The 459,215-nt window shown below is 58.7% G+C and carries 426 protein-coding genes, 7 pseudogenes and 1 other annotated feature (2 of these 434 only partly in view); of the genes and pseudogenes, 194 read left to right on the top strand and 239 right to left on the bottom strand.

From position 1 onward, the window contains the following. The 5 genes from ldtD to cmoM all read right to left on the bottom strand — a co-directional run. A protein-coding gene (gene ldtD / locus EGY12_RS15480; RefSeq protein WP_123894512.1) for a L,D-transpeptidase crosses the window boundary here: on the bottom strand, positions 1–1,397 show its 5' portion. It extends 436 nt beyond the left edge of the window; 1,397 of the gene's 1,833 nt are visible here — the first part of the coding sequence; it begins with the start codon at positions 1,395–1,397; its stop codon lies beyond the left edge, outside the window. 220 nt (positions 1,398–1,617) lie between these two features. Further along, the gene (mukB, locus tag EGY12_RS15475; protein ID WP_123894511.1) at positions 1,618–6,066 is read right to left on the bottom strand and encodes a chromosome partition protein MukB; all 4,449 of its coding nucleotides are present in this window, start codon (positions 6,064–6,066) and stop codon (positions 1,618–1,620) included. Beyond that, entirely contained in the window at positions 6,063–6,791 is a 729-nt protein-coding gene (gene mukE / locus EGY12_RS15470; RefSeq protein ID WP_123894510.1) for a chromosome partition protein MukE, read from the bottom strand. Before mukE ends, mukB begins: the two co-directional genes overlap by 4 nt. After that, positions 6,772–8,094 carry a chromosome partition protein MukF gene (gene mukF, locus EGY12_RS15465; RefSeq protein ID WP_004928228.1) on the bottom strand — a complete coding sequence of 441 codons (1,323 nt, stop codon included), beginning with the start codon at positions 8,092–8,094 and terminating at the stop codon, positions 6,772–6,774. The genes mukE and mukF overlap by 20 nt, the downstream gene beginning before the upstream one ends. Continuing rightward, positions 8,091–8,876: a tRNA uridine 5-oxyacetic acid(34) methyltransferase CmoM gene (cmoM, locus tag EGY12_RS15460; RefSeq protein WP_123894509.1), complete on the bottom strand. Its 786-nt coding sequence runs from the start codon at positions 8,874–8,876 to the stop codon at positions 8,091–8,093. The genes mukF and cmoM overlap by 4 nt, the downstream gene beginning before the upstream one ends. Before the next feature lie 152 nt (positions 8,877–9,028). Between cmoM and elyC the strand changes: the two genes are divergently transcribed. Continuing rightward, positions 9,029–9,802 (top strand): envelope biogenesis factor ElyC, encoded by a 774-nt coding sequence (gene elyC / locus EGY12_RS15455; RefSeq protein WP_123894508.1) that lies wholly within the window; start codon positions 9,029–9,031, stop codon positions 9,800–9,802. A gap of 7 nt (positions 9,803–9,809) precedes the next feature. Here the strand turns inward: elyC and EGY12_RS15450 are convergent, their stop codons facing one another. From EGY12_RS15450 to EGY12_RS15425, 6 genes are all read right to left on the bottom strand, one after another. Further along, positions 9,810–10,706, bottom strand: a complete 897-nt coding sequence (locus EGY12_RS15450) for a YcbJ family phosphotransferase (RefSeq protein WP_123894507.1) — start codon at positions 10,704–10,706, stop codon at positions 9,810–9,812. A 151-nt stretch (positions 10,707–10,857) separates the two neighbouring features. Then, positions 10,858–11,607: a 3-deoxy-manno-octulosonate cytidylyltransferase gene (gene kdsB / locus EGY12_RS15445; protein WP_004928235.1), complete on the bottom strand. Its 750-nt coding sequence runs from the start codon at positions 11,605–11,607 to the stop codon at positions 10,858–10,860. Beyond that, positions 11,604–11,786 (bottom strand): Trm112 family protein, encoded by a 183-nt coding sequence (locus EGY12_RS15440; RefSeq protein ID WP_004928237.1) that lies wholly within the window; start codon positions 11,784–11,786, stop codon positions 11,604–11,606. Before EGY12_RS15440 ends, kdsB begins: the two co-directional genes overlap by 4 nt. Before the next feature lie 297 nt (positions 11,787–12,083). Further along, positions 12,084–13,310, bottom strand: a complete 1,227-nt coding sequence (locus EGY12_RS15435; RefSeq protein ID WP_123894506.1) for a winged helix-turn-helix domain-containing protein — start codon at positions 13,308–13,310, stop codon at positions 12,084–12,086. 113 nt (positions 13,311–13,423) lie between these two features. After that, positions 13,424–13,645: a cold-shock protein gene (locus EGY12_RS15430; RefSeq protein ID WP_004928241.1), complete on the bottom strand. Its 222-nt coding sequence runs from the start codon at positions 13,643–13,645 to the stop codon at positions 13,424–13,426. A 222-nt stretch (positions 13,646–13,867) separates the two neighbouring features. Beyond that, positions 13,868–14,077: a cold shock domain-containing protein gene (locus EGY12_RS15425; protein WP_019454537.1), complete on the bottom strand. Its 210-nt coding sequence runs from the start codon at positions 14,075–14,077 to the stop codon at positions 13,868–13,870. Positions 14,078–14,602: 525 nt separating this feature from the next. On the opposite strand from EGY12_RS15425, the gene EGY12_RS15420 reads away from it, so the two are divergent. Further along, positions 14,603–16,009, top strand: coding sequence for a VOC family protein (locus EGY12_RS15420; protein WP_123894505.1), 1,407 nt, complete (start codon positions 14,603–14,605; stop codon positions 16,007–16,009). Positions 16,010–16,011: 2 nt separating this feature from the next. Here EGY12_RS15420 and lpxK read toward each other — a convergent pair whose 3' ends face one another. The 9 genes from lpxK to ansB all read right to left on the bottom strand — a co-directional run bounded on the left by lpxK (position 16,012) and on the right by ansB (position 28,317). Next, on the bottom strand, positions 16,012–16,992 hold the full coding sequence (gene lpxK / locus EGY12_RS15415) for a tetraacyldisaccharide 4'-kinase (RefSeq protein WP_123894504.1): 981 nt from the start codon (positions 16,990–16,992) through the stop codon (positions 16,012–16,014). Then, positions 16,992–18,740 carry a lipid A ABC transporter ATP-binding protein/permease MsbA gene (gene msbA, locus EGY12_RS15410; protein WP_049272962.1) on the bottom strand — a complete coding sequence of 583 codons (1,749 nt, stop codon included), beginning with the start codon at positions 18,738–18,740 and terminating at the stop codon, positions 16,992–16,994. The genes lpxK and msbA overlap by 1 nt, the downstream gene beginning before the upstream one ends. Before the next feature lie 35 nt (positions 18,741–18,775). Continuing rightward, positions 18,776–21,007, bottom strand: a complete 2,232-nt coding sequence (locus tag EGY12_RS15405) for a ComEC family protein (RefSeq protein ID WP_371415430.1) — start codon at positions 21,005–21,007, stop codon at positions 18,776–18,778. A 314-nt stretch (positions 21,008–21,321) separates the two neighbouring features. Then, positions 21,322–21,606 carry an integration host factor subunit beta gene (gene ihfB, locus EGY12_RS15400; RefSeq protein WP_004928264.1) on the bottom strand — a complete coding sequence of 95 codons (285 nt, stop codon included), beginning with the start codon at positions 21,604–21,606 and terminating at the stop codon, positions 21,322–21,324. Between the two features lie 62 nt (positions 21,607–21,668). Further along, positions 21,669–23,342 (bottom strand): 30S ribosomal protein S1, encoded by a 1,674-nt coding sequence (rpsA, locus tag EGY12_RS15395; RefSeq protein WP_004928267.1) that lies wholly within the window; start codon positions 23,340–23,342, stop codon positions 21,669–21,671. A gap of 184 nt (positions 23,343–23,526) precedes the next feature. Beyond that, positions 23,527–24,216: a (d)CMP kinase gene (cmk, locus tag EGY12_RS15390; protein ID WP_004928270.1), complete on the bottom strand. Its 690-nt coding sequence runs from the start codon at positions 24,214–24,216 to the stop codon at positions 23,527–23,529. Positions 24,217–24,482: 266 nt separating this feature from the next. After that, positions 24,483–25,769: a 3-phosphoshikimate 1-carboxyvinyltransferase gene (gene aroA, locus EGY12_RS15385; RefSeq protein WP_123894502.1), complete on the bottom strand. Its 1,287-nt coding sequence runs from the start codon at positions 25,767–25,769 to the stop codon at positions 24,483–24,485. A 114-nt stretch (positions 25,770–25,883) separates the two neighbouring features. Then, complete coding sequence (serC, locus tag EGY12_RS15380) at positions 25,884–26,969, bottom strand: 3-phosphoserine/phosphohydroxythreonine transaminase (protein WP_123894501.1); 1,086 nt, start codon at positions 26,967–26,969, stop codon at positions 25,884–25,886. A gap of 301 nt (positions 26,970–27,270) precedes the next feature. After that, positions 27,271–28,317: an L-asparaginase 2 gene (ansB, locus tag EGY12_RS15375; RefSeq protein ID WP_123894500.1), complete on the bottom strand. Its 1,047-nt coding sequence runs from the start codon at positions 28,315–28,317 to the stop codon at positions 27,271–27,273. Between the two features lie 148 nt (positions 28,318–28,465). On the opposite strand from ansB, the gene ycaO reads away from it, so the two are divergent. The 4 genes from ycaO (at position 28,466) to pflA (ending at position 34,908) form a co-directional block, all read left to right on the top strand. Continuing rightward, a complete protein-coding gene (gene ycaO / locus EGY12_RS15370) occupies positions 28,466–30,229 on the top strand; it encodes a 30S ribosomal protein S12 methylthiotransferase accessory factor YcaO (RefSeq protein ID WP_123894499.1) in 1,764 nt (587 codons plus the stop codon). A 461-nt stretch (positions 30,230–30,690) separates the two neighbouring features. Next, positions 30,691–31,551 carry a formate transporter FocA gene (gene focA, locus EGY12_RS15365; protein WP_123894498.1) on the top strand — a complete coding sequence of 287 codons (861 nt, stop codon included), beginning with the start codon at positions 30,691–30,693 and terminating at the stop codon, positions 31,549–31,551. A 54-nt stretch (positions 31,552–31,605) separates the two neighbouring features. Further along, on the top strand, positions 31,606–33,888 hold the full coding sequence (gene pflB, locus EGY12_RS15360) for a formate C-acetyltransferase (RefSeq protein ID WP_016928324.1): 2,283 nt from the start codon (positions 31,606–31,608) through the stop codon (positions 33,886–33,888). 279 nt (positions 33,889–34,167) lie between these two features. Continuing rightward, positions 34,168–34,908, top strand: coding sequence for a pyruvate formate lyase 1-activating protein (gene pflA, locus EGY12_RS15355; RefSeq protein ID WP_004928289.1), 741 nt, complete (start codon positions 34,168–34,170; stop codon positions 34,906–34,908). Between the two features lie 48 nt (positions 34,909–34,956). On the opposite strand, the gene EGY12_RS15350 is transcribed toward pflA, so the two are convergent. After that, complete coding sequence (locus EGY12_RS15350; protein ID WP_033637849.1) at positions 34,957–36,108, bottom strand: MFS transporter; 1,152 nt, start codon at positions 36,106–36,108, stop codon at positions 34,957–34,959. A gap of 163 nt (positions 36,109–36,271) precedes the next feature. Here EGY12_RS15350 and EGY12_RS15345 point away from each other — a divergent pair, with 163 nt between their 5' ends. Continuing rightward, positions 36,272–36,637, top strand: a complete 366-nt coding sequence (locus tag EGY12_RS15345) for a DUF1801 domain-containing protein (protein ID WP_123894497.1) — start codon at positions 36,272–36,274, stop codon at positions 36,635–36,637. Between the two features lie 53 nt (positions 36,638–36,690). Here EGY12_RS15345 and serS read toward each other — a convergent pair whose 3' ends face one another. From serS to lrp, 5 genes are all read right to left on the bottom strand, one after another. Continuing rightward, a complete protein-coding gene (gene serS, locus EGY12_RS15340; RefSeq protein WP_038880767.1) occupies positions 36,691–37,983 on the bottom strand; it encodes a serine--tRNA ligase in 1,293 nt (430 codons plus the stop codon). 109 nt (positions 37,984–38,092) lie between these two features. Beyond that, on the bottom strand, positions 38,093–39,379 hold the full coding sequence (locus EGY12_RS15335) for a replication-associated recombination protein A (protein ID WP_172962963.1): 1,287 nt from the start codon (positions 39,377–39,379) through the stop codon (positions 38,093–38,095). Between the two features lie 67 nt (positions 39,380–39,446). After that, a complete protein-coding gene (lolA, locus tag EGY12_RS15330; RefSeq protein WP_019454555.1) occupies positions 39,447–40,058 on the bottom strand; it encodes an outer membrane lipoprotein chaperone LolA in 612 nt (203 codons plus the stop codon). A gap of 198 nt (positions 40,059–40,256) precedes the next feature. Next, on the bottom strand, positions 40,257–43,916 hold the full coding sequence (locus EGY12_RS15325; RefSeq protein ID WP_123894495.1) for a DNA translocase FtsK 4TM domain-containing protein: 3,660 nt from the start codon (positions 43,914–43,916) through the stop codon (positions 40,257–40,259). Between the two features lie 120 nt (positions 43,917–44,036). After that, a complete protein-coding gene (gene lrp, locus EGY12_RS15320; protein ID WP_004928318.1) occupies positions 44,037–44,531 on the bottom strand; it encodes a leucine-responsive transcriptional regulator Lrp in 495 nt (164 codons plus the stop codon). Positions 44,532–45,185: 654 nt separating this feature from the next. Here lrp and trxB point away from each other — a divergent pair. The 5 genes from trxB to infA all read left to right on the top strand — a co-directional run bounded on the left by trxB (position 45,186) and on the right by infA (position 50,985). Next, entirely contained in the window at positions 45,186–46,157 is a 972-nt protein-coding gene (gene trxB / locus EGY12_RS15310; RefSeq protein ID WP_019454557.1) for a thioredoxin-disulfide reductase, read from the top strand. A gap of 240 nt (positions 46,158–46,397) precedes the next feature. Continuing rightward, positions 46,398–48,164, top strand: coding sequence for a cysteine/glutathione ABC transporter permease/ATP-binding protein CydD (gene cydD / locus EGY12_RS15305; RefSeq protein ID WP_123894494.1), 1,767 nt, complete (start codon positions 46,398–46,400; stop codon positions 48,162–48,164). 2 nt (positions 48,165–48,166) lie between these two features. Next, entirely contained in the window at positions 48,167–49,906 is a 1,740-nt protein-coding gene (cydC, locus tag EGY12_RS15300; protein ID WP_123894493.1) for a cysteine/glutathione ABC transporter ATP-binding protein/permease CydC, read from the top strand. A 29-nt stretch (positions 49,907–49,935) separates the two neighbouring features. After that, positions 49,936–50,661 (top strand): leucyl/phenylalanyl-tRNA--protein transferase, encoded by a 726-nt coding sequence (gene aat / locus EGY12_RS15295; RefSeq protein ID WP_123894492.1) that lies wholly within the window; start codon positions 49,936–49,938, stop codon positions 50,659–50,661. 105 nt (positions 50,662–50,766) lie between these two features. After that, positions 50,767–50,985 (top strand): translation initiation factor IF-1, encoded by a 219-nt coding sequence (gene infA, locus EGY12_RS15290; protein ID WP_002211347.1) that lies wholly within the window; start codon positions 50,767–50,769, stop codon positions 50,983–50,985. 204 nt (positions 50,986–51,189) lie between these two features. Here the strand turns inward: infA and clpA are convergent, their stop codons facing one another. Both clpA and clpS read right to left on the bottom strand, forming a co-directional pair. Continuing rightward, positions 51,190–53,469: an ATP-dependent Clp protease ATP-binding subunit ClpA gene (gene clpA / locus EGY12_RS15285; RefSeq protein WP_004928343.1), complete on the bottom strand. Its 2,280-nt coding sequence runs from the start codon at positions 53,467–53,469 to the stop codon at positions 51,190–51,192. Between the two features lie 27 nt (positions 53,470–53,496). Next, the gene (gene clpS / locus EGY12_RS15280) at positions 53,497–53,817 is read right to left on the bottom strand and encodes an ATP-dependent Clp protease adapter ClpS (RefSeq protein ID WP_015671738.1); all 321 of its coding nucleotides are present in this window, start codon (positions 53,815–53,817) and stop codon (positions 53,497–53,499) included. A gap of 356 nt (positions 53,818–54,173) precedes the next feature. Between clpS and cspD the strand changes: the two genes are divergently transcribed. Continuing rightward, positions 54,174–54,395, top strand: a complete 222-nt coding sequence (gene cspD, locus EGY12_RS15275) for a cold shock-like protein CspD (protein WP_004928349.1) — start codon at positions 54,174–54,176, stop codon at positions 54,393–54,395. An 87-nt stretch (positions 54,396–54,482) separates the two neighbouring features. Here the strand turns inward: cspD and macB are convergent, their stop codons facing one another. Together macB and macA are read right to left on the bottom strand one after the other, a co-directional pair. Next, the gene (gene macB / locus EGY12_RS15270; protein WP_123894491.1) at positions 54,483–56,429 is read right to left on the bottom strand and encodes a macrolide ABC transporter ATP-binding protein/permease MacB; all 1,947 of its coding nucleotides are present in this window, start codon (positions 56,427–56,429) and stop codon (positions 54,483–54,485) included. After that, complete coding sequence (macA, locus tag EGY12_RS15265) at positions 56,429–57,493, bottom strand: macrolide transporter subunit MacA (RefSeq protein WP_253722970.1); 1,065 nt, start codon at positions 57,491–57,493, stop codon at positions 56,429–56,431. The genes macB and macA overlap by 1 nt, the downstream gene beginning before the upstream one ends. 245 nt (positions 57,494–57,738) lie before the next feature. Between macA and EGY12_RS15260 the strand changes: the two genes are divergently transcribed. Next, entirely contained in the window at positions 57,739–58,692 is a 954-nt protein-coding gene (locus tag EGY12_RS15260) for a VirK/YbjX family protein (RefSeq protein WP_123894489.1), read from the top strand. 14 nt (positions 58,693–58,706) lie between these two features. Here the strand turns inward: EGY12_RS15260 and EGY12_RS15255 are convergent, their stop codons facing one another. Further along, positions 58,707–60,365 (bottom strand): ATP-dependent endonuclease, encoded by a 1,659-nt coding sequence (locus tag EGY12_RS15255; protein WP_123894488.1) that lies wholly within the window; start codon positions 60,363–60,365, stop codon positions 58,707–58,709. Between the two features lie 187 nt (positions 60,366–60,552). Here EGY12_RS15255 and EGY12_RS15250 point away from each other — a divergent pair, with 187 nt between their 5' ends. From EGY12_RS15250 to ltaE, 5 genes are all read left to right on the top strand, one after another. Then, positions 60,553–61,449, top strand: coding sequence for a lysine exporter LysO family protein (locus EGY12_RS15250; protein WP_123894487.1), 897 nt, complete (start codon positions 60,553–60,555; stop codon positions 61,447–61,449). A gap of 178 nt (positions 61,450–61,627) precedes the next feature. Further along, positions 61,628–63,277, top strand: coding sequence for a hydroxylamine reductase (gene hcp / locus EGY12_RS15245; protein WP_123894486.1), 1,650 nt, complete (start codon positions 61,628–61,630; stop codon positions 63,275–63,277). Between the two features lie 56 nt (positions 63,278–63,333). Then, positions 63,334–64,335, top strand: coding sequence for an NADH oxidoreductase (gene hcr / locus EGY12_RS15240; protein ID WP_123894485.1), 1,002 nt, complete (start codon positions 63,334–63,336; stop codon positions 64,333–64,335). 199 nt (positions 64,336–64,534) lie between these two features. After that, complete coding sequence (gene poxB, locus EGY12_RS15235; RefSeq protein ID WP_049202200.1) at positions 64,535–66,256, top strand: ubiquinone-dependent pyruvate dehydrogenase; 1,722 nt, start codon at positions 64,535–64,537, stop codon at positions 66,254–66,256. A 75-nt stretch (positions 66,257–66,331) separates the two neighbouring features. Next, entirely contained in the window at positions 66,332–67,348 is a 1,017-nt protein-coding gene (ltaE, locus tag EGY12_RS15230; RefSeq protein ID WP_123894484.1) for a low-specificity L-threonine aldolase, read from the top strand. 30 nt (positions 67,349–67,378) lie between these two features. Here ltaE and EGY12_RS15225 read toward each other — a convergent pair whose 3' ends face one another. Together EGY12_RS15225 and EGY12_RS15220 are read right to left on the bottom strand one after the other, a co-directional pair. Next, a complete protein-coding gene (locus EGY12_RS15225; protein ID WP_123894483.1) occupies positions 67,379–68,074 on the bottom strand; it encodes an N-acetylmannosamine-6-phosphate 2-epimerase in 696 nt (231 codons plus the stop codon). After that, the gene (locus EGY12_RS15220) at positions 68,071–69,627 is read right to left on the bottom strand and encodes a PTS transporter subunit EIIC (protein ID WP_123894482.1); all 1,557 of its coding nucleotides are present in this window, start codon (positions 69,625–69,627) and stop codon (positions 68,071–68,073) included. The genes EGY12_RS15225 and EGY12_RS15220 overlap by 4 nt, the downstream gene beginning before the upstream one ends. A gap of 167 nt (positions 69,628–69,794) precedes the next feature. Between EGY12_RS15220 and EGY12_RS15215 the strand changes: the two genes are divergently transcribed. Beyond that, positions 69,795–70,622 carry a MurR/RpiR family transcriptional regulator gene (locus EGY12_RS15215; RefSeq protein ID WP_049272995.1) on the top strand — a complete coding sequence of 276 codons (828 nt, stop codon included), beginning with the start codon at positions 69,795–69,797 and terminating at the stop codon, positions 70,620–70,622. Here the strand turns inward: EGY12_RS15215 and EGY12_RS15210 are convergent, their stop codons facing one another. Beyond that, a complete protein-coding gene (locus EGY12_RS15210; protein ID WP_049272998.1) occupies positions 70,623–70,970 on the bottom strand; it encodes a DUF1294 domain-containing protein in 348 nt (115 codons plus the stop codon). It abuts the gene before it with no gap. A gap of 151 nt (positions 70,971–71,121) precedes the next feature. Between EGY12_RS15210 and EGY12_RS15205 the strand changes: the two genes are divergently transcribed. Together EGY12_RS15205 and EGY12_RS15200 are read left to right on the top strand one after the other, a co-directional pair. Further along, entirely contained in the window at positions 71,122–72,561 is a 1,440-nt protein-coding gene (locus EGY12_RS15205; protein WP_123894481.1) for a DUF2867 domain-containing protein, read from the top strand. A 158-nt stretch (positions 72,562–72,719) separates the two neighbouring features. After that, entirely contained in the window at positions 72,720–73,730 is a 1,011-nt protein-coding gene (locus EGY12_RS15200) for an NAD(P)-dependent oxidoreductase (protein WP_123894480.1), read from the top strand. Here the strand turns inward: EGY12_RS15200 and EGY12_RS15195 are convergent, their stop codons facing one another. Next, complete coding sequence (locus EGY12_RS15195; protein ID WP_123894479.1) at positions 73,731–74,567, bottom strand: N-acetylmuramoyl-L-alanine amidase; 837 nt, start codon at positions 74,565–74,567, stop codon at positions 73,731–73,733. Between the two features lie 187 nt (positions 74,568–74,754). Here EGY12_RS15195 and EGY12_RS15190 point away from each other — a divergent pair, with 187 nt between their 5' ends. Next, positions 74,755–76,323: a DUF3300 domain-containing protein gene (locus EGY12_RS15190; RefSeq protein WP_123894478.1), complete on the top strand. Its 1,569-nt coding sequence runs from the start codon at positions 74,755–74,757 to the stop codon at positions 76,321–76,323. A gap of 49 nt (positions 76,324–76,372) precedes the next feature. On the opposite strand, the gene EGY12_RS15185 is transcribed toward EGY12_RS15190, so the two are convergent. Beyond that, positions 76,373–76,696: a heavy metal-binding domain-containing protein gene (locus EGY12_RS15185; protein ID WP_004928400.1), complete on the bottom strand. Its 324-nt coding sequence runs from the start codon at positions 76,694–76,696 to the stop codon at positions 76,373–76,375. Between the two features lie 159 nt (positions 76,697–76,855). Here EGY12_RS15185 and EGY12_RS15180 point away from each other — a divergent pair, with 159 nt between their 5' ends. The 6 genes from EGY12_RS15180 to artJ (EGY12_RS15155) all read left to right on the top strand — a co-directional run bounded on the left by EGY12_RS15180 (position 76,856) and on the right by artJ (EGY12_RS15155) (position 81,482). After that, positions 76,856–77,398, top strand: coding sequence for a lipoprotein (locus EGY12_RS15180; protein WP_123894477.1), 543 nt, complete (start codon positions 76,856–76,858; stop codon positions 77,396–77,398). Positions 77,399–77,662: 264 nt separating this feature from the next. Further along, positions 77,663–78,391, top strand: coding sequence for an arginine ABC transporter ATP-binding protein ArtP (artP, locus tag EGY12_RS15175; protein WP_038884338.1), 729 nt, complete (start codon positions 77,663–77,665; stop codon positions 78,389–78,391). A 32-nt stretch (positions 78,392–78,423) separates the two neighbouring features. Next, positions 78,424–79,155, top strand: coding sequence for an arginine ABC transporter substrate-binding protein (gene artJ / locus EGY12_RS15170; RefSeq protein ID WP_004928409.1), 732 nt, complete (start codon positions 78,424–78,426; stop codon positions 79,153–79,155). 9 nt (positions 79,156–79,164) lie between these two features. Continuing rightward, complete coding sequence (gene artQ, locus EGY12_RS15165; protein WP_025159684.1) at positions 79,165–79,881, top strand: arginine ABC transporter permease ArtQ; 717 nt, start codon at positions 79,165–79,167, stop codon at positions 79,879–79,881. Next, complete coding sequence (gene artM, locus EGY12_RS15160) at positions 79,881–80,549, top strand: arginine ABC transporter permease ArtM (RefSeq protein WP_015377298.1); 669 nt, start codon at positions 79,881–79,883, stop codon at positions 80,547–80,549. The genes artQ and artM overlap by 1 nt, the downstream gene beginning before the upstream one ends. Before the next feature lie 198 nt (positions 80,550–80,747). After that, positions 80,748–81,482: an arginine ABC transporter substrate-binding protein gene (gene artJ / locus EGY12_RS15155; protein ID WP_033637816.1), complete on the top strand. Its 735-nt coding sequence runs from the start codon at positions 80,748–80,750 to the stop codon at positions 81,480–81,482. A gap of 32 nt (positions 81,483–81,514) precedes the next feature. On the opposite strand, the gene rlmC is transcribed toward artJ (EGY12_RS15155), so the two are convergent. The 9 genes from rlmC to EGY12_RS15110 all read right to left on the bottom strand — a co-directional run bounded on the left by rlmC (position 81,515) and on the right by EGY12_RS15110 (position 89,776). Continuing rightward, on the bottom strand, positions 81,515–82,645 hold the full coding sequence (rlmC, locus tag EGY12_RS15150; protein ID WP_123894476.1) for a 23S rRNA (uracil(747)-C(5))-methyltransferase RlmC: 1,131 nt from the start codon (positions 82,643–82,645) through the stop codon (positions 81,515–81,517). 69 nt (positions 82,646–82,714) lie between these two features. After that, the gene (locus EGY12_RS15145) at positions 82,715–83,194 is read right to left on the bottom strand and encodes a YbjO family protein (protein WP_123894475.1); all 480 of its coding nucleotides are present in this window, start codon (positions 83,192–83,194) and stop codon (positions 82,715–82,717) included. Between the two features lie 104 nt (positions 83,195–83,298). Continuing rightward, positions 83,299–84,144: a putrescine ABC transporter permease PotI gene (gene potI, locus EGY12_RS15140; RefSeq protein ID WP_123894474.1), complete on the bottom strand. Its 846-nt coding sequence runs from the start codon at positions 84,142–84,144 to the stop codon at positions 83,299–83,301. Beyond that, positions 84,141–85,103, bottom strand: a complete 963-nt coding sequence (potH, locus tag EGY12_RS15135; RefSeq protein WP_123894473.1) for a putrescine ABC transporter permease PotH — start codon at positions 85,101–85,103, stop codon at positions 84,141–84,143. Before potH ends, potI begins: the two co-directional genes overlap by 4 nt. A 24-nt stretch (positions 85,104–85,127) precedes the next feature. Beyond that, positions 85,128–86,261 (bottom strand): putrescine ABC transporter ATP-binding subunit PotG, encoded by a 1,134-nt coding sequence (potG, locus tag EGY12_RS15130; RefSeq protein ID WP_123894472.1) that lies wholly within the window; start codon positions 86,259–86,261, stop codon positions 85,128–85,130. Positions 86,262–86,383: 122 nt separating this feature from the next. Then, positions 86,384–87,493 (bottom strand): spermidine/putrescine ABC transporter substrate-binding protein PotF, encoded by a 1,110-nt coding sequence (potF, locus tag EGY12_RS15125; RefSeq protein WP_123894471.1) that lies wholly within the window; start codon positions 87,491–87,493, stop codon positions 86,384–86,386. A 406-nt stretch (positions 87,494–87,899) separates the two neighbouring features. Beyond that, positions 87,900–88,379 (bottom strand): YbjN domain-containing protein, encoded by a 480-nt coding sequence (locus tag EGY12_RS15120; protein ID WP_004938666.1) that lies wholly within the window; start codon positions 88,377–88,379, stop codon positions 87,900–87,902. A 135-nt stretch (positions 88,380–88,514) separates the two neighbouring features. Continuing rightward, the gene (gene rimK / locus EGY12_RS15115; RefSeq protein WP_033637810.1) at positions 88,515–89,417 is read right to left on the bottom strand and encodes a 30S ribosomal protein S6--L-glutamate ligase; all 903 of its coding nucleotides are present in this window, start codon (positions 89,415–89,417) and stop codon (positions 88,515–88,517) included. Positions 89,418–89,473: 56 nt separating this feature from the next. Continuing rightward, complete coding sequence (locus tag EGY12_RS15110) at positions 89,474–89,776, bottom strand: YbjC family protein (RefSeq protein ID WP_033646672.1); 303 nt, start codon at positions 89,774–89,776, stop codon at positions 89,474–89,476. Positions 89,777–90,006: 230 nt separating this feature from the next. Between EGY12_RS15110 and EGY12_RS15105 the strand changes: the two genes are divergently transcribed. Then, positions 90,007–90,270 carry a GrxA family glutaredoxin gene (locus EGY12_RS15105; protein ID WP_004938676.1) on the top strand — a complete coding sequence of 88 codons (264 nt, stop codon included), beginning with the start codon at positions 90,007–90,009 and terminating at the stop codon, positions 90,268–90,270. Positions 90,271–90,315: 45 nt separating this feature from the next. On the opposite strand, the gene EGY12_RS15100 is transcribed toward EGY12_RS15105, so the two are convergent. Continuing rightward, entirely contained in the window at positions 90,316–90,705 is a 390-nt protein-coding gene (locus EGY12_RS15100; protein WP_055317581.1) for an inner membrane protein YbjM, read from the bottom strand. Between the two features lie 294 nt (positions 90,706–90,999). Between EGY12_RS15100 and EGY12_RS15095 the strand changes: the two genes are divergently transcribed. After that, a complete protein-coding gene (locus tag EGY12_RS15095; protein WP_072008430.1) occupies positions 91,000–92,688 on the top strand; it encodes an aspartate:alanine antiporter in 1,689 nt (562 codons plus the stop codon). Positions 92,689–92,983: 295 nt separating this feature from the next. Here EGY12_RS15095 and EGY12_RS15090 read toward each other — a convergent pair whose 3' ends face one another. Next, entirely contained in the window at positions 92,984–93,199 is a 216-nt protein-coding gene (locus tag EGY12_RS15090) for an ogr/Delta-like zinc finger family protein (RefSeq protein ID WP_123894470.1), read from the bottom strand. Between EGY12_RS15090 and EGY12_RS15085 the strand changes: the two are divergent. Further along, positions 93,150–94,259 (top strand): annotated as a pseudogene (locus EGY12_RS15085) (terminase large subunit domain-containing protein); the annotation flags it as partial. The gene EGY12_RS15090 and the pseudogene EGY12_RS15085 overlap by 50 nt on opposite strands. Further along, on the top strand, positions 94,259–95,293 hold the full coding sequence (locus EGY12_RS15080; RefSeq protein ID WP_123894469.1) for a phage portal protein: 1,035 nt from the start codon (positions 94,259–94,261) through the stop codon (positions 95,291–95,293). The pseudogene EGY12_RS15085 and the gene EGY12_RS15080, both read left to right, overlap by 1 nt. Before the next feature lie 87 nt (positions 95,294–95,380). Here the strand turns inward: EGY12_RS15080 and EGY12_RS15075 are convergent. After that, positions 95,381–95,510, bottom strand: a pseudogene (locus EGY12_RS15075) (IS481 family transposase); the annotation flags it as partial. Between the two features lie 253 nt (positions 95,511–95,763). Continuing rightward, positions 95,764–96,636 (bottom strand): AraC family transcriptional regulator, encoded by an 873-nt coding sequence (locus EGY12_RS15070; protein ID WP_123894468.1) that lies wholly within the window; start codon positions 96,634–96,636, stop codon positions 95,764–95,766. 125 nt (positions 96,637–96,761) lie between these two features. On the opposite strand from EGY12_RS15070, the gene EGY12_RS15065 reads away from it, so the two are divergent. Continuing rightward, positions 96,762–97,265 carry a DUF4334 domain-containing protein gene (locus EGY12_RS15065; RefSeq protein WP_123894467.1) on the top strand — a complete coding sequence of 168 codons (504 nt, stop codon included), beginning with the start codon at positions 96,762–96,764 and terminating at the stop codon, positions 97,263–97,265. A 443-nt stretch (positions 97,266–97,708) separates the two neighbouring features. On the opposite strand, the pseudogene EGY12_RS15060 reads toward EGY12_RS15065, so the two are convergent. The 8 genes and pseudogenes from EGY12_RS15060 to EGY12_RS15025 form a co-directional block, all read right to left on the bottom strand. Next, positions 97,709–98,051: pseudogene (locus EGY12_RS15060) on the bottom strand (replication endonuclease); the annotation flags it as partial. Positions 98,052–98,218: 167 nt separating this feature from the next. Then, complete coding sequence (locus EGY12_RS15055; protein ID WP_123894466.1) at positions 98,219–98,962, bottom strand: ankyrin repeat domain-containing protein; 744 nt, start codon at positions 98,960–98,962, stop codon at positions 98,219–98,221. 89 nt (positions 98,963–99,051) lie between these two features. Further along, positions 99,052–99,825 carry an ankyrin repeat domain-containing protein gene (locus EGY12_RS15050; RefSeq protein WP_123894465.1) on the bottom strand — a complete coding sequence of 258 codons (774 nt, stop codon included), beginning with the start codon at positions 99,823–99,825 and terminating at the stop codon, positions 99,052–99,054. Beyond that, positions 99,822–101,303: a phospholipase gene (locus EGY12_RS15045; protein WP_123894464.1), complete on the bottom strand. Its 1,482-nt coding sequence runs from the start codon at positions 101,301–101,303 to the stop codon at positions 99,822–99,824. Before EGY12_RS15045 ends, EGY12_RS15050 begins: the two co-directional genes overlap by 4 nt. A 381-nt stretch (positions 101,304–101,684) precedes the next feature. Continuing rightward, the gene (locus EGY12_RS15040) at positions 101,685–102,035 is read right to left on the bottom strand and encodes a hypothetical protein (RefSeq protein ID WP_123894463.1); all 351 of its coding nucleotides are present in this window, start codon (positions 102,033–102,035) and stop codon (positions 101,685–101,687) included. 182 nt (positions 102,036–102,217) lie between these two features. After that, on the bottom strand, positions 102,218–102,910 hold the full coding sequence (locus EGY12_RS15035) for a 4-hydroxythreonine-4-phosphate dehydrogenase (protein WP_123894462.1): 693 nt from the start codon (positions 102,908–102,910) through the stop codon (positions 102,218–102,220). 32 nt (positions 102,911–102,942) lie between these two features. Further along, positions 102,943–103,944, bottom strand: coding sequence for a 4-hydroxythreonine-4-phosphate dehydrogenase PdxA (pdxA, locus tag EGY12_RS15030; protein ID WP_123894461.1), 1,002 nt, complete (start codon positions 103,942–103,944; stop codon positions 102,943–102,945). Beyond that, positions 103,941–105,056 carry a four-carbon acid sugar kinase family protein gene (locus EGY12_RS15025; protein ID WP_123894460.1) on the bottom strand — a complete coding sequence of 372 codons (1,116 nt, stop codon included), beginning with the start codon at positions 105,054–105,056 and terminating at the stop codon, positions 103,941–103,943. Before EGY12_RS15025 ends, pdxA begins: the two co-directional genes overlap by 4 nt. A 112-nt stretch (positions 105,057–105,168) precedes the next feature. On the opposite strand from EGY12_RS15025, the gene EGY12_RS15020 reads away from it, so the two are divergent. Beyond that, the gene (locus EGY12_RS15020) at positions 105,169–106,074 is read left to right on the top strand and encodes a LysR family transcriptional regulator (RefSeq protein WP_216641500.1); all 906 of its coding nucleotides are present in this window, start codon (positions 105,169–105,171) and stop codon (positions 106,072–106,074) included. Positions 106,075–106,129: 55 nt separating this feature from the next. Here EGY12_RS15020 and eco read toward each other — a convergent pair whose 3' ends face one another. Together eco and EGY12_RS15010 are read right to left on the bottom strand one after the other, a co-directional pair. Further along, complete coding sequence (gene eco, locus EGY12_RS15015) at positions 106,130–106,642, bottom strand: serine protease inhibitor ecotin (RefSeq protein ID WP_123894459.1); 513 nt, start codon at positions 106,640–106,642, stop codon at positions 106,130–106,132. Between the two features lie 140 nt (positions 106,643–106,782). Further along, on the bottom strand, positions 106,783–107,628 hold the full coding sequence (locus EGY12_RS15010) for a 5'-methylthioadenosine/S-adenosylhomocysteine nucleosidase (RefSeq protein WP_123894458.1): 846 nt from the start codon (positions 107,626–107,628) through the stop codon (positions 106,783–106,785). Between the two features lie 147 nt (positions 107,629–107,775). Between EGY12_RS15010 and EGY12_RS15005 the strand changes: the two genes are divergently transcribed. After that, positions 107,776–108,510 carry a phosphatase PAP2 family protein gene (locus EGY12_RS15005; RefSeq protein ID WP_123894457.1) on the top strand — a complete coding sequence of 245 codons (735 nt, stop codon included), beginning with the start codon at positions 107,776–107,778 and terminating at the stop codon, positions 108,508–108,510. 5 nt (positions 108,511–108,515) lie between these two features. Further along, complete coding sequence (ybjG, locus tag EGY12_RS15000) at positions 108,516–109,121, top strand: undecaprenyl-diphosphate phosphatase (protein ID WP_123894456.1); 606 nt, start codon at positions 108,516–108,518, stop codon at positions 109,119–109,121. Between the two features lie 37 nt (positions 109,122–109,158). On the opposite strand, the gene EGY12_RS14995 is transcribed toward ybjG, so the two are convergent. Beyond that, positions 109,159–109,995 carry a hypothetical protein gene (locus tag EGY12_RS14995; protein ID WP_123894455.1) on the bottom strand — a complete coding sequence of 279 codons (837 nt, stop codon included), beginning with the start codon at positions 109,993–109,995 and terminating at the stop codon, positions 109,159–109,161. Positions 109,996–110,207: 212 nt separating this feature from the next. Here EGY12_RS14995 and deoC point away from each other — a divergent pair, with 212 nt between their 5' ends. From deoC to EGY12_RS14975, 4 genes are all read left to right on the top strand, one after another. Continuing rightward, positions 110,208–110,888 carry a deoxyribose-phosphate aldolase gene (deoC, locus tag EGY12_RS14990; RefSeq protein WP_099817570.1) on the top strand — a complete coding sequence of 227 codons (681 nt, stop codon included), beginning with the start codon at positions 110,208–110,210 and terminating at the stop codon, positions 110,886–110,888. 153 nt (positions 110,889–111,041) lie between these two features. Then, on the top strand, positions 111,042–111,806 hold the full coding sequence (gene deoR, locus EGY12_RS14985; RefSeq protein ID WP_123894454.1) for a DNA-binding transcriptional repressor DeoR: 765 nt from the start codon (positions 111,042–111,044) through the stop codon (positions 111,804–111,806). Between the two features lie 977 nt (positions 111,807–112,783). After that, a complete protein-coding gene (locus tag EGY12_RS14980) occupies positions 112,784–114,082 on the top strand; it encodes an HAAAP family serine/threonine permease (RefSeq protein WP_004938697.1) in 1,299 nt (432 codons plus the stop codon). A gap of 92 nt (positions 114,083–114,174) precedes the next feature. Then, the gene (locus EGY12_RS14975; RefSeq protein WP_025302221.1) at positions 114,175–115,542 is read left to right on the top strand and encodes an L-serine ammonia-lyase; all 1,368 of its coding nucleotides are present in this window, start codon (positions 114,175–114,177) and stop codon (positions 115,540–115,542) included. Positions 115,543–115,596: 54 nt separating this feature from the next. Here the strand turns inward: EGY12_RS14975 and EGY12_RS14970 are convergent, their stop codons facing one another. The 9 genes from EGY12_RS14970 to EGY12_RS14930 all read right to left on the bottom strand — a co-directional run bounded on the left by EGY12_RS14970 (position 115,597) and on the right by EGY12_RS14930 (position 123,960). Beyond that, positions 115,597–116,250: a helix-turn-helix transcriptional regulator gene (locus EGY12_RS14970; RefSeq protein ID WP_123894453.1), complete on the bottom strand. Its 654-nt coding sequence runs from the start codon at positions 116,248–116,250 to the stop codon at positions 115,597–115,599. Then, positions 116,247–117,635 (bottom strand): FKBP-type peptidyl-prolyl cis-trans isomerase N-terminal domain-containing protein, encoded by a 1,389-nt coding sequence (locus tag EGY12_RS14965; protein WP_123894452.1) that lies wholly within the window; start codon positions 117,633–117,635, stop codon positions 116,247–116,249. The genes EGY12_RS14970 and EGY12_RS14965 overlap by 4 nt, the downstream gene beginning before the upstream one ends. Continuing rightward, positions 117,632–118,054 (bottom strand): hypothetical protein, encoded by a 423-nt coding sequence (locus EGY12_RS14960; protein WP_123894451.1) that lies wholly within the window; start codon positions 118,052–118,054, stop codon positions 117,632–117,634. The genes EGY12_RS14965 and EGY12_RS14960 overlap by 4 nt, the downstream gene beginning before the upstream one ends. Before the next feature lie 24 nt (positions 118,055–118,078). Continuing rightward, the gene (locus EGY12_RS14955; RefSeq protein ID WP_123894450.1) at positions 118,079–118,633 is read right to left on the bottom strand and encodes a fimbrial protein; all 555 of its coding nucleotides are present in this window, start codon (positions 118,631–118,633) and stop codon (positions 118,079–118,081) included. 50 nt (positions 118,634–118,683) lie between these two features. Next, positions 118,684–119,322 carry a fimbrial protein gene (locus EGY12_RS14950; RefSeq protein ID WP_123895607.1) on the bottom strand — a complete coding sequence of 213 codons (639 nt, stop codon included), beginning with the start codon at positions 119,320–119,322 and terminating at the stop codon, positions 118,684–118,686. Positions 119,323–119,396: 74 nt separating this feature from the next. After that, positions 119,397–120,161: a fimbria/pilus periplasmic chaperone gene (locus EGY12_RS14945; protein WP_123894449.1), complete on the bottom strand. Its 765-nt coding sequence runs from the start codon at positions 120,159–120,161 to the stop codon at positions 119,397–119,399. Positions 120,162–120,242: 81 nt separating this feature from the next. Continuing rightward, positions 120,243–122,777, bottom strand: coding sequence for an outer membrane usher protein (locus tag EGY12_RS14940; RefSeq protein WP_123894448.1), 2,535 nt, complete (start codon positions 122,775–122,777; stop codon positions 120,243–120,245). 46 nt (positions 122,778–122,823) lie between these two features. Next, positions 122,824–123,360 (bottom strand): fimbrial protein, encoded by a 537-nt coding sequence (locus EGY12_RS14935; RefSeq protein WP_123894447.1) that lies wholly within the window; start codon positions 123,358–123,360, stop codon positions 122,824–122,826. A gap of 78 nt (positions 123,361–123,438) precedes the next feature. Further along, positions 123,439–123,960, bottom strand: coding sequence for a fimbrial protein (locus EGY12_RS14930; protein ID WP_025302212.1), 522 nt, complete (start codon positions 123,958–123,960; stop codon positions 123,439–123,441). Between the two features lie 663 nt (positions 123,961–124,623). On the opposite strand from EGY12_RS14930, the gene EGY12_RS14925 reads away from it, so the two are divergent. The 3 genes from EGY12_RS14925 (at position 124,624) to EGY12_RS14915 (ending at position 126,518) form a co-directional block, all read left to right on the top strand. Next, positions 124,624–124,956, top strand: coding sequence for a hypothetical protein (locus tag EGY12_RS14925; protein ID WP_123894446.1), 333 nt, complete (start codon positions 124,624–124,626; stop codon positions 124,954–124,956). Between the two features lie 133 nt (positions 124,957–125,089). After that, entirely contained in the window at positions 125,090–126,007 is a 918-nt protein-coding gene (locus EGY12_RS14920; protein ID WP_072269817.1) for a fimbrial protein, read from the top strand. 19 nt (positions 126,008–126,026) lie between these two features. Next, the gene (locus EGY12_RS14915; RefSeq protein ID WP_253722819.1) at positions 126,027–126,518 is read left to right on the top strand and encodes a fimbrial protein; all 492 of its coding nucleotides are present in this window, start codon (positions 126,027–126,029) and stop codon (positions 126,516–126,518) included. 99 nt (positions 126,519–126,617) lie between these two features. On the opposite strand, the gene EGY12_RS14910 is transcribed toward EGY12_RS14915, so the two are convergent. Continuing rightward, positions 126,618–127,823, bottom strand: coding sequence for a serine hydrolase (locus tag EGY12_RS14910; protein WP_172962928.1), 1,206 nt, complete (start codon positions 127,821–127,823; stop codon positions 126,618–126,620). A gap of 467 nt (positions 127,824–128,290) precedes the next feature. On the opposite strand from EGY12_RS14910, the gene EGY12_RS14905 reads away from it, so the two are divergent. Together EGY12_RS14905 and EGY12_RS14900 are read left to right on the top strand one after the other, a co-directional pair. Continuing rightward, complete coding sequence (locus EGY12_RS14905; protein WP_123894443.1) at positions 128,291–129,658, top strand: cystathionine beta-synthase; 1,368 nt, start codon at positions 128,291–128,293, stop codon at positions 129,656–129,658. A 12-nt stretch (positions 129,659–129,670) separates the two neighbouring features. Continuing rightward, positions 129,671–130,816, top strand: a complete 1,146-nt coding sequence (locus EGY12_RS14900) for a PLP-dependent aspartate aminotransferase family protein (protein WP_123894442.1) — start codon at positions 129,671–129,673, stop codon at positions 130,814–130,816. 59 nt (positions 130,817–130,875) lie between these two features. Here the strand turns inward: EGY12_RS14900 and EGY12_RS14895 are convergent, their stop codons facing one another. Next, a complete protein-coding gene (locus EGY12_RS14895; protein WP_123895606.1) occupies positions 130,876–131,898 on the bottom strand; it encodes an isopenicillin N synthase family oxygenase in 1,023 nt (340 codons plus the stop codon). Next, positions 131,843–132,079 (bottom strand): hypothetical protein, encoded by a 237-nt coding sequence (locus EGY12_RS14890; protein WP_123894441.1) that lies wholly within the window; start codon positions 132,077–132,079, stop codon positions 131,843–131,845. Before EGY12_RS14890 ends, EGY12_RS14895 begins: the two co-directional genes overlap by 56 nt. 107 nt (positions 132,080–132,186) lie before the next feature. Between EGY12_RS14890 and EGY12_RS14885 the strand changes: the two genes are divergently transcribed. Together EGY12_RS14885 and EGY12_RS14880 are read left to right on the top strand one after the other, a co-directional pair. Then, a complete protein-coding gene (locus EGY12_RS14885) occupies positions 132,187–132,843 on the top strand; it encodes an HAD family phosphatase (RefSeq protein ID WP_123894440.1) in 657 nt (218 codons plus the stop codon). An 89-nt stretch (positions 132,844–132,932) separates the two neighbouring features. Further along, positions 132,933–133,553 carry a glutathione S-transferase family protein gene (locus tag EGY12_RS14880; RefSeq protein ID WP_123894439.1) on the top strand — a complete coding sequence of 207 codons (621 nt, stop codon included), beginning with the start codon at positions 132,933–132,935 and terminating at the stop codon, positions 133,551–133,553. A gap of 13 nt (positions 133,554–133,566) precedes the next feature. Here the strand turns inward: EGY12_RS14880 and EGY12_RS14875 are convergent, their stop codons facing one another. After that, positions 133,567–134,667 (bottom strand): PQQ-dependent sugar dehydrogenase, encoded by a 1,101-nt coding sequence (locus EGY12_RS14875; protein ID WP_123894438.1) that lies wholly within the window; start codon positions 134,665–134,667, stop codon positions 133,567–133,569. A gap of 130 nt (positions 134,668–134,797) precedes the next feature. Between EGY12_RS14875 and EGY12_RS14870 the strand changes: the two genes are divergently transcribed. Both EGY12_RS14870 and EGY12_RS14865 read left to right on the top strand, forming a co-directional pair. Beyond that, complete coding sequence (locus EGY12_RS14870) at positions 134,798–135,217, top strand: GNAT family N-acetyltransferase (protein ID WP_123894437.1); 420 nt, start codon at positions 134,798–134,800, stop codon at positions 135,215–135,217. Between the two features lie 19 nt (positions 135,218–135,236). Next, positions 135,237–136,220, top strand: coding sequence for a magnesium and cobalt transport protein CorA (locus tag EGY12_RS14865; protein WP_055312326.1), 984 nt, complete (start codon positions 135,237–135,239; stop codon positions 136,218–136,220). 62 nt (positions 136,221–136,282) lie between these two features. On the opposite strand, the gene EGY12_RS14860 is transcribed toward EGY12_RS14865, so the two are convergent. The 3 genes from EGY12_RS14860 to speB all read right to left on the bottom strand — a co-directional run bounded on the left by EGY12_RS14860 (position 136,283) and on the right by speB (position 139,582). Next, the gene (locus EGY12_RS14860) at positions 136,283–137,092 is read right to left on the bottom strand and encodes a nitrilase-related carbon-nitrogen hydrolase (protein WP_123894436.1); all 810 of its coding nucleotides are present in this window, start codon (positions 137,090–137,092) and stop codon (positions 136,283–136,285) included. A gap of 94 nt (positions 137,093–137,186) precedes the next feature. After that, positions 137,187–138,572, bottom strand: a complete 1,386-nt coding sequence (locus tag EGY12_RS14855; RefSeq protein WP_123894435.1) for a sodium:solute symporter — start codon at positions 138,570–138,572, stop codon at positions 137,187–137,189. Positions 138,573–138,649: 77 nt separating this feature from the next. Further along, positions 138,650–139,582, bottom strand: a complete 933-nt coding sequence (speB, locus tag EGY12_RS14850) for an agmatinase (protein WP_123894434.1) — start codon at positions 139,580–139,582, stop codon at positions 138,650–138,652. Positions 139,583–139,831: 249 nt separating this feature from the next. Here speB and EGY12_RS14845 point away from each other — a divergent pair, with 249 nt between their 5' ends. Next, positions 139,832–140,737 carry a LysR family transcriptional regulator gene (locus EGY12_RS14845; RefSeq protein WP_123894433.1) on the top strand — a complete coding sequence of 302 codons (906 nt, stop codon included), beginning with the start codon at positions 139,832–139,834 and terminating at the stop codon, positions 140,735–140,737. Here the strand turns inward: EGY12_RS14845 and EGY12_RS14840 are convergent. Next, entirely contained in the window at positions 140,728–141,918 is a 1,191-nt protein-coding gene (locus EGY12_RS14840; RefSeq protein WP_123894432.1) for an MFS transporter, read from the bottom strand. The genes EGY12_RS14845 and EGY12_RS14840 overlap by 10 nt on opposite strands. Before the next feature lie 137 nt (positions 141,919–142,055). Between EGY12_RS14840 and EGY12_RS14835 the strand changes: the two genes are divergently transcribed. Then, positions 142,056–142,940: a LysR family transcriptional regulator gene (locus EGY12_RS14835; protein ID WP_123894431.1), complete on the top strand. Its 885-nt coding sequence runs from the start codon at positions 142,056–142,058 to the stop codon at positions 142,938–142,940. Between the two features lie 15 nt (positions 142,941–142,955). Here EGY12_RS14835 and EGY12_RS14830 read toward each other — a convergent pair whose 3' ends face one another. Then, positions 142,956–143,780, bottom strand: a complete 825-nt coding sequence (locus EGY12_RS14830) for an SDR family oxidoreductase (RefSeq protein WP_015377257.1) — start codon at positions 143,778–143,780, stop codon at positions 142,956–142,958. A 226-nt stretch (positions 143,781–144,006) separates the two neighbouring features. Here EGY12_RS14830 and hisL point away from each other — a divergent pair, with 226 nt between their 5' ends. From hisL to EGY12_RS14780, 10 genes are all read left to right on the top strand, one after another. Beyond that, on the top strand, positions 144,007–144,054 hold the full coding sequence (gene hisL, locus EGY12_RS14825) for a his operon leader peptide (RefSeq protein WP_100396937.1): 48 nt from the start codon (positions 144,007–144,009) through the stop codon (positions 144,052–144,054). Then, positions 144,030–144,156: a sequence feature (His leader region), on the top strand. It overlaps the preceding gene by 25 nt. 70 nt (positions 144,157–144,226) lie before the next feature. Further along, positions 144,227–145,126 carry an ATP phosphoribosyltransferase gene (gene hisG, locus EGY12_RS14820; RefSeq protein ID WP_123894430.1) on the top strand — a complete coding sequence of 300 codons (900 nt, stop codon included), beginning with the start codon at positions 144,227–144,229 and terminating at the stop codon, positions 145,124–145,126. 4 nt (positions 145,127–145,130) lie between these two features. Beyond that, positions 145,131–146,438 (top strand): histidinol dehydrogenase, encoded by a 1,308-nt coding sequence (hisD, locus tag EGY12_RS14815; protein WP_039566788.1) that lies wholly within the window; start codon positions 145,131–145,133, stop codon positions 146,436–146,438. Then, positions 146,435–147,523, top strand: a complete 1,089-nt coding sequence (gene hisC, locus EGY12_RS14810; protein WP_123894429.1) for a histidinol-phosphate transaminase — start codon at positions 146,435–146,437, stop codon at positions 147,521–147,523. Before hisD ends, hisC begins: the two co-directional genes overlap by 4 nt. Next, complete coding sequence (gene hisB, locus EGY12_RS14805) at positions 147,520–148,587, top strand: bifunctional histidinol-phosphatase/imidazoleglycerol-phosphate dehydratase HisB (protein WP_123894428.1); 1,068 nt, start codon at positions 147,520–147,522, stop codon at positions 148,585–148,587. The genes hisC and hisB overlap by 4 nt, the downstream gene beginning before the upstream one ends. Beyond that, on the top strand, positions 148,587–149,177 hold the full coding sequence (gene hisH, locus EGY12_RS14800; protein ID WP_033637766.1) for an imidazole glycerol phosphate synthase subunit HisH: 591 nt from the start codon (positions 148,587–148,589) through the stop codon (positions 149,175–149,177). The genes hisB and hisH overlap by 1 nt, the downstream gene beginning before the upstream one ends. Before the next feature lie 5 nt (positions 149,178–149,182). Next, a complete protein-coding gene (gene hisA / locus EGY12_RS14795; RefSeq protein ID WP_123894427.1) occupies positions 149,183–149,920 on the top strand; it encodes a 1-(5-phosphoribosyl)-5-[(5-phosphoribosylamino)methylideneamino]imidazole-4-carboxamide isomerase in 738 nt (245 codons plus the stop codon). Continuing rightward, entirely contained in the window at positions 149,902–150,678 is a 777-nt protein-coding gene (gene hisF, locus EGY12_RS14790) for an imidazole glycerol phosphate synthase subunit HisF (protein WP_041034248.1), read from the top strand. The genes hisA and hisF overlap by 19 nt, the downstream gene beginning before the upstream one ends. Beyond that, entirely contained in the window at positions 150,672–151,286 is a 615-nt protein-coding gene (hisIE, locus tag EGY12_RS14785; RefSeq protein WP_123894426.1) for a bifunctional phosphoribosyl-AMP cyclohydrolase/phosphoribosyl-ATP diphosphatase HisIE, read from the top strand. Before hisF ends, hisIE begins: the two co-directional genes overlap by 7 nt. A gap of 153 nt (positions 151,287–151,439) precedes the next feature. After that, positions 151,440–152,081 carry a hypothetical protein gene (locus tag EGY12_RS14780; RefSeq protein WP_123894425.1) on the top strand — a complete coding sequence of 214 codons (642 nt, stop codon included), beginning with the start codon at positions 151,440–151,442 and terminating at the stop codon, positions 152,079–152,081. A gap of 37 nt (positions 152,082–152,118) precedes the next feature. On the opposite strand, the gene EGY12_RS14775 is transcribed toward EGY12_RS14780, so the two are convergent. Continuing rightward, entirely contained in the window at positions 152,119–154,332 is a 2,214-nt protein-coding gene (locus EGY12_RS14775) for a glycosyltransferase (protein ID WP_123894424.1), read from the bottom strand. Positions 154,333–154,499: 167 nt separating this feature from the next. On the opposite strand from EGY12_RS14775, the gene EGY12_RS14770 reads away from it, so the two are divergent. Next, positions 154,500–155,306 (top strand): polysaccharide pyruvyl transferase family protein, encoded by an 807-nt coding sequence (locus EGY12_RS14770; RefSeq protein ID WP_123894423.1) that lies wholly within the window; start codon positions 154,500–154,502, stop codon positions 155,304–155,306. A 62-nt stretch (positions 155,307–155,368) separates the two neighbouring features. Here EGY12_RS14770 and gndA read toward each other — a convergent pair whose 3' ends face one another. From gndA to galU (EGY12_RS14620), 30 genes are all read right to left on the bottom strand, one after another. Then, positions 155,369–156,775: an NADP-dependent phosphogluconate dehydrogenase gene (gndA, locus tag EGY12_RS14765; protein WP_004938815.1), complete on the bottom strand. Its 1,407-nt coding sequence runs from the start codon at positions 156,773–156,775 to the stop codon at positions 155,369–155,371. A 136-nt stretch (positions 156,776–156,911) separates the two neighbouring features. Continuing rightward, positions 156,912–158,096: a polysaccharide pyruvyl transferase family protein gene (locus tag EGY12_RS14760; RefSeq protein ID WP_123894422.1), complete on the bottom strand. Its 1,185-nt coding sequence runs from the start codon at positions 158,094–158,096 to the stop codon at positions 156,912–156,914. Positions 158,097–158,110: 14 nt separating this feature from the next. Then, a complete protein-coding gene (locus tag EGY12_RS14755) occupies positions 158,111–159,253 on the bottom strand; it encodes a glycosyltransferase family 4 protein (protein WP_123894421.1) in 1,143 nt (380 codons plus the stop codon). A gap of 14 nt (positions 159,254–159,267) precedes the next feature. Beyond that, complete coding sequence (locus EGY12_RS14750) at positions 159,268–160,167, bottom strand: glycosyltransferase (protein ID WP_123894420.1); 900 nt, start codon at positions 160,165–160,167, stop codon at positions 159,268–159,270. After that, positions 160,164–161,321, bottom strand: a complete 1,158-nt coding sequence (glf, locus tag EGY12_RS14745; protein ID WP_123894419.1) for a UDP-galactopyranose mutase — start codon at positions 161,319–161,321, stop codon at positions 160,164–160,166. The genes EGY12_RS14750 and glf overlap by 4 nt, the downstream gene beginning before the upstream one ends. Positions 161,322–161,325: 4 nt before the next feature. Further along, the gene (locus EGY12_RS14740; protein WP_123894418.1) at positions 161,326–163,221 is read right to left on the bottom strand and encodes a DUF4422 domain-containing protein; all 1,896 of its coding nucleotides are present in this window, start codon (positions 163,219–163,221) and stop codon (positions 161,326–161,328) included. Positions 163,222–163,250: 29 nt separating this feature from the next. Beyond that, the gene (locus EGY12_RS14735) at positions 163,251–163,991 is read right to left on the bottom strand and encodes an ABC transporter ATP-binding protein (RefSeq protein WP_123894417.1); all 741 of its coding nucleotides are present in this window, start codon (positions 163,989–163,991) and stop codon (positions 163,251–163,253) included. Continuing rightward, positions 163,991–164,758, bottom strand: a complete 768-nt coding sequence (locus tag EGY12_RS14730; protein ID WP_123894416.1) for an ABC transporter permease — start codon at positions 164,756–164,758, stop codon at positions 163,991–163,993. Before EGY12_RS14730 ends, EGY12_RS14735 begins: the two co-directional genes overlap by 1 nt. A 314-nt stretch (positions 164,759–165,072) precedes the next feature. Further along, the gene (gene galU / locus EGY12_RS14725) at positions 165,073–165,960 is read right to left on the bottom strand and encodes a UTP--glucose-1-phosphate uridylyltransferase GalU (protein ID WP_123894415.1); all 888 of its coding nucleotides are present in this window, start codon (positions 165,958–165,960) and stop codon (positions 165,073–165,075) included. A gap of 487 nt (positions 165,961–166,447) precedes the next feature. Beyond that, positions 166,448–167,461, bottom strand: a complete 1,014-nt coding sequence (galE, locus tag EGY12_RS14720; protein ID WP_123894414.1) for a UDP-glucose 4-epimerase GalE — start codon at positions 167,459–167,461, stop codon at positions 166,448–166,450. 356 nt (positions 167,462–167,817) lie between these two features. Continuing rightward, the gene (wcaJ, locus tag EGY12_RS14715; RefSeq protein ID WP_123894413.1) at positions 167,818–169,215 is read right to left on the bottom strand and encodes an undecaprenyl-phosphate glucose phosphotransferase; all 1,398 of its coding nucleotides are present in this window, start codon (positions 169,213–169,215) and stop codon (positions 167,818–167,820) included. Positions 169,216–169,283: 68 nt separating this feature from the next. Continuing rightward, the gene (gene cpsG / locus EGY12_RS14710; protein ID WP_123894412.1) at positions 169,284–170,651 is read right to left on the bottom strand and encodes a phosphomannomutase CpsG; all 1,368 of its coding nucleotides are present in this window, start codon (positions 170,649–170,651) and stop codon (positions 169,284–169,286) included. A gap of 14 nt (positions 170,652–170,665) precedes the next feature. Continuing rightward, entirely contained in the window at positions 170,666–172,090 is a 1,425-nt protein-coding gene (locus tag EGY12_RS14705; protein ID WP_123894411.1) for a mannose-1-phosphate guanylyltransferase/mannose-6-phosphate isomerase, read from the bottom strand. Between the two features lie 604 nt (positions 172,091–172,694). After that, the gene (locus tag EGY12_RS14700) at positions 172,695–174,071 is read right to left on the bottom strand and encodes a TolC family outer membrane protein (RefSeq protein WP_123894410.1); all 1,377 of its coding nucleotides are present in this window, start codon (positions 174,069–174,071) and stop codon (positions 172,695–172,697) included. Positions 174,072–174,073: 2 nt separating this feature from the next. After that, a complete protein-coding gene (locus EGY12_RS14695) occupies positions 174,074–175,405 on the bottom strand; it encodes an HlyD family type I secretion periplasmic adaptor subunit (protein WP_038881050.1) in 1,332 nt (443 codons plus the stop codon). Positions 175,406–175,459: 54 nt separating this feature from the next. Then, a complete protein-coding gene (locus EGY12_RS14690) occupies positions 175,460–177,226 on the bottom strand; it encodes a type I secretion system permease/ATPase (RefSeq protein ID WP_049202258.1) in 1,767 nt (588 codons plus the stop codon). A 378-nt stretch (positions 177,227–177,604) separates the two neighbouring features. After that, positions 177,605–180,244 (bottom strand): DUF4214 domain-containing protein, encoded by a 2,640-nt coding sequence (locus EGY12_RS14685; protein ID WP_123894409.1) that lies wholly within the window; start codon positions 180,242–180,244, stop codon positions 177,605–177,607. A 310-nt stretch (positions 180,245–180,554) separates the two neighbouring features. Further along, the gene (locus EGY12_RS14680) at positions 180,555–181,532 is read right to left on the bottom strand and encodes a polysaccharide pyruvyl transferase family protein (RefSeq protein ID WP_123894408.1); all 978 of its coding nucleotides are present in this window, start codon (positions 181,530–181,532) and stop codon (positions 180,555–180,557) included. Between the two features lie 11 nt (positions 181,533–181,543). Then, complete coding sequence (locus EGY12_RS14675) at positions 181,544–183,067, bottom strand: hypothetical protein (protein ID WP_123894407.1); 1,524 nt, start codon at positions 183,065–183,067, stop codon at positions 181,544–181,546. 89 nt (positions 183,068–183,156) lie between these two features. Beyond that, a complete protein-coding gene (locus EGY12_RS14670) occupies positions 183,157–184,215 on the bottom strand; it encodes a glycosyltransferase (protein WP_172962927.1) in 1,059 nt (352 codons plus the stop codon). 533 nt (positions 184,216–184,748) lie between these two features. Beyond that, positions 184,749–185,768, bottom strand: a complete 1,020-nt coding sequence (locus EGY12_RS14665; RefSeq protein ID WP_123894405.1) for a hypothetical protein — start codon at positions 185,766–185,768, stop codon at positions 184,749–184,751. 61 nt (positions 185,769–185,829) lie between these two features. Continuing rightward, positions 185,830–186,981 (bottom strand): glycosyltransferase family 4 protein, encoded by a 1,152-nt coding sequence (locus tag EGY12_RS14660; RefSeq protein ID WP_123894404.1) that lies wholly within the window; start codon positions 186,979–186,981, stop codon positions 185,830–185,832. 109 nt (positions 186,982–187,090) lie between these two features. After that, positions 187,091–188,152, bottom strand: coding sequence for a glycosyltransferase family 4 protein (locus EGY12_RS14655; RefSeq protein ID WP_371415345.1), 1,062 nt, complete (start codon positions 188,150–188,152; stop codon positions 187,091–187,093). A 90-nt stretch (positions 188,153–188,242) separates the two neighbouring features. Beyond that, positions 188,243–189,412: an EpsG family protein gene (locus tag EGY12_RS14650; protein ID WP_172962926.1), complete on the bottom strand. Its 1,170-nt coding sequence runs from the start codon at positions 189,410–189,412 to the stop codon at positions 188,243–188,245. Positions 189,413–189,483: 71 nt separating this feature from the next. Beyond that, positions 189,484–190,572, bottom strand: coding sequence for a hypothetical protein (locus tag EGY12_RS14645; protein ID WP_123894401.1), 1,089 nt, complete (start codon positions 190,570–190,572; stop codon positions 189,484–189,486). Between the two features lie 139 nt (positions 190,573–190,711). Continuing rightward, positions 190,712–192,901: a polysaccharide biosynthesis tyrosine autokinase gene (locus EGY12_RS14640; protein WP_123894400.1), complete on the bottom strand. Its 2,190-nt coding sequence runs from the start codon at positions 192,899–192,901 to the stop codon at positions 190,712–190,714. 16 nt (positions 192,902–192,917) lie between these two features. Then, the gene (locus EGY12_RS14635; RefSeq protein WP_123894399.1) at positions 192,918–193,352 is read right to left on the bottom strand and encodes a protein tyrosine phosphatase; all 435 of its coding nucleotides are present in this window, start codon (positions 193,350–193,352) and stop codon (positions 192,918–192,920) included. Between the two features lie 15 nt (positions 193,353–193,367). Continuing rightward, a complete protein-coding gene (locus EGY12_RS14630) occupies positions 193,368–194,501 on the bottom strand; it encodes a polysaccharide export protein (RefSeq protein ID WP_123894398.1) in 1,134 nt (377 codons plus the stop codon). A gap of 293 nt (positions 194,502–194,794) precedes the next feature. After that, a complete protein-coding gene (locus EGY12_RS14625; RefSeq protein ID WP_123894397.1) occupies positions 194,795–195,688 on the bottom strand; it encodes a sugar phosphate nucleotidyltransferase in 894 nt (297 codons plus the stop codon). A gap of 41 nt (positions 195,689–195,729) precedes the next feature. Continuing rightward, on the bottom strand, positions 195,730–196,629 hold the full coding sequence (gene galU, locus EGY12_RS14620; RefSeq protein ID WP_123894396.1) for a UTP--glucose-1-phosphate uridylyltransferase GalU: 900 nt from the start codon (positions 196,627–196,629) through the stop codon (positions 195,730–195,732). 67 nt (positions 196,630–196,696) lie between these two features. Between galU (EGY12_RS14620) and EGY12_RS23375 the strand changes: the two genes are divergently transcribed. Together EGY12_RS23375 and EGY12_RS14615 are read left to right on the top strand one after the other, a co-directional pair. Beyond that, positions 196,697–196,876 carry a hypothetical protein gene (locus EGY12_RS23375; protein ID WP_172962925.1) on the top strand — a complete coding sequence of 60 codons (180 nt, stop codon included), beginning with the start codon at positions 196,697–196,699 and terminating at the stop codon, positions 196,874–196,876. Between the two features lie 387 nt (positions 196,877–197,263). Next, on the top strand, positions 197,264–198,847 hold the full coding sequence (locus EGY12_RS14615) for a TerC family protein (RefSeq protein WP_060440356.1): 1,584 nt from the start codon (positions 197,264–197,266) through the stop codon (positions 198,845–198,847). A gap of 31 nt (positions 198,848–198,878) precedes the next feature. Here EGY12_RS14615 and dcuC read toward each other — a convergent pair whose 3' ends face one another. From dcuC to udk, 4 genes are all read right to left on the bottom strand, one after another. Beyond that, positions 198,879–200,231, bottom strand: coding sequence for an anaerobic C4-dicarboxylate transporter DcuC (dcuC, locus tag EGY12_RS14610; RefSeq protein WP_123894395.1), 1,353 nt, complete (start codon positions 200,229–200,231; stop codon positions 198,879–198,881). 174 nt (positions 200,232–200,405) lie between these two features. Continuing rightward, the gene (gene asmA, locus EGY12_RS14605) at positions 200,406–202,238 is read right to left on the bottom strand and encodes an outer membrane assembly protein AsmA (RefSeq protein ID WP_123894394.1); all 1,833 of its coding nucleotides are present in this window, start codon (positions 202,236–202,238) and stop codon (positions 200,406–200,408) included. A 44-nt stretch (positions 202,239–202,282) separates the two neighbouring features. Next, entirely contained in the window at positions 202,283–202,864 is a 582-nt protein-coding gene (gene dcd / locus EGY12_RS14600; RefSeq protein ID WP_004938917.1) for a dCTP deaminase, read from the bottom strand. A 125-nt stretch (positions 202,865–202,989) separates the two neighbouring features. Further along, positions 202,990–203,631: a uridine kinase gene (gene udk / locus EGY12_RS14595; protein ID WP_004938922.1), complete on the bottom strand. Its 642-nt coding sequence runs from the start codon at positions 203,629–203,631 to the stop codon at positions 202,990–202,992. Positions 203,632–203,867: 236 nt separating this feature from the next. Here udk and EGY12_RS14590 point away from each other — a divergent pair, with 236 nt between their 5' ends. Then, on the top strand, positions 203,868–204,497 hold the full coding sequence (locus EGY12_RS14590) for a phosphatase PAP2 family protein (RefSeq protein WP_123894393.1): 630 nt from the start codon (positions 203,868–203,870) through the stop codon (positions 204,495–204,497). 45 nt (positions 204,498–204,542) lie between these two features. Here EGY12_RS14590 and apbC read toward each other — a convergent pair whose 3' ends face one another. Then, entirely contained in the window at positions 204,543–205,655 is a 1,113-nt protein-coding gene (gene apbC / locus EGY12_RS14585) for an iron-sulfur cluster carrier protein ApbC (RefSeq protein WP_123894392.1), read from the bottom strand. 159 nt (positions 205,656–205,814) lie between these two features. Between apbC and metG the strand changes: the two genes are divergently transcribed. From metG to sanA, 10 genes are all read left to right on the top strand, one after another. Then, positions 205,815–207,842, top strand: coding sequence for a methionine--tRNA ligase (gene metG / locus EGY12_RS14580; protein ID WP_123894391.1), 2,028 nt, complete (start codon positions 205,815–205,817; stop codon positions 207,840–207,842). A gap of 222 nt (positions 207,843–208,064) precedes the next feature. Beyond that, complete coding sequence (locus EGY12_RS14575) at positions 208,065–209,132, top strand: sugar ABC transporter substrate-binding protein (RefSeq protein ID WP_123894390.1); 1,068 nt, start codon at positions 208,065–208,067, stop codon at positions 209,130–209,132. 131 nt (positions 209,133–209,263) lie between these two features. Then, on the top strand, positions 209,264–210,478 hold the full coding sequence (locus EGY12_RS14570; RefSeq protein ID WP_123894389.1) for an MFS transporter: 1,215 nt from the start codon (positions 209,264–209,266) through the stop codon (positions 210,476–210,478). Between the two features lie 138 nt (positions 210,479–210,616). Then, positions 210,617–211,024 (top strand): CidA/LrgA family protein, encoded by a 408-nt coding sequence (locus EGY12_RS14565; RefSeq protein ID WP_123894388.1) that lies wholly within the window; start codon positions 210,617–210,619, stop codon positions 211,022–211,024. Next, positions 211,021–211,716, top strand: coding sequence for a CidB/LrgB family autolysis modulator (locus EGY12_RS14560; protein ID WP_123894387.1), 696 nt, complete (start codon positions 211,021–211,023; stop codon positions 211,714–211,716). Before EGY12_RS14565 ends, EGY12_RS14560 begins: the two co-directional genes overlap by 4 nt. Before the next feature lie 137 nt (positions 211,717–211,853). Beyond that, complete coding sequence (gene cdd / locus EGY12_RS14555) at positions 211,854–212,738, top strand: cytidine deaminase (RefSeq protein WP_123894386.1); 885 nt, start codon at positions 211,854–211,856, stop codon at positions 212,736–212,738. Positions 212,739–212,959: 221 nt separating this feature from the next. Beyond that, complete coding sequence (locus EGY12_RS14550; RefSeq protein WP_123894385.1) at positions 212,960–214,657, top strand: NAD-dependent malic enzyme; 1,698 nt, start codon at positions 212,960–212,962, stop codon at positions 214,655–214,657. A 514-nt stretch (positions 214,658–215,171) separates the two neighbouring features. Beyond that, on the top strand, positions 215,172–216,611 hold the full coding sequence (locus EGY12_RS14545; protein ID WP_123894384.1) for an MOP flippase family protein: 1,440 nt from the start codon (positions 215,172–215,174) through the stop codon (positions 216,609–216,611). Between the two features lie 210 nt (positions 216,612–216,821). Next, entirely contained in the window at positions 216,822–217,763 is a 942-nt protein-coding gene (locus EGY12_RS14540; RefSeq protein WP_123894383.1) for a glycosyltransferase, read from the top strand. Between the two features lie 232 nt (positions 217,764–217,995). Beyond that, a complete protein-coding gene (sanA, locus tag EGY12_RS14535) occupies positions 217,996–218,739 on the top strand; it encodes an outer membrane permeability protein SanA (protein ID WP_004938948.1) in 744 nt (247 codons plus the stop codon). A gap of 64 nt (positions 218,740–218,803) precedes the next feature. Here sanA and mglC read toward each other — a convergent pair whose 3' ends face one another. From mglC to EGY12_RS14500, 7 genes are all read right to left on the bottom strand, one after another. Then, the gene (gene mglC / locus EGY12_RS14530) at positions 218,804–219,814 is read right to left on the bottom strand and encodes a galactose/methyl galactoside ABC transporter permease MglC (RefSeq protein ID WP_004938953.1); all 1,011 of its coding nucleotides are present in this window, start codon (positions 219,812–219,814) and stop codon (positions 218,804–218,806) included. An 11-nt stretch (positions 219,815–219,825) separates the two neighbouring features. Next, positions 219,826–221,334, bottom strand: coding sequence for a galactose/methyl galactoside ABC transporter ATP-binding protein MglA (gene mglA, locus EGY12_RS14525; protein WP_033637724.1), 1,509 nt, complete (start codon positions 221,332–221,334; stop codon positions 219,826–219,828). Between the two features lie 99 nt (positions 221,335–221,433). Then, complete coding sequence (gene mglB, locus EGY12_RS14520) at positions 221,434–222,426, bottom strand: galactose/glucose ABC transporter substrate-binding protein MglB (protein ID WP_049199016.1); 993 nt, start codon at positions 222,424–222,426, stop codon at positions 221,434–221,436. A gap of 264 nt (positions 222,427–222,690) precedes the next feature. Next, positions 222,691–223,728, bottom strand: coding sequence for an HTH-type transcriptional regulator GalS (gene galS / locus EGY12_RS14515; protein WP_123894382.1), 1,038 nt, complete (start codon positions 223,726–223,728; stop codon positions 222,691–222,693). Between the two features lie 127 nt (positions 223,729–223,855). Continuing rightward, entirely contained in the window at positions 223,856–225,028 is a 1,173-nt protein-coding gene (gene yeiB, locus EGY12_RS14510) for a DUF418 domain-containing protein YeiB (protein ID WP_123894381.1), read from the bottom strand. Between the two features lie 79 nt (positions 225,029–225,107). Further along, complete coding sequence (folE, locus tag EGY12_RS14505) at positions 225,108–225,773, bottom strand: GTP cyclohydrolase I FolE (protein ID WP_004938969.1); 666 nt, start codon at positions 225,771–225,773, stop codon at positions 225,108–225,110. 244 nt (positions 225,774–226,017) lie between these two features. Next, entirely contained in the window at positions 226,018–227,175 is a 1,158-nt protein-coding gene (locus EGY12_RS14500) for a YbfB/YjiJ family MFS transporter (RefSeq protein ID WP_123894380.1), read from the bottom strand. Positions 227,176–227,280: 105 nt separating this feature from the next. On the opposite strand from EGY12_RS14500, the gene EGY12_RS14495 reads away from it, so the two are divergent. The 3 genes from EGY12_RS14495 to fghA are packed head-to-tail and all read left to right on the top strand — an operon-like array spanning position 227,281 to position 230,213. Beyond that, positions 227,281–228,201, top strand: coding sequence for a LysR family transcriptional regulator (locus EGY12_RS14495; protein WP_123894379.1), 921 nt, complete (start codon positions 227,281–227,283; stop codon positions 228,199–228,201). 30 nt (positions 228,202–228,231) lie between these two features. Continuing rightward, a complete protein-coding gene (locus tag EGY12_RS14490; RefSeq protein ID WP_172962961.1) occupies positions 228,232–229,356 on the top strand; it encodes an S-(hydroxymethyl)glutathione dehydrogenase/class III alcohol dehydrogenase in 1,125 nt (374 codons plus the stop codon). A 14-nt stretch (positions 229,357–229,370) separates the two neighbouring features. Next, positions 229,371–230,213: an S-formylglutathione hydrolase gene (gene fghA / locus EGY12_RS14485; protein WP_015377214.1), complete on the top strand. Its 843-nt coding sequence runs from the start codon at positions 229,371–229,373 to the stop codon at positions 230,211–230,213. A 142-nt stretch (positions 230,214–230,355) separates the two neighbouring features. On the opposite strand, the gene gsiD is transcribed toward fghA, so the two are convergent. The 6 genes from gsiD to EGY12_RS14455 all read right to left on the bottom strand — a co-directional run bounded on the left by gsiD (position 230,356) and on the right by EGY12_RS14455 (position 237,553). Next, positions 230,356–231,264, bottom strand: coding sequence for a glutathione ABC transporter permease GsiD (gsiD, locus tag EGY12_RS14480; protein ID WP_172962924.1), 909 nt, complete (start codon positions 231,262–231,264; stop codon positions 230,356–230,358). Between the two features lie 9 nt (positions 231,265–231,273). After that, entirely contained in the window at positions 231,274–232,194 is a 921-nt protein-coding gene (gsiC, locus tag EGY12_RS14475; RefSeq protein ID WP_123894378.1) for a glutathione ABC transporter permease GsiC, read from the bottom strand. Positions 232,195–232,246: 52 nt separating this feature from the next. Then, the gene (gsiB, locus tag EGY12_RS14470; protein ID WP_123894377.1) at positions 232,247–233,782 is read right to left on the bottom strand and encodes a glutathione ABC transporter substrate-binding protein GsiB; all 1,536 of its coding nucleotides are present in this window, start codon (positions 233,780–233,782) and stop codon (positions 232,247–232,249) included. Between the two features lie 23 nt (positions 233,783–233,805). Further along, entirely contained in the window at positions 233,806–235,683 is a 1,878-nt protein-coding gene (locus tag EGY12_RS14465) for a dipeptide ABC transporter ATP-binding protein (RefSeq protein WP_123894376.1), read from the bottom strand. A 19-nt stretch (positions 235,684–235,702) separates the two neighbouring features. Next, entirely contained in the window at positions 235,703–236,659 is a 957-nt protein-coding gene (locus EGY12_RS14460) for an isoaspartyl peptidase/L-asparaginase family protein (protein WP_123894375.1), read from the bottom strand. A 357-nt stretch (positions 236,660–237,016) separates the two neighbouring features. Next, positions 237,017–237,553: a DUF924 family protein gene (locus EGY12_RS14455; RefSeq protein ID WP_038880951.1), complete on the bottom strand. Its 537-nt coding sequence runs from the start codon at positions 237,551–237,553 to the stop codon at positions 237,017–237,019. Positions 237,554–237,710: 157 nt separating this feature from the next. Between EGY12_RS14455 and moeA the strand changes: the two genes are divergently transcribed. Both moeA and moeB read left to right on the top strand, forming a co-directional pair. Then, positions 237,711–238,949 carry a molybdopterin molybdotransferase MoeA gene (moeA, locus tag EGY12_RS14450; protein WP_123894374.1) on the top strand — a complete coding sequence of 413 codons (1,239 nt, stop codon included), beginning with the start codon at positions 237,711–237,713 and terminating at the stop codon, positions 238,947–238,949. A gap of 2 nt (positions 238,950–238,951) precedes the next feature. Continuing rightward, complete coding sequence (moeB, locus tag EGY12_RS14445) at positions 238,952–239,707, top strand: molybdopterin-synthase adenylyltransferase MoeB (RefSeq protein ID WP_123894373.1); 756 nt, start codon at positions 238,952–238,954, stop codon at positions 239,705–239,707. Between the two features lie 52 nt (positions 239,708–239,759). On the opposite strand, the gene EGY12_RS14440 is transcribed toward moeB, so the two are convergent. Further along, complete coding sequence (locus tag EGY12_RS14440; RefSeq protein ID WP_033637709.1) at positions 239,760–241,352, bottom strand: ABC-F family ATPase; 1,593 nt, start codon at positions 241,350–241,352, stop codon at positions 239,760–239,762. A gap of 694 nt (positions 241,353–242,046) precedes the next feature. On the opposite strand from EGY12_RS14440, the gene EGY12_RS14435 reads away from it, so the two are divergent. Then, complete coding sequence (locus tag EGY12_RS14435; RefSeq protein ID WP_123894372.1) at positions 242,047–243,351, top strand: MFS transporter; 1,305 nt, start codon at positions 242,047–242,049, stop codon at positions 243,349–243,351. A 90-nt stretch (positions 243,352–243,441) separates the two neighbouring features. On the opposite strand, the gene EGY12_RS14430 is transcribed toward EGY12_RS14435, so the two are convergent. After that, the gene (locus tag EGY12_RS14430) at positions 243,442–243,681 is read right to left on the bottom strand and encodes a tautomerase family protein (RefSeq protein ID WP_123894371.1); all 240 of its coding nucleotides are present in this window, start codon (positions 243,679–243,681) and stop codon (positions 243,442–243,444) included. Between the two features lie 63 nt (positions 243,682–243,744). Here EGY12_RS14430 and EGY12_RS14425 point away from each other — a divergent pair, with 63 nt between their 5' ends. Further along, a complete protein-coding gene (locus EGY12_RS14425; protein WP_123894370.1) occupies positions 243,745–244,212 on the top strand; it encodes a helix-turn-helix domain-containing protein in 468 nt (155 codons plus the stop codon). Between the two features lie 58 nt (positions 244,213–244,270). After that, positions 244,271–244,702, top strand: a complete 432-nt coding sequence (locus EGY12_RS14420) for a hypothetical protein (protein ID WP_123894369.1) — start codon at positions 244,271–244,273, stop codon at positions 244,700–244,702. On the opposite strand, the gene cynR is transcribed toward EGY12_RS14420, so the two are convergent. Continuing rightward, a complete protein-coding gene (gene cynR, locus EGY12_RS14415) occupies positions 244,626–245,576 on the bottom strand; it encodes a transcriptional regulator CynR (RefSeq protein WP_123894368.1) in 951 nt (316 codons plus the stop codon). The two genes, EGY12_RS14420 and cynR, sit on opposite strands and share 77 nt — an antisense overlap. 114 nt (positions 245,577–245,690) lie before the next feature. Between cynR and EGY12_RS14410 the strand changes: the two genes are divergently transcribed. From EGY12_RS14410 to EGY12_RS14395, 4 genes are all read left to right on the top strand, one after another. Further along, positions 245,691–246,344 carry a carbonic anhydrase gene (locus EGY12_RS14410; protein ID WP_123894367.1) on the top strand — a complete coding sequence of 218 codons (654 nt, stop codon included), beginning with the start codon at positions 245,691–245,693 and terminating at the stop codon, positions 246,342–246,344. 20 nt (positions 246,345–246,364) lie between these two features. After that, positions 246,365–246,835: a cyanase gene (gene cynS, locus EGY12_RS14405; RefSeq protein WP_049198988.1), complete on the top strand. Its 471-nt coding sequence runs from the start codon at positions 246,365–246,367 to the stop codon at positions 246,833–246,835. Positions 246,836–247,068: 233 nt separating this feature from the next. Continuing rightward, positions 247,069–247,326, top strand: a complete 258-nt coding sequence (locus tag EGY12_RS14400; RefSeq protein ID WP_123894366.1) for a YjhX family toxin — start codon at positions 247,069–247,071, stop codon at positions 247,324–247,326. 62 nt (positions 247,327–247,388) lie between these two features. After that, a complete protein-coding gene (locus tag EGY12_RS14395) occupies positions 247,389–247,895 on the top strand; it encodes a GNAT family N-acetyltransferase (RefSeq protein WP_123894365.1) in 507 nt (168 codons plus the stop codon). 124 nt (positions 247,896–248,019) lie between these two features. Here EGY12_RS14395 and EGY12_RS14390 read toward each other — a convergent pair whose 3' ends face one another. Together EGY12_RS14390 and EGY12_RS14385 are read right to left on the bottom strand one after the other, a co-directional pair. After that, entirely contained in the window at positions 248,020–248,367 is a 348-nt protein-coding gene (locus EGY12_RS14390) for an antibiotic biosynthesis monooxygenase (protein ID WP_123894364.1), read from the bottom strand. A gap of 12 nt (positions 248,368–248,379) precedes the next feature. Next, a complete protein-coding gene (locus tag EGY12_RS14385; RefSeq protein ID WP_123894363.1) occupies positions 248,380–249,399 on the bottom strand; it encodes a cytochrome P450 in 1,020 nt (339 codons plus the stop codon). 80 nt (positions 249,400–249,479) lie between these two features. Between EGY12_RS14385 and EGY12_RS14380 the strand changes: the two genes are divergently transcribed. The 5 genes from EGY12_RS14380 to EGY12_RS14360 all read left to right on the top strand — a co-directional run bounded on the left by EGY12_RS14380 (position 249,480) and on the right by EGY12_RS14360 (position 255,210). Beyond that, a complete protein-coding gene (locus EGY12_RS14380) occupies positions 249,480–250,163 on the top strand; it encodes a helix-turn-helix transcriptional regulator (protein WP_123894362.1) in 684 nt (227 codons plus the stop codon). A gap of 74 nt (positions 250,164–250,237) precedes the next feature. Beyond that, the gene (locus EGY12_RS14375; RefSeq protein WP_060440382.1) at positions 250,238–250,945 is read left to right on the top strand and encodes a glutathione S-transferase N-terminal domain-containing protein; all 708 of its coding nucleotides are present in this window, start codon (positions 250,238–250,240) and stop codon (positions 250,943–250,945) included. A 130-nt stretch (positions 250,946–251,075) separates the two neighbouring features. Beyond that, on the top strand, positions 251,076–252,503 hold the full coding sequence (gene phoA / locus EGY12_RS14370) for an alkaline phosphatase (RefSeq protein ID WP_123894361.1): 1,428 nt from the start codon (positions 251,076–251,078) through the stop codon (positions 252,501–252,503). Between the two features lie 461 nt (positions 252,504–252,964). Then, complete coding sequence (locus EGY12_RS14365; RefSeq protein ID WP_063919041.1) at positions 252,965–254,545, top strand: malate:quinone oxidoreductase; 1,581 nt, start codon at positions 252,965–252,967, stop codon at positions 254,543–254,545. 206 nt (positions 254,546–254,751) lie between these two features. Further along, positions 254,752–255,210 carry a helix-turn-helix domain-containing protein gene (locus EGY12_RS14360; RefSeq protein ID WP_123894359.1) on the top strand — a complete coding sequence of 153 codons (459 nt, stop codon included), beginning with the start codon at positions 254,752–254,754 and terminating at the stop codon, positions 255,208–255,210. A gap of 74 nt (positions 255,211–255,284) precedes the next feature. Here the strand turns inward: EGY12_RS14360 and EGY12_RS14355 are convergent, their stop codons facing one another. From EGY12_RS14355 to EGY12_RS14340, 4 genes are read right to left on the bottom strand one after another with little or no spacing between them, the layout of a single operon-like run. Continuing rightward, positions 255,285–256,352 (bottom strand): fimbrial protein, encoded by a 1,068-nt coding sequence (locus EGY12_RS14355; protein WP_371415343.1) that lies wholly within the window; start codon positions 256,350–256,352, stop codon positions 255,285–255,287. A 14-nt stretch (positions 256,353–256,366) separates the two neighbouring features. Beyond that, the gene (locus tag EGY12_RS14350) at positions 256,367–258,961 is read right to left on the bottom strand and encodes a fimbria/pilus outer membrane usher protein (RefSeq protein ID WP_123894355.1); all 2,595 of its coding nucleotides are present in this window, start codon (positions 258,959–258,961) and stop codon (positions 256,367–256,369) included. A 12-nt stretch (positions 258,962–258,973) separates the two neighbouring features. Next, the gene (locus EGY12_RS14345; RefSeq protein ID WP_049198962.1) at positions 258,974–259,660 is read right to left on the bottom strand and encodes a molecular chaperone; all 687 of its coding nucleotides are present in this window, start codon (positions 259,658–259,660) and stop codon (positions 258,974–258,976) included. Positions 259,661–259,708: 48 nt separating this feature from the next. Further along, a complete protein-coding gene (locus EGY12_RS14340; protein WP_033647475.1) occupies positions 259,709–260,251 on the bottom strand; it encodes a fimbrial protein in 543 nt (180 codons plus the stop codon). A 514-nt stretch (positions 260,252–260,765) separates the two neighbouring features. Between EGY12_RS14340 and EGY12_RS14335 the strand changes: the two genes are divergently transcribed. From EGY12_RS14335 to EGY12_RS14325, 3 genes are all read left to right on the top strand, one after another. Next, entirely contained in the window at positions 260,766–261,482 is a 717-nt protein-coding gene (locus tag EGY12_RS14335) for an EAL domain-containing protein (protein ID WP_033637688.1), read from the top strand. Between the two features lie 21 nt (positions 261,483–261,503). Beyond that, positions 261,504–262,094, top strand: a complete 591-nt coding sequence (locus EGY12_RS14330) for a LuxR family transcriptional regulator (RefSeq protein ID WP_049198960.1) — start codon at positions 261,504–261,506, stop codon at positions 262,092–262,094. 184 nt (positions 262,095–262,278) lie between these two features. Next, positions 262,279–263,904 carry an FMN-binding glutamate synthase family protein gene (locus EGY12_RS14325; protein ID WP_123894353.1) on the top strand — a complete coding sequence of 542 codons (1,626 nt, stop codon included), beginning with the start codon at positions 262,279–262,281 and terminating at the stop codon, positions 263,902–263,904. Between the two features lie 101 nt (positions 263,905–264,005). On the opposite strand, the gene betA is transcribed toward EGY12_RS14325, so the two are convergent. The 4 genes from betA to EGY12_RS14305 form a co-directional block, all read right to left on the bottom strand. Further along, complete coding sequence (gene betA, locus EGY12_RS14320) at positions 264,006–265,673, bottom strand: choline dehydrogenase (protein ID WP_123894351.1); 1,668 nt, start codon at positions 265,671–265,673, stop codon at positions 264,006–264,008. Between the two features lie 137 nt (positions 265,674–265,810). Next, the gene (betB, locus tag EGY12_RS14315) at positions 265,811–267,283 is read right to left on the bottom strand and encodes a betaine-aldehyde dehydrogenase (RefSeq protein WP_123894349.1); all 1,473 of its coding nucleotides are present in this window, start codon (positions 267,281–267,283) and stop codon (positions 265,811–265,813) included. A 14-nt stretch (positions 267,284–267,297) separates the two neighbouring features. Continuing rightward, a complete protein-coding gene (betI, locus tag EGY12_RS14310; RefSeq protein ID WP_038880897.1) occupies positions 267,298–267,900 on the bottom strand; it encodes a transcriptional regulator BetI in 603 nt (200 codons plus the stop codon). Positions 267,901–267,971: 71 nt separating this feature from the next. Continuing rightward, positions 267,972–268,310, bottom strand: coding sequence for a hypothetical protein (locus EGY12_RS14305; RefSeq protein ID WP_123894347.1), 339 nt, complete (start codon positions 268,308–268,310; stop codon positions 267,972–267,974). Between EGY12_RS14305 and EGY12_RS14300 the strand changes: the two genes are divergently transcribed. Continuing rightward, positions 268,301–270,340, top strand: a complete 2,040-nt coding sequence (locus EGY12_RS14300) for a choline transporter (protein WP_123894345.1) — start codon at positions 268,301–268,303, stop codon at positions 270,338–270,340. The genes EGY12_RS14305 and EGY12_RS14300 overlap by 10 nt on opposite strands. Positions 270,341–270,385: 45 nt before the next feature. Here the strand turns inward: EGY12_RS14300 and EGY12_RS14295 are convergent, their stop codons facing one another. From EGY12_RS14295 to EGY12_RS14280, 4 genes are all read right to left on the bottom strand, one after another. Beyond that, complete coding sequence (locus EGY12_RS14295; protein ID WP_123894343.1) at positions 270,386–270,856, bottom strand: YkgB family protein; 471 nt, start codon at positions 270,854–270,856, stop codon at positions 270,386–270,388. A 65-nt stretch (positions 270,857–270,921) separates the two neighbouring features. Continuing rightward, positions 270,922–271,197, bottom strand: coding sequence for a pentapeptide MXKDX repeat protein (locus tag EGY12_RS14290; protein ID WP_123894341.1), 276 nt, complete (start codon positions 271,195–271,197; stop codon positions 270,922–270,924). Between the two features lie 59 nt (positions 271,198–271,256). After that, positions 271,257–272,033, bottom strand: coding sequence for a molybdopterin-dependent oxidoreductase (locus EGY12_RS14285; protein ID WP_123894339.1), 777 nt, complete (start codon positions 272,031–272,033; stop codon positions 271,257–271,259). A gap of 10 nt (positions 272,034–272,043) precedes the next feature. Beyond that, positions 272,044–272,655 (bottom strand): cytochrome b/b6 domain-containing protein, encoded by a 612-nt coding sequence (locus tag EGY12_RS14280; RefSeq protein ID WP_123894337.1) that lies wholly within the window; start codon positions 272,653–272,655, stop codon positions 272,044–272,046. Positions 272,656–272,805: 150 nt separating this feature from the next. On the opposite strand from EGY12_RS14280, the gene EGY12_RS14275 reads away from it, so the two are divergent. Both EGY12_RS14275 and EGY12_RS14270 read left to right on the top strand, forming a co-directional pair. Then, positions 272,806–273,519 (top strand): response regulator transcription factor, encoded by a 714-nt coding sequence (locus EGY12_RS14275; RefSeq protein ID WP_123894335.1) that lies wholly within the window; start codon positions 272,806–272,808, stop codon positions 273,517–273,519. A gap of 3 nt (positions 273,520–273,522) precedes the next feature. After that, the gene (locus EGY12_RS14270) at positions 273,523–274,989 is read left to right on the top strand and encodes an ATP-binding protein (RefSeq protein ID WP_123894333.1); all 1,467 of its coding nucleotides are present in this window, start codon (positions 273,523–273,525) and stop codon (positions 274,987–274,989) included. Here EGY12_RS14270 and EGY12_RS14265 read toward each other — a convergent pair. From EGY12_RS14265 to EGY12_RS14225, 9 genes are all read right to left on the bottom strand, one after another. Beyond that, positions 274,986–275,654 (bottom strand): fimbria/pilus periplasmic chaperone, encoded by a 669-nt coding sequence (locus EGY12_RS14265; RefSeq protein ID WP_123894332.1) that lies wholly within the window; start codon positions 275,652–275,654, stop codon positions 274,986–274,988. The two genes, EGY12_RS14270 and EGY12_RS14265, sit on opposite strands and share 4 nt — an antisense overlap. A gap of 9 nt (positions 275,655–275,663) precedes the next feature. Next, positions 275,664–277,298: a hypothetical protein gene (locus EGY12_RS14260; protein WP_123894330.1), complete on the bottom strand. Its 1,635-nt coding sequence runs from the start codon at positions 277,296–277,298 to the stop codon at positions 275,664–275,666. Next, complete coding sequence (locus EGY12_RS14255) at positions 277,288–279,840, bottom strand: fimbrial biogenesis outer membrane usher protein (protein ID WP_305792265.1); 2,553 nt, start codon at positions 279,838–279,840, stop codon at positions 277,288–277,290. Before EGY12_RS14255 ends, EGY12_RS14260 begins: the two co-directional genes overlap by 11 nt. A 17-nt stretch (positions 279,841–279,857) precedes the next feature. After that, positions 279,858–280,526: a hypothetical protein gene (locus EGY12_RS14250; protein ID WP_123894326.1), complete on the bottom strand. Its 669-nt coding sequence runs from the start codon at positions 280,524–280,526 to the stop codon at positions 279,858–279,860. 77 nt (positions 280,527–280,603) lie between these two features. Further along, on the bottom strand, positions 280,604–281,191 hold the full coding sequence (locus tag EGY12_RS14245) for a common pilus major fimbrillin subunit EcpA (protein WP_123894324.1): 588 nt from the start codon (positions 281,189–281,191) through the stop codon (positions 280,604–280,606). Positions 281,192–281,617: 426 nt separating this feature from the next. Then, positions 281,618–282,181, bottom strand: coding sequence for a LuxR C-terminal-related transcriptional regulator (locus EGY12_RS14240; protein WP_253722815.1), 564 nt, complete (start codon positions 282,179–282,181; stop codon positions 281,618–281,620). A gap of 225 nt (positions 282,182–282,406) precedes the next feature. Continuing rightward, positions 282,407–283,246 carry a winged helix-turn-helix domain-containing protein gene (locus EGY12_RS14235; protein ID WP_123895603.1) on the bottom strand — a complete coding sequence of 280 codons (840 nt, stop codon included), beginning with the start codon at positions 283,244–283,246 and terminating at the stop codon, positions 282,407–282,409. A 530-nt stretch (positions 283,247–283,776) separates the two neighbouring features. Further along, the gene (locus tag EGY12_RS14230; RefSeq protein ID WP_123894320.1) at positions 283,777–285,195 is read right to left on the bottom strand and encodes a heavy metal sensor histidine kinase; all 1,419 of its coding nucleotides are present in this window, start codon (positions 285,193–285,195) and stop codon (positions 283,777–283,779) included. Beyond that, the gene (locus EGY12_RS14225; protein ID WP_123894318.1) at positions 285,192–285,863 is read right to left on the bottom strand and encodes a heavy metal response regulator transcription factor; all 672 of its coding nucleotides are present in this window, start codon (positions 285,861–285,863) and stop codon (positions 285,192–285,194) included. Before EGY12_RS14225 ends, EGY12_RS14230 begins: the two co-directional genes overlap by 4 nt. Before the next feature lie 140 nt (positions 285,864–286,003). Here EGY12_RS14225 and EGY12_RS14220 point away from each other — a divergent pair, with 140 nt between their 5' ends. The 5 genes from EGY12_RS14220 to EGY12_RS23470 all read left to right on the top strand — a co-directional run bounded on the left by EGY12_RS14220 (position 286,004) and on the right by EGY12_RS23470 (position 288,793). Next, positions 286,004–286,630 carry a hypothetical protein gene (locus EGY12_RS14220; protein ID WP_123894316.1) on the top strand — a complete coding sequence of 209 codons (627 nt, stop codon included), beginning with the start codon at positions 286,004–286,006 and terminating at the stop codon, positions 286,628–286,630. A gap of 12 nt (positions 286,631–286,642) precedes the next feature. Next, positions 286,643–287,248 (top strand): cytochrome b/b6 domain-containing protein, encoded by a 606-nt coding sequence (locus EGY12_RS14215; protein ID WP_123894314.1) that lies wholly within the window; start codon positions 286,643–286,645, stop codon positions 287,246–287,248. Then, positions 287,241–288,008: a molybdopterin-dependent oxidoreductase gene (locus EGY12_RS14210; RefSeq protein ID WP_123894312.1), complete on the top strand. Its 768-nt coding sequence runs from the start codon at positions 287,241–287,243 to the stop codon at positions 288,006–288,008. The genes EGY12_RS14215 and EGY12_RS14210 overlap by 8 nt, the downstream gene beginning before the upstream one ends. A gap of 122 nt (positions 288,009–288,130) precedes the next feature. Beyond that, positions 288,131–288,514: a hypothetical protein gene (locus EGY12_RS14205; RefSeq protein WP_253722813.1), complete on the top strand. Its 384-nt coding sequence runs from the start codon at positions 288,131–288,133 to the stop codon at positions 288,512–288,514. 84 nt (positions 288,515–288,598) lie between these two features. Then, positions 288,599–288,793: a hypothetical protein gene (locus EGY12_RS23470; protein WP_253722811.1), complete on the top strand. Its 195-nt coding sequence runs from the start codon at positions 288,599–288,601 to the stop codon at positions 288,791–288,793. Positions 288,794–288,806: 13 nt separating this feature from the next. On the opposite strand, the gene ygbI is transcribed toward EGY12_RS23470, so the two are convergent. Beyond that, entirely contained in the window at positions 288,807–289,577 is a 771-nt protein-coding gene (gene ygbI / locus EGY12_RS14200) for a DNA-binding transcriptional repressor YgbI (RefSeq protein WP_123894310.1), read from the bottom strand. Between the two features lie 283 nt (positions 289,578–289,860). Here ygbI and ltnD point away from each other — a divergent pair, with 283 nt between their 5' ends. The 6 genes from ltnD (at position 289,861) to EGY12_RS14170 (ending at position 295,514) form a co-directional block, all read left to right on the top strand. Continuing rightward, the gene (gene ltnD / locus EGY12_RS14195; RefSeq protein WP_123894308.1) at positions 289,861–290,775 is read left to right on the top strand and encodes an L-threonate dehydrogenase; all 915 of its coding nucleotides are present in this window, start codon (positions 289,861–289,863) and stop codon (positions 290,773–290,775) included. After that, the gene (gene otnK, locus EGY12_RS14190) at positions 290,775–292,034 is read left to right on the top strand and encodes a 3-oxo-tetronate kinase (protein WP_123894306.1); all 1,260 of its coding nucleotides are present in this window, start codon (positions 290,775–290,777) and stop codon (positions 292,032–292,034) included. Before ltnD ends, otnK begins: the two co-directional genes overlap by 1 nt. Then, complete coding sequence (locus EGY12_RS14185) at positions 292,031–292,663, top strand: aldolase (protein ID WP_123894304.1); 633 nt, start codon at positions 292,031–292,033, stop codon at positions 292,661–292,663. The genes otnK and EGY12_RS14185 overlap by 4 nt, the downstream gene beginning before the upstream one ends. 3 nt (positions 292,664–292,666) lie before the next feature. Then, positions 292,667–293,443, top strand: a complete 777-nt coding sequence (gene otnI, locus EGY12_RS14180) for a 2-oxo-tetronate isomerase (RefSeq protein ID WP_123894302.1) — start codon at positions 292,667–292,669, stop codon at positions 293,441–293,443. Positions 293,444–293,549: 106 nt separating this feature from the next. After that, a complete protein-coding gene (locus EGY12_RS14175; protein ID WP_123894300.1) occupies positions 293,550–294,920 on the top strand; it encodes a GntP family transporter in 1,371 nt (456 codons plus the stop codon). 63 nt (positions 294,921–294,983) lie between these two features. Then, positions 294,984–295,514 (top strand): GNAT family N-acetyltransferase, encoded by a 531-nt coding sequence (locus EGY12_RS14170; protein ID WP_123894298.1) that lies wholly within the window; start codon positions 294,984–294,986, stop codon positions 295,512–295,514. 4 nt (positions 295,515–295,518) lie between these two features. Here the strand turns inward: EGY12_RS14170 and EGY12_RS14165 are convergent, their stop codons facing one another. Further along, on the bottom strand, positions 295,519–296,391 hold the full coding sequence (locus EGY12_RS14165; protein ID WP_123894296.1) for a LysR family transcriptional regulator: 873 nt from the start codon (positions 296,389–296,391) through the stop codon (positions 295,519–295,521). Positions 296,392–296,482: 91 nt separating this feature from the next. Between EGY12_RS14165 and EGY12_RS14160 the strand changes: the two genes are divergently transcribed. Continuing rightward, positions 296,483–297,466 carry a nitrilase family protein gene (locus EGY12_RS14160; RefSeq protein ID WP_123894294.1) on the top strand — a complete coding sequence of 328 codons (984 nt, stop codon included), beginning with the start codon at positions 296,483–296,485 and terminating at the stop codon, positions 297,464–297,466. 86 nt (positions 297,467–297,552) lie between these two features. Here the strand turns inward: EGY12_RS14160 and ompX are convergent, their stop codons facing one another. Continuing rightward, the gene (ompX, locus tag EGY12_RS14155) at positions 297,553–298,071 is read right to left on the bottom strand and encodes an outer membrane protein OmpX (protein WP_019454480.1); all 519 of its coding nucleotides are present in this window, start codon (positions 298,069–298,071) and stop codon (positions 297,553–297,555) included. A 399-nt stretch (positions 298,072–298,470) separates the two neighbouring features. Here ompX and rhtA point away from each other — a divergent pair, with 399 nt between their 5' ends. Further along, entirely contained in the window at positions 298,471–299,358 is an 888-nt protein-coding gene (gene rhtA, locus EGY12_RS14150) for a threonine/homoserine exporter RhtA (RefSeq protein WP_123894292.1), read from the top strand. Positions 299,359–299,490: 132 nt separating this feature from the next. After that, entirely contained in the window at positions 299,491–299,958 is a 468-nt protein-coding gene (locus EGY12_RS14145) for a YhcH/YjgK/YiaL family protein (protein WP_123894290.1), read from the top strand. On the opposite strand, the pseudogene EGY12_RS14140 reads toward EGY12_RS14145, so the two are convergent. Continuing rightward, positions 299,940–300,484: pseudogene (locus EGY12_RS14140) on the bottom strand (AAA family ATPase). The gene EGY12_RS14145 and the pseudogene EGY12_RS14140 overlap by 19 nt on opposite strands. Before the next feature lie 372 nt (positions 300,485–300,856). Here EGY12_RS14140 and dps point away from each other — a divergent pair. From dps to ybiO, 6 genes are all read left to right on the top strand, one after another. Next, positions 300,857–301,360, top strand: coding sequence for a DNA starvation/stationary phase protection protein Dps (gene dps, locus EGY12_RS14135; protein WP_123894288.1), 504 nt, complete (start codon positions 300,857–300,859; stop codon positions 301,358–301,360). Between the two features lie 387 nt (positions 301,361–301,747). Next, positions 301,748–302,014 (top strand): DksA/TraR family C4-type zinc finger protein, encoded by a 267-nt coding sequence (locus EGY12_RS14130; protein ID WP_123894285.1) that lies wholly within the window; start codon positions 301,748–301,750, stop codon positions 302,012–302,014. A gap of 338 nt (positions 302,015–302,352) precedes the next feature. Further along, on the top strand, positions 302,353–303,096 hold the full coding sequence (gene glnH, locus EGY12_RS14125; RefSeq protein WP_004939223.1) for a glutamine ABC transporter substrate-binding protein GlnH: 744 nt from the start codon (positions 302,353–302,355) through the stop codon (positions 303,094–303,096). Positions 303,097–303,199: 103 nt separating this feature from the next. Continuing rightward, positions 303,200–303,859, top strand: a complete 660-nt coding sequence (glnP, locus tag EGY12_RS14120) for a glutamine ABC transporter permease GlnP (protein ID WP_019454487.1) — start codon at positions 303,200–303,202, stop codon at positions 303,857–303,859. Next, positions 303,856–304,578 carry a glutamine ABC transporter ATP-binding protein GlnQ gene (glnQ, locus tag EGY12_RS14115; RefSeq protein ID WP_004939230.1) on the top strand — a complete coding sequence of 241 codons (723 nt, stop codon included), beginning with the start codon at positions 303,856–303,858 and terminating at the stop codon, positions 304,576–304,578. The genes glnP and glnQ overlap by 4 nt, the downstream gene beginning before the upstream one ends. Positions 304,579–304,732: 154 nt before the next feature. Further along, positions 304,733–306,958 carry a mechanosensitive channel protein gene (gene ybiO / locus EGY12_RS14110; RefSeq protein WP_123894283.1) on the top strand — a complete coding sequence of 742 codons (2,226 nt, stop codon included), beginning with the start codon at positions 304,733–304,735 and terminating at the stop codon, positions 306,956–306,958. Here ybiO and EGY12_RS14105 read toward each other — a convergent pair. From EGY12_RS14105 to rlmF, 5 genes are all read right to left on the bottom strand, one after another. Next, a complete protein-coding gene (locus tag EGY12_RS14105) occupies positions 306,955–307,965 on the bottom strand; it encodes a S9 family peptidase (protein WP_123894281.1) in 1,011 nt (336 codons plus the stop codon). The genes ybiO and EGY12_RS14105 overlap by 4 nt on opposite strands. After that, the gene (locus tag EGY12_RS14100) at positions 307,953–308,591 is read right to left on the bottom strand and encodes an N-acetyltransferase (protein WP_123894279.1); all 639 of its coding nucleotides are present in this window, start codon (positions 308,589–308,591) and stop codon (positions 307,953–307,955) included. The genes EGY12_RS14105 and EGY12_RS14100 overlap by 13 nt, the downstream gene beginning before the upstream one ends. 11 nt (positions 308,592–308,602) lie before the next feature. Further along, entirely contained in the window at positions 308,603–309,172 is a 570-nt protein-coding gene (locus EGY12_RS14095) for a TetR/AcrR family transcriptional regulator (RefSeq protein ID WP_123894277.1), read from the bottom strand. Positions 309,173–309,350: 178 nt separating this feature from the next. Continuing rightward, complete coding sequence (locus EGY12_RS14090; RefSeq protein ID WP_123894276.1) at positions 309,351–310,655, bottom strand: PAS domain-containing methyl-accepting chemotaxis protein; 1,305 nt, start codon at positions 310,653–310,655, stop codon at positions 309,351–309,353. A 295-nt stretch (positions 310,656–310,950) separates the two neighbouring features. After that, positions 310,951–311,916, bottom strand: a complete 966-nt coding sequence (gene rlmF, locus EGY12_RS14085) for a 23S rRNA (adenine(1618)-N(6))-methyltransferase RlmF (RefSeq protein ID WP_172962923.1) — start codon at positions 311,914–311,916, stop codon at positions 310,951–310,953. 118 nt (positions 311,917–312,034) lie between these two features. Here rlmF and EGY12_RS14080 point away from each other — a divergent pair, with 118 nt between their 5' ends. The 3 genes from EGY12_RS14080 (at position 312,035) to EGY12_RS14070 (ending at position 314,015) form a co-directional block, all read left to right on the top strand. Further along, a complete protein-coding gene (locus EGY12_RS14080; protein ID WP_123894274.1) occupies positions 312,035–312,664 on the top strand; it encodes a flavin reductase family protein in 630 nt (209 codons plus the stop codon). 166 nt (positions 312,665–312,830) lie between these two features. Beyond that, positions 312,831–313,091 (top strand): YdgH/BhsA/McbA-like domain containing protein, encoded by a 261-nt coding sequence (locus EGY12_RS14075; protein ID WP_015377148.1) that lies wholly within the window; start codon positions 312,831–312,833, stop codon positions 313,089–313,091. Between the two features lie 288 nt (positions 313,092–313,379). After that, positions 313,380–314,015, top strand: coding sequence for a carbonic anhydrase (locus EGY12_RS14070; RefSeq protein WP_004939270.1), 636 nt, complete (start codon positions 313,380–313,382; stop codon positions 314,013–314,015). 63 nt (positions 314,016–314,078) lie between these two features. Here EGY12_RS14070 and EGY12_RS14065 read toward each other — a convergent pair whose 3' ends face one another. Genes EGY12_RS14065 through EGY12_RS14050 form a run of 4 tightly spaced genes read right to left on the bottom strand, consistent with a single transcriptional unit; the run spans position 314,079 to position 319,090 of the window. Further along, entirely contained in the window at positions 314,079–315,935 is a 1,857-nt protein-coding gene (locus EGY12_RS14065) for a M3 family metallopeptidase (protein WP_123894272.1), read from the bottom strand. A 46-nt stretch (positions 315,936–315,981) separates the two neighbouring features. Further along, entirely contained in the window at positions 315,982–316,941 is a 960-nt protein-coding gene (ybiB, locus tag EGY12_RS14060) for a DNA-binding protein YbiB (RefSeq protein WP_123894270.1), read from the bottom strand. Positions 316,942–316,979: 38 nt separating this feature from the next. Then, on the bottom strand, positions 316,980–317,609 hold the full coding sequence (locus tag EGY12_RS14055) for an FMN-binding negative transcriptional regulator (RefSeq protein ID WP_123894268.1): 630 nt from the start codon (positions 317,607–317,609) through the stop codon (positions 316,980–316,982). 56 nt (positions 317,610–317,665) lie between these two features. After that, positions 317,666–319,090: an MFS transporter gene (locus EGY12_RS14050; RefSeq protein WP_123894266.1), complete on the bottom strand. Its 1,425-nt coding sequence runs from the start codon at positions 319,088–319,090 to the stop codon at positions 317,666–317,668. A gap of 99 nt (positions 319,091–319,189) precedes the next feature. Here EGY12_RS14050 and EGY12_RS14045 point away from each other — a divergent pair, with 99 nt between their 5' ends. Beyond that, positions 319,190–320,029 carry a helix-turn-helix transcriptional regulator gene (locus EGY12_RS14045; protein ID WP_123894264.1) on the top strand — a complete coding sequence of 280 codons (840 nt, stop codon included), beginning with the start codon at positions 319,190–319,192 and terminating at the stop codon, positions 320,027–320,029. On the opposite strand, the gene EGY12_RS14040 is transcribed toward EGY12_RS14045, so the two are convergent. The 4 genes from EGY12_RS14040 to prpB form a co-directional block, all read right to left on the bottom strand. Further along, positions 320,026–320,655, bottom strand: coding sequence for a LysE family translocator (locus EGY12_RS14040; protein WP_048321374.1), 630 nt, complete (start codon positions 320,653–320,655; stop codon positions 320,026–320,028). The genes EGY12_RS14045 and EGY12_RS14040 overlap by 4 nt on opposite strands. A 79-nt stretch (positions 320,656–320,734) precedes the next feature. Next, positions 320,735–322,186 (bottom strand): bifunctional 2-methylcitrate dehydratase/aconitate hydratase, encoded by a 1,452-nt coding sequence (locus EGY12_RS14035; RefSeq protein ID WP_123895600.1) that lies wholly within the window; start codon positions 322,184–322,186, stop codon positions 320,735–320,737. Positions 322,187–322,226: 40 nt separating this feature from the next. Further along, positions 322,227–323,390, bottom strand: coding sequence for a 2-methylcitrate synthase (gene prpC, locus EGY12_RS14030; protein WP_123894262.1), 1,164 nt, complete (start codon positions 323,388–323,390; stop codon positions 322,227–322,229). A 33-nt stretch (positions 323,391–323,423) separates the two neighbouring features. Next, positions 323,424–324,314 carry a methylisocitrate lyase gene (prpB, locus tag EGY12_RS14025; RefSeq protein WP_049200934.1) on the bottom strand — a complete coding sequence of 297 codons (891 nt, stop codon included), beginning with the start codon at positions 324,312–324,314 and terminating at the stop codon, positions 323,424–323,426. 370 nt (positions 324,315–324,684) lie between these two features. On the opposite strand from prpB, the gene prpR reads away from it, so the two are divergent. Beyond that, positions 324,685–326,274, top strand: coding sequence for a propionate catabolism operon regulatory protein PrpR (prpR, locus tag EGY12_RS14020; protein ID WP_123894259.1), 1,590 nt, complete (start codon positions 324,685–324,687; stop codon positions 326,272–326,274). A 3-nt stretch (positions 326,275–326,277) separates the two neighbouring features. Here prpR and EGY12_RS14015 read toward each other — a convergent pair whose 3' ends face one another. Then, complete coding sequence (locus EGY12_RS14015) at positions 326,278–327,186, bottom strand: DMT family transporter (protein ID WP_123894257.1); 909 nt, start codon at positions 327,184–327,186, stop codon at positions 326,278–326,280. A gap of 136 nt (positions 327,187–327,322) precedes the next feature. Here EGY12_RS14015 and EGY12_RS14010 point away from each other — a divergent pair, with 136 nt between their 5' ends. Beyond that, positions 327,323–327,757, top strand: a complete 435-nt coding sequence (locus tag EGY12_RS14010; RefSeq protein ID WP_048233057.1) for an Lrp/AsnC family transcriptional regulator — start codon at positions 327,323–327,325, stop codon at positions 327,755–327,757. Here the strand turns inward: EGY12_RS14010 and dinG are convergent, their stop codons facing one another. The 4 genes from dinG to EGY12_RS13990 all read right to left on the bottom strand — a co-directional run bounded on the left by dinG (position 327,758) and on the right by EGY12_RS13990 (position 331,518). Beyond that, positions 327,758–329,956, bottom strand: coding sequence for an ATP-dependent DNA helicase DinG (dinG, locus tag EGY12_RS14005; protein WP_123894255.1), 2,199 nt, complete (start codon positions 329,954–329,956; stop codon positions 327,758–327,760). A gap of 66 nt (positions 329,957–330,022) precedes the next feature. Next, on the bottom strand, positions 330,023–330,415 hold the full coding sequence (locus EGY12_RS14000; protein WP_123894253.1) for a tautomerase family protein: 393 nt from the start codon (positions 330,413–330,415) through the stop codon (positions 330,023–330,025). After that, positions 330,405–330,737 (bottom strand): carboxymuconolactone decarboxylase family protein, encoded by a 333-nt coding sequence (locus EGY12_RS13995; protein ID WP_123894251.1) that lies wholly within the window; start codon positions 330,735–330,737, stop codon positions 330,405–330,407. Before EGY12_RS13995 ends, EGY12_RS14000 begins: the two co-directional genes overlap by 11 nt. Positions 330,738–330,861: 124 nt before the next feature. Continuing rightward, positions 330,862–331,518, bottom strand: coding sequence for a glutathione S-transferase family protein (locus tag EGY12_RS13990; protein WP_123894249.1), 657 nt, complete (start codon positions 331,516–331,518; stop codon positions 330,862–330,864). A gap of 241 nt (positions 331,519–331,759) precedes the next feature. On the opposite strand from EGY12_RS13990, the gene ompC reads away from it, so the two are divergent. The 3 genes from ompC (at position 331,760) to EGY12_RS13975 (ending at position 334,735) form a co-directional block, all read left to right on the top strand. Beyond that, positions 331,760–332,857 (top strand): porin OmpC, encoded by a 1,098-nt coding sequence (gene ompC, locus EGY12_RS13985; protein ID WP_123894247.1) that lies wholly within the window; start codon positions 331,760–331,762, stop codon positions 332,855–332,857. Positions 332,858–333,035: 178 nt separating this feature from the next. Continuing rightward, positions 333,036–333,887, top strand: coding sequence for a GNAT family N-acetyltransferase (locus EGY12_RS13980; protein ID WP_123894245.1), 852 nt, complete (start codon positions 333,036–333,038; stop codon positions 333,885–333,887). 17 nt (positions 333,888–333,904) lie between these two features. Then, positions 333,905–334,735 carry a 5'-nucleotidase, lipoprotein e(P4) family gene (locus EGY12_RS13975; protein WP_123894243.1) on the top strand — a complete coding sequence of 277 codons (831 nt, stop codon included), beginning with the start codon at positions 333,905–333,907 and terminating at the stop codon, positions 334,733–334,735. Positions 334,736–334,738: 3 nt separating this feature from the next. Here EGY12_RS13975 and EGY12_RS13970 read toward each other — a convergent pair whose 3' ends face one another. From EGY12_RS13970 to EGY12_RS13960, 3 genes are all read right to left on the bottom strand, one after another. Next, positions 334,739–335,257 carry a GNAT family N-acetyltransferase gene (locus tag EGY12_RS13970; protein ID WP_123894241.1) on the bottom strand — a complete coding sequence of 173 codons (519 nt, stop codon included), beginning with the start codon at positions 335,255–335,257 and terminating at the stop codon, positions 334,739–334,741. A 2-nt stretch (positions 335,258–335,259) separates the two neighbouring features. Further along, entirely contained in the window at positions 335,260–335,829 is a 570-nt protein-coding gene (locus EGY12_RS13965; RefSeq protein ID WP_123894239.1) for a helix-turn-helix domain-containing protein, read from the bottom strand. Positions 335,830–335,988: 159 nt separating this feature from the next. Beyond that, positions 335,989–337,443 carry an MFS transporter gene (locus tag EGY12_RS13960; protein WP_123894237.1) on the bottom strand — a complete coding sequence of 485 codons (1,455 nt, stop codon included), beginning with the start codon at positions 337,441–337,443 and terminating at the stop codon, positions 335,989–335,991. A 103-nt stretch (positions 337,444–337,546) separates the two neighbouring features. Here EGY12_RS13960 and EGY12_RS13955 point away from each other — a divergent pair, with 103 nt between their 5' ends. The 4 genes from EGY12_RS13955 (at position 337,547) to EGY12_RS23370 (ending at position 340,187) form a co-directional block, all read left to right on the top strand. Beyond that, the gene (locus EGY12_RS13955) at positions 337,547–338,200 is read left to right on the top strand and encodes a metalloregulator ArsR/SmtB family transcription factor (protein WP_123894235.1); all 654 of its coding nucleotides are present in this window, start codon (positions 337,547–337,549) and stop codon (positions 338,198–338,200) included. Between the two features lie 177 nt (positions 338,201–338,377). Then, positions 338,378–338,872 (top strand): DUF2878 domain-containing protein, encoded by a 495-nt coding sequence (locus EGY12_RS13950; protein WP_123894233.1) that lies wholly within the window; start codon positions 338,378–338,380, stop codon positions 338,870–338,872. Positions 338,873–338,983: 111 nt separating this feature from the next. Beyond that, positions 338,984–339,907, top strand: coding sequence for a drug/metabolite exporter YedA (gene yedA, locus EGY12_RS13945; protein ID WP_123894231.1), 924 nt, complete (start codon positions 338,984–338,986; stop codon positions 339,905–339,907). A 103-nt stretch (positions 339,908–340,010) separates the two neighbouring features. Next, positions 340,011–340,187 carry a hypothetical protein gene (locus EGY12_RS23370; RefSeq protein WP_016928550.1) on the top strand — a complete coding sequence of 59 codons (177 nt, stop codon included), beginning with the start codon at positions 340,011–340,013 and terminating at the stop codon, positions 340,185–340,187. Here the strand turns inward: EGY12_RS23370 and EGY12_RS13940 are convergent. Continuing rightward, positions 340,175–340,423, bottom strand: a pseudogene (locus tag EGY12_RS13940) (LysR substrate-binding domain-containing protein); the annotation flags it as partial. The gene EGY12_RS23370 and the pseudogene EGY12_RS13940 overlap by 13 nt on opposite strands. A gap of 1 nt (position 340,424) precedes the next feature. On the opposite strand from EGY12_RS13940, the pseudogene EGY12_RS23560 reads away from it, so the two are divergent. After that, positions 340,425–340,508: pseudogene (locus EGY12_RS23560) on the top strand (dehydrogenase); the annotation flags it as partial. A 6-nt stretch (positions 340,509–340,514) separates the two neighbouring features. Here the strand turns inward: EGY12_RS23560 and EGY12_RS13930 are convergent. The 8 genes from EGY12_RS13930 to EGY12_RS13895 all read right to left on the bottom strand — a co-directional run bounded on the left by EGY12_RS13930 (position 340,515) and on the right by EGY12_RS13895 (position 347,932). Then, positions 340,515–341,276, bottom strand: a complete 762-nt coding sequence (locus EGY12_RS13930; RefSeq protein ID WP_123895599.1) for a phosphate/phosphite/phosphonate ABC transporter substrate-binding protein — start codon at positions 341,274–341,276, stop codon at positions 340,515–340,517. Between the two features lie 28 nt (positions 341,277–341,304). Continuing rightward, positions 341,305–342,078, bottom strand: a complete 774-nt coding sequence (locus tag EGY12_RS13925) for an ABC transporter permease (RefSeq protein ID WP_123894229.1) — start codon at positions 342,076–342,078, stop codon at positions 341,305–341,307. Then, positions 342,075–343,010: an ABC transporter ATP-binding protein gene (locus tag EGY12_RS13920; protein WP_123894228.1), complete on the bottom strand. Its 936-nt coding sequence runs from the start codon at positions 343,008–343,010 to the stop codon at positions 342,075–342,077. Before EGY12_RS13920 ends, EGY12_RS13925 begins: the two co-directional genes overlap by 4 nt. Continuing rightward, the gene (locus EGY12_RS13915; protein WP_305792272.1) at positions 343,007–344,161 is read right to left on the bottom strand and encodes an ABC transporter permease; all 1,155 of its coding nucleotides are present in this window, start codon (positions 344,159–344,161) and stop codon (positions 343,007–343,009) included. Before EGY12_RS13915 ends, EGY12_RS13920 begins: the two co-directional genes overlap by 4 nt. Positions 344,162–344,228: 67 nt before the next feature. After that, the gene (locus EGY12_RS13910) at positions 344,229–345,158 is read right to left on the bottom strand and encodes an ABC transporter substrate-binding protein (RefSeq protein WP_123894224.1); all 930 of its coding nucleotides are present in this window, start codon (positions 345,156–345,158) and stop codon (positions 344,229–344,231) included. A 40-nt stretch (positions 345,159–345,198) separates the two neighbouring features. After that, on the bottom strand, positions 345,199–346,230 hold the full coding sequence (locus EGY12_RS13905; protein WP_123894222.1) for a fatty acid desaturase: 1,032 nt from the start codon (positions 346,228–346,230) through the stop codon (positions 345,199–345,201). Positions 346,231–346,609: 379 nt separating this feature from the next. Then, positions 346,610–346,978, bottom strand: a complete 369-nt coding sequence (locus tag EGY12_RS13900; RefSeq protein ID WP_123894220.1) for a cell envelope integrity TolA C-terminal domain-containing protein — start codon at positions 346,976–346,978, stop codon at positions 346,610–346,612. Positions 346,979–347,020: 42 nt separating this feature from the next. Then, positions 347,021–347,932, bottom strand: a complete 912-nt coding sequence (locus EGY12_RS13895; RefSeq protein WP_123894218.1) for a LysR substrate-binding domain-containing protein — start codon at positions 347,930–347,932, stop codon at positions 347,021–347,023. 140 nt (positions 347,933–348,072) lie between these two features. Between EGY12_RS13895 and EGY12_RS13890 the strand changes: the two genes are divergently transcribed. Genes EGY12_RS13890 through EGY12_RS13880 form a run of 3 tightly spaced genes read left to right on the top strand, consistent with a single transcriptional unit; the run spans position 348,073 to position 351,201 of the window. Next, positions 348,073–348,717, top strand: a complete 645-nt coding sequence (locus EGY12_RS13890; protein ID WP_004939390.1) for a hydrolase — start codon at positions 348,073–348,075, stop codon at positions 348,715–348,717. A 48-nt stretch (positions 348,718–348,765) separates the two neighbouring features. Next, positions 348,766–349,311, top strand: coding sequence for an antibiotic biosynthesis monooxygenase (locus EGY12_RS13885; RefSeq protein ID WP_123894216.1), 546 nt, complete (start codon positions 348,766–348,768; stop codon positions 349,309–349,311). A gap of 21 nt (positions 349,312–349,332) precedes the next feature. Then, a complete protein-coding gene (locus EGY12_RS13880; protein ID WP_123894214.1) occupies positions 349,333–351,201 on the top strand; it encodes an amidohydrolase in 1,869 nt (622 codons plus the stop codon). Positions 351,202–351,303: 102 nt separating this feature from the next. Here the strand turns inward: EGY12_RS13880 and EGY12_RS13875 are convergent, their stop codons facing one another. From EGY12_RS13875 to EGY12_RS13865, 3 genes are all read right to left on the bottom strand, one after another. Then, positions 351,304–352,434 (bottom strand): Gfo/Idh/MocA family protein, encoded by a 1,131-nt coding sequence (locus EGY12_RS13875; protein ID WP_123894212.1) that lies wholly within the window; start codon positions 352,432–352,434, stop codon positions 351,304–351,306. 227 nt (positions 352,435–352,661) lie between these two features. Further along, positions 352,662–353,285, bottom strand: coding sequence for a glutathione S-transferase family protein (locus EGY12_RS13870; RefSeq protein ID WP_123894210.1), 624 nt, complete (start codon positions 353,283–353,285; stop codon positions 352,662–352,664). An 11-nt stretch (positions 353,286–353,296) separates the two neighbouring features. Further along, entirely contained in the window at positions 353,297–353,479 is a 183-nt protein-coding gene (locus tag EGY12_RS13865) for a DUF1127 domain-containing protein (protein ID WP_123894208.1), read from the bottom strand. A gap of 180 nt (positions 353,480–353,659) precedes the next feature. Here EGY12_RS13865 and EGY12_RS13860 point away from each other — a divergent pair, with 180 nt between their 5' ends. Beyond that, positions 353,660–355,099 (top strand): PLP-dependent aminotransferase family protein, encoded by a 1,440-nt coding sequence (locus EGY12_RS13860; RefSeq protein WP_123894206.1) that lies wholly within the window; start codon positions 353,660–353,662, stop codon positions 355,097–355,099. Here the strand turns inward: EGY12_RS13860 and EGY12_RS13855 are convergent. After that, a complete protein-coding gene (locus EGY12_RS13855; RefSeq protein WP_123894204.1) occupies positions 355,087–355,506 on the bottom strand; it encodes an NUDIX hydrolase in 420 nt (139 codons plus the stop codon). The genes EGY12_RS13860 and EGY12_RS13855 overlap by 13 nt on opposite strands. Before the next feature lie 109 nt (positions 355,507–355,615). Between EGY12_RS13855 and sseA the strand changes: the two genes are divergently transcribed. Further along, complete coding sequence (sseA, locus tag EGY12_RS13850) at positions 355,616–356,461, top strand: 3-mercaptopyruvate sulfurtransferase (RefSeq protein WP_123895598.1); 846 nt, start codon at positions 355,616–355,618, stop codon at positions 356,459–356,461. On the opposite strand, the gene EGY12_RS13845 is transcribed toward sseA, so the two are convergent. Then, entirely contained in the window at positions 356,458–357,327 is an 870-nt protein-coding gene (locus tag EGY12_RS13845) for a LysR substrate-binding domain-containing protein (protein ID WP_123894202.1), read from the bottom strand. The two genes, sseA and EGY12_RS13845, sit on opposite strands and share 4 nt — an antisense overlap. A gap of 280 nt (positions 357,328–357,607) precedes the next feature. Here EGY12_RS13845 and EGY12_RS13840 point away from each other — a divergent pair, with 280 nt between their 5' ends. Beyond that, positions 357,608–358,825 (top strand): FAD-dependent oxidoreductase, encoded by a 1,218-nt coding sequence (locus tag EGY12_RS13840; RefSeq protein ID WP_123894200.1) that lies wholly within the window; start codon positions 357,608–357,610, stop codon positions 358,823–358,825. 41 nt (positions 358,826–358,866) lie between these two features. Continuing rightward, a complete protein-coding gene (locus tag EGY12_RS13835) occupies positions 358,867–359,379 on the top strand; it encodes a GNAT family N-acetyltransferase (protein WP_123894198.1) in 513 nt (170 codons plus the stop codon). A 22-nt stretch (positions 359,380–359,401) separates the two neighbouring features. On the opposite strand, the gene EGY12_RS13830 is transcribed toward EGY12_RS13835, so the two are convergent. Further along, entirely contained in the window at positions 359,402–359,914 is a 513-nt protein-coding gene (locus EGY12_RS13830; RefSeq protein ID WP_123894196.1) for a DUF2165 family protein, read from the bottom strand. Between the two features lie 134 nt (positions 359,915–360,048). Here EGY12_RS13830 and EGY12_RS13825 point away from each other — a divergent pair, with 134 nt between their 5' ends. Together EGY12_RS13825 and EGY12_RS13820 are read left to right on the top strand one after the other, a co-directional pair. Then, positions 360,049–360,312 carry a type II toxin-antitoxin system ParD family antitoxin gene (locus EGY12_RS13825; protein ID WP_123894195.1) on the top strand — a complete coding sequence of 88 codons (264 nt, stop codon included), beginning with the start codon at positions 360,049–360,051 and terminating at the stop codon, positions 360,310–360,312. Continuing rightward, positions 360,297–360,596, top strand: a complete 300-nt coding sequence (locus tag EGY12_RS13820) for a type II toxin-antitoxin system RelE/ParE family toxin (protein WP_123894193.1) — start codon at positions 360,297–360,299, stop codon at positions 360,594–360,596. Before EGY12_RS13825 ends, EGY12_RS13820 begins: the two co-directional genes overlap by 16 nt. A gap of 7 nt (positions 360,597–360,603) precedes the next feature. Here EGY12_RS13820 and urtE read toward each other — a convergent pair whose 3' ends face one another. The 14 genes from urtE to trpS all read right to left on the bottom strand — a co-directional run bounded on the left by urtE (position 360,604) and on the right by trpS (position 377,979). Further along, a complete protein-coding gene (gene urtE / locus EGY12_RS13815) occupies positions 360,604–361,302 on the bottom strand; it encodes an urea ABC transporter ATP-binding subunit UrtE (RefSeq protein ID WP_123894191.1) in 699 nt (232 codons plus the stop codon). 12 nt (positions 361,303–361,314) lie between these two features. Continuing rightward, positions 361,315–362,121: an urea ABC transporter ATP-binding protein UrtD gene (gene urtD, locus EGY12_RS13810; protein WP_015377102.1), complete on the bottom strand. Its 807-nt coding sequence runs from the start codon at positions 362,119–362,121 to the stop codon at positions 361,315–361,317. Beyond that, positions 362,118–363,194 (bottom strand): urea ABC transporter permease subunit UrtC, encoded by a 1,077-nt coding sequence (gene urtC / locus EGY12_RS13805; RefSeq protein ID WP_016928582.1) that lies wholly within the window; start codon positions 363,192–363,194, stop codon positions 362,118–362,120. The genes urtD and urtC overlap by 4 nt, the downstream gene beginning before the upstream one ends. Beyond that, positions 363,194–364,774: an urea ABC transporter permease subunit UrtB gene (urtB, locus tag EGY12_RS13800; protein ID WP_123894189.1), complete on the bottom strand. Its 1,581-nt coding sequence runs from the start codon at positions 364,772–364,774 to the stop codon at positions 363,194–363,196. The genes urtC and urtB overlap by 1 nt, the downstream gene beginning before the upstream one ends. 56 nt (positions 364,775–364,830) lie before the next feature. Further along, a complete protein-coding gene (urtA, locus tag EGY12_RS13795; RefSeq protein ID WP_038880098.1) occupies positions 364,831–366,099 on the bottom strand; it encodes an urea ABC transporter substrate-binding protein in 1,269 nt (422 codons plus the stop codon). A 26-nt stretch (positions 366,100–366,125) separates the two neighbouring features. Further along, a complete protein-coding gene (locus tag EGY12_RS13790) occupies positions 366,126–366,845 on the bottom strand; it encodes a GntR family transcriptional regulator (protein ID WP_123895597.1) in 720 nt (239 codons plus the stop codon). Between the two features lie 14 nt (positions 366,846–366,859). Next, positions 366,860–370,480 carry an urea carboxylase gene (gene uca / locus EGY12_RS13785; protein ID WP_123894188.1) on the bottom strand — a complete coding sequence of 1,207 codons (3,621 nt, stop codon included), beginning with the start codon at positions 370,478–370,480 and terminating at the stop codon, positions 366,860–366,862. Beyond that, positions 370,473–372,311, bottom strand: coding sequence for an allophanate hydrolase (atzF, locus tag EGY12_RS13780; RefSeq protein ID WP_123894185.1), 1,839 nt, complete (start codon positions 372,309–372,311; stop codon positions 370,473–370,475). Before atzF ends, uca begins: the two co-directional genes overlap by 8 nt. Positions 372,312–372,513: 202 nt before the next feature. Next, entirely contained in the window at positions 372,514–372,978 is a 465-nt protein-coding gene (locus EGY12_RS13775; protein ID WP_016928588.1) for a DUF1456 family protein, read from the bottom strand. Between the two features lie 230 nt (positions 372,979–373,208). Then, positions 373,209–374,108, bottom strand: coding sequence for a phosphonate ABC transporter, permease protein PhnE (gene phnE / locus EGY12_RS13770; protein WP_123894183.1), 900 nt, complete (start codon positions 374,106–374,108; stop codon positions 373,209–373,211). Further along, positions 374,105–374,968 (bottom strand): phosphonate ABC transporter, permease protein PhnE, encoded by an 864-nt coding sequence (gene phnE / locus EGY12_RS13765; RefSeq protein ID WP_123894182.1) that lies wholly within the window; start codon positions 374,966–374,968, stop codon positions 374,105–374,107. The genes phnE (EGY12_RS13770) and phnE (EGY12_RS13765) overlap by 4 nt, the downstream gene beginning before the upstream one ends. A gap of 78 nt (positions 374,969–375,046) precedes the next feature. Next, on the bottom strand, positions 375,047–375,979 hold the full coding sequence (gene phnD, locus EGY12_RS13760) for a phosphonate ABC transporter substrate-binding protein (RefSeq protein WP_025302014.1): 933 nt from the start codon (positions 375,977–375,979) through the stop codon (positions 375,047–375,049). Between the two features lie 41 nt (positions 375,980–376,020). Further along, positions 376,021–376,854 carry a phosphonate ABC transporter ATP-binding protein gene (gene phnC, locus EGY12_RS13755; protein ID WP_123894180.1) on the bottom strand — a complete coding sequence of 278 codons (834 nt, stop codon included), beginning with the start codon at positions 376,852–376,854 and terminating at the stop codon, positions 376,021–376,023. Positions 376,855–376,971: 117 nt separating this feature from the next. Further along, on the bottom strand, positions 376,972–377,979 hold the full coding sequence (trpS, locus tag EGY12_RS13750; protein WP_123894178.1) for a tryptophan--tRNA ligase: 1,008 nt from the start codon (positions 377,977–377,979) through the stop codon (positions 376,972–376,974). A gap of 290 nt (positions 377,980–378,269) precedes the next feature. On the opposite strand from trpS, the gene EGY12_RS13745 reads away from it, so the two are divergent. Then, entirely contained in the window at positions 378,270–379,145 is an 876-nt protein-coding gene (locus tag EGY12_RS13745) for an NAD(P)-dependent oxidoreductase (protein ID WP_123895596.1), read from the top strand. Positions 379,146–379,178: 33 nt separating this feature from the next. Here the strand turns inward: EGY12_RS13745 and EGY12_RS13740 are convergent, their stop codons facing one another. From EGY12_RS13740 to EGY12_RS13730, 3 genes are all read right to left on the bottom strand, one after another. Beyond that, positions 379,179–379,706 carry a cysteine hydrolase family protein gene (locus EGY12_RS13740; protein WP_123894176.1) on the bottom strand — a complete coding sequence of 176 codons (528 nt, stop codon included), beginning with the start codon at positions 379,704–379,706 and terminating at the stop codon, positions 379,179–379,181. A 29-nt stretch (positions 379,707–379,735) separates the two neighbouring features. Next, positions 379,736–380,839 (bottom strand): suppressor of fused domain protein, encoded by a 1,104-nt coding sequence (locus EGY12_RS13735; protein WP_123894174.1) that lies wholly within the window; start codon positions 380,837–380,839, stop codon positions 379,736–379,738. Between the two features lie 163 nt (positions 380,840–381,002). Then, positions 381,003–381,875 (bottom strand): oxygenase MpaB family protein, encoded by an 873-nt coding sequence (locus EGY12_RS13730; protein ID WP_123894172.1) that lies wholly within the window; start codon positions 381,873–381,875, stop codon positions 381,003–381,005. 241 nt (positions 381,876–382,116) lie between these two features. Between EGY12_RS13730 and EGY12_RS13725 the strand changes: the two genes are divergently transcribed. The 4 genes from EGY12_RS13725 (at position 382,117) to EGY12_RS13710 (ending at position 385,356) form a co-directional block, all read left to right on the top strand. Further along, positions 382,117–382,560, top strand: coding sequence for an acetyltransferase (locus EGY12_RS13725; protein ID WP_015377088.1), 444 nt, complete (start codon positions 382,117–382,119; stop codon positions 382,558–382,560). A 271-nt stretch (positions 382,561–382,831) separates the two neighbouring features. Further along, positions 382,832–383,857, top strand: a complete 1,026-nt coding sequence (locus tag EGY12_RS13720) for a methionine ABC transporter ATP-binding protein (protein WP_123894170.1) — start codon at positions 382,832–382,834, stop codon at positions 383,855–383,857. Then, positions 383,850–384,518 carry a methionine ABC transporter permease gene (locus EGY12_RS13715; RefSeq protein ID WP_123894168.1) on the top strand — a complete coding sequence of 223 codons (669 nt, stop codon included), beginning with the start codon at positions 383,850–383,852 and terminating at the stop codon, positions 384,516–384,518. Before EGY12_RS13720 ends, EGY12_RS13715 begins: the two co-directional genes overlap by 8 nt. A gap of 19 nt (positions 384,519–384,537) precedes the next feature. Then, a complete protein-coding gene (locus tag EGY12_RS13710; protein ID WP_049201028.1) occupies positions 384,538–385,356 on the top strand; it encodes a MetQ/NlpA family ABC transporter substrate-binding protein in 819 nt (272 codons plus the stop codon). Between the two features lie 812 nt (positions 385,357–386,168). On the opposite strand, the gene EGY12_RS13705 is transcribed toward EGY12_RS13710, so the two are convergent. Next, the gene (locus EGY12_RS13705; protein WP_049201030.1) at positions 386,169–386,813 is read right to left on the bottom strand and encodes a TetR/AcrR family transcriptional regulator; all 645 of its coding nucleotides are present in this window, start codon (positions 386,811–386,813) and stop codon (positions 386,169–386,171) included. Positions 386,814–386,989: 176 nt separating this feature from the next. Here EGY12_RS13705 and EGY12_RS13700 point away from each other — a divergent pair, with 176 nt between their 5' ends. The 3 genes from EGY12_RS13700 to dapF all read left to right on the top strand — a co-directional run bounded on the left by EGY12_RS13700 (position 386,990) and on the right by dapF (position 388,688). Next, the gene (locus EGY12_RS13700) at positions 386,990–387,247 is read left to right on the top strand and encodes a DUF1471 domain-containing protein (RefSeq protein ID WP_123894166.1); all 258 of its coding nucleotides are present in this window, start codon (positions 386,990–386,992) and stop codon (positions 387,245–387,247) included. 193 nt (positions 387,248–387,440) lie between these two features. After that, entirely contained in the window at positions 387,441–387,698 is a 258-nt protein-coding gene (locus EGY12_RS13695) for a YdgH/BhsA/McbA-like domain containing protein (RefSeq protein WP_004939517.1), read from the top strand. Positions 387,699–387,812: 114 nt separating this feature from the next. After that, a complete protein-coding gene (gene dapF / locus EGY12_RS13690; protein WP_123894164.1) occupies positions 387,813–388,688 on the top strand; it encodes a diaminopimelate epimerase in 876 nt (291 codons plus the stop codon). Here dapF and EGY12_RS13685 read toward each other — a convergent pair. Further along, positions 388,663–389,961 (bottom strand): SLC13 family permease, encoded by a 1,299-nt coding sequence (locus tag EGY12_RS13685; protein WP_123894162.1) that lies wholly within the window; start codon positions 389,959–389,961, stop codon positions 388,663–388,665. The genes dapF and EGY12_RS13685 overlap by 26 nt on opposite strands. 84 nt (positions 389,962–390,045) lie before the next feature. Then, complete coding sequence (locus tag EGY12_RS13680; protein ID WP_123895595.1) at positions 390,046–390,951, bottom strand: helix-turn-helix domain-containing GNAT family N-acetyltransferase; 906 nt, start codon at positions 390,949–390,951, stop codon at positions 390,046–390,048. A gap of 499 nt (positions 390,952–391,450) precedes the next feature. Between EGY12_RS13680 and amyA the strand changes: the two genes are divergently transcribed. Further along, entirely contained in the window at positions 391,451–392,941 is a 1,491-nt protein-coding gene (gene amyA / locus EGY12_RS13675) for an alpha-amylase (protein WP_123894160.1), read from the top strand. A 120-nt stretch (positions 392,942–393,061) separates the two neighbouring features. Then, on the top strand, positions 393,062–393,910 hold the full coding sequence (locus EGY12_RS13670) for a PA4780 family RIO1-like protein kinase (protein WP_123894158.1): 849 nt from the start codon (positions 393,062–393,064) through the stop codon (positions 393,908–393,910). 9 nt (positions 393,911–393,919) lie between these two features. Here the strand turns inward: EGY12_RS13670 and EGY12_RS13665 are convergent, their stop codons facing one another. Next, the gene (locus EGY12_RS13665; protein WP_123894156.1) at positions 393,920–394,138 is read right to left on the bottom strand and encodes a hypothetical protein; all 219 of its coding nucleotides are present in this window, start codon (positions 394,136–394,138) and stop codon (positions 393,920–393,922) included. Between the two features lie 69 nt (positions 394,139–394,207). Between EGY12_RS13665 and EGY12_RS13660 the strand changes: the two genes are divergently transcribed. Next, positions 394,208–395,035, top strand: a complete 828-nt coding sequence (locus tag EGY12_RS13660; protein ID WP_123894154.1) for an AraC family transcriptional regulator — start codon at positions 394,208–394,210, stop codon at positions 395,033–395,035. On the opposite strand, the gene EGY12_RS13655 is transcribed toward EGY12_RS13660, so the two are convergent. From EGY12_RS13655 to lsrG, 3 genes are all read right to left on the bottom strand, one after another. Then, entirely contained in the window at positions 395,011–395,601 is a 591-nt protein-coding gene (locus EGY12_RS13655; protein ID WP_123894152.1) for a LysE family translocator, read from the bottom strand. The genes EGY12_RS13660 and EGY12_RS13655 overlap by 25 nt on opposite strands. A gap of 83 nt (positions 395,602–395,684) precedes the next feature. Beyond that, positions 395,685–396,590 (bottom strand): EamA family transporter, encoded by a 906-nt coding sequence (locus EGY12_RS13650; RefSeq protein WP_123894151.1) that lies wholly within the window; start codon positions 396,588–396,590, stop codon positions 395,685–395,687. Between the two features lie 87 nt (positions 396,591–396,677). Beyond that, on the bottom strand, positions 396,678–396,971 hold the full coding sequence (gene lsrG / locus EGY12_RS13645; protein ID WP_048233020.1) for a (4S)-4-hydroxy-5-phosphonooxypentane-2,3-dione isomerase: 294 nt from the start codon (positions 396,969–396,971) through the stop codon (positions 396,678–396,680). Positions 396,972–397,163: 192 nt separating this feature from the next. Between lsrG and lsrK the strand changes: the two genes are divergently transcribed. From lsrK to EGY12_RS13610, 7 genes are all read left to right on the top strand, one after another. After that, positions 397,164–398,729 carry an autoinducer-2 kinase gene (lsrK, locus tag EGY12_RS13640; RefSeq protein ID WP_123894149.1) on the top strand — a complete coding sequence of 522 codons (1,566 nt, stop codon included), beginning with the start codon at positions 397,164–397,166 and terminating at the stop codon, positions 398,727–398,729. Between the two features lie 221 nt (positions 398,730–398,950). Beyond that, the gene (locus EGY12_RS13635; protein WP_123894148.1) at positions 398,951–400,135 is read left to right on the top strand and encodes an MFS transporter; all 1,185 of its coding nucleotides are present in this window, start codon (positions 398,951–398,953) and stop codon (positions 400,133–400,135) included. A 59-nt stretch (positions 400,136–400,194) separates the two neighbouring features. After that, entirely contained in the window at positions 400,195–401,088 is an 894-nt protein-coding gene (locus EGY12_RS13630; RefSeq protein WP_123894145.1) for a LysR family transcriptional regulator, read from the top strand. A gap of 53 nt (positions 401,089–401,141) precedes the next feature. Beyond that, positions 401,142–401,603 (top strand): GNAT family N-acetyltransferase, encoded by a 462-nt coding sequence (locus EGY12_RS13625; RefSeq protein ID WP_123894143.1) that lies wholly within the window; start codon positions 401,142–401,144, stop codon positions 401,601–401,603. A gap of 54 nt (positions 401,604–401,657) precedes the next feature. Then, positions 401,658–401,999, top strand: coding sequence for an HNH nuclease YajD (yajD, locus tag EGY12_RS13620; RefSeq protein WP_004939576.1), 342 nt, complete (start codon positions 401,658–401,660; stop codon positions 401,997–401,999). 271 nt (positions 402,000–402,270) lie between these two features. Then, positions 402,271–402,906 (top strand): AAA family ATPase, encoded by a 636-nt coding sequence (locus EGY12_RS13615; RefSeq protein ID WP_123894141.1) that lies wholly within the window; start codon positions 402,271–402,273, stop codon positions 402,904–402,906. Beyond that, entirely contained in the window at positions 402,903–403,205 is a 303-nt protein-coding gene (locus EGY12_RS13610) for a hypothetical protein (RefSeq protein ID WP_123894139.1), read from the top strand. The genes EGY12_RS13615 and EGY12_RS13610 overlap by 4 nt, the downstream gene beginning before the upstream one ends. A 47-nt stretch (positions 403,206–403,252) precedes the next feature. On the opposite strand, the gene EGY12_RS13605 is transcribed toward EGY12_RS13610, so the two are convergent. Continuing rightward, on the bottom strand, positions 403,253–403,978 hold the full coding sequence (locus tag EGY12_RS13605) for a CDP-diacylglycerol diphosphatase (RefSeq protein ID WP_123894137.1): 726 nt from the start codon (positions 403,976–403,978) through the stop codon (positions 403,253–403,255). A gap of 267 nt (positions 403,979–404,245) precedes the next feature. Here EGY12_RS13605 and EGY12_RS13600 point away from each other — a divergent pair, with 267 nt between their 5' ends. Then, positions 404,246–405,046 carry an alpha/beta fold hydrolase gene (locus EGY12_RS13600; protein ID WP_123895594.1) on the top strand — a complete coding sequence of 267 codons (801 nt, stop codon included), beginning with the start codon at positions 404,246–404,248 and terminating at the stop codon, positions 405,044–405,046. A gap of 73 nt (positions 405,047–405,119) precedes the next feature. On the opposite strand, the gene EGY12_RS13595 is transcribed toward EGY12_RS13600, so the two are convergent. Continuing rightward, entirely contained in the window at positions 405,120–405,512 is a 393-nt protein-coding gene (locus EGY12_RS13595) for a hypothetical protein (RefSeq protein WP_038879962.1), read from the bottom strand. Between the two features lie 354 nt (positions 405,513–405,866). Between EGY12_RS13595 and EGY12_RS23465 the strand changes: the two genes are divergently transcribed. Continuing rightward, entirely contained in the window at positions 405,867–406,025 is a 159-nt protein-coding gene (locus EGY12_RS23465) for a hypothetical protein (RefSeq protein ID WP_253722803.1), read from the top strand. Between the two features lie 409 nt (positions 406,026–406,434). On the opposite strand, the gene EGY12_RS13585 is transcribed toward EGY12_RS23465, so the two are convergent. The 3 genes from EGY12_RS13585 to EGY12_RS13575 all read right to left on the bottom strand — a co-directional run bounded on the left by EGY12_RS13585 (position 406,435) and on the right by EGY12_RS13575 (position 410,758). Next, the gene (locus EGY12_RS13585; protein ID WP_123894135.1) at positions 406,435–407,358 is read right to left on the bottom strand and encodes a haloacid dehalogenase-like hydrolase; all 924 of its coding nucleotides are present in this window, start codon (positions 407,356–407,358) and stop codon (positions 406,435–406,437) included. Between the two features lie 71 nt (positions 407,359–407,429). After that, a complete protein-coding gene (bglX, locus tag EGY12_RS13580) occupies positions 407,430–409,727 on the bottom strand; it encodes a beta-glucosidase BglX (protein ID WP_123894134.1) in 2,298 nt (765 codons plus the stop codon). A 113-nt stretch (positions 409,728–409,840) separates the two neighbouring features. Further along, the gene (locus tag EGY12_RS13575; RefSeq protein ID WP_123894132.1) at positions 409,841–410,758 is read right to left on the bottom strand and encodes a LysR substrate-binding domain-containing protein; all 918 of its coding nucleotides are present in this window, start codon (positions 410,756–410,758) and stop codon (positions 409,841–409,843) included. Positions 410,759–410,875: 117 nt separating this feature from the next. Here EGY12_RS13575 and EGY12_RS13570 point away from each other — a divergent pair, with 117 nt between their 5' ends. Together EGY12_RS13570 and EGY12_RS13565 are read left to right on the top strand one after the other, a co-directional pair. Next, positions 410,876–412,030 (top strand): pyridoxal phosphate-dependent aminotransferase, encoded by a 1,155-nt coding sequence (locus EGY12_RS13570; RefSeq protein WP_123894130.1) that lies wholly within the window; start codon positions 410,876–410,878, stop codon positions 412,028–412,030. A gap of 34 nt (positions 412,031–412,064) precedes the next feature. After that, on the top strand, positions 412,065–412,844 hold the full coding sequence (locus EGY12_RS13565; protein ID WP_123894128.1) for an ABC transporter substrate-binding protein: 780 nt from the start codon (positions 412,065–412,067) through the stop codon (positions 412,842–412,844). Between the two features lie 35 nt (positions 412,845–412,879). On the opposite strand, the gene ddlA is transcribed toward EGY12_RS13565, so the two are convergent. After that, positions 412,880–413,983, bottom strand: a complete 1,104-nt coding sequence (gene ddlA / locus EGY12_RS13560) for a D-alanine--D-alanine ligase (RefSeq protein ID WP_123894127.1) — start codon at positions 413,981–413,983, stop codon at positions 412,880–412,882. Positions 413,984–414,151: 168 nt separating this feature from the next. Between ddlA and EGY12_RS13555 the strand changes: the two genes are divergently transcribed. The 4 genes from EGY12_RS13555 to EGY12_RS13540 all read left to right on the top strand — a co-directional run bounded on the left by EGY12_RS13555 (position 414,152) and on the right by EGY12_RS13540 (position 418,180). Continuing rightward, positions 414,152–414,355 carry a ParD-like family protein gene (locus tag EGY12_RS13555; RefSeq protein WP_006324220.1) on the top strand — a complete coding sequence of 68 codons (204 nt, stop codon included), beginning with the start codon at positions 414,152–414,154 and terminating at the stop codon, positions 414,353–414,355. Beyond that, positions 414,352–415,146, top strand: coding sequence for a type I methionyl aminopeptidase (gene map / locus EGY12_RS13550; RefSeq protein ID WP_123894125.1), 795 nt, complete (start codon positions 414,352–414,354; stop codon positions 415,144–415,146). The genes EGY12_RS13555 and map overlap by 4 nt, the downstream gene beginning before the upstream one ends. 124 nt (positions 415,147–415,270) lie before the next feature. Next, a complete protein-coding gene (dld, locus tag EGY12_RS13545) occupies positions 415,271–416,974 on the top strand; it encodes a D-lactate dehydrogenase (RefSeq protein WP_123894122.1) in 1,704 nt (567 codons plus the stop codon). Positions 416,975–417,328: 354 nt separating this feature from the next. Then, positions 417,329–418,180 carry a DMT family transporter gene (locus EGY12_RS13540; RefSeq protein WP_123894120.1) on the top strand — a complete coding sequence of 284 codons (852 nt, stop codon included), beginning with the start codon at positions 417,329–417,331 and terminating at the stop codon, positions 418,178–418,180. Between the two features lie 57 nt (positions 418,181–418,237). On the opposite strand, the gene EGY12_RS13535 is transcribed toward EGY12_RS13540, so the two are convergent. Beyond that, entirely contained in the window at positions 418,238–418,828 is a 591-nt protein-coding gene (locus EGY12_RS13535; RefSeq protein WP_033633836.1) for a Yip1 family protein, read from the bottom strand. A gap of 205 nt (positions 418,829–419,033) precedes the next feature. On the opposite strand from EGY12_RS13535, the gene EGY12_RS13530 reads away from it, so the two are divergent. From EGY12_RS13530 to EGY12_RS13500, 7 genes and pseudogenes are all read left to right on the top strand, one after another. Then, the gene (locus EGY12_RS13530; protein WP_123894117.1) at positions 419,034–419,501 is read left to right on the top strand and encodes an acyltransferase; all 468 of its coding nucleotides are present in this window, start codon (positions 419,034–419,036) and stop codon (positions 419,499–419,501) included. Next, positions 419,501–420,043 carry a GNAT family N-acetyltransferase gene (locus tag EGY12_RS13525; protein ID WP_123894116.1) on the top strand — a complete coding sequence of 181 codons (543 nt, stop codon included), beginning with the start codon at positions 419,501–419,503 and terminating at the stop codon, positions 420,041–420,043. The genes EGY12_RS13530 and EGY12_RS13525 overlap by 1 nt, the downstream gene beginning before the upstream one ends. A gap of 104 nt (positions 420,044–420,147) precedes the next feature. After that, positions 420,148–420,999: a DUF1460 domain-containing protein gene (locus EGY12_RS13520; protein ID WP_123894114.1), complete on the top strand. Its 852-nt coding sequence runs from the start codon at positions 420,148–420,150 to the stop codon at positions 420,997–420,999. A 130-nt stretch (positions 421,000–421,129) separates the two neighbouring features. Beyond that, a complete protein-coding gene (locus EGY12_RS13515; RefSeq protein ID WP_038879912.1) occupies positions 421,130–421,942 on the top strand; it encodes a MetQ/NlpA family lipoprotein in 813 nt (270 codons plus the stop codon). A 152-nt stretch (positions 421,943–422,094) separates the two neighbouring features. After that, positions 422,095–422,544, top strand: a pseudogene (locus EGY12_RS13510) (type II toxin-antitoxin system PemK/MazF family toxin). Between the two features lie 232 nt (positions 422,545–422,776). Then, entirely contained in the window at positions 422,777–423,802 is a 1,026-nt protein-coding gene (locus EGY12_RS13505) for a MerR family transcriptional regulator (protein WP_123894112.1), read from the top strand. A 112-nt stretch (positions 423,803–423,914) separates the two neighbouring features. Then, positions 423,915–424,454: a GNAT family N-acetyltransferase gene (locus tag EGY12_RS13500; protein ID WP_123894110.1), complete on the top strand. Its 540-nt coding sequence runs from the start codon at positions 423,915–423,917 to the stop codon at positions 424,452–424,454. Between the two features lie 229 nt (positions 424,455–424,683). On the opposite strand, the gene EGY12_RS13495 is transcribed toward EGY12_RS13500, so the two are convergent. The 5 genes from EGY12_RS13495 to EGY12_RS13475 form a co-directional block, all read right to left on the bottom strand. After that, complete coding sequence (locus EGY12_RS13495; protein WP_123894108.1) at positions 424,684–425,604, bottom strand: DUF808 domain-containing protein; 921 nt, start codon at positions 425,602–425,604, stop codon at positions 424,684–424,686. A gap of 122 nt (positions 425,605–425,726) precedes the next feature. After that, positions 425,727–426,644, bottom strand: a complete 918-nt coding sequence (locus EGY12_RS13490) for an AEC family transporter (protein WP_123894106.1) — start codon at positions 426,642–426,644, stop codon at positions 425,727–425,729. An 11-nt stretch (positions 426,645–426,655) separates the two neighbouring features. Further along, positions 426,656–427,660, bottom strand: coding sequence for a TauD/TfdA family dioxygenase (locus EGY12_RS13485; RefSeq protein WP_123894104.1), 1,005 nt, complete (start codon positions 427,658–427,660; stop codon positions 426,656–426,658). A gap of 169 nt (positions 427,661–427,829) precedes the next feature. Further along, the gene (locus EGY12_RS13480) at positions 427,830–428,786 is read right to left on the bottom strand and encodes an alpha/beta fold hydrolase (RefSeq protein ID WP_253722800.1); all 957 of its coding nucleotides are present in this window, start codon (positions 428,784–428,786) and stop codon (positions 427,830–427,832) included. 77 nt (positions 428,787–428,863) lie between these two features. Further along, the gene (locus EGY12_RS13475; RefSeq protein WP_047728359.1) at positions 428,864–429,268 is read right to left on the bottom strand and encodes a VOC family protein; all 405 of its coding nucleotides are present in this window, start codon (positions 429,266–429,268) and stop codon (positions 428,864–428,866) included. A gap of 76 nt (positions 429,269–429,344) precedes the next feature. Here EGY12_RS13475 and EGY12_RS13470 point away from each other — a divergent pair, with 76 nt between their 5' ends. Next, positions 429,345–429,800 carry a GNAT family N-acetyltransferase gene (locus EGY12_RS13470; RefSeq protein ID WP_033637538.1) on the top strand — a complete coding sequence of 152 codons (456 nt, stop codon included), beginning with the start codon at positions 429,345–429,347 and terminating at the stop codon, positions 429,798–429,800. Positions 429,801–429,834: 34 nt separating this feature from the next. Here the strand turns inward: EGY12_RS13470 and pbpG are convergent, their stop codons facing one another. The 3 genes from pbpG to EGY12_RS13455 all read right to left on the bottom strand — a co-directional run bounded on the left by pbpG (position 429,835) and on the right by EGY12_RS13455 (position 433,009). Then, positions 429,835–430,764 (bottom strand): D-alanyl-D-alanine endopeptidase, encoded by a 930-nt coding sequence (gene pbpG, locus EGY12_RS13465; protein ID WP_038879897.1) that lies wholly within the window; start codon positions 430,762–430,764, stop codon positions 429,835–429,837. 151 nt (positions 430,765–430,915) lie between these two features. After that, positions 430,916–432,019: an adenosylhomocysteinase gene (locus tag EGY12_RS13460; protein ID WP_123894102.1), complete on the bottom strand. Its 1,104-nt coding sequence runs from the start codon at positions 432,017–432,019 to the stop codon at positions 430,916–430,918. 45 nt (positions 432,020–432,064) lie between these two features. Continuing rightward, the gene (locus tag EGY12_RS13455) at positions 432,065–433,009 is read right to left on the bottom strand and encodes a GlxA family transcriptional regulator (RefSeq protein ID WP_123894100.1); all 945 of its coding nucleotides are present in this window, start codon (positions 433,007–433,009) and stop codon (positions 432,065–432,067) included. Positions 433,010–433,100: 91 nt separating this feature from the next. Between EGY12_RS13455 and EGY12_RS13450 the strand changes: the two genes are divergently transcribed. Both EGY12_RS13450 and EGY12_RS13445 read left to right on the top strand, forming a co-directional pair. Then, complete coding sequence (locus EGY12_RS13450; RefSeq protein WP_123894098.1) at positions 433,101–433,778, top strand: DJ-1/PfpI family protein; 678 nt, start codon at positions 433,101–433,103, stop codon at positions 433,776–433,778. 50 nt (positions 433,779–433,828) lie between these two features. Further along, positions 433,829–434,392, top strand: coding sequence for a DedA family protein (locus EGY12_RS13445; RefSeq protein ID WP_123894096.1), 564 nt, complete (start codon positions 433,829–433,831; stop codon positions 434,390–434,392). 3 nt (positions 434,393–434,395) lie between these two features. On the opposite strand, the gene EGY12_RS13440 is transcribed toward EGY12_RS13445, so the two are convergent. Next, a complete protein-coding gene (locus tag EGY12_RS13440) occupies positions 434,396–435,022 on the bottom strand; it encodes a LysE family translocator (protein WP_123894094.1) in 627 nt (208 codons plus the stop codon). A 68-nt stretch (positions 435,023–435,090) separates the two neighbouring features. Beyond that, positions 435,091–435,984 (bottom strand): LysR family transcriptional regulator, encoded by an 894-nt coding sequence (locus EGY12_RS13435; protein ID WP_123894092.1) that lies wholly within the window; start codon positions 435,982–435,984, stop codon positions 435,091–435,093. Between the two features lie 112 nt (positions 435,985–436,096). Between EGY12_RS13435 and EGY12_RS13430 the strand changes: the two genes are divergently transcribed. Continuing rightward, the gene (locus EGY12_RS13430; RefSeq protein WP_123894090.1) at positions 436,097–436,534 is read left to right on the top strand and encodes a PACE efflux transporter; all 438 of its coding nucleotides are present in this window, start codon (positions 436,097–436,099) and stop codon (positions 436,532–436,534) included. 434 nt (positions 436,535–436,968) lie between these two features. Beyond that, complete coding sequence (gene ansP / locus EGY12_RS13425; protein WP_123894088.1) at positions 436,969–438,435, top strand: L-asparagine permease; 1,467 nt, start codon at positions 436,969–436,971, stop codon at positions 438,433–438,435. Positions 438,436–438,472: 37 nt separating this feature from the next. Here ansP and EGY12_RS13420 read toward each other — a convergent pair whose 3' ends face one another. Continuing rightward, on the bottom strand, positions 438,473–439,252 hold the full coding sequence (locus EGY12_RS13420; RefSeq protein WP_123894086.1) for a 2OG-Fe(II) oxygenase: 780 nt from the start codon (positions 439,250–439,252) through the stop codon (positions 438,473–438,475). A gap of 117 nt (positions 439,253–439,369) precedes the next feature. Here EGY12_RS13420 and EGY12_RS13415 point away from each other — a divergent pair, with 117 nt between their 5' ends. After that, positions 439,370–440,266: a LysR substrate-binding domain-containing protein gene (locus EGY12_RS13415; protein ID WP_123894084.1), complete on the top strand. Its 897-nt coding sequence runs from the start codon at positions 439,370–439,372 to the stop codon at positions 440,264–440,266. Here the strand turns inward: EGY12_RS13415 and EGY12_RS13410 are convergent. Beyond that, entirely contained in the window at positions 440,251–441,003 is a 753-nt protein-coding gene (locus tag EGY12_RS13410) for an SDR family NAD(P)-dependent oxidoreductase (protein ID WP_123894082.1), read from the bottom strand. The genes EGY12_RS13415 and EGY12_RS13410 overlap by 16 nt on opposite strands. Before the next feature lie 151 nt (positions 441,004–441,154). Here EGY12_RS13410 and EGY12_RS13405 point away from each other — a divergent pair, with 151 nt between their 5' ends. The 8 genes from EGY12_RS13405 to EGY12_RS13370 all read left to right on the top strand — a co-directional run bounded on the left by EGY12_RS13405 (position 441,155) and on the right by EGY12_RS13370 (position 450,604). Next, the gene (locus EGY12_RS13405) at positions 441,155–441,919 is read left to right on the top strand and encodes an arylamine N-acetyltransferase (RefSeq protein WP_123894080.1); all 765 of its coding nucleotides are present in this window, start codon (positions 441,155–441,157) and stop codon (positions 441,917–441,919) included. 380 nt (positions 441,920–442,299) lie between these two features. Continuing rightward, positions 442,300–442,929: a response regulator transcription factor gene (locus tag EGY12_RS13400; RefSeq protein ID WP_123894078.1), complete on the top strand. Its 630-nt coding sequence runs from the start codon at positions 442,300–442,302 to the stop codon at positions 442,927–442,929. Then, positions 442,929–444,470, top strand: a complete 1,542-nt coding sequence (locus EGY12_RS13395; RefSeq protein ID WP_123894076.1) for an MASE1 domain-containing protein — start codon at positions 442,929–442,931, stop codon at positions 444,468–444,470. The genes EGY12_RS13400 and EGY12_RS13395 overlap by 1 nt, the downstream gene beginning before the upstream one ends. 84 nt (positions 444,471–444,554) lie before the next feature. Beyond that, entirely contained in the window at positions 444,555–445,856 is a 1,302-nt protein-coding gene (gene uhpC / locus EGY12_RS13390) for an MFS transporter family glucose-6-phosphate receptor UhpC (RefSeq protein WP_123894074.1), read from the top strand. Then, a complete protein-coding gene (locus EGY12_RS13385) occupies positions 445,856–446,887 on the top strand; it encodes an ABC transporter substrate-binding protein (RefSeq protein ID WP_123894072.1) in 1,032 nt (343 codons plus the stop codon). Before uhpC ends, EGY12_RS13385 begins: the two co-directional genes overlap by 1 nt. 67 nt (positions 446,888–446,954) lie before the next feature. After that, positions 446,955–449,033: an iron ABC transporter permease gene (locus EGY12_RS13380; protein ID WP_123894070.1), complete on the top strand. Its 2,079-nt coding sequence runs from the start codon at positions 446,955–446,957 to the stop codon at positions 449,031–449,033. A gap of 11 nt (positions 449,034–449,044) precedes the next feature. Then, positions 449,045–450,091 carry a ferric ABC transporter ATP-binding protein gene (gene fbpC, locus EGY12_RS13375; RefSeq protein WP_123894068.1) on the top strand — a complete coding sequence of 349 codons (1,047 nt, stop codon included), beginning with the start codon at positions 449,045–449,047 and terminating at the stop codon, positions 450,089–450,091. A 246-nt stretch (positions 450,092–450,337) separates the two neighbouring features. Then, entirely contained in the window at positions 450,338–450,604 is a 267-nt protein-coding gene (locus EGY12_RS13370) for a hypothetical protein (RefSeq protein WP_049201133.1), read from the top strand. A 41-nt stretch (positions 450,605–450,645) separates the two neighbouring features. Here EGY12_RS13370 and dusC read toward each other — a convergent pair whose 3' ends face one another. The 3 genes from dusC to rhlE all read right to left on the bottom strand — a co-directional run bounded on the left by dusC (position 450,646) and on the right by rhlE (position 454,116). Next, positions 450,646–451,578 (bottom strand): tRNA dihydrouridine(16) synthase DusC, encoded by a 933-nt coding sequence (gene dusC / locus EGY12_RS13365; RefSeq protein WP_049295196.1) that lies wholly within the window; start codon positions 451,576–451,578, stop codon positions 450,646–450,648. Between the two features lie 84 nt (positions 451,579–451,662). Beyond that, positions 451,663–452,622, bottom strand: coding sequence for a D-2-hydroxyacid dehydrogenase family protein (locus EGY12_RS13360; protein WP_123894065.1), 960 nt, complete (start codon positions 452,620–452,622; stop codon positions 451,663–451,665). Positions 452,623–452,736: 114 nt separating this feature from the next. Beyond that, complete coding sequence (gene rhlE, locus EGY12_RS13355) at positions 452,737–454,116, bottom strand: ATP-dependent RNA helicase RhlE (RefSeq protein WP_123894063.1); 1,380 nt, start codon at positions 454,114–454,116, stop codon at positions 452,737–452,739. Between the two features lie 297 nt (positions 454,117–454,413). Between rhlE and cecR the strand changes: the two genes are divergently transcribed. The 5 genes in view from cecR to EGY12_RS13330 are tightly spaced (at most 18 nt apart) and all read left to right on the top strand, a layout consistent with a single transcriptional unit that may run on beyond the window. Continuing rightward, positions 454,414–455,112 carry a transcriptional regulator CecR gene (cecR, locus tag EGY12_RS13350; RefSeq protein ID WP_123894061.1) on the top strand — a complete coding sequence of 233 codons (699 nt, stop codon included), beginning with the start codon at positions 454,414–454,416 and terminating at the stop codon, positions 455,110–455,112. An 18-nt stretch (positions 455,113–455,130) separates the two neighbouring features. Next, entirely contained in the window at positions 455,131–456,117 is a 987-nt protein-coding gene (hlyD, locus tag EGY12_RS13345; protein ID WP_123894059.1) for a secretion protein HlyD, read from the top strand. Positions 456,118–456,125: 8 nt separating this feature from the next. Continuing rightward, on the top strand, positions 456,126–457,862 hold the full coding sequence (locus EGY12_RS13340; protein WP_123894057.1) for an ATP-binding cassette domain-containing protein: 1,737 nt from the start codon (positions 456,126–456,128) through the stop codon (positions 457,860–457,862). Next, on the top strand, positions 457,859–459,013 hold the full coding sequence (locus EGY12_RS13335; protein WP_123894055.1) for an ABC transporter permease: 1,155 nt from the start codon (positions 457,859–457,861) through the stop codon (positions 459,011–459,013). The genes EGY12_RS13340 and EGY12_RS13335 overlap by 4 nt, the downstream gene beginning before the upstream one ends. 12 nt (positions 459,014–459,025) lie before the next feature. After that, positions 459,026–459,215: the 5' end (the start) of an ABC transporter permease gene (locus tag EGY12_RS13330; protein WP_123894053.1), read on the top strand. 917 nt of this gene lie beyond the right edge of the window; the window shows 190 of its 1,107 coding nt (coding positions 1–190); it begins with the start codon at positions 459,026–459,028; its stop codon lies beyond the right edge, outside the window.

Below are 459,215 nucleotides of genomic sequence, written 5' to 3'. Positions count from 1 at the left end.
AAATTGCGCGCAGAAACCATGCTCCAATCAATCATCGCCGGGTTGATCACCTCCGCATCGTTGCTCCAGCCCGACAACACCGTGTAGCCATGTTTCTGGAAATAGTTACCGTCGCGCATCGCCTTCGGCACGATATCCTCACGCACCAGGGTGGTCGGCACGTTCCACGGCGGGTTGACCACCACGTTGTTCAACGCGCTGCTCATCAGCGGCGTCTTACGGCTCGGCCGCCCAACGATAACGCGAGAAGACAGCACTTCATTGCCGTTCTGATAGTAGGTCAGCGAGTAGTTGGGAATGTTCACCATAATGCCGGTGCCGACATGCCCCGGTAAAATTCGCAGACGTTGGATATTCAACGCCAACAGCGCTGCGCGGGTTTTCGGTGACACATTCAGCCACTCGCGGGTGCGCACGCCAATCACGCCGTCCGCCGTCAGCCCCTGCCATTTCTGGAAGCGCTTGACGCCCTCCACCAGCTCATTGGTATAGAGATTGTCGCTCACCACGCTGCCAACCTGCGGCGGCGTCTGTTCCGCAGTCAACTCCGTCACCGGCGCCGCCGATGGGCTGACCGTCACGCGGCTTTTCTCTTCGTCTACCGTCAATCCGCCGTCGTCGGGCTCATTACTCTTCGCCGAGACCACCGCCGGTTCCGGCTCCGCTTCCGGCGCAGAGGCAGCCAGCATGCCGGTGCGCGTCAGGATCTCACGCAGCGCCGGGATATCGTTGCTCATTTGGCCTGGGCGCAGGCTCGGGCCACTGCCCACCTGCGGCCAGGGACGATTGTCCGCCAGCATGTCGCGCAGCGCCTGATGCATCTTGGCGTATTGCGGATGCTGCGGCGCGAGTGAATTCACATAGCTCAGGGTACGCGCCTGGCGCACCGCCAGTTGCCATTGGTTGATCACCGCAGTGGGCGGCAAGCCAAGCTTGTAGGGAATATTGCTGTACAGCCAGTTGTTGCCGTTGGCGCCGATGGCGGATACGAACTGCAAGTAGCCCAGCATCGCATCGGACAGCACCGCATCGCGGCCCGCTTCACTGAGCGCCGGATCGGTCAACATTTTCACCCATTGGGTAAACTGCGGCTGAACGCCGGACATCGCCAGTTCGGCCAGCTGCTGCTGAAACTGCTGAACGGCCTCGCGATCCTGCCACATTGGCTGCATGTGATTCGCCGCATACAGCGGTGCCAGCGTGGAAAGATAGTGCAAATCCATGCCACGCGGCAACGCGGCAAGCAGCTCAGAACGGCTCTGCGCAACGGACATGCCTGCTGATGCCACCGGCAACCCCGTTACGGTGGCCGATGCGGAAAACGACGACACAAGACTACAGGCGATAGCGCCACTCAGCGCCAAACGTCGTAGAGAGCTTCCCTTTTTAAGCAACATCCCTTGCCCCCTGTATGCTCACAAAAAAAACGTCAAAAACTGCATATAGTTTCAGTATACAAACAGAAAGGCCGTTTCGCCCTGCGGGCGTCGAATAACTGTTTATGTAATTAAACTAACCGCTTTTCAACGGATAAAAAAGCAGGACTATCATCCACGCGCACAAAAAAATAGCCACCCTGCGGCGGCTATTTTCGGATTTTTAGGGCGTTTTTCTGCGCTACGGCGTTTCGACCGGCGCAGCACCCAGCGCCGGCGGCTCACTGGCAAAGCCGCGCAGCCCCACCACGTGCACATGCTCGTGGTTCTGGAACACCTTACGCACCAGTTTATAGGTGGTGCCCTTCTCCGGACTGATGTTTTCCGGCGCCGCGATGATCAGCTGCATCTCCAGACGATCGCACAGTTCGAACAGCGTGGCGATCGACTTGGCATCCAAACGCGCCGCTTCATCGAGGAACAGCAGGCGGCACGGCGAAATGTCTTTGCCGCGCAGGCGGCGAGACTCTTCTTCCCAGCTCTGCACCACCATCACCAGGATTGACATCCCGGTACCGATGGCTTCACCGGTAGACAACGCGCCGCTTTCCGCACGTAGCCATCCGTCGGATCCCCGGTACACCTCTACCTCCATCTCCAGGTAGTTGCGGTAATCCAGCAACTCCTCACCGATGGTCTGTGGCGTGCGCTGCCCCATGTCGATCTGCGGATTCAGGCGCTGGTACAGCTTGGCCAACGCTTCGGAGAAGGTCAGTCGGTTGCTGTTAAACAGATCCTGATGCTGTTCCTGCTGCTCGGAGAGCACGTCCAACAGGGTGGCGTGCGCTTCGCGCACATTGACGTTCAGGCGCACGCTCTTCACCTGGCCGAAGGCAACGGCCTGCAGCCCCTGGTTCAGCATGCGAATGCGGTTCTGTTCGCGCTGAATGGTTTTGCGAATGATGTTGGCCACGCTTTTCGAACTGATCGCCAGCTTCTGCTCGCGCGCGGTCAGCTCTTCGGTCAGACGGCCCAGCTCGATCTCCATCTGCTCGATGGCCTCGACCGGATCGTCGGTGCGGATGATGTCCTGACGGATGCGCTCGCGCAGGTGCTGGTACACCGCGATATAGAACTGAATCTTACGCTCCGGCCGCTTAGGATCTTCCGACAGGCGCAGCACGTCACGCAGATGCTCGTTATCCGCCACGGCCAGACGCAGCGCGCCGAGCGCCTTATCCGACATCGAGCGCAGCTCGTCGCCATCCATATACGCCAGCTCGCGGCGGTGCAGGCGGCGTTCCACGCCGTTGTCTTTCACCAGGCGCATCACCGCGCACCAACCTGCCTTGGCGGTCACCACCTGCTCGCGCAGCTGATGATAATCGCGTTCCAGCTTGCGCAGTTTCTTCTGCAGGCCGTCCATTTCGGCTTCGCAGAAGGTCAGCTGTTTCTCCAGCTGATTGCGGCGAGCGCGGTTGTTGCTCAGCGCCGCATGCAGTTCGTCGCGACGCGCGCGGGCGCGCGCTTCGGCATTGGCGTCGGCCTGCACGCCGATATCCACCAGCTCCTGGCTCAGCTCTTTCAGCATGTCGCGCTTGGCGTCGTACGAGCTTTTCAGCGAGGCCAGCACCTGGCTGTACTGGGTGAACTGGGTTTGATACTGACGCAGCTGCTCACGGGCGCGGGCGCGTTCGGCTTCCGCCTGCTCCAGACGCTGGCGCAGCTTGTCGTTGAGATCGTTGTTGGCATTCTGCATGCCGGCGGAATCGGTATAGCTGAAGTGCGCACGGCGCTGCACCACTTCAGTCAACGCGAACGCCTGCTGTTTAGCCTGACGCTGCACGCTTTGCGCCTGCGCGTAGTCCTGCTGCAGCTGTTCATGCTGCTGCGGATCGCTCTGCAGCACCGACAGCAGCGGTTCCAGCTTGGTCAGCGACACGCCGTGCTGCTGAATATGACGCGCGGCATCCTGCGCTTCTTCCAGCTCTTCGCGGATCTCGTCGACGCGATCCTGCAAGGTTTCATCGTTCAGCAACGACACCAGCGGCATCAGGCGGTTGAGCGCGGAAATGCCCTCTTTGGCCTGATCGTACTGCTGACGCTGCTGCTGGTTCTGCGCTTCGTGATTGTTCAGCGCACGTTCGATCTCGCCACGACGGGCGTTCAGGCTGCGGATCTCCGCTTCCGGGTCGGCGTCGAATGCCACCGCCAGATGGGTACCGATAAAGCGGCTGAAAGCCTGGTGCGAGCGTTGGGTTTTCTGTACGTCGAACGACAGCGTGGCGTAGCGCTCTGCCAGCGTTTCACGCTCGGCGTGCAGCACTTCCAGACGGTTTTCGCGCGCCGCGCGGCCGAACAACGGCACTTCAGGATAACGGGAGTAACGCCACTGGCGATCGGCGATCTTCACCACCACCGCTTTTTCCTGCTCTTCGACGGCGAACACGCTGTCATCGAACGACTGCGGATCCCCTTCGATCAGATAGAGATCTTCCGGGCAATCTTCCAACCCTTCCAGCATCTCGCGCACCAGCGACAGATCCGGCACCACGATGGCGTGGCGCGAAGGGCCGTACAGCGCCGAGAAGTAAGGCGCGTCGTCGATGGTGACGTCATCGTAAATTTCCGACAGCAGCACGCCGCCGAAACGTTCGGCCAGCGTGACCAGGCGTTGATCTTCCGCGCCGCCCGGCTGGCTGAGACGCTCGATTTGCGCTTCCACTTCACGTTTGCGGGCCGCCACTTCGTCGCGTTCGACGGTGGTTTCACGCTCGCGCTCCAGCAGCTGCTGCATGTATTCGGTCACCTGCTGGCTGTTTTCCAGCGGCTCTCCGCTCTGATCGCTGAGCTGGCTCAGGGCGTCCTGCGCCGCCAGCCACACCGGCGCACGCGCCGTCAGCTCACGGATGCGCTGCTGGATCTGCTCCAGTTCCTGGCGCATCTCCATGCGGCGTTCACCGGCTTCGCTGACGTTCTGCGACAGCGCTTCCAGGCGCTCTTCCAGCTCCTGCTGCAGCATATCGAGATCGTCAGGCTGGTACTCTTGGCCATGGCGTTTGCAAAACTCTTGCAGCAGGCGCTCGGCGTCCTGCTGCGAGCGCAGGCGCTGTTCCAGTTCGCTCAGGCGCAGGCGCAGCGGCTGAACGCGCTCGGCGAGGTGCTGCTGCGAAGGCCAGTCGCGCAGCAATTCGCGCGCGCACTGCCAGGCTTCGCTGCGGCTGACCTGGCCGGCGATTTTCCCCACCAACTGGTAGGCCTGCTCGAACTGGCCGTGCGCGGCGTCGGCCACACTCAGCTTCTGTTCCAGCATCAGCAGCGCCTCGGTCGCTTCCTGCTCACGGGCCTGGAAGGTGTCCAGCCACTGTTCGGCGTTATCGGCGGTCAGATCCGGCAATTGGCACAGCGCGCGCGCGCGCTCCAACGCCTGCAGCGCCTGCTGGTACTGAATGGCGCGGGTCTGCTGCACGTCGAGCGCCTGCTGGTAGTCGGCCAGCTGACTCTTCAGCTCGTCCACTTCCAGCTCGGCCGCTTCGGCGCGTGCTTCGTTTTCGGCCTGTTGCTCGCTCGCCTCGGCCACCACTTCGTTCTGCTCTTCCAGACGGTAGGTCAGCTCTTCCAGATCGGCTTCATAGCGTTCGATCTTCTCCTGCTGACGCATCGCCGTCTGCACCAGATTCAGGTGGTCGCTGGCGGCCTGGTAATCGGTTTCCAAATCGGATTCGGCGCCGCTCTGTTCGCTCAGCTCGCGCGCCATTTCCACATGGCGATACTGTTCGGCGGCCAGCTGTTTGCGGCTGCCCAACAGATCGCTGCGCAGCGCCAGCGCGCCATCCAGGTGGATGCGGCGTTCGTTGGCGTGGCGCATATAGTCCGCCGCCACATACGAGGTAGCCTCGGAGATCAAATGCTTGAACAGGTCGCGGTCCGACTGGGTGACGCGGATCGCTTCCAGCGTCATGCGGTTTTCGCGCAGCGCCGCTTCCATGTCCTGGAACGCCTTGCGCACGCCGCTGTTTTCCGGCAACAGGTAATCGCGCAGCGAGCGGGTGATGGCGCTGGAAATACCGCCGTACAGCGACGCTTCAATCAGACGGTAGAATTTGCTGCGATCGGCGGACGAACGCAGGCGTTTCGGGATCACGCCCAGATCGAACATCAGCGAGTGGTAATCGGTGATGGAGTTGAACTGCTTGAACTGCACTCCTTCCATCTCTTCCACGCGATCCTTCAGCTCCTGCAGCGACAGCACTCGCGCCTGGCGCTCACCCACAGTCTGGGTCAGCAGCTCGGTCGGCTGCACTGCGGTCGGCAGCCCCTGGATGGTGAACGGTTTGATGTCGACCTTGCGATCGCGCCCCGCCACCTGCTGCAGACGTACACCCACCACCACGCGCTGGTGGCGCGAGTTGACGACGTCGAGGGTCGAGTAGCACACGCCGGCGCGCAGCTTGCCGTGCAGACCTTTATCGCGCGAGCCACTGGTAGCGCCCGCTTCGGTGGTGTTACGGAAGTGCAGCAGCGTCAGATCGGGGATCAGTGCGGTGACGAAGGCCGCCATGGTGGTGGATTTACCGGCCCCGTTACCGCCGGACAGCGTGGTCACCAGCTCATCCAGATCAAAGGTGCGGGCGAAGAAGCCGTTCCAGTTAACCAGCGTCAGCGAGCGAAATTTACCGCGTTCAATCATTCCTGTTCATCCTCTGCACCGTCAGGAGCGTTATCAACCTGCTGATCCTCAGCCTCATTCTCATCGTTCAGCGACAGACTGGTTTCAACCGGCATCGCCTCGCCATCGCGAATCATGCGCAGCTGCGCTTCACGCGGATCGTCACCGCTGCGCACATCGGCGCCGAAGCGGAACACCGCCTCGGTAATGCGGAATTTGCTGCTGTCATTGCCCATGAAGTAAACCATGCCGAGACGGCGCAGGCGGTTCAGCGAGGTGCGCACCTTTTCGTGCAGTTTCTGCCGATCGAGATCCGATCCGGTGGAGCGCTGGTTGACGAACTTCAGCAGCTTGGTCTCATCGGCCAGGCTCAGCAGCTCGTCGTACAGCTCCTGATGGCTGAAAATGCCCTCATGCGCCAGGCGCTCGGGGCTGAGGTACAGGTAGCACAAGATTTTACCGACCATCATATCCAGCTCGGACAACACCGAACGAGGGATCAGCGTGGTGGAGCGCGGGCGCAAATAGAAGAAACCTTCCGGCGCCCGAATCAGCTCGACGCTGTAACGGTTGTAAAATTCTTCCAGCTCATCCTGGAAATCCATTAAAAAGGCGTGGTTGTCCAGCTCATCGATACCGATGTGACGACCCGCGCGCAGTTGGCTGTCCAGCGCCGGAAACAGCGAGTTGGACAGCGCCTTGGCCAGTTTGACTGGCATTACTTGTTCAATATTTGTCGATGACATGGGCCTGGACCTTGGCTCCGTAATCATTGATTGCCTGCCATTCCGCCGGCAACCCTGAGAAATCTGCTTCAGCCACACCGAGGCGTACTGCCTGGTCGACCACTAAACGTGCCACGTCAAAATGACGCGCACGCGGATATTGCGCCAGATAATCGCGCATCACCGCTGCCAGATTGAGCGGCATCTGCTGTTCTTGATACACCTTCAGCGCCTCTTCGATCATTGCCGCCAGCTGTTCGCGAATTTCGCTGAACTCTTCGAACTCCAGATCCGGCGGCAGTTCCCCGGTCACTTCCTCACTGCGCAGCGCCAGTTCTTCGTCGCGCATGTCCAGCAGACGATCGGCATTGGCATGGGTCAATGCCCACGGGTGGTCGAAATAGGTTTGCACCGACTGGCGCAGGCGTTGAGCGAACACGCGGTTTTTATCCATATCGATAGCGGTACGGATAAATTTATGTACGTGGCGATCGTAGCCGATCCACAGGTCGATCGCCTGCTGGCCCCAGCTGATGATGCGATCCAGTTTGCTTTGCAGATCGAACACCAGCTTGTCGACGAAGCCCAGCTCCACGTTGCCGAGGGTCGCGTCCTGGATGCGCAGCAGGTTGGCCTGCAGCTTATCGCCCGCCGCATCCAGCGTATCCTGCAGCTCGCGCAGGGTGCCCGAGGTTTCCGACAGCAGCATCTCACAGCTGGAGATCGCCGCCCGCCAGTCTTTGCTCAGCAGCGCCGCGATGTCGTTTTTCACGCTCTGCTGCTGCTCGTCCATCACGCGTTGGGTCATGTCGATGCTGTCGAAGATTTCCGCCACCGAATATTTCAACGGCGCGAACACGTTGCGGTGCCAATGGAAATCGTCGCCGCCCTCGTCGGCGGCGTCGGCGGCGCGCTTGAGTTCCTGCGCCACGATCGACAGCTGCATCGACAGACGCAGCGTGGAGAATTCGCGTTGGCGAATATAGTAATCGGTAATGCCAATCCCCAGCGGTGTGAGGCGGTAAATCGCGTTGCCGTCCGCCAGTTCGCTGGTAAAGCGGTTCAACAGGCGCTGGCGCACCATGTCGTTGATCGCATTGTTGGCGCGCATCGCCACCGTTTCATGCGTCTGTTCAAAACCCTTGCTGACATGGCGAAATGCATCAACCAGCTCACCTTCGCTCATCTCGCCGTCCAGCCGCTCGCCGTTCAGAGTGGCGATGGCGAGCAGAAATGCGAGACGCTCCGTAGGGAGCGAAATAGAGAAATCATTTTTCCGTGCCCAGGCGACCAGTTCGGGTACTGTCTGGGAAAATTCACTCATAGTTCGTCCTTCAGGTTTGGTTTATGCGCCATGACGTGAATATAGCGCCCCAAACTCACGTACGGCTCCTGCCGGCAATAGTGCTGTTCAAGCGCCAGTAACTCTTCAAATTTTTGTGTTTGCAGCTGTCTGCTCTGCAGATAGTCGTGGAACACCCGCACGCCGGTTTTGCCGCCGATGCGCATGCCCAGCTGTTCCAGCCAACCGTAGACCAATAGCGGATCGTGCGGATATTGCGGCGACAGCGAACGTTTGCGGCGCCGTCTGACCTCGGGATCCACCAGTTGGAAATTACCCAACACCACGTTGCGCATCAAGAGGCCGTTGGCGTTGAAGAACATCAGCGACAGCGCGCCGCCCGGCGTCAGGCAGTCATACAACGCCTGCAGCGCCGCTTTGGGCTCGGCGATCCATTCAAGCACTGCATGAAACAATATCAGATCAACCGGCTGTTCCAAATGTTGAGCGATATCCTGCGCAGAACTTTGTACGAATTGCATGTTCTGGCTCACACCTTTCTGCTCCGCCAGCTGCGCGGCGCGCTGGATCATCTCACCAGAAAGATCGCACAACAACACCTGATGTCCTAATTCTGCCAGCTGGCAGGCCATATGGCCTTCACCGCCCCCGGCGTCGAGGATGCGCAGCGGCCGCTGCGGCAACTGTGCCAGCAGCCCGGTCAGATCCTGCCAAACCACCGCCTGGCGGATTTTGCCTTTCGTGGTGCCGTAAATATTACGCGCAAATTTTTCAGCAATATCGTCAAAATTGCGATCCTGCATGGACAACGGCTCCGCTGATCTCATTCTTGTCGGCGGCAAAGCGCACGCCCATTCAAACCTGCTATTTTGGCACAGACTGGCTTAGAATGAATCTTCTTGCGGCCGGTTTATGCCTGGATGCCGCTTTTTCACCCAAAAGGATCTGATTTTCGATGCTGTTCAACCTGAAAAAGTTCTTTGGCGCCCTGCTGATGCCGCTGCCGCTGTTAATGCTGCTGATGGGGCTGGCGCTGCTGCTGCTGTGGTTCACCCGCTGGCAAAAAAGCGGTAAGACGATTTTTACGCTGAGCTGGCTGTTTTTACTGCTTTTCAGCCTGCAGCCGGTGGCCGACCGGCTGCTGCGGCCGATCGAAGCCCAATACCAGACTTATCGCGGCAGCGATCCGGTCAGCTACATCGTGGTGTTGGGCGGGGGCTATACCTACAATCCCGATTGGGCGCCCAGCTCGAATTTGCTCGGCAACAGCCTACCGCGCGTCACGGAAGGCGTGCGACTTTACCTTGCACATCCCGGCGCCAAGATGGTGTTTACCGGCGCGTCCGCCGGAAACATGCAAAGCAACGCCGCGACTGCGGCGCTGGTGGCCGAAAGCCTGGGCGTGCCGCGCAGCGATATGGTGATCCTGAGGGAACCGCGCGATACCGAGGAAGAAGCCGCTCAGGTAGCCAAGTTGGTCGGCGAGAAGCCATTCATTCTGGTGACCTCCGCCAACCATCTGCCGCGCGCCATGCGCTTCTTCAAGGCTAAAGGCCTGCACCCGATCCCGGCGCCGGCCAACCAGTTGGCGATCGACTCGCCGCTGAATATTTGGGATCGCGCCACGCCGTCGTCGATGTTCCTCGGCCATACCGAACGTGCCTGGTATGAAACGCTGGGCAGCCTGTGGCAATGGCTGAAAGGCCCGGAAAGTGCCGGCACCGAGTAAGGCCCGTTCAACCGGCCAGCCAGGGCAGCAGCTGTTGCGACGCATAGTCGAACGGCCGCCGCTCCAGCTTGCCGGTATGGATCAAGCGCCCTACCGCTTCCCACACCACATACAGCCAGCGCCGCGCCAGGAAAGAGTCGGCGACCGGTGCGCGCTGAAGATAGCGGAACAACAGTTGACTGGGCATGCCCGCCTCGCAAAGGCGGAAAAGATCGTATTCGCGCGGCGCCCACAGCACCACACCGGGATTGAGCATCGCCAGCAGCTGATCGCTTTTGGGATCTTTCAGCATGCTGCGCAGCGACAGGTTACCGTGCACCAGAACACAGGGATCGTCGAAACCGACGAAGAAATGGGTCAGCGCTTCGCGCGTGCGATACAATAAACGCCGATCCGCCATGGTCAGCTGCGGGGTAGTGAGATTGACCACCGTCGCCCACAGCACTTCGACCCGCTGTTGATACCAGCAAAACCAGTCGTTCTCCTGCGTGCTGTCAACGCTGCCGACGCTGCCGTGGCTGTCGATGCGGTGCCAAGCCAATACCCCGTCAACGATCTGTTCCATCAGCATGTTCCAGCGATCCGGCGAGCGCGTCGGCGCTTCAGCCGACACGCCGCGCAGGCGCTCGATCAGCAGGATTTCCTTATACGGCGCCTGGTGAGTACACACCACGCCGTACACCGTGGGCAGACGAATATCCCCGTCGCGCGCCAGCATCGACAGCTTGTAAGCCTCCTGCTGGGCGATGCCCTGACAGATAAAGCTTTTCGCCATCAACGGGATCGCGTTGCCCTGTCGATCGTACAACGAATACATATGCGCATAAGGCTGCTCGCTCACCCGCTCCAGCCGGCTGATGGACTCACCCAGCACAATGCTCAGTTCGGCGCGTAACTGCTCCATAAGGCATTCACCTCAGGCTAATAAGGGGGGATACATAACATCATCGAACGGTGAGCGGAAAAATTCTTCAACGCAGATCAACAAAACGGGGATCAATAATGGAGGGTGTTGCATCGTCGGCGCGTTGCGCTACGCGCCGACAAACTCAGGCTCAGGGTTGGATGCTGTCGCGCACGCGCTGGAGATCTTCCGGCGTATCGACGCCCACGCTCGGGATCGCTTTCGCGACCGCTACGTGGATTTTTTCACCGTACCACAGCACGCGTAGCTGTTCCAACAGCTCGATCTGCTCCAGCTGGCTCGGCGCCCAGCTGACGTAGCGGCGCACGAAGCCGGCGCGGTACGCGTAGATGCCGATATGACGCAGCAGGCTGTCGCCGATGCTCTCTTTAGACGCGGCGAAACGTTCGCGATCCCACGGAATGGTAGCGCGTGAGAAATAGAGTGCGTAGCCCTGCGCGTCCATCACGACCTTCACCGCGTTGGGATTGAAAGCCTCTTCGGCGCTCTCGATCGGCACCGCCAGCGTCGCCATGCCGGCCTGACTGCCCGCCAGATTCTCCGCCACCTGACGGACGATCACCGGTGGGATCAGCGGCTCGTCGCCCTGCACGTTAACGATGATCTGGTCATCGGCAAAACCGTAGTGCGCGATCACTTCCGCCAGCCGCTCGGTGCCGGAATGGTGATCCGGGCTGGTCATGCACACTTCGCCGCCGGCGGCTTCCACCGCTTTGGCGACTTCTGGGTGATCGGTCGCCACGATGACGCGGCTGGCACCGGACTCGCGGGCGCGCTCCATCACGTGTACTACCATCGGCTTGCCGTGAATATCGGCCAGCGGTTTACCCGGTAAACGGGTTGAGGCGTAGCGGGCGGGAATAATAGCGATAAAACTCATGCGTGTTTCTCATCCAGCGACAGTGCACGCGCTTCATTTTCCAACAGCACAGGAATGCCGTCGCGCAGCGGGTAAGCCAACCCGTCCGCTTTGCATACCAGTTCCTGGTTTTCTTTATTGAAATAGAGTTTGCCGTTGCATACCGGGCAGGCAACGATTTCGAGTAAACGGTGGTCCATGCATCCTCCGCAAGGGGATAGGTCATCTGGGAAAGGAGATGAGGATAGCATAAGGCCCGGCCTCAGGTTAATCATCGGCGGCATCAACCCGCCGATATTTCCTCGCCACTTCGGCGCAACCGCTTGAACTGCGGCGCATCTCGGCGTAGAATTTTGTGATGCAAATCACAAAAAGGGCCGTAATACGTGATCAAACGTCTGCATAAAATCATCGCTCTGTTCGCTAACTACAGCCAGTGAGCCCCTTTGTAACGAGCGGCGCTGAACTTCGTTTTACCCCACCGACAGCGTCGCTCGTTATCCCACTTTCCAGCAGGCACCCCATTCAGCGGCCAATGAGGCCGGAATGTTGCCCAGCGCTACGTATTGCGCACCGTGCCATTTGGCCGTGCGCGCGATGGCTTGCCGGATATCCTGCGCCCGCTGTTTGCCGAAACGTACCTGTGGCTCGGCATGGAAACTGATGATCTCGAATATACCCTGTCGACGGTGTGCCTTGGCGTCAATGCGCCCCACCAGCTCACCGCGGTGCAGCACCGGCAGGGTGAAGTAACCGTAACGGCGCTTTTCTTTCGGCGTATAGCACTCCAGGCGATAGTCAAAGTTGAACAACTCCAGCGCACGCCGGCGGTCCCAAACCACCGGATCAAAGGGTGATAGCAGGCTGGTGACCGTCGATTTGAGTTTGCCCTGTTCCGCCAGCGGCAACAGTTCCGCCAGTGATTCATGCACATAGAACTGCCCTTCCAGCCCTTCTACCTGCACGGGCGTAATCTCCCCCTGCTCCTGCAGTTCTGCCAGCAAGGCTTTTGGCGCCACGCGTTTCAGCCGATAGTAATCTGCCAACCATTCCGCGCGGAAAATGCCCAGATAGCGGCAGGTGCGGCGCAGCATCTGCCTGCGCGCCCGCTCCGCAGGCAGCGTATGACGCGCATCGTCCCAGTCCGGCAACAACCTTTCGGTCAGATCGTAAACCCGGTGAAAATTGCGACGTTCGGCTACCATCAGCTTGCCGGCGGTAAACAGGATCTCCAGATGTCGTTTCTCCGGTTTCCAGTCCCACCACCCGCTGTTACCCTTTTTTTCGGCGTTGAAATCGGCGGAACGCACCGGCCCCTGTTGCTCGATGTGCCGCAGCAGGCTGTCCATCGCCTCCTGGTGCTGCCGCACCCAGTCGGCGGAATATTTCCAGCCCATCTCATGAGGCGCCAGCATGCGGTGCCGCAGTAGACCAAAATCCTCAATCGGCAGGAAACAGGCTTCATGCGCCCAATACTCGAACAGCTTGCGGCCGGCAAGCGCCTGCTCCAGCCATTCCGACTGATAGGCCCCCAAGCGGCTGAACAGCACCAGATATGGGCTGCGGGCGACGACGCTAATGGTATCAATTTGTAACAGCCCCATGCGCTGAATCGCGTTCACGACGTCATCAGGCTTAGCCTGGCGTTTAAGCGGAGAAAGCAGCCCCTGGGCGGCAAGGTGCAGCGCGCGAGCGGCGGTAAGGGCAATTATCGGGGTGGTCATCCTGATATCCGTGGCAAGTAGGCAATGGCCTGATAATAGTGGATATCGAGGGATTTATCTTCGCCAGTGCTTGCGGGTGGCGACACCGGCACTGGCGAGGAAGGAGGGTGCGATCAGAACGCGATAACGTCTGCCGCGGACAGCCCATGCGAGCTGCGATAGATCGAGAACTCAACGTTCTGACCTTCGTTCAACGACTTATTTTTGGTGTTGGCGATAGCGTTGCGATTGACATAGATTTCGTCGCTGCCATCTACCGGTGAAATAAAACCATAGCCTTCGGCCTGATTAAACCATTTCACGCGACCCATTTTTAACACAGTATTTTTAAACATAACTTATATCCTTTTACTTGAGCATCCTTGACAACGTCATTTTTTATATTGTCTGGACGCTACCAGCCCATCCTAAAGTTTTTCGTAACAAACCTCTCGTGAGCAAAAAATTAAAAAACCCGCACTAAGGCGGGCTTGTTGAACTTAATATCTTCCGCATGAGTCAGCGCTAAAGCGTCACCATGGTTGTATTAAGATCTCTTATACGCGTTCCCTGTATTCTTACAGAGCAACTACGTTGGCGGCAGCCGGCCCGCGCGGGCTGTCCTGGATGGTGTACTCGACGCGCTGGCCTTCAGCCAGGGTCTTGAAACCGTCGGTCATGATTGCGGAGAAGTGTACGAATACATCTTTGCCGCCGTCGTTCTGCTCAATGAAACCAAAACCTTTGCTTTCGTTGAACCACTTAACCTGACCAGTCTTCTTAGACATTACATTTACCTTTAAATATATTTACAAAACCTGCCATAAGAGGCAATTGGGGCCATTTCAGAAACATTACTTATGGGAGGTACTTAGAAGGTTCGTCTTTGAAGCGGAATCGGATGATAACGTTTTTGGAGGAACTGCTTAACTCTAAACTCGAACATAAATAGGTCTGGATTACAGGCCGACTTGCATTTACTCATAAAACTGGTGAATGCACAAGAGGTTTATTGCATTAAATTCGCCATTACGCCGAATTTATTTTTATCCCCCTGAATACACATGAATTAATTTATCGTTCTCCGCAGCCAATCCGCCGCCTCTTCCTCCTGGCCGGCGCATCACTTGTCCGTCTGTGCGCTGCAAATGAGAGCTAACGCATAAAACTCTAATATGCTTGGCGCACCTATAACAAATCCCAAATCAGATGGCTAAACTTGAGGGGAAAACAAGGCAGACGGCTTTTTCGCCAGCACTTTTGCCGCTAAAAACACGATTTTTCAGATTATGCTGAATCAAGGAGCTATGCGCATGACCGCCCAGCAGTTCGTTTCACCTAATGAAATCCGCGCCAGATTCTCTCACGCGATGTCGGATATGTACCAAAAAGAGGTACCGCTGTACGGCGATCTGCTGGAACTGGTAGCGGAAACCAACCGACAGGTTCTGCGCGAAGATGCCGCACTGGCTCATCAACTACAAATCACCGGCGAGATAGAACGCCTGGCGATGGAACGCCACGGCGCGATCCGGGTCGGTACCGCAGACGAGTTGGCCACCTTGCGCCGCCTGTTCCGGGTGATGGGCATGGAGCCAGTCGGTTACTATGACCTGTCGGTAGCGGGCGTTCCGGTGCACTCCACCGCTTTTCGCGCCGTACATGAAGACGCGCTGCAGATCAGTCCTTTCCGCGTGTTCACCTCCTTGCTACGCCTGGAACTGATAGACAATCCGGCGCTGCGTGAGCTGGCCGAGCGCTTGCTGGCGCGCCGCCGCATCTTTACCGATCGTGCGTTGGAGCTGATCGCGCTGCAAGAAACGCAAGGCGGATTAAATGAAACGCAGGCGCAGGAATTTGTCGAGCAAGCGCTGGAAACCTTCCGCTGGCACAGCCAGGCGACAGTCAGCGCCGAAGAATACCGGCAGTTGCACGATCAGCATCGATTGATCGCCGACGTAGTGGCGTTTAAAGGGCCGCATATCAACCACCTGACACCGCGCACGCTGGATATCGATCGCGTTCAGCAGGCGATGCCCGGCCGCGGCATTACGCCCAAGGCGGTCATCGAAGGCCCGCCGCGCCGCCGCCGTGCGATCCTGCTGCGCCAGACCAGCTTCAAGGCGTTGGAAGAAAGCGTCGATTTCATTGAGCGCGACGGCCATGCCGTTGCCGGTCATCATACCGCGCGCTTCGGCGAGATCGAACAACGCGGCGTGGCGCTGACGCCTAAAGGACGCGCACTCTACGACCGCCTGCTGCAGGCGACCAACGATGCGCTACAGGCCCCGCCAAGCGAGAAGAATGCCGAGCGTTACTATCAACTGCTCGAGGAAAACTTCCGGGCGTTTCCTGATGATTACGCCACGCTGCGCGAGCAACAGCTGGCGTGGTTCCGCTATTTTCCGACCGAATGCGGCCTGGCAGCCAAAGAGTCGCTGGATAAACACAGCACCCTGGAGCAACTGATCGAGAAAGAACACGTTCGCTTCCAGCCGCTGGTTTATGAAGACTTTCTGCCGGTCAGCGCCGCAGGGATATTCCAGTCGAATCTGGGGGACAACCGCCACACGCAGTACAACGCCGCTTCCAGCCGTGCAGCGTTTGAACAAGCGTTGGGCAGTGAGGTCATCGACGAGCTGGCGCTGTATCAACAAACCCAGCAGCGTTCGCTGGAAGCCTGCGCACAAGCCCTGGGGCTCGCCACGCTGGCATCCTGAGGTTACTTAGACAGCAGGGATTCGATATCCTGCAGCAGCTGCTCAGCCTGAGCGGACGGTAGCACCGCATCAACCGGCAGATACCACCAATTGGGCTGGGCAAAGGCGCGACACTTCACCGCGTCCTTCTCCGTCATCAGCAGCGTTTGCTCTGCGGTAACCAGCGCCGCCAGCTGCGCCCGCTGATATTCCTGATGATCGGCAAACGCCACTTCCTGCACCACCTCGACGTTCAGCTTTTCCAACGTCGCGAAGAAACGCGGCGGATGACCGATGCCCGCCATCGCCACCACGCGCGGCAGCTCGGCCGCCGGGCGACGTTCACCACTAAGCAGGTTTACCGCTTCACGCGCCTGCAGGCGCATGGCGATCTCCCCGGCCTGCGCCACGCCGCCATTGGCGATGCGCGCATCGACGCTGCCAAGCCGCGCGGCACGCTCGCGCATCGGCCCGGCCGGTAACCACCAGCCGTTGCCGAAACGACGCACGCCGTCGATGACCACCAGCTCAAAATCACGCTGTAAGGCATAATGCTGTAAACCGTCGTCGGTGATGATCGCATCCAGCGGCTGTTGTTGCAGCAAAGCCTGCACCGCCTCGGCTCGCTTGGGTGCGATCGCCACGGGCGCGCCGGTGCGCTGATAAATCAGCACCGGCTCATCCCCTGCCTCGCGGGTCGAGGTATTCTGATTGAGCACCAGGGGATAGACCGCCGACTTGCCGCCGTAGCCGCGCGAGACCACGCCAACGCGATAGCCTCGCTGCTGTAGGTGTTCTACCAGCCAGATCACCATCGGCGTTTTGCCGTTGCCGCCGGCAGTGAGGTTGCCCACCACCACCACCGGCACCGGCGCGCGCCAACTTTTGCGCAGGCCACAACGGTAACTGAGACGAATCAGCCAGCTGAACAGGCCATACAGCCAGGAGAGCGGCAGCAGCGCCAGATAAAGCAGCGAACCGCCGGACCAGATGCGCTCAATCATTATTGGCCAAACTGCATGCGATGCAGCTGCGCATAAGCGCCCTGCTGTTCAAGCAGTGCGGCGTGCTCGCCGCGTTCAACGATGCGGCCGTCCTCCACCACCAGGATCTCGTCCGCCTTCTCAATCGTAGACAGACGGTGCGCGATCACCAGCGAAGTGCGATCTTTCTGCAGTTCGTCCAGCGCGGCCTGAATGGCACGCTCGGACTCGGTATCCAGCGCAGAAGTCGCCTCGTCGAGGATTAGGATCGGGCAGTCGCGCAGCAGCGCGCGCGCGATGGCGATACGCTGGCGTTGGCCGCCTGACAGCATCACGCCATTTTCGCCAATCACCGTATCCAGGCCGTTCTCCATCTTGTTGATGAAGTCCATCGCGTACGCCATTTCGGCCGCTTTCTCAATCTGCTCGCGGCTGTATTCGCTCTCGCGCGCATAGGCGATGTTGTTGGCGATGGTGTCGTTAAACAGGTGCACGTTTTGCGAGACCAGCGCCACCTGATTACGCAGTGAGGCCAGGGTATATTCGCGCAGATCGTGGCCGTCCATCAGGATTTCGCCTTCCTGGATATCATAGAAACGCGTCAGCAGGTTGGCGATGGTGGATTTGCCCGAACCCGAGCGTCCCACCAGTGCTACGGTCTTGCCTTCGGCAATTTTCAGGTTGATATCACGCAGCGCCGGCGTTTCTTTGCCCGGGTAGTAGAAGGTGACGTTGCGGAATTCGATGTCGCCTTTCGCACGCTTCACTTCGCGGGTGCCGGTGTCTTTTTCCTGTTCCATATCCAGAATAGAGAACAGTGTCTGGCAGGCCGCCATCCCACGCTGGAACTGGGCATTCACGTTGGTCAGCGACTTCAGCGGACGCATCAGCGCGATCATCGACGAGAACACCACGGTGATAGTCCCGGCGGTCAGGGTTTCCATCACGCTTGGGAAGCTGGCGGCAAACAGCACGAACGCCAAGGCCAGCGAAGCGATCAGCTGAATGATCGGATCGGAAATGGAAGACGCGGAGACCAGTTTCATGCCCTGTTGACGCATGCGGTTGCTCACCGAGTTGAAGCGCTCGGTTTCCACCTGTTGGCCACCGAAGATCAGCACTTCTTTATGGCCTTTCAGCATCTGTTCGGCGCTGGTGGTCACCTGCCCCATGGTGTTCTGCATGTTCTTGCTGATGTTGCGGAAACGCTTGGACACCAGACGAATGGCGATGGAAACGATCGGCGCCAGCACGATCAGGATCACCGACAGCTGCCAGCTGTAGTAGAACATCATGATGAACAGGCCAATAATCGAAGCCCCTTCACGCACCACGGTCACCAGCGCGCTGGAAGAAGAGGAAGCCACCTGCTCGGAATCATAGGTAATGCGCGACAGCAGTGTCCCGGTGGACTGCTGATCGAAGAAGGCCACCGGCATTCTCATCATGTGGCCAAACAAACGGCGGCGCATTTGCATCACCACCATGCCGGAAACCCAGGAAATGCAGTAGCTTGAAACAAAGCTGGTCACGCCGCGCATCAGCATCAGCGCAATCACCGCCAGCGGCATCCACACCAGCACGCTGCTGTCGGTTTTTCCAAACCCATCGTCCAATAGCGGTTTAAGCAGAGACAGCATCAGCGTGTCCCCCGCTGCGTTCATAATCAACGCAATGGCGGCCACAATCAGCCCGGTCTTAAAAGGAGTGATCATCGGCCAGAGTCGACGGAACGTCTGCCAGGTCGAGAGATCTTTATCATTCATCATGCAAATACCAGCATCGGAAGAAATAGCGGCCTATTTTACTCATTATCACCCTCTACGCCAAACCGCTGATGGTACCAACGGGGCATTAATTGTTCGCGAAAGCCTTTAATTTGCCAATCGTTGTCGAAAAAAAGTACCGATAACTGACCTGAGCGCGTCGTATCGCGCCATGCAATGCCATTTGCCCGGTATCTGGCGACCACTTTCCGCGCCGGCAATCGCCATTTGTTGTAACGAGATGCTGACGCCAGCGCCGCCTCAGGATTGACCGCGCGCAGAAACGGCGGCGTCGAAGAGGTTCTGCTGCCATGATGCCCCACCTGCAATACCGTGGCCGCTAAGCGATCGCGCCGCAATCGAATCAGCTGCGCCTCTGCTTTCTTTTCCGCATCACCGGTGAGCAACAGGCTGTATTTCCCATCGTCGATACGAATCACGCAGGAGTCGTCATTGACCGGCCTTTTGAGCGTTTTCGGCGGCCACAGCACCTCGAATTGCAACGACTGCCAGCGCCAACGCTCACCTGCGACGCAGGGCAAGTGTCCCTCGCCGCGTATCGGGCTACGCACCGTCGCCTGTGGAAACGCGCTCCGTACCGTCGGCAGCCCGCCGATATGATCGAGATGAGCATGGCTGATAATGATCTGTTCCAGTTCAATGCCTCGCCAGTTCAGCATCGGCAAAATATGCCGCTCGGCGGCGCTGCCTGCAGGCCAACGATCGCCGGTGTCATACAATACTCCTTTGCCGTTCTGCTCTATCACCATCGCCAAGCCGTGCCCGACATCGAGCATGTCAACGCGCCATCGGTATCCAGGGTCTTTTCCCCGCCACAGCACGCAGCATATCGCTATCGTCGCCAGCCCCGGTGCGTAACGCCACCACCAATGAAAGCGCCAACAGATAACGATAAGCCAGCCCCCTACGCTGGCCAGCAGCGAGGTTGCCCCCAAATCCACCCAGCCGCGCTGCAGGTAATTCAACGGCACAAACACCCAGCTCAACGTGAAATCAGCCAACCACCAAAGCCCGTAACTTAGCGAGGGGAAGACGCCGCCGATCACCGCCAGCAAAATCAACGGCACCGTCACTAATGAGACAATGGGCACCGCCCAAAGATTGGCCGGCAGCGAGGTCAGCGTCAGGCCTAAAAACAGCGCAACCTGCATCGGCACCAGCAACAGCGTCATGCCCAGCTGAATATGCAGCCAGCGTACCGGCGCCCAATACCAGGCCGAACGAAATCGCTCGCCGAGCGGCGCCCATTCGAACCAAAAAATCAGGCAGCCCACCGCCAGCACCGATAGCCAGAAACTGTCTGATAATACCGCCAGCGGATCGCACAGCAAAATCAGCCCGACGCACCACAGCCACACTTGCCAGGAAGAACAATGAACGCCGCGCAAGCGCAGCAGCATCCACAGCGTCATCGCCAACGCGGTGCGTACCGCCGGCGGCTGGGCGCCTACCAACCAGACATAGATCAGCGTCGCCACCCAGCCGGCGACCAGCGGAAAGCGGTAACCAATCAGATGGGCGGGAAGAAAAAACTGCAGCGCTCGCAGTACCGCCCAAAACAAAATAGCGACCATCGCCACATGTAGCCCCGAAATAGCCATCAGGTGTGCAATGCCGGTTTTCAGCATTAGCGTGCGCAAAGCCTGTTCCAGTGCGGTGCGTTCCCCAAACGCCAACGCCAGCAACACCGTCTTGTAACGCAATTCACCGATGTTGGTTTCCGCATGGCTGATTATGCGCTGGCGCAGGCCGCAATCCCCCGCCAACAAGCGAGCCTGTCTGACCTGCGCGGTCAAGGGTTGACGCTGTGCGATTGCCCAACGCTGGCTGTCAAAACCGCCTTCATTGAGTTTGCCGTGCACCGGCCGTAAACGCAGTTTCAACTGCCAACGCTGCCCGGCGCACAGCCGCTGCCGTTCTGGGGCCCACGTCGTGGTAAACGCCAGCGCAGGCACCAACCAATGGCCGTCGATCCGCTCGAGGTGCATCAGCGTCTGCTTACTGGCGGCAGGCTCCAGTGCGACGCTGCTTACCTGCACCACCGCCGTCACATCCGGCATGCGGCTTAAGCGCTCCATATGCCCGAGCAGGCTTCCGGCGTTGAAAACCGCCCATATGAATCCCAATCCCAGACAAGCCAAGTAATGGCAGAACGACCAACGGGTGCGTAGCAGTAAACCGGCGATAAGCAGCATCGGCCACAGCAGCCATAGCTCTGGCAACTGCGGTAAAACCAGCAGCGGCAGGATGCCGCAGATAACGGCGAATATCGCCAGATCCAGCGAAATTTTGATCGCTCTTCTCCCATCGGCTCCACCATCAGCAAAAACGCGTCATGGCAAGCATGCAGGATCGTTGAGGCGACATGCCGCCGCCAGCGGGCTTTAACGGAGATGCGGTGAACATGGCAGGATAAGGGAGGCCGATGCAGCAGCTACACCGCAAATGCGGTGCAGTACGCAATTCACGAGCGGTTCGCAGAGAATCGCAGGCGAAAAAAACGGCGCCTTAAAGGCACCGTTTTATATTCTTTACAAGCAACAACGCTATGAGCAGTCAGCGACTAGCCATAGATATTGGCGCGGTCACGCAACTCTTTGCCAGGTTTGAAGTGAGGAACGTACTTGCCGTCCAGCTCAACTTTGTCACCGGTTTTCGGGTTGCGACCTACACGCGGGGCACGGTAGTGAAGAGAAAAACTGCCGAATCCGCGGATCTCAATGCGTTCGCCCTCGGCCAGCGTTGCGGCCATGTGCTCAAGCATCTCTTTCACTGCATCCTCAACGGCCTTCGCCGGAATATGAGATTGCTGGCCAGCAAGTCTTTCAATAAGTTCAGACTTGGTCATAGTACCTCCAAGCTTTGCAGCTAAACTACCGTATCGGGGCGGTCAAAAACCGCCCCCCGTCATTACTCGCCTTTAGCCGCTTTGAAAGCTTCAGCCATTGCGTTAGAGAAGTTGCCTTCTTCCTGTTTGTTGTTAACAGTTGCGATGGCGTCTTTCTCGTCAGCTTCGTCCTTAGCACGTACGGACAGGCTTACAACGCGGTTCTTACGGTCAACGCCAGTGAATTTAGCTTCAACTTCGTCACCTACGTTCAGAACCAGAGTTGCATCTTCAATGCGGTCGCGAGAGGCTTCAGATGCACGCAGGTAACCTTCTACGCCGCCTGCCAATTCAACTGTAGCACCTTTGGCGTCAACTGCAGTGACTTTACCAGTAACAATAGCACCTTTCTTGTTCATAGACAGGTAGTTATTGAACGGGTCTTCAGCCAGCTGCTTCACGCCCAGGGAGATACGCTCGCGCTCTGCGTCAACCTGCAGAACAACCGCCGCGATTTCGTCGCCTTTCTTGTATTCACGTACTGCTTCTTCGCCTGCAACGTTCCAGGAGATGTCAGACAGGTGAACCAGGCCGTCGATGCCGCCGTCCAGGCCGATGAAGATACCGAAGTCAGTGATAGACTTGATTTTACCTTCAACGCGGTCGCCCTTGTTGTGGGTTTCTGCGAACTGCTGCCATGGGTTGGATTTGCACTGCTTCAGGCCCAGGGAGATACGACGACGTTCTTCATCGATGTCCAGAACCATAACTTCCACTACGTCGCCCACGTTAACAACTTTGGACGGATGGATGTTTTTGTTGGTCCAATCCATTTCAGAAACGTGTACCAGACCTTCAACGCCTTCTTCGATTTCTACGAAGCAGCCGTAATCAGTCAGGTTGGTTACACGACCAGTCAGCTTGGTGCCTTCTGGGTAACGTTTCGCGATAGCAACCCATGGATCTTCGCCCAGCTGTTTCAGGCCCAGGGATACACGAGTACGCTCGCGGTCGAACTTCAGCACTTTAACAGTGATTTCATCGCCAACGTTGACGATTTCGCTTGGATGCTTAACGCGTTTCCAAGCCATGTCAGTGATGTGCAGCAGGCCGTCTACGCCGCCCAGATCAACGAATGCACCGTAGTCAGTGAGGTTCTTAACGATACCTTTAACTTCCATGCCTTCCTGCAGGTTTTCCAGCAGTTGATCGCGCTCAGCGCTGTTCTCGGATTCGATAACCGCACGGCGAGAAACGACAACGTTGTTGCGCTTCTGATCCAGCTTGATGACTTTGAACTCAAGCTCTTTGCCTTCCAGGTGCAGAGTGTCACGTACCGGACGCACGTCAACCAGGGAACCTGGCAGGAACGCGCGGATGCCGTTCAGCTCGACGGTGAAGCCACCCTTCACTTTGCCGTTGATAACACCGGTTACAGTCTCAGCTTCTTCGTAGGCTTTTTCCAGCGTGATCCAAGCTTCGTGACGCTTAGCTTTCTCACGGGACAGCAGGGTTTCACCGAAGCCGTCTTCAACAGCATCCAGAGCAACGTCAACTTCGTCACCAACCTGGATTTCCAGCTCGCCCTGGGCGTTTTTGAATTGCTCAGCCGGGATGGCAGACTCAGATTTCAGACCGGCGTCAACCAGTACGATATCTTTGTCGATAGCAACAACGACGCCACGAACGATGGAACCCGGGCGGGTTTCGATTTCTTTTAAGGATTCTTCAAAGAGTTGAGCGAAAGATTCAGTCATGTTGTTAATCTTCAGGGTTCTTTAGTTTAACGTCCATTTAGCGTCCCGCCGAATGGGGTTGTTTCACATACCCCGCCATTGGCTCCATGCCGACAGGGTTTAAGGTTACAGGGGTAAAATTTTACCCGATATATTGCGATACCGCTATGACAAATATGACAAAAAGCCAATAGCGCCGCCGCGCTTATTGCTGCGGCAACGCCAACACTTTCTGTGCATACGTCAACGCCTGCCGGATCACTTCTTCGATCGACATGCTGGTAGAATCCAGCACGAGGGCGTCAGAAGCGGGCACCAGAGGCGCGATAGGCCGATTACGGTCACGGTCGTCCCGTTCCTTTATCTCGGCTAAAAGACGTTCAAAGTTAACATTAAAGCCCTTCTCCTGCAACTGCAGCATGCGGCGGTGCGCGCGCTCCTCCGAGCTGGCGTCGAGGAAAATCTTGACCGGTGCGTCCGGGAACACCACTGTGCCCATGTCGCGGCCATCGGCAATCAGGCCGGGCGCCTCGCGGAATGCGCGCTGGCGGCGCAACAGCGCCTCGCGCACGCGCGGAAACGCCGCCGCTTGCGACGCCGTGTTGCCGACGGTTTCGGTGCGGATCTCATTGCTGACGTCCTCACCTTCCAAAATCACCTGCAGCTTGCCGTCCTGGGCAACGAAGCGAACATCGAGATGTGCGGCCAGCGGAACCAGCGCTTCCTCAGAAGTGATATCCACCTGATGATGCAACGCCGCCAGCGCCAGCACGCGATAGATCGCGCCGGAATCCAGCAAACGCCAACCAAGGGACTCGGCCAACGCTTTACACAGCGTGCCTTTGCCTGCGCCACTTGGTCCATCAACGGTTATCACCGGGGCTGTAGCCGTCATTTCTCTCTCCTTCAGGTAGAAAACCTCACAGAGAAACGGCGTGCTTCGGCTCTAAGCCCGCGCGCCGCGCTCTCTGTCACCTGCCCAATCAGGGGCAAATACGGTGGCGTATTATACGCTGCCCTACGGCGATCTGTTACCCTGGAACTGTCCGGTTGTTGAAAATAAGCGCACAACCGCGAAAAAGTATAGAAGAAACGCCGGTCACCAACGGTTAAAAACGATAAAGGCCCACAAAGGGGCCTTAAAATAAACGATTTGACGGGTTACGCCGGCTGGCTGATGCGCGCCAGCTGTTCGAAATAGTCCGGGAAGGTTTTCGCGGTGCATTTCGGATCGAGAATGGTGACCGGAGTATCCGACAGCGCCACCAGCGAGAAACACATCGCCATGCGGTGATCGTTGTAGGTGCCGATCTCGGCGAACTGCAGTTTGGCCGGAGGCACGACGTGAATGTAGTCCTCGCCTTCGTCCACCTCCGCCCCTACCTTACGCAGTTCAGTGGCCATCGCCGCCAAACGGTCGGTCTCCTTCACCCGCCAATTGTAGATATTGCGGATGGTAGTCGGCCCCTCGGCGAACAGCGCCGCGGTGGCGATGGTCATCGCCGCGTCCGGAATGTGGTTCATGTCCATGTCGATGCCGCGCAGTTCACCGCGGCTGCACTCGATGAAATCGTCGCCCCAGGTAATGCGCGCGCCCATTTTCTCCAGCACATCGGCAAACCTGGTGTCGCCCTGCACGCTTTTACGGCCGATGCCGGTCACGCGCACGGTGCCGCCCTTGATAGCCGCCGCCGCCAGGAAGTAAGAAGCGGAAGAGGCGTCGCCCTCAACCAGATACTCACCCGGCGCGATATACGTCTGGCGCCCCTGGATATGGAACACCCGGTAGTTGTCGTGGCTCACCGAGACGCCGAAGGTGCGCATCAGGTGCAGCGTGATGTCGATGTATGGTTTGGAAACCAACTCGCCCTTGATATGGATCTGCGTATCCTGCGGTGCCAGCGGCGCGGTCATCAGCAACGCGGTCAGGAACTGGCTGGAGACGCTACCGTCAACGGTGACGTCGCCGCCCTGGAAGCCGCCGCGCAGGCGAATCGGTGGGTAATCGGTCTGCTCGAGGTAATCAATCTGCGCACCGCCCTGGCGCAACGCGTCCACCAGATGGCCGATCGGGCGCTCTTTCATGCGCGGTTCCCCGGTCAACACCACGTCGCCTTCGCCGAGGCACAGCGCTGCCGCCAATGGGCGCATCGCGGTGCCGGCATTGCCGAGGAACAGTTCCAGCGGCCGATCGGCCACCAGCGGCCCGGCCACGCCGGTCACTTCGCAGACGGTGCGATCGGCGGAAAGCTGATAGTTCACGCCCAACGCCTGCAACGCATTCAGCATATGACGCACATCATCGCTGTCCAGCAGGTTGGTCAGCCGGGTCGTTCCTTTCGCCAGCGCCGCCAGCAGCAGAGCGCGGTTAGAAACGCTCTTGGAGCCGGGTAAGTTGACGGTGCCATTGACCAGGGCGACCGGTTGTAACGTCAGGGAATCCACCATGTGAACAAAACTCTCCAATTCTGATAAACGAAACGGCTCCGGAATAATGCCGGAGCCGCTTTAATGCAAAAGGACAACAGCCTGAGGCAGCCCGCGCCTGGCGAGCTGACGGGATCAACCGTGACGACGTTCGAAGTCGGCCATGAAGTCGGTCAGCGCCTGCACGCCGGTCAGCGGCATGGCATTGTAAATAGAAGCGCGCATGCCGCCAACTACCCGGTGGCCCTTCAGCGCCTGCAGGCCGATGGCCTCGGCTTCGCTGAGGAACACCTTGTCCAGCGCCGCATCGGCCAGTTGGAACGGCACGTTCATCCAGGAACGGTTGGCGATCGCCACCTGGCTGCGGTAGAAGTCGGATTTATCGATGGTCGCGTACAGCAGTTCGGCCTTGGCCTGATTGCGTTTTTGCATCTCCACCAGACCGCCCTGCTCTTTCAGCCATTTGAACACCAGCCCGGACAGGTACCAGGCGAAGGTCGGCGGGGTGTTGAACATCGAGTCGTTCTCGGCCAGCACGGTGTAGTCGAGGATCGACGGCACTTCCTTGCGCGCCTTGCCCAGCAGATCGTCGCGCACGATCACCAGCGTCAGGCCGGCCGGGCCGATATTTTTCTGCGCGCCGGCGTAAATCACGCCGAAGCGGCTGACGTCGAGCGGGCGGGACAGGATGGTCGAGGAGTAATCGCCGATCACCACTTTGTCGCCGAAGTCCGGCGTTTCATCGATGGCCACGCCGTCGATGGTCTCATTCGGGCAATAGTGCACATAAGCGGCGTCGTCGCTGAGCTGCCACTCTTTCATCGGCTTGATGCCGCTCAGGCCGTCGATGCGGGTTTTTACGTCGATGACGTTCGGGGCACAATACTTTTCCGCTTCCTTGATGGCGCTGTGCGCCCAATAGCCGCCGTCAATATAGTCGGCGGTGGCCTTGTCGCCCAGCAGGTTCAGCGGCAGCGCGGCAAACTGCGCGCGGGCACCGCCGTGGCAAAACAGCACCTTATAGTTGGAGGGGACTTTCAGCAGATCGCGCAGATCCTGTTCCGCCTGCTCGGCAACGGCGATGAATTCTTTGCTGCGGTGACTGATCTCCATCACTGACGTGCCCAGCCCGTGCCAGTTGCACAGTTCCTGTTCCGCACGACGCAACACTTCCACCGGCAGCATCGCCGGGCCAGAGCTAAAATTATAAACCTGAGTCATTTCCCCTCACCACATTCACTGTTCGCCGCAGAAAAGCGACCTGTCGAAAAGACGCCCGAAGTTAACGCTCGCGTTAACCAACCCATCGGTTTTATCACTCACGCCCCATGGCTGCAACGCTTATTCGCCCTCCGCCGGCAAACGGCCGCACCGGGTGATGACAGGCTCTGCGGCCTTCGCGTTTTTTTGGACGATAAAACCCTGTGACATGGGGAAATTCAGCGGGTTAACGCGGTGTTTTATGCTGTATTCAGCCAAGATGGCTGCGGGAGCCGGTCGGCCCCCGCAGAAGAGAAAACGGTCAGTACTGATTGAACATCTGCTGGATCTGCTTCGCGTCTTTGGTTTGCGTCAGCGCCAGCTGCAGCAGAATGCGCGCTTTTTGCGGATTCAGCGTGCCGGCGGCGACGAAGCCGTACTTGGCGTCGTCCACTTCCGCATCTTCGGTGGTGGCGCCGGTCGGCACGCGCGAAGAACGCACCACCGCCACACCGTTGTGCGCCGCCGTCGCCAGGGTGTCGAACACTGTTTTATACAGGTTGCCGTTGCCGACCCCGGCGCTGACGATGCCCTGATAGCCTTCGGCGATCAACGCCTTGGCCGGCGCATCGGAGGCGTTGGCATAGTTGTAGACGATGCCGACCTTCGGCAGTTCGTTCAGCTTGCTGACGTCGAACGGCGTATCCCGGGTATGCTTACGCTGCGGCGAGCGTTGGTAATCGACCTTGCCGTTGTGGATATACCCGAGCGGGCCGAAGTTCGGCGACTGGAAGGTCTGCACGGCGGTGGTGTTGGTCTTGGTAACGTCACGCGCATCCAGCACGGTGTCGTTCATCGCCACCAGCACCCCGCGGCTGGCGGATTGCGGATCCGCCGCCGTCACCACCGCGTTATACAGGTTGAACGGGCCGTCGGCGCTCATCGCCGTCGCCGGCCGCATCGCCCCCACCAGCACCACCGGCTTGTCGCACTTCACCGTCAGTTCGAGGAAATAGGCCGTCTCTTCCAGCGTATCGGTGCCGTGGGTGATGACGAAGCCGTCGGTCTTGCCGCAGTCGGCGTCAATCTTCTTCGCCAGCGTCAGCCAGACCTGATCGTTCATGTCCTGCGAACCGATGTTCACCACCTGCTCCCCCTGCACGTTGGCGATGTTTTTCAGCGCCGGCACCGCATCGACCAGCGCCTCGACGCCCAGCTTGCCCGCCGTATAGTTGGATTTTGTCGCCGAATCGCCGCCGCCGGCGATGGTGCCGCCGGTCGCCAACAGAGTGATGTTGGGCAGCGCCAGCGCCGAGGCGCTGACGCCGGTCAACAGAAGGGTTAACGCGCTGAGTTTCACTGATTTCATTAGATTTCTCCGTGACAGATAACTCGCTGAATTATGGCCTTTATCCTTAAAAAAACTGTGACTTTGCCGCCGCTTTAGGAATACGTGGAGCTCCAGCGTAAAACCCCGTATCATTGCGCGTTTTTAGTACGCGCAAAAAGTGAAGACAATGACGCAAACTTTTATCCCCGGTAAAGACGCCGCCCTGGAAGACTCCATCGCCCGTTTCCAGCAGAAACTGAGCGATCTCGGTTTCAACATCGAAGAAGCCTCCTGGCTGAACCCGGTGCCGCACGTGTGGTCGGTGCACATTCGCGATCGCGATTGCCCGCTGTGCTTCACCAACGGCAAAGGCGCCAGCAAAAAAGCCGCGCTGGCCTCCGCGCTGGGTGAATATTTCGAGCGCCTGTCCACCAACTACTTCTTCGCCGATTTCTATCTGGGCCGGCAGATCGCCGAAGGCGACTTCGTGCACTATCCGAATGAGAAATGGTTCCCGATCCCTGAAGACGACGCGCTGCCGGCCGGCATCCTCGACGAACGCCTGCACGCCTTCTACGATCCGCAACAAGAGCTGAGCGCCAGCGATCTTGTCGATCTGCAGTCCGGCAATGCCGATCGCGGCGTGTGCGCGCTGCCGTTTACCCGTCAGTCCGATCAGCAAACCGTTTACATCCCGATGAACATCATCGGCAACCTGTATGTTTCCAACGGCATGTCCGCCGGCAACACCGCCAACGAAGCGCGCGTGCAGGGCCTGTCGGAAGTGTTCGAGCGCTATGTGAAAAACCGCATCATCGCCGAATCCATCAGCCTGCCGGCGATCCCGGACGACGTGCTGAACCGTTACCCGGGCGTGGTGGAAGCCATCGCCAAGCTGGAAGAGGAAGGTTTCCCGATCCTCTCCTATGACGCCTCGCTGGGCGGCAACTACCCGGTCATTTGCGTGGTGCTGTTCAACCCGACCAACGGCACCTGCTTCGCCTCATTCGGCGCGCACCCGGACTTCGGCGTGGCGCTGGAGCGCACGGTAACCGAACTGCTGCAGGGCCGCAGCCTGAAAGATCTCGACGTGTTCACCGCACCGACTTTCGATGACGAAGAAGTGGCTGAACACACCAACCTGGAAACGCACTTCATCGACTCCAGCGGTCTGATCTCCTGGGATCTGTTCAAACAGGACGCGGATTACCCGTTCGTTGACTGGAACTTCAGCGGCAGCACGCAAGAAGAGTTCGCCATCCTGATGAGCATCTTCGACAAAGAAGACGCAGAAGTGTACATCGCCGACTACGAGCACCTGGGCGTCTACGCTTGCCGCATCATCGTGCCGGGCATGTCCGACATTTATCCGGCGGAAGATCTGCTGCTGGCCAACAACAGCATGGGCGCGCACCTGCGCGATACGTTGCTGGCGTTGCCGGGCAGCGAGTGGGAGCCGGAAGAATACCTGGCGCTGATCGAACAGTTGGACGACGAAGGGCTGGACGATTTCACCCGCGTACGCGAACTGCTGGGCATTGCCAGCGGCAAAGACAACGCCTGGCATACCCTGCGCGTGGGCGAGCTGAAGTCTATGCTGGCGCTGGCGGGCGGCGATCTGGATCAGGCGCTGATCTGGACCGAATGGACGCAGGACTTCAACGCCTCGGTGCTGAGCCCGGCGCGCAGCAACTACTACCGCTGCCTGCAAACGCTGCTACTGCTGGCGCAGGAGCCTGAACGCGAAGCGGCGCAATACTATACCGCGTTCGTGAAGATGTACGGTCAGGAAGCGGTCGACGCTGCCTCCGCCGCCATCAGCGGCGAAGAGCGCTTCAACGGGTTGTTCGCCGTCGATGCCGATTTGAAGGCATTGCCGGCCCACCAGGCGCTGCTGGCGGCCTACGAGAAGCTGCAGGCGGCCAAACGTCGCCACTGGGCCAAGGCCTAAGCATCATCAGGGGGCACTGCCACTTTGGGAGTATCCCTTTTGCCAAACGCCGCACTCCGTTGCGGCGTTTTCATTTTTGCGGTTTATTTCAACGCATTCGGTTTTATTTTTCCGCCGGAAGATGGGCGGTTAAACGACCATAAAAATAAATAAACCGTCAATTGTTGCCGGACGGTGAAATAATAATTAACCGATAATTAAACTTTCAGCGACGGGCGGCGACAAAACGCCTAAAAATTTAACTTTACCCCACGCCTTCCACCCGGCGAATTCAAAAAAATTTGCAAACATTAAAAAAATGTTTTTACTTAAAAATCAATAAATTAACCACAAAAGCCACACAATAAACACGCCATTTTACCGCTCTACTTCCCCGCCTTATGATCCAAATCAAATTTTCCCCTATACTGCTTTGCTAGTATCTCATTGCGTTGTTTTAACCCTTAAGAGCGAGAGTTAGTTTGAAAACTGACAGCCCCTTCGATCTGATTTTACCTGCGGCCACGGCGAAAATCGCTGAAGATGCCGGCGTGTATAAAGCCACCAAACATCCGCTGAAAACGTTTTATTTGGCGATCACCGCCGGTGTCTTCATTTCCATCGCCTTCGTCTTCTACATCACGGCGACCACCGGCACCGCCGGCGTACCTTTCGGCCTGGCGAAACTGGTCGGCGGCATCTGCTTCTCTCTCGGGTTAATGCTAGTGGTGGTGTCAGGCGCCGACTTGTTCACCTCTACCGTGCTCATCGTCATCGCCAAGGCCAGCGGCCGTATCAGCTGGAGCCAGCTGGGCGCCAACTGGCTGAACGTTTATCTCGGCAACCTGGTCGGCGCACTGTTCTTCGTGGCACTGATCTGGTTCTCCGGCGAGTATATGGTCGCCAACGGCCAGTGGGGCCTGAACGTCCTGCAAACCGCAGACCACAAGCTGCATCACACCTTTATCGAAGCCGTGTGCCTCGGCATTTTGGCTAACCTGATGGTCTGCCTGGCGGTCTGGATGAGCTACTCCGGCCGCACCCTGACCGACAAGATGCTCGCCATGGTGCTGCCGGTCGGGATGTTTGTCGCCAGCGGCTTCGAGCACAGCATCGCCAACATGTTTATGATCCCTATGGGCATCGTGGTCAAACACTTCGCCACGCCGGAATTCTGGCAAGCCGTAGGGGCGGTACCTGAGCAATTCGCTCATCTGACAGTAAGCAACTTCATCATCGACAACCTGATTCCGGTCACCATCGGCAACATCATCGGCGGCGGTCTGCTGGTTGGGTTGACTTACTGGGTAATTTATCTGCGCGGGGGCCGCGAACAGCACTAAGCTGTGAGCTACCGCGCGCAGAGTTAGAAATCCACAATCAAAGGTAGGTGTACAATGACCGAACTTAACGAGAAATTAGCCAACGCTTGGGAAGGTTTCAGCAAGGGTGACTGGCAGAATGAAGTCAACGTTCGTGACTTCATCCAGAAAAACTACACGCCTTATGAGGGTGACGAATCCTTCCTGGCTGGCGCTACTCAAGCCACCACCACCTTGTGGGACAAGGTTATGGAAGGGATCAAACTGGAAAACCGCACTCACGCGCCGGTTGATTTCGACACCAACGTTGCTTCAACCATCATTTCTCACGACGCGGGTTACATCGCCAAAGAGTTGGAAACCATCGTGGGTCTGCAGACCGACGCCCCTCTGAAACGCGCGCTGATCCCGTTCGGCGGCATCAAAATGGTCGAAGGTTCGTGCAAAGTGTACGGCCGCGAGCTGGATCCGCAGCTGAAAAAAGTGTTCACCGAATACCGTAAAACCCACAACCAGGGCGTATTCGACGTTTACACCAAAGACATCCTGAACTGCCGTAAATCCGGCGTTCTGACCGGCCTGCCAGACGCCTACGGCCGCGGCCGCATCATCGGCGACTACCGCCGCGTTGCGCTGTACGGTATCGACTTCCTGATGGCCGACAAGCTGAACCAGTTCAAATCGCTGCAGGAAAAACTGGAAAACGGCGAAGATCTGGAAATGACCATCCAGCTGCGCGAAGAGATCGCTGAACAGCATCGCGCTCTGGCTCAGATCAAAGAGATGGCCGCCAAATACGGTTACGACATCTCCGGCCCAGCCACCAGCGCGCAAGAAGCGGTGCAGTGGACCTACTTCGGCTACCTGGCCGCGGTGAAATCCCAGAACGGCGCCGCCATGTCCTTCGGCCGCGTGTCTACCTTCCTCGACGTGTTCATCGAACGCGACATCAAGGCGGGCAAACTGACCGAAGAGCAAGCGCAGGAACTGATCGACCACCTGGTGATGAAACTGCGTATGGTGCGCTTCCTGCGTACCCCTGAGTACGATGAACTGTTCTCCGGCGATCCAATCTGGGCGACTGAATCCCTGGCCGGTATGGGCGTCGACGGCCGTACCCTGGTCACCAAAAACAGCTTCCGCTTCCTGAACACCCTGTACACCATGGGGCCGTCTCCGGAGCCGAACATGACCATCCTGTGGTCTGAGAAGTTGCCGCTGAACTTCAAGAAATTCGCGGCGAAAGTGTCCATCGACACCTCTTCCGTTCAGTACGAAAACGACGACCTGATGCGCCCTGACTTCAACAACGATGACTACGCCATCGCCTGTTGCGTCAGCCCAATGATCGTCGGCAAACAAATGCAGTTCTTCGGCGCCCGCGCCAACCTGGCGAAAACCATGCTGTACGCCATCAACGGCGGCGTTGACGAGAAACTGAAAATGCAGGTCGGCCCGAAAGAAGCGCCGATGATGGACGAAGTGCTGGACTATGACAAAGTCATGGCGCGCATGGACCACTTTATGGATTGGCTGGCCAAGCAGTACGTGACCGCGCTGAACATCATTCACTACATGCACGACAAGTACAGCTACGAAGCTGCGCTGATGGCGCTGCATGACCGTGACGTTTATCGCACCATGGCTTGCGGCATCGCCGGTCTGTCCGTTGCGGCTGACTCCCTGTCCGCCATCAAGTACGCGAAAGTCACCACCATTCGCGACGAAGACGGCCTGGCCATCGACTTCAAAGTGGAAGGCGAGTATCCGCAGTTCGGTAACAACGACGCCCGCGTCGATGACATCGCCTGCGACCTGGTGGAACGTTTCATGAAGAAAATTCAGAAACTGCGCACCTACCGCAATGCGGTACCGACTCAGTCCGTACTGACCATCACCTCCAACGTGGTGTACGGTAAGAAAACCGGTAACACCCCGGATGGCCGCCGCGCAGGCGCACCGTTCGGCCCAGGTGCCAACCCGATGCACGGTCGCGATCAGAAAGGCGCAGTAGCCTCCCTGACCTCGGTAGCCAAACTGCCGTTTGCCTACGCGAAAGACGGGATCTCCTACACCTTCTCCATCGTGCCTAACGCGCTGGGTAAAGACGACGACGTGCGTAAAGCCAACCTGGCGGGCCTTATGGATGGTTACTTCCACCATGAAGCCTCCATCGAAGGCGGCCAGCACCTGAACGTCAACGTGATGAACCGCGAAATGCTGCTGGACGCGATGGAAAACCCTGAGAAATACCCTCAGCTGACCATCCGCGTCTCCGGCTACGCCGTGCGCTTCAACTCGCTGACCAAAGAACAACAGCAAGACGTCATTACTCGTACCTTCACTCAAACGATGTAATACGCCGGCCGGGCGGGAAACCGCTCGGCACCAGCGCAGGGCCGGTTCTGCCGGCCCTTTTCTCCCACCGCTCTCCCCTGACTCCGTACGAGTCTGTTTTGCCGGACATCTATACTGAATGGATAGCCGGCAAAACAGTTATCCGGCAACTGGCCGGCCGACAGGCATCATTACTCCCGGTGGCGGTTCCACCCGCTGCTGCATCGCAGATACCTGGCCGGCGGCCACGCGCCTATTTTTAGACTGCGTTTGACAGTCAATATTGGAGAAAACCCCGCAATGTCAGTAACTGGTCGCATCCACTCCTTCGAATCCTGCGGCACCGTCGACGGGCCAGGGATCCGCTTTATCGTCTTCTTCCAGGGCTGCCTGATGCGCTGCCTCTATTGCCATAACCGCGACACCTGGGACACCCACGGCGGCAAAGAAGTGACCGTCGAAGAGCTGATGAAAGACGCGGTGGCTTACCGCCACTTCATGAACGCCTCCGGCGGCGGCGTGACCGCATCCGGCGGCGAGGCGATCCTGCAGGCTGAATTCGTACGCGACTGGTTCCGCGCCTGCCACGCCGAAGGCATCAATACCTGCCTGGACACCAATGGCTTCGTACGTCGCTACGATCCGGTGATCGATGAGCTGCTGGACACCACCGATCTGGTGATGCTGGATCTGAAACAGATGAACGACGAGATCCACCAAAACCTGGTCGGCGTCTCCAACCACCGCACGCTGGAATTCGCTCGCTACCTGGCGAAACGCAATCAACGTACCTGGATCCGCTACGTGGTGGTGCCGGGTTGGTCAGACGACGATAAATCGGCGCACCTGCTGGGCGAATTCACCAAAGACATGAGCAACATCGAGAAAATCGAGCTGCTGCCCTATCACGAGTTGGGCAAGCACAAATGGGTGGCGATGGGGGAAGAGTACAAGCTGGACGGTGTGCACCCGCCGAAGGCCGAGACCATGGATCGCGTCAAAGGCATCCTGGAAAGCTACGGCCACAAAGTGATCTACTGATTGGCTCACGCCACAAGAAAAACCGGCTCATGGCCGGTTTTTTTATGCTCAGGCGGCGGCGAATGGGGTGTGATGATGGTCCGGCTTCTGCTTCTTCAGCAGCATCAGCAGGTAAACCAGCGCCACGGCGGCGATCATCACGAATAGCACGCGGTCGGAGTAGTTTTGCATCAGCAGCGCCGTCATCGACGGGCCCAGCAGGCTGCCGATGGTGTAACTCATCAACAGCGCCTGGTTCATCGCCACCAACTCGTGCGGCAGCGCTTTCTCACAGGCCCAGGACATCGCCACCGGGTACAGGGTAAAGCCGGCGCAGCCGAGGATAAACAGCGAAGGCGCCATGGCGTAGTTACCGAGCATCGCCACGCTGGCGAGGATAACCACGAACACCTGAATGCGCAGCACCAGCAGCCGCCCATAGCGATCAGCCAGGCGCCCGACCGGCCACTGGCCGACGATGCCGGAGCTGACCAGCAGCGCCATCCAGTAACCGACGTTGGCGTCGCTCATGCCCTGATGGGAGAGGTACAGCGGCATCAGGCCATACAGCGAACCGAGCACGATGCCGGAGATGATGCAGCCATTGATACCCAGGCGCGCGCTGCGGCGTCTCAGCATTGTCCACACCGCCGCCTGCTGCGGCTCGTCTTCATGGCGGTTGACCCGCGCAAACAGCATCGGCAGCATGGCGCTGATCACAATGGCGGTCACCCACGGCACCACATGCAGCAATTCGGTTGAGGTCATGCTCAACAACAATTGGCCGGTCACCGTACCGAGGTAATAGACTATCATATAGGCCGCCAGCAGCTGGCCGCGGTTGCTCAAGTTGCCGCTGCGCAACAACGCGCTCTCCACGATCACCCAGATCCAGGCGCAGCCGACACCGGCGAAGAAGCGCCAGCCCAGCCAGCTCCAGAAGTCGATCGACAGCACCATGCCGGCCGTCGCGGCGGCGAACACCAGACAAGAAAGATGATAGCTGCGGGTAAAGCCGACGCGCTGGATCAGTTTGCCCGCCACCAGCGTGCCCAACAGGTTGCCGCTGAAATAAGAGGAGCTGACCATTCCCACCTGCCAGGTCGACAGCTGAGCATGGGTTAACCAAAGAGGCACTAACGTATTCAAAACGGCAATGGATACCGTGAGCAGCAAGAGGCCGCAGAGCAATAAGAGCACTGGGCGGGAGTATGCGGACATAGTGAAATTGTGACCGAACGCGCAATGAGAGTGCGCGCATCATGCCACTGGCGATAAAAAAGTCAATCGCCTCTTATCATTCCACCGCACGATTTGTTTCCGGCTAAACGGCTGAAAAAGCGCTATGCTCAGCGCAGAGCGGATTTGACGATGGAGAAGCGAGATGAATCAGGCAAATGATGCGGCGGTAGAGGCCCTGCTGGCGGACATCGGCAGCACGCAGGGTGAGCTGCTGGCCATCGTGCAGCAGGTACGCCAGGCCGCTGCGGCAAGTGGTAACGACGTCACCGAATCGGTCAAATACGGCGGTATCATGTTCTCGCATACCCACTTTTTCTGCGGCGTTTTTGCCTACCGCCACCACGTCACGGTGGAGTTCGGTCACGGCTACCGGCTGGCAGACCGTTATCACCAGCTCGAAGGCAGCGGCCAATATCGGCGGCACATCAAGCTCCACTCGCCCGGCGAGGTGAAAAGCAAGCATCTGGCGGACTACATTAAACAGGCTTATGCGCTGGCGACAGGCTGAATTCTTGGCATAAAAAAAAGCGCCCGCAGGCGCTTTTTCTAATGGTTTGCCGTTCAGCCGATGTATTCCAGGCCGCCCATATAAGGACGCAGCACTTCAGGTACCTGAATGCGGCCGTCGGCCTGCTGGTAGTTTTCCAGCACCGCCACCAGCGTACGGCCAACCGCCAGACCCGAGCCGTTCAGGGTGTGAACCAGACGCGGTTTCTTGTCGGCCTTGCTGCGGCAGCGCGCCTGCATACGACGTGCCTGGAAGTCCCACATGTTTGAACAGGACGAGATCTCACGGTAGGTATCCTGCGCCGGCAGCCACACTTCCAGATCGTAGGTCTTGCACGCACCGAAGCCCATGTCGCCGGTGCACAGCAGCACCTTGCGGTAAGGCAGATTCAGCAGCTGCAGCACTTTTTCTGCGTGACCTGTCAGCTCTTCCAGGGCATCCATCGAATCTTCCGGACGAACGATCTGCACCATCTCGACTTTGTCGAACTGGTGCATGCGGATCAAACCACGGGTATCGCGGCCGTAAGAACCGGCTTCCGCACGGAAGCATGGCGTGTGTGCGGTCATCTTCAGCGGCAGAGATTCCTCTTCCACGATCTCGTCGCGCACCAGGTTAGTCAGCGGCACTTCCGCCGTTGGGATCAGCGCGTAGTTGCTGCTGTCGGCTTCTTCTTCCAGCGGGCGGGTATGGAACAGGTCTTCGCCGAACTTCGGCAGTTGGCCGGTGCCGTACAGCGTGGCGTGGTTGACCAGATAAGGCACGTAGGCCTCCAGGTAGCCGTGCTGTTCGGTGTGCAGATCCAGCATGAACTGGGACAGCGCGCGGTGCATGCGAGCGATTTGCCCTTTCATTACCACGAAGCGCGAACCGGTCAGCTTAACCGCAGCGGCAAAATCCAGCCCGCCGGCCATTTCACCCAGATCGACGTGATCGCGCACCGCGAAATCGTACTGGCGCGGTTCGCCCCAGCGGGTCACTTCCAGGTTTTCGCTGTCGTCTTTACCATCCGGTACGGCGTCGTCCGGCAGGTTAGGCAGCGTCAGGGCGTAATCGCGGATCTCGCTCTGCAGCGCATCCAGCGCCGCCTTGGCAGCATCCAGCTTGTCACCCAGCTCGTTCACTTCGCGACGCAGCGGCTCGATGTCTTCCCCACGCGCTTTGGCCGCGCCGATGGATTTCGATCGGGAGTTGCGTTCCGCTTGCAGCGTTTCAGTTTCTACCTGCAGAACTTTGCGGCGTTCTTCCTGCGAACGCAGCAGATCCAGATCGAGTTTAAAGCCTCGGCGAGCCAGTTTGACGGCGACTGCGTCTAGCTCATTACGCAGCAGATTGGGATCGAGCATGCTAATCCTGTGCTTGTTGTTATTGAAAGAAGTGTTGTTGTTCTATGCGGCTGATTTATAGCCGCATAAAAGAAGAGTGATACCCGCTAACCTTACCGCAACGGCCTCGCTAGCGGTAGCGTTTTGTCGGGCTATTTTGATCCTGCTCAGCCAGCCATGCCAACTTTTCGCCGATTTTCCCTTCCAGCCCACGCGAGGTCGGTTGATAGTAGCGCGTATGGGCCATTTCAGGCGGGAAATAGTTCTCGCCGGCGGCGTAGGCGTTGGGTTCGTCGTGGGCGTAACGGTACTCCGCCCCCAGCCCCATCTCCTTCATCAGCTTGGTCGGCGCGTTGCGCAGGTGCTCCGGCACGTCATAATCGGCCTGCTCTTTGGCGTCGCGCATGGCGGCCTTGAACGCGGTGTAGACCGCGTTGCTCTTCGGCGCGCAGGCGAGATAAACGATCGCCTGCGCGATGGCGCGCTCGCCCTCCGCCGGCCCCACGCGGGTGAAGCAATCCCAGGCGGCGATCGCCACCTGCATGCCGCGCGGATCGGCGTTGCCCACGTCTTCAGAGGCAATCGCCAACAGACGGCGGGCCACATAGAGCGGATCGCCGCCGGCGGTAATGATGCGCGCATACCAGTACAGCGCGGCGTCCGGTGCCGAGCCACGCACCGATTTATGCAGCGCGGAAATCAGGTCGTAATAACGGTCACCCTTGTTGTCGAAGCGCGCGCTGCGCTCGCCCGACACCTCTTTCAGCAGCTCCGGCGTCAGCACCCGCACGCCTTTGGCATCGATCTCCGCCATGTCCGCCATCATTTCCAGGCTGTTCAGCGCCCGGCGCGCGTCGCCGCCCACCAGCTCCGACAGCAGGCGGCGCGTTTCCGCCGGCAGCTCGATATTCTGGCCGCCAAAGCCACGCGCCTTGTCGCCCATCGCCTGATCCAGCACCTGGCCGATATCTTCGGCGGTCAGCGCCTTCAACAGATAGACGCGGGCGCGGGACAGCAACGCCGAGTTCAGTTCGAACGACGGGTTTTCGGTGGTAGCGCCGATAAAGGTGATGGTGCCGTCTTCAATGTGCGGCAGGAAAGCGTCCTGCTGGCTCTTATTGAAGCGGTGCACTTCGTCGACGAACAGGATGGTGCGGCGGCCGGCGTCGCGGTTTTGCCGGGCCCGCTCGATCGCCTCGCGGATCTCCTTGATACCGGAAGTCACGGCGGAGATCCGTTCGACATCCGCCTGGCCGTAACGGCCGATCAGTTCTGCCAGCGTCGTCTTCCCGGTGCCCGGCGGCCCCCATAAAATCATCGAGTGCAGCTGCCCGGCCTCGATAGCGCGCGGCAGCGGCTTGCCGGCGGCCAGCAGGTGCTGCTGGCCGATATACTGTGCCAGCGTGGTCGGCCGCATACGCGCGGCCAACGGCTGGAACTCGTTCTGGGAAAAATCGAGCGACAGATTATTACTCACTGGCACCTCACTGGCGCTGGTCGTCCAGCGTCACCCCCTTCGGCGGGGTAAATTTGAATTTGGCCGGATCGGCGGCGACATTCTGCTGGCTTTTCAGCGTGTAGGAACTGCGCTGACCATCCTGTTCCACTGCGGCAAAGCTGCGGATGGTACCGCTGTTGGTCACGCTGATGGCGAACTGCTTCAGGTTGCCGCTGGCGGACTTCGGCGTCAGCTCGAAATCATCGCCCTTTTGCTTCACGTTGTACTGTTTCCAGTCGCTGGCATTATTGCGGGTGATCAACATAAACGGCGTATTGCCGGTGGCGTTTTTCAGCCAGGTCGCCGTCACCTGCTCGACGAACGGGTTATAGAACCACAGGGTCTGGCCATCGGAGACCAGCACGCTCTCATCGGGCGATGTCATGTGCCAGTTGAAGAGGTTCGGTCGTTTCACCCACAGCTCGCCTTCCCCCTGCTGCACCGCGGCGCCATCGGCGCTGGTCACGGTTTGCGAGAAGCTGGCGTGGAAACTGTTCACCTTCGCCAGGCGACTTTGCAGATCCTGTGCGGCGTCGGCCAACACGGAGGTGGAAGCGAATCCCGAAAGCAGACAGCAGGCAACTAACAGTTTTTTCATTATTCCAGATACCTTATGAAATGCGTTAACCGCAGGGCGACGCCGTGCGGGTCAAATCAACCCTTTACTCCATTACTTTACCCGAAGCAGGCAATCGGCCGGTAGGCCAATGTTCCGAGAAGAAACGGGTTTACGCTTCTTTGCACAAGGGCCGCTTAAGCGGCCCTTTCTTATTGAATTACAATGGCTAAACGACCATCAATCGTGCCGCGGTGGCGCCAGCACCTCGCGGTTGCCGTTGTGCCCCTGCTCGCTGACAATGCCCTGCGCTTCCATCTGTTCGATGATGCGCGCCGCGCGGTTATAACCGATGCGGAACTGGCGCTGCACGCCGGAGATAGAGGCGCGGCGTTTATCCACCACGAAATCCACCGCCTGGTCAAACAACGGATCCAGCTCTTCGTCACCGTCCATACCGCCGCCGGCACCGCCCTCGCCGTCTTCGCCGCCGCTGAGAATGCCCTCTTTATATTGGGGCCGCTCGCGCGCTTTCCAATCCTTGACCACCGCGTGCACTTCCTGATCGCGCACGAATGCGCCATGTACACGCACCGGAATCGAGGAGTTTGGCGCCAGATAGAGCATGTCACCCATGCCCAGTAAGGACTCGGCGCCCCCCTGATCGAGGATGGTGCGGGAGTCGATCTTGCTCGACACGGTAAAGGCGATACGCGTCGGGATGTTGGCCTTGATCAGGCCGGTGATCACATCCACCGACGGACGCTGGGTCGCCAGCACCAGGTGGATACCCGCCGCACGCGCTTTCTGCGCCAAGCGAGCGATCAACTCTTCGACCTTCTTGCCGACCGTCATGATCAGATCGGCGAATTCGTCGACCATCACCACGATGTACGGCTCTTTCTCCAGCACCGGCGGCGTGATGTCCATGCTGTCGGTCGGTTTCCAGAACGGATCCGGGATCGGGCGCCCCATCGCTTCGGCCTGATCGACACGCTCGTTGTAGCCGGCCAGGTTACGTACGCCCAGGGCCGACATCAGCTTGTAGCGGCGTTCCATTTCACCCACGCACCAACGCAGCGCATTGGCGGCGTCTTTCATGTCGGTGACCACATCGGTCAACAGGTGCGGAATGCCTTCGTAAACCGACAGCTCCAGCATTTTCGGGTCGATCATGATAAAGCGCACTTCTTTCGGCGTGGCTTTATACAGGATGCTCAGGATCATGGCGTTGACCCCGACCGACTTACCGGAACCGGTGGTACCGGCGACCAGCAAGTGCGGCATTTTGCCCAGATCGGCCACCACCGGTTCCCCGGAGATGTCTTTACCCAATACGATGGACAGCGGCGACGGGTTGTCACGGAAGGCCGGGCAATCCAGCACTTCGCGCAGATACACCGTTTGACGCTTGGCGTTCGGCAGTTCCAGACCGACGTAAGGCTTACCGGGGATCACTTCCACTACGCGCACCGCCGAAGTCGACAGCGAGCGCGCCAGATCGCGCGACAGGTTGGAAATGCGCGCCGCTTTAACGCCCGGCGCCAAATCCAGCTCGAAGCGGGTGATCACCGGCCCCGGCAGGATGTCCACCACGTCGGCTTTCACGCGGTAATCGGCCAGGCTGGCCTCCACCAGGCGCGCCTTCTGTTCCAACGCGAAGGAATCGACCGGTTCCACCTCTCTCGGCGCTTCGGTCAGCAGATCCAGCGTCGGCAGCGGCGTGGTCGGTTTCTGCAACGGTAGATCGTTGCGCATCAGGAACGGATGAATCAGGCTATCCATCGCCGGATGTTGTTCGGCCTGGGGTTGCTGAGACTGCTGCTGCACCGGTTGCTGATGCTGCTGATATTGCTGCGGCGACGGCTGTTGATACTGCTGTTGCTGCGGCTGCGGCTGCTGCGGCTGCTGCGGCTGCTGTTGATACCGCTGCTGAGGTTGGGCTGCCGGCGCTGCAGGCTCAAACTGTCCGAACGGCACGTCGTCCTCTTGCTCGCTTTGCTGTTCAATGCGCTCTTCAAGCTGAGGCGACAGCGTGAACATTGGCTCGCTCGGGCCATCGTCCACCAGATCCGCCATCGGCGAGAAGCTGAAAGCATTGCGGGTATCGACCGGGCTGGCAGCCGGCGCCTGCGGGGCCGGTTCTTGCTGGCCGTAGCGCGCCTGCTGCTGCTCGGCGAACGCCTGGCGCAGCGTGGCCTCTTGCAGCGCCTCTTCGTCGTCCTGTTGATAGCCTTCGCCGTAACGTTGGCTTTGCTGTTCGGCAAACGCCTTACTCAGCTCGGCTTCCTGCAGGGCGCTTTCGTCATCTTGCTCCGGCGCGTAGCTTTCGCCGTAGCGTTGGCTTTGCTGCTCGGCAAACGCCTGACGCAACGCAGCTTCCTGCAGCGCCTCTTCTTCCTGCGGGCTCACCGCCGTCGGCTGCTGAGGCTCCGCTTCGGCCTGTCGCTGTTCCTGCTCGGCGGCACGCTGCGAAGGCAGCTTGATGCCGTAAGAAGCCAGTTCGCGACGAGTCGGGATTCGCACCGGATTCGGCCGCGGCAGCTCAGGGCCAATGCCCTGCTTAACCTGCGGGTTACCGTCGCTGGTGGCCGTGAAGGCCGGCATGAAGGTCGCCGCTGCGGCGCCCGCAGCGGCAGTTGCTGCCGCATCCAGCTGTGGCTTGGCGCCGGTGGCGCTGAAACCACCTGCTCCGCTGGCGTCGGCGCTGTCGCGCTGCGCGGCGGTAAAATCAAAGGGAGAACGCGCCGGCTGCGGCGATGCAGCTGGCTCTTGCCAATTGCCCAGGCGCGGCTCATCGTCGTCCTGATAAGGATCGACAGGGCGCGTCGCCTTAGGCGCTGGCGTTTCTTCCGGAATTTCGAAGGAGTACAGCGGCGGCGTGGCGTCTTGCGCCGGTGCGCTTACCGGGTGCTGATTGACCGAAGCCGGCGCGGCTGGTGCCAGCGTCACCGACGGCGCCTGAGCGGCGATCGGTGCAGCAACCGGCTCGTGGATCTCTGCCGTCACCACCGGTGCAGGCGAAGCCGCAGGCGCGATTGACGCGGCGTCGGCTTCAACCTCGCCATCGTCGGCACGCAGGCCGCTGAGCAACGGATCGGCGGCGTCTTCTGCCGCCGCTTTCGCGCTTTCGGTGACCGAAGGCGCGGAGAACAGCACGTCGTCATCGGCGGCTGCTGCCCCGGCGGCGGTCGCGGCAACCGCTGCGGCGGCACCCTTCCCTGCCTGCTCAGGCTCGTCGTCAACGTAACGCTCGTCATCCTCGAAATAGCGTTCTTCGCGGCGCGAGCGATTGGTCATCACCGTTGCGACGCCCAATACCGCCCCGCCGATCTTCTCGGCGATCACCAGCCAGGACCAGCCGGTAAACAGCGTCAGCCCCGCTGCCCACACGCACAGCAACGCCAGCGTGGCGCCGATGCCGTTGAACCACGGCAACATGGCGTTGCTCAGCAGGCTGCCGATCACGCCGCCGGAAGCGAAGTAATAGAGATCGTCAACGTTCAGCGCCGCCAGCCCACAGGAGGTGAGCACTAACGCCAGGGTGCCGATCAGGCGCAGGGAGAGCGCGAAATAGTCGATATAGTCTCTGTTGCCGCGTTGGCGATAGGCCGCCCAGCACAGAACCAGCATGATCGGCGGTATCGCGTAGGCGAGTACCCCGAAGGTGAAGAACAGCGTGTCGGCCAACCAGGCCCCAACACCGCCGCCCAGATTGTGAATCGGCTCATGCCACGCGGTCTGCGACCAGCTTGGGTCAGACGGGTTGAAACTGACCAGCGCAGCCATGAGGTAAACGGCAAAAATTGCTACCACGATCAGCACAGCTTCCAGCAAACGCCGGCCACTGCTGAGTCTTTTCAGGGTAACTTCTTTATCTTCTGTATATTCCTGGCTCAAGAAAGGCTCTCCAGGTTCCTGTTAGCTGACATAGCAACAGCGCCGAGAAGCTTCCCCGGCGCCGAAACTGTATGAATAAACAGGAGTGTAACCAATTTAATCAGGTTTTGCACCTGTACCTTACCGTGTTTTGATAACCAGACGGTTACTCTGTTTCACTTCTTCCATTACTACGTAGGTACGGGTGTCATTGACCCCCGGCAAACGCAGCAAGGTTTCGCCCAACAGCTTGCGGTAAGCCGACATGTCCGGTACGCGCGTTTTCAACAGGTAGTCGAAATCACCGGAAACCAGATGACACTCCTGAATCTCTTCAAGCTTCTGCACTGCCGAGTTGAATTGCTCAAACACATCCGGCGCGCCACGGTTCAGCGTGATCTCCACGAAAACCAGCAGGGACGCATCCAGATAATGCGGGTTGAGCAATGCGGTATAGCCATGGATGAAACCCTGGCGCTCGAGACGGCGCACGCGTTCTAAACATGGTGTCGGGGATAACCCCACGCGCTTCGAAAGCTCGACGTTCGAAATACGCCCATCCTTCTGCAGTTCATTCAGGATGTTGCGGTCGATACGGTCAAGATCTTTACCCGGGCGTTTCTTGTTGTCTGCCATTATTATTGTCTCTCTTATTTTCTTCCGTGCACTTGCCACACCCTAGCCAACGTCAATGTGTAAGGGTTCGTTCCAAGCGAAGACCCGATGCCTGTCATATGCTTCTTCACTACCATCATTCCACGCCGCGCAGCCTGTCTGTCCAACCCCGCGCGACGCCAGTAACGACGTTTAGGTCGAGAAAAAATCAGCAAACGCTTGCGCGCCCTGCTCCGCACATCCACCGCGCATTGCCGCTTCGCGGCGCAAATACGTACGATTTGCTGGTGTTACGGGGATAATTTCTTCTTCCTATGATGTTTTCGCAAATGCGCAGCGGATTGTCAAAGTAAAAGAAGCAAAATCAGAACAACGTACCGTCATGAAAAGTCTGCATCCCATTTTTGGTTATGAATCGCTGCCAGATAAACCCCGGTGGGAAGCGGCTGAGGTTGCAGAATGCGCCGTTTTTGCACGGTTGGCGCTTCGGTAACCGAATGCGGCTTTGATAAGCTAAATTTCTGCGTTTGCCGTACGATTTGCCGACAGCGGGTGCATTAATAGGCGACAACTATCATACAAATCGTTAACAACGTCGCCCGGCGCTTTTTTTACTGCGCCATTTTCCCTACAATCGGCTTCATTATCCGCCATTGTGGAATAAAGAGGTTATTCATGGGCACGGCTAAACATAGCAAATTACTGATTCTGGGTTCCGGCCCGGCCGGTTACACCGCCGCCGTCTACGCGGCGCGCGCCAACCTGAACCCGGTGCTGATCACCGGTCTGGAACAAGGTGGCCAGCTGACCACCACTACCGAAGTCGAAAACTGGCCGGGCGACGCCGAAGGCCTGACCGGTCCGGCGCTGATGGAGCGCATGCGCGAGCACGCGGAGAAGTTCCAGACTGAAATCGTCTTCGATCACATCAACAGCGTCGATCTGCAGCAGCGTCCGTTCCGCCTGTTCGGCGACAGCGGTGAATACAGCTGCGACGCGCTGATCATCGCGACCGGTGCCTCCGCCCGCTACCTTGGCCTGCCTTCCGAAGACGCCTTCAAGGGCAAAGGCGTTTCCGCCTGTGCGACCTGCGACGGTTTCTTCTACCGCAACCAGAAAGTCGCGGTGGTCGGCGGCGGCAACACTGCCGTTGAAGAAGCGCTGTATCTGTCCAACATCGCCGCCGAGGTTCATCTGATCCACCGCCGCGACAGCTTCCGTTCAGAGAAGATTCTGATCGACCGGCTGATGGAGAAAGTAAAAAGCGGCAACATCGTGCTGCACACCGACCATACGCTGGACGAGGTGCTGGGCGATGAAATGGGCGTCACCGGTGTGCGTATCCGCAGCACCAAAGCGGAAAACGAAACCCGTGAACTGGAACTGGCCGGCGTGTTCATCGCCATCGGCCACAGCCCGAACACCGGTATCTTCGGCGGCCAGCTGGAGTTGGAAAACGGCTACATCAAGGTGCAGTCCGGCATTCACGGCAATGCGACCCAAACCACCATTCCCGGCGTTTTCGCCGCAGGCGACGTGATGGATCACATCTACCGCCAGGCGATCACCTCTGCCGGTACCGGTTGTATGGCGGCGCTGGACGCAGAACGTTACCTGGACGGCATCGCCGGCGCAGAAGTCTGCTAAGGCTTTCTCGCCACCAGTAAAAAGCGGCTCTCGGGCCGCTTTTTTTGTCCCTTTCTTCTGCGCTCCCCCAATCACGTCTGTTATAGCAACATTTGGCCGCTTTATTATTTTCAGTCTGCCGGGTGACGAGGTAACATGAAACCTCGCTTGTTTGTCGCCGATTGCGTCAAACACTATTATTTAACAGTACGTTAACCCAGCCCGTAACAAACGGGCGCCGGCGACGCAGACGCATATCTGATGAAAAAAACCAGACAGCAACAGTTAACCCGTTGGCTTAAAACCCAGAGTTCGTTAGCGCAGCGTTGGCTGCGCCTTTCCATGCTGTTGGGGCTGTTCAGCGGCCTGCTGATCGTGGCGCAGGCGTGGCTGCTGGCCAGCCTGCTGCACGCCCTGATCATCGAACAGACCCCGCGCGAACAGCTGATCCCTTCGTTTATCTGGCTGGCTGCCACGTTCGCGCTGCGGGCGCTGTTGAGCTGGCTGCGGGAGCGAGTCGGCTTCCTGTGTGGGCAGGTGATCCGCCAGCGTATGCGCCAGCAGGTACTGGATAAGCTCCAGCAGCTCGGCCCGGCCTGGATCCAGGGCAAACCGGCGGGCAGCTGGGCCAGCATCATCGTCGAGCAGATCGAGGATATGCAGGACTATTACTCGCGCTATCTGCCACAGATGTATCTGGCGGTCTTCATCCCACTACTGATCCTAATTGCCGTCTTCCCAATCAATTGGGCCGCAGGCGTCATTCTACTGGCGACCGCGCCGCTGATCCCGCTGTTCATGGCGCTGGTCGGCATGGGAGCCGCCGACGCCAACCGCCGCAATTTCGTGGCGCTGGCGCGATTGAGCGGCAACTTCCTCGACCGCCTGCGCGGCCTGGATACCCTACGGCTGTTTGACCGCGCGCAGGCCGAAACCGCGCAGATCGCCAAATCCTCTGAAGACTTCCGCAGCCGTACCATGGAAGTACTGCGTATGGCCTTCCTCTCTTCCGGCGTGCTGGAGTTCTTCGCTTCGATCTCCATCGCCGTGGTGGCGGTTTACTTCGGCTTTTCCTATCTCGGCGAACTTAACTTCGGCAGCTACGGCCTCGGCGTAACGCTGTTTTCCGGTTTTCTGGTGTTAATTCTGGCGCCGGAATTTTTCCAACCGCTGCGCGATCTCGGCACCTTCTATCATGCCAAAGCACAGGCAGTCGGTGCGGCGGAAGCGCTGGAAACCTTCCTCAGTGCCGAAGGCGAGCAGATGGGCAACGGCACGCGGCAACTGCCCGCCGATCAACCGCTGACGCTGCAGGCGAACGCGTTGGAAATCCTGTCGCCGAACGGCGTGCTGCTGGCCGGGCCGCTGAGTTTCACTCTTCAACCACAGCAGCGCGTGGCGCTGGTCGGGTTAAGTGGCGCCGGTAAAAGCTCGCTGCTAAACCTGCTGCTCGGCTTCCTGCCTTATCGCGGCTCGTTGACCGTCAACGGCATTGAGCTGCGTGAACTGTCCGCCGAAACCTGGCGCCAGCAGCTGAGCTGGGTCGGCCAGAACCCGCACCTGCCGGCACAAACCCTGCGCGCCAATATCCTGCTGGGCTGCCCGCAGGCCGACGAAGTGCAGCTGCAGCAGGCGGTGGAACACGCTTACGTCAGCGAACTGCTCCCTTATCTGCCGCAGGGGCTCGACACCGAAGTGGGCGACAATGCCGCTCGCCTGTCGGTCGGCCAGGCGCAGCGCGTGGCGGTCGCCCGGGCGCTGATCGGCCCGCGCCGCCTGCTGCTGCTGGATGAACCGGCCGCCAGCCTCGATGCCCACAGCGAACAGCGAGTGATGCAGGCGTTAAATGCCGCTTCACATCAGCAAACCACCCTGCTGGTAACGCACCAGTTGGAAGACACCGAAGACTACGATCAGATTTGGGTGATGGATAACGGGCGCATCGTGCAGCAAGGCGATTACGCCACCCTCAGCGCTCAGCCGGGCCTGTTTGCCACTCTGATCGCCCATCGCCGCGGGGAGCTTTAATCATGCGCGTTTTGCTGCCGTTTTTGGCGTTGTATCGCCGCCATAGCCTGCTGATTAGCCTGGGCATCCTTTTGGCGATCGTCACTCTGCTGGCCAGCATCGGCCTGCTGGCGTTATCAGGCTGGTTCCTGGCCGCTTCGTCGCTGGCCGGACTGGCGGGCCTGCTGACCTTCAACTACATGTTGCCGGCCGCCGGCGTGCGCGGCGCGGCAATCTTCCGCACCGCAGGGCGCTATGCCGAGCGCGTAGTCAGCCACGACGCCACCTTCCGCGTGCTGTCGCATCTGCGAGTATTCACCTTCAGCAAGATCCTGCCGCTGACGCCGGGCGGCATCGCCCGTTTCCGCCAGGCCGAACTGCTCAACCGCCTGGTGGCGGACGTGGACACGCTGGATCATCTTTATCTGCGGGTGATCTCGCCGCTGATCAGCGCGGCGATGGTGATCCTGGTGGTCACCTACGGTTTGAGCTGGCTCGATCCTGCGCTCGCCTTGACGTTGGGCGGCATCCTGTTGCTGCTGTTGCTGCTGGTGCCGCCAGTGTTCTATCGCGCCGGCAAACCGATCGGCAGCCAGCTTACGGCCCTGCGCGGCCAGTACCGCACCGATCTGACCGCTTGGCTGCAGGGGCAGGCAGAGCTGGTGGTGTTCGGCGCCATCAACGACTTCCGCCAAACGCTGAACGCCACCGAACAGCTGTGGCAACGCCGCCAGTGGCAGCAGGCCTCGCTGAGCGGCAAGGCTCAGGCGCTGATGATCCTCGCCAGCGGGCTGACGGTGACGCTGCTGCTGTGGCTGACCGCCACCGGCATCGGCGGCGATACCCAGCCCGGCGCGCTGATCGCGCTGTTTGTCTTCGCCGCGCTGGCGTCGTTCGAAGCGCTGATGCCGGTCGCCGGTGCCTTCCAGCATCTCGGCCAGGTGATCGCCTCCGCCACGCGGGTCAAACAGATCATCGATCGTCAGCCGGAGGTCACCTTCCCGGCTGCCGGCCCGGCCGCCGCCGATCGGGCTCAACTTAGCCTGCAGCAACTGAGTTTCACCTACCCCGACCAGCCGCAGCCGGTGCTGCGCGACGTCACGCTCGAGGTCGCGGCCGGTGAACACATCGCCTTGCTCGGCCGCACCGGCTGCGGCAAGTCCACCCTGCTGCAACTGCTGACCCGCGCCTGGCGCACCGACGGCGGAAAAATTCTGCTCAACGGCGAGCCGCTGGAGGATTATGATGAAACCACGCTGCGTCGGATGACCACGGTCGTCAGCCAGCGGGTGCATATCTTCAGCGATACGCTGCGGGAAAACCTGCGGCTGGCCGCGCCGGACGCCGACGACGCTCACCTGAGCGAGGTGCTGCAGCAGGTGGGGCTCGGCAAATTGCTGGACAGCGACGGCGGGCTGAACGCCTGGCTGGGCGAAGGCGGCCGGCAGCTGTCCGGCGGCGAACAGCGCCGTTTGGGCATCGCCCGCGCACTGCTGCACCCTGCCCCGTTGCTGCTGCTCGACGAACCGACCGAAGGGCTGGACGCCGAAACCGAGCAGCAGATCCTGGCGCTGCTGCGCCGGCATTGCCAGGGCAAGACGCTGATCCTGGTGACACACCGTCTGTACGGCCTGGAACATCTCGACCGCATTTGTGTGATGGATGACGGCCGGATTGTCGAACAGGGCGATCACGCCACCCTGATGCATCAGCAGGGCCGCTATGCCCGCTTTCGCAACCGTATCAGCAACCTGGCGCCGTAATCGGCCCGTAGAGGACGCAGAGAGCCTGTATGCGCATCGTTAAACTTTCCCCCCAGTCGCTGGCGTTTCCCTCGCCTGAGGGCGCCCTGCGCGACCCTAACGGCCTGCTGGCTATCGGCGGCGACCTGACGGCGCCGCGGCTGCTGGCGGCCTACGAGCGCGGCATCTTCCCCTGGTATTCGCCGGGAGAGGCGATCCTGTGGTGGTCGCCCGATCCGCGCGCGGTGCTGTTTCCGGCAGAGTTTCATCTCAACCGCAGCCTGAAACGCTTTTTGCGCCACGATCCGTTTCGCATCACGCTCAATCACGACTTCGCCGCGGTGATCGCCGCCTGCGCCCACCGGCCGGATGAAGGCACCTGGATCGGCCCGGAGGTACAGCGTGCCTATCAGCATCTGCACCGCCTCGGCTACGCGCACTCGGTAGAGGTATGGCAGGATAATCAACTGGTCGGCGGCATGTACGGCGTGGCGCAAGGCGCATTGTTCTGCGGCGAATCGATGTTCAGCCGCGTCACCAACGCCTCCAAATGTGCATTGATGGCCTTTTGCCGCCATTTTGCCGCTTATGGCGGGGAATTGATTGACTGCCAGGTGCTGAACGCTCACACTGCCCGCCTTGGCGCGCGTGAAATTCCGCGCCGTCAATTTTTGCAGCAGCTCAGCACCCTTCAACGGCGGCCTTTGGCGTCGGCGTGCTGGGAGCCGCAAGTCATATCCCCACAGCCGGCTGAACCGCCCTCTCCAGTAAACTAATTGGTGGAAACGGTGCAATGTTCACCGACACATCTTTACATAATGGGGGTTTTTCGGCATTATCTTGCCGGTTAAAAACTAAGGTAGTTAGACCTAGAGGATTCGATGGCCAAAGAAGACAATATTGAAATGCAGGGCACCGTTCTTGATACGCTGCCGAACACCATGTTCCGCGTTGAATTGGAAAACGGGCACGTGGTAACCGCACACATCTCCGGTAAAATGCGTAAAAACTATATCCGCATCCTGACGGGCGACAAAGTCACTGTAGAGCTGACCCCGTACGACCTGAGCAAAGGCCGCATTGTCTTCCGTAGCCGTTAATCGGCTCACCGCGCGCCACACGCTGGCGGCATCGAGGATGTAATCCCTCGGGAGCCCTTTCCGTTTACCCCCGCAGCGACGTTACATAACGGGTTGCAGGTGCGCAGGTAAACTGAGAGGGCTCACTCATTTCTGTTGTATGGTGAATCTCACCCATAAAAAAGCGATGCCGAAGCATCGCTTTTTCTTTGCCTGAAGGCGGCCTTAATGCACCGCGCCCTCGTCCGCCTTGCGTTTGGCGGCGCTGAGGAAGTGGTAGGTCAGCTGTTTCTTGTCCTTGTCCAGCTCGACCTTCACGGATCCGCCATCCACCAGCGAGCCGAACAGCAGTTCGTTGGCCAACGGTTTCTTCAGGTTTTCCTGCATGACGCGCGCCATCGGACGAGCGCCCATCGCACGGTCGTAACCCTTCACCGACAGCCAGTCGCGCGCTTCGTCGCTCACTTCCAGCGAGACGCCCTTCGCATCCAGCTGCGCCTGCAGTTCGACGATAAACTTGTCGACCACCTGCTGGATCACCTCGGTAGACAGATGGTTGAACCAGATGATGTTGTCCAGACGGTTGCGGAACTCCGGCGTAAACACCTTCTTGATCTCTTCCATCGCGTCGGTGCTGTTGTCCTGCTGCACCAGGCCGATCGATTTGCGTTCCGTTTCCCGCACACCGGCGTTGGTGGTCATCACCAGGATCACGTTGCGGAAGTCCGCCTTGCGGCCGTTGTTGTCGGTCAGCGTCCCGTTGTCCATCACCTGCAGCAGCAGGTTGAACACATCCGGGTGCGCCTTCTCGATCTCATCGAGCAGCACCACCGCATGCGGATGCTTGATCACCGCATCGGTCAGCAGCCCGCCCTGATCGTAACCGACATAGCCTGGAGGCGCGCCGATCAGACGGCTGACGGTATGCCGCTCCATATACTCGGACATGTCGAAACGCAGCAGCTCGATATCCATCGCCTTGGCCAATTGCACGGTGACCTCGGTTTTCCCGACCCCGGTAGGCCCGGCGAACAGGAAGGAACCGACCGGCTTGCGCTCGTGGCCCAGACCGGCTCGGCTCATCTTGATCGCCTCGGTCAACGCTTCGATCGCCTGATCCTGGCCGAACACCAGCATCTTCAAACGATCGCCCAGATTTCGCAGCACGTCGCGATCGCTGGCCGACACGGTTTTCTCCGGGATGCGGGCAATGCGCGCCACCACGGATTCGATATCGGCCACGTTGACGGTTTTCTTGCGCTTGCTGGCCGGCATCAACCGGCTGCGGGCGCCCGCTTCGTCGATCACGTCGATCGCCTTGTCCGGCAGATGACGATCGTTGATGTATTTCACCGACAACTCCACCGCGGCGCGGATCGCCTTGGCGGTATAACGCACGTCGTGGTGCGCTTCATACTTGGCCTTCAGGCCGTTGATGATCTGAACGGTCTCTTCCGCCGTCGGCTCGGTGATGTCTATCTTCTGGAAACGGCGCGCCAGGGCGCGATCCTTTTCGAAGATGTTGCTGAATTCCTGGTAGGTGGTCGAGCCGATCACCCGGATTTTACCGCTCGACAGCAGCGGTTTGATCAGGTTGGCGGCATCCACCTGCCCACCGGAAGCCGCGCCGGCGCCGATGATGGTGTGAATTTCATCGATGAACAGGATGCTGTTCTGATCCTGTTCCAGCTGCTTGAGCAGCGCTTTGAAGCGCTTCTCAAAGTCGCCGCGGTATTTGGTACCGGCCAGCAGTGAGCCGATATCCAGCGAATACAGCGTGCAGTCCGCCATCACTTCCGGCACGTCGCCCTGCACGATACGCCAGGCCAGGCCTTCGGCGATGGCGGTCTTGCCGACGCCGGATTCCCCGACCAGCAGCGGGTTATTTTTACGACGACGGCACAGCACCTGAATCGCGCGCTCCAGCTCACGATCGCGGCCGATCAACGGATCGATGCCGCCCACACGGGCCAACTGATTGAGGTTGGTGGTGAAGTTTTCCATACGGTCTTCCCCTCCGGACTGCTCTTCGTTCACCGGGTTTTCCGCATTCGGTGCTTGGCCCGGCTCGTCTTTACGCGTGCCATGTGAAATGAAGTTCACCACATCGAGACGGCTGACGTCGTGTTTGCGCAGCAGATAGGCCGCCTGCGACTCCTGCTCGCTGAAGATGGCCACCAACACGTTGGCGCCGGACACTTCGCTGCGGCCGGAAGATTGCACATGGAAGACCGCACGCTGCAACACGCGCTGGAAGCTGAGCGTCGGCTGAGTGTCGCGCTCTTCTTCGCCGGCGGGCAGCGTCGGTGTGGTTTGTTCGATGAAGGCTTCCAGCTCCTGGCGCAACGCAGCCAGATCCACCGTACATGCCTCAAGCGCTTCTCGCGCGGCAGGGTTGCTCAGCAACGCCAGCAACAGGTGCTCCACGGTCATAAACTCGTGTCTGTGCTCACGCGCCCTGGCGAACGCCATGTTGAGACTGAGTTCCAGTTCTTGATTGAGCATAAGCACCTCCCCAATAGATTGCCTTATTCAGGCTTTTTCCAGCGTACAAAGCAACGGATGCTCGTTCTCCCTTGCGTACCGGTTCACATGGACGACTTTGGTTTCCGCCACCTCGGCGGTAAAAACACCACAGATCGCCTTACCTTGATAGTGGACCGTGAGCATCAGTTGCGTTGCGCGTTCAATATCATAAGAAAAGAACTTTTGCAGAACGTCAATCACAAATTCCATCGGTGTGTAATCGTCGTTGTTAAGTATAACTTTATACATAGACGGCGGTTTTACCGCATCGATTTGTTTTTCCTCGGCCAAGTGTTCAAAGTTTAGCCAGTCGTTGCTATTGCCCATCGCTGCTCATCTTCTCTGCTCTGCCCTCTTATATGGGGGCAGGTTTCGGTTATTCAAAGTGGGGGATAATTACTATTTTATCATCTTCGGCTGCGTCCCGCCGCACTGTAACGTGCGCAAAAAAACGGGCCAATTGTGACTGAATCGTGGCAATAGCGTTACCTGCTTCAAACTTTGGTGAACTGCTCCCCGCCGACAAAAGCCGATCCCTTGACGGCCCGATCATTTGCTCTAGAGTGTAAATTCGTGGCTGGTGGTCTTTTAACCACCCTTTGTCCACGCTGCTACCCGCCCACGGCGGGTGCGAAATCAGTTATTCATCTCACTTAAAATAGCGTTGCGAGGGATGTAAAAGCATGGAGACGGGTACTGTTAAATGGTTTAACAACGCCAAAGGTTTTGGCTTCATCTGCCCAGCCGGCGGTGGCGAAGATATTTTCGCGCATTATTCCACCATCAAGATGGATGGTTACAGAACGTTGAAGGCGGGCCAGCAGGTCAGCTTCGACGTGCATCAAGGGCCAAAAGGGAACCATGCCAGCCTTATTGTGCCGGTGGAAAGCGAGGCGCTGTCCTAAACGCTTCCGGCAGCGTCGCGCTGCACCGACCGTGACTGCGATAAAAATGCCAGCCGCCGTGTGACTGGCATTTTTTATGCCTTTTACTTACTCGCGCGCCAGCGCATCGATCGGATTCAGCCGCGCAGCATTGCGTGCCGGCAGGTAGCCGAACACCACGCCGATGCCGGTGGAACAAAGGAACGCGCTCAGCAACGCCGCCGGCGGGAAGCTGATCTGCCAGCCCGGCAATACCAGCTGCACCGCCAGGCCGATGGCGAACGACAGCGTAATCCCCAGCGCGCCCCCCACCAGACAGACCAATACCGCCTCGATCAAGAACTGCTGCAACACGTCGCCTGAGCGTGCCCCCACCGCCATGCGAATACCGATCTCGCGCGTGCGCTCGGTCACCGACACCAGCATGATGTTCATCACGCCGATGCCGCCGACCACCAGCGAAATCACCGCCACCAGCGTCAGGAACAGCTGCAGCGTGCGGGTGGTTTTCTCCGCGGTTTGCACCAGGCTGTCCATGTTATAGGTGAAGAAGTCCTTCTTGCCGTGGCGCAGCGTCAACAGGCGCGACAGCTGCTGTTCCGCTTCCTTGCTGTCGTAGCCGTCGCGGATACGCACGGTGATAGAATCGAAGTAGCTGTTGCCCATCAGCCGGTTGGCCATGGTGCTGTAAGGCACCCACACGTTCAGCGTCTTGCTGCTGCCGAACATCGACTGCTTTTCCTTGGCCACGCCAACCACCGTCGCCGGCATGTTGCCCACCAGGATCACTTCGCCCACCACGTTCTTCTGGTGCGGGAACAGCCGCCGCTGGGTATTGGCGTCGATCACTACCGTCTGCGCCTGCGACTGCACCTGCAGCGGATCGATGCCGACGCCCTGGGTAAAGCTCATGCCATACACGCGGAAGAACTGCTCGCTGACGCCGTTGACGTTGGCCGCCGCGTCGACGTTGCCCAAGCGCAGCCGCATGCTGCTGCTGATGCTCGGCGACAGCGCGCTGATGTAAGGCTGTTCGCGCAGCGCATCGAGATCGCCGTATTTCAACGATTGCCGGTAGGTCGGATCGTCGTCGCCGAAGTCCTTGCCGGGGTAGATGTCGACGGTGTTGGTGCCGATGGATTTGATGTCCGCCAGCACCATCTGCTTGGCGGCGTCGCCGATCACCAGGATCGACACCACCGAGGCGATGCCGATAATGATGCCGAGCATGGTCAGCGCGGTGCGCATCTTGTTGGCCGCCATCGCACGCCATGCCATCACCAACGCCTCGCGGAAACGGCCGCCCATCTGCCGCCAGGAAGCCGCCGCGGCGGCCAGCGCCAGCGGTTTGGCCTGCGCATTCTCCTGCGGTGCCGGGCGCGAGTCGGCAATGATCTCGCCATCGCGGATCTCGATGATCCGCTCAGCCTGGCGCGCCACCGCCGGATCGTGGGTCACCAGGATCACGGTGTGGCCCTGGGCGCACAGCTGTTTGAGGATCGCCATCACCTCTTCGCCGGAGTGGCTGTCGAGCGCGCCGGTCGGTTCATCCGCCAGGATCACCTGCCCGCCGTTCATCAGGGCGCGGGCGATACTGACGCGCTGCTGCTGGCCACCGGAAAGCTGGCTCGGCCGGTAGTTGACGCGCTCCCCCAGCCCCAGACGCCGCAACAGCGCCACCGCCCGTTCGCGCCGCGCCGCTTTGCCCAGCCCCGCGTACACCGCCGGCACTTCGACGTTGTGCGCCGCGCTCAGGTGCGGCAGCAAATGATAGCGCTGAAAGATAAAGCCGAAATGCTCGCGCCGCAGCTGCGCCAACGCATCGTCGCTCAGCGTCGCCACATCCTGCCCGGCCACCCGATACACGCCGGCGCTCGGCTTGTCCAGACAGCCGAGAATGTTCATCAGCGTCGATTTGCCGGAACCGGAGGCCCCCATGATCGCCACCATTTCACCGGCTTCGATGCTCAGGCTGATCCCCTTCAGCACCTCCACCGTCTGCTCGCCGGAACGGTAGCTGCGGCGAATGCCGCTCAGTTGCAACAGCGCCGCCATCAGCCGGCCTCCACGCCGCCGCGGCTGACGATCACCTCATCACCCGCCTCAAGCCCGCTGAGGATCTGCACGTCGATATTGTTGCGCAGGCCGATGGCCACCTCGCGCTTCTCTTCCTTACCCTGTTTCAGCACCGAGACGTGGTAGCGATTGTCGGCGATCTGATCGCCCAGCGCCGCCAGCGGGATCACCAACGCCTGCTCGACGCCAGCCAGCTGAATATGCACCTGCGCCGTCATTTGCAAGCGCAACAGCCTTTCCGGGTTGGGCACTTCGAAGCGCGCATAATAGAAGATGGCGTTGTTGACCTTTTCCGGCGTCGGCTGAATGTCTTTCAGCACGCCGTCGAAGCGCCGGGTCGGATCGCCCAGCACCGTGAACCAGGCCTTCTGACCCGGCTTGAGGTTGATGACGTCGGCCTCCGACACTTGGGCCTTCACCAGCATGGTGCCAAGATCCGCCAGCGTCAGAATGTTCGGCGCCTGCTGCGCCGCGATCACCGTCTGGCCCTGCAGTGTAGTGATCTGCACCACGTCGCCATCCATCGGCGCTTCGATGCGGGTATAGGCCAGGTTGATCTTGGCGGTATCCAGGCTGGCCTGGTTCCGCGCGATTTGCGCATTGATGGTACCCACCTGCGCCTTCTTCACCGCCAGCTGCGTCGCCGCCTGATCCAGATCCTGGCGCGACACCGCCTGCAGCTTGGCCAACGCCTGGTTGCGCTGCAGCGTGACCGCCGCCAGTTGCTGTTCGGCTTGCGCCTGCAGCAGCTGAGCATGCAATTCGCGCAGCGTCGCCTCCCCTTCGCGGATACTGTTCTGCGCCTGTTGCGGATCGATGATCCCCAGCAACTGGCCTTTCGTTACCTTGTCGCCGATCTCGACATACAGCTTTTCCAACTGCCCGCTGACCTGCGCGCCGACGTCAACCTTGCGCACCGCGTCCAACTGGCCGGTCGCCAACACGTTCTGCTGCAGATCGCGCTTGGTGACTTTTACCGTTTTGAAATCGGTTGGCGCCGGATGGCGAAAATGCCAAACGGCCGCCGCGGCAACCGCCGCGATAACCGCCAGAACGAGTATCCAGCGGCGTTTATGTCCTTTAAACCCTGTCAAAATTGACCTGCCTGTGCTTGTGAATATCCACCGCCCATTGCGGCGGCGGAGCTAAATTAACACGCACCGTAGGGAATAACTAAACCTTAGCTCAACACAATGTGGAGACACGCTTGGTTACAGTTCAGCATTGAACTCCCGTTTAGTGAAGCCTTGATGAAATAGCGCCATTCAATACAGCCAAGGATTTCATCATGTCACAGCTCAGCTACCCACTCGCCTCTGCCCGGCCGCTTAACGGCTGGCAACTGATGACGGCGCTGATCAATGGCGAAAAGGCACCGAGCAACGCCTGGAAAAAGCCCTCGTTTCGCCTGAAGTTTCTCGGCCGTTCGCTGCTCAACTGGCGCACCACCAGCGGTCTGCTCAGCACTCTGGCCAGCAATCCGCTGCTGGAAGAGATCCTGAACGCGCAGCCGAACCTGCCGTGCAAATTGCATCGTCCGTATCTGGCGGCCAACATGAGCAAGATCGAATGCCTGTTCGCCCTGCGCGATCATTACGATCTCATCGCGCAGCGCATGCCGCTGAAGATGCGCCTCGGCCACCTCGGCCCGCAGTCTTTCGTGCTGGCCAGCGCGATGGGCAAAAACGAAGCGCCGATCACACTGGAGCTGGCGGCGATCGACAAACTGAATAAAGAAGGGGAAGCCACGCTGCTGCTGCGCAACGCCAACGGTGTGATGCTGGCAGAGATCACCTTTGCACTGATGCATTATCAGCAGCAGCCGACGCTGTTCATCGGCGGCCTGCAGGGCGCAAACCATGAGGTACCGCACGCCGAGATCCAGCACACCACCAAAGAGTGTCACGGCCTGTTCCCCAAACGGCTGGTGCTGGAAGGCATCTGCACGCTGGCGCGGCATCTCGGCATCCGCCAGATCGTGGCGGTCGGCAACGCTACCCATATCTATCAAAACTGGCGTTACCAGAGCAAGAAGAAGGACAAGCTGCACGCCGATTACGATCAGTTCTGGCTGTCGATGGGCGCCAAAGCGCTCGACAGCGGCTATTTCCTGCTGCCCGAGCGCATCGCTCGCAAGCCGATCGAAGAGATTGCCAGCAAGAAGCGCGCCGAGTATCGCCGCCGCTATCAGCTGCTGGACGAGCTGGAACAGGGATTGGCGGCGCATTTCAGCGCCCGATAACGCCCAGCGGGCCGTCAGTCCGCCCGGCCGCGCGCCAGCCAGATCACCCGTGAGAACATTTTCTTCAGCAGCGGCGGCACCGAATCCGTGCCCCACTCGCCGGCCTGCAGCGCGACCTCGATCGCCAGATCCGGCTTCGACGAGTGGTGGACCGCTTTCAGGATCACCTTGCGCACCGGCATCTGTGCGTTGAGCGGCACCGACGCCATTCGGTGATAAACCGGGCCGAACCCTTCGCGGAACATGAAGTGCTCCATGTCCGGCGCCGGCAGCGCGGTCAGCCGATCGCGTTCGTTGTCTTCATGATTGTCCAGCAGGCTGCGCACGGTATTGGCGTACTTTTTGCCCGCCTCGTCGCCGTCCACCAGCGCATGCCACTCGATGCCCATGCGGCGGGCAAAGCGCAGCAGCGGCTTCAGGCCGCATTGGGCAAATTCGATGACCCTCACCCCTTCAGCCTCGAAATGGTAACCGCACTGGCGCGCCAGCTCGTTCAGCAGCCACACTTCGGTCTCGCCCTCCACCAGCAGCCAACAGCGGGCGAACAGCGACGACGGGCGGTTGAAACGGATGTGAAACGCAATACGCCGCCCATCTTCGGCGCTCAGCCCGCGCGGCCCGAGACGGTAGGTCGCGACCCGCCCCGACTCGCGCACCAGCCGGCAGACGTGTTCCACCGGCACCAGCGACACCAGTTCGCTGGAGTTGGTGGTGGTGATGCGCTGCAGCGGCAGTTGATTGAGCAACCCCCAGGCCACCGACAGCATAATCGGGTGCAGGCGAGTTTCCGGGTCTTCCACCAACAGCAGCGGCCGGGCATGCGGATCCAGCTTGACGTCGCCCTTGGCCTGCAGCAGGGTGGAAAACATCCCGAGCAAGATCAGGCGCATGCTGCGGCTGTTCGGTTCGGCCACCATGCGGTTGATGCCGTCCAGCGCACGCCAGGCATCCTGCTCCGGTTCGCCGCCGCGACGGCGCGGTCGCGCCACCTGCGAACTCTGCTCGGCGAAGTAATGCTCCAACAGCTGCTGCATGGCCGCCAGGCCCTGACGCAGCTCGCCATTGGTCAGTTTTTGCGGATTGCGCACCAGCTCGCGCGTCAGCTGATCCAGCTGCTGCGCCAGCGCCTGGGTATCGGGTTTGCGTTCATCGCCGAGGCTGCTGGGGCGCAGGCGGCGAATAAAGCGCGCGTCGCGCAAACGCAATACCGGGTGGATGCGGATGATGGCATGGGCCAGCTGTTCAATATGGTGCAGTTGAAAGGCGTTGCCGTCGGCGTCGAGAAAACCGCGCCAGGTGCACACCGTGCCGTCATCCGCCAGTTCACCCTCGCAGCGGTAATGAATGCGGCTCAGGCCATCTTCGCCCTTGACCCACAGCGGCGTCAGGTGGCGATAGCGCGGCAGGTGCGCATGGCCGATGTCTTTTTCACAGAAGGTGAACACCACCTGCAGATGGCGCTCTTTGGCCGACTCCTCACCGGGGGGGAAATGAAAGTCATGCGCTTCAAACCGATACAGTTTCTGCTCCGGCGCCAGCAGCAGCGTCAGCGCATCCAGCAGGCTGGATTTACCCCAGGCGTTTTCGCCGAGCAACAGCGTGTTGTCATCCAGCATCAGGGACAGCCGATTAATGCCGCGAAAACCTACAATTTCAATACGCTCCAAGAACATCCGCCGCCTCCCGTGCGCGCCGTCGCCTCTTCAATGAGGTGACCTTCACAGAGCATGGTCAAAAAACCCCTTGCAGGTCAAGCGGCCAACGTCAAATCTGCCGCTTTACTCCGGCCGGGCTTTTGGTTAGCGTGTGCTCCTCGCCGCCGTTCGGCGCGCTTCAAAACTCAAGGACACAAGCTGCACCATGTACTCAGGACTGTTGATTATTCTGTTACCGCTGATTGTCGGTTACCTCATTCCCTTACGCCATCGCCCGCTGCTGGTGCTGATCAACCGGCTGCTGAGCTGGATGGTGTACGTGATCCTGTTTTTCATGGGTATCAGCCTGGCGTTCATGGAAGATCTCAGCAGCAACCTGGTGCTGATTTTCCAATACAGCGCGGTGTTCTTCCTCTGCATTCTCTGCGCCAATCTGCTGTTGCTGGCGCTGCTGGAACGGCGCATGCCGTGGCGCAGCAGCCATAAACAGGAAAAGCTGCCTTCGCGCGTGCACATGGCGCTGGAGTCGCTCAAGCTGTGCGGCGTGGTGCTCGGCGGCTTCCTGCTCGGCCTGACGCAGTGGCAATGGCTGCAGTTCGCCCATAAAGGCAGCGAATATGCGCTGATCTTCCTGCTGTTGCTGGTCGGTATTCAGCTGCGCAACAGCGGCATGACGCTGCGCCAGATCGTACTCAACCGCCGCGGCACGCTGGTGGCGTTGGTGGTGACCGTCGCGTCTCTGGCCGGCGGTGCGCTGGCGGCGCAGCTGCTGGGGTTACCGGTCAAGGCCGGGTTGGCGATGGCCTCCGGCTTCGGTTGGTACTCGCTGTCCGGCATTCTGATCACCGACGCCTACGGCCCGGTGATGGGCAGCGCCGCGTTCTTCAACGATCTGGCGCGCGAGCTGGTGGCGATTATGCTGATCCCAACGCTGGTGCTCCGCAGCCGCTCCACCGCCCTCGGCCTGTGCGGCGCCACCTCGATGGACTTCACCCTGCCGGTGCTGCAGCGCAGCGGCGGACTGGATATGGTCCCACCCGCCATCGTGCACGGCTTCCTGCTGAGCCTGCTGGCGCCGGTGCTGATCGCCCTGTTCTCCTGATCCTTTCCCCTGGGGGCCATCCGGCCCCCAAAGCGTAATAGTTCCCATCCGCACGGCAAAATTGCGCTAAATCAAACTTGCCCGCAGTAGTCGCACAAAAGCCTTTTGCAACCCCGATCGCCGATCTATGCTTTTAAACAGGCATTTAATATGCAACTTTAAAATAAAGGAAGCGACTATGTTCTGTGTGCAATGTGAACAAACCATCCGTACCCCGGCAGGCAACGGCTGCGCGTATGCTCAGGGCATGTGCGGCAAGACGGCGGAAACCTCCGATCTACAGGATCTGCTGGTGGCGGCGTTGCAGGGTCTCTCCGCCTGGGCGCTGCAGGCGCGCTCGCTGGGCATCGTCGATCATGAGATCGACAGCTTCGCCCCACGTGCCTTCTTCTCCACCCTGACCAACGTCAACTTCGACTCCCAGCGCATTATCGGTTATGCGCGGGAAACCCTGCTGCTGCGCGATTCGCTGGCCGCCCGTTGCCGGCTGCTGGACGCCGGCGTGCGCGTCGATCACCCGATGGCGGCGCTGCAGCTGGCCGGTGACGATATGCCTGCGCTGCTGCTACAGGCGGCGCAGTTTGCCCTCAACAGCGACAAGGCCGAGGTCGGCGACGACGTCCACGGGCTGCGCATGCTATGCCTGTACGGCCTGAAAGGCGCGGCGGCCTATATGGAACACGCGCACGTGCTCGGCCAGTTCGACGAGCAACTCTATGCCGACTACCACGCCTTTATGGCCTGGCTCGGCACCCGGCCGCGCGACGTCGACACCCTGCTGAACAACGCCATGGGCATCGGCAAGATGAACTTCAACGTGATGGCGATCCTCGATCGCGGCGAAACCCAGGCCTACGGCGATCCGCAGCCCAGCGCGGTTAACGTGCGCCCGGTGGCCGGGAAATCCATTCTGATCTCCGGCCACGATCTGAAAGATCTGCGCATGCTGCTGGAACAAACCGAAGGACAAAACGTCAACGTCTACACCCATGGCGAAATGCTGCCGGCGCACGGCTATCCCGAACTGAAAAAATTCAAGCATCTGGTGGGCAACTACGGTAGCGGCTGGCAGAACCAGCAGACGGAATTCGCCAAATTCCCCGGCCCGATCGTGATGACCTCCAACTGCATCATCGATCCGAACGTCGGCAACTACGGCGATCGCATCTGGACCCGCAGCATCGTCGGCTGGCCGGGCGTCAACCACCTGGAAGGCGACGACTTCAGCGCCGTGATCCGCCAGGCGCAGGGCATGAACGGCTTCCCTTATACCGAGATAGAGCACCTGATCACCGTCGGCTTCGGCCGCCAGACGCTGCTGAACGCCGCCGACACGGTGATCGATCTGGTGTCGCAGAAAAAACTGCGCCACGTCTTCCTGGTCGGCGGCTGCGACGGCAGCCGCGACGAGCGCAGCTACTTCACCGACTTCGCCCGCAGCGTGCCGCAAGACTGCCTGATCATGACGCTGGCCTGCGGCAAGTACCGTTTCAACAAACTGGACTTCGGCACGCTGGAAGGGCTGCCGCGCCTGCTGGACGTCGGCCAGTGCAACGACGCCTACTCCGCCATCATGCTGGCGGTCAAGCTGGCCGACACGCTCGGCTGCAGCGTCAACGATCTGCCGCTCAGCCTGGTGCTGTCGTGGTTTGAACAAAAGGCGATCGTCATTCTGCTGACGCTGTTGTCGCTGGGGGTGAAAAACATCGTTACCGGCCCGACCGCGCCAGGCTTCCTGACCGACAACCTGATGGCGATCCTCAACGAGAAATTTGGCCTGCGTCCTATCACCACCGTCGAGCAGGATATCAACGCGCTACTCGCCTGATGCCGTTACGTTATGGGGCCGCCTGCGCCGGCCCCTTTGCTTTTTGAGGTGCCCCGATGACTCAACCCACTCCGCTTTGTCCGAACCGTATGCAGGTGCATTCCATCCAGCGTGAAACCGCCGACGTCTGGACGCTGAACCTGATCTGCGACGTTTTCTACCCTTATCAGGCGGGCCAGTTTGCGCTGGTCAGCATCCGCAACAGCGAGGAGACACTGCGCGCGTATACGCTTTCCTCCTCGCCCGGCCAGAGCCGCTTTCTCAGCATCAGCGTGCGCTGCCTGCCAGGCGGCGTCGGATCGCGCTGGCTGACACAAGAGGTCAAACCCGGCAACACGCTGTGGCTGTCCGACGCGCAGGGCGAGTTCAGCTGCGAGCGTCACCCGGCCGATCGTTATCTGATGCTGGCCGCCGGCTGCGGCGTGACGCCGATCGTCTCGATGTGCCGTTGGCTGACCGCCAACCGTCCGGCCTGCGATATCGCCGTGATCTTTAACGTACGCACCCCCGCCGACACGGTTTTCGCCGATCAATGGCGCGCGCTGTGCGCCGCTCATCCGCAGCTGCGCCTGACGCTGATGGCCGAGCAGGATCTGCAACCCGGTTACCTCCGCGGCCGCATCGATGAACAGACGCTGCGGCAGGCGGCGCCGGATATCGCCGAACGCATGGTGATGACCTGCGGCCCTGCGCCCTACATGGAACAGGTAGAGCAGCTTTGCCGCCGGCTCGGCGTGCCGGCCGAGCGTTTCCATAAAGAGCAGTTCCACACGCCGACAGCGCAGGCCGATGCCACTGAAGGACTGACGCTGCGCGCCGCTCGCCCGCTGCGCGAATTCCGCGTGCCGGTCGGCAGCACGCTGCTGGCGGCGATGGAGGCCAATGCCCTGCCGGTCAACGCCGCCTGCCGCGCCGGGGTGTGCGGCTCGTGCAAAACCCGCATCCTCGAGGGTGACTACACCACCACCAGCACCATGACGCTGAGCGCGGAAGAGGTAGCACAAGGCTACGTGCTGGCCTGCAGTTGCCAACTGCAGGGCGACGTCACATTGGCGTGATCCCCAGGCCCCATCGCCGCAATGGGGCATTTATCGGCAAGCTCCCCCATCTCCGCCCGATTACACTTTCTTCCGTCCTACGCTCTTTACCCTTCCTGACCGCATCTCGTCCACAGCCGGTAAGCTATGCTTGCAGTTGTTCTGCTGCCACTCACCGGATCGAGTACACATCGTTTTTCAAACCATGTTTGGGGGAACCATGAAGCAAACCGTAGCCACACTGATCGCCAAAACGCTGGATCAAGCCGGCGTAAAACGCATTTGGGGCGTGACCGGCGATTCACTCAACGGCCTCAGCGACAGCCTGCACCGCATGGGCACCATCGAATGGCTGGGCACCCGCCATGAAGAGGTGGCCGCCTTCGCCGCCGGCGCCGAAGCCCAGCTCACCGGCCAGCTGGCGGTGTGCGCCGGTTCCTGCGGCCCCGGCAACCTGCATCTTATCAATGGCCTGTTCGACTGCCACCGCAACCATGTGCCGGTGCTGGCGATCGCCGCGCACATTCCTTCCAGCGAAATCGGCAGCGGCTACTTCCAGGAAACCCATCCGCAGGAGCTGTTCCGCGAATGCAGCCACTATTGCGAACTGGTCTCCAACCCGGAACAGCTACCGCGCGTGCTGGAGATCGCCATGCGCAAGGCGATCCTCAACCGCGGCGTCTCGGTGGTGGTCTTGCCGGGCGACGTGGCGCTGCGCATGGCGCCGGAAGATGCGACCCTGACCTGGCATACCCCGGCGCTACCGCTGGTGCAGCCGCCGATGAGCGAGCTGAACAAGCTGGCTGAGACGCTGAATCAAGCGAAGAACATCACCCTGATGTGCGGCAGCGGCTGCGCCGGCGCGCACGATGAGGTGGTCAAGCTGGCCGAGCTGCTGCAGGCGCCGGTGGTGCATGCGCTGCGCGGCAAAGAGCATATCGAGTGGGATAACCCTTACAGCGTCGGCATGACCGGGCTGATCGGCTTCTCCTCCGGCTATCACGCGATGATGAACGCCGACACGCTGGTGCTGCTCGGCACCCAGTTCCCCTACCGCGCGTTCTACCCCACCAACGCCAACATCATCCAGATCGACATCAATCCCGGCAGCATCGGCGCGCACTGTCCGGTCAACATGGCGCTGGTGGGCGACATCCATACCACCCTCACCGCTCTGCTGCCGCAGCTGGAGCCGAAGCGCGACCGGGCGTTCCTCGACAAGGCGCTGGAGCATTACCGCAACGCGCGCAAGGATCTCGACGGGCTGGCGACCGCCAACGACGACCAGCCGATCCACCCGCAGTATCTGGCGCAGCAGCTCAGCCAGTACGCCAGCGACGACGCCATCTTTACCTGCGACGTCGGCACGCCAACGGTGTGGGCCGCCCGCTACGTGAAAATGAACGGCAAGCGCCGCCTGCTCGGTTCGTTCAATCACGGTTCGATGGCCAACGCCATGCCGCAGGCGATCGGCGCCCAGGCCACCGCGCCGGATAAACAGGTGATCGCCATGTGCGGCGACGGCGGTTTCACCATGCTGATGGGGGATTTCCTGTCGCTGGCGCAGCTCAAGCTGCCGGTGAAAATCGTGGTATTCAACAACAGCGTGCTGGGGTTCGTGGCGATGGAGATGAAGGCCGGCGGCTACCTGACCGACGGTACCGACCTGCATAACCCGGACTTCGCGGCGATCGCCAACGCCGCCGGCATCAAGGGCATCCGCGTGGAAAAAGCCTCGGAGCTGGACGGCGCGCTGCAGGAGATGTTGGCGCACCCCGGCCCGGCGCTGCTGGACGTGGTCACCGCCAAGCAAGAGCTGGCGATGCCGCCGCAGATCAAGTTTGAACAGGCAAAAGGCTTCAGCCTCTACATGCTGCGCGCCATCATCAACGGCCGCGGCGACGAAGTGGTCGAGCTGGCGAAGACCAACTGGCTGCGCTAAGCAAGCTGCCCCGGTGAAATAAAGGGTATATGATGCCATGTACCCTTTTCCTCTCCCTTATATTCCAGGAACCCTATGCTTATCGATCTACGCAGCGACACCGTCACCCGCCCCAGCGCCGCCATGCGCCAGGCGATGGCTCAGGCAGAGGTCGGCGACGACGTCTACGGCGATGACCCGACGGTCAACGCGCTGGAGGCCGAGGCGGTACGCCTGTCGGGCAAAGAAGCGGCGCTGTTTTTGCCCAGCGGCACCCAGGCCAACCTGGTGGCGCTGCTGAGCCACTGCCAGCGCGGCGACGAGTATCTGGTCGGCCAACAGGCGCACAACTATAAATACGAGGCCGGTGGCGCGGCGGTGCTGGGCAGCATCCAGCCGCAGCCGATCGAGGCCGACGCGGACGGCACGCTGCCGCTGGACAAGCTCGCCGCCGCCATCAAACCCGACGATATCCACTTCGCCCGCACCCGGCTGCTGAGCCTGGAAAACACCATCAGCGGCCGAGTTCTGCCGCAGGCCTACCTGCAGCAGGCGTGGCAGTTTACCCGCGAGCGGCAGCTGGCGCTGCATATCGACGGCGCGCGTATCTTCAACGCCGCCGTGGCGCTGAACCTGCCGCTAAAAGAGATCGTGCAATACTGCGACACCTTCACCATTTGCCTGTCGAAAGGATTGGGCGCGCCGGTCGGATCGCTGCTGTGCGGCAGCGAGGCCTTCATTCAGCGCGCGCTGCGCTGGCGCAAGATGACCGGCGGCGGGCTGCGTCAGGCCGGCATCCTGGCGGCGGCCGGCCTCTACGCGCTGGAGCATAACGTCGCACGGCTGCGCGAAGACCATGACAACGCGGTCTGGCTGGAGCAACAGCTGCGGCAGATCGGCGTGGAGGTCGCCGAACCCGGCGCACAGACCAACGTGCTGTACCTGCGCCAATCACCGGCGCTGGCGGCCAAATTCGGCCCGTGGATGCGCGAACGCGGCGTGCTGATCAGCAGCGGCCCGCTGACGCGCATTCTGACCCACCTCGACGTCAGCCGTCAGGATCTGCAGCGGGTGGTCGAGCTGTGGCGGGAGTTCCTCCAGCAGCACGCCTGATCCCCCCTCCCCGGCGCGCCGGGGAGCCCTTCACCGCCCGCCGATGGCCTCGACAAAACGGCGGGTGATCTGCTGCGGGCGCGTAATGGCGCCGCCCACCACGACCGCATGCGCCCCCAGCGCCAGGCAGCGTGCTGCCATCGCCGGCGTTTCGACATTGCCCTCGGCAATGACCGGCACCGGCACCGCCGCCAGCACCGCGCGCAGAAAACCGAAGTCATCCTCCGCCAGTCGAGCGCCCCGGCTTTCGGCGGTATAGCCGTGCAGCGTGGTGCCCACGCAGTCGAACCCCAACCTGGCAGCCTCTTGCGCTTCTTCTACGGTGGCGATGTCTGCCATCAACAGCAGCCGGGGATACCTTGCGCGGATCGCGGCAACCAATTCCGCCAGTTGCAGCTCCCCTGGCCGAAGGTGGCCGGTCGCGTCCAGCGCAATCATCTGCGGCGCCGCGGCCATCAGCTCATCGATTTCACGCAGGGTCGGCGTGATATAGACATCGCTGCCCGCATAATCGCGCTTGATAATGCCGATCACCGGCAGCGCCACCGTGCGCATAATGGCTTTGACGTCTTCGACGCCGTTGGCGCGGATCGCCGCCGCACCACCTTGCTCGGCCGCCAGCGCCATGCGCGCCATGATAAAATCGCTGTGCAGTGGCTCGTCGTCCAACGCCTGGCAAGACACCACCAGCCGCCCCTTAATCTGCTGCAAAATGGAAAGCGTCATAAATCCAACAACTCCTCGACTTCATTTTTAATGATGGTGACGTGCGGGCCGTAGATCACCTGAACGCCGTTGCCGCGAACGATCACCGCCCGCGCGCCGCTGGCCTTCAGCCCGCTTTCGTCCAGCAACCGACTCTGTTTTACCGTCACGCGCAGCCGCGTGGCGCAACAATCCAGTTCGACGATATTCTCTTTGCCGCCCAGCGCCGCCAGCACCTGCTGCGAGCGTTCGGTGCCGGTCATCACCGCTTCCGGCGCGGTTTCCACCTCACGCCCCGGCGTTTTGAAATTGAAGCGCAGGATCAGGAAACGGAACGTGAAGTAGTACAGGAAGAACCAGGGCACCCCAACCAGCGGTACGTACATCCAGTGGGTTTTCGCTTCGCCCTGCAGCACGCCGAACAGCATGAAATCGATAAAGCCGCCGGAGAACGTCTGACCGATGGTGATATGCAAGATGTGTGCGATCGTGAACGCCAGGCCATCGAACAGCGCGTGCACCACGTACAGCGCCGGCGCGACAAACAGGAACGAGAATTCGATAGGTTCGGTGATGCCGGTCAGAAAAGAGGTCAGCGCCGCCGACAGCAGCAGCCCGCCGACGCGTTTGCGGTTCTCCGGGCGAGCGCTTTGGTACATCGCCAGGCAGGCGCCGACCAGGCCGAACATCATGGTAATAAAGCGGCCGGACATGAAACGTGCCGTGCCAATGTAGAACTGCTGCGTATTCGGATCGGCCAACTGGGCGAAGAAAATGCGCTGCGTACCCTCCACCAGCTGTCCGTTTATCACTTCGCTGCCGCCGAGCGCGGTAGTCCAGAACGGCAGGTAGAAGATGTGATGCAGGCCGAATGGCCCGAGCATGCGCAACACGAAGCCGTAGATAAAGGTGCCGAGATAGCCGCTGGCGTCCACCAGCCCGCCCATGCCGAAGATCAGCCGTTGGAAATGCGGCCACACCACGGTCATCAGGGCGCCGACCGCCATCGCCGCCAACGAGCTGACGATCGGCACAAAGCGCGAGCCGCCGAAAAAGCCCAGGAACGGCGGCAACGCTATCTTGTTGTAACGGCCGTGCAAATACCAGGTCACCAAACCGATGACCACCCCGCCGAACACCCCGGTCTCCAGCGTCTGGATCCCGAGAATCGTTCCCTGTCCCACCGCGCCGGCGTTCTGCGTGGCCAGCGTGCCGTTGATTTTCAACAGCGCATTGATGGTGGCGTTCATTACCAGATAGGCGATCAGCGAGGCCAGCCCCGCCGTGCCCTTGTCGCTTTTGGCCAACCCCACCGCCACGCCGACCGCGAACAAGACCGCCAGGTTGGCGAACACGATGGCGCCGGCGCTGGCCATCACCGTAAATACGCTTTGCAGCCAGCCGACGTTGAGGAAGGGATACGCCTCAACGGTATTGGGATTGGACAGCGCACCGCCGATCCCCAGCAGCAGGCCGGCCGCCGGCAGCACGGCGATCGGCAGCATGAACGATTTGCCGAACAGCTGGGCTTTTTCGAACCAGCCGCCGGAGCGTGACAATTCTGGTGTTGACATAAATTTTTCCCCGCTATCATTTTTATGATGAAAATTTTTACCACATTAAAATTAATTTAATGAAAATTTTATTCATAACGATGATCGGCTTCACAATCCGTCGATTTCGCTGGCGAGCGGCGGCGTCTTTCCGCCACAATAGAAACGGGAATACTCAGAAAGGTAACGTGATGAATACAGGCAACTTGTTATTGCGGCTGCGGCAGGATTTGGCGGGGTACAGCCCCACGCTGCAAAAGCTCGGCAATTATCTTCTTGCGGAGCCCTCCCGCGCCGTTTACCTGACCATCACCGAACTGGCGCGTGAAAGCGCCACCAGCGAAGCCAGCGTCACGCGGCTGTGCCGCCATCTGGGCTGTAAAGGCTATACCGAATTTAAAATGGCGCTGGCCCTCAGCCTGCAACAAAACCAGCCGGAGGCGACGACGCGGCAAAGCGCAACGGAAAATTTGGTGGAGGAGAGCGTGCAGGCGCTGCGGGATACCGGCGCGCTGTTGGATCCGCAGGCGCTACAACAGGCGGCGGACAGCCTGCAGCGTTGCGCTTCGGTACAAATTTACGGCGTTGCCGCCAGCGCCATCATCGGCGATTTCCTGCACTACAAACTGTTGCGCCTCGGTAAACCGGCGCAGCTGTTCAGCGACATGCACCGGGCGGCGATGAACGCCGCTTCGCTGAGTGAGCGGGATCTGTTGATCGTCATCTCCAGCTCCGGCTCCACCAAGGACGTACTGCATGCGGTGACATTGGCCAAAGGGCGCGGCGCACGCGTGATCGCCGTCAGCAACACCCAACGCAGCCCGCTGGCCAAGTTGGCGGATACGCTGCTGGTGGCGGCCAAACCGGAAGGGCCGCTGACTGCCGGCGCCCTGCCGGCCAAGGTCGGCGCCATGCTGCTGGTGGAATTGATGATCGCCGAACTGACTCAGCGCGATCCCGCCTACGCTCAGGCGATGCAGGCCACCGCCAGCGCTACCCTGCCGCTGCTGTTGTAATCAGAAGATCCAGCGGCCATAAACCCAGTACCACAGCCCCAGCACCGCCACCAGATTGAGTGCCACGCTGAGGATGAACCAGGTTTTAAACGGCTGTTTCTGGGTCTTGTGGCGAAACAGCTGCTGTGCCGCCAGTGCGCCCAACCACCCGCCCAGCGCGCCGAACAGCAACAGCGTCACCTCCGGCACCCGCCGCCACTCCTTGCGCGCCGCCAGCTTATCGCCGCCGTAGATCAGAAACGTCAGCAGGTTGGCCAACAGCAACCACATCCACACCGGATGCAGCGAGAACAGGCTGGCGACCAGCGCCAGGCCCAGCAGGGCGTAACAAATCACATTGAGCTTCATGACATCCGGTTTTTCGTTCGGTAAGGGGGCGCGTAGTGTGAACCTGCGGCATGATGGATGCAACCGGCTTATACCCATACAAAAAGTGCATTTAAACCCTGAATTTGGCATCCTGTCGTTCAGCTAACCCTCTACCGTACAAGGCAGCCCGATGACACCCCAACGCGTACTGGTTCTTGGAGCCAGTGGCTATATAGGCCAGAACCTGATCCCACACCTGATCGAACAGGGGCACCAGATTACCGCTGCCGCGCGGCGCATCGAGTGGCTGCAGGAGCGGAACTGGCCGCAGGTCAACTGCCTGTATGTCGATCTGTATCGCCCGGAAACCCTGAGTGCGGCGCTGTGGGAAATCGACACGCTTTACTATCTGGTGCACGCGATGGGCGACGGCGACGATTTTATCGAGAAAGAGCGCCAGGCGGCGGAAAACCTGCGCGACGCGCTGCGCAATGCCAGCGTGAAACAGGTGATCTTCCTCGGCGCGCTGCAGCCGAATGACGACAGCTCGCCACATCTGGCGGCCCGCCGCCTGACCGGCGAGATCTTGCGCCAGAGCGGCGTGCCGGTGACCGAGCTGCGCGCCGGCATCATCGTCGGCCCCGGCTCGGCGGCGTTCGAAGTGATGCGCGACATGGTCTATAACCTGCCGGTGCTGACGCCGCCGCGCTGGGTGCGCTCGAGATCGTCGCCGGTAGCGCTGGAGAACCTGCTGGTGTATCTGGCCGATCTGCTGGCGCACCCGGCGCAGGAACACCGCATCTTCGACATTGCCGGGCCGGAATACCTCAGCTATCAGGATATGTTCAAACGCTTTATCGCCATCAGCGGCAAGCGGCGCTGGCTGATCCCGATCCCCTTGCCGACGCGGCTGATTTCGGTGTGGTTCATCAGCCTGATCACCTCGGTGCCGACGCCGATCGCCCGCGCGCTGATCCAAGGGTTGAAGCACGATCTGCCCGCCGACGGCCGGCCGCTGCAGGCTCTGATCCCACAGCGGCTGCACACCTTTGAGCAGGCGGTCGCCACCACGCTGCAACGCGAACGGGAGGTGGTCGACTCCGCCGACTGGGGCTACGATCCGGCGGCGCGGGCCCGCTGGCGCCCCGGCTACGGTTACTATCCGAAACAGGCCGGTTGTTCGCTGGACACCGCTGCCACCCGCGAGGCCCTGTGGCAAACAGTGCAACAGCTGGGAGGCGAAGAAGGCTATTTCTACGCCAATGTTCTGTGGCGGATCCGCGCCCGCATGGACGACATGATCGGCAATGGGGTGGTCTATGGCCGCCCGGCGCGCACGACTCTGGCGCTGGGCGACGAGATCGACGGCTGGAAAGTCATCACGCTGAAGCCGCTGCGGCAACTGGCGCTGCTGTTCGGCATGAAGGCGCCGGGGCTGGGGCGGCTGAGCTTCAGCATCACCGATCACGGCGATCGCCGCACGCTGGACGTGCGCGCCTGGTGGCATCCGGCCGGCTTCAGCGGGCTGCTGTATTGGTTTGCCATGATGCCCGCACACCTGTTCATTTTCCGCGGCATGGCGAAGCGCATCGCCGCGCTTGCCGAGAGTCTGGACCACCAACGGCGCTGAACGCCGTTCATTTGTCGATCAACCGCACAGTTTGCCGCTGTGCTTCGGGGCTTTCCGATTGCATAGCGCACGAAATCACGGAAGAATGGCATCTTATTTGCTGGGAGCGCCGCAAGCGCCCGCCGGTATTCCGATTTTGGGTGAGAATAGAGTCCGTTATGAAGGTATTGGTCACCGGTGCCACCAGTGGGTTAGGCCGTAACGCCGTTGAATATCTGCGCCGCCAGGGCATCAAAGTGCGCGCCACCGGCCGCAACCAGGCGATGGGCGGCCTGCTGGAAAAAATGGGCGCGGAGTTCATTCATGCCGATCTCACCAATCTGATCTCTTCGCAGGCCAAGGCGATGCTGGCAGACGTCGACGTACTGTGGCACTGTTCCAGCTTTACCTCGCCCTGGGGCACCGAAGAGGCCTTCGAACTGGCCAACGTCCGCGCTACCCGCCGCCTCGGCGAATGGGCGGCGGCCTACGGCGTGGCGCAGTTCATTCATATCTCTTCCCCGGCGATCTATTTCGATTACCATCATCACCGCAACGTGACCGAAGACTTCCGCCCGCAGCGCTACGCCAACGAATTCGCGCGCAGCAAGGCCGCCGGCGAGCAGGTGATTCAGCAGTTGGCGCTGTCCAATCCGCAGACCCATTTCACCATTCTGCGCCCGCAGGGGTTGTTCGGGCCGCACGACAAGGTGATGCTGCCGCGGCTGCTGCAGATGATCAAACGCTACGGCAACCTGCTGCTGCCGCGCGGCGGCGCGGCGGTGGTGGACATGACCTACCTGGAGAACGCAGTGCACGCCATGTGGCTGGCGACGCTAAAAGAAGATACGCCATCCGGCCGCGCCTACAACATTACCAACCAGCAACCGCGTCCGTTGCGCACCGTGGTGCAGCAGCTGATCGACGATTTGGGCATGAAATGCCACATCCGCTCCGTCCCCTATCCGATGCTCGACATGATGGCGCGCGGCATGGAACGCCTCGGCAGCAAAAGCGAAAAGGAACCGGTGCTGACCCACTACGGCGTCGCCAAACTCAACTTCGACCTCACGCTCGATACCACCCGCGCGCAGCAAGAACTGGGCTATCAGCCGATCGTCTCGCTGGAAGAAGGCATCGCGCGCACCGCCCGCTGGCTGAAAGATCACGGCAAGCTGCACGGTCTGTAATCAACGCGCCGCGCCGTACTTCACCAGCAGCGCATCGACAATCGCTTCACTCTCTGCATCCGGCTCGCCACGCACGTCATCGGGCCGGAAGTGCATCTGAAACGCCGCCAGCACATTGCGCTGCTGCCGCGCATCCCATGACGGCTCGATCGCATAACCGTAACTCGCCAGCTTTTCGAGCAGCGGCACCATCGGTACCGGCGCATGACGATCGCGTCCCGCCAGCAAGCGCTGAACGTCTCGCTCATCCGGCCAGGCACCAATACCTGCCTGCGCCAGCTGCCGCCAGGGGAACAGCGGGCCGGGATCCTGTTTGCGCTGCGGCGCGATATCGCTGTGCCCCACCACGTCCTGCGGCTGGATGCCATAGCGTTGGATAATGTCGCGGCTCAGCGGGATCAGCACGGCGATCTGCTCCGCCGTATAGGGCTGCCAGTGAGTAAATAGCATGCTGCGCGTGAAGCCCTTGTTGACGATTTCGATGCCGATCGAGGTGTCGTTGAGATTGCTGCGGCCGCGCCAGGCGCTGGCGCCGGCATGCCAGGCGCGCATCGCTTCCGGCACCAGCCGATACACCGTCGGTTTGCCGTGCTCGCGCTGCGGGTGCGCCGGCAGCAGATAATGAGCGCTGACGTGCTCGTCGGTCAGCGTTTTCAGCGATGAATGGAAGTCTTCCGCCGTGTAGTGCATCACCAAAAACCGGATGCGTTGGTCGGCGCCCTGCGCCTGATGCAGGGTTTCGAGCTGGTAAGCGCCGCGATCGACGAGCGTGTCCTGCTGCGGATTTTGGCACCCCGCCAACAACGCGGCGGCGATGATCCCTGGCCAAATTTTCACTTATCCTCCTGATTTACGCCCCTGAAAGATGTAACACCACGCGGTTAACCTGTATCCAATCATCACGCTCATCGAGAAATGATGACAGATAGCGCCGATATGCAAGCGAGTATTGCTCCCGGCTGGCGGCCGCTCACGCCCATGATAGTCTCAAAGTATCATCTGCGCCGAAAGAGCGGAGTCGAACATGTTCACACCACGCTATCTGTCCTGGTTGCTCTGTGCCGCCATGCTGCCGCTCAGCGGCTGCGATCAGCAAAAAGTCGCCGGTGCGATGGGCGGAAGCACACCGCCCCCGGCCGCTCCCGCCGCCAATGCGAGTGCGCCGGCCTATACGCCACTGACCGCCGATCAGCTTTACCAGCTGGTCAGCCCGGTGGCCCTGTTCCCCGATAAGTTGCTGGCGCAGGTCTTGGCCGGCGCGGGCTATCCCGACCAAATCAGCGCCGCAGATGCCTGGCTGGCGCAAAACCGCGGTCTGCAGCCGGCGGCGCTCAGCTCGGCGGCCGACGCTCAGCCCTGGGATGCCAGCGTGCGCGGCCTGGTGCAATTCCCCGACGTACTCGATCAGATGGCGAAGAACATCCCCTGGACCACCGCCCTGGGCAGCGCCTACCTCAACGATCCCACCGACGTGATGAACGCCATTCAGGTGATGCGCCAACGGGCGGCCAGCCAGGGTACGCTGAAAAACACCCCGCAACAGCGCATCGTCGTGGCGCCCACCACCCGTTACGTGGAGCAACAATCTTATCGCCAGAGCGTGGTGGCGGCGCCGGGCGAAACCATCGTCATCGAGCCCAGCCAGCCGGATACGGTTTACGTCCCGCGTTACGACCCTTGGGTAGCCTACGGCACGCCGATTCCCGCCTACCCAAGCTATCAGTATCAACCTTCGGGCTACAGCGGCGGCGATATGTTGGCGGCCGGCGTGATCAGCTTCGGCGTCGGCATCGCGGTCGCCTCATTGTTCAATCAGCACAACAGCGGTTGGCACAACTGGGATATGCGCTGGGACGATCGACGCCAACCGGTGATCTACCGCAATGCGCCCTACGTGTCGCACTCCACCACCGTGGTAAATCGCGTCACCAACATCAACCAATATAACAACGTCAACAATGTGAATCGCAGCAGCACCAGCACGGTGAACAACTACAATACGACCACCGCCGCGCCGACGCCGCGCTTCAACCCACCGACGCCGAACGCGGCACCGCAACAGCCGCACGGCGCGCCTGCAGCCCATGCGCCGATGACGATGCCGAACTTTGCGCATACCCAACCGGTGGCGCCTCACGTACAACAGCCGATAACCGTACATCAACCGATGGCGGCCGCGCCGCACCTGCAACAACCGGTCAGTGCGCCCCATGTACAGCAACCGATGAGCATGCCGACGTTCACGCATACCGCACCTGCGGCGCCCCACGCGCAGCAGCCGATGGCCGTGCACTCAGCGCCGGTACAGACGCATCCGATGCAGGCCGTCGCGCCGGTGCATCAATCCGCCGTGCGGCCACCGGTTCAGGTAGCACCGCACGTCGCTCAGCCTGTGGTGCGCGAACCGGCCGTAGCACCGCACCCGGCGGTAGTACGCCCGACGCCGATGCCGCAGGAACGCGTCATGCCGCATCCGGCCCCGGCGCAGCAGATCCACCAGCCGTCCGTTCAGCCGATACAGCATCGCCAGGAGCCGGCGCCGGTGAAACCGCAGGAACACCGCCCGATCGTCGAGCAGCACAAGGTGGGGTAAAGCAAGAGAATGGCGCCCCGGCAGAACGGCCGGGGCGCGGAGAATAGCGTTAGCGGCTGACTTTCACCGCCGTGCCGCTGACGGTCACCATCAGCATGCTCCCGTCTTTGCCAACGGTTTCATAATCGATATCAATGCCGACCACCGCGTTGGCGCCCAGCTCTTTCGCCTGATCTTCCAGCTCTTCGAACGCGATCAAGCGCGCCTTGCGCAACTCTTTCTCATAAGCGCCCGAGCGGCCGCCGACGATATCGCGCACGCCGGCGAAAAAATCACGAAAAATGTTGGCGCCGAGGATCGCTTCGCCGGTGACCACGCCGCAGTATTCGGTGATGGTGAACCCTTCCAGGGTTGGGGTAGTTGAAAGCTGCATCAGAATTCCTTGTTTGATTAATTCAACGTATCTATGACCAGAGGATTGGCATTATGTTCGCTTAATCAATGGCACGCAGTACGAATGCAAGGCCAAAAAACGCATTTATACTGTAAGCTATCGGTCTTCATGGTAGAGACTTTCACATAAGGTAATAAGATGAAAACAAAAACGATTGCGGCTGTTTTACCCTTAGCGCTGTTGCTGAGTGCCTGTTCCTCGGTGGAACCGGCATACAAGGATATCGGCACCCGCAGCGGCAGCTGTGTGGAAGGCGGCCCGGATACGGTCGCGCAAAAATTCTATGACCTGCGCATCCAGCAGGGCGCCGGCCTGCCGGACAGCAACCGCCTCGCGCAGCTGCAACCTTACCTGAGCAAAGTGCTGTATCAGGATCTGGTCAGCGCCGGCCAGAATCCGGGCAAGCACCGGATAACCGGCGATCTGTTCTCCGGCAATGCGCAGGGGCCAAGCAGCGCGTCCGTCGCCAGCGCCTCGACCATTCCTAACACCGATGCGAAAAACATCCCGCTGCGCGTTGACTTGAGCTACCAAAAAGACGCCAACAGCACCGTGAACTGGCAGGACGAAGTGCTGATGGTGCGCGAAGGCACCTGCTGGGTGGTTGATGATATTCGCTACCTGAATGTTCCAGCGCACGCCACCAACGGCAGCGTGCGCCAGGTGCTGGAAAACCAGTAACCCGCAATACCCCGGCCGACGCGGGCTTGCCGCGTCGGTCATCTCCACCGCCTGCCTGCCGTTCAGATTTCGTCCAATAGAAAAAATTTCGCTACCGATCTCACAGCCTGCGCCACAAATCCCCTCCCTCGGCTTGAGTCGCGGTATCTTGTGCTAATCTTTTACTGTCCCGCCGCACACTCATAAATTTTAACGCACAAAGATTGCATAAGTATTCTGTGGAAGTTAACATTTGCGGCATCAATGTCTATTCAATTCTGGCGCATGAGTATTCAACTTAACGGTATCAATTGCTATTACGGCGCTCACCAGGCGCTGTTTGACATCACGCTGGATTGTCCAGCCGGGGAAACCCTGGTGCTGCTTGGCCCAAGCGGCGCCGGGAAAAGTTCATTGCTGCGGGTGCTGAACCTGCTGGAAATGCCGCGTTCGGGCCAACTGCAGATCGCCGGCAACCAATTCGACTTCAAGCAGGCGCCGGGCGAGAAAGCCATTCGCGAACTGCGTCAAAATGTCGGCATGGTCTTCCAGCAATACAACCTGTGGCCTCACCTCACCGTGGTTCAGAACCTGATCGAGGCGCCTTGCCGCGTACTGGGTCTGACCAAAGCTCAGGCGATGGAGCGCGCCGACAAGCTGCTCAAGCGCCTGCGCCTGACCGACTTCGCCGATCGCTTCCCGCTGCACCTTTCCGGCGGTCAACAGCAGCGCGTGGCGATCGCCCGTGCCCTGATGATGGAACCGCAGGTGCTGCTGTTCGATGAACCGACCGCGGCGCTGGATCCGGAAATCACCGCTCAGATCGTCAGCATCATTCGCGAACTGGCCGGCACCGGCATCACTCAAGTGATCGTCACCCACGAAGTGGAAGTGGCGCGCAAGACCGCCAGCCGCGTGGTGTACATGGAAAACGGCCACGTGGTGGAGCAAGGCGACAGCAGTCACTTCACGCAGCCGCGGACCACCGAGTTTGCCAACTACTTATCACACTAACAATTAACTTGCTGTAATTTGGGGAGTTTGCGATGAAAAAACTAATAATCGCCGCCGTTCTGGCCGGCATCAGCGTTTCCGCCTCCGCAGCCGAAACGATCCGTTTCGCTACCGAAGCCTCCTATCCTCCATTTGAATTTATTGACGCCGGCAACAAGATTCAGGGTTTTGATGTCGATCTGGCCAACGCCCTGTGCAAAGAGATGCAGGCCGAGTGCACCTTCACCAACCAGGCGTTCGACAGCCTGATCCCGAGCCTGAAGTTCAAGCGTTTCGATGCGGTCATGGCCGGCATGGACATCACGCCGGAGCGTGAAAAGCAGGTGCTGTTCACCAAGCCGTACTACGATAACTCGGCGTTGTTCATCGCGCAGAAAGGCAAAATCGCCGACGTAGCGGCGCTGAAAGGCAAGAAAGTGGGCGTGCAAAACGGCACCACCCACCAGAAATACCTGACTGACAAACACCCGGAAATCACCACCGTGCCTTACGACAGCTACCAGAACGCCATTTTGGATCTGAAGAACGGCCGCGTTGATGCGGTGTTCGGCGATACCGCGGTGGTCAACGAGTGGCTGAAGCAGAATGACGCGCTGGCGGCAGTGGGCGCCAAAGTGACGGATAAAGACTACTTCGGCACCGGCCTCGGCATCGCGGTACGCCAGAAGAACACCGATCTGCAGGGCAAGTTCAACGCCGCTCTGGACAAGATCAAGCAGGATGGGACCTATGAAACCATCTACAAAAAATGGTTCCAGCAGTAATACGCCCCGATGAATGAATTACAACCTTTAGCAAGCGCCGCCGGCATGACCGTCGGCCTTGCCGTTTGCGCCCTGATCCTCGGGCTGATTCTGGCGATGTTGTTCGCCGTATGGGAATCGTCCCGCTGGAAAGCGGTCAGCTGGCTCGGCACCGCCTGGGTGACCGTGCTGCGCGGCCTGCCGGAAATCCTGGTGGTGCTGTTTATTTATTTCGGCTCGTCGCAGCTGCTGCTGATGCTCTCCGACGGCTTTACCCTCAACCTCGGTCTGTTCCAGCTGCCGATTCAGTTGGCGATCGACAATTTCGAAGTCAGCCCGTTCCTGTGCGGGGTGATCGCTCTGGCCCTGCTCTATTCCGCTTACGCTTCGCAGACGCTGCGCGGCGCGCTCAAAGCGGTGCCGCAGGGGCAGTGGGAATCCGGCCAGGCGCTGGGGCTCGGCAAGGCGGCGATCTTCTTTCGCCTGATTATGCCGCAGATGTGGCGCCACGCCCTGCCCGGCCTCGGCAACCAGTGGCTGGTGTTGCTGAAAGATACCGCGCTGGTGTCGCTTATCAGCGTGAACGATCTGATGCTGCAAACCAAGAGCATCGCCACCCGCACCCAGGAGCCTTTTACCTGGTATGTGATCGCCGCGGCGATCTACCTGCTGGTGACGCTGTTCAGCCAATACGTCATCAAACGTATTGAGCTGCGCGCCACGCGCTTTGAGCGGGGGCCGGTCTGATGATTGAATATTTACCGGAGATCCTAAAAGGGTTGCACACCAGCCTGACGCTGACCGTCGCCGCGCTGATCGTCGCGCTGGTGCTGTCGTTGCTGCTGACGGTGATCCTGACGCTGAAAACGCCGATCCTGACGCCGCTGGTCAAGGCCTATGTCACGCTGTTCACCGGCACGCCGCTGCTGGTACAGATCTTCCTGATCTACTACGGCCCCGGTCAGTTCCCGGCGATCCGCGACTACCCGTGGCTGTGGAACCTGCTGTCGCAACCCTGGCTGTGCGCGATGATAGCGCTGGCACTGAACAGCGCGGCCTACACCACGCAGTTGTTCTACGGCGCGGTGCGCGCCATTCCCGCCGGGCAGTGGCAGTCGTGCGAAGCGCTGGGCATGTCGCGCCGACAGACGCTGCGCATCCTGCTGCCGTTCGCCTTCAAGCGCGCGCTGTCGTCTTACTCCAACGAAGTGGTGCTGGTGTTCAAAAGCACCTCGCTGGCTTACACCATCACGCTGATGGAGGTGATGGGTTACAGCCAACTGATGTACGGCCGCACCTACGACGTCATGGTATTCGGTGCCGCAGGCCTGGTGTACCTGTGCGTCAACGGCCTGTTGACGCTGCTGATGCGCTTGGTAGAGCGCCGCGCGCTGGCTTTTGAACGCCGCAACTGAGGCCACCTCCCCCCATAAGCCCCGCCATTGTGCGGGGCTTTTTTATCCCCACGGCAATACTTAATCATTTATATTGCATTTTAATTCACTCAATGGCAGGGTTATCAGCAGGCGCACACGTAAAAACCTCTGGCGATTACCAGTAAAAACAAACGATAGCGAATAATCACTTTCAGGATTCAGACAGGAGCTCTACGCATGAAAAAACTGCTGCTTGCCGCGACGATGTTGGCCGGGATCACCTTTAACGCCACCGCGGCCGAGACCATCCGCTTCGCCGCTTCCGCCACCTACCCGCCGTTCGAATCGCTGGACGCCAACAACCAGATCGTCGGCTTCGATATCGATCTGGCCAACGCGCTGTGCAAGCAGATGCAGGCGCAGTGCACCTTCACCAACCAGGCGTTCGACAGCCTGATCGCCGCGCTGAAATTCAAGAAATACGATGCGGTGATTTCCGGCATGGACATCACGCCGGAGCGCAGCAAACAGGTCGCCTTCACCCAGCCTTACTACGCCAACTCGGCGATCGTGATCGCGCAAAAAGGCAAGTTCAGCTCGCTGGCGGATCTGAAAGGCAAAAAGCTCGGCATGGAAAACGGCACCACCCACCAGAAATACATGCAGGACAAGCATCCGGAGATTAACACCGTCTCTTACGACAGCTACCAGAACGCCATTCTGGAGCTGAAAAACGGCCGTATCGACGGCGTGTTCGGCGACACCGCCGTGGTGAACGAGTGGCTGAAAACCAACCCGCAGCTGGCGCCGGTGGGCGAGCACATCACCGATGCGCAATACTTCGGCACCGGCCTCGGCATCGCGGTGCGCCCCGACAACCAGGCGCTGCTGGCCAAGTTGAACGCCGCGCTGGACGCCATCAAGGCCGACGGCACCTACAAGGCCATCAACGACAAGTGGTTCCCGCAGTAAGCAATAAGGCCCGGTTATCCGGGCCTTATGTTTTATAAAATCCGTACCAACAGCGTCAGCACTTCGTAGTGCGCGGTATGCGGGAACATGTCGAACAGCTGCACCCGTTCGATGCGGTACCCCGGCAACATCTCGATATCTTTCGCCATGCTCTCGGCATTGCAGCTGGAATAGAGAATATAGTCCGGCGCCATTCGGCTCAGATAGTCGCACAGCGCCTGAGCGATGCCGCGCCGCGGCGGATTGACCAGCACCAGCTGCGGCACCTGGCCTTCGGCGGTAGCAAAACGGGTGGAATCGAGCGCCTGAAAATCTACGTGCAACAACCCTAACCGCTGCGCCGACTGGCGCGCGCAGGCGATCGCTTCCGCGCTGATTTCGATGCCGGTCAGCCGCGTTTGCGGCTGCGCGCAGTGCAGACCGAAACCGCCGACGCCGCAGAACAGATCCCACATGCTGTCGATACCCAGCGCACGCACCCAGTCGCGGGCGGTAGCATACAGATCGGCAGCCACCTGCGGGTTGGTCTGGAAGAAGCTTTGCGGGCGGATGAACAGCGGCACCTGATTGAACTGTTCCTCGAGCGCCTGCTGTTCGGTCAGCGCGATCTCACGCTCCCCTTCCATGATCGCCATGTGCACCGGCTGAATATTGGCGGAGATCACCTTGAGCTGCGGCAGCTGCTGCTGCAGCCACGGCAGCGCGGCACGCAGCTGCGCCAGCTTGGTTTCCGAACGCAGCACGAAGCGCAGCATTACGCCGCCGTCGAGCGTGCTTTCGGTCAGCAGCAGGTACTTCAGCTCGCCGCGTTTGCGCGCCACGTTATACGGCGTCAGGCCCGCGCGGGCGATAAAGCTTTTCAGCACCGCAAACATCGGCGCAAAGGCGGCGGGATACAGCGGGCAGCCGCTCAGATCGACTGGCGTGCCGTCGCGGTGCAGCATGCCGAGCAGCGGGCGCTCCACGCTGCCGCTGACCACCATCTTGGCTTTATTGCGAAATGCGCTCAGCTCCCCCGCCATCGGCTGCAGCCACTGCGCGACGTCGCACCCGGCCAGCAGCGATTGCAAGTGATGCTGTTTGTCGGCCAGTTGCTGCGGATAGGGCTTTTCCAACCACTGACAGGAACGGCAGGTGCCCGCCGTATACAAAGCGCAATGCATGAAGATTACCGTGAAGTTCAGGATGACGAATCAAGGGCGCAGAGTTTACCACTCCGCGCGCCTAAAATCTCACTTGCGCGCGGCGAAGAAGCGGCGGCTGGCGGTGGGAACGAACAGCAATGCCAGGATCACCACATCGGGGATCTTTTGCAGGATCAGAACGTGCAGGATTTGGCCGCTGGTTTCCCCTTCCACGGTAAACACCTCGGGGAAGACGCTGCCGATGGTGGCCAACAGCAGGTAAAGCACCACGATGCACTGGCAGGCCACATAGCCCCAACGCCCCCAGTTGCGACCGCGCATCACCGCAAAGCCGCAGCTGATTTGCAGGCACAGCATCAGCAGGCCGGCCAGAAAGATAAGGGTAGAATCCCACGCCTGTGCGCTGGTGTTGACGAACTCCTGCGCGCCGTCGACGCCCAGCTCGCCCAACAGCAGCACCACGCTGATACACTTAATCGCGACCATGGCGGTACCCGCCACCATCACCGGCACCGGCGCATCCGAAGCCGATCCCATTCCCTGCCCGCTTTTCAGCATGTCTGACATATCCGTGTTCCGCTACGACGCGCCACCAATACAAATGGCGCATGTAAAGTCAGGTAGTTAGTTGCAATACTTATTGATTGCAAAAATAGCAGGTTTGTTACGATTCAGCTACGGGCCGCCCGCTGTAATTCACGCGATCGTTGTTTTTCCGAGCGCGCCATAAACCACCAGGCGATCAGACCGAGAATGCCCACCACCAGCAGGATCAGGCTGGCCAACGCGTTAATTTCCGGATTCACCCCCATGCGCACGCTGGAGAACACCAGCATCGGCAGCGTGGTGGCGCCCGGCCCGGAGACGAAACTGGCGATCACCAGGTCGTCCAGCGACAGGGTGAACGCCAGCATCCAGCCGGAAATCAGCGCCGGCGCAATCATCGGCAAGGTGATGACGAAAAACACCTTCAGCGGCGGCGCCCCCAGATCCATCGCCGCCTCTTCAATTGAGCGATCTACCTCGCGCAAGCGCGAACTGATCACCACCGCCACGTAAGCGGTACAGAAGGTGACATGCGCCAGCCAGATGGTGAACATGCCGCGTTCCGACGGCCAGCCGAAAGCGTGCCCCATCGCCACGAACAGCAGCAGCAGCGACAGGCCGGTGATCACGTCCGGCATCACCAGCGGCGCGGTCAGCATAAACGCGAAACCGGTCGAACCGCGAAAACGGCCGAAGCGCACCATCACCACCGCGGCGATAGCGCCCAAGATGACCGCAGCAGTAGCGGCGGCCGCGGCGATGGTCAGGCTAAGCCCCACCGCGCTGATCATCGCCGAGTCGTGAAACAGTTCGCTATACCAGCGCGTGGACCAGCCGGCCCACACCGTCACCAGCTTGGAGCTGTTGAAAGAGTAAATCACCAGCATCAGCATCGGCGCATACAGAAAGGTAAAGCCGACCGTCAGGATGGCGATGCGCCACGGCGAACGCACTACCGGCAAGTTGTTCATTCCTGCCCCCCCATTTCCTTGTTCTGGTGCTTGTGGAACCACAATATTGGCACGATCAGCAACAGCAGCATGATGGTGGCGACCGCCGAGGCCACCGGCCAGTCGCGGTTATTGAAGAATTCCTGCCACAGCACGCGGCCGATCATGATGCTGTCCGGCCCGCCGAGCAGCTCCGGGATCACGAACTCCCCCACCGCCGGAATGAACACCAGCATCGAGCCGGCGATGATGCCGCCGCGCGTCAGCGGCACGATCACGCTGAAGAAGGTTTTCAGCGGCCGCGCCCCCAGATCCAGCGACGCCTCCACCAGCGAGTAATCCAGCCGGATCAACGCCGTGTAGATCGGCAACACCATAAACGGCAGGTAGGAATAGACGATGCCGATATACACCGCCAGATTGGTATGCAGGATCACCAGCGGCTGGTCGATCACCCCTAACCACATCAGAAAGTTATTCAGCGTACCGTTGTTTTTCAGAATGCCCATCCAGGCATAGACGCGGATCAGGAACGAGGTCCAGGAAGGCAGGATCACCAGCAGCAGCAGAATGTTACGGGTTGACGCCTTGCTGTGGGCCACCGCCCAGGCCAGCGGATAGCCGATAATCAGGCAGCACAGCGTCGAGACCGCCGCCACGCGCAACGACTGCAGGTAGGCGTCGATATACAGCGGATCGTCGGTCAGCTGCAGGTAGTTGGCGAAGTTGAGCGCGATGTTCAGCTTGCCGTCCGCCCAGGTCAGCAGCTCGGTGTAGGGCGGCACCGCCAGCGCCAGCTCCGCCAGGCTGATCTTGAAGACGATCAGGAACGGCAGCATAAACAGCAGCGTCAGCCATAAATACGGCAGCGCGATCACCAACTTGCGGCCGTGAGCCATCAGCAGGCGGTGGAACAGCGCCTTGAGGGCGCCGGGCGCTTTGGCCGGCGGCTCGGGCGTGCGTTCAGAAAGCAGGGTCATACGGGTTACTCCTCACCGGCTCCACTACACCGTCAACACTACGCAGCTGTCAGTTTCCCAACACAGACGCACTTCATCGCCCCAGGTGGGCATCCCCTTGCGAAAGCGGTGGCCGTTTTGCAACTGGGCGCTGATGATCTGCCCGCTGTGCAGCTTCACGTGATAGATGGACAGATCGCCCAGATAGGAAATGTGCGCCACTTCCCCCACCGCGAAGTTGCAGCCATCTTCCGGCACCTGTTCGCACAGCAGGATCTTCTCCGGCCGCAGCGCCACCTGGATCGGCACGCCGTCCACCACAGAGGCATCCGGATCCACTTTGATCGCATGGCGCAATCCGGGGCTTTGCAGGATCAGCGCGTCGTCGTGCCGCTCCTGCAATACGCAGTCGAAAACGTTGACCGAGCCGATAAATTCGGCGCTGAAACGGCTGTTCGGATGTTCGTAGATCTCTTCCGGTTCGCCGATCTGCACGAACTTGCCGCGGTTCATGATGGCGATGCGCCCCGCCATGGTCATCGCCTCTTCCTGATCGTGCGTCACCATCACGCAGGTCACGCCGACGCGCTCGAGAATGTCGGTCACTTCCAGCTGCATGCGATCGCGCAACTTCTTGTCCAGCGCGCCCATCGGCTCATCCAGCAGCAGCAGCTTAGGCCGCTTGGCCAGGCTGCGCGCCAGCGCCACCCGCTGCCGCTGGCCGCCGGAAAGCTGGTGCGGCTTGCGCCTGGCGAACTCCTGCATGTGCACCAGCGCCAGCATTTCCGCCACCCTTTCGGCGATTTCCGCCCGCGGCATTTTGTCCTGCTTCAGGCCGAAGGCGATGTTCTGCTCTACCGTCATGTGCGGGAACAGCGCGTAAGACTGAAACATCATGTTGATCGGCCGCTGGTACGGCGGCACGTGCGACATATCCTGCCCATCGAGCACGATCTGCCCTTCCGAGGGCTGTTCGAAGCCGGCCAGCATGCGCAGCAAGGTGGATTTGCCGCAGCCGGACGGGCCGAGCAGCGCAAAGATCTCGCCCTTGTAGATGGTAAGACTGACGTCTTCGACCGCGTTCTGCCCGTCGAAGGTTTTGGTGAGGTTACGGATTTCCAGCAGAGGGGTGAAAACCTTCTGCGACTTGGCTTGAGGACGAGGGATGGCGTCGTTCAATCGGGGTGCTCTCCGGCGTAAAGCGGCACAAAACCACGGCGAACGCCGTGGCCCAAAACGGCAATGCAGGCGGGGACACCCGCCTGCCGGTTTACCGACGATAGGGGGCTATCTCCCTATCATCACTTCCCGCTTTTAACTTTAGTCCATGCGCGGGTAATGACACGGTCCAGCTTCGGCGACTGCACGTTGAGCGTGAACAGCTTGGCGCGCACATCGGCCGGCGGATAGACGTTCGGGTTATCGCGCACTTCGGCATTCACCAGCGGCGTGGAATCCTTCACCGCATTGGCGTAGTAAACGTGATTGCTGATGTCCGCCATCACGTCCGGCTTCAGCAAGAAGTTCAGGAACTGGTAGGCAGCATCCTTGTTCTTGGCGTCCGCCGGCATGGCGAACATGTCGAAGTAGGTCAGCGCCCCCTCTTTCGGGATCGCATAGGCCACATTCACGCCGTTCTTCGCCTCTTTGGCGCGGTTGGCCGCCTGCATCACGTCGCCGGACCAGCCGATCGCCACGCAGATATCGCCGTTCGCCAGATCGTTGATGTACTGGGAAGAGTGGAAATAGCGGATGTTCGGCCGCAGCTTCAGCAGCAGATCGTTGGCCGCGCCGGTGTAGTCCGCCGCGTTGGTGCTGTTGGGATCTTTACCCAGATAGTGCAGCACGGTGGCGTAGACTTCGCTCGGCGCATCGAGGAAGGAAACACCGCAGCTTTTCAACTTCTCGAGGTTTTCCGGCTTGAAGATCAGATCCCAGCTGTTGACCGGCGCGTCTTTCCCCAGCACCGCCTTCACCTTATCGACGTTATAGCCGATGCCGGTGGTCACCATCATGTAAGGGATGCCGTATTTGTTGTCCTTGTCGTTATGCGCCACCAGCTGCAGCATTTCCGGATCAAGGTTTTTGTAATTGGGAATTTTGCTCTTGTCGAGCGGCTCGAAGATACCGGCCTGCGACTGACGCTCGAGGAAGTTGGACGAAGGAACCACCAAATCGTAACCGGTGCTGCCCGCCATCAGTTTGCCTTCCAACACTTCGTTGGAGTCAAAGACGTCGTACACCACTTTAATACCGGTTTCTTTCTGGAATTTGGCCAGGGTATCCGGCGCGATATAGTCGGACCAGTTATACACGTGCAGCGTTTTATCTTCGGCTGACGCCGTGACGGACGCGGCCATCAGCAGGCCGGCAACCACACCCGATAACCACTTTTTACGTTGGGTGACCATCCGTAACTTCCTCCAAAACAGGGTGAATCATAGAATTGAACTTGTATCTGCAGCGATACAAAACCTTTCCTGATTGAGCGCAATCGTTGCAACCGCGAACTGAATGGCTATGCATATGATTGCATGCGCCTTTTTTCACTGCCCTGCTCGCGTGGTCACAAGGGAAATCGCAAGCCCTTTGCAGAATCAGCAGCATAGCCGCTGCCATCGCGGCCCGCCAGCCCCTGGGGTAAAAAACGCCTTTTATCGATTTTTTATTCAGTTTTTCTCTATGTGATACGCCATTAACGGCACAAAAGGCGAGAAAGATCGGGCGGTGAAGGCCAAAGTGCAGAATATTTTATTGCGGAAGGGAATAATGGCAGCATGCCGCCGGAGCGACGGCATGCTTAAGGTACGGCGAGGATCAGTGCAGCATCGGCTGACGCACGGCGCCAGCGGGGATCTCTTCTTCATCCCCCATAAACAGCAGATCGTTCGCCCGCGCTTCGAGGATCACCATCGAGACCTGCTCTTCGCCCTGCTGCATGAAGTGGGTGAACTGCTCATAGGTGATGCCGACCGCCACGCTCAGCGACTGGCAGACGATCAGCTTCGGCAGGTTGTCGTCCTGAATGTCGACAAACGCTTTGATGGTCAGCGAACTGGCGTTGATTTGGCTCAGATCCGCCACCAGCGGGATCAGCGCGGTCGGCTTCACCTCGGCCAGCGCAGAGAACAGGATGACGTTATCCACCAGATCTATCTTGGCGTCGAACACGCCGTCGAAGTTCTGCATGTGCGGCAGGTGCAGCGCCTGGCAGGAATCGCACTCAAAGAAAGAAATGCCCGACTGATCCAGCCAGCGCCGCAACAGCGCCAAATCGGGGACAATGAGTGAATCCATAATAACCAGCCTCACAATATTCAATACGCGAAAAGGCGCATAGCTTACGGAATATTCACCCGATACGCCACGATCAATACGGCTTAATTCACTAATTAAGAGATTGCTCGGCGGGAAAAGCGCACCGCCGCCCCGTCAACCGCCGGATTTCAAGCGAAAGCCAGGCCGGCCGCGCTGCTCGATGTATTCGATCATCATGCCGGCGATGTCCAGCCCGGTGGTGGTTTCCACGCCTTCGAGCCCCGGCGACGCGTTGACCTCCATCACCAGCGGGCCGCGCTCGGCGCGCAGAATATCCACCCCGGCGACGTCCAGCCCCAGCGTGCTCGCCGCTTTTACCGCGATCGCCCGTTCTCTGGCGGTGATGGTCACCTTCCGGGCGGTGCCGCCGCGGTGCAGGTTGGAGCGGAACTCGCCGGGCTTGGCCTGCCGTTCGATGGCGGCCACGACCCGGCCGCCGACCACCAGACAGCGCACGTCGCGCCCCTGCGCCTCGCGCACGTATTCCTGCACCAGGATGTGGGCATTCAGCCCGCGAAAGGCGTCGATCACGCTTTCCGCCGCCTGGCGGGTTTCCGCCAGCACCACGCCGATGCCTTGGGTGCCTTCCACCAGCTTGACCACCAGCGGCGCGCCACCGACCAGTTCGATCAGATCGCCGGTGTCGTCCGGCGAATGGGCGAAGCCGGTGATCGGCAGATCGATGCCCTGCCGCGCCAACAGCTGCAGCGAACGCAGCTTGTCGCGGGCGCGGGTAATGGCCACGGATTCGTTGAGCGGGTAGCTGCCGAGCAGCTCGAACTGGCGCAGCACCGCCGTGCCGTAAAAAGTGATGGCGGAGCCGATGCGCGGGATCACCGCATCGTAACGCTCCAGTTGGCGGCCGCGATAATGGATGGTTGGCGCCGCCGGATTGATGTTCATGTAGCAGGAGAGCGGATCGATGATATCGATGCTGTGCCCGCGATCTTCCGCCGCTTCACGCAGCCGCTTGCATGAGTAGAGCGTTCCGTCGCGAGAAAGAATGGCAATTTTCACTCGTCACCCCAAAAAGGCCAACGCCTGCCCGGCAGGCGGATTAGCGGCCGCGGCGCTCAGGCGCGCGGATCGCTGTCCTGATTATCTTTCGATTGCGGCTTGCGGCGATCGTTTTCCGGCGGCAGACCGCCGCGCATCAGCGGCCCGAAGCCCTGCACCACGCGCCACACCAGAAACGCCGCCGCCGGCACCATCAGCGCCACGCCGAGGAAAATCATGCCGACCGCCGCCTGCTGCGACGCCAGCCAGCCCGGCAGCTGCAGGTGGCCGTGAATGCTGAGGTAGGCCAACACCAGCATCACGATGCCCAGCCCTTCCAACACCAGCACCGGGCGCGGTAAGTCACCGAATGAACGCATATTTTTCTTCTCCAGAAGGACTGCCCCCAGTGTAGTGAATTCCCGTCGGCGGCGACAGCCCCGGCAGACTAATTGGTTACATGAATCAGATTAACAGGTAATTCCTGCTTTTTTTTCATCGCCTCAACGGGCATAGTAGGCGCCATCTGACGCAGGTAATGACTTTTTCGGTGACGGGATGTCGTTGCGATAGCGAGCAATTTATTGAAAATCCAATTAAGGAGCGTTGCATGTTTGCAGTAATCTTCGGGCGTCCTGGCTGTCCTTATTGTGTCCGCGCTAAAGAACTGGCGGAAAAACTGACTGAAGAACGCGACGATTTCAACTTCCGTTACGTTGACATCCACGCGGAAGGCATCACCAAGGCCGATCTGGAAAAAACCGTCGGCAAACCGGTTGAAACCGTGCCGCAGATCTTCCTGGATGAGAAGCACATCGGCGGTTGCACCGATTTCGAAGCTTATGCCAAAGAACACCTGAACCTGTTCCAGTAAGTTTTTGAACGAAAAAGACAAAAAAGGCGCTGAACGCGCCTTTTTTTATTGCCGCTGCCGCCGGTGCAGCTGCTGCAGCGTCTGCAACAGGCCGAGGGCGAACAGCATCAGCATCGCACCGAACACGCACCAGAACACTGCGCTGGTGGCGTACGCCAGCTCTTGCCAGAACGAAGAGGACGGCGTCAGCCAGAAGTGGCGGATCAACAGGCACAGCGGCAGCGCATACAGCGCGCCGAGCAGCGGGCAAAGCAGCCGCTTGCGGCTCGACAGATAGCTGGCGATCGCACCGGGGATCACAAACAGCAGCAGGCCGGTTTCGCCGTGATGCTCATGATCCGTGCTGCCGAACAGGCCGGTTTGCTGGCCGAGAAACACCAGGCTGAACAACAGAAAACAGCTGAGGATGCTCAGCCAATATCTATAACTCGTCATGCGAATTCTCCCCCGCCCAATTACCGCATCAATAGAAATCAGCCCGGCCACCCGTGAGGTGACGCTGAACCGAATTTTTTCCTTGGTCAAAAGAGAGTTAAATGCGCACGGCGGCGCAGGAAATCAGCTTTCTGTGCTGGCTGTCATCGGTCATAGCGTCTAGAATGAACGCCGCCGAACGATGGTTCGCTTCGCTTTCTGCTGGTGGTGATTTATGACGTCGTTTTAAGGCTGAATTTATCTCTTATAGTTATCTATATCAAGCACTTACTGGTAAACAATAAGTTATCCTCCGTGAACATAAACGTCGCTAGTTTGTTAAACGGTAACTACATTCTGTTACTGTTCGTGGTACTCGCGCTGGGGCTGTGCCTCGGTAAACTCCGTCTGGGCTCCGTCCAACTCGGTAATTCCATTGGCGTTTTAGTGGTTTCCCTGCTGCTCGGCCAGCAACACTTCGCCATTAACACCGAGGCGCTGAATCTCGGCTTTATGCTGTTTATTTTCTGCGTCGGCGTGGAAGCCGGGCCCAACTTTTTCTCGATTTTCTTTCGCGACGGCAAAAATTACCTGATGCTGGCGCTGGTAATGGTCGGTTCGGCGATGGTGATCGCCATCGGTCTCGGCAAGCTGTTCCACTGGGACATCGGCCTGACCGCCGGCATGCTGGCCGGCTCGATGACTTCGACGCCGGTGCTGGTAGGCGCCGGCGACACGCTGCGCAACACCATCGTCAACGGCCCGGCGCTGCTGGCGGCGCAGGATCATCTGAGCCTCGGCTACGCCCTCACCTACCTGATCGGTCTGGTCAGCCTGATCTTCGGCGCGCGCTACCTGCCGAAGCTGCAGCACCAGGACCTGTCCACCTCTGCCCAGCAGATCGCCCGCGAACGCGGTCTGGACACCGACAGCCAGCGCAAGGTCTACCTGCCGGTGATCCGCGCCTACCGCGTCGGCCCCGAGCTGGTGGCCTGGGCCGACGGCAAGAACCTGCGCGAGCTGGGCATCTACCGCCAGACCGGCTGCTACATCGAACGCATCCGCCGCAACGGCATTCTGGCCAACCCGGACGGTGACGCGGTGCTGCAGGTGGGCGATGAGATCTCGCTGGTCGGCTACCCGGACGCCCACGCGCGGCTGGACCCGAGCTTCCGCAACGGTAAGGAAGTGTTTGACCGCGATCTGCTCGACATGCGCATCGTGACCGAAGAGATCGTGGTGAAGAACAGCAACGCGGTGAATAAACGCCTGAGCCAGCTGAAGCTGACCGACCACGGCTGCTTCCTCAACCGCGTGATCCGCAGCCAGATCGAAATGCCGATCGACGACAGCATCGTGCTCAACAAGGGCGACGTGCTGCAGGTGAGCGGCGACGCGCGCCGGGTGAAGAGCGTGGCGGAGAAGATTGGCTTTATCTCGATCCACAGCCAGGTGACCGACCTGCTGGCGTTCTGCGCCTTCTTCATCATCGGCCTGCTGATCGGCCAGATCACCATTCAGTTCAGCAACTTTTCGTTCGGCATCGGCAACGCCGCCGGCCTGTTGATGTCCGGCATCATGCTCGGCTTCCTGCGCGCCAACCACCCGACCTTCGGCTACATTCCGCAGGGCGCGCTGAACATGGTGAAAGAATTCGGCCTGATGGTGTTTATGGCGGGCGTAGGCCTGAGCGCCGGCGCCGGCATCGGCCACAGCCTGGGCGCGGTCGGCGGCCAGATGCTGATTGCGGGGCTGATCGTCAGCCTGGTGCCGGTGGTTATCTGCTTCCTGTTCGGCGCCTACGTGCTGCGCATGAACCGCGCCCTGCTGTTCGGCGCGATTATGGGCGCCCGCACCTGCGCGCCGGCGATGGAGATCATAAGCGACACCGCGCGCAGCAACATCCCGGCGCTGGGTTACGCCGGCACCTACGCCATCGCTAACGTGCTGTTAACGCTGGCGGGTTCACTCATCGTGGTGCTATGGCCGGGGATACTCGGCTGATCGATTAGCGGGAGAGATGGATCGGTGATAAAAATATTTTGATTTTTTTGTCGCCGGCCAGAACTTTCATTGGGGGCCGCAGTCTGAATTAGTGCCACTGCTTTTCTTTGATGTCCCCATTTTGTGGAGCCCGATAATCCCGCCTTTTAGGTTCAAGATTATCGGGTTTTTTGTTGCCTTGAAAAAAATTTCTTTATAAAGCAATAGGCTGAAAAACACATAACTACCCTCCTATGGCGGCAAAGTGGCGACAGCTATTTTATGGGCATAAAAAACTGCTTTCGCAGGCTTCTTGTTAAATCCAAAGTGTTCCCTGACTGCTTCGCGTTGGGTGCGGCGGAGCGATATCAACGTTGCCCGGAGAAACGATCTGCCGTTGAATAGATTCCAGCGTCACAAAAGTACAACTGCAGTTTATGTTTTGGCATTGATAGTAACGCTCCTTAGTGTTCTCACTAAGAGATCCGGTGGTGCTGCCGAACGGCGCCCGGTTGATGTTCCTCGGCACCAACGTGCGCACCGCGCAGAGCTACACCGGCAATCTGTATCTGGATGAGTATTTCTGGATACCGAAGTTTCAGGAGCTGCGCAAAGTCGCCAGCGGGATGTCGCTGCACAAGCGGTGGCGCACTACCTACTTTTCCACGCCGTCGAGTCTGGCGCACTCCGCTTATCCGTTCTGGTCGGGGGAACTGTTCAACAAAGGCCGCCGCAGCAAAGCCGATCACGTTCAGCTCGACCTCAGCCACAGCCACCTGTCAAAAGGCGTGCTGTGCGGCGATGGGCAATGGCGCCAGATTGTCACGGTTGAGGATGCGCTGACTGGCGGCTGTAACCTGTTTGACCTCGATCAGCTGTCGCTCGAATACAGCCCGGCAGAGTATCAGAACTTGCTGATGTGCGAATTTGTGGATGATACCGCGTCGGTATTCCCGTTCGCCGAGCTGCAAGGCTGCATGGTCGATTCGCTGGAAGAGTGGGAGGACTTCAACCCTTACGCCGTGCGGCCATTCGGCTATCGCCCGGTGTGGATCGGCTACGACCCATCGGAAGCAAACGGCGGCGACAGCGCCGGATGCGCGGTGATCGCGCCGCCAATGGTGGCCGGGGGCAAGTTCCGCGTGCTGGAGCGCCACCAGTGGCAGGGCATGAACTTTGCCGCGCAGGCCCAGAAGATTAAAGACCTGACCGAAAAATATTGCGTGGAATACATCGGCATCGATGCAACCACCGTCGGCCAAGGCGTTTTCCAGCTGGTGCGCGAGTTCTTCCCAGCCGCGCGAGAAATCAAATACACGCCGGAAATCAAAACCGCCATGGTGCTGAAGGCAAAAGACACCATCGGGCGCGGCTGTCTGGAATACGACACCAGCCACACCGACATCACCGCCGCCTTTATGGCGATCCGCAAAACCATGACCGCCAGCGGCGCGCGTTCAACCTACACCGCCAGCCGCAGCGAAGAGGCCAGCCACGCCGATGTTGCATGGTCAATCATGCACGCCCTCTTAAACGAACCGCTGACCGCAGGCAGCGGCCACAGCAGCCCGAACATTTTGGAGTTTTACTGATGAGCAAGCGCAAAGGCCGCAAGGCATTTACCACCCCGGCGCCAGCCCCGGCAACAGAGCAGAAGCAGGATTTTGAGGCGTTCACCTTTGGCGAGCCGTCTGCTGTGCTGGATAAGCGGGAAATTCTGGATTACATCGAGTGCACAACCAATGGCAAGTGGTACGAGCCGCCGATCAGCTTCGATGGGCTGGCACGCAGTGTGCGCGCCGCCGTGCATCACAGCTCGCCGATGTACGTTAAGCGCAACATTTTAGCGTCAACGTTTATCCCGCACCGGCTGCTAAGTCAGCAGGAGTTTAGCCGCTATGCGCTGGATTATCTGGTGTTCGGCAACGCCTATTTAGAAGAGCGCCAAAACCGGCTCGGCGCACCGCTGCAGCTGAAATCATCCCCGGCCAAGTACACGCGGCGCGGCGTGGATCGCGGCACTTACTGGTTCGTGCAAGACTGGAAAGAGGCGCACCGTTTCAAGAGCGACAGCGTTTTTCACCTGATTGAGCCGGACATCAATCAGGAATTGTACGGCCTGCCGGAGTACCTCAGCGCGCTTAACTCCGCCTGGCTGAACGAGGCAGCGACGCTGTTCCGCCGTAAATATTACCAGAACGGGGCGCACGCCGGTTACATCCTGTATATGACCGACGCGGCGCAGAGTACGAGCGACGTTGACAGAATGCGCCAAGCCATGCGCGACACCAAGGGCTTGGGGAACTTCCGCAATCTGTTCATGTACGCCCCGAACGGCAAACCCGACGGCATTAAGATTTTGTCGCTGTCCGAGGTTGCCACCAAAGACGACTTTTTTAACATCAAGAACGCCAGCCGCGACGATCTGCTGAGCGCGCACCGCGTACCGCCGCAGATGATGGGGATTATCCCGAACAATACCGGCGGCTTCGGGGATGTGAAAAAGGCCGCTCAGGTATTTGTACGCAACGAGCTAACGCCGCTGCAAGAGCGCATGAAGGAGGTGAACGACTGGATCGGGGAAGAGGTGATCAAGTTCGCACCGTATGAGTTGCCGACCGAATAAGCAAAAAGCCGCCAGTGATTGGCGGCTTCATTGTATTAGTTCAGACCTGAGCTGACTTACCGGTTATTTATACAGCTATCTGTCAAATTACATCTGGCCTAAGTTTTTCTCAACCCAGATGAGCTTTCCATCAAGTAATGATTCCATTGGCGCCCGGCCACAGCACATTTTCCCTGATGGACCGCCTATTATTATAGTGAGCCAGCCATTCATCAATGACCCGTAACAACTTATAGAGACCGTGAACTAAAACGCCCCGCCAATCAGAAACCTCAGCGGCGGAATAACTGCATGCCGTTACCCGAATCAAGCCTATTAATTGCACAGCACTGAAGAATAGCGAATATCCATAAATAGTAATGCAAGCAGTCTCTGATACTGCGCCGGAGATTTTTCGATATTATGTAATTATTACTCAAAGTTATAAAATTTCGCTCTAATCACAATTTATATTTTCTATTTTTGGAATTTCAAAAAGTATTATTGGTATTTACCCCCCCTGTTCTTTCTTGTTGCGGACTGATGCCAAAATAACGGCTGTATTCCCGACTAAATTGGGATGCGCTCTCGTAACCAACCTCAAAAGCAATAGCAGAGATATTTATTTTTCTTTGCTTAATCAACTTCTTAGCTTCAATTAACCGGAGGCTTTTTTGATATTGCAATGGGGTGAGCTTGGTGGTTTCTTTAAAATGCAGATAGAAATTTGAACGGCTCATTCCAACCTCCTGAGCTAGCCTGTCTACATCAAGCGGTTCACGAAAATGGTGGCAGACCCATTGAATAGCTCGGTTGATTTGGCTGAAAGCCTGCCCTCGGCTAAGTTGCCGGCGAAGATAACCGCCCAACTCACTTTTCAGCAAGTAATAGTAAATCTCTGCCTGAAAAAGAGGTAACAGAAAGGAAACATCATTAGGATAATCAAGCAATCTGGTTAAGCGAGCCAGTACATTACAAAGAGGAGGAGAAATCTGAACGACTTGTGGTGTTAGACAGCTTTGCTCATTTCTCGGCAGTTGCTCGGCAAGGCTTGCCAACGCCGTATAGTCCAGCTTTATATTCAGACCATAATAAGGTGCTGAAATGTCGGCTACAACCACCTTGGTCAAAATCGGTAAGTCTGTGAAATAACACATCATATCGCCTGTTTCAAGGCAATATTCCTGCTCGCCGATGCGGATAACCTTCTCACCCTGTACAACCACATAAAGTCCGGCGCTTTGCATATAAGTCTGATTTTCCAAACCTGCATTGGCACAGTAGAGCACCAGCGGTTCAAGCGTAGTTTGGGTAATCTGGTTAAGCAGCGAGTGCGGCTTGATATGTGTGAGAAGCTCGTTCAATGCAAAACCTTACTTTGGGATTATTAGGCAAGTATTGAGGACTATTGGGAAAGAGTCAAGAATGGTTTCGTCTATAATGTCTTCATACCGCAACGGTGCGGAAAAACCTCACGAAAGGGAAAAAGATGAAAGCAATCAATCAATTCAACCAATTATTAGCCCAACAACATGACACCGATGAACTCTTATTCGCACTATTTGACAGCCTGCCTGCGGTAACAAGCAAAGAAATGATGGGTAAATGGCAGGGCGGTGATTTCAAATCAGGACATTGGGGCGAGGCCGCATTAGTGGAAGCTAAATGGTTCGGTAAATGGTTTAAGGGTAAATTTGATGTTGCCCCACTGGTTTGCTACAACAAGGCTGGCAAACTGTTTTCTAACGAAATGATGGGCGGACAAGAAGCCAGCATTCAAATGGTAGAATTTCGCGGTGTGGTATCGGCAACAATGATTTATGACGGCGCACCAATTTTTGACCACTTCCGCAAAGTGGACGACAATACAGTAATGGGTGTAATGGACGGCAAGCCGTTCGCAGGTTTTCCTGATATTGTAGCCAACGGCCGTCATTATTTCTTCTTTTTGAAACGTATTGAACAATTCCCTGTGGAATTTGTGCAAAAATAATAGTAGCTGTATTAACTCAGACCTGGGCTGACAGATACCCGTATAAATAACAGGCATCTGTCAGTTCAGGTCTGGTTTGACCTTAAGCAAGATTTAATTTCTGTCCTAATGCTGTTTGCGTTTGAACATCCATCCGTTGATAACAGTCGCGAATGACGACGGCTATTAGCTCACACAAAGGGGGGCCTCAATGCCATAGCCAGCACGAACAACCTTAATGAATCTTTCCGTTTCCAGCTGATTACGGCGTTTAAATTCCCTACAGCCTATCCCGACGCCCTGCTATGTATGGCGAACGCTATACGCTATGCCTTTGGGTACGGACTCAATACCGTCAAGAATCCCCTGTGCTAAAGCTTTTACATTCTTACAAAGTCTCTTATGAATCATGAGGCTGTACCATTACCATGTTTGCCCCCCCTCTCATAACACTTGAGAACGCCGTTAGGGCCACCCTGCGCCAGAATGTAAGCGGCAAAGTCACCGGCATCAGCAGCAGCGCGCACCGCCTCAACGGTTTCGTCAAACTCATCGGCTAGACTGACAGAGCGGATCTTGCGACACTCACGCCATGCACCGCGCGACGGCAGGCCGATAAAGTGGAATTCCACGTTGACGCCCACGCAGTGACGGCGGCGGCCGTCTCGGTCAACAGTTCATCGGTTTCATGATCGCGCTCACCATCCAGCGCGTAGCCGTCGATGTTTTTGCAATGTATTTAGCGATATAGCCCGCCGCACAACCTTTGTTCAGGTGCTTGCAGTCAAAACGATTTTTGGCGGCGCCGCTGTTCAAAGAGATGGCATCACGAACGATACTTAACAACAGCACTCTAGTCGCCGTCGGCTGGGTGCTCTTTGATGGCACATCCCATCATCTTCCTGTATGTCATCATGTCATAGTACTGCACTGGGGGAAGTGCCGGCATTGTCCCCCATGAGAGTCGAGACCATCTAATTCACCTGTTTTATTTTTCCTTTAATTTTAATTAGCTTTTTTATGTACGCATTGCTCTTATCCCCTTTGGCTATTTCCGCAGAAATCAGAGAAAGGAAGCTGTCATTAAAGTCATCTTTGGCTAAGGGGTTAGCGCCATGAGCCAAAAGAACCTCAATGTGCTCAGGGCAGCTGTTATACAGCGCATTAATTAATGGCATTCGGCTCATAGCGCCTTTGATATTAACATCAGCTTTGTATGCAATTAATATCTTTAATGTTTCGGTGTTCGCCGCATCAAAACTTTCAAATATAATGGGTTGATTATGAACCTTATCTCTGGCATTTGGAGAGAGCCCGCCCTCTAACATAGCTTGTATCCATACGCCTTTATTCGCCTTCATAACAAATTCAGCTGGGCTACTCCCCCCCTCAGCTCTTGGCTGCAGTGGGTCTGCTCCCGCCTTGACCAGATCCGTAATGATCTTGAGCCGCTCTGGCGTGTTCTTGTCAAAGATAGCGTTATTTATCGCCCAGAATAATAACGTCATCTCCGCCTTGGCCGGCCGATTTAACGTTTCTTTGCTTACCGTCGGTAAAACCTTATCCAGCTTTTGCCTGTCACCCTCGTAGATGATCTTGGCGATGTCCAGCTGCTTCCCTTCAAAGTAATCCTGTGGTTGTAGATCCCTACCTTGTTCGCATCCCTGCATCATGAGCATCGACAGCAACATGATAATGATAAGAGTGCTGTGCCTCATGCCATCTCCATTTTTAACATAACCACGGCCCAACTTTGCTTTATTACCGTATCAGTATCCCTCTACACCCTTGGGATACTGAGAACGGCTTATTTACTGACAGGGAGAGGTGGCCATTTCCCACCACGCTTAATTAGCTCGTCTTTGATGCGCTCAAGAGACTCTTTCGCCTCACTGCCGTCCTGACTCCTATTAATCAGCCGTTGTAGTTGATTACCCATCGTCCACCCCGAGTTGCCTCTTATATCGCTATCGGCGCCTTTTTCTAATAAAAGAATGACGTGGTCATAGGAGTGATAGTCTAAAGCATCGATGAGCAGCGTATCACCCAGTGAATTTCTTATATTTATATCCGCACCATAATCCAACATGACCTCTAATGTCTCTGTATTCTTCGCAAGAATACTTTTAAATATAATTGGCTTATTGTTGATTTTATCTTTTGCATTAGGAGAGAGCCCCCCATCTAACATGGATTTTATCCAGACTCCCTTATCTGCTTTCATAACAAATTCAGCGGGGCTACTTCTCCCTTCCGGCCTAGGCTGCAGTGGGTCTGCCCCCGCCTTGACCAAATCTGTAATGATCTTGAGTCGCTCTGGCGTGTTCTTGTCAAAGATAGCGTTATTTATCGCCCAGAATAGCAACGTCATCTCCGCCTTGGCCGGCCGATTTAACGTTTCTTTGCTTACCGTCGGTAAAATCTTATCCAGCTTTTGCCTGTCACCCTCGTAGATGATGTTGGCGATGTCCAGTTGCGTCCCTTCAAAATAATCCTGCGGTTGTAAATCCATACCTTGTTTGCACCCCTGCATGATGAGCGTAGACACTACCATCGTGATAATGAGTATGATTTTTTTCATATTCTTCCCTTGATTGTGGCAATGTCATCGTCTTTTTCATTTTCAATGCATTGTATCGCCTGGTCTATACCGTGCTTGTCCAGCAGTGAGCCTGTTCCACCGGGAAGCGTGTGTTTTACTCCCACGGCGTCAGGCGCCAACATGGACAACCGTTCTTTCGCCATCACTGCGGGCGGATAAAATTTGAGGTCTTTGGCATCCTCCCACAAATCAACCTCCTGCAGCTTGGTCAACAGCTCCCCTTTCACGCGATACGCCTGAATATTATCGGCGTTGCCTATTATAGAGCCACCGTATTTTTCGACGGTTCCCGCATTCAGGCCTGCTGCATTAAACGTCCAAGCCGGTTTGCCGCTGGCTATGGAGGTCGCAGAGGCCATACCACCGCCTAATGAATGACCTGCAATGTCAATATTTGATACTTTCGAAATTTTATCGCCAATTATAACGGCTTGTTTATAGTATTCAGAATTAAACCCCAACCCCTGAGCGCCGTTATTTGACCAGTCACTCAGGTTTTTAATGCCTGACAAATCGCCATTCAGTAACGCTTTCTGGGCCGCCTTGCTTATTCCCTCCGGGAACTCAGGCGCACGCGATCCACGGAACACCACCGTCGGATTCATCGCTTTACCAAAAACCCTTTCATCTGGCTGATAAACCCGAGCCAGAAAGCCCGGCGTATCCTCATCGTCATAGAGCATATCTTTGCTTAAACCGAGTTTACCCAGCACCCCATCATTGTTACTGATGTCCTTCCAGCCCTCAGGGATGTCTATCGTGTCCTTGAGCGGGTTAGTGGTTTTGTAAACATTCTCAGCCAGCTTCGCCTTTTCGACCGCGACGTTGTTCTCCGCCAATCGCTGTGCCGCCATACGTGCATCCGGGTAAATGCTGCGGTTGCCTCGCCCTATCAGGTACTGGCGTTCTTGCCAGCGTTCTGCCTTGGTCATCGGACGGATGGCCTGTACCGTGGCGGCAACGGTTGCCACTGCGGTAGCGATGGCTTGCTGCAGAGGGGGATTCCGGGTCGTATTCTGCCTCGCCGGCAGCACCGTCGGTTTTGCCCGCCGGCCATAGCGGCTGACCATTTCTTCATAGCGGGCGATCACGTGCCCAGTAGGATAAAAGGCAGGAAGAGAGCTACCGGGATAGCGCTGTAATCGGCCTTCCGCGTCGATGTAAAACGCGTATTTCGTCGGCGTCCAGGCGCCCATTCCCTCATCAATCGCCAGCAAACCGCCCCGATTGAGATCATCGAACACGCTGCGCTTCACAATCGCGTCCTCACGATAACCGGTGACGCCAATACCGGATTGAGTATTGCGGGTTATGGAGTACCGGCTGCTTATCGATATGCCGGCTGCGCCGCCGAACAGATAATGCCGTTCCAGCTCATGGCGCGCTTGTGTCGGGGTGAGTATCCGGGAGAAACTTTCCGGCGCCGTGTGTTCAGAAAAGAGAGAGAGCAGCTTCATACGGCACCAGCCCGAACGTCACCTCCCTGAGGCGGCGTTCCGGCCCCTTTCCTTGTCACCTCGCCGAGATTTAGCGAACGATAACGCATTGGATATCCTTATCTTGCAGGTCACTGCATGTCCGTGAATGTTCGAAAAACTAGCACAATTCAGCAAAGATTGCTTTGTTGTCTTGCTGTTCACACCGTAACACCCGGTGGAGGAAATTCATGCAGTGGCGTTTTTCGGCAGCGGCGTCTGGCAAACGCCATAGGAAAATAAATCTCAGATAAAAGTCTGGCGGAGAATCAGAAGGGATATAGAGAAAAAGAAAAATGGCACACCCGACGTTGCTGGGCTGCTTTTGCTGCGCCGGCCCCAGGCCGGCGCAGCAACGCCCGTTTAGAACCGCTGTTTGATAGGTTCATCACTGTTCAGATTGCCGTTGGCCTGCGCTTCTCCGCAGGTGGTGGGGCCAAAGGCCACCACTTTGCCGTCGCTGTTTCTGAAGCCGACGTAGAACGGCGTCACGGTGCCGTTCGGCAAACGGTGGTTATAGTCGTGGCACACGCCCTGGCCGTTCAGCGTCGGCCGGGTGGCGATCGGCGCGCCGAAATCCCGGCTTACCGAGCGCTTGTCGGCGCCGACGTGAAAGGCCTCGGCGATCTTTTGATCGCGCAGCAGGCTGAAGGTATCGCAGCCGGTTAACAACAGGCTCACCGCCACAACGGCACTCCCTAACCCTTTACTCATTTTTCACTCCCTCTATATATTGAACCTAGCGGCAATTACGCTGTTTTGCCGGGTAAACGTCGGCGAGCGCCCAAGGGCGTGCCTGCTCGCAAGAGCATTAAAAAAGAGAAGCCATGCAAATTAATGATTCAGCGAATGAGATAACCGCCCCATCGCCGTGGAAAGAACCGAATGGAGACGCGTTACAGTTTGCGGATCACATTGCCAATCAGGCATTTCACGGCGTTGACTTGCGCCGTCAGCCCCGGCTTATCGGTGAGAAACACGCCGTCCAGCGCCGCGGTACCGACGGTGAAACCGACCGCATTGCCCGTCACCACGGCGGCGATACGATCTTCGCGGTCGATAGACCCGGCGATATAAACCGGTTTGTCGACCGCATCGCACACCCGCCGAATCAACGTCGGCACGTCGCCGGCAAAGCGGTAGGCCAGCAGATCCAGCCCTGTCACGCCCGGTAAAGCGGCGCGCTGGCGGGCGCTGGCGACAATATCGTCAATGTCACCTTCCAGCACGCTGGGGTGGCCGCTGATGCGACCGGCAAATGGATAGTAGCGCAGGCCAGACTGACGAATGATCGGCAGTACGCTTTCCGGCCGCGTTCCCCCCATCAATACATCAACGCCCAACGCCAGCGCCGCGCGCGCCGAATTCATCTCGCTTTCCTCATCCAGGCTGACCACTTCCAGATAAGCGGTGGCGCCGCCGGCGTGGATCGCCTGCGCCAACTGTTTGAGTTGATCCAGCGGCAGGCCGATATCCTTAAAGCCGATATGCTTCACGCCGGCAGCCAGCACTTCTGGTAGCCGCGCTTGCGCATCGGGCACCGTGCTGTCGTTGCGCGTCAGCATGAAAATAAACTCGGGTGTGTGCATGGTGTTTCCTTATTGTCTTCAGGTGATATGAGTTATTGGGCGCGCAACATTTTTTCCGCCTGCCGGAAGGCGTAAAGCAGGCTGGCGTGTTCCGCCCGTCCGCTGCCCGCGATATCGAACGCCGTACCGTGGTCGACCGAGGTGCGGATAAACGGCAGGCCGACGGTGACGTTAACGCCGTGATCCACCCCGAGATATTTCACCGGGATCAGGCCCTGGTCGTGATATTGGGCGACCACAATGTCGAACTCCCCGCGCCGGGCGCGCATGAAAACGGTATCGCCGGGCCAGGGGCCGCTGACGTCCAACCCCTGTTCCCGCGCCAGGGCGATGGCGGGCACGATGACGTCAAGATCTTCGCGGCCGAACAGGCCATTCTCCCCGGCGTGCGGATTCAGGCCGGCCACCGCAATGCGCGGTTTCGCTATGCCCAGCGCCCGACAGGCCGTTTGCGCCAGATGAATCGCACGCAGCTCGTTTTCCACGGTCGCCGCGTCGATGGCGTCCCGCAGCGAAACGTGAATGGAAACCAGGATCACTCGCAGCTCGTCGTTGGCCAGCATCATGGCGAAGTCCTGGGTGCCCGAGCGCGCCGCCAGGATCTCGGTGTGCCCCGGATAATCGATCCCCGCCAGGCGCATCGCCTCCTTGTTCAGCGGCGCGGTGACGATGCCGGCGATGCGCCCCGCCAGCGCCAAATCGATGGCGGCAACCACCCAGGCATAAGACGCCGCGCCCGCGCGCTTATCGAGCCTGCCGAGGGGCAAGTCCGCCGGCAGCGCAACGCCGGCGGAATAGACAGCGGTCTCCCCCCGCCGCCAGCCGTCGTCCCATCCCACCAGCGAGGCGGGCAGCTCGCGGATGTGCAGCGTCAGCCCCTGACAGGCCGCCGCACGCGCCAGGGCACCGGCATCGCCAATCACCACATAAGGCGTGCTCAACCGCTCTGTGGCCGCCAGTTTGGCGATGATCTCCGGCCCGATGCCGGCGGGATCGCCCATGGTTATCGCCAGCGGCAAGGTGGAAAGGGTCATCGTTCTTCTCCTTCTCGGTCAGCGCGCAACCGGGTTACGCAGTTCAACAACGTACCGGCCCGGCCGAAACCGCCCGCCTTGGTGGCGAACGGCAGCCTGCGGCCCGGCAGATTTAACAACCCGAAAGGCACGCCGGGTTCCACCTCGCCGAACAGCGTCAGTGAGCCGGCCGCCATGGCGTCGACGATACGCCGCGCGGTATCGCCGCCGGTCGCCACCAGCCCGTCAAAGGCCTCCGCGCAACGGCCAACGACCGCGCCCAGCGCAGCGGCGTGATCCGGCGCGGCCGCTCGCGCCCGAGGCGACATCAGGCAAACGACATCGGCGCATGCAAACGCCGCTCGCACCTCTTGCGCTACCGCCTCGGGTGAGGCCGCTTCAAGCAGCGTGATAAGTACGGCGCCCGCCTGCTGCAGGCTTGCCAGTTGAACGACATTCGCCGGATGCAGGCTGCCAGTCACCACCAGCACCTTGCGGGCTCGCAGCGGCGGTTGAACGGGCGGTGTGTTCTCCTCAGGAGACAACGCACGCGCCAGCGCCGCCGCCAGGCCCGGCGATCCCACCCACACCACCGGTTCGGCAATGCCGATCCGCCCCACGAGCTCATCCAGCTCGCCGTTGTCTGCGGCGTCGAATACCTGAAAGCGCGTCGATTCCAACCCCGCCATACGCTCCATGACGTAGCCGGTGACGATCGGGTTCTTCGGATCCCGCGCAAAGGCGGTCTGTTCCAGCGGAACGCCGTCGACGTATTGCCGGCCGTCCACCGTGGTGCGGCCGGCATCCGGGAAGGCCGGCGCGACGATAGCGAGGCGGCGTCCGCTGCCCGTCAGCGCCCCGCGCGTTTCCGGCCCCGGATTGCCACGCAGCGTGGAATCCACCGTTTTGTAGATGAGGCGCGCCGGTTTCACGCAGGCGGCGGCATGGCGAAAACGCCGCTCCGCCTGCTCCGGCGAAACGAAGCGGGAATCTAAATCGAAGGCGACGATCTCAGCGCCCTGCAACGCGGCATCGGGCAGGCGTAGCATGACGCAGGCATTCAGTCCGCGTGCGGCGAACGGGGCCGCGCCGTCGAGCGCGCTGGTAAGATCATCGGCGAGAATGGCAATCATCGCAGTTACCCGTAAGTGGAAAGTGATGCACACTTTGGCGGATTTGGCTGGCAATAAAAAACGATTTGCGTAGTATCGATGATTGACAAAAACTCAATCAAAGGGGGGCGCAGTGCGTCAACGAAGATTGCCTAACCTGGCGGTATTGCGGGCTTTCGAAGCTACGGTGCGGTACGGCAGCGTGTCGAAAGCCGCCAAATCTCTCAACGTCACCGACGGCGCCGTCAGCCGCGCGGTGCGCGAATTCGAGCAGGCCCTGGGATTCGCGCTGTTTCAACGCACCAGCCGCATGGTGCATCCGACGCCGCAGGCGCAAGAGCTGGCGAGCGAGATCGGCCGGGGGCTGGACAACCTGCAGTCGGCGATCGACCGCGCCTGTCGGCATCATCAGAATCGCCCGTTGGTGATCTCCTGCGAGCCGACCTTTCTGATCCGCTGGCTGATCCCGCGTCTGGCCGGTTTGCAGCAGGCGGTGGGGAAAGAACGCGATCTGCAGCTGGTCTCCGCCGGCGGCGCCGTCGCCTTCTCGCGTGAAGGCATCGATCTGGCGATTCGCCGCAACGATTTCCCGATCGCCGACGACGTGGTCGCCCGCCCGTTCCTCAAAGAACGGGTCGGCCCGGTATGCCGTCGGGAGCATGCCACGGCGGGGCGTGAACTGCGCGGCACCCTGCTCCACACCGAGACGCGCCCGCACGCCTGGCGCGACTGGTGCGCCCACAGCGGCATCGAGATCCGGCCGGGCAACGAGCTGCGTTTCGAACATTTCTATCTTAGCCTGCAGGCGGCGGTCGCCGGTGCCGGTATCGGCATCGGCCCGTTGGCGCTGGTGGCGGATGATATCGTCAACGGCGCGCTGGTGGCGCCATATGGCTTTGCGCCTGACGGGACGGATTACGTGCTGATGACCCAGGCCGACGGCCAGGAGGATGCGATATTCTCAACGGTGTTGGATTGGCTGATCGCCATGGGGGAAGAAACCGAACGGGCGGTGTTGGTGGGCGAAAAGAAAGCGTAACGGGGAGAAGTCTCCGCCTGCCGCGCAGGGCAAGCGGAGTGGCGTCAGGCGGCGATTACTTCTGTTCGGCCTGGCTTACGGTGTCTTCGGCTTTCCAGATGCGGTATTTCACTTCCGCGTCTTTCGGCGCGTATACCACGATCGGCAGGCGGCTGTTGTAGCGCTGCATCGCAGCATCACCCAGGTTGGCGGCGATGAATTGCTTGGTCTTGGTGTTGTCCGGGCAGCCCATCAGCGTGGAGGCCGGATCGGACAGCTTCTCCAGCACCAGGTAGTCATAGCCCCAGCCGGAGAGGGTTTTAGTCTCCAGCGTACCGCCGATCATATGGCGGTTGCAGTCCACTTCCAGCACCTTGCCGATCAGCAGCTCCACCTTGTAGTTCTCTTCATGTTCTTGCTTCGGCAGGTAAATCACCTGGCGGTTCATGCCCTTCTCAGCTTTCGGGTAAGGCGCGACCTTTTCCAGCGGCTGTTTGCTGATATCCGCGTCATCACCAGAGGTAGCCGCCATGGCGCTGGCGGAAACGGCCATCAGCAGGCCGGAAAATACAACGGATGCCTTGTTCATGTTTTATCCCTACACGTTGTCAAATAATCCGCCTATAAACTAATACACTACAGCCAAGCTCGCCACAGGTTTAATCTTCTTTACAATAGGTGTTCAATAGTGACAATCGCCTAATATTGTCAATTAGCCGGAGCAATAGCTCAGTGTTTCTTCAGGCTGGCGACATAGGCCTTCACCACCTGATAGACATAATCCTGGCATGCCAGCCCGGTTTGCGGATCGTATTTGCCTTGATTGGTGATGTTGTTGGACAACACGCGAATGCCGACGAACGGCACCTTGAATTCGGCGGCGATCTGCGCAGCGGAGGCGGTCTCCATTTCTTCGACCGAAGTTCGATAGCTGTCGTGGAAATAGCGAATGCGATCCAACTCGCTGTTCCAAACGTCCGCCGAGCCGATCACCCCTTCCACTACCTTGCCCTGTCGGTAATCGCTCTTAACGCTTTGCGCAATCGCCAACAGTTTGGGGTCGGCGGGAAACTGGCGCAGGCTGTGCGCCTTTTTGTCCTCGCCGGCGCTGCCCTTGGAAGCCAACAGATCCATCGGCTGCCACTGCCGCGAGTCGCTGCCTTCCCCCAACGCCTTGGCCGGCGTTTTGAACGCCCCGAGATTGACCGAATATTTACCCAGCACGATGTCATATACTTTCAGTGCCGGATCATGGCCGCCGGCGGTGCCCTGGTTGATGATCGCCACCGGGTGAAACTGCGTAGCGGCGATCGCCGTGGCCGCCGCGGCGTTGGACATGCCCTTCAGCGTCTCCGACACCACCACCGGGTAGCCGTCTACGGTGCCGTGCCAAAATCGCCAGCCGCCGATCTGCTCCTCGCGCGGATTCTCCAAGCGCTGGGCGAAACGTTCCGCCTCCACCGGCATGGCGCCCTGCACCACGATTGGTCCAGCGGCAGCAGCCTGGCCAAAGCTCAGCGGAGAAAAGGCCGCACCGGCGGCCGCCAACAATAAGACACGCGCTTTATTCTTCATCGCCACACTCTCATCCAGAAAAAAAGCAAACGATTACCTTAGCCGAAGGCGATGGCGTCGGATAGGGTTTTCTCACCGGCGGACTAAGGTTTTCTTAAGACAGAATTATTACAGTGGCGTTATTCAATCCTGTCACCGAGCCTGCGCGTGAATCCAGAATCATCATTAAATCAATCCTCAACGGCACCGCAAATTAAGACAACCGCCCTTTACTCCCTGCCGACATCCTTTTACCGTTGGCAGGTTTTTGGCCTGCTGATCAGCGGCCTGCTGTTCCTGTGGCTCTCCCGCAACGAACAGCTGGACTGGGCGATCAGCAACTATTGGTACGATCCCGCCAGCGGGCATTTCCCGTGGCAAAACAATTATTGGCTGGATCTGATCAACCACCGCCTGCTGAAGCAAATAGTGATCGTTGGGGCGGTGCTAACGTTGTTTTGGGGTATCTATCGCCGCAACGCGCGCCTGATCGTGACCATGCTGTTGATCGGTATCGGCCCGTTGGTGGTGGGCATTCTCAAAGCCACCAGCGCTCACTCCTGCCCGTGGGATCTGATCGAGTACGGCGGCAAGGCGATGTCCTTCCCGCTGTTCGGCGCGGTACCGGCACAGCCGGGCCCCGGCCGCTGCTTCCCCGGCGGGCACGCCTCGAGCGGTTTCGCGGTCATGGCGTTGTTTTTCCTGTTTTATCCGCAGCGTCCGCGCCTGGCCTGGTGGTGCTGGTGCGGCGGCATTGCGCTCGGCATGCTGATGGGCTTTGGCCAAATCATGCGCGGCGCACATTTTCTTACCCATAACCTGTGGGCAGGTTGGTGGGTTTGGTTAAGCCAGTTGGCTATTTATTGGACGGTTAGCGGCTATTGGCGCCGCAAGACGAGGTAACGGTTATGGAACAGTTGAACCATTTTCTTTTCGCCTGGATCAATGCGACCCCGGCGTCTCCCGAGTGGATGATCGATTTCGCCACCTTTTTGGCGCGCGATCTTATCATCATCGTGCCGCTACTGATCGTCGGCCTGTGGCTGTGGGGGCCGCAAAGCCAGCTGGTTTCGCAACGCCAGGTGGTAGCAAAAACCACTATCGCGCTGCTGTTCGCCATGCTCGCCGCCGCCGCCATCGGCGCACTGCTGCCGCATGAGCGCCCATTCGTCGCCGGTGTCGGCTATACCTTCCTGGCACATGCGCCGGACAGCTCGTTCCCGAGCGATCACGGCACCGCCATCTTTACCTTTGCGCTGGCGTTCCTGTTCTGGCACCGGGTCTGGTCCGGCGTGCTGCTGATGATCGTCGCCGTCGGCATCGCCTGGTCACGCGTTTATCTCGGCGTGCACTGGCCGCTGGATATGGTCGGCGGTTTCCTGCTCGGCCTGGTCGGCTGCCTGTTCGCCCAGCTGGTGTGGAATCTGTTCGGCGATGTCATCGCCGACAAGCTGTCGCGCCTGTATCGTTTCCTGTTCGCCTTCGCCATCCGACGCGGCTGGGTGAAAGAGTAACTGCACAACATGACCGGGGCGTTACCGCCCCGTTATTTCACACCACGCCGGTGGTCACGCAGAACGCCCGCGTTTTTCCCGCTCCCAGCATCATTCCTGCCTCTCCCTCCAGCGCATTCGGACGAAAGTTCGCCGGTTGGATAAAAGCCAGCAACCGCCGGTTGCCCCGAACATCGATGCGCCGGAGACCATAGTTGAATTGCCCGGTGGCGAAGCGCGTCACATAACGCCGGCCTTGCGGCGCCAGCATAAAGAACTCGGCCTGATCCACATAGCGCGACAGATCATCGGAGCACAGCAGTTCCTGCCCAAGCGCATCCCCCAACAGCGCCGGCGCTGGCAGGTTCTGGCGGAATACCGCGTCGGGAATGCAATCGTAGTTAAGGCGACACACATAGCGCAGCGGCTGCGGCCGATCGGCCAGGTTGGTGACCGTCATCTCAATGGCGAACTGCGCGCTCTGCGCCGCCAGACGCAGCGCCGGGCCGATACGCCAACCCCCACCCGCCCGCTCCCCCTCGCCGCACAACGTCAGCTCATCGCCCGCCAGCTGCAGCCACACGCGTTGCATCTGCGGCGGCATACCGTCCTGATTCGGCCAGGCGGAACAGAACGCGGCATTGTCAGCGCGCTTTCTTCCTGCACCCCGTACGCTGCGGCGGCCCGACTTCAGCGAATAACCGTCAAACTCAGCGTCCCAGATCGCGAGACCCTGATACGGTAAAACCGTCAGTGCGCCACGGTGATTCGCCAATGTCAGCATCGGCCCGCGATCTGCACAGCGATGCGCGCTCACCGCGAAATCCGCATTGCGGAACAGTTCCTCCCGACGCGCCCCGAAAGCTTCAGGAGCCAGATCGATGTTGATCTTCATCTTTTTTCCCTCGACGTTTCGCCCGCGCAGGCCGCGAGCCCTAAAATGTTATTTAAATAACAAATAGCACGTCTTTAAGTTATACCTATAACAGGGCGATAGCGACGATCGGATCGACATTTTTAAACATCGCTAGGTTTATCGGCATCTGAATGTTATTATTTTCACATTACCCATCCCGCTTATTGTCTTAACCTCACTAAGGAATCGCGATGACCACCGAAACCATCGACTACGCCAGCTACGTTGATCACACCCTGCTGGCGATGGACGCCACCGAACTGCAGATCGCCAAGCTGTGCGAAGAAGCGCAGCAGCACAACTTCTATGCGGTATGCGTCAACTCCGGCTACGTGCCGCTGGCAGCCCAGTTGCTGCAGGAAAGCACCGTGAAAGTCTGCTCGGTAATCGGTTTCCCACTGGGCGCCGGCCTGACCGTCGCCAAAGCCTTTGAAGCGAAAGCGGCGATCGCCGCCGGCGCGCAAGAGATCGATATGGTGATCAACGTCGGCTGGTTGAAAAGCGGCCTTCTGGACGAAGTGAAAGCCGACATCGCCGCCGTGCGCGAGGTTTGCGCGGCGATCCCGTTGAAGGTAATATTGGAAACCTGCCTGCTCAGCGATGCGCAGATCGTCCAGGTTTGTGAAATGTGTCGCGAACTCGATGTGGCCTTCGTGAAAACCTCCACCGGCTTCAGCACCGGCGGCGCTCGGGAAGAGCACGTCAAACTGATGCGCGAGACCGTGGGCAGCGAAATGGGCGTGAAAGCTTCTGGCGCCGTGCGCGATCGCGCCACCGCCGAGAAGATGATCAAAGCCGGGGCCACGCGTATCGGCACCAGCTCCGGCGTCGCCATCGTATCCGGCGCTCAGCCGGCGGCGGGCAGCTACTGATCGTCGGCATGCCCTGACGGGCACTGCCAATACACTATGATGCGGGACAATACGGGCGGCCAATGCGGCCCGATATTGCCCCGCATTGTTGTGTTTAGCGCCGGACACGCCGGCACGCCCTTTTACCTCTACTACCTGTGGGAAGACGGACCTATGGAAACGCGGCGCGAAGAACGTATCAACCGGTTAGTTCAGGCGTTAAAACGCGCTGACAAGATCCACCTGAAAGAAGCCGCCGTGCTGCTGGGGGTCTCCGAGATGACCATTCGCCGCGATCTGAGCGCCGAACCGGCGGCCGTGGTGCTGCTCGGCGGCTATGTGGTGACCGACCCCCGCAGCAACGGCGTGACCAACTACTTCGTTTCCGATCAAAAAGCCAAGCAGGTGACGGAAAAACGGCGCATCGGCCTGCTGGCGGCGCCGCTGATCAATGAAAACGACACGGTATTTTTCGACTGCGGCACCACCACCCCGGCGATCATCGACGCCATCGCCGACGAGCTGACCTTCACCGCCGTGTGTCATTCGCTGAACACCTTCCTGGCGCTGCAGGACAAACCGAACTGCAAGGTGGTCCTGTGCGGCGGCGAGTTCAAACCGAACAACTACATCTTTTCCAGCGTCAGCGGCCGTAACGAGCTCGATCACATCTGCCCGAACATCGCCTTTATCTCCGCCGCCGGTCTCAGCCTGGAACATGGCGCCACCTGCTTCAACTTCGACGAGCTTGAGATGAAGCATCGCGCCATGGCGATGGCGCAGCAAAAAATCCTGGTGGCCGACCACAGCAAGTTCGGCAAAACCAAACCGGCCTGCATCGGCCCGCTGACGCAGTTCGATCGGGTGATCAGCGATCGTCAACCGGACGCCGACTTCATGGCGTTCTTCAACGACAACGCCATCGCTACCCGCTATTAATCCGCCTTTAGCGCCGTCGCAGCCGACGGCGCACCTCCGATTTCCCCCTATCTCCGCCTAAAAATGAACAAATAATGCGCAATCGATTCGCGTTTTTCACTTATCCTCACGCAACATCAGGTTAATAAAATGCAACAGGTCACCCGAGTGATTATTTTCTTACAGGCTAAACCGGCTGTCAGCTGCGTGAATTAACGACTATTTATGGCTTTTATATGATAAATCGCGCCAAAGGCCGAGATGTTTAAATAAACGGCGGTTTAAGCGATTGCAGCAAATCTCGCCAATCCCTGTTAGTTATCTGTTATTTATATGATGAATGGTTACGCATTTTTATCCGCTAACCACGTAAGTAATTTCCCTTCGTTATTAGCGGCGTTTTTTAATAAAAAACCATTAAAAACAAATGGATGAATTGAGTTTTACTTAAAAACACAATGTGATCTACGTCACTAAAACTGCTTAATCCGGGTTTTTCGCTAGATCCAAAACCACGCATAAAATATATTGCTCGGCTTGCTGCTGAGCACAGCGCTTTATCCGGCTAATTATTGTACAAACCGCATAATCGCAGAAATCTTTATGAGAGCGTTCTCAGCACAAAATCTTACACAAATGTGCAACAAATGCGCGAAAAATCGATAAAAAAGCTGATAACTGCACATATTGCGCATTTGAGAGCAGGATCACGGTTGTTTCTACTGTAAATCGTTATCTTGCCGCCAACAAAAATCGACAGGCAAAGACCTGTCGGCAGCGGTAACGACTTTTATCGCCCGTGACGGTGAAAAGTCTTTAGTGAATTACCCGGCGCTGTGCCTTGGTAATGAACGCAATAAACAACCAGGGGGACGCCAAAACATCCCCGCAAGCAACACCTGATTCTTACCGCAAGCGTTGCCTGAATAGGACGTTTGACGGTTTAACCTTAAGTTTTGCCTTTTAATTTTAAATTCGTGTTCACTTCGGAGATATTTATGGACACTACACAGACCGGCACAATTGCCTCTGCGGCCTCGGGCTCCAGCAGTACCTGGCGTAAAACGGATACCATGTGGATGTTGGGCCTGTACGGCACCGCCATCGGCGCAGGCGTCCTGTTCTTGCCAATCAACGCCGGCATCGGCGGTTTGATTCCTCTGATCATCATGGCCATCATCGCTTTCCCGATGACCTTCTTTGCCCACCGCGGCCTGTGCCGTTTCGTTCTGTCCGGCAAAAATCCCGGTGAAGACATCACCGCCGTGGTAGAAGAGCACTTCGGCATCACCGCCGGTAAACTGATTACCCTGCTGTACTTCTTCGCCATCTACCCGATTCTGTTGGTTTACAGCGTGGCGATCACCAACACCGTCGACAGTTTCATCACCCACCAGTTGGGCATGACGTCGCCACCGCGCGCCATCCTGTCGCTGATCCTGATCGTCGGCCTGATGACCATCGTGCGCTTCGGTGAGCAGGCCATCGTGAAAACCATGAGCATCCTGGTCTTCCCGTTCGTTGCGGTACTGATGCTGCTGGCGGTGTATCTGATCCCTAACTGGACCGGCGCCATCTTCGAAAACGTATCGCTGTCCGGCAGCGGTACCGGCATGGGCCACGGCCTGATCATGACCCTGTGGCTGGCGATCCCGGTAATGGTGTTCTCCTTCAACCACTCGCCGATCATCTCCGCCTTCGCCGTCGCCAAACGCGAAGAGTACGGCGCAGACGCCGAGAAAAAATGCTCCCGCATTCTGGCTTATGCACACATCATGATGGTGCTGACCGTGATGTTCTTCGTGTTCAGCTGCGTGCTGAGCCTGACGCCGGAAAACCTGGCGGAAGCCAAGGCGCAGAACATCTCGATTCTGTCTTACCTGGCTAACCACTTTAACAACCCGATGATCGAGTACATCGCGCCGGTTATCGCCTTCGTCGCCATCACCAAGTCGTTCCTGGGCCACTACCTGGGCGCCCGTGAAGGCTTCAACGGCCTGGTTGCCAAGTCGATGAAGAGCCGTGGCAAAACCGTCAGCACCGCCAAGCTGAACCGCATGACCGCTATCTTCATGCTGGTGACCACCTGGATCGTCGCCACCCTGAACCCAAGCATCCTGGGCATGATCGAAACCCTGGGTGGCCCAATCATCGCCATGCTGCTGTTCCTGATGCCGATGTATGCCATCCGTAAAGTGCCTGCCATGCGCAAGTACAGCGGCCACATCAGCAACGTGTTCGTGGTTGTGATGGGTCTGATTGCTATCTCTGCTATCGTGTTCAGCCTGCTCGGCTAATCACGTCCGGCCGGCGCCGCTGCGCGCCGGCCCTCCCGCACACCCCCATTTCCCGTATTCACCGCCTGAAACCTGAAGAAGGAGGCGAGACCATGGTCAGCGTTTTCGATATTTTCAAAATTGGCATCGGCCCATCCAGCTCCCACACCGTTGGCCCGATGAAAGCCGGCAAACAGTTCGTCGACGATCTGATCGCCCACCAGCAGCTGCAGGACACCACCCGCGTGGTGGTCGACGTGTACGGTTCGCTGTCGTTGACCGGTAAAGGTCACCACACCGATATCGCCATCATCATGGGCCTGGCCGGCAACCTGCCGCACGACGTGGACATCGACAGCATTCCGGGCTTTATCCGCGACGTCGAACAGCGCGGCCGCCTGCCGCTGGCCAACGGCCATCACGAGGTGGATTTCCCGCTGCACGGCGGCATGAATTTCCACAGCGACAACCTGCCGCTGCACGAAAACGGCATGCGCATCCGCGCCTTCGCCGGTGAGCGCCTGCTGCACAGCAAAACCTATTACTCGATCGGTGGCGGTTTCATCGTCGACGAAGAGCACTTCGGCCAATCCGCCGAGGGCGCCACGCCGGTGCCCTACCCGTTCAAATCGGCGCACGATCTGCAGCAGCATTGCAAAGACACCGGGCTGTCGTTGTCCGGCCTGGTGATGCAAAATGAGCTGGCGCTGCGCAGCAAGGCGGATATCGACGCGCACTTCGCCGACGTCTGGCAGGTGATGAGCGCCGGCATCGAACGCGGCATCAACACCGAAGGCTTGCTGCCCGGCCCGATGAAAGTGCCACGCCGCGCCGCCGCGCTGCGCCGCATTCTGGTGACCGGTGATAAGAACAATATCGACCCGATGAACGTGGTCGATTGGATCAACATGTTCGCGTTGGCGGTCAACGAAGAGAACGCCGCCGGTGGCCGCGTGGTCACCGCGCCGACCAACGGCGCCTGCGGCATCATCCCTGCGGTGCTGGCTTACTATGACAAGTTCATCCGTCCGGTAAACGCCAACTCCTACACCCGCTACTTCCTGGCGTCCGGCGTGATTGGCGCGCTGTACAAGATGAACGCCTCCATCTCCGGTGCCGAAGTGGGCTGCCAGGGGGAAGTGGGCGTAGCCTGCTCGATGGCGGCGGCCGGATTGACCGAGCTGCTCGGCGGCAGCCCGGCGCAGGTGTGCATCGCGGCGGAGATCGCCATGGAGCACCATTTGGGGCTGACCTGCGATCCGCTCGCCGGCCAGGTTCAGGTGCCCTGCATCGAGCGCAACGCCATTTCCGCCGTCAAGGCAGTCAACGCCGCGCGCATGGCGATGCGCCGCACCAGCGAACCGCGGGTTTGTCTGGATAAGGTGATCGAAACCATGTACGAGACCGGCAAAGACATGAACGCCAAATACCGCGAAACCTCACAGGGCGGGCTGGCGATCAAGGTCGTGGCCTGCAACTGATCGTTACGGAGGGGCACTTAAGGCGCCGGCCGGTCCGATTTGGCCGGCGCCGTCTCAATGCCGCTCCTTCCCTGCCGCAATGCCCGGTTGAATGCCGGCTCTAGCGCCCACGGCGCTGTGCCGCAGCCAACCGTAAAGCTCGGCATTACGCCGGAATCCCATCTTGCGCATCACGCTCATCTTGTGATTGCTGACGGTTTTCACGCTGATGTCCAGCATCCGTGCGATTTGCGTTACTCCCATCTCCCGCGTCATGCAGCGCATGATCTCCTGTTCGCGCAGCGTCAGGCCCCGGTGTTGGCATACGCAGCTCCTGCCACAACCCGGCCGGCCCGGCCATTTGCTGCGCCGCTCCAGCTCGGCACTCACCTGATACAGCGCCGAGACCAGCGACGTATCGTGGTAGATAACCCCGGCCTCCAGCGAGCAACGGTTCCCGACGGTGCGTTTGTGCCGCCCCTCCGGCGTTCGCAACGAGAAATACAGTGTCTTGCGCCCCGCGGCCTGCGCCTCAAAGAAGTGACAAAAACAGCTTTGCACGCCAGGGGGAAAATAGCAGAACACCAGATCGGCCTCGTGAACCTGCTGCGCATCCAGTAACAGCGTGCGCTTGCCGTAAGTGCTGAAATGAAGCGCCAGGGCCGCCTGCCAACCGGCGCTGAAGTAGCGGTTTTCATCAAATAGCGCGATTTTTATCATCGTGTTCATCCCTGCCTCCCCGCCGTTCCGGCTTCCCGTTTAACCGCCTGGCCGCCCTTTGCCGGTGCCTGACTGTTGTCGATGCGTAATTCATAAATCATGGTGGCGTTAGGTGGCACTTTCGGCGGGTAGCCGGTTTCGCCATAGGCCAGCGCCGGCGGCACGACCATCGTCAGCGAACCGTGGTTGTGCAGATGGCTTATCGCCTCCCGGAACAGCGGCGGATACTCGGACAGCGGTTGCGACAGCACCTTGCCGCTCAGTTCCATATCCTGGATCATCGTGCCGTCGGTCAGCTTCTCCTTCACGACCACATCGACCACCGCCGTTGGCGCCAGCGCGCCCTCCCCGGCGTAATCCACCCGATACCAAAAGCCCATCGCCGACTGCTTGACACCCTTTTGTTGACTGAACTGCGCCAGGTAATCTTCATCACGCCGCCGCTGTTCGTTAACGCGTTTCTCACGCGCGGTCACGGCGGCGGCATCCGCCTGCGCCGTCAGCGTATTCAGTTCATCCTGCGGCAGTTGCAAACGCCCCGACACGCTATCGATGACGCCCGCTAACAGGCTGTCGCGATCCACCTGGACGCCCCAGCTTTGACGCTCCGTCACGACACTCTGAATATCCCTTCCCAACGCGCTGCCCGCTGCGTAGGACAAACGTTTCCGTTCATCCTTCAACTGTTCCGGCGTCATCTCCCATTGCAGCCGTTTATGCAGCGCCAACAGTTCTTCGCGCGTCTGCTGGGTCACTTTCTGCTCACCGGCCAGCTTCTGCTCACTTGCCTCCAACGCGGCGCGCAGAGTGTGCAGCTCCTCCTGGTGCTCGCGCTGGCGTTGTGCAAGCGTCTGTGCCGATGCCTGCGCGGCGGACTCCAGCTCGGTGACGCGCCGTTCAGCCTGCATCGCCGCCGCTTTGGTTTTAGCGGTTTCCTGCGTCGCCTGACGCAGCAGCGCTTCGGCGCGCTGGGCATCGGGCGAACCGCGCCAGGCGGCGCCCAGCCCAGCGATCCACTGCCGCAGCGTTGACGAATCAGGCAACGTCGCGACGGAGGGTGCTGCTTTTTCCTCCCGCAGCGCAGCAAGTTCCTGGCGCAACATCGTCAGTTCCATTCTCTGGCGCGCCAACTGTTGGTCACGCGCCAATAATTCCTGGCTCAGCGTAAAAGCTTTGGCCGGTGAAGCAGGCAGGTTGGTGTCCGACGGACGCTTTGCCGGCTCACGCTTTTTTTGCCCCGCCCCGCGGTCGGCGGGTGCCGTGTTTTCACTCTTCGCCCCGGTATTCTGCCGTTGATACTGCTCGGCAAACTGCAGCAGCGCCGGCACGCCGTCGTCCGCCTGCGCGACGCCGGTGAACAGCAGAGCGACACAGCCCAGCAGGCGCAGCTTCATTTAACCTGCTCTCCGCGATCCGCCAAGCCGGTCAACACCGCCTGATTCACCCCGGCGCAGAGATAATTGACCTTGTAGCGATACAGCGCATCCACCGTCTCCTGCGTGTCGCCGTTTACCCGGGCGCGCAGGTTGGCGTACTGCGAAGCGCCGCTCATCAGGCTGTCGAAGGCCTGTTTATAGCGCTGATACTGTTTCTCGTTGATCGTGCGCAATGCACCCAGTTGCTCCTGGCATTGCTGCAGCTGCTCGGCCTCACGCTGCTTGCGCAAAGCCTCTTCCGATGGAACTTGCACAGCCTGAGTTTTGGTGTTCAGGGCGGGCTTGCCCGGTTTTGGGTTTTGACAGGCGGCAGCACTCAACGCCAATAGGCACAGCAGGCCCATGCGCAGGGCGCGATTGAGGGGCTTTATCATCATTGCGTTTTTTGTCCTTGTAGACGCTTATTCGTATTCCAACGTAAAAGTGGCCACCGCGCTGAAGGTGCCGCGGCCGATGGACTTCGTTTGGATGGCCTCCGGCTCTCCCTGCACATAGGCTTGCAGCGTGAGGGTGGTGTTGCCGGCATTCAGACGGAATTTATCGCTGGCGCGATTGAGCGGCAGCGCCTTGCCGCTGCTGTCCTCCAGCCCGATGCCGATCCCCGACGCCAGGCTACCGGCATCGAGCGCCAACAGGCCGGGCAATTTGGCGTTCTCGGTGCCGGTAAACGTAATGGTCACCGTATTGCCCAGGCTGAGATCGCACTCGGTCAGATGCAACGCGAAGGTTTGGCTGTGGGTGCGGGTGTTCAAATACAGGTATTTGTCGACGATGGTGCCGAAATCCAGTTGGATGTCCTCATCCCCCGGTTGTATGACACACGGCTCGGCCACCAGCGTACCGTGAAAGCGCATGTTTTCCGCCGCAGCCGCCGGCTGCGACATCATGCCAGCCAGCATTACCATGCCGGCTCCCAGCAGCGCGCTTCGGCGCCGGTTCGTCTCTGTCGCGCGCATGACGCCACTCCCTTTGGTTATGCTTGCGCCGGTCAGGTGCAAGCGGCGTATTAGTCGTAATAAAGGCGGAAATCGATCGCCGCACGGTAAGCGCCGGCGCTCAGGGTCGCCGGGGTGCGCACCGGCGTCACCGTATACGTCAGGGTGTTTTGTCCCGGCGTCAGCAATACCGGTTTGTTACGCGCGCCGAGACGCACCGGCAGGCCGCTGGCATCCGCCAACTGCAACCCCAAGCCAGTGACGCCGGCGACCCTGACCAGACCCGGCGCGTCGTCATCCGTCGATGCGGAAAACGCCACAGACACCGCAGGCTGGCTGCCGCTCCAGGCCAGAACCCCGGTCCAGGCGTCGCGGTTGCTCGCCGGCGCCCGCAGACAGTCTTTCAGCGTCAGCTCGAACGCCACCGGCGTGCCGCGATCGCCCGGGCGCTGGAAGTGCGCCGTTCCCGTCTCTCCCAGCCACACTTCCTGACGAGCGGTGGTCATTTCCAGACTGCAGGCGCTTTCCGTCAACGCGCCGTAGACGTGGAGCGTGCCGTTCGCGCCCTCCACGTCCCAGTTGTCCACCGCGCGGGCCGACGGCATCAGCATCAACATCGTGCCCGCCGTCAGTGGCACCATTAGCGCGGCCAACACCGTCAGGCCGATAGTGCGTCGCTGATGGCGTTCATAGGCCTTTCCCAATAGCATGGGGATCTTTCGTTGCATGATTCGTTCACTCCGCTGTGTTCATGACTTGGTCTTCCCTGCTTGCGCGCGGCTCGTCATTTGGCGACCGGCACGGCCTGGCAGGCATTGCCGGCGCAGCGGAAGTTCAACTGCGGCCGCCCACCGTAATCGTTGATGTACGCCAGCGACGGAGCGTTACCGAGGCTCGCAGCGGAAACGTTCAGCGAGGCACTGGCCTTCGGCGCCACCATCAACGGTTCAAAGCCCGCCGCCCCTTTCCCGCCCTTGCCGGCGCTCGCCTCAACGATCGTCACGTAATAAGGAGTCGGGTTGTTCACCACGTACTTGTCACCCTGCCGGGTCAGCGTCAGCTGCTCCTGCCATGGGGCAGCATTCTTCTTCGGGGCAAGCGCCGCCGGGCGATAAAACATTTTGATGCGCGTCTGCAATGCTATCTGCAGTGTGTTCGGCTTATTGCTGCGCGGCGGGATCTCGCGCAGGTTGAAGTAATACAACGTCTCCCTGTCCTGCGGCAGCTGACGCGCGGCCGGTAGCGACTGGATCTTCACCTGGCTCGGTTTGCCCGGCTCCACTCGCTGCACCGGCGGCAGCACGGTGAAAGGGCTTTGGATTTTGTTGCCGCGATCGTCTTCGATCCATCCCTGCGCCAAATACGGTAACTGTTTGTTCTGGTTACTGATGTTGAGACTGACCGTTTTCAGGTCGCCGTCGAAAATCACGCGCGTGCGATCCAGCGCGATGGCCGCATGAGCGGGCAGGCTGACCGCACCGATCGTCAACGCGGCGGCGAGTGGGCCCACAAGAAAAACGGTCTTTCTGGTCATAGTCAGATTCATCATGTCTTCACGGTTCCAGTCGGCCGAAGGCGGGCAATTCCGCCCCGGCGGTTTAACGGCGAAGCTCGCTCCGCCGGGGTGTTATCAATTGGCGTCAGCCGCCGGCTTGTTGCCGGCAAGAGGACGGCAAGGCAGCAACAACGTGTTCATCAACATTTCAGCCGGCAGCGGCGCCGGCAGCTGGATTTCACACTGCGCCGCGCCGTTCCAGTGCACGCTCATGCGCTCGCCGGGGTTGAGGCCGGACAGGTAAACGCTGCCGCCGTCATTGATGATGCCAGTCTCCTGTTTGCGGGCATTCAGCACCGTGGCGCCGAACGGCGGCTCGCTGCCATCCGCCAGCTTGACGATCGCCATCGCCTTCTCGCCGGCAATCACCTCAAACTTGCGGTAGCCGATGGCACCCTCGGTCAACGTGGCCTGCACCACCGAACGCGTCGCCTCGACGTTGTCACTCAGGCTGTTGAGATCGATACTGGCCTTGTTGCGGTAATAGCTGTTTACATCCGCCACCACCGCCTTGCCGTAACGGTTGGTCAGCACCGTACTGCCGTAGCCACGCACCGGCACACCGGCGACGCCTTCGGTATCGAGCAGCAAACGCGTACCGCCCGGTGTATTGACGCGGTGCAACACCGCCCCCTCCGCCGCCATCGTCAGGCCGCCCTGTGCGCCGATGCCGACGGCGCTGTAGCGGCCGGCCTGGTAGCTGGCGTTGGCGTTGATCTGCGCCATGTCACCCTGATGGCTGTAATAACCGCTGGCCGTCGCTCCGCTGCGTGCAGCGCCGGCGCTGATCTGATAGTTGTTGTGTTCATCGACCCGGTTGTAGTACCCGACTCGGTGAGCGTTCTCTTCGCGATCGAGCGTCATGTTGTAACTGAGCGTGCCTGCACTGCCCCAGGGCAGCGACAGCGACAGATACATCCCGTCGTCGTTGCGCTCGTTGTAACGGTTGCGATAGGCCGATAGCGATACGCTGACGTTCTTGAAATCGCCGATATCGAAGTAGCGCGATACCATCAGGTTGTAACGATCGTTCGGTGCCCGATCCCAGTAAGTTTGGTGGCTGTAGTTGAGGTAGGTGCTCAACCCCAGATCGCGGAACTGCTTGTTGAAGGTGATGGTGTACATCTCCTTGCTCTTGCCGCTGCGCCCCCCTTCATAACGCGCATCCAGGTAGTCCCCCATGCTCATGAAGTCCTCCTGGGAGAAGCGGTAACCGGCGAAGGTGACCTGGCTGTCGTATTCATCGAAGTTCTTCGAATAGCTCAGCCGGTACGAACCGCCGGTCAGAGTGCCATCCTGCGGCAAACGCGCACGCGACTGCGTGGCGTCGAACGACAGCGCCCCCAGCGCCATCAGATCGCGCCCGATCCCCAGCGACAGTGCGTTGTAATCGCCGCCGGCTATGCCCCCACCGTACAGCGACCAGCCGTTGCTGATCCCCCAGGAAAACTCGCCGGTACCGAACATCGGCCCGCGCAGATGGTGCCCCCACTCCGACGGCTTGCCCGTCGCCAGCTTGTAACGCACCGTACCCGGCCGCGTCAGATAAGGGATGTTGGCGGTGTTCATCTTGAACTCCTGCACGCTGCCGTCCTGCTCTTCGACGCGCACGTCCAATTCGCCGGAAACCGCATCGTTAATGTCCTGAATGCGGAACGGCCCCGCCGCCACCTGCGTTTCATACAGCACGCGCCCCTGCTGGCTGACCACCACCTTGGCGTTGGTTTTCGCCACGCCGGTCACTTCCGGCGCATAGCCGCGCAGGTTGGGCGGCAACATGCTGTCGTCGGATCGCAGACTGACGCCGGTAAAGCGCAGGCTGTCGAAAATGTCTGAGTTCAGGTAATCCTCCCCCATCGTCAGCCGCGAACGCAGCGCCGGGATCGCCCGATAGGCGTAATAGCGGCTCCAGTCGAACTGTTTGTCGGTCGGCTGAGAGGATCCGGTCTGGTGGTTGAGGTTGGCCTGCCAGTCGGCACGCAGACGCCAGGCACCCAGGTTGGCACCGCCGGTGCCGTTGCCGCTCAGGCTGTAGCTGCTGCCGCCTTTCTGGTGCTTTTGCGTTTGGGCGTTGACGTTATAGTCAAACAGCAACCCGGGAATACCGTCATCCCAGCGCGAAGGCGGATCCCAGTTTTCCGCGCTGTATTCCAGATAGGCCTGAGGAATATTGAGATACAGCGAGGAGCTGGCAAGATCGCCGCGCGCTTCCATCCCCGCCAGACTGGAGGCGTTAAGACAGCGGCCGCCGTGCGTCCAGTTCAGTGTGCTTAACAGTTTTTCTTTCAGCCCCAGTTGGCTGACCAATTCCGGCGAAAGGCAGGCTTCACTGCCTTTAGGATCGTTTTCGGGCGCCATAAACGTCACCGGTTGTTCCGGCAGATCGTTCTTATTAACGTGCACCACCATGGTATAAACGCCCGGCATGATGTAGCCGCTGCGCGTAAATTGGCTCAGATCGATATTTTTACGATCGTTGATGTCCAATACGTCAGTATTGAATTGAATAACGTCGGCGGCATAGACCAACGCGATTGGATTTCCCAGAGAAAGGGCAACGCAAAGCCCCAAGGCCTGAAGACGAAATAACTTCCCTGCCGGTGAAAGCATAATAAAGTCCTTTCAATAACGAATTAACCGTCAGTACGAGAAAAAATCAAAAATAATCCAGCTTAAAACGCACTGTGGAAAAATACGCTCCCACCTTCAACGGCTGGTGATTCGGCATCAACGTCATGGAATAATTCAGCACTCGGTTCCCCGGTATTATTCCCTCCATCGGCAAAGGTTTCCCTGGAATAACCGCCGTGCCGCTGCTGTCTTTTATCTCCAATGCGACGCCGCGCGCATCGCCCTGTACGCCAAACAGAGCGCCTTCCGCATAGCCATCAAACGTGACCTGAAAGAATTTCCAGTCGGGCTTGTTTTCCGGCCGTTCCAAAATGCAATTGACCAATTCGATACTGAAAGGTTTGGTCATCCCCTGGCCGTCACGAATGATCTGCCCGAGAGGAATAGTGTCCATATCGATCGTCTGATCGCGGCTGCCGGCGGCAATAGCGCAGGCAGTGTCGATAATGGCGCCGTGCATGTTGACTTTGCCCCACCCCTGCGCGGCGGAAGTTGCATAGCCGGGCGTAAACGCCAACGACGCCAAAAGAACGGCACCCGCTCGATTCCTTGGTAAAAACATCGCGACATTCCTTTGACAGGGAGATTCACCAGGCATGCGGCGAACCCCATGCCTGGTTGATTAAGCCTTCGGACTCACTTACTGATAAGCCAGGGTGAAATCGGCTACGGCAGTGAAATCGCCCGGAACGATGGCAGCGGAAGCGCCTTCACCCTGCAGGTAGGCGGCGAAATGCAGGGTGTTGTTGCCGGTGTTCAGGGTCTGCGCGGTAGTCGCTTCACCCAGTTTGATCGGCTGACCGTTGTAAGAGATGGCTACGCCGGCGCCGCTGGCAGTGCCCGCGATACCCAACAGATCCTTGTCGGTGGACGACGCTACGCCGCTGAAGGTGGTTTTAACGGTTTTCAGCGTGGTGATATCACACTGCTCCAGTTTGATTTCAAACGGACGCGGGTTGGATTTGCCGCCGTTTTTCAACGCCACGTTGGAAACCTGGCCCAGATCTACGGTCTGATCGATCGACTCAGGCGCAATAGAGCATGGCGCATCAATAATAGAGCCCGTGAAGGTGACCTTACCGTGTCCCTGATCGGCTGCCTGTGCAAAAGAACTTGCGCCAAATGCAATCACTGCAGCCATCATGATTTTGTTAAGTTTCATAGAACCTATATTCCTTATAAGAAAAAATGCATATTCCAATCAAGAAAAAGAGCAACAGTAAGCCTGCTCGCGCTTATATGTGCGCAGCCCTGATTCTTTAGCATCTTGCTGGTTGGTTAACTGCCAAAACCCAAAGGCACCGACAATAAATACGTCGCTAACGGTAAGTTTGTAGCGGCCCGCCCATTAATAAATTCGCCACGTAAAAATAAACGAAATCACAACAAGCAGCGGCCAATACTTTCCATCCCGCCCTTCCTGTTCGGCGATGAATATTCTGGCAAATGCCTCTCAGCAAAAAAAGGCTTTTTTTGATCAAGGTGAACATTCGCAATTTATTTCCTAATTGAAGTTAATTTACTGTTATTTTTAGGCTCATAGATCGTAAAAGATGCTTTTATAGAGCAATATCCTGTTTTTCTGAGATTCCCAAGTAATCAGATCGCAAAGTAGCGTTTTGTGAATATAATAAACCAAAATTTTAGGTTTCAGCATGACGCCCCCATACCTTGGCATAGGTAAAAACGGGGCGGGCAACGCCTTTTTTTCAATCCTGATAAATAGATAGGAATTTTCTTTGTTCGCGTTTTACCTCGTTGTTGGTAGGCGGCGAAAGTTTGTTTTTTCTTAGGAATACGGCAATCGGAATACAGAGGAAGTGCTATGGAAGCGTTATCTCCGAAACAAAAGGAAATACGGCAATTGCAGCACGATCTGCTGCAAACATTATTCACGCAGTCGCCCCGTCAATGCCCCGTTGCCGGGCTGCCGCCACAGCAGCAATGGCTATCGACGCGGCAACTGGCCAATGCCGTCAACGTCGGTGTTTACCGGGCCAGGCGGTTATTGCTGGAACTTGTCGCCCGACAAGAAGTGATTGTGACGGACGGCTCCATCAACAACTCGTTGAGGTGGTATCCCACCGCGTTGCTGAACGGTGGCGATAACAACGGCATATCCAACAAGGATGCACCTGGCTCTCCTTTAACGGAATAAATATGGCCAGCCGGCCTGATTGGCAATATTTCATTGCGGAGTAACGCCGCACACCATTTATATATATCGGGATATTATCGTGAGAAAAACAGCCCTGCTATTTTTACGTTGCTGCCTGGCATTATCTTTCTTCATGCTGTTTGGCAACGCCAACGCATTTACCTGCCGCACGTCCGATGGCGGACTGATTCCCCCCGGGGGCTCGGCCACGCCGGTTGACGTCCGGGTACGCATCGGGCCACAGCTTTCTTATGGCAAAAACGAAATCGTCAACGTCAGCCAAGTCACCTGTAAAAACGACGTCGCGAGCTGGTATGACTATCTCAAAACCGACAGTCCGGCACTGTCGATGAACAGTGCGATTTTTGGCGCCATCGGCAGCGGTACCACCATCAACGGCAGCGACTACAACTCACCGGTGCCATCCGGTATCAGCGTACTCAGTCTTACCAACCTGCAAACTCAGTCGGTCGCCATCCGGGTCTATATCGTGTTGAACCGTTTCCCAACGCCGGACATCAAGGTGAACAAGGGCGACGTCATCGGCCAAATCAACTTTATTCAGACCAACGATCAGCCGGGTTGCCCACAGTGCGGCGTTTATCGCTGGCGCCTGATCGCCGACAATGACGCTTACTTCGTCACCACCAGTTGCACCATCAACAACGGCCAGCAGATTAACGTCGACTTTGGTCAGATCCGTCAGGACTTTCTGACTCAAAGCGCCAGCGATGCCCAGATAAAACAGGACAAAGCGCTCAGCTACCAATGCGACGACCAGAGCGCAACGCAGGATATTCTGATCCGCATGGTCAGCGACGCCAGCGGCTTCTCCAGCGATTTTATCAAGACCAGCAACCCTAACGTCGGCGTGGCCATGGTGTACAACGGGGCGGTGGTCAAGCCCAACAATGCCTTCAGAACGCGCATCGTCAACGGCTTGGGTAACGATACCGTGACCTTTGTGCCGGTGAAGAACAATGTCCCTTATACCAGCATCGCCACCGGCCCACTGTCGGGTTCGGCCACGCTGATCTTCAGCGCACCTTGAGACAGGAGCCAGAATAGACATGACGAGAAAAACGCACTGCGCGCTGCTGTGGTCGCTGAGCCTGATTAGCGCCGCCGTTCAGGCCGTCGATCAGGGTACCAAGGTTAACATCACCGCCACCGTGGTAGCGCCTCCGCCTTGCGTGATCAACGACGGGCGCACCATCGATATCGACTTCGGCAAGGTCGGCATCAAGCGCATCGACGGCAGTCGCTATATGCAACGCATCGATTACAGCATCAAATGCGAGTTTCTGGATAACAACCGCCAACTGAAAATGAAGATCATGGGCAGCGCGGCAGCCTTCGACGGCAGCGTATTGAACAGCAGCGTCAATGGATTGGGCATCAAGCTGTTGGCCAACGGTAAGGCCTTCGCCATCAATACGCCGCTGAACATCGACTACGCCAACCCGCCGACGCTTGATGCGGTGCCGGTGAAAAACAGCACCGTCACCCTGGCGGAAGGCGATTTCACCAGCGGCGCCACCATGCTGGTGGACTACTTTTAATCACTGCGTCCCACAGATGCGCGAAAAAAAGCCGCAACGTCTCAGTTGCGGCTTAGTCGAGAATCGTGCGCCCGGGGCGCGCTTCTCACATCAGGGCATTCAACCGAAGATCCCGCCGAACCACTGGCTCAGCTTCATCATCACCATATCCCAGATGCGGCTGAAGAAATTGCCCTCTTTCACCTCTTGCATCACCACCAGCGGATGCTGTTCGATGGTTTTGCCGTCCAGTTGGAAATCGATGGTGCCGACTACCTGATTTTTCGCCAGCGGCGCTTCCAGCGTCGATTGGGTCAGCTTGTAGCTGGCCTTCAGATTTTTCATCTGCCCTTTCGGAATGGTCACCGAGGCATCTTTCGCTACGCCGAGCGGCACTTCGCTGACGTCGCCGAACCACACTTTTTGGGTGACAAACGGTTTATCGGCCTTGATCGGTGTCGCGGTTTCATAGAAGCGGAACCCCCAGGTCAGCAGCTTTTCGCTTTCGCTGAAGCGCACGCGATCGCTCGGCGCGCCCAGCACCACCGAGATCAGGCGCATCGGGCCGTCGGTGGCCGATGCCACCAGGTTATGGCCGGCGCCGCTGGTGTAACCGGTCTTGATGCCGTCGACGTTCAGATTGCTGCTCCACAGCAGGCGGTTGCGGTTTATCTGGCGGATCTTGTTAAAGGTGAACTCTTTTTCTTTATGCAGCGCGTATTCGTCCGGCACGTCGCGGATCAGCGCCTGGCTCAGCAGCGCCATGTCGCGCGCGGTGCTGTACTGCCCTTCCGCATCCAGACCGTGCACCGTCAGGAAGTGGGTATTCTGCAGGCCCAGGGATTTGGCGTAGTTGTTCATCAGGCCGACGAACGAATCCTGACTGCCCGCCACATAGTCGGCCAACGCGATGCTGGCGTCATTGCCCGACTGGATCACGATGCCCTTATTCAGCTCCAGTACCGGCACCTGATCGCCCGGCTTGATGAACATCAGCGAAGAACCGCGCAGCGCCGGGTTACCGGGTGCCCAGGCGTCTTTACCGACGGTGACCAGGTCTTCCGGCTTGATCTTGCCGGCCTTGATCGCCTGCCCGATCACGTAACTGGACATGATCTTGGTCAGGCTGGCGGGATCGAGGCGGGTGTCGGCATTGCCTTCGGTCAGCACCTTGCCGCTGTTGTAATCCATCAGAATGAAGGCCTTGGCGTCTACCTGCGGCGGCGCCGGCGGCTCAGCCGCATGCACGGCCGGTGCGGCCAGCAACAGGATGCCTACGCTGAAGGTCAGTTTTTTCAGGGAAGTGGATAAGTTTTTTTTCATCATGACGTCGCCAGAGTGTCCATTCAAACCATTGAAATAGCGTTAACTTTCAAACATGTTCACGTTTTAAGCCAACCAGCGAGAGTGGCCCGGTGCGCGCGCGTCGGCCGCAATCCCCCTGCGGCGCCCATAGCGGGTAGCGCAACGTACCGAAAATGCCCTTGCTGTGAGTTTATGTGATTTATCTTATTTTTGCAGGGTTTAGCGTGAATTTTCAGCATTTTTACATAACTGTACGCAGGCTCCCGTTTATCGTTCAAAAAAGCATCGCAAAGCGTACTTTTACACCCACCCACGGCTACACATCCAAGCATCTGCACCGCTAAACATCTGCGCATCCATACGTCTAAAAAAGATTAATATATTCCATAATGGCATATAGAGCCGTTATTTGTTCTTTTTAAAGCGCTTATCTTCAGCGCTATCATCCATATAACGACTTTTATACCGAATAATCCTGGAGATGAGTCATGGCGATCCCCCATTCCGTCATCGAGATGATTGGCAATACCCCGATGCTGGAACTGACCCGGTTCGATACCGGCCCATGCCGGCTGTTCGTCAAGCTGGAGAATCAAAACCCCGGCGGTTCGATCAAAGACCGCGTGGCGCTGTCGATGATCGAACAGGCCGAGCGCGACGGCAAGCTGCAGCCGGGCGGCACCATCATCGAAGCCACCGCCGGCAATACCGGCCTGGGATTGGCGCTGGTGGCGGCGCTGAAAGGTTATAAGCTGCTGCTGGTGGTACCGGACAAGATGAGCCGCGAGAAGATCTTCCACCTGCGCGCGCTCGGCGTGGAAGTGCTGCTGACCCGTTCGGACGTCGGCAAGGGGCATCCGGCTTACTATCAGGATTACGCCAAACGCCTGGCCGGGGAGATCCCTGGCGCCTTTTATATCGATCAGTTCAACAACCCGGCCAACCCGGCGGCCCATACCACCACCACCGCGCCCGAACTGTGGCGTCAGATGGAGCATGACGTTGACGCTATCGTGGTCGGCGTCGGCTCCGGCGGCACGCTGGGCGGGCTGAGCCGCTATTTCGCCGACGTTTCGCCGCAGACGGAATTCGTGCTAGCCGACCCTGCCGGTTCAATACTGGCGGACTATCTCGACAACGGCCACATCGGCGAAGCCGGCAGCTGGCTGGTGGAAGGCATCGGCGAGGACTTCGTCCCGCCGCTCAGCGACTTTAACCAGGTCCGCAACGCTTATCGCATCGCAGACGCAGAAGCCTTCACCACCGCGCGCGACCTGCTGCGCAAGGAAGGCGTGCTGGCCGGCTCGTCCACCGGCACCTTGCTGGCCGCCGCACTGCGTTACTGTCGCGCACAGACCGAACCCAAGCGAGTGGTGACCTTCGTCTGCGACAGCGGCAATAAATACCTGTCTAAAATGTATAACGACCACTGGATGCTGGAGCAGGGCCTGCTGAGCAAGCCACAGCACGGCGATCTGCGCGATCTGATCGCCTACCGCCACGACGAAGGCGCCGCCGTTTCCGCCGCGCCGGACGACACCTTGGCGATCGTACACGCCCGCATGCGACTGTACGACATCTCGCAGCTGCCGGTGCTGGAAGGCGATCGGGTGGTCGGCCTGATCGATGAGTGGGATCTGCTGAACGCCGTCCAGGCCGACGCCGCCCACTTCAGCCTGCCGGCCAGCAGCGCAATGACCAAGCGGGTCCATACGCTGCAAAAAGAAGCCGGCTACGCAGAATTGCAGGCCACCTTCAACCATGGCCATGTCGCAGTGGTGCTCGACGGCGAGCGCTTCCTCGGCCTGATTACCCGCACAGACGTGCTAAACGCCTGGCGCCAAAAATTACGTTAATAAGGACCCATTATGGCCAAGTTTGATACGTTGACCGTTCACGCCGGTTACACCCCGGACGCCACCGGCGCAGTGATGCCGGCAATTTACGCCACCTCCACCTACGCCCAACCGGCGCCGGGCGAGCATACCGGTTACGAATACTCCCGCAGCGCCAACCCGACGCGCACCGCGCTGGAAAGCGCCATCGCCGAACTGGAAGGCGGCAGTCGCGGCTACGCCTTCGCCTCCGGCCTGGCGGCCTGTTCCACGGTGCTGGAGCTGCTCGATAAGGACAGCCACCTGATCGCGGTGGACGACCTGTACGGCGGCACCTATCGCCTGCTGGAAAAGGTGCGCAGCCGCACCGCCGGCCTGCGCGTCACCTACGTGTCACCGGCGGATCTCGCCGGGCTGGAACAGGCGATCGAGCCGGATACCAAAATGATCTGGGTGGAAACCCCGACCAACCCATTGCTGAAACTGGCAGATCTGAGCGCCATCGCCGCGATCGCTAAAAAGCATCAGCTTATCAGCGTGGCGGACAATACCTTCGCTTCGCCGTATCTGCAGCGTCCACTGGATCTGGGTTTTGACGTGGTGGTGCACTCCGCCACCAAATACCTCAACGGCCACTCCGACGTGGTGGCCGGCGTCGCGGCGGTGGGGGATAACCCGGCGCTGGCTGAACAGCTCGGTTTCCTGCAAAACGCAGTCGGCGGCATTCTCGATCCGTTCAGCAGTTTCCTGACGCTGCGCGGCATCCGCACCCTGGCCCTGCGCATGCAGCGCCACAGCGACAGCGCGCTGCGCATCGCACAGTGGCTGGAGAGCCAGCCGCAGGTGGAAAACGTCTACTATCCCGGCCTGCCGAGCCACCCGCAGCACGCGCTGGCGGCACGCCAGATGACGCGCTTCGGCGGCATGATCGCGGTACGGCTGAAAGGCGACGACGCCTATGCACGCCGGGTCATCAAACGCTCGCGCCTGTTCACCCTGGCGGAAAGTTTGGGGGGTGTGGAAAGCCTGATCAGCCAGCCTTTCAGCATGACGCACGCCTCCATTCCGCTGGAACAGCGCCTGGCAACCGGCATCACGCCGCAGCTGGTGCGCCTGTCGGTGGGGATTGAGGATGTGGAAGATCTGATCGCCGATCTGCAACAGGCGCTGGCAGAATAATCGCCCGCATCAATCGCCATCAGCCCGGCCGGCGCGCCGGGCTTTTTTGTGCCTGATGTTCAGACGCCGGTGACGTCTCGATAAAAGCGCTGCGCCACATCAGGGTGGGAACGGATGCGGCCTTTCAGGTAGTTATACCCCACGTCGCGCAGCAGCGGGTTGAGCGGATCGCTCGCCGGGCCGCGCGCCTGCGCCGCCAGCTGCGGCGGCAGTCGATACAACGGCACCACCGCGTCCAATCGCGCCCCGAGGAAGAAAGCGATCGACAGCCTGTCGCGCCCCGCCGGCGGCGTTTCCACCCGATGCACCGTGGCGCGCAGGTAGCCATTGGTCGCCAGCTCCAGCAGCTCGCCGATGTTCACCACGAAGGTGTCTTCACGTGGCTCTGCGTCGATCCACCGCCCTTCGCTCACCTCCACCTGCAGCCCTTTTTGCTCGTCCTGCAGCAGGAAGCTGAGAAAACCGGAGTCCTTGTGCGCGCCGACGCCCTGTGCGCTGCCGGTAGTGTCCCGCCCCGGGTAGCGAATCAGTTTGATGTGTTCGTTGGGCTTATCGCCGTACAAGCGATCGAAAGCCTGCTCCGGCAGCGACAGTGCCAGAGCGAAAGCGCGCAGCAGCCGCAGCGACATGGCGGTCATCGCCTGCTGCCACTGCAGCAGCAGCGGTTTCAGCGTCGGCAACGCCGCCGGCCACTGGTTTGGCCCCTGCAGGCGCGCCCAGCGCGGGGTGTCGTCAGACAGCGTTAGCGCAGGGCGTTCGGCACCGATATCGAACTGCTCGCGCCAGTCCGGCTCGCCACGCGTCAGCTCCGCCGCCGCCCGGTTGTACCCGCGAAAGTGCGGCGAATGCACCATCTGCACCGCCAATTTGTCCGCTTCCGGCAGCGCGAAAAATTGCCGCGCCCCTTGCTGCAGCCGCGCATTCAGCGCGCCGTCCACGCCGTGCCCACGCAGATAGAAAAAGCCGACGTCGCAGGCCGCCGCGCGCAAATCGTCAAGAAAGGCGCGCCGCCGGCGCGCATCGCCGTCAAGCTGCGAAAGATCCAGCAGCGGCAGCGTCTTCAGCGTCGTCAGATGCGTCATCATGCGGTTCCTCTTCTTCCCCGATCACGATCGGGCTGCCGTACAGGCGAATAATCAACATTGTCTCTCCCCGGCGGGTGGCTGCGTTTGCCTCATAGTTATCACCGCGCTCGCCGGGGCGGCCAATATTGTTGCGTTCTAAGTTATGCAAACGTTCAACAAACTGTCGCAAAACCGTCATCAATGTTTCTTATGCTCTGCGCAATTTCGCCGACGCCGCTGGCTGGCGATGGGCGCTATCCGCTATCCTGTAAACGACCTCATACCCTGCCTGCCGGAGAAATACTGATGGATTTAGCCTTATTCGACCTGGATGAAACCCTGATTGACGATGACAGCGCCAGCCTGTGGATCCGCTGGCTGGTCGGCCAGGGCTTCGCGCCGGCGGAGCTGGAGCTGCAAGAGCAGCAGCTGATGCAGCTCTATTATCAGGGCAAGTTGTCGATGGAGGACTACATGCAGGCCACGCTGGCGCCGCTGACCGGCCTGAGCGTGCAAACCGTGGCCGGCTGGGTGCAACGCTACATTCGCCGCGATATCCTGCCGCGCGTCTACCCCGCCGCCCGTGAGCGCCTGCAGTGGCACCGCGAGCGCGGCGACTGCATCCTGGTGATCTCCGCCACCGGCGAACACCTGGTGACGCCGATCGCCGAACAGCTCGGCGCCGACGATGCGCTGGCGATCGGCGTGGAAATCAGCGACGGCCGCTTCACCGGCAACACCTACGGCACCATGACCTACCAACAGGGCAAAGTGATCCGGCTGCAACACTGGCTGGCGCAGCATCCGCACCTGAAATTCGAACACAGCCACGGCTACAGCGACTCCCTCAACGATAAGGCGATGCTGCAATTCGTCGACAGCGCTACGGTGATCAACCCCGACAGCGAACTGAGCGCGCTGGCGACGGCGCACGGCTGGGAAGTGTGCCGCTGGGAGCGCTGAGCGGCAGGCAAAAAGTGCCCTGCGATGTGACAAAAAGCGCGTTGTGGCGTAGGTATAGAGGGTCCTTAATCCACTAATGGAGTTGTGCAATGCTGACCATTTGGGGTCGTGAGAATTCGAACAACGTCAGGAAGGTGCTGTGGTGCGCCGCCGAACTGGGGCTGAGCTACACCCACATCAACGCCGGCGGCGCGTTCGGCAAGGTGAACGAAGAGAGTTATCGCGCGCTGAATCCAAACGGCCTGGTGCCGCTGCTGCAGGACGATGACTTCGTGCTGTGGGAGTCCAACACCATCGTGCGCTACCTGGCGGCGAAATTCGGCGACGCAACGTTCTATCCGCAAGATCTGCAGGCGCGCGCCGCCGCCGAGAAGTGGATGGATTGGACGACCTCAACCATCGTCCCGGCCTTCACCATCGTCTTTTGGGGCCTGGTGCGCACCGCGCCGGAGTTGCGCGACATGGCGAAAATCGAAGCGGCGATCGCCACGCTGGAAAAACACTTCGACGTCATTGAACAGACGCTGGCACGCCAGCCTTACCTCTCCGGCGATGCATTCGGCTTCGGCGATATTCCGCTCGGCAGCTTCGCCTACGCCTGGTTCGAGATGCCGATCGCCCGCCGTTCACGGCCGAACATGGAGCGCTGGTATCAGCAGCTGCGCGTTCGCCCGGCCTATCAGCGCGGCGTGATGAGCGAACTCACCTGATCGCTGCGGGGCGTTACGACGCCCCGACTTTCAGCAGCTTGCCGTCCCGCTCGTCCGTCAGCAAATACAAATAACCATCCGGCCCGCTGCGCACCTCGCGAATACGCTCGCCGCGGTCACCCAGCAGCCGCTCTTCCGCCACCACCTTGTCGCCTTCCAGCGTCAGGCGAATCAGCTCCTTTTGCGCCAGCGCGCCGATGAACAGCGAGTGCCGCCAGGCGGGGAAGCGCTGCCCGTCATAAAATGCCATGCCGCTCAGGCCGGGCGAAACCCGCCAATAGTGCAGCGGCTGTTCGGTGCCGGGCACCCGATCCCCCTTGGCCTCCGGGATCGGCTGGCCGGAATAATTGATGCCGTAGGTGGCCAGCGGCCAGCCGTAGTTTTTACCCGGCCGCGGGATGTTAAGCTCATCGCCGCCGCGCGGGCCGTGCTCATGTTCCCAGATCGCGCCGCTCCACGGGTTCAGCGCCAACCCCTGCGGATTGCGGTGGCCGTAAGACCAGATCTCCGGCCGTTTGCCGGCTTGGCCAACCCAGGGGTTGTCCGGCGGCACCGCGCCTTCGGCAGTCAGCCGCACCAGCTTGCCCTGCAGCTTATCGGTCTCCTGCGCCGTCGGCCGCTGGTTGTTTTCGCCCAACGCGATAAACAGGTAGCCCTGACGATCGAACGCCAGCTTGCCGCCGAAGTGATTGCCGACCGACAGCTTGGGCAGTTGGCGGAAGATCACCTTGAAGTTTTCCAGCCGTCCGCCGTCTTCGCTCAAACGGCCATAGCCGACCGCCGTGCCGGCTTTGCCGCCCTCGCCCGGTTCGGCGAAGCTGAGGTACACCCGGCGACTGGCGGCGAAGTCGGGCGCCGGCAACACCTCCAGCAGGCCACCCTGTCCCTGGGCATAAACCTGAGGCACGCCGGCGATCGGCGGCGACAGGCCTTTATCCTGCTGCCACAGCCGCAGCCGACCGGGCCGTTCGGTGATAAGCAAGCCTTGTTCCGCCGGCAAAAAGGCCAGCGACCACGGGTGTTCCAGGCCGTCCTGCAGTTGGCTGACCGTCGGCGCGGCGTGCAGCAGGCCGCTGCACAGCAGCAAACCGGCCAGCAAAGTCAATCGGGGCATGGCATCCTCCTGGGGGGAAATGACCCGTTTAGTGTAGCCCACTCAGCGGGCGCGGTCGTTTGCATTACATTTCAACAGGTTGCCTTTTGGCCGCAGTGTGCTTAAGTTAACGCATCACCCAGGAGGAATCATGGACATTACCGTTACCGACGCGATTGATGAACACACCCTCGATGCAATCAGGCAAGGCCTGCGCGCTTACAACCTGCCGCATATCGACGCCCGTCACCGCAAGCCGCTCAGCGTCTATGCGCGCGACGAGGCCGGCACGGTGATCGGCGGGCTGACCGCCGAAACCTGGGGCAACTGGCTGAGCGTCGAGTGGCTGTGGGTGGCGGACTCCCAGCGCGGCAGCGGCCTCGGCGGCCGGTTGATGCGTGCCGCCGAACACGAGGCGCAGGCGCGCGGCTGCCGCTACGCTCGCCTGGATACCTTCAGCTTCCAGGCGCGGCCGTTCTACGAAAAACTCGGCTATCAGCTGCAAATGACGCTGAAAGATTATCCGGTGGAACATGAGTGTTATTTTCTCACCAAAACTCTGACTGATTAATGGATGGACGGATGGACGGATGGACAGCAAAAGCATGGTGGTGAACTGTGTAGCGTACAAAGCCGGCCAACGGCTGGGCGAAGTGACCATCGACGATATCAGCGAGGTGGTCAAACAGCCGGACACCTTTGTCTGGCTGGGGCTTCGGCAGCCGGAGCCGGCGTTTATGCGCAAGGTGCAGGAGGAGTTCGGCCTGCACGATTTGGCGATCGAAGACGCGCTGTGCGCACACCAGCGGCCGAAGCTGGAAACCTACGGCGACTCGCTGTTCATCGTGGTGAAAACCGCGCAGTGGGGCGAGCACGACGAAATCGAATACGGTGAAACCCACTTCTTCGTCGGCAAAAACTTTCTGGTGACGGTGCGCCACGGCGCCTCGCCCAGCTACGCGCCGATCCGCGCCAAGGCGGAAGAGAACCGCAAGCAGATGTGCCGCGGGCCGGGCTTTGCCCTCTATTCGGTATTGGACTTTGTGGTGGACAACTACCGCAGCGTGGTGGCGCGTTTCGAGAGCACCATTGAGAACATCGAAGCCAACATGTTCCAATCGGAGTTCGATCAGGCGGCGATCGAGAACGTCTATACCCTGCGCCGTCATCTGCTGGCGCTGCGCAACGCCGCGCTGCCGATGGATGAAATCTGCAACCAGCTGATCCGCCTGCACGAAGAGGTGATCCCGAAAGAGCTGCGCGCCTACGTGCGCGACGTGCAGGATCACGCGCATCAGGTGGTCAGCAATATCGACGACATGCGTGAAATGCTGACCAACGCCATGCACGTCAACCTGGCGCTGGTGACGGTCAAACAGAACGAAGTGGTGAAACGGCTGGCGGGCTGGGGCGCGATTTTGGCCATCCCGACGGTGGTCTTCAGCCTGTACGGCATGAACTTCGCCGACATGCCGGAGCTGAAGTTCCCGTGGGCCTATCACGCCACGCTGGGTGTGACCGCCGTCGGCTGCATTTTCCTGTATCAGAAGCTGAAGAAATCGGGCTGGCTGTAAACGCCAAAGCGATAGGTTACCCGCCGGTGAAAACCCGCTGCGGGGCAACCTGCCTCATCGCTTCAATACAGCATCGGCCGCCGATCGCGATGCACGTGATTGTGACGGCCGATGTGCTTGTCATCGGCCGCGCCGATATCCATCGATGCCAGCACCATGCCTTCGCCCGCCAGGCCCTGCGTCATTGGATAGCCGTCGGCATCGACGATCACCGAGCCGCCGATCCACGCAACGCCGCGCTCCGTTTCGCAACGGTCGCACACCGCGATGAACAGCCGATTGACGGCGGCGTTGGCCTGCGCCTTCACCATTTCCGCCGGTCGTTCCCCCTGCGGACGCGGCGCCAGCGGCCAGTTGACCGGCGCGCACAGCAGCTGAGCACCGGCCAGCGCCGGCAGCCGCACCCACTCCGGGAATTCGAGATCGTAGCAGATCATCACCGCCAACCGGCCGAAGCGGGTCTCGATGACCGGCGGCGGCCGATCGCCGGCGGTAAAGATGGTACTCTCTTCGTGCCACAGGTGCGCTTTGCGATAAATCGCCCTCACCCCCAGCGCATCGATCAATGCCGCGCTGTTGGCCACCTCGCCATCGGACAGGCGCTCGCAGAAACCAGCGACGATCGCCACATCCAACTCTCGCGCCAGGGCTCCCCACAGGCTGAGGCTAGGCCCGTCTTCGGCCTCAGCCAACGCCCGCGCCTCCGCCTTATCGCGCAGCACGTAGCCGCTGTTCACCAATTCCGGCAGTACGATGACGTTGGCGCCGCGCTGCGCCGCCTGGCGGATCGCCTGGGCAGACAGCGCCCGATTATGTTCCGCTTCCCCTACCCGCAGCGCTAACTGGCAGCATGCGACGCTGATCTTCCCCATGACTCATCCCTCACCGTTAAACCGACTGGGCGGCGATGCGCCCAGCTCCCCAGTAAATCAGTAAAGACGCCGTGTTAAAAGCCGGGATCGCGCCTTAACGTTCGGTTTGAGCCTGCAGCTGCACCGCCGGGCGACTCAACAGGCTGCCCAGCACGAAGGCGACGCCGCCCCCCAGCAGCCCGCCGTAGATTGGGCTGTTGGCATCAATGCCGTGCCAGACCATCAGCCCCACCACACACAGGCTGCCGGTCAGCATGCTGGCAATGGCGCCGGCGCTGGTAGCGCGCGGCCAGAAGATCGCCCCCACCAGCGGGATCAGCATGCCGCCCACCAGCAGGTTATAGGCCAGAGTCAACGCCGCCAGCACGTCGCGCACCACAAACGCCAGCCCCAGCATGACCGCACCCATGAAAAGCGTGGTGAAGCGTCCGGCGGCCAATCCGCCGGAAGGCTTACGGCGAATGGCCGGCAATACGTCCTCCAACGCGATGGTGGAAGAGGCCAGCAGGCAGGCGCTGGCGGTGGACATCAGCGCCGCCAACGCCGCGGCGGCCACCAGCCCGCTGACGCCGACCGGCAACACCGCCTGCGCAATGGCGGCAAAGGCACCGTCGGTGTTGCTGAGCGACGGAAGTACGATCTTGCCGGCCATACCGATCAACGCGCCGGTCACGCCGTACAGCACGCAATAGACGCCCACACCCAGCCCGGCGAAGCGTGCCACGTTGGCGCTGCGGGCGGTGAACACCCGCTGCCAGATGTCCTGGCCGATCAAAATGCCGAAGAAGTAGATCAGGAAGAACACCAAAATGGTGTCCAACCCGATCGACGACAGCCGGTAGTAACCGGCGGGCAGTAAGCTGGTGAACGCCTCCCAGCCGCCGGCCTTGACGATGCTCATCGGCATCAGCACCAGCATCATGCCGACGGTCATGATGATGAACTGAATGATGTCGGTCAGCGTCAGCGACCACATGCCTCCCAGCGTCGAATACAGCACCACCAGCCCGCCGCCGAGCAGAATAGACGCGCTGAACGACAGGCCGAACATCACCTGCATCACGCTGCCGATGGCGATGATCGAGGTCACCGCCACCATCAGATCATACGCCAGCATGATCGCGCCGCTGGTGACCCGCGCCGCAGGGTGATAGCGCCGCGACAGCACCTGGCTGACGGTATAGAGCTTCAGCTTGAGCAGCGGCTTGGCCAGCACCAGGCTCAGCACTACAATGCCCAGTCCAAGCGCGCCGCACAGCCAGACGCCGGAGATGCCGTAGGTGTAGCCGAGTTTGACGCTGCCGATGGTCGACGCGCCGCCGAGCACCACCGCCGACAGCGTGCCCAGATACAGCCCCGGCCCCAGATTGCGCCCGGCGACCAGATACGCCTCTTTGGAATTGGCGCGACGAATGCCCATCCACCCCACCGCGCCTATCACCAGAAAGTAAAACACCACGACCAGCAGATCGAGATTCATGGCTACCTCCACTCCGTTGTTATTGTTATCAGGGGCCCCGACGCAACCGCTCCGCCGGTAGGGTCAGCGCACCGGCCTCAGCGGACCGGCAGCACGCACAACATTTCAAACAGCAGGTTGGCGGCCAGCAGCGCGGTGTTGCCGGAGCGATCGTAAGGCGGCGACACCTCCACCACGTCGCCGCCCACCAGCTTCAGCCCGTGGCAGCCGCGCACGATCTCCAGCCCCTGCCAGACCGACAGTCCGCCGACCTCCGGCGTGCCGGTGCCCGGCGCAAAGGCCGGATCCAGCCCGTCGATATCGAAGCTGAGGTAAACCGGCGCATTGCCCATCTGTTCGCGGATCTCTGCCATCAGCGGCGTCAGCGACTGGTGCCAGCAGGCCTCGGCCGGCACCACGCGGAAGCCCTGGCGGCGCGACCAGTCGAAGTCATCCGCCGCATAACCGCTGCCGCGCAGGCCAATCTGCACCACCTTTTCCGGCGCCAGCAGCCCCTCCTCGAACGCGCGGCGGAAGGTGGTGCCGTGCGCCAGCTGTTCGCCGAACATCTCCTCATTGGTGTCGGAATGCGCATCGACGTGGATCAGCCCGACCGGGCCATGCCGACGGGCGACGGCGCGCAGCACCGGCAGCGTCAGCGTGTGGTCGCCGCCGAGCGTCAACGGCATGCAGCCGTGCGCCAGGATCTCGTGGTAAGCCGCCTCGATGCGCTGCACGCTGTCCGCCAGGCTGTAAGGGTTGATGGCGACATCCCCCAGATCGGCCACCTGCAGCCGTTCGAACGGGGCGGAGCCGGTGCCCATGTTGTAAGGGCGGATCATCACCGACTCCTGGCGGATCTGGCGCGGGCCATAGCGGGTGCCGCTGCGGTTGGAGGTGCCGATATCCAGCGGAATGCCGACAAAGGCGGCATCCAGACCGCGTGCCTGTTCGGCGGCTGGCAGGCGCATCATGGTGGGGAGGCCGGCAAAGCGCGGCATGTCGTTGCCGCTTTGGGGTTGGTTCAGCATGGCGTTTCCTTGTCTTGATCTGCGATGAATTGAAACATTTGAGCAACATTCGCAGACTACCCCGTTGGCTACCTCGGCTACCATTCCCGCTTTTACATGTAAACATCGGAAAACGCGATGTAACTAACCCATTGAAGTATTGATTTTTATTTCAATTTCATGCCATAAGGAAGGCCATATTTTCAGCGCGGCACCTATTTCTTCGATGTTAAAAATGGGTTAACCGGCCGACGTTTTGCGGAGGGGGAGATGCTCACCAACCTAAGCGATATCGATCTGAAACTGCTGCGGGTGTTCGTCGCGGTGGCGGAAGCCCAGGGCGTCAGCGCCGCGCAGGAAGCGCTGCTGATGAACCAATCCACCATCAGCACCCACTTGGCCTCGCTGGAAACCCGGCTGGGTTTTCGTCTGTGTCAACGCGGCCGATCCGGTTTCCGGCTGACGCCCAAGGGCGAACGCATGCTGATCGCCTGCCGCTCGCTGTTCAACGCCGCCCGCGACTTCACCCGGGTCAGCCAATCGCTGAACGGCCTGCTGACCGGCGATCTGCAGATCGGTCTGGTGGATAATCTGGTTTCGCTGCCGGGCAACCCGTTCAGCCAGGCCATCAAACACTTCCAGCGCCGACATCAGGATGTGCAATTGCAGTGCCGCATCTGTTCGCCGAACGAGATTGAGCAAGGGCTGCTGCACCGGCAGCTCGATCTGGGCATCGGTTACTTCGGCCAACAGCTGGAGGCGTTGCGCTATCAACCGTGGCTGGAGGAGACGCAGGCGATCTACTGCAGCGCGGATCACCCGCTGTTCGCGGTGGAGGCCCCCGATCGCGAGCAGATTGAAAACGCACGCTGGGTCAAGCGCGGCTACCTGCTGGCGCAGCAGCTGTGCCCGATCGCGCCGCCTCACCTGGCTGCGGTGGCCCACCATATGGAAAGCGTCGCCCATCTGGTGCTGAGCGGCTCCTGTCTTGGCTATCTGCCCACCCACTACGCGGCGCGCTGGGTGGAACAGGGGCTGCTGCGGCAGCTGGGCGGCGCGGCGCTCTCTTACCGCGCCACGCTCAGCCTGGTCAGCCGCCCTGTCCAGCCCGACGAGGCGTTGAACGCGCTGCTGGAAGATTTGGCGCGCGCCGCACGCCAATCGCCTCATCGCTGAGAGGCCAGCGCCCGATTCATGGCAAACAACGTGCCGGTTAAAGACAGGATGAGGAGCCCGATGATGGCCCAGGCAAAAGAGGTCACCCCGCCCTTGTCGAGCAGCATACCGCCGATCGCGCCACCGGCGGCCACGGCGGTATTCCAGCCCGTCGTATACATGGACTGCGCAACGTCGGCCGCGCGTCCGGAAAGGCGTGACAATGCCGTCTGCGTGAGGGTGGCGAAACCGCCGAAAGCCGCGCCCCACAAGGCGACCGCGAGATAAACCATCGGGGCTATCCGTCCCCCACTCCCCAGCAGCACGGCGGCGAGGGCAAAGGTGACGATGCTCATTACCGTAAGAGATTGGACTCGTCGATCGACCAGCATCCCGGCGACGCCCAATCCGGCAATCGCGCCCAGCCCGAAGATAAACAGCACGATATCGACCCGCTCGGATAACCCCGACGGCTTGAGGAAAGGCTCCAGGTAGATATACAGAATGTTGTGGGCAACGATGAAGGTGAACACCACGAACAGCACGGCGCGGATCCCGCATTGCAAGAATACGCCGCTCAGAGACGGGCGATGGGCCTTAGCCTGGCCGGGGAAATCCGGCACGATGGCGATGATCCACACCACGAGCATCAGCGCCATCACCGTCATCAGACCAAAGGCGCCCTGCCAGCCGATGGCTCGGCCAAGCAACGTGCCGAGCGGTACGCCAAGCACCAGCGCCAGGGTGGCACCGGCGCCGGAGATCGCAATAGCGCGGCCGCCAAGATGGGCCGGTGACATGCGCACGGCGTAACCGGCCAGCAAGGACCAAACGATGCCGCCGAAAACGCCGGCGAAGAAACGCGTCGCCAATGAGACGTGGTAATCATGCGACAGCGCCGTGACGAGGTTAACGATGGCAAAACCACCGATCGCGCTCAAGAGCAAGGGGCGGCGCCGCATGCCCTGCGTCAATGCAGTGAGCGGAATGGCGGCGACCAACGCCCCCACCGCATAGGCGGTGATGAACTGCCCCGCCAGACTTTCAGATACGTTCAAATCGCCCGCTATCGAAGAAAGCACGCCCGCGGGCATGATCTCGGTCAGCAGCGTGATGAAAGCGGCCATCGCCAATGCCAGCAGGCCCCCCAGCGGCAACCGCTCGCTGCTCCCGGCAGGCGCAGATATCGTCGTTTGATTCATCAATCACTCCCCATTCAAAGATCTTTCCGCCCATTGCGGATGACGTTTGCATCATGCTGCCCACTCGCCGATAAAAGAAAAACAGGCTAAAGTGAACAACACTCATGACATAAAGGTCATCAATAGAATGGAAGCCTATGGAAAGCTTGGGTTCTCTCGACGTTTTCGTGCGGGTCAGTGAAAGCCGCAGTTTCACGGCGGCCGGGCAACAGTTGGGGATCTCCGCGTCGGCGGTCAGCAAAACCATCGCCCGGCTGGAGGAACGGCTCAGCGTGCGGTTGTTTCACCGTTCCACCCGCACGGTCAACCTGACGCCGGAAGGCGCCTTGTTCCTGGAAAGGTGCCGACGCATTTTGAGCGAGGTGAAAGAGGCGGAAGCCGAACTGTTGCAAACGCGGGGAACGCCTCAGGGCAAGCTGCGCATCAGTCTCCCGTCGCTGGGCACGCTTTTCATGCCAAAACTGGGGGACTTCAAGCGCCGCTATCCTGAGATCGAGCTGGATATTGATTATTCGGATCGGCTGGTTGACGTGATTGAGGAAGGTTTCGATGCCGTTATCCGCAGCGGAACCCCGAGTGACTCGCGGCTGGTTGCCCGCCGGCTGGGTGCCTGCCGCAAGGTTTTCGTTGGTTCGCCGGGCTATTTCAGCAAAGCGGGTATGCCGTGCAAACCCGAGGATCTGACAAGCCATGCCCGTTTGCATTATCGATTTCCCAGCACCGGCAAACTGGATGTTTGGCCGCTGGGAGACAAAACGGAGATGATCCCCGAACGGCCGGCCAGCATGGTGACAAACACTCTCGATCCGCAGGTGTGCTTCGCGGAACAAGGGCTAGGCATTGCTTATTTGCCGGAGATCGCCGTGCGCAGACAGCTGGAACAGGGCAGCCTGGTGACGGTTCTGGATGAATACAACCGCGAGAACATGGTTTTTCATGTCCTCTGGCCGTCGGGCCGCCACCTGTCAGTCAAAATCAGGCTGTTCGTCGACTTTGTGACGAGCCACCTTTTCCCGCTTTAAACGACGTGTGCCGCCTTAACTGACCGGCATGCGCGCCGGATCGGGATACTGGTACTCAAAACCCAGCTCGTTGCAGATGCGGTTGCCGTCCACCAGACGTTCATCCTGCTCCGCTTCGTCGGCGAACTGCGGCGGCTCCAGGTGCAGCTGCTCGGCCAGCGCCGGATAAAATTCGCGTTTGGCCGGATGACGCGGCGCGCACAGGTTGTACACGTGGCCGCCCTTCGGCAGCTTCAGCAGCAGTTGGATGGCAGCGATGACGTCGTCCTGGTGCACCAGATTCACCCCCTGCGAACCGCCCTTCACGTCGAGTTTTCCCGCCAGGAAGCGGCCGGGGTGGCGATCGGCGCCCACCAGCCCCGCCAGCCGCAGAATGTCCACCGAGGTGTTCGGCAATTCATGCAGCCAGCGCTCCAGCTCGGCCAGCACCCGGCCCGATGGCGAGACCGGCCGCAGCGGCGACTCTTCGCGCAGCGTGCCGGCGGTTTCGCCGTACACCGAAGTGGAACTGGTGAAGATCACCCGCGGCACGCCGAAGGCCATCGCGCTGTCCACCAGCATGCGCACCGCATTGAAATAGTTCTCGCTGCCTTCGACGGTGCGGCGAGCGGGCAGCGTCACCACCAGCGCGTCCACGCGCAGCAGCGATTCCAGATCGTCCGGATCGCACACCAGCTCGGGCGTCAGCTCCAGTTGATAGCATTCGATGCCGCTCATGCGCGCGGCCTCGACGCCGTCCGGGGTGGTTTTACTGCCGACCACGTCATACCCGCGGCCCATCAACGACAGCGCCAACGGCATGCCCAGCCAACCCAAACCAATAATGGCTACCTTTTTCATCCTCTTCCTCTCCTGAAGATCGCAGCGCCTACCCCTAAGGCTACGCCACTGTGCACGGCGATACAATCTGCCCGGCTTAAGGTTAGGTAAAGCCGTCTGTGGCTAATAACCTAACCTGTTTCAATAAATTAAATTTATGACGTTAAAAAAGGGTTGCGCGGTGGACAGCGGATAGTTTAGCTTAATTGGCATACGGTTTTTACCGGCTTTGATTAGAGAAAACATCATGACACGCGTTCAGTTCAACCACCATCATCACCATCACCCTGACTAGTCTTTCAGGCGATGTGTGCTGGAAGACGGTTTGTTAATCTTCCAGTGGCGCGCAGAACGCAAGAGAGAGCCCTCGGAAGATTTCTTCCGAGGGTTTTTTTTTGGCTCCGGACAGACAGAAAGAATAGTTTTTACAATAAATTCATAAAATTACAGATTAAACAGAGGTTACCATGCTGGACAAGACACGTTTACGGATCGCAATGCAGAAGTCGGGCCGCCTGAGCGATGAATCCCAGGAGCTGCTGGCGCGCTGCGGCATCAAGATCAACCTGCAGCAACAGCGCCTGATCGCCTTCGCCGAGAACATGCCGATCGATATCCTGCGCGTGCGCGACGACGACATTCCGGGCCTGGTTATGGACGGCGTGGTCGATCTGGGCATCATCGGCGAAAACGTGCTGGAAGAAGAGCTGCTCAGCCGCCGCGCTCAGGGCGAGGACCCGCGTTACTTCACCCTGCGCCGCCTCGATTTCGGCGGCTGCCGCCTGTCGCTGGCCACCCCGCTCGACGCCGAATACGCCGGCCCGCAAAGCCTGCAGGACGCCCGCATCGCCACCTCTTACCCGCACCTGCTGAAGCAATACCTCGACAAGCAGGGCGTGCGCTTTAAATCTTGCCTGCTGAACGGCTCGGTGGAAGTGGCACCGCGCGCCGGCCTGGCCGACGCCATCTGCGATCTGGTTTCCACCGGTGCCACGCTGGAGGCCAACGGCCTGCGCGAAGTGGAAGTGATCTACCGCTCCAAGGCCTGCCTGATCCAGCGCGACGGCGACATGCCGGAAGCCAAACAGCAGCTGATCGATCGCCTGATGACCCGCATTCAGGGCGTGATCCAGGCACGTGAATCCAAATACATCATGCTGCACGCGCCGAGCGAGAAGCTGGACGAGATCGTCGCGCTGCTGCCGGGCGCCGAGCGCCCGACCATTCTGCCGCTGGCCGGCGCGCAGAACCGCGTGGCGATGCACATGGTGAGCAGCGAAACCCTGTTCTGGGAAACCATGGAAAAACTGAAAGCGCTCGGCGCCAGCTCGATTCTGGTGCTGCCGATTGAAAAGATGATGGAGTAACGCCATGTCGACCTTCAACACGCCGATCGATTGGGCAACGTGCAGCGCCGAACGCCAGGCCGAGCTGCTGATGCGCCCGGCAATCGCCGCTTCCGACAGCATCACCCGCACGGTGAGCGAGATCCTCGACAACGTGAAGGCCAACGGCGATCGGGCGCTGCGCGACTACAGCGCCCGTTTCGACAAGGCGGAAGTCGCCGCGCTGCGCGTCAGCGCCGAGCAGATCGCCGCCGCCTGCGCCCGATTGGGCGATGACATCAAACAGGCGATGGCGGTGGCCGTCGCCAACGTGGACACCTTCCACAACGCGCAGCGACTGCCGCCGGTAGACGTCGAAACGCAGCCGGGCGTGCGCTGCCAGCAGGTGACCCGCCCAATCGACTCGGTGGGCCTGTATATTCCCGGTGGATCGGCGCCGCTGTTCTCCACCGTGCTGATGCTGGCGACGCCGGCGCGCATCGCCGGTTGTCGCCGGGTGGTGCTGTGCTCGCCGCCGCCGATCGCCGATGAGATCCTGTATGCGGCGCAGCTGTGCGGCGTGCAGGAAGTGTTTCAGGTCGGGGGCGCGCAGGCGATCGCCGCCCTGGCGTTCGGCACCGAAAGCGTACCGCGCGTGGCGAAAATCTTCGGGCCGGGCAACGCCTTCGTGACCGAAGCCAAGCGGCAGGTCAGCCAGCGCCTCGACGGCGCGGCTATCGACATGCCGGCCGGCCCTTCGGAGGTGCTGGTGATCGCCGACGCCGGCGCCACCCCGGCGTTCGTCGCTTCCGATCTGCTGTCGCAGGCCGAACATGGCCCGGATTCGCAGGTGATCCTGCTGACGCCGGACGCGGCAATGGCGCAGGCAGTGGCCGAAGCGGTGGAAAGCCAGCTGGCCGAGCTGCCGCGCGCCGAGACCGCCCGCCAGGCACTGGCGAGCAGCCGCCTGATCGTGGCGCGCGATCTGCCAGAGTGCGTGGCCATCAGCAACCGCTACGGCCCGGAGCACCTGATCATTCAGACCCGCAATGCGCGCGAGCTGGTGGACGGCATCACCAGCGCCGGTTCGGTGTTCCTCGGCGACTGGTCGCCGGAGTCCGCCGGCGATTACGCCTCCGGCACCAACCACGTGCTGCCGACCTACGGCTACACCGCCACCTGCTCCAGCCTGGGGCTGGCCGATTTTCAAAAACGCATGACGGTGCAGGAGCTGACGCCGCAGGGCTTCAGCAACCTGGCCGCCACCATCGAGACGCTGGCTGCCGCCGAGCAGCTGATCGCCCACAAGAACGCCGTGACCCTGCGCGTCGCCGCCCTGAAGGAGCAAGCATGAGCATCGAGAAACTGGCGCGCGCCAACGTTCGCGAGCTGACCCCTTATCAATCGGCGCGCCGCCTCGGCGGTAAGGGCGATGTGTGGCTCAACGCCAACGAATACCCGATCGCGCCCGAGTTCCAGCTGACCGCGCAAACCTTCAACCGCTATCCGGAGTGCCAGCCGGCGTTGGTGATCGAACGCTACGCCGCCTACGCCGGGGTGAAGAAAGAGCAGGTGCTGGTCAGCCGCGGCGCCGATGAAGGCATCGAGCTGCTGATCCGCGCCTTCTGCGAGCCGGGTAAAGACGCCATTCTGTTCTGCCCGCCGACCTACGGCATGTACGCCGTCAGCGCCGAAACCTTCGGCGTGGAGCGCCGCACCGTGGCCGCCAAAGAAGACTGGCAGCTGGATCTGCCGGCCATCGCAGACAGCATGGACAACGTGAAGCTGATCTACGTCTGCAGCCCGAACAACCCGACCGGCAACCTGATCGACCCTGACTCTCTGCGCAGCCTGCTGGAGCTGGCCAAAGGCAAGGCCATCGTCGCGGTGGACGAAGCCTATATCGAGTTTTGCCCGCAGGCCTCGGTGGCCGGGTGGTTGAGCGACTATCCGCACCTGGCTATCCTGCGCACGCTGTCGAAGGCCTTTGCGCTGGCAGGCCTGCGCTGCGGCTTTACGCTCGCCAACGAAGATCTGATCGCCCTGCTGCTGAAGGTGATCGCGCCTTACCCGCTTTCGACGCCGGTGGCGGATATCGCCGCGCAGGCGCTCAGCGAAGAAGGTATCCGCGCCATGCGCCAGCGCGTCACCGACATCGCCGCCACCCGCAGCTGGCTGCAGCAACAGCTGGAAAAATGCGCCTGCGTCGAGCAGGTTTTCGCCAGCGACAGCAATTACCTGCTGGCCCGCTTCACCGCCTCAAGTAATGTGTTTAAAAGCTTGTGGGATCAGGGCATTATCTTACGAGACCAAAACAAACAGCCCGGGTTGTCCGGCTGCCTGCGCATCACCATAGGCACCCGCGACGAATGTCAACGCGTGGTGGACGCCTTGTCCGCCCTGCCCGGCGCCAACCAGACTCGCCAGGAGCCAATGTGAGCCAAAAAATCCTCTTTATCGATCGTGACGGCACGCTGATCGCCGAGCCACCGGAAGATTTCCAGGTTGACCGCCTGGACAAGCTGGCGCTCGAGCCGGACGTGATCCCTTCCCTGCTGGCGCTGCAACAGGCGGGGTATCAGCTGGTGATGATCACCAATCAGGATGGGCTCGGCACCGCCAGTTTCCCGCAGGAAACCTTCGATCCGCCGCACAACCTGATGATGCAGATCCTCAGCTCACAGGGCATTCAGTTCGCCGATGTGCTGATCTGCCCGCACCTGCCGGCGGACAACTGCGACTGCCGCAAGCCGAAAACCGCGCTGGTGAAGGGTTACCTCGAACCCGGTGTGCTGAATACCGCCCACAGCTACGTGATCGGCGATCGGCCGACCGACGTGCAACTGGCGGAAAACATGGGCATCCAGGGGCTGCGCTACCAACGCGGCGTGCTGGGCTGGAAAGAGATCGTGCGCCAGCTGACCCTGCGCGATCGCCACGCGCGGGTTAACCGCGTGACCAAAGAGACGCAGATCGACGTCAACGTCTGGCTGGATCGCGAAGGCGGCAGCAAGATCAAAACCGGCGTCGGCTTCTTCGACCACATGCTGGATCAGATCGCCACCCACGGCGGCTTTCGCATGGAGATCGACGTCAAAGGCGATCTGTATATCGACGATCACCACACGGTGGAGGACACCGGTCTGGCGCTGGGCGAAGCGCTGAATAAGGCGCTCGGCGACAAGCGCGGCATCGCCCGCTTCGGTTTCGTGCTGCCGATGGACGAATGCCTGGCGCGCTGCGCGCTGGATATCTCCGGCCGCCCGCACCTGGAGTACAAGGCCGAGTTCAACTATCAGCGCGTCGGCGATCTCAGCACCGAAATGGTCGAGCACTTCTTCCGTTCGCTCTCTTACACCATGGGCTGCACGCTGCACCTGAAGACCAAGGGCAAAAACGACCACCACCGGGTCGAGAGCCTGTTCAAAGTGTTTGGCCGCACGCTGCGCCAGGCGATCCGCGTCGAGGGCAATACTCTGCCGAGCTCGAAAGGAGTGCTGTGATGAACGTGGTGATTTTGGATACCGGCTGCGCCAACCTGGCCTCCGTCACCTACGCGGTGCGGCGCCTGGGCTATCAGCCGGAGGTGAGCCGCGATCCGGAGATCGTGCTGCGCGCCGACAAGCTGTTCCTGCCGGGCGTCGGTACCGCACAGGCGGCGATGGATCAACTGCGCGAGCGCGATCTGATCGAACTGATCAAGGCCTGCACGCAGCCGGTGCTGGGCATCTGCCTCGGCATGCAGCTGCTGGCGGCCAGCAGCGAAGAGAACGGCGGCGTGACCACGCTCGGCCTCATCGATACGCCGGTCAAGCAGATGACCGACTTCGGCCTGCCGCTGCCGCACATGGGCTGGAACCAGGTGTCCGCGCAGGCGGGCCACCATCTGTTCCGCGGCATCGATGACGGCGCCTACTTCTATTTCGTTCACAGCTACGCGATGCCGATATGCCCCAGCACCATCGCCCAGGCGAACTACGGCGAGCCCTTCACCGCCGCCGTGCAAAAAGACAACTTCTTCGGCGTGCAGTTTCATCCAGAACGTTCTGGAGCGGCCGGCGCGCAACTGTTGAAAAACTTTCTGGAGATGTAGGCAGCATGATTATTCCGGCTTTGGATTTGATCGACGGCAACGTGGTGCGTTTGCATCAGGGCGATTACGGCCAACAGCGCGACTACGGCAACGATCCGCTGTTGCGCCTGCAGGACTATCAACAACAGGGCGCCCAGGTGCTGCACCTGGTCGATCTGACCGGTGCCAAAGATCCGGCCGCGCGCCAGATCCCGCTGCTGCGCAAGCTGCTGGCGGGGGTTGACGTGCCGGTGCAGGTCGGCGGCGGCATTCGCAACGAGCAGGACGTCAGCGCCCTGCTGGAGGCCGGCGCCACGCGCGTGGTGATCGGCTCCACCGCGGTGAAACAGCCGCAGTTAGTGCAGAGCTGGTTCGAGCGCTACGGCGCCGACGCGCTGGTGCTGGCGCTGGACGTGCGCATCGACGCGCAGGGCGTGAAACGCGTGGCCATCAGCGGCTGGCAGGAGGATTCCGACGCCACGCTTGAACAGGTGGTGGAGCAGTTCCTGCCCTATGGGCTGAAGCACGTATTGTGCACCGACATTTCCCGCGACGGTACGCTGGCCGGTTCCAACGTGGCGCTGTATCACGAGATCAGCCGCCGTTATCCGCAGGTGGCCTTCCAGGCCTCGGGCGGCATCGGCAATCTGGACGACATCGCCCAACTGCGCGGCAGCGGCGTTGCCGGCGTGATCGTGGGGCGTGCCCTGCTGGAAGGTAAATTTAGCGTTGAGGAGGCGATCGCATGCTGGCAAAACGGATAATCCCGTGCCTGGATGTTAAAGACGGGCAAGTGGTGAAAGGCGTGCAGTTCCGCAACCACGAAATCATCGGCGACATCGTGCCGCTGGCGCAGCGCTATGCGCAAGAAGGTGCGGACGAGCTGGTGTTTTACGATATCACCGCCTCGAGCGACGGCCGGGTGGTGGACAAAAGCTGGGTATCGCGCGTGGCGGAGGTGATTGATATCCCGTTCTGCGTCGCCGGCGGCATTAAAAGCGCCGAGGACGCCAGCCAGATCCTGTCTTTCGGCGCCGACAAGATTTCGATCAACTCGCCGGCGCTGGCCGATCCTGAGCTGATTAGCCGCCTGGCGGAACGCTTCGGCGTGCAGTGCATCGTGGTAGGCATCGACACCTGGTTCGACAGTGAAACCGGCAAGTATCACGTCAACCAATATACCGGCGATGAGAGCCGCACCCGCATCACCCAGTGGGAAACCCTCGACTGGGTACAGGAAGTGCAGCGCCGCGGCGCCGGTGAGATCGTGCTGAACATGATGAACCAGGACGGCGTGCGCAACGGTTACGATCTGCAGCAGCTGCGCCTGGTGCGCGAGGCCTGCAAGGTGCCGCTGATCGCCTCCGGCGGCGCGGGCACCATGGAGCACTTCCTGGAAGCGTTCCGCGATGCGGACGTCGACGGCGCGCTGGCGGCGTCGGTGTTCCACAAACAAATCATCAATATCGGCGAACTGAAAAGGTTCCTGGTTGAACAAGGCGTGGAGATTCGCGTGTGCTGACAGAACAACAGAGAAACCAGCTGGACTGGGAAAAAACCGACGGCCTGATGCCGGCCATCGTGCAGCACGCCGTTTCCGGCGAAGTGCTGATGCTGGGTTACATGACGCCGGAGGCGCTGGCGACCACCGAACAGAGCGGTAACGTCACCTTCTTCTCGCGCACCAAGCAGCGTCTGTGGACCAAAGGGGAAAGCTCCGGCCATTTTCTCAAGGTGATCAGCATCACGCCGGACTGCGATAACGACACGCTGCTGGTATTGGCCAACCCGAACGGCCCGACCTGCCACCTGGGCAACAGCAGCTGCTTCCACCCAGCCGCCAGCGATTGGACATTCCTCTATCAGCTGGAGCAGCTGTTGGCGGAGCGCAAGCACGCCAGCCCGGACAGCTCGTACACCGCCAGCCTGTACGCCAGCGGCACCAAGCGCATCGCGCAGAAGGTCGGGGAGGAAGGTGTGGAAACCGCGCTGGCCGCCACGGTCAACGATCGCGAAGAGCTGACCAACGAAGCTTCGGACCTGATCTATCACCTGCTGGTGCTGCTGCAGGACCAGGATCTGGATCTGAGCGCGGTGATCGGCCGGCTGCGCGAGCGGCATCAGAAATAGCCACCACCGACAGGGCTCGACTTTCGTTGGGTTCTGTCCTTTACACACCATAAAATTTTCACAGATGCCTCACATTTTAAAAATATCTTGCTTCATCAAATTATTTTTGGTTTAAAATTAGATTAGGCCTACAACAATTTAGGATTGGCAACTATGGGAAGTGAGAAACTTTCATGCTTCGAAAGCATGGGTGATAATTGCGAGTTTGGTTTCTATTTGCGTAAAAAAGGCATCGAGAGCGGTAGTTTATTCCGCTGGTCGCTCATCAAGGAACACCAGGATCTTCTCAATCTCATTTCCAGTGATTTTAACGGATTCTACCAGTATCATAATCTCCAGCCCACATGGAGAAATATGCTGATTGATAAATCGAACGGCGTTATATTCCATACTGAGCTCTTTAGTCAACAGTTTGGTGAGCGCTGGGAGTTTGAAGATGATGAGGATAAAAGAAAGGAAAAATACCTGATAGAGAAGGGAAAAATCGATTATCTGGTTAACAAATTCTACAATTCCCTAAAAGAAGGAAATAGAGTTTTTGTTATCAAAAAGAATAATAATCAAATTGATATGTCTGTCATGGAAGAATTGGCAAATAAACTCAATCAATCTGGTAAAGCCAAGATATTAGTAGTATTTCAAAGCGATGACAAAAACAAGCTTGGCGAGGTTGAACGTTATGACGATAACATATTAATTTCTTACATAGATCGCTTTGCAGATTATAGTCAAGCCGACGACATTTCAATTGAAGGTTGGGATAAAATCATCAATAACGTAACAAAGATACTGTGATTTTTGTAAAAACGCCGCATATTGCGGCGTTTTTTTCTTAGCGTCCGCGAAGAGTATTAAATACTTTCCTTGCGACACGATAGAAGAAACCTCTTTTATTTACAGCGGCATACAGTGCATTAAATCGATCATGTGCCCAGCCATCACGCTGCTGAGAAATGAGGTAATCAAGTTTTTCGTTGATTATACCAACCTCGGCGCTTCCGTTAACATTAGGATTATTACGATAGAATGCCAGATCGCGTTCCAGTCGCTGAATTTTATCGATATAAGATGGGATCAGCCCCATAGTATACTGAATTCGATTATCAGGAGACATGAATGGTCGATAACTGCGGAAGTTATTCTTTCCTTTATTTCCACTAATTAACATGCCTGTATTAGCGACTCGGTACCAGAATAAAGCTTCAGGCACCAACTGCATCTTGTGTCCAGCCAAGGCGACGCGACAGAAGAATTCCCAATCTTCGTGCCCGATACCATAGTCTTCAGTAAAACCGCCAACGCTGTCAAAAACACTTTTTCTGATCATTGCATTAGCATCACCGAAACAGTTAGCAAAGCTGGCTACGTTCAGATCTGCACCTAAGGGTAACCAACAGTCCTTCATTTTACGGAACGGCGATGGGAACTCATCCCCATAAATCAAATCACTCGGTGTTGTCAAAAGATCACAGCCGGAGTGAACCGCCGCACGCACGAATGTTTCAATTTCATGCGGTTTAGCAACATTGTCATCATCCATGAAGATCAAAAACTCGCCAGATGCGTGTTTTGCGGCTAAGTTACGAGCAGCGCCTAAATAATTATTAGAGCTCTTGATAATCTTCCAGCCTTTCTCAGAGAACTCTTTATTTAGAAGGTCTAGATAGCGCCGAGACTCATCCTTGACACTTCCATCGTCAACGAGAATAACCTCAAAGTTGGAATAGGTTTGCGTTTTTAGCGAGGCGATTGCCTGTTGCAGCAAATGACTTCGATCATGATGAACCAAGCATACGCTCACCAACGGTTCTAAATTTGCGTCAACCTGCAAGCGAGGAGGCTCAAAAGACTCGCTAAGCGTATCAATCCAACTCGTTTTAATTTCATCAACGTTTTTAACCAACTGTGATTTAACATGAAGATTGTCAAGTCGCAAAGTAATTCTTTGATACAAGGAACTAGGTGTTGGTTCAAATATAATCTCAGGATGGTTCTCTACAGGAATCAGCTCTTTTATACCGCCAACCGAAGAGGCTATAAAGTTAACACCACCGATCAAACTTTCGTATACTGTATAAGGGGAGTTCTCAACTAAAGAAGGAATGACAACGAGTGTATTCTCCCCTTTGATATAAGCATCAGCTTGTGTGCGATCATAGTCAGTAATAATATTAACTTTGACATCGAGCGAATCTGTTTTCGTTCTTATATGTTCAATGGAGTTAAAACCTTCCGCAACTACAGCTTTACCCATAAATGTGACTGCCGATATCTTGGCCAACTCGTCTTTTTTCAGGTTATGCAAGGCCCGCAGGAAAATATCTAATCCTTTTCTGGTTTCCAGGCGGCCAAAGAAAATGAGTTCAATACCAGTAGTTGTTTTCTTAGAGCGCGTTGGGATTATTGCATCATCAACTGGATTGATTGAGAAAGGTTCACAGTTAAGAATTACATGACTTGCCGCAGGCAGAATCCAATTTTTATCCCGCATCCAGTCTAACAAGTATTGTGACGGACTAATAATCTCATCAGCCATTTCGACGACCTTTTGCTCCATGAAATAAAGCTCCATGTGGTTTTGGTCGTACGGAAGTTGATAATTTCCTTCATCAGCCCAGAGTGTAGAACTATGCGTGTTAATAATGAATTTGGTATCCGCAAAGAACAGCCCCTGCCCTTTTGCGAGAAGCGTGTAATAAAGATCGGCCTGCCATTCACAAGCAATGACAATATCATAAGGCGCTCTTTCACTCTCCTTCATCCATTCATAGACTGCGTAGCTTTTTCTTCGGAAATAAGGAGCATCAATATTTATATCTGTTAGTGCAGGCAGTACTTTCAGCTTAACACCGTGCTCTTCATATACCTCAATCCAATGATCTATTTTTCTCTCACCAGATTCAGAGTAATCGCCACATGTATAAAGGACCTCTACAGCAAAGCCTGACTTTGCCATGTTTACAGCCAAAGAGGTAAAAGCCGTTCCAATTCCTCCGTTTCGGATCGGGCCTTCGATATCAGGAGTAACTATAAGAACTTTTTTCATACAAACCTATCCTTTGAGTCGTTCTAATAACTTGCATTGATTATTGCTATCACAATCTTTACACTACAACCGTCTTGTCGAACAACAGCTCTTTCTGTACTGTGGCAAGAAACTTGAGTAGATGCCTGTTTTCTGCTTATCCATCATTTGAATTCATGAGGTCAAAAATGTCCCATAAGAATGAAAACCAATTTACCTCAATGCTGCGAGAACTTTGTAAAAGCTATCATTTTGTCTATAAAGCAAACCCAGGAAATGCAGGCGATGGCGTTATCGCCGCAGCAACATATGATTATTTGGAGGCCAATGGATTTGATTACTCTCCGTTTATATCTTCAGAAAAATACAGTCCAGAAAAGCACGTACTGCTTTTTGGCGGTGGCGGAAATTTAATTGAGAACTATTACGCTGAAGGCCGTGATTTCATACAGAATAACATTTCAAATTTTGCCAAAGTAATTATATTTCCTTCAACCATTTTCGGATACACTGATTTTTTCAAGGAAAATATAAAAAATCTCTTTATCTGTTGTCGAGAGAAAACCTCGTATGAGCGTTTATTAAAATTAGGTTATATTCCAGACGAGTCAATTATCCTGACACAGGATATGGCATTTTATCTCGATAAAGATAAATATATCAACGATGTAGCACCGACCAAGGAAATAGCATCTTGCTATCGGACTGATTCAGAGTCATTGACTAAGCTGCATCATGAAAATAATCATGACATATCTCTAACATGGAATGGTGACTATTGGGACAATGTCAATCTCGCACGAAATTCAACCCGTTCACTTATCAGTTTCTTACAAGATTATAAAGCAGTTAATACAGACAGGTTACATGTCGCAATTTTAGGGTCGCTGTTAGGTATGGAAGTTAATTTCTATCCTAACTCATATTACAAAAATGAGTCTGTCTATGACCACTCCTTGATGAATTACTTTCCAAACACCTATTTTATCAAGTAAGTCTTCAAAATATAAAAAACCGCCAGGTATTAGCCTGGCGGTTCTTATCATCAAGCAATAACTTATTCCATCCATTCGGTATGGAACACGCCTTCCTTATCGATGCGTTTGTAGGTATGCGCGCCGAAGTAGTCGCGCTGCGCCTGAATCAGGTTCGCCGGCAGCACTGCGGAGCGGTAGCTGTCGTAGTAGGCGATCGCAGCTGAGAAGGTCGGCGTAGGGATACCGTTCTGCACGGCGTAGGCCACCACGTCACGCAGCGCCTGCTGGTACTCGTCGGCGATTTGCTTGAAGTATGGCGCCAGCAGCAGGTTGGCGATATCGGCATCCGCCGCGTAAGCGTCGGTGATCTTCTGCAGGAACTGGGCGCGGATGATGCAGCCGGCGCGGAAGATCTTGGCGATTTCGCCGTAGTGCAGATCCCAGTTGTTTTCTTTAGACGCGGCTTTCAGCTGAGAGAAGCCCTGCGCGTAGGACACGATCTTGCCCAGATACAGCGCGCGACGCACTTTCTCGATGAATTCAGCTTTGTCGCCGGTGAACGGCGCCACTTTCGGGCCGGTCAACACTTTAGACGCGGCAACGCGCTGATCTTTCAGCGAGGACAGGTAGCGTGCGAATACCGATTCGGTGATCAGCGACAGCGGTTCGCCCAGATCCAGCGAGCTCTGGCTGGTCCATTTGCCGGTGCCTTTGTTGGCGGCTTCGTCCAGGATCACATCGACCAGGTATTTACCCTCTTCGTCTTTCTTGGTGAAGATGTCTTTGGTGATATCAATCAGGTAGCTGTTCAGTTCGCCCTTGTTCCACTCGGCGAAGGTTTCGGCCAGTTGCTCGTTGCTCAGATTCAGCGCCTGTTTCAGCAGAGAATAGGCTTCGGCAATCAGCTGCATGTCGCCGTATTCGATGCCGTTGTGCACCATCTTCACATAGTGGCCGGCACCGTCTGCGCCAATGTAGGTCACGCAAGGCTCACCTTCCGCAACCGCAGCGATTTTCTCCAGGATCGGCGCCACCAGCTCGTAAGCTTCTTTCTGGCCGCCAGGCATAATGGAAGGCCCTTTCAGCGCGCCTTCTTCACCACCGGAAACGCCGGTGCCGATGAAGTTGAAGCCCTGGTCGGACAGTTCACGGTTACGACGGATGGTGTCCTGATAGTAGGTGTTACCGCCGTCGATCAGGATATCGCCCTTGTCCAGGTGCGGAGTCAGCGAGGCAATGGTTTTATCCGTCGCTTCACCCGCTTTCACCATCAGCAGGATGCGGCGCGGTTTTTCCAGCGATTCAACAAACTCTTCAACGGTGTAATACGGCGCCAGGTTTTTGCCCGGGTTCTCAGCGATCACTTCGTCAGTTTTGTCGCCAGAACGGTTGAAAATGGAAACGGTGTAACCACGGCTCTCGATGTTCAGCGCGAGGTTGCGGCCCATTACCGCCATGCCGACAACGCCGATTTGTTGCTTGGACATTAGGAACTCCTGTCTGAGGATGACCCTGTTGGCAACGCGGGCCAACAGGTTTTGTGATGTGGCACACATGTTAACTCAGGATTGAGCCGGGTGGGTAGTGATTGGTGCGATAGGCTTTGCAACAGATTATAAAGCGTTAAAAATTGTACAACTGCGTCAATAAAAGCTGTTTGGACAGTTGGACCTGCTCCAGCCCCTGTTGACAGTCTCCGCACGAAAACGACGATAAGATACCCCGTAATACTTCCGGGCTGATATCCGGCCGAATCATTGGCCAGTTTGACATGCTCTGCAGGCTGGAAAACTTGTTGTCATAGTAATCAGACCACGAAAGCGCGACCCCTGGTATGCCAAAGCTGGCTGCGATGACCTGAAAATGAAAACGCGAGCTGATACAAAAATCATGCGTAGTGAATGTCAAACCATCGTGCCAAACCTGCTCAAACGACACAAACTCAGCCTGGGGGAAAAGTTCAAGAATTTGACGGAAGAAAATCCCATCTGAACCCGGCCGAAATTCATAAAACTTAATCCTAGCGTTCGGATGCTTCTCCAGGAATATCGTTGTCGATTGTCCTAGCAAGCCCAATAAATTCCCAGTGAGAACATCATCCTCAGACAACTCGGTATGAATGCACAGATGTAAAGTGGACGACTCATCCTCTATAATGTGCCCGACAGGATGGGACGAAAAAGCAAAATAATCGTCACCTGTAAAACTGAGTTGTGGTAGCCCAAATGGCGCTAAAATCTCATAACTCGCACTATCTCTGACATCAAACTGGTCAAACTGGCGAATGTAAGGTGCAAGTTGCTCGGCCTTTTCAGATGAGAGCGGTTGCAATCCTAGTCCGGTTGCATAACACGCGAGCTGGTATTTTTTGGCAAAATATGCCGCCACTTCAATTAGTCGCGAGTTGGCGCCCCAGAGCTCATTAATATATCCTCCCCCCAGTAGATGAATGCTGGCGGCAGAGGTAAACGCCTTGGACATCAAACGTTCACGTAACGGTAGCGTGTACGGATCGGCAAGCTTATCTTCCAGGGAACCATCATTGCCCAACGCTTGCACCAGCCGCCATAGATAATCCACGCATCGCACTCCGGGAAACAACCCTGAGGCAACTACGGCGTCAACGGCATCCAGATAAATGGTGCAGCTAGGGAAACGCCGCCGCAATTCCGTTACCCAAAATCGCGTCAACATATCATCGCCAAAATTAGGCATACCCGCAGCTGATACCAGATAGAATAATTTCACTGGCGGAACCGGAACGTCCTTTTCGCTCTTTTTCGTCCATAGTTTCGCGAAGAAAGCCAAAACACCTCTTTTAATCAATAAGTTCCATTAGCAATAGCCCGCTGATAGAGTTTCAACGTGTCATCGATCACCAATGATGAAGCGAACTTGCTCTCGATACGCTCACGGCTGCGCACCCCCATCTCGACGCGCTTGGTTGGGCTGGTAAGCAGCTGCTCCAACTTCACTGCCAAGACATCGATATTACGCATCTCTACCAGACTTCCGGTGTACTCATCAATAATCAGACTTTGGCAACCGCCCACGTCATAAGCGATGCAAGCACGCCCAACCGAAGACGCTTCCAGCAAAATACGCGGAATGCCTTCTGAATACGTAGAAGGCAGAGCGACAACGTTAGAAGCTTCAATCAGACTATAGACATCGCTGCAACGACCCAACCAGTTGATGAGCCCTTGCTGATGCCATTCTTCTATTTGCGACAGCGGAATAGCATCCGGATCGTCAACAATGGAAATTCCCGCAACATTAAGCACAAAATCAACGCCTTTATGCACCAACCGCTTTTTCACCTCGACCAGATCGCCCAATCCTTTGCTCCAGAGCAAACGGCTGGCGAACAAGACGACCGGTTTTTCGCGGTTGATTTCCAGCGAGTAATGATAGATATCAGGATTGATCCCTGCACCGTCGATCACAACCGTTTGGCTTTTCTTCGCTTCAGTGAGCGCCAGAAGCCGATCGCGATCGTGTTCATGCTCAAAGGCCAGCAAGCATTTTGGGTTTTTGAAAATATGATTGTACGAATGTAACGTCAGATAACGAATGACGTTCATCGACAATTTATCCTCCATAAAGACGCGCCCAAGCCCGACAAAGCCTAAAATAATGGGCTTATTGTAAAAACGCGCGAAGAACCCCCCCATCAAGCAAGGTTTGATAGTGATACAATGCAGTACGTCAGGGTTAATTTTTTTGAGCAACGACCATACCTTGGTCAATGAACCAAAGAAATTGATCGGATTGATGGACAGCTCAGATACCGATGAGTCGTGGCAGATAAAACCTTTCTCAGACAACTTTTGCTGAATGTCGTCTCCCACAAAGTGGCTGACAACGTGGATTTCATAGCCAGCAGCCTTAGCCGCCAGCGCTCTTTCAACCCAATGCAGTTCAAAGTACCAATCTGAGTTGATAAAATAACAAATCTTTTTCATTTAACTCTTACCGGCTAATGTTGTTTACCATTTTTACGTGATATACCGTCAACAATACCGCGCACTACGTATTTAATATATCCGTCTTTTTTGCCCTGAGAGGTAAAAGAAAGTAAATATTTTGCAATACGCAACACGATAGCTCCGAGTGAGTAAGGTCTTTCATGTTTTTCGAAAAGCGTCCTTGAAAGGAGCAGGTTTCTGACCAGATAGTACACTTTCCAGGGCGGGTTTATCCCCCCTTGGCTAGCAGGCACATCGTGCAGAAATACCAACTCTGGTGAGTACCGGAAACGATACCCTTGTTGACTCAACCTGTAAGAGAAGTAAAGATCATCATAATAAATAAAAAGTTCTGGCCAGATGTACTCTATGTTAGCGGCTAAAACGTCTTTGCGTATTATTGCGCCGACAAATGAGAGTGTAACAACGTCCGCAGGCTTATGCTCTGCGGGGGTGTAACGCCCCGGCCCAGTTATGTAGTCCAATGTTTGTAACAGCGACGTTGGCATTGTGCTGAAAGGCACGTTCATTTTGCATAACGAACCTTGCTTATCCAAGACTCGACAGCAGTAGGCCGCGTAATCGGACCTTTGCGCCAAATCGACGAAACGAGTCAGCAACTCGCTATCGGGATAAGCGTCATCATCGAACATAAACACCCAATCGGTGTCTATCTTACTCGCGATATATTCAGCTCCGCTCCTGAACCCGCCTGCGCCGCCGTCATTTTTTGCGGCGCGTATGACGTGTAAACGGCTATCCTCGATACCTTGCAGCCACGACTGGGTCTCGTCGGTCGACGCGTTATCAACAATGATAATGTCATCGAACGGCAACGCTGAAGTTGCCGCCCAGCAATGTTTCAATTTTTGCAGGCGATTGAATGTAACAATTAACGCCGAGCTTCTCATCTGATGCTGACCGTAAATACAGGCATGGCGTTTTCTTGCTCCAGGCTGGCCAGATAGGTTTCAGCCGTTTTCAATGCTTCGGCAATGGTCACGTCCATGTCCAGGTAACGATACGTCCCCAGGCGGCCGATGAAGGTAATGTCACGTTCTTTTTCAGCCAAATCAACGTATTTTTCCAACAACGCCATTTCACCGACCTGACGAATCGGATAATACGGGATATCGTTTTCTTCACAGGCGCGGCTGTACTCTTTATAGCAAACCGACCCTTCGTGCTGTTCCCAAGGGGAGAAGTACTTATGCTCGGTGATACGAGTATAAGGTACCGACTGTTCACAATAGTTCATCACCGCACAGCCTTGATAATCCCCTTCCACGGTAAATTTCTCAAAGTCCAGTGTACGGTATCCGAGCCGCCCAAACTGGAAGTCATAAAACGCATCCAGCGGACCGCTGTAAAACACATGATCGTAGCCCTCGCGATCTTGCATTTGGAACTGAGTATCCAACGCCACCGATATATTCGGGTGTTCCAGAATACCTTCAACCATCTTGGTATAACCGTCTTTTGGCATCCCCTGGAACTTATGGTTGAAATAGTTATCATCATAATTAAAGCGAATAGGCAAACGCTTTAGAATCGAAGCCGGCAACTGTGCCGGGGACATACCCCATTGCTTGATGGTGTAACCTTTGAAGAAGGCCTCATACAGTTCTTTGCCGACAAAGCGCAGCGCCTGTTCTTCGAACGATTGCGGGTCAGTGATACTGGAATCGCCTTTCTCGGCAATCAAAGCTTTCGCTTCCGTTGGCGAACAGGTCTTTTTAAAGAATTGGTTGATGGTATGCAGGTTAATCGGCAACGAGAAAACCTGGCCGTTCACCGTTGCTTTTACACGGTTAACATAGGGCATCATCGTGGCGTACTGGTTCACAAAGTTCCAGACTTGCTCGTTGTCGGTATGGAAAATATGCGGACCATAGGTATGCACCATCACGTCCGTCTTTTCGTCCCGAGCATCATAGCAGTTGCCCGCGATATGAGTACGACGATCGATGATGTGAATTTGGTGGCCTCGCTCAGCCAATTTTCTCCCGATAACCGCACCGGAAAAACCTGCACCTACGATTAAGATTTTCTTACTATTCTTCATCAAGTTATCCGATAATTGCACGTCTGACCTTGTAATAATACTTCGTCATTAGATTGCGACGCGAAGAGCCCTTTGGCGCTAACGTGTTAACGACAGGCATCAGCGCACGCTTTATCTTAGTCTGCAACAACTCTTGCTTCTGTTCTACCTTCTGACCCAACCGAGAGGCCCCGGCTGGAGCTATCAGACGTTCATAAGCTTCCAATGCCCAAGGTGTCTGTACGATGTTTTTATGATAATTATCGAAGAAATCCACATGGCGCGTATTCCACGGTTTGTTTTCACCTGCGAAGTGGATCATTTTAGGCTTGCTGCGCGCATCAAGAAAACGCATATAGGTCGCAAATGGCAAATTTGGGAAGAAATCATCGGTATTACCATTTCCATGATAAACATTCCACTCCAGCGGCAGATAATGCACTCGGCCATGGAAAACTTTATTCATGATGTCTTGATCGAGGAACCAATAGGTTTTGCTTTTCATTGCAGCCATCAAGCTGGAGAACGTCTTCTCCTTATTCATTTGCTCAATGTTAAAGACCAAGATACCTGCCTGAAAATAGCCATCCGGATCCGTCATTCCCAATGAGGTCGACAGATATTCCTTCGCCGGCACCACGCCATCGCTGGACTGCGACATCGCACCAAACAAAACGAATCCTTCCATCACAATGTCTTTGACCGCTGCGACCAGGTTATCACCTAATGGCAAAGTCAACAATTCGGATAGATCGCTTTCCACTACGGTATCCGAGTCGATAAAGATAACTTTGTCAAACTCGGCAAAAAGATTAGGAATAAATAAACGTGCATAAGTCGCTGCACTGAAGTGCGCACGTGTAAAGACGTTTTTAATCTCGGAAAATGCATTAACGTCAAAGAAGCGAAGTTTAAAATTATTATGCTCAGTCACCATTGAGAAGAAGCGTTTCTTATTTCCCAGTGAAACGCCATTCTCTAACACCACCAAGTCATAATTGAGCTCTGGATTAGCATGCTTGATAATAGAATTAATCAATGCTGCACCACTGATCGCATAGTTATCATCAAAACAAATAACTACAGGCACATTGTTAGCAGCAAAACTTGGCTTGAGCGTAGCAGTGAACGTCTCTTGTTGAACGAAAGTGCGCTGCAATTCTTTTATTTTCAAGTTGCGCGTAGAGGATTGGTATTCAATATAAATATTTAGCAAGCGCTCGGAAATGTGTCCAACAACTCGTTTTTCTTGGGCACTATAATTTTTAAATCTAAGCTCAGACTCAAGCCTATCTAAAATAGAAAACAACCAGACGGAATATTCATTAAATATGTCATTTTTCATAACAAACATATTTGTATAATAACCATCTGATGCATTATTAAACTTATCGGCTGCAGTCTGATATTCTGGATAAAGCTCACCGAGAATCTTTAACGCGGCATCATAGTCTTCTATATGCAAATGATCGGAAATTTTATAATGCTGATAATTGTTTTTACTGCCAGCAGCAGTGACATCCCATTTTTTTGGTAGAATAACATCTACACCAGCAAGACACCGTGAAATTTGCTCATCATCCAAGCCAAACTGCTGGTGGTAAGCTTCGTCAATCTTCTCATGATTGACAACCCCCCAGTTATCCTCTTGGTAGTTTTGGGTATCAGAAAAATTAAAATGGCGGCGGTAATGCATAAAACCGATAAAGTCGGCAGGCTCAGCATTTTTCCAAACCCAATAATGTGCAGTGAGTTCACAGTAAAATGGGTTTTTAAGGGAAATATTGTCGCCGGTATTGTCACCAGTGCAACCAATATCGTTAAGACTATTATCCTTCCCAACATGAATAGGGTATACGAGCGTCGAATCAAGGAACGCGCTCGGTTTATGGTGACAAGTATATATCTTTATCTTTTCCATTCGAACCACCTAATAATAAAAAAGCGAACTCAGGCCATAGCTGCTCTATATTGAGATATAATAGAGTGTGCGTCACCGATACTTTTCATTTTGTGGTTCTCGATCCAAATAACCTTGTCACAGATTTTTTCCACATCATCTAAGTTATGACTAACAAAAAGAATTGTCACGCCTTTTCTTTTAAACTCATTTATCGTATTAATGCACTTCCGTTGGAATGCAATATCACCCACAGCCAAAACTTCATCGATAATTAGAATATCCGGATCAACTTGAGTGATAACAGAAAACCCCAACTTCGCCAACATACCGCTGGAGTAAACTCGGATTGGCTCATCGATAAATTCACCCAGCTCGGAAAACTCGATAATCTTATCCAGGCGCTGCTTCAACTCCTTACGACGAAGGCCTAACAACGTCGCATTCAGTCGAATGTTCTCTCTGCCGGTCAATTCTGGGTGAAACCCACCGCCTAACTCCAGCATCGAAGCTACCCGGCCAACCACGTGAACCGAACCGGATGACGGTTTCATCACACCTGCAACCAAACCAAGCGACGTGCTCTTTCCCGCACCATTGCGGCCAATAAGCGCAACCGATTCGCCTTTTTGCACTTGGAAACTGATATCTTCAATCGCCAGATAACTACGGCCACTCAGTAAGCTTAATGCTCGACGGGGGTTAAAAATCAGCTCTTTAATGCCAGATCCAATATGATGGTATAACGGATAGCGCTTAGTGACGTTTTTAAATTCTATAGCTACGCTCATTATAATATCTCTGCAAATCTGTATTTCAACTTGTTAAAGATGCTGACGCCAATGATAATGAACAACAGCGCATAACCGTACAACATACCGACCTGGTGATAATCAATAACCCCATTCATAAAGAGATCGCGCCAGCTCAATATCATGCTAGCCAGTGGATTAAAATCTATCATAAAGCGGTATTTTTCAGGAATCATATCACCAGAATACAAAATTGGTGTGCAGTAGAACATCAGCATGATGCCCAGCGTGATAAAACGCTCCAGATCGCGGAAGAAAAGGTTTAGGGTTGATAGCATCATCGCAATCCCGAAGGTCATCATCATCTGCGCAATGCCGATATGCGGAATACCCCAAAGCCAATCAATCGATGGGCGCATATCATAAACATAAAGGAAAACAATAATAACTGGAATCGTACAGAGGAAATGCAGGCACTCCATCAGAACATTACTAAAAGGAATGACCGAGCGCGGAAATACGGTTTTTTTGATAATTTGCGCATTAGCAATAAAGGAATGCAGAGAATTCGACGTAGAACTGGCAAACCACTGCCAAGGGAACAGGCCTGTGATAATAAAAATGGTATAGTTTGGTATTTGAACCCGCATGACCAATTTAAAAATAAAATAATAGATCATGGCAAAGAGCAACGGATTAGCAATTGACCATAAATAGCCAAAGAAGCTGCTTTTATATCTTACTTTTAATTCTTTCTCTGTGATGACCGAAGCCAAATCCCAAAGATAACCTAAGCTATACTTCATATAAAAACTCGATTTAAGATTGAAATTCCCTGACAGATGAAACATGGCCGCACGTCTTCAGGTCTAACCTAGCCTAGGTAGCAAGACGGGTAGAATGCGTTTCTCAACTAATCGCAACCACGCTACCGCCCCTGGCGTTGTGGCAACCAGAGCACACTTAAAACAACCTTTTGATTTTACTTCATAACCGGGAAAACTTCCTGCCCCGAGTTCGCTACACACCGCGGTGAGCCCATGTAGCCTGCCCTCAAGCTACATCCAGCCGCTCCATTTTACTTTAGGAATCGGCTGGATTCGTCAGGTACCGCAGGCGTTTAAGCCGGCAGCATCCCCTTTAACCACTCAGAAAAGGCTTCACCCTGCGTTGGATGACGAAGACCATACTCAACAAAGGCCTTCATGTAACCTAATTTATCACCACAGTCATGCGAACGCCCAACCATGGCGAAAGCCTCAACCGGTTTTTGCTCCATTAGCATAGCGATAGCATCGGTGAGCTGGATCTCGCCGCCAGTGCCGAAAGGCGTTTTTTCCAGCAGCGGCCAGATATCAGCAGCCAAGACATAGCGGCCAACGACGGCCAAATTTGAAGGCGCTTCTTCCTGAGAAGGTTTTTCAACGATCGCATGCATCGGCACGCTTTGGCCTGGCGCCACAGCCACACCGCGACAATCGACCACGCCGTATTTTGACACATCTTTTTCTGGCACAGGTTCTACCATGATCTGGCTGCGACCATGCGTTTCGAATTCAGCAATCATGCTGGCGAGGTTATCTTTCGTCAGATCAGAGGCAATATCGTCCATCAGCACGTCCGGCAGCAACACGGCAAACGGTGCATCACCGATAAGTGGCCTGGCACAAAGTACTGCATGGCCCAACCCTTTGGATTGCCCTTGCCGCACATGCATCAGGGTCACGCCTTTCGGGCAGATAGACTGAACCTCTTCCAGCAGTTGACGCTTAACGCGTGACTCCAACATGCTTTCCAATTCAAACGAGGTGTCAAAGTGGTTTTCAATCGCATTTTTTGACGAGTGCGTGACCAGAATAATCTCTTTAATGCCGGCAGCAACGCATTCATTTACGATGTATTGGATAAGGGGTTTGTCTACAACCGGCAGCATTTCCTTAGGAATTGCCTTTGTGGCCGGTAACATGCGGGTACCAAGACCGGCAACGGGGATGACAGCTTTCAGCATATCTGTGGGGGCTCCCAACGACTTCAGTTTCATTAATGCAACATGTCAAAATTATCGCGATAACACTCAACGTTATCACCGCCCTCTGCTATGCAACCAAGGGGCCTCTATTTTCTTCGGGCTGAATTATACACCCATGTGGGAAGTTAATACATTAACGCCACATAGACAAAACTTCATTTGTCTACGCAGTAACCGCCAGTCACCAAGAAAAATCTCAATGCATTGAATAACAATAAAAAAAGCAAAATCACGCCCGCTTTCTCACTAACCCTAAGAGTCTTCTGGCCCTTGGCACTTTTTGCGCCTGCAGGGTTGGAGGGGACCACAAAAGGAAAAATATAATTAGCACGCTAACAAAAACATCAAGTTATTGAGAATGATTGCTAATTACTAAAGCTGCGTTTCCCTCTTTCGCCACAGATAACAACGAAAAAGCCCACAGCTTGATGTGGGCTTTTCATTGTTTAACTTTATATCAGTATTCTTACTTATACCCTTGCGGATTTTTTTTCTGCCAGTTCCAGGTGTCGCGCATCATGTCATCGATACCCCGACGAACTTTCCACCCAAGCTCTTGGTATGCCAGATCCGCGTTCGCCCAGAAAGCAGGCAGATCGCCGTCGCGGCGAGGCAGTATTTGGTAAGGGATCGTTACGCCGGACGCTTTTTCAAATGCCTGAACCATCGCCAGCACCGAATGCCCTACACCGGCCCCCAGGTTATAAGCTTTAAATCCGTTGATCTTCGCCAGATGGTCCATCGCTTTCAGATGGCCCTCGGCCAAATCCATGACGTGAATGTAATCACGCTCTCCCGTGCCGTCTTTCGTTGGATAGTCACCGCCGAAAATACCCAACTTCTCCAGCTTGCCGATAGCCACCTGCGAGATGTAAGGCAACAGGTTATTGGGAATACCGTTAGGATCTTCACCGATCAAACCCGATTCATGGGCACCCACCGGGTTAAAGTAACGCAAGGCAATAATCGAGAATTGCGGTTCTGCCTTAGCGAAATCTTGCAGAATCTGTTCCACCATCAGCTTAGACGTGCCATAAGGGCTGGTCGTGCCGCCGATCGGTGTCGTCTCAACATAAGGCACCGGCGAATTGGCCCCATAGACAGTGGCGGAGGAACTGAAGATGAAATCATGTACGCCGGCACGGCGCATAGCATCCAACAGGACCAGCGTACCGGTGACGTTATTCTGATAATACTCAAGCGGTTTGCGCGTTGACTCCCCGACAGCCTTGAGGCCGGCGAAGTGGATCACGGCAGTGATGTCATGCGCCTCGAAGATACGCTGCAGACACTCAGCATCCAGAATATCGCCCTGATAGAACACGGCAGCTTTGCCCGTCAGCTTTTCCACACGACGTAACGACTCAGCAGAAGAGTTAGACAGGTTGTCCAACACGACCACGTCTTCGCCGCGTTCTAACAGGGATAAAACGGTGTGGGATCCGATGTAACCGGCACCGCCGGTGACTAGGGTTGTCATGCAAGCTCCTTTATTTACGCTAAAATACGGCCCTTAAGTTAGATAGATGCTCATTCTAACGGGATACGTGGTGATAAACATCAGAATACATCTGGTTTAATCATAGCCTTTAGGCTACCAGTAGCGGAGAAAGACCGGCCTAGCCAGGATAGCGTAACTATTTTATGCGGTTCACGCACCGAACGGGGCGTCACGAGAAACGCAGGATCAGGATAGGGAGGGAAAAGTGGGTTCTATTGCGAGGAAAAAACTAAGGCGCACCCCATCGTAGGTAGGGTGACACAGAACAACCTATGCAAGCGGTGGCTGCAATACAGCCACCTTCAAAGAGACACTCGTGTTCTGACAAGTATCCGTTAATACGCGGATTTGTGTATAAACCCTTTAAATACTGTGAGGAAAATTATTTTTAGATCGAGCCAAATACTCCAGTCACGAATATACTCAAGATCATATTCGACTCGTTTTTGCATCTTATCCAAGGTGTCTGTTTCTCCCCGCCACCCATTAATTTGAGCCCAACCTGTAATTCCTGGTTTGACTTTGTGTCGGAGCATATAACCTTCGATAAGATTTCTATATTGTTCATTGTGTGCCACAGCATGCGGCCTAGGCCCAACGATCGACATCCCGCCAATAAGAACATTGAAAAACTGCGGCAACTCATCCAAAGAGGTTCGTCGCAAAAACGCACCGACCTTGGTCACCCTGGCATCACCTTTCTTTGCCTGGATGACTACATCATTATTTTCCATAACAGTCATAGATCTGAATTTCCAAACCATGATGGGCTTGCCATCCATACCGTAGCGTGTTTGACGAAATATAACTGGCCCTTGAGATGTAAATTTAACAGCGAACGCGATCAAAGCAAGTACCGGCGAGATAAATATCAATATCAGCATTGACAAAATAATATCTTCAGCTCTTTTAAAAACTTTATTTATACCATTTAATGGAGTATCGAACAAAGGAACGACGGGAACTCCATTTACCTCTTCAGTTCTTGACTGCAAGATATTGAACGTAAATACATCAGGGATAAACATGACAGAACAAGTTGTGTCCGTTAACTGCCCCAGTATCCTCTTGAACTTATGCTCTTCGCTCATTTTCATCGCGATATACACATAATCAAGTCGTCCTTGGCGTGCATCCTCGACTAACTTATCCAAGTCACCACAATACTTTATTTCATTATCATTGTGACTTGGTACATCGTCGTATATACCTTCAACGATAAATCCTAACCAAGGTTCTTCTTTAAAATTTTTCAGCAGTCTTACACCGATAGGCATCGAACCCGCAACGGCTACCTTTCGGTTGTTGTATCCCAGATTTCTAATTGTCCCCACCAAAAAACGGATTGCAGAGCGACAGAACGTGAACCCTAGACATACTGATAGATACCAGTATAAAAATACTTCAAATGTAAAACTGGAACTCGGCATGAACGAAGTTATACCGGCAGTAACGATTATGCTTAACGTCCAATTTTTAAGTATAAGTCGAAGCTCTGATGAGAACTTCCCCCCACGCCAAGAGCGATAAAAATCAGTTATACCACCAATCATTTGAAATGCGACTAAAGCTATGAGTGCAACCAGAATGCTCTCATAGTTAAAGTTAAAACCATTTATTTTACTTGCAACAAACCCGCCAAAGAAAATAATAGAGATATCAGAAAAACGCTGAACCATAGATATGAGAGATGCATTTGCTTTGGAATGCGCCCGCTGATGTTGTATTTTCATAATAAAAGCACTCTTATAAATGAGTACGCAATTACTTCTATAAGAAAAATAAATGCGCACCCTTTAAATTATAAACTCAACAGATTCAGAATTTCCTTAACCTTTTCTTCCATCAATTTTTTATTATTTCTAGACTCTACATTAAGTCGAACTACAGGTTCTGTATTTGATGAGCGAAGGTTGAAACGCCACTCTGGGAACTCAACGCTTATGCCATCGGTATAATCAACCGAACTTGCTTTCGAAACATAGTAGTTTTTAACACCTTCAATCGAACTCTCTGGGTTCGATAACTTGATATTGATCTCACCGGAGGACGGGTAGGCGGCAATGCGATCCTGCACCAACTGCCCCAGAGTTTCTCCCTTCACACTGACCAGTTCAGCGACCAGCAGCCACGGGATCATGCCACTGTCGCAATAAGCAAAATCACGGAAATAGTGGTGGGCGCTCATTTCTCCGCCATAAATGGCATCTTCCGCACGCATGCGTTCCTTAATGAAAGCATGGCCGGTTTTCGACATCACAGGTACGCCCCCGGCATCGGTGACCACATCAATGGTGTTCCAACTCAGACGTGGATCGTGGATGATCTTCGCGCCCGGCTGTTTCTGCAAGAAGGCCTCCGCCAGCAGGCCAACGATATAATAGCCCTCAATGAAATCGCCTTTTTCATCGAACAGGAAGCAGCGATCGAAATCGCCGTCGAACGCAATGCCCATATCAGCGCCATGCTCACGCACCGCATCGGCGGTATCCGCACGACACTCAGGCAGCAATGGGTTAGGAATACCATTAGGGAAAGTGCCGTCCGGCTGGTGATGCACCTTGATAAACTCTAGCGGCACGCCCCACGCCTTCAGTTTCACTTCAATAGCATCGATCACATGCCCCGCCGCGCCGTTGCCCGAGTTGATCACCAGCTTCAACGGTTTGAAATTTTTCACGTCGACGTAGGACAGAATATGTTCTACATAAGCCCCTAATACGTCCTGGCGAACATAGTTACCGCGCGTTGCCGTCGGCATCTGAAATTGGTTTTTCTCCGCCAGTTCTTGGATTGCCCGTAACCCGGTATCGCCGCTAATCGGGCGAGAGCCTTCGCGCACCAACTTCATGCCGTTGTAATCGATAGGGTTATGGCTGGCGGTGACTTCCACGCCACCATCAGTTTTTAAATAGGTTGTGGCGAAATAAATTTCTTCAGTCCCGGTTAAACCGATGTCGATAACGTCGGTGCCTGCATCCTGTAAACCTTTCGCCAGAGCCAGTTTCAGGTTTTCACTGGTTAACCGCACATCGCTGCCCAACACGATATTCTTAGGCTTCAAAAACTCACCGTAGGCTCGCCCGATACGGTACGCAATGTCCTCATTCAGCTCTTCGCCCAGTTTTCCCCGAATGTCATAAGCTTTAAAACACGTTAACTTTTGCATTGCCAAACCCTTTCTTAAACTCTGCCATATCGATCTTGCAAACGCTCAATATCATCTTCTTCCAGATAATGCCCCGATCTGACCTCAATTATTTCCAAATCGATTTTTCCTGGATTCTCCAACGTGTGAACACTACCAGCGGGGATAAAGGTAGACTGGTTTTCTGATAAGATGAATTCTTTATCATCAACATTGACTTTTGCCGCCCCACTCACGACGACCCAATGCTCAGCACGGTGAAGATGTCGTTGCACAGACAGTCCTTCCCCTGGCCGAACAATGATCTTCTTCACTTGGAAATGCGTGCCGCTATCAATATCGCAGATCTTGCCCCAGGGCCGGTAGGAGGCCGAATGATGACGGAAATGATGAAGATTGCGCTTTTTCAGTTCCTCGACGATTTTCTTCACCTCTTGAACCTTATCTTTGGTGGCAATAAGCACGGCATCGCTGGTCGTAACAACAACCATGTCATGCAACCCTATCGTAGCCACCAGAGCAGAGTCAGAAGATATGTAATTGTTATTTGAATCAATGGAGATAACCTCCCCAACATTCACATTTCCCGAATGGTCCTTTGCAGACACATCCCACAATGACGACCACGATCCGACATCACTCCATCCTGCATCGATCGGGATCACAACGGCATCCTGGGTTTTTTCCATCACGGCATAGTCAATGGAGTCACTCGGGCAACATTGGAAGGTTTCTTGCTCCACGCGAATGAAATTCATATCGCGTTGGCTCTCCATGACTGATTTTTTAGTCGTTTGGTAAATCTCTGGGCTAAATTTTTCCAGCTCGCTGAGAAATTTCTCCGTCTTGAACATAAACATACCGCTGTTCCAGCTATAATCGCCGGAAGCGATATATTCTTTTGCTTTTTCCAGACAAGGCTTCTCAACAAAGGCATCAACTTTGAAGCACTCCCTAGAGAGGCTGTCGCCACGTCTAATATACCCATACCCCGTCTCTGGATGCTGAGGGATAATACCAAACGTCACCAGCCGATCTTCTGTGGCAAACTGAGTAGCCGTATTGATTGCCTCATGAAAATCGCTCACTTTCGTGATCAAATGATCGGCAGCCAATACCAAAAGCATACCGTCAAAGGCTTCTTCTGCCGCCAGATGAGCCGCCAAAGCCACAGCTGGTGCAGTATTCCTCCCCATAGGTTCCAAAATTATATTTGTCCCCAGTTGGCCGATCTCACGCAACTGTTCTGCGACCAAAAAACGGTGCTCTTCGTTACATATCACTAAAGGTGCCGCAATCTCTAGATTGGAAGCGTTCTCCAAGCGCACTAACGTCTGCTGCAACAGACTTAAACCACTATCGTCAATCGACAGGAATTGTTTAGGAAAAGATTCTCTAGACAAAGGCCATAAGCGGCTACCCGTTCCTCCGGCCATAATTACCGGAACTATCTTGGACATAATTTAACCCTTCGCTAATCTGCTATTTCAAAATGAACTTTAAAAACTGTAATTTTTGATAATAAATAGAGAAATAAGTGCATTCGAAAATAATTTTTAAAATTATTAATGTGACAATTCTCAAAAGCTTGCAAATGACTGGTAAGATTTTTCAAACCAATAATAAGAATGACCTGAGGTCATAAAGTTAATATCAGGAACGTGACTTACTATTATACAACATGGCTCCAGCCCTCAGAGTGAGGCCCTGGTACTGACAATAGAAAATCGAAAAAAGCCATAGAGATCAATTAATTAAAAAAACAAAACGCTACCGCCCTTGGCTTACAGTTACCAATCACTGATGTATGCGTCCACTTGTTGCCATTAATGGTCGCTACTACGATGTTTGTCACCAGGCAAACATCGCATACCAGCGGCGATAAAGCGTGTTAACACATCACCACATCTGACCTCATAAGGCTTATATCAGGCAGAGAAGCTATTTTTATCTCACCTCGCCAATCAAGCGTTAACATAACGTATAAACACAAAAAAGAGCAGCATTGAGCTGCTCTTTCAGATTTATACTTAGGGTAGGCAGAACTGTTCGCTGAAATATTGGTCAATGGCCTGCGGCAAAATACTGCGCCACGCGCAGCACATCCTTCTCGTCTAGCGTGCCGGAGTCGCTCAGCAGGGTAATCCAGGACTTGATGTAGGTGTACTTGGCAGAAGCCAGATCTCGCTGGGCGCTATAGAGCTGCTGTTCGGCGTTGAGCACATCGACGTTAACGCGCTGCCCCGCCAATACGCTCTGCCGGGTCGCCGTCACCTGCGTGGTTGCCGACTTCACCGCCAGCTCGTAGGCCGCCAGTTTGGCGCGACTGCTGATGCACAGATTGAACTGCTTGCGCAGATCGTTCAGCGTCGAGCCCACTTGCGTATCCATTTCAGCCATCGCCTGGCCGTAGCGCGCCGCCGCCTGCCGAGTTGAGGCCGCCACGCCGCCGCCGGAGTAAATCGGTAAACTCACCTGCACCCCGATGCTGTCGGTGCGGTATTTCTGGTTAACCGTGTTGTCGCTGCTGGAATCGTTCTCCGAGTGCGAAGCATAGAGTTGCACACTCGGCATAAAGCCGGCGCGATTTCTCTCTACCTCGTATTTTGCCGCATCGACGCCGTGGCGCGAGGCGGCCAGCACCGGGTTATTCTCCAGGGCGATCTTTTGCCACTCTTCGAACTTCGACGGGATCAGTGGCGCCACCTGGAACTTGCCCGGCCGTAAGACCTGCAGCTCATCCAGTTGATTCAACGGTACGCCGATGATCACCTCCAGCTCGCGCTGCGCGGCATCCAGCGCATCGCGTGCCTCGATCACCTGAGCTTCGGCCAGGCTGTAGCGCGCCTGCGTTTCAGATACGTCGGTCAACGTCCCCTCACCCGCGCTCATCAGCCGATCGTTCAACGCCAGCTGCTCTTTATAGGCCGCTTTTTGCGCCTCGGCCAGGGCGATTTGATCTTTGGAATAGGCCACTTCGACATAGGCGCTGATCACCCTTACCGCCAGGTCGAGCAGTTTGCCGCGATAGCGTTCGTCCGACATCATCGTCTGCGCCACACCGCCTTTGTAACGCGCATAGGCCTCATAATCGAACAGCGGCTGCGTCAACGTCACCGAGCTGGAGTAACTGCGGTACTGCTGCCGCCGCGTCGCTTCCGTAATATTGCCAAAGAAATCGCTTTGCGGGTATTTCTGTGTTTGCCAGTTACGCGGCGAATTCTGGTAGTTCAGCGATACCTTCGGCAGCAGCCCCGCCCTGCCGATATTTTCGTTCTCATCTCCCGCTTCTTTTTCTTTTATAGCCGCCCGGAAGGTCGGGTCCTTTTCTAATGCCAGCGAATATGCGTCTAAAATCCCTATCGAATAAACCGGCGCAGACATCGCAAACAAAAGGGTGCCGATAACCAGACCGGCAGCCTGTCGTTTTGAATGAATCAAAATTATTCCTCGGTTAATGAAGTATGAGCGCGATCCAAAATAGGTTTAAACAGATAGCTCAGCAGCGAGCGCGACCCCGTTTTCACGAACACCTCCACCGGCATCCCCGGCTTGATGTCCTCACCGCTGAGCATTTTCATGCCCTCTGGCGAGACCGTGACCTGCATCTGGTAGTAAGGTTCACCATTGGTCTTGTCGACCAGACGGTCGGCGGAAACCAGCGTGACCGTTCCCGGAATTTTCGGGGTTTTGTTTTGGTTGAAGGCGGTAAACATCAGATCCACCGGCAACCCGTTGTACACCTTATCGATCAGGTCAACTTTGAGGCGAGAATCCACCACCAATGTCGCCTGGCTGGGTACCACGTCCATCAGGTGGTCACCCGCTCCCACGACGCCCCCCTGAGTGAAGATATTCAATCCGACCACGGTGCCGTCCACCGGTGAAGTGATGGCGGTGTTGCCCAGATCGAAATCGGCCATTTGCAGTTTGTTGCGGAACTCGCTGGCGTCCATTTGGGTTTGCGCCAGTTGCGTTCTGACTTCGCGCTGATAGTCGGCGAAGCGCTGATCGATACGTTGCTGAGACTCCTGCAGCTGCTTCTGCAGCTGGCCAATCCGCCCGACGGTCTCATCGATGCTGCTGTTCACCTCGGCGAACTGGCGCTGTATTTCCAGGTAGCGGTTGCGCGGCAGGTAACCGTCCGCCGCCAGCTGTTTCATGCTATTCATCTGCTCACGCAGGCTGGAGAGTTGGATCTGTTTGTTGGCGCGTGAGTCCTGCAGGCCTTTCAACTGGAAACGGATCCCGTCCATCGACTGCTTATAACCGTCAATTTCACTCTGCAGCCCTTGGCGACGGGAGGCGAACAGCTGCGTCTGCAGCGCAATGATCTCCGCGACACGCGGCTGATCCTTAACCTGAGCGAAAACAGGGGAAAAAGTGACCTTGCTCAGACCATCCCGTTCAGCCAGCAAGCGCCCTTCGGTCGCCAGCGTGGTGTAATACTGATCGCGCAGCGAATCGACCTGTGCCTGTGCCTGCACCTGGCTCAACTGCACCAGAACTTCGCCGGCTTTCACCTTGTCGCCGTCTTTCACCACGATATTTTTGATGATGCCACTGGCCGGCGCCTGCACCGTTTTACGGTTGCCGGAAACGGTTACCGATCCCGGCGACGCCACCCCTTTGTCCAGAGGCGCAAACGCCGCCCAGGCCAAGAAACCGAACACACCTACACCCAGCGCCAGCCATCCGAGGCGGGTATAACGGCGCTCATCCAGCGGGATTTGTTCTGAGTACGAGTCATTCGGCTCGCCAATATGCGTAGACATACCAACTCCTTTGACTGCCGGCGACGCAACAGCGCCGCCAGGCCAGTTCACGGCTTAATTAATTTGAGTTTTAGGAATATCGCCTTCATCCGGCTCGGAGTTCACCGCACGCGCCGCTTGCGGAGGTACCTGCGCTTTTTGCGCATTCGCCAAGGCCTGCAGCACCTGCTGCGTTGGGCCAAACGCATTGACGTTCCCGTTAACCAGCAGCAACAGCTTGTTGGTCATCGCCAGCAGATTGGTGCGGTGCGTAATCAGGATCACCGTCTTATTCCGCTGTTTAAGGAACGTAATGGCCTGGTTCAACGCCCGCTCACCGGCATCGTCAAGATTGGAGTTGGGTTCATCCAGCACGATAAGAGACGGATCGCCATACAGCGCACGCGCCAAACCGATACGCTGTTTCTGACCGCCGGAAAGCCCGGCGCCACCGTTGCCGATCACCGAATCATAGCCATTGGGGAAGCGCAGAATCAGCTCATGCACGCCGGCCAACTTGGCGGCCTCAATCACTTTCACCGAGTCCAGCTCGTTGAAGCGGGCGATGTTCTCCGCGATGCTGCCGGCGAACAGCTCAATATCCTGCGGCAGATAACCGATGTAAGGCCCCAGTTCGTCCTTGTTCCACTGGTAGATGTCGGCGTTGTCCAGCCGCACAATACCTTCGCTAACCGGCCAGATGCCGACCAGCAGGCGCGCCAACGTAGACTTGCCTGAAGCGCTTGGCCCGATAATCCCCAGCACATCTCCCGGCTGAATCGCGAAGTTGACGTTATGCAGCACCGCGCTCCCCTTCGAGCCAGGTGGCGTTGCGGTCACCCCTTCAACTGAAATCACCCCTTCCGGACGCGGCAGCGACATGCCGGTACCGCGCGGCGGATGCTGTTCCAGCAAACGCACCAAGCGCTGGTATGCCAGCTTGGCAGAGCTCCAGCTTTTCCAAACGTTGATCACCTGTTCGATCGGCGCCAGAGTACGCCCCATCAAAATTGAACCGGCGATCATCATGCCCGGCGTGATGTGCCCATCGATCGCCAGCCAGCCCCCCAGGCCCAAAACCAGCGACTGGAGCGACAGACGCACAAACTTAGTGATCGATGTAACACGAGATGCCCGTTCGCTGGCGATGCGTTGGCTGTTCAGGAAGCGCTGATGCAGACCGAACCAACGCCCCTTCAGGTTGGGCAACATTCCCAACGCTTCGATCACTTCGGCGTTACGCAAGTTGGTGCTGGCCAGGTTGCTTGACATGATTGAAAGCCGGCTGGCATCCGCCAGCGGCTTTTTCGACACCACTTCGTTGATTACTGCCAAGGCGATCAACAGTAAAGAGCCCACGAGTGCGAACAACCCCAGCCAAGGGTTAAACAGGAAAATCACCAGCAGATAGATCGGGAACCAGGGCGCATCGAAGAAGGCGAACAGCGCACTTCCGGTCAGGAATTGACGCACGTTGGTCAGATCGCTCAACATCTGGCCGGCATCGGAGGAACCGTTTTTTAAATTCGCCTCGTAAGCCGCAGTATAAATGCGCGTATTGAGCCGCATATCCAGCTGACTGCCGATACGGATCACCACCATGCTGCGCACGTATTCCAGCAAGGACATCATGCCGAACATCCCCAGCATGATCAGCGTCAACATTAACAGTGTGATTTCATTACGCGAAGGAAGCACCCGGTCGTAAACCTGGAGCATGTAAATGGAAGGTACCAACATTAATAGGTTAATAAACGCAGTGAATATACCGACGGTCCAGAAGACTTTACTGCGCGTGCGTATAACATCCGCAATTTCGTTGCGCGGGATAAATTGATTCACGTTCTGCCCTTACATCATGTGCACTGTCAGTCCAATCCGCATTGACCCCTCCCCTAAAGAAATTCCTAAAACAGAATCCTCCGGGAAGGCTCACCCCAAAAAAATGCCCGAGACTGCAGATACTTTCGTTAACTATAGGTAGAGAAAGTGAAAATCGGCAAGGTAGGTTATAAAAAAAAAACCGGCCACCATGCTTTGAAAAAGCATGATAAAACAGAGTGATATGAAAAAACAAAGGCGGGAATGGAAGATAACGAAATGGAATAACTTAGAGAGGATGACACTGCTCACAAATTTAAATATGCGGGGGATTACGCCCCCGCATTATTTAATTCCAAATAGTTCCACTCGGAATTATTTGTTATTGCAGCCTTACCATCAGGCGTAGTGCAGAGAATCCACCAACTGCTGGTGGTTCTGGCCAGTCAGGTAAATGACCGTATCGTTGGCATCAAGCGTGTGGTTATTGTTGTTATCAATAATCACATAAGAGTCAGCATTGTTGCCTGTACCGCTGAACACCACCGAGGCCACACCCACTTTCCCGGTTAACGAGTTTGGATTGCTCAGCCCCAGGATGCCCCCCAGCAGGCCGACGACGCCGGTGGTCAGGCCACCGATCAACGACCCCAGCAGCGCATCCAGCGTATCCGCAGAACGAGTACCGTAGTCTGATACCGCCGAGCCGGTATTGGACAAGGTCAGGCCGGAAGCGGCATCAACGATCTTATCTTTCGCGGTGCTGAAGTCGGTGATGGTGACCCCCGCCTGCGAGTTACTGGATTTCAGATCGTAGATATTCGCGCCGTTACCGCCAGTCAGCGTGGTGTTACCCAGCACGTTGAAACTGTCGGCCTTTGATGTCCCTTCCACCGTCAGTTGGTAACCGTTCAGACCCAGCGTGTTCAGCAGCGGCGTCAGCAGCGCAGTGGTAGCCGCACTCAACGGCAAGGCTTTCAGCAGCTGTACGATAATGCCGTCACCGGTACCCGCATGGCTTGAATCCAGGTTCAAACCACCGGTATTGGCAGACGCATTGATGTCGCGCACGTTGCTGTAGCCCGCGCCCACGGTCAGATTCAGCGCATGATCGCCGGTCACGTTGATATTCTGAACCTGCGCATTGGTGCCAGCCAGAGACAGAATGTTGTTGAACGCACCGGTACCACCGGAAGCCACGTTCACCGTCGTCAGCGCGGTGCCCAACAGCGCACTGCTGCTGCTGTTCAGGCTGATGGCGCCGGCATTCACGTTCGCCGAACTCACCGCATCAAAGTTGATGTTGAAGTGGTCGGTGGCGTTTTGGACGAAGGTGAAGTTCAGCGTGCTGGCTGAGGTCGCGTCCCCTTTCACTTCCAGCTGCGCGGCGCTACCGCCGGCGGCATTGATGACGTTGACGTTAGCCAGGCCGGAGATCACGAAGCCTTGCGTCCCCAGGTTGGTCGCCGCTGCGTTCTGGGTGACCGTGCCGCCCGTAGTGCCTTCTACCGTAGCCGTGCCGTTGGTCAGGCCAAAGTCGAAGGTGTTGGTTGGCGTAGTGACGCTGGTGGTGGTCGGAGAACCAATCACTGGTGTGGTTACCAACGTACCGACAGACTTACCGATATAACCGGTCAGATCAATCTGCTCAAAGTTCGAGAAATTGTTAGCGTTGCTGGTCACGGTGCTGGTGCGAATGCCCAAGCCGTTCTGGTTAGTCACCACGGTTTTGGTGATAAAGTTGGCAGAGATGGAATCCGTGCCGGTGCCGCCGTCAGCCTTGACGGTATTGGCAACGGTGTTTGCGCCGCCAGAAACTGCGTTCCCCGCCCAGTGCAGGCTGTCGTTGCCGGCGCCAAGGTTAAACTGTGCAGTGCCGGTAGCAATGTTTGCCGTCGAAGTGACGACCACGTTGTCTGCGCCCGAGCTGGCGTTCAGGATGATGTTGCCGTTGTTGACGGTGACAGCAACCCCAGAACTGGCGCCGTTGTCAGACAGGTTCACCGTCGCTGCGCTGGTGCCGTTGATGGTCAGGTTAGCCAAGTGATCGGCGAACTTCAGGTTGACCAGGCTGGCTGTGCTGGCATTGAGTTGAACATCAGTCAATACCGCCGTTTCAGCATTGCTGATCTGGTGGGACAGCCCCGAGTTGATCGTACCAATGGCATTACCACCTGAAGCAGATGAAGACAAGGCTGCTGCCGTGTTGTAAACCAGACTGGTGCCAATCTGGTACTCAAAGGCATGCTGTTGCGTAACCGTAGTGGCATCGGTAGCCGTCGAGTTACGTAAGTCATTGATGATAGCCTGCGTAATGACAGATTTGTCCGTTCCCAAGGCGTTATAAGTCGCTAGTTGAGAAGCAGTAGCGTTCACACCATACACGCCATTAAAAATGTGCTGAATGAACGCATCACCGGTCAAATTGGCTCCTTTCTGCTGAAACTCTGAGGAAGCCAGAAGTTTTTGAGTCAGAAGCGCGAATGTGTTTCCTGGCTGCAATAAGTAAGTAGTCCAAAAACTCAAACCACTGGCATCGGCAGCTCGATAAGGAGCAGCCAAATAAAGCGAGGCAACCTGCTCTTGATTGGCCAGCGCTACGCTCCACTGATTCCACGCCGCAGTACCGTAATTACTATACAGCAGAGCATCAACGTGGTTGTCGAGGGTGGTTTGTGCAGCCAGGTTAGTACTGTCGAACTGCTTATAGTTTAATAAGTTATCAATTGCGCCATAGATAGCACTATTCAGCGACGTAGTACCCAAAATGCCCTGGAGGACGCTGTCAGCCGGTGCAGTACCATAAACCTTGGTATAAATCGTTCTTAAAATATCCAATGAAGTGCTTGAGCCATACAAGGCTTGCCCTTCAGCAGAAGCCAGCAGGTTACCCACGTATGTCTGTGCGGTAATTTGTCCCGTCCGAATTTGGCCAGCATCAGCATCAAAAGCCGCTGGACCGGTAAAAGTACTATGACCCAGAACAGCATATTGAATCGCTGCCACAACTTTCTGGTACAGCAAAACTTGAGAAGCCATAAGTATATCCTCAAAATTAAAAATTTATTTCAGATATCAAAAAGTTAACATAAACAAAAAAAATAACATGCGAATGCACGCCAGTTAAGGAAAGATCAAAAAAGCAGGGTTGTCAAACAGCAAAAGGAAAACAAACTAAAGATAATCCTATAGGAAAAAGCATTAATGAAAGAAAACAATCCACATAAACACTTACTTAACAAACAATACATTAACATGTGAATAATAACGCGCGAAACAGTGTGAACTGTGCTTAAAAAAGAAATAAAACCTCAACAAAAAAACCTCTAGTAAGATTATTAAAATAAAACTAATCAATAAACCTCATACAATCCATAACCAAAGAGCATGAATAATCAAGATGCTTATCGCCATTCGTGATAACTGTATCATTATTTATTTTATCGTTTGGCAACCCAAAATTTCTCGTCCCCCTCCCTCTACCATCAACATCAATTCGATTAAAAAAATCAAGCAGACCATCAAAGCGGCAATTATCTATCTTGTTTTTAAAGCCACCATTGATAAAAATGACAGGTGTCCCCATCGCCAAACAAGGCAATGCGGTATGAATACGTGACGTGACAACCAACTTAGCCGAAGAAAGTTTTATTAAAAAATCATGAGCCATTTCAATGCCGACTTGATAGGGAGCGTAAGGAACTATTTGAGTCACTACTTTGACTTTCCTTAATAGCTCCGCATCGAAGCATTCCTTAAGAACCTTTTTCTTATGATAAAACTCTGCCACACGCCCATTAAGAATTCGTTTGGCCAATCGCAGAGGTTGCCGCATGAGTTCAAACGGTGTTAAGGCGTCATACATAACATCAACAAAATAAATATCATCCGAGCAGGAATTTCGCTTATATGTTTTGCCTAATGTTAAAGTCATACACCCCGAGTAATATGCAGGTATACCATATTTCTTGAGCAAGTTTACCGTATAGAAATCCCGGCATCCTATAGGAGCATGTTGCTTCAGGTGGTAAATAGTTTCAGTAGAAAATATTTTATTTTCAACCGAAGAATTAATATGCACAGACGTATAAAAGGGATGAACGTTACAGGAGGGTGGGAAATTTTCTGGTGAGTCCATATACCATGCATTCATTATCATCTTCACAGGCTCCCCATGATAACTGCCTATAGCATCACGTGGAATTGGGATATCACATGAAGGGAGAAACTGCCTGGCGGCAAGAGTTTGTACATAATCACCTAAATTAATCCACCCTCTTTTACGGTAAAGATCACTTTCATATGTGAGAAATCCATACTTTGTCATTACAACCCCCTCTAACTGTACTTCAGTTTCCTAAGCAACTTGAGAAGTGATGCCCTATCATCAGCATCAAAAACGATAAAGAAGAACATTACAGCAACAAGAAACAAGTTAAAAGAACAAACTATTAACAAAGAAAAATAACCATCAACAACCCACTCCTTAATATAAATACAAGTCAAAACTGAAATTATCGCCACAATAAAAAATCTTGGAAGAAGCTTAACCAAAAAAACATTCAGGTTACAGAGAGGAAAAATACTTTGCATCCACAAAACCCTCAACACGAGCAGTACCAGCACGCACAGCACCCTTATCAAAAGAACAAAATAGATTGAATAATGCAAGAAAAACATAGCAGTCATCAACAGAACAGAAAACCCAAGAATAATAGATATGACTAATTGATATCTTTTTAACTCCCCCTTTGTATATATAGCAGTAACAAAAGGGTTGGATAAAGAGTCAATGAACACATAAACAATGACAATTCGAATAAAACTGGGAAGATAATCGGGCACATTACCAAGCCATACAGCGCTCACGAAATCAGCAAAAACAAAAATAGGCACACCTGACAATATCGTGACAAATGCAGTCAGTTTGCAAGATAGAAAAATCAAGTCATTCATCTCATCATAATGCCCCAAAGAGCCACTCTTAATTATTTTCGGAGCAAAGGCCATTTGCAAAGCACCAGTAACCCGATTAAAGGCGTTCAGGACCTGTTCAGCTAACCAGATAGAAGCATTAGCGACCAACCCTACAAAGTAATAAGCTAAGAATGCAATTGATTGGGAAACGCTTACAATACTGAACGCACCTAACAATGGCCAACGAGAGAACGACAGAACCTCCTTTAAAAAGACCAAGTCAATATCTCTTGAGAAAAACCCTCCATATAACCTAACGTATTTCGAACAAGAATAAACGTACACAATAAAACCAAAAAAAAAGCCAATGAGAACAAGACAAGAATAAGAAACAACTTTATTTTGAAAGTCGAAAGACGAGAATATAAAAACCATCAACCAACGTTGAAAGGCATCAAATACGCCAACCTTAGCAAAAACAGACATCTTTTCCGTGGCGAGAAAGTATCCCATAAAGGGTGTCTGCATAATTTGAAAAAGGAGGGTTATTATTGTGAATTGGTATAACAGGAAGATATCGTTAGTGCTTACGGTTGAAGAATTCACTTGCGACAAAACAAACCATAAGCCTACTGTTTCCGCCAAAAAAAAGACAAGGATACAGATCCCCAAGTACATGATAATAATAGAGGCAAACCTTTTTTCAAATTTCTCACTTTCTTTTGCCACCTCAACCGTAAGAAATCTTTGCGTGGAAAGTGAAAAAACATTTTGAATGAAAGAAAACAAAAAGATGACACTACTAACAAGGCTATAGAGACCGAAATCAGAAACGCCAAGAGAATTTAGCGCCATACGCGAGGTATACAAAGTGACAAACATCAATATCAACGTTCGACCATATAAAGCAAAAGAATTAAGTAGCACCGTTTGCCTATTGTTCATGCCCCCTCCCTTCCTGTTCACTGGCATCATACTTCAGTCAACAAGAAAAATTTTTAATACCCTTATAAAAATAGAAAGGCATACACTGGTTATGTCACTTTTTTATTTTCTCTCTTGAAGAAAAAATCTGATATTTTCTTACTCAACTCATACGCTTCGAAGTCTGCACTGCCAGTATTATAAAGTGAGTCGTCTTTCAAATAATTAATCATTCCGTCTCTAGCTGGTGAGATAACAGGTATGTTTCTCGCCAAAGACTCAAGCATTATTAATGGAACCCCTTCATATCGTGATGGAACGACAATGAAGTCTATATCTTTAGAATCTGCCCAAACATTATTTTTCCACCCTAAGAAAACGACTTCGATGTTCGGAGAGAGATTAGCAGCCAACTCCCTTAATCGCTTGAGATCCGGGCCATCGCCAAAAACTCGTAATTCAAGAGGGAATTTTATATTTTTTAATGCGTTAATAAGTATATCCTGTCCCTTTTGACGAAAAAGTACCCTCCCCGCCATGACAACTTTCAACGTTTCATTTGATGGTATAAACTCATATCCGACGCCTCTTATTTCAGATATTTCTGGCCTGGTGACAAAATTCTCCAAAACCCGGACAGCAGCATTACTATTTTTGGCAATGATATCCTTAGCTGTCGCATCGCAGATGGTAAAAAAACAGTTGCAGTTTTTATATACGAACCTGGCAAAGAAATCTTTAACGGAAGGAGCCCAGCTATCCATCTTTTTGAAGCTATGCGTATACGGAAGGTAACTAATAATATTTTTCATCCCCAGCATTTTTCCTGCATTGATAAAAACAGCGCCAAATTCTATATCACCTTGAATTACAAAGGTGAAGTCATGTCGTTTTTTTATCTTGGCAAGGAAGCTGGCAGCGTGGAAAATATGCTTTGGATTCAAAAAGGCATGAATTATTTCTATATTTCCATGGCGAACATCATGGAGATCGTGTTTTATTTCTGACACTTGCAATAGCTCAGATAACTTTTTGTTATCAAAAGGAATGTAGCACGTTATCTCTATCCCTTTTTTCTTGTATCGCCTTAGATGAGCGACCGTCATTAATTCATGACCACCGATAATGGATGCTGTAAAAATAACCGCGACTCTCCTGCCTTTTAACATACACCCTCGTAAAACAGCTAAAACCATTAACAGCCCAGAAAAGTATAGCAACTGAGGAGCAAAGCACTGGAAAGATTATCCCCAAATAACCAAAAACATCCATTTTTATTGGCGGATTCTTTGCATCAGCTCACATTTTTACACATAACAATATTCTTACCATGATTAAAATAAAAATGCAAACAGAGCCATTTTTCCCCCTCGGCCTAATCCATATAAAGCAATCGGAGAATAATTACATGATTTAATAAGAAAAAATTTTGGACCAGAAAAGGAAAAGGAATGAACAAGCAAAAAGGAGGTGCATAGCACGAGTGAGGATAACTGCTGAGGTGGGAATCCTAAAAAAACCATTTCTGACTGGAAAAAATAGAAAAATGTGCTAACAGCGGACAGACGTATATTTTACCAATATAATAACTCTTGATAAGTTAGCACCCTCAATTAACTGCGCACAAAAAAGCCATGTTTAAAAATAAACATGGCTTTTATCTGTTATACACTTGGCAACTACAATATAAGCATATGATTATTTAACGCTCAGCGTCACTGTTTATCGTTTTTAAAGCACCGCTAAATTCTTTCGTCACCATTTTTTCTGACAAGTCATTATTGAGGATGCCGAAGCTATTTTCTCTTTTATTCTTATCATTACCATCATCGATAAAGTCATACCACCAGACACCGGCAATATAGTTCATTTTGCTTGCTAATGTCATATACTCATAAGCGTACTGTGCAACTTCACTGTCAGTCAGGTTAGCTCCACCTGGATAGGCTGGATATCCAACCTCTGTAATATAAAACGGCACCATTTTCCCAAAAAATTGGCTCAACTCTTCCTGATAGAGTTCGATTCGTTTAAGATTAAATTTTGGGTCGGCAACCGTTCTGTTCTGATAAGAATAGGGATGAAGAGAAATACCATCAACATAGTTGAGAATGCCCAATTTAACCAACATTATTCCCCACTCTTTATCATCGTTACCAAGAGGATTGAAACCACCTGCAATAACTTTAGCTGCAGGGTTCTCTTTTTTGACTGCCAGTGAAGTTGCCTTAACTAGCTGAAAATAAGCCTCAGCAGAGGCTTCACTCACGGCCTCGTTCGAGTTGGCACTACGATGCGACCATTCATTCCAAACTTCGAAGATATCAGCCTTACCTTTAAAATGCCTTGCCGTCCATGCTGCATAATTCACGAAAGCTGCTGACGCTTCTGGTGTAAGTGGTTTGCCGCCACCGTAGTTCTTATTCCCATAATCCAATATAATTAAAGGGGAAATCCCACTTTCTTTAGCGATACTGATAACACGGTCGGTCGTATCTTTTGAGCTATTCAGAACACCTTTTTGAATCTCGACCAAGCTCCATGGATAGTCGGTCCGAAATGATTTAACATGGTACTTCTCCATCAAACCGATAAGTTCCTCAGCACTTCCTTTAAATTGATTAGGGTGTACACCAACACCAGAATAGAATGCGTATGAGTATCCAAAGCCAGAGGCAATATAAATTGAAGCAATCAGGAGAATATGTGCTAATTTTTTCATGATAAAAACCTCTCAAAAGCCTGACATGTGGGTCACTAATATTATCTAGAGATAACTCATATCAGTACTCAATCATTTTTGAGCTATTGAACACCTTCCATTTATCACTTATATATTTCTCCATTTCCTTATGGAAACGTGAAACGGAGAACCGTAAAGCATTATCACGACAATCTTGGGGTAGAATAGATGACTCAATGTTTTGAAAATGCTCAATAGCTTCGACAACAGAAGTAACGGTTTGATTGGCAAAAAATACCCCTGTCGCTTTCGATACACCAAATGGACGCACCGTTTCTAAGGAGCCACCTTTGCCAAAGGCGATCACTGGCGTGCCACAGGCCTGAGCTTCAACAGGTGTAATGCCGAAATCCTCTTCAGCAGCAAATACAAATGCCTTAGCTTTCTGCATACACTCAAGCATAACCTCATTTGACTGATAGCCGAGAATCTCGACATTGCTTTTAGCTTTTGCCTTGATTTTAGCCATTTCAGAGCCATCGCCAATCACAACAAGCCTTTTATCAGGCATGTGACCAAAAGCTTCGACGATTAAATCGATTCTTTTATAGGGAACCATACGTGATGCAGTAAAATAGAAGTTTTCTTTGTTTTCCTGATAGGAAAAACGCTCGACATCAACCGGTGGATATATAGTGTCTGCATCTCGACCGTAGACTTTTTTAATTCGCCGAGCAATAAAATCAGAGTTGGCGATAAAATAATCAACGCCGTTAGCGGTGCGATAATCCCACATTCTCACTTTATGCAGAATCCATCGCGCAAGATGTCCTTTCAGCCCCCTGTCCAGACCTGACTCTTTCAGGTATTGATGCTGTAAATCCCACGCATAACGTATAGGGGAATGAACGTAACTGATATGCAACTGGTCTGGGCCTGTCAGAATCCCTTTTGCTACTGCGTGACTGCTTGATAGCACAATATCATGCTTTGAAACATCAAGCTGCTCTATCGCAAGTGGCATAAAGGGTAGATACTTCTGGTAAGCTTTTTTTGATTTAGGTAGTTTTTGAATAAAAGTTGTTATTGCTTTTTTTCCATGGAAAAAACTGCGGGCATCGTCTGAAAGAAAATCGACCACAGAGTAAAGATCAGCCTCTGGATACATGTCTATAAACTCTTTTATGACACGCTCTGCCCCTGCGTAGGTTACTAACCAATCGGCCACAACGCCAACACTTGGATTACTCATCTCGGATTCACCTTAAAAGCCAACATTAATAGCCGCTGTAGTTTTAACGGATTAATAATTTCAATTTTTCAATATGGAATTATCCCGTACTTTTTACCGTCACGCTTAATTACAGAACTTCTGAAATAATTTTATTCAGTTTTTCAGCAGAAGACCTCCAGGAAAAACGGGTAACATTATTCTCACCCTTTCTTTTCAGACTTTCTCTCAGAGATGCATCCTTGTCTACAGACTCCAGAGCTTCAATAATTTCTGCTTTTGAATCAGGTGAAAAGTACACAGCACTGTCGGCAAGCACTTCCTTCAAAGAAGCTCGATCTGATGATATAACGGGACAACCGCAAGCCTGGGCCTCCAACGGAGGTATCCCAAAGCCTTCATAAAATGATGGAAATGCAAAAAATTTGGCATTCTGATAAAGAGCAACCAACTCGTCGTCGTTAACCCGGCCGAGAAACTCAATCCTTGGGTCATCTTCAGAGAATTTTACTTTACTGAAAGTACCGGCTCGATCACCTATAATTTTCAATTTAATATCAAGGTTGCTTGCAGAGAACGCCTCGATTAACCCATGAAAATTTTTATGATAATTAGGTGAAGATACGGCAAGCACATATTGATTACTACTATGTATACTGTTGCCTAAAGACGGCTGTGGTGGCTGAAACTCCTTACTAACTGCATTGCTTATTACTTCTACCCGCTTGTTTTCACAACGATAAAATGTCGAAATTTCTTTTTTAGAAAACTCACTGACTGTTAGCAAACATTTCGAGTTTTTTATCATAATAGGAACTAAAGCCCTATACCATAACCGGAACGGCTTCGAAAAACTTTCAGGGAATCGGACATAGGTGATATCATGGTGTGTAACTATTTTGTTCTTATAGAATGCAGGAGCAGTACTACATAGGTTAAGGAGTAACGGAGAATTTAATCGCTTCAGGTATTTGGGCAAAGTAAACTGCTCCCAAAAATGCCCGTTACCACCTTTAACTTCTTGCACTTTAAAGTTAGATAGAAACTCTTTTTTCACTACCTGAGTTTTTTCAGGCACAAGGAAGACGACATCATTCCGTATGCCAACTAGCGCTTTTCCGACCTCTTCGGCAAAACGTTGTACACCGGTTGTCTTTTGGGTTAAAAACCTACCGTTAATATAAATCATCATCCCCTCTTTAACACATCCGGATATGGCTTGCCTGATTTTATTGAACTCGTAACTCATCCTAGACGTAAAAATCAGATTCTCACCCTATGGTTATCTAACAAAGTAAAATGCATTTTCGGATATCCAGGGATAGCTATACCATAAATCAAATCCGTCGTTATTATTTGTATAATAAATACCTAATGTCAGCACCCTAAAAATACAGTAAATGACCAAAAAATATCTCAGCACTATACTCATTCTGTAGGCGGATAGAAAAAGAATGTACCCTAATGCCACCGTCCCTAACATCAAAAATATCCGACCAGACATCAACGGTATTGGTAACCAGATAATATAAATTGCACCACTATAATAGAGTAAGCTCTTCCAATCCTTATGCTTTTCAGAAAAGAAAAATATTGAAGCGATCAACATGACAACCAAATATTTGACATACGAATCTATTCTGTCAAAACTAAACAATGAAACCCGGCCATAATACTCAAGCTTAAATGCCAAGATCCCAATAACCGGCAGACCAGTCAAGGAGGAAGAAAACTTAACAATCAGAGAGAAAAGAACCAAAACAACCAGAAAGAACAAAACCATTAAATTCTTTTTCTTTCTGTCTTCTGACATCAAAATACGAATGATGAAATAAATCGGTATAGAGGATAAATGTGCAAAAGATGCCAGAAGAAGGGAGAGAATTCCCATCTTGCTACGTAACGTATAAGAAAGAGCAAATAACAAAAAGGGCGTTGCCAACATTTGGCGCATTAACAATGTGCTAATTGTGAACATGTAAAATGTCAGTGATGCCGCGATGCATAGTGACTTTAACTTGTCATCTACCCTATTCAAACCAAATTTTTCTAGCCATAGATAGAAAAGGAAACTGTTGAGCAGCGCAACAAAGAAAAGAATGCTACTAGGATGAAGGTTTCCAAAAATCATTACCAGAATTTTAAAATAAAGCGAGAGTAAGAACTCCACGCCTCCGGCGTATTGAAATATTGTTCCACCATGAAGAATAGAAAGATAAGAAGCATAATAATGGCCGAAGTCATCACTTGCTGATGTCAGATGTACTCTCGAAGCAGAAACCAGAACCCCACAGACCAATGCAATAAGAGAGAAATAGACCCTTATTGGTTTCGCATTACATAAATCAGAAACGGTTAGCAATAAAATAATAGAGATATAGTAGCCTAACAATGGGGAGAATGGAAAGACTACGATAGGAAGGGTCATAAGCAGCGCGAATAGCACCGGCATAACTCTTATATTCCCGAATGTACCATATGTACTAAGCATAAATTTTTTACATCTCTTTTTATAATCGGTTGCTAGAAATATTTCGCAAGGGCACTAGCCTTATATTTCCATGAATATTTTCCAATATCCTCGCTGGTAGAAGATTCAAGCTTATCACTGCTGGCAGCCATATCGAACGCATATAAGACATCGTTTTCGTCGTGATACTTATATAAACACCCAATAGAAGCATTCAAGTTAATATTGGAATAAATCACACTCAACCCCGAAGATAAGTACTCCCAGAGTTTCATAGGACTACGCCCTACGTTGGCCTGGCTTGAATTGAACAATAGAAGCCCTATTTTATGTTCATTGAGAATATCACAAACATTTCCATAGTCAATTTCGCCATGGAAGATAACATTACTGTTTTGCCTCTTTATTTCTTCGACACTCTGGCGATACTTTTCATCGATGGGGCCAAATATATCAAAAATGAAATCTGGTCGATTACTGGCAAGGAATGCCAACATTCCAAAGTCAAAGCGGAAATCAAGCGCCCCGACATAAACCGCGTTATTCCGATATCCGCTATTTTTATTATAGAACTCTCTTGAATCATAGCCATTTTCAATGACAGCACAGGTTTTCCCCTCTATAACTGAAGGGTAATTCTTGAAAAGATTGTCCTCAACCACATTAGAGGTACTGACAATACAATTTGCTCTTTGTATAATCCGCTCCTCATACGACCTTATCTTTTCCCCTGCAATCGACAAATAATCATCTGTAGGTCTGTAAATTAATTTTGTGTACGTCATTCTCTTTATGTACGGCTCAAAAAAAGGCGTATCGCAGATTATTACATCGTAATGTTTATCAAAAAAATCTCCTGGGGTAAACAACCGCATCGAAAGAAGATTTACCTTTGATAAAAAATAATTATATTTTATTGTAATTGGCAACAACGCTCTTATATTTACAACTTTAACACCCTCGTTGGTTTTCTTGCTGCCCGTATTATTTTTTCTTCTTAATACCCAATGAATAAAGCTAAACGGCACCCCAGAAAAACTCACCTGACGTCCTTCGCTTTGTAGTTCATTAGCATAGTGATGACTACCTATTTTGAAGGTAGATATGCTTCTTGTGTGACTCAGTATGAGAATTCTTTTCATAAAGTGGTACTCTAAAAAATAACAAACATTTGGTGAAACACGTCATAAAAGCGCCATGTCTCAGATATTAAAGGCAGCCACATTGACCAAGGAAATAAAGCTGACATTGTTTTAGAATGTCAGCTTTAGTCTTCATCAATTACTTTTTATCTGAATAAGAGTAGCCGTAATAATTGTAGCCATAGCCATAGTAGCTACTTGCTTTTTTCACCATGCCATTCAAGATGCAGCCTTTAACTACAACTCCACTCTGCTCAAAGCGCTTGATCGAAACCTCAATTTCCTTCGCGGTATTTTGCTCGAATCTGGCAACCAGCAATGTTGTCCCTGCATAGCCACCGATAATCGCGGCATCCGTCACTGCTAAAATTGGCGGTGTATCAATAACAATCATGTCATAGTGCTTGTCAGCCCAAGTGAGCAATGCCGCTAAGCGTTCATGCATAAGCAACTCTGCAGGGTTAGGCGGCACCTGCCCACGAGAAATAAAGTCAAAATTGGCAGAAACAACGTTCTTTATCGCCTGTTCTACCGGTATTTTTCCTGACAGCACATCTGAAAGACCATCAGTATTTTCGAAACCAAAATTCTTGTGTATATAGCCTTTACGCATGTCGGCATCAATGAAGAGAACCTTCTTACCTGTATTGGCGATCACGGCGGCCAGGTTACTACTCACAAAGGTCTTACCCGCATTTGGACTGGCACCAGAAATCATCAATACTTTATTGTTGGCTTCCATCATTGCAAAGTGCAAGCTGGTACGTAAACCGCGTATAGCCTCCACAGCCAAATCAGCAGGGTTTTCAACTGCAAGAAATACTGCATCCTTCCGGTTATTTTTAACCGTCGAAATGGACTTGATCTTTTTCTTACTATCCAAGCTTTCCTTGATCAACCATTCAGAAACCGGAACGCTCGCATAAACGTTGATACCAAGCTCTTCAAGCTGTTCTGGCGACTCAATGCCACGACGCAAGAACATATTCGCAAGGATTAAGCCAACGGAGAAAACACCACCCAAGACTAAACTGATCAAAATAATTAGCACTTTCTGCGGTTTAACCGGCTTAGGTGCAGTTATAGCAGAATCAATGATTCGGACATAACCAATTGCACTGGACTTAGCAATGCTTAGCTCCTGTTGCCGATTGAGTAACTGCATGTACACAGCTCGCCCCGACTCCACATCACGACTTAACCGCAATACTTCTTGTTGTGTTTCTGGCATAGCGGAAACACGTTTGTTCAATTTCTTCTTTTCCTGCTCCAACGTGCTACGTTTTTCTAATAAAGCTTTGTAGGTAGGATGACTTTGCGTGTACAGCTGAGAAACTTCCGCCTCACGAATCGTCAACTCATTCAATTGATTATCAACATTGACAATCTGGTTTAAGACGGATTGAGCCTCAAGATTCAAGTCCACAGAATCTTTCTGTTGCCGATATTGATTAAGCTTACTTTCGGCAATATCCAGGTCTGAACGGACTTTAGGCATTTGCTCCTGCAAGAAATCGAGGCTCTTGGCATCCTGCGCAGCTTGACGAGCAATGTTCTGCGCCATATAGATGTTGGCAATACTATCAAGAATCTCGCGAATTTTAACAGGGTCTTCGCCTGTCAGCGTGAGGGATAGCATCCCTGTATCCTTACCCTGGTCAGCAACAGAGTAAACTTTAAGTAGCTCGTTAATTACCTCAAGTTTGCTCTTGTATTTTACGGTAAATTTCGTCCCCGGTGCAGCATCAATTGCATTCACCTTCAAGGAAATACCGTTATTCTCTAGCAAATCACCAACATGGCCTTCTAAGCTAATTGCATCGTTTTCAACTTTGTAACGTTTGTTGTCAAGAACGGTTAAAATGATCTCAGGAACACCTTTAGTATTTTCGCTGGCAGGCAAATAGAATCGGCTAATGTCTAATTTACCGGCTTTTTCTCCATTTAAACGAGACCAACCTTTACCAAAGACAGGGAAATAATCTTGTTCTACGCTCGTCTGCAAGTTCAATTCATCAACTGCTTTCCCCAAAATCATTCGTGATTGCAGCAAAGCAATTTCTGGCGCAGATTGAGGCTGGCTATCTGGCAAAATTTGACTGAGGCTATTTAAAATCGCATTTCCCTGCTTCTGCTCAACTTGAAGCATAGCATCAGCACGATAAATCGGCGTAGAGAAAAGGCTATACAGAACACCGAGAGATAAAAGAAAAGACGTGACTGTAACAATCAACCATCTATTATCAATTAACTCTCCGACAAGGCGTCCCATGTCGATACTTTCTGATTTCTCGGTTCCCGAATGAGTTACTTTAATTTTTTCTGACATTGGTAATCCTGAATAGCTATCGGCTTAAGGCGTTAGCCCATTTTTTGGCTGATTCATCAAGAAGCTTAAATACAAATTCGAAAGCCTCATGGCTTTGGCGATAAGGGTCGGCAATTTCACGCTGGCCTAGCCAATGGCCAAATAACATGGTTTTCCCCCTAACCTCAGGGACCAATCGGCATACGGCATCAATATGCCCCTTTTCCATTACAAGAATCAGGTCATACTCACGGCACAGGGATGAGGTAATCTGCTTCCCCTGGTGACCATCCAAAGAAAGGCCATGACGTTGAGCAACATCGGCGGCTGTCGCATCCGCAGGTTTACCCACTAAGGCCCCAAGCCCTGCAGAGGTTATTTCTTTATCTGGCAACATTTCTTTTAGCAACCGCTCCCCCGTGGGGGAACGGCATATGTTACCTACGCAAACCACTAAAATTGAATCAAACATTTTAGTTAGCCTCAACTACCAGTTATGGATACGCTGAGTACCTTCGGTAAGGCTGTTATAACCAGAGATAGTCGGCAGCAACTGAGTGACTACGCGGTTCCAGCGTGCGAGTGGTGCAGTAGTGACATAAACAATATCGTAAGGTTGCAACTGGAATTCTGTCCCCATAACCATTGCTGTTGCATCCGAGGCATTTAGCTGATAGATATTCGCGAGTTTTTTACCTTCAGCACCACGCAGTGGACGAATAACAAATACCCCCGTAGCATCGGCAAAATTCTGATCCATACCTTCCGCATTGCCGAGCGCTTCAGTCAAGGTCATACCGCTTCGATCCATTTTCAAGGTAGCTTGCTTTTTCACCTCACCCATAACGAAAACTTTCAGATCGTCATTTCGCGGAACGTAAAGGATATCACCGGGGTAAAGCAGATGGTTTTGTGTCAAATCCCCACGCTGCATCAATGCCTGCAGAGAAATACGCTGTTCTCTGCCATTGTGCGTTAAAACCACATTACGCCAATCCGCATTTTCGGAGAGCCCGCCCGCGGCATTGATCGCATCCATAATAGTCAATGGCACGTTCGTAATAGGCTGCTGACCGGATTTGGCGACTTCACCAGTGACATAAGTTTTTTGCGAGCGGAAAGCGGCGATGCTGACATCAACCTGCGGGCTTTCGATATATTGCGCCAACCTGTTGGCAATTTCGATCCGAACCTGTGCCATGGTCTTGCCGACAACTTTCACTTTGCCGATATAAGGATAAAAAATGGTTCCATCGGAATTCACCCAGTTACCGGTATCACTAGCACTGCGATATTGCCCAGCGGGTGTAGTTAACTCAGGGTGATCCCAAACAGTAACCATTAAAACATCGCCGATACCAATGCGATATTCATAGTTCTGCAATTCACGCTCCAGTGAAGCGTTAGTTTGTGCAACAACAGGTTTTGGTCGCATTTTTTCAACCAAGCCAGGCGTCATTGGGTAAATATTAACCAGTTCGTCAAGTTCAAAATCGCTATCTTGCTGTTTGACAACCTCTTTACCACTGGTTGAAAGATGAGAGCCCGGCACGATAGTACAGCCGCTAACCACACTGATAGATACCAGAAGCGGTATCAGTTTCCATTGTTTTTTTGCCATCGAGTTATCATCACTTTCAAAGTAAAAAATGCATGTAATGCCAAGCCCCATGCCAACCATGACACCTACCGCGGCACTTAGCGAAATGAGTTGTCAACGCTTGCACAAAGGCACCATAAAATGCGCTTTCATTGAGCAAGCGTTGAATTCAGATTTGTTAGGCTTAAACTCTCGGAACATTATTGCATAGTTCATAAAAAAAAGAGCAGCGTAAGCCGCATAGTTTTATCCGAGACCTAACCGCAATTGCTGGAATAATGCCTCGTCTCAGCCATAAAAGCATAAGGTGAGCTTTACAAAAAAAGTTGTTCAGCCCACTCTTGAAAGGCCTTACCCTGCGTTGGGTGGCGCAAGCCATAAGTCACAAATGCCCGCAAGTAGCCCATCTTTTCACCGCAGTTAAACGACTCGCCAACCAACTCTGTGGCCTCTACCGTCTGCTGTTTTAGCAATCCGGCAATCGCGTCCGTCAACTGAATACGCCCCCAGGCACCTGGCTCGGTTTTTTCCAAAATGGGCCAGATAGTGGCTGAAAGCACATAGCGCCCAACGGCTGAATAGTTGGATTGCAGCTGAACACCGCTGTCCGGCTTTTCGATGATGGCGGTAATGGGTGAGGATTCACCTTGCCGCAACGCCTTGTTCTGGCACTCCACAACAGAATAGTCGCGCAAAACATGCTCATCCACGGGTTGGATCAGCACCTGACTCAAACCCGTCTCTTCGAAACGGGAAATGAGGTGAGCCAGGTTATCTGTTTTCAGATCGGCTTTAGCATCGTCAAGCAACACATCCGGCAACAGCACCACGAAAGGAGCGTCTCCGATCAGCGGTTTGGCGCAAAGTACCGCATGACCAAGCCCTTTAGGCTGCCCTTGCCTAATATGCATCAACGTTACGCCTTTCGGCGTTATCGATTGGACTTCATCCAACAACTGGCGCTTAACGCGTGCCTCGAGCATCGCTTCCAATTCAAAGGACGTATCGAAATGGTTTTCTATTGCATTTTTAGATGAATGCGTAACCAAAATGATCTCTTTGATACCCGCCGCTACACACTCATTAACAATGTATTGGATCAAAGGCTTATCGACGATCGGCAACATCTCTTTAGGAATCGCTTTGGTCGCCGGTAGCATGTGCATACCCAGGCCAGCGACAGGAATGACAGCTTTTAACTTCGTCATACTCGTCCTCTTCAATCTTGTGAACGCACTCAGCCACAATGTTACTCGTTATTCAAATTCAGCTTCAACCATCGAGCGAAATCTTCACCTTCAGTGGTATGACGCAAACCATATTGCACAAAGGCTTTCATATATCCCAACTTATCACCACAGTCATGAGACTTACCGCTCATATGGAAGGCCTCCACCCTTTGCTCATCCATCAGCATGGCGATCGCATCAGTCAACTGGATCTCATCGCCGGCACCAGGCGGCGTCTTCTCCAGCAGCGGCCAAATCGCGCCTGAAAGCACGTATCGCCCCACAACCGCCAGGTTGGAAGGCGCTTCCTCACGAGAGGGTTTTTCTACTACCGCCGACATCGGCGCGCTTTCACCGGCGGCCAGCACCACACCCGCGCAGTCCACTACACCATATTTGGACACATCCTGCTCTGGTACCGGCTCAACCATGATTTGGCTACGCCCTGTGTCCTCAAAGCGTTGGATCATCTTAGCCAGATTTTCTTTACGCAGATCCGCAGTGGCGTCATCCAACAGCACATCAGGCAGCAATACAACGAAGGGCGAATCTCCCACCATCGGCTTCGCACACAACACCGCATGCCCAAGCCCTTTCGCTTGCCCTTGGCGCACCTGCATCACGGTCACATCCGGTGGGCAGATGTTTTGTACTTCAGCCAGCAGCTGGCGTTTTACACGCGCCTCCAACACCGCTTCCAACTCGAAGGAAGTATCAAAATGGTTTTCAATCGCATTCTTGGACGAATGAGTGACCAATACGATGTCTTTAATACCGGCGGCAACACATTCGCTGACGATGTATTGGATAAGTGGCTTATCGACCACTGGCAACATTTCTTTAGGAATCGCCTTGGTTGCCGGCAACATGCGGGTTCCCAAACCCGCTACAGGGATCACAGCTTTTAGTCTTTTCTGCATTTCCACTTCCAAAAGCAAATAACTGATTTATTTGGCATATACCCAACCCACCAGGCAAGGTATTGTAATGAAAAAAGTCGCTCAGGCACGCTACCGCCCTTGGCTTATAGCTGCCAAAGTGCTATTGGTTCAGTATTTGTTGGCGATTATCTGGGATTATCATCACGCCTCTACGCACAGCAGAGTCTGCGTACCAACACAAATGCTTTGTGACTCACAAAACGGCAAAAAAGTCTGTGCCTTATAACTAAACAATGCTAGTTGTTGCCACTTATGAGGCTAAGATTCTTATACTATTGACCTATTGATACAAGCCTTAGATACCCGGCGTTGGGTGTTTTCAGAATAAGACTACTAACGTGTTGAGTCCATGCGAATATTAGCATAATCCACCCAGCTCAATATGTTGATTTAGTTAGCTTTTAAGGCATGTCTTTTTTCTGAACAAGCGCGTCCACGATTTGTACAGTACTTTCCTCGCAGCTCTGAATTACGCGATGAAGGTTAATAATTTATGCATTACTATTTTTCTGTTTTATCCTATACAGCCCCGATTAAAGTTGAATTTTGCCGCCTCAGCGCCCATCATTCCCATGCGGCATAAGCCGTAGAACTTACAGGTGAAATTGGGCGTATGGAATGGATCGCTGATCCAACAATTTGGGCCGGCCTGGCCACATTGGTCGTGCTGGAAATCGTTCTGGGTATAGACAACCTTGTCTTCATCGCCATTCTGGCGGACAAACTACCAAAACAACAAAGAGATAAGGCTCGTGTCGTCGGTCTGTTGCTGGCGCTGGTCATGCGCCTGGCGCTGCTCGCTTCCATCTCGTGGTTAGCGACGCTGACCAAACCGATGTTCATCGTCGCGGAGCACCCCTTCAGCGGCCGCGATCTGATCATGCTGGTCGGCGGGATATTCTTGCTGTTCAAAGCCACCATGGAGCTTAATGAGCGGCTGGAAGGCAAGGATGAAGAGCAGCACGGTGCACGCAAAGGCGCGCGTTTCTGGCCGGTGGTGGCACAGATCGTGGTGTTAGACGCCGTCTTCTCCCTCGACTCGGTGATCACCGCAGTCGGTATGGTCGACCACCTGGCGGTGATGATGATCGCGGTCTGTATTGCCATCGGCTTGATGCTGCTGGCCAGCAAGCCGCTGACGCGCTTCGTCAACGCTCACCCGACTATCGTTATCTTGTGCCTGAGCTTCCTGCTGATGATCGGCTTCAGCCTGGTGGCGGAGGGCTTCGGCTATCACATTCCGAAAGGCTATCTCTACGCGGCGATCGGCTTCTCGGTGATGATCGAAGCATTGAACCAACTGGCGCAATTCAACCGCCGTCGTTTCCTGTCGAAGGTGCGACCGCTGCGCGAGCGTACCGCCGAGGCGGTGCTGCGCATGCTGAGCGGTAAACATGAAGAAGCCGAGGTCGACAGCCATTCCGCCAATCTGCTGGCCGACAGCGACAGCGAAAACGGCGAGATCTTCAATCAGCAAGAGCGGCGCATGATCGAACGCGTGTTGGGCATGGCGCAGCGCACCGTCAGCAGCATCATGACTTCGCGTCACGACGTCGAGTACCTTGAACTGAACGATCCGCAGGAGAAACTGACGCAACTGCTTGAGCGTAATCAGCACACGCGCATCGTGGTGGTGGAAAGCAGCGCCAGCGACGAACCGCTGGGCGTGATCCACACTATCGACGTCCTCAAACAGCAGTTGGCGCAAGCGCCACTGGATCTGCGCGCGCTGATACGCCAACCGCTGATCTTCCCGGAACAGCTCACGCTGTTAAGCGCCCTGGAGCAGTTCCGCCAGGCGCAGACGCACTTTGCCTTTGTGGTCGACGAGTTCGGCTCCGTCGAAGGTATCGTCACCCTGACGGACGTGATGGAAACCATCGCCGGCAATCTGCCGGAGGCTGGCGAAGAGGTGGACGCACGCCACGACATTCAGCAAAACGAGGACGGTAGCTGGATTGCCAACGGCTATATGCCGCTGGAAGATCTGGTGCTGTACCTGCCGATGCCGCTGGAAGAAAAGCGCGAATACCACACGCTGGCGGGGCTGCTGATGGAACACAGTCAGCGCGTGCCGCAAGAAGGCGAGCAAATCAAGATCGGTGACTATCTGTTCGAACCGCTCGAGGTCAACAGCCACCGCATCCTGAAAGTGAAGATCACCCCTCCTCCCCCACCGGAGGACTACGAGGTTTAACATTGAGGCCGGGCATCGCCCGGCCTTTCTTTTACTGGGGAACCAGCAGCTCGGTCGCCACGATCACCACCACCAGCCCGACAATCACCGGCACCGAAGTGCGTTTCACCACTTCGAACGGCGAGATTTTCGCCATGCCGGAAACCGCCACCACCACGCCGGAGACCGGCGACAGCGTGCGGCCGAGGTTAGACGCCTGCAGCATCGGGATCACCAGATAGGCCGGATTCACGCCCATCTGCGCCGCCAGTTTCGGGATCAGTTCGACAAACGCATAGAACGGCGCATTGCCGGAACCGGTAGTCATGGCCGCCAGCATGGTGATCACCACCAGCACCAGCATCATGATCAAACCGCCGGTGCCGAACGACTGTGCCAGCCCAATCAATCCGCTGATAAAACCGACGGTGCTCAGACCTTGCGCAAAGACGCCCGCAGCCACCAAAAGCATCACCACGCTGGCAAACGCGTCCGCCATGCCGCGATAGGCCACTTCAAGGCCGCTGAATACCTGTTTGGCGCTGAAGCTGCGCGCGAACTCGATCACGGCCGCCAACAGCATGCACCCCACCAGCACGGTAATGATGTGCAGCTCCGGCCCCCATTTTCCGTCGAAAATCAGCACTCCAAGGATCGGCGTAAACGGCAAAATTGCATAGAATCCCGGCGCGTGGGTGTTGATTTCGCTGACGTCCATGATGTGATGCTGTTCATTGTTCTTTTTGTCGAGATAGCGCTGCCAGAAAAAGTGCGCCACGGCCATGCAGACGATGGCGGCAATCGAGATCGGCAGCGTGGTTTTGAACGCGAAGTCCACCAGCGGCATCTCCGCCGCCTTGGCCGCCAACACCACGTCGCCGGAGGTCGGCGCCAGAATAATCGCCGCCGGCGAAGCGCAGATCGCAGCCGCCGCACCGCGGCTGATGCCGACATTCACCATCAGCGGGAACAACGTCGCCATCAACAGCACGCCGAGGCCGGTAGCTGAAGAGACCGCCAATGACATCAGGCAAGCGACAAAGTATGCCGCCACCATCAGCAAATAAGGCGAGTTGATCATCTGCAGCGGGCGCGAGGCCAGCTTGACGACCACGTCATTGGCGCCGATATGCGTCATGTAGGCGGCAAAGCCGCACAGCATCATGATCATCATGCCCAGATCGCCGCCGCGGCTCATCAGCAAGATCTTGACGTACTCGATCATGTCGGTCGCGCGCCAGCCGGTAGACGCAGCGCCGGATGGCAACAGCGTTTTCCCCATCATGGCGCTGATGCCGAGCAGCAGCAGCCCGCCCACCATCAAAACGCCGGTGGCGGAATATCCCTTGATGATGTAACGGCCCACGCCCGCCGCCACTACGGCGCCAATAAGAAGCTCTATCATGTTTCCTCAACTCATCATGTTTTCGCGCTCAGGCGCATAGTCATAGCAGAACAGGCCTTACTCTGCACAAACTGAGCGCGAGTCTTCATGACCTTCATCAAGGTAGCGGAGGGAAATTATCGCGGGAAACGTCGATATTGACGCGGGCCACAAGACGGCCCGCGTCTGGGAGGGTTACAGCTTGTCGAGCAACTTCTTCAGATCCTGGCCTTCGCGCGAATCCTTGTTCTTTTCAGCCCACTTGTTCAACGCATCCTTGGCCCGATCCTGCAGCGTTTTACGCAGCACCTGATCGACCTGCAGTTGATAGTTCAGCTGTTGCCAAGGCCCGTAGACCCGTAGCGGGATCGGCGTCTTTTGCAATTGCTCGATCAGCTCACCGCGCCCTTGCCAGCCGCCGGTGACGCGCACGTTGAGCGCCATATCGCACTGCTTGCCCGGCATATCGATACTGCCGGTGCCGGTTAACGCCAGCAACGGTGAATCCGCCGTCAGGCCGCTGAGTTTGACCGTGCCTTGATTCAGGCTGGCCTGCGCCGAGACGCTTTTGACTTCGGTATAGCGCTGATAGCTGTCTTGCCCACGCACACTGTTATCATTGCGCGCCACCGCCTGCTGAATCAGCTGTTGAATGTTCAGACCGTGCAGCTGCGCATCCTGCATCGCCAGTTGCGCCGTACCGCGCCAACGGTGCTCAAATGCTTGTGAAGAGAGGCGATCGCCGGTCAAATCCCCTTTCATGCTGAATTTTCCGGTCAACATCTGCGGCATCTCGAAGGCTTTGAGCACCGTGCCGAGCTCAACCTGGTTCAGCACCGGTTGCACGCTTATCACCGGTTTATCGCCACGCGCGTCGAGCGTCCCCGGCAAGGAGAAATCTCCACCGGCCAATTGCCCGGCAAGTTTATGCAGCGTCAGCAAACCATGTTGATTGTCCGCTGCGACGGCCAACTGGGTGACGCTCATACCGCGATAGGTCACCTGCGCCGCCTGCAGATTCAACTGCGCATTGAAATCACGCAGCGCCTCCAGGTTTTGCTGCCGATCGTCAACCTGGCTGGCGATCACCGGCGCAGAGGTCACAGCCGGCTGCTCGGCGGTATTGGTGCTGGATTGCCAGCCGGAAAGCGCGTCGAGATCGAGATTAGCCGCATTGAGGTTCACCACATAGCCGGGCACTGCCCCCAGCGTGGCGCTGATATCACCGGTCAACTGGCTGTTATTGGCGCTGACGTTCAGTTGGCTGACGGCAATCTGCGCCGGCGTCTGCTGATAGACCACCTGCGCATTGCCTTCTCCCTGGATACCGCCGTTCAAAATATCGGCACCCGCCAGTTGGTAATTAAACTGGGTCACTTTGGCACTGAGCTGACGTGGGAACTGCTGCAGATCGACATCGGCCGCCATGCTGAAGGTCAGGTCGCGCTGATCGCGGTTGACCCGGCTGGAAAGCTCCAGCTGCGCCTGCCGTTTTTCCGTTTGCTGCAGGGTGAGGTTGATGTCCCGGACGTTGATTTGCTCGTTGTCGGCGCGCTGCCAAATCAGCAGGCTGTCCACGACGCGCAAGTTATCGATATCAAACTTCCAGGCCGCATCCGCCGCATCAGTGCCGCTGCCGGCGGGGGCGATCGGGGCGTCCACCTGCGAATGTTCTTCGCTGTCTGGCGTGAGGCGAATAACGGCATTTTTCAGCATCACCTGTTTCACAAACAGCTGATGCGAAAGCAGCGGCAACAGCTTGACATCGAGGCGCATGTTTTCCGCACTCACCACCGGAGCCTTGGCCCCCGGCGCGGTCAGCGTCATGCGCCCTGCCAGGATGCTGAGCTGCGGCCAGATATGCCACCGCAAATCGCCTTCGAGCGTCAACTGGTAGCCGCTCTTCTGCTCGACCTTTTTGACCATGTAACCGCGAAAATCATTCGGATTGACCAGCAGTACCAGCGCGGACATCCCCGCCACTACGACCACCAGTAAAATCGCCAATGTCGTCAGTAATCTTCTCATGCCACCCTCTTGTCAGCGCCACACCGACGGTGCATCCCGCGCCGTTAGTCCTTGTCGATTCGACTGGCTACTGCGCCCTGCTGATCGCGATATTTTGCGTCCTGACGGCTGTTGTATGGTCGGGCCGCCGGGCCGGACAACGGCTCAAAGCTCAAGGCGCCAATCAGCATCCCCGGCCGCAGGGCCAGCGGCAACTTACCGGAGTTGTAAAACTCCAGCACGATACGCCCGTGCCAACCCGGATCGATACGGTGCGCGGTCACGTGAACCATCAACCCCAAGCGCGCCAAGGAGGAACGGCCGTCAAGCCAACCCACGAGATCGTTCGGCAGCGTCACGGATTCGAACGTCACCGCCAGGGCCAACTCGCCGGGATGAAGGAAGAACGCCTCGCCTTCCGGCAGAACAATCTCGTCGCTCATCACGCGATCCAGCGCGGCACTGACTTCATCTTTCGGCCCGCTGAGATCGATAAAAGGCGCGGTATGGCCGCGAAACACGCGGAACTGATTGCCCAAACGGACATCTACTGTGGCTCCGTTGATGCGTTCGAGCGGCGGGCGCGGGGAAATCACCAGTTTCTCGCTATCCAGCCAGGCTTCTATATCGCGGTCGCACAGTCTCATGTCTCTCTTCTCCATCAAAACGCGTCACTAAACAAAAATTGCCACACAACGGGCGAAAGGTCTACGCTGGGGTGCAAATAGTTGGCCGCCGGCCGGAAATGCATATTTCCGGCCATTAAGCGGCATTATTCAAAGAATTGGCTGATTTTAGCTTTCAGAATATCGATCGCGATGCGGTTCTTGCCGCCGCGCGGGACGATGATGTCGGCGTATTGTTTGGAAGGTTCGATAAACTGCAGGAACATTGGGCGCACGGTCTTCTGGTATTGCGCCATCACCGAATCCATCGAGCGCCCGCGCTCGTTGACGTCGCGCTTCATGCGGCGCATCAGGCAGATATCCAATGGCGTGTCGACAAAGATCGAGAAGTTCATTTCCTGGCGCAGGCGGATATCCGTCAGCAGCAAGATCCCTTCCAGAATGATCACTTTTTTAGGTTCGAGATGGACGGTTTCTTTCTTGCGCGTGTGCTCGGTGTAGCTGTACAGCGGCAGTTCAATCGCCTTGCCGGCCTTCAGCATCTGCAGATGCTGGAACAGCAGGTTGTGATCCATGGCGCTCGGGTGGTCATAATTGGTTTTGACCCGTTCTTCCATGGTCAGGTGAGTCTGGTCTTTATAGTAACTGTCTTCAGGAATAACGCCGATGTGCTCATCGCCGACTTGCTCGCGGAGTTCGCGGTACAACGTGCTGGCAATAAGGCTTTTTCCGGAGGCAGATGCGCCAGCTATACCAATAATGACGCACTGATGCGGATTGTCAGTCATAAAATTAAAGACCTGATTTCGTAATGTGAAGGGGGGAACTAAAACGCGACAATTATAGGGAGTCGTCAGGATTTGCGCCACTGTATATTGCGCGACGGCGGGTGAATTCGGGCTGGCTCACCTTATCGATCGGCGCTGCAGCATTTTAAGAATCTCACGGCTAGGGCAAAGCGCGGTAACAAGATACACTCCTGCGCTGACTTATGCTCCCCCGTGGCCTTTCATCGGAGATTGATGTGCTGGATTGGTATTTTTTGACTTTTTTCGGCGACAGCATGCTGCTGCTGCCCTGCGCGCTGATTCTGTTTTTATTGTTGCTCGCGTCTCCCACCACCCGCACAGCTGGCTGGCAGTGGGCGCTGATCTTCGGCTTCACCGGCGGAGTGGTTTGCTTGTCCAAACTGGCCTTTATGGGCTGGGGTATCGGCAGCGAGCGCTATGATTTCACCGGCTTCAGCGGCCATTCGGCCCTCGCCGCCAGCATCTGGCCGCCGCTGCTCTGGGCGTTGACCGGCCGCTTTTCTCATCCGGTGCGCAGCCTTGCGCTATTGACCGGATGGATATTGCCTTTCGCCATCGGCGTGTCGCGGCTGGAAATTCGCGTGCACTCGGTATCCGAGGTGATCAGCGGGCTGATTTTAGGCTACCTGGCCAGCGCACTGTTCCTGTGGCTGCAACGTGCCAAGGCTCGCCCATGCCTTTCCTGGCCACATCTGGCCATCGCGCTGGCCTTGCCGTTGGCACTGATGGGACATCGGCAGCCGGCCCCCACCCAGGGATTGCTGGAGCATATCGCCAAAACATTAGCGCAAATCGAACGCCCTTATACCCGTGCGGATTTGCACAACCCTACTCGCATCCCATAAAAAAACCCGGCGTTTAAGCCGGGTTCTCGCATTACCATAGGCAGATTACAGCGCGCGGAACGCAATCTCCGTCGGAATTGCCTCACCCTGCCAATACATCTGCGCAGCCACGCGGCCGGCGAGCTGGCGATACATTTCGGCGAATTCGCTGTCCGGGCGGCTGATCACCGTCGGCGTACCGCGATCCAGGTCTTCGCGCAGCGAGATATGCAGCGGCATCTGCCCCAGCAGACGGCTGTGGTATTTCTGCACCAGTTTCTCGGCGCCGCCGGTGCCGAAGATCGGCTCATGGTGACCGCAGTTGCTGCAGATATGCACGCTCATGTTCTCCACGATGCCCAGCACCGGCACATGCACCTTCTCGAACATCACGATGCCCTTCGCGGCATCCAGCAAGGCGATATCCTGCGGCGTGGTGACCACCAGCGCGCCGGTCACCGGAATGTTCTGCGACAGCGTCAGTTGGATGTCACCGGTGCCCGGCGGCATATCCAGCACCAGGTAATCCAGATCCGGCCACAGCGTATCCTGCAGCAGCTGCATCAGCGCCTTGCTGGCCATCGGGCCGCGCCACACCATGGCGTTGTCGTCGGTCACCAGGTAACCGATGGAGTTGGTCGCCAGGCCGTGCGCCACGATTGGCGCCATGTGCTGACCGTCCGGCGAGGTCGGCCGCTCATGTTCGGTGCCCAGCATGTTGGGGATCGACGGGCCGTAAATGTCGGCGTCCAGAATACCGACCTTGGCGCCTTCGGCGGCCAGCGCCAGCGCCAGGTTGACGGCGGTGCTGGATTTCCCTACTCCGCCTTTACCGGAGCTGACGGCGACGATGTTGCGCACGCCTTTGATCCCGGCCTGGCCGTTGGCACGCTTCAGCGTCGTGATGTCGTGTTTCAGCTTCCAGTCGATGGCGGAAGCGCCGGTCACGCGCAACAACTCGGGGCCGACGCTCGCCTGCAGCGCCTCAAAACCGCTCTGCCAGGCAAACGGCATCGACAGTTCGATATGCAGCACATCGTCCAGCAACGCGCAGTGATGAATGGCCTTCAGCGCAGTCAGGTTGTTTTTCAACGTCGGGTGTTCAAAGGCGGCCAGTACACCGGTCACCAGGGCACGCAGAACTTCGGGGTTGGTCTGCTCAGGGGATTTTGCGTTCATCCCGGCTCCTTGATTTTGAATGGGTAGCTTCCGGCTAAGCATATCAGAACTGCCCGTCGGCTGGCGCGTATAACCTGTAAGAAACCGCCCTAGCAGCGAAGGGCGCGATCGGTTAACATCGAAGGCCCTTTTATTCATTACAGAAAGCAAGTTCTCACTATGGCTCAAGTCGCGAAAAAATTATTGGTGACGTGCGCGCTACCGTACGCAAATGGTTCCATCCATCTCGGCCACATGCTCGAGCACATCCAGGCGGATATCTGGGTGCGTTACCAACGAATGCGCGGCCACGAAGTGCATTTCATCTGCGCGGACGACGCGCACGGCACGCCGATCATGCTGAAAGCGCAGCAACTGGGCGTGAAACCGGAAGAAATGATCGCGGAGATGAGCCAGGAGCACCAACAGGATTTCGCCGGCTTTGGCATCAGCTATGACAACTACCATTCGACCCATAGCGATGAAAACCGTGAGCTGTCCACCCTGATCTACAGCCGCCTGAAAGAAAACGGTTTTATCAAGAACCGCACCATTTCTCAGCTGTACGATCCGGAGAAAGGCATGTTCCTGCCGGACCGTTTCGTGAAAGGCACCTGCCCGAAATGCAAATCGCCCGATCAGTACGGCGACAACTGCGAAGTGTGCGGCGCCACCTACAGCCCGACGGAACTGATCGATCCGAAGTCCGTGGTTTCCGGCGCGACACCGGTGATGCGCGACTCCGAGCACTTCTTCTTCGACCTGCCGGCCTTCAGCGAAATGCTGCAGGCGTGGACGCGCTCCGGCGCGCTGCAAGAACAGGTGGCGAACAAGATGCAGGAGTGGTTCGAATCCGGCCTGCAGCAGTGGGACATCTCCCGCGATGCGCCTTACTTCGGCTTCGAGATCCCGGATGCGCCGGGCAAATACTTCTACGTCTGGCTGGATGCGCCGATCGGCTACATGGGCTCCTTCAAGAACCTGTGCGACAAGCGCGGCGATCTGAACTTCGACGAATTCTGGCGCAAAGACGCCACCACCGAGCTGTATCACTTTATCGGCAAGGATATCGTCTACTTCCACAGCCTGTTCTGGCCGGCGATGCTGGAAGGCAGCAACTTCCGCAAACCGACCAACCTGTTCGTGCACGGCTACGTGACGGTGAACGGCGCCAAAATGTCCAAGTCGCGCGGCACCTTCATCAAAGCCGGCACCTACCTGCAGCATCTGGACGCCGACTGCCTGCGCTATTACTACGCCGCCAAACTCTCTTCACGCATTGATGACATCGATCTCAATCTGGAAGATTTCGTGCAGCGCGTAAACGCCGATATCGTCAACAAGGTGGTGAACCTGGCCTCGCGCAACGCCGGCTTTATCAACAAGCGCTTCGGCGGCAAACTGGCCGACAGCCTGGCCGATCCGGCGCTGTACCAGACCTTCGTCGACGCGGCTCAGAGCATCGCCGAAGCTTACGCCAGCCGCGAGTTCAGCCGCGCCATCCGCGAAATCATGGCGCTGGCCGATCTGGCCAACCGCTATGTGGATGAGCAGGCTCCGTGGGTGGTGGCGAAGGAAGAAGGCCGCGACGCCGATCTGCAGGCCATCTGCTCGATGGGTATCAACCTGTTCCGCGTGCTGATGACCTACCTGAAGCCGGTGCTGCCTTCGCTGACCGAACGCGCCGAAGCGTTCCTGAACGCCGAGCTGAGCTGGGACGCGATCCCGCAACCGCTGCTGGGCCATCAGGTAAACGCATTCAAGGCGCTGTTCAACCGCATCGATCTGGACAAGGTCAGCGAGATGGTCAACGCCTCGAAGGAAGACATGGCCGCCGCCAAACCGGTGACCGGTCCATTGGCCGACGATCCTATTCAGGAAACCATCACCTTCGACGACTTCGCCAAGGTAGACATGCGCATCGCTCTGATCAAGAGCGCCGACTTTGTCGAAGGCTCCGACAAACTGCTGAAGCTACAGTTGGATCTGGGCGGTGAATCGCGCCAGATCTTCTCCGGCATTCGCTCCGCTTACCCGGATCCGAAAGCGCTGGAAGGCCGCCTGACCATCATGGTCGCCAACCTGGCGCCGCGCAAAATGCGCTTCGGTGTTTCGGAAGGCATGGTGATGGCGGCGGGCCCTGGCGGGAAAGAGATCTTCTTGCTGAGCCCGGACAGCGGTGCACAGCCTGGTATGCAGGTCAAGTAATCGCGTCAGCGCGTAACATCGAGGGTCGAGCTTGCTCGGCCCTTTTTTATGGTCTCAAACCCAACGTTATAAACAGTAAGAAAAAGTCATAACCGCTCTGATTCCCTCGCCCGCCGCATCCCGCTATGATGCTCCGCAACAACAAATAGACGTCCAGATAGAAAGACTGCTATAACAGACCTTCACCGGGATCGTTTCCCCGCTTTTTTGGAGCCTATAATAATGAAAAACCTCAAGACTTCGCTGCTCGCCCTCTGCCTGCTGTCCGCCCTGCCGCTGCAGGCGGCGGAAAATGCCGCCGTACCGATCGCCATCGCCCAACATCAGGGGCCGGTACGCATCGCGGTGATCCGTAACCTCGGATCCGATGATAACACCACACAATTTTTGGCGGGCGCCATTCAGGAAGGACGCAAGCTGGGCTTCAAGGTGGACACTTTCCTCAGCAACGGCGACGACGCGCGCTTCCAGGACTTCGTCAACCAGGCTATCAGCCAGAAATATGACGGCATCATTCTCTCGCAGGGACGGGCCCCCTATTCCACCGATCTGGTTAAACGCATCGCGGCGGCCGGCATCGCCGTCGCAGCTTTCGATACCGACGTTAACGGCAGCGTTCCCGGCGTCACCGTCTCGCAGCAGGACGACGCTTCGCTGGCCAACGCCTCCTTCGGCCAGTTGGTGAAGGATTTCAACGGCCAGGCCAACATCATCAAACTCTGGGTAGCCGGCTTCCCGCCGATGGAACGCCGCCAGGCCGCCTATCAGCAGCTGCTGAAACAACATCCGGGCATTCACGAGCTGGAATCGATCGGCGCCGTCTCCTCCGACGTACAGGGTGATACCGCCAACAAGGTGGGCGCGGTGTTGGCGAAATACCCGAAAGGCAAGATCGACGCCATCTGGGGCACCTGGGACGCCTTCACCCAAGGTGCTTACAAGGCATTGAAAGAGAACGGCCGCACCGAGATCAAGCTGTACAGCATCGATATCTCCAACCAGGACTTGCAACTGATGCGCGAAGCCGGCAGCCCGTGGCAAGTCAGCGTGGCGGTGGATCCGAAACTTATCGGCGCAGTCAACCTGCGCCTGGTGGCCAACAAGATCGCCGGGGAAAGCACACCGGACAGCTATCAGTTCAAAGCGACGGTCATTCCGCAGGCGCTGTTGCTGGCGCAGCCGGGGCCGGTCAACGTCGCCGGGCTGGCGAAGATCATCCCCGGCTGGGGCAGCAGCAGCGACTTCGTACAGCCGTGGTTCGCCACGCTGCAGGCCGAACACGGTAAATAATGCTGTTTTTGACGAGGCTGCCGACGCAGCCTCTGTTTTTAAACTAATTTTCGGCTTCCCCCTTCCGTCCTCGCCAAAATGCGCTATGTTATCTGCATTGCCCAATAACTGTATGCATACACAGGCTTCGCATGAAGGGATTCCCCTCGCTGATCAACGTACTGCTGGCCAGCTCGCTGGTGTTGACCATCGGCCGCGGCGTCACGCTGCCGTTTATCACCATTTATCTCACCGAGCATTTCCAACTGCTGCCAAAGAGCGTGGGCGTGATCCTGGGCGTCAGCCTGACCCTCGGCATCCTTGCCAGCCTGTACGGCGGCTATCTGGTGGACAAATTCAGCAAGAACCGCCTGATCCTGCTGTCGATTTTATTGTTTGCGCTGAGCTTCTTCGCCCTTCCCTGGATCCCGCGCCCCGGCGGCGTGATCGTGGTGCTGGCGATCCTGCACACCTGTTATTCGGTGCTAAGCATCACCATTAAGGCCTGCTTCGCCGACTGGCTGCCGGTCGAGCAGCGTATCAAGGCTTTTTCAATCAACTACACGCTGGTCAACGTCGGCTGGGCGATCGGTTCTGCGCTCGGCGTTCTGGTGGCCGGGCTTAGCCCGCTGCTGCCGTTTTACCTGTCGGGCGGGTTGGCGCTGGCGACGGTGGCGGCACTCAGCCTGCGTTTGCGCGGCCGGGAACAGCGCGCAACGCCAGCCGCCACCACACCCGCAGCGCTCCCCAACTTCCGCCAGACGCTGACTATCCTGCGCAGCGATCGGCGGCTGATCTACTTCACCCTCGGCAGTACCCTGGGCGCCGTCGTGTTCGGTCAGTTCACCGGCTATCTGTCGCAGTACCTGATCACCGTCTCCAGCGCCGAGTTTGCCTACAAAATCATCGGGCTGGTGATGATCGTCAACGCCGGTATCGTCATCGCCCTGCAATACCTGCTCAGCCGCGGCATGCGTCAGGAAAATATGCTGCGCTGGCTGGCGCTGGGCACGCTGTTTTTCATCGTCGGTCTGCTCGGCTTTATGATGGCCGGCCAGGCGGTCTGGCTGTGGCTGGCGGCGATGGCGGTGTTTACCCTCGGCGAAATCATCGTTATCCCAGTGGAATACATGTTCATCGACTTTATCGCGCCGCCGCACCTGAAAGGCAGTTACTATGGGGTACAGAACCTCAGCGCGCTGGGCGGCGCCATCAACCCGGTGCTGTGCGGGGTGCTGCTCAGCTATGCCGCGCCGCCGTTGATGTTCGTGATGCTGATCGTCGCCGCGCTGCTCAGCCTGCTGTTTTTCTTCCTCGGCCACCGGCTGGCAGAACACGCGGCGGCAACCGCCGAAGATACGCGCTGAACCCGCGCGTAGTAGCCATTGCGGGCTGTCAACCCGCCGATCGGGCATGGCACTCATAGCGAGAATTCATGGTTCGATCTGTGGCATGGCTCACAGTTTAATTGTATGATGAATGCATCGGTTAAACGGGAAAAGACAATGGCCAACGTGCTCACACTGTGCTGGAAATACCTGAGAGCCCTGCTCCTCATCTACCTTTGTCTGTTCGTCGGCAATGCGCTGGCGGCGCTGCTGCCGTTCGCCATTCCCGGTAGCATCCTCGGTATGCTGCTGCTGTTCGCCCTGCTCTCTACCCAGATTATGCCGGCCAAATGGGTTAAACCCGGCTGTCATTTGCTGATCCGCTACATGGTGCTGCTGTTCGTGCCGATCGGCGTCGGGGTGATGAAATACTACGATCAGATCGTCGCGCATCTGGGCCCACTGGTCATCTCTTGCCTGATCAGCACGCTGATGGTGCTGGTGGTGGTCGGCTATACCTCACACTATTTTCATCGCGAGCGCCGCATCTCCGGCAAGCCCGGCGACACGGAGGGCAAAAAATGATCCATGAAATCTGGTGGTCGCTGCCGCTGACGCTGGCGGTCTATTTCGCCGCGCGCTGGCTGGCGCGCAAGCTGAACATGCCGCTGCTCAACCCGCTGCTGGTTTCCATGGCGGTGATCATTCCGCTGCTGCTGTTCACCGGCATTTCCTATGAGCGCTACTTTCAGGGCAGCAAAATCCTCAACGATCTGCTGCAGCCGGCGGTCGTCGCGCTGGCGTTCCCACTGTATGAACAGCTGCACCAGATCCGCGCACGCTGGAAGTCGATTATCGCGGTGTGCTTCATCGGCAGCCTGACCGCCATGATCAGCGGCGGTGCCATCGCTCTGTGGCTGGGCGCCACGCCGGAAATCGCCGCCTCTATCCTGCCAAAATCGGTCACTACGCCGATCGCCATGGCCGTTGCGGACTCGCTCGGTGGCATTCCGGCGATCAGCGCGGTCTGTGTCATTTTCGTTGGTATCCTCGGCGCCGTGTTCGGCCATACGCTGTTCAACCTGTTGAAAATCACCACCCACTCGGCGCGCGGTCTGGCGATGGGCACAGCATCCCACGCGCTGGGCACCGCACGCTGCGCGGAGATGGACTACCAGGAAGGTGCTTTCGGCTCGCTGGCGCTGGTGATCTGCGGCATCATCACCTCGCTGTTGGCACCGTTCCTGTTCCCGGTACTGCTGCACCTGTTCGGTTGAACAGGGTAAAACTTGCGATACATCTCGCATTTATGTATCTCATTGCATTGATTTCATCAATTAAGAGACATTTATCACACTTTAATATCTCCGGCCTGCCTAGAATGTTATCCCGTTAACCTGTAGAGAGACTTTCTATGCATCCGCGTTTTCATACCGCTTTCAGCGCACTGCCCGCGACACTGCAATCCGCCCTGCTGCCCTATTTGGACGCGCCTGACTTCCCGGCGATGTTCACGGCCGAGCAAGCGGCGGCAATCCGCACAGGCTGCGGGCTGGACGATGATGCGCTGGCATTCGCTTTGCTGCCGCTGGCGGCGGCCTGCTCGTTAACCCCGATATCGCACTTCCACGTCGGCGCCATCGCGCGCGGGCACAGTGGCAACCTCTATTTCGGCGCCAATATGGAATTCAGCGGCGCGCCGCTGCAGCAAACGGTGCATGCGGAACAATGTGCAGTTACCCATGCCTGGCTGCGCGGTGAACCGGCGCTGGCCTCGGTCACCGTCAACTACACGCCGTGCGGCCACTGCCGTCAGTTTATGAATGAACTGAACAGCGGCGGCGAGCTGCAGATCCGTCTGCCGGGCCGCGCACCGGCCACGCTGGCGGACTATCTGCCGGACGCCTTCGGCCCGAAAGATCTGGATATCGCTTCGCTGCTGATGGACAAGGTCGATCACGGTCACCGATTGACGCTGGACGATACGCTGACGCAGGCGGCGCTGGCGGCGGCCAATCAGAGCCACGCGCCGTACAGCAACGCCCACAGCGGCGTGGCGCTGGAAACGCAGGACGGTAACCTCTACGCCGGTCGCTATGCGGAAAACGCCGCCTTCAATCCGAGCCTGCCGCCGCTGCAGGCCGCGCTGATCCTGCTGAACATCTCCGGCGGCGATTGCCTGAACATCCGCCGCGCCGTGCTGGTCGAGCCACAGGAGGCAATCCTCAGCCAGTGGGACGCCACCCGCGCCACGCTGGCGGCACTGGGCTGCCAGAACGTCAGCCGCGCCACCTTCTGAATGCGCAACGGCGGAGCCACCGGGTTCCGCCATTAACAGCCCCACCCGCCAAATACAATGCCCCGACGCCGCCAGAGACACTTTCTTTAGTTAAAAAATCATTTGATTGTCGATAATTACGCCAACCTGGTTCATCATCTGGCAACAAATGCTGTACATCTTCTCTTTATCTCTTAGGATCGTCGGCAATAAAGTTATCTGATACGTGAAGAGTAAAACTGATGGAACTAGAATACGAAAGCAAACGCCCGCTCTACATCCCTTACGCCGGCCCGATTCTGCTGGAATTTCCGCTGCTGAACAAAGGCAGCGCTTTCACCGAGGAAGAACGTAGCCACTTCAACCTGCATGGTTTGCTGCCGGAAGCGGTGGAAACCATCGAAGAACAGGTGGAACGTGCCTACCGTCAGTATCAGGATTTCAAGAACGATAACGACAAGCACATCTATCTGCGCAACATCCAAGACACCAACGAAACCCTGTTCTACCGCCTGCTGGACTCGCATTTGAGCGAGATGATGCCGATCATCTACACCCCGACCGTCGGCGAGGCCTGCGAGCACTTCTCCGATATCTATCGCCGCGCGCGCGGGCTGTTCATCTCCTATCCGAACCGCGATCGCATCGATGACATGCTGCAGAATGCCACCAAACAGAACGTCAAGGTGATCGTAGTCACCGACGGCGAGCGTATCCTCGGCCTCGGTGACCAGGGTATCGGCGGCATGGGTATCCCCATCGGCAAGCTGTCGCTGTACACCGCCTGCGGCGGCATCAGCCCAGCCTACACGCTGCCGGTGGTGCTGGACGTCGGTACCAACAACCCGCAGCGGCTCAACGATCCGCTGTACATGGGCTGGCGCCATCCGCGCATCTCCGGCGAGGAGTACCACGCCTTCGTCGAAGAGTTTATTCAGGCGGTCAAACGCCGCTGGCCGAACGTTCTGCTGCAGTTCGAAGACTTCGCGCAGAACAACGCTACCCCGCTGCTGAACCGCTACCGCGACGAGATCTGCTGCTTCAACGATGACATTCAGGGCACCGCCGCGGTCACCCTCGGCAGCCTGATCGCCGCCAGCCGCGCCGCCGGCAGCCAGCTGCGCGATCAGACCGTCACCTTCCTCGGCGCCGGTTCCGCCGGCTGCGGCATTGCCGAGCAAATTATCGCGCAAATGAAGTCCGAAGGTTTGAGCGAAGACGAAGCGCGCGCCCGCGTATTCATGGTCGACCGCTTCGGCCTGCTGACCGACAAACTGCCGAACCTGCTCGATTTCCAGAGCAAGCTGGTACAAAAGAGCGACAACCTGACCGGTTGGGAAACCGCCAGCGACGCCATCTCGCTGCTGGACGTGGTGCGCAACGCCAAGCCGACCATTCTGATCGGCGTGTCCGGCCAGCCGGGGCTGTTTACCGAAGAGCTGATCCGCGAAATGCACAAGCACTGCGAACGCCCTATCGTGATGCCGCTGTCCAACCCGACCTCGCGCGTGGAAGCCCGTCCGGAAGACATCATCAACTGGACCGACGGCGCCGCCCTGGTGGCGACCGGCAGCCCGTTCGCGCCGGTAAGCTATAAAGAGCAGCTGTACCCGATCGCCCAGTGCAACAACTCCTATATCTTCCCGGGGATCGGCCTCGGCGTGCTGGCCGCCGGCGCCACCCGCGTCACCGACGCCATGCTGATGGCAGCCAGCCGCGCGCTGGCGGACTGTTCGCCGTTGGCCACCGACGGCCACGGCGCACTGCTGCCGAATATCGACGATATTCAGGGCGTATCGAAATGCATCGCCATGGAAGTGGGTAAAGCGGCGCAGCTGCAGGGCGTGGCGATCGTCACCTCCGAAGACGCGCTGTCGAAAGCCATCGAGCACAACTTCTGGCGGCCGCAGTACCGCAGCTACAAACGTACCTCGTTCTGAATTAGCCAGTCCTATCGCAACCTTCCCTGCGTCTGTAACGATAGGCATGCAATTTTTCTTAGCCCTTGTGGTTCTGCCAAGGGCTTTCTTATCAGAGCACACCGCCTGAATGCCCAGTTATTATTGCCGTACCATCCTTCAGTATACTGTGCATGACATTTATAATACCTACGCCCTCACAGTCATGAATAGATTTTAACCACCTCGTCAGCAAACTTCACGGCTCGACTTTGAAGTTAGCCCTCCTGTCAGTCTCAACCTATTCTGATAATGCTCTCTTCGCCTACAGAACCCTTGAAAAATGTGACTTGCTATGTCTAAATACCTCATAAGTTATTTTTTCAAGGCATATAATTTTGAAAAACAAAAGAACACAGTATTATATTGACGAGATTTCGCATTTTTAACAACATCTTGAAATTGATGGGAATTCAACAACTTACTTATTAACAATGTCCTTATTGTTTAAATGTGAACATTATTTTCAGGGACTGAATTAGTTTTAAGGTTTTTTATGAACGCATTAAGTAATGCAAAGTGGGTAACTCTGTCACAAATGGGTAAGGTTTTCACCCAGCTAATGAGCATGCTCGTTCTGGCAAGGCTGATTCCTCCGGGGGAGTTCGGTTTAATGGCCATGGCTTACGTCGTGATTAATTTCTCCCTTTTAATCAGGGACTTAGGCACCTCTGCAGCCATTATTCAACATCGAGAGTTAAAGAACAGCACAATTAACGCTATTTTCGGTCTCAACATTACAATGGGAACAATCATCGCCATCGCGATTGTAATTTTGTCACCTCTAATTGCACATTTATTCAAGGAACCTCGATTGGTCGAGGTTTTACTTCTCCTGTCTATTTCATTTCCTATTGCCAGCAGTGGCTCGACCCACATGGCGTTATTGGAAAGAGATTCAAAATTCATGACAGTTTCTTTGATTGAATTGTCTGCGGGAATTATATCACTTATCGCTGCAATTATACTTGCATACATGGGTGCAGGCGTTTATAGCCTTGTCATATCAAACTTGCTGACGGCAATTATATCAACGACCCTACTTTGGATAAAAAGTGACTGGCGCCCAAGACTAAAAAAAATCTTCAACAGAGAGGAGTTGAAGTTAATTTTCTCTTTTAGCGGCAATCTTACATTATTCAATTTTGTCAATTACTTCTCCAGAAACGCCGACAGCATGCTTATCGGCCGCTATATGAGTGCCAACGTTCTCGGCTCCTACTCTCTGGCCTACAGAATCATGTTATTCCCGCTTCAAAACTTAACATTCATCGCGTCCCGATCGCTGTTCCCTATAATGAGCCGTCAGCAAGATAATGAAGCAGAGGTCAAAAAACTATTTCTGAAATCGATTGATGTAATCACATTCCTTGTTTTTCCTCTGATGGTAGGTCTAGCAACGTTACGAGAGCCGTTCTTTAATATTGTTTTCGGACCTGAATGGGCGCTGAGTGCTACAATTATGCTCTGGCTGGCGCCGACAGGGATTGTTCAGTCACTGACCAGCTCTACTGGCGCAGTTTTAATGTCTAAGGGGCGTGCAGGGATATTGTTGATGCTTGGTTTCTTGGGCTCTTTCCTGCTATTAAGTGCATTTATCATAGGTGTGCAATACGACATTATTACACTCACCATGCTTTATTTCGTTGCTAACGTAATAAACTTCATTCCGGCAATGTTCATTACAATGCGGCTGTTGGGAGGTAACCTCTTCGAGGTCATTGCTCGTCTCGTTGGACCAGCATTTTGTTCAGGGGTCATGTTCACAGCACTCTATTGGTTGTTACATTTCTCCAACTTAAATATTACAGTAAATAGTGTATTTTCATTGATTTGCGTATCATTTTTTGGTGCACTTGTTTATTTCATCGCATCCATGCTTTTCTTACGTGACAGAATTGTTTACTTCAAGAAGGCTGTATTTAAGAAAGCATAATTTAACTCAGCAGGTCCAGGAACGCTCTCTTGGACCTGTTGCCATGAAATAGGAAGTCAATCAGTCATCTCAGCGTCATCAAATTATCATAAATGAATCACCAGCCCGTTTTTCTTTCTGTAAAATTATGCCAGTTCGTTTTTTTATGTTTAAAACCGCTGATTTCCATGGTAGTCTTATTAAAAACAATCCCGATTGAGCTTAATAAACATGACCCCAACAGTTAGCATTATTATAGCAAGTTACAACACGGACAAATACATTGTTGAGTGTGTAGACTCTGCGCTTGGGCAGGATTACGAAAACATTGAAGTCATCGTTGTCAACGATGGTTCAACGGACAACACTGAAGCGTTATTATCTGAACTAGCTCGTAATAACACTAAACTGAAAATTTTGACGCAAAAAAACCAAGGGCAGTCAGTCGCTAGGAATAATGGGCTAACGCTGGCTACAGGTGAGTTCGTCATTTTTCTCGATAGTGATGACACCATCGATAACTTATTGATATCAAAATGTATATCAGCACTCAATGTTACTAAAAGCGACATTGTTTTCTTCAATGGTGAAAGCTTTTACGATAATGCAGATGATGAGCTTAGGATGGGTTTTACTCCTAAGTACATTAGAAATAGCCAACTATGCGAAGCAGCGATGGATAGCCATACATTTTTCAAAAGATCATGGAAGTTAAAAAACTATACGGTAAGTCCGTGCATGTTCGTTTCCAGGACTCAGCTTGTAAGAGATAATCCATTTTATCCTGGCATAGTGCATGAAGATAACTTATTTACTACCAAGATCCTGCTATCGCAGAAATCAAATATTATTTGTATAAATGACATTCTGTACAGAAGGCGCATACGCCCGAATTCAGTCATGACATCAAAGAAAAGTGAACAAAATGCCATCGGTTATTTAACGGTAGCAAAAAAAATGACCGCATTACGTTCTCAAACGGATGATGAACTGAACGCTTGCTTAAATAGTTTTATTTCTCATTGTGTTAGCTCATCACTGAACGACGCTAGAGCTTGTTTCACGCGTATACCAAAAGAATTAAGAAAAGAGTACCTGAACGTCATCAAAGATATTGGCTGGATGAATGTTAGGAAAAAAACTTTAGCCAGATTTATTTTCTCTTACTTTTGAAGCGTCACTCAAAATCAGCCCTGAGCACTGCGTTTCAGGGTTGCCTTTTCATCGTTATCTATCTATTCCTACTGCGTGTCTCCTCACACGAGGCCGATCAACATTTTTTCAGCCTGAACCGCCGAAAAATGCGGCGGCACACGTGCTTCAGGCGGTTCGCGTCTTGCGTCGATCGGTCAGGTAAAGTAGCCTTGATCCATCTTTTTCAGCCCGGCGCGCGTAAGGCAACAACATGTGGAAACGCCTGATCATCAGCCTGTTCATCATCATTGCGGTGTTGATGGGTTCGGCTATTGCGCTCGATCGCTGGATCAGCTGGAAAACCGCGCCTTACGTCTACGACGAACTGCAGGAATTGCCGCACCGCCAGGTCGGCGTGGTGCTCGGCACCGCCAAGTATTACCGCACCGGGGTGATCAACCAGTACTACCGTTACCGCATTCAGGGGGCGATCAACGCCTATAACAGCGGCAAGGTGAAATACCTGCTGCTGAGCGGCGACAACGCCCAGCAAAGCTATAACGAGCCGATGACCATGCGTCGCGATCTGATCGCCGCCGGCGTGGCGCCGAGCGATATCGTGTTGGACTACGCCGGTTTCCGTACCCTGGATTCCATCGTGCGCACCCGCAAGGTATTCGACACCAACGATTTCATCATCATCACCCAACGCTTCCACTGCGAGCGTGCGCTGTTCATCGCCCTGCACATGGGTATTCAGGCGCAGTGCTACGCGGTGCCGTCACCCAAAGACATGATGACGGTGCGCGCCCGCGAGATCTTCGCCCGCCTGGGCGCGCTGACCGATCTGTACATCCTCAAGCGCGAACCGCGCTTCCTCGGCCCGCTGATCCCGATCTCCGCCATGCACACCGTGCCGGAAGACGCCCAGGGCTATCCCGCCGTTTCGCCGGAACAGTTGGTGGAGCTGGAGCACAAGCTGAAAGAAGAGAAGCAGAAAGCCAAACAGCCCTGATGCGGCAAACGCCCAAAAGAAAGGCCGGCAATAGGCCGGCCCTGTCGTCTGTGCTGCGGTAGCTCTACTTCTTCTTGGCGTATTTCAACGAGTCCAGCGCCACGGCGAAGATGATGATGCTGCCCTTGATAATGTACTGCCAGTACGGGTTGATGCCGATATAGGTCAGGCCGTAGTTGATGACGGTAAAGATGATTACCCCAGTCACCACGCCCCACACCGTACCCACCCCGCCGGCGAAGGAGACGCCCCCCACCACGCAGGCGGCGATGGCGTCCAGCTCGTACATAAAGCCGAGGTTGTTGGTGGCGCTGCCGATGCGCCCCGCTTCCAGCAGGCCGCCGAAGGCGTAGAACACGCCGGACAGCGCATAGATCATGATCAGGTTCAACGGCACGTTGACCCCGGACACCTTGGCCGCTTCCGGGTTGCCGCCGATGGCGAAGATGTTCTTGCCAAAGCGGGTCTTGGTCCACAGGATCCAGACGAATATGATGGCGATCAGCGCATAGAAGGTAATGTACGACAGTTTAAAGTCACCGAAGCGCAAGAACCCCTGGGCAAAGGTGGAAAACTTCGGATCGAAGCCCGCGACCGGCGAAGCGCCGACCGAATCGTAATACAGCGAGTTGATGCCATAGACGATGATCATGGTACCCAGCGTAGTGATGAACGGCGTCACGTTGAGATAGGCGATAATCAGGCCGTTAACCAGGCCGATCACCGCGCCGACCGCACACACCAGCAGGATGACCAGGGGAATCGACCAGGTTTCCATGTGCGGGAACACCTTGTTGACGTTATCCATCGATTGCAGCAGCGTGGCCGCCACCACCGCCGCCAGCCCCACCTGCCGCCCGGCGGACAGGTCGGTGCCCTGTGTCACGATCAGCCCCGCCACACCCAGCGCGATGATGATGCGTACCGAAGACTGCGTCAGGATGTTGCTCAGGTTCATCAGGCTGAGGAAAGTCGGATCCTGAATGATAATGATGGCCAACAGCACCAGCAACACCACGTAAATGCCGCCTTCCTTGAAATAGGTAAATAAGGTTTTTTTATTTAGCGCGTTCATAATTCCGATCCTTAAAGGTGCAGGGAGGCGAGACGTAAGATTTCATTTTGCGAGGTTTGCTTGGTGTTAACGATGCCCGCAACCTGACCATTGCTCATCACCAGAATGCGGTCGGTGATCCCCAAAAGCTCCGGCATTTCGGACGAGACGATAATGATCCCCTTGCCCTTCTTCGCCAGTTCGGTCATCAGCTGATAAATCTCGAACTTGGCGCCCACGTCGATGCCACGCGTCGGTTCATCCAGCATCAGGATCTCCGGCTGTGTCAGCAGCCAGCGGCCGATGATCACCTTCTGCTGATTGCCGCCGGACAACGAGCCGATATGGGTGTGATGCCCCGGCGTTTTCACCCGCATGGCGTCGATCACCCACTGGGTGTCGCTTTTCATCCGCGCGTTATCCAGCAGGCCGAGCTTGTTTTTATAATTGCGGATATTGGAGATCAGCGAGTTGAAGCCCACGTCGAGGTAGGCATAAATCCCGGTGGATCGCCGCTCTTCGGTCACCAGCGCAAAGCCGTGATTGATCGCTTCGTTGGCGCTGTGGTTATCAATCGCCTTGCCGTGCAGCTTGATAGTGCCCGCCACCTTCTCACGAATGCCGAACAGCGTCTCGACGATATCGGTACGCTTGGCGCCCACCAGCCCGGCGATGCCGAGGATCTCGCCTTGATGCAGATCGAAGGACACATCGCGGATCGAAGGCTGACGCAGCGACGTCAGGTTCTTCACCTCGAGGATCACCTCACCCGGCGTGTTCTGCCTGTCGGGGAAGCGCTGGCTGAGCGAGCGGCCGACCATCATGGCGATGATCTTGTCCATATCCAGCCCTTCCAGCGGCTGGGTGGCGATCCACTGCCCGTCGCGCAGCACCGTTATCTCGTCACACAGCTGGAAGATCTCTTCCATCTTGTGCGAGATATAAACGATGCCGCAACCGCGCTCTTTCAGCTTGCGGATGATGGTGAACAGGTGATTGACCTCTTTCTCCGTCAGCGAAGAGGTCGGTTCATCCATGATGACAATCTTGGCATCGTAGGAGAACGCCTTGGCGATCTCGATCATCTGCATCTGCGACACCGACAGGTTGCCCACCTTTTCACGCGGGTTGATGTCGATATCCAGCTCGTCGAAGATCGCCTGGGTGTCTTTGAGCATTTTTTCCTGATCGACAAACAGGCCTTTGGTCGGGTAGCGCCCCAGCCACATGTTGTCCATCACGGTGCGCTGCAGCACCAGGTTCAGCTCCTGGTGCACCATGGAAACGCCGTGCTCCAGCGCTTCCTTCGAACTCTTGAAATCGATTTCCCGGCCCTGAAATACAATGCTGCCGCTGTCTTTTTTGTAAATGCCGAACAGGCATTTCAACAAGGTCGATTTCCCCGCGCCGTTCTCCCCCATCAGAGCGTGAATCGAGTGTGGACGGACGCGTAAATTGACATTGTCCAAGGCTTTGACGCCGGGAAACGACTTACAGATATCCGTCATTTCCAGCAGAAATTCGCGTGAGCTATCGGCCATAAATACACCTGGCTTAACGATCTTGCAGTCGTAAACATCCCCGCCTGCGGTATTCCTGGTGTTGGCGCCGCAGGCAGGGTCTTAGCGGGATCTCAATTCTTATTTAATGAACTGAGACAGGTTGTCTTTATCTACGCCGACGTAAGGAATACGCACGACTTTATTTTCGATTTTATATTGGGTGCCTTCGGTGGCCGGTTTGCCTGCCGCCAGGTTCTTCGCCAGTTCGAAAGTGGCTTTCGCCTGGTTGTCGGCGTCGTTCAGCACCGTGCCCGCCATCGCACCGGATTTCACCAGCGCCAGCGCTTCAGGCAACGCATCGACGCCAAACACCGGGATACTGGTCTTGTTGTGCGCTTTCAGCGCTTCCACCGCACCCATCGCCATGGCGTCGTTGTTAGCGATCACCACTTCAATCTTGTTGGCATTCGGGCCGGAGAGCCAGGCGTCCATCTTGTCTTTCGCCTGCGCGGTATCCCACATCGCGGTATCCATCTGCAGCTGCTGAGTTTTGATGCCCTGGTCGTTCAGCGTTTTCACCACGTAGGTGGTGCGCGCCTCGGCATCCGGGTGGCCCGGTTCGCCCTTCAGCAGCACGTACTGGATCTGGCCGTCTTTGTTCAGATCCCAGGCCGGGTTGGCTTTCCAGTGTTTGGCGATCAGCTCGCCCTGGATCACGCCGGATTCTTTGGAATCGGTGCCGACGTAATACGCCTTGTCGTAGCTGTCCAACGCCTTGCGGGAAGGCTCTTTGTTGTAGAACACCACCGGGATATCGTTTGCGCGCGCCTTATCGATAACCACCGGCGCCGCAGCCGGGTCGACCAGGTTGATCGCCAGCGCTTTCACGCCCTTGGCCAGCAGCACGTCGATCTGATCGTTCTGCTTGGACTGGTCGTTCTGCGAGTCATTCATCAGCAGGGTGACGTCCGGTGAAGCCTTGGCGTCTTTCTCGATTGCCTTGCGCACCACCGACATGAAGTTGTCGTCATACTTGTAAATCGTGACGCCAATACGGGTGTCAGCATGGGCTGCGGCGCCAAACATCATGGCTGCGGCCATGGCGGCCAGGGTGAAAACCTTCTTATTCATTGTCAGTCTCCGGTTCTGTGTAGGGTATTACTCGTCTTTGAGCCAATGGTCACCGGCAGTGCGCACACCCCAGGCCAGGCGATTTCCACTCAACACCTGTCGTCCGTGGATCTTGTTATTTCCGAGAAATGCTGTGTCAGCGCGAGGTAAAGGTTGCAGCGGCAAGGGCCTTTGCGCCGGAAAACGCCTAGAGCATAGACGGCGTGATGTTAATATTCTGTGAATTTTCTCACAGATTGAAAACGGTTACACAAGATTAAATCGTCAGAGAGTGACCGTCGCCTCACTTTGCCAGGGGGCGACAGAATGGCGGCGCACCAGCGTCGGCATGAACAGATGACCGGCCTGCGGCTCCACCAGGCCTGCTGCGCCCTGCAATGCCAGCTCGGTCGCCAGCGTAGCCATCGAGACGATCGGGTAGCGCACCGTGGTGAGTTTGGGGCTGGTGTAACGCGCGATGGGGATATCGTCGAAGCCGATCAGCGAGAAATGCTGCGGCACCGTGATACCGTTTTCTTTCAGCACCGCCATGGCGCCGGCGGCCATGGCATCGTTGTAGGCGAACACCGCACTCAGCTGTAAGTTGCGCCCCAACAGCTCCACCATCGCCGCTTCGCCGCCTTGCAGATCCGGTGAACCGTAGGCGCGCCAGTTGTCGGGCGTCGCCAGCCCGGCGGCGGCCATCGCCAGCGCATAGCCCTGCTGGCGCAGCGGCCCGTCTTCGATCGGGTGATTGGAGCCCAGATAGCCGATGCGCCGATGGCCCTGCGACAGCAAAAGACGCATCGCCATATCGGCGCCGCAGACGTTATCCAGCCCAACGCAGCGCGGCTCATAGCCGGGGATAATCCGGTTGATCAGCACCATGCCCGGCACCTGCTCCAGAAAGCCGATCAACTCGGCGTCGCTCAAGGCTTTGGCATGGACAATCAGGGCGTTACAACGCTGACGGATCAGCACTTCGATCGCGTGGCGCTCTTTGTCCGCCTGATGATAGCTGTTGCCGATCAGCAGGTATTTGTGGTGTTTCTGCGCCACCGTGTCTACCGCTTTCACCAGCGCGCCGAAGAACGGGTCGGAGACGTCCATCACCACCACACCCAAAGTATCGCTGCTTTGGGTCGCCAGCGCCTGCGCGTTGGCGTTGGGGCGATAGCCCAGATCCGCCACCGCCTGCAGCACCTGCTCGCGCGTCTCCTTGCTGGTCAGCGCACTGTGGTTCAGCACGCGGGAAACGGTCGCCACGGAGACACCGGCGCGTTTCGCCACGTCGCGAATGGTGATCGGATGAACTGGAGGCATACGGGATCCTGAAATCGGGGTAGTGACCGGTGGCGCTATCCTACCCCGATTGGCCCGCTGCTCTGCGTGAATTACGTCACAGGAAAGAAAACGTTTACATACATTTTTTTAACCTGCCGACAGGCGCTCACTTCAGCGCTTTGGGTTCCGCTTCGCCGGCGGCCATCTGCGTCAGCTTGCGCCACAACCATTCCATCGGCCCCTGAGCGAAATAACGCAGCCACAGTGCGGAAAAGACCAGGTTGACCAACCAGACCAGCGGCACGAACGCCAACAGCTGCAGCCGGTCGAACTGCTCATAGAGGTCAAAGCGATAAAACAGCGTGGTGCAGATCAGCGTTTGCAGCAGGTAGTTGCTCAACGCCATGCGGCCTACCAGAGTCAGCCAGTGGGCGATGCGCATGCGCGACAGCGTGGGCCAGAAACCGTAACACAGCGCCAGATAGCCCATCGCCTGCAGCGGGGCGCCCAGTTCGCGCGGCACCTGCAGCAGGAAACCGCTCCAGCGATAGTCCCAGTGGACCTGCCATTGCAGCGCTACCGCCGGCAGCTGGATCAGCACCGAAAGCGGCAGCAGCCATGCCGCCTGCCGCAGGTAATAACCAGAGGAATAACTGCCGCGCAGCCAGCCGCTGCGCATCAACCCGGCGCCGAACAGCATCAGCCCCGCCAATTCCCAGCCATACTGAGCGCCGATGGCCAACAGGCTGGACGAGAGCAGATCGGCGCGGCTGCGCCAGGCTTCGAAACCGCCCTGTAGCTTCCAGAACTTCTCGTACTGCAACTCCGCCACGCCCGGCTGCCAGAAGCTGCCCGGTTCACCGTGCGAGACGAAACCGAGCAACAGCAGCACTGCTACGCCAATCAGATACAACACCACGCCGGTTTTCAGCAGCTGGAAGGTTTCTTTGGCTTCGCGGATCATGCGCCAGCACACCAGGCCGATCAGCCCGTAGGCCAACAGAATATCGCCGTCCCACAGGAAGATGGCGTGCGCGAGGCCGAACAGCACCAGCCACGACAGCCGCGCGCGGATCCAGCTTTTGCCGCGCCGCAACAGCATTTGCAGCCCGGCGCCGAACAGCAGCGCGAACATCGCCAGGAACTTCGCCTGCGCGAAGAGATCGAGCAGCGCCCAGGTCCAGGCGTCGCGCGATGACGGCATACCCAAATAAGCCGGGTTGAGGTAGGCGGCCTTCGGCAAGCCGAAGGCGCTGATATTCAGCAATAAAATGCCGAGAATGGCGATGCCGCGCACGCAGTCCAGCGTGGCGATACGCGGCAGAGGATGACTGTTCATTTTTTATCGCTGTCTTCCGCTCATGAAAAAGGCGCCCGCAGGCGCCTGTTGTCGTCTTGCGGGTTGCCCCGCAACGCCATCACCCCTGGTGATGACGCACCGCGCGCAGGAACTCCTGGCGGGTATTCTGGCTGGACTTGAACAGCCCCCCCAACGAGGTGGTGGTGGTGGCGCTGGTCGCGTCGCGGATGCCGCGCGCCTTGACACAATAATGGACCGCATCAATCGATACCGCCACGTTATTGGTACCGAGCAGGGTCTGCAGCGCCACCAGGATCTGCTGGGTCAGGCGCTCTTGCACCTGCGGACGCTGAGAGAAGAACTGCACGATGCGGTTGATCTTCGACAGACCGATCACCGAGTCTTTCGGGATATAGGCCACGGTGGCCTTGCCGTCGATGGTCACGAAGTGGTGCTCGCAGGTGCTGGTCAGCGTGATATCGCGCACCGTCACCATCTCATCCACCTTCATCTTGTTCTCAATGACGGTGATTTTCGGGAAGTTGGCGTAGTCCAGCCCGGAGAAGATCTCGTCGACATACATTTTGGCGATGCGATGCGGCGTCTCCGCCAGGCTGTCGTCGGACAGATCGAGATTCAGCAGCTGCATGATTTCAGTCATGTGCTCTTTGATGCGGCGCTTGCGCGTTTCGCGATCCAGCACTTCCCCGCGCAGCGGCGTCTCCAAACCACGCTCTTCCAGCGCCGCATGCACCAGCGCGGCTTCTTTACTTAATGATGTCATGTACTTGTTCTCCTGCGGACGGAATCCGCCGGCGGCCTGATAGGTCATGCGGCCGGCGAATTGCTAGCTCTCGTGACGGCAGAGTTTTCGTGATGGATAACGTGAACCCGGTCAAGATTTTGCCCCCACTGTAGATGAGAGCGCGGCGATTATCCAGTGATTGTGCTTCATCCGCAGGTGAAATATTCGCATTTAGCACAATCAGGCCGGCTGCGGGATCCCGCGTTTTTTGCATGGATTTTAATCAGCGCATCGCCGTTTTTTGCGCCAGCCGCCGCGCCGGGGTATTCACCACCAGCGCACCGGCCACCAACAGCGCCGCCACCGCCACGTACAACGCCGGCTCCAGCCGATGGGTCATGGCGGTCGACAGCGCCGACAGCATCGGCCCGACCAGCTGGCCGATCGCATAACCGGTAGTCAGCAATCCGGCCATATAGCGCGCATGGCGCGGCGCCAGTTCACGGCCGTGCTGAAGTGCAAGCTGTACCACGCAGAGGAAACCGCCGCCGGTCAGCAACGCCCCGAGCGCCAGGCCGGCCACGCCCGGCACCACTTCGGCGCTCAGCACGCCCAGCGCCTGTATCCACAGCGTGATCGCCAACCGGCTCTGGGTAGTGAGCCGATGGCGAGTCAGAATACCGATAACGATCCCCAGCACCGCCGCGCCACCGAACACCGGCCAGACAAACTGCGCGAACAGGCTGCCGGGAAAACGTGCCGCCGCCATCTGCGACAAGAACGTCGCCGGCAGGATGTAGCCGAAACCGGCCAGGCTGTAGCTCCACACCAGGCGTTTGAGCACCGGCGTCAGCAGCAGCGGCTCAGGGGCCGCCTCCGGGCGGTGCAGCTCGCCGGTGCGCGGCAGATAAGCGCTAATCGCCCCCACCAACACCAACGCCGGCACGCCATACACCAGCCAGGCCTGCGCCGCCGTCAGCCCCAGCGTGTTGATGCCCACCGCCAGCATGCCGCTGAGGAAGATGCCGGCGCCCGGCCCGGCGAACACCGCCGCGCTCAGCGCCGGCCGGCCGTAGTGCGCCAACCGCTCGTTGGTCCAGGCCGCCACCAGCACCATCGCCCAACCACTGGCCCAGCCGATGACAAACCGCAACGCACCGTGCGTCCACTCATTCTGCGCCAGCGCCGACAGCAGCGTCAGCACCACCGCACCCCACACGCCAAGCCACAGGCGCCGCTCGACGTGGCGCGTGGCGCGCATCGCGTCGTATGCGCCGCACAGATAGCCCAAATAGTTGATCGCCGCCACCAGCCCGGCGCCAGTCAGGCTGAACTGGTGTTCCGCGATCATCAGCGGCACCTGGGGAGTGAAAGCGAAGCGGCCGATGCCCATCGCGACGATCAGCGCGGCAAAACCGCTCAAGGCAATACGTAAAGCCATACCGGTATCCAAAAGGTTAAAAGAAAGTTGCCAGTATCATGCCGCAGTATTAAACTCACAAAAACTGAATAATAGTTATCAAGTTCATCACGAAACGAGAATATTATGGATCTGACCCAGCTTCGCATGTTCTGCTGCGTGGCGGAAACCGGCTCGGTCGCCCGCGCCGCCGAGCAGTTGCATCGCGTGCCGTCGAATCTGACCACCCGGCTGCGCCAGCTTGAGCAGGAGCTGGGCACCGATCTGTTTATCCGCGAAAAACAGCGCCTGCGCCTGTCGCCGATGGGCCATAACTTTCTGTGCTACGCCAACCGCATCCTGGCGCTAAGCGACGAGGCGATGAGCATCACCCATGCCGGCGAACCGGCGGGCAACTTCGCCCTCGGCTCTATGGAAAGCACCGCCGCCACCCGCCTGCCCTCGCTGCTGGCGGCTTACCACCAGCGCTTTTCTCAGGTTTCTCTGTCGCTGACCACCGGCACCTCCGGCGAAATCGCCGATCGGGTGCGCGCTGGTACGCTGGCCGCGGCGCTGGTCGACGGCCCGGTGCCTTATGACGAGCTGAACGGCTGCATCGCCTATCCTGAACATATGGTGGTGATCTCCTGTCTCGATCACGCACCGATCCACAGCGCCAAAGACGCCAATGGCGAAACGCTGTTCGCCTTTCGCGCCAGCTGCTCCTACCGCCTGCGGCTGGAGGCCTGGTTTAAACGCGAAGGCGCGCGGCCGGGGCAGATTATGGAGATCCAGTCCTATCACGCCATGCTGGCCTGCGTCGCCAGCGGCGCCGGGCTGGCGATGATCCCGCATTCGGTGCTCAGCCTGCTGCCGGGCCATGAGCGAGTTCGGGTTCACACCCTGCCGCCGGACGTGGCCGACACCGCCACCTGGCTGCTGTGGCGCCGCGACGCGTTCGGGCCGAACGTGCGCGCGCTGAAAGAGTTGATTATTGAACAGACGGAAACCGCCGCTGTTGATGAAAGTACCCCCAACGATTTATCAGACGTTGTCGATATCGCCTGATTTAAAAAGAAAACCACTGAGGAGACTATGATGGAGATGATCAAGACCCGCGCCGCCGTTGCCTGGGGCCCGAACCAGCCGCTGAAGATCGAAGAAGTCGAGCTGATGCCACCGCAAAAAGGCGAAGTGCTGGTGCGGATCGTCGCCACCGGCGTTTGCCACACCGACGCCTACACCCTGTCCGGCAAAGATCCGGAAGGCGTGTTCCCGGCGATCCTCGGCCACGAGGGCGGCGGCGTGGTGGAAGCGGTCGGTGAAGGCGTCACCAGCGTGGCGGTCGGCGATCACGTGATCCCGCTCTACACCCCGGAGTGCGGCGAGTGCAAATTCTGTAAATCCGGCAAGACCAACCTGTGCCAGGCGATCCGCGCCACCCAGGGCAAAGGGCTGATGCCGGACGGCACCACCCGTTTCTTCAAGGACGGGCAGCCGATCTTCCACTACATGGGCACCTCCACCTTCTCCGAGTACACCGTGGTACCGGAAATCTCACTGGCGAAAATCAACAAGGAAGCGCCGCTGGAAGAAGTGTGCCTGCTGGGCTGCGGCGTGACCACCGGCATGGGCGCGGTGATGAACACCGCCAAAGTGCAGCCGGGTGATACCGTGGCGATCTTCGGCCTGGGCGGCATCGGCCTGTCGGCGATCATCGGCGCACAGATGGCCGGCGCGGGCCGCATCATCGGCATCGACATCAACACCAGCAAGTTCGATCTGGCGCGCAAACTGGGCGCCACCGATCTGATTAACCCGAAAGACTATGACAAGCCGATTCAGGAAGTGATCGTCGAGCTGACCGACGGCGGCGTCGATTTCTCCTTCGAGTGCATCGGCAACGTTAACGTGATGCGTTCCGCGCTGGAGTGCTGCCACAAGGGCTGGGGCGAATCGGTGATCATCGGCGTCGCAGGCGCCGGCGAAGAGATCTCGACCCGCCCGTTCCAGCTGGTGACCGGCCGCGTCTGGCGTGGTTCGGCATTCGGCGGTGTTAAGGGCCGTTCGCAGCTGCCGGGCATCGTCGAACGCTATCTGGCCGGTGAATTCGCACTGAACGACTTTATCACCCACACCATGGGGCTGGAGCAGATCAACGAAGCGTTCGATTTGATGCACGAAGGTAAATCGATCCGTTCCGTCATCCACTTCGACCAATAAGCCAGGAGGCAGAGATGACGTTGTCATTGGAACTTCTCGAAGAGCACCGCATGTTCGGTGGCTGGCAACAGCGTTATCGCCACGCGGCGCAGAGCCTGAATTGCAACATGACATTCAGCATCTACCTGCCGCCGCCGCGCGATGACAACCCGCCACCGGTGCTGTACTGGCTGTCGGGGTTGACCTGCAACGACGAGAACTTCACGTTGAAAGCCGGCGCGCAGCGCATCGCCGCCGAGCTGGGCCTGGTGCTGGTGATGCCGGACACCAGCCCGCGCGGCGATGAAGTGCCGAACGACGAAGGCTACGATCTGGGCCAGGGCGCCGGGTTCTACCTGAACGCCACCCAGGCACCGTGGGATCGCCATTTCCGCATGTACGACTACATCAGCGCCGAACTGCCGGCGCTGATCGAACAGCACTTCAGCGTCAGCGATCGTCAGTCGATCTTCGGCCACTCGATGGGCGGCCACGGCGCGCTGATGATGGCGTTTCGCAACCCGCAGCGCTTCCGTTCGGTATCGGCGTTCGCACCGATCGTTAACCCGTGCCAGGTACCGTGGGGCCGCAAGGCGTTCACCGCCTATCTGGGCAGCGACGAGAGCCAGTGGCTGCAGTATGACAGCTGCCATCTGCTGGCCAGCGGCGCGGAAAAAATGCCGGTCCTTATCGATCAGGGCGACGACGACCAGTTCCTGGCCGACCAGCTGCAGCCGGCACGGTTGGCCGAGCTGGCGCGCCAGCGCGACTGGCCGCTGACGCTACGCATTCAGCCGGGGTACGATCACAGCTACTTCACCATCGCCACCTTCGTGGAAGATCACCTGCGCTTCCACGCCGAGCACCTGTTCCGCTGATAAAAAAATCCGGGCGGTTAAACCGCCCGGATTTCTTCAAAAACCAGCAATCATCTTCGTGCTAACAATACAGCTTATTGAACGGATAATAGCACTGAGAGGTCATGTGAGCCCGTTCAAATATGCGCCATACGTTAAAGCATCACCCCTTCAGTTTCGGATCGAGCGCGTCGCGCAATCCGTCGCCCAACAGGTTGAAAGCCAGCACGGTGATGAATATCGCCAGGCTGGGGAAGATCGCCACGTGCGGCGCGATCACCATATCGGCGCGCGCCTCGTTGAGCATCGCCCCCCACTCCGGCGTCGGCGGCTGGGCGCCCAGGCCCAGAAACGACAGGCTGGCGGCGGTGATGATCGAGGTGCCGATGCGCAGGGTGAAATAGACCACGATCGAAGACAGGGTGCCTGGCAGAATGTGCCGCAGTATGATGGTCCAGTCCGAGGCGCCGATGCTGCGCGCCGATTCGATATAGGTCAGGTGCTTCAGCACCAGCGTATTACCGCGCACCAGGCGGGCGAAGGCCGGAATGCTGAAGATCGCCACCGCGACGATCACGTTGGCCATGCCGCTGCCCATGATCGCCACCACGCCGATCGCCAGCAGAATGCCGGGAAACGCGAACAGCACGTCGCAAACGCGCATGGTAAGGCGATCCCACCAGCCCTCATAGTAGCCGGCCAGCAGCCCCAGCAGGGTACCGATCGCCCCGCCCGCCAGCACCGAGAACACCCCGGCCGCCAGCGAAATGCGCGTGCCCATCAGGATGCGGCTGAAGATATCGCGCCCGAGGGAATCCACGCCCAGCCAGTGTATCAGCGAAGGCCCTTCGTTCAGCCGGTCATAGTCGAAGTAGTTTTCCGCATCGAACGGTGCCAGATAAGGCGCCAGCAGCGCCGCCACAATCAGCAGCAGCACGAACAGGCCGGCGACCAGCGCCGCCCGCTGGCGGCGAAAACGCCGCCAAAACTCGCTCCACGGCGTGCGTACCGCGTTGGGGTCGATAAGCGGCATCGCCTTCAGTGCGGCGTTGCGCCGCCAATGCTTAATCATGCCGCGTCCTCATTGATAACGAATCGCCGGGTTGATCGCCGCGTACAGCATATCCACCAGCAGGTTGATCAGGATGAACTCCAGCGAGAACAGCAGCACCTCGGCCTGGATCACCGGGTAATCGCGCATCTCCACCGAGTCCACCAGCAACCGCCCCAGCCCCGGCCAGTTGAACACCTTCTCCACCACGATCGAACCGCCGAGCAGGAAGCCGAACTGCAACCCCATCATGGTCACCACCGGGATCATCGCGTTGCGCAGGCCGTGTTTCATCACCACCATGCTTTCCCGCACGCCCTTGGCGCGCGCGGTGCGCATGTAGTCCTCCTGCAGCACCTCCACGAACGAAGCGCGGGTGAAGCGCGCCATCACTGCTGCCACCGCCGCCCCCAGGGTGATAGAAGGCAGAATGTAGTGCCGCCAGCTGTCGGCGCCTACCGTCGGCAGCCACCCCAGCTCGACCGAGAACACCTGCATCAGCAGCATACCGAGCGCAAAGGCCGGGAACGAGATCCCCGACACCGCCAGCGTCATGCCGAGGCGATCCGGCCAACGGTTGCGCCACATCGCCGACACCACACCGATCGCCAGACCAAACGCCACCGCCCACAGCATGCTGGTCACGGTCAGCCAAAAGGTCGGCATAAAGCGCGAGGCGATCTCTTCGCTCACCGGGCGTTTGGACACCATCGAGATGCCGAAGTCGCCCCGCAGCGCGTTGACGAAGAAGTGCGCGAACTGCTGCGGCAGCGGCTTATCCAGCCCCAAATCCTTGCGCACCAGTTGCACCACCGCCTCGTCGGCCTCCGGCCCCGCCGCCAGCCGCGCCGGATCGCCCGGCAGCAGGTGGACGAACAGGAATACCAGTACCGCCACGATCAGTAGCGTCGGGATCAGGCCCAGCAGTCGTTTCAGAAAATAATTGAGCATCTCATTCCTTCCCCCACCCGCCGCCGTCTGGCCGCAGGCGGGGATGGGCGTCTTATTTCAGATCGGCGTTATCAAAGTTGAACGAGGTATCCGGCATCACGTAGAAACCGCTCAGCTGTTTGCTGTTGGCCGACAGCAAACGTTCGGTCGCCAGGAAGATCCAGGGCGCGTCGGCCCAGATGCGATCCTGCGCGTCCTGATACAGTTTCTGCTTCTCGGCGCGATCGGTGGTCGCCAGCGCGTCGGTCAGATCCTTGTCCACCTGCGGGTTGCTGTAGAACGCGGTGTTGAACTGCTTCGGCGGCGCCGCCTGGGTAGAGAACAGCGGCGACAGCGCCCAGTCCGCTTCCCCGGTCGAGGCCGACCAGCCGGTGTAGAACAGCCGCACGCCGGTGTCTTTCACCCCGACGCTCTCCACCTGCGCCGCACGCTGCCCGGCATCCATCGCCGTCACCGTCACTTTCACCCCCACCTGCGCCAGCTGCTGCTGGGTGAACTGCAGCACCTTCTGCGCGGTGCTGTGGTTATGGGAAGACCACAGTGTGGTCGTGAAGCCGTTCGGGTAACCGGCCTCTTTGAGCAACTCGCGCGCCTTGGCCGGATCGTACGGCCACGGCTTATAGCGGGCGGCGAAGTCGATCGCCGGCGGCACCGGCCCTTCCGCCGGCACTGCGTAACCGGCAAACGCCACCTTGATCAGTGCGTCCTTGTTGATGGCATAGTTCAGCGCCTGGCGCACCTTCGGGTTATCGAACGGCTTCTGGGTGACGTTCATGCTGATGTAACGCTGCAGGATCGACGGTGCGGCCACCACGTCCAGCTTGGCGTTGCCCTCCAGCACCTTGGCCTGCTCGTAAGGGATCGGGAAGGCGAAGGTCGCCTCGCCGGTCTGCAGCATCGCCGCGCGGGTGTTGTTATCCACCACCGGGCGCCAGGTGATGCTGTCGAGCTTCGGCAACCCCGGCTGCCAGTAGCCGTCGAACTTCTTCACCTTGACGAAATCGGTCTGGTTCCAGGTCACGAACTGATACGGCCCGGTGCCGACCGGGTGGAAACCGATCTCCTTGCCGTATTGCTTCAGCGCCGCCGGAGAAATGATCGCCGCCGCCGGGTGTGCCAGGTTGTTGACGAACGCCGAGAACGGCGCCTTCAGCACGATCTTCACCGTATTGGCGTCCACCGCTTCGGTTTTATCGATCATCTTGAACAGGTTGTAGCGCTTGAGGTGGCTGTCCGGGTTGCTGGCGCGATCGAGGTTTACCTTCACTGCCTCGGCGTTGAACGCGGTGCCGTCGTGGAATTTAATCCCCTGGCGCAGTTTGATGGTGTAGGTCAAGCCGTCTTTGCTGACCTCATAGCTGTCTGCCAGCACGTTCACCAGCTTCATGTCCTTGTCGAAGCCGAACAGCCCCTGATAGAACGACTTGGCCACCGCCTGCGATAGCGTGTCGTTGGCGTCGTAAGGATCGAGAGTGGTGAAGTTGGAGGCCACGGCGATCACCGCGTCCTTCGCCGCCCAAACCGGGCCGGTTCCCGCCGCCAGCAGTACGGCGGCCAACAGCGCATTGCGTTTGAATGTGTGCTTCATGTCGCTTGTCTCTCCTGAGGTCTTTAAAAAGCACCGGCGATCGGGTGGCGGGCGACAAAGTGCCCGGCGCCAACCTGCACCAGCGGTGCGGTAACGGGTTCATCGCCCAGCGCGCGCACCGGGCTCGGGATCTCATCGGCCGGCAGCGGCTGCCGTTTGTGAGCATGAGCGGGATCGGCCACCGGCACCGCCGCCATCAGCTTGCGGGTGTAGGGGTGCTGCGGATTGTCGAACACCGCCTGTCGCGGGCCGATCTCGACGATCTGACCGAGGTACATCACCGCCACCCGGTGGCTGATGCGCTCCACCACCGCCATATCGTGTGAAATGAACAGAAAAGCGATGCCGAACTCGCGCTGCAGATCGAGCAACAGATTGACGATCTGCGCCTGAATCGACACGTCCAGCGCCGAGACCGCCTCATCGGCGATCACCACTTTCGGGTTCAGCGCCAGCGCGCGCGCGATGCAGATACGTTGGCGCTGGCCGCCGGAAAATTCGTGCGGGTAACGGCGCGCATGCTCCGGCAACAGGCCGACGCGCTCCAGCAACCAAGCCACCCGCCGCTCCGCCTCCCGGCCGCGCATCACGTTGTGCACCAGCAGCGGCTCCATGATGGAAAAACCGACCGTCAGGCGCGGATCGAGCGAGGCGTAGGGATCTTGAAAGATGAACTGAATACCGCGCCGCAGGTGCTGCAGCGCCGGCCCCTTCAATTGGTCTATCCGCCGCCCGGCGAAGGTGATGGTGCCGCTCTGGCTGTCCACCAGCTTCAGTAAAGAGCGCCCGGTGGTAGACTTGCCGCAGCCAGACTCGCCCACCAGCCCCAGCGTCTCGCCGGGGTAAAGATCGAAACTGACGTTTTCCACCGCATGTACTCGGCGAGTGACGCGATTGAACAACCCGCCGCGCAGATCAAAACGCGTGACCAGATGTTCCACCCGCAGGATCGGCGCGGCGCCGGGCGGCACGGTATCCTGCGGCTCGACATTCCCGTCGCCGTCCGGCAGCGGAAACTTCGCCGGCAGCGGCCGATCGGCCATCGCCCCCAGCTTCGGCACCGCCGCCAACAGCGCCCGGGTGTAGGCCTGCTGCGGTGCGGCAAACAGCTCACCGACTCGATTTTGTTCCACCTGCTCACCGCGGCGCATCACCAGCACCCGGTCGGCTATCTCCGCCACCACGCCCATGTCGTGAGTAATGAAGATCACCCCCATCTGCATCTCTTGCTGCAGCACGCGGATCAGCTGCAGGATCTGCGCCTGAATGGTGACGTCGAGGGCGGTGGTGGGTTCATCGGCGATCAGCAGCGCCGGTTTGCAGGAGAGCGCCATGGCGATCATCACCCGCTGGCGCATACCGCCGGAAAGCTGGTGCGGGTAGCGTCCCAGCACCTCTTTGGCCTCCGGAATGCGCACCAGATCGAGCATGCGCAGCGCCTCCTGGCGCGCGCTGCGGCGATCCATGCGCTGATGCAGGCGCAGCGATTCGGCAATCTGCTCGCCGACCGGAAATACCGGGTTGAGCGAAGTCATCGGCTCCTGGAAGATCATCGCCATATCGGCACCGCGCACCGTGCGCAGCGTGCTCTGTGAGGCGCGCGCCAGATCGAGCAGCGCGCCGTCGCGCCGGCGCAGCGTCATGGCGCCGCCGACAATGCGCCCGCCGCCCTGCTCCACCAGCCGCATCAGTCCCAGCGAAGTCACCGATTTGCCGGAGCCGGACTCACCGACGATCGCCAGCGTCTCGCCGCGATCAAGATCGAAGGACAGGTTGCGCACTGCTTCCACGACGCCGTCCGATTGAGAAAAGCTGATGCTTAGATCGCGCACCGTCAGCACCCGCTGCGGCGGCAATGACGGCCCGACGTTGGCGACGGGTCGAAGTGAAACATCGGTCATGCACCCTCCCGGTGAACGCTTAGCGATAAATCCCGACGGACGGCGCATCGCCGACATAACCAAAACCGCGATACATCCCCTCGCAGTTGAACGGCAGCGCGATATTGCCATAGCGATCGACGGCGATCATGCCGCCGCTGCCGCCCAATGCCGGCAACTTCTCCATCACCACCCGATCGCTGGCCGCCTGCAGACTGAGGCCGCCATATTCGATCAGGGCAGAGACGTCATAAGCCGCCACGCCGCGCATGAAGATTTCGCCGGTGCCGGTGCTGGAGACTGCCACCGTGGCGTTGTTGGCATAGCAGCCGGCGCCGATAATCGGCGTGTCACCGACCCGCCCGGCCTGCTTGTTGGTCATGCCGCCAGTGGAAGTGGCAGCGGCGAGGTTGCCCAGCGCATCGAGCGCCACCGCACCGACGGTGCCGAATTTGCGATCGGGATCGAGCGGATCGCCGGCCTGCGCCGCGCCGTCGTGATCGAGCAATACCCGGCCCTGCTCCGCTTGGGCGCGATGCAGCTGATCGAAACGTTCCTGGGTAAAGAAGAAATCGGGAGCGACCATTTCCAGGCCGTGGGCTGCGGCAAACTTCTCGGCGCCTTCGGCGGCAAACAGCACGTGTTCGCTGTTTTCCAGCACCGCGCGCGCCGCCAGCACCGGGTTGCGGATACGGCTGACGCCGGCGACGGCGCCGGCATCGCAGGTACGGCCGTCCATCACGCAGGCATCCAGCTCGTGGGTGCCCTGATGGGTAAACACCGAGCCTTTGCCGGCGTTGAACAACGGGCACTCTTCGAGCAACCGCACCGCTTCGGTCACCGCGTCCAGCGCGCTGCCCCCCTGTGCCAGTACCGCCTGCCCGGCGGCCACGATCTCGGACAGCGCCTGAATATACTGCCGTTCTTTTTCCGCACTCAGCGCCGTTCGGGTAATTGCGCCCGCGCCGCCATGAATGGCAATCACTGGTTTGCTCATTTGCCTGACACCCTGTGTTAATCCCGCCGTTGCGCAGCGAACAAGCTGAGCGCGGTATCATTATTATTCAGTCTTTTTCGACTCTATTTAGTCCTACAGTGGAAGTACAGCATAACGTCCACGCCCCGCTTTTAGCGTAGCGCGCTTAGACCATTTCGCACCTTGAAATAGCTTATTGGAATAAAAACAGCAGGTTATAAAAAAGGCAAACCGCTGAACGTACGGCCGAGATTATTGGTAATTTCGCGTGCGGAAATAGCGACATGGTGTAATGAAATAAACGTTCGCGCTGAATAACGCTTATTATGGCGCCCGGCCTGCTGTTTTTTCCCCGGCCGGGCGCAGATGATCCAACGATTAAAAGCCCGATCCAGGCTGCTGTAAAAAGGCCTCTTCTTCCGGCGTGCTGGTGCGCCCCAATATTGCGTTGCGATGTGGGTAGCGGCCAAAACGATCGATAATCGCCTTATGGCGCAGCTCGAACTCCAGCTGGTCACCGTTATTGAGCTCCGTGTACAGCACCAGCGCCTGTTGGTGGATCAGCGGCGATTCCGAATGCATAAACGGCAGATAAAGGAAGCCGCGCTGCTCGCGGCTCAGCCGTTCGCACTCGCCGCTGCGGATCGCCTCCTGCGCCAGGATCAGCGCCATGCCGTCGCAGGCGAACGACTGAGGCGTGCCGCGGAACAGGTTGCGGCTGAACTGATCGAGCACGATCACCTCCGCCAAGCGCCCTTCGATGGTGTCGCGCCAGTGTGCCAGCTCGCCCGCCGCCGCCGCCCGCCAGATTTCGCCGAAACGGCTGTGCAGCAGACGATCGAAATCATCATCCTTTTTAAACCACATGACCGGTTCGATCTCGTCAAACCAAAACTCGATAACCTGTTTATGCATGCCTTTTCTCCTCTGTTTTACGCAGTTTATACCCGTTCGCCCCGGCGCCGCAGTACGAAAGATGGCAGGCATAAGCCGTTCTCCCCCTCGGCGTTCTCTGCCATAATACCCGCACTTTGTCGCTACTTTAGCGCACCCTGATTACGGAGTTCCCCTTATGGATCATTGCCATACTTCCGATCTCATTTCCCTGGAGCAAGCGCTGGAAAAAATGCTCGGGCAGATCGCCCCGCTGCAGCAGACCGAATCCATCGCCCTGACCGCCGCCGCCGGTCGCATCACCGCCGCACCGGTAGTCTCGCCGCTCGACGTGCCACCGTTCGCCAACTCGGCGATGGACGGCTATGCAGTGCGCCTCGCCGATCTGGCGGCCAATGCGCCGCTGCCTGTCGCCGGTAAGGCCTTCGCCGGCGCGCCGTTCGACGGCCAATGGCCGGCCAACAGCTGCGTGCGCATCATGACCGGCGCACCGATCCCGACGGGTGCGGAGGCGGTTGTCATGCAGGAGCAGGCCGAGGTGAGCGACCTGGGCGTGCGTTTTACCGCACCGGTTGAAGCCGGCCAGAATATCCGTCTGGCGGGCGAAGACATTCGCCGTGGCGCGAGCGTGTTGCCGGCCGGCGTGAAGCTGGGCGCCGCGCAGCTGCCGCTGCTGGCCTCGCTTGGCGTCGCCGAGGTGCAGGTAATGCGTAAGCTGAAGGTGGCGGTGTTCTCCACCGGCGACGAACTGCAGCCGGTCGGCCAGCCGCTGCAGGCGGGCCAAATCTACGACACCAACCGTTTCGCGGTGCGCCTGATGCTGGAACAACTGGGCTGCGAGGTGCTCGATCTCGGCATTATCCGCGACGATCGCGATGCGCTGCGCGCCGCTTTCGAGCGGGCGGACAGCCAGGCCGACGTGGTGATCAGCAGCGGTGGCGTCTCGGTCGGCGAGGCCGACTACACCAAACAGATGCTCGACGAGCTGGGTCAGGTCAGTTTCTGGAAGCTGGCGATCAAACCCGGCAAACCCTTCGCCTTCGGCAAACTGGGCCACGCCTGGTTCTGCGGCCTGCCGGGCAACCCGGTTTCCGCCGCTCTGACCTTCTACCAACTGGTGCAACCGCTGTTGGCGAAGCTGGCCGGCCACAGCGACTGGCGCCTGCCGCCGCGCCTGCGCGCGCGCGCATTGACGCCGCTGAAGAAATCGCCGGGCCGCCTCGATTTCCAGCGCGGCGTGTTCAGCAGCAACGCCGCAGGCGAACTGGAGGTCAGCACTACCGGCCACCAGGGCTCACACGTATTCAGCTCCTACAGCCAGGGCAACTGTTTTATCGTGCTGGAGCGCGAACGCGGTTCAGTGGCGGTGGGTGAAACGGTGGAAATCGAACCGTTCAACGCCCTGCTGAGGAGCTGAACATGCTGCCGGAATTGACCGACGCCGAAGCGCTGCGCTACAACCGCCAGATCGTGCTGCGCGGCTTTGACTTCGACGGCCAGGAGAAGCTGAAGGCCGCCCGCGTGCTGATCGCCGGGTTGGGTGGGCTGGGCTGTGCCGCCGCGCCTTACCTGGCGGCGGCCGGCGTCGGCCATCTGGTGCTGGTGGATTTCGACACCGTCTCGCTCTCCAACCTGCAGCGCCAGATCCTGCACCGCGACGATCGCATCGGCCAGAGCAAAGTCGCCTCAGCCAAACGGGAACTGAGCGCCATCAATCCGCATATCCGCATCGACGCGATCGACGGCCGTCTGGAAGATGACGCGATCGCGGCAGAGATCGCCGCCTGCGATCTGGTGCTGGACTGCACCGACAACGTGGCGGCGCGCGACGCCCTGAACCGCCAGTGCCACGCACAGCGCAAGCCGCTGGTTTCCGGCGCGGCGATCCGCATGGAAGGCCAGCTCAGCGTGTTCACTTATCAGCCGGGCGAGCCCTGCTACCGCTGCCTGAGCCGGCTGTTCGGCGACAGCGCCCTCACCTGCGTCGAAGCAGGCGTGATGGCGCCGCTGGTCGGCACTATCGGTACCCTGCAGGCGATGGAAGCCATCAAGCTGCTGGCCGACTACGGTCAGCCGCTGCGCGGCAAGCTGTTGATGTTCGATGCAATGAGCATGCAATTCCGCGAGATGAAGCTGCCGAAGGATCCGCACTGCGAGGTGTGCGGCGGGGAATAACGGATACAAAAAAGGGCGGGATAATTCCCGCCCTGATGCGTTGCCACGAGGGTTACACGATGCCCTGGCTGCGCAGATAGTCTTCGTAGTTGCCGGTAAAGTCGATCACCTTGTTCGGGGTGATTTCCAGAATGCGCGTCGCCAGCGAGCTGACGAACTCACGGTCGTGGGAGACGAAGATCAGCGTGCCTTCGTACATCTCCAGCGCCATGTTCAGCGATTCGATGGATTCCATATCCAGGTGGTTGGTCGGTTCGTCCATCACCAGAATATTCGGGCGCTGCATCATCAGCTTGCCGAACAGCATGCGGCCCTTCTCACCACCGGACAGCACCTTCACTTTCTTCTTGATGTCGTCCTGGCTGAACAGCAAACGGCCCAGCACGCTGCGCACCGCCTGCTCGTCGTCTTTTTCCTGCTTCCACTGACTCATCCAGTCGAACACGGTCAGGGTATCGTCGAACTCGTATTCGTGATCCTGCGCGTAGTAACCGATACGGGCGTTTTCCGACCACTTCACGGTGCCGCTGTCCGGCTGCGCGTCGCCCACCAGCGTTTTCAGCAGGGTGGTTTTACCGATGCCGTTGGCGCCCAGCACCGCAACCTTCTCACCCACTTCCACCATCAGGTTCAGCTTGCTGAACAGCGGGCCGTTGTCGAAGCCCTTGGTGAGCGCTTCCACTTCCAGCGCGTTACGGAACAGCTTCTTGTCCTGATCGAAACGGATGAACGGGTTCTGGCGGCTGGAGGCCTTCACTTCTTCCAGCTGGATCTTGTCGATCTGGCGGGCACGCGAGGTGGCCTGCTTGGATTTGGAGGCGTTGGCGCTGAAGCGGCTGACAAACGATTGCAGCTCGTTGATCTGCGCCTTCTTCTTGGCGTTGTCGGCCAGCAGACGTTCACGCGCCTGGGTGGCGGCGGTCATGTATTCGTCGTAGTTGCCCGGATAGACGCGCAGCTCGCCGTAGTCCAGATCCGCCATGTGGGTGCAGACCATGTTCAGGAAGTGACGGTCGTGCGAGATGATGATCATGGTGCTGTTGCGTTCGTTCAGCACCTGCTCCAGCCAGCGAATGGTATCGATGTCCAGGTTGTTGGTCGGTTCGTCGAGCAGCAGAATTTCCGGATCGGAGAACAGCGCCTGCGCCAGCAACACGCGCAGCTTCCAACCCGGCGCGATTTCGCTCATCGGGCCATAGTGCTGTTCCACCGGAATGCCGACGCCCAGCAGCAGTTCGCCGGCGCGCGCTTCGGCAGTGTAACCGTCCATCTCGCCGTAGGCCACCTCCAGATCGGCCACTTTATAGCCGTCTTCTTCGCTCATCTCCGCCATGGCGTAGATGCGGTCGCGCTCTTCCTTCACCGCCCACAGTTCGGTGTGGCCCATGATCACGGTGTCCAGCACGCTGTATTGTTCGAAGGCGAACTGATCCTGACGCAGTTTACCCAGGCGCTCGTTCGGATCGAGGAACACGTTGCCGCCGGTCGGCGCCAAATCGCCGCCGAGGATTTTCATAAAGGTGGACTTGCCGCAGCCGTTGGCGCCGATCAGGCCATAACGGTTGCCGCCGCCGAATTTGACAGAGATGTTTTCAAACAACGGCTTGCTGCCGAACTGCATGGTGATGTTGTTGGTGCTTAACACAGCGCTCGCTCTTTATACATAGGGAATGTGATTTGGCGCGCATTATGCCACAACGGGGTTCAGAGATCGCGGGAAGTTTTGGTGACATTTTAAGCGGTGAGGGCCAATAACTCATACCTGCGTTGAATAACGCTGCTCAAAGTGATGAGGAGACTACAGGCAGCAAGCCGTACAATATTTGAAACTAATTCACCAAATATATTAATTAACAGTATTAATTAAAATAAAAAATTAATTTCCCCCTTCGCCAAATATCGTTCCGATAACGAATAAAACGCGCCCATTCACCTCTTTAGGTAATCATTATGCAGTCAAGGCATATTTATTTAATCCTCCCTATTTCCTACTATCGCCACATATTATGCTATACACGACATTTTGTGATCGCCTTCTTAAATACCTCGAATCTTTAGATGATTAATGCGCCACAGCTCACTAAATAAAAATTAAACAAACTGCCCACAAAAAGATAAAAAACAAATAAAAACAGTAAAATACAGACAAAAAGAAAAATCAAACTGCCATTCATCCGTTAGTTGTCCTCATATTGCATATGATTGTACATACAAGTATATGTAAACGTGGCGTTGCCATTTTGTTGGCGTTTCGGATCTCGGTTATCGCCGGCTCGGACAATACCAACCTGGCCAGAAAACAATAACAACACACCGTCCACCTATCGCGAGAGACAACGATGAACACTGCAGAAAATGCATTGCCCAAAAGCCAAACGGCGGAGAAAGGCGCGGTAAATTACAAAGTGATTGTCGGCGCCAGCCTGGGCAACGGCCTGGAGATTTTCGATTTCACCGTATACAGCTTCTTTGCCGCCATTATCGGCAAGCTCTATTTTCCCAGCGACAGCGCCTACGGCTCTTTGTTGATGTCAGTCGCGGTGTTTGGCGTCGGCTTTATCATGCGCCCGCTGGGCAGCATGGTGCTGGGTGCCTATGCCGATCGGGTCGGCCGCAAGGCCGCCATGCTGATGACTATCGTCTTGATGGGGATCGGCACCGCCCTCATCGCCTTCTCGCCGACCCATGCGCAAATCGGCGTTCTGGCGCCGGTGTTGATCGTGGTCGGCCGTTTGATTCAGGGCTTCGCCGCCGGCGGTGAAGTGGGCTCGGCCACCACGCTGCTGCTGGAATCGGCCGGCGCCAACCAGCGCGGCTTCTTTGTCAGCTGGCAAGCGATCAGCCAAGGCGTCAGCGCTCTGCTCGGCGCCTCTTGCGGCCTGGCGCTCACCTATTTTCTGCCGGAAGACGCGCTGTATGCCTGGGGTTGGCGCGTGCCGTTCATCATAGGCCTGTTGATCATTCCCGTCGGCGTGTATATCCGTAAGCATCTGGAAGAGACCCATGGCGGCGAACAACCGAATCCCGCGCAACCGCCGCTGAATCCGGTATGGGATCTGCTGAGCAACCATGCCAAAGACCTGTTGCTGGGGGTGTTGATCATCATGTCCGGTACCGTGATGGTCTATGTGGTGCTGCTGTATATGCCGACCTACATGATGCAGACCTACCACATTGCCGGCCCGACAGCTTATCTGTTCAGCTGCATCGCCTCTGTGGTGCAGATCGTGGCGGTCTATTGCGCCGGGCGCTATGTTGATCGGATACAGAATTACAAAAGACCGCTGCTGTTCTCCATCTTTGCGGCGCTGATCCTGATTTACCCGACCTTTTGGTTCCTCAGTACCACGCAAACTCTGTGGTTGGCGATCGTTTTCCGCATCCTGCTTATCGGCGCGCTGGGGATCAATATGCTGTCGAGCACCATGCTGATCGTCTCGGCACTGCCGCGCCGCGTGCGTGCCACCGGCACCTCGATGATCTACGCCTTTGGCGTGACGCTGTTCGGCGGCTCGGCACAGCTGATCGTCACCTGGTTGCTGGATGTCAGCGGCAACCCGCTGGCGCCGGCCTGGTACGTAACCGGCATGTTGACCGTCAGCCTGATAGCCACTCTGCTGTTCCGGGAGCGCCACACCGAGTAACGTACCGTTCAGTACCGATTCTGCCGCAGGTGATAACTTCGTCAGAAGTGAGAAGGCATTATCACCTGCGGGCACACGCTCAAGCAGGCATCATTTCGCGCACTCGCGCGGCGGAAATTTAGCGGCAATCATCGCGACCGTTGGCTGCAATCCGCCCAGACTCCATTGCTCAGGCGCATGTTCATCGATTCTGACCCAAACCGACTGCCTGAACGCCGGATCGCCTCGCCCCTCGATCTCTACCAACAAATCGGTAATACGTGCCAATAATTCACTTTTTTGCCCTTCATCCAGCATGCCTTTTACGGTTTGCACATTAACAAATGGCATTATAATCTCCTTGAACATTACTAAGTCTAAAAACAAGACTTAGACTAGCGAAGGAAAATCCCCATGTCAAAATCTCCCGACCACCCCACCGTTTCACTTGCCTTGTGCGGGCTGGCGCAGGCAGCGGATCTGCTTGGCGATCGTTGGACGTTGCTGATCCTGCGCGAGGCATTCTACGGCGTTCGCCGCTTTGAAGAGCTGCGCGAGAATATCGGCGCCTCGCGGCAGGCATTGAGCGGCCGTCTGAACGTCATGGTACAGCAAGAACTGCTGACGAAACGCGCTTACCGGGAGCCCGGCGAACGTGAGCGGTATGAATATGTGCTGACGAGCAAAGGGCGCAGCCTGGGGCCTATTCTGGTCGCCTTGATGGCGTGGGGCCACCAGCATATCCTGCACGACACCCCGCATGTTCAGCTGGTAAATAAACACAGTGGGCTGCCGGTACAGCTGGCATTGATGGATACGCAAGGCAATGTGGTACCTGAAGAATCGCTGCAAATATCGGCCGTGGGGGAATCCCCTGCCTAACTCGCCTTTTCTGGTCTACGCTTCATGCCAACCACTTTTCTGACAGGGAAGCTTAACCATGCCACACCTCTATAACACCGCGCTGCTGATCGGCGCTGCGCTGAGCGCCATCGCCGCCCTGCTGCACATCTGGGTGATTGCCACCGGGCCGCGCGGCTATCGGCTATGCGGTGCCGGCGATCGTTTCATTAAGGCGGCGGAAGCGGGTAAAAAGTTCCCGGCCGCCGTCACCGCCGGTATCGCACTGGTGCTGTTTATTTGGGCGCTGTATGCGCTATCCGGCGCAGGCCTGATCGCACCGCTGCCGCTGCTGCGGCCCGCGCTGTTTATCATCACCTTTATCTACCTGCTGCGCGGCGTCGCCGGCCCCTTCGCCCTGCGCGATACCGGGCGCAGCCAACGCTTTATCATCGTCAGCTCGCTGATTTGCCTCGGCTTTGGGCTGGTTCATCTGATCGGGATGACGCAGCGCTGGGGGGCGTTGGCGTAATACCCTGTTCCTGCAAGACGGCGATAAACGCCTGCGCAGCGGCGCTGCGGTAAGCGCCTTTGCGCTGCAGCCATACCGCCTGCCGGGCCGGCATGGCGTTGGCCAGCACCACCTTTTTCAACTGCCGGTTCTCGCGCGCAATGGCGGCCGGCAGCAGCGTGGCGAGCTGCCCACGCCGCACAATCTCGACGATAGCGCCGAGTGCATTAGCCTCCACCGCCACCTGCGGCCGAAAACCCAGCTGCGTACAGTAGCGATCGATGAATTGCCGCGTGGCGAAGTCGCCGCTCAGCAAAGCCAACGGCAGATGTTGCCACTCCGCCAGCGTCAGTGGCCGACGGTGTGCCGCCAGGGGATGATCGGCACCGACCATCAGCTCCAGCGTCTCACTAAACAACGCACTGGCCTCCACCTCCGCAGACTGCGCCATCTCAAAGGCGATGCCCAGATCCAGCCGATCCTGCGCCAGCAGCGCCTCAATTCGCTCTTGTGCCATCTCCTCAATGCTCAGCGTAATCCCGGGATGGCGGCGGTAGAAGGCATCGACCGTCGGCCCGACCAGATAGGCGGTGAAGGTTGGCGTCATCGCCAGCCGCAAATGGCCGCGCTCCAGCGTCGCCACGTCATGGATCGCCCGCGCGCCGGCGTCCAAATCCTGCAGCGCCAGCCGCGCATAGCGCATCCACGCCTCACCGGCGTCGGTCAACCGCACCGTTCTGCCGCTGCGATCGAACAGCGACGCCCCCAGCGTTTCTTCCAACTGCTTGATCTGTTGTGACAGCGTCGGTTGCGAGACATGCAGTGCCTCGGCGGCGCGGGTGAAGTTGCCCTGTTCGGCAACGGCCAAAAAATAACGGATGTGTCGCAGCAGCATGGCACCCAACCTATTAGCAATACCTATAGATATCATTATAAATGGGTCTTAGACCCTATAGCCAGAAGCGTTCATCATGCCGCCATCGTATAACGACACTTAATGGAGAAACGGATGAAAGAGGTGATTGAAGGCTTCCTGAAGTTCCAGCGCGAAGCCTTTGTTGAACGTACGGCGCTGTTTCAGCGGCTGGCGACCCGCCAAAACCCGCGCACCCTGTTTATCTCATGTTCCGACAGCCGCCTGGTGCCCGAGCTGGTCACCCAGCGTGAGCCAGGCGATCTGTTCGTGATCCGTAACGCCGGTAACATCGTCCCTTCTTTTGGCCCTGAGCCCGGTGGCGTTACCGCCTCGGTCGAGTACGCGGTCGCCGTGCTGAACGTGGAGGATATCGTGATCTGCGGTCATTCCGACTGCGGTGCAATGACCGCCATCGCCACCTGCCAGTGCCTGGATCACCTGCCGACGGTCGCCGGCTGGCTGCGTTACGCCGACTCCGCCAAGGCGGTCAATCAGGCCGCTCAGCACTCGTCTACCGAGGCGCGGGTCGCGTCGATGGTGCGCGAGAACGTTATCGCCCAGCTCAACAACATCAAAACGCACCCTTCCGTCGCCCTGGCGCTGGATCAGGGCCGCCTGACGCTGCACGGCTGGGTCTATGACATCGCCAGCGGCGCTATCGAGGCGCTGGACGGCGAAACCCGCCGCTTCGTGCCGCTCGCCACCCATCCCGACGTGACCGCCACCCCGGCGAACGCCCGTTTTTAAGCCAACAATAAGGAGTCAACATGACACACTCTCTGCATAACGCTGCCCCGCGCGAAGCGCTCACCGACACCATCATGGCCGCCAAGATCCGCCATAACCTGACGTTCGAAGCGCTGGCCGAGGGTACCGGTCTCAGCCTGGCGTTCGTTACCGCCGCACTGCTGGGGCAGCATGCGCTGCCGGAACCGGCGGCGCGCACGGTAGCGGCCAAGCTAGGGCTGGACGAAGAGGCGGTGCTGCTGCTGCAAACCATCCCGCTGCGCGGCAGCATTCCCGGCGGCGTGCCGACCGATCCGACCATTTACCGCTTCTATGAAATGCTGCAGGTTTACGGCTCCACGCTGAAAGCGCTGGTGCACGAGCAGTTCGGCGACGGCATCATCAGCGCCATCAACTTCAAGCTGGATATCAAAAAGGTCGCCGATCCGGAAGGCGGCGAACGCGCGGTGATCACCCTGGATGGCAAATACCTGCCGACCAAGCCTTTCTAATTGGCCTTTCGCCGGCGGCCCGCGCCGCCGGCAAATTGACAGTCAACCGGCCATTGGCTACATTATCTGCGCTGAAACGCCGCCCTGGCGTTTTTCACTGCCCGAGGCCTGTATGTTGGAGATTGTAACCACCCGATAGTCGCTTCCTTGCCGTATGGCGAGGGACTCTGACGTATCCGACGCGCGTTTGCGCGGGGATGCGCGTATCTGGGGTTATTACAGGATCTCCCAACATGAACATTTCCAAAGCGGAACAACGCGTGCTGCACGTGTTGGCCAAAGGCGGCTATATCGCCTTCAACCGCAACGACGCCGGTCGCGTCACCCACGTCGAATGTTACACCCGCGAAGGGATCGGCCTGGCCGACTGCTCGCTGGCCGTCTTCACCAAGCTCAAAACCAAACGCCTGATCCTCTCTCGCCAGGGGCGCCCTTATCGCGTCACCTTCGCCGGGCTCAAGGCCGTGCGTGCGCAGCTGGATAACCGTTAACCATCGATACCGGCCGGGCAGGCAGCCCGGTCGGCTCAGCCTTATTTAAACAGGATACAACCATGGACATCACTTTACGCCACGAAACGCCGGCCGACGTCGGCGCCATCGCCACCCTGACCGCCGCCGCGTTCCGGCATGCCGAACACAGCAGCCACACCGAGCAGTTTATCGTCAACGCGCTGCGTGCGGCAGGCGCTCTCACCCTGTCGCTGGTCGCTGAGCACAATGGCACACCGATCGGGCACGCGTCCGTCTCGCCGGTCATACTCAGCAACGGCGCCGCCGGTTGGTACGGGCTGGCGCCGGTGTCGGTGCTGCCTGCCAGTCAGAATCGGGGGATCGGCAGCCGGCTGATCCGCCAGTTATTGGCCGAACTGCAGGAACGGCACGCCGCAGGCTGCGTAGTGCTGGGCGATCCGAACTATTACGGCCGTTTCGGCTTCCAGGCGCAGACCGCGCTGACCCTACCGGGCGTGCCGCAAGACTACTTCCGCGCCATCGCCTTCCAGGGCGCGCTACCGTGTGCGGAAGTCGCCTTCCACAACGCGTTTCACGCCGAAGCCTAACCCTGTTGCCGGCGCCGTCATGGCGCCGGTTTTCAGTCCTGTTCGCCATAACGCAAGACGGTCATCCCTTCCTGTGAATATGACAACCGTGCGCCGTTGTCAATTCGCCGCCGGCGGGCTTTCTTCAGGCGCTGTGATAACAACGGCTATCCTGCGGCGCCTGTTCGCGTCTCTCCAGCCCGTAGTCCCGCACCACCTCCGCCACCCGCAGCCGATACTGCGCCAGCACCTCGCCACGGCCGCGCGCCTGCGCCGCCCGGTGCTGCTCGAGATTGCGCCACTGCTGCACCGCCGCCTCGTCGCGCCAGAAGGAGAGCGACAGCAGGCGCGCAGGATCGGCCAGGCTTTGAAAACGCTCGATGGAAATGAATCCGTCGATCTGCGCCAGCAGCGGCTTCAGCTCCGCCGCCAGCGCCAGATAGGTATCACGCTGCCCATCGGCGGCCTGCAGTTCAAAAATCACGGCGATCATTCTCGTCTCCTCTCAACGGTAAAACTCAGGTACGCGCGCATTGAGCGAACGGCGCCACCGCACCGATTCCAACGCCCGCTCATCAATATCCAGCGAATACAGATGCGCCACGCCGCAGCGTGCGATAATCCTCGCCCAGCGTTCGCCCGGGCAGCGGTGTTCCCCCGCGCCGAAGGCCAGTTCGCCGTCGGCGCCGAGCAACAGCAAGACGGTCTGCCCCACGCGCAGCGTACAACCGCCAAGCTGCGTCTCGCGTAAAACGAAACGGCGCGTGTTTTGGATAGGTGGCGTCAGCGCCCGCACCCGATCCAGCGCGGTGTTCACTTCGCCGTTCTGCCGTGCCAGCAAATACGCCTGCCCGATCCAGCCCGCCGTTGCCTCACAGGCCTGAAACAGCAGGCCGAGCGCATTGGCCGACACAAGCCGGGCATCGCCAATCTCCCGAACCAAGGCTTGGCGCAGCACACCATTTCCCGCCGCCAACTGTGCGCAGAGACGCTGCGCCGCCGCAATACCGCGTGTCAGCTGCTGCGGCGAGCCGCCGGGCGCGATACAGCGGACAAAGTCCAGGCTGTCGTCGATAAGGTGCTGCCACTGCGCTTCGGACACGCCCAACAATGCGCCGAGAGTGCAGACCGGCAATCCGTAGTTAAAGCGAGTGATCGCTGCCGCATCGAGCACCTTTGGCGCTAACCGCGCCGCGCACTGTGCCGCGGTTTGCTGAATCAGGGAATCGTCGCAGGAAGCTAACGCCCGCTGCAGCGCCGCCTTGAGGGTGCGGTGATCCTCGCCGTCGCGCATCCGCGCCAGCCCGGCGAACAGCGGCGCCATCGGCGTATCCAGCAAGGCCGTCGGCACCGGTTCATCGGCCGGCCGCACGCCGAGATCGGCATTGGACAGCGCTTCCCTCACCCACTGCGGCGTAGCGGCCACCCAACATTGCCCTGCGCTATCCCAGCTCAGGGGCGGCAAGGCGCGATAGTGCATCTGCGGCTCGGCGGCGAGCGCGGCGGCATAAGGACATACGGACATGGTTTTCTCCCTCGGTACCAGATGGCGATAACCACAGGCTAGCGATAGACGCACAGTCATACTTCGTCTAACCTCGAAGTATGCATAACATCGACATTGAAGATCGTTTAGCGGCGCTGAGCGCCGCCATCGCCGACCGCACCCGGGCGCGCATGCTGTGCCTGTTGATGGACGGGCGCGCCTACACCGCCACCGAGCTCAGCGCGGCGGTCGAGGTCGCCCCGTCCACCGCCAGCGCGCATCTGGCGAAACTGCTGGAGCAGCGGCTGATCGCCTGCGTCAAACAGGGGCGCTACCGCTATTTTCAGCTGGCTGGCCAGCCGGTGGCCGAAGCGCTGGAAGGCCTGATGGCGCTGGCGGGCGTGCCGCGCCCGTCGGTGAAAAGCAGCACGCCCACCACGCTGCAATATATCCGCACCTGCTACGACCATATGGCGGGTGAGGTTGCGGTGAAGCTGCACGATCGGCTGCATGCGCTGAACTGGCTGACCGGTGAGGAAGACTACCGATTAAGCGACGTCGGCCAGGCCGCGCTGGCGCGGCTGGGCGTCGATTGCTCCCCCGCCCCCACCCGCCGCCGCTTCGCCTGCGGCTGCCTGGATTGGAGCGAACGCCGCTCTCACCTCGGCGGCGCGCTGGGCGCCGCGCTGTTGGCCACCTTTATCCAACGCGGCTGGATCATCCGCCGGCTCGACAGCCGCGAGCTGCAGCTGACCCCCGGCGGCAAAAAAGCGCTGGCCGCACATTTTGAGCTCACGGTGTAACCCGGCGGCGGGGTAGTTTTACTGCAATACTCAAGGGGTACGCTGAAGCAACCCCGCCAACCCGAGGAGTTTCTATGCTCGATTCCACCCAATTCCCGATCGTCAAACGCTGGCCGGCTCAGCATCCGGAACGGCTGCAGCTCTATTCTCTGCCGACGCCGAACGGCGTCAAAGTGTCCATCATGCTGGAAGAGATCGGTCTGCCCTATGAAGCGCACCTGATCGACATCGGCAACAACGAAACCTGGACGCCGGAATTTCTGGCGCTGAACCCGAACGGCAAGATCCCGGCGATCATCGATCCCGATGGCCCCGGTGGCCGGCCGCTGCCGCTGTTCGAATCCGGCGCCATTCTGCTCTACCTGGCGGAAAAGAGCGGCCGTTTCCTGCCGCAGGACCCGGCTCAGCGTTACGAAACCATTCAATGGGTGTTCTTCCAGATGGCCGCCGTCGGCCCGATGTTCGGCCAGCTCGGTTTCTTCCACAAATTCGCCGGGCGCGAGTATGAAGACAAACGGCCGCTGGAGCGCTACAAGAACGAATCGAAACGCCTGCTCGGCGTGCTGGAAACGCGCCTGGAAGGCCGCGACTGGATCATGGGCGCGGACTACACCATCGCCGATATCTCGCTGCTGGGCTGGGTGCGTAACCTGATCGGCTTTTATGAGGCGCGCGAGCTGGTGGAGTTCGACAGTTTCCCGCGCGTCGCGCAGTGGCTGGAGCGCGGTCTGGCGCGGCCGGCGGTGCAGCGTGGGCTGGCTATCCCGGCGCGCGCGGCCTGACGCCAAACGGGGTGGCCGCCGGGCCATCCCGTCTTTCGCTGTCATAAAATTGTCATCCCTCTGCTCTACTCTCCTTACGTAACAATTTGATGTTATTTACATTGTTGTATTACGACAAGGAGCTTACCCCATGCAACCTGCTGTATCCCTGATCGCCGGCGCCGTGCTGTCCGCCCTGCTCTGTTCCTCCGCCATCGCGGCGGAAACCTCAGCCAATGCCGATGGCCTGACCGAGCGCGCCGCGCGCGGCAACCTCACCGAGCCGGGCGGCGCCCGTCGCCTGGCCGGCGATCAGACCACCGCGCTAAAGGCGTCGCTGTCGGACAAAACGGTGAAAAACGTGATCCTGCTGATCGGCGATGGCATGGGGGATTCCGAGATCACCGCCGCGCGTAACTACGCCGAAGGCGCAGGCGGTTACTTCAAGGGCATCGATGCCCTGCCGCTGACCGGGCAATACACCCATTACTCCCTGGACAAGAAAACCCACAAGCCGGATTACGTGACCGACTCCGCCGCTTCCGCCACCGCCTGGGCCACCGGGGTGAAAACCTATAACGGCGCGCTCGGTGTGGACGTGAACGGCAAAGACCAGCCAACGCTGCTGGAGATCGCCAAGGCGGCCGGCAAGGCCACCGGCAACGTTTCTACCGCCGAACTGCAGGACGCCACGCCGGCGGCGTTGGTGTCGCACGTCACCTCGCGTAAATGCTACGGCCCGGAGGAAACCAGCGAGAAATGCGCCGCTAACGCGCTGGAAAACGGCGGTCGCGGCTCCATCACCGAGCAACTGCTGAAAACCCGCGCCGACGTCACGCTGGGCGGCGGCGCGAAATCCTTTAACCAACTGGCGAAAAGCGGCGAATGGCAAGGAAAATCGCTGAAGGATCAAGCAGCGGCTCAGGGTTATCAGTGGGTGAGCAACGCAGATGAACTGCAGGCCGTTACCCTCGCCAATCAGCAAAAACCGTTACTGGGCCTGTTCGCCGACGGCAATATGCCGGTGCGCTGGCTGGGGCCGAAAGCCAGCTATCACGGCAACCTCGACAAACCGGCGGTGACCTGCGAAAACAACCCGGCGCGCACCGCAGCCACGCCAACGCTGGCGGCAATGACCGAAAAAGCGATCGCGCTGCTGAAAGACAACCCGAACGGCTTCTTCCTGCAGGTAGAGGGCGCGTCGATCGACAAGCAGGATCACGCCGCCAACCCATGCGGGCAGATTGGTGAAACCGTCGATCTGGACGAAGCGGTGCAAAAATCGCTGGCCTTCGCCCGCGCCGACGGTAACACGCTGGTGATCGTCACCGCCGACCACGCGCACTCCAGCCAGATCGTCGCCGCCGACGCCAAAGCGCCGGGCCTGACCCAGACATTGACCACCAAAGACGGCGCGCCGATGACCCTGAGCTACGGCAACTCGGAAGAGGAATCGCAGGGGCACACCGGCACTCAGCTGCGCGTCGCGGCCTACGGCCCGCACGCCGCCAACGTAGTGGGGTTGACCGATCAGACCGATCTGTTCTTCACCATGCGTGATGCGATGGGCATCAAGTAACCGCCTTGTGAACCATGGCTGCCCGTAACGGCAGCCATTTATTATTGGTTACCGATGTATATTTGCAATTTAACCGCAATTATTGTGTGATAACGAAATAACGTTTAATTGCGCGACAATTAACCCCTGAAAATAACGCGGTTATACGGACTTTCTTCCCTCTCTGCTTATTCCTGCGACAGCAACCGGCCTATTTTTGCTTATATTCATTTTTTTTAGTTACAAAAGTAGTTTTTAACATTCTCGCAAACAATAATACCCCGCCAGTAACGTGAACCGATCAATTTGCGCCCGGACGGCCTGCAATAGTTCACTTTTCGTTAAAAACCCTATTAACAAAAAGGCATTATCGCTGCCTATCGGCTCACGCCGGGCGGTCGGCTTCATTATTTTCCAGGGTAACTCCCGCTAAATTCTTTCACCTGCAATGAGTAGAATTTACACACAAGAGATTTAATTCAATGAGAAAATTACTCGTCCTGATTTTCAGTCTCAGCCTGTTTAGCGTTACGCAGCAGGCAGCGGCTGAAGAGAAGAATAAAACCGTCGACGTGGTGTTGATCGGCGGCGGCATCATGAGCGCCACCTTGGGTACCTATCTGCATGAGCTGGAGCCGACCTGGACCATCGACATGTACGAGCGCATGAACGGCGTGGCGGAAGAGAGCTCCAACGGCTGGAACAATGCCGGTACCGGCCACTCCGCTTTCAGCGAAATGAACTACACGCCGGAAAAAGCCGATGGCACCATCGACATCAGCAAGGCAGTGAAGGTCAACGAGTCTTTCGAAATCTCCCGCCAGTTCTGGTCTTATCAGGTGAAGAACGATGTCCTGAAAGATCCGAAATCCTTCATTAACAGCGTGCCACACATGAGCTTCGTGTGGGGTGACGACAACGTCAACTTCCTGCGTAAACGCTACGCGGCGCTGCAGCACAGCACCCTGTTCCGCGGCATGGAATACTCCGAAGATCCTGCGCAAATCAAACAGTGGGCGCCGCTGGTGATGAACGGCCGCGATCCGGCGCAGAAAATCGCCGCGACCCGCATGCCGCTGGGTACCGACGTTAACTTCGGCGTGATCACCCACCAGTTGGTTGACGCACTGAGCACCAGCGACAAGTTCAAGCTGAACCTGAGCCACGAAGTGCGCGACATCAAGCGCAACGCCGACCAGACCTGGAGCGTGACCGTTGCCGATCTGAACCGCGACGGTAAAGAAACCACCGTTAACGCCAAGTTCGTGTTCATCGGTGCCGGCGGCGCGTCCCTGACCCTGCTGCAGAAATCCGGCATCCCTGAAGCCGACGGTTACGGCGGCTTCCCGGTCGGCGGCCAGTTCCTGGTCACCACTAATCCAGAGATCGCCAACCAGCATCTGGCAAAAGTGTATGGCCTGGCCAGCGTAGGTTCGCCGCCGATGTCCGTGCCACACCTGGATACCCGCATGCTGGACGGCAAGCGTGTGCTGCTGTTCGGGCCGTTCGCCACCTTCTCCAGCAAGTTCCTGAAGAACGGTTCGCTGTTCGATCTGCTGCACTCGCTGAGCACCTCGAACCTGATGCCGATGACCCACGTCGGTCTGGATAACTTCGATCTGGTGAAATACCTGGTCGGCCAGTTGATGATGAACGACGACGATCGCTTCGCCGCGTTGAAAGAGTACTTCCCGGACGCCAAGCAGGAAGACTGGAAACTGTGGACCGCAGGCCAGCGCGTGCAGATCATCAAGAAAGACGCGGATAAAGGCGGCGTGCTGCAGTTCGGCACCGAAGTCGTCAGCTCTGAAGACGGCAGCATCGCCGCTCTGCTGGGCGCTTCACCGGGCGCTTCTACCGCTGCGCCAATCATGCTGCACCTGATGGAAACCGTGTTCAAAGACAAAGTGGCGACGCCGGAATGGCAGAGCAAGCTGAAAGAGATCATCCCGTCTTACGGCCACAAGCTGAACGGCGATATCGAGATGACCAACAAGATCCGCGGTTACACCAGCAGCGTACTGGGTCTGAACTACATTGAAGTGAAGCCGGAAACTAACTGATTTTCCACTCATTTCCTGCTAGAAAGGCCGCCTTATGCGGCCTTTCTTTTATCCCCCTGCCGTTCAAAGAGCATTTTTGGCCACCTTTTTACCCCCGGTTTACCCTTGCGTAACGGCACACTCACGCCTATTATCAAAGCATATTCTTGGATAATTAAGCTAAGTCACTGTGACCTGAATGTCGTTTTTGCGGGAGAACTTAAACCATGGATCGCGTCAATATCATTCACGATTTACTAGACTGGATTGAAACTCATCTGGACCAGCCGCTGCTGCTGGATAACGTCGCCGCCAAGTCGGGCTACTCCAAATGGCACCTGCAGCGCATGTTCCGCAGCACCACCGGTCACGCGCTCGGCAGCTATATCCGCGAGCGGCGCCTTTCGCAGGCGGCGCAGGCGCTACGCTCCACCCCGCGCCCGATCCTGGATATCGCCCTGCAATACCATTTCGACTCTCAGCCTTCATTCTCACGCGCCTTCAAGAAACAGTTTGGCAAAACCCCGGCGGTGTATCGCCGCACCACCCGCTGGGACGTCGCGGAGTGGCCGGCGCACCCGGTAGAGGCGGAGGCCGAACCACGCCACGCTGCCCCCACGCTGCCTCGTTGGTATGCAGGCAAGCCGCCGGAAGGCGTCTGCACCAGTTGGATGGGGCTGCGTTAATCAGCACGGTATAAGGCACAAAAAAGGGTTCAGTTCGCGAGAACTGAACCCTTTTTTATTGAAGCGACACCGGATTATTTGAAGGTGACGTCGACGTTGGCGGTGGCGTTGAACACCCCAGTCTTCGGCGTATTGGTCAACCACTTCAGGTTCGCGATAAAGGTCTCTTTCACTTCATTCTGCTTATCCTGCAGCACGCCGCCGAAATCCACGTTGGTTTGCAATGGGATCGGCGTTTTATTGGTGTCGCGCTGCTGAGTCAGGAAGATCGCCACGCCCGGTTTGGTGGTCGGCAGGATCTGCGTGTTGTCTGACGGATCGGCGTTGGTGCTGCTGAAACTGGCCTGCAGAGACTGGCCGGCACATTCGCCGCCGCTCAAGGTCGCCTTGATATCAAACGGCACCTGCTTGGCGATAGTACCGGTTTTGGCGCTGGATGTAGTCAGCACGCCGAAATCGACGCTGGCGCCGTTGTTGGCCAATACAGTGATCTGCGGGTTGCACTGGATCACGCGGATCTTATCCAACCCTTTGATGTAGGCGTTAAAGTTGCTGTCTTTGGTGGCGTTCAGGCCCAACTCACCATCGATCTGGAACAGCGAAGCACGCGCCAACGGCGGGAAGTTACCCGCCGGCGGTTTCACCCCGGTGGCTTTGATATACACAGAATAGGTAGCGGTCACCGCCTGAGGATCGGCTTTCCTTCTGTTGCTGCCCGGTTTGGTACCTGGCCCCAAATCAGGGCCTGTCGGCCGGTTGGAACTTTGCTTCAGGTTGATCGCATCATAATCACGCCCGTTGATCGATACCCCAATCTCCAACGACTTATCCAGTGCGCCGAACGAGTTCTGCGGGTTCCAATAGATATAAGCATTCTCTCCGCGCGGGTAGTTATCCGTATCCCAGCAGGTAAAGGTGGAGGTAAAGTTCTGCGAACGCCAAATCAGGTTGCCTTTGACGAAGTCGCTAGCGGCCAGCACGATCGGGCGGCCGACATCGATATCCTGCGTCACGCTGCCAACCGGGTTTTTTGAACCCGTCGAGTTGCCGAAACGGCATTGCATCGCCGCCGCCTGTTGCGCCATCGCCAACCCTGCCAGCCCCACCACCGACAGAAGTGTGTTACGTGCTAATTTGCTCAAGTTCATGGTGTACCTTACAGTTTTTGGCATTGCAGGGTCAGTTCCTGATATCCCATGGCCGCTTGTTTGTCGCCCACGTTCGCCGGAATCGGCAGTACGCATTGTTGATCGGCTTTCGGGCCCCATTTGATCGTCAGTTTTTCACCCGCTTTCACGCCGGAAACATAGGTTGCGCCCTCCAGGCCCACGGTGCCGCTGTTGCGGCCGGACTCGTTGAACACACCGGCACCGATAGCCGGATAACCGTTATCACCCAGACGAGCGTGAATCAGCAGGCTGACGCCCTTGAAGGTATCGAAGCTCACCTTCACTACCGATTTTTCGGTAGGCACCACTTGCTTACTGGCCACCGGCACATCCAGGCCCGGGCCAAAATCTTCGGTGCGCAGCGCCACATAGTTGTAGCGGTACGGGTTGGCCGACGGCACAACTGCATAACCGAAGCGATCGATGGTTACGCCCGGCTGGTTTTCCAGACGTACGCCTTTGGCGTCTTTCGCTTCCACCAGCAAGATGGTGTTCTGCAACGGCTGCGTCAAGGTCGCGCCGCCGGAGTGCACCAGCAAGCCACCGGAGAGGCCCAGCCCTTCCTGACGGTATTTCGAGCTGTAGGCATAGCTGCCGTCGATGTTACCGATGCTGCTGCTGTAGCCCAGGTTCAGGTTGCTGCTCTGACCGGAGGACTGCGTATGCCCGGTGGAAACCGAGTAGTTCATGCGACGGTCGTCCAGCATGGTGCCGCTGATGCCGGTCGAGTAGCTGTCGCCGCTCTGTTTGCTGTGCGCCGCGCTGAAGTTGGCGGTAGTCGAGTTGTTGCTCTGGCCCCAATCCAACGGGATCGACATCGTGAAGTTCACGCTGCGATCGGAATAGCCGTACTGGCCGCGCGTATCCTGCAGGTAAACACCGTAGGAAATGCGCTTGAAGCCGTCGTTGTAACCCAATTGAATCGTGCGATCGTTACCGGACACGCCCCAGTAGTTCTGGTGGCTTACGTTGGCGTACAGGCTGGCACCCGCCCACAGCTGCTGGCTGAGCGACAGCTCGACGCGTTCGCGTTTGTTGCCGTAGCGCGCGGTGTATCGGGTACGTTTCTGGTTGTTGCTCCAGGAAGGCTGGCCCGGCTGCAGATCGTTCGGATCCCAGTAATCATTGGCATAAATACCGTTGCGCCAGCTGTTACGCTCCTGAACCGCATCGCTGAGATCATAGTAACCGGAAGTCGCATAGCGGTAGCCCGCCAACTGGAAGTTGGTGCCCATCTGGTTGAGCGACTTGGAGTACAGGAAACGGAAGCTCTGCCCCTGCTTGCGATCGCCGTTCGCCAGTTCGGTATCGGAGATCGAACCGTCTACGGAGATAGCGCCCCATGATCCCAGGCTCTTACCGACACCCACGGCGGCGGAACGGTAGTGCTCGGCGATGATGGCACCGCCGAACGGCGTCAGGCCATAGTTCATGCCGTACGCCGCAGTACCCTGAATCAGCTTCGGCTGATAACCGCCATTACCGTTGTGGTATTTACCGGCGGTCAACTGGAAGTTCCAAATGCCTTCGCGCAGCATGTTGGCCACGGAAGAATAGGCGACGCTGAACGTTTTGTGCGAACCGTCGGCCTCGTTGACGGTCACCTGCAGGTCACCGTTGTTGGTATGCGGATAAACGTCGTGGATCTCGAAAGGACCCGGCGCGACGTTGGTGCTGTAGATGACGTAACCGTTCTGACGGATCTCGACGCGGGCGTTGGTCGCCGCTACGCCACGTACTACCGGCGCATAACCGCGCAGGCTGTCCGGCAGCATGTCGTCAACGCTGGAGAGTTGTACCCCACGGAACTGGAAACTGTTGAACACGCTGTTGTTGGTGCTCGCCTGCCCCATCACCAAACGGCTGCGCCATGGCACGATGTCGGTCTCGGCCCAGGAAGAGACGTTGGTCCAGTTGCTGCTGCTGCCACTCTGTTTGTCCCAGGTGGAGTTGTTGCGCAGGCGCCATCTGCCCAGGTTGAGACCACTGTTCAACGCGAGGAACATGTACTCGCTGTCATCAGCATCACTTCTGCGATAGCTGTTCTTGTTGTAGTTGAAGTTATAGTTAGCGAACAGCGCGTTGATGCCTTCATCGTACATGCTTGGCGGGATCGCGCCGATGGCGCTCAGATCCATCATGGTCTGAGGCACGGAAATGTTGATCTGCTGCACCGCGGCGTCATAGCTGACGGTGGCGTCTTTAACCAATGCAGGCAGATCAACGCAGCTGCCAGCCTGCAGCGTTTCCGGCAGTTTGATGCCGTAATTGCGCAGGTCTTCAACTTTCAGGCAAGGTTGAGACGCGGTCTGGCCTTTAACCTGACGAAAAGTAACATCCTTATGATCGACCTGAGTCAGGTTGACGTAGATGTCGAATGGGTAAACGCCCGGTTGCAAAGCATCGCCCTGAGCGACCGCTTCCGCGTTGCTCAGGTTTTCATCGCCGTGAATAAACGACATGTTAAACTCTGCCAGCGCCGCTTCACTCCAGAACATCGGCGCACTGGCGGCAATGATTGCAATTCGGATCAGCTGTGTCAGCCGCGTCGTTCCGCCTGCTACTTTTCGTTGATTTGCCATTCCCTGTCTCTCTTATTGTACTGGAACGTCCTTGACTTCCGTTCTACCGCCAAAATCGTTGATATAACTGAAAGCAATCTTGTTGCCGACGCTGACGCCCGCCGGGATGTTGATCGATAAGCGATCTTTTGGGCTCACCATGTTGGCGTCCACATCCACGGTCTTGCCCGCGCTGTTTTTCAAATGCAGCGCCCCAAAGGTAATATGCAGCGGGCCATCGTTAATCACTTGCAGACGTGAACCTTCACGCTGCCAACGCAAGTTTTGTACTTGCTCGTCCAGCGTCGTTTTCAACGCCACCGGCCGGTAAAAAAGTTTGATTCGGGTACGCACCGCAACCTGCAGCACGTTTTCTTGCTTCGGCGCCGGTGGAATTTCCTGCACGTTAATCCACAGCAGGCTTTCTTTATCCTGAGGTAAGCCATTACCGGAATAGATAAAGCGCAGAACTGCAGTTTTGGCAGCGTCCAATTTCAGAATCGGTGGAACGACAACGACAGGCAGATTTTTCGGCACTTGGTTTCTATCGCCGGTGTCCAGCCAGGTCTGCACCATATAGGCTTCTGAAGCATCGTTATGAATTGGCAGAGAGGCGGATTTATCATCGCCTTTATAGATCACGCGAGTGGCATCTACCTGGATACCGGCGTAGCTGTTAAAGGTGCCCAGCATCAGCAGAGCAGCAAAGAACTTTTTCATCGGTTTCCTCTACGGGCCATCCTTGGCCGTGTGTGTCCTGAAAGACGATTATTTGTATTCGATAGTGAACGGGCTGGTGGCGTTAGCCAGACCTGCAGTTACGTTGCTATCGAATGAACGGTAACGAGCCTGCAGGTTGAAGGTCGCTTTACCGTCAGCAGCGATGGTGACTTTCGCTACGTCGTCGTTGATGTTGGAACCGTCACCGATAGCGAATGGCTTGCCGTTGTTATCGGTGATTTCGATACCCACGCCGGTAGCTGCAGCGCCGGTGCCGCCAACGTTGCTTACGGACAGCAGGTCTGGGTTACCAGCAACGGTGTTACCGTCGAAGCGCAGGCTGTAATCACCGGCATCACATTTTTCCAGAGAGATCTGGAAAGCTTTAGAAGCGGATTTAGAACCCACGGTTGGGAAAGCAGAAGTTGGGTAAGTACCCAGGTAAACTTCTTTATTCTGAGTATCGCTAGTTACCTGGCAGGTAGACTGTTTGATTTCACCGGTGAATTTAACAGTGCCGTTTGCTGCCATTGCGTTGGAAGCAGTTGCAGACAATACCAGGGCAGCCAAAGGCAATAATACTTTTTTCATTTCCAGCTCCATAGAACAATAAAATAATCGATTCAGTGGCGGGCTTATATATATATTGCCGCCACTGAGCATACACTCAGCGATAGCACTCCCTTGCTGAAAAGGAGCGTTGCCTCGATGAACTCATTGCCGGACGAAATATAGACTAAGCATATTCTTAATGTTAAATCGTTTAAAACATTCATAAGGCCCCTCTTGATAGGAATAAACTATCGGCGGATACCTATCGATCGATGTTGACGATTCATATGAATAGGAATAATCTGTGTTTGGGAAAGCTGCAGAGTTCAAGATTTTGCTTTAAGGCCTGAAAATCAGAATATTATCCCGATAATTTACATTTAGTAACATATTGCGACATTTGGACTTTGGCACGAATTACGCGTTAAATGGTCTGTCGACACGCTTCGGCCATTCCGGCGCTTTAAATAAGAAATTTACCAATAAACTTGGAGTAACTTTCTTTTTAGTCATTTAAAATCAACAAGTTAAATATCAATCCAAGGATTGGGAAATGAGCGGTTCTTTTAGAGAGAAAAATAACGGCATTAATTATGTTTTTCAGCCAATGTTCGCGAAATCGGGACAATTGCTGGCCGTTGAATGCCTGTCTCGCTTTACGTTTAATAGCGAATATGCCCATTTTTCTCCTGAACAGTTCTTTCGCCACGCCGACAGCGCAACCCGGATTGAGATTTTGATGGATCAGATCAATCTGATCGATAAATACAAACACTGGTTTCATGAAAACCAAGTGATAGCCACTTTGAATGTTGACGATTATTCCCTGCAATCGCTGGCGAATACTCACTTTGCCGAAAGAATTAATGCCATGCGCTGTATTCATTTTGAGATCAGCGAGAATTCAACCCGGCTGGTGAAAGATCGCGTGCACGGCGATCCGTCATTGAATAGTTATTCATTTTGGCTCGATGATTTTGGTTCTGGCTATGCGGGTTTTTCCGCGTTGTACAACAGCCAGTTCCGCTTCGTTAAGCTCGATCGTTTTCTGCTTTGGGACTTTATGAAAAAGTCCGGCGGCGAGGGCTTGATGCGCGCGTTACTGCGCTTCTTTTACCTTAATCATTACAAGGTAATTATCGAAGGAGTTGAAACTCCCGAACACAAGAAATGGCTGGATGAAATGCCATATTACGCACTGCAGGGAAAGCTGTGGAAGGAATCCAGCATCAAGGATTTGAACTCGCTTCTTACAGCTGAATACTTTTAACTCGGTATTGGTGTTTGCCCTATGTCTAAAAACAACGTTCTTGTGATTAGTGAGTGTAAGTACAGCTATGTTGGCCTGTCGGTGCTGCTGAAGAAACACTACGGCGCGTACGATATCCGCCTGTTTTCCGATTTCATGCACGGCGGCGCCAAAGCAGAGAAGATCACCAAGCACGATATCGCGCTGATTTTCACCTCGCAAAACCTGGAACAGAGCGTCAATGTGATCGAAAGCCTGGTGTCCCTGCACCAGCAGTACAACAGCAAGACACGCCTGCTGGTGTTTTATGACGATGAGCGCGTAGTGAAACTGTTGTCGATCCTGGGGATTTCCGTCGAGTTGGTCTCCACCCGCATTCCGCTTTATTCGCTGCAGGAAAAAATCCAGCGGTTGCTGGAAAGCAAAGAGCCGGGCGGCATCAAGGTACAGAAAACCCGCGAGCTCAGCCCGGCGGAAAGCGACGTGATCTTCAATCTGCTGCGCGGCGATAGCCTGCTGCACATTGCGGAAAAGCGCGGCACACACCCGAAAACCATCTTCTCGCAGAAATACAGCGCGATGAAAAAGCTGCGGCTGCGCAGCATGAGCACCATCTTCGTCGCCGGCAAATAACCTGCCCTGGCTTGTTGCGCGGTGCACCGCGCAGCAATCCGCCCTCCTCGCTGGGTTAAATTAATGTAACAACCGGCGACAAAGCAGCAACAGACACACAACATCCTCTCCTGTTGGCTACGATTTGCACACGGATTATCCGTGAGTCATGTCGTGTGGATTAAAATAAACATCAGGAGATGTTATGAAGTCGTCCTTATTCAGCCGCTACACCTGCTTTGTGCTGAGCATCTTGCTCACCCTGGTTTTCTTGATCATGATGCGCAACCATCCGTGGTTCTGGCTGCCGGCCCTGGCCTGCGGTGGCTTGATGGTACTGGGTATCTACGATCTCACGCAGCAGCGCCATGCCATTTGTCGCAACTACCCGATCATCGGTCGCCTGCGCTTCTTCTTCGAATTCATCCGTCCGGAACTGCGCCAGTATTTCCTCGAGCAGGATAATGAAGAGATCCCGTTTTCGCGCACCCAGCGCACGCTGGTCTATCGCCGCGCGAAAAATGAGATGGGCGACAAACCGTTCGGCACCCTGCTGGACGTGTACCAAACCGGCTATGAGTGTATCGGCCACTCCATGCGGCCGGTGGAAGCCGCCGACCCGACCAGTTTCCGCATCACCATCGGCGGCGCCGACTGCCGCCAGCCCTACTCCGCGTCGATATTCAACATTTCGGCCATGAGCTTCGGCGCGCTCTCCGCCAACGCCATTCGCGCACTCAACCTCGGTGCGGCCAAGGGCAATTTCTACCACGACACCGGTGAGGGCAGCATCAGCCGCTATCACCGCGAGAACAACGGCGATCTGGTGTGGGAACTGGGCAGCGGCTATTTCGGCTGTCGCACCGCCGACGGCCATTTCGATCCGCGGCGCTTTGCCGAGCAGGCGCAAAGCCCGCAGGTGAAAATGATTGAAATCAAGCTCAGCCAGGGCGCCAAACCCGGCCACGGCGGCATTCTGCCGGCGAAGAAGGTGGATGCGGAAATCGCCGCCACGCGCGGTGTGCCGGAAGGCGTCGACTGCATCTCGCCGGCCTCGCACAGCGCCTTCACCACTCCGCTGGAGATGATGCATTTCATCCAGCAGCTGCGCGAGCTGTCGGGCGGCAAGCCGGTCGGTTTCAAACTGTGCATCGGCCATCCGTGGGAGTTCGTCGCTATCGTCAAGGCGATGCTGCACACCCGCATCCTGCCGGACTTCATCGTGGTGGACGGCAAGGAAGGCGGCACCGGCGCCGCGCCGCTCGAACTCTCCAACTATATGGGCATGCCGCTGCGCGAAGGGCTGCTGTTCGTGCATAACACGCTGGTGGGCTGCGGCCTGCGCGACCAAATCAAGATAGGCGCCAGCGGCAAGATCATCAGCGCCTTCGACATCGCCAGCGTGCTGGTGCTCGGCGCCGATTGGGTGAACTCGGCACGCGGCTTTATGTTCGCCGTCGGCTGCATCCAGTCGCAAAGTTGCCATACCAACCACTGCCCGACCGGCGTGGCAACGCAAGATCCGCTGCGGCAAAAGGCGCTGGTGGTGCCGAACAAGGCGGAGCGCGTCTACCACTTCCATCAAAATACGGTGAAAGCGCTGGCGGACATGCTGGCGGCGGCCGGCGTCAGCCGCCCGGAGCAACTGACTTCGCATCATATGCTGCGCCGCATCACGCCCACCGAGATCAAAGTGTACGCCGATATCTATTACTACCTGGAACCGGGCGCGCTGCTGCAGCCGGAGATCAAAAGCGAGTTCTACGCCCGCATGTGGCGCATGGCGACGCCCACCAGTTTCGATCAGGCGATCTCGCTGCCGACGGCATGATGGGATAAAAGAGAGTTGCCCCCTCGCCTTGGGGAAGAGCATATGGAGAGGGGTTGCTTGCTACGGCGGCCCTCCCCCTCAACGGCGAGAGGGCGTGTCGGTTACTGATTGCGCACCGGCGCATCGCCGGCGACGTAATAGTCGGCGGTGCTGCGCGGCAGCGGCGCGCGCTGACGAATGCGGTCGGCGATCTTCTCGGCGATCATGATGGTGGTGGCGTTCAGGTTGCCGGTGATGATCAGCGGCATGATCGACGCATCCACCACCCGCAATCCTTCCATGCCGTGCACCCGGCCTTGGCCATCGACCACCGCCATCTCATCCTCACCCATCTTGCACGAGCAGGACGGGTGGAAGGCGGTTTCGGCGTGCTCACGCACGAAAGCGTCCAGCTGCTCGTCGGTCTGCACCTCCGGCCCCGGGCTTATCTCGCGGCCGCGGTATTCGTCCAGGGCCGGCTGCGCCATGATCTCGCGCGTGATGCGAATGGCGTCGCGGAACTCCTGCCAATCCTGTTCAGTCGACATGTAGTTGAACAGAATGCTCGGGTGCTGGCGCGGATCTTTCGATTTCACCTGCACCCGGCCGCGGCTCGGCGAACGCATCGAGCCGACGTGCGCCTGGAAGCCGTGCTCTTTCACCGCGTTGCTGCCGTTATAGTTAATCGCCACCGGCAGGAAGTGATACTGAATGTTCGGCCAGGCGAACTCTGCGCGGCTGCGGATGAAGCCGCCGGCCTCGAACTGGTTGCTGGCGCCGATGCCGGTGCCGTTGAACAGCCATTCCGCGCCGATTTTCGGCTGGTTGAACCATTGCAGCGCCGGGTACAGCGACACCGGTTTCTTACAGGCGTACTGCAGGTACATCTCCAGATGATCCTGCAAGTTTTCCCCGACGCCCGGCAGATCGTGCACCACGTTGATATCCAGGCTGTTCAGCAGCGCCGCCGGGCCGACGCCCGAACGCTGCAGGATCTGCGGCGAGGCGATGGCGCCGGCGCACAGCAACACTTCGCGGCGCGCTTTGGCGTGGGTCAGCTGATTGCTGTCGCCCTGCAAATAGTTGACGCCCACCGCACGCTTGCCGTCGAACACGATATGGTCGGTCAGCGCATGGGTGACGATTTTCAGGTTCGGCCGCGAACGCGCCTGATCCAGATAACCGCGGGCGGTGCTGGCGCGGCGCCCTTTCGGCGTCACGGTGCGATCCATCGGGCCGAAGCCTTCTTGTTGGTAACCGTTCAGATCGTCGGTGCGCGGGTAACCCGCCTGCACGCCGGCTTCCACCATCGCGTGGAACAGTTCGTTGTTACCGGCTTTCGGCGTGGTGACGCTCACCGGGCCCTCGCCGCCGTGGTAATCGTTCGGGCCGATATCGCGGGTTTCCGCCTTGCGGAAATACGGCAGACAATCCAGATAGGTCCAGTCTTCCAGACCCGGTGCCTTAGCCCAGTTGTCGAAATCCATCGCGTTGCCGCGAATGTAACACATGCCGTTGATCAGGGACGAACCGCCCAGCCCTTTGCCGCGGCCGCATTCCATCCGGCGATTGTTCATGTGCGGCTCAGGATCGGTTTCATACGCCCAGTTATAGCGGCGGCCTTGCAGCGGAAACGCCAGCGCGGCCGGCATTTGGGTACGGAAATCCATCCGGTAATCCGGGCCACCGGCTTCCAGCAGCAGGACGCTGACGTCGGCGTCCTCGGTCAATCGGGTGGCTAACACGTTGCCGGCGGAACCGGCACCGATAATGATGTAGTCAAATTCCATTCATTATCTCCTTACTTTATAGAGGCCTGGTCAGGCAAAGACGCGCAGCGCGGCTCGGCAACAGGCTGTGTATTTGGGCTCTCTAGAAATTGTCGGCCGCAGCCAACGCAGCTGCGGCTCGAAAGACGGCGGGAAGATCAGAATACCGAGGCGTATTCGCCCAGCTCGACCTGCACCGATTTGATCTGGGTGTAATGTTCCAGCGTAGTCAGGCCGTTCTCGCGGCCGACGCCAGACTGCTTGTAACCGCCGACCGGCATTTCCGCCGCCGACTCACCCCAGGTGTTGATCCAGCAAATGCCGGCTTCCAACTGGTGGATCACGCGGTGCGCGCGAGCCAGATCGTTGGTCACCACGCCTGCGGCCAGGCCGAAGGTGGTGTCATTGGCGCGGCGCACCACTTCCTCTTCGCTCTGGTAGCTGAGAATGCTCATCACCGGCCCGAAGATCTCCTCGCGCACGATTTCCATGTCGTCGCGGCAGTCGCTGAATACCGTCGGCGCCACATAAGCACCCTTGCCGAATTCGCCGTGGGTAACGCGTTCGCCGCCGCACAGCAGGCGCGCGCCGCTATTCTTGCCGCTCTCGATAAAGCGCAGCACCGACTCCATGTGCGCGAAGCTGACCAGCGGCCCGAAGTTGGTCTGCGGATCGGTCGGATCGCCCAAGCGAATGCGCTTCACGCGCTCGAGGATTTTCGCCTCAAACTGCGCCTGCAGCGCGGCCGGTACGAAGACGCGGGTGCCGTTGGTGCACACCTGGCCGGAGCTGTAGAAGTTGGCCATCATGGCGATATCGGCGGCGCGATCCAGATCGGCGTCGTCGAAAATAATCAGCGGCGACTTGCCGCCCAGCTCCATGGTGACTTCCTTCAGCGTCGACCCCGACGCGTTGGCCATCACCTTCTTGCCGGTTTTCACCCCACCGGTGAAAGAGACTTTGGCGATACCCGGATGGTCGGTCAGATACTGCCCCACCTCCGCGCCGCTGCCGGTCACCACGTTGAATACGCCGTCCGGCAGGCCGGCTTCGGTGTAAATTTCCGCCAGCTTCAACGCCGTCAACGACGTGACTTCACTCGGTTTGAAGATCATCGCATTACCCGCCGCCAGCGCCGGCGCGGACTTCCACAGCGCGATTTGAATCGGATAGTTCCAGGCGCCGATGCCGGCCACTACGCCCAGCGGTTCGCGGCGGGTGTAAACGAATGAGGTTTCGCGCAGCGGGATCTGTTCACCTTCAATGGCCGGGATCAGGCCGGCGTAATATTCCAGCACGTCGGCACCGGTAACGATATCCACCGCAGTGGTTTCCGACATCGCTTTGCCGGTATCCAGCGTTTCCAGCGCCGCCAGCTCATCGTTGCGCTCGCGCAGAATATCCACCGCGCGACGCAGGATGCGCGAACGCGCCATCGCCGTCATCGCCGCCCACACCTTCTGCCCACTGGCCGCGCTGGCCACCGCACGATCGACGTCTTCAGCGCCGGCGGACTGGACTTCAGCCAGAACTTCGCCGTTCGCCGGGTTAATGGCGTTGAAGGTTTTTCCAGCGGTGCTGTCTACATAGGCGCCATGAATATAGAGCTTCTGCAAGCCAAAACGGGACATAGGATCTCCTTGGGTTATCCTCCGGGCGGCGTCTGCCCCCGGAGTTGGAACGTGATGTATTCGGTCGTGAGCGCCAACGCCTGCGACTGATTGAACGCCGAACCGCGCAGCGCGCTGCGCAGCCACAGTCCGTCGATCAGCGCCGCCAGCCCCTTGGCCGCCAACCGCGCCTGCGGCTGCGGCATAACGCGACGAAACTCGGCGCACAGGTTGGAATAGAGCCGGCGGCCGTTCACCTGCTGCAGCCGGTTGAGCTGCGGTTGGTGCAGACTGCTGGCCCAAAAGGCCAGCCAGGTTTTCATCGCCGCGCTGTTGATCTGGCTGTCGTCGAAGTTGCCGGCGACGATAGCCTGCAGCCGCGCCGCCGGGCTGTTATCGGTCAGCGCCTGCAACCGCAGCTTCACCGCCTCACCGAGATGGCTGATCAGATAGCGCATCGTGGCTTCCAGCAGGCCGTTCTTGTCCTTGAAATAATGGCTGATGATGCCGTTGGAAACGCCTGCCCGCCGCGCGATCTGCGCGATGGTAGCGTCATGCATTCCCACTTCGTTTACCGCGGCGAGCGTGGCATCAATCAACTGCTGCCTTCTGATTGGCTGCATTCCTACCTTTGGCATATTTCGACTCTCACAAAACCGACTTCGGCCTTATCTCAGCGGACAAATTTCACTGCCGTTTCGCCCGTGATTCAGGTCATCATGAGGACTATTAAACTTTTTTTTGATTGAACGTTCAATAAAAATTGCATATATTTTATTGCCGCCTGGTTAAAAATTTGTACTATCTGGTTGTGGAACTGGCTGATTTTTGTGAGGTAATTAACGAATCTGACCAAAATCAGTGGCTGTAAGCGGTTCCCGCCGCGAAGCGCTCCGGTGCTTCGTTGACAGGCGAAAGCGGCGTTACTCAGGCCATTCCCGCGGGGATGGTCGCCGCCTTCATTCGCCCGTATTCCGGCAGCGCCAGCGCGCTCCGGAATACGGAGCGGCACGATTTTACTCAGTTCAGAGGATGACGATGACAACACGCGAAACCTCCTCCAAACCGCAGCAGGACCGCCTCAACCCTGTGGTTTTCTTCACCTCGGCGGGGCTGATCCTGGCCTTCTCGTTGATGACCATCTTTTTCACCGACTTCTCCGGACAGTGGATTACCCGCACGCTGAATTGGGTGTCGACCACCTTCGGTTGGTACTACCTGCTGGCGGCGACGCTGTACATCGTGTTCGTAGTGTTTATCGCCGCCTCGCGCTTCGGTTCGATCAAGCTCGGGCCGGAGCAGTCCAAGCCGGAGTTCAGCCTGATGAGCTGGGCGGCGATGCTGTTCGCCGCCGGCATCGGCATCGACCTGATGTTCTTCTCGGTGGCCGAACCGGTGACCCAGTACATGATGCCGCCGGAAGGCGATGGCCAAACGCTGGAGGCCGCGCGCCAGGCGATGGTTTGGACACTGTTCCACTACGGCCTGACCGGCTGGTCGATGTATGCGCTGATGGGTATCGCCCTCGGCTACTTCAGCTATCGCTACAACCTGCCACTGACCATCCGTTCGGCGTTGTACCCGATCTTCGGTAAGCGCATCAACGGCCCGATCGGCCACAGCGTGGACATCGCCGCGGTGCTCGGCACTATCTTCGGCATCGCCACCACGCTGGGTATCGGCGTGGTGCAGCTCAACTACGGCCTCAAGGTGTTGTTCGAGATCCCGGAAAACTTGACGGTGCAGGGCTCGCTGATCCTGCTGTCGGTGATCATGGCTACCATCTCCGTCACCTCGGGCGTCAACAAAGGCATCCGTATCCTGTCCGAGCTGAACGTACTACTGGCGCTGGGCCTGATCCTGTTCGTGCTGTTCTTCGGCGACACCGAATTCCTGCTCAACGCCCTGGTGCTTAACGTCGGCGATTACGTCAACCGCTTTATGGGCATGACGCTCAACAGCTTCGCCTTCGATCGGCCGGTGGAGTGGATGAACAACTGGACGCTGTTCTTCTGGGCCTGGTGGGTGGCGTGGTCGCCGTTCGTCGGTCTGTTCCTGGCGCGCATCTCGCGCGGGCGCACCATTCGCCAGTTCGTGGTCGGCACGCTGATCATACCGTTCGTGTTCACCCTGCTGTGGCTGTCTATTTTCGGCAACAGCGCGCTGTACCAGATCATTCACGGCAACGCCGAGTTTGCGCAGGAAGTGATGCAGTTCCCGGAGCGCGGCTTCTACAGCCTGCTGGCGCAATACCCCGGCTTCACCTTCAGCGCCTCGGTGGCCACCATCACCGGCCTGCTGTTCTACGTCACTTCGGCGGACTCCGGTTCGCTGGTGCTGGGTAACTTCACCTCTCGCCTGGCCGACATCAATAATGATGCGCCGAATTGGCTGCGGATTTTCTGGTCGGTGGCGATCGGTCTGCTGACCATCGGCATGCTGATGACCGACGGCGTGCCGGCGCTGCAGAAAACCACGGTGATCATGGGCCTGCCGTTCAGCTTCGTGATCTTCTTCGTGATGGCCGGGCTGTATAAATCGCTGCGAGTGGAAGACTACCGCAAAGCCAGTGCGCTCAGCACCCTGGCGCCGGTGCCGGTCTCCAGCCACGACGTGCTCAATTGGAAACAGCGCCTGTCGCGGGTGATGAACTACCCGGGCACCCAGTACACGCAGAAAATGTTGGATAAGGTTTGCCGCCCGGCGATGCAGGACGTGGCGCGTGAGCTGGAGTTGCGCGGCGCGAAAGTGGAGTTCAGCGAAGTGCCGCCGACCGAGGACGAGCGTCTGAACCACCTGGAGCTGCTGGTACACCTTGGCGAGGAACAGAACTTCATCTATCAGATATGGCCGATGCGCTACTCGGTGCCGGGCTTCACCTATCGCGCCCGCTCCGGCAAGTCGCACTACTACCGGCTGGAAACCTTCCTGATGGAAGGCACCCAGGGCAACGACCTGATGGACTACAGCAAGGAACAGGTGATTGGCGATATCCTCGACCAGTACGAGAAACACCTGAACTTCCTGCATATTCATCGCGAAGCGCCGGGGGGTACCCTGACCTTCCCGGATATGTGATAGCCGGTCAATAAGCGAAAGGGCGTAGCCAGGCTACGCCCTTTTTTATGGCTGCTCGGCCGGCAAGTCGGCTTTCAGCAGCACCAGGGAACCGGCCAGCAACACCAGATCCTTGATCAAAAAGCTGGTGGCGCCGGCCATGGCCGGAAAACCGCCGGCGGAAGGTTCCCAGGCGCCCGGCGTGGAAAAGATCAGCGTCAGCGTAGTCAGGTAGGTCACCGTCGATCCGATCGCCCCCAGCAACCCCAGCCGCCGCGACCAGAATCCCGCCAGCAGCAGCAAACCGAAGCTCCACTCGGCGACGCCCAGCGCATAGCTGGCGCCGCGGATGCCGAATACCTGATGCATCCAGCCCAGCAGCGGACTGTTACCGATCAGCGGCACCAGCCCCTGCGCCTCGTAATCAAACCACTTGGCGTAGCCGAAGGCGGCAAAGATCACCACCAGCGCCGCGCGCATAAAGATAACGTCCCCGTTCGAGCGCTGAAAGCGCCGCAGCCATGTCGCCTGCATCATCCTCTCTCCTTAGGTTGCCCGCGGCCACTGCGGTTCGCTCGCTTGCGGCCGCGGGGTGCGGCGGCTCAGTGCCCCATCGCGTCCTTCTTCATCTCGTCTTTTTTCATGCCGTCTTTGGCCATGCCATCCTTTTTCATGGCGTCTTTGCCCATCTTGTCTTTCTTCATGCACTCCTTGCCCATGCACTCTTTCTTCATGCCGTCTTTCGCCATGCCGTCATGTGACATCTGGCTCATGCCGTCCTTTTTCATCGCGTCTTTGCTCATGCCATCGGCGGCGTTGGCACCGGCCACACCCAGCATCAGCGCGCTACACATCATCATCGCGAATAACTTTTTCATGGTATTTCCATCCGTCATGTCAAAGGCACCGGAGTGCCGGAGAATGGCCGGCGGTCGCCTCAGCTGCCGCCAAACCAGTTGTAACCCTGGTCTTCCCAGTAACCGCCCGGGAAGCGGTTGGTGACCTCGATCACCTGAATGTGTTTCGGATTCTTGTAGCCGAGCTTGGTCGGCATGCGCAGCTTCATCGGGTAGCCGTACTTGCGCGGCAAGATCTGGCCGTCATAGGTCAGCGCGATAATCGTCTGCGGATGCAGCGCAGTGGCCATATCGATGCTGGTGTAGTAGTCGTCGGCGCATTTGAAGCTGACATAGCGGGCGCTCAGATCCGCGCCGATCGCCCGGAGAAAAGCCGCGAACGGCACGCCGCCCCACTTGCCGATGGCGCTCCAGCCCTCGACGCAGATATGGCGCGTCACTTGGCTGACCTGCGCCATCCGGTGCAACTGCGGCAGGCTCCAGGCGCGCTTGTCCCGCACCAGCCCGGCCACTTCCAGTCGGTAATCGTCGCCGTTGATGTCCGGCGCGTCCTCCTCGGCGTAAAAGGCGTTGAACGGGAACGGCCGGGTGATCATCGATTCCGGGTAGACCGGCGCCAGGCGATCGCCGTTGAACAGCCACCCCTGCACCCGATCGTTGAAACGCGAAATGCGGCTCAGCGCCTGTTCAACATTGACGTTGTCGCTGAGATCGCAGCCGGTGAGCATGGCGATGCCGCCCAGCGTCAGGCCGTTGCGCAGAAAGCGGCGGCGCGAAGGCGCGCTCAACAGCCGCTGCGCTTCTTTGACGATCGCCTGCCCTTCAATGATCGTCATGATCTGTTTATCCTTTTCCATCATTCACTCCTTAGCGTCCGCGCAGCATGGCCAGCAGCGTCCGCGGCACCAGCGCCACCATCACCAGGTGAATCGCGACGAAGGCCACCAGCGCCGACATGGCGAAAAAGTGGATATAGCGCGCCGCTTCATAGCCACCGAGCAGCATGCGCAGCAGCGGAAACTGTACCGATTTCCACAGCACCAGCCCGGACAGCGCGCTCAACACGCCGATGACCATCACCGACAGATAGGCCACGCGTTGCACCATGTTGTAGTGGCGCAGGTCGGCGTGTTGCAGCCTGCCGCGCAGCGCGGCGCCTGCATCAGCGAGAAACTGCCGTGGACTGAGCGGCCAATACTTGCGTTTGAAACGCCCGCTGGCCAGGTTGAACAGCAGGTAGCACAGCCCGTTGACGCCGAACAGCCACATGCCGGCAAAATGCCACTGCAGCGCGCCGCCCAGCCAGCCGCCGAGCGTCAACTCATTGAGAAAGCTGAAGTTGAACAGTGGGGAGGCGTTGTAGATGCGCCAGCCGCTGGTCACCATGATCAACATCGCCAGTGCATTCAGCCAATGCGTCAACCGCAGCCACAGCGGATGCACCGTCTGTCGTTGTTCCGGGGTGAGAGTGAGGCTCATAACGTTTCCTGCCAGCTAACGATGCGATGAGCTGAGTATTCCCCGAATTTGTTCCCCAAGACCTCACGCAAAGTTAAATAAAATGTGATAACTCCGCCGGTGGGGGTTGTGTAGACTTCAGAGAGGAGCAGGCAATCAGCGGTAATGAGAATGGACAAGCCAAAACGAATTTTAATTGTCGAGGACGACGGCGACATCGCCGAGCTGCTGCAGCTGCATCTGCGCGACGAGGGTTACGCCATCAGCCACGCCGCCGACGGCAATCAAGGCATGACGATGCTGGAACAGGGCGGCTGGGATGCCCTTATCCTCGATCTGATGCTGCCGGGCGTGGACGGATTGGAGATCTGCCGCCGGGCGCGCACCATGACGCGCTACACGCCGATCATCATCACCAGCGCGCGCTCCAGCGAGGTGCACCGCGTGCTGGGGCTGGAACTGGGCGCCGACGACTATCTGGCCAAGCCCTTCTCCATGCTGGAGCTGGTGGCGCGGGTCAAGGCGCTGTTTCGCCGCCAAGAGGCGATGAGCCGCAACCTGCGCATGGACGCTGGCGTGCTCAGCTTCAACGATCTGACCATCGATCCCATCGCCCGCGAGGTGCGCCTGCGCCAGCAGCCGGTCGAGCTGACGCCGCGCGAATTCGACCTGCTGTACTTTTTCGCCCGCCACCCGGGCCAGGTGTTCTCGCGCCTCAGCCTGTTGAATCAGGTCTGGGGCTATCAGCACGAGGGGTATGAGCACACCGTCAACACCCATATCAACCGGCTGCGCATCAAGATCGAGCGCAACCCGGCGGAACCCGAGCGCATCCTCACGGTGTGGGGCATGGGCTATAAATTCGCGGCCGCGCCGCAAGAGTGAGCCATGAAAAACCTTACGTTAGCGCAACGCCTCACGCTGATCTTCGCGCTGCTGATCGTCATCGGCTGCGCCTTTTCCGGCTGGATGCAGGTGCGCAGCAGCACCCAGTACAGCCAGGCGGTGATCCAACGCCTGTCCGGCAACCTGGCGCAGCATATTGCCGACAGCAACCCGCTGCTGGGGGCGAACGGGCCGGATCCGCAGGCGGTGCATGCCCTGTTCGATCAGCTGATGGCGGTGAATCCCAGCGTTGAGGTTTATCTGCTCGACAAGCAGGGCGCGATTATCGGCAACGCCGCGCCGGCCGGGCATCTTAAGCGGCAACGGGTGGCGCTGCCGCCGCTGAAGGCGCTGCTCGATGGCGCGCCGATGCCGGTGTATGGCGACGATCCGCGCAGCGCGGTCGGGCGCAAGGTGTTCAGCGTCGCGCCGCTGAAGGTCGACGGCCGGGTCGAAGGCTATCTGTATGTGGTCTTGCTCGGCGAAGAGTACACGGCGCTGGCCAGCAACGCCCAGTTCAACTCGGCGGTCAGGATGGCGCTGTGGACCTCCGGGCTGATGGTGCTGTTCAGCCTGCTGGCTGGGGGGTTCGCATTTTATTGGGTGACGCGCCCTATCCGTCGCCTGACCCGGCAGGTGAGCGCGCTGGACAGCGGCGGCATCGAGGCGGTGCAGGCCTACGCGGCGTTGCCGGCGGTGCGGGCCGGGCGCGACGAAGTCAGCCAGCTGCAGCAGGCCTTCCACCGCATGGCGCAGCGCCTTGCCGAACAGTGGCAAACGCTGGCGCAGCAGGATCGGCTGCGGCGTGAATTCATCGCCAACGTCTCGCACGATCTGCGCACCCCGCTCACTTCGCTGCACGGCTATCTGGAAACGCTGTCGGTCAAGGCCGCCACTCTCAGCGAAGCCGATCGGCGGCGCTACCTGGAGATTGCGCTGGCGCAGAGCCGCAAGGTGGGCAAGCTGGCACAGGAGCTGTTCGAACTGGCGCGGCTGGAGTACGGCGTGGTGAAACCGCAGAAGGAGCCTTTCTCCCTCAGCGAGCTGTTGCAGGACGTGTTCCAAAAATTTGAGCTGGCAGCGGAGGCGCGCAACCAGCGGCTGCACGCCGACATCGCTCCCGGCATTCCGCCGGTGTTCGCCGATCTCAGCATGATTGAGCGGGTGCTGACCAACCTGCTGGACAACGCCATTCGCCATACGCCGCCCGGCGGCGACATCGGCGTGCGGCTGTGGCGACAGGACGATCGGGTGATGGTGCAGGTCAGCGACAGCGGCCCCGGCATTCCGCAAACGCTGCGCGCCGATCTGTTCGTGCGCCCGTCTGTCCTGAGCGGCGCCCGGCGCCCTTCCGGCGGGCTGGGCCTGATGATCGTGCGGCGCATCCTGCAGCTGCACGACAGCGACATTCAGCTGATCGAACAAGCGCAAAGCGGCGCCTGTTTCCGTTTTGCCATTCCGCCGCATTAATCGAGGCAGCTGCGATCGACGCTGATAAATTTGTCGTTATAGATAATGAATTTCTGCCCCTTCAGCCGAATACCGGCATGGGTCAGCGTATCGCCAGGGCGCAGGTATTCGGTGACGCCCTCTTCATCCGTGCTGTTGCAGCCTGGTTTGATCAGGAACTTGAAGTAGGTGTTGCCGGTGTTGGTGAGCGTACCGCGTTGCGCATCGAGCCGATAGGCAAAGTTTACCTGACGCGGGCGCACCACCAGAATGGTGTCCATCACCACGATCGGCTCCAGATTGACGCCGCCCCCCCGACGCGGCCCCGGCTCGAACAATCGGGTCGGCACTTCGCGAAATGATACCCGGTAATAACGCTCGCGATTATCCTGCGGCCCGCGGTAGAAAAACTTGTAGTACTCTGCCTGCCCGGCCTGCAGCGTCAGCTGGCGCGGCGCGAACAGCAGCTCGCCATCCGCCGGCCGGCTGCGCACCTCGCGCTCTCCCGGCCGATCGATGGCACGAATGCTCACCTGATACAGGCGCGCGCTGCGGTTGTTATTCAACACCCGCTTGGCGGTGAATGAGCGGTCCTGCTCAATGACAAACGTCAGGGTACCGACATTGATCGCGGCGGCGGTAAACGGGAAGGACAAACACAGCAACCCTATCAGCACAAGTTTCACACCCTGTCCTCAATTGATGTTGCGCCAAGTGGCTTCAACGTGAATTTCACCGGCGGCGCTGACATCGCCATACCAACCGTTGCCGTCGACGGTTCTTAGCGAGATCGGATTATTCATCGGAATACTAAAGGTCACGCGGGTCTTGTTCAGAACCCCCACTTCGCCGGAGATATCATTCCACGGGGTGCTGCTCCAGAGCGCGTTGGTCATGTCGTGCCACTGACCATCGCAACCGGCGGCGAAGCTCTGCTGGCCATTGGTGCTGGTGGTAATGCCGAGGATGGCGGGGAACGGCACCTGGGTACTGTTATCCGCAGAAGAAAAGAGGCAATAGTTCACCCCGTTGATCGCCTGAGTAGGCCCGGTCGCCATCACCCTCACCTGGTCGGCAGCGGTTTTACCGCTGGTGGTCACGAAGTAGCTGAACTCCAGCGGCGGCTCCGCCGGGCCGACATAACCTTCACGGTGTGGGCTGTTGTCGTAATCATCGGAAATAATGCTGATGCTGAAATCGCGCGGCTTGATAATCAGCTGGTTTGAGGTGGAGAACTCATACCATCCCGACTCCGGTGAGGTGGTGTTCTGAAAACGGAAATTGATCAGATCGCGAGTGCCGCTGTCGGAAATCCCCAGCGCGACCATCTGTTTGAAGAAGTTGCTGGAGAAGAACACATAGACGGCATTGCTGCTCTTCAGCTCGTTAAAGGTATAGTAGCTGCCGGTGCCCGACGTATTTTTCCAGGTGTTGCCGTTCAGACTGAACTGCAGATCGGCGGCGTTCACCGCTGAAGACAGCGCTGCATGGCTAATCGCCGGGAAAATATGAATCGAGGTATTGCTGACGCTGCCGTCGGTCTGCAAATCGTAGCTGACCATCTTGCACATGATGCCTGAGCGGGCGCCGATGGTCTGGTTCTTGCAATCGGCATTGCCCTCGCCGATGATCGGCACCCCATCGCTGTTGACGAACACCTCCGATACGGCGTTGGTGTTGATAAAGCGCAGGTGGGCCGCCTTGCTGTGCGTGACGGTGCGCTTATACCAGCTGCCGCTGGCCTGATCCCGACAGCGGCCGCCGGCCGCGGCGTCGTAGGCCACCGACGTTTGGCAACCGTTGATCTGCATGCTGAAAGCTTCGCCTGCCGCCATCTGTTTCAGATACTGATAGAAGCTCGGCGACATCATGCCGTGCATCCATTTGGCGCCGCCGGGCGTGACCACGGCGCCGTAAAATCCCTTTTCGTCGGTGGTCTGCGGCAAAATCAAACTGGTATCCATATTGCAACCGGCATACCAGTTGATGCAGCGCAAACCGAGGAACGGATTCTTTATCGGCGCGTTTTCCAGCCACATGTCATAACGCCAGTTGGCATTCAGCCCCGTGTTGTAGCCATTATCCACGTACCCCAGGCTTTGCTGATAGATAGTGCCGGAACCGCCGTATTTCAGCCCGGTCCACTTGTTGGCGCCGGTCATGCGCGGATCCAGCCCGCCGGCCGGCGTGACGAAAAAGTTGTCGTCGGCGTTGTTCTCCACGAAGACAAATTTCATTACCGCCGCATCCGGCCAGTTGGTCTGGCTGACCGCCGCCTGCAGCGCGGGGGCGACCAGCGCCAACAGCAATAGCGCAACGTTAGCTCTCATGGTCAGACTCCCCGGATGACATATTGCCCGCATAGGTTTTCAGCCCGGTGCAGATCACGTCGCCGACCCACACGGCGCCTTGCGCCTTGCTCAGATCCAAATCCACTTCGCATGTCTGATTGCCGCTGTGGGTAAAATCGATAACCGGGAATTTCTTGTCGACGTCCATGATAAATTCGCCTTTCTCATCGGTGCGGGTGCGGCCGATATGGTTCTTGATATAGGCGTTGGCCAGCAGCGTGCCATCCTCCGCCTTGATGCGGCCGAACACCGTCACCATCTGTTTTATCTCCGGCGAGATCACCGCCACGTTACCCGGATACAGGGTGAGCTTGCTCTTGCGCTTGGTAATGATGTCGAAGCTCTCCGCCGAGTTCTTGTTGTTCATCAGCTCAACGTCGTACTGACCGTACGGCGACAACGGCAGGTAATTCCTCTTGCCGCTCAGTTTCACCATCCGGCCGTCAACCCGCGCGGTCAGCAGGCCATCATTTTCAATGCCGGTATTGAAGATAATCCCGGCGTTGCCTTCGTTGCGGCCGCTGATGGCAATATCACGCCCTTGCCAGCCCACGCTGCCGCTCGCAGTCAGACTGCTGTTAACGTAGCCGTCGGCGGAGCTGCTGACGTTGAACGTGCCGGTGGAATACTTTGTGTCGAAGCGCGCATAGCCGCCGCCGTTGAAGCGGTTGTCGCCACGGGTATCACCGGAAATCGCCCGCGACAGGTTGGCGCCCAGGGTGCGGATCGGCCCGTCTTTGATGTCCTTGCGCGCCGCCAGATTGGCGGTGGTGTAGCCGTTCTGGTTGGAAACGCCGGCGCTGAACCAATTGCCCATCGGCAGTGAAAAATCGAGCGCGATGTACTTGCCGGTATTGGCGTTGCTGCTGCCGTTGTTGTAGCGTTGCACGCCCGCACGCACGCCAAGCGTGCCGAAACGGCCGGTAAAGATGTTCTGGTAATAATCGGCGTTGTAATAATGGCTGTCGTTCTTTTTATCGGCGTTGTAGCTGGCGCTCAAGGTGCCTAGCGGGGACCACAGCGCGCCCAGGTTTAGGCTGCCGCCAACGGCGCGGTTATAGGCGTCATTTTGCAACAGACGCTCGCCAATCTGCGTTTTTTCCTGGTTGATCCACACGCTGCTGAAGCCGCCGGGCAACGCGGCGCTGACGCTGTTGACCAGGCTCCAGGAGCGATCGGAAGCCGCCATATTTTGCAGGTTGATCTGAATCGACTCGGTCACCGGCAGGCTGACGCGGCTCTCGCCGACGGCGTTGCCGTCAAACGAGTACCCCGACAGCGCCCAATTAAGCGTTTGCAGATTGCCGGTAGCCGAAGCGCCAAGCAAATAAGAGTCCTTTGCCGGACGGTGGCGCTCCCGTTCGCCGCGCCAGTCATCCATGCGCAACATCCCACCCCAGAATTGCCAGGCCAGCGGCGCATTGGCGCCGCGATTGGGGCTGAAAAGTTTATTCACTCGCTGCATGCGTTTATCCACCACTTTACCGTTGACCACGATCTCCACCTCTACGTCATAAATACCGTAGGGCAGACTGCCGGTGTCGACTTCATGGTTGCCCATCGTGAAGTTTTGAACGCTGAGCAGCCGCCCGTCGCGCGACAGGTGCACCTCGCCGGCCGAGGGGAAAAACACCACGATCGGCGTCAACGATTGGGAATTATCGAATACCGTCGAATTGGCGCGGTTGCCGTATGACAGACCATAAATCTTGCTCGAGTTGATGGTCGTGACCGGCCCCAGCGACTGCAGATTCCAGCTGTCCAGCATGCCGGCGGCGAAACGGCGGCCGGCGAAATCGCGCTCGTACATCGCTTTGTACAGCGTGGCGTTTTCATCGCCGCTGCCGATACCGTAGAGTGAACCGTTCAATTCGACGTGGTGTTCACGCAACGCCGTGACGCTGTTGAGCGATAAATAACTGGAGGTATTGCCTTCGCTGGCGCGGGCCCGGTTGTCGTAGACCCCGAGGTTATAATCCAGCGTGCTGCTTACGGCATCCACGCTGGACGCGCCGATGTCGCTCGAGCGCGCGCGCAGCACCGTTCCCAACGCGGATTCCTTCACCACCAGCTGCAGGTTGAGCTGCCGGAAATCCAGCGCCAGCCAAGCGTCGTCCGCTATCCGGATATGCTGCTGCCGATCGAATGGCGCATCCTGCAAAGCCTGCAGCTGGTCGGCAATCGCCGCCGTCAACCGGGCGCCGTCGTCGTTATCCTCCAGCGTCACCCGACGAATCTTTAGCCTGTCCTGATCCAGATAGAGAAAGGCATGGCCTATGCGGCTGTCATCTTTGACACCATCGCCCTTTTCATAATGCAGCAACAGCGGAATACTCATCCCTTCGCGCAACGCCAGGCTGAAGGTTTGCGGGATCAGCACGCCGTTAATCTGCGTCAAACCGGCCGCCATCGCCATACGGTCAGGCAACAGCGTCGGCAGCGCCAGTGCACCGGCAGCCAAAAGCGTTTTCAACAGCACAGCGTTCACATGCCACTCCTTGCGTGATTGTTTTGCATCCATCGTGGATAACGCGCGCATTACTTCACCGGGATAAACTGTTCGCCGTGCCACAGCGCGACGCGCCCTTTTTTGTCGTTGACGTCAACCTTGCTGAAGGCGCGCTCCTTCCCCGGCATCACGAAATAGTTTTCCTTGCAATCGCTGCCGTCTTGCTTGTTCCTGCAATTGCCGTAGGCCACCACTTTGAACGTGGCATTGCCGGTGTTTTTGATCCGCCCGTTGGCGAACTGATAGGCGAAGCGATCTTGCCGAGGCGCCACCACCAAAATGGTGCCGATGCGCGCCGACGTGGTAGCCACGGCATTACGCCGAGCCGAATTTTGCCCCGCCTCGCTCAGCGCCTGATCAAACCAAACGATGCGGTAGTAACGCTCCTGGGCATCATTCGGCCCCTTGTAGTAAAAGCGGATCACATCGCTGGCGTTGGCCGGCAAGATAAGACTGGCGGGCGACAGCAGCATTTCATCCCGGCTGCTCATCGGGATTACCGTCCCGGAGGCCAGGGGACTGGAAATGCGTTCGATCTTGATGTTTACCAGCCGGCCGCTGTCGGTGGTGTTTTTGATTTCCTTACTCAGGCGCGCGCTGTCGCCTGGCATGAAGGAGCTGATCTCACCCACATCGAGTGCCAAAGCCGGCCGCAGCAGCATTAACATCAGGGTGACGGCGAGAGAAAAGCGAGTCATTGCGGTATTCCACTGGCGTTGATGAGCGGTAAATAGCAGGGGGTCTCCCCCCTGCCAGATGCAGATCGTTCGGGGGATTAGGAAGTCCAGGTCGCGTTGAATTCGACGCTGACGTCGCCGCTCCAGATACCTTCAGGCAGCGTGCTGAAATCCGTGACGGCGGTGGTGCCGTTTGACGTCGCGCCGATGATGCTGAAGGTGAACTGATCCTGCGCGCTGGTGCGGCCGGCCTGGTTGTAGGCGTTGGACAAGGCGCTCAGATTGCCACCCAAAATGCCGGCGGTGGTGTCGATCATGGTAGTTTCAGCCGTTTTGCCTACCACCGCACCGTTATAGTTCACCCCGACTTCCAGCGTAGAACCGGAAGTATCCAGCTGAGTCAGCGTATTGGAGACCAGTTTTGAGGTCAGTTTGAAAGCGGTGGCCGTGGTATCACCTTCCACGGTGACGTCAAACAGGCCTTTCTGGCTGTTGAAACCCTTAATGCCTTCTGCATAGTTGAAGGTCAGACTGCCAATCGGCGTCACAACCAGTTTGCTGGTGGTGTCTTTCTTGGCGGTCGCAGACCAGGTTGCCAGCGCCTGAGCGGTAACGTCGGCGGCTTGAGCAGTGCTGACCGCTGCAAAGGCGGAAACGATCGCCAGAGCCAGTGTCATTTTCTTCATGGTATAACTCCCTTCAATGTTAAATATGTTTTCTTTCTTTCGTCCATTCTCAGCCAGCCGTTTGCATCACTGCGTTTAGCCAGTCTGCTTGACGCCACAAGAATATCCCCAGCCGTTCAAAAAAGAATCATTAACTATTAAAGTTCAAATATTTAGATTTAAATACCGAAATTAATATTTTAACCACCACTAATCACATTAAAAGTCGGGTTAAGCATTTGATGAAAGCACAATCATATTGTGGTTTAACCCCATCAGGCCGGTCATTATTTAACCGCCAAGCAACGCTGTTCGTCCTTCCCATATCGGTGCAGAATTTCAGCGCCGGCGTCGTTCGTTAAGGGGAAGATTGATTGGATTTACACAGGGGAGCAGCAGCCAATCAAGATCGGCCGCTGTAGAGAAAAGGTGGCTTCTCGCCACGTATCAGGAAGGGTATCGGGTTCTCATGGTAAGAATCAGCCACATAAAGCCGGCCTGATTGAGGCCCAGTTTTCGCATAATATTCAGTTTATGGGAGCTTATGGTTTTGTAACTTCGCCGGGTCACGTTGGCGATGCTTCGTGGAGATGCGCCGGCAACCATCATGGCCAAAACTCGCCATTCAGTGTCAGATAATGCAGCTGCAGAGTGCACCAGTCGGGCGCGAATATGCGGGGAACGATAGCCGGAGAACTCACCCGCAGCCGCAATGGCGTCACTCAGGCAATGCAAAGGATCATCTTTTGCCACTATAGCTATGCGCGCATCCGTCGCCAACAACGCTAATATACCGGGATGTTCTACAGCGGTGAAAATCACCAAAGGGATTTCCGGCCAGACATTTTTTGCCGTCAGAATGAACCGTAATACATCATACAAATATTCTCTCTGATGATATAACTCCATAATAAGCGCGCGAGGCTTTCCCTCTTTCAATCTCTCCTCCAGCTCCCTCAAGGTATCGATAAAATACCTGTCATCTGTTCGGGTAACGAGAAATGCTTCCATTCCTCTTCTCACTAAATAGCTGGGTTCGAAAAATAGCAGCGCATCACCGTTAACCATACATAATCACCATAATTAGGTAGAAAGCGGTAGAGAAAGAGAAATACCTCTCGATAAACGCCACACGGCAGACCGCCAAATGAAAGTCGAATGTTCTATTTCAATGCTGTAATATTTTTGTCATAGCCATCGCCCTTTCAATCGCATTGGGCCGGCGGCTATCAATGGTCAATTAATAAACTCGGCATTGTCGCTTTCCAAACCTGAACAGATCTCCATTTTATGTTCGCGCAAGATCTTGCATCGCAGCAGGAATAAGCGAGAAATGCCGGAAATGTAAGCCCTGACCTGATTGCTGCGTACTACCAGCAAAAACTCATCGCCGCTGCAATCTCCCGTTTGGTGAGCGGCGTAAGCCAGAATGTCCCGATTCAGGCTGGCGTTGACCGTTGCTGAGGCCTCAGGCAGCGACATGAAAACCTTACAGTTGCCTGACTTTCCCAGGTAGCTCTCCTGCCGGGCCCCCGAGCCGCTGAAATAGGCCGTGACAGCAATAGCCATGAAGATCCCTCCCATCACCAATGCGCTGAACATCAGCCACCCGCGGCGGGAATAACCAAGATGAGAGGTGGCCCCATTGATGGCAGTTTCGGACGGCGGATTTACCGCCGCTTCGGGCGCAGCACCCGGCAAAGTCGCGGCAGGCTCCGCGTCGTGAATATCTTCCGCGTCCTCATAAGACTCGATGGTAATCTCATCACGCAACATAAAACCCACTTTAGGGACCGTAACAATGACCTCATCCTCGACGCCAAGATTTTTAATCACACGACGCAATTTGCTGACGCACTGATTAAGATTATTATTGCTGGAAACCATGCCGTAATCGTCCCAGACCTTCTTGAATATCAGCTCACGCCCTACGGCCTCTCCATGGTGGGCAATCAACAGCAGCAGCAACCGTTTGGAAGGACTGGATATAGATACGGGATCGTCAGAAAAATCAGTTGGGCTAAGGGTTCTGGTGTCTGCGTCAAAGAGAATATGGTCATTAAATCTATATTTCATTTTATTCACATGTTTTCACTATAGCGATCATTTATAGTTTGGCGTCAAATGTTAATGAAATATTAAATAAATATTTAATCGGGTTAATTCGCGAAAATACCCAAACACAGGCAAGAAAAACCACTCAATTAACGCCACGAAATACGCTTTTTCACCTCACTATCGTTTATATAGGATTTTTCTTGCAAACCATAACCAAAGGTTAACCAATCGCCACACCCATTGATATATTGACGCGAGAAAAACCATAAAGTTAGTTTTTTATATCGCAAATTATCAATTTTAAGGAAAAACATCTCAAAAAAAGACCGTCGGACTAAGTTTTAATAAAAAAATAATAACAAGTGAATTTTGAGCATAATCACAGACCGCAGGCCATCTGCATCAGCCTGATGAATTAACGCGCTTGCCACGACGCAAATGTTAAAATTTAGGTTCAGCCAAGGCGATGGGGAAATAATAATGAAAGGAAAAACTTACGAATGGCGCCTATCGCATTATCCGCAACAGGCGAAAACATTCGCTGCAGCTTAAACGGATAAAGGGAAGACCAGGCTAAAGGTCAAGCAAGCAGAATCCCGGCCATCGGAACACTGCGCGTGCACCTCACCGCCGTGCAGCGTCATGATGGCGCGCACGATAGACAGCCCCAACCCGCTGGCATGATTGCCGGCGCTGCGCGCGGGATCGGCGCGATAGAAGCGATCGAACAACTTTTCCAGCTGTGTCGGTGCGATCGGCTGCCCCTGATTGATCACCTGCACCCACCAGGCATCGGCGCGCCGTTCAGCCCGCAGGACGATCCGGCTGTTTTCATCGGCATAACGCACTGCATTAGCCACCAGGTTGCTCAACGCCCGCTGGAACAGCATCGCGTCCGCCTTCAACCCGCCTTCACCCTCGCAGCTCAGCGCGATGCCGCGCTCTTCCGCAAGACCTTCGAAATAATCCGCCACCCGCCGCAGCTCCAGCGCCACATCCAGACGACTGTAGTTCAGCGCAGACTGCGCCTCGCCGGCGCGCGCCAGGAACAGGATGTTTTCCACCATGCGGGAAATGCGCTCCAGCTCATCCATATTGTTCGACAGCAGGGTTTCGTACTCCTCCACGCTGCGGGGCTGGTAAAGCGCCACCTGGCACTGGCCCATCAACGCTCCTACCGGGGTGCGGATCTCATGGGCCAGATCGGCGGAAAACTGCGTCAGCCGCTGATAGCCTTCATTCAACCGATCGAGCATCGCATTGAACGAACGGGTCAGCTGCTGCAATTCCTTCGGCGCACCCTGCTCGCTGAGGCGTGTCGACAGCGTATTGGGTGCAATCTGCGATGCCTGCGCCGCCATGCGCCATAACGGCTTCAATCCTCGGCGCATGACCCCATACCCCAGCAGCGCAATCAGCAGGAAAGCCACCGCCACCGCCGCGACGATGCGCCACAGGTAACGCGCCAGCATTTTCTGTTCGTTGACCATCACGTGTGCGGCGGAGATCTGCAACAGGCTGCCGTCCTCCAGACGTACCATTGCCGAAGCCGCGCGCAGCGGCACCCCCTGCGCCGTTTCCCCACCGCGTACGGAGGCCAACACCTGCGTTTGGCCCGCCGGCGTCGGCACAATCGGCGGCAATGCCACCCCGGCCGGGTTCACGTTGATGAGCGGTTTTTGTCCCGGAATTTGGAAAATCAGCACGTCCTGTTCATTGCCCAGCATATTTTCAAACAGACCGTTATTGGCGGTCAGGCGCGCCAAAGGAAAGCGCTGCCCCAGCAAATGGCGGAAATACTCTACCCGCCCGGTCACCTGCAGATCGCTGCGCAGCGTCATTTCCTGGCGCATGGCGCTAAACAGATACCCGCCCGTCCCGCTCACCACCAAAGCGGCCACCAGTGCGAACAGCGTGGCGGTGCGCAGCGTCAACGACACCGGCCGACGTGAAGCACGGGCGCTCATGAGCGCGGCTCGCAGACATAGCCGATACCGCGCACGCTATGAATCAGCTTGACGTCGAACGGCCGGTCTATTTTGGCGCGCAGGCGTTTGATCGCTACGTCAACCACATTAGTGTCGCTGTCAAAATTCATGTCCCACACCTGAGAGGCGATTTGCGTGCGCGACAGCACTTCGCCTTCGCGCCGCACCAGCAAATGCAGCAGCATGAACTCCTTATTGGTCAGCGGGATCACCTGATCCTGGCGCACCGCCCGGCGGCGCAGCACGTCCAACTGCAGATCGGCGATGGCGTAATGATCGGCTTCCCGCGCCGGCCCGCGGCGCAGCAAGGTGCGCAAGCGCAACACCAACTCGGTAAACGAAAACGGTTTAATCAGATAATCGTCCGCGCCCAGCTCCAGACCGTGTATGCGATCCTGCACGCCGTCGCGGGCGGTGAGAAACAGAATCGGCACGTCGCTTTTCTTGCGCAGCACCTCGATGATCTGCCAACCGTCCAGCCCCGGCAGCATCACATCGAGCACGATCGCATCGTAATCCTGCTCCAACGCGCGAAACAGCCCGTCGGTGCCGTTGCGCGCCAAATCGACGCTGTACCCCGCTTCACTCAGCCCTTTCTTCAGGTAATCCCCTGTGCCGATATCGTCTTCAACTACCAGTATTCGCATGCTCGCCACCTCGTTACGTCTGAAAAAATACTAGCAGCTTCGGCGGACAAACTTGATGACATTAATGTCATCAAACGGCCATGGCACTGACCCAATGGCTCAACCATGCTTAACCGGCAAACTCATTTCAGGAGAACGTTATGATTACCCGTCATCGTATAGCCGGTTTATTGTTATCCACCTTGTTGCTGTCCAGCGGACTGGCCGCCGCCGCCCAAACGCCGGGCAAAGTCATCGCGCCGCTACGCGGCACCATCAGCCAGGTTGCTGACGGCAATCTGCAGCTGACCGATCGCAAGGGCGAGACACTCAGCGTCAAGCTGAACGATCAGACCAAAGTGCTCAGCGTTTCCAAAGCCACGCTGGACGACATCAAACCGGACAGCTTTATCGGCACCGCCGCCGTGCCGCAGCCGGACGGCACGCTCAAAGCGCTGGAAGTGCACGTATTCGCCGCCAGCCTGCGCGGCACCGGCGAAGGGCACTCGGCCTGGGAGTCCGCCGACGGCAAAGTGGACACCATGACCAACGGCACCGTCGGCAAACTGGTGAAATCCAACGGTCGCACCCTGACCGTCACCTACGGCAACCAGCAGAAAACCGTCATCGTGCCGGAAGACGTGCCGATCGTGACGCTGGATCCGGGCGATTTGAGCCTGCTGAAACCAGGCGTGCACATCGTGCTGTTCTCCGCCGTTAACGATAAGGGCGAGCGCGTCGCCACCCGCATTTCCGCCGGCAAAGACGGCACCGTGCCACCGATGTAACCGGAGAACGCCATGAAAACCAACGCGTCGCGGCCGGTGCATCGCTGGCCGGTTCGAATCACCCATTGGATCAACCTGTTCGCCATGGTGTGCATGTTTATGAGCGGCTGGGAGATCTATAACGCCTCGCCGCTGTTCGATTTCCGCTTTCCGCCGCAGATGACGCTGGGCGGTTGGCTGGGCGGCGCGATTGGTTGGCATTTGGCGGTGATGTGGCTATTGGCGCTCAACGCTGCCTGCTATCTGCTGTGGAGCCTGTTCAGTGGCCATTTTCGCCGCGATCTGTTGCCGCTTCGCGTCGGCGCGCTGCGGCAGGATATCTGGCTGGCGTTGACGCTGCGCCTGCGTCACCGGCATGGCCACTACAACGCCATTCAAAAGCTGATGTACCTCGGCGTGCTGGTGCTGGGCCTATTGCTGGTGCTGTCCGGCCTGGCGATTTGGAAACCGGTTCAGCTGCAGGGATTGGTCGCTCTGTTTGGCGGCTTTGATTTTGCGCGCTACGTGCATTTCTTCGCCATGGCCGGCATCGGCCTGTTCGTGGCGATCCACGTCTTTATGGTGATCGTCGTGCCCAAAACGCTGTGGGCGATGATAACGGGTGGCAAACATGAATGAGAAAAAGCCGCGGGCAACCGCGCCAAAACTGGAACCGGATCAAAAAAAGCAGTTGGTCAATCTGCAGCGCCGCCTGATGCTGCGTTCCGGCCTGACGCTGGGCGGCATCGCCATGCTCACCGGTTGCAATCTGCAAGACGGCGATCGGGTAGATAAGGTGCTGTGGGCCATGTCACGCTGGAACGACCGGGTGCAGGCCTGGTTGTTCAGCGGCCAGCGGCTGGCGCAAACTTACCGGCCCGATCAGATTACCCACCCTTTCCCTTTCAACGCGTTTTACCCGGAATACAACGTCCCCGAGATCGATCTCGCCGGCTACCGGCTTGAGGTCGGCGGGAAAGTGGAGAAAAAAGCGCCCTGGACGCTGGAACAGCTGCAGCAGTTGCCGCAGCACAGCCAGATCACTCGTCTGATCTGCATTGAGGGTTGGAGCGCCATCGGCCAATGGGGCGGCGTGCCGCTGCGCACCTTTCTGCAGCATGTCGGGGCGGATCTGAATGCCGGTTACGTCGGCTTCAAATGCGCCGATCGCTACTACTCCAGCCTCGATATGGCCACCGCGCTGCACCCGCAGACCATCCTGGCGCTGGATTTCGGCGGCAAGGCGCTGCCGGCGGACTATGGCTACCCGCTGCGGCTGCGGGTGCCAACCAAGTTGGGGTTCAAAAACGCCAAACATATCGCCGCGATCTTCGTCAGCGACGTCAATCCGGGTGGGTATTGGGAAGATCAGGGCTACAACTGGTTCAGCGGCATTTAGTTTGGCGCGGCGCTGCGCATAAGCCTCATCGGCGGCTGGCGGATCTTCTCCGCCGCGGTTAATAATCTGTCCGTCACAACGGGGATAACTATAGGAAAAATAATAGTAAAAAGGATTTTATCATGGAGATTGATGTGAGGGAGATCAATGCGCGACCTGTTACGGAGTATAGGTACCGAATAACGGTTTATAAAAAAGCCAGCAGCGTTGCTGCGTATTACCTTGATTTTAAAAAAGTGATGTTAAGGATGCGTCAATGGCTTATTGGGGCTTATCCTGCCTCGGAAGTATTGGACAATGCTTACGTCATGGAACTGTACAATGTAAGAGCATTGGAAACCCGCGCCGAAATAACCAGATCCTTATTTGATACCTATACCAGGATGGCGTACACCCGAGATGAACGAGAACAACTCTTCATTATGGCATCGGCCTGGCGATCGTCACTTTTGTGGCGCAATTCCAAGCGAGATTGGTTTTCAGCGTACCGCTCAGGCCAGCGTTAGCCAGAATTTATGACTCGCTCTTGGAAAAACATGCGCACCGCGTACATTATTTGTACAACCAAGAGCTTATTGAGGACGGATTATATGTCATCGAAATCCCGCCTGTTAACGGCAGAATCCCACCCAACCCCTATGAGCATAAAGGAACGGCACCAAAAAGAGATGCAAGCCTTCCACGAAGAATGGGCTGAACAAAGGCGCCGCGAATGGCATGAACGCGGCGGCGTTGAAGCAAGTGAAGCCCCCGCACGTGGCATCGATACCGAGCTTTCATCCTGATTCCGATTCGTTCTTACTCTTCTTCCCCTGCCGTCAACAAAGCAAGCCCCGCCTGCTCGATGGCCTCCCGCGCGGCGGCGGGCAGCCCCTCGTCGGTAATAACGGCGTCAAAGGCGGAGATCGGCAGCGCCAGGTAGGTCGCGATCTTGCCGTATTTCGAAGTGTCGCTGAGCAGAATGCAGCGGCGGCTGGCCTCGACGATGGCCTTCTTTACCATCACTTTGTCTTCGTTCGGCGTCGACAGGCCGCGCATGCTCCACGAAGAGGCGGAGATAAACGCCAGATCGATAAACAGACCACGCAGCGCCTGCGCCGCCGCTTCGCCGACACAGGAGCGGTTTTCCCGGCACACGGTGCCGCCAGTGTGGATGATTCTGCACAGGCTGTGTTCGATCAGGAATCCGGCGATAACGAAGTCGTTGGTCACCACCGTCAAATCGTCACGTTCACCGATCTGTTTCGCCAGCGCCAGCGTGGTGGTACCGGCATCCAGGTAGATACAGCTATTGGCGGGAATTTGCCGCGCCGCCAGTCGGCCGATGGCGATTTTCTGCCGGCTGAACATCCCTTCTTTGGCCTGGTGCGAAGGTTCGCTCGCCACCCGTTCGGGCGCCTGTACGCCGCCCGAAACCGACTGCACCGCGCCCTGTTCCTCCAGCTTTTGCACGTCACGGCGGATAGTCATGTGCGACACCCCCAGCCTTTCGGTCAGCTCGGCGATACTGACGACGCCGCGTTCGGATACCAGCGCAAGAATTTGTTGATGGCGTTCTACAGGTATCACGGTTCCCTCTCGTTACTGCGGTGATAATAATTGTGATTTTACGTCAATTTTCGTGCGCCGATAGCCCTAATTTTTCGCAGCGTGACGGTGTGCGCAGTTACGCCAGGCAAGCATAAACTTATTTAAAAACATAACAGTAATATTGGTACAGGCCATAAACCGCACGAAAAACTTGTTCTATGCATTGTTAATTATTGTGATAACGATCGCGGATAAACGGCCGCCAAGCGCTTACATTTAACACAACAAAACAAATTATCACTAAAATTAACAGGAGTGCATTATGACACACCCAGGGAATTATGCCGTCTGCATTATTGGGTTGGGCGCGATGGGCATGGGCGCGGCGCGCTCGTGCCTACGCGCCGGATTGACCACCTATGGAGTGGACCTTAATCCGCAGGCGCTGGCGGTGCTGCAACAAGCCGGTGCGAAGCAAACGGCGCCCAACGCGCGCGACTTTGCGGCCGAGCTGGACGCCGTACTGCTGCTGGTGGTAAACGCCGCGCAGGTGAATCAGATCCTGTTCGGCGAACAAGGCCTGGCGCCACAGCTCAAGCCAGGCACGGCGGTGATGGTTTCTTCGACCATTTCCGCCGATGACGCCAAACAGATCGAGCAGCGGCTGCAAACCTTCGGCCTGGCGATGCTGGACGCACCGGTTTCCGGCGGGGCGGCCAAGGCGGAAGAAGGCCAGATGACGGTGATGGCCGCCGGCGCCGACACCACCTTCGAGCGCCTGCAACCCGTGCTGGACGCCATAGCCGGCAAGGTTTACCGCATCGGTGAGGCGATCGGCCTGGGCGCGACGGTAAAAATCATCCACCAGCTGTTGGCTGGCGTGCACATCGCCGCCGGAGCGGAAGCCATGGCGCTGGCCGCCCGCGCCGGCATCCCGCTGGACGTCATGTATGACGTCGTCACCCATGCCGCCGGCAACTCCTGGATGTTCGAAAATCGCATGCGCCACGTGGTCGACGGCGACTATACGCCCAAGTCGGCGGTGGATATCTTCGTCAAGGATCTGGGTCTGGTGACCGATACCGCCAAGGCGCTGCGTTTCCCGCTGCCGCTGGCCTCCGCCGCCTTCACCATGTTTACCGCCGCCAGCAACGCCGGTTACGGTAAAGAAGACGACAGTGCGGTGATCAAAATCTTTGCCGGCATCGATCTGCCACAGAAAAAGGAGACGCTCTGATGCTGCTCGGCGTAATCGCAGATGATTTTACCGGCGCAACCGACATCGCCAGTTTTCTGGTGCAAAACGGCCTGTCGACGGTGCAGTTGAACGGCGTGCCGCAAGATGAGGCACCGGTCAGCGCACAGGCCGTGGTCATCAGCCTGAAATCGCGCTCCTGCCCGGCAGAGCAGGCGATCGAACAGTCGTTGCAGGCGCTGGCCTGGCTGCAAAAACAGGGCTGTCGCCAGTTCTATTTCAAGTACTGCTCCACCTTCGACAGCACCGCACAGGGCAATATCGGCCCGGTGACCGATGCCCTGCTCGCCGCGCTGGGGGAAAGTTTCACGGTGATATCTCCGGCGTTGCCGGTAAACGGCCGCACGGTCTATCAGGGCCACCTGTTTGTCGGGGAACAGCTGCTGTCGGAATCCGGCATGCGTCATCACCCGGTCACGCCGATGACCGACAGCAACCTGCTGCGCCTGATGGCATCTCAGGCCGCCGGGCGCTGCGGGCTGGTGACAGCGGCGGAAATGGATCGCGGCGCCGAGGCGGTCAGCAAGAAACTGCAGCAATTGGCGCAGGAAGGCGTGCGCTACGCGGTGTTGGACACGCTTAACGAACGGCATCTGCTCACCCAGGGCGAAGCGTTGAAAACGATGAAGCTGGTGACCGGCGGTTCGGGCCTGGCGATCGGTCTGGCGCGGCAATGGGCGCAGAGCGGCGAACGTTCGGCAGAGGCGGCCGGTGCGCCGCAGGGGGAAAAGGCGGCGGTGCTGTCGGGATCCTGTTCGGTCATGACTAACCGGCAGGTTAATCACTATCGCGAACGTGCTTCGGCGCAGGCCATCGATATCGACCGTTGCCTCGAACCACAGGCGCGCGCCGCCTACGCCGCCGAGTTGGCGCACTGGGCCCAGCGTCACGCCGGGGAAGCGCTTGCCCCGCTGATCTACGCCACCGCAACGCCGGAGGCGCTACAGCAAACGCAACAGCAGCACGGTGCCGCCGCCAGCGAAGCGGTGGAAGCGCTGTTCGCCGAACTGGTTGTGCAACTGCACCGATTGGGATTCAGCCGCTTTATCGTCGCCGGCGGCGAAACCTCCGGCATAGTGACGCAGGCGCTGGGCATTCGCGGCTTCTATATCGGCCCCAGCATTTCCCCAGGCGTTCCGTGGGTGCGCGCCAGCGATCGCGAGATTTCCCTGGCGCTGAAATCGGGCAATTTTGGCGATGAAGCCTTCTTCGCGCGCGCGCAAACGGAGTTTCCAGTATGAGCATGACGACCGAACAGCAAGCGCGCGAAGAAATGGTGCGCCTGGGCGCCTCATTTTTCCAACGCGGCTACGCCACCGGCTCTGCCGGCAACCTCTCGTTGTTGCTACCGGACGGCGCGCTGCTGGCGACACCCACCGGCTCCTGTCTCGGCGAGCTGCAGGCCGATCGCCTGTCTAAAGTGAGCCTAAACGGCGAGTGGCTCTCCGGCGACAAGCCGTCGAAAGAGATCAGCTTTCACCGGGCGCTGTATCTGAACAACCCGGAATGCAAAGCGGTAGTGCACCTGCATTGCACCTACCTTACGGCGCTCTCTTGCCTGCAGGGGCTGGACGTCGATAACGCCATCAAACCGTTTACCCCCTATGTGGTGATGCGTGTCGGTAAGGTGCCGGTGGTGCCCTACTACCGCCCCGGCGACGAAAGACTGGCGCAGGATCTGGCCCGCCTGGCACCAACTCACCGCGCCTTTTTACTGGCCAACCACGGGCCGGTGGTGACGGGTAAAGACCTGCGAGCGGCGGCGGACAATACCGAAGAGATGGAAGATGCGGCGCGACTGATCTTCACCCTCGGCGACCGCCCGATCCGCTATTTGACCGATGATGAAATTGCCGAATTACGGAGCTAAACCATGCCTAAATTTGCCGCCAATTTATCGATGATGTTCACCGAGGTACCATTCCTCGACCGCTTCGCCGCCGCTGCCGCACAAGGCTTCAGCGCGGTGGAATTCCTCTTTCCTTACGAGCATCCTGCCGAGTTGTTGGCCGAGAAGCTGCGCGAACACGGCTTGCAACAGGTACTGTTCAACTCTGCGCCCGGCGATGCCGCCGCCGGCGAGTGGGGGCTGGCGGCGCTACCGGGCCGCGAGCAGGATGCCCGTGCCGATATCGACCGTGCGCTGGCCTACGCCATCGTGCTCTCGTGCCCCTGTGTGCACCTGATGGCCGGCGTGGTACCTGCGGGCGCGGACCGACAGCGTTATCTCGAGACTTTTATCGCCAATGCGCGCTATGCCGCCGACGCTTTCGCGCCACACGGCATCAAGGTGCTGATCGAAGCGCTCAGCCCGCCGGTCAAGCCCGACTACCTGTTCGCCAGTCAACATCAGGTGGCGGAAGCGGTGGCGGCGATCGCAAGGCCGAACGTGTTCATTCAGTTCGATTTCTTCCACGCGCAGCTAGTGGACGGCAATATCAGCGGGCTGCTGGACATGCTGGCCGGGCGCTACGCGCATATCCAGATAGCCTCGGTGCCGGATCGCCATGAGCCTGACGAGGGCGAGCTGAATTACCCGTGGCTGTTCGACAGGCTAGATGCACTCGGCTACCAGGGCTGGATCGGCTGCGAGTACCGCCCGCGCGGCGACACCGCCGCCGGGCTCGGCTGGCTGAAGCCTTACCGCTAACGCCGCACGCCGACACCAGGAAACCGACTTTATAACAATGAAACGCACCCGTATCGCCACGCGGCGATCGCGGTGCCCAACGCTTACCCAACGAAAGGCTTTTTTCATGTCTACCTCTCTGCTGTTGCTGATTGCCGTACTCGGCGTAGTGCTGCTGTTATTGATGGTGATTAAGGCGAAGGTGCAGCCCTTCGTCGCGCTGTTGGTGGTCAGTCTGCTGGTGGCGCTGGCCAGCGGCATTCCGACCGGCGAAGTGATGAAAGTGATGACCGCCGGAATGGGCGGCGTGCTCGGCTCGGTGACCATCATCATCGGCCTGGGGGCAATGCTCGGGCGCATGATCGAACAGTCGGGCGGCGCCGAGTCGCTGGCACAGCGCTTCAGCCAGGGTCTGGGGCCGAAACACACCGTCGCCGCACTGACCCTCGCCGCGTTTATTCTCGGCGTTCCGGTGTTCTTCGACGTCGGTTTCATCATTCTGGCGCCCATTATCTATGGCTTCGCCAAGGTTGCCAAAGTGTCGCCGCTGAAGTTCGGCCTGCCGATGGCCGGCGTGATGTTGACGGTACACGTCGCGCTGCCGCCGCACCCCGGGCCGGTGGCCGCCGCAGGCTTGCTCAACGCCGACATCGGCTGGCTGACCATTATCGGACTCGCAATCTGTATTCCGGTCGGCGTAATCGGCTATTTCGCCGCCAACTACCTCAATCGCAAAACCTATCCGTTATCGATAGAGGTACTGGAACAGCTGCAGCTGGCGGCGCCGGAGCCGCGTCCGGAAGATCAAGCGCCGCTCAGCGATCGTATCAACCCGCCCGGTGCCGGGTTGGTAGCGGCGCTGATTGTCATTCCCATCGCCATCATCATGCTCGGCACCGTCTCCACCACGCTGCTGCCGGCCGGGTCGGCGCTGCGCGATATGCTGTCGCTGCTGGGCTCTCCCGCGGTAGCGCTAATGATAGCCCTGCTGCTGGCCTTCTATTTCCTGGCGCTGCGCCGCGGCTGGAGTCTGCAACACGCCAGCGACGTGATGGGTGCCGCGCTGCCGACCGCCGCCGTGGTGATCCTGGTGACCGGCGCAGGCGGCGTATTCGGCAAGGTGCTGGTGGAATCCGGCGTCGGCAAAGCGCTGGCGGAGGTGCTGACGGCCATCGGCCTGCCGCTGGTGCCCGCCGCCTTTATCATTTCGCTGGCGCTACGTGCCTCGCAGGGTTCCGCCACCGTGGCGATCCTGACCACTGGCGGCCTGTTATCTGAAGCGGTCAGCGGCCTGAATCAGCTGCAGCTGGTGCTGGTGACGCTGGCGACCTGCTTCGGCGGGCTGGGGCTTTCCCACGTCAACGACTCCGGTTTTTGGATAGTCACCCGCTATCTGGGGCTGTCGGTGGCCGATGGCCTGAAGACCTGGACGGTGCTGACCACCCTGCTCGGCCTGAGCGGTTTTCTATTCACCTGGCTGTTGTGGCTGGCGGTGTGATTTCTCTGGCATACTGAACGCCGTTGTTTTTCATCGCCTTTCATACTGTGCAGGAGCAGCAACATGACCGTAGTCAACACCGCGCCAACGCTTATCACCGAACGCCTGCGGCTGGACGCGCACATGCTGGACGATTTCGACTCGCTGGCCGCATTGTGGGCCGATCCGCAGGTGGTGCGCTATATCGGCGGCACGCCGCGCGACCGGGAGGACTCCTGGGGGCGTTTGATGCGCTACGTCGGCCACTGGGCGTTGTTGGGATACGGGTATTGGGCGGTGCGTGACAGGCAGAGCGGCGAGTACCTCGGCAGCATCGGTTTCTCCAACTTCCTGCGCGACATTACCCCGGCGCTCGATGCGCCGGAGATGGGTTGGACGTTGGTGAGCTCGGCGCACGGCAAAGGCTATGCCACCGAGGCGCTGCGGGCGGCGCTGGCCTGGGGTAAAACGCACCTGCCGGGGGAGAAAACCGTCTGCATCATCTCGCCGGAAAACCAGGCCTCGCTGGCGCTGGCGAAAAAAGTCGGCTTCAGCGAAAGCCACCGCAGCGAGTACCATCAAAACCCGATCGTCGTGATGCATTGCCCGCTTTGAATGCCTAAGCGCGTTGCACCGCCAACGCCGTCTGAATAAAGTTGTCCCGCAGCGCGTCGGCGCGTTGCGGGTTCCAGGCGATACCGACCTGCCACTCCGTCTCCTCGCCGCTAAGCGGCAGAATGTCGATGCCGGCCGGCGTGATATGGGTGATGCTGTGCGGCAACAGCGCGACGCCGACGCCAGCGGCAACCAGCGCCAGCAGCGTCTGGATATCGCCGGCCTGCTGCACCACGTTCGGCGTCAACCGGTGAGCGGCGATAAAACGCAGTGACTGATCGCTCAGCCCGCGCCCGCGTTTAGGGGTCAACTGTAGCAGCGGCAGCTGATTGAAACGCGCCATCAGATCGCCGGCCCGCAGTGCCAGCGCGCCCGGCGCGGCCAGCACCAGCCGGTCGCTCAGCAACGCCACGCCGCACAGCGGCGTAACAACCGGCAAGCGCACGAATCCCGCCTGCAACTCGCCCTGCAGCAGCAGCTGATACTGCCGCTCCGACGGCATGTCCTCCAGCCCGATGGCCACTTCGGGAAACCGTTGGCGAAAGGCGGCCACCAGCTGCGGCGCCAGATGAAAGCTGGAGAGGCCAAATCCCAGCGCCAATCGCCCCGCCTCCCCCAGCGCCACCCGCCGGGCGCGCCGCTGAAACTGCTGGTACTGCGCCACCAGCGCCTGCGCCTCCGGGTAAAGCCGTTGCCCGCCGGCGGTGAGCACCGCCCCCTGCCGGCCACGCTCGAACAGCCGAACGCCGAGCTGGGTTTCCAGCGCCTGAATTTGCTTGCTCAGCGCCGGTTGACTGATGCACAGCAGGCTCGCCGCCTGCCGATAGTTGCCTTGCTCGGCCAGCGCCACCAGGGCGCGCAGTTGTTTTATATCCATTCCATATGGTTATCGAATAGGGAATTTAATTGATTATACAGTAATCAATCCTCCTGCTGTAATCAACGCAGACCCCAACAGGAGAGAAACCATGATCCCCTCGCTACGCGCCGCCACGGTGCAATTTCAGCATCGCGCCAACGATAAGAATTACAACCTGTCGACCATGGAGCGCTTTATCGCTCAGGCGGCCGAGCAGCAGATACAGCTGCTGGCCTTCCCGGAAATGTGCATCACCGGCTATTGGCACGTGCGCCATCTGTCCGACGCCGAAGTGCGCGCGCTGGCGGAGCCGATCGCGACCAGCCCTTCTCTGGCGCGCATTCGCCCGCTGGCGGAGCGTTACAATATGGCGATCGGCGTTGGGTTAATCGAGCTGGGCGACGACGGCCGTTGCTACAACGCCTATGCCGTTTGTCTGCCGGACGGCGAGCTGCATGTGCACCGCAAACTGCACGCCTTCGAGCACCCGGCTATCGCCAGCGGCGATCGCTATACGGTATTCGACACCCCCTGGGGCGTGCGCGTGGGCGTCTTGATCTGCTGGGACAACAACCTGGTGGAGAATGTACGCGCTACGGCGCTGCTGGGCGCGGAAGTGCTGATAGCCCCACACCAGACCGGCGGCACCCATTCGCGCAGCCCGCACGGCATGAAGCCGATCCCACAGGCGCTGTGGCAACGGCGTGCGGAAGATCCGCAGGCGATAGAAGCCGCCTTTCGCGGCGAACACGGCCGCGGCTGGCTGATGCGCTGGCTGCCGTCGCGCGCTCACGACAACGGGCTGTTCTTGCTGTTCAGCAACGGCGTGGGCCGCGATGACGATGAGATACGCACCGGCAACGCGATGATCCTCGATCCTTACGGCCGCATCGTCGCGGAGACCTGGGCGGCGGAGGATCGGATGGTCAGCGCCGAACTCGATCTGACGCTGATCCCGCTCAGCACCGGCCGCCGCTGGATTTACGGACGCCGCCCCGAGCTGTATGGACTACTGACAGAACCGCAAGGCTATGAGCGCGATGCCCGCAGCGCACGCTTTTCTACGCAGCCGACGGGACACGGCGGCCGATAACAGATAAAAAAAATCCGCCCGAAGGCGGATTTTTTATCGGTGCGGCAAAGCCTGCCGCAGGTTCATGCCCGCAGGCACGAACAGGCTTAGAAGCGGTAGCCTACGCCAACGTTCCAGGTGCCAACGTCAACGCTGCGAATGCGGTTCTGCTCGTAACCAACATCCAGGGCAACGTTCTCGATTGGGTTGAACTGCAGACCGGCACCGTAGGTGAAGCCGTAGTCAGCGGTGTCGTGACGCGAAGTGCCGTTCTGAGCGTTGGTAGTGAATTTACCGTAACCCAGGCCAACCAGACCGTAGATGCTCGCCCAGTCATTGATGCGGTATGCTGGACCGGCAGAGATAGAGTTGTACTGAGCTTTGTTGTAGAAACCGTCCTGAGAACCGTCCTTTTCCAGGTGGGTAAAGGAACCGATTACGCCCAGTGGGTTGTTGTCGAACTCGTAACGGTATTTCAGGTTGAAACCGTCGGCCTTGTTAGCAACGCCTTGGAAATCGCCCTGCGCATAGCCAGCGGATACGGTGCTCTGACCAGCGAATGCGGTACCTGCGCTAACTGCTAATACGCAAGCTGCTACTGCGGAAAGACATGCAATTTTTTTCATAACCACCTCAAACGCGTTTTATTATTAAGTACATCCATTTGTTCATGCTTTGAAAATATAACAAAAATTAGCGTGAAACTCTGCCTTGAAATGAGTGTCTAATGCTTTATATCGTGTAACAGAAGATTTCAAGAACAGTGTATCTTCTTCTTTTCGCTCTATTTTCGGCCGTATTCTACGGCTTTCTGTGACAAAAATCACCTATTTAATATCCAGATAATTCTTAAGAAAAAGCGCACTTTTTGACCAAATCCGCCACATCTCATCCGAGGATCGGCGGATTTCACCGCGATGCGCGCTTTTCTCAGACAGATTTTCGCATTTCATTTACACTGCTCGCATCCCCGTTTCGACCGTTTTCTCAAGGCTGAGGAACGGCGCATAAAAGGCCCGTTAAGGATGTCGTTATCTACTTCCGGCAGAGCGCCCTCCGCGCTGCTGCCCATCTGTCTGTTAATCATCGCCATGGTGTCGATCCAGAGCGGTGCCTCCTTGGCCAAAAGCCTGTTCCCGATCGTGGGCGCGGAAGGCATCACGACGCTGCGTCTTTTCATCGGCACCCTGATTCTGTTCATCATCTTCCGTCCGTGGCGCATGCGCATCGCCGCCGGCAGCCGCTTGCCGCTGCTGATTTACGGCCTGTCGCTCGGCGCGATGAACTACCTGTTCTACCTGTCGCTGCGCACCGTGCCGCTCGGTATCGCCGTGGCGCTGGAGTTTACCGGCCCACTGGCGGTGGCCATGTTCTCGTCGCGGCGGCCGATCGACTTTCTCTGGGTGGCGTTGGCGATCGCCGGGCTGTGGTTCCTGCTGCCGCTCGGCCATGGCGTAGGCGGAATCGACCCGTTCGGTGCCGCCTGCGCGCTCGGCGCCGGCGCCTGCTGGGCGGTCTATATCATCTTCGGCCAGAAGGCCGGCGGCGATCACGGCCCCGGCACGGTGGCGCTCGGCTCGCTGATCGCCGCGTTGGTGTTCTGCCCGATCGGCGCCTGGCAAACCGGCAGCGTGCTGTTCAACATCGATATTCTGCCGGTGGCGCTGGCAGTGGCAGTCCTCTCCACCGCGCTGCCTTATTCGTTGGAGATCATCGCGCTGCCCAAAATCCCGGCGCGCACCTTCGGCACCTTAATGAGCCTGGAACCGGCGATGGCGGCGCTGTCCGGCATGCTGTTCCTCGGTGAACACCTAAGCGGCGTGCAATGGTTAGCCCTGGCGGCCATCATCGCCGCCTCCATGGGTTCCGCCCTAACCATCCGCCCCAAATCGCGTCTCGAAAGCCTTTCCTGAGCGCCCGACCCGCCTGCCCTCCGCTACGCCGGAATGCAGGCGGGTTAACTGTTTTCCTCGTGACAAGTCGGCATACTTCCCCTTAGCCTGTACCGCAGGCACTTTGGACTTTCGCTCACATGGAGAATAACAGTGATTCACAACAGCCTGTTCAACCCACGCTTCGGCCGCGGACTCGCGCCGGCGCTGGTTTCAACCCTGACAGAGTTGCGCCAATGCGACCTGCCCGAACTGGCGCCGGGGCATCATCCGATCGACGGCGACAACATCTTTATGGACGTGACGACGCTGATCACCACGCCGGCGGCGGAGAAACGCGCCGAAATGCATCAGGAGTACATCACGCTGCATCTGCTGATCAGCGGTGAAGAGCGCATCGAATACGGGCTAGCGGGCGACTGGCATCGCGAGCAACCCCATGCGGGAAATAGCGATCTTCTGCTGCTGGACATCAAACGCCACCCGCAAACGCTGCATATGACGCACGGCATGTTCGCTATCTTTTTTCAGATGGAGCCGTACAAAACCGGCTGTCTATGGCAGCGGCCGCAGCAAATCAAGAAAGCGGTAGTGAAGATCCATCACCGCCTGCTGCGGTGATCCTGCGGCATCGTCCGTAGAAAATCAGCGGCCTGGCGGGGGAGCGCAAGCGTATGAAACGGCATTGGGTGCTGCCCATCTCCGCCAGGTATTTTTTCCGGTTCTTGGAGTATGTGCGGATCGTCCAGAGCACGATCGACTCGCGGCTGAAGAAAGAACGGCGAAAGCTTTCCCGATTGCCGGTACCCGGCCACAGCTCGCTTTTGCTGGCCGCGCGTCGGCACGCTCGGCGCACCGCCTGCCACAGCGTGCGGCAGAAACCGTAGTCCAGCCACAAAATATAGTCGACCTCGCGCCACTTAATCGGCTGCGTACGGCTGTAGTTGCCGTCCAATACCCAGCCTTCGCCCGCTTCGGCCAGCGCCTGCTCAAGCCGCGTTTGGAACTCGTCATCAGGCGTTCCTTGCCACTCGGGCCGCCAATAGAGTCTGTCCATTTCGATATAGGGAACGCCAAACCGTTCCGCCAGTTGACGCGCCAGGGTGCTTTTACCGCTGCCGCTGGTGCCGACGACGTTAATTTTCATCACTCGTCAATCCAGTAAAGAACGGGGATAATTTCCCTACTGTAACTGCATCAATTACGGCTATCAATCTGAATAGGCTTAAAATTAACACCGCGATAACAAATGGATATTCTGACGAAACCGGCATGCTCAACTCGAATAAAATAACAGGAGGAAATCGTCACCAAACTAAATAGATCACCTGCAACAAAAAAATTAAAAATATAAATTAAAATCAATCACATCAACAGACATCAAAGGAAAAATTAAAATATTGCCATTAGGCTCACCCTATTTATGCAATAGCCATTCTCGTACGGCAAAAATAAACACCTCTGCTATAATTAACTCCGTAACGAAATAGGACAACGACTAATCAAGAGGATATCTGATATGAGTACCGCTAAACTGGTGAAAACGAAATCTTCTGATCTGCTGTATACCCGTAACGATCTGGACGAAAAAATCAAACTGGCCGCCATCAAGGCGCTGAACCATCAGGTCGTGCAATTCATCGATCTCTCGTTGATCACCAAACAGGCACACTGGAACATGCGCGGCGCGAACTTTATCGCGGTCCATGAAATGCTGGACGGCTTCCGTACCGCCATCATCGAGCACCAAGACACCTTCGCCGAACGCGTGGTGCAACTGGGCGGCGTGGCACTGGGCACCGTGCAGGTAGTCAACGATCAGACGCCGCTGAAAAGCTATCCGACCAATATTCACAGCGTGCAAGAGCACCTGAAAGCGCTGGCCGATCGCTACGGTGCGGTAGCGAATGACATCCGCAAGGCGATTACCGAAGTGGAAGACGAAGATACCGCCGACATGTTCACCGCCGCTTCGCGCGATCTGGACAAGTTCCTGTGGTTCATCGAATCCAATATCGAATAACGCGAAAGCGTAGTAAATCGCCCATTGTTCCGGGCAGAACAGGCTGGGCTTTGCCCGTAATGCCAGTCAGTTAAGCCTGACTGGCATTTTTTATCCCATCTTTGTGTGTTTCGTGCAGCCTCATTGCCGTAAAACTCTCTCATTTCTCTGATGCCGTAGCGAACGGCAATGGGAGGGGCCGAAGGCGCGGCCCCTGGCTCGGTCGAGGCGCGTGAGCCACATGGGGCATCTCACTTTTATCGACCGAAAATGTCACGAACGCCTGCATAAAAACGCTAACTGACAAGCATTAGGGCTTTGCCCGGCCTGTTTTCTTATGCGCGACCGTTGCATTGTACAAAAAACGGCCCATATTAAACGGTAAGGTTCCCTTGTCAGGAGGTCATGATGGCCAGCGGCTGGGCGGCGGACGGCGCCGTACAAGATCAGATCGATTCCACCGTCGACGATGCGGTGCAGCGCGCGCGTGAAGCGCTCGGGCACGGCGAGAGCGAACGCTATTGCCAGGAATGCGGGGAGCCGATCCCTGAAGCGCGCCGCAAGGCGTTGACGGGCGTGCGTTTTTGCCTCGCCTGCCAGACCGAACAAGACAAAAAACATGCCGCCACCAGCCTGTACAACCGGCGTGGCAGCAAAGACAGCCAGTTGCGCTAGCATTATCTGCTCCCCTTTTTCTCCCTTCTCGGCCCCGGTTGCACCGTCGGCGTATCATGAAAGTTAGAGTTAGTTATCAATATTGAAGCAAAAACGTTAAAGATCGGTTGTTTCACAACCAAAATTTGGTTAATGATAGCCCTGTGCACCAAGATAATTCTTACGCACCATTTTGGTGCCTCACTCTGGTGCACAACCATAACAATTCGCCTTTTTGGCACAACATCACGCACTAACTCTTTGTTTTTATAGTAGTTGAAAACATGGCACGATTTTTTCATGGCACCAACTGCAATATAAAAAATGGGTAATCCGCAACCTGTACAGGAATTCCTCTCATGAAGTCGATTTTTAAAGTCTCCCTGGCCGCACTCTCTCTGGCCTTTGCCGTAAGTTCCCACGCAGCAGACAAACTGGTGGTCGCCACCGACACCGCTTTCGTTCCTTTTGAGTTCAAACAAGGCGACAAATACGTCGGCTTCGACATCGACCTGTGGGCCGCCGTCGCCAAAGAGCTGAAGCTGGACTACACCCTGAAGCCAATGGACTTCGGCGGCATCATCCCGGCGCTGCAAACCAAAAACGTCGATCTGGCGCTGGCCGGTATCACCATCACCGATGAGCGCAAGAAAGCCATCGACTTCTCCGACGGTTACTACAAAAGCGGCCTGCTGGTGATGGTCAATGCCGACAACAACAGCGTGAAAAGCATCGACGATCTGAACGGTAAAGTGGTGGCGGTGAAGAGCGGCACCGGCTCGGTGGATTACGCCAAGCAGCACATCAAAACCAAGGATCTGCGTCAGTTCCCTAACATCGATAACGCCTACATGGAGCTGGGCACCAAGCGCGCCGATGCGGTACTGCACGACACACCAAACATCCTATACTTCATTAAGACGGCCGGCGCCGGCAAGTTCAAAACCGTAGGCGATTCGCTGGAAGCACAGCAGTATGGCATCGCCTTCCCTAAAGGCAGCGACGAGCTGCGCGAAAAGGTGAACGGCGCGCTGAAAACCCTGCGCGAAAACGGCACCTATAACGAGATTTACAAGAAGTGGTTCGGCACCGAACCTAAGTAAGCTGTGAATTTAGCAAGCTGTTAACTTAAGCACAGGGGGTCGCTTAACCCCCTGCGCTTCGTTGTATCTGATACCCACGTTTGGGATCGCCGGGAGAAATATCATGCAGTTCGACTGGAGCGCCATCTGGCCCGCCATTCCTATCTTGTTAGAGGGCGCCAAAATGACCCTGTGGATTTCGGTCCTCGGTCTGATTGGCGGCCTGATCATCGGCCTCGTCGCCGGCTTTGCCCGTACCTACGGCGGTTGGATCGCCAACCACATCGCGTTGGTGTTTATCGAAGTGATCCGCGGCACGCCGATCGTCGTGCAGGTAATGTTCATCTACTTCGCCCTGCCGATGGCATTTAGCGATTTGCGCATCGATCCGTTCACCGCGGCGGTGGTGACCATCATGATCAACTCCGGCGCCTACATCGCGGAAATCACCCGCGGTGCGGTGCTGTCGATTCATAACGGTTTCCGCGAGGCCGGCCTGGCGCTCGGCCTGTCGCGCCGCGAAACCATCCGCTATGTCATTATGCCGCTGGCGCTGCGTCGCATGCTGCCACCGCTGGGCAACCAGTGGATCATCAGCATCAAAGACACCTCGCTGTTCATCGTGATCGGCGTGGCGGAGCTGACCCGTCAGGGTCAGGAAATTATTGCCGGTAACTTCCGCGCGCTGGAAATCTGGAGCGCCGTGGCGGTTATCTATCTGATTATTACCCTGGTGCTGAGCTTCGTGCTGCGTCGTCTGGAAAGAAGGATGAAAATCCTGTGATTGAATTTAAAAACGTCTCCAAGCATTTTGGCCAAACCCAGGTGCTGCACAACATCGATTTGAAGATCGACAAAGGCGAAGTGGTGGTGATCATCGGGCCGTCGGGCTCCGGTAAATCCACCCTGCTGCGCTGCATCAACAAGTTGGAAGAAGTCACCAGCGGCGATCTGATCGTCGACGGCCTGAAGGCCAACGATCCGAAAGTGGACGATAGGTTGATCCGCCAGGAAGCCGGTATGGTGTTCCAGCAGTTCTACCTGTTCCCGCACCTGACGGCGCTGGAAAACGTCGCCTTTGGCCCGATCCGCGTGCGCGGCGCGAAGAAGTCCGATGCGGAAAAACTGGCGCGCGAGCTGCTGGCCAAAGTCGGTCTGGCGGAGCGTGCCCACCACTACCCGTCCGAGCTGTCGGGCGGCCAGCAACAGCGCGTGGCGATTGCGCGCGCGCTGGCGGTGAAGCCGAAAATGATGCTGTTCGACGAACCGACCTCCGCGCTCGATCCGGAGCTGCGCCATGAAGTGCTGAAGGTAATGCAGGATCTGGCCGAGGAAGGCATGACGATGGTCATCGTCACCCACGAAGTCGGCTTTGCCGAAAAAGTGGCGTCGCGCCTGATCTTTATCGATAAAGGCCGGATTGCCGAAGACGGCAACCCGCACGATCTGATCAACCATCCGCCAAGCCCGCGTCTGCAGGAGTTCCTGCAGCACGTGTCCTGATCCTGGCGATTTAACGGCGGGCGCACCACGCGCCCGCCGCTTTCATTCCGCACGCGTTCCCACGCCCCATCGCGCCACCTTTCCTACTATATTCATTGTTTTTTATCGTATTGCTCTTACATCCGCCGATCACAGAACGCCAAAGAGAGGAACAATGCCGCCAAACGCATACTCCCGACGAGGTTCTCATCTGCGAGAACACCTGCTTTTTCTGCTGCTGTTGCTGACCCTGAGCGTCTTCGCACCACCGTCCCTGGCGCAAAACGCGCCGCCCGCGCCCGCCGACAAGAGCGAGCAGCAGAAAGCCGCCTACGCCGCGCTGGCCGACTTGCTGCAAGACGACAAAGCGCGCGCGGAACTCATCAACCATCTGAAACAGGCCGCCGACGATGCCCCCGTCGCCGCCCCGGCAACGCCGGAAGAATCAACGCCGGCGACCCTGAGCGACAGCCTGAACTCGCTGGCGCAGGAAGGCATCGGCACCTTTAACCAGAAGCTCGGCGCGCTGCAAAAGCTGATCGATTCCGGCCCGAAGCGCGTTTTCAACCCCGCCGGCTTTTTCCGCGCGCTGGGCTATTTTTTGCTGACGGTGGCGGTCACCTTTGCGCTGTTCCACCTGATCCGGCGGCTGATCGCACCGCTGTACAAGCGCATGGGCAGTTGGGGGCACAACGCGCGGCTGCAGCGCGGCCCGTGGTATAAGCGCCCCGCCGCCATTCTCGGCGCTTTCGCCGTCGATCTGCTGGTGTTGCTGCTGGCGCTGGCGGCGGGCAACCTGTTCTCCCGCCACGTCCACGCCGACAGCGCCACCATTCTGCGGCTGCAGACCCTGTTTCTCAGCGCCTTTGCGGTGATTGAATTCTTCAAAGCGGTGCTGCGGCTGATTTTCGCCCCCAACTTCGACTATCTGCGCCCCTTCCCCTTCAGCGACCAGAGCGCGCGCTACTGGAACACGCGCCTCGCCTGGCTCAGCGGGCTGATCGGCTACGGCCTGATGGTGGTGGTGCCGGTGGTGGCGGTGCAGATCAGCTACCCGGCCGCCGCCGCCGTCAACCTGGTGGTGATGCTGGCGCTGACGCTGTATGCCATCTGGCTGATCCTGCACAACCGCAAGCCGATACAGCAACAGATCAACCTGCTGGCCGAACGGTCGATGGCGTTTTTCAGCGTGATCCTGCGTGGCCTGGGGCATATCTGGCATCTGCTGGCGATCGCCTATTTTCTGGTGTTGTTCGTGCTGTCCCAATTCGACATCGGCAACAGTCTGCGCTTTATGATGAGCGCTACGGTGAAAAGCCTGCTGGTAGTCGGCGTCGGCGCTCTGCTGTCCGGCATGCTGACCCGCTGGATTTTCCGCCGCATTTCGCTGCCGACCGACGTCAATCTGCGCTATCCGATGCTCGAGCGGCGCATCAACTCCTACATCCCCAATGGGCTGAAGATACTGCGGGTAATGGTGGTGCTGGCGGTGACGCTGTTCCTGTTCGACGCCTGGCACCTGATCAACCTGTACCAGTGGGCGGGCAGCGAAAATGGCCAACGGACGCTCGGCGGGCTGGTGCATATCCTGCTGATCCTGTTGATCGCCGTCTTCAGTTGGACGCTGATGGCCAGCATCATCGAACACCGCCTGGCGCTGGAACTGAGCAACGGCGTCCGGCCGAGCGCGCGCGAACGCACGCTGCTAACGTTGTTTCGCAACGTGCTGGCTATCGTTATCAGCACCATCACCGTGATGATCGTGCTGTCGCAGGTGGGGCTGAACATCGCGCCGCTGCTGGCGGGCGCCGGCGCGCTGGGGCTGGCCATCAGCTTCGGTGCCCAGACGCTGGTGAAAGACGTGATCACCGGCGTGTTCATCCAGTTCGAAAACGGCATGAACACCGGCGAATACGTCACCGTCAGCGGCATTACCGGCACTGTGGAGCGCATGACTATTCGCTCGATCGGCCTGCGCGACGACTACGGCGTCTATCACATCGTGCCGTACTCCTCGATCACTACGCTGGCCAACTATGCGCGAGAATTCGGGGTATACCGCGCCAACTACACCGTCAGCCGCGACGAGGACATTGATCGGGTCAATGAGGTGCTGCATCAGGCCGTCGCGGCGCTGAAGCAAGATGAACAGGTGAGGCATTTCCTGATTGGCGAGCCGGTCTTCAACGGTGTGGTGGCGCTGGGCGACCGCTCGTTCACCACCCGCGTGACGGTGCGCACGCAGGCGCTGAAACAGTGGGTGGTGCAATACGCCCTCGATCGGCTGGTGAAAATCCATTTCGATCGGGCCGGCATCGGCATGCCACAGCAGGCGATGCAGATCTCCCACGCGCCGCAGCCGCAGGAAGAACAGACGCCGCCTGCCGCGCCCCGAGACTAACGCCCGCGCCCGCAGGGCTGGGCGGCCAGGAAGGTCGCCACGTCCCGCCGGTAGGCGTCGTATTGCACCGAACGCGGGGCAAACAGCCCCACCACGTTGATCAGCCACGGATGGCGAGCGAACAGTGGTTTAATCATCACGTGGTCGGCTTCGTCGATGCGCGTCACCGTCAACAGCGAGTCCGGAATCGTCTGCCGATAAACGCGCTCGGTTTCGTCCGCGTCAACGTTGACGTCGCGCCCGCCCAGTATCAGATGCACCGGCGTTTTGAAATTCCGCAATCCCACGGTCGCGTCGCTGGCCATGTTAGCGCGAATAAAGCGCCAGCGGTCGGCGCTCAATGCGGCGGCGGCGCCATACTCGCGGCGATACTGGGCGTAGCCGTCCGGTTGCTCGAGCAGCGTCTGGATATGGCGCCAGTACGCTTCGCGCGTCCGGATCTGCGCTTCATCTTCCCCCGCCGCCGCCATCGCCGCGCGGGTGTTGTAACGCCCCTGCCGCAGCCAGTTGATCGCCGGCGCCAGCGTCAGCGTGAAGGCGATGTCGGGGCGCAAACGCGCCACCTCCGGCATCACCCACCCCGCCTGGCTGGTGCCCCATAACCCCACGCAGCGCGCATCGAAGCGCCCGTCCCGCCGGGCCCAATCGATGATATCGGCGGTTTCCCGCGCGCGATCTGCCATGGTCTGATGCAGCCAGTTGCCGCTGGAGCCGCCAACGCCCGGCTTATCGAAGGATAAAACCGCGTAGCCCTGCTGCGTCATCGCCTCCCAAATGCCGTAATAGCCTTCATCGCGGCTGGCGTTGGCCGGCCCATCGCCATGCACGAACACCACGACGCCGGGCTTGACCGGCGCATGCTGCGGCAGCACCAGCGTGCCGGTCAGCCGGTTGCCGCCGGCCGTCACCACGACGGGTTCGGTGATAAAGTGGAAATCGTTGACGTAAACGATCCAACCGAATACCGACAAGAGCAGCGCCACGCTGTATAACCCTATTCTGTGCACGTCGCCTCCTCGCAGCGTCTCTCCATCAATAGCCAGTCGGCCTGGCCGAACAGTAACCCCAGCAAGGCATAATGCTCTTCGCGTCGCACCTGAAAACCGCAACGCCGATACAGGCGCTGCGCATCCACGTTGCGCCGGCTGACGTGCAGGCTCAGGCGCCGGCCCGCGCCTTGCCCGGCAGCGTAGTCGTTCATCCACTGCAACAGCCGCTTGCCCACTCCTTTGCCGCGCTGATTCTCGGCCACTGCCAGGTAGGAGAGATACAGCTCATCGGCCGCCGGGGTGTGCCGCAACAGCGACATTTGCAGATACAGACGCCAAACGTTCCACCAACCATAGCGGCGACACAGACGCCAAATCGGCAAGGTGCGCGGACGTAGCCCGGCGTTACTCTCGCCATCGGCCGCATTGAGGGCAAAGGCCGCCACCAGCTGTTCATCCTGCTTCACCACGAAGCTGCGCTCCCGGCTGCCGCTCTGCTGCCAACGCCACAGCCGATAGAACAGACACCACTGAAGGCGGGTGCTCAGACGGCGCGCTCGCTGGAACTTGTCGCTGAACGCGGCGTAGATCAGCGCCGCCGTTTGCCGGCGGTCAGCATCTCGGTACGGCTCAATGTGCAGCATATCAACCTCAACTAGGGATGCCGGTAGAGCAGCTGTTCCAACAGCCGCACCGGCGTGCTCTCCTCCGGCGCAGGCGACGTAAAGATCGCCTGCCGCCAGGCCTGACTTTCGATCACGTCCAGCACCAGCTGCGCGAGCGGCAACGGCGCTATCGCCGCCGCGATGTCACCGGTTTGCTGAGCCTCGGCGATAACCGTCGCCAGCGCCTCAATCAGCTGTCGCTGGTTAGCGCCGAACGGCTCGGCCAAGGTCGGGTTGCGCGCCACCTCCGCCACGATCTCAGCCGACAGCTGCACATTGGCCGGCTCGGCGACAAAAGCGTGATAGGCGGTGAAAAAGGCCGACAGCGCCTGCTTCGGCCGCTTTCTGTCGGCCCGCAATCCAGCGGCAAACTCGGCGAATACGCCGTTTTCCAGCAGCGCTATCTCGCCGATCAACGCCTCCTTGCCGGAAAAGTGGTTATAGAGGTTGCCGACGCTGACGCCCGCCGCCTGCGCGATATCCCGCATGCTGGTCTGGTGAAATCCCTTATGGGTAAAGCTGCGCAGCGCGGCCTCGACAATCTTTTCTCGGTTTCCCATCGGCAACTCCCGAAACGGTGAAGGGGGCGCCTGGCGCCATCGAATATACATGAACGAACGTTCGTTCATATTTCAGGATAGCATAGGCCGGTAAAATTGAACCGCGGCTCAACGGCGTGCGAATCAGCGGGAAGATAAAAACGCCGCCCCCGTTTTCGGCGGGCGGCATGATGAAAACTCAGTGCAGCGCGTCGCCCTGCTTCACCGACGTAAACGCCTGCATCAGTTTCACGACGTCGTGCATGCCGATGTTGACCTGGTTGATCACTTCCCCGGCATCGTGGGTCAGCGCCACGCCGCCGCCGGCCTGCTCTACGCAGGTTGCCATGCCGGCAATCGCCGCCGCCACGCCTTGCTGGATAGATTTGGTCATGCGCTCGATCTCGGTCGCCGCCTTTCGCGACTGTTCCGCCAGCGTGCGCACTTCGTTGGCCACCACGGCAAAACCGCGCCCGTGCTCACCGGCGTGGGCGGCTTCGATCGAGGCGTTAATCGCCAGCAGGTTGGTTTGGGAGGCGATTTTACGAATGGCTTCGACGATGGTGCCGATCTGCTGAGAACACTTGCCCAGCTCGGTGACCACGTCCGAGGTTTCGCGCGCTGCCGCTTCGACCTGCTGCATACCCTTCACCGCCTGTTGAACAATGACTGCGCCCTGCGCCGCCTGCCGATCGGTATCGAGCGACAGATGATGCGCGTTGCGCACCATTTCTTCTTCATGCTGCTGCTGTTGCATCAGCCGGGTGATGTCCTGGGCAATCTTTACCACCTTCACCACCTGGCCTTCGTTGTCGAGGATCGGGTTGTAGCTGGCCTCCAGCCATACCCGTTCGCCGCGCCGATTGAGGCGCTCAAAACGCCCGGTTATGAACTCGCCGCGCGCCAGGCGCTGCCAGTGTCGCCGATAATCGTCGGAAGCGGCGAACTCCGGTGGGCACAGCACCGCATGCGACTGCCCGCACGCCTCTTCCAGCCGATAGCCCATCAGCGCCAGCATGTTGTCATTGGCGCTGACAATGGTGCCCTGCGGCGTGAAAGAGATCATCGCCATCGAGCGATTCAGCGCCGCCAGCAGGCTGCGGTGTTCCTGCGCCTGGGTCACGCGCTCGGTCACTTCGCTGGCGATCTTGACGATTTCCACCACCTTGCCCTGTTTATTCAGCACCGGCGCGTAGGTGCCCTGCAGCCATACCGCCTCGCCGTTTTTCGCAATGCGTTTTATGGTGTCCGTGATGGGTTGGCCCTTATTCAGCGTCTCCCAATGTTTGCGGTACAGCGGGCTGGCGACATAGTTCGGATCGCAGAAAATACGGTGATGCCGGCCAATCACGTCATCGCGTTGAAATCCCAGCGTACTGAGGAAAAGATCGTTGGCGCGCAATACCGTGCCGTCCGGCGAGAATACAATCATCGGAACGGCGTGCTCTATCGCGCTCAGCTCGGCGCCTTTGTGGGTAGTTAACTGACTGAATCGTAACAGCATAAGGTGTAGTCCTTGTGGCAGAGGATGGCGCTTTTCTTATTTTTGCCTGGCCACATGCCGCGCCCACACGCAGACGTGCCATCGCGGAAGGAGCGGGCAGCGCCGTTCCTTCTGGTCATTGCTATTAACCGGATTAAATTTATTTATTCAGTAAAGTAATTATTCGAATTTAAATAAAACAACAACCTAAGATTTTTATTATTAAACCCGTATTGAGAATAACGTAAGTGATGAAAATTGAAAGGTAAAATGCGGATTTTTGTCGGCGCCGGCAGGATAACCGGCGCCGGAAGGATTAACGCCAGCGTTCGGCCGCCCAAGCGGCCTGTTGCTCGGCGTCATGGAAGGTCCAGGCGACAAAGCGGCTGATCTTCTGCCCTTGCGCCATCTCGATGGTGCGCACCTCGGCAGCACCCGCCACTTTCAACGCATGGTAGATGGCAGGCAGCGTGGTGTTTTTCGAAATGAGCGAGGTAAACCACAGGCAGTTGTTGGCTTTGCCGACGCTTTCTTCCACCATCTTGCGCACGAAGGCTTCTTCGCCGCCTTCGCACCACAGCTCGTTGTTCTTGCCGCCGAAGTTTTGCACCGGTTTGTCGGCCACTTCCCCTTTGCCCAACTTATGCAGCTTGCGGCGGGTACTGGCGCGCGCTTCCTGCTCAGACGCATGGAACGGCGGGTTGCACAGAGTGGCGTCGAATTTCTCGGCAGCGCCGATGATGCCGCTAAAAATCAGCTCAGGCTGTTTTTGCAGCCGCAGACGCACACTGTTACGCAGCGTCGGGTTCATCTCGACGATCATCTTGGCCGAGTTGAGCGACACCGGATCAATTTCAGACCCGGTGAAACGCCAGCCGTATTCGCGCAGACCGACGATCGGATAAATGCAGTTGGCGCCGACGCCGACGTCGAGGATCGCCACGCCCTTGCCGCGCGGGATCTCGCCGCCGTTGCTGGTCGCCAGCAGATCCGCCAGGTGGTGCAGATAATCGGCGCGGCCGGGGATCGGCGGGCACAGGTAGTCCGCCGGAATATCCCAGTGTTCGATGCCGTAAAAGTGTTGCAGCAACGCACGGTTAAGCATTTTCACCGCCGCCGGATCGGCGAAGTCCACCGAGACATCGCCCCAGGCGTTCGGTTTCACGAACGGCGCCAGCGCCGGGCAGCTGGCGATCAGCGCCGGGAAGTCGTAGCGCGAACGATGACGGTTGCGCGGATGCAGGCCGCTTTTCTGCTGCGGGAAGGTTTTCTTTTTTTCCACCGTGACGGGCTCTCTTGAAGGTATTTCCGGCGCGTAAGATAACACATCCCGCCCGCGATGGCGCAGCGGCGGGAAACCCGGCACAATGAAAACTTCCTCGATTGCCACAGGGTCCCCCATGAGCCGTGAATCTCGCTACTATTATGAACCCGCCGCCGGCCACGGCCTGCCGCACGATCCGCTGAATGCCATCGTCGGCCCGCGCCCCATCGGCTGGATATCTTCCCGCAGCGCCGCCGGCTTGCGCAATCTGGCGCCCTACAGCTTTTTCAACTGCTTCAACTATCGCCCGCCGATCATCGGTTTCGCCAGTACCGGCTGGAAAGACAGCGTGGCGAATATCGTGGAAACCGGCGAGTTCGTCTGGAATCTGGCAACGCGTCCGCTGGCGGAAGCGATGAACAACAGCGCCATCAACCTGCCGCGCGGCGAGGACGAGTTCGCCTTCGCCGGCGTCACGCCGCTGCCCGGACGCCGGGTCAACGCCGAGCGCGTGGCCGAAAGCCCGGTAAACTTCGAATGCCGGCTGACCCAGTGCATTCAGCTGCAAACCGCCGCCGGTGAACAGGTGGAAACCTGGCTGGTATTGGGCGAAGTGGTGGCGGTTCACCTCGATCCGGCGCTGCTGGACGAACACGGCGTCTACCAAACCGCCGCTGCCGAACCTATCCTGCGCGCTGGCGGCCCAACCGCCTACTACGGCATTTCCGAACAGCAGCGTTTCGATCTGACGCGCCCGACGCGCTGATCGTCCCCCCGTTTATGCTGAAGATGAACGGGGGAGTTAATAATCAAAAAATCTGAATAAAACTATCAACACTCTCCGATTTCATCCCGCCTGTCACTGCGCAATAATCCTCCCATCGAAAGGCAACATCCTTTCTCCCTAATTCAATTTGACAGGAATGACGAACATGAAAACCATCAAAACTTTTGCTGCTGCTATCGCCCTGGCCACCGTTTCTTTCACCACTTTCGCCGCTGAACACGTCAGCGCCCAGGATGCCGCCCAATTCGAGAAAGCCGGCGTAATCGTCGCCAGCGGCGCGACCGACCTGAGCAGCCTGAAGTCTCAGTTGGCCGCCAAAGCCGATGCGGCAGGCGCCAAGGCTTTCACCATCACCTCCACCAGCGGTAACAACCTGATGCACGCGACCGCGGTTATCTACAAATAATCATCTCCCCAGACGTCAAAAAGCCCGCCGGATATCACCCCGACGGGCTTTTTTTATGTTCAAGCGCATTAGCGCTGAATGGGTACGACAGCGAGTTTCCTGCCGTCCGCTTTGCCCCCCCTCCACGCGTAAACGAACCGGGCAATGCTGCCGAAAACAGGCAGAAACCCTGTATTCAATGGGGTTTGCAGGGAGACATGAGCACACATCTTTTTACTACCCCATTGCTGGACTAACGGGAGAGGATGATTATCATGTTACGCAGACTACAGATGCAGAGAGCGTTGTATGCAACATATCATTGAAGGTTTCCTCAGTTTCCAGAAAGAGATTTTCCCTCAGCGGAAGGAACTCTTCCGCAGCCTGGCCTCCAGCCAAAATCCTAAAGCGCTGTTTATCTCCTGTTCTGACAGCCGTCTGGTGCCCGAACTGGTGACACAGCAAGAACCTGGGCAACTGTTCGTTATCCGTAACGCCGGTAACATCGTCCCTTCCTTTGGCCCGGAGCCGGGTGGGGTTTCTGCGACGATCGAATACGCAGTGGTGGCGCTGGGTGTGACTGATATCGTGATCTGCGGCCACTCGAACTGCGGCGCCATGAAGGCTATCGCGTCCTGCCAGTGCCTCGATCCCATGCCTGCCGTTGCACACTGGCTGCACTACGCAGATGCGGCAAAAGCGGTGGTTGAGAAAAAAACCTGGAATAGCGAAACAGACAAAGTTAACGCTATGGTTGAAGAGAACGTTATCGCCCAGCTAAATAATATCAAAACCCACCCTTCTGTCGCGGTCGGTCTGCGCAACAGCGGGCTGCGCCTGCACGGCTGGGTGTACGACATCGAAAGCGGCGAAATTCGTACGCTGGATAGAAACACTAAGAGCTTCGTCTCCCTGGCCGATAATCCCGACGTCTATTTCGAATAAAACAACGCCCGGTTTTAATCATTAAATAAAATCCACGCAGCCGCGTGGATTTTATTGTCAGCCTTAAACCAAGCGTGCCTCTATCGCCGCAGCGAAGTCGCGGCACATCCGTTCGTCACCGTCGGCGTTGTCCGCCAATACCGTCTCGCCATCCACCACCCGAATGCGCGCCTCCAAATCGAAATCCGCCGGCGGCTGCGGGCGCGTGGCGGCGGCGGCCATCGTCTGCTGCGCCTCGCGCCACGCCTGCGCCACCGTCTGGTTACAGGCCTGCGCCAGATAGTCCGGGTTGAACCCTTCACCGGTCAGGCTGCGCAGCGTGTCGTCATGGCTGACGCTGTTGCCCGGCAGCCAGTAATGCCGCGCCAGATCCGGGCCGATGGCCGGGTTATCCGTCAGGTAACCGTCGCGCTGCAGGAAGAACTGGCGGGTTTGCTCCACCGCCATCATCGCCAGCAGATAGCCCTGGTAAGAGCAGGCGGACTCCAGCGACAGCAGATGCGGGATCGCCAGCGTCGGGCGCGGGCTGCCGCTGATGCCGAGGATCTTTTGCTCAACCTCGCGCGCCAGCGCGGTGATGGCTTCCGGCGTGCGCTGCTCGTCATCCCACTGATACAGCGCCCACTCGAAGTACGGCACCAGCAGAATATGGCGTTCGTTGAACGCGCGCATCGGCTGGCGCGCCGCGATGCCGGCTTTAATCAGCGCGTCGGGCACCGCTTCGCCGGCGGCGTTTTTCGCATAGCGTTTCAGCCAGTCGGCGTCGTCCAGCAGGCTGTCGCAGAACATTGACTGGGTTTCGGCATAGGCCATCGAGGTCGGTGGGAACTCCTGCGAGAAGCACGGCGCATTCTGGCGAATGTTGGCGAAATGCGCCGCGTGGCCGCCCTCGTGAAACAGGGTATTAAGCCCGTAAGCGCCGCTGCCCACCTGCCCCGGCTGCGCCAGGCTGGTGAAGTTGATGCGCGCCGGCACCCATTCTCCCTGACGCACAAACGGCGGCACCGGGCCGTGCATAAAACCGTTCTCATACTTGCCTTTGCGCACCAGCAGATCGAGGTTCATCTCGGCGCCGCCAAAACCGATGTGCAGGCGTTTGAAGCTGTCAACCCAATGCTCCAGCGAACGAGAAAACGGGAAGTAAGGATCCAGTTGGCGGGTAACGTCACCGGCGCTGGCGAAGCGCACGTTCCACGGCTCCAGCGCCTGGCTGCCCTTGTCGGCCGCCAGCTGCTGCAGACTGCGCGCGTTGGCCTCGCGGGTTTCCCGCTCGAAGCGATCCAGAATGACGAACAGCTGCTCCGGCGTCATGCGCTCGGTCTTGTTCACCTTGTAGTCGAAATAGTTGCGATAGCCCATCTGGCGCGCAAAGCGGTTGCGCAAGCCAATCAGCTCAGGCAGACCGTTATGCAGGAGCCATTGTTCCAGATCGCGCAGCGCCTGCTGCGAACTGTGGCGGTAGTCTTCATTCGGATTGGTCGCCTGATTGGTCAGCAGCTCGCCGAGCGAGGCCGCCACCCGCCGGCCGTCGGCGTTCAGGTGCGTGACCTGATAGCCCTTGCGGCGCGAGTAGAGATCGGATTCGGCGTGGATGATCTGATCCAACAGCGCCTGCGCCTGCGGATCTTCAATGGCATTACAGTCGAAGAAACGCAGCCAACCTTGCAGGCCATGGATCAGCGCATCGCGCTGATCCTCCTGCGGCTGCGCTGCCAATCCGGCCAGTAGATTGCGGATCTCCGCCAGCCGGCGCGGTTCGGCGATAAAGCGCTTATAGGCGCTTTCCGCGGCGGAAAAGCGCGCCGACACGTCGTCACCGCCGGTGCCCATGTAGTTTTGCCAGAACAGCTCTTCTTTGGCGCGGTGTACGTCGAGGTAATCCTGGTTCAATTGATTGAAGTAATCGAGAGCCTGTTGCATAACCGTCCTTCTCAGCCGATGAGGAAATATCCCAGTATAGTCGCGCTTAGGCCTGATGCAGGCGTTTCAGCCCCTGCTCCAGCGTCTCGCTCTCGCCGGCGGCCACCAGGCAACAGGCGATCTGCCGCTGAATGGCCTGCGGGATCGCCACCTCACCCGCCAGGCAGCGCTCGATCCAGCGTGCGGTGGTTTCCGCGTCTTTCGCCGCCGGCAACATCGGCGTTTCATCCTGCAAGGTGCGCTCCAGCAATATGCGCTGTTCGCCGCCGACGATATGGTGAATCTGCGGGCAGCGCAGCGGGTTGGCGTAGGCTTCGCCTTCCGTGCCGTGCATCAACAGCCCGCGGGCGCCGATCTGGCGGAAAAACGACGCCACCCGGCCGACATACTCCGGGTGTGAGACGCTGGCGAGGCGCAGCGCATCCTGTTCGCCGAACGGCGTCGCCAGCTTGGCCAGCGTATGGGCGCTGTTGCGCACCCCCATGCGCCAACGCAACCCGAGCTGCCGCGCCAGCGGCGCCGACAGCGCGGAAACCGGCATGAATACCGCCTCGCCGTTATCGAGACGCTGCTGGGCGTGAACGGCCTGTTCCGACCACGGCAGCCCCATGGCGCGGAAAATCTCGGCGCTGGTCACGCGGGTGCTATCGTCCAGCACGCCGTGCACCACCACCGGCAGGCCCACTTTCGCGAGCAGCAGCGCCAGCAGCGGCGTCAGATTGGCCTGCTTGCGCGCGCCGTTGTAACTCGGCAGCACCACCGGTAATGGCCGCCCCTGCGGCGCCTGCAACGACAAGACCTGCTGCTGCATCGCCTGGTAGAAGCCCAGCATTTCCTCTTCGGCTTCCCCCTTGATGCGCAGCGCGATCAGAATGCCGCCCAGCTCCAGTTCGGGGACCTCCCCGGCCAGCATCGCCTGATACAGCTGAAAAGCGGTCTGCCGGTCCAGGTCGCGCGCATGGTTTTTGCCGCGGCCTATTTCTTTGATAATTTTGGTGTAATCCATCCGAAGGTTCCCTCAGCTCACTCTTCGGTTAGCATACCCTATCCGCGCCGCCGCTCAACCTCCGCCGCCAGCCGCCGCTGCGCGTCATCGCCCTCGCGCAACCCGGCGATCACCCCGTCGGCATCGTCGGCGTTGCGGTTTTGGCTCATCTTCCATTTGCCTTCGCGCCGGGTGACAGCGATCTCGATACCGACAATGCCTTTTAGCTGCGCGGCGATGTAATTGGCCGGCGCGTCGTCGAGCCGCCAGGGCGCCGGGCGGCGCCCTTCCTGCTGCGCGGTCAGATCGATCAGCTGGCGCCGCAGCCAGACCGGGTCGTCCATCACCGTCGGCACGCCATACAGCTGTACCACGCTGTAATTCCAGGTCGGCACCACCTTGCCGGTCTGGCGCTTGCTCGGGTACCAGCCGGGCGACACATAACCTTCCAAGCCCTGAAAAATCACCAGGCATTCCGTTGCGTGCTGCAGCCTGCGCCAGTGCTCGTTGGCGCGCGACAGATGCGCCCGCAGCCGCAGCTGCCCCTGTTCGACATCGGCCAGAAACGGCAGCGGATCGGCCGTCAATCCCTGCTCGCCGTGGCTGACCAGCAGCCCCAGCGGGTGGGCACGCACCAGCGCCAGCTGGGCGTCCAGATCGTCTTCGCGAAATGCGGCAGGTTGAAACATCAGTGTGGCTCCTTACGCTCTCTCATGATGACGACAGTAAAGCATCCGCCGGCGGCCTACTTAAGATCCGCTTTCTGACTATTTCGATTGATCCGGTTTAACAAGATCAGGGCAATGCCCATCGCCACCAAATTACAGAGCATCGCGCCGGCAAAGGCTTGCGCATAGCGTTCCGCCGCGCCGCCGTTCGCCAGCAGCGGCACGAAACCGACGCCGCTGACCACGATGCCCAACGCGCCCCCCACCTGCTGCACGGTGGCAACTAACCCCGCCGCCATGCCTGCCTGCCGCTCCTGCGCCAAACCGAGCACCAGATTCAGCAGCGGCGTCATGCTCAGCGCCTGACCGAACCCCAGCACCACCAACCCCGGCAGCAACCGCAGCGGATGCGCCAGCACTGCGCCCCACAGCGCCTGCGCCATCAGCAGCGCCAACCCGGTAGCGTAAATCGCCACCCCTGCGCTCAGCGCACGGTTGCCCCAGTGCCGCGTCAGCCGGGGCGCCAGCATCGACGCCAGCATAAAGGCCGCGCTGGCCGGGGCGAACAGGCTGCCCGCCTGAAAAGGCGTGAGCCCCGCCCCCGCCTGCAGCAGCAGCGCGAAGCACAAGAAAAAAGAGGAGGCGGTGGCATAAATCGCCAGCACGACTGCCATGCCCGGCGCGAAGCCCGCCTGACGGAACAGCGCCGGATCGAGCACCGCGTCGTCGCCGCGCCGCGCCAGACGGCGCTCCCAGCGCAAAAATCCCCACAGCGTCAACAACGCCAGCGCCAGCATCGGCGCTATCCACCATGGCCAGCCGCGCGCCGGCCCCTCCAGCAGCGGCAGCAGCAACAGCGACAGGCCGGTCGCCGCAAGCCACAGGCCAACGCCATCCAGCCGCTGTGCCTGCGCCACCCGCGATTCGGGAATCCGCCGCGCCGCCCACAGCGCCAGCGCGCCGATCGGCAGATTGATCAGAAATATCATGCGCCAGCCGCTGCCGAACAGGTTGGCCTCGATGATGAATCCGCCGAGGATCTGGCCGAAGATCGCCGCCAGCCCCAGCGTCATGCCCAGCCAGGCGAAGGCGCGCCGCCGCTGTTGCGGCTCGTACAGCACCCGCATTAAGGCATAGATTTGCGGGAACAGCAGCGCCGCCGCCGCCCCCTGTAGGATACGCGCCGCGATCAGCAGGTTGAGCGATCCCGCCAGCCCGCACAACAGGGAACTCAGCGTGAATCCCAGCATGCCGAGGCTGAACAAACGCCGCCGCCCAAAACGATCCCCCAGGCGCCCACCGGCGATCAACAACACCCCGAACGCCAGTTCATAACCGGCGACGATCAAACCGACACCGGCGAAATCGGCGGCGAACTGCCGCTGGATCACCGGCGCCGCCACGTTGACCACAAACAAATCGAATACCGTGACGAAGCCGCCCAACAGCAGTACCGGCAGGCCAGGCAATGCTCGCCGTTCACGAGATAATGAATGTTCCATACCACCTCCAGAAATTATAATGGTTGCAGTATGGAACAGGGTTTAAACTGTTACTATATAGTCAGTTATACTATTACTTATAGCAACAGGACGGTCGCCATGCCCCCACGCACCCTCGAGCGTACCCGCCACGAACTGGCGGATTTTCTACGTCAAAAGCGAGAACAGCTGTCGCCGGAGGCGGTCGGTTTACCGAGCGGCAGCCGCCGCCGCACGCCGGGATTACGGCGCGAGGAGGTCGCGGCGCTGGCCGGCGTCGGCCTCACCTGGTACACCTGGCTGGAACAAGGCAGGGAAATCAATGCATCGGTGGCGTTTTTGGAAAACCTGGCGCGGGTGCTGCAGCTTGACGCCGCCGGCCGCTACCACCTGTTTTTATTGGCGCATCAGCGGCCGCCGGTGCCGGTCGGCCATCAGTGGTGCCAGGTCTCGCCGTTGGTGAGGCGCCTGCTGGACGACCTGACGCTGCGGCCGGCCTACGTCATGAATCTCAGTTGGGACATCATCGCCTGGAATCCGGCGGCGCAGCGGCTGTTCGCCATCGCCGATCGCCCGGCGGAAGAGCGCAATATGCTGTGGATGCTGTTTGCCGATCCGCAGCTCAATGAACGCCTGTTGGAGTGGCGGGCGCAGGCGCCGCAGATCCTGGCCAGCTTCCGCCGCGACTATGCCCGTGCGCCGGAGGATGAGGTAATGCGCCAACGGGTACAGGCGCTGGAGCGAGTGTCGCCGCAGTTCCGCCAGCTCTGGCGGCAACACGATATTCACGGGCGCTGCCAGGGACGACGCAGCTTCACCATCCCGGAAATCGGCGCGGTCACCTTTGACCACGCCTCTTTCATCGTTGACGAAGAGAATCACCTGCGGCTGGTGATGTACAGCGCGCTGCCGGGCGAACCGGCCAGCGCGGCGTTTGAAGCGCTGCTGCGCGAGGGTTAGCGGCGGCTGTCGAAAATGAGCTTGCAGGCCAGCCCGGCGAACACCCCGCTCAGCAGGTAGTTCGGCCAGCGGGCACTGAAGCGGCGGCCGGCGAAGCGGCTTTTCATGCCGCTGACCGCCAGGATCACCCCGCCGTTAATCAACAACCCCACCAGATTCAGCACCGTCGCCAGCGCCAGCATCTGCACCACCACCGAACCTGAACGCGGATCGATAAACTGCGGGAACAGTGCCAGCACGAACAGCGCCATTTTCGGATTGAGGATATTGGTGAACAATCCCTGGCGGAAGATGCGCGCCGTCGGCACCGCCTGTAACCCGGCGGAAGCCTGCAAACTGCTGCCGGATCGCAGCGTTTTCCACGCCAGATAGAGCAGATAGGCGGCGCCCAGCATTCTCACCGCGTCGTAGGCCAGCGGCACGGCGACAAACAGTTGCGACAACCCCAGCGCCGCCGCCAACGCGTGGCAATACGTGCCGAGCTGAATGCCCGCCAGCGAAGCAAAACCGGCGCGCCGCCCCTGGCTGACGCTGCGCGAAGCGATCAGCAGCATATCCGGGCCGGGAGTCAGCGCCAGCGCCACGCAGGCACCGGAAAACAACAACAGCGTTGCGGCATCAATCATGAATCACCTGATAAGAAGATGGACGGGAATGGAGCATCCATCATAGCGACGCCGACGTGGCTTGTCAGCGTCGCTCGCGTCAGATCACCCACAGATCGAGATACTCGTTGACCGGCATCTGCGCCAGCCGCTGCCGGTCCAGCGACACCTCGAGAATGCGCTGCTGCTGCAGGGCCGGGAACTGGCGCGCCAGGTTGGTTTTGAACTTCTCTATCAGCAATGGAATGCCCTCTTCACGCCGCCGCGCATGGCCGACAGGGTACTCCACCGCCACCTCATCCAGGCGGCTGCCGTCGACAAACTCTACCGTCAGCGCATTGGCGATCGAACGCTTTTCGGGATCGTGATAATCGCGGGTGAAGGCGGGATCTTCATGGCAGTGGATCTTGCCGCGCAACGCGTCGATACGCGGATCCTCCGCCACTCGATCTTCATAGTCCGCCGCCGTCAACCGGCCGAACAGCAGCGGGATCGCCACCATATACTGAATGCAGTGATCGCGATCCGCCGGGTTATCCAGCGGCCCCTGTTTGTCGATAATGCGCAGGCAGGCCTCGTGGGTGCGAATGCTCACCCTGGCGATGTCGGCGGCGGTTTTACCGGCAGCCTGCATCTGGCGGTGCAGCGTCATCGCCGCCTCCACGGCGGTCTGGGCATGGAACTCCGCCGGGAACGAAATTTTAAACAGCACGTTCTCCATCACGTACGCGCCGTACGGCCGCTGGAAGCGGAAAGGCTTGCCGTTGAAAGAGACGTCGTAGAATCCCCAGGTGGGCGCCGTCAGCGCCGAGGGATAGCCCATCTCGCCGGTGGCGGCCATCAGCGCCAGCCGCACCGCGCGGGCGGTCGCATCCCCCGCCGCCCAGGATTTACGGGTGCCGGCGTTCGGCGCGTGGCGATAGGTACGCAGCGACTGCCCGTCCACCCACGCCAGCGACACCGCGTTCAGGATCTCCGCCCGGCTCAGGCCGAGCATCTGCGCCACCACCGCGGTGGACGCCACCTTCACCAGCAGCACGTGATCCAGCCCCACCCGGTTGAAGGCGTTTTCCAGCGCCAGGCAGCCCTGGATCTCGTGTGCCTTGATCATGGCGACCAACACCTGCCGCATGGTCAGCGGCGCCTTGCCCGCCGCCACCGCCTGGCGCGAGAGCCAATCGGCCACGGCCAGGATCCCACCCAGGTTGTCCGACGGATGCCCCCACTCCGCCGCCAGCCAGGTGTCGTTGAAGTCGAGCCAGCGGATCATGGCGCCGATGTTGAACGCCGCCTGCACCGGATCCAGCTGGAAGCGGGTGCCCGGCACGCGGCTGCCGTTCAGCACCTCGGCGCCCGGCACCACCGGCCCCATCAGTTTCTTGCAGGCCGGATAGCTCAGCGCCTCCAGCCCGCAGCCAAGGGTATCGAGCAGGCAATAGTGAGCGGTGCGGTACGCCGCCGGGGTATCGACGGCCTCTTTCATCACATAATCGACGATATCGACCATTTCGCGATCGAACGGCGGACGGCGGGTATTGGCAGACTCAAGCATCATGATTCCCGAAAACTCCATAGTGAATAACGATCGGCGCTCAGCGCTGATCCAGCGGTACGAAGGCTCGCGCTTCCGGCCCGGTATAGTTGGCGGACGGGCGAATGATTTTGTTGTCCTGCCGTTGCTCGATGATGTGCGCCGACCAACCGCTCACCCGCGCCATGACAAACAGCGGCGTGAACATTTCGGTGGGCACCCCCAGTTGGTGGTAAGACACCGCCGAGAACCAGTCGAGGTTGGGGAACATCTTTTTGGTGTCGCGCATCACGCTCTCCAGCCGATCGGCGATGTCATACAGCTTCATCGCTCCCGCCTCCTGCGACAGGCGCAGCGCGATCTCTTTGATCACCAGATGGCGCGGATCGGAGACGGTGTACACCGGGTGCCCGAAGCCGATCACCACTTCTTTGTTGTCGATGCGGCGGCGAATGTCGACCTCCGCTTCGTCCGGCGTTTCATAACGTTGCTGGATCTCCAGCGATACCTCGTTGGCGCCGCCGTGTTTCGGCCCGCGCAGTGCGCCAATGGCGCCGACGATCGCCGAATAGACGTCGGATCCGGTGCCGGCGATCACCCGGCCCGCGAAGGTCGAAGCGTTGAACTCATGCTCGGCGTACAAGATCAAGGAAGCGTGCATCGCCTGTTCCCAGCTGGCGGAAGGCGCTTCGCCGTGCAGCAGGTGCAGGAAATGACCGCCGATGGAGTCGTCGTCGGTCTCCGGCTGAATACGCTCGCCGTTGTGGCTGTAGTGATACCAATACAGCAGCATCGATCCCAGCGACGCCAGCAGTCGATCGGCGATGTCGCGCGCGCCGGCCGCGCCGTGCTGCTCTTTTTCCGGCAGCGTGCAGCCAAGGGCCGAGACGCCGGTGCGCATCACGTCCATCGGGTGAGACGCCGCAGGCAAAGCCTCAAGCACCGTGCGCACGCTGGCGGGCAAGCCGCGCAGCGCTTTGAGACGGTGTTTGTAGGCCTGCAGCTCGTCACGGTTAGGCAACTTGCCGTGGATCAGCAGGTAAGCAACCTCTTCAAACTCGCAGTGACGCGCGAGATCGAGAATGTCGTAACCGCGATAATGCAGATCGTTACCGCTGCGCCCTACGGAGCACAGCGCGGTATTCCCGGCGGGCACGCCGGATAACGCCACGGATTTTTTCGGCTTATCGCCAGTCGGGCTTTGCGGGGGGATCGCTTGGCTCATACTGTCCTCGTTTGGCTTCTGCGTGAATGGCGCTTATTCGTCGCGCTGGCGAGCGAACAGAGCGTCGAGTTTCTCTTCGAACAAATAGTAGTTGATGCTTTCGTACAGCTCGTTGCGGGTCTGCATGGTGTCGATGACGCTTTTCTGCGTACCCTCTTCGCGCAGGGCGCGGTACACCCGCTCCGCAGCGCGGTTCATCGCCCGGAAGGCCGACAGCGGATACAGCGCCATATCCACCTGGGCGCTGCGCAGCTCGTCGGTAGTAAACAGCGGCGTCGCGCCGAACTCGGTGATATTGGCCAGGATCGGCACCTGCGTCGCTTCGGCGAAGCGGCGATACATGCCCAATTCGGTGATCGCTTCCGGGAACAGCATGTCGGCCCCGGCCGCTACGTAAGCCTGAGCGCGCTCGATGGCCGCCTCCAGCCCCTCCACCGCCAGCGCGTCGGTGCGCGCCATGATCACGAAATCAGGATCGCTGCGCGCATCCACCGCCGCCTTGATGCGATCCACCATCTCTTCGGTGGAGACGATGGCCTTATTGGGGCGGTGGCCGCAGCGCTTGGCGCCGACCTGATCTTCGATATGCAGCGCCGCCGCCCCGGCCTTGCTCACCGACCGCACCGTACGGGCGACGTTGAACGCCGAAGCGCCGAAACCGCTGTCGACATCCACCAGCAGCGGCAGCGGGCAAACGTCGGTGATGCGGCGAATATCGGTCAGCACATCGTCCAGCGTCGAAATGCCCAAGTCCGGCAACCCCAACGAGCCGGCCGCCACGCCGCCGCCGGAAAGATAGATGGCCTGGAATCCGGCCCGCTGGGCCAGCAGCGCATGGTTGGCGTTGATCGCGCCGGCAATTTGCAGAGGTTTTTCTTTACTCAGGGCCTGGCGAAAGGCGAGCCCGGGTGAGCGCAGCGTCATGACGTTTTCTCCGATTAACCAGATGAAACAGACAGAGCAAGGGGCGGGCCAGGTTGTACTGCAGTGAGGAGAAAAATTAAAAATGATAAAAATAAATGAGTTACAACATATTCAGCGTCATTGGTCAGATAAAGGGACAAGAAACGTTTCAGTTAACGTTTCAATCGTTGTTTCACGCAGTAAATTTGAAACATCACTGAAACCGGGCTAGACCTATACCCTAAATAATTGAAGTTGCATCAAGGCGGCAAGCCTGTAAGTCCCCAGGAACATAGACAACTATGTGACTGGGGCGCACAGGCGCAGCCAACAAAGAGGCAGCTTCACGTATGACGGGTATAATGCAGCCACTTCCATTCGGTAACCCACCATGAGCGATCACGTCACGCCGGACAAACCGGTGATCTGGACCGTCTCCATCACCCGCCTGTTCGATCTGTTCCGGGACATCAGCCTCGAGTTCGACCATCTGGCGACCATCATCCCGATCCGCCTCGGCTTTGAGGAGGCGGTGCAGCACATCCGCGCCCGCCTGGCAACCGAGCCTTGCGACGCCATCATCGCCGCCGGCTCCAACGGCGCCTACCTGAAAAGCCGCCTGTCGGTGCCGGTCATCCTGGTCAAGCCCGGCGGCTTCGACCTGCTGCAGGCGCTGAGCAAGGCGCGCAGAACCGCTGACCGGATCGGCGTCATCACCTATAAAACGCCCCTGCCCGCACTGCTGGAGTTCCAGCAAACCTTCGATCTGCCGCTGGAGCAGCGCAGCTACGTCACCGAAGAGGATGCGCGCGGCCAGATCGCCGAGCTGAAAGCCGCCGGCATTCAGGCCGTGGTCGGCGCCGGCCTCATCAGCGATCTGGCGGAAGAGGCCGGGCTCACCGCCATTTTCCTCTATTCCGCCGCCACCCTGCGCGCCGCCTTCAGCGATGCGCTGGACGTAACGCGCCTGATGCTGAGCGGCGGCAAACGCGGCGGCGATTACGCCGCGCGCAACACCCTGCAGCCGCGCTACGGGCTGGGTGATTTGCAGGGCGACTCCCCACAGATGGAACAGGTGCGGCGTACCATCATGCTGTATGCCCGCTCGGCGGCAGCGGTATTAATTGAAGGAGAAACCGGCACCGGCAAGGAACTGGCGGCGCAGGCGATCCACCGGGAATACTTTTCCCGGCGCGGCGCACCGTCCAGGGGCGCGACACCGCCGTTCGTCGCCATCAACTGCGGCGCTATCGCCGAATCGCTGCTGGAGGCTGAGCTGTTTGGCTATGAGGAAGGCGCCTTTACCGGCTCACGGCGCGGCGGCCGACGCGGGCTGCTGGAAACCGCCAACGGCGGCACCCTGTTTCTGGATGAAATCGGCGAAATGCCGCTGCACCTGCAAACTCGGCTGCTGCGCGCGCTGGAAGAGAAGGCCGTCACCCGCGTCGGCGGGCAGCAGCCGGTAGCGGTCGACTTTCGCGTCATCAGCGCCACCCACAGCCACCTGGAGCAGGCGATTCAACGGGGCGACTTTCGCGCCGATCTGTTCTACCGCCTGAGCGCCCTGCGGCTGCGGCTGCCGCCGCTGCGGGCGCGCGGCGACGATATCGCGATGCTGGCGGAACACTTTCTGAAACGGTCGCTGGCGGCGCTCGACGTGCCGCTGACGGCGCCGCTGCGCGCCGCCATGGCCGGCTGTTACGCCGCGCTGAATCATTACGCCTGGCCCGGCAACCTGCGCGAACTGCGCAACATGATGGAACGGGTGGCGCTGATGCTGAGCACCGGCGCCGCGCCGAACGGCGAGACGCTGCAGTGGCTGTTGCCGGAGCTGGCGGCCGGCACGCCGCCCGAGACGCCGGCGGCGCCCGTCTCCGCCCACGAAGCGCTGGCGCGGTGCGGGGGCGACCACGCCGCTGCCGCCCGGTTGCTCGGGATCAGCCGCACCACCTTATGGCGCCGCTTGAAACACCCGACCTGAGGATCAGCCGGCGCGCCGGCCGTCCGAGGCCGGCAGCAGCCGCGCTCGCCGATCGCCCAGCAAGTTCATGCCCGCCGCCGCCAGCAGAATGGTCGCCGCGCCCAGCAGCTGCCACGCCGACAGGCGGTGGCCAAACGCCAGGCGATCCACCAGCATGGCGGCGATCGGGTAGATGAACGACAGCGAGCCGATCAGGTGGGTCGGCAGCTTCTGCAGGGCGCCGTACATCAACACGTACATCAGGCCGGTGTGCAGCGCGCCGAGCGTCGCCAGCATTCCCCACTGCCCAGCGCTGGCCGAAACGTGGAAATCCACCAGCGGCAACAGCATCGCCGCCCCCACCGCCACCTGGATCAGCGCAATAAGATGCGGCGGCGTGCCCTTCAGCCGCTTGGCCGCCAGCGCCATCAGGGCGTAGAAAAACGCCGCACCGAGCGCCAGCGTAATGCCCGTCAAATAATGACTCTGTTCTCCCGCCTGCCGCGGCTGTGCCAGCACCACCAGCATCATGCCGCCGAACGCCAACCCCAGCCACAGCAGCTTGCGGGCGGTCAGCCGTTCCCCCAGAAACAGCGCCCCCAGCCCCACCAGCATAAACGGCTGCGTGTTGTACACCGCCGTGGCGATGGAGATAGACGCATAGGAATAGGCGGCAAACAGCAGCAGCCAGTTGATCACCAGCGCCACCCCGCCGGCGATCGCCAGCAGCAGCGTGGCGCGCGTCAGCGCATCGCGCCGCAGCTGTCCCAGCGCGCCGCACACCGCCAGCAGCACCAGCGCCCCCACCGCGCAGCGCCAAAACACCACGTTGACCACCGGCTGGCCGGACATCAGCACAAACCAGCCGATGGAGCCGGAAATCAGCATCGCCGCCGTCATCTCCAGCGAGCCGCGTTTTATCTCTGCATTCATTCTGCGTTCCTCCAAACTTGCCCAGAGGCATAGCTTGCGGCTTCACGGGGCGGCTTTCCATAGCATAAAAAAGGCAGATATGCTTAACTGCCTTTTTCTCGTAGCTAGAATAAAGAAAATACCTAACGGAGGCGTTATGGATGATATCGATCGCCAGATCCTGACTCTTTTGGCGCAGGACGCACGCGCGTCGTTGAAGACGCTGAGCGCGCAGGTGGGGCTGTCGTCGCCGAGCACGTCGGAAAGGCTGCGGCGGCTGGAGGAAAGCGGCGTGATCCAGGGCTATACCTTGAACGTCAATCTGCGGGCGGTGGGCTACGCCTTCGAATCGCTGGTGCGTATCAAGCCGCTGCCGGGCATGCTGAAGAAGGTTGAACAGCTGATTCAGGCGATCCCGGAAGTGGTCGAGTGCGATAAAGTGACCGGCGAAGACTGCTTTATCGTGCGGCTGGTGGCGCACTCGATGGAGCAGCTCGACCACACCCTCGATCGGCTGGCCGAGCATGCGCAGAGCAACACCTCGATCGTGAAAACCACGCCGGTCAAACGCCGCCTGCCGCCGCTGCTCTGATTAACGCCGCCGCTTGCGGGCGAACGGGTTGCCGCGCTTCTTCTCTTTTTTGGCCGCGTCGGCGGCGGATTTCAGCGCCGCCAGATGCGCCTTGTCGGCCTCCGGCACCGCACGCTGTTCGATCGGAAACACCGGCAGCGACGCCAACAGCCGCGAACCGTAGTTTTTGGTCAACAACCGGCGATCGTAGATCACGATCTCGCCGTAACATTGATTGCTGCGGATCAGGCGGCCGACCTGCTGGATCAGGTTGAACGAGGCGCTCGGCAGGCTCTGCACTTCGAACGGATAACGCTTCAGCGATTTCAGCCACTCGCCTTCGGTGATGATCACCGGGCTGTCGATCGGCGGGAACGCGATTTTGTGAATATGCACCTGGGTCAGCAGTTCACCTTTCAGATCCAGCCCCTCGGCGAACGATTGCAGCCCCACCAGCACGCTGGCGACGCCCTTCTCCACCCGCTTGCGGTGCTCTTCCACCAGCCGGTAGCGCGGTTGGTCGCCCTGCACCAGCAACATCAGCCGCAGATCGGTCACGTAGCTGAGGAAGGTCTGCATCGCCCGATGGCTGCTGAACAGGATCAGCATGCCTTTGTGTTTGCCGCTCGCCTGCTCGGCGCGGAAACATCGCGCCATCTCTTCGAGGTGCTCCGCTTCGTTGGCGAGCGCCGGTTCGTAGCGCATCTGCGGAATGACAATCTTGCCCTGCTCGACGTGATTGAACGGCGAAGAGAGCGTTTCGAAGCGATCGCCGGCCTTCTCGCTCAGCCCGCTCATCTCCTGCAAACGCGCGAAACTATTCAGCGAACGCAGCGTGGCCGAGGTGACCACTACGTGCGGCACCTTGCGCCACAGCAGCTTCTCCAGCTGGTCGCTGACGCGGATGCCGACGCAGTGCAGGTAGAGATGGGTGACGTTATCGCGCAGCTCGCGCGTGACCCATTTGGAGATCGGCGCGTTGGACGATTTGTCGAGCGCCGCCAGCCGCCACAGCTTGCTCATCGCCTCCAGATACCCCAGCGTGCGGCTCATCTGCAGGATGGCGCGGTGCAGGCGCACGATGTCATGCTTGCCGGTCTGCTCGGTGAGATCGTTAAGCACGAATTCCGCCAGCCCGCGCAGCGCATCGGTCAATTTGAACAGCCGCGCGCAGCTCTCGACCATCTCCGCCGGCAGCTCTCCCATCTCGAAACGATGCTCGGCCGCCACGCTGTCGCCGGGCAGATAGGCGCTGACCTGATGTTCGAAGATCTGCACCAGCTCGCGCAGCTCCTCGCAATGGTTCTTCAGCCGCTCGCTGTTGGCCAGCCCCGGCGGATTCTTCGGCCGGTATTGGGTCATGCACTGCTCGACCTGACGCACGATCATGTCCAACTGCAGGTTGGTCGACAGCGCAGTGATTTCCCCGTCAATCTCCAGCGCGTCGCGCGCCACCTCCGGCAAATGGTGGCCTTCGTCCAGCACCAGCAGCAGCTCTTTCGGGTTCGGCAGCACCGACTCCGTCTCCAGCGCCGCCATCACCAGGGCGTGGTTGGCCACCACCACGTCGGCGCTCTCGATCTCTTTGCGGGCGATATAGAACGGACATTCGCGAATATAGTGGCAGTTGCGCCCCAGGCAGTTGGCCTTATCGGTGCTCAGCTTGGCCCACAGCGGATCGTCGATGCTCTGTTGATAGTGATCGCGCAGCCCGTCCCACTCGAAGCGGGCCAGCGCCTTGGTCAACTTTTGGCACAGCGCCTGCTCTTCGCCGCTGGACGGCGCCAGCTCGTCGTCGAGGAACAGCGTCAGATCGCCCTGTTGGCTGACGTCGGTGCTCATCGCCGCCAGGTTGCGCGGGCACACGTAGCGCCCGCGGCCAAAGGCGCCGGTAAATTTCAGATCGGGGATAATCTTCTTCAGCAGCGGCAAATCCTTGCTGTAGATCTGATCCTGCAGCGCCACGTTGGCGGTGCTGACCACCAGCGGTTTGCTCTCGGCCCGCCCGACGGCGATGCCCGGGATCAGATAAGACAGCGTTTTGCCGACGCCGGTCGGCGCCTCGATCGCCAGATGGCGCGGGTAGTCACCGGCCAGCGTCTTCGCCACCTCGGCGATCATCTGGCGCTGGGGCGCGCGGGAAATAAAATCCGGTATTTGCTGCTGCAGGGCTTTGTACCACTGGCCAATCTGATCTTTAACTGCGGAGGAGAGCGCCATTCAACTCTTATCTAAACGAAATGATGGCGCTATTGTCACACAGACCGTCGGCGGCGTCAGCCCGAGTTACGCCTGCGGATCGATCATCGAGGCCCGCCCTGCGCTGAACGACCACTCGTCCAACTGGGTGGTGGTGATCACCACCATCACATCCTCGGGGCGCAGCCGCAGGTTTTCCGCCAGCAGCGCCGCCAGCCGCCCGTAGAAGCGCCGCTTGGTATCGGTGTCGCGCGGTCGCCCGGCGGTGATGTAAAACAGCACGAAATCCGCGCTGCGCGGCCCGCCGAGATAATCGCGATCGTAGATAAGTTCACCGGGGCGGTATTGATCGATCACCTGAAATTTGTCCGCCGGCGGCACCTCAAAGGCCTCTACCAGCGCCTGATGCAGGCTGTCGGACAAGGTTTGCAGATAGTCGGCGGACTTGCCCTGGTGCAGAGCGATACGGCTAAACGGCATTGGGCACCTCCGGTTCCAGCTCACGCAGGCGCGCCACGGCCGAGGCCGCCGCGGGCCAGCCGGCGTAGAACGCCAGATGGGTGATGAGTTCGGCCAGCTGCTGACGCGTCACGCCGTTGCGCTGCGCCAGCTGCAGGTGAAATGGCAGCTGTTCCACGCGGTTGAGCGCCACCAGCGCAGCGACGGTGATCAGGCTGCGCTCACGCGGGCTCAGCGCCGGCCGCTGCCAAATATCGTCAAACAAAACGCGGTCGCTGAGCTGCGCCAGCTTGGGGGCAATATCGCCGAACGCCTGTTGCCCGGCCTGGGATTCTGATGGCATTACACTCTCCTGTCAGTTGCGGATAACCTTAAGCTACCCGCCACGACGACAGGTGAAAATCGGGATTTTCGGCAGTCTCGGTTCAGAAAAACGGGAGGGTTCCCCGCCGGGCGGCGGGGAGGATTCACGATTTCAGCGGGGCAACGCCGTCGAACTGAGCGCTCAGCAGCGCATTCAACTCCGGCCGCTGTTCCACACGTTCAGCGATGGCGTACAGCCGCGGACAGTGTTGCCGGAACCACGCGCGCCCCGGCCGCCAGTTGCACATCACGGCCACGTACAGATCCAACGCGCTGAAACTCTTGCCGAGAAACCACGGGCCCGCTGCGCCGGCGGCGGCGTTCAGCTGCTGCAATAAACGCTCGCGATAACCCATCACCGCGTTTTTCAGCTGTTCCGCCCCCGCCGCCTGCGGCTGCCAGCGCTGCGGATGGTCTGCATAGGTGAAGGTGGGGTAAATCTCCGCGTTGATGAACAGCAGCCAGCGCAGAAAACGCGGCAACAGCGGCGAGCCGCCGGGTGGCGCCAGTTCGGCATGCGGTGCGCGATCGTGCAGCAGCAGAATAATCGCCGCACTCTCCGTCATCACTTCGTCATTGAGCAACACTAAGGTGGGCACCTGACCCAGCGGGTTCAGCGCCAGCAGGCGATCGCGCTCCGGGCCGTCCTGCGTGTAGTCCACCTCCTCATAGCCCCAGGGGAAAGCGGTCAGCGCCAACGCAGCGGCCACGATCGTCGAGCCGCAGCCCTGCGTACCGAACAAAGTATAAGTATCGTGCATGATTCCTCCCGCAGCGGAACAAGGTATCGGTAACTGTAGACCAGCCGCCGACCGTCGGCAGAAGAAAAAATTCACCCTTTGCGCGACTTTTTTAATCGTTCGACATGAAAATGAATTTTTTGTCATAAATAGATCACATTACTACGGTAAAAATTCTCCGCCGCAAACAATCAAGCGGCACAGTAAAACAGCAATGCAACTGATGATAAGCGTCTTTCAATCGAATAAAGCAGGGTAACTCATGAAACGTAATCTTCTGGCCGTTATTATTCCGGCACTTTTACTTGCGCAAGCGGCACAGGCAGCAGAAATCTACAATAAAGACGGCAACAAACTCGATTTTTACGGTCGTGTGAAAGCCCTGCATTATTTCTCCGATGATGCCGGCAACGACGGTGATAAAACCTACGTCCGTATCGGCTTTAAGGGCGCGACCCAGATTAATGACATGCTGACCGGTTACGGCCAGTGGGAATATCAGATCGCCGCTAACCATTCTGAATCAGACGGCACCAAAGACACTAAAACGCGTCTGGGCTTCGCCGGTCTGAAATATAAAGACCTCGGTTCTTTCGATTACGGTCGCAACTACGGCATTATTTACGACGTCGGCGCCTGGACGGATATGCTGCCTGAATTCGGTGACGATGCTTACGTCAAGACCGACAACTTCATGAACGGCCGCACCAACGGCGTTGCCACTTACCGTAATAACAACTTCTTCGGTCTGGTCGACGGCTTGAAATTCGCCGTGCAGTACCAAGGCAAGAACGAAAACGACGGCCGCTCCGCCAGCAAGGCGAACGGCGACGGTTGGGGCCTTTCCTCCAGCTATGAAATTATCGACGGCCTGAGCGTGGGCGCCGCCTATGCCTCTTCCAACCGTACCGCCAGCCAGAAAGCGGGCACCTTCGGTAAAGGCGACAAGGCCGATATCTGGGCCGCCGGTCTGAAATACGACAACAACGATGTCTACCTGGCTGCCACCTACTCGGAAAGCCGCAACATCGCGCCTATTTCCGGCACCGCCACCATCAATAACCGCTCCACCTCCGTCAGCGGTTTCGCCAATAAAGCGGAAGGCCTGGAACTGGTTGCGCAATATCAGTTCGACTTCGGTCTGCGTCCATCGCTGGGCTACGTTCAGCAGAAAGGCAAAGATATTGAAGGCGTCGGCGATGCCGACCTGGTGAAATATATCGATGTCGGCGCGTACTACTATTTCAACAAGAACATGTCGACCTATGTCGATTATAAAATCAACCAGCTCGACAGCAATAACAAGCTGGGTCTGAAAGACGACAACGTGATTGCCGTCGCCCTGACCTACCAGTTCTGATGTGATGAATGAATAACCACCACTGCAAACTTTAGCATCACTTGATACCCAGAGTTTTATTTCGCCGGGCGGCTGCGTCCGGCTTTTTGGTTTTTATTTTCCCGCCAACGAATTCCCCCGCTTGCCTTGCAAAACAAACGGGTCTACATGTATAGCTTTCCCCCGAGCGGAATCAGCCATGCATAACGACGGACGCTTCGACTACCACAATGCCTTGCGCTACAGCAGCGACGAGCTGGCGAAAATCCTCAACCACTGTTTTGAAAACTACATTGTGCGCTTCTCGCTCGACGGGCCGACCTTCGCCGCCCGTTTCGGCGCTGAGGATCTCAGCCTGAACGACAGCCTGATCGTCACCCACCGTAATGAACCGGTGGCGGTGGCGCTGATCGCCCGCCGCGGCCGACACAGCCGGGTCGCTGCCTTTTCCGTGCGCCCGGAGATGCGCGGCCAGGGGCTGGGCAAGGCGCTGATGCAGCGGCTGGTGGCCGATGCCCGCCAACGCGGCGACCGGCGGCTGTCGCTGGAAGTGATCGAAGGCAACGAAGCCGCGCTGGCGCTGTATCATCGCAGCGGACTGCGCATCGTGCGCACCCTGACCGGCCATCAGGCGCCGGCGGAAGTGCCGCCAGGCACGGTGGAGCTGCAGGCGGTCGATCCGCTGATCGTCAGCCATCGCCTGACGGCGGAAGGCGCCACCGACCTGCCCTGGCTGATCGCCCCCGAATCGCTGTTCAAGCTGCCGGGCAAACCGCGAGCCTATACGATCAATCATCAAGCCTACGCCGTGGTGATGCCCGGCGCCGAGCACTGCTGGCTGCGCCTGATCTACGTGCCGCCGCAGCACCGCGGCCAGGGGCATGCGCGCACCTTGCTGGCCGCCCTGCAAACGCAGTTCGCCCCTTTGCCGCTGACCGCCAACGTCTTTGTACCCGAGGTGGCGGCCCCCTTCTTTACGCATCTTGGCTGGCGGCAGGATCCCCTGCGCCAGTTCGAGATGGATATGCTGCTGGACAGCCCACAAGAATAAAACCGAGAGAGATAACGATGGCAGGAAAACAGGCAAGGAAACTCACCCTCGGCGCGGCGGTCGGCGTCGCGCTGCTGACGTTGGCCGGTTGCGCGCAGCCGCCACACACCGACGCCCAGGCCCAGCAACGGCTGGCGGATCAGTCGGTGCTGGCGGTGAACTGGTTCCAACAGTCCGGCGAATACCGGGCGTTGGCGCATCAGGCATTCAACAGCGCGCAGCGCGCCTTCGATCAGGCCAAGACCGCGCCGGGCCGTAAAAAGGCGGTGGTGGTCGATCTGGATGAAACCATGCTGGACAACAGCGCCTACTCCGGCTGGCAGGCACAGCAGGGCCAGCCGTACGACGGCGCTACCTGGGCCAAATGGACGCAGGCCGAACAGGCCGGCGCGGTACCGGGCGCGGTGTCGTTTGCCCGTTACGTTAACACCCATCAGGGGACGATATTCTACGTATCGAACCGCAAGCAGAGCGAGTACGCCGCCACGGTGGCCAATATGCAGAAGCTCGGTTTCACCGGCATGTCGGAAAAGACCGTGCTGCTCAGCACCGACACCTCCAATAAGCAGGCGCGCTTCGACGCCATCAAACAAGCCGGCTATGACATCGTGGTGTACGCGGGCGACAACCTGAACGACTTCGGCGCCGCGACTTACCACCAGGACAATGCGCAGCGCCGGGCGTTCGTCAGCGAAAACCAGGGCAAGTTCGGCACCGAATTCATCGTGCTGCCCAACCCGATGTACGGCGATTGGGAAAGCGGTCTGGCCCGCGACTACAACAAACTGACGCCGCAGCAGAAGCTGCAGGTGCGCCAACAGGCGATCAAAGCCTGGAGAGAGCGCTAAACCTCACAGCAGTTTGTACATATAGCAGGTGGCCTCCAGCGCCCCGCCGTCGCTGGCGCGGGCGTATTGCGGGATGTCACCTGCCGCTTCGAACCCCAATTGGCGGTACAACCCCTGCGCCGCGCTGCCGCTCAGGGTATCCAGCACCAACAGGCTGCGGTGATGGCGTGCCGCCAACGCCTGCACTTCCTGCATCAACAGCCGCGCGACGCCCTGCCGCCGCGCCTGCGGGTGCACCATCAGCTTGACCACTTCCGCCCGGTGGCAGCCGTTGTCCGGCATCGCCAGCAGCAGCTGCACGGTGCCGACCGGCCGCCCGTTCGCGAGCGCTACCAGCATCGCGCGCTCTCCCCGCGCCAGAGCCGGCAGCAGCCCCTGCCAAAACGCCCGCGCCTTCTCCAGCGTAAAAGGCATGACAAAACCGATGCTGGCGCCGTGCGCCACGCTGGCGTGCAGCATCTCGGCCAAGTCGGCCACGGCGTTTTGCGCCGCGTCGGCGTCCCACTGTTGCAATTCAATCATGGCTATGGCCTGCAGATAACGAGCGTGTAATGGGCCGGCTCATCGCCGGGGACATGGAAACGGGAAGCGCCAAACAGGCGGTAGCGCAGGCAATCGCCGGGCGACAGCCGGAAAACGCGCCCTTCCAGCGTCAGCTCCAGCTGCCCGGACAGCAGCCAGAGGTGATGCTCCAGCGCCGGAATCGACGGCAGGTCGTAATCGATCTGCGCGCCGGCATCGAGCCGGGCTTCGATAAATTCGGCCTTATACAGCGCGGCAGGCGGGGAAACGGAGCGACGGTGAAAACCGCTGGCGCGATCGGCCCATACCGGCTGTTGCGGTAGCCGCAACAGCTCCGGCGGTTCGTCTTCGATTTCGCTCAACAGGCGCGACATGGTCAACCCGTAGGCGGCGCACAGTCGGTTCAGCAGCGACGCCGTCGGACTGGTTTCTGCACGCTCCACCCGCGAGAGCGTCGCCCGGCTAAGGCCGGTGCGCTGCGCCAGCTCCTCCAGCGACCATCCCTGCTGCTGGCGCAAATCCGCCAACCGCTGCGCCAACCTCAGGTCGGCCGTCTCCAAACCGTTATCCATCGCTCACACTCCGCTAAAAATCCCATATAAGAGAAATAATCTCAAATTAGAGATATAGCAAGCGAATTTTAAAAAATGCCGCGCAGCACGATGAATATCAGCATGGTGTGCGGAAAGAGCGACAGCGCAGATAAACCGGCCTACTCGATGAGAAGCCAGTTAACTCTCACGCGAGGGCGGGTTTTGTACAAAATTGCCCGTCTCGGCGCCCGGCGGCGCGATCGCCGCGCAGCGCCAGGCGCTGAATACCGCCAGCAGCGGCGCCAGCGCGAACGCCAGAAACAGCCAACGCGCCGCCGATGCCGCTCCCGCCGCGCCGCCCGGCTCATTCAGCCCCGCCAGATTGGCGATCATCCCGGCCAGCGCCGCGCCGAATGCGGTGGCGAACAGCTGCACCGTGGTAATGGAAGCGCCGGCGATGTCTTTGTCCGCTTCGGGCGCCACTTGCAAAATGCGCGTCAGCAGGTGCGGCCAACCGAAGCCGATGCCGAACCCCACCAGCGCCAGCGCAATGACGATCGGCGCCAGCGCCTGCCAGTGGCCGCCGGACGGCACCGGCATCAGGATCGCCAGCGCCAGCAACCCTACCAGCACGAACAGCGGCCCGCTGACGATCGCCCGGCGAACGCCCGCCCCGCGCCAGCCGGAGCTGAGGATCTCAGACAGCGTCCAGCCGGCGGCCATGGTGGCGGCGATATAGCCGGAGATCAGCGGCGACTGGCCGTGCAGCAGCTGCAGGAAATAAGGCACGAAGATTTCGCTGGTCATGCCGATCGTCAACAAAGTGATGGTGATGTAGAGCGCCGCCAACGATGAGCCTCGCCGCAGCGCACCGTGCGGTAACAGACGAGCCCGCGAATGCGCTTCGCGCTTCAACAGCCACGCCATCAGCAGCAGCGAGAGCGCGATACCCGCCAGATTGATCCAGGGGCTGTGCGCCAGGCTGCCGGCGGACACCACCAGCACCGCCACAGTCAGCAACAGCAGCTGCGCGGTCGGCAACGGCGCGGCCGCCTGCTGCGCTTTGCCCTTGGGCAGTATCAGGAAGGTAAACGCAGCATACAGAGCCATGATCGGCAGCAGTATGCCGAAGGCCCAGCGCCAGGCGTGCAGCTCGGCGAAAATGCCGCCCACCGCCGGCCCCACCAGGGTGGCGATGCCCCACATCGCCGAGATGAGCGCCATGGCGCGCGGCCACAATCGCTGCTCGAACACCAGATTGATCATCGCGTAGGAGAGCGCAAAGATCAGCCCGCCGCCGAAGCCCTGCACCGTGCGGCCGATCAGCATCACCGGCATGTTCGGTGCCAGCGCGCACAGCGCCGCCCCGGCGATGAAGAACAGCGAAGCCACCAGATAGGCGCTGCGCGCACCGTAGCCGCTGAGCAGCCGGGCCGACAGCGCGGAACCGAGGATCGACGCCACCACGAACAGCGTGGTGTTCCAGGCGTAGAGGCCCAGCCCGCCGATATCCTGCACCACCGAGGGCAGAATGGTGGTGGCGACCAGAATATTGATGGCATGCAGCGCTACGCCGAGCGAAAGCGCGATCGCACTGGCCGCATTTTTGCCGGAGAAAAGGTCGCTCCAGCGGCTATCGTCATGGGTTATCACGGTTGTCGTCCTGTTTTCAGAGGAATGGCATTGAGTTGGTCATGAGATTGCGTTAAATTTAACAAGAGTTATCTTGGAATAAGTTAGGGCGAGGCGGAGAAATATGTCAAGAATAAACTTGGAAAATGGCGGCAGCACCGCACAGTCGGTCAGTGACCGCTTGCTGACGCTATTGAAAACCCGCGGCCCGCAGCAAGCTTCTGACGCAGGAAAGGTGCTCGGCACCACCGGTGAGGCGGCCCGTCAGCAGTTCGTCAAGCTGGCGAAAGAGGGGTTGGTCGAAGCGGTGGCGGAAACGCGCGGCGTGGGCCGCCCGGTGCAGCTATGGCATTTGACCTCGGCCGGCAACGCGCGCTTTCCCGACACCCATGCGGATCTGACGGTGCAGCTGCTGCGCACCGTGCGCGACAAACTGGGCGAGAAAGCGATAGACGTGCTGATCGAGACTCGCGAGCAGGAAAACCGCATCAACTACAAGCAGGCGATGATCGGCGCCGCTGATCTGCGGGAGCGCGTGGCGCGTCTGACCGAGATCCGCTGCCGCGAAGGGTATATGGCCGAATGGCGCCAGGAGGAGGACGGCTCCTATCTGCTGGTGGAAAACCACTGCCCGATCTGCGCCGCCGCCGCCGTCTGCCAAGGCTTCTGCCGGGCGGAGCTGAGCATCTTCACCGAAGTGCTGCAGGCGCAGGTGGAGCGCGCCGAACATATCCTGGCCGGCTCGCGCCGCTGCGCCTACCGGATTTCGCTCCTGTAACACCGTTTTTTGCCCGCGTTTTCAACCGGTACAGATTATTCTGCTTGTGCACCCCGCACCTTCCCTTCTAAGGTTGAATTAACGAACATTCTGACAAACAGCGGGCCGCGCGCCCGCTCTGACAAATCCGTCGGCGCTTCGCGCGCTGCGGCAGAGTAACCCCACGGGAGTTGAACGATGAAGAAGCCGCATGCCGGATTCTGGCTGGCGACGCTGGGACTGAGCGTCTGCTGGCTGCTGGCGCTGCTGACTCGCGATCGGCTCAACGGCATCCTGCTGGCCGGCGCGGCGCTGGCGCTGATCTTTACCCCTGCCGCCCGCCGCAAAGGCGCGGCCCTGGCCGCCCTGGGCGGTATCGGCATGGATGGGCTGTGGAGCTACAGCGGCGTGCTGCACTACAGCGGGCAACACGGCCTGCCGCTCTGGACCATCGCACTGTGGATCGGCTTCGGTTGCTGGTGGTATTGGCTGCTGGACGTGGTCAGAGCGGCGCCCTGGCCGCTGGCGGTGCTGGGCGCTATCATCGGCCCCTTCGCCTACGTCGTGTCCTGGAAGCTGGATGCCTTGCTGCCCGGCGTACCGCCGGAGTTCATGCTGCTGCTGCTGGCCATCGGCTGGTCGATTTACCTGCCGGCCGTCAGTTGGCTGCAGTGGAAACGACGGGACAGTTGAACGGCTTGCGGCAGAGGGGAAAAATAATGCCGAAAGCCATTGCTTATCCGTTGCCCGATCGGGTTTACTGAGCGTTCTAATAATAATCATCCCTGCAAAAACACAATCCCTATGCTTAGCCAACAAAGCCGTCGCGTCCTGCCGTTGATCGGGGCGTTGTTCACGTTATATATCGTTTGGGGTTCTACCTATTTCGTCATTCGCCTCGGCGTCGCGCAATGGCCGCCGCTGATGATGGCCGGCATTCGCTTTCTGATCGCCGGTATCGTGCTGTTCAGTTTCCTGGCCTGGCGCGGCCACGCGCTACCGACGCCGAAGCAGTGGCTGGCCGCCGGCGCCATCGGCATTCTGCTGCTGGCGGTGGGCAACGGCCTGGTGACGGTGGCAGAACACCAGCATGTGCCGTCCGGCATCGCCGCGGTGATGGTGGCGACAGTACCGCTGTTTACCCTCTGCTTCAGCCTGCTGTGGGGCATGCGCAACACCAGGCTGGAATGGGCGGGCATCGCACTCGGGCTGGTGGGCATCGTGCTGCTTAACACCGGCAACAATCTGGTGGGTAACCCGACCGGCGCACTGCTGATTTTGCTGGCGTCGGCCAGCTGGGCCTTCGGCTCCGTATTGGGATCGCGCATCTCGCTGCCGGCCGGGCCGATGGCCGGCGCGGCGGAGATGCTGGTCGCCGGCGTGGTGCTATTGGTCGCCAGCCGGCTGAGCGGCGAGCACCTGACTCAGATGCCGAGCGCCAGCGGCTTTCTGGCGCTGGGGTATCTGATCGTCTTCGGCTCGATGCTGGCGATCAGCGCCTATATGTTCTTGTTGAAGAACGTGCGCCCGGCCGTCGCCACCAGTTACGCCTACGTCAACCCGGTGGTGGCGGTGCTGCTCGGCATCGGTTTTGCCGGCGAATCGCTGGCGCCGCGCGAGTGGCTGGCGCTGGCGATCATCGTGGCGGCGGTGGTGCTGGTGACGCTGGGGAAATACCTGTTCGCCCGCCCGGCCAGCGTGCAGGCCATCAACAGCGAACGGCAGTGATCACAAAGGGCGGTCCGTGGGCCGCCATTAAAAACGATTCTTGTTTCACCCGGCGAAGGGGCTATAATTCCCGCTGTTCCAAGCAACCTGCGAAATTATCCCTATGCTGAAAAAAGCGTTCGTCATCGTCATCGCCCTGTGCGCCTTCGGTTCTTTGGGCGGCGTATTCCTCGCCGGGCTGAACATCTATACCCGTTCTACCACCCCGCACGAAGAAAGCGCGCCTGCCGGAGATGCCGCCGCCACGCCGGCGCAAACCGAAACCCTTCAAGCCAAGTGATCGTCCATCCAACGCTGGCAGCGCTGCTGTAAAAAGCGCTGCAGCTGCCTGACGCGTTCCGACACCTGCGAACGATGCGGGCAAACCAGATTGATCGGCACCGCGTCGCTGTGCCATTCCGGCAACAGCAGCACCAGCCGCCCGGCGCGAATGTCGGCCACCACGTCGATCGCCGACTTGCGCACCACGCCGTGACCGGCCAGCGCCCAGCGCCGCGCTACCTCACCGTCATCGGTAATCGCGGCGGGTTATCTGCTGGCGATGGAGAACGGTTTCATTACCGGCAGCGTGATCGACATCGACGGCGGCGGCCTGTTGTAACGGCGGCTAGAGCGCCGTCACGCCCTGCGCGGCGGCCTGCTGTTCCAACACGGTGATAATCTGGTAGGCCGAGCGCGGCACCAGGCTGAAATCGCCGATCAGCAGGCGGTCGCTGACCGCCTCATCCAACATCGCCCGGGCGCCGGCGCGCAGGATGTCCACCTGTTCCGGCGGCGTGCCCGCCGCAGTGATCAGCGGTAGGCCGGGTACCGCCGCCGTGCGGCCGATGATTTTCAGCCCCTCCAAGGCCTGCGGCTGCGCACGGCGCAGCAGTTCCATGCTGATCGAATCGATGGCGGCGATATCCGCCTGCCCGCTGCGGATCAGCTTCAGCGACTGATAATGCGCGCCGGAGGCAATCGCCGCACCGAAGAATTTCCCGTCCTGCGCCAGCGGCGCGATCAGCGCGCGCAGGCCGTTGTAGCCGGATTGGGAATCGGTGCTGTTATAGGCCACCGTCCGGCCGCGAAAATCTGCCAGCCGCTCGCCGGGCTCGTCGGCGCGTACTACCAGCCAGCTGCGGTAATTCGGCCCGTCGCACCCTTCAACCCGGTAATGGTAGGTGCCGATCAGCTGCACCTGCGGCAAGGTGCTGACCAACGGATAACCGCAGGTTTGGCTGAGCAGCAGATCGTCGCGCCGCCAGTGCTGCGCCAGATCGTCCGGCCAGCTGAGCCGCTCCGGCGCCGCCGGCAGCCCCAGCCGCAGCAGCTTGTCGCGCAATACCTGCCAGAAGGATTCGGCCTGCTCCCGGCCAACGCCGTACATCGGTAGAGACACCTGCATCATTTCCTCCTTACCCCGCCGGAGTAGTCGCCAGCGTCTGCTGACGCCAGGCGGTGAGATAACGCACCCAACGTTCGAACAGCATATCGGTGATAATAGCCAACAACGCCACCACCGCCGCGCCCTGGATCACATAGGCGGTGTTAAAGCCGCTCAGGCCGATGATGATCGGCGAGCCGAGTGTCTTGGTGCCGACGGTGGAAGCGATGGCCGCCGTGCCGATGTTGATGATCACCGACGTGCGGATCCCGGCGACAATCACCGGCGCCGCCAGCGGCAATTCGACCCGCCACAGAATTTGCCAGGCACTCATCCCCACGCCGCGGGCAATCTCGCGCGTGGCCGGCGGCACCGACTCGATGCCCGCCAGCGTGCCCTGCAGGATCGGCAGCAGACCGTACAGCACCAGCGCAATGATCGCCGGCTGTTCGCTGAAGCCCATCACCGGCACCGCCACCGCCAGCACCGCCACCGGCGGAAAGGTCTGCCCCACCGCCACCACCGTTTCCACCAGAGAACGAAACTCCCGGCCGCTGCGCCGGGTCACGGCCACGCCGGCCGCCACGCCGAGAGCCACCGCGATCAGGCTGGAGATCGCCACCAGCGACAGGTGCGCCCCCACCAGCGCGATAAAGCTGTCCTGCTGATAAATGGGCCGCTCCAGATCGGGGAACCAGGCGGCGAACAGGCCGCGCAGATGATCCATGCCGAACACCAGCGTCAACAGCAGCGCCAGCGTCCAGGGCAGCGGATCGCGCAGCAGGCGCCAGATGCGCCCGCTCATGACAGCACCTGCCCGGCGATCAGATCGTTGAAGTGCAAAACCCCCAACGTTTCGCCCCGTTCATCCACCACCGGCAGGCAGTCGCTGCCGCGCGCCACAAACACCGACAGCGCCTCACGCAGGCTCATGGCGGCAGCGATCGGCTCGCCCTCGGCGGCACCGGGCCGCACCCGCTCCGCCACCGTCCCCAGCGACAGCAGCTTGATGCCGCGATCGCTACGCCCGAAGAAATCCCGCACGAAGTCGTTGGCCGGCGCGGTCAGCAGCGCCAGCGGCGTGCCCTGTTGCACCACCCGCCCCTGATCGAGCAGCACCAGGCGATCCGCCAAGCCCAGCGCTTCGTCAATGTCGTGCGTCACCAACACGATGGTGCGGCCGGAGAGCTGATGGATGCGCGCGATCTCCGCCTGCAACGCCGCACGGGTGACCGGATCCAACGCACCGAACGGTTCGTCCATCAGCAACACCTCGGGATCGGCGGCCAGCGCGCGCGCCACTCCCACCCGCTGCTGCTGCCCGCCGGACAGCTGATGCGGGTAGCGGCGGCGAAACAGATCCGGCTCCAGATGCAACAGCTCCAGCAGTTCGGTCACCCGATCGCGAATGCGCGCGCGCGGCCATTTCAGCAGCTGCGGCACGGTGGCGATGTTCTCCTCCACCGTCCAGTGCGGGAACAGACCGATCGACTGGATCGCATAGCCCATGCGCCGCCGCAGATCCTGCGGGTTGAATGACTGGATCTCTTCGCCGGCAAAGAGAATCTTGCCCCGATCGTGTTCGATCAGGCGATTGATCATTTTTAATGTCGTGGACTTGCCGGAACCCGAGGTGCCGATCAGCACGGTGAATTCGCCCTCGGCGATGTGCAGCGTGAGATCGTCCACCGCCGGCTTGCCCTGAAAAATTTTGCTGACTTGCTCAAAGTGAATCATCGGCGCGATACGTCCAGGATTGAAACCCAAAATTTAAACAGCGAATCGACGATGACCGCCATCATGACTACCGGGATCACCCCCAGCAAAACCAGATCCAGCGCGCTGCTGAGCAGCCCTTGAAACACGATGGCGCCAAAGCCGCCGGCACCGATCAGCGCCGCCACCACCGCCATACCGACGGTTTGCACCGCCAGGATGCGCACGCCGGTCAGGAACAGCGGCAGCGCCAACGGCAGCTGCACGCGCAGGAAGATCTGCCCGCGCGTCAGCCCCATGCCGGTGGCGGATTCGATCACCCCGGCCGGTACGCTTTGCAGCCCGGCCACCACACTGCGCACCAGCGGCAACAGCGCATACAGCACCAGCGCCACGATCGCCGGCGCCATGCCGATGCCGCTGACGCCATGTTCCGCCAGCCATGGCACCGCCGTCGCCAGCCCCGCCAGCGGCGCGATCAGCAGGCCGAACAGCGCGATGGACGGCACGGTCTGGATAATGTTCAGCACGGAGAAAATCGGCCGTTGCCAGCGCTCTGAGCGAAAACACAGCATCCCGAGCGGCAGACCGATCGCCAGCGCCGGGGCCATCGTCGTCAATAAAATGGTCAGGTGCTGCAGCAGCGCGGCGTCAAACACCTCCTGGCGATTGTGGTACTCCTTCAGCAGCGACAGCTGATCGAGCTGATGCCCGAATAGCAGCAGCGCCGGCGGCACCAACATCAGCGCGTTGCCCAACATGCGCCACAGGTGCGTCGCGGTGATGCGCGCCATGGCGTCGGCGGCGATCAGCAGGCTCAGCGCCATCATCAGCCAACATCCGCTGCCCCAGGAGGTGCGCGCCAGGCGCGATCCCTCCTGCGCCAGGCGCTCGGCGGCCTGCCCGCTGACCCAGAAGACCAGCGTCAGCACCCCGCAGGCGGCCAGCGCCGCCAGCAGCGCCCGACCCCGCGTCGGTGGCAACAGGCTGAGGATCGCCAACACCGCCAGCGGCAACAGCAGCCACAGCGCCGGGCCGTGCAGCAGGGAGAACAAGGAGAGGCTTTTGCCCGACAACAGACGATTGGGGGCATAACTGAGGAATGGCAGGCCGAAAGCGGCCAGCAGCAACAGCATGAACAGCGTCAACAAGACGCGATGTTTTACGGCGATAGTCAAAGAAACGCTCCGGCTCCCTCGGTTTACCCCCTCCCCCGACGACAGAGGGGGCACCTCGGCATTATCCCTTAACAAACCCTTTCTCTTTCAGGTAAGCGGCCGCCACCTGTTTGGCGTCCTGGCCCTCCACGGCGATCTGCGCGTTGAGTTTTTGCAGCGTCGGCCCGTCCAGCGAGGCGAACACCGGCTTCAGCAGCTCAGGCAGATTGGCGTGCGCCTTCAGCGCCGCTTCGCGCACGATCGGCGCCGGCGCGTAGATCGGCTGTACGCCTTTCGGGTCCGCCAGCGTCTGCAGGCCCAGTGCTGCCACCGGACCATCGGTGCCGTAGGCCATCGCCGCATTGACGCCGGAGGTCTGTTCCGCCGCCGCCTTGATGGTCACCGCCGTATCGCCGCCGGCCAGGGACAGCAGCTGATCCTGATTCAGTTTGAAACCGTAGGCGTTCTGGAACGCCGGCAGCGCATCCGGCCGCTCGATAAATTCCGCCGAGGCCGCCAGCTTGAATTTGCCGCCGCCGTTGATCCACTTGCCGAGATCCGACAGTGTCTTCAGGTGGTTGGCCTCCGCCACGTCCTGACGAATGGCGATGGTCCAGGTGTTGTTGGCCGGCGCCGCGTCCAGCCAGACGATTTTGTTTTTGTCGTAGTCGAGCTGTTTCACCTTCTCGAAGCCGGCCTGGGCGTTCTTCCACGCCGGATCTTTCTCATCGGAGAAGAAAAACGCGCCGTTGCCGGTGTATTCCGGGTAGATGTCGATCTCGCCGGACGTGATGGCGCCGCGCAGCACCTTGGTGGTGCCGAGCTGCAGCTTGTTGGTGGTCTTGATGCCGTTGGCTTCCAGCACCTGCACGATGATGTTGCCGAGCAGCGAACCTTCGGTATCGATTTTGGAGCCGACGCGCACCGAGTCGGCCGCCTGCGCCAGACCGCCGGTGGCCAGCAAGGCCAGCGCAACGGCAAAGGAACGTCCGCGTGATAAGGTGATTGCCATACTTTTCCTCTGGTTATACGTTTTCCGGCTCATGGGCCAGTTAGGTTGGAAAATCCTGAGAAACGCGCTTCCAGCGCGCAATAAATTTTTCCGCTGGCAGGGCATCGCCTTCCCTCTGCGGTTCACCGGCGCGCAACGGATGCACACCGACGTCGAGCGGCGTCAGAGCGTAATCGCGCAGCCACTCGCCGTAGCCTTGCGCGACAAACCCCTGGCTGCGCCGCTGATACGCCTCGCGCTCCGCCAGATAGACTTCGCGCAAACCATACCAGGGCAGGCCGGGCAGATCGTGATGCACTAAATGGTAGTTCAGATTGAGAAACAGCAGCCGCCACGGCCAGCCCGCCTCATTAATAATAGAACGTGCCTGCGGTGCGTCCACGGCGCGATGCTCAAAAAACGATCTTACCTTGGTCAGCGCCAGCGCCGGGTAGCTGATGGCCAGCAGGTAAAACGCCGCGCCGATACCCTGCGCCTGCAGCCAGTTCAGCAACATCGCCAGCAGCGACAGGTGCACTCCCCACATCCCCCAGGTGCGCCACTCCCCAGAGGCAAGCGCTTTCACCGCCCCGGCCAGGGTCGCGGCGATATCCAGCGCCGGGCCGAGGAGCACCCGGCCGATCAGCATATTGCGCACGGCGGCCAGCAGCGGCAGCAGGCGGGGATAGCGCCGCCACTGCGCGGCGCTGAAGTAATAACTTTCGGGATCTTCGTGCGGATCGGTCAGGTGGTCGTTGCGGTGATGGCGCAGATGCGAATCGCGATACAACCCGTAGGGATACCACACCGCCAGCGGCAATAGGCCGAACAGCTGATTGACGCGCGGCCAGCGCGTCGGATGGCCGTGGATCAGCTCGTGTTGCAACGACATGTACCAGGTGGTCAGGAGAATCAACAGCGGCGCGCCAAGCCACGGGCCCAGTGTTTGCCACCCCAGCGCCACGGCGAACCAGCCGCCGTACACCGCCGCCATGATCCCCCAGGTGGGCAATTCCAGCCGCCAATGCCGGCGCCGATAAAGCTGCCTGATTCGTTCGCGCTGTTCGGGATGCAAATAGTGGGCGTGGGACATGCTGCGGCTCGCGGTGAGAGATTTTCTCCCAGTATCCGTGAGCCGTAGCGGCGTTCAAAATAACGAAAATGGCAAAGCTAAGTGAAAATTCAGCGGGTTGCGTACGCGTAAAAGCGAAAAAACGGGCCGCGGAGGCGGTAATATCAGTCAGTTAAACCTGACTGGCATTTTTTATCCCATCTTTTTGTGTTTCGTGTAGTCTGAATTGCCGTAAATATCCGCATTTCTCTGTGGCCAACATGAACGGCCCCTGGCTCGGTCGAGGTGCAGGAGTCTCATGATGCACCTCTCATTTATCGACCGAAAACAACACGAGTACTTCATAAAAACGCTAACTGACAAGCATTAACCGCGCCGGGGGCCCGTCCGTGATATCCCATCAAGGAACGAAATCGAGCACCACGGCGTTGAACAGCGCGTACTCGGTGGCGGTGGCCATCGGTGGAAACTGCGCGTGCTGCACAGCCGCGCTCGCCGCTGCGCACAGGGGCGCGTCGCCTCTTACTACCTTGCTGCTCGCCAGCTTGCCATCCGGCCGCAGCCGAATGCTGATGGTGCAGCGTTGGCCGCGCGCGTGTTCAGGCAAACGCAGCTCGCGGCTCACCGCGTTATGCACCCGAACCGGATAGCTGAGCGGTACCGTGGCCTGCGACTCGGCCTGCGGCTCCGGCAACGGGATGCCGGCCTGACGCCCGGCGCCGCAGCCGCTCAGCAGCAACAACGCCAACAGGCTTAGTGTTTTTTTCATTCCCTATGTCCTTATTGGGGATTTATCTTTATCGTGCGGCCCTCACTGCGCCGCCGGGTAAGCCTCACCGTCGTCCGCATAACGCTGCAGCCGCTCGCGCCACCACTTGGCCGCCAGACCGCTGGCGCTTTCCCGCCAGCCGAAATAGGCAACGTCGCTGCAGCGCTCAGATTCAACGCGTTTCGCCACCAGTTCACCGCTGTTCAGGTAAGGTTCCGCCAGAGAACGCGGCAGATAGCCGCAGCCCAACCCGACCAATTGCGCCTGCAGCTTGGCGTCGAAGCCGAAGACCGTCAGCGTATCCTGCTCTTCCAGCAGATTCAGGCTCTGCGGCGCGTTGACCCGCGAGGTGTCGCGCACCACCACCGCCCGGTGCTGACGGATTTCGTCCTTCGGCAACGGTTCCGGCAGCGCCGCCAACGGATGCTGCGGCGCGACGGCGAACACGTAATCCAGCTGCCCCAGCCGGCTGAACGCATAGCCCACCCGGGACGGCGGCTCGCAGATGGCGCCGATGATAATGTCGGCACAACCGTAAACCAGCGATTCCCAGGAACCGGCCAGCACCTCGTGGCTGAAACGCAGCCGGGTATGGTGATGCTGCCGATAAAACTCGTCGATCAGCGGCAACAGGCGGGCAAACGGGAAGGAGGCGTCGATCCCGAGCGTGATCTCGCTTTCCCAGCCGTTCTCCACGTAACGCGCCTGCTGTTCCAGATCCTGTGCCGCCCGCAGCAGCACCCGGCCTTTTTCCAGCATCAGCTTGCCGGTATCGGTGAATTTCGCCCGGTGGCCGGAGCGGTCCAGCAGGGTGATGTCGAGATCGTTCTCCAGCTTTTGCACCATATAGCTGAGCGCCGAAGGGGTTTTAAACAGTGCGGCGGCCGCGGCGGCGAAAGATCCGTGCCGGTCCAGCGCGTCCAAAATCAGCAGCGCTTCCAGGTTTAATCTCATGCTTTCTCCCGTGTATAAAAAAACTCAACAAGTCGGCAAAAATTCTGCGGTATCTTTGAAATCGCCCTCTGCCTACCATGGGTTTTATCGGCGTTACACTCATCAGATGTTCAACCGAAATATCACTGGGAAGGTAAATTATGTCAAAGTTTCAACTACTTGATAAAGACAACTCCGCACTGATTTTTATCGACCATCAACCGCAAATGGCCTTCGGCGTGGCTAATATTGATCGTCAGCAACTGAAAAACAACGTTGTTGGCTTGGCGAAGGCGGGCAAGATTTTCAACGTGCCAACCCTTTTCACCTCGGTCGAAACCGAAAGCTTCAGCGGCTATATCTGGCCGGAACTGCTGGCGGTACACCCTGAAATCACCCCGATTGAACGCACCTCGATGAACTCCTGGGAAGACGCGGCCTTCGTTAAAGCCGTGGAAGCCACCGGCCGCAAAAAGCTGGTGATCTCCGCACTGTGGACCGAAGTGTGTCTGACCTTCCCGGCGCTGATGGCGCTGGAAGCCGGTTATGAAGTGTATGTGGTCACCGACACCTCCGGCGGCACCTCCGTCGATGCGCATGAGCGTTCGATCGACCGCATGGTGCAGGCCGGCGCCGTGCCGGTGACCTGGCAGCAGGTGCTGCTGGAGTACCAGCGCGACTGGGCGCGCAAAGATACCTACGACGCGGTGATGGCGCTGGTGCGCGAACACAGCGGCGCGTACGGCATGGGCGTCGACTACGCTTACACCATGGTGCACCACGCACCGGCGCGCACGGTGAAATAATCCCCTTTGCCCCGGCCCTGCGCCGGGGTATTTTCAGGAGTCGGTATTATGGCCCATCCGCAGCATGTCACGCTGGTGATCACCCACCGTTTGGCGCCGGGGAACGAACAGGCCTATGAGGCCTGGCTGAACCGCATCATGCCCGATGCCGCAGGCTTCACCGGCCATTTGGGCGTCAACGTGATTCGCCCTTCCGGCGACGAACAGGCCTATACGGTGTTGGTCCGCTTCGACAACCTCGACAACCTGTACCGCTGGATCCACTCGCCGCTGCGCAAGCAATACATCGAAGAAGTCACCCCGCTGTTGCTGGATAACGACCATATCGAGATCCGCCCCGGCGCGGAGTTCTGGTTTACCCCACCCAGCCCCAGCGTCAGCCAACCTCCCCAGTGGAAGCAGTTCATCATCACCCTGCTGGTGATCTTCCCCTCCACCAATCTGGTGCCCTGGTTTTGGGGGTTGGTGGTGCCGCAGCTGGACGGCACGCTGCTCGGCCATTTTCTCAATGACGCCACCGTGGTCGCCTTGGTGGTGTACCTGTGGATGCCCATCGTGACTCGCGTTTTTCATCAATGGCTGACCCGCCGCTAGGCGGTTCGCCGGGAGAATGTTATGAACCACCACGCTTCATTGATCATCACCAACGGCAAGTTTCACACCGTCGATCGCCAAAATCCTACCGCACAGGCTGTCGCCATCCGCGACGGCAAGTTTCTGGCGGTCGGCAGCGAAGGCGAAGTCATGCAGCACGCCGGGCCGGAAACCCAGGTGATCGATCTGCACGGCCACACCGCGATTCCGGGCCTCAACGACTCGCACCTGCACCTGATCCGCGGCGGCCTGAACTATAACCTGGAGTTGCGCTGGGAAGGTGTGCCTTCGCTGGCCGACGCGCTGCGCATGTTGAAAGAACAGGCGCTGCGCACGCCGACCCCGCAGTGGGTGCGGGTGGTCGGCGGCTGGACCGAATTCCAGTTCGCCGAGCGCCGCATGCCGACGCTGGACGAGATCAACCAGGCGGCGCCGGACACGCCGGTGTTCATTCTGCACCTCTACGATCGCGCGCTGCTCAACCGCGCGGCGCTGAAGGTGGTCGGCTACACCAAAGACACGCCTAACCCGCCGGGCGGGGAGATCCAGCGCGACGCCAACGGCAATCCGACCGGCATGCTGATCGCCAAACCCAACGCCATGATCCTGTACGCTACGCTGGCGAAAGGGCCGAAGCTGCCGCTGGAACAGCAGGTCAACTCCACCCGCCAGTTTATGCGCGAGCTGAACCGCCTGGGCCTCACCAGTGCCATCGACGCCGGCGGCGGCTTCCAGAACTACCCGGAGGATTATCAGGTGATCGCCGAGCTGCACGAGAAAAAGCAGCTGACCATCCGCATCGCCTATAACCTGTTCACCCAGCGACCAAAGCAGGAGCTGGAAGACTTCGAGCTGTGGACCGACATGCTCAAGCCGGGCCAGGGCACTGACTTCTATCGCCACAACGGCGCCGGCGAGATGTTGGTATTCTCCGCCGCCGACTTCGAAGACTTCCTGCAGCCGCGCCCGGATCTGCCGCCGGGCACCGAAGACGAGCTGGAACGGGTAGTGCGCCATCTGGTCGAACATCGCTGGCCGTTTCGCCTGCACGCCACCTATGACGAATCCATCAGCCGCATGCTGGACGTGTTCGAGAAGGTGAACCGCGACATTCCGTTCAACGGGCTGCACTGGCTGTTCGACCACGCCGAAACCATTACCGAACGCAATATCGAGCGGGTTAAGGCCCTGGGCGGCGGCATTGCGGTGCAGCACCGCATGGCGTTCCAGGGCGAATATTTTGCCGACCGCTACGGCATCGAAGCCACCAAGCATACGCCACCGGTGGCGAAAATGCTGGCGGCCGAGCTGCCGGTCGGGCTGGGCACCGACGCCACCCGCGTCGCCAGCTACAATCCTTGGACGGCGCTGTACTGGCTGGTCTCCGGCCGCACCGTCGGCGGTATGGCGATGTACGATGACAGCGCCCGGCTGGATCGCGAAACGGCGCTGATGCTGTGGACGCAAGGCAGCGCCTGGTTCTCCACCGAACAGGGCAAGAAAGGCCAGATCAAGGTCGGCCAGCTGGCGGATGTGGCGGTGTTGTCGCAGGACTATTTCAGCGTGCCGGAAGAGCAGATCAAAGGCATCGAGTCGGTGATGACGGTGGTGGACGGCAAGGTGGTTTACGCTGCCGGCAGCTTCTCGCCGCTGGCGCCACCGCCGCTGCCGGTGCTGCCGGAGTGGTCGCCGGTCACCCAGGTGCCGGGCCACTACCGCTCCGCGCCGCCGGCGGCGGCCAAAGTCGGCGTGCTGAGCCAGGCGCACCAATGCTGTGGCCCGTGCGGTGTACACGCGCATCAGCATGACATTGCGCGCCGCTCCAGCATCCCGGTGTCGGACGAGAATGCCTTCTGGGGCGCGTTCGGCTGTTCGTGCTTCTCGTTCTAAGCTGCCAGCCCAGCAACTCATTAGGAAACTAACTTAATAAGCTACCAGGCTAGCAAGATAATAAATTAATGGCGCTGTCCGCAGGAGAGCGCCATTTCATTTTCAATCGCGGTTAATATCCAGCCAGCGCCGCTGCTCGGCGGAGGCGGCTATCGCATCCAGCACGCAAGACACCTTCCAGCCTTCTTCAAAGTCCGGCCACATGCGATCGCCCGCGGCGATGCCATTGACCAGATCGCGGATCTCCACCGTCTTCTGATCGTTAAAGCCGATGCCGTGCCCGGCGCTGATGCAGAACGCCGCGTAGTCCGGGTGCTTCGGCCCCACCAGCAGCGTCTTGAACCCCTGCCGCTCCGCCGGTTCATCGTGCCGATACAGCTTTAACTCCGCCATCCGTTCCTGGGTATAGCTCAGCGTGCCCTTGGTGCCGGTGACCACATAGGTGAGCCCCATCTTGCGCCCGCAGGCGATGCGTGACGTTTCCAGGGTGCCCATCGCTCCGCCGGCGAAACGCAACAGCGCGCTGGCCTGATCTTCGTTTTCCACCGGCAGCAGGCGCGCCGGGTCTTGCGGATCCGGGCGCTGCTTGATAACGGTCTGCATATCGCCGGAGACCGCCACGATATCGCCCACCAGGTAGTGCGCCATATTGACGATGTGCGCCGCCAGATCCCCCAGCGCGCCCAGCCCGGCACTGGCGCGGCGGCAGTGCCAATCGAGCGGCGTGCGTGGGTCGGCCAGATAATCTTCATTGTGGGTGCCGTAAAAATGCACCACTTCGCCGATTTCGCCGTTGGCGATGATCTCGCGCGCCAGCTGGCTGGTCGGGTTCTTCATGTAGTTGAAACCGACCAGCGTTTTCACGCCCTTGGCGCGGGCGGCCTGCACCATCTCCGCCGCGTCGGCGGCGTCCAGCGCCAGTGGCTTTTCCGAATACACGTGCTTGCCGTGGCGGATCGCCTCAAGCGCCATCTCTTTGTGCAAGAAGTTGGGGGCGCAGATGTCCACCACGTCGATCGCCGGATCGGCCACCAGTTGCCGCCAATCGCCGGTCGAACGCGCAAAGCCGAACTCGCCGGCGCGCTGCGCTGCCAGCTCGGGCGTCACTTCCGCCAACATCTCCAGCACCAGCTCCCCTTTCAGAGGAAAGACCGTGGGGGCCTGCGCATAGGCGATAGCGTGACAACGCCCGATATAACCGGTGCCGATTAACCCAACGCGTACCTGTTTCATCATTTTCTCCCGTGATCGAAATCCTGCGTAGAATCAGGCGCCGTTCAATGAAACGCGCCGTCTGATAACGGGTTTATATGGAATATAAATTTCAATAACAAGCACACGGGAAAATAAAGTTCATATTCGTGATGTCGTTCATGAAACGTTGATGGGATGATGCAACGAAGAAAGCCGGACACGGTTTACCGTATCCGGACGAGATAAAATGAACCGTTTATTTCATATCAAGCTAAGCCGTTGGCGCCGTGCTGCACGTAGCCGGGGCGTTGCAGCAGGCGCTGCTGATAGGCCGCCAACGCCGCATAATCCGGCCGTTCGAATGGCGTCATCAGCCAGCGATTCAGCGACAGCCCCAGCACCACGTCCGCCAGCGTGAAGGCGGAGCCGGCGGCATAAGGGCCATGCTGCGCCAAATGCCTGTCCAGCAACCCCATCAGCCGATTCCACTCGCACTCGGCGGCAGCCAGGCGGGCGGCATCCTGAAAATCTGCATGCCCGCGCACCCGCGACATGAACACATAGCGCCAGGCGCCGTTCAGATCGGTGGCCTGCCAATCCATCCACATCTCCACCGCCGCGCGCGCGCCGGGTTCCTGCGGCAGCAGATCGCGGCGCCCTTCTCGCCCGACCAGGTAACGGCAAATGGTGTTCGACTCCCACAGCACTCGCTCGCCGTCGATTAGCACCGGCACCAGGCCGTTCGGGTTAAGCGCCAGAAACGCCGGCTCCTGCGTGGAGCGAAAGCCGCTGCCCCAGTCCTCTCGCGCCAACGGCAGCCCCAGCTCCTGGCAGGTCCACAACACCTTGCGCACGTTGATCGATGAAGCCTTGCCCAATAGTTTCAGCATTCGCTTTCCTTTTATTCTCTCCAGAACGGTTTATACCCTTCCCGCCAGGCATCCGCCCGCGTCAGGCCGATATCCGCCAGTTGTTTGTCGTTCAACAGCAACAACTCCCTTCTCGTTCTGTGGCGCAGCAGATAAAGACGCCAGCGTGACCAACCTACCGAATGCCGCAGCGGCGTACCAGCAAACAGAGCCATCTTGTTATTCTCCCTGATGTTTTCACGTTGCAGTCATCATGCTCGCCGAGAGAAAAACAATACAGATTCACGCTGGCGCTATTTTTTTCATACAGCTACGTCAAAAAACCCGTTGAATGGTTTACTTTGAACGCATCTGTACCGGTTTTTGAATCCTTTATCCCGATGAGAGGCCTCTGTATGACACGCTACGCAACGCTGGCCGCCATTCTCAGCCAACGCATTCAGCAAGGGCTGTATCCGGCCGGCCATCGCCTGCCTTCGGTGCGCGCGCTGAGCCAGGAGCACGGCGTCAGCATCAGCACGGTGCAGCAAGCCTACCGGCTGCTGGAGGAACAGCGCCTGGTGGAAGCGCGGCCAAAGTCGGGCTACTTCGTGCATACGCAGCGCGCGCAGGCCGAACTGCCCGCCATGACGGCGCCGGTGCAGCGGCCGGTGGACATTTCGCAATGGGAGCAGGTGCTGGAGCTGGTGCGCAGCCGGCCGCGCGAGGGCCTGATCCAGCTGGGGCGCGGCATGCCGGATATCGCCGAGCCGACGATGAAGCCGCTGATCGTCGCTCTGCGCAATGCCGCCCGCCACGGCGACCTGCGCAGCCTGTATTACGACAGCATTCAGGGCGTGGCCGCGCTGCGCGAGCAGGTTGCCCGCCTGCTGCTGGATTCCGGTTGCCAAATCGGCCCCGAACAGTTGCTAATCACCACCGGCTGCCAGGAAGCGATCTCCGCCGGGCTGCGCGCCGTTTGCCAACCCGGCGACATCGTGGCAGTCGACTCGCCCTGCTTCCACGGCACCATGCAGACGCTGAAGGGCCTGGGTATCAAGGCGCTGGAAATCCCCACCGATCCGCTCACCGGCGTCAGCCTGGCGGCGCTGGAGATGGCGCTGGAACAGTGGCCGGTCAAGGCCATCCTGCTGACGCCCAACTGCAATAATCCGCTGGGCTACATCATGCCCGACGCCCACAAACAGCGGCTGCTGACGCTGGCGCAGCGCCACGATGCGGCAATCATCGAAGACGACGTCTACGGCGACATCGCCTATCACTACCCGCGGCCACGCACCATCAAGTCGTTCGACGAAGACGGCCGCGTGCTGCTGTGCAGCTCGTTTTCCAAAACGCTGGCGCCGGGGCTGCGGGTGGGCTGGATCGCGCCCGGCCGCTACCTGGAGCGGGTGCTGCACATGAAGTTCATCGGCTCCGGTGCCACCGCTACCCAGCCGCAGCTGGCGATCGCAGAATTTATCCGCAGCGGGCACTATCTGCAGCACCTGCGGCGCATGCGCGCCCGCTACCAGCAGAACCGCGACCGCATGACCGAGCTTATCCTGAAGCACTTCCCGGCCGGCACCCGCGTCAGCCGGCCGCGCGGCGGCTTTATGCTGTGGATCGAACTGGATGAGGCGTTCGACACCCTGCGGCTGAACCGCCATCTCGAGCCGCAGGGCGTGCAGATCGCCGTCGGCAGCATTTTTTCTGCCGCCGGCAAATACCGTAACTGCCTGCGCATCAACTATGCGCCGAAGCTGACGACGGAGATCGAACAAGCGGTGCAGCGGGTCGGCGCCACCATCCAGCAGCTGATGCCGAGCAACGCGCTGCAACCTCAGACGGACTGAAGCAAAAACTCGGCCACCCGGCGGCGCAGATGTTCGATGCCCTGCGGATGATGAATAAACTGCGCCACCGGCATCATTTGCCAGCGCTGGCCTTCATCGCCGAAGCGAATGGCGGCGATCTGCGCCGGGGTGATCTCGCCGACCATAAACCAGGTCGGCGGGTAGCCAGGCAGAATGCCGTCATAGCGTCGCCGCCAGGTCACCTGGCATTCGGCGATCGCCACGCCGAATTCCTCCTGCGTTTCCCGCTGCACGCACTGCAGCGGCGTTTCGCCGTTTTCCCGCCCGCCGCCGGGCAGATCCCACAGGCCGGGCCATGGAATACCCGGCTTGTCGTCCCGTTGGTAAACCAACAAGCGATCGTCGCACAGCAGCGCGATCTTGGCCCCGCCAAATGTCTGATCCATCGTGTTTTCTCCGCCCCGTGTCCCTCCTCTTTGACTGAACATCATACTTCATCCCCGCGCAGCCTGGTGTATAGTAAAAATCCGTTTTCACAACAGGCGAACAATGACGATGAACTCTCCGTTTCTGGTGACTCCCCAATGGCTTGCACAGCATATCAACGATGAAAATCTGGTGGTGATCGATGTCCGGATGTCGCCGGTCGGGCTGACGCCGAAGAAAGACATGCTTGCCGAGTTCGAACGCGGCCATATTCCCGGCGCGGTCTATTTCGATATCGACGAGGTGGCGGACAAAAACACCGCGCTGCCGCACATGCTGCCGACGGCGACGGAGTTTGGCACGGCGGTGGGCAAGCTGGGCATCAGCGAGCGCGATACCCTGGTGATTTACGATGAGGGCAACCAGTTCTCCGCGCCGCGCGGCTGGTGGACCTTCCGCAATTTCGGCGCCCAGCATGTTTACGTGCTGGACGAAGGGCTGAACGGTTGGACCGCGCTGGGCCAAGCGCTGGAAACCGGCCCGGCGCAGCCTGAGCCGCAGACGTTCAACGCCCGGTTCAACGCCGACGCGGTGGTGGATATGCGGCAAGTGGAACAGGCGTTAGGCACGCCGGTGCAAATTCTCGATGCGCGCGCCGCGCCGCGCTTTTATGCCGAAGCGCCGGAGCCGCGCCCTGGCCTGCACCGTGGCCATATTCCCGGCAGCATCAACATTCCATACGGCGAACTGCTGGAAAACGGCCGCTTCAAGTCGCTGGAAGCGCTACGCCAAACCTTCAACGGTAAGGGCGTGGACATCAACGGCCCGATCATCACCAGCTGCGGCTCCGGCGTGACGGCGGCGGTGCTGGCGTTCGGCCTGCTGTCGCTCGGCGCGCCGCAGGTCAAGCTGTATGACGGCGCCTGGAGCGAGTGGGGGCAGCTGAGCGGCAAGCAGCCTATCGCTAAAGATTAAGTGCCGATCCGCTCGACCACGATCTGCGCCAGCCGCTGCACGGCGGCGGAAGGCTGATCCTCGGCGCGGTGCAGCACCACGCCGAGCTGGCCGAGAGCGGGCAGCAGATCGGGCGCCAGCGGCGCCAGGCCAGGCGGCAAACCGGCCGCGGCCCGCACCGTAACGCCCAATCCGGCGCTCACCGCCGCCCAAACGCCGTTCAGGCTGCGGCTGGTAAAGGCGATGCGCCAAGGAATGCCGGCGCGATCCAGCGCCTGCGTCGCCGCGCTGCGCATCAGACAAGGCGCGTCGAACATCACCAGCGGCAGCGGCTCATCCCCTTCTCGCCAAGGCGCCAGCGCGAAGCCGGGCGAGGCGATCCAGTGCAGCTGCCGCTGCCCCAGCGCCTGATGAAACGGCGTGCTCAAGCCGCCATCCCACGCCAGCGACAGATCCAGTTGGCCTTTCAACACCCACTCGATGAGCTCGGCATTACGGGCGATGCGCGCCTCGATGCGCACCTTCGGGTTGGCGCGCGCGAAGCTGCCCAATACCTGCGGCAGAAACGTCTCGCCGAAATCCTCCTGCAGCCCCAGCCGCACCGTGCCCTGCAGATCCAATCCGCGCACTGCGGCGGCGGCTTCGTCATTGAGCTCCAGCAGGCGGCGCGCGTAGCCGAGCAGGGTTTCCCCCGCCTCGGTCATCACCATGCCGCGCCCGGCCTTGCGCAGGATCGGCGCGCCGACCTGCTGTTCCAACTTTTTCAGGTGAGCGCTGACCGCTGAAGTCGAGCGCCCTAACCGTTCAGCGGCCTTGGCAAAGCTGCCCAGTTCGACGCCGGTAACGAAGCTGCGCAAATCCTCGAGATCGAACGTTATTCGTCCCATGCTGACCATCCTGATTTTCTGAATCATCAATCAAAATAATACCGATTTTACTGATAAAGATGGCGTGTCACGCTCTCCCGGTCAATGTCTTTCCGGAGAATCCATATGCTCGTGATGCAATACCGTTTCACCCTGCCCGTCGGCTCCGATCCTCTGTCCACCCCCTTTGACCACACTGCGCCACGGGTTGACAGGCAAACTTGATATTGATAATCATTATCAACACTAAACATTCATTTGCGGTTCGCGGGATGCGGGCCGCTCTCCGGGGTCAACCGTCATGCCGTCATCACCGATCACACCTTACGCCACCACCTGCTGCATCGTGGGGGGCGGCCCTGCCGGGCTGATGCTCGGCTATCTGCTGGCGCGGGCGGGGGTCGATGTGACGGTGCTGGAGAAGCACGCCGACTTCCTGCGCGATTTTCGCGGTGACACCATTCACCCGTCGACGCTGGAAGTCATGCACCAGCTGGGCCTGCTCGATGAACTGCTGGCGTTGCCACACCAGCGCGCCGAATCCCTGCACGCCGAAGTCGCCGGGCGCGACATCAAGCTGGCGGATTTCACCCACTTGCCGACGCGCTGCAAATTTATCGCCTTTATGCCGCAGTGGGAGTTCCTCAACTTTTTGGCGCGGCAGGCCGCCGCTTTCCCCCATTTCAGGCTGCTCACCTCGACACAGGTTCATGAGCTGCTCTACGACCGCGGCCAGGTATGCGGCGTGCTGGCCGACACGCCGGAAGGCCCAATCCGCGTGCGCAGCCAACTGGTGATCGGCACCGACGGCCGCCACTCGGTGGTGCGCGAGCAGGCGGCGCTCAGCAGCCGCTCCTTCGGCGCCCCGCGCGACGTATTGTGGATGAAGCTCAGCAAGCAGCCGGGCGATCCGGCCTGGTCGATGGGCCATACCGGGCCGAAGCAGAACTTCATCATGATCGATCGCGGCGACTATTGGCAGTGCGGCTACTCAATCGATAAAGGCAGCTTCGACGCGATCCGCCGCAGCGGCCTGGAGAAATTTTTGCTGCACCTTGCCGAGGTGGCGCCATTCCAGGACGATCGCCTGCAGGAGATCGTCGAGTGGGATCAGGTGAAGCTGCTGAGCATCCGCATCGATCGTCTGGATCGCTGGGCCAAACCGGGGGTGCTGTGCATCGGCGACGCCGCGCACGCCATGTCGCCGATCGGCGGCGTGGGCGTCAACCTGGCGATTCAGGACGCCGTGGCTGCCGCCAACGCCCTGATCCCGCCGCTGCGCCAGCATCGGCTGCAGTTGAAGCATTTGCTGAGCGTGCAGCGCCGGCGCGAATTGCCCACCCGGGCCATCCAGTTTTTGCAGATCAAAATGAGCCAGCGCAAGCCGGGCCAACGCCGCGCGGCGGGCGGCTCACGCCTGATCGCCCGCGTCGGCAACAGCCGCTGGCTGCCGCGCCTGTTCGGCCGCATCATCGGCCTGGGTTTTCGCCGCGAAACGCCGCGACATCTTGAAAATTAACCCGCTATACTCATCAGTTCCCGCTTCGATGAGGTTCATTCATGTTCACCGTCCGTCAGGCATTGCTGGAAGATTTAACGCAGGTGCGCGATATCGGCATCCGCACCTATCGGGCACACTTCGGTGAGCTGTGGCGCTACCCGCACGAGCTGGAGGCCTTTCTGGCCGAGGATTTTTCCGTCTCCGCGCTGGAACGGACGCTGCTCGATCCCGACGTGTGCTGGCTGCTGGCCCATGAGGATGACGCCCTCATCGGCTATGCGCGGGTGAACTTCGACAGCCTGTTGGCCGCAACCCAGCAGCGCGGTGCCGAACTGCAAAAGATCTACTTCCTGCCGGACTGCGCCGGGCGCGGCTTCGGCCGACAATTTTTCGAGCAGGTGCAGCAGCGGGCCGTCGAACGCCGGCAGCCGCTGCTGTGGCTGGAAGTATTGAAGCAAAACGCCGATGCTCAGCGCTTTTATCAGCGGCAAGGCCTTGCCGTATGCGGCGAGGCCCAATACACCAGCGAACAGGGTGCCATCGAACTTTGGACGATGAGCAAGGCGCTGTAACCGCGCCCCGCTCCGCCGTCGTTTAGCGTGGCTCCTGCTGCAGCATCAGGAACAGCAAGGCAAACGCATTGGGCGCCAGGTAGATCAGCGCCCCCAGCTGCACCGCCAGCGGATCCTTCTTGGCCTGCCAGGCCATAAACCAGTCGCCGGCGACCACCATAAAGCCGACGCCCCACACCGCAATTGCGCAAATCGCCCCCAGCATCGCCCAGGCTTTACCCTTGGCGAAAGCGGCGTAAGGGCCTTTCAATCGCCCGATCATCAGCACCACGCCTGCGGCCGCGAATAGGCCGGCCAGCGTTTCCAGCGTGGTGATGACAGCCAACCCCAACATGCAGGCCCAGTCGGCGCTGATCGCGCGCCACATCAACCCCGGCGTCTGATAGGTATCCTGCATGGCGAGCAGCGGGCCCACCGCATTGCGCGCGGTGCCGGAGAAATCCGCCGTATTGTTCAACAGGCTGAACAGCCCCCACAGGGCCGGAAACAGGGACAGGACGATGCAACCGAGGCGTGACACAGTGATTTCGTTCATGGTTATCCTTAATGAATAAACGGGTGACTCCCGCCCTCATGACGGGACCGCTATTGAGATCCTGAGAGTTTGACGTGCACAATGTAAGAACTAATCTTACAATGACGCAGCATAGCCGAAAGTGAGGAGGAACAATGGGCAGAACATTAACGGTAGATCTGGGTGACGAACTGCGTAGCTTCGTCGAAGACCTGGTGGCCAGCGGCGATTACCGCACGCCCAGTGAAGTCATCCGCGAATCGGTGCGCACCTTGCGCGAACGTACCGCCACCTCAAAGTTGGAAGAGCTTAGGCGCTTGATCGCCGAAGGAGAAAACAGCGGTGAGGCCGTCGAATGGGATCGTGATGTGTTCATGGAAAGAATACGGAGCAAAGCAAAAGGATGCGCAGAAAAGTAACCATTCGTCCAAAAGCGTTGGACGATATGGAAGAGATCTATTTTTACGGGTTGGCGCGCTTTGGCTTACAGGTGGCCGAAGATTATCTGCGCCGCCTGCATCAGGCTTTCGATAACCTTAGCCACCACCAACTCGGCAGAAACCTCGATGAAATCGGCCCCGGCCTATGGGTATTGCCCGTCGCCAACCACCTGATTTATTTTCGACAGCACAGGCGGGAGGTGAATATCATCAGAGTGCTGCATCATTCCCGCGATCCGCTCAGCCGATCCTTTTTCAGCTGATCCAACGTCAAATCGCCACCAGCCCGCGTACGCCGTCCTGTTCCATATTGCTGCCGCCGCCGCGCTGCACGATGCTGCCGCGCGACATCACCAGATAGCTGTCCGCCAGATCGGCGGCAAAGTCATAGAACTGCTCCACCAGCAGGATCGCCATATCGCCGCGCGCCGCCAGCTGCTTGATCACCGCGCCGATCTCCTTGATCACCGAAGGCTGGATCCCTTCCGTCGGCTCGTCGAGGATCAGCAGCTGCGGCCGGCAGGCCAGCGCCCGGCCGATCGCCAGCTGCTGCTGTTGTCCGCCGGAGAGATCGCCGCCGCGCCGATCCTTCATTTGCCGCAGCACCGGAAACAGTTCATAGATCGGATCCGGCACCGTGCGCGCGTCGGCGCCGGAAAAGCGCGCCAGCCCCATCAGCAGATTTTCCTCCACCGTCAGGCGCGGAAAAATCTCCCGTCCCTGCGGCACATAGGCTATGCCCGCCTGCACCCGCTGATGCGGCTTTTTACCGGTGATGGCCTCGCCCCGCCAATGGACGCTGCCGCTGCGCGCCGGGATCAGCCCCATCAGGCATTTCAGCAGCGTGGTCTTGCCCACGCCGTTGCGCCCCAGCAGGCAGGTCACCTCGCCGATGCGCGCTTGGAACGACAGGCCGCGCAGAATGTGGCTGCCGCCGTAATACTGATTCAACTCCTCTACCTGCAGCATGATTACGCCTCCTCAGCGCCCCAGATATACCTCAATCACCCGTTCATCGGCCTGCACCTGCGCCAGCGATCCTTCCGCCAGCACCTGCCCCTGATGCAGCACCGTCACGCGATCGGCGATGGTTTCCACAAACCCCATGTCGTGCTCCACCACCATCAGCGAATGCTTGCCCGCCAGCTCGCGAAACAGTTCGGCGGTGTAGTCGGTTTCAGCGTCGGTCATGCCGGCCGCCGGTTCGTCGAGCAGCAGCAGGTGCGGCTCCTGCACCAGCAGCATGCCGATCTCGAGAAACTGTTTCTGCCCGTGGGACAGCAACCCGGCGGGCCGGTGGCGTTCATGCCCCAGCCGCAGGGTCTTCAGCATCTCGTCGATGCGGTCGCGCTGTTCGCTGCTCAGGCGGGCGCGCAGGCAGGCCCACACCGATTTGCGGGTTTTCTGCGCGATCTCCAGATTTTCGAACACCGTCAGCGCCTCGAACACCGTCGGTTTTTGAAACTTGCGGCCGATGCCGGCGTGGGCGATCTGCATCGGCGCCAGCCGGGTCAGATCGACGGTCTGATCGTAAAACACCCTGCCGCTGTCTGGCCGGGTCTTACCGGTGATCACATCCATCAACGTGGTCTTGCCGGCGCCGTTGGGGCCGATCACGCAGCGCAGTTCGCCGACGCCAATGCGCAGCGACAGATCGGTCAGCGCGCGAAAACCGTCGAAGCTGACGTTGACATTGTCGAGCTGCAGCACCGGATCGGTTTGCTGCCGGTATTTGTCCGCCGGCAGCGGATGGGTAAACAGCTCGTCGGTCACTTGCATCGCTTTCATGAGGTTTTCCTCCGGCGCAGCAGGCCGATCACCCCTTTGGGCAGAAACAGCGTGACGACGATAAACATCAGGCCGAGGAAGAACTGCCAGTATTCGGGAATGGCCATGGTGAACCAGCTCTTGGCGCCGTTGACGATGCCGGCGCCGAGCAGCGGCCCCACCAGCGTGCCGCGCCCGCCGAGCGCCACCCAGATGGCGGCTTCGATCGAGTTGGTCGGCGACATTTCGCCCGGGTTGATGATGCCGACCTGCGGCACATAGAGCGCGCCGGCCAACCCACACAGCACCGCCGACAGCGTCCAGACGAACAGCTTGAAGCCCTTCGGATCGTAGCCGCAGAAGGTCAGGCGGTTTTCCGCATCGCGCACCGCGGTCAGCACCCGGCCGAACTTGCTGCGCGCCAACGCAAAGCCGATGGCCAGGCTGGCGGCCAGCAGCAGCACCGTCGCCAGAAACAGCGCCACCCGCGTGCCGGCGGCGGTGATGGGAAAGCCGAGCAGCGTGGTGAAACCGGTAAAGCCGTTATTGCCGCCGAAGCCGGTTTCGTTGCGAAAGAACAGCAGCATGCCGGCGTAGGTCAGCGCCTGAGTCATGATCGAGAAATACACCCCTTTGATTTTCGAGCGAAAGGCGAAGTAGCCGAACAGGAAGGCCAGCAGGCCCGGCACCAGCACGATCAGGCACAGCGCCCAGGCGAAATGCTGGGTGCCGCTCCAGAACCACGGCAGCTCGTTCCAGGAGAGGAACGCCATAAACGCCGGCAGCCCATCGCCTGCCGCCTGCCGCATCAGGTACATGCCCATGGCGTAGCCGCCGAGCGCGAAGAACAGCCCGTGGCCGAGCGACAGCAGCCCGGCATAGCCCCACACCAGATCGAGCGCCACCGCCACCACCGCATAGCACAGGATCTTGCCCGCCAGCGTCAGGGTATAGGTGGACACCGCCAGCGGATGATCCGCCGGCAACAACGTCATGAACGGCATCACCAGCAGCGCCAGCAACGCCAGCCCGCCGATGCTCAACGCCAGCCGGGGCGCTTTCTGCACGCCGGTTACGGTCAATGGTTGGCTCATCAGTCAATCACCCTGCCCTTAAGGGCGAACAGCCCCTGCGGACGCTTTTGAATAAATAGAACGATCAGCACCAGGATCAGGATCTTGCCCAGCACGGCGCCGATCTGCGGCTCGAGGATCTTATTGACGATGCCGAGGCCGAAGGCTGCCGCCACCGTCCCCGCCAGCTGGCCGACGCCGCCGAGCACTACCACCAGGAACGAATCGATGATGTAACCTTGCCCCAGCTCCGGCCCGACGTTGCCCAACTGCGACAGCGCCACCCCGCCAAGCCCGGCGATGCCGGATCCCAACCCGAAGGCCAGCATGTCCACCCGGCCGGTCGGCACGCCGCAACAGGCCGCCATCGCGCGGTTTTGCGTCACCGCGCGCACGTTCATGCCGAGCCGGGTCTTGTTCAGCAGCAGCCAGGTCAACGCCAGCACCAGCAGCACGAACGCGATCACCGCGATGCGGTTCCACGGCAACACCAGGTTCGGCAACAGCTGCACGCCGCCCGACAGCCACGCCGGGTTGGCGACCTCGACGTTCTGCGCGCCGAACAGCACCCGCACCAGTTGAATCAGTACCAGGCTGATGCCCCAGGTGGCCAGCAGGGTTTCCAGCGGCCGGCCGTACAGGTGGCGGATCACCGTGCGCTCAAGCAGCATGCCGATCCCGGCGGTGATGGCGAACGCCACCGGCAACGCCGCCAGCGGGTAGAGCGCCAGCCACTGCGGCGCCCACTGCTGAAACAGCCCCTGAACCAGATAGGCGGAATAGGCGCCGAGCATCAGCATTTCGCCGTGCGCCATATTGATGACGCCGAGCAGGCCGTAGGTGATCGCCAGGCCGAGCGCCGCCAGCAGCAGGATCGAACCGAGCGACAGGCCGCTGAACGCCTGGCCGAGCAGATCGCCGATCATCAGGCGGTGCTGCACGCGCTGCAGGCTGCGCTGCGCCTCGGCGCGCACCGCAGCGTCCGGCTCATTGGCCGCGTCGATCAACGCTTGCAGCCGCGCGCGGGTTTCCGGCTCGCCCGACTCCCCCAGCAGCCGCACCGCATTGAAACGCACCTGCGGGCTGGCATCGGTCAATTGCAGGTTCGCCAGCGCAATGCTCAGCGCGTCGCGTACCTGCGGGTCTTTCTCCTGCGCCAGCCGCCGGGTCAACAGCGGCAGCTGCTCGCCCTGCGCCTCGCGCTGCAGCGCGCTCGCCGCCTGCAGCCGCACCGCCGCGTCCGCGCTGACCAGCCGCTGCGCCGACAATGCGTTGGCGATCAGAATGCGCAGCCGGTTGTTCAGCCACACCTTCTTCGGTTCGCCAACCGGGGCCGCCTCACCCTCGAGCGGCAGATAGCGATCGCCCTGGCGGATAAAGGCGCGCTTCGCCCCGTCGATCGCCACGGTTTCCTGCTGCAGCCCCTGCAGCAGCGGCAGGCGTGCGGCGTCCGGCTCGGCCGCCCAGGCCTGCAGCAGTTTGGCCTGCTGCGCACGGTTGGCCGCCACAAACTCATCGGCCGGCCCGGCCTGCGCCAGCAGGGGCCAGGCGCACAGCAGCCACAGCCCGACGCGCAGAGAAGATAAAAACGGAGATTGCATCAGCTGCCTCTTCTGTTGGGCCGGCGGACGTTGGGCCGCGCCGGCGCTGAGTGACGTTACTTGCCGCCCTTCACCGGGTAATCCGGCTTCTTGTCGTTGCCGGCGATATACGGGCTCCACGGCTGCGCGCGCACCGGCGCTTCGGTCTGCCACACCACGTTGAACTGGCCGTTGCCCTCGATCTCGCCGATCATCACCGGTTTGTGCAGGTGGTGATTGGTCTGGTCCATGGTCAGCGTGAAGCCCGACGGCGCGGCGAAGGTTTGCCCGGCCATCGCCGCGCGTACCTTATCGACGTCGGTGGTGCCGGCCTTTTCCACCGCCTGCGCCCACATGTGGAGGCCGACGTAGGTGGCCTCCATCGGATCGTTGGTCACCGCGGTGGCGTAATTCGGCAGGTTGTGTGCCTTGGCGTAGGCTTTCCACTGGCTGACGAATTGTTTGTTGGTCGGGTTATCCAGTGACTCGAAGTAGTTCCAGGCCGCCAGGTTGCCCACCAGCGGTTGAGTGTCGATGCCGCGCAGCTCTTCCTCGCCGACCGAGAAGGCGATCACCGGCACGTCGGTGGCCTTAACGCCCTGGTTGGCGAGTTCTTTGTAGAACGGCACGTTGGAGTCGCCGTTGATGGTGGAGATCACCGCCGTGTTGCCGCCGGCGGCAAACTTCTTGATGTTAGCGACGATGGTCTGGTAATCGCTGTAGCCGAACGGCGTGTAGACCTCTTCGATATCCTTGTCCTGCACGCCCTTACTGTGCAGGAAGGCGCGCAGGATCTTGTTGGTGGTGCGCGGATAGACGTAATCGGTGCCCAGCAGGAAGAAGCGCTTGGCGCCGCCGCCGTCCTCGCTCAGCAGGTATTCCACCGCCGGGATTGCCTGCTGGTTCGGCGCCGCGCCGGTATAGAACACGTTCGGCGACATCTCTTCACCTTCGTATTGCACCGGGTAGAACAGCAGCCCGTTCAGCTCCTCAAACACCGGCAGCACCGACTTGCGCGACACCGAAGTCCAGCAGCCGAACACCGCTGCCACCTTGTCCTGGCTCAGCAGCTGGCGCGCCTTTTCGGCGAACAGCGGCCAGTTGGAGGCCGGATCCACCACCACCGGCTCCAGCTTTTTACCGAGCACCCCGCCTTTGGCGTTGATCTCGTCGATGGTCATCAGCGCCACATCCTTCAGCGGCGTCTCGGAAATCGCCATGGTGCCAGAGAGCGAACTCAGAATGCCGACCTTGATGGTGTCGGCGGCCTGCGCGCTCCAGGCCAGACCCAGGCCGATCGCGGCGGCGGACAGCGCAAAAGCTTTGATAAAACGGCGACGTTGCATAGTTCAAACTCCTGATGTGTGTGAAATCAAAATCGTTGCGCCGACCGCGCGGGCTGCTGGGCCCGCGCCTGATGCAACATGTGCAGCGTTATTTTTCGTACCTCTGCCTTGCTGACGGCAATATGCTCGCCGAGCAGCGTTTGCGCCTCCCCGCTTTGCCGCTGCAGGATCGCCTGCAAAATGGCGGCGTGTTCGCGGTAGGTGGCGTCCACCCGCGCCTGCTGGGTAAAATCCAGCCGGCGAATGATGCGGATCTTTTCGGTCAGTTCGCGGTGAATGCGCGCCATCTCGCCGTTGCCCGCCGCGGCCACCAACGCCTGATGAAACTGCTCATCGTGCTGCGACACCGCCTGGCCGTCCGCCAGACGCGGCGCTTCGGTCCAAAAACGGTTCAGCGCCGCCAGCGCGGCCGGCGTTTCCCCGGCTGGCCAGGCGCACAGCCGTTTCACCGCCTCTTGTTCCAGCACGATGCGCAGGTCGTACAGCTCTTCGAAGTAGGCGAAGTCGAACGGCCGCACCTGCCAGCCGCTGCGAAACAGCACCTCGACATAGCCTTCGCGCTCGAGCCGAAACAGCGCCTGGCGCACCGGCGTGCGGCTGGCTGCCATGCGTTGCGCCACGTCGCTTTCGCTGAAGCGATCGCCCGGCAGCAGGCGAAACTCGAAGATGTCGACCTTGAGCTGCAGATAAATGCGCTCCGCCAGCCCCTCCGGCCGCGCCTTGTGCTCTCCGTTGGTGATTTGCATCATCGCCCCTCCGTTCAGACCGCTTTTTCCAGCCACAGCAGGGCGTCGCCCGGCCCGACCGGCCGCCCCTGTCTGCAGCTGATGCGTTTAACGATCCCGGCGCGCGGCGCGGTGACCGCCAATTCCATCTTCATCGCTTCGACCACGATCAGCGGCTGCCCGGCCACCACCGCCTGCCCCGGCTCCACCAGGATCTTCCACACGCTGCCGTTCAGATCGGCGCTGACCAAATCGCCGTCGATCGCGTCTTCTTCAATCGGCGGCAACAGCTGCGCATCGGCCTCGTCGTCGTCGCTGCGCCAGCGCGCCACTTCGGCGCTGAACGCCTGCTGCTGGCGATGCTGGAAGTCGGCGATCGCCTCGGCGTTGTCGGTCAGGAATTGGGTGTAGGCGGCGAAGTCGAATTCGCTCTCTTCGATGCGCACCTGCATGCGCCCTTCGCGGAACGCTTCGCGCTGCTCGTCCAGTTCTTGCTCGCTGACCGGGTAGAAGCGCACCTGATCGAAGAAGCGCAGCAGCCAGGGTTCACCGCCGGTGAACTGCGGGTTCTTGAGGAATTTGTTCCAGATCGGCAGCGTGCGCCCCACCAGTTGGTAACCGCCCGGCGAGTCCATGCCGTAGATGCACATGTACATGCCGCCGATGCCGACCGTTCCTTCGGCGGTGTGGGTACGCGCCGGGTTATATTTGGAGCTCAGCAGGCGATGGCGCGGATCGAGCGGCACCGCGCAGGGTGCGCCGAGGTAAACGTCTCCCAATCCGAGGATCAGATAGCTGGCGTCGAACAGAATGTCGCGTACCTGCTCGCGTCGGCTCAGGCCGTTGATGCGCTGGATGAAATCGACATTGTTCGGCAGCCAGGGCGCCGAGGCGCGCACCGTCTGCTGATAGCGATCCACCGCGCCCAGCGTGGCCGAATCCTCGAACGCCATCGGCAGCCAGACGGTGCGCGTCGGCACCTTCAGGTGGCTGACGTCCCCCAACGCCCGTTCGCGCGCCAGCAGGCGCTCTAGCAGATCGGCCTGGCTTATCAGCCGACTGTCGTAACGGATCTGCAGCGAACGCACGCCCGGCGCCAGCTCCGCCACGCCCGGGATCGCCTCCTGCCGCAGCGACTGCATCAGCAGATGGATGCGCAGCCGCAGCGCCAGATCGAGCACGTTGTCGCCGTACTCCATCAGGATGTAACCGTCCCCGGCCTGGCGATACGCCACCGCCGGGCGCCCTTCCGCCGCCGGCAGCGCCGCCAGCACCGCAGCGGAAACGGTCTCCGCCGGGGCCAGATCCGGCGGCGGCAGGGTGATGGCCTTCACCGCCGCCAGCGCTTCGATACTGCCAAGCTGCGCCTGTTCCAGCGACTGCGCCTGGCGAAAGCCGATCGGATGGAACCGGATGCGGTCGCCCGGCTTCACCTGCCCCACTTTCCACAGCTCGGCCTTGGCGATGGTCACCGGGCAGACGAAGCCGCCGAGGCTGGGCCCGTCGCGGGTCAGGATCACCGGGAAGTCGCCGGTGAAATTGATCGCGCCGATGGCGTACTCGCAGTCGTGCACGTTGGAAGGATGCAAACCGGCTTCGCCGCCGTCCTCTCTCGCCCACTCGGGCTTCGGCCCCTCCAGGCGCACCCCGAGGCGGTTGGAGTTGTAATGCACCTGCCAGTCGGTGGCGAAGAAGGCCTCTATCGATGCGGCGGTGAAAAAGTCCGGCGCACCGTGCGGCCCATACAGCACGCCGATGTGCCACTGGTCGCCGTAGTGCGGGATCAGGCTGTCGTCCATCGCCTGCGGCGCGGCGATCGGCGCCGGCGTGGTGCTGGCCGCCAGCACCGGTTGGGCGATCGCCAGCATGTCCGCCACCCGCAAGGTGCGCCCGGCATGCCCGCCGAACTGCCCGAGCGCGAAGGTGGAGCGGCTGCCGAGATACACCGGCACGTCGAAACCATTGCGTACCGCCAGATAGGTGCGGCAGCCGTGCGTGGCGCGCCCCAGCGTCAGCACCTGCCCGGCCCGCACCGCTATCGGCCGCCAGTAAGCGACCGCTTCGCCATCCAGTTCGGCCGGGCAGTTCGCTCCCGTCAACGCGATGGTGGCGTCGCAGTGAAAGCGCAGCGTCGGCCCCTGCAGGGTGAACTCCAGCCCGGCGGCCGCCGGGTGGTTGCCGACAATGCGGTTGGCCAGCCGGAACGCGAAGTCGTCCATCGGGCCGGATGGCGGCACGCCGATGTCCCAATAGCCGAGGCGGCCGGGATAATCCTGCACGCTGCTGTAGGTGCCGGGTTGCAGCACTTCGAGGCAGTGCGGCTGGAAACGCACATCGTCCAGCAGGCGCGTCCAAACGTCGCCGCGCTGAAATTGCGGCGTGGCGATCACCTGCCGCAGATAATCGAGGTTGGTGGCGATGCCGTGCAAACGGGTCGCCGCCAGCGCCACGCGCAGTTTTTCCAGCGCCTGCGCGCGGTCAGCGCCGTGTACGATCAGCTTGGCGATCATCGGGTCGTAAAACGCCGAGACTTCGCTGCCGGTCGCCACCCAACCGTCGAGGCGCACGTCGGCGGGGAAATGCACCTCGGTCAGCACGCCGGGACTCGGCTGAAAGTTCTTCAGCGGATCTTCAGCGTAGAGGCGCACTTCGATTGCCACCCCCTGCGGCGCGCATTGCAACGCCGCCCAATCCAGCGCGTCGCCCGCCGCCACCTGCAGCATGCATGCGATCAGATCCAGCCCGGTGACCATCTCGGTGACCGGGTGCTCGACCTGTAAGCGGGTGTTCACTTCCAGGAAGTAAAACTCGTCGCGCGCGGCGTCGTAAATGAATTCTACGGTGCCGGCGCTGCGGTAATTCACCGACTCGCCCAGCGCCACCGCCGCGCGATGCAGCGCCTGGCGGGTCGCTGCCGGCAGGTGCGGCGCCGGGGTTTCTTCCACCACCTTTTGGTTGCGACGCTGCAGCGAGCAGTCGCGCTCGCCGAGCGCCGCCACCCGCCCCTGGCCGTCGCCGAAAATCTGCACCTCGACATGGCGCGCACGATCGACGAAGCGTTCGATAAACGCGCCGGCGTCGCGGAAGAACTGCTCTCCCAGCCGTTTGACGTTGTCGTACGCGGCGCGCAGCGCCGCCTCGTCGTCACAGCGCGTCAGGCCGATGCCACCACCGCCGGCGGTGCTTTTCAGCATCACCGGGTAGCCGATGCGCGCGGCGGCGGCGACCGCCTGCTCAACGCTCTCCAGCAAGCCGGTGCCCGGCGTCATCGGTACTCCGGCCAACGCCGCCAGCTCGCGCGCCCGGTGTTTGAGGCCGAACTCGCGGATCTGCTCCGCCGTCGGGCCGATAAAGACGATGCCCGCCGCCTCGCAGGCGTCGGCAAACTCGGCGCTCTCGGACAAAAAGCCGTAGCCGGGGTAGATCGCCTGCGCACCGGTGGCGGCGGCGGCGGCGAGGATCTTGTCGATGCGCAAGTAGCTGTCGGCGGCCTTGTCGCCGCCGAGCGCCACCGCCTTATCGGCTTCGGTGACGTGCGGCGCATTGCGGTCGGCGTCGGAATAAACCGCCACGCTGGTGACGCCCAGGCGTTTCAGGGTGCGAATGGCGCGGCAGGCGATTTCGCCGCGGTTAGCGATCAGTACGGTATTAAACATGTTCGTACCCCTTAAGGCTGGTGAGATAGTCACGCCAGCCGCCAAACTCAGTGATATCCGTGGCGCCTTCCAGCGCCCAGGCTTCGCAGATAAACCCCTTCACCCGCCGGCCGTCCGCCAGCAGCAACGTGCCGATGCCCAAGGGCGCCGGGATTTCCGCCACAAACTCGCCGAAACGGGCCAGCGGGATGTCCCACAGCTCAAGACGGATCGCCGCTCCCTGCGCCACGCGCGCCAGCCCCGGCTTCGGCGGCTCGGTATCGGCCAGCGCGTAGAGGCGGTAACAGGGGGCGGTGACGGTTTGCTCCACCCGCACCGCGTCGCGCTGCGTCAGCTGGACGTTGAGCGGCATGCCGCTGAGGTGAGCGCCCACTACCGCCAGACGCACGTGCCCCGCAGACGGGGCCGGCGCGGGCTGCGGCGGCAATGCCCGGCCGGTAGCCCCGAGCGGTAAGGCGCTTTGCCGTTGCCAGCGCAGGCCGAACGCCGCCAGCGCCCGGTCATGCCAGGCGGGCGCAATCAGGGTGATGCCCGCCGGCAGACCGTCTTCGCGCAGCGGCCCCGGCAGCGCCAACGCGCTCAGATCGGCCAGATTGGTGAAATTGGTGTAGGTGCCAAACTGCGAATTGAACAGCACCGGCTCCTGCGCCATCTCCGCCAGGGTGCGGATAGTGGGCGCGGTCGGCACCACCAGCGCGTCGAACGGCGCCAGCCGCTGGGCAATTTGCCGCGCCAGCTCGGCGCGCAGGTATTCCGCCTTGTAGGCGTCGCAGGCGCTGTAGCTCAGGCCGTTGTTGACGATACCGCGCACCACCGGGTCGATAGCCTGCGGGTTCGCATCCAGCACCTGCTCAATCGCCACGGTGCGCTCCGCCACCCAGGGGCCGTAATACAGCTGTTCCGCCAGGGTGCGAAACGGCGCGAAATCGAGGGGTTCCAGCGTGGCGCCGCCTGCCTGCAGCTGCGCCAGCGCGCGGTGAAACACCCGCTCTGCCTGAACGTCACCGAAAAACTCCAGTTGGGCAGGAACGGCGAAACGCGGCGTGGCGGGGATATCCGCCGGCGCCGTATGCGGATCGGGGCGGGAATACGGGTCTGCCACGTCAAAGCCGCTCGCCAGTTCCGCCACCTGCGCGGCGTCGGCCACCGTCAGCGCGAAGACCGACACCGTATCGTTCAACCGGCAGGCCGGCACCACGCCGCGGTTGGACAACCGCCCTTTGGTCGGCTTCAGCCCGACGATGTTGTTGAACCCGGCAGGCACGCGCCCCGAACCGGCGGTGTCGGTGCCCAGCGCGAACGGCACCAGGCCGCGCGCCACCACCGAAGCGGAGCCGGAACTGGAACCGCCGCTGACGTAGCGGCTGTCGAAGCTGTTGACCACCGCACCATACGGTGAGCGGGTACCCACCAACCCGGTAGCGAACTGGTCGAGGTTGGTTTTACCGAGGGCGATCGCCCCGGCGGCACGCAGGTGGGCGACCACGGTGGCGTCCGCCACGGCCTGGTAGGTGAACGCCGGGCAGGCGGCGCTGGTCGGCCAGCCGCCGACGTCGATATTGTCTTTGATGGCGAAGGGCACGCCGAACAGTGGCAGGCGGCTGAGATCGCCGGCGACCGCCGCCAGCAACTGCGCAAGCTGCCGATACTGCTGCTCACGCTGCGCCGGCGTGGCGAGATACAGCCAGGCGTTATCGTCCGGGTTCAGCCCGGCGATCAGCGTTTCGATCGTCGCGCTGACGCAGGCGAGGCGCTCGCTCGCCGGACGGGTTTGATAATGGTGCTGCCATTCACTGAGGGTAAAACCGCACGCTACAACAGGTTCGCTCATCGGCTGAATTCCATCTGGTACACAAGATGGGATTCAACAGAGCAACCGGCGTGCCAATTTTTAATCTCATGATTTCAATAAATTATAATTAAAACTTATGACGACAGATGAAAAAATGCGCACCAAAGGCGGGCAAGAAAGGGGCAAAAAAAGGGCAAAAAAAAGCGCCGTCTCGTGACGGCGCCTAAAATCAGCAGTCGGTTTACTCGCCGCGAATGCGCTGCGCCAACCCTTTGAGGAAGTAGCGCAGCATCTGATCGCCGCACGGGCGGTAATTCTTAGTGCCCTCTTTGCGGAACAGCGCGCTCAGCTCCGGCTTGGAGATGCGGAAGTCCACCGCGGTGAAGATCTGGTGCATGTCGGTGTCTTTCAACTCGAACGCCACGCGCAGCTTTTTCAGCACCAGGTTATTGGTGATCGGCAGTTCAACCGCCGGCGCCGGGAACTTGTCGTCCTTGCCGCGTTTGAAGAACACCAGGCCGTTGAGGAAGTGTGCCATTACTTCGTCCGGGCACTTCTCGTAGCCCGGTTCACCTTCTTTGATCACGTAAGCGTCCATCGCCGACACCGCCACCTCGAAATCGTCCAGTTTGATAATCTCGACCATTTTGGCGTTATTAATGCTCAGCATATAGCGCACGCTGCGCAGCACGTCGTTGTTCATCATGGGATTGCATTGCCTTTACTTGTCTAACGGGGACGTGCGCATTGTAAAAAAATGCCCCATACCCGTCATACTTGGAGTTGCATCGCGGCGGCAAATTTGTAAACCCCGGAGCATAGATAACTATGTGAACGGGGCGCGCAAATGCAGCCAACAAAGAGGCAGCTCCAAGTATGACGGGTATGGCCGCACACCTTGAATGTGCGGCAGTATAGGGATCGGCAAGGGGTTTCTCAATCGATTTGGCTTTTTTGCTGATACAACGGGATGTCTTCGCCGATGATGTACTTGTTACGCAGCATCGACGAGACCTTGTCCATGATCATCACCACCACCACCAGGATCAGGGTGATGAACATCACCACGTCCCAGTTCCACAGCCGCATGTTCTCCGCGTACACCAGGCCGATGCCGCCGGCGCCGACGAAGCCCAGCACCGCCGCAGAGCGGGTGTTGGACTCGATCTGGTACAGGCTGAGCGCCAGGAAGGTGGGGAACGATTGGGTGAAGATGCCGTAACGGTGCTTCTGCAACCCGTTGGCGCCCACCGCCGTCAGGCCGCGGCTGGGAGACTTGTCCACCGCCTCATGCCCTTCCGAGTACAGTTTGCCCAGCAGCCCGACGTCTTGCATCACGATCGCCAGCACCCCGGCCAGCGGCCCCATGCCGACGGCACGCACGAAGATCAGCCCCCAGATCGCCATGTCGATACCGCGCAGCACGTCCAGCAAGCGGCGCACCACCACCGCGATCGGCCGCAGCAGCGGCGTCGACATCACGTTACGCGCGGCGAAGAACGAGAGCGGCAGCGCGATCAGCGACGCGGTGATGGTACCGGCGAACACGATGGCGATGGTGATGCCGATCTGTTGGAAGTAGTACATGAACGGCCAGTTGACGAAGTCGTGCCAGACGAACATGCGCAGGAAATAGCGCCCCAGCTGCTGGCAGCCGTTGATAAACTGCGGCCAGGGAATGCCGAAGACCAGGAAGAAGAACACGTAGTACAGCACGATCGCCAGCGCGATCAGGCCGACGGTGCGCAGGTAGCGCCCCTGCTGCGCGAAGATCGCCGGATGCTGTTGTTTCAACTGGCGCAGCGTTTCCGCCGACGCCGGAGTGCCCGCTATCATTTTGCCCCCTCCACCACGCGCTTGCGCAGCTCGCCCGACACGTAGTCGAGCGCGGAAACCACCACGATGATCAGCAGCAGCGTCATGCTGACCTGATCGTAGCGGTCGAGTTTAATGTTGGTCATCAGCTCCTGGCCGATGCCGCCCGCGCCCACCAGCCCCAAAATAGTCGACTGACGGAAGTTGATCTCCAGCCGCATGAAGCTGTAGGAGAGAAACACCGGCTTCACCTGCGGCCACAGGCCGAAACGCATACGCTGCAGCGGCGTGGCGCCGCAGGCCGCCAGCCCGCGCACCGGTTTGTTGGAGGCGGTTTCTATCGATTCGTAGAACAGCTTGGTCAGGCTGCCGATGGTGTGCAGCGCCAGCGCCAGGAAGCCGGGAATAGCGCCGATGCCGAACGCCATCACGAACATCACCGCCCACGCCAGCTCCGGCATGGTGCGCAAAAACGCCACCAGCGTGCGGATCGCCAGCCGCACCGAGACCGGGGTATAGGTGTTGCCGGCCGCCAGAAACGCCAGCACGGTCGCCACCAGCACCGAGAAAATGGTCGCCGCCAGCGCCAGCTGCAGGGTCTCCCAGATCAGCGGCAGCTGGATATTCAGGCGGTAACCCCAGTAGGCCAGCGAGCCTTCGGTGCGCCCGTCGGCGAACAACAGATGCCAATGCAGCGTCGGAATGGTTTCGGCCAGGTAGTCGAAGAAGTGCGGAATAGATACCCAGACGGTGTGCAGGTTGAACTCGGCGAGGTTGCCGGCGCCCAAGTACAGCGCTACCAGCCCGAGCGACCACAGCAGCGTTTCGCGCTTTTGCTTGCTGCGGATCCGTTGGTAATAGTGTGCGAAATCGGTATTCAAAAGAGGTCTTCCATCTTTATGGAACAAGGGGTTCAGCACGCTGAACCCCTTCATTCGGACGGCCGAGGCAGCCGGGAATTAACGGTCGCCTTTGGTCAGCTCGCGCTTCATATCGATGATGGTCTGGTATTCCGCCAGGGTGGTGTCGCCGATGTGCTGCTTGCCGCCCATCGCTTTGATAAAGCACTGGTGATCGTCTTTATCCAGCTTCTTGATGGCGGTGACCACTTTGGCCTTGAAGTCGGCCGGCAGCGAATTGCTCACCAGGATCGGGCCGTTCGGGATCAGCGGCGACTGCCAGATGATGCGGATCTGTTTCATCAGGTCCGGGTGATCCATGCGGATCATGCGGGTGAACGCGCCGCTGGTGTAGCCGGTATTGTAGTCGCCGATCATCGACGCCCAGGTCACCGCGCCTTCGAACTGGCCGTTCAGCACGCCGAGGATGTCCTGCTCGTGGCCGCCGGAGAAGGTGACGCTGGAGAAGGTGTTGTTGTATTTATTGTCGACCGTACCGCCGAACAGCTTTTTAAACGCCTGGTTCGGGATCAGGAAGCCGGAGGTGGAATCCGGATCGGCGAAGCCGATGGCCTTGCCTTTCAGGTCTTCCAGTTTCTGGTACGGGCTGCCGGCCTTCACCACCACGACTGAGTGGTAGCCACGCGACTGGTCGACGTCGTCGACCGCGATGCCGACGATGTCCACCGCTTTCGGATCCTTGATGTAGACCGAAGCGAACGACGACGGTGACATGCTCAGCACCAGGTCAATCTTGCCGCCCAGCAGGCCCTGGATCACGCCGGAATAGTCGGACGAGTTGCGCAGCTTGGTATCAACGTTCAGCTCTTTATCCAGGAACTGCTTCACGCACTGGTTATCGCCGATCTGCTGGGTGGCGTTCTGGCCGCCGAGAATGCCCAGGTTCAGCTCTTTCGGCGCATCCGCTGCGGCAGCATTAAATACCATCATCGCGCCGGCCATCAGGGTGGTCAGACTCAATACTTTTTTCATTAGGTGTGCCTTGTGTGTAAAGGGTAAAGGTCAAAAGTGCTTCAATGGATCTGATTGGCTTCTTCGCCATACAGCTGGTGCAGGATCCGTTCGTTCAGTTGCGAAGGATGCCCGTCAAACACGATCTTCCCGTGGGCGATGCCGATCACCCGCGAGCAATACTCTTTCACCAGTTCGACCGAGTGCAGGTTCACCATCACCGCGATGCCGTCTTCGCTGATTTTCTGCAGCGCGTCCATGATGCGGCGGGTATTTTTCGGATCGAGCGACGCCACCGGCTCATCGGCCAGCAGGATTTGCGGGTTTTGCATCAGCGCGCGGCAGATGGCGACGCGCTGCATCTGGCCGCCGGAGAGGTTCTCGGCGCGCTGCAGCGCGTGCGGCAGCATGTTGAGCCACTGCAACAGCTCGATGGCGCGAGCACGGTCGGCGTCATCGAACAGTTTGAAGAAGGATTTCAGGGTGGAAGTGTGGCTCAGGCGGCCCAGCAGCACGTTGGTCATCACGTCCAGCCGCGGCACCAGGCAGAAGTCCTGGAAGATCATACCGCAGCGCGCGCGCCACTGGCGCATCTGGCGGCCGGCCAGTTGGGCGATGTCCTGCGCCACGCCATCGTCTTCGAAGTGCAGCATCTCGCCGCAGCTGGAAGGAATGGTGCCGTTCAGGGTGTGCAGCAGCGTGGACTTGCCCGCGCCGGAGCGGCCGATCACCGCCACAAATTCGCCGGCGTGCAGATCGAAATTGATGTCATCCAGCACGCGGTGCTGCGCTTTGTAAGCCTTGCCGAGTCCCTTTACCGATAATACTTTGCGGGATGCGGCGGCGTGCTGCCCTGGAAAGTCGTGCTGTGCCAATTTTAACAGTGCCTGAGCCATATGATTTCTCTGGTTTCAGTGGCTAATCATTATGGGCACCTATTAACGGATAAGTTTATGACAGTGGGATGATCGTTTTATGGCCGGGGCGTGACGCGTGCCGCCCCGGCGTGCGCCTCACCCCAGGGTGAAGAAGTCCAACCCCAGCGCCGCCTTGACCTGCTGCAGCGTCTGCTGGCTGATCTGATGCGCGCGGCGGGTGCCGTGCTGCAGGATGCGCGTCAGCTCGCCTTTATCGGCGATGAATTCGGCGCGGCGGGTGCGGATCGGCTCGAGCAGGCTCTGCAGACAATCCTCCAGCAGCCGTTTGATCTTCACATCCCCCAACCCGCCGCGACGATAGTGCGCCTTCAACTCCGCCACCAGCACGGCGTCTTCGCAGAAGGCGTCCAGGTAGGTAAACACCATGTTGCCCTCCACCCGACCGGGATCGCTGACGTTGAGATGGCCAGGATCGGTGAACATGCTCATCACCGCCTTGTGCACCTCGTCGGCGCTGGCGCCTAGCTGGATGGCGTTGCCGCGCGATTTTGACATTTTGCCCTGCCCATCCAGCCCCGGCAGGCGCCCGACGTTGCTCAACAGCGGCTGGCACTCCGTCAGCACCGGTTGGCCGACGATGTGGTTGAAGCGCCGCACGATCTCATTGGTTTGCTCCAGCATCGGCAGCTGATCCTCGCCGACCGGCACATGGGTGGCGCCAAACGCGGTGATGTCCGCCGCCTGGCTGACCGGATAAATCAAAAAACCGGCCGGCAGGCTGCGAGCGAAATCCTTCTCGGCGATTTCGTTTTTCACCGTCGGGTTGCGTTCCAGCCGCGCCACGCTGACCAGGTTGAGGTAGTACATCGTCAGCTCGGCCAACGCCGGCAGCGCTGACTGCAGGCAGATCGTGGTCTTGTGCGGATCAATGCCTACCGCCAGATAGTCGGCCACTACGTTGAGCACGTTGGCGCTGATTTTTTGCGGGTTGTTGCCGTTGTCGGTCAGGCCCTGCAAATCCGCCACCATCACCGTTTGGTTATGCTGGTGCTGCAGCTCGACGCGCTGGCGCAGCGAGCCGACGAAGTGGCCTAAATGCAGTGGGCCGGTGGCGCGATCGCCGGTAAGAATGGTGTAGCTCATGACAGTGCTCCTGAAGGTCTGTAGACCGCCGGATCAACGCCACAAAAAATAATGCCGCCAAACCGGCGGCATTAAAAAGAGATGTGAATACTCGTGCCGCCTCAGAAGAGGCGCCACCATGACTGATTGTGGGTGGAGTGCATCGATATATTCATGCCATCAAGGTATACCCGCAACGGCAGCACGTCAATAGCCCGCCGCCGGCGCGTAAGACGGCGTTACATTCCGGCATTTGCGTTCCTGGCCTGGCGCGCTAGGGTAAAACCTTCAACCTGAAAAAGGAGCGCATGATGAAGATCGGATTTGCCGGACTGGGTGGGATGGGCAGCGCTATGGCGGCCAACCTGTTGCAGGCGGGCTTCGCCTTAACGGTATGGAACCGCTCGCCGCAGGCGGCGCAGCCGTTGGTAAGCACCGGCGCACGACAGGCAGAACGGCCGGAACAGCTGGCCGATGCCGACGTGCTGATCACCATGCTGGCCGACGATGCCGCCACGCAACAGGTGGTGGTCGACAGCGGGCTGCTGCAACGGATGAAACCGGGCGCGCTGCATATCAACATGGCGACCATCTCGGTCGAACTCGCCAAGCGTTTGACGGCGCTGCATGCGGAACACGGCATCGGCTATCTCGCCGCACCGGTGCTGGGGCGGGTCGACGTGGCCGCCGCCGGCAAGCTGAATATTCTGGCGGCCGGCGATAGCGAGCTACTGAAGAAGGCGCAGCCGCTGTTCGATGCCCTCGGCCAGAAAACCTGGCATTTCGGCGCCGATCCGGCGCAGGCCAACGTGGTCAAAATCGCCACCAACTTTACGCTGGCCAGCGCCATTGAAGCGATGGCGGAAGGCAGCGCGCTGGTGCGCAACTACGGCGTGTCCGGTGCCGACTACCTGCAGATGCTGAGCGGCACCGTCTTTGCCGCCCCAGCCTATCAGGGCTATGGCGCGCTGATCGCCGCCGAGAAGTATTCCCCCGCCGGATTCCGGCTGGCGCTGGGGCTGAAGGACGTCGGGCTGGCGCTGGCCGCCGGGGCCGACAGCCATACGCCGATGCCGTTCGCCGGGGTGCTGAAAGACAACTTCCTCGACGCGATGGCGCAGGGGGATGCGGATCTGGACTGGGCCGCGCTGGCCAAGGTGGCGGCGCGGCGGGCGGGCCTGAAATAACGAACGGGGGCCTAAGCCCCCGTTTTTCCGTTCTCAGAACACGATGTCCGCCGCGGGAACCGCGCGGATCGGCACGCCGAAACTTTCGATATTCGACAGCGTCTCGTTATGGTGGGTGCGGATCAGCAAACCGTCGGCATAAGGTTTGTCGTGGCAGGTGTGGGCATCCGCCGCCAGCGTCACCGGATAGCCGTGCGCCGCCGCACTGCGCACCGTGGTGTCGATGCAAAACGGCGTGGAGTAGCCGCAAACCACCAGATGCGATACGCCGTTGGCGATCAGTAACGCGCCGAGCGAGGTGCGCAGGAACGAGTCCGGCGTGGTTTTATCCACCCGGTGATCGCCCGGCGCCACCTTCAGCGCCGCGAGCACTTGCCAGGCGGCGCTGCCGTGCCGCAGCTCGTCGTCCGGCGTGTGGTGCTGAATCACGATCACCGGCACGCCCGCCAGGCGGGCGCGCTCGCTCAGCTGATTGATGCGCGCAACGGTGCCCGCGGCATCCGCCGGCGGCGGCGTAAACAATCCTTCCTGTACATCGATAATCAACAGCGCGGTGGTCATGGCGGCTCCCTAAGAGAAGATAAGTGGCGTCAGCACACCGGCTGGCGCGGGCGGAAAATATGGTCGACGCCCTGCTCGCGCAGCCGGTTCACCAGATCGTGCCCGCCGTTCGGCGTGGCGTGCGCCAGCTGCCGCTCGGCGGTAAACACCGGGCTGGCCCAGAACAGGTTCACCGGATCGCCGTACTGCTGCGGCAGAGTCAGCTGCGCGTTATGCGGGTAGAAGGACGACGACAAAATATAGCCCTCGTAGCCCAACGGCGCCACGTCCGACTCCAGCGTATGCCCTTCGCCGATCCAGGTCAGCCGCGCCCACGGCGCGTGCGCGAAACCGGCCAGCGCGCTGGCCATCTGCACCGCGTTGTCTTCAGTCATGTATTGGCTGTCGATAGCGATCGCCATCTCCATACGGCGATAGCGCGAAGCCTCGTCGTTGAACAGGATCTCCACCCACGGCATCGGCCGAATGCTCACCCCCATGGTGAGGAAGTAATAGATGCCGTCGCGCTCGTGCTGGGTGATGGCCATCGGCGGCCACTTGCCCTGATCGATGGCGTAGTACTTCACCGAAGGGCCAAAATGCGACTCATAGCGCGCCTGAAAATCGCGCTGCATCTTCGGCCACGGATTGCCCTCTTCACGCTGCCAGCTGCGCCAGAACTGGCGAGTGCTCTCCGCCTGCGCATACTGGGTGTTGGTCGAGGCCGAACCGAGCGGATAAGCCAACGGGCTCTCCTTGATGCAGCTGGCGGAATAGCACACCGAATGGTCGATATACAGGCTCCAGCCGGGGATCACCGCCAGCAGTTGGCCGTAATACCACAGGGCCGCGCCATCATCGCTTTCGCTCCACACCACCATCAGCCCTTCCGGGTTCAGCGGCGCTTCGCCCTCCAGATTGCGGCAATACTCCGCCGCCAGCATCGGCGGCTGCCCTTGTTCCAGCGCGGCGCGATCTTCCTGCAGCGGCGCGGCGGCCAGGTTACGCAACCAGCAGGCGCGCACCTGATAGCGATCGCTGTAGGCTTCGGCGGGATAGATATAAAAATAGGCTGCCCGGTGATCTTGCTGAACCACCGCAACCAGCGTCTGGTTCTCATTGCTGACTTCAGCAAGTACGTATGACTCGTTCATATCACCTCAATAGGGTCAGGGCGCGGCAGAATCGGCTGCGCGCCAAAAATGGAATGTGGCTTTGCCCCCAAGTGTAAAACGCATTACTGGCCGGATCACCCGTAAAAGTCTCAAAAGCGTCCGTAAACGAAGATAAACAAAGACTAATTATAGCGGCTATGGCTCACGACGGCTGAGTGATGCGCCGTACCGCGCGCTGATAGGAACCGTTGCGCATCGACGCGCCCAGCACTTTGCCGAGGCCTGCGGCACCCGTTCGCACCAGCCGCCGCCGCAGCGCGCCCGGATGAAAACCGAACTGCCGTTGCGCCCAGTCTGGCAACAGATCGATGCCCGCCTGCATCACCACCCCGCCGAGCGGGCGCGCCAATGCGCTCGGCGCCGGCGCATTCAGCAGAATGCGCGCTACCTCTCGAGTGCGTTCATCGCAGACCAGCTGCGGCCGCATTGCCTGCAGGTACTCTTCGACCTCCGCGCAGGACTGAGGAATTGCGGTCGCCCCCAGCGCGGCGGCCACGCGCGCCGCTTCCCGGTAGTATTGATCCTGCAAATCGCGGGAAAGATGCGGGTTGCGGTAGCGCAGGTGGCTGGCCAGAAAACGGCTGCTCTCCGCCACATGTACCCAGGTGAGCAGCGCCGGATCGCTGGCGGCATAAGGCGTGCCGTCGCTGCCGACGCCGGTCACCCGCAGATGGATGGCTTTGACTTTGGCGATCAGCCGCTCCGCCTCGGCGGTCGGGCCGAAGGTGGTGACCGACACGAACTGGCTGGTGCGGCGCAGGCGGCCAATCATATCTTCGCGGAAGTTGGAGTGATCCCACACTCCGGCCAGCGCCAGCGGGTGCAGCATCTGCAGCAGCAAGGCACTGACGCCGCCGCACAGCATCGGGGTGAAATCGCGGTGAACCTGCCAAATGACCGACTGCGGGCCGAACAACCCCGGATCGCCCGGCGGATTTTCGAAATCGACGCCGCCGAGCGCCAGCCCGGTCAGGCTGAGCACCTGTTTTTCTATCGCTGCGCGTACCGCTTCCATCCTGCTGCCCTCTTGCTCACTCAGCGGCCAGTGTATCACGCGCCGGGCGCCCCATTGTGCCCTGCGGCGGTTGAAAGCATTAACTTACTGAATTACAGTTATTATACCGCTTGCAAAAAGGCGGGCCTATTCGATCCACTGCAGAGGCGCTTTGCAGGGCGTTAACCCACGTTAATTCGGCACTAACCCCACAAAACCTCTATCTAGTTTTTTTCCTTCAACTTAGATAGCAGAGAGTTCGATGATTACCATCAGAGCACGCGCGGCGGAAGACAACGCGCAATTGGCAGATATCTGGCTGCGTTCGGTGCGCGCCACTCACCATTTTTTAACCGAAGACAACATCGCGCAGCTGTTCCCGCTGGTGCTGAACGACTACCTGCCGGCGGTTAACGTCTGGGTGGCCGAAGAGCGGCCAGGGCATCCCTGCGGCTTTATCGGCCTGAACGGCAACAAGGTGGAGATGCTGTTCATCGACGCCGATCAGCGCGGTAAAGGGGTGGGCAAAGCGCTGCTGACCCACGCGGAAACGCTGCACGATGAACTGCAGCTGGACGTGAACGAGCAAAACCCACAGGCCAGCGGCTTCTACCGCCACTACGGTTTTGTCATCACCGGCCGCTCGCCGCTTGACGGCCAGGGCAACCCGTTCCCGCTGCTGCACATGAAGCTGGACAAGCGCTAGCCCTTAGCCCTCCCGCCGGCCGCCCTGCGGCCGGTTTTCTCCCGCTTGTTTCACCCGCCGTTTTATATATCAAATCAGAATAAGTAATAGAATTTACATTCTTCCTGTCACTATAAACCCTCGGTAGGATTGCCCGGTATTCACCCGCAACAGAGGTTCCGTCCGCCACTCCCCGCCGGGTTGTGCCCCGCAGAAAAGCCGAACGATCTCTGCCCGGCGCACCGCGCTCTGGACGGAATGCTGTGAAGTATCGATAAGGATCCGCTTCGCTATGATCGTTCTTTCGAACGTTTGCAAAACTTTTGACAGCACACAGGGCCGCGTCGTGGCGGTAGACAACGTCAGTCTGGCGGTAGAGGCCGGGCAAATTTACGGCATCATCGGCTACAGCGGCGCCGGCAAAAGCACGCTCATCCGCCTGCTTAACGGCCTGGAAACGCCCACCAGCGGCCGCATTGACGTAGGCGGCTTCGATATCGCCCGCGCCAAAGGCAGCCACCTGCGCCAGGCGCGCCTGAAAATCAGCATGGTGTTTCAGCACTTCAACCTGCTGTGGTCGCGCACCGTCAGCCAAAACATCGCTTTTTCCATGCAGATCGCCGGCGTGCCCAAGGCGCAGATTGCGCCGCGCGTGGCGGAACTGATCGCGCTGGTCGGCCTGCAGGGGCGCGAAGATGCCTACCCGTCGCAGCTCAGCGGCGGCCAGAAACAGCGCGTCGGCATCGCCCGCGCGCTGGCCAATAACCCGAGCGTGCTGCTGTGCGACGAGGCCACCTCGGCGCTCGACCCGCAGACCACCGACGCCATTCTCGACCTGCTGCTGGACATCAACCGCCAGCTGAAATTGACCATCGTGCTGATCACCCACGAGATGCACGTGGTGCGCAAAATCTGCCACCGCGTGGCGGTGATGGAAAACGGCCGCATCGTCGAAGAAGGCCCGGTGATCGACGTGTTCACCCGGCCCCAGCAGCCGATCACCCGGCAGTTCGTCAAACAGGTGTCGCAGTATGCGGATACCGAAGAGAGCTTCAACCCGCTGCTCACCGCTCATCTGCCGGGGGCGATTTTCAAGCTGACCTTCGTCGGTGTGCAAACCCATCAGGCGGTAATCTCCGAAGTGATCCGGCGCTATGCCCTGACCATCAACATTCTGCACGGCAAGATCAGCCACACCCTCAACGGTTCGTTCGGCGAACTGTACATCCACGCCGAAGGCAACGAACAACAAGTCGCCGACATGCTCAGCCTGCTGCACGAAAGAGACATCGCCGTCGAGGTTATCCAACATGATTGAATCCCTATTCCCCCACCTGCGTCTGGACCAACTGTGGGACGCCACCTGGGAAACGCTGTACATGACCGGCATCGCCGGTTTGGCCACGCTGGTGCTGGGCATCGCGCTCGGCGTGCTGCTGTTTTTAACCTCGAAGGGCCAGCTGTTGCAAAACCGGACGGTCTACTCGCTGATCTCCGTACTGGTCAACGTCTTCCGCTCCATTCCGTTCATCATCCTGATCGTGCTGCTGATCCCGTTCACCAAGTCGCTGATCGGCACCATTCTCGGCGCGGACGCGGCCCTGCCGGCGCTGATCGTCGGCGCGGCGCCGTTCTACGCCCGGTTGGTGGAGATCGCGCTGCGCGAGGTCGACAAAGGGGTAATCGAAGCGGCGCGCTCGATGGGCGCCAAAAACCGCACCCTGATTTTCCGCGTATTGCTGCCGGAGAGCTCGCCGGCGCTGGTTTCCGGCATCACCGTCACCCTGATCGCGCTGGTGAGCTACACCGCGATGGCCGGAGTGATCGGCGCCGGTGGCCTGGGCAACCTGGCCTATCTGGAAGGATTCCAACGCAACCACAGTGACGTGACGCTGGTGGCGACGCTGACGATTCTGCTGATCGTTTTCGTCATTCAGTTCATCGGCGACACCCTAACAAGAACGCTCGATAAACGTTAATTAACCAAGGAAAACGATGATGAAAAAACACCTACTGATGTTGGCTTTCGCCTCCGTCGCCACCCTCGCCTCTTTTGGCGCCACGGCAGCGACCAAGCTGGTGGTCGGCGCCTCCAACGTGCCGCACGCCGAGATCCTCGAACAGGCCAAGCCGATACTGGCGAAGGAAGGCATCGATCTGCAGATCAAGCGCTTTCAGGACTACATCCTGCCGAACACCGCGCTGGCCAGCCACGACATCGACGCCAACTACTTCCAGCACGTGCCTTACCTGAACTCGGTGCTGAAAGACCACGCCGACGACAAAAGCTACGACTTCGTCAGCGCCGGCGCGATCCATATTGAGCCTATCGGCATCTACTCTAAGAAGTACAAAAGCCTGAAAGACCTGCCGGAAAACGGCAAAATCATCATGCGCGACGCGGTGGCGGAAGAAGGCCGCATTCTGTCTATTTTTGAACGGGAAGGCGTGATCAAGCTGAAGCCGGGGGTGAGCAAGGTGGACGCGCGCATCACCGACGTGGTGGAAAACCCGAAACACCTGAAGTTCCAGGCCAACGTTGAGGGCGCGCTGCTGCCGCAGATGTACAACAACGACGAAGGCGACGCGGTGGTGATCAACGCCAACTACGCCATCGACGCCGGGCTGAATCCGACCAAAGATCCGATCGCGGTCGAAAGCGGCGAAAATAACCCGTACGCCAACATCATCACCGTGCACAAGGCCGATGTGAACAAGCCGGAGATCGTGGCGCTGGTCAAGGTGCTGCACTCCAAACCGATTCAGGACTTTATCCGCGAGAAATACCAGGGCGCGGTGATCCCGGTCAATCAGTAATGGGTTAAACGGCCCGGTAAAAGCCGCAATGCCGCTCACTTAAGCCTGAGTGGCATTTTTTTATCCAGCCTCTGGGCGTTCTGTGCAGGGGAATTGCCGTAAATGTCCGCATTTCTCTGTGGCCAATATGAACGGCAATTGGAGGGGCCGATGGCGCGGCCCCTCCACCCGCGCCTTCGCTTAACACCGTCTGTCCGCTACGCGGATACCCTCGCCGCGTCTGCGTTGTCGGGCGGGTCGGCTGCGACAAACGTCCCTGTTAGTCTCGCCTCAACCGGCCTTCCCTGGCCGGTTGCCCCTGACAACGCCGCCTTGCTCGGCAGCCGGTGATGCGCGCCAAAGGTCAACACCTGAGCTGGCTGCTACCGGGAAATCTGTCGCTTATGAGGTTCTGGTAGAGAAGTTGGAGATGAGCGCGGTGTTGGGCGCCCTTGAAGACGCCGAACGCAGGCATAGCGCATTAGGAGAAACCGCCATGGACGGCGGTTTCAGGTGAGACAGGCAGGGACGCCTGTCGCAACCGGCCTCAATGCGCTATGGCGGAGATAGGACAAATCTGCCTGGAGCAGATTTGAACGCTGCTTGCAGCGGCCCCGAAGGGGCGAGGCCCAGGGATGGGCTGAGTAAAGTTGGCAAAGCCAACCGTCTGATAGGGCAAAGGCGCGGGTTGCCAGGGGCCGCGCCTTCGGCCCCTGGCTCGGTCGAGGTGCAGGAGCCACATGGGGCATCTCACTTTTATCGACCGAAAATGTCACGAACGCCTGCAGAAAAACGCTAACTGATCAGCATTGCGGTAAAAGCCGGGCCGGTTGTTACACCTTATTGCCAATCTGGCTGAGCCGCGGCCACACCAGCATCAACGCCTCCAGCAACCGCAGCAGATCGCTCCGGCTTGCCCCTTCGCGCGCCTGTACCGACATGCCTTCAATAGTGCAAATCACGTATTTCGCCAGCAGCGCGGTGTCGGTTTTCGCCAGCAATTCGCCCTGCTGCACCTTGCGATCGAAGCAGGCCTTCAGCGCCGCTTCCTGCGCATGATGTTTCCTGCGCAGCATCTGGGCGACATCGTCAGACGCGGACGACAGCGCAGCGGAGGCGCATACCATAAAGCAGCCTGACGGCGTGTCGGGATCGGTAAACACTTCGGCGGAAGAACGCACGTAGGCTTCGACGATCTCGGCCACCGGCAGATCCTGCTCCAGCATTTGGTTAGCGCAAACCGTATATTTCTGCAGATAACGCTCCACCGCTGCGCGGAACATCCCTTCTTTGTTGCCGAACTCCGCATACAGCGTCGGCGCCTTGGCACCGGTCACTTCAACCAAATCGGCCAGCGAGGTGGCTTCATAACCGTGCCGCCAGAACAGATCGAGCGCGCTTTCCAGCGCCCGGTCGCGATCAAATTGTTTCGGTCTGCCGCGGCTTTTTTTGCCGCAGACCGTTTCATTGATGCTCATCGTTCCTCTCCTATCCCGCTCCACAGCAGGGTTAGCACAAATAACTTAACGATCATTATAAAAAAATATTGCGCCCTCGTCGAGAACCTATTAGCATTTAGTTATCGATCGTTAAGATAAATTAGCGAAGCGGATTAAAATCTTCTGTTCACCGTTATCGGAAAGGAAATAACATCATGAAAAACTTAAAATTAACCTTAGCAGCTCTCACTCTGGCCAGTGTTTCCTTCGGCAGCTTCGCGGCCGATTTAGTTCGGAGCCAACCGGCTGACCAACAGAAAGTCGGCGTCATCACCGTCAGCGGCGCATCCGATCTGACCTCGCTGGAAAGCAGCCTGGCTACTAAAGCCGATCAAGCAGGAGCAAAATCCTTCCGCATCATCGGCGCCGGCGGTAACAACCAACTGCATGGCACCGCAGAAATCTATCAATAACAAAGCATTAAACCAGCGGATCGCGAGAAGTTCAGCTCCCGACGCCAGGGCGTCAAAAAAAATTAATTAACGAGCATTAAAAAAATACTTGCAATCCGTCAAACCGGCATCTAACATTAAATTATCGATCGTTAATTAATTTAACGACCTTACAAAACAAACATCGTAAAGAACAAAGATAGGAAATAAGACCATGAAAAACCTGAAAATGACCATCGCTGCTATCGCACTTGCCTCTGTCTCCTTCGGCAGCTTTGCCGCCGAACTGGTCAACGCTCAACCGGCCGATCTGCAAAAAGCCGGCGTCGTCACCGTCAGCGGTGCTTCCGACCTGAGCAGCCTGGAAAACAAACTGGCGGCCAAAGCCGATGCAGCCGGCGCCAAATCCTTCCAGATCATCGCCACCACCGGCGACAACAAACTGCACGGTACCGCGATCATCTACAATTAATTGCCACACCGGCAATCGCGCAAAAGGGCGGCTCAGGCCGCCTTTTGTTTGCTTTAACGCCTACGTTCTGTTGTAAGCTGTAGCAACCTCCTTCCCGCTGAGCCGAGCAACGCCATGACTCCCCTGCTGTTTCACAAATATCACGGTCTGGGCAACGACTATCTGGTATGCCACCGTTCGGTTGCCGATCGCCTGAGCCAGGAACAGATCCGCCTGCTGTGCCACCCGCATTACGGCATCGGTTCCGACGGCCTGCTGATCGACAGCGGCGACGCCGTCAATCCCACCCTGCGCATCATCAACCCGGATGGCTCCGAAGCGGAGAAAAGCGGCAACGGCCTGCGTATCTACGCGCGGTATCTGTTCGACAGCGAGCGCGTGGGGCATCAGCCGTTTCTGGTGCACACCGCCGGCGGCGACGTACGTTGTCAGGTGGCGGAAGATGCGCATCAGATAACCGTGGAGATGGGGCGCGCCAATTTCAGCCCGGCGGCGCTGCCGGCCTTGATCGATCTGCCGGAGGCGCTGAACTATCCGCTGCCCCTGATGGAGGAGACGTTAAGCGTTTCGCTGGTGTCGATGGGCAACCCGCACTGCGTGGTGCCGGTGGAAAAACTGGATCTGGCGCAGGTGCATCGGCTCGGGCCGCAGATTGAACGCCATCCGCTGTTTCCGAAACGCACCAATGTACAACTGGTGGAAGTAGTCGATCGCCAGACGCTGCGTATCGGCATCTGGGAGCGCGGCGCCGGTTTTACCCTCGCCTCCGGCAGCAGCAGCTGCGCCGCCGCCAGCGTGATGCGCAAGTTGGGACGAGTCGGCGATCGGGTTAGCGTGCGGATGCCGGGCGGCGAACTGCAGATCGCCTTCAGCGGCGATTTTCAGGTCAGCATGCGCGGACCGGTGCATAAAATCGCCACCCTGACGTTGGACGAAGACTGCTTTGCCGGCGGCGCGGGGCTGTTTACGGGATCCACCCCAGCAGCCTGAACCACAGATAGTCCAACGGCACCAGCAGCGCAAAGCTGAGCGCGGCCAACAGCAGGCACAGCTTCAACCCTTCACGCGCCGGCACTTTGCCCATCCCCATCGCCACCACGATCGGCGAAGCCTGATACGGCAGCAGCGGCGTGGCGTAACCGATCACCTGGGTCATCAGCACCGTCAGCAGCGGCAAGCCGCTGCCCGCGGACAACGCCTGCGCCAGTGGGGTAAACAGCGCCGGCACGCCGTTGGCGGTCACCACGAAATTCAGCAATGCGGCGATCCCCACCAACGAACCGAATGCGGTGAACGGTTTGCCATGCAGATCCGGCATCATCGCCAGCAGCGCACCGCCCAGCCGATCGCCAAGCCCCGAATGGCTGACCAGCGCGGTCAAGCCCAGGATCCCCGCCACATAGATGCAGGTACGCACGTTAACCCCGGCGGCGAACTGCTCGCCGTTGAGAAACCCAATACGCGGCAACAGACAGAAACAGGCCGCCGCCAACCCTATCCAGGCGGGAGCGATGCCGTGCCAGCTGTCGGTCATCCACAGCAACACCGTGGCGCCCAACAACGCGATCAGCCGCCATTCGGCAGCGCTGAGCGGGGTTTGCGCCGCCTCGGCCGCCACCGGTTGCGGCCGCGCACGGAACAGGCCGCAGATGCATAGCGTCAGCAGCGCGCCTTTGGCGATCCCGAGCACCGGAGCGTGCAACAGCAGATAAGAGAGATAAGCGAAGTGGCTGCCGTAGGCGCTTTCCGCCGCGCCGCTCATCACCAGATTGGGCACGTTGGCCGGCAGGATGCTGGCGGAGAGCTGGAAGGTGCCGAACCCCACCGCCAGCGCCAAACCGATGCGGCCGCGCGAGCCCTCCGCCAAACCGGCGCGCTCGGCCAACGCCATGACGATCGGCATCAGCAGCGTAATGCGCCCCATGTTGGAAGGCATGACGAACGCCAGCGCGTAGCTTATCGCCACCACGCCGCCCACCAGGCGGAGCCAGGAGCCGGCCAGGTGCGGCAAGAGCCGGTTGGCCAGGCGATCCGCCAAGCCGGTGCTGCGGATGGCGGTGCCCAGCACAAAACCGCTGAGCACCAGCCAGAATGCGGAAGACGCGAAACCGGAAAAGGTCACCGCGGCGGGCGCCAGCTGCAACACCATCACCGCCGCGAAGAACAACAGCGCGACCAAATACTCCGGTAAGCGGGCGCTGGCCCATAGCGCGATGACCACCAGCGTGACCAGCGCGGACAGCGCCATCGGATCCCCCAACATAGTTTCCTCCCTGATAAGACGTTGTGATTGTTATCAAACGGTTAATAGGGTGACACAAGGTGCGGGCGCTAACCTTGAAACCGCTCACATATCGTCGTTCTTCAGATTTTTCAGCATGCACACGTTGCAACCGTGATGGCCGGTGTTGCCGCGCCGTTCCGTCAACAGTGTGAACCCCAGCGCGTGGTACAACCCGATCGCCTCTTTCAACTGTTCGGTGGTTTCCAGGTAGCAATAGCGATACCCCGCCGCCCGCGCCGCCTTCAGCGCCTGCACCACCATATGGCGCGCCATGCCCAGCCCGCGCGCGCCGGGTTTGAAGAACAGCTTCTGCAGCTCGCAATAGCCGGGCTCTTCGCCCGCCAGCGGCGCCACGCCGACGCCCCCCACCACCTGCCCGTCCCGCTCCAGCACCCAGTAGTGGCCGCCGTTGTCGCGATACAGACCGGTCAGCCGATCGAGATCCGGATCGTGCAGGCTGATGCCTTCCATCTTGTCCATGCCGTACTCGCGAAACACGTCGCGAATGATCGCCGCCATCGCCGCATCGTCGCGCTCGGCGATCGGCCGCACCCGTAGATTGGCGTCGCGCTGTTTGCGCGCGCTGCGCAGCGCCGCGGTCATCTTTTTCATCGCCGCAGTGGTACTCGCCAGCTCATCGTCATCCAACTGCGCCAGCGCCGCCTGCATAAAACCGTCGGCGTCACTCTCGATGCCGGCCAGCGCCTTGCCGCCCTTTTTACTCAGCCGATGCAGGTTGTGCCGCTTGTCATCCGGATGATCCACCGTTTCTATCACGCCGGCGGCGACCAGGCTGCGCAGCGCCCGGCTGGCGCTGGCCTTGTCGATGCAAAGCCGGGCCGCCAGTTCGGTGACGCCCAGCGGCTGCTCGCTGACTTCGATCATCAGATGGATCTGCAGCGGCGAAAAGCGCGAGCCGTTGCTCTGCTTGTTCAACATGCCGAATTCTCTGACCAAACTGCGCGCCAATGCTCTGAAATCCCTGATGTTCACGGCGTTATGCTCCTCTGTTCTCCCACCTTCAGCTATGCTGGATGGATTATTGGTTGATAGTGTTACCTATTTTCGAACATAACGATAACGCATAAACAATTGCGAATGAATAACCAATCCGGCACCTGGACATGTCAAAATATTTCATACCACAGCATTTACCACCAATTAATTGCAAGTTAATAAAATTAAAAATCAAAACAAAGTTAAAAATTGAAATAAAAAATCTATAAAAATGAACGCAAAAACAACAAAGGTTGGCAAACCAAAAAACAAAATAAGTATTCATTTGAAATTTAAAAGATAAAAATTAGAACGAAAAAACTTGATAGCAACAACTCAATCGCTATCCCGTCAACGTCGGTTACATATTTATGTCTGCCTTCGCGCGCCTCCCTGCGCCATTGTCCCTTTTGCCAAAAGTAGCCCATGCTTTAACTGCTCCTCTCCTTTTAGCTAACCGGGACGCTGGCTCATGACGAAAAAAATCACCCTGCTGCAATTCTTCCACTGGTACTACCCCGACGGCGGCAAACTGTGGCAGGAGGCCGCCGAGCGCGCCCCGCACCTGGCCGAACTGGGCATCACCGATCTGTGGCTGCCGCCCGCCTACAAGGGCGCTTCCGGCGGCTACTCCGTCGGCTACGATACTTACGATCTGTTCGATCTCGGCGAATTTGACCAGAAAGGCAGCGTGGCGACCAAATACGGCGACAAGGCGGCGCTCGAACACGCCGCCCATACGCTGCGCGAACACGGCGTGGGGGTGCTCTACGACGTGGTGTTCAACCACAAGCTCGGTGCGGACGAGAAAGAACAGGTACACGTGTTCAAGGTGGACGCCAACAACCGCAACGACATCGACGATCAGGGCTTCGACGCGCTGGCCTACACCCGCTTCACCTTTCCCGGCCGTCAGGGCGCGCATTCCGAGTTTATCTGGGATTACAAATGCTTCAGCGGCGTCGACTACGTTGAGCAGCCGGACGACAAGGGGATATTCAAAATCGCCAACGACTATGGCGACGACGGCTGGAACGATCAGGTCGACGATGAAAAAGGCAACTACGACTATCTGATGGGCGCCGACGTGGAGTTCCGCAATACCGCCGTGACGGAGGAACTCAAATATTGGGCGCGCTGGCTGTTGGAAACCTTGCCATGCGACGGCTTCCGCCTGGACGCCGCCAAACACATTCCCGCCTGGTTTTTCAAAGAATGGGCGGATCACGTGCGCGCCAGCGCGCAGCGCGACCTGTTTATCGTCGCCGAATACTGGTCGCACGATCTGAGCGCGCTGCAACAATACATCGAGTTGGTGGACGGCAAGGTGATGCTGTTCGACGTGGCGCTGCACCTGAAGTTTCATCAGGCGTCGAAACAGGGCGACGGCTTCGACATGGCGCAGATCTTCACCGATACCCTGACCGCCGCCGATCCGGCCCACGCGGTGACGCTGGTCGCCAACCACGACACCCAGCCGTTGCAATCGCTGGAAGCGCCGGTGGAACCCTGGTTCAAACCGCTGGCCTACGCGCTGATCCTCTTGCGCGAACAGGGCGTGCCCTGCGTGTTTTACCCCGACCTGTATGGCGCCAGCTACCGCGACAAGGGGCGCGACGGCAGCGAATACCAGATTGACATGCCGGCGATCCCGGAGTTGGAGAAGCTGATCGCCGCCCGCCAGCGTTTTGCCAACGGCCCGCAAACCGACTACTTCGACGACAGCCACTGCGTGGCCTTCAGCCGCGCCGGCACCGCCGAGGCCCCCGGCTGCGTGGTGGTGCTGACCAACGGTGGCGAAAGCGGCAAGACGGTCACGCTGGGCGCCGATTTGGCTCATACCACCTGGCGTGATTTCCTCGGCAACCGTCAGGAGGAAATCACCACCGACGACCAGGGCAGCGCCCACTTCCCGGTCAACGCCGGCAGCGTCAGCGTTTGGGTTCCGGCCGACAGCCTGTGAACGCCCGCCGCCGCGTAATGATGACGCGGCGGCAAAACTAATGTTTGCCTTTCGGGTCTAACTTACGCTATCAACTGCGCAAGCCATTCACACCGGAGCCTAAATAGGGTACAAGGCTGCATGAAAATTCCAAAACGACTCCAGCCGCTGGTTGATGACGGATTAATCGACGAAGTCATCCGCCGGTTGAAAAGCGGCAAAGAAGCCGACGTGTTTATCGTGCGCTGCGGCGATGAGATCCGCTGCGCCAAAGTGTACAAAGAGGCCGAAAAGCGCAACTTCAAGCAGGCCGTGCACTATCAGGAAGGGCGCAAGGTGCGCAACAGCCGCGACGCGCGCGCCATGAGCAAAGGCTCCAAATTCGGCCGCCGGCAGCAGGAAGAAGCCTGGCAAAACACCGAAGTGGACGCGCTGTATCTGCTGGCCAAGGCCGGGGTGCGGGTGCCGCAGCCGGATCTCTGCCTGGACGGCGTGCTGCTGATGGAACTGATCACCGACGAAGAAGGCCTGGTGGCGCCGCGCCTGAGCGATGTCATCCTGACGCCGGAACAGGCGCGCGCCGATCACGCCCTGATGATGAATTACGCGGTGCGCATGCTGTGCGCCGGGCTGGTGCACGGCGACCTGTCGGAATTCAACGTGCTGATGGATAAAGACGGGCCGGTGATCATCGATCTGCCGCAGGTGGTGGACGCCGCCGCCAACAACCACGCCAAAAGCATGTTCGAGCGCGATATCGACAATTTGGCGGAGTATTACGGCCAGTTCGCGCCGGAATTGCGCGACAGCCAATACGCTAAAGAGATCTGGGCGCTGTATCAGGAAGGCAACCTGACGCCGGACAGCGTCCTCAGCGGCCGGTTCAGCGAAATCCAGAAGCGCGCCGACGTCGGCTCGGTACTGGAAGAGATCCAGGCCGCCGGCGAGGAACATCAACGCCGTATGATGGCGCGCAACGCGGAAGAGTAACGCGCCGCGCTATTCGATGCGAAACACGTCCGGCCACTGCGGCGTCGCCGCCTCATGATAAATATCCCCCAGATAGCCGGCGATCTCCTCTTCATGCAGATCGGCCGGCAGCACGATATCGTAGCTGGGAGCATACTTGTGCTCCGGCAGCGTCACGCGGAACAGCCGCCATTCGTCCCCAATGCGTTTCACCCCCAGCAGACGGCCGAACACGTTAAAAATCATCATCCGCCATTCCCCCTCTCGTCGCTTTCAGGCTATAACACTGTGATGCCGCCGCAGTGAAAAGGAAAGCGTATGAGTGAAAAAACGCCGCAGTTCTGGCGCGATCCGCAGTTGCCGTTCGTCGAAGCCCGCGCCATCGCGGATGGCCGCCAGGTGTGCTACAGCCTGCACAGCCACGAATTCTTTTCCATCGGCGCCATCACCGGCGGCGTCAGCACCTATGTGAACGGCGAGCAGCGCATGCAGGTCAGCGCCGGCGATCTGGTTGTCATCAACCCGCAGCAGGCGCATGCCTGCAACCCCATTGCCGATCGCCGTTGGTCGTACATCATGTTCTATCTCGATCTCGCCTGGCTCGGCGCACTGCAGCAAGAGCTGCTCGGCGGCGACGGTGACCGTTTTGTTCCGTTCAGCCAGCCGCTCAGCCGCGATCCGGCGCTGTTCCATGGCCTGAACCGGCTTTATGCGCTGCTGACGGATCCGCTGTGCTGCGCGCTGGAAAAACAGATCGCCATGGTGGAGTATTTCAGCGCCCTGCAGCTCGGGCTGGGCGATGTCAGCCAGCCGGAGACACCGTCGCATACCCGGCTGGAAGCGGCGGCGGCGTTTATCGACGCGCACTGCACCCGGCCGCTGACGCTGGACGACATTTGCCGCGCCGCCGCGCTGTCCCCTTCTTACCTGATCCGCGCCTTCCGCCAGCGCTACGGCATGACGCCGCACGCCTATCTGGTCAATCGCCGCGTGCAGCACGGCCATCGGCTGTTGAAAAGCGGCCTGCCGATCGCCGCGGCCGCCAGCGAAAGCGGCTTTGCCGATCAGGCGCACTTCCAGCGCACCTTCAAGCAGCTGCTGGCCGCCACGCCGGGGCAGTATCAAAAACCCTCCGCCAGCAGATAGCAGGCGCTGGCCGCCAACAGCAGCGCCATCGCGCGGTTGAAACGCCGTACGTTGCGCGCCTGCCTGAGCAGGCCGCGCAGCATCGCGCCGACATAGGCCCAACAGGCCACCGAGGCATAGCAAATCACGAAGTAGAGCCCGGCGAACTGCCACAGCAACAGCATATCGCCATCGCCGACAAAGGCGCCGAGGCTGGCTACCGATGCCAGCCACGCCTTAGGGTTCAGCCATTGCATCAGTGCGCCGTAGCGCCAGGAAGGCGCCCGCGCTGCGCCGTTGCCCAGGCGGCCGTCGTCAAACGCCAGCCGATAGGCCATGAACAACAGAAAAGCCACGCCGGCCCACTGAATCAAGCGGGTCAGCGCCGGCCACAGGATCAGCAACTGGTGCATGCCTAATCCCAGCAGCACCAGCAACAGGGTAAACCCCAGCGTGGCACCGAACACGTGGCGCTGGGTCGCGCCAAAGCCGAATTGCGCCCCGGCGCTCAATGCGACGATGTTGACCGGGCCGGGGGTAATGGAGGCCGCCAGCGCAAACGCGGCCATGGAAAGGTAGATATTCATGATGGGCACCTGAGAAAGAATTCACAGGTGTCAGAATGCCGACCGCCGCCGACAACGTATTGAACAGAATTGCCCTGTTCGGTTTAACGCGCGATCGCCGCCCGGCGGCGCGGCAGCCCGAAGGTGTTGACCGCCATGCCGGCCAGCACCAGCAATGCGCCGCCGAACTGCGCCGGCGACAGCGCTTCGTCCAGCAGCAGCCAGGCGGCGAACAGCCCGATCAGCGGCACCAGCAGCGTCAGCGGCGCAACGCGCCAGGTTTCATAGCGCCCCAGCAGGCTGCCCCACACCGAATAACCGAACAGCGTGGCGGCGAACGCCAGGTAGGCAACCGCCAGCCAGGTGCCGACCTGCACATGGCTCAGGCTGCTCAGCACCGCCTGCGGGCCGTCGAACAGCCAGCTGCAGACCAGGAATGGCACGACCGGGATCGGCGCGCTCCACACCACCAGCGATAAAATATTACGCTGCGGGAAACCGGCCAGGATCTTCTTGTTGGTCAGGTTGCCCAGCGCCCAGGAAAACGCCGCCGCCAGCGTCAGCAGCAGGCCCGCCAAGGGGACCGCACCGCTGCCCGGCTTATGCAGGCTGGCCTGCGCCAGCACCAGCATGCCGCCGCTGGCGATAGCGATGCCGACGAAATGGTTGACGCGCAGCTTTTCACCCATCAGCACGACACCCAACAGCAGGGTGAAGAACACCTGCGCCTGCAGCACCAGCGAAGCCAGCCCCGCCGGCATCCCCACCTTGATGGCGACGAACAGAAACGCGAACTGTGCGAAGCTCATGGTCATGCCGTACAGCAGCAGCCATTTCCAGGGGATAGTCGGGCGCGGGATAAAGAAGATCGCCGGCAACGCCACCAGCAAAAAACGCATCCCGGCCAGCAGAAACGGCGGCATGCCCTGTAAACCGAACTTGATCACGACGAAATTCACGCCCCAGATCACCACCACCAACAGCGCCAACAGCCGATCGCGCAATGTCATCCTCGCCCCGCTTATCCCATTGAAAATTCGCTTTAGCTTGCAGGTTACAACCAAACCGGGCGTATGGACACCGACAAACGCCGGCGATTATTCAGGCATCAGGCCGATAAAGGTGGTCTTCTTGCGCGGGCCGGTCATCAGCGCTTCCAGCTTCTCCACGCACTGCAGGTAGTGCGGGGTCTGCTTGTGCGCCGCCACCGCCTGCTCGTCGCGATAGGCTTCGTAGATGTAAAACCGCGTTGGAATATGCTCATCCTGCAGTACGTCGAAGCGCAGGTTGCCCGGCTCTTCGACAGCCCCCAGGTGATTGGCGCGAAAAACTTCGATAAATTCGTCGATCTTGTCCTGTTTAACGTTGATCTCAACCAAAGTGACGTGCATGGCAACTCCTTGTTTAAACGGTGCACCGTAAAGTGACTCTTTCCAACCATAGGTTTATTCCCGTCGATTGCCCGCCGCAACGGCAATTTTGCCGTCTGGCTCACAAATCGCGCCGGCGATGCCTGTTTCTCCCCCGGCGGGGTAAGGCAGCGGCATCTATAGTTAACACTCCTCCCCCTGAGAGCATAGGCTATGGATAACTATTTGATGTCGCTGGACGCAGGAACGGGCAGCATTCGCGCGGTGATCTTCGATTTGGCGGGTAACCAGATCGCGCACGGCCAGGCGGAGTGGCAACACCTGGCGGTGCCGGGCGTGCCCGGCTCGATGGAATTTGACCTCAGCCGCAACTGGCAGTTGGCCTGCCAGTGCATCCGCCAGGCCTTGCAGCGCGCCGGGCTGACGGCACAGGCTATACGCGCGGTGGCCTGCTGTTCGATGCGTGAAGGCATCGTCCTGTACGATCGTAACGGCGTGCCGATCTGGGCCTGCGCCAACGTTGATGCGCGCGCCAGCCACGAAGTCAGCGAACTGAAAGAGCTGCACAACTACGGTTTCGAACGCGAGGTGTACCAATATTCCGGCCAGACGCTGGCGCTGAGCGCCATGCCGCGTCTGCTGTGGCTGGCACACCATCGGCCGGACATTTACCGCCAGGCGGCGACGCTGACCATGATCAGCGACTGGCTGGCCAACATGCTGAGCGGCGAGCTGGCGGTCGATCCTTCCAACGCCGGCACCACCGGCATGCTGGATCTGGCCAGCCGCGACTGGCGGCCGGCACTGCTCGACATGGCCGGGCTGCGCGCCGATATCTTGTCGCCGGTAAAAGAGACCGGCAGCGTGCTGGGGCGCATCACCGAACAGGCGGCGCAGGAGAGTGGGCTGCTCCGCGGCACGCCGGTGGTGATGGGCGGCGGCGACGTGCAGCTCGGCAGTCTGGGGCTTGGCATCGTGCACGCCGGACAAACGGCGGTGCTCGGCGGCACCTTCTGGCAGCAGATCGTCAATCTGCCGGAGCCGGCCATCGATCCGGAAATGAATATTCGCATCAATCCCCACGTCATTCCCGGTATGGCTCAGGCGGAATCCATCAGCTTCTTTACCGGCCTGACCATGCGCTGGTTCCGCGACGCCTTCTGCGCGGAAGAAAAGTTGCTGGCAGAGCGGCTGGGGGTCGACGCCTACAGCCTGCTGGAAGAGATGGCGGCCAGGGTGCCGCCGGGCGCCTACGGCGTGATGCCGATCTTCTCCGACGCCATGCATTTCAAAACCTGGTATCACGCCGCGCCGTCGTTTATCAACATGTCTATCGATCCGGAGCGCTGCAATAAACAGACGCTGTTCCGCGCGCTGGAGGAGAATGCCGCCATCGTCTCCGCCTGCAATCTGGAACAGATCGCCGCCTTCTCCGGCGTGCAGGCCCGCTCGCTGGTGTTCGCCGGCGGCGGTGCCAAAGGCAAGCTGTGGAGCCAGATCCTCAGCGACGTCACCGGGCTGACGGTACGGGTGCCGGTAGTGAAAGAAGCCACCGCGCTGGGCTGCGCTATCGCCGCCGGCGTCGGTGCCGGGTTGTACGAGTCGCTGGCCGAAACCGGCGAGCGCCTGGTGCGCTGGGAGCGCGAGCATCAGCCTGACATGACCCACCACGCGCTGTATCAGGAACAGAAAGAAACCTGGCGGCAGGTCTACGCCGATCAGCTGACGCTGGTGGATAACGGCCTGACTACCTCGCTATGGAAAGCACCGGGGCTGTAAACACCACACGGCATTCCATCATAACCTTATGCCGTTTTATTCCTTTCCCTTCGGCGCGGCGCAAGCCGCGTTTTCACTCGCCGCCGGCAATTGTTTCCCCTCAGAAACAGTGTAACCACCGCAAACGGATTTATTCACGGCTTCGACCTGCCGTAGATTGTGATTTCGGTCACGCCGTGCCCTGAGCGCGGCCTGTGCATTCACCCAAGACGAGCGGCATTATGCTGAATAATAAAGATAAACCTGCATCATCCCCGTGGCCGGCGATCTTCTCGCTGACGGTCGCCTGTTTTGTCATGGTCACCACCGAGTTTCTGCCGATCGGCCTGCTGACCAACATCGCGCCTTCGCTCGGCGTCAGCACCGGCACCGCCGGGCTGATGGTCACCATGCCCGGTATCGTGGCGGCGGTGGCCGCCCCCGTATTGAGCCTGGCCTCCGGCCGGCTGGATCGGCGCCTGCTGATGCTGGGGCTGTCGCTACTGCTGATCGTCTCCAACCTGGTGGCGGCGCTGGCCGTCAACTTCCCGATGATGCTATTGGGCCGCGTGCTGCTGGGCATCTGCGTCGGCGGCTTCTGGTCGTTCGCCGCCAACTATGGCCGCCACCTGGTGCCGGAAGCCAGCCAGGGCCGTGCCACCGCGCTGATCCTCAGCGGCATCTCGGTCGGTGCGGTGTGCGGCGTGCCTGCGGGGGCGCTGATCGGCGATCTGTTCGGCTGGCGTGCCGCCTTCTTCGGCGGTGCGGCGCTGGCGGTCGGCGTGCTGTTGGCGCAGCTGCGTTTACTCACGTCGGTGCCGCCTTCCCGACCGGTCACGCCGCGCGATCTGGTGCTGCCGCTGCGCTTGCCGATGGCACGCATCGGCCTGATCGCTATCGTGTTGCTGTTCGTCGGCCACTTCGCCGCCTACACCTACCTGCGGCCTCTGCTGCAACAGGTGTTCGTCCTCAGCCCGTCGGCGATCTCGCTGCAGCTGTTGGCCTATGGCGCCATCGGCCTGTTGGGCACCTTCCTCGGCGAACGTTTGGCGGAACACAGCCTGCGCGCCACCTTCATCCTGATCGCCGCCATGCTGGCAGGCATTTTGATCGTTTCGCCGCTGCTCAGCGGTCTCGCCGGTGCCACGCTGATGGTGTTGGTATGGGGGCTGGCCTTTGGCGCCGTGCCAGTGTGCGCCACCAACTGGATGTTCGCCGCGGTGCCGCAGGCACCGGAAGCCGGCCAGGCACTGCTGGTGTGCGTCATCCAGATCGCGCTGGCCTCCGGCGCGCTGCTGGGCGGTGAAGTCGTGGACTGGCAGGGCGTCAGCAGCGCCATGCTGTTCGGCGGCGCGCTGATCCTTTCCGCCACGCTGGTGTTCGGCCTCAGCTTGCGCTCCGGCGCGATTGGCGCTAAACAGTGTTAATCATTGTCTATCTGCAGAAACATGCCTCGGCCGTCGCCGGGGCATGGCGTTGAGAACCTATGGACCATCATTTGCTCGCTATCCGGGTATTTAACCGCGTCGTGGAAACCGGCGGCTTTACCCGCGCCGCCGATTCGCTGGGCATGCCGAAAGCGACGGTCACCAAGCTGATCCAGAACCTGGAAGATCACCTGCAGACCAAACTGTTCCAGCGCACCACCCGCAGCGTGTCGGTCACCCGCGAAGGCGAATGCTATTACCAGAATACGGTGAAATGGCTGGCGGATTTGGAGCAGATGGAAGGCTGCCTGACCGAATCGCAAAGTTCTCCACAGGGCGTGCTGCGCATCGATACCGGCAGCGGCACTGCCCGCCAACTGCTGTTGCCGGCGCTGCCCGATTTTTTGGAACGCTATCCGCAGATACAGATCGATCTCAGCATCGGCGATCGCGTTATCGATCTCATTAGCGACAGCGCCGACTGCGTGATCCGCAGCGGCCCGCTGGCCGATTCCAGCCTGATCGCACGCCGCCTGTTCGATCTGGACTGGGTGAGTTGCGCCACCCCGGCCTACCTGGCGCGCCACGGCGCCCCACGACACCCGTGCGATCTGGAACAGGGTTTTCCGATGGTGCACTACCGCCATCCGGTCAACGACCGCATCCATCCGCAACGTTATGTCGAACATGGCAAAGAGATCGCCATCCAACAGCGCTACCCGGTCAGCATCAATGAAGGCAACGCGCTGCTGGCCGCGAGCCTGGCCGGATTGGGCATCATCCAGATCTATCGGTTTATGGCGCAGCCGCACCTCGAACGCGGCGAGCTGGTCAGCTTGCTGCACGACTGGCAGCCGCCGCCAGAGCAGATGTACGTAGTCTATCCGTCCAATCGCCACCTCAGCGGCAAGCTGCGGGCGTTCATCGATTGGGCGGTGGAGACGTTTCATTAGCCGGCCGCTTAGGCTAGAGTGTTTTTTCCCTGACTATAAAATATTGGCAAACTATGCACATCGAACCGCTGCTCGCCCATCGCCGGCGCATTGACGAACTGGCCGCGTTGCTTCACCAGGAATGGGGCGCCTTTGCGCAGTGGAGCAGCCGCGACATCATCAGCCGGCGGCTGGCTGAACGCTGCGCGCCCGATCGCCCGGGCGTCGTGCTGCTGGCGCTGTCGCCGCAGCAACAGATCGTCGGCACCGCCAGCGTGACTCTGTATGAATTAACGGATAAACCGGAACGCCAATACTGGCTGAGCGAAGTCTTCACTCATCCGCAGCACCGCGGCCAAGGCATTGCCCGTAACCTGATCGCGCACTGCATCGAACATAGCCGGGCTCAGGGCGTAGACGAACTGTATCTGTACACGCCCGATCAGCAGGCGCTGTATCAGAAACTCGGCTGGCGCCCTCTAGAGCAACGCCAGGTCGCCGGCGAGGCCGTCACGGTGATGAGCCGCACGTTGTAGCCGCACGCACTGTGGTATTATTTGCCGCATATTGATTCCCGACGGACGACCACCATGGCCTATATCCCCAAAAACTATGCGAAGCTGGAAACCGGCTACCGCGAAAAAGCGCTGAAACTGTTCCCCTGGGTGTGCGGGCGCTGCTCGCGCGAATTCGTGTATTCCAACCTGCGCGAGCTGACGGTGCACCACATCGATCACGATCACAGCAACAACCCGGAAGACGGCAGCAACTGGGAAATGCTGTGCCTGTATTGCCACGACCACGAGCACTCGAAATACACCGAAGCCGATCAATACGGTTCGACGGTGGTGGCCGGTGAAGACGCGCAGAAAGACATCGGCGTCGCCACCCACAACCCGTTCGCCAACCTGAAGGCGATGATGAAGAAATAATCCCACCAACAGCTTAATAAGCCACTAACTTATTAAGCTGTTAAACTAACAAATCTCTCATTCGCTCCGCCACTTCCCAGAGAATTCCTACTTACCCATCCGGTCAATTCCCCGCAAAATAAGCTGCGCAGTTAACGACATACTGGCTTGGCAAGCCGCCGCAGTTGGTGCATATTGTTCGCGAGTTGTTCTTGTTAACCTGTTTGATTATCAACCTAATAAGCACATTAACTTAATAAGTTACCAGCTTAATAACTTGAGAGATGGCAGCATGATTGTTCTGATTGGCTCGCAAAAAGGCGGCGTCGGCAAGTCGACGAAAGCGGTGAATATCGCCGGGTATCTGATTCTTAAGCAAGGCAAGACGGCGATCATCGTCGATGCCGACGACCAAAAATCGATCATGACCTGGTACAACGACCGTCAGAACGTTGAGGGATTGCCGCACATTCCGGTGGTGGCCGCGTCGGGTAAAATCAAGGAAACGCTGCTGGAGCTGGATCGCCATTACGACTACGTGATCGTCGACACCGCCGGCCGCGACAGCGCCGAGCTGCGTTCCGGGCTGCTGGCCGCCGATCTGTTCCTCTCGCCGCTGCGCCCTTCACAGATGGATCTCGACACCGTCGGCTATCTGTCAGAGATGTTCTCCACCGCGCAGGAATACAACGAGAAGGTCAAAGGCTACATCGTGCTGAACATGTGTCCGACCAACATCTTCATCAATGAAGCCAACGAAGCGGCGCAGGTGCTGAGCGAATACCCGGAGTTCACTCTGGTGAGCAACCGCCTGTGCGATCGGAAGATTTACCGCGACGCCTGGGGCGAGGCCATCACCGTGCACGAGGCGAACAACGAAAAGGCGCAGACCGAAATTGAATGCCTGGTGAAAGAGGTGATCCTGTGAAGAAACGCACCCCAACCCACCGCATGTCGGAAGACGAATTCATCAACAGCGCCACCTCGCATACGCTGCCGGTCGCAGCGCCCGCGCCGGAAGCCAAGCCGGCCGGCCGCAAGCGCACCTATAAGGCGATTTCCGTCAGCCTGACGGACAACCACATTGAAGCCATCGATGAGGTGATCGTCCAGGCCGCACGTAGCGGCATCGTGCGCATCACCCGCTCCGACATCATCAAGCTGGCGATCGAGGGGTTGGCGGAGAAAAGCGAAGCGCAGCTGCTGGAACTGCTGAAGAAGCTTTGAATGCACTACAGCCGCCGGCGGGCCACAGCCGGCGGGCCATTACATCTTCAGTTTCCCGCCACTGCGCATTGGTAGTCCTGAATTTCGCCGGCCGAACCCAGATTCAGATCGGTCAACTTCAAACGGTTTGCCAACAGCAGCATCTCGCCCTGTGGGCTGACCGCCACCGCCAGGCCATAATTACCGATGCTGTCGCCCTGCTCCCTCACATAGCTGTACAGCAAACGGAAAGGATCTTCCTGGGTTAAGTCGGTGCCCGCCAATTTTCTGGCCAGATATTGATGGCCGACCAATTTCACCGCCAGCGAGCGCCACTGCTGATCTAATTGCTCCGCCTGCTGCCCCAACGCGTTATAGACATCCTGCCGCAGGCAGGCAACGTGAATATGCAGCTGATTTTGAGAACGGCCATATTTCGAATTGACCGCCAGAGAAAGCCACGCATCTTTTAATGGTTTGCCCATCTCGCCGGATATATGTTCACGGTTATTCCAGGCCAGAGCGAAATAAGGCGGCACGTGCTCCGTCTGCAATGCCGGGCTCTCGATACCGCTGACCTTTACGGTTGGCATCACCAGATCGTGAGAGGGGCCTTTGCTGTCCTTAAACAGCACATAACCTTCGGTTAAATCAACCTTTAAGCAGGGCGCCGGATCGTCGTTTTGCTGCTGATTGGGCACGCACTGTTGGCTGACGATTTGCCATAGCGCATTTGGATTGCCGCGCCCGAAGAACCACCATAGCACCGCCGCCAGCAGTAAAATGACAAGCAAAATAATTAATAGCCTGAAAAGTCTTTTCATCGCAACACCCTGTTTATCTATTCCACCCAGAAATTAACGTCAGCATAAACCAAGGATCTAACTGCAACCAGAATATTATCCTTAACGTCACTTTTCATTGACGTCTTGTTATCAAGAAAAATTTAAAACAAGGGTTCACCTGAGTAATTTAAAGTAAATTAATACCGCAGGTTGAATATGAGTGTGATATAAGCAGCCGGGACTCTCTTTATATAAGGAATCGATAAGATGCCAACGATGGGCAAATCCCTGCATTACCTCGACGTGGGCTCAGGCTTTCCGTTACTGCTGGGCCACAGCTATCTGTTCGACCTGAACATGTGGGCACCGCAGTTCGAAGCACTGGCGAAACGTTACCGCCTGATCGTGCCGGATCTCTGGGGCCACGGCGACTCACCGGCGCTGCCGGCCGGGCGAAACAGCCTGTCGGATATCGCCGCCGACCATCTGGCGCTGATGGATCATTTGGATATCGAAGAGTTTGGCATCGTCGGCCTGTCCGTCGGCGGCATGTGGGGCGCTGAACTGGCGGCGCTGGCACCGGAACGGGTCAAGGTGTTGGCGCTGCTGGACAGCTACCTGGGCGACGAAACGCCGGAGGCGCGGCAGCGCTATATGGGCATGCTGGACGCCGTTGAGCAGGCCGGCGCCATCGCGTCCCCTTTGCTGGAACATGTCGCTTCTCTGTTCTATTCCGATGACGTCCCCGACGCGCTATTGCAATCGCTGCTGTGTCAGTTGCAAAGCCTGCCTGCCGATCGCCTGCGCGAAAGCATCGTGCCGCTGGGCCGGATGATCTTCGGTCGCCCCGACAAGCTGCCATTGCTGGAAAACATCACCGCCACCAGCATCGTCATCACCGGTGCGCAGGATAAACCGCGCCCGCCGGCGGAAGGCCAGCGCATGGCCGATCTTCTCGGCTGTCGGCACGTGCTGATCCCCAACGCCGGGCATATCAGCAACAAGGAAAACCCGACGGCGGTCAACGAAACGCTGCTGGCGTTTCTGGCTGAAAGCACCACCCCGTTGTTCTGGTAAGATTCCCCGGGCCGCCTGGCCCGGAGATTCCCTTCAGACAAGCTCTGAAAGGGGAAGAGGCTAAATCAGGCGCTTATTGACCGATAGACGTCAGGCCCTGGCGGATCCCTTCGTCAGCCTGCTGGCACCATGCCTGCAGCCCCTGCGGCGCTTCTTTTTCCAACGCGACCACTTTGCCGTCGTCGTTCAGCACATTGCCTTCGCGGCCCATCGCTTCGCGCTTGTCGCCGTCGCGGGTGTCGACGCCGCCGGGAATAGCCGCCACGTAGGCCACCATTTTCTTGGCGTTGTCGATGCTGTCGGCTTTCAGGAAACCTTTATCGACACAGTAAGACATCAGCCCGGCGGTATTGCGCGTGATGTCATAGACGTTTTTCAATGCGGCAGGATCCATTCCTTCAGCGTTAGCGGTGTTGAACAGGCCCAGAGTCGCGGCAATCATGCCGGTCAGAATGCTTTTTTTCATTGTTAACTCGTTTTAATAATGAAGTAATCAAGTTGAATTATTCACAAAAAGAATGTGAATTCCGGTACGGTATAACGGCGGCATAGATTAACACAATCCTAACGCGTTAATAACTGTGATTAAGTCACCCTCCAATAAAATAAAAACGCATAATTGGGTAATTGCCACCGCCCGGCATCATTTTTTCACGCTCGATATTGGCCGCGTTCAATTCATATTAAAAATAATCTCATTTAGGGATTATTTACAACGAAAGCGTTGGCGTGCGGTCAATCGCGCTCCTGCCCGTTGCTAAAATCTCAGGCGTGACATAGCCTGTTAACACGCGCCATGCCTTAGCGGGAGGGGGCTCACATGAACTATTCCGTCCGGCCGCCGCAATGCGACGACAAAACCATTCTCGATATCACGATGAATTTATATCTCTATCCGGCAGTGCTTATCGCACATCGTCTTGGCATCTTTGAATTTATTGCTTTGCATCCCCGCAACCTGACCGATAAATTAAATTGATAGACTGAGACGGCGAAACATCCTCTCTCACGCCGGAGTGGGAACCTTTTTGTTAAAAATCCGCCCGCATTATTTCGGCCACGGCTGAGATTTGAAAGTTGAAAACAGCGAAATTTTCTCGCTGAAAAACCTGAAAAGCGCTATCAGAAATAATATCTCGCAAATGTACGATGAGCAGGAACTGTTTGAAACGGATACGCTCAACGCCGACAGAATGCGGCGGTTCACCCACGCCATACACAGCCTGAGCATGGGATCCGGCCAACGTCTGGCCGGCGTCGTTGCCCCTCGACCTCTGCCGCGCAGCGCTGGATACCGGCGACCTGCTGCGCGACGTCGGCTTCGGACCTGCTCAGGTACTGCCGTCGCTCGGCTATTTCAGCATCGTGACGGCGCAAAGACCCCAGGCTTAGCGGTTCACCGAGCGCGCTATGCGGCTGTAGGTGTGGCGCACGCCGCGAATCGCCACGCTGTAAGCGAAAATGTTTTCCGGCAGCGCCAGCCCCAGATAGCCGGTATCCCCGATATGGTGCAAATCCGCCCCGGCCATTTTGCTCATCAACGCAATCTGCCGCACGGTCTGCACGTCGGCCCCCTCTTGCGAGGTGCCGATCGCCGTCATCGCCAGCGCGCCTTGCCGCTGGGCATAAGCGATCAGCGCCGCCACTTTCTCCTGCGACATACCGGGAATGGTACCCGGCGCCGGCAACAGCACGATGTCCGCACCGTTCTCCACGAACAGCGCGATGTCCTGCTCGCCGATCAGCTGGCTGCCGCTTTCGCGCACGATACCGGCCCCGTGCATCTTGCCGGTCACCAACACCATCTCGTCGCCCACTTCATCGCGGATCGCTTTCAGTGCGGCGGCGATCGCCTGATTGCTGACGCCGTTGTTAGGGTTGCCGGTCAGCACCAGCATGCGCGCGCCGAGCTGATACAGCTTGCGCGCATTCTCGGCGGTGGCGGCGCGGCCCGCCGTCATCTGCCAGAAGTCGTTGTGTTCGGTGGCGAAAGCCGGATCGACGGCCTCCAGGTTCACCCCGATTACCCGCCCGGTCAGGCGCTGCAGCGTGCGCAGCGCCTCCTGCGGCGGCACGTCGGCGGGCAGGCCCGCAATATACGGCTGGTCGACGTCGAACAGGTTCAGCAGCAGCAGGTCGGCGCCCTGGCTGGCCGCCAGCTCGGCGTTGGTGACGTTATTGAGCAGCGGCTGAGTGACCGCGATGGTTTCGCTGACCAGGATGCGCCCTTCGCTGGCGCGGATGGCATAGAGCAGATCGGCTTTGCCGATATCTGCCAGATCGCTGGCGCTGCAGTCCAGATAGCGTTTCATGAGACAGGCTCCGATGACGTTAGCGGGAATGGATGCCCCCTCGCTCAGCGCGGCGAACGAGGGGGACAGGGTTACTTCAGCGTAAAACTTTGCGCCTGCACGTTGTCGGAGTCCAGGCCAACGAACACGTTGAATTTGCCCGGCTCCGCCCCCCATTTCAAGCTGGCGTTGTAGAACTTCAGATCGTCTTCGCTAATCGGCAGCTCAACCTGCTGCGACTGGCCGGCCTTCAGCGTCACTTTCTTGAAGTTGCGCAGCTCTTTTACCGGCCGGCTGACCGAGGCGGTCACGTCCTGCAGATACAGCTGCACCACCGTGGCACCGTCGTACTTGCCGGTATTCTTCAGCGTGACGCTGGCGGTTAACTTGCCGTTGCGCGCCATCGTCGGGCTGGACAATTTCAGATCCGACAGGCTGAAGGTGGTGTAGCTCAGACCGTAACCGAACGGATACAGCGGGCCGTTGGGCGAATCGAAGTAGCGCGAGGTGTACTTGCCCGGGTTCTCCTTGCCGAACGGACGACCGGTGTTCAGGTGGTTGTAGTACATCGGGATCTGGCCGACCGAACGCGGGAAGGTCATCGGCAGCTTGCCCGACGGGTTGTAATCGCCGAACAGCACGTCCGCCACCGCGTTGCCGCCCTCGGTGCCGCTGTACCAGGTTTCCAGCATCGCGTCCGCCTGCTCGCTCTCCCAGCTCAGCGCCAGCGGCCGGCCGTTCATCAGCACCAGCACCAGCGGTTTGCCGGTGGCCTTCAGCGCGGCGATCAGATCGCGCTGGCTCTGCGGAATCGTGATGTCGGCACGGCTGGAGGCCTCATGCGCCATGCCCTGCGATTCCCCCACCACCGCCACGACCACGTCGGCCTTGTTCGCCGCCTGTACCGCTTCGTCGATCATCTGCTGCGGCGAACGGGTGTCGAACACCACCGCCGGCTCATACTCATTCAGGTAGTCGATGATACCTTTATCCTGCGTGACGTTGGCGCCCTTGGCGTAAAGAATGCGCGCCTTGTCGCCCACCGCCCGCTCCAGCCCTTCGCGCAGGGTGACCGACTGCTTGACCACCCCGGCGGCAGACCAACTGCCCATCACGTCGCGCTGGCTGTCGGCCATCGGCCCGACCAGCGCGATGGTCGCCTGCTTGCTCAGCGGCAGCGTCTGCTTATCGTTCTTCAGCAGCACCATCGTTTTACGCGCCACCACCCGCGCCTCGGCGCGGTGCAGGCGGCTTTCGGCGTTGGTGTCCTGCGGATCGGAACCCACCGGGCCCAGATGCACATACGGATCGGTGAACAACCCCATGTCGTATTTGGTGTTCAGCACATCGCGGCAGGCGCGATCGATATCGCTTTCAGGCACCAGCCCGTCTTTCACCAGACCCGGCAGGTATTTATCGTAAAACTCGTCGCTCATGCTCATGTCGACGCCGGAGGTGATTGCCATCCGCACCGCGTCGCGCGCGTCGGCGGCCACGCCGTGTTTAATCAGCTCTTTAATCGCGCCGTGGTCGCTGATGGTGATGCCTTTAAAGCCCCACTGCTCACGCAGCAGCTCTTTCAGCAGCCACGGGTTGGCGGTGGCCGGCACGCCGTTCACCGAGTTGAGTGACACCATCACCCCGCCGCTGCCGGCATCGACTGCCGCTTTGTAAGGCGGCAGATAGTCCTGATACATGCGCAGCGGGCTCATGTCGACGGTGTTGTAATCGCGGCCGCCTTCGACGGCGCCGTACAATGCAAAGTGCTTAACGCTGGCCATCACCGAACCGGGCTTGGCCGGATCGCCGTTTTGATAACCGTCGACCATCACTTTGGCGATTTTCGACACCAGCCAGGTGTCTTCGCCGAAGCCCTCAGAGACCCGGCCCCAGCGCGGATCGCGGGTAATATCGACCATCGGCGCGAAGGTCATGTTGAGGCCATCATCGCTGGCCTCCTGCGCCGCCACGCGGGCGCTGAGCGCAATGGCTTCCAGATCGAAGCTGGCCGCCAACCCCAGGCTGATCGGGAACACGGTGCGCTGGCCGTGCACCACGTCATAGGCGAAGAACAACGGGATTTTGAGGCGGCTGAGTTGCATCGCCTGATCCTGCATCACCCGAATATCCGGGCGGGTGACGGTATTGAAGATGGCGCCGATCTGTCCTTTGCGGATGCCCTCGCGGATCGCTTCTTTCGGGTTATCCGGCCCGACGCTGATCAGCCGCAACTGGCCGATCTTCTCTTCCAGCGTCATCTGCTTCATCAAATTGGACACGAAGGCGTCGCGCTGCTGGGCGTGAATGCCCTGCGTTATCGGCGTTTCCTGCGCAAAAACCGGGCTGAGAGCCAGACCGGACAACATACTCACCACACAAAGCCATTTCATCTTGTTTTAATCTCAGGCGTGTTTCCGCCGCCAAAGCCGCGGAGTTTAATCGGAGTGAAGAAACAGTTTGCCACACTCTGTTTCATCGCCAAGGGAATTCGCATCGGTAATGTTTACAAAGCATTACAAGTTATCGGCAGGTAATTCTGCAGCCGGGCGCGGCTATCGGCAGCCTCCGCCGTCAGAAAATCGATCAGCTGCGCCAACGCCGGCGGCGCCCCGCGTTCAGGATAGACCAAATAATAGGCCGCGCCGCTGGTGACGCAGAGCGGGAACGGCGTGACGACGCGCCGCGCCTGAATATCCTCCTCCAGCAGGCACAGATCGCCGATGGCGATGCCGAACCCCTGCAGCGCGGCGCTCATCGCCAGATCGAGAGTATCGAAATGCTGAGCCTTGCCGGACGGCAACGCATCGGCCCCCGCCGCCTTCAGCCAGCGCAGCCAGTCGCGCCGATCGCGCGTTGGGTGCAGCAGGGTTTTGTCCGTCAAATCCGCCAGCCGGGGCGCCGGCGGCAGGAACGTCGGCGTGCAGACCGGCGTGAGGATTTCGTCGAACAGCAAGTGCGCGGCCAGTTTTTTTCCCGGCGGCCGGCCGAACACCACCGCAGCATCAAACTGCTCGGTGCTGAAATCCAGGCCGTGCGACACTGAGGCGGTCAACTCGATGTGCATGTCAGGCCGTTCATTCTGCAGGCGAATCACACGCGGCAGCACCCAGCGCATGGCGCAGGTCGGGCATTTGATGCGCAGCGCCCCCGGCGGGGCGGCGGCCCGCGTCAGGGCCTCGTCCAGCTGCCCCAGCGCCTGCTGCACCGGTGCCAGCAGCTGCGCGCCCTGCGGCGTCAGCGCCAGGCCGCGCGCCTGGCGGCTGAACAGCGGATAGCCCAGGCGCTGTTCCAGCCCGAGGATTTGCCGGCTGACCGCCCCCTGCGTCAGGTGGAGCTGCCGAGCGGCGTGGGTAAAGTTGAGGCGTTGCGCCACCACCACAAAGGTTTTCAACACGTCGAGCGACGGCAGGGATATCGGCATAGCGGCCTCGATTAGGTATGATCGTAGTGCATGGCAAGTATGACAAACTTTCCCTTGTCCGCCTACGCCGCCTGATGCTTAATCGCTCAACACTTCCCTGTTTGCCTGGAGCCCATCATGCAGAGCGCCTGTTCATCCCGCTCGAAGCTGCCGGACGTCGGCACCACCATTTTCACCGTCATTGGCCAACTCAGCGCCGAACATCAGGCCCTCAATCTGTCGCAGGGCGCGCCAAACTTCGCCGGCGACCCGCAACTGATCGAGGCAACGGCGCAAGCCATGCGTGCAGGTCATAACCAATACGCGCCGATGAGCGGCGTGGCGGCGTTACGTGCTGCTCTGGCGGAAAAAGCTGAACGATTGTATGGCGCGCACTATGACGCCGACGAAGAAATCACGGTGATCGCCAGCGCCAGCGAAGGGCTGTACTCGGCGATCAGCGCGCTGGTACATCCCGGCGACGAGGTGATCTATTTCGAACCGGCGTTCGACAGCTATGCGCCGATCGTGCGCCTGCAGGGCGCCACGCCGGTGGCGATCAAACTGTCGCTGCAGGATTTTCGCGTCAACTGGGATGAAGTGGCCGCCGCCATCAACAGCAGGACGCGCATGATCATCGTCAACACGCCGCACAACCCGACCGGCGCGGTGTTTGACGCACACGACATCGAACGTCTGAGCGCCCTGACCCGCGACACCGACATCGTGATCTTGTCCGACGAAGTCTACGAACACGTGGTGTTCGACGGCGAAATTCACCACAGCATGGCGCGCTACCCGCAGCTGGCGGAACGCAGCGTGATCGTGTCGTCGTTCGGTAAAACCTACCACGTCACCGGCTGGCGCGTCGGCTACTGTCTGGCGCCGGCGGCGCTGATGGACGAGATCCGCAAGGTGCACCAGTTCATGGTGTTCTCGGCCGATACGCCGATGCAGCACGCCTTCGCCGCCGCGCTCGCCAACCCGCAGAGTTATCTGGGGCTGGCGGCGTTTTACCAACAAAAGCGCGATCTGCTGGCCAGCGCCCTGCAGGACTCGCGCTTTGAGCTGCTGCCCAGCCGCGGCAGCTTCTTCATGCTGGCCCGTTTTAGCGGCTTCAGTCACGAAAGCGACAATGATTTCGCCGTGCGCTTGATCCGTGAAGCGAAGGTGGCGACGATCCCGCTGTCGGCGTTCTACAGCGACGGCACCGATACCGGCCTGATCCGGCTGAGTTTTTCGAAAGATAACGAGACCCTGCAGGAAGGCGCGCGCCGCCTGAGCCAGGTGTGATTTTTTGTCCGACCATGGGAAAGGGGCACTGCCTATGAAAGCTTTAAAAACGCTGTTCGCCGCCGGATGCCTGCTGGCCGCCGGCTCTTCTCTGGCGGCGGAAAACAGCCTGCGCTTCGGTCTGGAAGCGCTGTATCCGCCGTTCGAATCCAAATCTGCCAGCGGCAAACTGGAAGGGTTCGACATCGAACTGGGCGACGCGGTGTGCGCCGCCGCGCAGTTGAAGTGCAGCTGGGTGGAGACCTCGTTCGACAGCCTGATCCCGGCATTGCAGGCGCGCAAGTTCGACGCCATCAACTCGGCGATGAACGTGACCGAACAGCGGCGCCAGGCGATCGCCTTTACCGACGCCATCTATCAGGTGCCGAACCGCCTGATCGCCAAGGCCGACAGCGGCCTGCTGCCGGACGCCAAATCGCTGGCGGGCAAACACGTGGGCGTGCTGCAAGGATCGATTCAGGAGATCTACGCCAAAACCCATTGGGCGCATGAAGGCGTCGACGTGGTGTCTTATCAGGATCAGAATCAGGTTTATCTGGATCTGGCGGCCGGTCGGCTCGACGCCACGCTGGTGATGGCGCCGTCGGGGCAAAGCGGCTTCCTGTCGCAGCCGGACGGCAAAGGCTTCGCCTTCGTCGGCGAGGCGGTGCGCGACGACAAAATCCTCGGTGAAGGTATCGCCTTCGGCCTGCGCAAAGGGGATGAGGCGCTGAAGAAAAAACTGGATGCCGCCATCGCCAAAGTGAAACAGCAAGGCACGGTAGCGGCGCTGTCGAAGAAGTATTTCGGCGATATCGACGTGACGGTGAAATGATAGACGGGGGCGGCTTTACCGCCCCCCTAGCACGTTTAGCGATCGAACACCGAACTGTTCAGCGCGCGATCCTGCTGATGACGCTCCAGCGCCAATTCGATCAGGCGCGTGATCAGCGCCTGATAGCTGACGCCGCTGGCGGCCCACAGCTTGGGATACATGCTGATGTTGGTAAAGCCCGGCAACGTGTTGATTTCGTTGATTACCACCTGGTTGTCCGGCGTCAGGAACACATCCACCCGCGCCAGACCGAAGCACTCCAGCGTGCGGAACGCCTTCAGCGCCACCTCGCGGATGTGGTCGCTCACTTCCGGCGCGATTGCCGCCGGCACCACCACCTGAGCGCCCTGCTCATTGATGTATTTGGTGTCGTAAGAATAGAAAGCGTCGCTCAGCACGATCTCGCCGCACACGCTGGCCTGCGGGTCGTCGTTGCCCAGCACCGCGCACTCGATCTCGCGGCCGACGATCGCCGACTCCACCAACACCTTGTGATCGAAACTGAAGGCCAGTGCCACCGCCGCGTCAAACTCGGCGCGGTTTTCCACCTTGCTGACCCCGACCGAGGAACCCTGGTTGGCCGGCTTGACGAACAGCGGCAGGCCAAGGCGCTCGCTCAGTTGCTCAAACGTGAACCCGGCGCGGTTGGCGCGCGTCAGGGTGACGAACGGCGCCACCGCCAGCCCGGCGTCGCGCAGCAGACGTTTGGTGACGTCTTTATCCATGCTGACCGCCGAGCCGAGCACGCCGGCGCCGACGAACGGCATATTGGCCATGCGCAACAGCCCCTGCAGGGAACCATCTTCCCCCAGCGTGCCGTGCACGATCGGGAAGATGACGTCGAGCTGGCCCAGCGCGCCAGCGCTGCCCGCTTCGATCAGCTGCTGTTTTTCCTGGCCCGGGATCAGCGCCACGTTCTTGTTCGAGCGGTTCAGCGCGATCAGCGCCGGGTTCTCGGCGTTGAGCAGGTAGTTGGAGGCGTCGTTGATATGCCACTGCCCCTGTTTGTCGATCCCCAGCAGCGTGACGTCAAACTTCTCTTTGTCGATTGCATCCACAATGTTTTTGGCCGACTGCAGCGACACCTCATGCTCCGCCGATTTACCGCCAAAAATCACCCCAACACGTAGTTTAGTCACGCCTTAAATCCTTCTGAAAAATCATGGCAAAAAAGTCGTTCATCACAATAAACGCATTGCCTGGCGGCGGCAATCGTTGTTACCAGAATCTTCTTACGCCACGGAATGCCACATCGTGACCATCCTAAACGTATACACTTCGTATATTGTTCACTTAGGGAGACGCCGATGGGCATCGTAAAAATTTCAGACGCGCTGCATGACGATCTGCGCCTCGCCAGCCTGACCATGACGCGTTCGATCAACGCGCAGGCCGAGTACTGGATCAAGATCGGCATGCTGGCGGAGTTCCATCCGGAACTGACCTACCCACAGCTGGTAAAAAAGATGATGAAAGATAACGCGCTGACGTTGAAGGAGATTGTCGGGTGAAACAGATTGTGATTAAAACGCCGGAAGAGATTGCCAAAATGCGCCATTCCGGCGCCCTGCTGGCGAAAGTGTTTGCTATGCTCGATGAGGTCATCGTCGAAGGCATCTCCACCATGGAGATCAACGACCGCGCCGAGGCGTTTATCGTCGAGGAGCTGAAGTCGCGCCCGGCCAGCAAAGGGCAGTATGATTTCCCCTATGTGCTCAATACCTCAATCGACGATGTGGTGTGCCACGGGGTGCCGTCGGCCAGCAAAATCCTGCGTTCCGGCATGATTGTCAACGTAGATATCACGCTGGAAAACGGCGGCTATATCGCCGACTCCAGCAAGATGTACTGCGTCGGCCAGGTAACGCCGCTGGCCAAACGGCTGGTGAACAACGTCTATGAATCGATGTGGCAGGGCATTCGCGCGGTAAAACCGGGCGCTACCTTGGGGGATATCGGCCACGCCATCCAGCGGCACGCCGAGCAGGCCGGCTACAGCATCGTGCGGGAGTATTGCGGCCACGGCATCGGCCGCGATATGCATGAAGAGCCGGCGGTGTTGCACTACGGTCAACCCGGCAGCGGTATGGTGCTGCAGGAAGGCATGGTGTTCACCATCGAGCCGATGATCAACCAGGGCGACCGCCGCATCAAGCAGAAGAAGGACGGCTGGACGGTGGTGACGCGCGACAAAAAACTGTCGGCACAGTGGGAACACACCGTGGCGGTCACCGCAGACGGCGTGGAGATCCTGACGCTGCGCGACGAAGAGCGCCGGGCCGGCTACGCCGAGCGCTATTAAACCCGCAAGCCATTAGCCAATCAAGCTAATAGCTTAATAAGTTATTTAATTGATAACATCTTAGCTTATTTGGCCGCTTTGGTGCCGCGGTTAAAGCGACGGGGATGACAGGGAGACAGGCAGCATGCAGCCAGGCAATCAGGCGTTTATCAACCAGCTCAAGGACATCGTCGGCGGCCCGCAGTTGTTGACCGGCGACCGCAATACCGAACGCTATCGCAAAGGATTCCGCTCCGGCGAAGGCCAGGCGCTGGCGGTGGTTTTCCCTACCAGCCTGCTGCAGCTGTGGCGCATTCTGCAGGCCTGCGTAGCCGCTGATAAAATCGTCATCATGCAGGCCGCCAATACCGGCCTGACCGAAGGTTCAACCCCCAGCGGCAACGACTATGACCGTGATATCGTCATCGTCAGCACCCTGCGCCTCGATCATATTCAGGTGCTGGATAACGGCAAACAGGTGGTCGGCTTCCCCGGCAGTACCCTGCATCACCTCGAAAAGTTGCTCAAGCCCTACGGCCGTGAACCGCATTCGGTGATCGGCTCCTCCTGCATCGGCGCCTCGGTGATCGGCGGCGTATGCAACAACTCCGGCGGCTCGCTGGTGAAACGCGGCCCGGCCTATACCGAAATGGCGCTGTACGCCCAGCTCGGGGAAGACGGCCAGCTGCGCCTGGTGAACCATCTGGGCATTCGCCTCGGCGACACGCCGGAAGAGATCCTCACCCGGCTGGAAAAAGGCGACTATCGCCCGACAGACGTCGAATACGGCGAGCTGCGCGCCTCGGATAACGAATACGCCAGCCGAGTGCGCGACGTTGACGCCGACACCCCTTCCCGCTTCAACGCCGACAAGCGCCGCCTGTACGAAGCCTCCGGCTGCGCCGGCAAGCTGGCGGTGTTCGCGGTGCGGCTCGACACCTTCGAGAAAGAAGGCAAAGAGCAGGTGTTCTATATCGGCACCAACGACACCGCGGTGCTGACCGATCTGCGCCGCCACATGCTGAGCCAGTTCGAAAACCTGCCGGTGGCCGGTGAGTACATGCACCGCGATATCTTCGACATCGCCGAGGTGTACGGCAAAGACACCTTCATGATGATCGACAAGCTCGGCACCGATCAGATGCCGCGCTTCTTCACCCTGAAAGGCCGTATGGACGCCAGCCTCAACAAGCTGCCGCTGCTGCCGCACAACCTGACCGATCGACTGATGCAGGGCCTGAGCCATCTGGCGCCGAGCCACCTGCCGAAGCGCATGAAGGAATACCGCGAGCGTTTCGAACATCACCTGCTGCTGAAGATGGCCGGCCCCGGGGTAGACGAAGCGCAGCGCTACCTGACCGATTATTTCGCCCAGGCCGAAGGCGCCTTTTTCGCCTGCACGCCTGAAGAAGGCAAAAAGGCCTTCCTGCACCGCTTCGCCGCCGCCGGCGCCGCCGTGCGCTACCACGCAGTGCATGCCGACAAGGTGGAAGATATTCTGGCACTGGATATCGCCCTGCGCCGCAACGATACCGACTGGTTTGAAACCCTGCCGCCGGAGATCGACAGCCAGCTGGTGCATAAGCTGTATTACGGCCACTTTATGTGCCACGTCTTCCATCAGGACTATGTGGTGAAAAAGGGCGTCGACAGCCATGCGCTGAAAGAAAAGATGCTCGAGATCCTCAACCGACGCGGCGCCGAGTACCCGGCGGAGCATAACGTCGGCCACCTGTACCACGCCAAGGCGGATCTGCAGGCGTTTTACCGCGCCGCCGATCCGACCAACAGCTTCAACCCCGGCATCGGCAAAACCAGCAAACGCAAAGGCTGGGCAGAAGAGCACTGACAGTCGCCCCATTTCGCCGTGGCGCAGCGATAGGAGTTGCGCGCCCCGGCGAACTTGATTATGTTTGAAGCAGTTAGTTTCATTCACGGTTTTCAGGAATTCACATGACCTACCTGGCGCACAGTACAGATCCGACAGACGCGACCGTTTCGGCCGTCGTTTTGCTGTGTGCTTCCTCCGCCCCACCCGCCGTTTCCTCTGTCGTTTCAGCGGTTGCCGCTTACCCGCCACGCCTCGTGGTCGTGCGCTAAGCCAAACCGACTTTTTACCTCCGGCTAATGTTGATCTGTTGCGTCCAGGCGTAGACCGCCGCGCGCGCCGGAGCCTGTAATTTTCACGACAGGTGAAATTGATATGCGATTACCTTCTCTCTGGGCCAATGCCGGCCTGGCTACGCTGTTCGTTCTGCTTTGGAGCAGCGGTGCGATCTTCTCCCGCTGGGGGTTGGAGCACGCCTCCGCCTTCGCTTTCCTGTTCTTCCGCTGCGCCATCGCGCTGGCGGTGCTGTTGGCCATCGGCCTGTGGCAACGCCAGTGCTTGCCCGCCCCCGGCACCCGCCGGCGCGTCGCGCTGATCGGCGTGCTGATGATCGGCAGCTATCAAATCTGCTATCTGCTGGCGTTGGAGCAAGGCATTACGCCCGGCGTGCTGGCAACGCTGCTCGGCGTACAGCCGATCCTCACCCAGTTCATCACCGAACGGCGCTGCACCGGGCTGCGGGCGCTCGGCCTGGCGCTGGCGATGGTCGGGCTGACGCTGGTGGTGTACCAAAGCCTGATGGTGGCCCACTTCTCGCTGAGCGGCATGCTGTTCGCCTTTATCGCGCTGGGCTGCATGACCGCCGGCACCCTGCTGCAAAAAGGCATGGCGCAGCCGCCGCTGGCGGTCTTGCCGCTGCAGTATGCCGTCGGGTTGCTGATGTGTGCGCTGGCGTTGCCGTTTGAGCCGCTGCGGGTCGCATGGCGGCCGGAGTTCGTATTGTCGCTGCTGTGGATGGCGGTGGTGATCTCGGTGCTGGCGACTTTCTTGCTGTATCGCCTGATCCAGCGCGGCAATCTGGTGCAGGTCACCAGCCTGTTCTATCTGATCCCGGCAGTGACCGCCCTGCTGGACTACCTGTTGCTCGGCCACGCGCTGGCGGCGCTGAGCCTGCTGGGCATGGCGGGCATCGTGCTCGGCGTGATGCTGGTTTTCCGCCGCGTATAAAAGCAAAAGCCCCCGCACCGTTCCACCGGCGCGGGGGCGATAACAACAGCCGTTAACTCAGAACAACCAGGAACCGTACCCCCACAGCAGCACCGTCACCCCAAGCAGCAGCTCGAGCAACAGAATGCCGATAGCGAAGGTCGAGCTGGAGAAGATGAACCCTTCCTTACTGTCGATATTCAGGAAGTGCGGGATCCCCAGATTCAGCAGATAGCCCGAATAGCACAGGCCGATAATGCCGACAAACAGACACAGCCAGACGACTGGATAGAGCGCAACCACCCCGCTGAGAAACATCGGGGTCGCCACGTAACCGGCGAACACCATGCAGCGGTGCAGGCTTGGGCGCGATTCATAACGCCGCGCCATCCAGTGAATGACTTTCCCCATGGCCGCTACGCCCGCCAGCATCAGCAGGTAAAACGCCACGGCGGTATAAAGCGCGGTAAACATGTCGAGCCTGATGGCATGTCCCTCGCCGGAGAGCCAGCCCAACTGGGTGGTGCCGATAAAGGCGCAGACCACCGGGATTGCTGCCAAGAGCAACACGTGATGGGTGTATAGGTGCGAGACGCTTTCATTCTCGCTTTTGATCTGTTCGAACTCGGCGCTGGGATGCGCCAGAAGTCCCCAAACATGACTGACCATGAGACACCTCCTATCTCGCCGTAGGTCGCGATCGGCGAACGAATTTCACACCTCCGACGGACAGCTACCCGTGCGAGGATTGCGGCCACGGGGCTCTCTCCCCTGTACTAATTATAGTCTTTCGGTGAAAAAACGTGCGGAAAGCACAACGCCACGGCGCTTTGTCTTATACTCCCACCATGAAAACCAGGCTGCGAGGAAGGTCATGTCATTCGCTATCACCACCCGCCAGACGGGGATCGTCGACGTCGACGCCGGGCGCAACGTCACCGTGATCGAGCCCTGCAATCTATACGGTTGCCGGCTCGGCGACGATGTCTTCGTCGGCCCGTTTGTGGAGATCCAACGCCACGTCAGCATCGGCGCGCGCAGTAAAATTCAGTCGCACAGCTTTATTTGCGAATACGTTACCCTCGGCGAAGAGTGCTTTATCGGCCACGGCGTCACCTTCGCCAACGATCTGTTCAAAGATGGCGCGCCCAATGCCGATCCGGCCAGCTGGGGGTGCACGCGCATCGGCGATCGGGTATCCATCGGCTCCGGCGCCACGGTATTGGCGGTAAATATCTGCAGCGGCGCGGTGATCGGCGCCGGGGCAGTCGTGACCCGCGACATCACCCGCAAGGGGATTTATGCCGGTAACCCGGCGCGCCTGCTGCGGGAGCTGCCGTAATGACCCCGTCTATCCGCATCGCGGCCATTGAGGCGTTGCCCGATGATTACCTGCTCCGCGGCGATTTCAGCTTTACCATTGGCTGTTACGCCCTGCCGCAGTTCGACAGCCCGGTCGACAGCTGGCCAACCCGCCCGGTGGCGCCGTTTCGCAAACAGTATCCCCTGGCGCCGTTCGCCAACGAAGACAGCGTCACCTTTCTGGCGTATCGCCAAGACGAAGCCGTTGGCCATATCACGCTGAGCCAAAACTGGAACGGTTACACCCTGATCGACGAGATCGCCGTCAGCGCTCACGCGCGCCGTCAGGGCATCGCCGGGGCGCTGCTGGACTACGCCAAACAGTGGGCGCGGCAGCAGGAAACCTCGGGTATGATGCTCGAAACGCAGAACAACAATCTGGCCGCCTGCCGCTGCTACCAGCACTACGGGTTTATCCTCGGCGGCATCGACCGTTTGCTGTACCGCGCCGAGCCGGAGATCGCCGATCATGAAATCGCGCTGTTCTGGTATTTGCCGTTCAATAGCGAAATCGGTTACTGATTTATCGGCCGCCATTGAGGCTATGTTTACTTTTTAACCCCTACCATCGGATGAGAACTGTTATCACTTACTCTGATAAATCAGCGACACCCATGGAGGGCCGTATGAACCAGAACAAGGTTGTTTTACTGATGTTAGCTATCGCCATGAGCGGATGCGTCGAACGCCCCTCCGCCGCCCTTCCCGTTACGCCGCCGACCGACGTCACCGTTTCGCCGCCGGGCGTGCAGCCGGAGATGGACGCCAGCACCCGCAGCAAGCTGCGTGAGCTCCTCGCGCTGCGCGCCGGCTGGCCCGCCGCACAACCGCATGGCCGCACCGTCTCCCTGATTTCACGCGAATTTCTCGGCACGCCCTATCTCGCCAACCGTCTGGTCGGTTCGCAGAGCACCCCCGAGCAGTTGGTGATCGACTTCCGCGGGCTGGATTGCTTCACCTACATCGATTATGTGGAGGCGCTCAGCACCGCCCGCAGCGAGGGCGAGTTCGTTCAGCGTCTGGTAGACATTCGCTACGTCGACGGCAAAATCGCCTTCCCGCAGCGCAAGCACTTCTTCACCGACTGGGCGCAGCGGCCGCACAAGGTGGCCGAAGACATCACCGCGCAGCTCAGCCCGCACGCCGTCAGCCTCGTGAAAAACCTCAACCGCAAAGCGGACGGCAGCAGCTACCTGCCCGGTTTACCCAACATGCAACGCAGCGTGACCTATATCCCTAGCGACAGCGTCGACGACAAGGTGCTGGCCCAGCTGCGCACCGGTGATTACATCGGTATTTACACCAACCTTGACGGGCTGGACGTGACCCACACCGGCATCTTCGTGATGACCGACAACGGCCCGGTGCTGCGCAACGCCTCTTCGCGCAAGGCCAACATGCGGGTGGTCGATTCGCCCTTTATGGATTACGTGATGGCCACGCCGGGCATCGTGGTGCTGCGCTCGCTCAGCCAATAATCCCCCGCCGCATAACGGCTATAAGCTATAGCCGTTTATGCTGAACGAGCGTTTGACTTCATCGGCAGTTCAGGCTTAGCTGTAAGGACAAAAACCAACTGATTTTATTGTTCTTTTCAGGGAGACTTCGATGACCTTACGCTGGCGTATCACCCCTCTGGCGGCGGCCTTCGCCGCCGTATTAGCGCTTCAGGGCTGCGATCAAAAAACCGATCAGAACCATATCAAGGTCGGCGTCATCAACGGCGCGGAACAGGACGTGGCGGAAGTCGCCAGGCAGGTGGCGAAAGAGAAATACGGGTTGGACGTCGAGCTGGTCGGTTTCAGCGGCTCGCTGCTGCCGAACGACGCTACCGACAAGGGCGAACTGGACGCCAACGTGTTCCAGCACCGCCCGTTCCTCGAACAGCAAAACAAAGATCACGGCTATAAGCTGGTGGCGGTCGGCAATACCTTTGTCTTCCCGATGGCCGGCTACTCCAAAAAGATAAAATCGCTCAAAGAGCTGCCGGACGGCGCAGTGATCGCCATCCCGCTCGATCCGACCAACCTGGGGCGCGCCCTGCTGCTGCTGGAAAAAACCGGATTGATTACGCTGAAACAAGGCAAGGGGTTGTTGCCCACCGCACTGGACATCAGCGCCAACCCGCACCATTACCAAATCATGGAGCTGGAAGGCGCGCAGCTGCCGCACGTGCTGGACGATCCGAAAGTCACCGTCGCCGTCATCAGCACCACCTACATCAACCAGACCGGTCTGACGCCGACCAAAGACGGTATCTTCATCGAGGATAAGGACTCGCCGTACACCAACATCATCGTCACCCGTGAAGACAACAAGGACGCGCCGAACGTACAGAACTTCATCAAGGCCTATGAGTCGGACGAAGTGGCCAAGGCCGCCGAGAAAATCTTCAACGGCGGCGCGGTGAAAGGCTGGTAAATTCGGCCACCATCAAGGCGGATTCTGCGCACGAATCCGCAATATTTCACTTTCACTCCCCGTTTCCTTACGCCACACCTTTCTCTAAAAGCAAAACGCCCGCATGCTCATTCCTCCATAACACGGATTGTTCACAACAAAGGAGTGTATCAATGCCGATCAAATTTGCCCCCAAGGTCGGGGAAATTCTTGAGTGCAACTATGGCAACTATCCCCTATCAGTCTGCCAACCGCATGAAGCCGGCTTTTATGATGGCCACATTCCACCAGAAATGGTGAAGAACCGTTTAGTTGTTGTGTTGAATGGCAAAATTAACGGCAACGCCTGCATTATCGTACCGCTGTCGACCACCAGAGATTCGAATAAGCTCCAACGGGGATTGCACATCTAAATTACGCGTGAAATTATCGAAGATATGAGATTCTTTCATCCGCAAACGCGCTGGGCAAAGGGCGATCTGGTGCAGCAAGTTAGCCGCCAACGGCTGAACAGAGCCCGTAAAGAGAGAGGCTTTCTTACCCAGTGTCTGTCGCGCGAGCTTGTTGCTGACATACAACGCGCCGTCATTAAGTCGATCAATGCCAAAAATATGCTGTTCTGACCAGAACGCTGTTGTTGACAAAACAGACAAATCAGGTGAAATTGTCGCCGTAGCCGATAAAGGCCCTTATGCTATACCTCCCTTTCAGGGACCTGCGAAGCCCAGCCATCCAGCTGGGCTTTTGCCTCTCTGGTGCCCACCGATTTTTAAAACGTCATCTTTTCTTCCCGCTCTTGACCCTTACGTGGCGTCAGGCTTTAGTATCCCGGCACGCACAAGGGAGGAGCTACATATGTTATTGAAAGTCGGCGAACTGGCGCGCCGTTCCGGCATTACCGTTCGCACACTGCATCACTACGACAGCATTGGCTTGCTGGTCCCTTCTGCGCGTTCCGACGCCGGTTATCGTTTATACAACCGGGTTGACATCACCCGCTTGCACCACATCCAGGCGCTGCGCCGGATGGGCGTTTCGCTGGCGGAAGTCGGGGCAATTCTGGCGCGTTCAGGGCCGGCGCTTCCGGCGGTGATTGAGCAGCAGATCGCCATGTTGGACCAGCAGTTGGCACAGATCGCCGCATTGCGCGGCCGGCTGCAACACATACATGCCCAACTCTCCGCCGGGCACGAACCGGAACTGAACGACTGGCTGACTACGTTGGAGTTAATGACCATGTACGATAAATACTTTACCGCCGATGAGCTGGCGCAACTGCCGTTCTACCAGGCCGATCCCACCCGCAATCAGGAATGGGCTGCATTGGTGAGCAGCGTGGGACACCTGATGGCGGAAGGCGTCGAACCTCAGGCGCCACAGGCTCAGGCGTTGGCACGCCGCTGGATGCTGATGCTGGAACGCGACACTGCCGGCAACCCGGCCTTTCTCACCCGGCTGAACGCCATGCACGCCGACGAACCGTCGATGCGCGAACAGACCGGCATTACACCGACAATGACGGACTACATCACCCGCGCCTTTGCCGAAACCAAGCTGGCTGTCTATCAAAAATACCTGTCAGCGGAAGAGTACGCCTATGTGCGTCAACACTATTTCACCCGCCTGCAGGAGTGGCCGGTTCTGATCGCTCAATTCCATCAAGCGATGAACGACGGCATACCGTCCGATTCGCCGGAGGCGGTGCGATTGGCGGCCGGTTGGCTGGCGCTGTTCCAATCCTATGCCGGCACCAACCCGGTGACGCAAATGAAGATCCGTGAAGCGATGGAACGGGAACCCTCGCTGACCGAGGGTACCTGGCTGACTCCGCCGCTGCTGGCCTATCTGCGCCAGGCCGTGGCCCGGCTGATGCGCGGCTGACAATCCCATAGGGTTTTCTTATCTCACCATAAGAAAACCCGATTTACCCCGGCGGCGAGCGGCGCGCATAATGGCGTTTATCCGCTGATTTTCAAGGTAAACAGCCATCACCATGACGCTCTCCGCTCCCGCATTCAGCCTCCTCGACGCCACGTCGGGCGATATGGCCGCCGTGCTGCGCATTTACACCTACCACGTGCTGTACGGCGCGGCCTCGTTTGAAGAACAACCGCCGACCTTAGCGGAAATGCAGTTGCGGCTGGGCAAGGTGCAAGAGGCCAGGCTACCCTGGCTGGTGGCGAAGAGCGAAGGCCGTATTGTGGGCTACTGCTATGCCACACCGTATCGCCCCCGGCCGGCCTATCGTTTTACCGTGGAGGACTCGGTGTATATCGCCGAGGGGCAACAGGGCAAAGGCGTCGGCAAAGCGCTGCTGAGCGCGCTGATCGCCCGCTGCGAGCAAGGCCCCTGGCGCCAGATGCTGGCGATCGTCGGCGATTCCGCCGCCAACCGCGGCTCGCTGGCGCTGCACCAGTCGCTCGGCTTTACCAGCGTTGGGACGCTAAAGGCCGTGGGGTTCAAACTGGGGGAATGGCGCGATACCCACATCATGCAGCGCGCGTTGGGCGCGGGCGACAATCGGCATCCCTGAATGCATGGCGACGCACGATAGGAAGTTAGCGTCTATAGTGAAGAGTGATTTCATTAAGTTAGCGCCAATCGAGCGCCACATTTAACCGGTAAGGGAGAAATAAATGAAAATTATTCTGTGGATTGTCGCCATCATCTTTATCGTGGGTTTGTTGACGATTACCGGCGTTCTCAAACTGATATTTTAAAGCGTCTGCATCGTCCCGCCCCTCTCGGGGCGAGACTTTTCATCATGCCTTGAAACGCGCGCGTACCGCGCCCAGCGCCGACACCACCGCCAGCACCACGCCGCCGGCCACCAACCCGAACGCCACGTTCAACAGCGCCGGAACCACACCCTGCAAGATATGGCCAAACGTCGGCACCACCGTGGTGTACGAGGCCCAGTCTTCGAAAAGGTGATGCACCGGCGGCAAGCCGTGGGTCAGGATGCCACCGCCGACCATAAACATGGCTATGGTGCCGACGATCGACAGCGTTTTCATCAAATAAGGCGCGGCGCGCACGATGCCACCGCCGAGGGAACGCGCCAACGCGCTGCTTTTGCGGCTCAGATACAGCCCCAGATCGTCCAGCCTGACGATGCCGGCGACGATGCCATATACGCCGAGCGTCATCACGACGGCGATGCCGCACAAGACTATCACCTGCTGGCTGAAGGTGGCGCCGGCGACGGTGCCCAGCGTGATGGCGATAATCTCGGCGGAGAGCACGAAATCGGTGCGTATTGCGCCTTTCACCTTGCGCTTCTCATAGGCTGCGGCATCCTCATTGGCGCCGGGCCCGTCCGATTTTTCCTCCTGCGCCGCCTTGCCGTGGCTCAGGCTGTGAAACACCTTTTCGAACCCTTCGTAGCACAGGTAGGCACCGCCCACCATCAGCAGCGGCGTAATCGCCCAGGGTGCAAAAGCGCTGATCAGCAGCGCCAGCGGCACCAGGATTGCCTTGTTGATCAAAGAACCTTTGGCGACGCTCCACACCACCGGCAGCTCGCGATCGGCTTTAACGCCGGTGACCTGCTGCGCGTTAAGCGCCAGATCGTCCCCCAACACCCCGGCGGTTTTTTTTGCCGCCATTTTGCTCATTAACGAGACGTCGTCCAACAACGAGGCGATGTCGTCGATAAGGGTAAGTAAGCTACTTCCTGCCAAAATGATTCATCCTTTTCATATTCACGGGCCATTCTATTTTTAGCATAGCGGTAAAGCGTCATGAAAGGATATGAGAGGATCGCGGAAAACGCCGGGCGGGCGAATGCCGCCCGGCGCCGGCGTTAGAGCGCTACGCTGCCCAGGATAAACGTCACGGTGATAACCGACAGCAGCGTCGTCCAGGTGATAATGGAGGCCATCGCTTCATGATCGCCCCCCATTTGCCGCGCCAGAATATAGGCGTTGCCGGCGCAAGGCACGGATGAGTAGAGAATAGCGATGCTGGCCGGCACGCCGGTGGCGCCGAAATAGTGCACCAGCGCAATGGTAATCAGCGGCATGGCCACCAGTTTCAGCACGGTCGCATAAGAGATGGAAACCAGCTTGCGGATATGCATGCTGACGATCAACCCTGCGCCGACCGACATCAGGCTCAGCGGCGTGGCGGCGTTGGAGAGATAAACGAACAGCTGTTTAAGCGCACCGGTGATGTGCAGGTTACACAGGTTCATCAGCACCCCGAACAACGCGCCGATGATCAGCGGGTTTTTCGTCAGCGCCAGTAGCGCGCCGCTCAGGCTTTTCTTGCTGCCGGTGCCGTAGTGATTCATCACCAACACGCTCATGATGTTGGTCAGAATGATCATATACGCCACAAAGAAACCGGACAGCGCCACTCCCTCGCTGCCAAACAGCGATTGCGACAGCGCAATGAATACATAAGAATTGTATCTAACACCCCCCTGAAAAATGGAGGTAAACAGATCTGCCGACGTATTGAAGAACAGTTTGCCAATGAAAATAATCAACGCGATGGCCAGCGTGGAAATAATGGTCGCCACAACGGGATAAAAGCTGTCCGCGCCGCTAAAATCCGCCTCGCTGATATCCAATATCAACAGCGCCGGAAAAAACAGGTAATAAACAAATTTATCTGAGAAACTCCAAAATACGGCGACATCTTTAACATAGAGTTTTGATAAATAGCCCAGCACGATTAACAAAAAAATCGGCAGTATAGAAAGGAAAACGTTCAGCATGAATAATAACCTTAAATCGAAAAAATGCGCTCTTCAACCTGATTGAGGTTGCGGTGATTCCACAAGCTTGCCGAAATGAAGACGCGTTGCACCCAGCGCAACGGCGTATCTCTTTCATCGAAAGAAGGCGTGAATTTATCGCGCGAATGCAGCGCAAAGCGGTTATCGATATACACCAAATCGCCTGGGCAAATATCGATGCCGATGGCGTTTTCTTTCACCAGCCCGTAGAAACGCTCCAGCGCGGCTTCAGCTCGCGGCGTGCTGGCCGCAATCATGCCGGGATAGAAGACGGCGCTCACATCCGGCAATACGTGATTTTGCGAAATCAGCGGCACCAGCGCGGTTTCTTCCCGCCCGGCCTGCGTGGATTGGCGCCAGCGGTAAGGCAGTTTGATGCTGTACAGCGGGCTGGCCAGCGTTTCGACGTCTTCACGGCTCAGCTGAGCGATCGCCAGACGCGAATCGGAGATGCGCGTCATCGGGCTGTGCGGATCGCGGCGCACGCCGGCCAGCAGCAGGCCCATCGGCGAGACGTTGAACTGTTCCAGGTGTTTCAGCGCCGCATTTTCAATATGGAAGTCCAGTTCAACATCGAATCCCAGACCGGTATACTCTTTTTTAGCTTCGCGTTTGGGGATCAGATTATTAATCAGCTCCTTCCCCTCGAAATACATCGAATAGGGCTCACCGATTAGCGAAGAAATACCCACCAACAGGTTTTCGCTGATATTCCCGGATTTGGCCGAAGGCGTGTATTCATTCGGACAAGGGGAAAAGAAAACTTCTTTATCCACCGGCACGTTTTTTAAAATAAGATAAGGCCGTGGTTTGATAGACGCTTTTTGCTGGCTTAATGCGGCGCTTAGTCTGTGAGGCAAATGGGTAATCATGGCCGATCGTATAGCGTGAATATACGCATCACCACCGGCGGGATCGTAAGCAATTTTATCTAATGCCGAAAATAACTCGTTTCGTTCCTGATCCGTCAATTGAAAGACGTTTTGGTAATCCATCCTGAGCATTCCTTGACAATAAGAATATCATTAGCAAGCCTAATGAAAGCGGCAGGATGTTAACACTTTGCAATCAAATTCATAAAGATTTATTAACTAATTTCGTGATCTTAATCACCACTCCTCCGTCCAGTTAATGGCGGAGAAGAAGTGGTTAAAAAACAAACAGCTACGTGGATGCATCTTCATCAGACGCGATAGCGAATACGCGCGAGAGGTAGCGCAGAACATGGCCGTGGGCCTCAAAGACGCACGATAAATGCGTACTGCCCTCAAGCAAGCCAAAGGCAACATGCACGCTGCCATGCTGTTCGACGAAACGCTGCAGCGATGGCGCGCTGAACAGCTCGTCTTGCGCCGCCGCCAGCAGCAAGGTCGGCAATCGCAGCGCCGCCAGTTGCTTTGCCGGGGTGCGTGGCGTCAACGCGTTAGCCATATTAACGCTGTATTGGCAGACAAAATCGGGGGCGGCGGCCAGCACGGCCGGGGGAAAATTCAGGCTGACCGCCCGAGATTGCCCAAACCACCGTCCACCGCTGAGCGCATTGGCCACAAAGGGCCATTGACGCACCTGAGCGAAACGGGCCGCCACCGCCAGATCGCGGGCCATCCCGGAAAATGGCCCCAGCTCGGGCGCCAGCAGGGTCAGGCTGTCCGCCTGCTGTTCGCAAGGATAACGGGTCAGGTAGTTGAGCAACATCCCGGCACCGCTGGAATGGCCAAGCAGGTGCCTGCGCGCCAACGGAAAACGCAGGCGCATTTCCGCCAGGATGACATCGACATCGCGCCAAATACGCTCAGGCCGCTCAACCGTCCCCCGCTCTCCCGTGGAATCGCCATGCCCGCGAATATCGACCAGGCACACCGCGAGTGTTGGCTCGGCGGCCAACTGGCGCGCAAGAATGTCATACCCGGCGGCGCTGTTAACCCCGCCGCCGTGATAAACCACGATCACGTCTTCGCTCTCGGCAGTTTGCCGATACAGGCGGTAGCTCAATCCCTCAATGCGGCCGGACGACGTGGCCACCTGTGCCCCCGGCCACTCACCGTAAGACTTCGCTTGCTCAACATAGCGGTCAAAATCAATCAATTCGCACCTTTCCATGATGTTGTCGGTATTCCCCACGGCAGAGTTCCTGCCCGGCGATAAACATATGAAACAACAGCAGGAACTGCCATGCCTTTTGCACGCTCCTCTTAGCCTCAGGGCAGATCCCCCGCCGGCACATTGAGCTGCCAGGAGAGCCCAAAGCGATCGTTGAGCCAGCCGAAGCGGGCGCTGAAGCCGTAGTCGTCGAGCGGCATCAGCACTTTACCGCCCTCCGCCAGGCGGTGGAAAGCCTGCTCCAGCGCCTCTTCGTTAGGCAGGTTGATGAACAGCGACACCGCCGGGGTGAAGCTGAAATCATGGCTGATCGGGCTGTCGATAAACACCAGGTTCTGCCGGTCGAAATCGATGGCGGCATGCTTGATCAATCGCCGGCCGTCCGGCGTCGGGTCGTAATGCTGCACCTGCATGAGCCGAAAACGCGCAAACACCTGGCTGTAGAGGTCGATCGCCTGCTGCGCCTCCCCCTGGAACATGACAAAGGTCGAAACCTGACTCATAACATCCTCTCCGGCAATCGTTGTGGTATTAATGGAGGATAGCGGATTACCGTTGAAGCGGCGGAAAGGAGCAACCATGAGCATCATTCATCGCCTGGCGCAGCCGGACGATCTCAACGGCCTGTTGGCTCTGTATCGCGAGCTGCGCCCACAGGATGCGCCGCTGCGCACCGACGACGCGCGCCGTACCCTGCAGCGCCTGCTGGACGATCCGGCGATCCGTCTGGTGGTGGCAGCGGACGAGGAGCAGCCGATCGCCACCTGCATGCTGGCGCTGATCCCGGGGCTGGCGCATCAGGCGCAGCCGTTCGGCGTCATCGAGCACGTAGTGACGGCAGAGCCCTATCGCGGCCACGGCGTGGCGCTCGCGATGATCGAATACGCGCTGCAGCTGGCCTGGCGCAAGGGCTGTTACAAGGTGATGCTGCTGTCGGGGCAGCAACGCACCGGCGCGCACCAGCTTTATCTCAAAGCGGGTTTCGACGGCGATCGCGAGCGGGGATTTGTCATCAGGCGGCCCGAGGGCCGATAGCGGCCTGCTGCAAACGAGCAGGCCGCCAGGCGGATCATTCGGTGGCGTTTTTCGCCAGGCTGGCGTCTTTTTGGCGACGATAGTCGCGGGCGGCGGCCGGGATCGGCGTCACCTTGCCGGTTTCAATCCAGCTGCGCAGCCGGTTGGCGTCGGCGAAGTGGGTATATTTGCCGAAGGCGTCCAGCACCACCAGCGACACCGAGCGGTTACCGATCACCGTACGCATCGCCAGGCAGTGGCCCGCCTGGTTGGTGAAGCCTGTTTTGGTCAGCTGGATGTTCCATTTCGGGTTATACACCAGATGGTTGGTGTTGCGGAACGGCAGCGTATAGTTCGGGTCTTTGAAGCTGGCCATGCGCTCGGTGGTGGTGCTGAGCTGGCCAATCAACGGGTATTGCTTGGTGGCGATCAGCAGCTTGGTCAGATCGCGCGCCGTCGACACGTTATGGATAGAGAGCCCGGTCGGTTCCACATAATGGGTGTTGGTCATGCCCAGCGCCTTGGCCTTGGCGTTCATCGCTTTGATGAAGGCGTTGTAGCCCCCCGGATAGTGGTGCGCCAGGCTGGCGGCGGCGCGGTTTTCCGACGACATCAGCGCCAGCAGCAGCATATCCTTACGGCTGATTTCACTGTTCAGCCGCACCCGTGAATAGACCCCTTTCATCTCCGGCGTCTGGTGGATATCCACCGCCAGCATTTCGTCGAGCGGCAGGTGCGCGTCCAGCGTGACCATGGCGGTCATCAGCTTGGTGATCGAGGCGATCGGCACCACCTCATCCGGGTTGCGTGCGTACATCACCTTATGGGTTTGCATATCGACGACCATCGCGCTGCCGGAAGCCAGCTCCGGCTGGGTGGCGTGCAGGGCGGCGGCGTTGTCGCTAGCCAGCGCGCGCGGCGCAAAGCCTGCGCCCGCCTGCAAAGCGAGCAGGGTCAGAACCAAAACACGTATTTTCACAGGCATTACTCTGAAATGGGGGCTTGAACTCAGCGAATTATATGTGAGGGTTCAGCGCTTGGCACTGGGATTATAGGGCGGATTTGTGACAAATTCTGTCGGCCGAAAAACGACACAGCCCGCGGGCGCTCTGGGATGAACGCCCGCGCAGAAAAAGTTACAGCGCCGGCTGCCAGGCCGACTGCGGCAGCAGGTACAACCCCGGCGTTTGCCGCGCCCCCGCGCCGACGATATGGCCGATGCCGGCCGCCATTACCGCCAGCGTCACGTCGAAGGCATTGAGGCTGTCGCCGTAGCCGGCGGTCAGGTTGAACATCGAGCCGTTGGCCAGCAAATAGACCGTCTTCTCATTGAGTTGGTAAGCGTTCACATAAGGCATCGGCTCGTGGTGTGGCAGGCCTTGCAGAAAGCCGACGTCGATCTCTTCCGCCACGTGGCCGACGTTAAGGATAAACACGCCGTCCTGCGCCTGTTGCAGGTGCTGCGCCGAAAGCACGTTTTTCGCGCCGGTCGCAGTGGCGATCACGTCCGCCTGTGCGATCGCGCTCGCCAGATCCACCACCTGCCAGCCGTCATAACGCGCCTGCAGCGCGCGCGCCGGATCGATTTCCGCCACCATCACCTGGCCGCCGTAAGCCCTGGCCGCTGCCGCCGTCCCCTGCCCGACCAGGCCGTAACCGATCACCAGCACGCGCTTTTCGTGCAGCGTCAAATGGGTGGTCTGGAAGAAGGTGTGCCAGGCGGTTAGCCCAACCATATGCCGATTGTGCAGCCCTTCTTTCACCGGCAGATCGTCCCAGTTGAAGATCGGATAGCGCGGTGCCACGCCGTTCAAACGGTTGATGCCCGATCCGGTGGCCTCCAGCCCGGCGACGATCTGCGGGCCGCTCGGCGATTGGTGCAAACGGGTGGTCAAATCCGCCCCCATTTCGCACAGGTGAGTCGGCTGCCAGGCCAGCGCACGATCGAAGGACTCCGACCATTCGCCGGCGCTCATGTCGCGCCAGGCATAGGCCTGCGCCCCCCGCCGCTCCAGCCAGGCCACCACGTCGTCCTGCACCGTGGTGGGATTGCAGGTGGTCAGAAAGATCGCCGCGCCCTTGTCCAGCAGGCCGGCCACCAGCGGTGCCATTTTCAAATCCAGGTGCATATTGCACGCCAGCCGCACCTCGCGCAGATCCGGCAACGCCGCCACCGCAGCCCGGGTGCGCGGCATATGACGCATCGCCCAGTTCAATTCGCTCTCGAAATCCTGATACATCCGTTGCTCCTCTGGTGTGCCCCGCCGCCAGGCGTGGCAAAAAAGTTATCCCGCACGGCCGAGCCGGCGGATCGCCTGCGGCGACAGACCAAATACGCGGATAAACGCCCGCCTCATGCGTTCCGGATCGCTGAATCCCACCGAACGGGCGATCGCCTCCAGCGGCTCGGCGCTCTCTTCGATGCGCACCCTGGCCGCCTCCACCCGTAGTTGCTCGATCACCTTGGCCGGCGTCTGTCCGGTTTCGGCGCGGAACAGCCGGCCGAACTGGCGCTCGCTCAGGCAGGCGGCGTCGGCCAGATCCGCCACCGACAGCGGCAGGTGCAAGTGCTCGCGCGCGAACGACAATGCGGCGCGCATGCGATCCGATGACGGGTTCAACGCCAGCAGCAGCGAATACTGCGACTGCCCACCGGGGCGCCGGTGGTAGACCACCAGCTGCCGCGCCACGCCTGCTGCCATCGTGGCGCCAAGGTCGTCTTCTATCAGCGCCAACGCCAGATCGATACCGGCGCTGATGCCGGCCGAAGTCCAGATATCGCCGTCGCGGATGAAGATACGGTTGCTGTCGACGCGGATGCGCGGATAACTCTGCTGCAACCGCGCCGCATGATACCAGTGGGTGGTAGCGCGTTTGCCGTCCAGCAAACCGCAGGCCGCCAGAATAAACGCGCCGGTGCACACGCTGGCGATGCGCCGCGCTTGCCGGCTGTGGGTAGTCAGGAACGCCACCAGCGCCGGTGACTGCGCCGCCATCACGTTGCCGCTGCCGCCGGCCACCACCAGCGTATCGAAACGCTCGTCGCCGCACGGCTGCGTGGCGATCTCCACTCCGGCCGAGCTGGCGACCATCCCGCCCTGCGGCGAGATCGCCACGCAGCGGTAGGCGGGCGGATCGGTAAACTGGCTGACGTTATCGAACGCCGCCAGCGGACCGGCAAAGTCCAGCAGGTTGAAACCGGGAAAAACCACAAAACCGATCGTTTTCATGATGGCGCTTTTTGAGGGTTATCTGTCATATCAGCCAAAAACAGGGCGGCTATTATGGCTCAGGTCCAACGATAAAAATGAGGCGAATGTCATGTCTGAACCACTCGTGATTGTATTTCCCATCTATCAAGGCGTCACCCAGCTCGACTTCACCGGCCCACTGCAGTTTCTGCGCCACATGCCGGGCGCCGAAATCATCGTCGCTTCGGTAGACGGCGCGAATGTCGAATCGGAAGGCTTGCACTTCACCCAGCTGCGCCCGCTGCCGGAAATCGCGCGCTGCGACGTACTGTGCGTGCCGGGCGGCAGCGGCTGCACCCAGGCGCTGCAGGATGAAGCGTTCATGCAGCAGATCCGGCGGCTGGGCGCCGATGCCCGCTACCTGACCTCGGTGTGCACCGGTTCGCTGATCCTGGCCGCCGCCGGTTTGCTGCCGGGCAAACGCGCCGCCTGCCATTGGTCGATGCGCGACAGCCTGAAGCTGTTCGGCGCCATACCCAGCGCTGCACGCGTCGAGCGCGACGGCAACGTGATCAGCGGCGGCGGCGTCACTGCCGGCATCGACTTTGCGCTGGCGCTGATCGCCGAACTGCACGGCGAAGAGACCGCCCAGACGATCCAACTTTATCTGGAGTACGCCCCGGCTCCGCCGTTCACGGGCGGCACGCCGGAACTGGCCCCGCCGCACATTTACGCCAAGGTACAGGCACAAATGGCGGAAAGTCTGGCGCGGCGCAGAGCCTTGGTGGCCCAGATCGCCCAAAGCTAGCGATCGCGCGTATACTTGCCCTTATGCGTCAGTCACATAAGGAGTAAGGAATGACCGATTTGGCCCACTACATTACGGACTACGGCTACTGGGCGTTGTTTATCGGCTGCCTGGCTGAGGGAGAAACCATCACGCTGCTGGGCGGCATCGCCGCCCACGAAGGGCTGCTGCACTGGCCGTGGGTGATAGCCGTGGTGGCGCTCGGCGGCACGCTGGGGGATCAGCTGCTGTACTTCATCGGCCGCCGGTTCGAAGGCCGGGTCATCTCGCGGCTCAAAGGGCAGGAAAAGCGCATCGCGCGCGCCAGAAGGCTGATCGCCCGCCACCCGATGCTGTTCGTTATCGGGGTGCGCTTTATGTACGGCTTCCGCATCATCGGCCCGGTGCTGATCGGCGCCAGCCGGCTGCCGCCGTCGCGCTTTGTACCGCTCAACATCCTCGGCGCCATTCTCTGGGCGACGATCTTCGTCATGCTCGGCTATTTTGGCGGCCAGGCGATCGAAAGCTTCTTTACCGGCTTCAATAAAAAACTCTCCAGCCTGCTGTTTGTCGCGCTGGCGATCGCCGCCATCCTGCTGGTGCGCTTCTGGTGGCGCAAACGCCACGCGGACTGAAACTCAGCGGCTCATCATCAGCTTGATGCCCAACAGCGCCAACACGCCACCGCTCAGGCGATCGAACCAGGCCTTGAAGCGCAGATAAACCCGGCGCGGGCGCGGCGAAGAGAGCACGAAGGCGACAAAGGCATACCACGACACATCAACCGCCAGCGCGATCAAGGGCAGCGCCACATACATCCACGGCGCGATAGCATGGCTGAGCAACGCGGCGAACACGCTGGCGAAGACGATAGCAGTATTCGGGTTGCCCAACTGGGTCAGCAGACCGGTGGTGAAGGCTTTACGCCATCCCAGCGGCTGCCCGCCAGCGCCATCCACGTTCAGTGGTCGGTTGGCGCCGCGCAGCATGATGAACGCCAGATAGATAAGATAGGCGCCGCCCAACAGTTTCAACGTCCCGTATAGCCACGGCAGCGCCAGCAACAACGACTGCAGCCCCAGCAGGGCCAACAGCGCAAAGACAAAGCATCCGACGCCCATTCCCAGCGCGACCGCCATGCCATCGCCACGCGAAGATGCCACCGCCGTGCGCGCCACCAGAATAAAGCTTTGCCCCGGGCTCATCGCCCCCAGCGCAATCGCGCCGGTAATGCTTATGATCGACAGCACCGTCTCGCTCAACATGCCCACTCTCCCGTTGTCATTTTTATTCAAACTAGCGCAGAGGTGAAAACAAAAGCAATGGCGGAGCGTCAAGATCCCTGCGGCGCCGCGCGCATCAGCTCGACCAGCTCGCGCGCCGCCTTGTCCAACGGGCGGTTCTTCAGCCAGATCAAATGCATCGGCAAGCGCAGCTCGTTCTTGGTGTTTTTGAATTTCAGCCGCACCAGACGCCCCTGCGCCAGCAGCGGCTCGGCCAGCGACAGCGGGAAGTTGCCCCAGCCCAGGCCCGCCTCCACCATGTTCAGCGCCATCGGCAGGCTGTCGGTGCGCCAGTATGCCTCCGCCACCTGCGGACGCAGATCGCCGATCGGCAGATCGCGGCTGGCCACCATGATCTGCCGCACGTTGACCAGATCCTCGAGAAACAGCTCGCCCGCCGCGCCGTCCAGCGCCGGGTGCTGCGGCGACAGCATCGCCACCAGCGACTCCGCGCCGACGAAGTGGAACTGTTCTGCGCTGTTGATGTTCAGCCCGCCAAACGCCAGACATACGCCGACGCGCTCCTGATGCAGCATGTGCAGCACGTCATCCTGCGGCGCGCTGAGCACTTCAATGTTCAGCAGCGGATAGCGCTGCGACAGTGTTTTCACCGCCGCCAGCAGGCCGGCGCCGTTGATATCCGACGCCACGCCGATCGAAAGCCGGCTCTCCAGCCCCTGAGACAGTTCGATGGCGTGCACCTGCAGTTGCTTGAGCTGCCCGGCGATCAGGCGGGCGTGCGGCGCCAGAGCCAGCGCCAGCGCGGTCGGCGTCGGTTCGCGGTGAGAACGGTCGAACAAGGCAAAACCGAGCTCCGCCTCCATGTTGGCGATGGCCATGCTGACCGCGGACGGCACGCGCCGCAGCGCGCGGGCGGCGGCGGAAAACGAGCCGCGATCGAGCACCGCCAAAAACAGTTCGATATTGTCGCTGGAGAAATTCATTGTTTAACTTGTCAATAAAACTGACAGCTCCTGACTTTTTCTATCAATGTGATTGACGTTATCTTAGCCGCCGTCGCCACAGAGGCAACTAAAAACAGATCGGGAGAAAACGATGCAAGGCGTCAAACGCAAACTGGTGTATGTCACCGCTTATGAAATCATCGGCATGGCGATCTCGGCGCTGGGGCTGGCGCTGCTGTCAGGCCATGCGCCAAGCAGCACCGGGCCGCTGGCGGTGGTGATCACCACCATTGCGGTCAGCTGGAACTTTATTTACAACTATTTATTCGAGTGGTGGGAAAGCCGCCAGGTGTCGCGCACCCGCACGCTCAAACGCCGCATTTTGCACGCCGTCGGCTTTCAGCTGACGCTGGTGGTGTATCTGATCCCGCTGATCGCCTGGTGGATGGGCATCACGCTGTGGCAGGCGCTGCTGCTGGATATGGCGCTGATCGTCATCATTCCTTGCTACACCTTCCTGTTTAACTGGGCATTCGACAAGCTGTTCGGCCTGCCGGTTTCGGCTCTGCCGGCCGGTGAATCCGCCTAAGCCTCGCTACGCGCCAACCGACCCGCTGCCGATCCCATTTTCTTTCTGCGCGGGTCGCCATTTCTTTCCTCTTATTTCTCGCCACGAAATATAAGAACAACACCCTGTAATTTGCACGGTAATTATTATTTTGTGATTTTAATCACTTTTTATTCCTCGATATTTCCGTCTTGATAAAACATCACATCTTTTTGAATAATATATCCTTTTATATTTGGATTAAAAAATAAACACACTTGTTCACGTTTTATGCGCAGTATTTTTTGCCACCATTACGGAGAAAAGGTAGCATGCTTCGCCGTTATTTTAATGATGGCTGTATACACAATAAACAGCGGAATGATGCCACGACCTCATTCTCATGACGATTGGTCATAGCAATCGTTTGCTCTCGTTAGAGCAGGGTTAACATAGACAGGTAAACAGGACGGATAATGCACTCACAAAAACAGTCGGCGGATGACAAACACGCCGCCAGAAGACGCTGGCTAGACTCTCATGAATCCGGTTATCACAAAAGCATGGGCAACCGGCAAATCCAAATGATCGCCATCGGCGGCTCCATCGGCACCGGCTTGTTCCTCGGTACCGGCGGCCGTCTCGAGTTGGCCGGGCCGGCGCTGGCGCTGGTCTACCTGGTGTGCGGGATCTTTTCTTTCTTCATCCTGCGCGCGCTGGGTGAACTGGTACTGCATCGCCCTTCCAGCGGCAGCTTCGTTTCTTACGCCCGCGAATTCCTCGGTGAGAAAGCCTCTTACGTCGCCGGCTGGATGTATTTCCTCAACTGGGCGATGACCGGCATCGTCGACATTACCGCGGTGGCGCTATACATGCACTACTGGGGCACCTTTGCCGACGTGCCGCAGTGGCTGTTTGCCCTCGGCGCGCTCGGCATCGTCGCCACCATGAACATGATCGGCGTGAAGTGGTTCGCCGAAATGGAGTTCTGGTTCGCGCTGATCAAGGTCGTCGCCATTGCGCTGTTCCTGATTGTCGGCGTCGTCTTCCTCGGCACCGGCACCCCGGTCGCCGGCCACACCACCGGCATGCACCTGATCACCGAAAACGGCGGCATGTTCCCGCACGGCCTGCTGCCGGCGCTGGTGCTGGTGCAAGGGGTGATCTTCGCCTTCGCCGGCATTGAGCTTATCGGCACCGCCGCCGGCGAGTGTAAAGATCCGGCTAAAATGATGCCCAAAGCGATCAACAGCGTGATCTGGCGCATCGGTCTGTTCTACGTCGGCTCCGTGGTGCTGCTGGTGCTGCTGCTGCCGTGGAACGCCTATCAGGCCGGCCAAAGCCCGTTTGTCACCTTCTTCAGCAAGCTGGGCGTGCCTTACATCGGCACCATCATGAACATCGTGGTGTTGACCGCCGCGCTGTCCAGCCTCAACTCCGGCCTCTATTCCACCGGCCGCATCCTGCGTTCGCTGGCGATGGGCGGCTCCGCGCCGAAGCTGATGGCTAAAATGAGCAGCCAACAGGTGCCTTACGCCGGCATCCTGGTCACCTGCGGCATCTACGTGATCGGCGTGGTGCTCAACTACCTGGTGCCGTCGCGGGTATTCGAGATCGTGCTGAACATCGCCTCACTGGGCATCATCGCCTCCTGGGCGTTTATCATCGTTTGCCAGATGCGCCTGCGCAAAGCCGTGCGCGAAGGCCGCGCGCAGCCGGTATCGTTCAGAATGCCGGGCGCGCCGTTCACCTCCTGGCTGACGCTGGCGTTCCTGCTGATCGTAGTGGTGATGATGGCGTTCGACTACCCGAACGGCACCTGGACCATCGCCACCATTCCGGTGCTGGCGGTGCTGCTGACGCTGGGCTGGTTCGGCCTGCGCAAGCGCGCGCAGGAAGTGAAGCTGGAGCAGCAGGCTCACGAAGAGCAGAACCCGCACTGAATCGACAAACCGCTCTCCGGAGCGGTTTTTTTATCCGCTATAACCGGCCGTAAAACGTCATTCTGGCGCTTTCCGACAGCATCACGTCCGGCTGCGCATTGTAGGCCAGCACCACCAGCATGCGCGTGGTGTCGCCTTCGGTCGGCGTCACCCGGTGCATGGCGTTGCGCCCGCGAAACAGCACCAAATCCCCCTCCTCGATCGCCAGCTGTTTGACCGCCCGCTCGCCGTCCAACACCTGCGTGACCCCGGCATAGTTCATCTCGCCGCGATCGGCATCGCGCAGGTTCTCCACGTATTCGAAACGCCCACCCGCCTGCGGTTTCTGGATCAGCAGCGTGATGGCGAACGAGGAGTTGTCAAAATGCCAGCCCAGCTCCTGACCGGTATGGGCGTAATGCAGGTTGATCGACGACAGCCGATCGGCGTAGGGATACAGCTGCGCCTCATCCAACACCGCGCAGAGAAACGCGCGAAACGCCGGGGCGTCGTACAGCGCGCGCAGCGGCGACTGCGGCGGAATATCCTCGTCGGTAATGCAGCCCTTGGATGACACCACCAGCCGGTTGCGCGCATGGTCGGCCGGCAGCGCGTCGTCCTGCGGCCGTAGATACACGTTGTGTTTGCTGGTGGCGTAAAACGCCGCATGGTGCTGTTCGGCGCCCTCCAGCCGCACCGTCGCCAGCGCGGCTTCGCGCAGAAATCCCGGCAGCACCAGCGCGCCGGCGCGCGCCAGCGTTTGCCGGCAACGGGCGCGGAACGCGGCGTCGTCGATGGGATGGGCGGACAGATCGATAATATCGGCAAGTGGCGGCATGACGTTCCCCTCGTGTGCGAAAGCCGGATGCCTCTCACTGTAGCGAATGCCGCATTGCCGCCATAACAAAAATACGTTATGGATAAGCTAACCAATTCTTAGCGATAAGCCCTGCCCATGCACTCACCGTCCCGTGCGCGCTTGCCCAAGCTGAGCGCCATTCTGGCGTTCGAAACCGCCGCCCGCACCGGCAGCCTGGCCCGCGCGGCGGATGCGCTGGCGCTGACCGCCGCCGCCGTCAGCCAGCAGATCCGCCAGCTGGAGCAACACCTGGGGATCACGCTGTTCATTCGCGCCAAAAGCGGCGTCACGCTGACCGAACAGGGCGCGGACTACCTGGCCTACGTGCAGGAGGCGTTCGAAACGCTGCGCGTGGCGCAGCAGCACGTCGAGCGCCAGCGCGGCAAACAGGCGCTGACGGTATTCGCCCTGCCGGCGTTGGCCTCCAAGTGGCTGAACCCGGCGCTGGGCGACTGGCTGGCGCAGTGCCCCGACGGCGATCTGCGGCTGCACGCCACCCATGCGGCGGTCGATTTCACCCATTCGGCGGCGGACTTCGCCCTGTGCTTCGGCGATCAGGACTATCCGCTGCTGGAAAAGGTGCAACTGTTTCAGGATCGGGTGCAGCCGGTGTGCAGCCCGGCGCTGCGCGATCGCGGCGACTGGACGCAGCTGCCGCTGATCCACGTCGACTGGGGTAAGGAGAGCCAGTTTCTGCCGGGCTGGCACGAGTGGTTCACCGCCGCCGATCGGTCGCCGCCGCCGCGGCGCGGGCTGACCTATAACCTGACCTCGCTGGCCATCGACGCCGCCGTGCAAGGGCGCGGGGTGCTGCTCGGCCAGCGGCGGCTGATCGCCCGTGAACTGGCGGAGGGCCAGCTGGTCACGCTGGCCGAACCGGCGCTGCCGCTCAGCAAACCCTACTACGTGGTTTATCCGCCGCGCACGCTGGAAAAAACCGGCGCAGCGGCGTTTCTCCGTTGGCTGCAGGCGCTGGCTCAGCGCGCGGTATAACCGCCGTCGATGCTGTAAAACGCGCCGGTGGTGAAACTGCTGTCGTCCGAGAGCAGGAAAGCCACCGTTTTCGCCACCTCTTCCCGCGTCGCCATTCTCCCCATCGGGTGCGAAGCGGCCATCTGCGCCCGCGCCGACGCCGGCAATTCCCCCATCGCCGGCGTATCCACATAGCCCGGCCCGACGGCGTTGATGCGCACGCCGCGCGCGGCGAACTCCAGCGCCGCCGAGCGCGTCAGGCCCAGCACGCCATGCTTGGCGGCGGTATAGGGCGCAATCCCGGCAATCCCCACTACGCCGTTGGCGGAAGAGAGGTTCACTACCGCTCCGCCGCCGCCGGCGACGATTGCCGGCAGGCCGTACTTCATGCCGAAAAACGTGCCGCTCAGGCAGGTGGCGATCACCTCATGCCAATCGTCGACCGCATACCGATCGATATCCACCTCGTGCGGGCCGGTGATCCCGGCGTTGTTGACCAGCAGATGCAGCGCGCCGCAGCGCCGCACGATCTCTTCAATGCCCTGCTGCACCGACGGCGCGTCGCGCACGTCCATCCGCAACGTCATCACCCGTCGGCCCTCGGGATCGAGCCGCGCGGCGGCGGCGGCGAGAGGCGCGGCGTGGCGGCCGGTCATCACCACCGTGGCACCGCGCCGAAACAGCTCGGCGGCGATCGCTTCGCCAATGCCGGTGGACGCGCCGGTCACCAGCGCCACCCGATGTTTGAAATCTTGCATAGCCGTTCTCCTGCAACGTTGAACTCAGGGGAACAGGCTAGCGCCGACCAGTGACAGTTTGCGGCAGCAGCGACAGCGCAGCACGTAATGCGCTCACAAACGCCGCAAAGCCCGCTATTTTATGCCTACTTTTTCTCATGCGAGACACCCTGTGGATACCCAACGCTACCTGCAGCATATCGGCTTTACCGGTGCCGCCCGCCCTGACCTCCCCACGTTGCAGCAACTGCACCATCGCCACATGCTGAGCGTCCCGTTCGAGAACCTGAGCATTATTTATCATCAGGGCATTCAGCTGGCGCCCGAAGCGCTGTTCAGCAAGGTGGTCGAGCGCAACCGCGGCGGTTTCTGTTATGAGCTGAACACGCTGTTCGCCCTGCTGCTGCGGGAGATCGGTTTCAAGGTGAGCTTCATCTCCGGCGAGATCCGCGCGCGCGACGGCCATTTCGGCCCGCCCTACGACCACCTGGCGCTGCGGGTGGATCTGGCGGGGCAGGCCTGGCTGGTGGACGTCGGTTTCGGCGATTCCTTCCTGACGCCGCTGAAAATCGTCGTCGCCGAGCCGCAACCGCAGGCCAGCGGCACCTTCCACCTGGAGCGGGAAGGCGAGTATTACCTGCTGGAACGCCGTAACGGCGACCAACGTTCACATGCCAAAACCCTGTATCGCTTTACCCCTCAACCGCGCGAGTTGCCTGAGTTCGACGAGATGTGCCGCTTCCACAGCACCTCGCCGCAGTCGCACTTCACCCAGCGCCTGGTGTGTTCACGGCCGACGGAGCACGGCCGGGTGACCCTCAGCGACATGAAGCTGATCGTGACCGAAGATCATCAGCGCCACGAAACGACGTTGCATTCGGAAGAGGAACGCCGCGCCGCGCTGTGGCGGCATTTCGCCATCGATTTGGATCGTTGACGGCATCGGCGGCGTAATGGCGTAATGCTGGTCAGTTAGCGTTTTTCTGAACGTATTTGTGCAGTTTTCGGTCGATAAAGGTGAGATGCGCCATGAGGCTCATACGCCTCGACCGAGCCAAGGGCCGAAGGCGCGGCCCCTCCCATTGCCGTTCATTGTAGTAACAGAGAAATTCTGGGCATTTACGGCAATTCATCCTGCACGCCACGTACAGAGACTGGATAAAAAAATGCCAGTCAGGCTTAAGTGACCAGCATTACGCACTGCGACGCCCTTTTATTACGATTCTGTTACACCGATTGCATAACCGCGCTTGGCCGATTGCCAGCACCGCGGCGGCAGGCATCATAGGGCCATGATTCGGCAACAGAGTGCGAAAAATGATCCGTGTGATACTGGTGGATGACCATGTGGTGGTACGCTCCGGCTTTGCGCAATTGCTCAACCTCGAGGACGATCTCGACGTGGTGGGGCAATACAGCAGCGCGGCGGCGGCTTGGCCGGCATTGCTGCGCGACGACGTTAGCGTCGCGGTGATGGACATCGCCATGCCGGATGAAAACGGCCTGAGTCTGTTGAAACGCCTGCGGGCACAAAAACCGCAGTTCCGCGCGATCATCCTCAGCATCTATGACTCCCCCACCTTCGTGCAGAGCGCGCTGGACGCCGGCGCCAGCGGCTATCTGACCAAACGCTGCGGGCCGGAAGAGCTGGTGCAGGCGGTGCGTTCCGTCGATATGGGCGGCCATTACCTGTGCGCCGACGCGCTGCGGGCGCTGCGCGGCGGCGAGCAGCCGGCCACGGCGCTGGAAGTGCTGACCCCGCGCGAGCGTGAAATCTTCGAGCTGCTGGTCAGAGGCGACAGCGTAAAGGAGATCGCTTTCAAGCTCGAGCTCAGCCATAAAACGGTACATGTGCATCGCGCTAACGTCCTGGGCAAGCTGCAGTGCAACAGTACCATCGAGCTGGTGCATTTCGCCCTCGACCATCAGCTGCTGGCGGGGCATTGATGTCGCCCCGCTTCCGGTCCTGGGTTATCTCGCTGTTTATCCTGTTGGCCTGGGGCAGCGGCTGGCTGATGCTGTGGACGCTCGGTTTCTATCTGACCCACAACGGCAATCAGGCGGCGCTGTTTCTGCCGCACGGCGTCTATCTCGCGCTGCTGATCCTGCTGGCGCGTCGCTATTGGCCCGCCTTGATCGTGCCGCCGATACTACTGCTGTTATGGCTGCACGGCGAACGCCTGCTGAGCGGCTACGGCCTGCTGGCCGCGCCGTTCATCACCCTGCTTCCGGCTGCGGTCGCGCAACGACTCTGGCACCGTTTTCCGCTCTACTGGCAGCGGCTGACGCTGCTGCTGGCCGCGGTGACCGCCGCCTCGCTGCTCAACACCGCCCTGCTTTCGCCGTTTGTGTCCAGCCCGGCGATGCTGCTTGGCCTGGCGTCGTTTACCGGCGGCGTCTTGCTGACCCCGTTCGTCTATCTGATCTTTGAATTTCTGCGCCAGCAGCACCGTTACCATCTGCTGGGGTTGGACACCAACAACCCGCCGCTGCGCGCATCTTTGATCATCTGGTGCAGCCTGTTTTTCGTTATCGGCATCGGCACGCAGATGGTGCTGTCGCCGGAAATCGAGCGCCTGCTGCTGATCGTGGTGTTTCTGCCGAATGTGGTGATGGCGTGGAAGTTCGGTTGGCAGGGCGGCGTGCTGTCCGGCCTGCTCGGCAGCATGATGATCACCCTTGCCCGGCAGGTCGGCGTGGGGTTCGGCAATCTGGTCGAGCTGGAAATCTTTCTGGCGACGCAGGCGTTGCTCGGCATCGGCCTGGGCATCGCCATCAGCCGCCAGCAGCACCTGGCGCAAAACCTGCACCACTATCAGCGTCGCCTGGAAGAAGAGCTGGCGGCGCGGCGGGCGCTGATCGAAAAACTGATCCACACCGAAGAAGACACGCGGAAAAACCTGGCGCGCGAGCTGCACGATGAAATCGGCCAGAACATCACCGCCATTCAAATCCAGTCGCAGCTGGTTAAGCGGGCGCGCGATCCGGCGCAAACCCAGGCCGCCGCGCACCAGATAGGCGAGCTCGCCCGGCGCATTCATCACTCCACGCGCCAGCTGCTGCGCCAGCTTCGCCCGCCCGCGCTGGACGAGCTGGCATTCAAAGAGGCGCTTCACCACCTGCTGAGCGAATTCGCCTTTGCCGAACGGGGCATCCACTGCCGTTTCGATTACCGGCTGAGCGAGACGCCCGCCGGCGAAACGGTGCGCTTCACCCTCTACCGCCTGCTGCAAGAGCTGCTCAACAACGTGTGCAAACACGCCGAGGCCAGCGAAGTCGCCATCGTTTTGTATCAACAGGGGCCGCTTTTGCACCTCGAGGTGCGGGACAACGGCATCGGCATCCGCGCGGACAAGGTGCCCGGCCTCGGCATTCAGGGGATGCGCGAGCGGGTCAGCGCGCTGGGCGGCGAACTGACGCTGGAAACGCATTGCGGCACGCGGGTAATTGTTAACCTGCCCACAAATTTGCAACAAACCGCCGACTAACTAGGAAAAAGTCTTAGCCACTCCGGACTTTCTCTCATCCCCTTTCCCTTTCACCTTCTTATAGTCAGCACCAGGGAGGCGGCTATGCAGGCACGCTCGGCATCTGAAATCGGTCATCGTTACCGCGCGCTGCGCCCGCGACTGTTGCTGTACATGGTCATCGGGTACGCCGCCTTTTACCTGACGCGCAAAAGCGTGAATTACGTGCTGCCGGCGCTGCAAACGGATTTGGGGCTGGATAAAGGGGACATCGGCCTGCTCGGCTCGCTGTTTTACCTGAGCTATGGCCTGTCGAAGTTCGGCGCCGGATTGTGGCACGACGGCCACGGACAGCGCTGGTTTATGGGAATCGGCCTGTTCGCCACCGGCTTGCTGAACGTGGCGTTCGCCTTCGGCGAATCATTGACGCTGCTGCTGGCGGTCTGGACGCTGAACGGCTTCTTTCAAGGCTGGGGCTGGCCGCCCTGCGCACGGCTGCTGACTCACTGGTATTCGCGCAACGAGCGCGGCTTCTGGTGGGGTTGCTGGAATATGTCGATCAATCTTGGTGGCGCGATCGTGCCGATGATCAGCGCCTTCGCCGCCCAGCTCTGGGGCTGGCAGGCGGCGATGTTGATCCCGGGGGCCGTCAGTATGGCATTGGGCCTCTGGCTTACGCGGCAGCTGAAAGGCACGCCGCAGGAAGAAGGCTTGCCGTCGGTCGGCCAGTGGCGCCACGATCCGCTGGAACTGCGCCAGGAACAGCAAAGCCCGCCGATGGGGCTGTGGCGGATGTTACGCACCACGATGCTGCAAAACCCGATGATCTGGCTGCTCGGCGTCTCTTACGTGCTGGTCTACCTGATCCGCATCGCGTTGAACGACTGGGGCAATCTCTGGCTGACGGAAAGCCACGGCGTCAATCTGCTCAGTGCCAACGCCACGGTGATGCTGTTCGAGATAGGCGGCCTGCTCGGCGCGCTGTTCGCCGGCTGGGGCTCGGATTTGCTGTTCGGCGGGCAGCGCGCGCCGATGATTTTGCTGTTCACGCTCGGGCTGATGGTTTCCGTCGCCGCGCTGTGGCTGGCGCCGGTGCATCACTACGCGCTGCTGGCGGGCTGTTTCTTTACGGTGGGCTTTTTTGTCTTCGGCCCGCAGATGCTGATTGGCCTCGCCGCCGTGGAATGCGGGCACAAAGGCGCAGCGGGCTCCATCACCGGTTTTCTCGGCCTGTTCGCCTACCTGGGGGCAGCGCTGGCGGGCTGGCCGCTGTCGCAGGTCATCGAAGGCTACGGCTGGTCAGGCATGTTCAGTTTGCTGTCGATCGCCGCCGTTCTTATGGGTTTATTGCTGATGCCGCTGCTGATGGCGAGCGTCACCACCTCTACCGAGAGAAGGATAAAATAATGAAAAAAATGTGGGTCACTACCCTGATAGCTTCCGGCATCGCGCTGGCCACGCTGAGCGGCGCCGCGCACGCCAAGGGCCGCCTGGTGGTTTACTGCAGCGCCACCAATGAAATGTGTGAAGCGGAGACCAAAGCCTTCGGCGAGAAATATGACGTGAAAACCTCGTTCATCCGCAACGGCTCCGGCAGCACGCTGGCGAAAGTGGACGCCGAGAAGAAAAACCCGCAGGCGGACGTCTGGTACGGCGGCACGCTCGATCCGCAATCCCAGGCCGGTGAAATGGGGCTGCTGCAGCCGTACAAATCGCCGAACCTCGACCAGGTGATGACGCAATTCCGCGATCCGGCGAAGCTGAAAGGCAACTACTCTTCAGCGGTTTACGTCGGCATTCTCGGCTTCGGCGTCAATACCCAGCGCTTGAAAGAGAAAAACCTGCCGGTGCCCAAATGCTGGAAAGACCTGACCAAACCGGAATACAAAGGCGAGATTCAAATCGCCGATCCGCAAAGCTCCGGCACCGCCTACACCGCGCTGGCAACCTTTGCTCAGCTGTGGGGAGACGATCAGGCGTTCGATTATCTCAAGCAGCTGAACGCCAACGTCTCGCAGTACACCAAGTCCGGCATTGCCCCGGCGCGCAACGCCGCCCGCGGTGAAACGGCGATCGGCATCGGTTTCCTGCATGACTACTCGCTCGAAAAAGAACAGGGCGCGCCGCTTGAGCTGATCTCGCCTTGTGAAGGCACCGGCTACGAAATCGGCGGCGTCAGCATCCTCAAAGGCGCGCGCAACCTCGACAACGCCAAGCTGTTCGTGGATTGGGTGCTGTCGAAAGAGGCGCAGGAACTGGCATGGAAGAAAGGCAAGTCCTATCAGATCCTGACCAACACCACCGCCGATACCTCGCCGAACTCACTGAAGCTCGACGACCTGAAGCTGATCAACTACGACATGGACAAATACGGCTCGACCGAGGTCCGCAAGGCGCTGATCAATAAATGGGTCAGCGAAGTCAAGATGGGTAAATAAACCCACATTCTGCGCCTGTTGCCGGGTAAGCCTCACGCCTTACCCGGCCTGAACATCCGGGAAACTTATGTCACATACACATGCACTCCATCTCGTGAAAAAACGAGATGCGATATTCCTTTGGATCTTGCTTGGCTGGCTGGCGTTCGCCCTGTTGCCGAGCTGGAGCCTGGATTACGGCCTGCTGGAGTCCACCGGCGATGAAATCCTCGCGGCCTACGGCTGGTCACACCGCAATGTCAGCTGGCTATGGTGCCTGTTGCCGAGCCTGCTGCTGCTTCGCCCTTACGCCCCGGCGGGCGGTGAACGGCGGCGGCGCCACGCGTTCGATGCCGGCTGGGCGCTGCTGTGCATGGCCTTTATCGTCGTCAGCGCCACGGTGGCAGGGCGCGGTTTAGGCTATGCCACCCTGGTGCAATTGACCGCGCTGGGCGCCATCATGACGCTGGCGCTGACCCGCCTCGAATGGCTGGGCGGCGACCGTTTCGTTATCGGTGCGCTGGTCACCATCGTGGCGCTGATCGGCGTCTTCATCGTCTGGCCGAGCATCGCGATTTTCATTCCGATGTTCACCGACCAGGCAGGGGCATTCGCGCCGCTGGCGTTTATGAACGTGCTGTCGCAGGCGCATATCGTTCAGGTGATCCTCAACTCCATCGCCCTGTCGATCGCAGTCGGCGCCGGCTGCACCTTCTTCGGGCTGGTGCTGGCGATTTACACCACCCGCATCGCCAAACGCAGCGCCATTATCGGTCGCATCTTCTCCATCCTGCCTATCGTCACGCCGCCGTTCGTCGTCGGCCTGGGCGTCACGCTGATGATGGGGCGCTCCGGCTACGTCACCGAGTGGATGGTGGCCTGGTTTGGCCTGACCAACACCAACTGGCTGTACGGCTTTACCGGCATCTGGCTGGCGCAGGTGCTGGCGTTCACACCGATGGCGTTCATGATCCTCGACGGCGCAATCAAGACCATTCATCCTTCGCTGGAAGAGGCCTCCTACACCCTGCGCGCCAGCCGTTGGCAAACCTTTAACGGCGTGTTCGTGCCGCTGCTGAAACCGGCGCTGGCCAACGCATTTCTGATCGTGGTGGTGCAATCGCTGGCCGACTTCAGCAACCCGCTGGTGCTCGGCGGCAACTTCGACGTGCTGGCGACGCAAATCTATTTCTACATCACCGGCTCGCAGCTCGACTATCAGGCCGCCAGCACCCTCGGCGCCTTCCTGCTGCTGTTCTCGCTGCTGGTGTTCTGCATCCAGTACCTGTGGATCGGCAAGCGTTCCTACGTCACCGTGTCCGGCAAATCGTATCGCGGCGACGTGCAGCCACTGCCGGTCACGCTGGTGTGGAGCGTGATCGCGTTGCTGGCGGTGTGGGTAGCCTTTAACGCCCTGCTCTACGGCAGCATTTTCTACGGCAGCTTCACCGTCAACTGGGGGGTGGATTACACGCTGACGCTGGATAACTTCATCAAGCTGTTCGGCCAGGGCATGAGCGACGGCGCGTGGCCTTCGCTGCTCGACACGCTGCTGTACGCCGGGATCGCCGCGCCGATCACCGCCGCCTTCGGCCTGCTGATCGCCTGGATCGTGGTGCGCCAACAGTTCAAGGGTAAAAAAACCATCGAGTTCACCACCATGCTGTGCTTTGCGGTGCCGGGCACCGTGGCGGGTGTCTCTTACATTCTCGCCTTCAACAGCGCACCGGTGTACCTCACCGGGACGGCCGCCATCGTGATTATCTCGATGGTGATGCGCAACGTGCCGGTGGGCATTCGCGCCGGGATCGCCGGGCTGGGCCAGATAGACAAATCGCTGGATGAAGCCTCGCTCAGCCTGCGCGCCGGCTCGCTGCGCACCATCACGCACATCCTGCTGCCGCTCCTGCGCCCGGCGATCCTGTCGGCGCTGATCTACAGCTTCGTTCGCGCCATCACCACCGTCAGCGCCATCGTCTTCCTGGTGACGCCCGATACCCGCGTGGCCACCGCCTACATCCTCAATCGCGTGGAAGACGGCGAATACGGGGTGGCGATCGCCTACGGTTCAATTTTGATCGTGGTGATGCTGGCGATTATTTTCCTCTTTGACTGGCTGATCGGCGAGGCACGCATCTCCCGTTCAAAAGCCAAAAACCAGGCGTAATGGAGCCCATGATGAGCCAGAAAAATTTCGTTGAACTGCGCAACGTCTCCAAACGGTTCGGCAGCAACACGGTGATCGATAACATCACGCTCACCATCCCTCGGGGGCAGATGGTGACGCTGCTCGGCCCTTCAGGCTGCGGAAAAACCACCATATTGCGCCTGGTTGCCGGGCTGGAAAAGCCGAGCGACGGGCAGATATTCATTGATGGTGAAGACGTTACCCATCGTTCCATCCAGCAGCGTGACATCTGCATGGTGTTCCAGTCCTATGCCCTGTTCCCGCATATGTCGCTGGGGGAGAACGTCGGCTATGGGCTGAAAATGCTCGGCATTCCGCGTGCCGAAGTGAAAGCGCGCGTGCAGGAAGCCCTGGCGATGGTGGATCTGGCGGGGTTTGAAGATCGCTATGTCGATCAGATCTCCGGTGGCCAACAGCAGCGCGTGGCGCTGGCGCGCGCGCTGATCCTCAAGCCGAAAGTGCTGCTGTTCGACGAGCCGTTGAGCAACCTCGACGCCAACCTGCGCCGTAGCATGCGCGAAAAGATCCGTGAGCTGCAAAAGCAGTTTGATATCACGTCGCTGTATGTCACCCACGATCAGAGCGAGGCTTTCGCGGTCTCAGACACCGTGCTGGTGATGAACAAGGGTCATATCATGCAGATAGGCTCGCCGCAGGATCTCTATCGGCAGCCGGCATCGCGCTTTATGGCGAGCTTTATGGGGGACGCCAACCTGTTCCCGGCCGGCTTCAGCGCCGATCATGTCGATATCAGCGGCTATCGCCTGCCGCGCCCCGCGCACTTTGCCACCGAAGGCGCCGGCACGGTGGGCGTGCGGCCGGAAGCGATCACGCTGAGCGAACACGGCGAGGAAAGCCAGCGCTGCGTGATCCAGCATGTCGCCTACATGGGGCCGCAGTATGAAGTCACGGTGGCGTGGCATGGGCAGCAGATTTTGCTGCAGGTTAACGCCACTCGCCTGCAGCCCAACGTCGGCGAACATTATTATCTGGAAATACACCCCTACGGCATGTTTATGCTGGCGGAAGCGGCATAATAAGCATCACTCTTAAGCGTTAGAATAACGGTCATTCCGCATGGAATGGCCGTAAATAACCGCCAAAAAAACCGTATTTATCTATTTTTACAATTCCACCCAAGTTCTTGTTCAGCCAAGAAATAAATAAATCCTAATCCATTAAAAAATAACCGCCCGGGCCACCAAAGATGATATTTTTATTTAGATGGGGTAAGCTTAATCCCGCAGTCGAAATTATTTAACGGCCAACTCAAGGAGAAATTCATGAGCAACAATGCAAACGCACAGGCGCAGCTGGATAATTTACGTAACGTCGCTTCCCAGCTGAAGGAAATGCGCCACTATGCGCAATCGAATACCGAGACGCTCTCCGCACACTGGCTGGCCTTCGATCAGGGGGAATGCAAAAATAAGGCATTCGCCGAAGCCATTAACGACCTGTTGAATAAACAAGGCGCCTGCCTGGAAGGACTGGAAAAAACCATTCAGGATATCGAGATAGAATTGAACCGTCTCGACAAAGCCGCCTGATAATACCGATTTAAATAAACCCGCCGCGTGCGGGTTTATTTTTAGCTACGGCAGATGACGCGCGCAATATCTCCTGACGTCGTCAGCGCGCGTATTTCGCTGAACAGTTCGGTGGCTTCGTCATATTCTTTGCGCAAATAGCCCAGCCACTGTTTGATGCGCGCCACGTGATACAGGCCGGTGTCGCCCTGCTTTTCCAGATGGACATATTTTTGCAGCAGCTCAACCACCTGCGGCCAGGGCATGCGCGGCTCGTTGTATTTCACCACCCGGCTCAGGTTCGGCACGTTGAGCGCGCCGCGCCCCAGCATGATGGCGTCACAGCCGGTCGCCTGCAGGCAATCCTGCGCGCTCTGGTAATCCCAGATTTCGCCGTTGGCGATCACCGGAATGCTGAGCCGCTGACGGATCTCGCCGATCGCCGCCCAGTTGATACGATCCGCCTTGTAGCCGTCCTCTTTGGTGCGGCCATGCACCGTCAGCTCGCTGGCGCCCGCCTGCTGCACCGCATCGGCGATTTCAAAGCTGCGGTTGGAGGAGTCCCAGCCCAGGCGCACCTTCACCGTGACCGGCAGATGGGCCGGCACCGCTGCGCGCATCGCTTTGGCGCCCTGGTAGATCAACTCCGGATCTTTGAGCAGCGTCGCCCCACCGCCGCTGCCGTTCACCAGCTTGGACGGGCAACCGCAGTTGAGATCGACGCCGTAAGAACCCAATTCCACCGCGCGCGCGGCGTTCTCCGCCAGCCACTGCGGATACTGCCCCAGCAGTTGTACGCGCACCAGCGTGCCCGACGGCGTGCGGCTGGCGTGGCGCAGTTCCGGGCACAGCCGGTAGAACGATTTGGCCGGCAGCAGCTGATCGACCACGCGCAAAAATTCGGTGATGCACAGATCGTAGTCGTTCACGTCGGTGAGCAACTCACGCACCAAAGAATCGAGAACGCCCTCCATCGGAGCCAATAATACGCGCATGACCAATCCCAGCTAAAAAAAGACCCGCAATGATACGGGTGAATGCCAGCGCCAGACAAGCCTCTGCGGGCATTAAAAGCGCCGTCAGCCCAGCCGGCGGATCGGTTGGCCGGCGAGGAACGCCGCAATGTCCTCGACCGCCTCGGTGAAGTAGGCGCGGTAGTTGTCGTCCGCCACGTAACCCACATGCGGCGTCGCCAGCACGTTGGGCAGCTGACGAAACGCATCGTCGGCCGGCAGTGGCTCCGTCTCGAACACGTCCAGCCCTGCGCCGGCGATCTTCCGCTGTTGCAGCACATCCACCAACGCCGCCTGGTCGACTATCCCCGCGCGCGAGGTGTTGATCAGGTAAGCGGTGGGCTTCATCGCCGTCAATTCATCGCGCCCCACCAACCCCCGGCTGCGCTCGCTCAGCACCAGGTGGATAGACACAAAGTCGCTCTGCTCGAACAGCGCCCGTTTGGACGGCGCCAGTTCAACGCCCTCCTGCGCCGCCCGTTCCGCCGTCAGGTTCTGGCTCCAGGCCAGCACCCGCATGCCGAACGCCTGCGCCACCCGGGCCATCTGACCGCCGATCTTGCCCAGCCCCAGCAGCCCCAACGTTTTACTTTGCAAGGTGACGCCGAGATCCCGCTGCCACGGGCCGTTGTTTTTCAGCCCGACGCTTTCCGGCACAATATGCTTCGCCAACCCGAGCAGCAGCGCCCAGGTCAGCTCCATCGGCGCCGCCGATCCGCTGCTGGTGCCGCACACCACTACGCCGCGCTCGGCAGCGGCGGCTAAATCGATAGAGGCGTTGCGCATGCCGGAGGTGATCAGCAGCTTCAGCTTCGGCAGCCGCGCCAGCAGCGAGGCGGTCATCGGCGTGCGCTCGCGCATGATGACCAGAATGTCGCACTCCTGCAGATGCACCGCCAGCTCCGTTTCATCGGTAAAGTGCGCGCTGATGACGGACACCTCCACCCGATCGGCCAGCGCCGACCAGTCTGCCATCTTGAGCGCCACCTGCTGGTAATCATCGAGAATTGCGCACTTCAATTTCATCTCCGTCTCCTGGAATGTAGGGTTAGCCACCGTCCAGCCTAGTACGAAAATGCCGTTCCGCCAGGCAAAAAAAAAGCCGCCCGTATCGGCGGCTTACTCTTTGAGCAATCAGGCTTATTCAGCCGGTTTGCGGTTGCGTGGGCGACGCGAAGCCGGTGCGCCGGAACGGCGCTGGCCATCACCCTGCGGGCGGGCGTTACCGTTGCCGTTGCCGCGGTTTTCACGCTGGCCGCCGTTCGCGTTACCGCTGCGCTGACCGCCGCCGTTACCAGAACGCTGACCACCGCCGTTGCCGCGCGGCGCACCGCGCCCGCCACCCTGACGGCCGTTGATGATCGGCTCGGCCTTGATGGTCGGATCCGGATCGTAGCCCGGCAGCGCGATGCGTGGAATTTCACGCTTCAGCAGACGCTCGATGTCGCGCAGCAGCTTGTGCTCATCCACGCACACCAGCGAGATAGCTTCACCGGTGCGCTCCGCGCGGCCGGTACGGCCGATGCGGTGTACGTAGTCTTCCGGCACGTTAGGCAGCTCGTAGTTCACCACGTGCGGCAGCTGGTCAATATCCAGGCCGCGCGCCGCGATGTCGGTCGCCACCAGCACGCGGATGCGGCCGTCTTTGAAGTCGGCCAGCGCACGGGTACGGGCGCCCTGGCTCTTGTTGCCGTGGATCGCCGCTGCGGTGATGCCGTCTTTGTTCAGCTGTTCCGCCAGGTGGTTGGCGCCGTGCTTGGTGCGGGTAAACACCAGCACCTGTTTCCAGTCGCCTTCGCCGATCATCTGCGACAGCAGTTCCCGCTTACGCTTCTTGTCGACGAAGTGCACGCTCTGTTCGATCTGCTCAGACGCGGTGTTGCGGCGCGCCACTTCTACCGAAGCCGGGTTGTGCAGCAGCTTGTTGGCCAGCGCCTTGATGTCGTCGGAGAAGGTTGCGGAGAACAGCAGATTCTGACGCTTGGCCGGCAGTTTGGCCAGCACGCGGCGGATGTCGTGGATAAAGCCCATGTCCAGCATGCGGTCCGCTTCGTCCAGCACCAGAATTTCGATTTTGGACAGGTCAACCGCGTTCTGATGTTCCAGATCCAGCAGACGGCCCGGCGTCGCCACCAGGATATCGACGCCGCCGCGCAGCTTCATCATCTGCGGGTTGATGCTCACGCCGCCAAACACCACCAGCGAACGCAGGCGCAGGTGTTTGCTGTAGGCATCGACGTTTTCGCCGATCTGCGCCGCCAGCTCACGGGTTGGCGTCAGGATAAGCGCGCGCACCGGGCGGCGGCCTTTGACCGGATGGTCATGCTTGCTCAGCAGCTGCAACAGCGGCAGGGTAAAACCGGCGGTTTTACCGGTACCGGTCTGGGCGCTGGCCATCAGGTCACGACCTTCCAGCACGACAGGGATAGCCTGACGCTGAATTGGCGTCGGTTCGCGATAGCCCTGTTCTTCAACAGCGCGCACAATTTCAGCACTTAAGCCGAGGGTTTCAAATGACATAAAGAGAAAAACTCCAGATCCCCCCTAACCTAACGGTGTTCGGTGCAGTTTCCTGGGAGGATGATCAGACGGGGCATTAAGCATGACCACGAGGGATTGGCACAAACTGCAGTGCACCAAGCGCCGATTGTAACAGAAGTCGCGCAATAAAAAGCATTTTTACGCACCCAGAGCACAATCTGCCGTAAATTCAGCATTGTCTGAAGCCGATCACATAACTCATTGTGATTAGCGGTTGCGTTTTAAACAATCTGGCATAAAGTTAATCATATGATTGATTAACTTCGAGCGTGACCCATGCCAGCTTCCTTCCCTCATCAGGCCGCCGGCCGGGCGCGCGGCGAGCAAACGCGCCGGCAGCTGCTCGCCGCAGCGACCGACCTGTTCGGCGAATGCGGCCTGGAAGGCGCCACCACCCGCGACATCGCCCAGCGCGCCGGCCAGAATATCGCCGCCATCACCTATTACTTCAGCTCCAAAGAGGGGCTGTACTTGGCCGTGGCGCAATCGCTCGCCGATTTCATCCAGCAGGCGTTCGCCCCGCTGGCCGAGGAGGTCGATCGCTTCTGGCAACAGTCCGCCGCGCAGCGCTCACCCGACGCGGCGCTGCGTTTGCTGCAGCGTGGCCTGCTGGCCTTCAGCGAACTGATGACCCAGCCGCACACGCTGAACCTGAGCAAAATCATGTCGCGCGAACAGCTCGCCCCAACCGACGCCTACCCGCTGATCCACAGTCAGGTGATCGCACCGATGCACGAACGGCTGTGCCGCCTGCTGTCGGCCGCCACCGGCATCGACGAACGCGCCACCCGCCTCGTGCTGCATACCCATGCGCTGATCGGCGAGGTACTGTCGTTTCGCGTGGCGCGCGAAACCATCCGCCGCCAGGCCGGCTGGCAAGAGATTGGCGAGGACGAAGCGGCACAGATCGGGGCCGTGCTGAGCGAACATATTGAGATTCTGGTTATTGGGCTGCGCCAACGTCACGGCGCGTAAATTCAGGCAGGGAGTGTTATGAACAAAAAACGCAGTGCCTTTATCGTGCTGTTGATTCTGCTGATCGCGGCCGTCGCTTACGGGATATGGCATTACCAGCAGCAACAGGAGCGGCCGCTGACGCTGTATGGCAACGTCGATATCCGCACGGTTAACCTCGGCTTTCGCGTCGACGGCCGTCTGGCGTCGCTGACGGTGGATGAAGGCGATGCCGTTCAACCGGGCCAGCTGCTCGGCAAACTGGACGATGCCCCCTACCGCAACGCACTGCAGCAGGCCGAAGCCAACGTCGGCAGCGCGCGCGCCAAACTGTCGCTGCTGCAGGCCGGCTACCGCACCGAAGAGATCGCCCAGGTACGGTCGGAAATGGCACAGCGCCAGTCCGCCTTCGCCTACGCCGACAGCTTCCTGAAACGCCAGCAGGGACTGTGGGCGAAAAACGCCACCTCCGCCGATGCGCTGGAGGATGCGCGCACCGCCCGCAATCAGGCGCAGGCCAACCTGCAGGCGGCGAAGGACAAGCTGTCGCAATACCGCAGCGGTAACCGCCCGCAAGAGATTGAACAGGCCAAGGCCGAGGTGGCGCAAAGCGAAGCGGCGTTGGCGCAGGCGCAGTTGAACCTGCAAGACGCCACGCTGGTCTCCCCTTCCGCCGGCACGGTGCTGACCCGCGCGGTGGAGCCGGGCACCATGCTCGGCGCCGGCGGCACGGTCTTCACCCTGTCGCTGACCCGGCCGGTGTGGGTGCGCGCCTACATCAACGAAACCAGCCTGAACCAGGCGGTGCCCGGCACCGAACTGGAGATCTACACCGACGGCCGCCCCGACAAGCCTTACCACGGCAAGATCGGTTTCGTCTCGCCGACCGCGGAATTCACGCCGAAAAGCGTCGAAACGCCGGATCTGCGCACCGATCTGGTGTACCGCCTGCGAGTGATCGTCACCGACGCCGACGACGCGCTGCGCCAGGGCATGCCGGTCACCCTGCGCTTCGCCAAACCCTGAGGCCGGCCATGGAACAGGCGCACACCATCGAGTTGGAAGGGCTGGAGAAGCGCTTCCCGTCACTGGAGAAACCGGCGGTCGCCAGCCTGACCACCACCCTGCGCAGTGGCGCGGTGATCGGGCTGGTCGGCCCGGACGGCGCCGGCAAAACCACCCTGCTGCGCATGCTGGCCGGGCTGCTGCAGCCCAGCAGCGGCAAACTGCGGGTCGCCGGGCTGGATCCGATCGCGCAGGATCGTCAACTGCACGCGATCCTCGGTTACATGCCGCAGAAGTTCGGACTGTATGAGGATCTGACGGTGATGGAGAACCTGACGCTGTACGCCGATCTGCGCGGCGTCACCGGCGATCTCCGCCGCCAGACCTTCGAACGGCTGCTGAAATTCACCGATCTAACTCGCTTCACCGAGCGCCTGGCCGGCAAGCTGTCAGGCGGCATGAAGCAGAAACTCGGCCTGGCCTGCACGCTGGTAGGCGAACCTCAGGTGCTGTTGCTGGATGAGCCGGGCGTCGGCGTCGATCCGATCTCGCGCCGCGAGCTGTGGCGCATGGTGCACGAACTGGCCAACGACGGCATGTTGATCCTGTGGAGCACGTCTTATCTCGATGAGGCCGAACAGTGCCGCGAAGTGCTGCTGCTCAACGAGGGGGAGCTGCTGTTCAGCGGCGCACCGCAGGAACTGACCCGCCGTATGGCCGGGCGCACGGTGTTGATCGCCGCGCCCCCCGGCAGCCATCGATCGCTGCTGCAGCGGGCGATCTGCCTGCCGGCGGTCACCGACGGGGTGATCCAGGGCAAGTATCTGCGCCTGATCCTGAAGGAAGGCGAAGATCACCGCCGGCTGTTGCAGGCGCTGGATCTGCCGGACGCCGAACTGAATGAAGCGGATCCGCGCTTCGAGGATGCGTTTATCGATCTGCTCGGCGGCGGCCCCAACCACCGCTCGGCGCTGGCGGAGATCATGCCGACCGTCAACGGCGAAAGCGGTGAAACGGTGATCGAAGCGGTGCAGCTGACCAAAAAATTCGGCGACTTCGCCGCTACCGATCACGTTGATTTCCAAGTGCGGCGCGGCGAAATTTTCGGCCTGCTCGGGCCGAACGGCGCCGGCAAGTCCACCACCTTCAAAATGATGTGCGGCCTGCTGATCCCCTCCAGCGGTAAGGCGCTGGTGCTGGGAATGGATCTCAAGACCAGTTCCGGCAAGGCGCGCCAGCGCCTCGGCTACATGGCGCAAAAATTCTCGCTGTACGGCAACCTGACGGTGGCGCAGAACCTGAAGTTCTTTTCCGGCGTCTACGGCCTGAGCGGCAAGGCGCAGCGCGACAAAATCGACGAGATGTCCCGCGCCTTCAACTTCGCGCCGATCCTCGATCAGACGCCGGACGCGCTGCCGCTCGGCTTTAAACAGCGCCTGGCGCTGGCCTGCGCGCTGATGCACGAACCGGATATCCTGTTCCTCGACGAACCGACTTCCGGCGTCGATCCGCTGACGCGGCGCGAGTTCTGGTTGCACATCAACGGCATGGTCGACAAGGGCGTCACGGTGATGGTGACCACCCACTTTATGGACGAAGCGGAGTACTGCGACCGCATCGGCCTGGTGTACCGCGGCAAGATCATCGCCGCCGGCACGCCGGACGATCTCAAACAGCAGGTGGCGCGCGACGACAATCCCAACCCCTCGATGGAACAGGCGTTTATCGAGCTGGTGCAGGGTTACGATGAGGAGGAATCACGGTGAGCGATAACCGAACCCCAATCGACGACGGCGGCTTCTCCTGGCGCCGGCTGCGCGCGCTGTGCCTGAAGGAAACGCGGCAAATACTGCGCGATCCCAGCAGCGGCCTGATCGCCTTCGTCATCCCGCTGATGCTGCTGTTTATCTTTGGCTACGGCATCAACCTGGACTCCAGCAAGCTGCATCTGGGCATCCTGATGGAGCAACAGAGCGAAGACGCGCGCGAGCTGGCTCAGGCGTTCGCCGGCTCGCCCTATATCGAACCGACCATCAGCGACAACCGCCAACAGCTGATCCAGCAGATGCAGGCCGGTGCGATCCGCGGCCTGGTGGTGATCCCGGTGGATTTCGACCAGCGCATGGCGCGCCCACACGACAGCGCCCCTATCCAGGTCATCACCGACGGCAGCGAGCCGAACACCGCCAACTTCGTGCAGGGCTATGCCCAGGGCGTATGGCAAATTTGGCAGCAGCAGCGCGCCACCGATCGGGGGCACAGCGACAAACCGCTGATTGACGTGCAGATGCGCTACTGGTTCAACCCGGCGGCCATCAGCCGGCACTACATCATTCCCGGCGCCATCACCATCATCATGACGGTGATCGGCGCCATCCTCACCTCGCTGGTGATCGCCCGCGAGTGGGAGCGCGGCACCATGGAGGCCCTGCTGTCCACCCAGGTGACGCGCAGCGAGCTGCTGCTCTCCAAGCTGATCCCTTATTACTTCCTCGGCATGGCCGCCATGGCGCTGTGCATGGCGGTGGCGGTCTGGGTGCTCGGCGTGCCCTATCGCGGTTCGCTGCTGATCCTGTTGCTGATCAGCAGCCTGTTCCTTGCCAGCACCCTCGGCATGGGCCTGCTGATCTCCACCCTCACCCGCAATCAGTTCAATGCGGCGATGGTGGCGCTGAACGCCGCCTTCCTGCCTTCGATCATGCTGTCGGGCTTCATCTTCCAGATCGACAGCATGCCGGCCATCGTACGCGCGGTGACCTATATCATTCCGGCGCGCTACTTCGTCAGCACGCTGCAAACGCTGTTCCTGGCGGGCAACGTCGGCACCGTGCTGCTGATCAATCTGTTGTTCCTGATCGCTTCCGCCGTAGTGTTCATCGGCCTAACGGCCTGGAAAACCCAGCGCCGGCTGGATTGAGGAGAAAGAGCGATGTTTCATCGTCTGTTGACGCTCATCATCAAGGAAATGCAGGCGCTGCTGCGCGATCCGCAAACCCGCGCCATTTTAATCATGCCGGTGATCCTGCAGGTGCTGCTGTTTCCGTTCGCCGCGACTTTGGAAGTGACCAACGCCACCATCGCGGTCTACAGCGAGGACAGCGGCCAAGCCTCGGTGGAGC

This window comes from Serratia sp. FDAARGOS_506 (assembly GCF_003812745.1).
Taxonomy (GTDB): Bacteria; Pseudomonadota; Gammaproteobacteria; order Enterobacterales; family Enterobacteriaceae; genus Serratia.
Note: the sequence above shows the minus strand (reverse complement) of the source record. Positions and strands in the feature narration are given on the sequence as shown.

Coding starts and splice junctions, on each gene's coding strand:
- trxB (WP_019454557.1), top strand. CDS start 45,186: ATGGGCACGGCTAAACATAGCAAATTACTGATTCTGGGTTCCGGCCCG.
- EGY12_RS14385 (WP_123894363.1), bottom strand. CDS start 249,399: ATGTCCGTATGTCCTTATGCCGCCGCGCTCGCCGCCGAGCCGCAGATG.
- EGY12_RS13730 (WP_123894172.1), bottom strand. CDS start 381,875: ATGGAAGCGGTACGCGCAGCGATAGAAAAACAGGTGCTCAGCCTGACC.
- EGY12_RS14345 (WP_049198962.1), bottom strand. CDS start 259,660: ATGAAAAAGTTCTTTGCTGCTCTGCTGATGCTGGGCACCTTTAACAGC.
- pdxA (WP_123894461.1), bottom strand. CDS start 103,944: ATGACCCTTTCCACCTTGCCGCTGGCGATAACCATGGGCGATCCCGCC.
- phnC (WP_123894180.1), bottom strand. CDS start 376,854: ATGGCTCAGGCACTGTTAAAATTGGCACAGCACGACTTTCCAGGGCAG.
- yedA (WP_123894231.1), top strand. CDS start 338,984: ATGCTTAGCCAACAAAGCCGTCGCGTCCTGCCGTTGATCGGGGCGTTG.
- galU (WP_123894396.1), bottom strand. CDS start 196,629: ATGCAGAAAAGACTAAAAGCTGTGATCCCTGTAGCGGGTTTGGGAACC.
- EGY12_RS14695 (WP_038881050.1), bottom strand. CDS start 175,405: ATGTCTACGCATATTGGCGAGCCGAATGACTCGTACTCAGAACAAATC.
- EGY12_RS14855 (WP_123894435.1), bottom strand. CDS start 138,572: ATGAATCTCGATCTGCTGGTCGTGGTGTTTTACTTTCTGGTGATAGGC.
- EGY12_RS14465 (WP_123894376.1), bottom strand. CDS start 235,683: ATGACCGATGTTTCACTTCGACCCGTCGCCAACGTCGGGCCGTCATTG.
- EGY12_RS13700 (WP_123894166.1), top strand. CDS start 386,990: ATGAAAAACTTAAAATTAACCTTAGCAGCTCTCACTCTGGCCAGTGTT.
- yajD (WP_004939576.1), top strand. CDS start 401,658: ATGGCCTATATCCCCAAAAACTATGCGAAGCTGGAAACCGGCTACCGC.
- eco (WP_123894459.1), bottom strand. CDS start 106,642: ATGAACAAGGCATCCGTTGTATTTTCCGGCCTGCTGATGGCCGTTTCC.
- EGY12_RS15205 (WP_123894481.1), top strand. CDS start 71,122: ATGACACCCCAACGCGTACTGGTTCTTGGAGCCAGTGGCTATATAGGC.
- EGY12_RS14400 (WP_123894366.1), top strand. CDS start 247,069: ATGAACATTTCCAAAGCGGAACAACGCGTGCTGCACGTGTTGGCCAAA.
- EGY12_RS14330 (WP_049198960.1), top strand. CDS start 261,504: ATGTCTAAAAACAACGTTCTTGTGATTAGTGAGTGTAAGTACAGCTAT.
- dusC (WP_049295196.1), bottom strand. CDS start 451,578: ATGCGCGTATTATTGGCTCCGATGGAGGGCGTTCTCGATTCTTTGGTG.
- ansB (WP_123894500.1), bottom strand. CDS start 28,317: ATGAAATCAGTGAAACTCAGCGCGTTAACCCTTCTGTTGACCGGCGTC.
- gsiD (WP_172962924.1), bottom strand. CDS start 231,264: ATGATTAAGCATTGGCGGCGCAACGCCGCACTGAAGGCGATGCCGCTT.
- EGY12_RS14685 (WP_123894409.1), bottom strand. CDS start 180,244: ATGGCTTCTCAAGTTTTGCTGTACCAGAAAGTTGTGGCAGCGATTCAA.
- ybiB (WP_123894270.1), bottom strand. CDS start 316,941: ATGGATTACACCAAAATTATCAAAGAAATAGGCCGCGGCAAAAACCAT.
- EGY12_RS14390 (WP_123894364.1), bottom strand. CDS start 248,367: ATGATCGCCGTGATTTTTGAACTGCAGGCCGCCGATGGGCAGCGTGAT.
- EGY12_RS14920 (WP_072269817.1), top strand. CDS start 125,090: ATGCTGTTTGGCAACGCCAACGCATTTACCTGCCGCACGTCCGATGGC.
- EGY12_RS14640 (WP_123894400.1), bottom strand. CDS start 192,901: ATGTCAGAAAAAATTAAAGTAACTCATTCGGGAACCGAGAAATCAGAA.
- EGY12_RS15255 (WP_123894488.1), bottom strand. CDS start 60,365: ATGTTCTTGGAGCGTATTGAAATTGTAGGTTTTCGCGGCATTAATCGG.
- EGY12_RS14940 (WP_123894448.1), bottom strand. CDS start 122,777: ATGCTTTCACCGGCAGGGAAGTTATTTCGTCTTCAGGCCTTGGGGCTT.
- EGY12_RS14460 (WP_123894375.1), bottom strand. CDS start 236,659: ATGAGCAAACCAGTGATTGCCATTCATGGCGGCGCGGGCGCAATTACC.
- EGY12_RS13450 (WP_123894098.1), top strand. CDS start 433,101: ATGTCTGAACCACTCGTGATTGTATTTCCCATCTATCAAGGCGTCACC.
- EGY12_RS14010 (WP_048233057.1), top strand. CDS start 327,323: ATGGATGATATCGATCGCCAGATCCTGACTCTTTTGGCGCAGGACGCA.
- EGY12_RS14220 (WP_123894316.1), top strand. CDS start 286,004: ATGATTACCCGTCATCGTATAGCCGGTTTATTGTTATCCACCTTGTTG.
- EGY12_RS15200 (WP_123894480.1), top strand. CDS start 72,720: ATGAAGGTATTGGTCACCGGTGCCACCAGTGGGTTAGGCCGTAACGCC.
- EGY12_RS13570 (WP_123894130.1), top strand. CDS start 410,876: ATGCAGAGCGCCTGTTCATCCCGCTCGAAGCTGCCGGACGTCGGCACC.
- EGY12_RS13470 (WP_033637538.1), top strand. CDS start 429,345: ATGAGCATCATTCATCGCCTGGCGCAGCCGGACGATCTCAACGGCCTG.
- EGY12_RS14080 (WP_123894274.1), top strand. CDS start 312,035: ATGAGCCGTGAATCTCGCTACTATTATGAACCCGCCGCCGGCCACGGC.
- EGY12_RS14335 (WP_033637688.1), top strand. CDS start 260,766: ATGAGCGGTTCTTTTAGAGAGAAAAATAACGGCATTAATTATGTTTTT.
- EGY12_RS13565 (WP_123894128.1), top strand. CDS start 412,065: ATGAAAGCTTTAAAAACGCTGTTCGCCGCCGGATGCCTGCTGGCCGCC.
- potF (WP_123894471.1), bottom strand. CDS start 87,493: ATGGTCACCCAACGTAAAAAGTGGTTATCGGGTGTGGTTGCCGGCCTG.
- hisF (WP_041034248.1), top strand. CDS start 149,902: ATGCTGGCAAAACGGATAATCCCGTGCCTGGATGTTAAAGACGGGCAA.
- EGY12_RS13845 (WP_123894202.1), bottom strand. CDS start 357,327: ATGGGACGAATAACGTTCGATCTCGAGGATTTGCGCAGCTTCGTTACC.
- lolA (WP_019454555.1), bottom strand. CDS start 40,058: ATGAAAAAACTGTTAGTTGCCTGCTGTCTGCTTTCGGGATTCGCTTCC.
- EGY12_RS13920 (WP_123894228.1), bottom strand. CDS start 343,010: ATGATTCACTTTGAGCAAGTCAGCAAAATTTTTCAGGGCAAGCCGGCG.
- EGY12_RS15120 (WP_004938666.1), bottom strand. CDS start 88,379: ATGGATTCACTCATTGTCCCCGATTTGGCGCTGTTGCGGCGCTGGCTG.
- EGY12_RS14845 (WP_123894433.1), top strand. CDS start 139,832: ATGCTCACCAACCTAAGCGATATCGATCTGAAACTGCTGCGGGTGTTC.
- hisC (WP_123894429.1), top strand. CDS start 146,435: ATGAGCATCGAGAAACTGGCGCGCGCCAACGTTCGCGAGCTGACCCCT.
- betI (WP_038880897.1), bottom strand. CDS start 267,900: ATGCCAAAGGTAGGAATGCAGCCAATCAGAAGGCAGCAGTTGATTGAT.
- EGY12_RS14090 (WP_123894276.1), bottom strand. CDS start 310,655: ATGCTGTTACGATTCAGTCAGTTAACTACCCACAAAGGCGCCGAGCTG.
- EGY12_RS13455 (WP_123894100.1), bottom strand. CDS start 433,009: ATGAAAACGATCGGTTTTGTGGTTTTTCCCGGTTTCAACCTGCTGGAC.
- betA (WP_123894351.1), bottom strand. CDS start 265,673: ATGGAATTTGACTACATCATTATCGGTGCCGGTTCCGCCGGCAACGTG.
- ycaO (WP_123894499.1), top strand. CDS start 28,466: ATGACGCAAACTTTTATCCCCGGTAAAGACGCCGCCCTGGAAGACTCC.
- lpxK (WP_123894504.1), bottom strand. CDS start 16,992: ATGATTGAGCGCATCTGGTCCGGCGGTTCGCTGCTTTATCTGGCGCTG.
- mglC (WP_004938953.1), bottom strand. CDS start 219,814: ATGAACGCGCTAAATAAAAAAACCTTATTTACCTATTTCAAGGAAGGC.
- EGY12_RS15430 (WP_004928241.1), bottom strand. CDS start 13,645: ATGTTTAAAAATACTGTGTTAAAAATGGGTCGCGTGAAATGGTTTAAT.
- gsiB (WP_123894377.1), bottom strand. CDS start 233,782: ATGAAGCACACATTCAAACGCAATGCGCTGTTGGCCGCCGTACTGCTG.
- EGY12_RS14675 (WP_123894407.1), bottom strand. CDS start 183,067: ATGAACAATAGGCAAACGGTGCTACTTAATTCTTTTGCTTTATATGGT.
- EGY12_RS13855 (WP_123894204.1), bottom strand. CDS start 355,506: ATGGATCAGACATTTGGCGGGGCCAAGATCGCGCTGCTGTGCGACGAT.
- hisD (WP_039566788.1), top strand. CDS start 145,131: ATGTCGACCTTCAACACGCCGATCGATTGGGCAACGTGCAGCGCCGAA.
- EGY12_RS13360 (WP_123894065.1), bottom strand. CDS start 452,622: ATGAAATTGAAGTGCGCAATTCTCGATGATTACCAGCAGGTGGCGCTC.
- EGY12_RS14285 (WP_123894339.1), bottom strand. CDS start 272,033: ATGGAAAAGGATAAACAGATCATGACGATCATTGAAGGGCAGGCGATC.
- EGY12_RS13735 (WP_123894174.1), bottom strand. CDS start 380,839: ATGAACGAGTCATACGTACTTGCTGAAGTCAGCAATGAGAACCAGACG.
- EGY12_RS14435 (WP_123894372.1), top strand. CDS start 242,047: ATGAACACTGCAGAAAATGCATTGCCCAAAAGCCAAACGGCGGAGAAA.
- ansP (WP_123894088.1), top strand. CDS start 436,969: ATGCACTCACAAAAACAGTCGGCGGATGACAAACACGCCGCCAGAAGA.
- artQ (WP_025159684.1), top strand. CDS start 79,165: ATGAATGAATTACAACCTTTAGCAAGCGCCGCCGGCATGACCGTCGGC.
- EGY12_RS13635 (WP_123894148.1), top strand. CDS start 398,951: ATGCTGAATAATAAAGATAAACCTGCATCATCCCCGTGGCCGGCGATC.
- gndA (WP_004938815.1), bottom strand. CDS start 156,775: ATGTCCAAGCAACAAATCGGCGTTGTCGGCATGGCGGTAATGGGCCGC.
- EGY12_RS15065 (WP_123894467.1), top strand. CDS start 96,762: ATGAAAGCAATCAATCAATTCAACCAATTATTAGCCCAACAACATGAC.
- EGY12_RS13875 (WP_123894212.1), bottom strand. CDS start 352,434: ATGAAACAGGTACGCGTTGGGTTAATCGGCACCGGTTATATCGGGCGT.
- EGY12_RS13460 (WP_123894102.1), bottom strand. CDS start 432,019: ATGTATCAGGATTTCGAGAGCGAATTGAACTGGGCGATGCGTCATATG.
- EGY12_RS15050 (WP_123894465.1), bottom strand. CDS start 99,825: ATGAAAAAAATCATACTCATTATCACGATGGTAGTGTCTACGCTCATC.
- EGY12_RS13535 (WP_033633836.1), bottom strand. CDS start 418,828: ATGGTCAGTCATGTTTGGGGACTTCTGGCGCATCCCAGCGCCGAGTTC.
- ltnD (WP_123894308.1), top strand. CDS start 289,861: ATGACACACCCAGGGAATTATGCCGTCTGCATTATTGGGTTGGGCGCG.
- ompX (WP_019454480.1), bottom strand. CDS start 298,071: ATGAAAAAAATTGCATGTCTTTCCGCAGTAGCAGCTTGCGTATTAGCA.
- cynR (WP_123894368.1), bottom strand. CDS start 245,576: ATGCTGCTGCGACACATCCGTTATTTTTTGGCCGTTGCCGAACAGGGC.
- dcuC (WP_123894395.1), bottom strand. CDS start 200,231: ATGATAGAGCTTCTTATTGGCGCCGTAGTGGCGGCGGGCGTGGGCCGT.
- EGY12_RS13930 (WP_123895599.1), bottom strand. CDS start 341,276: ATGTACGGCGTTGGCCGGGAGCAGGCCGAATCCTTCTGGCAGGTATTG.
- EGY12_RS13925 (WP_123894229.1), bottom strand. CDS start 342,078: ATGAGCGGGCGCATCTGGCGCCTGCTGCGCGATCCGCTGCCCTGGACG.
- urtA (WP_038880098.1), bottom strand. CDS start 366,099: ATGCAACGTCGCCGTTTTATCAAAGCTTTTGCGCTGTCCGCCGCCGCG.
- EGY12_RS14215 (WP_123894314.1), top strand. CDS start 286,643: ATGAAAACCAACGCGTCGCGGCCGGTGCATCGCTGGCCGGTTCGAATC.
- EGY12_RS15440 (WP_004928237.1), bottom strand. CDS start 11,786: ATGGACCACCGTTTACTCGAAATCGTTGCCTGCCCGGTATGCAACGGC.
- EGY12_RS13775 (WP_016928588.1), bottom strand. CDS start 372,978: ATGATGAACAACGACGTGCTGCGCAGCGTGCGCTATATGCTGAGCATT.
- EGY12_RS14035 (WP_123895600.1), bottom strand. CDS start 322,186: ATGCTTGAGTCTGCCAATACCCGCCGTCCGCCGTTCGATCGCGAAATG.
- prpR (WP_123894259.1), top strand. CDS start 324,685: ATGAGCGATCACGTCACGCCGGACAAACCGGTGATCTGGACCGTCTCC.
- EGY12_RS15450 (WP_123894507.1), bottom strand. CDS start 10,706: ATGGAGCAGTTACGCGCCGAACTGAGCATTGTGCTGGGTGAGTCCATC.
- EGY12_RS13630 (WP_123894145.1), top strand. CDS start 400,195: ATGGACCATCATTTGCTCGCTATCCGGGTATTTAACCGCGTCGTGGAA.
- EGY12_RS14210 (WP_123894312.1), top strand. CDS start 287,241: ATGAATGAGAAAAAGCCGCGGGCAACCGCGCCAAAACTGGAACCGGAT.
- EGY12_RS14540 (WP_123894383.1), top strand. CDS start 216,822: ATGACCCCAACAGTTAGCATTATTATAGCAAGTTACAACACGGACAAA.
- EGY12_RS13615 (WP_123894141.1), top strand. CDS start 402,271: ATGATTGTTCTGATTGGCTCGCAAAAAGGCGGCGTCGGCAAGTCGACG.
- EGY12_RS14905 (WP_123894443.1), top strand. CDS start 128,291: ATGGCGATCCCCCATTCCGTCATCGAGATGATTGGCAATACCCCGATG.
- phnD (WP_025302014.1), bottom strand. CDS start 375,979: ATGAAAAAAGTATTGAGTCTGACCACCCTGATGGCCGGCGCGATGATG.
- EGY12_RS13525 (WP_123894116.1), top strand. CDS start 419,501: ATGACCCCGTCTATCCGCATCGCGGCCATTGAGGCGTTGCCCGATGAT.
- EGY12_RS13695 (WP_004939517.1), top strand. CDS start 387,441: ATGAAAAACCTGAAAATGACCATCGCTGCTATCGCACTTGCCTCTGTC.
- EGY12_RS13370 (WP_049201133.1), top strand. CDS start 450,338: ATGAGCAACAATGCAAACGCACAGGCGCAGCTGGATAATTTACGTAAC.
- clpS (WP_015671738.1), bottom strand. CDS start 53,817: ATGGGCAATAGCAACGACTGGCTAAACTTTGAACACTTGGCCGAGGAA.
- EGY12_RS13555 (WP_006324220.1), top strand. CDS start 414,152: ATGGGCATCGTAAAAATTTCAGACGCGCTGCATGACGATCTGCGCCTC.
- EGY12_RS13595 (WP_038879962.1), bottom strand. CDS start 405,512: ATGAAAAAAAGCATTCTGACCGGCATGATTGCCGCGACTCTGGGCCTG.
- cynS (WP_049198988.1), top strand. CDS start 246,365: ATGACACACTCTCTGCATAACGCTGCCCCGCGCGAAGCGCTCACCGAC.
- EGY12_RS14890 (WP_123894441.1), bottom strand. CDS start 132,079: ATGACGGTTTTGCGACAGTTTGTTGAACGTTTGCATAACTTAGAACGC.
- EGY12_RS14360 (WP_123894359.1), top strand. CDS start 254,752: ATGGATCGCGTCAATATCATTCACGATTTACTAGACTGGATTGAAACT.
- galU (WP_123894415.1), bottom strand. CDS start 165,960: ATGCTGAAAGCTGTCATCCCCGTTGCCGGTCTTGGTACCCGCATGTTA.
- EGY12_RS14835 (WP_123894431.1), top strand. CDS start 142,056: ATGGAAAGCTTGGGTTCTCTCGACGTTTTCGTGCGGGTCAGTGAAAGC.
- EGY12_RS13625 (WP_123894143.1), top strand. CDS start 401,142: ATGCACATCGAACCGCTGCTCGCCCATCGCCGGCGCATTGACGAACTG.
- EGY12_RS13600 (WP_123895594.1), top strand. CDS start 404,246: ATGGGCAAATCCCTGCATTACCTCGACGTGGGCTCAGGCTTTCCGTTA.
- EGY12_RS13660 (WP_123894154.1), top strand. CDS start 394,208: ATGAGTGAAAAAACGCCGCAGTTCTGGCGCGATCCGCAGTTGCCGTTC.
- EGY12_RS14045 (WP_123894264.1), top strand. CDS start 319,190: ATGCCCCCACGCACCCTCGAGCGTACCCGCCACGAACTGGCGGATTTT.
- EGY12_RS14995 (WP_123894455.1), bottom strand. CDS start 109,995: ATGAAGATCAACATCGATCTGGCTCCTGAAGCTTTCGGGGCGCGTCGG.
- deoC (WP_099817570.1), top strand. CDS start 110,208: ATGACCACCGAAACCATCGACTACGCCAGCTACGTTGATCACACCCTG.
- pflA (WP_004928289.1), top strand. CDS start 34,168: ATGTCAGTAACTGGTCGCATCCACTCCTTCGAATCCTGCGGCACCGTC.
- hisG (WP_123894430.1), top strand. CDS start 144,227: ATGCTGGACAAGACACGTTTACGGATCGCAATGCAGAAGTCGGGCCGC.
- EGY12_RS13835 (WP_123894198.1), top strand. CDS start 358,867: ATGTTCACCGTCCGTCAGGCATTGCTGGAAGATTTAACGCAGGTGCGC.
- EGY12_RS14280 (WP_123894337.1), bottom strand. CDS start 272,655: ATGAGCCTCACTCTCACCCCGGAACAACGACAGACGGTGCATCCGCTG.
- EGY12_RS14870 (WP_123894437.1), top strand. CDS start 134,798: ATGGACATTACCGTTACCGACGCGATTGATGAACACACCCTCGATGCA.
- artP (WP_038884338.1), top strand. CDS start 77,663: ATGAGTATTCAACTTAACGGTATCAATTGCTATTACGGCGCTCACCAG.
- phnE (WP_123894183.1), bottom strand. CDS start 374,108: ATGATAGCGGGCACTCCGGCGTCGGCGGAAACGCTGCGCCAGTTGAAA.
- EGY12_RS14165 (WP_123894296.1), bottom strand. CDS start 296,391: ATGGATATAAAACAACTGCGCGCCCTGGTGGCGCTGGCCGAGCAAGGC.
- atzF (WP_123894185.1), bottom strand. CDS start 372,311: ATGAGCGAACCTGTTGTAGCGTGCGGTTTTACCCTCAGTGAATGGCAG.
- ybjG (WP_123894456.1), top strand. CDS start 108,516: ATGGAACAGTTGAACCATTTTCTTTTCGCCTGGATCAATGCGACCCCG.
- infA (WP_002211347.1), top strand. CDS start 50,767: ATGGCCAAAGAAGACAATATTGAAATGCAGGGCACCGTTCTTGATACG.
- EGY12_RS15010 (WP_123894458.1), bottom strand. CDS start 107,628: ATGAAGAATAAAGCGCGTGTCTTATTGTTGGCGGCCGCCGGTGCGGCC.
- EGY12_RS15110 (WP_033646672.1), bottom strand. CDS start 89,776: ATGCGTTCATTCGGTGACTTACCGCGCCCGGTGCTGGTGTTGGAAGGG.
- EGY12_RS15105 (WP_004938676.1), top strand. CDS start 90,007: ATGTTTGCAGTAATCTTCGGGCGTCCTGGCTGTCCTTATTGTGTCCGC.
- EGY12_RS13485 (WP_123894104.1), bottom strand. CDS start 427,660: ATGGATTACCAAAACGTCTTTCAATTGACGGATCAGGAACGAAACGAG.
- EGY12_RS14290 (WP_123894341.1), bottom strand. CDS start 271,197: ATGAAAAAGTTATTCGCGATGATGATGTGTAGCGCGCTGATGCTGGGT.
- EGY12_RS13975 (WP_123894243.1), top strand. CDS start 333,905: ATGGCAGGAAAACAGGCAAGGAAACTCACCCTCGGCGCGGCGGTCGGC.
- EGY12_RS14575 (WP_123894390.1), top strand. CDS start 208,065: ATGAAAAACCTCAAGACTTCGCTGCTCGCCCTCTGCCTGCTGTCCGCC.
- EGY12_RS13670 (WP_123894158.1), top strand. CDS start 393,062: ATGAAAATTCCAAAACGACTCCAGCCGCTGGTTGATGACGGATTAATC.
- EGY12_RS13980 (WP_123894245.1), top strand. CDS start 333,036: ATGCATAACGACGGACGCTTCGACTACCACAATGCCTTGCGCTACAGC.
- EGY12_RS13385 (WP_123894072.1), top strand. CDS start 445,856: ATGAAAAAAATGTGGGTCACTACCCTGATAGCTTCCGGCATCGCGCTG.
- EGY12_RS14930 (WP_025302212.1), bottom strand. CDS start 123,960: ATGAAACTTAACAAAATCATGATGGCTGCAGTGATTGCATTTGGCGCA.
- glnP (WP_019454487.1), top strand. CDS start 303,200: ATGCAGTTCGACTGGAGCGCCATCTGGCCCGCCATTCCTATCTTGTTA.
- EGY12_RS13395 (WP_123894076.1), top strand. CDS start 442,929: ATGTCGCCCCGCTTCCGGTCCTGGGTTATCTCGCTGTTTATCCTGTTG.
- rhlE (WP_123894063.1), bottom strand. CDS start 454,116: ATGTCATTTGAAACCCTCGGCTTAAGTGCTGAAATTGTGCGCGCTGTT.
- EGY12_RS13410 (WP_123894082.1), bottom strand. CDS start 441,003: ATGCAAGATTTCAAACATCGGGTGGCGCTGGTGACCGGCGCGTCCACC.
- mukF (WP_004928228.1), bottom strand. CDS start 8,094: ATGAGTGAATTTTCCCAGACAGTACCCGAACTGGTCGCCTGGGCACGG.
- EGY12_RS15335 (WP_172962963.1), bottom strand. CDS start 39,379: ATGCGGCCGACCACGCTGGCACAGTATATCGGCCAGCAGCACCTGCTG.
- EGY12_RS14175 (WP_123894300.1), top strand. CDS start 293,550: ATGTCTACCTCTCTGCTGTTGCTGATTGCCGTACTCGGCGTAGTGCTG.
- galE (WP_123894414.1), bottom strand. CDS start 167,461: ATGACAACCCTAGTCACCGGCGGTGCCGGTTACATCGGATCCCACACC.
- EGY12_RS13825 (WP_123894195.1), top strand. CDS start 360,049: ATGGGCAGAACATTAACGGTAGATCTGGGTGACGAACTGCGTAGCTTC.
- EGY12_RS14430 (WP_123894371.1), bottom strand. CDS start 243,681: ATGCCATTTGTTAATGTGCAAACCGTAAAAGGCATGCTGGATGAAGGG.
- EGY12_RS14040 (WP_048321374.1), bottom strand. CDS start 320,655: ATGATTGATGCCGCAACGCTGTTGTTGTTTTCCGGTGCCTGCGTGGCG.
- EGY12_RS14410 (WP_123894367.1), top strand. CDS start 245,691: ATGAAAGAGGTGATTGAAGGCTTCCTGAAGTTCCAGCGCGAAGCCTTT.
- EGY12_RS15250 (WP_123894487.1), top strand. CDS start 60,553: ATGTACTCAGGACTGTTGATTATTCTGTTACCGCTGATTGTCGGTTAC.
- EGY12_RS14970 (WP_123894453.1), bottom strand. CDS start 116,250: ATGAACACGATGATAAAAATCGCGCTATTTGATGAAAACCGCTACTTC.
- EGY12_RS14860 (WP_123894436.1), bottom strand. CDS start 137,092: ATGGGGAAGATCAGCGTCGCATGCTGCCAGTTAGCGCTGCGGGTAGGG.
- EGY12_RS14255 (WP_305792265.1), bottom strand. CDS start 279,840: ATGGATGCAAAACAATCACGCAAGGAGTGGCATGTGAACGCTGTGCTG.
- EGY12_RS14425 (WP_123894370.1), top strand. CDS start 243,745: ATGTCAAAATCTCCCGACCACCCCACCGTTTCACTTGCCTTGTGCGGG.
- deoR (WP_123894454.1), top strand. CDS start 111,042: ATGGAAACGCGGCGCGAAGAACGTATCAACCGGTTAGTTCAGGCGTTA.
- uca (WP_123894188.1), bottom strand. CDS start 370,480: ATGTTTAATACCGTACTGATCGCTAACCGCGGCGAAATCGCCTGCCGC.
- moeB (WP_123894373.1), top strand. CDS start 238,952: ATGCTGCCGGAATTGACCGACGCCGAAGCGCTGCGCTACAACCGCCAG.
- prpC (WP_123894262.1), bottom strand. CDS start 323,390: ATGAGCCAAGCGATCCCCCCGCAAAGCCCGACTGGCGATAAGCCGAAA.
- speB (WP_123894434.1), bottom strand. CDS start 139,582: ATGCTGAACCAACCCCAAAGCGGCAACGACATGCCGCGCTTTGCCGGC.
- EGY12_RS15225 (WP_123894483.1), bottom strand. CDS start 68,074: ATGACGCTTTCCATTTTGCAGCAGATTAAGGGGCGGCTGGTGGTGTCT.
- lsrK (WP_123894149.1), top strand. CDS start 397,164: ATGGATAACTATTTGATGTCGCTGGACGCAGGAACGGGCAGCATTCGC.
- EGY12_RS14130 (WP_123894285.1), top strand. CDS start 301,748: ATGGCCAGCGGCTGGGCGGCGGACGGCGCCGTACAAGATCAGATCGAT.
- EGY12_RS14295 (WP_123894343.1), bottom strand. CDS start 270,856: ATGATGCAGGCGACATGGCTGCGGCGCTTTCAGCGCTCGAACGGGGAC.
- EGY12_RS14630 (WP_123894398.1), bottom strand. CDS start 194,501: ATGGCAAAAAAACAATGGAAACTGATACCGCTTCTGGTATCTATCAGT.
- EGY12_RS15425 (WP_019454537.1), bottom strand. CDS start 14,077: ATGTCTAAGAAGACTGGTCAGGTTAAGTGGTTCAACGAAAGCAAAGGT.
- EGY12_RS13870 (WP_123894210.1), bottom strand. CDS start 353,285: ATGCTGAAACTATTGGGCAAGGCTTCATCGATCAACGTGCGCAAGGTG.
- EGY12_RS14070 (WP_004939270.1), top strand. CDS start 313,380: ATGCAACATATCATTGAAGGTTTCCTCAGTTTCCAGAAAGAGATTTTC.
- EGY12_RS13420 (WP_123894086.1), bottom strand. CDS start 439,252: ATGCCGCCACTTGCCGATATTATCGATCTGTCCGCCCATCCCATCGAC.
- urtC (WP_016928582.1), bottom strand. CDS start 363,194: ATGAGCCAACCATTGACCGTAACCGGCGTGCAGAAAGCGCCCCGGCTG.
- EGY12_RS13685 (WP_123894162.1), bottom strand. CDS start 389,961: ATGTTGGGGGATCCGATGGCGCTGTCCGCGCTGGTCACGCTGGTGGTC.
- cpsG (WP_123894412.1), bottom strand. CDS start 170,651: ATGCAAAAGTTAACGTGTTTTAAAGCTTATGACATTCGGGGAAAACTG.
- EGY12_RS14750 (WP_123894420.1), bottom strand. CDS start 160,167: ATGAGAAGCTCGGCGTTAATTGTTACATTCAATCGCCTGCAAAAATTG.
- EGY12_RS14050 (WP_123894266.1), bottom strand. CDS start 319,090: ATGGAACATTCATTATCTCGTGAACGGCGAGCATTGCCTGGCCTGCCG.
- EGY12_RS14650 (WP_172962926.1), bottom strand. CDS start 189,412: ATGCCGGTGCTATTCGCGCTGCTTATGACCCTTCCTATCGTAGTCTTT.
- sseA (WP_123895598.1), top strand. CDS start 355,616: ATGAACTCTCCGTTTCTGGTGACTCCCCAATGGCTTGCACAGCATATC.
- EGY12_RS14490 (WP_172962961.1), top strand. CDS start 228,232: ATGGAGATGATCAAGACCCGCGCCGCCGTTGCCTGGGGCCCGAACCAG.
- EGY12_RS13905 (WP_123894222.1), bottom strand. CDS start 346,230: ATGTCCCACGCCCACTATTTGCATCCCGAACAGCGCGAACGAATCAGG.
- pflB (WP_016928324.1), top strand. CDS start 31,606: ATGACCGAACTTAACGAGAAATTAGCCAACGCTTGGGAAGGTTTCAGC.
- EGY12_RS14350 (WP_123894355.1), bottom strand. CDS start 258,961: ATGGCAAATCAACGAAAAGTAGCAGGCGGAACGACGCGGCTGACACAG.
- EGY12_RS15040 (WP_123894463.1), bottom strand. CDS start 102,035: ATGAGTAAAGGGTTAGGGAGTGCCGTTGTGGCGGTGAGCCTGTTGTTA.
- kdsB (WP_004928235.1), bottom strand. CDS start 11,607: ATGAGTTTTATCGCTATTATTCCCGCCCGCTACGCCTCAACCCGTTTA.
- rhtA (WP_123894292.1), top strand. CDS start 298,471: ATGTCGTTATCTACTTCCGGCAGAGCGCCCTCCGCGCTGCTGCCCATC.
- cmk (WP_004928270.1), bottom strand. CDS start 24,216: ATGACGGCTACAGCCCCGGTGATAACCGTTGATGGACCAAGTGGCGCA.
- phoA (WP_123894361.1), top strand. CDS start 251,076: ATGCAACCTGCTGTATCCCTGATCGCCGGCGCCGTGCTGTCCGCCCTG.
- artM (WP_015377298.1), top strand. CDS start 79,881: ATGATTGAATATTTACCGGAGATCCTAAAAGGGTTGCACACCAGCCTG.
- EGY12_RS13705 (WP_049201030.1), bottom strand. CDS start 386,813: ATGAGCATCAATGAAACGGTCTGCGGCAAAAAAAGCCGCGGCAGACCG.
- EGY12_RS15345 (WP_123894497.1), top strand. CDS start 36,272: ATGAATCAGGCAAATGATGCGGCGGTAGAGGCCCTGCTGGCGGACATC.
- EGY12_RS13500 (WP_123894110.1), top strand. CDS start 423,915: ATGACGCTCTCCGCTCCCGCATTCAGCCTCCTCGACGCCACGTCGGGC.
- EGY12_RS13830 (WP_123894196.1), bottom strand. CDS start 359,914: ATGAACGAAATCACTGTGTCACGCCTCGGTTGCATCGTCCTGTCCCTG.
- EGY12_RS13720 (WP_123894170.1), top strand. CDS start 382,832: ATGATCGTTCTTTCGAACGTTTGCAAAACTTTTGACAGCACACAGGGC.
- EGY12_RS14975 (WP_025302221.1), top strand. CDS start 114,175: ATGGTCAGCGTTTTCGATATTTTCAAAATTGGCATCGGCCCATCCAGC.
- EGY12_RS13885 (WP_123894216.1), top strand. CDS start 348,766: ATGGCCCATCCGCAGCATGTCACGCTGGTGATCACCCACCGTTTGGCG.
- EGY12_RS14935 (WP_123894447.1), bottom strand. CDS start 123,360: ATGTTTTTACCAAGGAATCGAGCGGGTGCCGTTCTTTTGGCGTCGTTG.
- mglA (WP_033637724.1), bottom strand. CDS start 221,334: ATGGCCGATAGCTCACGCGAATTTCTGCTGGAAATGACGGATATCTGT.
- EGY12_RS13965 (WP_123894239.1), bottom strand. CDS start 335,829: ATGGATAACGGTTTGGAGACGGCCGACCTGAGGTTGGCGCAGCGGTTG.
- EGY12_RS14240 (WP_253722815.1), bottom strand. CDS start 282,181: ATGGAAGCATTTCTCGTTACCCGAACAGATGACAGGTATTTTATCGAT.
- elyC (WP_123894508.1), top strand. CDS start 9,029: ATGCTGTTCAACCTGAAAAAGTTCTTTGGCGCCCTGCTGATGCCGCTG.
- moeA (WP_123894374.1), top strand. CDS start 237,711: ATGGATCATTGCCATACTTCCGATCTCATTTCCCTGGAGCAAGCGCTG.
- EGY12_RS14865 (WP_055312326.1), top strand. CDS start 135,237: ATGGACAGCAAAAGCATGGTGGTGAACTGTGTAGCGTACAAAGCCGGC.
- EGY12_RS23375 (WP_172962925.1), top strand. CDS start 196,697: ATGAAAAAAGTCGCTCAGGCACGCTACCGCCCTTGGCTTATAGCTGCC.
- udk (WP_004938922.1), bottom strand. CDS start 203,631: ATGACTGACAATCCGCATCAGTGCGTCATTATTGGTATAGCTGGCGCA.
- EGY12_RS13840 (WP_123894200.1), top strand. CDS start 357,608: ATGCCGTCATCACCGATCACACCTTACGCCACCACCTGCTGCATCGTG.
- otnK (WP_123894306.1), top strand. CDS start 290,775: ATGCTGCTCGGCGTAATCGCAGATGATTTTACCGGCGCAACCGACATC.
- EGY12_RS13650 (WP_123894151.1), bottom strand. CDS start 396,590: ATGACATTGCGCGATCGGCTGTTGGCGCTGTTGGTGGTGGTGATCTGG.
- rlmC (WP_123894476.1), bottom strand. CDS start 82,645: ATGCATTGCGCTTTGTATACGGCGGGCACCTGCCGTTCCTGTCAGTGG.
- EGY12_RS14900 (WP_123894442.1), top strand. CDS start 129,671: ATGGCCAAGTTTGATACGTTGACCGTTCACGCCGGTTACACCCCGGAC.
- mukB (WP_123894511.1), bottom strand. CDS start 6,066: ATGATTGAACGCGGTAAATTTCGCTCGCTGACGCTGGTTAACTGGAAC.
- EGY12_RS14500 (WP_123894380.1), bottom strand. CDS start 227,175: ATGGCTTTACGTATTGCCTTGAGCGGTTTTGCCGCGCTGATCGTCGCG.
- cmoM (WP_123894509.1), bottom strand. CDS start 8,876: ATGCAGGATCGCAATTTTGACGATATTGCTGAAAAATTTGCGCGTAAT.
- EGY12_RS13745 (WP_123895596.1), top strand. CDS start 378,270: ATGAAGATCGGATTTGCCGGACTGGGTGGGATGGGCAGCGCTATGGCG.
- hlyD (WP_123894059.1), top strand. CDS start 455,131: ATGAACAAAAAACGCAGTGCCTTTATCGTGCTGTTGATTCTGCTGATC.
- EGY12_RS14705 (WP_123894411.1), bottom strand. CDS start 172,090: ATGTCCAAGATAGTTCCGGTAATTATGGCCGGAGGAACGGGTAGCCGC.
- EGY12_RS14830 (WP_015377257.1), bottom strand. CDS start 143,780: ATGAAAAAGGTAGCCATTATTGGTTTGGGTTGGCTGGGCATGCCGTTG.
- EGY12_RS13505 (WP_123894112.1), top strand. CDS start 422,777: ATGTTATTGAAAGTCGGCGAACTGGCGCGCCGTTCCGGCATTACCGTT.
- EGY12_RS14250 (WP_123894326.1), bottom strand. CDS start 280,526: ATGACTCGCTTTTCTCTCGCCGTCACCCTGATGTTAATGCTGCTGCGG.
- aat (WP_123894492.1), top strand. CDS start 49,936: ATGCGCATCGTTAAACTTTCCCCCCAGTCGCTGGCGTTTCCCTCGCCT.
- EGY12_RS13910 (WP_123894224.1), bottom strand. CDS start 345,158: ATGGCAATCACCTTATCACGCGGACGTTCCTTTGCCGTTGCGCTGGCC.
- EGY12_RS13430 (WP_123894090.1), top strand. CDS start 436,097: ATGCAAGGCGTCAAACGCAAACTGGTGTATGTCACCGCTTATGAAATC.
- EGY12_RS14635 (WP_123894399.1), bottom strand. CDS start 193,352: ATGTTTGATTCAATTTTAGTGGTTTGCGTAGGTAACATATGCCGTTCC.
- EGY12_RS14260 (WP_123894330.1), bottom strand. CDS start 277,298: ATGAGAGCTAACGTTGCGCTATTGCTGTTGGCGCTGGTCGCCCCCGCG.
- cydC (WP_123894493.1), top strand. CDS start 48,167: ATGCGCGTTTTGCTGCCGTTTTTGGCGTTGTATCGCCGCCATAGCCTG.
- EGY12_RS14420 (WP_123894369.1), top strand. CDS start 244,271: ATGCCACACCTCTATAACACCGCGCTGCTGATCGGCGCTGCGCTGAGC.
- lrp (WP_004928318.1), bottom strand. CDS start 44,531: ATGGCAGACAACAAGAAACGCCCGGGTAAAGATCTTGACCGTATCGAC.
- EGY12_RS13725 (WP_015377088.1), top strand. CDS start 382,117: ATGATTACCATCAGAGCACGCGCGGCGGAAGACAACGCGCAATTGGCA.
- EGY12_RS14565 (WP_123894388.1), top strand. CDS start 210,617: ATGGCCAACGTGCTCACACTGTGCTGGAAATACCTGAGAGCCCTGCTC.
- EGY12_RS14660 (WP_123894404.1), bottom strand. CDS start 186,981: ATGAGTAATCCAAGTGTTGGCGTTGTGGCCGATTGGTTAGTAACCTAC.
- EGY12_RS13475 (WP_047728359.1), bottom strand. CDS start 429,268: ATGAGTCAGGTTTCGACCTTTGTCATGTTCCAGGGGGAGGCGCAGCAG.
- EGY12_RS13710 (WP_049201028.1), top strand. CDS start 384,538: ATGAAAAAACACCTACTGATGTTGGCTTTCGCCTCCGTCGCCACCCTC.
- EGY12_RS13445 (WP_123894096.1), top strand. CDS start 433,829: ATGACCGATTTGGCCCACTACATTACGGACTACGGCTACTGGGCGTTG.
- EGY12_RS14755 (WP_123894421.1), bottom strand. CDS start 159,253: ATGAAAAAGATTTGTTATTTTATCAACTCAGATTGGTACTTTGAACTG.
- cecR (WP_123894061.1), top strand. CDS start 454,414: ATGCCAGCTTCCTTCCCTCATCAGGCCGCCGGCCGGGCGCGCGGCGAG.
- hcr (WP_123894485.1), top strand. CDS start 63,334: ATGACTCAACCCACTCCGCTTTGTCCGAACCGTATGCAGGTGCATTCC.
- EGY12_RS13585 (WP_123894135.1), bottom strand. CDS start 407,358: ATGAAACGCTATCTGGACTGCAGCGCCAGCGATCTGGCAGATATCGGC.
- EGY12_RS13380 (WP_123894070.1), top strand. CDS start 446,955: ATGTCACATACACATGCACTCCATCTCGTGAAAAAACGAGATGCGATA.
- EGY12_RS13865 (WP_123894208.1), bottom strand. CDS start 353,479: ATGGCTCTGTTTGCTGGTACGCCGCTGCGGCATTCGGTAGGTTGGTCA.
- EGY12_RS14380 (WP_123894362.1), top strand. CDS start 249,480: ATGCATAACATCGACATTGAAGATCGTTTAGCGGCGCTGAGCGCCGCC.
- amyA (WP_123894160.1), top strand. CDS start 391,451: ATGACGAAAAAAATCACCCTGCTGCAATTCTTCCACTGGTACTACCCC.
- prpB (WP_049200934.1), bottom strand. CDS start 324,314: ATGACGCTGCGCTCACCCGGGCTCGCCTTTCGCCAGGCCCTGAGTAAA.
- EGY12_RS14495 (WP_123894379.1), top strand. CDS start 227,281: ATGGATCTGACCCAGCTTCGCATGTTCTGCTGCGTGGCGGAAACCGGC.
- EGY12_RS14205 (WP_253722813.1), top strand. CDS start 288,131: ATGGAGATTGATGTGAGGGAGATCAATGCGCGACCTGTTACGGAGTAT.
- artJ (WP_004928409.1), top strand. CDS start 78,424: ATGAAAAAACTAATAATCGCCGCCGTTCTGGCCGGCATCAGCGTTTCC.
- EGY12_RS14730 (WP_123894416.1), bottom strand. CDS start 164,758: ATGAAGTATAGCTTAGGTTATCTTTGGGATTTGGCTTCGGTCATCACA.
- EGY12_RS14895 (WP_123895606.1), bottom strand. CDS start 131,898: ATGACGCATCTGACGACGCTGAAGACGCTGCCGCTGCTGGATCTTTCG.
- EGY12_RS13520 (WP_123894114.1), top strand. CDS start 420,148: ATGAACCAGAACAAGGTTGTTTTACTGATGTTAGCTATCGCCATGAGC.
- serC (WP_123894501.1), bottom strand. CDS start 26,969: ATGACTCAGGTTTATAATTTTAGCTCTGGCCCGGCGATGCTGCCGGTG.
- EGY12_RS14840 (WP_123894432.1), bottom strand. CDS start 141,918: ATGAATCAAACGACGATATCTGCGCCTGCCGGGAGCAGCGAGCGGTTG.
- EGY12_RS14235 (WP_123895603.1), bottom strand. CDS start 283,246: ATGAAATATAGATTTAATGACCATATTCTCTTTGACGCAGACACCAGA.
- EGY12_RS14225 (WP_123894318.1), bottom strand. CDS start 285,863: ATGCGAATACTGGTAGTTGAAGACGATATCGGCACAGGGGATTACCTG.
- EGY12_RS13540 (WP_123894120.1), top strand. CDS start 417,329: ATGCGATTACCTTCTCTCTGGGCCAATGCCGGCCTGGCTACGCTGTTC.
- poxB (WP_049202200.1), top strand. CDS start 64,535: ATGAAGCAAACCGTAGCCACACTGATCGCCAAAACGCTGGATCAAGCC.
- EGY12_RS15435 (WP_123894506.1), bottom strand. CDS start 13,310: ATGACCACCCCGATAATTGCCCTTACCGCCGCTCGCGCGCTGCACCTT.
- EGY12_RS15190 (WP_123894478.1), top strand. CDS start 74,755: ATGTTCACACCACGCTATCTGTCCTGGTTGCTCTGTGCCGCCATGCTG.
- EGY12_RS23470 (WP_253722811.1), top strand. CDS start 288,599: ATGTCATCGAAATCCCGCCTGTTAACGGCAGAATCCCACCCAACCCCT.
- EGY12_RS23465 (WP_253722803.1), top strand. CDS start 405,867: ATGAACTATTCCGTCCGGCCGCCGCAATGCGACGACAAAACCATTCTC.
- EGY12_RS14245 (WP_123894324.1), bottom strand. CDS start 281,191: ATGAAGAAAATGACACTGGCTCTGGCGATCGTTTCCGCCTTTGCAGCG.
- EGY12_RS14770 (WP_123894423.1), top strand. CDS start 154,500: ATGTCCCATAAGAATGAAAACCAATTTACCTCAATGCTGCGAGAACTT.
- EGY12_RS14615 (WP_060440356.1), top strand. CDS start 197,264: ATGGAATGGATCGCTGATCCAACAATTTGGGCCGGCCTGGCCACATTG.
- EGY12_RS14160 (WP_123894294.1), top strand. CDS start 296,483: ATGATCCCCTCGCTACGCGCCGCCACGGTGCAATTTCAGCATCGCGCC.
- EGY12_RS15220 (WP_123894482.1), bottom strand. CDS start 69,627: ATGTCAACACCAGAATTGTCACGCTCCGGCGGCTGGTTCGAAAAAGCC.
- EGY12_RS13820 (WP_123894193.1), top strand. CDS start 360,297: ATGCGCAGAAAAGTAACCATTCGTCCAAAAGCGTTGGACGATATGGAA.
- EGY12_RS14665 (WP_123894405.1), bottom strand. CDS start 185,768: ATGAAAAAATTAGCACATATTCTCCTGATTGCTTCAATTTATATTGCC.
- EGY12_RS15035 (WP_123894462.1), bottom strand. CDS start 102,910: ATGCACACACCCGAGTTTATTTTCATGCTGACGCGCAACGACAGCACG.
- EGY12_RS15100 (WP_055317581.1), bottom strand. CDS start 90,705: ATGACGAGTTATAGATATTGGCTGAGCATCCTCAGCTGTTTTCTGTTG.
- EGY12_RS14645 (WP_123894401.1), bottom strand. CDS start 190,572: ATGAAAAGAATTCTCATACTGAGTCACACAAGAAGCATATCTACCTTC.
- ihfB (WP_004928264.1), bottom strand. CDS start 21,606: ATGACCAAGTCTGAACTTATTGAAAGACTTGCTGGCCAGCAATCTCAT.
- EGY12_RS14875 (WP_123894438.1), bottom strand. CDS start 134,667: ATGCCCCGATTGACTTTGCTGGCCGGTTTGCTGCTGTGCAGCGGCCTG.
- EGY12_RS14065 (WP_123894272.1), bottom strand. CDS start 315,935: ATGCAACAGGCTCTCGATTACTTCAATCAATTGAACCAGGATTACCTC.
- bglX (WP_123894134.1), bottom strand. CDS start 409,727: ATGAAATGGCTTTGTGTGGTGAGTATGTTGTCCGGTCTGGCTCTCAGC.
- EGY12_RS14910 (WP_172962928.1), bottom strand. CDS start 127,823: ATGATGAAAAAAAACTTATCCACTTCCCTGAAAAAACTGACCTTCAGC.
- artJ (WP_033637816.1), top strand. CDS start 80,748: ATGAAAAAACTGCTGCTTGCCGCGACGATGTTGGCCGGGATCACCTTT.
- EGY12_RS14625 (WP_123894397.1), bottom strand. CDS start 195,688: ATGACGAAGTTAAAAGCTGTCATTCCTGTCGCTGGCCTGGGTATGCAC.
- EGY12_RS13955 (WP_123894235.1), top strand. CDS start 337,547: ATGTCAAGAATAAACTTGGAAAATGGCGGCAGCACCGCACAGTCGGTC.
- EGY12_RS15260 (WP_123894489.1), top strand. CDS start 57,739: ATGTCACAGCTCAGCTACCCACTCGCCTCTGCCCGGCCGCTTAACGGC.
- EGY12_RS13970 (WP_123894241.1), bottom strand. CDS start 335,257: ATGATTGAATTGCAACAGTGGGACGCCGACGCGGCGCAAAACGCCGTG.
- wcaJ (WP_123894413.1), bottom strand. CDS start 169,215: ATGAAAATACAACATCAGCGGGCGCATTCCAAAGCAAATGCATCTCTC.
- EGY12_RS13715 (WP_123894168.1), top strand. CDS start 383,850: ATGATTGAATCCCTATTCCCCCACCTGCGTCTGGACCAACTGTGGGAC.
- urtE (WP_123894191.1), bottom strand. CDS start 361,302: ATGCTGCAGGTAGAGGAGTTGAATCAGTATTACGGCGGCAGCCACATT.
- EGY12_RS13790 (WP_123895597.1), bottom strand. CDS start 366,845: ATGCAAATCACCAACGGAGAGCACAAGGCGCGGCCGGAGGGGCTGGCG.
- EGY12_RS15350 (WP_033637849.1), bottom strand. CDS start 36,108: ATGTCCGCATACTCCCGCCCAGTGCTCTTATTGCTCTGCGGCCTCTTG.
- galS (WP_123894382.1), bottom strand. CDS start 223,728: ATGCCTCCAGTTCATCCGATCACCATTCGCGACGTGGCGAAACGCGCC.
- glnH (WP_004939223.1), top strand. CDS start 302,353: ATGAAGTCGATTTTTAAAGTCTCCCTGGCCGCACTCTCTCTGGCCTTT.
- EGY12_RS13740 (WP_123894176.1), bottom strand. CDS start 379,706: ATGACCACCGCGCTGTTGATTATCGATGTACAGGAAGGATTGTTTACG.
- uhpC (WP_123894074.1), top strand. CDS start 444,555: ATGCAGGCACGCTCGGCATCTGAAATCGGTCATCGTTACCGCGCGCTG.
- EGY12_RS13530 (WP_123894117.1), top strand. CDS start 419,034: ATGTCATTCGCTATCACCACCCGCCAGACGGGGATCGTCGACGTCGAC.
- EGY12_RS14945 (WP_123894449.1), bottom strand. CDS start 120,161: ATGATGAATCTGACTATGACCAGAAAGACCGTTTTTCTTGTGGGCCCA.
- cydD (WP_123894494.1), top strand. CDS start 46,398: ATGAAAAAAACCAGACAGCAACAGTTAACCCGTTGGCTTAAAACCCAG.
- EGY12_RS13950 (WP_123894233.1), top strand. CDS start 338,378: ATGAAGAAGCCGCATGCCGGATTCTGGCTGGCGACGCTGGGACTGAGC.
- EGY12_RS14300 (WP_123894345.1), top strand. CDS start 268,301: ATGACAACACGCGAAACCTCCTCCAAACCGCAGCAGGACCGCCTCAAC.
- EGY12_RS14365 (WP_063919041.1), top strand. CDS start 252,965: ATGAGAAAATTACTCGTCCTGATTTTCAGTCTCAGCCTGTTTAGCGTT.
- hisA (WP_123894427.1), top strand. CDS start 149,183: ATGATTATTCCGGCTTTGGATTTGATCGACGGCAACGTGGTGCGTTTG.
- EGY12_RS13890 (WP_004939390.1), top strand. CDS start 348,073: ATGTCAAAGTTTCAACTACTTGATAAAGACAACTCCGCACTGATTTTT.
- hcp (WP_123894486.1), top strand. CDS start 61,628: ATGTTCTGTGTGCAATGTGAACAAACCATCCGTACCCCGGCAGGCAAC.
- EGY12_RS15025 (WP_123894460.1), bottom strand. CDS start 105,056: ATGATTGCCATTCTCGCCGATGATCTTACCAGCGCGCTCGACGGCGCG.
- potH (WP_123894473.1), bottom strand. CDS start 85,103: ATGACCCTGCTTTCTGAACGCACGCCCGAGCCGCCGGCCAAAGCGCCC.
- asmA (WP_123894394.1), bottom strand. CDS start 202,238: ATGAGAAGATTACTGACGACATTGGCGATTTTACTGGTGGTCGTAGTG.
- cdd (WP_123894386.1), top strand. CDS start 211,854: ATGCATCCGCGTTTTCATACCGCTTTCAGCGCACTGCCCGCGACACTG.
- EGY12_RS14915 (WP_253722819.1), top strand. CDS start 126,027: ATGACGAGAAAAACGCACTGCGCGCTGCTGTGGTCGCTGAGCCTGATT.
- EGY12_RS14960 (WP_123894451.1), bottom strand. CDS start 118,054: ATGATGATAAAGCCCCTCAATCGCGCCCTGCGCATGGGCCTGCTGTGC.
- EGY12_RS13340 (WP_123894057.1), top strand. CDS start 456,126: ATGGAACAGGCGCACACCATCGAGTTGGAAGGGCTGGAGAAGCGCTTC.
- EGY12_RS15080 (WP_123894469.1), top strand. CDS start 94,259: ATGAGCAAGCGCAAAGGCCGCAAGGCATTTACCACCCCGGCGCCAGCC.
- EGY12_RS14570 (WP_123894389.1), top strand. CDS start 209,264: ATGAAGGGATTCCCCTCGCTGATCAACGTACTGCTGGCCAGCTCGCTG.
- EGY12_RS13900 (WP_123894220.1), bottom strand. CDS start 346,978: ATGAAAAAAACACTAAGCCTGTTGGCGTTGTTGCTGCTGAGCGGCTGC.
- EGY12_RS14340 (WP_033647475.1), bottom strand. CDS start 260,251: ATGAAAAAAGTATTATTGCCTTTGGCTGCCCTGGTATTGTCTGCAACT.
- ompC (WP_123894247.1), top strand. CDS start 331,760: ATGAAACGTAATCTTCTGGCCGTTATTATTCCGGCACTTTTACTTGCG.
- EGY12_RS14980 (WP_004938697.1), top strand. CDS start 112,784: ATGGACACTACACAGACCGGCACAATTGCCTCTGCGGCCTCGGGCTCC.
- EGY12_RS14275 (WP_123894335.1), top strand. CDS start 272,806: ATGGACAAGCCAAAACGAATTTTAATTGTCGAGGACGACGGCGACATC.
- EGY12_RS14680 (WP_123894408.1), bottom strand. CDS start 181,532: ATGACAAAGTATGGATTTCTCACATATGAAAGTGATCTTTACCGTAAA.
- EGY12_RS14095 (WP_123894277.1), bottom strand. CDS start 309,172: ATGGGAAACCGAGAAAAGATTGTCGAGGCCGCGCTGCGCAGCTTTACC.
- EGY12_RS14885 (WP_123894440.1), top strand. CDS start 132,187: ATGGATTTAGCCTTATTCGACCTGGATGAAACCCTGATTGACGATGAC.
- EGY12_RS14925 (WP_123894446.1), top strand. CDS start 124,624: ATGGAAGCGTTATCTCCGAAACAAAAGGAAATACGGCAATTGCAGCAC.
- betB (WP_123894349.1), bottom strand. CDS start 267,283: ATGTCCCGTTTTGGCTTGCAGAAGCTCTATATTCATGGCGCCTATGTA.
- EGY12_RS15055 (WP_123894466.1), bottom strand. CDS start 98,962: ATGAGGCACAGCACTCTTATCATTATCATGTTGCTGTCGATGCTCATG.
- EGY12_RS14670 (WP_172962927.1), bottom strand. CDS start 184,215: ATGTTAAAAGGCAGGAGAGTCGCGGTTATTTTTACAGCATCCATTATC.
- EGY12_RS14655 (WP_371415345.1), bottom strand. CDS start 188,152: ATGATGATTTATATTAACGGTAGGTTTTTAACCCAAAAGACAACCGGT.
- EGY12_RS14560 (WP_123894387.1), top strand. CDS start 211,021: ATGATCCATGAAATCTGGTGGTCGCTGCCGCTGACGCTGGCGGTCTAT.
- EGY12_RS13995 (WP_123894251.1), bottom strand. CDS start 330,737: ATGCCATCAGAATCCCAGGCCGGGCAACAGGCGTTCGGCGATATTGCC.
- EGY12_RS14550 (WP_123894385.1), top strand. CDS start 212,960: ATGGAACTAGAATACGAAAGCAAACGCCCGCTCTACATCCCTTACGCC.
- EGY12_RS14075 (WP_015377148.1), top strand. CDS start 312,831: ATGAAAACCATCAAAACTTTTGCTGCTGCTATCGCCCTGGCCACCGTT.
- yeiB (WP_123894381.1), bottom strand. CDS start 225,028: ATGAACAGTCATCCTCTGCCGCGTATCGCCACGCTGGACTGCGTGCGC.
- EGY12_RS13490 (WP_123894106.1), bottom strand. CDS start 426,644: ATGCTGAACGTTTTCCTTTCTATACTGCCGATTTTTTTGTTAATCGTG.
- EGY12_RS14055 (WP_123894268.1), bottom strand. CDS start 317,609: ATGTTTCAACCTGCCGCATTTCGCGAAGACGATCTGGACGCCCAGCTG.
- EGY12_RS14170 (WP_123894298.1), top strand. CDS start 294,984: ATGACCGTAGTCAACACCGCGCCAACGCTTATCACCGAACGCCTGCGG.
- EGY12_RS14880 (WP_123894439.1), top strand. CDS start 132,933: ATGCTGACCATTTGGGGTCGTGAGAATTCGAACAACGTCAGGAAGGTG.
- pbpG (WP_038879897.1), bottom strand. CDS start 430,764: ATGCCTGTGAAAATACGTGTTTTGGTTCTGACCCTGCTCGCTTTGCAG.
- dapF (WP_123894164.1), top strand. CDS start 387,813: ATGACTCCCCTGCTGTTTCACAAATATCACGGTCTGGGCAACGACTAT.
- mukE (WP_123894510.1), bottom strand. CDS start 6,791: ATGTCATCGACAAATATTGAACAAGTAATGCCAGTCAAACTGGCCAAG.
- EGY12_RS13990 (WP_123894249.1), bottom strand. CDS start 331,518: ATGCACGATACTTATACTTTGTTCGGTACGCAGGGCTGCGGCTCGACG.
- urtD (WP_015377102.1), bottom strand. CDS start 362,121: ATGAAAGCGATGCAAGTGACCGACGAGCTGTTTACCCATCCGCTGCCG.
- fghA (WP_015377214.1), top strand. CDS start 229,371: ATGACGTTGTCATTGGAACTTCTCGAAGAGCACCGCATGTTCGGTGGC.
- EGY12_RS14395 (WP_123894365.1), top strand. CDS start 247,389: ATGGACATCACTTTACGCCACGAAACGCCGGCCGACGTCGGCGCCATC.
- sanA (WP_004938948.1), top strand. CDS start 217,996: ATGTGGAAACGCCTGATCATCAGCCTGTTCATCATCATTGCGGTGTTG.
- urtB (WP_123894189.1), bottom strand. CDS start 364,774: ATGCAATCTCCGTTTTTATCTTCTCTGCGCGTCGGGCTGTGGCTGCTG.
- cspD (WP_004928349.1), top strand. CDS start 54,174: ATGGAGACGGGTACTGTTAAATGGTTTAACAACGCCAAAGGTTTTGGC.
- EGY12_RS14000 (WP_123894253.1), bottom strand. CDS start 330,415: ATGCCGTTTAGCCGTATCGCTCTGCACCAGGGCAAGTCCGCCGACTAT.
- fbpC (WP_123894068.1), top strand. CDS start 449,045: ATGAGCCAGAAAAATTTCGTTGAACTGCGCAACGTCTCCAAACGGTTC.
- EGY12_RS15420 (WP_123894505.1), top strand. CDS start 14,603: ATGACCGCCCAGCAGTTCGTTTCACCTAATGAAATCCGCGCCAGATTC.
- EGY12_RS13665 (WP_123894156.1), bottom strand. CDS start 394,138: ATGATGATTTTTAACGTGTTCGGCCGTCTGCTGGGGGTGAAACGCATT.
- folE (WP_004938969.1), bottom strand. CDS start 225,773: ATGACATCATTAAGTAAAGAAGCCGCGCTGGTGCATGCGGCGCTGGAA.
- EGY12_RS13435 (WP_123894092.1), bottom strand. CDS start 435,984: ATGAATTTCTCCAGCGACAATATCGAACTGTTTTTGGCGGTGCTCGAT.
- dld (WP_123894122.1), top strand. CDS start 415,271: ATGCAGCCAGGCAATCAGGCGTTTATCAACCAGCTCAAGGACATCGTC.
- aroA (WP_123894502.1), bottom strand. CDS start 25,769: ATGGTGGATTCCCTGACGTTACAACCGGTCGCCCTGGTCAATGGCACC.
- dcd (WP_004938917.1), bottom strand. CDS start 202,864: ATGAGACTGTGCGACCGCGATATAGAAGCCTGGCTGGATAGCGAGAAA.
- EGY12_RS14325 (WP_123894353.1), top strand. CDS start 262,279: ATGAAGTCGTCCTTATTCAGCCGCTACACCTGCTTTGTGCTGAGCATC.
- EGY12_RS14375 (WP_060440382.1), top strand. CDS start 250,238: ATGCTCGATTCCACCCAATTCCCGATCGTCAAACGCTGGCCGGCTCAG.
- glf (WP_123894419.1), bottom strand. CDS start 161,321: ATGAAGAATAGTAAGAAAATCTTAATCGTAGGTGCAGGTTTTTCCGGT.
- msbA (WP_049272962.1), bottom strand. CDS start 18,740: ATGATGAATGATAAAGATCTCTCGACCTGGCAGACGTTCCGTCGACTC.
- macB (WP_123894491.1), bottom strand. CDS start 56,429: ATGGCGGCGCTGTTGCAACTGAGCGGCATTCGCCGCAGCTACCGTTCC.
- dinG (WP_123894255.1), bottom strand. CDS start 329,956: ATGGCGCTCTCCTCCGCAGTTAAAGATCAGATTGGCCAGTGGTACAAA.
- dps (WP_123894288.1), top strand. CDS start 300,857: ATGAGTACCGCTAAACTGGTGAAAACGAAATCTTCTGATCTGCTGTAT.
- EGY12_RS13415 (WP_123894084.1), top strand. CDS start 439,370: ATGCACTCACCGTCCCGTGCGCGCTTGCCCAAGCTGAGCGCCATTCTG.
- EGY12_RS14015 (WP_123894257.1), bottom strand. CDS start 327,186: ATGAATGCAGAGATAAAACGCGGCTCGCTGGAGATGACGGCGGCGATG.
- EGY12_RS13880 (WP_123894214.1), top strand. CDS start 349,333: ATGAACCACCACGCTTCATTGATCATCACCAACGGCAAGTTTCACACC.
- ltaE (WP_123894484.1), top strand. CDS start 66,332: ATGCTTATCGATCTACGCAGCGACACCGTCACCCGCCCCAGCGCCGCC.
- EGY12_RS15145 (WP_123894475.1), bottom strand. CDS start 83,194: ATGTCAGACATGCTGAAAAGCGGGCAGGGAATGGGATCGGCTTCGGAT.
- gsiC (WP_123894378.1), bottom strand. CDS start 232,194: ATGCTCAATTATTTTCTGAAACGACTGCTGGGCCTGATCCCGACGCTA.
- EGY12_RS14545 (WP_123894384.1), top strand. CDS start 215,172: ATGAACGCATTAAGTAATGCAAAGTGGGTAACTCTGTCACAAATGGGT.
- EGY12_RS14740 (WP_123894418.1), bottom strand. CDS start 163,221: ATGGAAAAGATAAAGATATATACTTGTCACCATAAACCGAGCGCGTTC.
- EGY12_RS14780 (WP_123894425.1), top strand. CDS start 151,440: ATGGGAAGTGAGAAACTTTCATGCTTCGAAAGCATGGGTGATAATTGC.
- EGY12_RS13575 (WP_123894132.1), bottom strand. CDS start 410,758: ATGCCGATATCCCTGCCGTCGCTCGACGTGTTGAAAACCTTTGTGGTG.
- EGY12_RS14230 (WP_123894320.1), bottom strand. CDS start 285,195: ATGAGCGCCCGTGCTTCACGTCGGCCGGTGTCGTTGACGCTGCGCACC.
- EGY12_RS13860 (WP_123894206.1), top strand. CDS start 353,660: ATGACACGCTACGCAACGCTGGCCGCCATTCTCAGCCAACGCATTCAG.
- EGY12_RS14185 (WP_123894304.1), top strand. CDS start 292,031: ATGAGCATGACGACCGAACAGCAAGCGCGCGAAGAAATGGTGCGCCTG.
- mglB (WP_049199016.1), bottom strand. CDS start 222,426: ATGAATAAGAAGGTTTTCACCCTGGCCGCCATGGCCGCAGCCATGATG.
- metG (WP_123894391.1), top strand. CDS start 205,815: ATGGCTCAAGTCGCGAAAAAATTATTGGTGACGTGCGCGCTACCGTAC.
- EGY12_RS14735 (WP_123894417.1), bottom strand. CDS start 163,991: ATGAGCGTAGCTATAGAATTTAAAAACGTCACTAAGCGCTATCCGTTA.
- serS (WP_038880767.1), bottom strand. CDS start 37,983: ATGCTCGATCCCAATCTGCTGCGTAATGAGCTAGACGCAGTCGCCGTC.
- apbC (WP_123894392.1), bottom strand. CDS start 205,655: ATGAACGCAAAATCCCCTGAGCAGACCAACCCCGAAGTTCTGCGTGCC.
- EGY12_RS15210 (WP_049272998.1), bottom strand. CDS start 70,970: ATGAAGCTCAATGTGATTTGTTACGCCCTGCTGGGCCTGGCGCTGGTC.
- potI (WP_123894474.1), bottom strand. CDS start 84,144: ATGAACAACTTGCCGGTAGTGCGTTCGCCGTGGCGCATCGCCATCCTG.
- EGY12_RS15185 (WP_004928400.1), bottom strand. CDS start 76,696: ATGCAGCTTTCAACTACCCCAACCCTGGAAGGGTTCACCATCACCGAA.
- EGY12_RS15045 (WP_123894464.1), bottom strand. CDS start 101,303: ATGAAGCTGCTCTCTCTCTTTTCTGAACACACGGCGCCGGAAAGTTTC.
- hisH (WP_033637766.1), top strand. CDS start 148,587: ATGAACGTGGTGATTTTGGATACCGGCTGCGCCAACCTGGCCTCCGTC.
- EGY12_RS14775 (WP_123894424.1), bottom strand. CDS start 154,332: ATGAAAAAAGTTCTTATAGTTACTCCTGATATCGAAGGCCCGATCCGA.
- EGY12_RS14270 (WP_123894333.1), top strand. CDS start 273,523: ATGAAAAACCTTACGTTAGCGCAACGCCTCACGCTGATCTTCGCGCTG.
- EGY12_RS14455 (WP_038880951.1), bottom strand. CDS start 237,553: ATGCATAAACAGGTTATCGAGTTTTGGTTTGACGAGATCGAACCGGTC.
- EGY12_RS14955 (WP_123894450.1), bottom strand. CDS start 118,633: ATGCGCGCGACAGAGACGAACCGGCGCCGAAGCGCGCTGCTGGGAGCC.
- EGY12_RS13400 (WP_123894078.1), top strand. CDS start 442,300: ATGATCCGTGTGATACTGGTGGATGACCATGTGGTGGTACGCTCCGGC.
- rpsA (WP_004928267.1), bottom strand. CDS start 23,342: ATGACTGAATCTTTCGCTCAACTCTTTGAAGAATCCTTAAAAGAAATC.
- EGY12_RS13515 (WP_038879912.1), top strand. CDS start 421,130: ATGACCTTACGCTGGCGTATCACCCCTCTGGCGGCGGCCTTCGCCGCC.
- EGY12_RS13440 (WP_123894094.1), bottom strand. CDS start 435,022: ATGTTGAGCGAGACGGTGCTGTCGATCATAAGCATTACCGGCGCGATT.
- EGY12_RS14965 (WP_123894452.1), bottom strand. CDS start 117,635: ATGAAGCTGCGCCTGCTGGGCTGTGTCGCTCTGCTGTTCACCGGCGTC.
- EGY12_RS13655 (WP_123894152.1), bottom strand. CDS start 395,601: ATGAATATCTACCTTTCCATGGCCGCGTTTGCGCTGGCGGCCTCCATT.
- clpA (WP_004928343.1), bottom strand. CDS start 53,469: ATGCTCAATCAAGAACTGGAACTCAGTCTCAACATGGCGTTCGCCAGG.
- ybiO (WP_123894283.1), top strand. CDS start 304,733: ATGCCGCCAAACGCATACTCCCGACGAGGTTCTCATCTGCGAGAACAC.
- EGY12_RS15180 (WP_123894477.1), top strand. CDS start 76,856: ATGAAAACAAAAACGATTGCGGCTGTTTTACCCTTAGCGCTGTTGCTG.
- EGY12_RS14100 (WP_123894279.1), bottom strand. CDS start 308,591: ATGCTGCACATTGAGCCGTACCGAGATGCTGACCGCCGGCAAACGGCG.
- EGY12_RS14950 (WP_123895607.1), bottom strand. CDS start 119,322: ATGCTATTGGGAAAGGCCTATGAACGCCATCAGCGACGCACTATCGGC.
- lsrG (WP_048233020.1), bottom strand. CDS start 396,971: ATGCACGTCACTTTGGTTGAGATCAACGTTAAACAGGACAAGATCGAC.
- EGY12_RS23370 (WP_016928550.1), top strand. CDS start 340,011: ATGCTGAAAAAAGCGTTCGTCATCGTCATCGCCCTGTGCGCCTTCGGT.
- EGY12_RS13895 (WP_123894218.1), bottom strand. CDS start 347,932: ATGAGATTAAACCTGGAAGCGCTGCTGATTTTGGACGCGCTGGACCGG.
- otnI (WP_123894302.1), top strand. CDS start 292,667: ATGCCTAAATTTGCCGCCAATTTATCGATGATGTTCACCGAGGTACCA.
- trpS (WP_123894178.1), bottom strand. CDS start 377,979: ATGAGCTACACCATTCTTACCGGCGATCGCGCCACCGGCCCACTGCAT.